Here is a 408,219-nt window from a genome sequence, read left to right as displayed (position 1 = left end):
CGAGGTTGATGTTGGGAAGCTTGAAACCACCGATGCTCAGGCTCATGACGTTCTCCTTCGTGCCGGCGGCGTGAGTGCCGCCCGGCCTACAAACAGATTATCGCAAGAGCCCCGCCGGAGTTTCCTGGGGGATTTTCTCCGGCTTTTTCTTCACCGCAATCCCAGCGCCTTCAACATCGCGGAAGCCTTGGCGTGGACCGGGTCCTCCCCCTGGGTGAGCTGGGTCGCACGGCGAAGATCCTCCGCCGCCTGGGACTTCTGGCCCATGGCCAGCTTCACCTCGGCACGACCCACGTAGGCGGCGGCGTCGTTGGCGGCCAGCTTGAGGGCCACGTCATAGGCGGCCAGCGCCCCCTGAGGGTTGCCGGCGGCCATCTCCACCACGCCGAGCGCCTTGGCGAAGTAGGCGTCCGCGGGGTTGACGGCATAGAGGCCCTGGAAGAGCGTGCGCGCCTCGTTGACCCGGCCCTGGTAGTAGAAGAAGTAGGCCGTCTTGGCGATGGCGTACAGCTCCTCGTCCGTGTAGCCGCGCACGTCGCGCAGCGTGGCCTTGCCATCCGCCCAGCGCTGCATCATCGCCTGGAGCTTCGCCTCGTCCTGCGCGGGGTTGTTGCTGTCCGGTGCGGCCATGGTGCTAGTACCCCTCTTCCTGCTGCTCCTCGCGCATGCGGCGCTGGATGTCCTGGATCTCCTCGTGGACCTGGCCCACCAGCGCCAGCATCTGCGCCTCGCGCTGCAGCAGACCCTTCAGACGATCCATGCGCTCCGGCGGCGCGGTGATGCGCCCCAGGCTGCGCTCGAGCTGCTGCCGCTGCTCGCCCTCGGCGCGCCCGGCCACGCTGGCCAGATACGGCCGGTCCGCGAAACCCTCCAGATCCGCGTCATGCCCCTTGGGGTTGGGCGGCGTGGGCAGGCGGATCTCCTCCGAGGAGTGCGCCGGGCCGATGAAGTCCAGCAGCGCCGCCGAGGCGAGCGCCGGGTTCTTCGGGTTGCCAATCTTGCGCTTCTTGCGATCCAGCTGGGAGGGATCGACCAGCTTCTCGCGTACCGCACGGGGTCCCCCCCAGGGCCAGAGGGGTGCTCTCGGGGGCTGATTGTTGATCTTGGCCATGGTCTGGAACGAACCTCACACCGTTTGGGGGGTTGGAGTCTACTCCACCCTCAGCGCTTGCCGCTCGCCTGCTGCTCGCGTTGCAGCTCGTAGATGAAGTTGAGGATCTCCGCGACCGCGTCGTACAGCTCCTCGGGGACCTCCTGGCCCACGTCGATGCGGTAGAGCGCGTTGGCCAGCGGCACGTTCCTCATGATGGGGATGTTGTACTGCTTGGCGATCTCCCGGATCTTCTCCGCCTTGATGCGCATCCCCTTGGCCACCACGCGGGGCGCGACATCCTTCTCCTTGTCGTACTTGAGCGCGATCGCCATCTCGACATCTTCACTCATGGGAACCTCGCGTCAGGCCCGCGCAGCGGGAGTGGGATTCTTCAGGCCGTAGACGAAGTTGAGCACCTCGGCCACCGCGTCGTACAGCTCCTCGGGAATCTCATGGCCCACGTCCACGCGCAGCAGCGCGTGCGCCAGGGGCACGTTGCGCAGCGTGGGCACGTCCGAGTCACGGGCGATGGACTTGATGCGCTCGGCCTTGAAGTCGATGCCCTTGGCCAGCACCTTCGGCGCTCCGTCCGAGTCCTTGTCGTACTTGAGCGCCACGGCCACGTGGTCCGGGTTGGTGACGATGACGTCGGCATCCTTCACGGCATCCATCTGCGCCCCCTCCAGGAGCTCCTGCGCCATCTCCTTGCGCTTGGCCTTCTGGTGCGGATCGCCCTCGCTCTCCTTGTACTCCTTCTTCACGTCCTCCTTCGACATCATCATGTCCTTCATGTAGGACTTGCGCTGCCACCAGACGTCGAAGATGGCGAAGAGGAAGAAGACCAGACCCACGCGCATGGCGACGCGGTACACCAGCTCGCCCATCACCGCCATGATGGTGGGGATGTCCCGGCGCACCGTCTCCACCACCAGGGGCATGGCGTCACGCACCACGCCATAGGTGACGTAGGCGGTCACGGAGATCTTCGCCAGGTTCTTGATCAGCTCGATGATCTGCTTCTTGCCGATGAGGTTCTTCGCCCCCTCGATCGGGTTGAGCTTCTCGAGCTTGGGCATCAGCGGGTCCATCGTGAACAGCGAACCCACCTGAAGGAAATCCAACAGGCCTCCCACGACCGCCACGGCCCCCACGACCGGCAGCGTGAGCAGCAGCATCGTCTGCAGGCCCATCACCATGAGGTGGAAGGTGGCCTTCTCCAGGTCCCCCGGGTGGGCGATGTGATCGAAACTGAACTGGAAGAGCTGGGTGACCTGCTCCTCCACGTTGGACCACGTGCCCTTGACCACGCCCAGGCCCACGAGCAGCCCGAACACGCCGGTCAGGTCCTTGCTCTTCCAGACCTGGCCCTTCTTCTTGGCGTCGTCGAGCTTCTTTTGTGAGGGTTCTTCTGTCTTTTCGTCGGACATGGCGGGAACCCCGAATCAGCCGAGCAGGCGCACCGCATCGCGCAACATGGCCAGCATGTCCGCGAAGTCGGTCTGCATCCGCCCCATGATGAGGCCGAGGGACATGAAGACGATGACCACACCCACCAGCGGCTTGATGGCCATGGAGATGAAGAACACCTGGATCTGCGGCGCCACGCGGTTGATGGCGCCCAGCGCCAGGTCCGTCAGGAAGGCGGCCAGCATGGCCGGCGCGGAGAGGGCGATGGAGATCTTCAACAGGTCCGCGAAGGAGCGGATCATCAGATCCATGAACGGCCACATGCCCTGACTGAAGCGCGGGAAGCGATCCAGGGGCACGATGGCGAAGCTCTCGGCGAGCGCCTCGATGACCAGGTGATGGCCGTTGAGGGTGAGGAAGAGCACCACCGCGAGCTGCACCTTGAGGCTGGAGAAGATGGACACCTGCTGCCCGAGCTGCGGCACGTACAGCTGCGCGTTGTTGCTGCCGGACATGGTGTCCACGATGTTGCCGGCCACGCGTGCCGCCTCGAAGACCATGTTGACGATCATCGCCAGCGACACCCCGATGAAGATCTCCTTGAGCATCAGCCCGATGAAGGGCAGCGCGCTGGTGGGGATGGCCCCCATGCGCGCGCTCACCGCGGGGAAGAGCACCACGGAGAGCGTGACGCCCACGCCCATCTTGATCTCCGTGGGCACCACCTCGCCGCCCAGGAACGGCGAGAGCACCAGCACCGGCATGATCCGGCACAGGAGCAGACCCACGGTGAAGATGACGAGCGAGAGGTTGGCCTGCTCGGTCAGCTTCGCGATGACCTCGGAGACGTTCATCTGGCGATGAGGGCCGGGAACTGATCGAAGACGTGGAAGGTGAAGCGCACCAGCTGGCTGCCGATCCATGGACCGGTCAACGCCAGCACGCCGAACACCGCGACCACCTTGGGCGCGAAGGAGAGCGTCTGCTCCTGGATCTGCGTGGTCGCCTGGAAGATGGCGATGACCATGCCGATCATCAGGCCCATGAGCACCGGCGGCGCCGACACCACGAGCACCAGATAGAGCGCCTGCTGCAGGATGGAGTTGAGCTGGTTCATGTGCGTCTCACAGGTAGCCGACGACCAGGCCCTTGGCGATGAGGTACCAGCCGTCGACGAGGACGAAGAGGAGCAGCTTGAAGGGCATGGAGATGGTGGTGGGCGAGAGCATGTGCATGCCCAGCGCCAGCAGGATGTTGGCCACCACCATGTCGATGACGATGAAGGGCACGAAGAGCAGGAAGCCGATCTGGAAGGCCTCCTTCAGCTCGGACACCACGAAGGCCGGGACGACGATCATGAAGTCCCGGTCGGTGATGTCCTGCCGATCCTCCTCCGTGGCCCGCATCTTCTTGGCCAGGTTGAAGAAGAGCGCGCGGTCCTTGTTGGTGATCTTCTTGATGAGGAACTCGCGCAGCGGCTCACGGGACTTCTTGGCCGCCTCCATCAGGTTGCCCACCGTCTCCGAGGACAGCAGGCTGGGCCCCTTGGACAGGATGTCCACCTCGGAAGCCCGGTACATGGCCTGTCCCACCGGGGCCATGATGTAGACCGTGAGGATGATGGCCAGGCCGGTGATGACCTGGGTGGGAGGAATCTGCTGGGTGCCCAGTGCCGAGCGCACGATGGAGAGCACCACGGAGATCTTCACGAAGCTCGTCACCATCATCAGCACGAAGGGGACGAGCGACAGCGCGGCCAGCGCCAGCATCAGCACCAGCGGCCGCGAGGCGAAGGAGTCGGGGCTCACCGACTCGACGGCCACGGCCTCGTTGCCGGAACCACCGCCCCGCTTGGCGGCGAAGGCGATGAACGGATTCAGCGCGAACGCCACGGCGAAGAGCCACGGCGCGATGCGGAGGGCGGGGAGGCGAACGGATGGAGTGAGTCTCACGGGTCGTCTCTATCAGGCGCCCGGCGGCTGGGTGCCGCTCGGTTGGGCGGGAACGCCCGATGGGGAAGCATTGCGGCGGGCGAGGAGCTTCTGGAGGAAGGGAGAAAGGGGAATCACATTGGCCGGGGGCCGCTCGGAACGGATGCGCTCCACCGCCTCGGTATCGAGCTTCGACAGCAGCTGCAGGCCACTCTCGCCACCGCCCACCAGCAGGTACTCGCCCGCGGCCTTCAACACGAACAGGGTGCGGCGCTGATCCAACGGAATCCGCTCCACCACCGACACCACCGCGGGCCGGCCCGTGGCCACGCCCTGCAGCCCCATCAGCTTGCGCAGGCCCACGTTGAGCGTCAGGTAGATGGAGGCCAGCACCGCGCCGAACAGCAGCAGCGTGCGCGTCAGCATCCACCCGAGGCTCTCGGGCTCCTCCTCCAGGCCGGGCCCCGCTGGCTCCGTACTGGAGAACGGGTCGGCGGCGCCCTTCGCCGTGAGGTCGGGGGACTTCGCGGTGGGCACCAGCTCGGCGGCGGGAGCCTGTGCGGCGGCGGGAGCCGGTTGCGCGGGCGAGGCGGTGGCCTGGGCCCGAGCCGGGGACGCGAGCAGCACGCACGCGCACGCCACGAGGGCCGAACGCATCAGGAAAGCGGGAAACACAGCCATGGTGGGGCGCGAGGCTAGTTCATCAGGCAAGAGACCGCCACGGTCCCCCCTGCCCTGCCCCATCGCTCGCCTGCCTGGGTCACCCCTCCGCGGCACGCTCTGGTCTTCTCGTCGCAATGCCACGGTGGAGCCCCCGAACCGGACGATGGACCTCAGCCCGCGAGCGAGAGGACCCGCACGCCCAGCTGCCCCTCCAGCTCCACCAGCTCGCCCCGGGCAATCACCTTGCCGTTCACCGACAGGTCCACCGGCTCGCCCGGCGCCCGGCTCAACTCGATGACCTGCCCCACCCGCATGGACACCACCTGGTCGGCCGTCACCGGCACCCGGGCCAGCTCCACGGAGATCTGCAGCGGGATGTCACCCAGCAGGTCGCTCGCATCCATTCTGTCGTCCACGGCACCACTCTCCGCCAAAGGGTTGTTCATCTCGGGGTTGGTGAACTCCTCGTCCTCCCCCGCCTCTCCGGACTCGCCCAGGGCCTCCGCCGCGGCCTCGTCCGCCTCGGAGGGCACACGCCGCTGGAAGGACTGCTCCCCGAGCACCACCGCGGTGATGCGGGCCCGGTAGAGGCCGTCCTCGACGAACACCTGCGCGTCCAGGCAGCCCGCGCGTCCCAGCCCCAGACGAAGCCGCGCGGTTCCCTCCTCGCCCCGATCCTGCCGGGCCGAGAGCGAGTCCACCAGCACCACGTCCTTCACCCGGAGGCTCGACAGGTCGCGGCTGGAGATCTCCGCGTAGCCGATCTCCGCGCGCAACCAGGCGCGCGCCGACGACAGGCGGCCCAGGTGCGCCTGCACGTCCGAGCGCAGCTGCACCCGCCGCTGCTCGGACACCTGCGCCGGCTCCATCACATCCAGCACGCCCGAGGGCACGAAGAGGCGCACCACGCCGTCGTGGGAGCCGAGCCGGGCGCGCATTTGCACCACCAGCACCGGTCCCTCCTCGCCCAGCCGCGCCACCGCCTCGTCCACCCCGCGCGCCACGCCCTCCATCCGCAGCTTGGGCTGCCCCGGATCCATCCCCGGACCCAGCGCCTTGAGCGCCTCGAGGAGGACGAAGCCCGCCACGCCCTCCTCGATGTCCGTGAGGGGCCGCAGGCCGACCGCCTCGCCCGCGCCGCCCAGCAGCGCGTCCACCGCCGCGTGCGCCAGGGCCAGCTCCACCTCCAGCACCGCGCGCCCGCGATGCGGACCGGGCACCAGGAAGGACAGGAAGGCCGGCTCAGCCATGTGGTGGCGCAGCTCGCCCGAGCCGAACACCTGCACCGTCTCCAGCGAGAAGCCCACCTGCGTGTCGAAGATGGCCTTGAGCCGGGCGCACAGCGCCTCGACGGCCTCGGCCTTCGGCGTCAACCACTTCAGACGCCCGGTGAGCCGGGACTCGGTGAGGGACACCTTCTCCAGCCGCTTGAAGGAGAAGGGGCGCCAGGGCTTCCCCGGGCGCTTCAATTGCCGGGTATCGACGACCATGGTGCGCTCGTGTTCGCCAGGATCTTCGTCCGTATCGAAATCGAGACGACTCATGACTTCGCCTCGATACGCAGATCCTCGAGGGTGAGACCGCGTCCGGCCAGCGCGCTCTTGAGCCCGTCGCGCTGCTCCTCCAGCATCTTCAGTACGTCCTTGTCTCCGCCGCTGAACACGGCATGGATCTTCCCGTTCTTCGCGCTGAGCTTGATGGACAGGCCGCTGAGCACGTCGCTGCGGAGGTCGATCTGGAACTCCGCGTTACCCGCGGCATTGGTGCCCACCCGCACCCGCTCGACGATCTTCTGGGCGATCTCGTTGGCGATGGCGCGCAGCCGCTCCGAGCCCGCCGTGGGCTTGGGCTTGGCCACCGGCACGGGGGCCATCAGCGCGGGGTTGAAGCGGAAGCCAGCCGCCAGCTCCGCCCCGCCGTCCTTCTTGTCCTTGCCGTCCCCACCGCCCTTGCCACCGCCGTCCGCGTCCGTCTTGAGCGAGCCCTTGCTCCGGCCGGCCTGGCCCGCGGCCGAATTCTCGCTGCCCTTGGTGAGCGCCTCGCCGCGCTCGTTCAGGGCGTCGTCGGTGTTCTTGGCGTCCGACAGGCGCGACTCGGAGCGCGTGTGGGCCACGCCCTGGTCCGCCTGCCGGCCCTGGGCCGCCTGGCTCGTCTGGGAGGAGTCCGTCTGCCGCCCCTGGGACAGCCGCTCTCCCTCGCCCGTGCGCGACTGTTGGACGCGCTCGTCCAGGGCCTTGCCCGTCTGGCGCAACGTGCTCTTCTGGGCCTCGCCGCGCTGCTCCGTCTTGCCCTTGGCCTCGTTCTCCTTCAGCAGGCTCGCGAGCACGGACTTCCCCAGGCCCTGCTCCTGGGTCCGGGTCTGCTGCGTCTGCGCCTGCTGGGACTTCTGCTGCTGAACCAGCTTGGAGAAGGCGTTCTCGCCCTCCGTGCGCTGCTTCGTCTTGGACTCCTGGAGACGCTTCTCCTGGGCCAGCCGCTCCGCGGCCTTCTGCGCCTGACGATCGTCTTCGACTCGGCTCATCGCGTCACACCACCAGACGGGGGGAACCCCGAGGTTACTTGCGCTGGCGCATCAGGAACAAGGTGTTCCCGATTTCCTCCTGGTTCAGCTCCTCCTTCGCCTGTCGCTCGGCGCGGATCTGCTTCTGCCAGGTCTCCTTGTGCTTCTCGATGGCCTTGAGCTCCTTGGCGGCCTCGGCCATCTCCCGCCGGCGCTGCTCCACGAGCTTCTCGGCGACCTTGATGGCCTCCTTCTGACGCTCGATCTCCAGCGCCACCTGGGCCTCCTCGTCCTTGAGGCGGTCCTCGTAGCGATTCATCATGGTGAGGCTGTTGACGCCCGTGGCGCCCTTGGCCATCACCTGCTGGAGGTAGGCCATCACCTTCTGCTTGCGCTCGGCCTTGCGCTTCTCGAGATCCTCCTCGAGGCGCTTGAGCTCGGCCTTCTCCTTCTCCAGCGCCTTGACGGCATCGGAGAAGGCCTGTTCGGCCTCCTCCTTGGCGCGCTCGCGCATCTCGAGCAGGACTTGCAACCGGTACGGAGGCATGGTGTCCGCATCCTAGCCCGGAATGCCCCCGTCCCGTTAATCCTCGAAGAGCCCGATGAGCTTCTGGACGGTTTCCTCGAAGGGGCTGTTGGAGTGGGTGTCCTGCTTGAGGAAGTCGATGATGGCGTCGTACTTGTCGATGGCGTAGTCCGTCCGGGGGTCCGTGCCGTACTGGTAGGCGCCCAGGAGGATGAGGTCGCGCTGCTTCTCGTAGGTCGAGAGCGTCTCGCGCAGCTTGCCGGCCGCCTTCTTGTGCTCCTTGGAGACGATGCCGCTCATCACACGGGAGAGGCTGGCCAGCACGTCCATGGCGGGCCACTGGTTGCGCTCGCCCAGGGCACGGTTGAGGATGAAGTGGCCGTCGAGAATACCGCGGACCTCGTCGGCGATGGGCTCCTCCATGTCACCGCCGGCCACGAGGCAGGTGTAGATGGCGGTGCACTTGCCCTTTTCCGAGTTGCCCGTGCGCTCGAGGATGCGCGGCAGCATGGAGAACACGCTCGGCGGATAGCCCTGGCGGGCCGGAGGCTCACCGATGGCGAGGCCGATCTCACGCTGGGCACGGGCCAGACGGGTCACCGTGTCGAGCATGAAGAGCACGTTGCCACCGCGCTCGCGGAAGTACTCGGCGATGGCCGTGGCCACGTAGGCGGCGCGCAGACGCACCAGGCTGGGCTGGTCCGAGGTGGCGCACACCAGCACGGCGCGCTTCATGCCTTCCTCGCCCATGGCGTCCTCGATGAACTCGCGCACCTCGCGGCCACGCTCGCCGATCAGGGCCACCACGCTCAGGTCCGCCTGGGTGTTCCGGGCGATCTGCCCCATCAGCGTGGACTTGCCGACGCCGGAACCGGCGAACAGGCCCACGCGCTGGCCCTCGCCCACGGTGAGCAGCCCGTCGATGCAGCGCACCCCCAGGGGCAGCGGGCGCTCGATGCGCTGGCGCTTGAAGGGGTCCGGGCAGTCACGGTCCACCGACCAGTCGAGCATGCCCTCGGGCAGGGGCTTGCCGTCCATGGGCTCGCCGATGCCATTGAGCACGCGGCCCAGCAGTTCCTCCCCGCACTTGATGGAGAGCGGTCTGCCCGTGGGGATGACCTCGCTGTCCGGACCGATGCCGTAGAGCTCGCCCAGGGGCATGAGCATGACCTCGTCGCCCTGGAACCCCACCACCTCGGCCTTCACCGCGGCCCGGCTGGCGCCCTTGATGATGACGAGCTCTCCCACCCGCACGCCGGGCACGCTGGCCTTGATGACCAGACCCGTCAGCTCGGTGACGCGGCCTCGCACCCGGTACAGCGGCGCGTCCTTGATGAGGGAGTAGTAGCGCGAGAGATCGAGAGCCATGGCTACGGAGGGCCCTCCTTCTTGCCCTGGTCCGGGAACAGCACGTTCTGCAGCATCTCGAACTGGGTGGGCAGTTGCGCGTCCACCTTGCCGAACTCCGTCTGCACGATGCAGCCCACCGGGGCGACGTCCGGATCCTCGCGGATGGCCACGTCCACCGCCCGGCCGATGAGCTCCATCAGCTCCGCCTTGCGGGCGCGCAGCACCGCCGCCGACTTGGGATTCACCCGGAGCACCACCGCCCGCGCGTTGCGCAGCTCCTCGATGGCCTTGGCGCAGATGTCCACCAGCAGCGTGGGATCGCGCTCCACGTCGCGGCCGATGATCTTCTCGGCGATCTTGCACGCCAGGGCCACCACGTCCTGCTCCTGCTGGGCGAGGATCTCCCCCGCCTGCATCTTCGCGCGCAGGATGAGCTCCGTGGCCTGGGCCATGCCCTCCTGCTTGCCCTGCTCGCGGGCCTTGGCCAGCACGTCCTCGCGCTCCTTCTGGGCCTCCGCGAGGATGCGCTCCTTCTCCTTCTGCGCCTCCTCGATGATGCCCTGGGCGCTCTGCCGGGCCTCGAAGACCTCGGCGTTCATCACACCCGGGCGCGGAGGCCGCAGCACCGGCCGATCTCCCCCAGAGGGTGCCGGCTCGGCCGCCGAGTCACCCTTGATCACCTTGCCGATCGCCATGGAAAGCTCCTTGTCAGCGGAATGCTATCGCGTTCCGCCCCTCGGTCCACGCCCGCTCGTCGCCGGCTGCACGCCCGAGCGGGAGCGCCGCTGGACCCGCGTCCCCTCCGGCTGCACGGCCGGCAGCGAGGTGCTGGTCCCCAGCACTCTGGGCGGGCGGTCGGGCTCGGCCTCGGGCTTTTCGCGGGGGATGGCACTGCGGCTGTGCGTGCGCGACACCGGGGAGCGGAAGACGCGCGAGACCTCCGACTCCTCTCCCAGCCGCTCGTCGACACGGGACCGGGTGCCGCCGCGCGTCGGCGCCGGTCCGATCCGGGCTCCGGTGGGATCCGGCGCCACGGGCGCGTTCTCCCGGGGGCTCCGGGAAGAAACCCGGCTCACCCGCGAGCCGTCCGCGTCCTCCGGGCGCCCCACGTAACTGCGCGGGCTGGCCCCCGCCCGGCGCGCCTCGCGCTCGGCGATCGGATCCCTCCGCACACCGACCACGGACTGCGAGGACATGGACCGGCGGACCGAGGAGGGCTCGGAGCTGGCACCCGCGCGCATCTCACGCGACATGGCCGGGCCACGAGCCTGGGGCGCTGGCGCCGGCTTCGCGCTGGGAGTAGGCGGTCCGAGGGCGGGTGCCCGAGGCGGGGTGAGCCGCACCGGGCGCTCGATGAGACCCCGGGCCGCGAGCCGCTCCAGGTCCGTGACGATGTCGGTCCGGCCACCATCGCCGCGGCTCGTCGGCCTGGCGCGCTCGTCGCGCACCCACTTCGCCAGGAGCTGCCCGAAGTCACCGCGGTGCTTCTCCAGCAGGCGCGCCGCGAACTCGGGAGACTGGGCCACGCTCGCGCGCGCCAGGCGGTGCACGCCGGCGCCACGGATGGCGGCGGCCAGGTTCTGCAGGCCCCCGTACTGCTCCAGCTGCGCCTTGGCGTCCTCCTCGGCCATCTTGCGCGCGGCATTGGCCGTCACGGCCCGCGTGGCGAGCTGACGCAGGTGCGGCGGCAGCGCCCCGACGGCCGGCTCCCGCTCCGCGTCCGGCAGGCCCGCCATCGCGGGACCCAGCACACGCGCGCCCAGCCGGTCACACACGGTGAGCAGCTCGCGCGTCTGCAACAGCAGCACGTCCGTGAACTTGAAGGGCACGTGCGCCGAGGACTCGCGGGCGAGCAGCTCCTCGAGCTTCCAGCGCACGATGTCCAGCACCTGGGGCCGCACCTCGCGCGTGAGCTTCACCCGTCCCGTGGACGGCAGGTGGGAGCGCACCGCGTCCGCGAGCGGCGCCGGCAGCGCGCGCAGCACCACCTCCACCAGCGAGAGACGCTCGCGCTTGAGCAGGCCCGCGAGCCGCTCCGGCTCCGCGCTCCAGAGCTGGCCGCGCCGGTCCTTCATCAGCCGCTTGATCTCCTGGACCAGCAGGGGGATCCGCTTGTCGCGAGGGATCTGGAGAATCTCCTGGGCACGGTGCTGGAGCATCTCCGCCTCGTCCTCGGGCAGATGCTCCAGCGCACCGACGCCCTCCTGACCACCGAAGGTGATCGCGGTCAGGAGCATCATCGTCTGGCGCTTGCTCAGCGATGTGAGGAACTGATCCAACGGTCACCCTGGGGGTGGGAGACGCTTCCAGAAAACGACGGAGGGGCTCTCGTTACGGCTTGGGCCTGGCGCGGGCCGTGGCGGCCGTGCCACCTCCGCGCATCAGAGACCATGCCGACAGGCCGATGGAGGCCAGGATGAGCAGCACGGCCACGGCGGCCATCATGCGGAACTGGCCCACGCTGCCCGCCGTCATGCGCATGCCCATGACATCCTGCAGCCGGCTCTCCGGGCTCACCTCCGCCTCGCCCGCGATGGCCGGCGTCAGCAGCACCGTCACCGCCTCCGGCTTCAGCTCCGGCACCGCGGTGGAGACGAACTGCTGCACGTCCTCGCGCTTGATGGGCGACTCGTTCTTGGCCGTCGGCCGGTACTTGATGAACACCGACGCCGAGGGCATCGGCTTGTTCTCCGGCTGCGTGAGATCGTTGTTCTCCGGAATCATCACGATGGCCCGGGCCTCCAGCACGCCGTCGATCTGGTTGAGCGCGTTTGACACTTCGCCGCCGAGCGCCTTGAGCAGCATGGCGCGCTCCTCGGTGGCGGTGGGCACCATGCCACCCTTGGCGAAGTGGCTCAGGCCCTTCTCCATGGGGCGCGGCAGCGAGTACGCCCGCAGCAGCTCGGCGGCCTGCGCCGCGTCGGCCTTGGGAACGACGATGCGGAAGCGCAGCTCGTTGCCGCCCTCTTCCTTCATCTTCGTGGCGGAGATGCCGTTCTTGCTGAGCAGGACATAGATTTCATTGGCATCCTGCTCGGAGAGTTCGTGCTGCAGGTCGATGGTGCAGCCGGTCCCCACCGCGAGGGCGAGGAGGGCGGCGAGCGCGTACGGTCGGAGCGTCATGGGCGCGCCTAGCTTAGATGCGTGGCGTTGTTTCCAACAAGACCCAACCCGGAAACAGGCGGGAAACGAGGAAGGGCGCCCCCTCGCTTCCGAGGAGACGCCCTTCGAGAACCAGACGACCAGGCGAGACTAGACCTGGGTCTTCAGGGTGTCCTTGAGACCGCTGGTGGCCTTCTCGACCACCTTGCTCGTCAGATCCAGCTCCTGGGTGTACTTGTACATACCGGCCTGGAGCGACAGGAGCTCCGCGTTGGAGAAGGTCTTGCCGGAGGCGCCGGCCTTGATGAGCTTCTCCATGTTGACCTGGCCCTTCTCCAACTCGCTGACCACATGGGACAGCATGTTGTTGCCGGTCTTGGCCGTCTCCTGCTTGCCGCCAACGGCCTCGGCGCCGCGCGCGGTGGCGGGCTCCTGGCCAGCGGTGTTGACCTTGTTGAGCGCCGCCTTCTCCGTCTTGTTGACGGCCTCGGTCTGACGCACCTGCTCGGCGCGCTGCGTCGCCTGAGCGGCCTGGGCCTGCTGCACCTGCTCCGGGCCGCCCGCGGCCTGAGCCTTGTTAGCGAGGGCCGCGTCGAACTTCGACGCCCCCTGCTTGTTGACCTGCTGCGCGCCCTGGTCCTGCAACTTCTGCTGGGCGATTTGCGCCGCCGACACGCCGGCCATCGGACCCGCCATGTGACTGCCTCCTTGTATCCTCAGGGGAGGAAGACTCCTCCTCGTTCAACAGTTCCTTGAGCCGTTCGATCGCCCGCGCATGCAGGCGAGACGCCCAGCTCTTCGACTGCCCGATCTCCGCCCCCGCCTCTTCCAGCGTCTTGCCCTGGAAGTAGTAGCCCTGCAGCAACCGGCGTTCCTTCTCCGGCAGCTTCTCGATGGCCGCTCTCACACGGATCCGCTGCTGCTCGAGCTCCAGCCGTTGATCCACCGGCAGGGACTCGTCCGTGAAGCCCAGCCCTTCCGCCCCTTCGAGGCTGGTGGCGAACACCATCGCCAGCCCCGCCACCGCGTTGGAGATGTCCATGACATCATCGTCAATGGACCCCCCGCGGTTGCCTCCTCCCTGCTCGCGATCCGAAAGATTTCCCAGATACGCCGTCGCACGCTCGCCCGCGTAGGCCGAACGCGCGTCTCCCCCCTTGAGCACCCCCATCTTGCGAAGACCATCGTAGATGGCCCCCTTGATGCGGTAGTGGGCAAAGGTGAGGAAGTTGGCGCCTACCTTGGGATCGAACCGGTCGGCGGCCTCGAGGAGACCAATCTGACCGTAGGCGATGAGCTCATCGAGCTCGAGCTGGGCGGAGAACTGCCTGCGCACGGTCGACGCGAGCGACCGGACGTAGGGGCCGTACTTCTCCAGAAGGACCTTCTTGTCTTCCCCGAGACCCAAGAGCGCCGCTCACTCGGCCTTCGACCACAACCGCTCGAGGGCCTGATTCAGACGAGGGTCATCCTGCAGCGCGTCGGCGATCTTGCTGGTCAAGGCCGTCGACTTCATCCGCAGCTTCTCCTTGAGCACCTCGGCGACGAGCTTGCGCGTCGCCTCGTCCTTGCTCTTGAAGTTCCCATTCTTCAGTTGCTTGGCGATGGCGAGCGCCTGGGCGGTGATGGGATCCGCGGCTTGCGGCCCCTGCACGTTGCCCGAACCCACCGCGCCCGACGGGCCGACCAGCCCGGAGGCACGGTCCACCGCACCGCCGAACGACGACGACTCTGCCTTGCCGGCTGGCGCCTTGCCAGCGGGCCCCTTGGCGCCCCCGGCACGTCCCTTTCCGCCGCCTCGTCCAACTCCACCGACCGACATCGGCATGACCTCCTGTCAAAGCATCCTACTTCTTCGCGGAGGGCGGGGGCAGGGCCCCTGCTTCCTTCGCGTCCATCAGCGCCTGGGCCAGACGCGCCCCATCACCCTCGGGGTCCAGGTCCACGGCGGCCTTCAGCTCCTTGAGGGCCTCGGGCACCTTGCCCATGAACAGCAGGGCCTCGCCCGCGTGTGCCCGCGGAAGACCGGAATTGGGAGCGAGCCGCTGGGCAGCCCGGTAGGCCTGCAGCGCCTTGTCATGGCGGCCCTGGGCGAACTCGAGCGAGCCGAGCGCCAGCTGGGGCACCTCGCTCTTGGGCATCAGCACCGCCGCCCCGGCGAAGACCTCCCGCGCCTTCTCGAACTGGCCCATGTCGAGCCACAGGTAGCCCGCCTCGAGAAGAATCATGGCCTCGCGCCTGGCGAGGGGGACGAGGCTGCCCGAGATCTCCGAAGTCTCCGCCATCTGAGTGCCGCTTCCTTTCCAAGTCCGGGACGGCCCGGAGGGAGCAACCACCACCCCCCGGGCGCCGGACCCGTGAAACCACCAGCGCCTGGGCGCTAGCGGATGTTACCGATCGCGTTCTTGGACGTATCGTGCCGCGTCTTGAGCACGTTGGAAATGGTGGAGAACACCTGGTTCTCACGCTGCATGGAAATCTGGACGTTGAGCAGCTTCTTCTGCTCGGCGAACATGCTCTGCATCTCGCCGTTGAACTCGCCGCCGCTCACGCCGCCGCCACCGGGGAGGCTGACCGAGCCGTTGTTGGAGACCGCGGGGCCGCTCGCGCCGGGGATGGCGCCGCCGCTGCTGGCACCCACGGTGGTGTTCATGGGCACGCCGCCCGAGGCCAGGGCCGCGCCGTAGTAGGGGGCCGCGCCCGAGCCGCTCGAGTTACCGAAGGTGGTCAGCGAGGACACCGCCGCGGACACCACGGAGCCACCGGGGACCAGGTTGGCCGCCATGCCCACGCCGCCGGCCACCACGTTGGCCGCGGTGCCCACGCCCGACTGCACGCGAGCGGAGAAGCTGGTGTCCGGCGTCACCCGGGCCGTCGTCATGTTGGTGGACATCCGCGGCATGTTCAGGGAGCTGTCGATCTTCGTCATGGTTCCTCTCCAGGCAATGCAACGACCAAGGTTCAGAGCCCGGCGGGTCCGGCGCTCTCTGTCTGCATTATCGGTGATCGTCCGACGCAGTTGCGTGTGATCCGGCCGGAAACGATCAGCCCACCAAAAACTCCAGTTATTTCCGGCCCTTGGATTTCGACTCGGCCACCAGCCGCTCGCGCGTCTGCAGGAGCACGCCGAGCAGTTCCTCGGTGCGGGAGATCGCCGCCTGGACCTTCCGGGCCTGCTCCGCCTTGGGGCCCTTGAGGTTGGCGAGCTCGTTCTTCACCGGGGTGAAGAGCGACTGGACCTCCTCGGGGGTGGCGCGCTCGATGAACGACTCGATGGCCGGGAAGGACGGCGTGGGCAGGGGATCGGCTGCGGGCGCGGTCTGCTTGGACGGCGGAGGCATGGTGGAAGGAGTCTCCTGTGGAGGCCGGCCGGGAGGTCGGCGCTGTCGGATTCCCCGACGCTAGGGGAAAACGCCCTTCCGGTTCAAGCCGCCTGCCCTACGGGCGGCTCGCCGCTCCACGAAGAGACGCACGGAGAGGGAACAGGCTCGCCCGTTTCCAGCTTCGTCCCTGGCCGCTTCCCACACCGCACCTAGGTTTTGCCCAGCGGGGAACACGTCCATGGGGGGCACGGCCCCGCTCGAAGAGGAGAGACATCTCATGACCAGGAAGCTTGTGGGGCTGTTCGCGTCCGTGGCGTTGGTGAGCTCGGGTCTGGCTGTGGCCGGGGACCAGGAGAGGGGCAAGGATCCACAGACGCAGAGCAGTCAGCCCGCGGGCGGCGATGCCATTGGCGGCGCCGGCACTCAGGGCCAGACTGGCGGCTCTCAGCACGGCCAGGCGGGCAGCACCCAGGGTCAGATGGGCGGCGCCCAGGGCCAGATGGGCGGCGCGCAGCAGATGGGCGAGAAGCAGGTCTCCGGCACCGTGGTGAAGAGCGGCGCCAACCAGCTCAGCCTGCTGACCGACAACGGCGTCATCGCCATCAAGATCAACAAGAACACCAAGTTCCAGGATCCCGGCGTCAAGGGCGCCAAGGATCTCAAGGAGGGCCAGCAGGTACGCACCAGCTTCACCGTGGAGAAGGACAGCAACGTCGCCAAGAGCATCTCGCTGGACACCAGCATGGGCGGCAGCGGCATGAGCCCCGACCAGGGCATCAATCAGCAGCCGGGTGACACGGGCGGCTCGGGCCTGGACCAGGGCATGGACAAGGACCACAACCTGGGCGGTGACGTGGGCGGCTCCGGTGACGTGGGCGGCACCTCCGGTGACGTGGGCGGCGCTGGCGACACCGGCAAGTAACGGTGTCGAGCCCTAGCAGATGGAAACAGGATGCCCCCGTGGGCATCCATCCCTCGCTCGCGGCACCCCTCCGGTGCCGCGAGCAGCTCTTCATGAGGTGGGAAGCGACGTGACGGGCGAGCCGGGCAGGACCCATGGCCACCGCCACGTACATCCACCCAGGCCCGAGAGGGCCGAGCATCAGTCCCTTCAGTATTGACTGAACATCCTGACACCAGTACACCGGGCGCGACTTCCCATTGGGGGGGAATGCCGCGCATGGGTCGCACCGGTTTGAGCGCCGAGGAGGAACGGTTCATCGAATCGATGGGCCTGTTCTTCGAGCGCCAGGGCGTTCCGCGCATCGGCGGCCGCATCCTCGGGTTGCTGCTGCTGGCCGACGAGCCGCTGGCGCTGGGCGAGATCGCCAGGCTGCTGCGGGTGAGTCCGGCCTCGGTGTCCACCAACATCCGCCAGCTGCAGACCAGCGGCACCGTGGACCCCGCCAGCATCCCCGGGGATCGCCGACACTACTACGTCTTCAACAGCGCTGGCTGGGACCACCGGCTCGAGGTGGCGATCTCCGCCATGGATGCGCTGGGCCAGATGTGCCAGGACGCGCTCGCCGTGCCCCGGTTGAGCAAACGCGACAAGCTGCGCGAGGCGGTGGAGTTCTGCGCGTTCTACCGCGAGGAGCTGGCCGGTGCCGTCGAGCGCTGGCGCGCCCGCTTCGCCCGCAGGCCCGGCACCCAGGCAACCAAAACCCCCTCCCCTTCCGCCCGCCAGCGCCGGAGCGGCACCCGCTAACCTTCCCACCCTCTTCCCACGGTTCGCAGAAAGGACCGCACCCGTCATGACCCAGCTCTCGGCCGTACCCGGTGGCGCCCAACCCATCGTCTCCCTCACCGACGTCACCAAGACGTACACCCTGGGCAAGGTGGAGGTGCCCGCGCTGCGCGGCGTGAGCCTCGAGGTGTACCCGGGTGAGTTCATCTCCATCGCGGGTCCGTCCGGCAGCGGCAAGACGACGGCGCTCAACCTCATCGGCTGCGTGGACACGGCCACCTCGGGCGTGGTGCGGGTGGATGGCCAGGACACCAAGCTGCTCACCGAGAGACAGCTCACGAACCTGCGGCTGCACACCATCGGGTTCATCTTCCAGAGCTTCAACCTGGTCTCGGTGCTCAGCGTCTTCCAGAACGTGGAGTTCCCCCTGCTGCTGCAGCGCAAGCTGAACGCGACCGAGCGCCAGCAGCGGGTGATGACGTTGCTGGAGCAGGTGGGCCTGGAGAAGCACGCGAAGCACCGCCCCAACGAGCTGTCCGGCGGCCAGCGCCAGCGCGTGGCCGTGGCGCGCGCTCTCGTCACCCGGCCCAAGCTGGTGCTGGCCGACGAGCCCACCGCCAACCTCGACTCCGTCACCGGCCAGAACATCATCGACCTGATGAAGGAGCTCAACCGCAAGGAGGGCACCACCTTCATCTTCTCCACCCACGACGCCAAGGTGATGAACCACGCCAACGCGGTGGTGAAGCTGGCGGATGGGAAGATCCTCGGCCGCGTCTCCCCGGCCGAGGCCCAGCAGGCCCTGGCCGCTGGAGGGCACTGATGAGCCAGCTCAAGCTCCTGCTACAGGTCGCCCTGCGCAACCTGTTCGTCAGCAAGATCAACCTCCTCATCGGCGGCATCATCTTCTTCGGCACCGTGCTGGTGGTGGTGGGCGGCGCCCTCGTCGACAGCGTGGACGAGTCGATGAGCCGCAGCATCATCGGCAGCGTCGCGGGCCACCTCCAGGTCTACTCGGAGCGCTCCAAGGACGAGCTGGCGCTCTTCGGCAAGATGGGCGGCGAGCCGGACCTGTCCGCCCTGGATGACTTCGCGCGCATCAAGGAGGTCGTCCAGCAGCACCCCAACGTGAAGACGGTGGTGCCCATGGGCACCAACGGCGCCCTCATCACCTCCGGCAACACGGTGGACCTGACGCTCGCCCGCCTGCGCGACCTCTACAAGAAGGCCGCCCAGGGCGAGACGCCCGAGCTGCGCGAGCAGATCCTCAGCCTCCAGGCCCACGTGCGCCAGATGCTCTCCCTCCTCGAGGAGGACCTGAAGCGGCGCAGTGAGATCGCCGACGAGAAGGCCACGGATCCCTCCGAAGTGGAGGCCCTCGCCCGCGCCCGCTCCGAGTCCTTCTGGGCCGACTTCGACAAGGACCCGTTCGGCTCGCTCGAGTTCCTGGAGAACCGCATCGCCCCGCAGGTGACGGATGGGGACATGCTCTACATCCGCTACGTGGGCACGGACCTGGTCAACTTCCAGAACACCTTCGACCGCATGCGCATCGTGGACGGCGCCCCGGTCCCCGCGGGCCGCCGCGGCATGCTCCTGTCCAAGTTCTTCTACGAAGAGTCCTTCAAGCTGAAGACGGCGCGCCGGTTGGACCTCATCAAGGAGGCGCGCGGCCTCAACCACAAGACCATCGCGATGGACCCGCAGCTGGAGCGCTGGGTGAAGGACAACCAGTCCCAGACCCGGGAGATCCTCTTCCAGCTCGATCCCATCAAGACGAAGCAGGCCACGGAGCGGCTCCAGCGCGTGCTGGGCAGCCAGGAGACGGAGCTGGGCAAGCTGCTGCCCGCCTTCTTCGCCATGAACGACGCCAACTTCGACACCCGCTACAAGCAGTTCTACGACGAGCTGGCGCCGCTGCTCGACCTGTACCGCATCCGGCTCGGGGACGATCTCACCATCACCGCCTTCACCCGCACCGGCTACGTGCAGAGCGTGAACGTGAAGATCTACGGCACCTACGAGTTCGAGGGCCTGGAGAAGTCCGCGGTGGCCGGCTCGCTCAACCTGATGGACCTGATGTCCTTCCGGGAGCTCTACGGCTACCTCACCGCGGAGAAGAAGGCCGAGCTGTCCGAGCTGCAGAAGGCCAGTGGCGTCCAGGAGGTGAAGCGCGAGGACGCCGAGTCGGCGCTCTTCGGCGAAGAAGGCACCGCCTCCCTCGTGGCCGATGCCACCCCCGGCCTCATCGACGAGGACCAGCAGCTCGACGGCGTCGCCCAGAGGCTGCGCCGCGAGGAGCTGGCCAACCGCGTCTACACCCAGCAGGAGCTCGAGAACGGCGTGGTGCTCAGCGCCGCCATCCTCCTGAAGGACCCGGAGCTGCTCGATCAGACGATGGCCGAGCTCCAGTCCCTGGGCACGGCCTCGGGACTGCCGCTGAAGGTCGTCTCCTGGCAGCAGGCCTCCGGCCTCATCGGCCAGTTCGTCCTGGTGGCCAAGCTGGTGCTCTACGCCGCCGTCTTCATCATCTTCGTGGTGGCCCTGGTCATCATCAACAACGCGATGATGATGGCCACCCTGCAACGGGTGCGCGAGGTGGGCACCATGCGGGCCATCGGCGCGCAGCGCTCCTTCGTGCTGAACATGGTCCTGGTGGAGACGCTGGTGCTGGGCCTCGTGTTCGGCACCCTGGGCGCCACCGTGGGCGGCGTCATCATGCAGGCGCTCGGCAAGGCGGGCATCCCCGCCGGCAACGAGGCGCTCTACTTCTTCTTCTCCGGGCCCCGGCTCTTCCCCAGCCTGCACGTGTCCAACCTCGTCGAGGCCTTCGTCATCGTGCTCGTGGTGTCCGCCCTCTCCACCTTCTACCCCGCGTTCCTCGCGACCCGGGTCTCGCCCCTCCAGGCGATGCAAACGGACGAGTGAAGCCATGCAACAGCTCTTCCTCATCGCGGTTCGCAACCTCGGTACCCACAAGCGCCGCACCCTGCTGCTGGGTGGCGCCATCGCCGGCGTCACGGCGCTCCTCGTCATCCTCATGGGCCTGTCCAACGGCATGAAGGCGACCATGCTGGAGTCCGCCACCACGCTGATGACAGGGCACGTCAACGTCGGCGGCTTCTACAAGGTCTCCGCCGGCCAGGCCGCCCCCGTGGTCACCAACTACCCCAAGCTGCTCGAGCAGCTGCGCAAGGAAGTCCCCGAGATGGAGTACTCCGTGCAGCGCGCACGGGCCTGGGTCAAGATCGTCAGCGAGACGGGCTCCATCCAGGTGGGCATGGGCGGCATCGACGTGGAGGCCGAGAAAGGCTTCCGCAAGGTGGTGCAGCTCCGCGAGGGCAAGCTCGAGGACCTGGCCCAGCCCAACACCCTCCTCCTCTTCGAGGAGCAGGCCACGAAGCTCGACGTGAAGGTGGGCGACACCGTCACCCTGTCCGCGCCCACCATGCGCGGCACCAGCAACACGGTCGACGTGCGTGTGGCCGCCATCGCCGCCAACGTGGGCATGCTCAGCTCCTTCAACGTCTACGTGCCCAACGCCACCCTGCGCGGCCTCTACCAGACGCGCGAGGACGCCACCGGCGCCCTCATGCTCTACCTCAAGGACATGGCCGACATCCCCGCCGTGCAGGCCCGCCTCTTCAAGCGCCTGCCCGAGCTGGGCTACCAGTTGATGGAGCACAACCCCCAGCCCTTCTTCATGAAGTTCGAGACCGTCAACCGCGAGGCCTGGACGGGGCAGAAGCTCGACGTCACCAACTGGGAGGACGAAATCTCCTTCATCAAGTGGACGGTCTCCGCGCTCGACGCGCTCACCTTCGTCCTCACCTTCGTGCTGCTCATCATCATCGCCATCGGCATCATGAACACGCTGTGGATCGCCATCCGCGAGCGCACCCGGGAGATCGGCACCCTGCGCGCCATCGGCATGCAGCGCGGCTACGTGCTGGTGATGTTCCTCCTGGAGGCGCTCGTGCTCGGGCTGCTCGGCACCGTGACGGGCGCCCTGGTGGGCCTGGGCGTGTGCGTGGCCTTCAACGCCGCGGACATCTCCGTGCCCGTCGTCGTCCAGGTCTTCATCCTGTCCGAGAAGCTCCACCTGGTCGTCAACCCCGGCTCCATGGTGGGCGCCATCACGTTCATCACGGTCTGCACCACCCTCATCTCGTTGATCCCCTCCTTCCTCGCCGCGCGGATGAAGCCCGTCACGGCGATGCACCACATCGGATGATTGCCATGACCCCGAGCAACCTCCTGGGCGCCGCGCTCGCCGCGGTGCTCCTGGCCGCTCCGGCCGCCTCCGCTCTCGACGCCGCGGAGATGAAGAAGCTGCTGCAGACGCTCGACGACCGGCAGCGCAACGGCGGCGACTACAAGTCGCTCATGTACCTGGAGACCAAGGAGAAGGACAAAGCCGACGTCGTGCGCGAGGCGCTCATCTACCGCCGCGACGCCGACGACAAGCTGATGATCCTCTTCACCAAGCCCAAGGGCGAGTCCGGCAAGGGCTACCTGCGCATGGAGAAGAACCTCTGGAGCTACGACCCGAACACCGGCAAGTGGGACCGGCGCACCGAGCGCGAGCGCATCGCCGGCACCGACAGCCGCCGCGCCGACTTCGACGAGTCCCGTCTGGCCGAGGAGTACGACGCCACCTTCGAGGGCGAGGAGAAGCTCGGCAAGTTCACCACCCACAAGCTCTCCCTCAAGGCCCGGGAGGGCGTCGACGTGGCCTACCCCGTGGTGAAGCTCTGGGTGGACAAGGAGACGTCCAACATCCTCAAGCGCCAGGAGTTCGCCCTCTCCGGCCGGCTCATGCGCACCGCCTACTACCCCAAGTGGCAGAAGCTCTTCAGCGAGTCCAAGAAGGCCGACGTCTGGTACCCCCAGGAGATGCGCTTCTATGACGAGGTGGAGAAGGCCAACTCCACCGTCGTGGTCATCAAGACCGTGGACCTGCGCCCGCTCGAGGAGAACATCTTCACCAAGGCCTGGCTCGAGAGCAAAAGCCGATGAGCACCCGCACCACCCTGGCCCTCGCCGCGGCGCTCGCCACGCTGCCCGCGCTCGCCCAGGAGCGCCCCAGCGAGGGCGACCTCTTCGGCGGTGACTCCCCGGCCGAGGAGCCCCGCCCCGACGAGAGCGCCCTCTTCGGGGACTCCCCCGCGTCCGCTCCGGCCGCCACGCAGCAGCCCGAGGCCGCCCAGACGCCCACCGGCGACGCCGAGCAGGACCGTGATGCGCAGGCGCTCAACGGTCCCGCCGCCACCAACGCCTTCGAAACCGAGGAGGCCGTCGAGGATCCGCTGAAGATCGGCGGCCGCTTCTACCTGCGCGCCTTCACCCAGGGGAACGAGGGGGTGTCCTTCGGCAACACCTCTTTCTCCGCCCCCATGCTGGTGGACGGCTACCTCGATGCCCGCCCCACCGACCGCCTCCGCGGCTTCGTGCTCGGACGGCTCACCTTCGACCCGGCCCGCAGGGAGGGCTCGGGCAGCCTCATCCCCACCGGCACCTCCACGTCCAACATCACCGCCGCCCCCCAGATGCTGCTGGACCAGGCCTGGCTGCGCTTCGACGTGGGCCGCAAGCTCTTCATCACCGCCGGCAAGCAACACGTGAAGTGGGGCACCTCCCGCTTCTGGAACCCCACCGACTTCCTCTCCCCCCAGCGCAGGGATCCGCTCGCCCTCCTCGACACGCGCACCGGCGCCACCATGCTCAAGGTGCACGTGCCCTGGGAGGACAAGGGCTGGAACTTCTACGCCATCGGCCTGCTCGACAACGCCGGCCCCGCCAACACCCTCGGCCGCATCGGTGGCGCCGCTCGCGCCGAGGTCGTGCTCGGCCAGACGGAGCTGGGGCTCGATGCCGTGCTCCAGCGCGGCCGCAAGCCCCGCGTCGGCTTCGACTTCTCCTCCGCCCTCGGCCCCATCGACATCTATGGTGAGCTGGCCCTCAAGAAGGGCTCCGACACCCCCATGTACCGCGTCCCCGAGGGCGTCTCCCTCGGCGACCTGCTCGCCCAGGTCCAGAGCGGCGGCGTTCCTCCCGACCTCGCCTCGCTCCCCATCGAGGCGTACTACCCCGATGGCTACACCCCTCAGGTGAGCGGCGGCGCCACCTGGACGTTCGCCTACTCGGAGAACGACACCGCCACCGTCGGCGTCGAGTACTTCTACAACTCGACCGGCTACCCCACCTCTCTCGCCTACCCGTACCTCATCTTCCAGGGCCAGTTTCAGCCCTTCTACCTCGGCCAGCACTACGCCTCCGTCTACGCGCTCCTCGCCGGGCCCGGCTCCTGGGACGACACCAACTTCATCCTGTCCAACCTGGGCAACCTCTCGGACCGCTCCTTCACCACCCGGCTCGACGTCACCCACCGCGCCCTGCGCTACCTCAGCGTCGAGGCCTTCGTCGCCGTCAACTACGGCCAGAAGGGCGGCGAGTTCCGCTTCGCGCTCGATCTGCCCGCCACCCGCCTGGGTCAGCAGGTCATGCCCCCCATCGTCGTCGCTCCTCCCACGGTCCAGGCCGGTGTGGGGTTGCGCATCGATATTTGAGACAGGCGGGCGGGTAGACCCTCACCCCCACCCTCTCCCAGGGGGAGAGGGAGCGGGCAGTGCCAGGACGTTCCCCGGTGAACAGCTTCGTGGGGATGAATGCCTGGCTCGCACTGCCCCTGACCTTGTTGCTCGGACAGACGCCCACGACGGATACGGGCTCCCCTGACACCCAGGACCCGGCCCTGGTGCGCGAACCCTCCGAAGAGGAGGTGCGCGCCGCCCAGGAGCTGGAGCTGCAAGAGCTCCGCTCCGAGGTGGCCACCCTGCGGGCCCAGTTGCTGGCCCAGCAGGAGGAGGCGCAGAACCGCCTCCAGTCCCTGGAGCAACAACAGGAGCTCCAGCAGGCTCGCGCCACTGAACTGGAACAGCTCCGGCAGGAGCGCGTGGCGGGTTTGGCGCGTGCCTACGCGTGGCTCATCTCCGCGGACCAGCAGCTCGAGAGCGGCGAGCAATCCATCGGTCCGGCCCTCATCTACGCGCGGCAGGAGCTCTCCACCGCCCTGTCCAACGCCGACGAGAGCGGCCGCGGCCAGACCGTGCGCCTCATCCAGAGCGCCCTCGCACGCCTCTCCACCGTCGACGAGGACGTGGCTCAGCGGAACTTCTACGTGGCGCGCCGGCAGCTCCAGGCCGCCGGTGCCGATCTGCACGAGGCCTGGCGGCTCAGCATCAACCGCCAGGGCACCACGCTCGTCAATCAGTGAAGTGCGGCGTGGCCGTGACGGGTGGGCTCGCCGGCTTCGCGATGAGGTAGCCCTGCACGAAGTCCACTCCGTGCGAGCGCACCCACCGCAGCTCCTCCGGCGTCTCGATGCCCTCGGCCACCGTGAGGATGCCCAGCTTCTGCGCCAGCTCCAGCAGCTTCTCCGTGATGGACGCCTTGTAGGCGTCCTGGTGGATGCCCCGGATGAGCTCCATGTCCAGCTTCATGATGTCCGGACGCAGCTGGTGGATGAGGTTCAGCGACGAGTACCCCGCCCCCAGGTCGTCCAACGCCACCCGGAAGCCCGCCTGCCGGTAGTAGGCGATCAGCGACTTGAGGTGGTTGGCGTCCGGCGTGTGGTCCGACTCGATGATCTCGAAGACCACGTTGGCCGGCGGAATCCCCAGCTCGGAGATGGCCGCCACCGTGGAGCGCAGGCAGTACGCCGGATCGTAGATGGCCGTGGGCGTGAAGTTGATGAAGAGCGGCGCCTGGATGCCCAGCCGCGAGGCCTCGCGCACCGCCGACAGCCGCGCCGCCAGGTCCAGTTGGAAGAGCATGTCCGCGTCGCGCGCCAGCGACAGCATCTTCGCCGGCGACACCAACGAGCCGTCCCGCTCCAGGCCACGCAGCAGCGCCTCGTAGGCGTACACCTGGCGCGTGTCCTTCGCGTGGACGATGGGCTGGTAGAAGCTCGTCACCCGCTTCTCGGCCAGCAGGTCCACCAACCAGCCCGCCCGTGTCAGCGTGAAGAACTGCGGCAGTGAGACCACCCGGGGGTAGTCCCCGAGCCCCGGCTCGCCTCCGCCCTCGACGAAGAGCGCACGCGTGGACTTGGACTCCTCTCCCGTCAGCGCGCCCATGACATCGGCCACGAAGCCACTCAGGTGCGCCCCCTCCAGCCGCACCGCCACGCACCGGGCCTCCGGCAGCGCCTGGTGCTCCCGCCCGGAGTCCCCCAGCATCCGCACCAGCTTTCCATAGCTGTGGCCCAGGGGGAGCCAGAGGAAGAGCCGTCCCGGCCCCTCCAGCTCCAGCTTCTCCGGAAGGGTCTGGCAACGCTCACAATGCTTCGACACGGTCTGGCTCATGCTCCTCACTCATGGCTCACGGAAGACGAGCAACCCGCGCGACGTGTCGGTGGCGTAGATGAATCCATCACCAGGCACCTTCACCCCACTGAGGCCATCGAGGAACGCGCGTCCACGGCCCGGGTCCGTCTCCCTCCACGTATTGTAGTACGCCACGGGCCGAAGATTCCTCGGGTCCGACACGTCCAACACCCTCAGTCCGTCCAGGTTGTGCGCCACGTACAACCTGGACCCTACCAACGTCAGTCCACTCACCGTGGATTCCGGCCTCAGCTCGTACCGGCCCAGCTCCGTGATGTTCTTGGGGTCCGTCACGTCCAGCGCCCGCACCCGAGAACCCCAGCCTTCACTGGATTCGAAGGCGATGGTTTGACCTCCAATCGAACCCACCGCCACCGGGCGACTCGCGGCGTTCTCGTACCGGAAGCGGCCGAGCGATGACGGTTTGGTGTCATCCGTCACGTCCGCCACCGCCAGCCCGTAGCGCCAGTGGCCGATGTAGAGCCGGTTGCCGAAGGCCATGCCGCCGAAGGGCAGCTCCGACGCGTTGGGGTTGCTGTCCTCCACGATGTAGCGCGACTTCAGCGCGGGCGAGTCGGCCGTCGAGATGTCGTAGATGAGCACTTCGGCCCGCGGCGACGGAGACATCGCGTAGAGCCGATTCCCCTCCCCGAACAGGCCCCACACCTCCACGGCGGAGCTCGGGAGCGACTTGAGCCACTTGGGGGCCTGCGGCCGGCTCACGTCATAGACGAGGATGCCCTGGGCGCTGCTGGACACGTAGAGCGTCTGGTCCTTCACCCAGGCCTGGTGCCAGATGTCGTTGGCGGGGGTGAGCTCCGCGATCTTCTCGGGCGCGGCCTCGCCGTTCAGCTTGTAGACGAAGAGCCCGTCCGACTGAGCCACCACGTAGGCGTACCCGCCCGACACGAAGACATCCACCGGCGAGCCGCGCGGCAGGGCGACCTCCGACACGAGCTCCAGCCCGGAGGCCTCCGCCTCCCCGGCCAGCCGCGACAGGCGCACCGCCTCGAAGGTGCCCTTCACGTCCGCCGTGCCACTCACGCACCGGCGGAACTCGCCCTTCACCTGCTCCGGCGTGGGGGACTGGCACCCCGCGAGCGCGAAGCGCAGGGGCTGGTAGCCCGAGGGCTGATAGTCGCTGCCCAGGAAGAACGTGTCTCCGCCGAACTGCCGCTCCGTGAGGGGGACGCCGAAGAGCAATCCCTGCTCGCGCAGGCTCATCGCCCCCGGCGTGGTGGAGCCCGACAGCGACACGTTCACGTGCCAGATGCCATCCGTCTTCACGGAGGCGAACCCCGACCGGTCACAAGCGGACAGATCGAAAGCCTCGAGGTGGCACTCCTTCTTCTCGGGCTCCTCCGTGTTCTCACAGCCGGTGGTGGCGAGGAACAGGGCCCCTGTCGTGGCAACCAGAAAACGATTCATGCGCCATGCATACCGGGCACCAGAGCGGGACGAAAGCATTGGTTCACCCAACACCCGGAGGGGCGGGGACGTGCACCGCTGAGCAATCGAGCGGCAGCGCTCGGCCGCCCACTCGTCTATATGAGGGAGCCTGCCTAGGTTCGGTCAATTCCCCGTCTCCCTCCCGGGAGGTCGTCCCTGTGAATCGACGTATCCTCGTCGTCGCCCTCCTCGCCTTCTGGCTGCCCGATGCGGCCCTGGCCCAGGTCTACGTCGTACCGCGCCGTGCCTACCGCTCGCCGGTCCGCACCTATGACTTCGAGTGGCGCCATCTGGACATTCTCGTCGGCCCCCAGGCCGAGGGCGTAGCCCCGCCCCCGGCGCATCGGGCCCATACCCAGCCGCCTGGCGCACCGGGTGGCCCCACTCCCACGACCCCCAACCAGACGCAGATGCGCGCGCCCGGTGCCCCCACGGCGGATGCGACGAAGATTCCCTCGTCGGCCCAGGACCCTTCCAGACAGGAGGGAACGGGTGGCGGCGCGATGGAGTCCGTCGAGCCGGGCAGCCCCACTCCCGTGGAAAAGGCCGACGGCGGCACGCCGGATGAGCGCATCGCGCGGGGGAGCGACCTCTACGTCCCCGTCGCCCTGCCGGACGGCGGCGTGCCGGACGCGGGCCCCACCTACGCCACGTCGCTCGGCATGAAGAGCGGCGGCGTCCGCTTCTACTTCTACGAGAGCGAGCGCGCCGTGGCCCAGTACGCCGCGCCCCAGCTCGAGGACGCCTACCGCTACCTCGTCGACCGCTTCAAGTTCGTCCCCACCCAGACGTTCCCCTACATCCTCTACAGCAGCTACCAGGAGTTCCTGCAGACCAACATCACCGCGGTCTCGGAGGGCACGCTGGGTGTCACCAGCACCCAGGGCAAGCTGGAGCTGACCCTGCCCTACCTGGGTGACCACCGGCTCTTCTCGGAGATCAGCTCCCACGAGATGGCCCACCAGTTCACCATCCAGAAGGTCCGGTTCCTCGCGGATCAGGCCAAGGTGGGAGGGGATCCCCTCAACGGGATTCCGCTCTGGTTCATCGAGGGTCTGGCCGAGTTCTACGCCAAGGGCGGCCTGGATCCCGAGGGCGAGATGATGGTGAGGGATCTGCTCATCAACCCGGACCTGACGCGCGGCTATGCCTTCCTCGACTTCTGGTCCCCCGGACCCTACGGCTTCCTGTGGATCTACAAGGTGGGCCAGGCGCGCTGCCAGTTCCTGGAGGAGACGTACGGGGCGGGCTTCATCCAGAAGGTGTTGGACAACTCGCCCAAGCTCGTCTCCGGCACGGGCAACACGCCCAACCTGCAGTTCGATGGGCTGATCGAGCTGCTCACCGGGGATGAGCCGCAGCAGGTCTCCGCCAAGTTCGAGAACTGGCTGAAGCAGCGCGCCTACCGCACCTACCTCAAGGCCGAGCAGTCCACGCCGACGATGGAGCTGCTGCGCGAGCGCAAGGGCATCGTCACCGCGCTCAACAGCTCGCCCGACGGCCGCGTGCTCATCTACCGGAGCATCGTCCCGGAGACGGGCGAGAGCCAGCTCATCCTGGTGGATCCGCGCGCGCCCGAAGAGTACGTGAAGGTGCAGGGCGACGGCGTGCCGGGCTACGAGTCGCTGCACCCCGTCTTCGGGCGCAACTTCGCCCTGAGCACGGACAAGGTGGCCTTCGTCGCCGAGTCCCTCGCGCGCGACACCATCTACATCCAATCCTACACCCACAGCGCCGAGCCCGTGACCATGAGCGGGAGCGGGACGCTGCCCGCGGGCCGTACCCCCTACATGAACAACCCTGGCGGGCTGAAGCGGACGCCGTACCGGGTGAGGTTCGATCTGGGAGACCGCGTGGCCTACAAGCTGGCCAACCACGGGCTGATCGCCGCGTACTCGCCGGCCTTCTCGCCGGATGGCAAGCAGCTGGCCTTCATCGGCCTGAGCGAGGCGGGCACCCGCGACGTGTACGTGCTGTCCCTGGAGGACGGCCCCGACGTGGCGCCCCAGCAGCTCACCCATGACGTGTACGGCGAGCGCAGCCTGGCCTGGGGTCCCGCGGGCATCGTCTACGCCTCGGACGCCACCTCGCACGGCTACTACAACCTCTTCCGGGTGAAGCCGCAGAACGCCGACCAGGTGGAGCGGCTCACCACCGAGGCGCGCGACCACTCGGATCCGACGGTGCTGCCGGACGGCCGCCTCTTCTTCGTGGCCTACGACAAGAGCCGCTCGGACCTGCACGAGTACACCGGCGGCGGCACCGTCGTGCGGCGCACGGACGTGACCACCGGCCTCTTCGAGCCGTGCCCCGCGCCGGATGGCAACCTGTGGCTGCTCTACCACCTGTCCGGTGAGCGCAAGCCGGCCCTGCTGAAGTCCCAGCAGCTGATGACCTTCGCCACGGCCACGCCGGCCCAGACGGAAACCCAGGGGCCCGCGCCCCTGCCCCAGCGCTCGCTGGAGGGCGCCGAGGCCTACAGGCCCTTCGCCCGGGAGAACATCGACCTGGGCCCCATCCTCGGCTTCGCCGGCGCGGGTGGCGGCGGCTTCGTGGGCCAGGCCTTCGCCTCCGCCACGGACCGGCTGCGCAACCACGCCCTGCTGCTCCAGGTGGCCGTGTATGGCTCCATCGACCTGACCGACGGCTACCTGCTCTACCTCAACCAGTCCCAGCGCACGACGTGGGGCGGCGGTCCCTTCCAGTCCCTGCGCTTCCGCGTGGACCAGTCACTGCGCCAGACCGCCGGCAACGACCTGCCCTACTACGCGCTCGTCTCCGGCGAGCGCTTCTTCGGCGCCACCGGCATCGCGCGCTACCCGCTGAGCACCTTCACCTTCCTGGAGGGCAACCTCAGCATCGGCGGCGTGTCGTACTTCCTCGACCGCGGCACCGCCTTCATCCTCAGCCTGCCGGAGGTCAACGGCGTCGGGGACCTCTACACCCCGTGGCGCGACGCCAACCGGGGCGTGCGCTTCCAGACGGAGGCGTCCGTGGCCTTCGGCTACAACACCCTGCGCCACCACTACACGGGCGTGCCCATCGCCGGCACCTCGTTCCTCGGTGAGCTCACCACCGGCGTGCAGCCCTTCAACCAGGAGGTCTTCGGCAACGTCCGCCTGGACGCCGAGCGCTACTTCCCCATCCCCCTGGGCAGCACGCACATCCTGCTGCGCGGCGGCGCGGGCGGCACCTTCGGCGGACGCTTCGCCCGCTCCTACTTCCTGTCCAGCTTCGACACCCTGCGCGGCGTGCAGTTCGGCGACGAGCAGTGGCTGCTCGGCCAGCACTACCTCTACTCCACGCTGGAGCTGCGCGTGCCGCTCGACGCGCTCATCCGCGTCGCCTTCCTCAACACCATCATGGGCGTGGCGGGCTTCGACGTCGGCGGCGTGGGCGGCTCGGCCCGCGAGCTGTGGAACCGCCGCGTGCTCGATGCCGCCGTCGGTATCAACGTCGGCCTCGGTCCCATCCTCTTCCGCCTGCACTTCGCCTACCCGTTCGACATCAACGCCCCCGCCGGGCGGCCGTCGGACAAGTGGGTGACGCAGTTCTCCATCGGCATGGCCGGGCTCGAGGGGTACCTCTTCAAGGACCAGGGCGCGCCTCCCGGCGCCAAGAAGGCCCCCGCGCCTCCCGTCACGCTCGGCGGCATGCGCATGGGCGGGATGTAATACAGTTGACCGGATGGGACGCCCGGCGCACACCGTGCCGGGCGTCTTCATTCGGAGAAGCCAGTGCCTGAACAGTCCCCCAACGAGCTCGCCCGCGAACTGACGAAGCGGCGAGCCACCCTCGGGGAGGTCATCCCCGTCCTGTCCTCCGCCGGGCGACAGGCCACCAGCGATGCCCTCCTGCTCGCGATACCGGGCTTCCAGCGGCTCTACACCGAGCGATGGGATCCCGGTCTTCCGGAGCTCGAAGCGCTGGCAACGATGCCGGTGGGCTCGTTCGGAAACGCCTATGCGCGTTACATGGAGCACTACCGGCTGTCCCCCGACTTCTTCCCCATCCGGGCGAGGCTCGGCGCGGACGCGACTCCCACGCAGTACGCCGTCCACCGGCTCAACAAGTGCCACGACTTCATCCACGTGCTGGGCGCGTATGAGACGTCGGACGAGGATGAGGTCGCCGTCCAGTCGTTCGTGTTCGGCATGGCCCCGGTAGCGCTCGCCGTCTTCCTGTCGGAGGCGGAGGTCCACCCGGACATCCGGCAGGCGCGGTACAAGCACCTGCGCGACATCTACGCGGGACGCATCCAGACAGAGGACTTCGAGCGGGGGGCCGCCGCCATGTCCCTGCTGGGCGAGCGCTTCGAGACCCTGTTGGAGATGCCGTTGGGACTCCTGAGGCAGCGGCTCGGCATCACCCCGCGAGCACCCGGGCTCGTGGGACGCGCCGGTGAGAATTCATGCGGCGGCTTCACGACCCTTCCGTTCTTCACGCCAGCCCTGGCGACTTGAGATAGAGACACGGCCCATGAGCGCTCGGAATGCGATCGTCGTCGGCGGGACCGGCGACATAGGAAGCGCGGTCACCGCCAGACTTCGGGCGGAGGGCCTGCGCGTGGTGTGCGCCTCGAATGACGTGAAGCAGGAGACCCCGGACGAGATGCGGGTCGACGTCACGGACGAGGCCTCCGTGGCATCGCTGTTCGACAGGGCGGAGAAGGAGCTGGGCTCCATCGCCCTCCTGGTCAACTGCTCCGGCTTCGGAGCCTTCACGCCGCTCGAGGAGATGTCGGTTCACGACTGGCGCAAGACGATCGACGTGAACCTGACGGGGACGTTCCTCTGCGCGCGTGAAGCGTTCAGGCGGATGAAGGCACGGGGAGGCGGGAGGCTCATCCACATCGGCTCCGTGAGCGATCACCTCGCCCTGCCCATGAATGGGGCGTATGCCGCGTCCAAGCACGGGGTTCGAGGCCTGACGGGAGTCCTGAACGAGGAGGGCAAGCCCTACTCCATCCGGGCCACGCTCATCTCCCTGGGCGCCGTCTACACCTCCTTCTGGAGGACGCGCCCGGATTTCAGCCCGGCCGACATGCTGTCCGTGGAGGAAGTGGCCCAGACCATCTGGGAGATCGCCCGGAAGCCCTTGAACGTCCGGGTCGATGAGATCCGGCTCCTTCCCCCCAAGGGAGTCCTGTGATGGAGCGGCAACCCAGCCCGACCTTCGCACTCGTCACCGGAGCCAGCCGGGGTATTGGCGCGGCGATCGCGGAGGTCCTCGCGGAGAATGGCTTCCGGCTGGCGCTCTGGGGGCGTGATGAAGAGGCCCTGTCCAGGCTCGAGAAGAAGCTGACCTCCTCCGGGGCCCAGGCGCGGTCGTTCATCTGTGATGTCGCGGACGAGGCCGCGGTGAACGCGGCGCTCGCCAGGCTCGAGACGAGCATGGGGGTTCCCGGCGTCATCGTGAACAACGCCGGCTATGGCGGACCCTTCCACCGCGTGGACCAGGTCTCCACGGAGGAGTGGAACACCCTGTTCGGCGTGAACGTGGATGGCGTCCGCCACTTCTGCCAATGGGCGCTCCCCCGGATGAAGGCGGGCGGATACGGGAGGATCGTGAACATCTCCTCCATCCAGGGCCTGTTCGGCGGAGCGCTCTCCTCCACCTATGTGGCCACCAAGCACGCGCTCGTCGGCTACACCAAGGCCATCGCCGCCGAGTGGGGGCCCTACGGCATCACCTGCAATGCCGTCTGCCCCGGCTACACCGACACCGAGATGCTGGCGAAGGCGGACCCGGGACTGAGGAAGGAATTGCTGCGAAGGATTCCCGCCGGCAGGTTCGCGACCCCCGAGGAGGTGGCCAGGATGGTGGCCTTCCTCGCCGGGCCCTTCGCGGGCTACATCAACGGCAGCGCGCTGGTGATCGACGGCGGATTGTCGTCGCATCTGGCCAACGACCTGCCCTCGTTCTAGGACTGGGCGGCCACCAGCGCGGCGTTGGCCCGTGCCAGGGGGCCGCCCTCATGCGGGATGCGCTCGAAGTCGCCTCGCAGCGCCTTGAGGGCGAACTTCTCCAGGTCGATCTCCCGCCGCGTCCGCGCCCCCAGCACCCGCACCAGCTCCGCCAGCGGGCCGAAGCCGAAGATGCCGTGCTGCAGAAGCAGCCCCGCCGCCACCCCGCTCAGCACCCGCCACCCGCGGCCATCCTTCGCTCCCGCCACCAGCCCGAGCACCGTCACCGCCGACGCCGCCACCGTCACCACGCGGTTCAGGTCCCACTGGTGCTCCAGCTGCTTCAGGTACTCGCTGATGGCCGAGCGCTCCTGCTCCGCCATGTGCCGGACACACTTCTCCACCCGCTCGTCGATCCGCCGGTTCACCCCGTCCGGCGTGTGCGTGCGCACCGAATCCGCCGACATCCGATTCCAGGACTCCATCTCGCCTCCCTCCACGCTGGTAGGCCATCTGCCGGAAGGTAGGATGCGCGCCCCGCTCATGACAGGCAGGCGGGCCCGGCCGTCTGCCCACGGCCCCCACCTCGCTCCCCTGCGCGGCTCGCGAGCGGATGCCTAACTTGGGTGGAGTGAATCGTTTCCTCCGTCCGCTGCTCGCCTGCCTGCTCCTCGGCACGGCCTGCATCCACCGCGACCACCCTCAGGCGCTCCGCGTCCATGAGGATCTGCCCGCTTCGGGGCCGGACCTGTCGCTGGCCCTCTACCAATCGGTAGGGGTGGGGCTGCGGCCGGGCCATGTGGTGGAGTTGGTACAGGACGAGCGCATCCCGGAGGCTCTCGAGGCGGAGATCCGCCAGGCGCGGGAGTCGCTCCACCTGCTCGTCTCGAGCTGGCAGCCGGGCGAGGCCTCGGAGCGTCTCCTGCGAGCGCTCGCCGAACGCCCACCGGGCGTGGTGTGCCGCGTGCTGGTGGATGACTTCGAGAGCCCGGACTTCGTGGACGAGGTGCAGTCACGGCTCGTCCAGGCCGGATGCGAGGTGCGCACCTTCCGGCCCCTCATCGGGGAGACGGTGGTGTTCGATGACGAGCGGCTGAAGGCGCGCAACCACCGCCAGCTCGTCATCCGCGATGGACGCAGCGGCCTCACCGGCGGCTCCGGCGTGGGGCCGTCCTGGTGGCGGGGCGGAAAGGAGCGCACGGAGGCGTGGCGGGACACCTACGTCCACGTGCGGGGCCCGGCCGTGCGCCAGTTGCAGCAGGCCTTCGCCAGGGACTGGCTGGAGGCGGGCGGCGGGCTGCTCCCGGAGTCGGCCTTTCCCAGACTCGAGCCCCAGGGCGAGGCCCGCGCCGGCTTCGTCGCGAGCTCCGGCTCCCCCACGCTCAGCCACTCCGAGCGCATGGTGCAGGTGCTGGCTGCCTCCGCCCGGCGGCGCCTGTGGCTCACCAACGCCTGCTTCATCCCCACCGCCGCCACCGTGGACACGCTCATCCGCAAGGCCCAGGAAGGTGTGGACGTGCGCATCCTGGTGCCCGGCCTGTTCCACGGAGCCTCCCGAGGCGTGCTCGCCGCGCAGCGCGCCACCTATGAGCGCCTGCTGGCCAACGGCGTCCGGCTCTGGGAGTACCAACCGGCTTCCCTGCACGCCAGCACCCTGCTCGTGGACGAACGGCTGACGGCCGTGGGCTCCACCCACCTGGAGCCCCAGTCGAACGCCATGCTCGAGGAGGGGGCCCTCGTCGTCGAGGATCCCCAGCTCGCCCGCGCGCTCGCCGATAGCTTCGAGCGCGACCTGCGGCACGCGGTGGAAATCCGCTGGGACGGATGGCGGCGGCGTGGAGTGTTCGATCGCTTCAGCTACAAGCTCCCGCCCTCCGTCACCGGCTGCCGCTGAGCGGCGACGGCTCAATACGAGCCGCTCTCCTCGCCCACGGCCTCTGTCGTGAAGCGGCCACAGCCGCCCTCCTCGCCCACGGCCTGGGTGGTGACGGAGCCAGTCTCCTCACCCTCCGCCAACGTGGTGACCCTCTCGCGGCCACCCCGCACCTGCTCCAGGGCCTTCGTGGGCAGCTCGTAGTCGATGAAGGTCTTCTTCTTGTCGGTCTTGCGCATCGCTCTCTCCATGGGCGCGGACGTCCTCGAAGGAGGACGTCGTGTCTGATGGAGGTGGAGAGCGCGGGCGCGCCGTGTGATGCCGGACACGGCGGGCGTGGTGGCTCAGCCCTTCCGCTCGGAGAGCGAGCGGAGGATCTCCCGCGCACACGCATTGCCGCCCCGGACGGCGCCTTCCTGGCTGCCGAAGAAGGGCTGCTGCGTCCAGTCTCCCGCGAGGAAGAGGTTGGGCACGGGGGTGGCCTGGGCCGGACGCTGGGACATAGCCCCCGGCAGCGGGCGCACCAGGTGCTTGCGGTGCTTGAGCACCACGGACTTCAACACCTTCGCCTCGCGAATCGCGGGCTGCACCTTGCCGAGCGACTCGCACACGCGCCGCACCAGCGCCTCGTCCGGGTCCTCGAGCAGATCATCCGCGGGCGAGACGATGACCGACAGGCGGCTGCCCTCGCCATAGGGGTAGGCGTTGCGCGACTGGTCCTGGTAGACGCACGCATGGCTGTGCGCCACGAGGGTGAAGGCCTCGGTGCCGCCCACGACGTCGCGGTCGAACCAGAGCTGCACGGAGATGGCGGGGGCCACCGGCAGCGCGGCGAGCCGCTCGAAGAAGGGCTCCCGCCGCAGCGGCGCCGGCACCAGCGGCACCAGCGCCCAGACGGGAATCGCCGCCACGTACACGTCCGCCTGGAGCCGCTCTCCGTTCTCGAGGACGAAACCGTCCACCGCCCCGCCCTCCTTCCCGGAGGTGTAGAGGATCTCCCGCAGCTTCACGCCGGTGTGGATCGTCGCGCCCCGCTCCTTCAAGTATCTCGCGAGCGGCTGGAAGAAGACCTCTTCGCGCGCGCCGCGATAGCCCCCCAGCAGCGCATGGGGCAGGTCGTAGGCGATGTGGTGGATCCACCCGAGGAAGTTGTAGGCGGAGAACTGCTCGGGCTCGCTGAACTGGATGCCGCGGCAGAAGGGACGGATGAAGCGCTCCAGCACGGTGACGTCCCCGCTCACGCGCTCCCACCAGTCGACGATGGTCTCGCCATCGTGCTGGGCGCGCAGATGCTCCATGGAGAGCACGCCCGGCGCGGCGATCGGCACCAGCGACAGCTTGTCCAGAGGCCCGAGGTAATCGTTCTGCCCCGCGATGCTCACCACCGTCTTCACGGGCGAGCGCAGCGGGTTGATGAAGAACGTCGCCTGCGCTCCCTCGGGGTCCTGCAGCCGCACCTCCTGCATCCAGAAGAGCGCGGCGTCCGGCTCACTCCCGACGTCCCGCAGGAGCGCCTTGAGCTCGGAGTACACACCGAGGAAGAGGTGCAGCCCCTGCTCCACCCAGTCTCCGTCCTTGTCGCGAAAGGTGGAGGCACGTCCGCCGAGGTACGGCAGGCCTTCGATGACCGTCACCGTGAAGCCCTGATCCACGAGGGCCTTGGCGCACGTGAGCCCCGCCAACCCTCCACCCGCGATGACGACCCGCTTCGCCATGTCCGGCCTCCCGTGCGTCCCTAGGTCCGCCCCGCCGCCAACCGCTCCCCGGGCACACGGCGGACGGGAGCGCCTCGAGGACGGGTGTGCTCACGGCCCGCCCGGATCAACGCCCAGCCTCCGACCACCAGCAGCGCCCCGAAGACGAGGAAGCCCACGTCCCAGGCGAGCTGGTTCGCACCAGGGTGGACATGGTGGATGCCGAGCCATTGATGGTCGATGAGCCCCTCCACCACGTTGAACGCGCCCCAGCCCAGCGAGAGCGAGCCCACGAAGGTGCGGGTGGACCAGGGCACCTCGGGGCGCTTCCCGGCGCGCCACAGCAGGCCGAGGCCGATGGCCGTGACGAGCCACGTGAAGGCATGGAAGAGCCCGTCCCAGAACATGTTGATCTTCATGGACACGAGGTCCGTGGGGGGCAGGCGGGACGAGAGCATGCTGTGCCACTGGAGCAACTGGTGCAGCAGGATGCCGTCGACGAAGCCGCCCATGCCCGTGCCGAGCAGCACGCCCGCCGAGATGACCGCTCCCTGATGCCGAGGATTGTCCGCCATCACGCCCTCTCCTCACGAACTGATTTCGGATTGCTCGCGGACACGTGCCGCGGACACGTCGCGCGGCGGCAGGCCCACGCGGTACAGCAGGGCGCTGAGTGCGCCGATGAGCAGGAACGGCACGCTCAGCACCACCAGGTTGTTCCAGAAGTCATCGCCCACGACGGAGGCCCTCACCACCTGTGCCGTAGGACAATCCGGGCAGGCGAGCGCGACCGTCGACACCAGCGAGACCGCCAACGCCACGAGAGGCTGAATCCTGCTGTGTCTCATCGAACGGACCTCGGGTGGGTGCTCCGCTCCGAGGGTAAGCATGGAAGAGAGGCGCAACAGGAGACGCAGACGCCAGGCAGCCGGGTAAGGGGCGGAACGCCAGGGACTTCCCGTCAGAGTCGGGAGGGACAATGGAAGCCATGTACGCCCACCTGGTGTCCGCCCTGTTCTTCACCGCGCTTCGATGGAACGTGAGGCTCAGCGCCGCTCGCGCACCACCAACGTCCGGCGCGCGCTGAGCCCCCGGTCATCCGAGACGAGAATCTCGTGCGTGCCCGGCGAGGGCGCCCACCACACCCGCTCGTCCGCCTTCGCCGAGGCCAGGAAGGCCCCGTCCACGAACCACGTCAGCTGCCGATCTCCCTCGGCCTCGGCCTCCAGCGGCACCTCCTGCTGATCCGCCGCCACCCCCGGAATGAGGAGTGACACCTGCCCCTGTCCGGGGGAGATGATCTCCGGCGCCCGCAGCGCGCCTCCGGGCTCGCAGCCGGGGGCGTAGGAGGGAGGCTGGGGCAGCAGCCGGTGCTGATCCACCAACCAGCGCCGGATGCTCGCCGGCCAGGAGAGATACACGCGAGACTCCGTCAGCCGCCCGGCCCGGCACGAGGGGCTCACCGCCAACCCCGTCTTCACGTCCACCTCCACCCGCTGGTGGTAGGGGCAGGACTCGGTGGGCACGTGGCTGCGCCTGGCGAACACCATGCGCCGCTGCGTGCACGCCTCCGTGGGCAGGTGGCCCGAGTAGGCGCACACCTCCATCTGGGTGAGCTCCGAGGGCACCACCGCGTCCGCGTCCTCGAGCCGCCCCCTGGGCCCCAGTGCCTCCAGGATGTCGAAGAGGAGCGGCCCCGAGGCGTCCGCTCCCACCAGGTGCACGCTGGGGGTGTTGTCGAAGTTGCCCAACCACACCACCGCGGTGTGCCGGGGCCCCGAACCCGCCGCCCACGCGTCCCGGTGGCCGAAGCTCGTCCCCGTCTTCCAGTGCACCCGGGACGGCAGTCCCGTCAGCTTGCGGCGCGCCGGGAAGTCCGGCCGGTCCTTCAGCGACAGCGCGCGCCGGGTGAGCCATGCCGCTCCCGGGGAGAAGAGCACCTGGGCACCCGGCTCGGGCTGCCCCTCCTCCAGCAGCTTCAGCGGACGCGCGCGACCGTCGTTGGCGATGGCCAGGTAGACGCCCGCCACCTCCAGCGGCGTGAGCTCGATGCCCCCCACCGCCGCCGAGAGCCCGTAGTGTCCTGGATCCGGTTGCAGGCTCGTCGTCCCCGCCTGCCGCAACACTCCCAGGAAATGCTCCACGCCGATCCGCTGGAGCAGCTTCACGAAGGGCATGTTGAGCGACTGCGAGAGCGCGTCCTCCAGCCGCACCAGCCCCTGGAAGCGCCCGTCGAAGTTGCGCGGAGCATAGGTGCCGTACGCGGCGGGGACGTCCGCCACCAGCTGCTCCGGCCCCGCCAGGCCCTGGTCGATGGCCAGCGCGTAGATGAGCGGCTTGAGCGCCGAGCCCGGCGAGCGCGTCGTGGCGAAGCCGACGAGCTGTCCGCCGTGTTCCCTGTCGAAGAAGTCGAGGTTGCCCACCAGCGCGATCACCTCCGCGCGCTCGCGGTCCACCACCACCGCCGACCCGTTGTGGATGCCCCTGGCGCCCAGCTCCGGAACGGCGTCCCGCATCACCCGCTCCACGAGCCGCTGCGCGCCCGCGTCCAATGTGGTGCGCAGCCGCGCCCGTCCCGGCCGCTGTGCCCGCAGCCACACCGCCGCGTGGGGGGCCTCGCGCGGGAAGGGGGTGAGCAGCTCCGGCACCCGCGTGGCCCGGACCTCGGCCAGCGCGGCCTCCGCCGTCACCCGCGCCCCCGCCGGCCCCAGCGGCAGCGCCCCCGCGTCGAAGAGCCGCTGCGCCACGTCGTCCCGCGCCACCTTCAGCCGCGCCGCGTTCTCCGGCGAGGGGAAGCGCCGGTTGGGGTTCTGCGGCACCGCCAGCAGTGTCGCCATCTCCGCCGGGCTCAGGTGCGTCGCCCGGTGCCCGAAGTACGCCAGCGCCGCCGCCTCCACCCCCTCCACGTTCCTCCCGTAGGGCACGAACTGAAGGTACGCCGAGAGGATCTCCTCCTTGGACAGCCACAGCTCCAACTGCGCCGCCCGGAAGGACTCGATGAGCTTGGAGGTGAACGTGCGAGGCCTCGGCTCCAACACCCGCACGAGCTGCATGGTCAGCGTGGAGGCCCCGGACACCCGCCGTCCCCGCGACACGTTCGTCACCGCCGCGCGGACGATGGCGAGCGGATCCACCCCGCCGTGCCAGTGGAAGCGCTTGTCCTCCAGTGCCAGCAACGCCTGGACATATGCCGGGTCCACCTCGTCCAGCACCGTGGGCACCCGCCACCGCTCGTCCGGCGCCAGGAAGACGTGCGCCGGCATGCCGTCCCGGTACTCCACCACCACCGAATGCGGCGAGGAGAGGCGCGCGGGCAGTGGGATGAGCCATGCCGCGGCGAGGGCGGCGAGAACGAGGGACAGGAGGACGAGGCCTCCGTGGAGGAGCCTCTTCCTGGAGAGACGGAGTGACGGCATGGGAGCTGGAGAACCACCTCCACGGTATCAGCTCCGCCCCTGTCCGGGCCGGGCGTGCGACTGTCATCCACCGCATTTTCCAACAATCCTGGAATAAGGCGGTATTCAGTTTGAAAGCGATTTCATGCTACGCCAGGAGACGCGTCGCCGCCGTCCCCGCGTGTCGCGACGTGAAACCCAGACCCCCGAAAGCAAATCAAGACAATGCACAGCATCCTTCGAGCTGGATTCTCCGCCCTGCTGTTGGTGGTTCTCGCCTGGCAACCGGCCCAGGCCCAGACCCGGAGCACCAAGAGAGGCATCAGCTATGGCTACCATTCCGCGGAGGACATGAAGGCCCTCTCCAAGGGCATGAGCTGGTGGTACAACTGGTCCCCCACTCCCGAGGCGGGAGCCGCCAGCGTCTACTCGTCCGTGGGCGTCTCCTTCATGCCCATGGTCTGGGGAGGCACGCCGAACGCGGATCAACTGGCCGCCGCCATCCCCGCCGGAGCCGAGTACCTGCTGGGCTTCAACGAGCCCAACTTCCGCTCCCAGGCCAACATGACGCCCAGCCAGGCCGCGGCCCGCTGGCCCGTCCTGGAAGAGGTGGCGCGCCGCCGGAACCTGAAGCTGGTGTCCCCCGCGGTCAACTACTGCGGGGACTGCGTGTCGGAGGGAGGCGTGACCTATTCCGACCCGGTCACCTATCTGGATGCGTTCTTCGCCGCCTGCACCAACTGCAAGGTCGATTACATCGCCGTGCACTGGTACGCCTGCGATCTCCCGGCCCTCCAGTGGTACATCGGCCGGTTCAAGAAGTACAACAAGCCCATCTGGCTGACCGAGTTCGCCTGCGGAGACATGCCGCACGATCAGATCACCCTGGCCGTGCAGAAGAAATACATGACCGACGCGGTCACCTATCTGGAGAACGAGCCCGCTGTCTTCCGTTACGCGTGGTTCTCCGGCCGCAACAACCAGATTCCCAACATCAACCTGCTCGGCGCCTCGGGGCAGCTGACGGAGCTGGGGCAGCTGTACGTCAGCCTGCCCGCCGCTGGCGCGCAGACGGGCCGGCTGACGCCCGTGCTGGCCATGTCCTCGTCCGCGGAGAACAGCGGCACGGGTCCGGAGAAGGCCATCGACGGAAGCCTGAGCACCCGGTGGAGCAGCGCCTTCTCCGATCCCCAGTACCTCCTGCTCGATTTTGGCGCCTCGAAGAAGTTCACCCGCGTGCGCATCCAGTGGGAGGCGGCCTACGGCAAGGACTACCAGCTCCAGGTCTCCAACGATGCCGCCACCTGGACCCCCGTCTCCACGGTGGTGTCTGGAGATGGTGGCCTGGATGAGCACACCGGGCTCTCCGCCACTGGCCGGTTCCTGAGGATTCACGGGACCCGGCGAAGCACGGGGTATGGGTATTCCATCTACGAGGTGGAAGTCTTTGGCGAGTGAGGAGCGCCTCCACGTCAGAGCACGTCATCGCCTCTTTTCCCAGAAGGGCGCGCCCGGCCACCGGGTGACGGCCCGGTACCGCTCGCCCAGGGTGTCGAGGTAGTGCGGGTATCGGCTGTCGATGAGGTAGCGGTAGGCATCGAGGCTCGAGGACTCCCCCGCCCAGGCCGAGACGAGGGCCTGGGCGGCATAGAACCCGGTCCCGAGCGCCGAGCCGATGCCATAGGACGACAGGGGATCGAAGGACGCCGCCGCGTCCCCGACGGCGAACCATCCGGGGCCACAGGCCCGCTCCAGCCGCGAGCTGTGCGCCGGGTGCGCCGTGGGCGGCCCGGAGAGACGGAAGGCGCGTCCACCGAGCAGGGCCAGCGCATGCGGAGCCTCCCCCAGGGCCGCCAGGAACGCCTCCGGCTCGAGCACGGCCCGGTCCGCGAACAGCACGGCGGAGAAGCGCCCATCCGGAAGCCGGGCGACGTACCACCAGCCATTGCGCATCGCCTCGATGTGGATGGGGCTCGCGGCGGGCGGCGGAGCACCGCCGATGGGCTCCAGGAGCCCCCAACTTCCGACGAGCCCGTCGAACCGCTGGCGCTCCACTCCGAGCATCCGCGCGACCGCCGCGGCACGTCCCGTCGCATCGACGATGAAGTCGGTGTCGACCTCGAACCTCCCCCGCTCGCCCTCCACCGAGACCCGCCATCGGCCGTCCCCGCTCCGGGTGACCCCCGCCACCCGGTCCCCCTGACGCCAGAGCGCGCCTCGGGCCCGCGCGACCTCGGCCAGCCGGGCCTCGAAGGCGGCGCGGTCGAGCAGCCAGCCCTCACCGCTCACCTCGAAGAGCAGGTTGCGCTCCACCGGTTCGGCCCGCTCCCAGGCGGAGGCCATGCCCGTGAAGGGCCGGTGCGTTCCCTGCTCGAAGAGGTCCGACAATCCCAGACGGACCAGCAGCGGCTTGAAGCCAGGAGAGAGACACTCCCCCGGCTTGGACCGGGGGCGCTCGGCCCGTTCGAGCACCAACGCCTGGATGCCATGGGCCGCCAGCGCGATGGCCGTGGCCGCGCCCCCCGGGCCTCCTCCGGCGATGAGGACCCTCGGGAGACGCGCGTGCCCTCGCGGCTCAGTGCTGGTCGCGTCTGGCGACGATGCGGCCATGGGTCTTCTCCGGAGCGGCCGCGCGAGCCGTCGGGGCGGCCGCGGGCGGGGCGGCGATGGCGGCCCTGGCCACGAGCGCCAGCGGCACCGGCGCGGGGATGCCCGGCTGCGCATCGCCCTCGGCGACGAGGGTCATGGTGAAGGTCGCGTCGTTGGCCGTCAGCTCCGGTCCGATCTCCGTCTCCACCCAGAGGCGCTCCGGCAGCTCCACCTTCGCGAAGTCCCCGGGCCCCGGCCGCTCGGCGGCGATGCCCACCCGATCCCACAGGAAGACCATGTTGCTGATGCGATCCAGGTACTGATCCGACAGGTGGCGCAGCCAGTCGGGCCGGTTGTTGAGGTGCTTGTGCCGCTGGGCGATCGACAGCGATTCCTTCATGAGGCGCTGGTACGCGGTCTCCGGCAGGACCTGGTTGGGAACCCGTGCCGCCCAGAAGCTGGGAATGGGCAGGTAGGTGCCGAGCTCGTAACCCGCCAGGCAGCTCGCCTCGTCCGTCTGCCAGGGCACCCCCATGAACCGGGTGAGCGTCCCGGGACCACTCTCCTCGTGCGGGCCTCCGGGCCCGAGCGCGACCTCGGGGGTCAGCACCTCGCCGTAGTCCATCTTCACCGGAAGGCCCTCGGGCAGGACGTTGAGCCGGAAGGGCTTGCGCCACATCCTCGGGAGGCGGAGCGTCCAGGTCAGCTCGATCCCCGGGTGGAAGGGGCCTCCGAGGCAGTCCTCCAGGTTGGCCCGATCGAGCGCGTGCGGCTGGTCGTCCAGGGGGATCGCCTCGAAGGAAGCGGACGGGCAGGCGCGCTCCTTCGGGTCATGGGTGAAGCGGCCGTCCGCCCACGCGCGCAGCATCGCATACTGGGTCCGCGTCACCGACAGGCCGGTGCCCGGCACGCCCTGGAATTCGCCGAAGGCATCCCCATAGAAGGGAGGCAGGTAGGCCTGCTGCTCGACGGTGGAGTCCGGATCCCTGAACCAGCGGAACAGGCGCTGGCGCTCGGGCGCCGACGCATCCGAGGGATCCGCGAGCTTCGCGAGCAGCGCCGGAGCCAGCAGGTCGCTCGGGGAGCCGGTCCCGAAGAGGGTGAAGATGCCCCGGTTGACGTGCCCCAGGTTCACCATCCGCTCGAAGATGGGGAAGATGTCGCGCCAGAACGAGGGCTGCTCCGGCGCGGGAGGGAGGTTGCCCAGACGGGTGTGGAGGTCCAGCACCACGTCGTACATGGTGACCACCCCGTAGAGGCCCGGGCCGTAGTTGGGCGGCGCGACCACGACCATCGCGGGCTCCGCCTCCAGGGTCCGGTCGCCGAGCCGCACCGTCGCGCGCACCGGCCCATCCGAGGTGTCGTCGAACCAGTTGTTGTTGTTGGCGAAGGTGGTGGGATTGGAGCCATCGGACGCGCCCGACTGGCCACGCCCACCCAGCACCAGGAGCCGGCCCTTGTCGTCCGTGCGCAGCTCGCCCAGGTACACCTGGCGATTCACGAACATGCCGCTGTCGAAGTGGAAGCCAGGACCCTGCGTGTTGGCGCCGCTGATGGCCCGAGACCCCGGATCGATGGTGAGCACCTCGCGGGGAAGCGGGAAGTTGGCGTTGCGCCGGGGGGCCTGCAGGGCCAGCGGCCCGAGGTCCATCGCGTTGTGGAACTCGTACCAGGCAGCCTTGCGGTTGGCCAGGTGGACGCGCCATTCGATCTGCGCCTCATCCGCGGTGAGCTCCTTCACCACCCGCCCCTGGGCGTCGAAGCCATAGATGCGAAAGCGCGCGGCCTGCCGCTTGATGCGCCCTTCCTCATCCTTGAAGCGCATATCCGGGGGAGGTCTGGCACCGGGCACCTCCGGGCCGAGAAAGTGCTCGGTCAACGAGCTGCCGACCCGGGCGATGCCGATGGCGGGATAGATGGCACAGGAGACGATCTGGTCGTGAGATGAACACATGAATGCACCTGGTGGGTCCCACCCGAGCGTGGAACGTCAAGCGCATGGATGGAGTGCCACCCCGGTGGATGTGACGCGGCCCGGGTCCCGCTGAGCGAGCGAGCAGGTGAGCCCGGCCCTCCCGTGCCCCGAGGTTCGCGGAAGGCCCGCGGTGACTACCGCAGCCACTCGGCGACGCAGGTCCGGAGGGCCTCGTTGTCGATGGGCTTCTCGAGCCACCGCCGTTTCGAGAGGAACCGCTGCGCGTCCGGCGTGAAGGCTCCGCCGGTCAGGAAGAGCATCCTGGCGGCGACGTCCGGGGCACGGCGCGAGAGCTCCTCGTGCAGCTCCATGCCCGTCATCTGCGGCATCATCAGGTCGCACAGCACGAGATCGAACCGCCGCCCCGCCTCCACCAGCGCGAGGGCCTCCCGGCAGCTGGTGACGACGACCACGTCACACAAGGACCGCAGGATTCGCTGCGCCGAGGCTCCGACGAGCGGCTCGTCGTCCACCACGAGGACACAGCCGCCCTTCTGTCCGGTGACAGGAGCCCGGGGCTTCGACTGGCTCGCCGTGGACTCCCGCCGGGCCGCGGGCAGGGTGACACGGAAGGTACTGCCCTTTCCTGGCGTGCTCCGGACCGTGAGGCTTCCTCCGAGCCCCTCGATGATGTTGCGGGAGATGGACAGCCCCAGGCCCGTGCCCTCGCCCATGGGCTTGGTGGTGAAGAAGGGCTCGAAGAGGTGCTCGAGCACTTCCGGCCCCATCCCCTTCCCGGTGTCGCTCACCTCCACCACCACGAAGCCGCCCTCCTCCATGGCCGTGGTGACACGGATCTCATTCTCGTCCGCATGCCCCTCGGGGATGGCCTGGGCCGCGTTGACGAGCAGGTTGATGAAGACCTGGACCAGCCGGGCCTCGTTGGCCTCCACCCGGGCCGTCTCCTGGAAGTCCCAGGTGACGCGCGCCCGGTACCTCAGGGTGGTGGACGCGAACTTCAACGCCGCCTCGACGACCTGGCGGACCCTCAACACCTGCTTCTCTTCGTCCTTGTCGTCGCGGGCGAAGGTGCGCAGGTCCCGGACGATCCGGGCGACCCGTCTGGCTCCGTCCTGCGCTTCATTCAGCACCTGGGAGACCTCGCGCAGCTCCAGGACCACGTCGGGAGGCAGGTCCGGCGGCAGGGACGACAGCGCCTCCGTCGCGAAGCCGATGTTGGCGGTGACATAGGCGAGCGGGTTGTTGATCTCATGCCCCACGCCCGCCGCGAGCTGGCCGACGGCGGCCATCTTCTCCGTATGCATGAGCCGGCGATGGGTCTCCCGCAGCTTGCGCACCATGTCATTGAAGTCCCGGGTGAGCTGGCCCAGCTCGTCCTGGCTCGACACGGGGAGCACGGACTCCAGGTCGCCCTCCGCCACCCGGGCCGCCATCTTCCCGAGCCGCGAGATGGGCCGCACGAAGCCGGTGACGAGCCGCCACACGACGACCCCCAGGAGCGGCAGCAACAGCAGGCCGCAGGTGATCATGATCACCGTGCTGTAGACCGCACCGCTCTCCGAGACAGTCCTGGCGTTGGTGAGCACGAGCCTGACCGGAATCCCTGGTTCCTCGGGCAGCAGGGGGAGGGAGAGCACGAAACACGGCAGGGAGGCGTTTCCCGGCTCGAGTGGCGGCACGACCCCGAAGTAACCCCGGTAGCGCGGAACCTCGAGCACGAACTTCCCGATGTGGGGCTCGGCGCTCCACAAGGCCTCGGGGGGAACCGCTCCGAGGCCAGGAGTGATGCGCTTGCCCTCGGTGTCGTGAAAGGAGCTGGTGAGCAGCCCCTGCCGGTCGAGGAGTGTCACCTCCACCCCCGTGGCGGTGAAGACGAGATCCACGTAGGCATCGCTCATCAGGAAGCCCAGGACGAGCCAGCTCCGGGCACCGGCCTCCGTCCCCACCGCGGTCGTGACGGCGAACGCCGGGACCCGGCCGCACATCACGAATGACCGCGCGGGCGCGGCCCCGGGCGGCGGCCATCCCCCCGCTCCCTCCAGCTGGCAGCCGGGCAGACTGGTGGCGAGCACCGTGCCGCTCTCACCCACCACGGCCCAGAAATCCCCCTCCGGAAGCTTCACGAGCGAGTCCATCCGGGAGTGGAGCTCCGAGGACCGCCCGGTCGAGATGGCGTCCACGAGCACGGGATGCCCCGCCAGGAGCCGGGCCTGCACCTCGAGCCGCGTGAAGATCTGCTGGTGGATGGAGGCGTGCACGTTCTTCTGGGTGCCGCCCAACCACGCGGAGGCGGTCCTCGCGGCCACATAGAAGCTGATGCTGGAGCTGATGAGCGTGGTGATGACTGTCCCAGCAAGCACGACCCCCAACATGCTTGCGAGCCACCGTGTCTTGAGAGACATGCGCGGGCTCTTTCTCTTTCCCTTGTGGCCAGGACCCTGACCTGGATTTGAGCTTTCAGTTTATCCGAGCATTCCCGTTCCATTGCCAGGGCAGCAGCGGAATTCCTTCATCTCTCAACGAAAGCCTGCACACATTGAGAGAGATGAACGTACCCGGGGTCCGGTTGAAACAAAGGTCAAACAGGGAATACGGGCCGCGAATCCAGCTCTTGGCGGATAAGCAAGCTCTTTCTTCCGCGAGCAAGGCTCGACCGGCCCCAACTGTCATCTACCGGTCGCCTCATGGTAGAGTGCTGCTGAGATTTTGACCCCACACTGTAATCCTGTGACCGGGTGGAGGTCGCAAGCGGGGTCTTCCTGGACGAGAACCGAGAGGCGGATGTGAAGACCCAGGGCAGCGAGAGCGCATCCGGCGCGGACCCGACCGGCGAAACGACACGCCAGGAATTGATGCAAATGATTGCCCCACTCGTAGCCAGGTAGGAGTCCATGGAGCCATCACGCAAACCCGTCACCATCTTGATGGCGGATGACGATGAAGATGATCGGGAGTTCGCCCGCTGCGCGATGCGCGAGAGCCGGCTCGCCAACGAGTTCCGGTGCGTCGAGGACGGAGAGGACCTGCTCGACTACCTGTACCGCCGGGGCCGCCATGCCGACCCGAAGGAGTCTCCGCGGCCCGGGTTGATCCTCCTGGACCTGAACATGCCTCGCAAGGATGGCCGCGAGGCGCTGCGGGAGATCAAGTCCGACCCGACGCTCAGACACATTCCCGTGGTCGTGCTGACGACTTCCAAGGCCGAGGAAGACATCCTGCGCAGCTACAACCTGGGAGCGAACTGTTTCATCACCAAGCCGGTCTCCTTCGAGGGGCTCGTCGATGTCGTCAAGGTGCTCGACAAACACTGGTTCCAGCTCGTCGAACTCCCCCGCCCCCACGTCCCTGACGAGGCATGAGGAAGACACGCGCCCCATCCGGGTCCTGCTCGTCGAGGATGACGAGGATGACTTCGTCCTGGTGCGCGATGCCCTGACGTCCCTCCTCCCGAAGCGGATGGTGCTCGAGTGGGTGGACACCTGCGAGCAGGCGCTCGCGGAGATGGAGCTGGGGCATTACGACGTCTGCCTGCTCGACTACCGCCTCGGCGCGAGCACGGGGCTGGAGCTGCTCGAGCAGGCACGGAGCAAGGGGTGGCAGATCCCGGCCATCCTGTTGACCGGCGCGGTGGATGAGGCGGTCGACTACCGGGCGATGGAGGCCGGAGCCGCCGACTTCCTCATGAAGGCGCAGCTGACCCCGGAGCTGCTGGAGCGGTCGATCCGCTACACCCTGCAGCACGCGCGGATGCTGGAGGCGCTGCGCCGGTCACAGGCCAGCTTCCGTGAGCTCATCGAGCGGCTGCCCGATGGCATCTGCGTGCTCCAGAACGAGCAGCTCGTCTACGCCAACCCCGCGCTCGTCAGGCTGGTCGGGTGGCACTCCCCGAACGAGCTCGTGGGGCGCTCGGTGCGCGAGCTGGAGGAGAGCCTCTTCCACCCGGAGGATCAGGCGCGCCTCACCCTCGAGTTCCGCGAGGCCCAGCGGGAAGGAAGGCCGGTTCCCCCTTGTGAGCTGCGCCTGCTGCGCAAGGAGGGCGGCATCGTCCCCGTGGAGATCGCCCAGCTCTCCGTGGTGTTCGATGGCCAGCCGAGCCTGGTCCGCATCGTGAGAAACCAGACCGAACGCAAGCAGATGCAGGCCCGGCTGCTGCTCTCGGACCGGATGGCCTCGCTCGGGACACTCGCCGCGGGGGTCGCGCACGAGATCAACAACCCGCTCTCCTATGTGATGACCAACCTCAGCCACCTGGAGGCGGACGTGCTCCCACGCCTGGTGCCCTCCGGCGGCGACCACGAGGAGATCCGCAAGCTGCTCTCCGATGCCCAGGAGGGCCTCGTCCGCGTGCGCGACATCGTCCGGCAATTGAAGATGTTCACGCGCGCGGAGGAGCAGGCGCGGCCCGAGCCCGTGGACGTCCGGCACGTGCTCGAGGGCTCCATCCGAATGGCCTGGAACGAGCTCCGGCACCGCGCACGGCTGGTGCGCGACTACGCGGAGCCGCTCCTGGCCGAGGCGAACGAGGGCCAGCTCGGGCAGGTCATCCTGAACCTGCTGGTGAACGCGGCGCACGCCATCCCGGAAGGGAACGTGGAGCGCAATGAGATCCGCGTCGTCACGCGGCGCCACCCCGAGGGGGTGATGATCGAAGTGCGCGATACGGGCTCGGGCATCCCGGCGGACCTGCTCGCCAAGGTGTTCGAGCCGTTCTTCACGACCAAGCCCGTGGGCACGGGGACGGGGCTCGGCCTGTCGATCTGCCACGGCATCGTGACCAGCTTCGGTGGACGCATGGAGGTGGAGAGCACGGTGGGACGGGGAAGCACCTTCCGGATCATCCTGCGCGCCGCCACCGCGCCCCTCCAGGCCCCACGCGCGCCCCCGGAGCAGGCCCACGCGGCGCCCACGCGGGGCCGCATCCTCGTCGTGGATGACGAACCGATGATCGGCGTGGCCGTCCGCCGCTCGCTCCAGCGCCACCACGAAGTCGTCACGCTGACGAGCGCGCGTGAAGCCCTCGCGCGGCTCCAGGGCGGGGAGCACTTCGACCTCATCCTGAGCGACCTCATGATGCCGGAGATGAGCGGAATGGACCTGCACCAGGAGCTCTCCCTCCACCTGCCCGGAATGACGGAGCGCATGGTGTTCATGACGGGTGGGGCCTTCACGCCCGATGCCCGCGCGTTCCTGGAGCGGATCGAGAACCCTCGGCTCGAGAAGCCCTTCTCCACCCAGGAACTCCAGCAGCTGGCACGGGAGCTGCTCGGCGGAACCGGCAGGTAGAGCAAGGAGGAAATTACTGGAACAACGAAAGATTACGCCTTGACGGATATCCTCATTTTATGGGAAAACGAGGAAAGAGTTCGACACTCTGTCGAACCGGAGGAACCGCCATGCGCATTCGCCGACTCGTTTCCATCCTCCCCTTCGTGCTCCTCGGGACCGCTTGCGGCGTCGACACCACGGACGTCGACGCTCAGGCCACCCCGGGGACGACTGACAGCGGCCTGTCCTCCGTCGCTGGAGGGAGGGGCCTGCAGCAGCTCAAGGCGCAGCGGCCCGAGTTCCTCCGCGGGGCGGGTGAGCTGTCGTTCAAGCGCGCACTGGTCGACATGCGCGGCAGGAGCCACGAGCGCCTGACGCAGAGCATCAACGGCGTCTCGGTGTTCGGCACCCAGGCCATCATCCACTTCGAGGAGGACGGCTCCATCGGGTCGGTCACCGACCGCCTGGCCCGCGACATCCGGGTGGACACCACCCCCAGGCTCCGGGCCGACGAGGCCACACAGCTGGCGATCTCCCAGGTGGGCGGCGCGAGCACCCTGGTGGGCGAGCCGAAGTCGGACCTGCAGATCCTCCCCGGGAGCAAGGGCGCCCGGCTGACCTGGCGCGTGCGGCTCGAGACCGTCACGGCCAGGGGCGAGCCCTCGATGCCGAACCTCTTCATCGACGCGCACACGGGCGAGCTCGTCCAGCAGTTCGACAACCTGCAGACCAGCCGCAACCGCAGGACCTACACCGCGGGCAACCGGACGACGCTGCCCGGCACGCTGGTGCGCTCCGAGGGACAGGCGCCCTCGGGCGACGCCGTCCTGGACCAGGCGCACGACAACGCGGGCTTCACGTACGACTTCTACTACAGCATGTTCGGGCGTGACAGTTACAACGGCGCTGGCGCCACCCTCAGCTCGTCCGTGCACTACAGCAGGGACTACGTGAACGCGTACTGGGACGGGACGCAGATGGTGTACGGCGACGGCAACGGGGTGGACTCCTCCGCGCTGACGGTGCTCGACGTCGTGGCCCACGAGCTCACCCACGCCGTCACCGACAACTCGTCGGACCTCATCTACTCGAACGAGTCGGGCGCCCTCAACGAGGCCATGTCCGACATCTTCGGCGCCTCCATCGAGGCCTTCCGGGATGGAGCCGTCAGCGGCAACACCTGGAAGATTGGCGAGGAGTGCTGGACCCCGGCCACCCCGGGCGACGCGCTCCGCTACATGAACGACCCTGCCATCGCTGGTGACTACGACTACTACCCCACCCGCTACACGGGCACCTCGGACAACGGCGGCGTGCACTGGAACTCGGGCATCGCCAACCTGGCCTTCCAGCTGATGGTGTCCGGCGGCAGCCACCCGCGCGGCAAGACGAGCAACGTGGTGCCGGCGCTCGATGCCAACCCCTACAGCAGCATCATGAAGGGCGCGGCCATCTTCTACCGGGCCAACACCGTCTACCTGACCCCGAGCAGCACGTTCGGGGACGCGCGCAACGCCACGGCGAAGGCCGCCGCCGACCTCTACGGCTCGGCCGCCGTCACCTCCGTCAACGAGGCGTGGAGCGCGGTGGGCGTGACCCCCGCCCCGGTGTTCACGACGCTCGCCACCCAGAGCAACCTGTCCGGCGCCCGGAGCAGCTCGACGAACTTCAGCTACGTCACGCCGGCCGGCGCGACCGCGATCAAGTTCGAGATGTCCGGCGGCTCGGGTGACGCCGACCTGTACGTGAAGTTCGGCAGCGCGCCCACCACCACCAGCTACGACTGCCGGCCCTACGCCTCCGGCAACAACGAGACCTGCACCTTCAACCCGGCGAAGCAGGGCACGTACTACGTCATGATCCGCGGCTACTCGGCCTACTCCGGCGTCACCCTCAAGGTGAGCTCCGCGCAGTAACCCCGGGCAGCACCCAATCCCCCCCACACCGGCGCGGCGGCCAGTCCTGGCGCCGCGCCGGTCGTTTTTCCTGGGTGACTACAGCAGGAAGTCCGCCCAGGGACCGGAGACCTCGACCGAGCCTCCCGCCTCGCGCGCCCAGATGCGCGGGTCGTACATCGCCTCCGCCTCGACGGGCGGCAGCGTGAACTTCCCGGACGTCACCGCGCGCACCGCGTAGATGACCGTCTTCGTCTCGCCCGCGTCCAGGGCGCCGAAGACCTCCACCCGGTCGTCCCGGAGGTTCACGTAGTCCGCGCTCCACTGCTCCTCGCTGGAGGCCCACTCCACCTGGCCCCCGCGTCCGAGCCGCGCGTTCTCGATCTCCCAGCCCGCCGGCAGCCGGTCCACCAGGGCGATGTTCTGGATGCGCTCACCCGAGGTGTTCTTGATGCGGACCTGCACGTAGACGAGGTCCGCCAGGTTCACCGGGCCGCCGCCCTGGACGTCGAGCGTGTCGCCCTCCAGGTTGCGGTAGGTGCGCTCGAGGGTGAGGCCCTCTCCGCCCGTGCGGTACTGCCCGTCCGCGCGCACGCCCTCGCTGGCCATCACCAGGTAGAGCTTGCCCTCGCCCTTCTCCGGCACCTTGAGGTTGAGGCCCTTGCGCTCGCTCGCGCGCACCAGCGCCCAGGTGCGGTCCGAGGCACGCTGCTTCCCGCCGTCCTTGGTGGCCACCTCCTTGCCGTCCGCCGACAGCACGGGCGGGGAGAACTTGGAGGCAGCCCCCGCCACGCGCTTGCCCAGGCCGGTGATGCCCCAGACCAGCTCCTGCGTGGTGTAGGAGCCGCTGTTCTGAGCCTTGAGGGCCTCGGCCACGCGCTGCGCGAGCGGCTCGCCCGCCGGGTCTTCCCCGAACAGGTCCTGGAACGTGCTCAGCATGAAGCCGCGCCGGCGCCGGTCCGAGTAGAAGGACCAGCCATTCCACCGCTCCTCCACCACCGCCGAGACGTCCGGGTTGCGCAGGTCCTTCTCGTAGCGGCGGTCTCCCGCCATGTACAGCGCGGCCTTGAGCATGAAGTCCTGCTCCGCGCGCTGGCTGTTGCTGTAGAACTTCTGGTTGCCGAGCTGGTCGATGAGCTTCTGCACGCGCGCCTTGTGGCCCTTGCCGGCCATGGCCAGCACGTAGTGCATGTAGGCCTCGGAGCCATCATTATAGGACCCCGGACCGGAGCGGCCCTCGCGGCGGGTCACCTGCTGGTTCATCCACTCGAGCGCGCTGTCGATGCGGTCCTGGGGGACGGCGTACTTGAGCTTCTGCGCGTCCAGGAGCAGGTGCGCGGCGTAGGCCGAGCCCCACTCCACCGGCTCGGTGGCGCCCGGCCAGTAGCTGAAGCCGCCCGAGGGCGTCTGCATGGAGAGCACCCGGTTCACGCCCGACATCACCATGTCCTCCAGCTTCGCGCTGGCGGTGAGCGTCGGGTCCACGCTGTCGATGAGCCCGGAGACGTAGAGCAGCGGACGGGTGGAGGACGTCGTCTGCTCGATGCAGCCGTACGGGTAGCGCACCAGGTACGAGAGGTGCTGGAAGGACTCGGCGTAGGGGTTGGTGGTCACCCAGAACGTCGAGCGCTCGCTGGTGGGCATCCAGCCCTCCATGTAGGGCGCCAGGTCCAGCGTGCCAGCGGCCAGCTCGATGCGCTGCACCTTGCGCTCGCGCGGGCCCGCGGGGAGGAAGGGCACGTCGAGCTGCTCGAAGGAGGTGTGTCCACCGCCCTCGGCCGTCACCTTGAGGCGGGCGGCGCCCACGGCCTGGACGGCCTTGGCCTGGAAGACGAGCGTGGCCGCCTTGCCATTCTCCAGCCGCACCTTGCCCTCGCTCTTGCCGAGCAGTTGCAGCGGTGAGGCCATGGACGCGGGCATGGCCATGCCCGGCACGGGGAGGTTCTCCGCGGAGAGGGACACCTTCACGTCCTGCGGCTTGCCGGAGAGGTTGGTGACGAAGACGGGGATCTGGATCTCATCGCCCTGGCTGAGGAAGCGGGGCAGCGTCGTCTGGAGCACGAGCGGGTCGCGCACGAGCACCTGCGCGCTGGCGTGACCGATGCGCTTGGGGCCGCTCGTCACCACCATGACGCGCACCGCGCCGCGGTACTGGGGCAGCTTGAAGGGGACGCGCAGCTTGCCGTTGGAGGGCACGGGCAACACGCCGCTCCAGAGCGCCACGGGCTTCACCGGCTGTACGCGGCCCGAGGCGTCACCGCCCTCGTCACCACCGGTGGAGCGGCTGGCGCCCGCGGGCGGAATCAGCAGCGTCCACCCGAGCGTCTCGTACGTCTGCACGCCCAGGGCCCGCTTGGTGAAGAGATCCTGGATGGGATCGGGGCTCTGGAAGCGCGTGAGCGAGAGGATGCCCTCGTCCACCACGGCCACGGTGGCGAAGGTGCCCGGCTCCACGGAGCCCAGCTCCAGGTCCACGGGGAGGTTGTCGTTGGAGCGCACCTCCTTGGGCACGTTGAGCGTGACGGACTGCACGTAATCCACCGGCTCCAGCTTCATGCTGGCCACACCGAAGGCCCGGTCCGGCATGAAGGCCTGGGCGGACTCGAGGTGCGGATCCTTCACCAGGAAGGCACTGACGTAGACGTTGGGCGCGAAGGCCGAGGGCTTGAAGCTCCACGACACCTCACCCGGCTCCACCGCCTTCCACTCGGCGGCCTGCACCCCATCCGTCTCGGCGGTGAAGAGCATGCGGCCGCGGTAGGGCGCCTTCACCTTCACGGTGATGGAGTCCCCCACCTTCGCCGAGCGCGGCAGCTCCACCGCGAGCGACGTGGGCCGGGCCGGACGGGGCGTCTGGTCCACCCGCGAGGAGGACTCGTCCGACCAGTAGTAGCGGCCGTTGCCCTCGAGCTGCAGGTCCGTCTGCGCCGCGCCGGACTTCACGCGCACCAGGTAGCCCGCGGCGTCCGTGGACGGCGTCACCTGGAAGGAGAACTTGCCCCCCTCGGGCTTCGCGGTGGTGCGGCCCTCGCGCACGGGGCGCAGGTGGCGCTGGTAGCGCTCCTCACCGGACTCCTCGTCGTAGAAGTAGCCGTACTCCTCGTCCAGCCGCAGGTACTCCACCTCGAGGGGCTTCACCGCCTTGCCGTAGGGAGCGCCCTGCCAGTCCACCACCACACCGGTGACGGTGAAGGGCTGGCCGGCCTTCACCTTGTCCACGTTGGCCTGGAGGCCCACGTAATACGCCTCCGGGTGCACCGGCACGGAGGCCTCGCCCACCGTGGAGCGGCCACTGCCGGCCTCGAAGACGCTGGCCTGTGCCACCAGCCTCGCCGGGCCCTTGAAGCCACCCGCGTCCTGCTGGGCCGGGCAGCGCACCAGCGTGCGGCCCTTCGCGTCCAGCTCGCCCTTCACCTGCCCCAGCACGGTGGCCTTGACCTCCGTGCCCTCCGGACGCCACACGCCATAGGCGTACTGGGCATTGTCCTTCGGGCTGAAGACGGACGGCACCAGCCGGCACGTCACCTCCACCGGGCTGCTCTCCGCCGAGCCGCCGAAGAGGTACGCGGCCTCCACCGTCAGCGGCACCTCCTCGCCTTGCAGGTAGCCGGGCTTCTCGGCGCGCGCCGTCACCTTCATGCGCTCGGGGACGAACTCCTCCACGTTGAGGCCGTACGAAGCGACCTGCTTGTCGGCGACGCTCAGCACCACGCGGTAGGCGCCCGTGTCCTGATAGGCCTCGAAGGGCACGTCCAGCGACACCAGGCCCGCCTCGTTCGTCTTCAGCGTCACCTTCTTCAGGTCGCGCTCGCGAGGGTCCACCACCTTCAGCACCACCGGCATGCCCGCGGGCGGCGCCACGTCGTCCTGTCCGCGCAGCACCGCCACCACGTGCGCGGTGTCTCCCGGGCGGTACACGCCGCGGTCCGAGTACACGGAGGCGCGGTAGGGCCTGTCGGAGCGGTACGGCTCGCCCTGCACGTCCGAGTTGGCGATCTCCGTCTTCAGCTCGCTGTACTTGAGGTAGGTGAACTCGTCGCCCTTGCGCGCGAGCAGGGCGAAGGGCTCGGCGGTGTCCACGCCCGGAGCGGGGACGGTGAGCTTGCAGCCGTCGGCGCCGCCGGTGGTGCAGCGGGTCACCACCTGGCCGCTCTTCTTCACCAGGGACACCTCGACGCCGGACAGCGGCTCGGTGGTCTCCATGCCGAGCGCCCAGACCCAGACCTCCTCCTTCGCGTCCGAGCCCCTGGGCGCCAGGCCCCGCTTGGCCACGAGGCTCAGGTCCGTGAGGAGGATGCGCGAGGCCGCCGACTTTCCTCCATGGCCCGAGGCGGTGATCTCCACCAGGCCCTTGGTGCTGGCGGGCACGAGGCTGCCCACGTCGAGCCAGGTGGTGGCCAGCGTGTCCTGGGCACCCTGCACCGGCATCTGCTTGCGCAGCAGCACGTTGGAGGTGCGCTCGTCGGCGGCCTCCTGGCCGTCCGAGCTCATCCAGAAGAGGAGGTTCTCCTGGGGCACGTGCCGCACGACGAGCTCCACCGCATCCAGGTTGAGGTGGTTGAGGGGCAGGTTGCGCCAGGCGCTGCGCGGCAGGTAGCGGCCGGTGGTGCCGAAGCTGAGCTGCGGGCTGCGCGCGGAGATGGAGAAGGAGCGCTCGTAGGTGGACAGCAGGGTGCCCCCCGTCGTCGAGACGGCGCCCGCGTCGATGCGCATGGCGTAGGAGCCACGCTTGAAATCACCGAAGACGCGGAAGCCCCAGCGCGAGGGTGACACGGAGAGCTTCACCGGCGGGTTGAAGTGGATGGCCTCCTCGGCCACGTCGTCATCCAGGCTGCAACGGTCCCCACCGTTGCCGTAGTAGTCGTAATCCTCCTCGCCCTCCTCCTGGCTGCGCTCCGCTTCGCTGGCCACCTCGCGGCAACGGACCTCGATGTAGTGGCCGGTGGCGCCCTCCTGCACATAGGCGTTGGTGATGTCGAGGCGCTTGCCGACGAGCAGCTTGAAGGAGCCCTCGCCCGCGGGAGCGGTGCCCCCGTTGCGGACGGTGGAGGTCAGACCCGGCTTGAGGGAGAAGCGCACCTCGGAGCCCGGCTTGAGGCTCGCGCCGCCGAGCGCGGCGACGACGGTGTTCCGGTCCGTGGGCAACGTGCGCAGCTTCACGTCGGACAGCGCCTTGCCGTCCACGGAGAAGGCGATGAAGCGGCGCACGGTGGCCACGTCCACGGGGCCGGAGAAGACGAGGTCCGTCTCCACCTTGCCCTTCTTCACGTCCATCTGCCGGGGAGACAGGCGCAGGAAGGTGAAGGCGGGCGTGGTGAAGGAGCGGCTCCACTCACCCGAGGCCTTGGGCTTCACCACGGTGCCATCGCCCAGCTCCAGCGCGTCGAGGGAGACGGTGTACCCGGTCTTGAAGGCGAAGCTGTCGCGCGGGGTGAAGACGAGCGTGGAGCCGCTGCGGAAGGTCAGCGAGCCCGGCACGTCCGGCGTGACGGTGACGACGGTGCCCTTGCGCACCTCGTTGTCCTCGGGAGCCACCGCGCGGGGGAATTCGAGCACCACCTCGCGCGGCACCATGCCCTCGGAGCCGAGCTCACGGATGACGGGGGAGAGGGACTCGGCCGAGGGCGGGGTGCTCGGCGTGGACGTGCCGCTGGCCGAGGCACCCGGCGTGGAGGCCGGAGTGGACGGCTGCGGGGTGTTCTTGGACTCGTCCTTCTTGCAACCGGCGAGCGCGCCCACCAGCAGTGCCGCCAACAACCAACATGCCCTGCTCGCGCGGGACGACTTCGGGATCGGGACAGACCGCGGACCCATGGAACCTCATGTAGAGGGGATGTGGATGGAAGCACACGGCCCGAGCGCGTCCCCCCACGCGTCCGAGCGCCCACACGGTGGCCGGCGAGCCTTGGCCCGGCTCGACCTGGGTGGGACATTGGAAATCAGTGGAGACGCTAGGGCGGCTCGTGGGGGGAGGTCAACGACGGGAGAGGCCGCGTTAAGGTGCGCGCCCCATGCCCCTGCCCATCCGACTCGTGCTGCTGCGCCCACGCAACGCGGAGAACCTCGGTGCCGCCGCCCGCGCCATGAAGAACTGCGGGCTGTCCGAGTGGACCTGGGTCCACCCCGAGGCCGAGGACCTCGCCCCCGCGCGCCGGCTCGCCGTCCACGCCGAGGACGTGCTGGAGGCCGCTGGCCGCGCGGACTCGCTCGATGCCGCCGTGGCCGATTGCGTCTGGGTGGTGGGCACCAGCTCGCGCAAGGTCGAGGGCAAGCGGCGGCTGTCCCCCCGGGCCGTGGCCGAGGAGATGGTGCAACGCGCCGCCCAGGGCCCGGTGGCGCTCGTCTTCGGGGATGAGCGCAGCGGGCTCACCAACGCCGAGGTCGAGCGCTGCCACGACCTGTCCGCCGTCCCCACCGCTCCCGAGCAGCCCTCCATCAACCTCGCCCAGGCCGTGTTGCTGTACGCCTATGAGCTGCGGATGGCCTCGCTGGCCGCCTCGCCTCCTCCGGCCGCTCCCCTCCCCGTGGCCGCCACGGATACCGAGCTGGCGCTGGTGGAGTCCGCTCTGGAGGAGACCCTCGTCGCCGGGAAGTTCCTCGTGGATGAGAATCCCCAGGGCCGCACCGGGCTCCGGGACCTGTTCGCCCCACTCCGGCGCTCCCGGCTCACGCGCAAGGAGGCGCGCTTGTGGCTCGCCGCCCTGCATACGTTGGCGAAACGGCTTCGCTCGAGGGGCTCGGGGGGGTGACCCTCACCCTGGCCCTCTCCCGGAGGGAGAGGGAGTTAGCGCCCCGTTCCCAGGAGCTTCGACAGCAGCTTCGGGTCGTCCGGAATCAGCCCCGCCTTCGGCAGCCTCCTCAGCAGTTCCTTCCAACGCGCGTCCATCTTGTACGTCTTCTGGAAGAGCGGCACCGCCTCGTCCACCTTCCCCACGTTGACGAGCGACACCGCGTGCCAGAACACCATCTCCGCGTTCCCCGGCGCCAAGGCCTCCGCCGCCGAGTACGCCTTGAGCGCCGCGTCCGTCTCCTTGCGCTCGACGGCCAGGTCCCCCTCGTTCATCAGGTTGTAGGCCCGCTGCAGGGTCACCAGCCGGCGCAGCTCCTTGAGTGGCGCGGGGTGATCGTCCACCCGCAGGTCGAACCGGCGGTCCGCCCAGGGACGCCCCGTCGGCTTCCCCGACACCACGATGAGCGCAGCGGACTGCCGACCCCGGATGTCGCCTCCCTGTGCCTCCGCCGCCTCGAGCGCCGCCAACATCCGCTCGGCCAGGTCGCCCTTCGCCTCCCGGAAGGCCTTGGCCATCGCCGGCCACACGGTGTCCTTCTCCATCATGTTGGCCTGCACGGAGAAGTTCTCCCCCACGACGTGGCCCGCGGCGGTGATGCACTTCTCCCCCGTGTGGGCCGACACCTTGCCTTGCGCGTCGATCATCGCCACCTGCCGCACCTGGCTCGCCGAGTCCGCGGCCAGCAGCCCCGCCAGGGCCTCGGTGGCACTCCGGCCCGCGCGCATCAGGTCCAACCCAAGCTTCCCGTAGGTCGGATCCACGAAGGACTGGGTCGCCACTGCTCCCACGCCCGCCTCGGCCCAGGGAACCGTCGAGCCCACCGAGAACCAGTGCGACTGCACCGCCACGCCCAGCTCTCCCGTTTCGGGGTCGCGCGCCACGATGGAGTAGGTGTGAACGGGACGCTTGGGAACAGGAGCGGGCTCGGCGGCGAGAGCCGGCACCGCGAGCAGGATGAGCGGCAGGATGGAGCGCACCAGGTGACCTCCAGGGATGGGGGCCGGGGAGCCTGGGCGAGCGGGCGTCCGGAGGCAAGCCGGCTCCTCCTCCCGGCCATCCGGCGAGCAGCCAGGAAGCGTCCCCCGTGAAGCGGGCTCCAGGTCCCTACCTTCTCTGAAGATTCCACACGGGAAGGAGCGAACCATGCGGCACATGCCTTATGAGCGGATGGTGGTGGGGGACGGGGCGGACGACACGCCGGAGAACCCCCCCAGCCGGGAGGCGCCCGCCGAGAAGGAGAACGGGCCGAAGCGCACCCCCAACGCCGCCGAGGGCACCGATGGCGGGGAGCGGCGCATGCCCCAGGGCGAGCCCGGCCCGACTCCCGGCTCGGCCGAAGGCGGTGCGTTCGACGAACCGTCGCGGCACTGACTGGCGGCCGTTACAGTGCCCCGAGCATGCCCCGCAAACCACCCGCCCGCCGCCCCCCTGCCTCCCCTTCCAAGCACGTCCACCCCGGACGATGGGAGGGCAAGGCGAAACCGGACTGGCTCTCGCGTGCACTCGCGCGGGCCGGGGTGCTTCCTCAAGAAGAAGCGGAGGAGGCCATCCAGGCGGGCCGGGTCTCGGTGAATGGGCGGGTGGTGAAACAGCCCCTGGCCCCGGTCCCCCAGGGGGCCAGCGTACGCGTGGACGGTCTGCCCGTGTCGCTCGAGGCGCCCACCCGGGTGCTCGTCTTCCACAAGCCGGCTGAGCTGCTCACCTCCACGGTGGGCCAGCACGGGGTGGGCACCGTCTACGAGAGGCTCCTGCCCCAACTGCCCCCGGAGCTGGCCGGCTTCACCTGGCACGCGGTGGGCCGGTTGGACCGGGGCACCACTGGGCTGCTCCTCTTCACCAATGACGACAAGCTGGTGACCCACGTCACTTCACCCGAGACGCACCTGACGAAGCGGTACGTGGCCACGGTCTTCAGCGAGGCGGACGAGGAGCGGGTGGAGCCGCTGCGCCGGGGGGTGCAATTGGAGGATGGCCCGGCCCGGCCGGCGAAGGTGCGGGTACGCGATGCGCACACCGTGGAGGTGACCGTCACGGAGGGCCGCAACCACCAGGTGAAGCGGATGCTGGGAGCGGTGGGTTTGCCCGTGCGAGCCCTGCATCGCGAGGCGGTGGGAGGCGTGGAGCTGGACGTGCCCGAGGGCGCCTTCCGGCTCCTCACCGACGCCGAGGTCTCCGAGGGCCTCCGCTACACCCCATCCCTTCTCCCTCCGGGAGAGGGTTAGGGTGAGGGTACCTGCCCCCGTTCTCCAACCCGTGGAGCGGAGGGACTGGGGGAACCCGAGTGCACCCCATACCCTCACCCCGTCCCTCTCCCAGGGGGAGAGGGTCCAACCTGGTTCCTCACCGTGCGTGTCCCCTCTCCCTCTGGGAGAGGGCCAGGGTGAGGGTCTACCCCTGCGAACCCCGCTCCGAGTCCGTCCTCAGGACTGCCGCTTCAGGCTGCCCACGGTGAGGCCCGCCTCACGAGGCTGCACCCGGTTGATCTCATCGGCCCGGGAACGGGCCACCGCCGGAGCACTGGAAGGAGCCCGCGCGCTCGCGGCCGGAGGGGTCCGTGGAGCGGAGGGCGCGGACGCCGGGCTCTGCCCGGAGGCGCCCCCGAGCAACTCCTGGATTCGCGCCCAACGGACCTTCTCCTCGGCCATGAGGCGCTGGAGCTCCTCGCGGGCGCTGGCGTCCTGCAGCTCGCCGGCCGCGGCGGTGAGCCGCTCCAGGAAGGGCATCAGGTAGCCAATGTCCCTATCGAATCCACTCGGCTTCGCCATGTGACTCCTCCCCTCCCAGGCAGCCACCCGGGGGTGTCCTCCTACCCTTACCCCCGGAAATCCCTGGGGGCGACAGAAGTATTCAGGTGGCTTCAGGGTTATGACACGGCGAATGTAGGCGGGGCTCCTCCAGCGGCCCAGCACCCGGGGGGGCTTCCCCTTGGGCTTGAGAGGGAGTAGACGGCTCCCCGGCTCCATGCCGATTTGGCTGGAAACTTCAAGCGGCGGGAAGTAAGGGCGCCCCCTGCCCTGTTCTCGCAGGACTTCAATACAGCAGAAGGACCGACTCTCGTGGCCTCCCAAGTTCCCATCGAAAAGGTTCGTAACATCGGTATCTCCGCCCACATCGACTCGGGCAAGACGACGCTCTCCGAGCGCATCCTCTTCTATACGGGCCGCATCCACGAGATCCACGAGGTCCGTGGCAAGGACGGCGTCGGCGCGAAGATGGACTCGATGGATCTGGAGCGTGAGAAGGGCATCACGATCCAGTCTGCCGCCACCTACGCCATGTGGGGCGAGTACAACATCAACCTGATCGACACCCCGGGACACGTGGACTTCACCATCGAGGTGGAGCGCTCCCTGCGCGTGCTCGACGGCGCCATCCTCGTGCTCTGCTCGGTGTCCGGCGTTCAGTCCCAGTCCATCACGGTGGACCGGCAGATGAAGCGCTACAAGGTTCCCCGCATCGCGTTCGTCAACAAGATGGACCGCGCGGGCGCCAACTACGAGCGCGTGGCCGCCCAGCTGAAGGAGAAGCTGAGCCACCACCCGGTGCGCCTCCAGGTCCCGATCGGGGCCGAGGATCGCTTCCAGGGCCTCGTCGACCTCATCCAGATGAAGGCCTTCTACTTCGACGGTGAGAGCGGCGAGACCATCCGCGAGGAGGCCATCCCCGCCGACCTGGTCGAGAAGGCCAAGGCCGACCGTCTGGAGATGATCGAGAAGGTCGCCGAGGTGGACGACGAGCTGGGTGAGCTGTTCCTGGCCGACGCCGCCATCAGCAACGAGCAGCTCATGGCCGCCATCCGCCGCGCCACCATCGCGCTGAAGATGACGCCCGTCATGTGCGGCTCGGCCTACAAGAACAAGGGCGTGCAGCTGCTGCTCAACGCCATCTGCTCGTTCCTGCCCAACCCGGCCGAGGTCACCAACGAGGCCCTGGACCAGAAGAACGCCGAGGCGAAGGTCGTCCTCGAGTCCAACCCGGACAAGCCCTTCGTGGGCCTGGCGTTCAAGCTGGAGGACGGTCGCTACGGTCAGCTGACCTACATGCGCATCTACCAGGGCAAGGTGAGCAAGGGTGACTTCATCGTCAACCAGGCCAACCAGAAGAAGGTCAAGGTCCCGCGTCTCGTCCGCATGCACTCGAACGAGATGAACGACATCAACGACGCGCGTGCCGGTGACATCGTCGCCCTCTTCGGCGTCGAGTGCGCCTCCGGCGACACGTTCACCGACGGCACCGTGCAGTACACGATGACGTCCATGTTCGTGCCGGACGCCGTCATCTCGCTCGCGGTGAGCCCGAAGAACCGCGACGCCCAGGCCAACTTCTCCAAGGCCCTCAACCGCTTCACCAAGGAGGATCCGACCTTCCGCGTGAACCGTGACGAGGAGTCCGGCCAGACGATCATCCGCGGCATGGGTGAGCTGCACCTGGAGATCTACATCGAGCGCATGAAGCGCGAGTACAACTGCGAGGTGGTGGCCGGTAAGCCGCAGGTGGCCTACCGCGAGACCATCTCCCAGAAGGGCGAGTTCTACTACACGCACAAGAAGCAGACCGGTGGTTCCGGTCAGTTCGCGCGCGTGTGCGGCTACGTGGAGCCCCTGCCGGCCGACGCCGTGCAGCAGTACGAGTTCGTGGACGACATCGTGGGCGGCTCCATCCCCCGCGAGTTCATCCCCGCGTGCGACAAGGGCTTCCAGGAGGCCATCAAGAAGGGCAGCCTCATCGGCTTCCCCGTGGTGGGTGTGCGCGTGGTCATCAACGACGGCGCCTTCCACGCGGTGGACTCGTCCGAGCAGGCGTTCAAGACCGCCGCCATCATGGGCTTCCGCGAGGGCTACGCGGCCGCCAAGCCGATCATCCTCGAGCCGATGATGAAGGTGGAGGTCCAGGCTCCCGAGGACTTCCAGGGCTCGGTGGTCGGACAGATCAACCAGCGCCGTGGCACCATCCTCGAGTCCAGCACGGCCGAGGGTTACGTGACGGTGGTGGCCGAAGTGCCGCTGAACACCATGTTCGGCTACTCCACGGACCTGCGCTCGGCGACCCAGGGCAAGGGCGAGTACACGATGGAGTTCGCCAAGTACTCTCCGGTGCCGCGCAATGAGGCCGAGGCTCTCATGGCGCAGTACAAGGAGAAGCAGGCGGCCGAGCAGGCGGCGCGTAAGTAGTGAAGAGCGCCAAGGCCTGACAATTCCAGGCTGTTGAAGGAGGCGCCTCCCCCGGGGGCGCCTTCTTTATTTTCCCGGGCCCGGCTTTCCCCGTTGTCCGCCGGGCCCTTCCGGGGCTTCCCCGAGAACCTATGACTTTCGAAGATCTGAAGCTCGCCGAACCCCTGCTGCGCGCCGTGAAGGCCGAGGGTTACACCTCCCCCACCCCCATCCAGACCCAGGCCATCCCCCATGTCCTCGAGGGCAAGGATGTGCTCGGCTGCGCGCAGACGGGTACCGGCAAGACGGCGGCATTCACGCTGCCCATCCTCCAGCGGCTCTCCGTCGGCCGCCCCCCTCCCCCCGCTCGCGGGCGCCCCATCCGCGCGCTCGTGCTCAGCCCCACGCGCGAGCTGGCCGCGCAGATTGGTGACAGCGTCCGTGCCTACGGCCGCTACACCGGCATCACCTCCGCCGTCATCTTCGGCGGCGTGGGCCAGAACGCCCAGGAGCAGGCGCTCCGCAATGGCGTGGACATCCTCGTGGCCACGCCCGGCCGCCTGTTGGATCTGATGCAGCAGGGCTTCGTGTCCTACAAGTCGCTGGAGGTCTTCGTCCTCGACGAGGCCGACCGGATGCTGGACATGGGCTTCATCCATGACGTGAAGCGCGTCATCGCGGCGCTGCCCAAGAAGCGGCAGACGCTCTTCTTCTCGGCCACCATGCCGCCGGAGATCCAGGGGCTGGCCAACAGCATCCTGACGAACCCGGTGCGCGTCGAGGTGGCGCCGGTGGCCACCACGGCGGAGACCATCGATCAGAGGCTGTACTTCGTGGAGAAGGAGCAGAAGCGCGGCCTGCTGGTGCACCTGCTGCAGACGGATCGCGACATCCAGCGGGTGCTCGTCTTCACGCGCACCAAGCACGGCGCGAACCGGGTGGCCAAGCAGCTGGAGGCGGCGGGCATCGGCGCGGAGCCCATCCACGGCAACAAGAGCCAGAACGCGCGCGAGCGGGCGCTGGCGGCCTTCAAGTCCGGCGCCTGCCGGGTGCTGGTGGCCACGGACATCGCCGCGCGGGGCATCGACATCGACGGCATCACCCACGTCATCAACTTCGACCTGCCCAACATCCCGGAGACGTACGTGCACCGCATCGGCCGCACCGGCCGGGCGGGCGCCGCGGGCATCGCCCTCTCCTTCTGCGACACCGAGGAGCGCGCGTACCTGAAGGACATCGAGCGCACCATCCGCCGGCGCGTGCCGGTGGTGGAGGCCCATCCGCACCGCTCGGGCCAGCCGGCCCCGGCGCCCACGTCGCTCGAGCCAGCACCGGGCCGAGGCCAGCAGTCCCAGCCGGGAAGCGGGCCGATGGTCCGTGCGCGGCCCCAGCCCAATCCCGGCCAGGGCCGTGGCGAGCAGCGGGGCCCTGGTGACAGGGGCGGTCGCCGCCGTCGCGGTGGCCAGGGGGGTGGACGCGGCGGGAACGCGGGAGCTCCCCGGAGTGACCGGCCGTCCGGCCAGCAGACCCAGTCGGGGCAGCGTCCCCCGGCCGCGGCCCCCGCGGCACCGGCCGCCGTTTCTCAGAGGCCTCGCGCGCCCAAGTGGCTGTAAAGAAGCACCCGCGACGAGAACCTCCGCATTCCCCTCGAGGCACCACCCGTGACCCTGCTCCGCGCCGCCGACGTCCAACTCTCCTTCGGCAGCCGTACCGTCTTCCAGGGCCTGACGCTCACCATCGAAGAAGGTGAGCGCGTGGGCCTCGTGGGAGTGAACGGCTCCGGCAAGTCCTCGCTGATGAAGATATTGGCCGGCGTGGCGCGCGCGGACGCGGGGGAGCTGCAGCTCCGCCGGGGCGCGCGCGTCACCTACCTGCCGCAGGAGCCCGAGTTCCCCCCGGGCGCCACGGTGGCCTCGGAGCTGAGCGTGGCCCAGGGTCCCCTCAAGGAGGCCCTGGCCGCGCAGGCCGAGCTCACCCGCCGCCTGGAGACCACGCCCGCCGAGGCGCAGGGCAAGCTGATGGAGCAGCTCGCGACGCTGTCGGACCGCATCGAGCAGCTGGGCGGCTGGGACACGGAGCACCACGCGAAGACGCTGTTGGACCGGCTGGGCGTGAAGGACTGGGACCGGCCCGTGGCCGAGCTCTCCGGAGGCCTGCGCAAGCGCGTGGCCATCGCCCGCGCGCTGCTCACGCGGCCGGACATGTTGATGCTGGACGAGCCCACCAACCACCTGGACGCGGACACGGTGGACTGGCTGGAGGACGAGCTGGACAAGCTGCCCGGCTCGCTGCTGCTGGTGACGCACGACCGGTACTTCCTCGATGGCCTGGTGGACCGCATCGTGGAGATCCAACCGGGCGGGGGCGTCATCTCGTACCCGGGCAACTACGAAGCGTACGTGGAGCAGAAGCTGGTGGCGCAGGAGAACGCGGCCGTCGCCCAGCACAAGCGCGAGCGCTGGATCGCCCAGGAAGTGGCATGGCTGCGCAAGGGCCCCGAGGCGCGGCGCACCAAGAGCAAGGCGCGCATCGAGCGGGCGCGGAAGCTGATGGAGGAGAAGGGCTTCCAGCGGCCGAAGGTGGCGGGGTTGCAGGTGATGCAGGCGCCGCGGTTGGGCCACACCGTCATCGAGGCCGAGGGCGTGCGCAAGTCCTACGGCGAGCGCAACGTGCTCAAGGGCGTGGACCTGCTGCTCCAGCGCGGCGAGCGCGTGGGCCTGGTGGGCCCCAACGGCGTGGGGAAGACGACCTTCCTGCGGGTGCTGCTCGGGGAGCTGCCGCCGGACGCCGGCAAGGTGGTCATCGGGAAGAACACGAAGGTGGCGTACTACGACCAGACGCGCGCCTCGCTGGACCCGGAGCAGACGGTGTACGAGGCGGCCTCGCCTCGTGGGGACGACTGGGTGGAGCTGGGTGATCAACGGGTGGCGCTGCGCGACTACCTGGATGACCTGCTCTTCCCGGTGCCCATGCAGCGGATGAAGGTGAAGGCGCTGTCGGGCGGCGAGCGCAACCGGCTGCTGCTGGCGCGGCTCTTCCTGGAGGGCGCCAACGTCCTGGTGCTGGACGAGCCGACGAACGACCTGGACATCGTCACGCTGAACATCCTCGAGGGGCTGCTGCTGGGCTTCACGGGGAGCGTGCTGCTGGTGACGCACGACCGGTACTTCCTGGACAAGGTGGCGACGTCCATCCTGGCGTTCGAGGGAGACGGCAAGGTGGTGCGGTACGAGGGCAACTTCGCGATGTACCGGCGGCTGAAGGAGCAGGCCCAGGCACGAGCCGCGGCGGCGGCCCCGGCTCCGGTGGCGAAGAAGGCGGAGCCCGTGGTGGAGGCCAGGCCGACGCGCAAGCCAGGGAAGCTCTCGTACAAGGAGCAGCGAGAGCTGGATGGGATGGAGGCGGCGATCGAGGCGGCGGAGACGCGCAAGTCGGAGCTGGAAGCGCAGCTGGTGGATCCGAGCGTCTACTCCAGCGGAACGAAGGCGGCGGAGGTGCAGAAGGAGCTGGACGTGACGGCGGCGGAAGTGGAGCGCCTCTACACGCGCTGGCAGGAGTTGCAGAACCTGGCCGCCGGAGCCTGAATCTTTCAAGAAACTGTGTATGCCCCCTCTCCCTCTGGGAGAGGGCTGGGGTGAGGGTATCTCGCCCCCACTGAGGTCCCATGATTCGTCTCGACAACATCGGCAAGCAGCACGGACAGCAGATCCTCTTCGTTGAAGCCTCGGCACAGCTCAACAAGGGCGAGAAGGTGGGCCTGGTGGGCCCGAACGGAGCGGGCAAGTCCACCCTGTTCCGGATGGTGGTGCAGCAGGAGCATCCGGACGAGGGGCAGGTGTCCGTCGATCGCGGCGTGACCATCGGCTACTTCGACCAGGACGTGGGCGAGATGTCGGGGCAGAGCGCGGTGGCGGCGGTGATGGACGGAGCGGGGCCGGTGTCGGAGGTGGCGGCGGAGCTCAAGCAGCTCGAGGCGGCCATGGCGGATCCGGACCGCATGGACGAGATGGACAAGCTGGTGGAGCGCTTCGGGGTGGTGCAGGGGCGCTACGAGGAGCTGGGCGGGTACGCGCTGGAGGGGCGGGCGAGGGAGATCCTCTCGGGCCTGGGCTTCAGCGAGGAGATGATGGACGGGGACGTGGGGGCGCTGTCGGGCGGCTGGAAGATGCGCGTGGCGCTGGCGCGCATCCTGCTGATGCGGCCGGACGTGATGCTGCTGGACGAGCCGAGCAACCACCTGGACATCGAGTCGCTCATCTGGCTGGAGACGTTCCTCAAGGGGTACGAGGGCGCGCTGCTGATGACGAGCCACGATCGCGAGTTCATGAACCGCATCGTGACGAAGATCATCGAGATCGACGGCGGCGAGCTGACGACGTACTCGGGCAACTACGACTTCTACGAGCAGCAGCGGGCGCTGAACGAGAAGCACCAGCAGGCGCAGTACGAGCGCCAGCAGGCGATGCTCGCCAAGGAGCTGAAGTTCATCGAGCGGTTCAAGGCGCGGGCCTCGCACGCGGCACAGGTGCAGAGCCGGGTGAAGAAGCTGGAGAAGATCGAGAAGGTGGAGCCGCCGAAGCGCCGTCAGACGATGGTGTTCGAGTTCCAGCCGGCGCCGCGCTCGGGCGACGACGTGGCGAAGCTGGAGCGGGTGGTGAAGGGGTACGGCAAGCGGCGCATCTACAGCGGGCTGGACTTCCTGGTGCGGCGAGGCGAGCGCTGGTGCGTGATGGGCGTGAACGGCGCGGGCAAGTCGACGCTGCTGAAGCTGGTGGCGGGCGAGTCGCGGCCGGACGATGGAGCGGTGTCGCTCGGCGGCAGCGTGAAGATGGGCTACTTCGCGCAGCACGCGATGGAGCTGCTGAAGCCGGAGCAGACCGTCTACGACTCGCTGGTGGACAGGTTCCCCCGGGCCTCGCAGGGTTCGCTGCGCGCGCTGGCGGGGTGCTTCGGCTTCTCGGGCGATGAAATCGAGAAGAAGTGCCGGGTGCTGTCCGGAGGAGAGAAGGCGCGGCTGGTGCTGGCGCAGATGCTCTACGACCCGCCCAACTTCCTGGTGCTGGACGAGCCCACCAACCACCTGGACATGGCGACGAAGCAGATGCTCATCGCGGCGCTGGCCAACTACGAGGGCACGATGCTCTTCGTGAGCCACGACCGGCACTTCCTGGCCTCGCTGTCCAACCGGGTGCTCGAGCTGACGCCCGAGGGCATCCACCAGTACGGCGGTGGCTACACGGAGTACGTGGCGCGCACCGGCCACGAGGCCCCCGGCCTGCGCAGCTGAGAGTCCGCGAGCCCGGCTCAATGGCCGGGCTTGCGGCCCTCGACGTACAGCCAGCCGTTGCTGCGCGTGGGTTGTGCTTCGAGGCGCAGCTCGGTGAAGCCAGCCGCGTCCAGCATCCCCACCACCTCGGCGCTCGAGTAGACGCGAACCCCCGCCGACGACTCCAGGGTGTCTGACAGGTCCCCCGAGCGGGAGGCATCCCGGGTGTACTCCAGGGAGATCGCCACCCGGCCTCCGGGGACCAGGACACGGTGGATCTCCTCGAAGGCCGCCTTCGGATCGGGCCAGAAGTAGAGCGTCTCGATGGCGCACACCTTGTCGAAGGAGGCATCCGCGAAGGGCATGTGGCCCACATCGCCCATGCGCACCGACAGCTGGCCCGTGAGCACCCGGGCCCGGTTGCGCGAGAGGGCCTGGAAGACCATGGTCTCGGAGTGGTCGAGGCCCACCACGGAGCCACGCGACGCCAGGTGCGCCAGGAACTCGAGGGCCTTGCCAGCCCCGCAGCCGACATCCAGCACCCGATCATCGGGTTGGATGTCCATCTGCTCCAGCGTCCACTGCGTCACCGGGCCGTGCTCGAAGCTCATGACGTGGCCGATCAGACGCCCGAGCCAGCCGTCCGGCCGGCCGTAGAGGCCGACGAGCGAGCGGTTGAGGCCCGGAATGTTCCACGAAAGAAGGGTATCGAACACATAGGTGGGCAGCTCGTGAAGCGTGGGCAGCTTCAGTTCGAGCATCGGGGAGGGAGTCATACGGGTCTCCTGTCACGCGGTCCGGCACGAGGGCACTGACGCTGCTTGCGCAGGAGGGAGTCACACCTCTTGGATTGTGACCCAGGCTTCGCCGGAGCACGGAGGCCTGACCACCTGCCTGCACCGTGAGAACGCCAGACCGCCCATTTCTTCCCGGCTCCCCTGCCCCCCTCGGGAACGACACGACTCCGCCCATGCGCGGGGTACGTCGGTGGGTTACAAGCCTCGTATGCTCCGCCGCACTTCGCTCGCCCTCTTCAGCCTCACCCTGTCCGCCTGCTCCACCACCCAGCAGGGCAACACCCGTCAGGTGATGGAGCGCGTCGACAAGAGGTTCCTCACCCGGGAACAGTGCCAGCCCACGCGCACGGCCTCCCTCGCCCATGACCAGGTCTCCGGGCTCGACGGGCTGCCCAGGTCCCTTCGAGACCGGCTGCTCGCGGAGCTCCCCTTGGAAGCCGTCGGGAGCACGAAGTCCGCGCAGTGCCAGGAGGCCGCCGCCCGGCTCCTCGAGGACCGGCTTCGCGGACTCTGCTGGATGGAAGCTCGCGTGATGCTTCAGGGCGAGGCCAGCTCACCCGCCGCCCAGCCCCGCCTGAATGTCCAGCTCGGGGCGCCCTATCAGGTCGACACCATCATCTGGGTCACCCTGGACAGGAACGCGACGGTGTCTCCCGACCGCGTCATCGAGACGGCCAGGAGCGCGCTCCCCAAGGACAAGGCCTGCACGGTGCGGACGCTCGAGGACATCCGGGCGAGCGTCTCCAAGCTGGGGACGTTCCATCAGGTGCTGGTGGAGCCGGGTCCTCCCAACACCGAGAACAAGACCGTCCCCGTCGTCGTCAACATCAACGAGAAGGCTCCTGCCACCCCGAAGGCGCAGGAGCCGATCCCGGACAAGAAGTGAGTCAGTTGTTCCGAGCCGCGTCCTGCTCCTGGTTGAACCAGCGGGACCACGCGTCCACCACTTCGCCGGACGGGTTGTTGATGGACTTGGGGCTGAGGATGTTGGCGAAGGTGTAGGCCTCGGACTCCAGCTTCTTCTTGTCCACGACGTAGTGCCCCTGGGCGTCGCGCAGCGGCTGCCCCCTGTCATCCCGCTGGATGTAGCGGCTGTGGGTGGCGTACTCGTCGATGCGGTTCTGGTACTGGCCCTTGCCGTAGTAGTCCCCCAGGACCTGGGTGAGGCTCTGGTTGGGGTTCTGCGCCAGACGGTTGGCGAGGTTGAGCCCGTCGATGTCGCCGTACCAGTCCTCCTTGCCCTCGTTGCCGATGGCGGTGTCGGCGCGAGCGGCCGCGTTGTCACCCCGGGCGGTGTTCTTGATGGCCGAGGCCACATCGCCCGTGAGGGTGACGGTCTGGAGGTTGAAGGGGTTCGGGATGCGGGTCGGAGGAAGGGTCGGGAGCAGGTAGTTGTCGGGGACGCGCTTCTCGTTCACCTGCCAGTCGAGCGCACAGGCCACGTGGCCCATGTCCACCTCCTGCCCGTCCGGCGTACGCATGCGGCCGCTGTAGCCGCCGACCGCCACGCCGCTGCTGTAGTCCGGGGAATGCGGCAGGCCCGCGGCGTTGATGGCTCCCTCCGAGGCCCCGAACGGCGTGCCCCCGCCCACGTTCCAGACCGGGCTGTTGTAATAGGTCTGCCGTGCGATGGTGGCCGCCGCGCTCTTCCCCATCGTCTTCTCGAGCTCCCCCATCCGGTCCATGAAGACGGTGAAGCGCGCACGCTCCACGGCCTCGGCGGGCTGGGCCCGCTCCACGTTCTCCAGGGTGGAGATCCGAGCCTTCAGCTCGTTGATTTTCTTCTCCTCGTCGTTGTCGCCCCCGGTGATGGCATCCCGGGCCTTCTCGAGCGGGTTGCGGTTCTCCAGCTCGAGCTGCACACGGCCCAGCTCCTGGCGCAGGCCGGACAGCTCGCGCTGGGTCTTCAGGGCCTCCCGGTACGCCGGGTCATTGCCCACCTGGGCGACGCCGCCGGCCTTCGCCGCCTTCGCACCGGCCCCGGCCCCCTCGAAGCCATCGCGGAACACCGTCTGGGGCGCGGGCGCCTTCTCCGCCTTCACCTGATTGCCCGTCTTGGCGGTGACGGGCGCCTCGCCACCAGCCGCCTTGGACTTGGAGCTGATCTCGGGCGAGGGGATGGAAACGGGCTTCCTGGTGGACGAGACGAAGCTCACGGGGGGGTCCTTTCGTGAAGGCAGGGTATCCGGGACTCATTATCGGACCCGCCCCACGAAAGTTTCCTACTTGGGCATCACCCCGAAGGCCTTGAGCATCGCCACGGCGATGCCCATGAGGCTCTCACCCGCGATGAAGCCCGAGCTCACCGGGAGCACCGTGGCCTCGGCCAGCTGGGCCTTCTTGCGGCGCAGCACCTCGGCGATGGCCGCGCCGATGAAGAAGCTGATGGAGCTGGCGCCCGGAATCACGATGGCCAGCCCCAGGCCCGACGCCGAGGGAATGAACGGCTTGGCCTTCTTCGGGGCCCAGCGGTCCAGCAGCACCAGCGCCACGCCCAGCGCCAGGCCGCACAGGGCGCCGATGCGCGAGGACGTGTGCAGCGAGCCCACCCCGTTGACGAGCATCTTCGACACGCCGGCCCACACCAGCGAGGAAGGCGCGGGGAACTCCTCGGTGCCCAGCACCTCGGCGCTCGGCACCAGCAGGTTGAAGGCGGGCACCACCACGGCGGCACCGGCCACCAGGCCGAAGAGCTGCGCGAAGAACTGCTTGCGCGGGTCGGCGCCGAGCAGCCACCCGGTCTTGAGGTTCGTGAGCAGGTCCGCCGCGTGCAGGCCCACCCCGCCCGTGGCGTTGGCGCTCATCACGTTGGCCGCGAGATTGCCGGGCAGCAGGCCGCCATAGAGGAGCTGGGTCACCGGCCCGAGCGCCTTGGTGGGCGTGGTGTCCGTCTCTCCGGTGACACGCGCGGCGATGACGCCCATCACCACGGACAGCGGCATGGCGATGACGCCCGCCCACCACGGAATCTGGAAGAGGTACGCCATCAGGAACACGGCCACCGGGCCCAGCACCAGGAAGCCCAGGGGGAACCAGGTGGGCGGGCACTCGACGTCGGCGAGCACATCCTTCTCCTCCTCGCCCTTCTTCCCGAAGAGGCCCGAGAGCGCCTTGAACGACCTGGCCACGCTGCGCCACTGGAAGGCGAAGGACAGCAGGCCCGAGGACACGAGCACCGAGGCCCCCGTCCACAGCGCCCAGGAGTTGATGGCCTTGTACGACACCTCGGGGATGACGCCGCGGCTGACCATCTCCGGGGCGAGGAAGCCGTAGGTGAGGAAGGCGCCCAGCAGCATGGACCAGCCCGTCTTGAAGCTCACCAGCGCCCCGGCGCCCACGAGCAGCAGGCTCAGGTCGAACGAGAGCGTCCACGCCCCCGCGGGCTTGCCGCCGATGGTGAAGGGCAGGCTCACCTTCGCGGGGAGGTTCCACGCCAGCCACGAGGCCTTGGCGTCCCGCCAGAACGCGATGACGGCCCCGATCAGGCCCGCGACGCCGAGGTAGCGCGCCTTGCCGCGTGAGCGCGCGTCATGTCCGTGGAGCGCCTGGAGCGTCTCGGCGGTGGCGGTGCCCGTGGGGAACGGGAGCTGCTCGATGTTGATGAGCTGGCGCTTGATGGGGATGGCGGCGAAGACGCCCAGGGCGGACACCACCGCGAACCACGCCACCAGCCACCCGGTGGAGGGCAGCGCTCCGGTGAGCATCAGCAGCGCGGGCACGGCGGCCATGTTGCCACCGCCCGTCATGTACCCCGCCCCCGAGGCCACCGAGCCCACGGCGTTGTTCTCGAGCGCGCTGACCTCCGTCTTCACCAGCCCCACGGCCCGCAGGGCGCCGAAGGTGGCGAAGGAGAGGATGCACGCGGTGATGGTGACGCCCAGGCTCCAGCCCGTCTTGAGGATGACGTACAGGTTGGAGAGGCACATCACCGCGCCGATCAGCATACCGGCGATGACGGCGCGCACGGTGAGCTGGCGCACGCCGGCCTTGTAGACGTTCTCGAGCCAGTACCGCTCCGGATCCTGGGCGGCCGTGGCGGGCGCCCGGGGGGGCGCGGAATCGGGCTCGGGCTTGAGCTGGAGCTGCTGGGGCGAGGGCGAAACGGGCTGGCTCATGGGGAGCGCCACCTTACCGGAACACCCCCTACCCCACGAGTGGGTATCTCGCCCTTCCGGACCGCCCGCTCAGTGAGCGCCGCCCGGACCGTGGGCGTGACCGTGCTCCAGCTCCTCGGTGGTGGCCTGACGCACCTCACGCACCGTCACGTCGAAGTGGAGCGTCTTGCCCGCCAGCGGGTGGTTGAGGTCCACCACCACCTGATCGCCCTTCAGCTCGCGGATGGTGATGGGGATGACGTCCCCGCCCTCCGTCTGCGCGGAGATGGTCATGCCCGGCTGGAGCTGGGCATTGGGGGGGAACATGTCGCGGGGCACCGTCTGGAGGCCGCGCGGATCGTGCTCGCCGTACCCCTGGGAGGGAGCCACGACCACCTTCTTCGATTCACCGGAGCCCATGCCCTCCAGCTGCCCCTCGAGCCCCGGGACGATCTGCCCCCGGCCATGCAGGTAGGAGAGCGGCTGCCCGGGCTCACTCTCGTCGACGACCTTCCCGTCACCGAGGTGCAACCGGTACTCCAATGAGACGACGCTGTCCTTGGACACCTTCATAGTGGCTGCTCCTTCTTTGCTACGGGTATGGGACGACAAGGAGGCGAGGGGCAACCCTTGCCCCCTGGCACGCTCAGGAGGCTGACGAGTCGGGTTCGAGCCGGGCCTCCTCGGCCTCGGCCGCGAGCGCGGGCTCACCGCGGGACACGTAGACGGCGGCGGCCAGGTCCCCCGTCACGTTGAGCGTGGTGCGGCACATGTCGAGGAAGCGGTCCACGCCGAGCACCAGGGCCAGTCCCTCGGGAGGAATCTTGAAGAGGCCCAGGATCATCGCGATGACCGGGATGGAGCCGGCCGGCACGCCCGCGGTGCCGATGCCCGCCAGCACGCAGATGAACATCACCACCGCCTGGTCCGCGAGGCTCAGGTGCACACCGAACACCTGCGCCAGGAAGAGCACGGTGACTCCCTCGAAGAGCGCGGTGCCATTCTGGTTCATCGCCGAGCCGGCGGTGAGCACGAAGCGCGACACGTTGCGCGGCAGCTTGAGGTTCTCCTCGGCCACCTTGAGCGCGGTGGGCAGCGTGGCGCTGGAGGACGCCGTGGAGAAGGCGGTGACGATGGCCAGGCGGCAGTCGCGGAAGAAGGTCAGCGGGTTGCGCCCGCCGAGGAAACGCACCGACAGCGAGTACACGCCGAACATGTGCAGCCCGAGCGCCAGCAGCACCACGCCCACGTAGGAGGCCACCTGCATCAGCACGCCGATGCCCAGGCGCGCCATCATGCTGAAGAGCAGCGCTCCCACGCCGTAGGGCGCCAGCTTCAGCACCCCGTCGATGAGCCTCATCATCACGTCGTGCAGGCCCTGGATCGTCTCCCGCAGCCGCTGCGCGCCCTCCGTGGGCGTCAGGGCCAGCCCCAGGCCGAAGATGAGCGAGAAGACGATGAGGGCGATCATGTCCCCGTCCGCCGCCGCCTTCAGCGGGTTGCTGGGAATCATGGCGGCGATGAGCGAGGGCACCGAGGTGTTGCTCGGGGTGGGGGCCGCCTGCACCGAGGTGCCCTTCACCGCCAGCGCGCGGGCCTCCTCGCTCAGTCCGAGGCCTGGCTTGAGCGTGTTGACCAGCAGCAGCCCGATGAGCACCGCGATGCTGGAGACCACCACGGTGTAGCCCATGGTCCGCAGGCCCAGCCGGCCGAGTTGCTTCAGGTCCAGCTCGCACACGCCCATCACCAGCGCGGAGAAGAGCAGCGGCACCACCAGCATCAGCAGCAACCGCAGGAAGAGCTGCCCCGCCAGGGCGGTGATGTTCGTCACCACCCAGTCGAGCCATGGCGCCCCCGCGGCCAGGGTGTTGGCGGCGATGCCCGCCACGGTGCCGATGACGATGCCCAGGAGCATCTTCTGGTGCTGCTTCATCCGAGTGCCTCTTCGCATGTGGCTGGGGAGACGAACCCCTCGAGACCCAGGGGGGTTCCGCAGCCTACCGATGATTCCCGGTGGCGGATACCTTGTCAGCGGGTGTGTTGGTTTCCGGCCGACTCCTCGCCTCCCGGGCCAGCTCGCTCGCCGTCTCGCGGAGCCGCCGGGTCACCCGCTCGGCCCACTCGGGCTCCACCTCCAGGCACGCCGGCTGACGCCCCAGCCGCAGCGCCGCCGCCGGCATCGAGCCACTGCCCGCGAATGGATCCAACACCCGGTCCCCCGGCCGGCTCCAGGTGCGCACCAGGGGCTCCAGCACGGAGAAGGGCTTGTGGTGGGGGTGATTGCCCCAGCGCGCCGCCTCGGCGTCGTCATCGTAGCCCCCCACCACCGCCCAGACGGTGGGCAGGCCCGCGGGGTCCAACGGGGGCTCCGGCGTGCGTGACAGGACGAGCGCCACCTCGTAGACGCGCAGCAGTTGCTCGTTGGCGTTCTTGTCCGTGGTGCGCTTGCCCCAGACGTACTCGCCCCGCAGGTGGCCGTAGCCCAGCGAGCGCGCCACCGCGAGGATGGGCTCCTTGCCCAGAAGGTTCGTCCAGATGGCCAGCGTCGCGTCCGGGGTGAGGTGCGCCACCGCCCGCGTCATCCACGCCTCGGTGAAGGCGCGGTAGTCGCGCACTGTCTCGAAGCGGACGATGGGGTTGCGGTCGATCTTCTTGTTCGCGCGCGGGTCCCTCAGGTCTCCGCCCTTGCGGCGCCTCGTGAGCAGGCAGTACGGCGGGTCGGTGTGCAGGAAGGAAGCCTTCGCCTCGCCCAGCACGGCCCGGTAGCCCTCGGGTTCCCGCGCGTCGGCCCGCACGCAGCGGTAGGAGTCGATCTCGTCGTGAGGATTCATCCGGCGCGCACCCTACCCCAGCCTCCCCGCTTCACCACCGCGCCTCGACAGGCACCGCCCTCGTGACGGCGAGGATGTCCCCCACCGGCACCCGCTCGTGGGACTTGAAGACGGCGAAGTCATCCCCCTGCTCGGTGACCACGTCCAGCACCTCGTCGATGAAGGCCTCGCCCTCGCGCAGCTGGACCGCCACCGGCCGGTGCCGCAGGACCGCCTCCTCGAGCACGTCGATGAAGTCACAGCGGCCTACTTCGTCCTGGCAGATCCGGGTCATCTCTCCTCGCCACCTCCGGCGCGGCCCTCACGCCGTGTCCGTCCAGCGTAACGCGGCCACCGCTCCCCCGCCCGCCGGAATGGCCCCTCACAATGTCGACCGTTGGGTGCTGTTCCGCCAGGGGCCGTTGGCTGACACACACCCGGGGCCACGCGCCCGCCGGGTCACGGCCATGCCAGAGAAGCCGGTGCTAACTCGGACGAGGACCCTCTCTCCCCGGAGATGAACTCCCATGCGTTCGACCCTGCTCGCGGGCAGTGTGCTGCTCGCCTTCACCACCCTTGGCTGCGCGTCCGCGTCACCCGATGAGGTCTGCCGCCAGATGGTCGACCAGCTGTGTCAGCGGAACTTCGAGTGCCGGACGGACAAGGACACGGCGGTGTTCCAGTACGCCTACGGCGCCAACGCGGAGGAGTGCAAGTCCAGGTTCTACACCTCCAACGGCTGTGCCGGGCGCACCGAGGACTCGCAGAACTGCGTCGGCTACAACGCCGGCAAGGACAACTTCAGCGCCAGCGGGTTCGAGGAATGCCAGGAGGCCCTGGGCAAGCTCTCCTGCCAGGACTACGTCAACCAGCAGAACGATCCCAAGCTGGCGCCCGCCGCCTGCCGGCAGATGTGCGACTGAGAGGGCTCCCCGGCTCACCGCTTGCGACGGCGACGCCTCGGAGTGCCGAGCCTCCCGGCTGCCTCCACCCAGCGGCCCTGGAGACGCGCCTCGTTCGCGAGCGCCTCGTCCCACGAGGGCCCATCCGGCAGCAACCGCGACGCGTGCTCGAGCGTGAGACGTTCCAGCGCACGCTCCTCGCACAGGCGCCGCAGCTCGTGCGCGTCCAGGCCGCAGGCGGCGAGGTACGCCTCGCGCTCCGCGGGAGGGACGTCCAGGCGCGCCCACCACTCCGACTCGGCCCACGCCACCTCCTCGGCGGTGGGTGAGAGGCCCAACGTCCGGGCCCACCCCGCGAGCAACGCCCGCCGCAACCCCGCCTCGGCCAACTCCACCGCGCCGGGAGTCTCCCGTAGAGCGGCGAGCACGTCCTCCGAGGACACGAGCCCCGCCTCCGTCTCGCACAGTCCTTCCAAGAGGCGGCGGCGGCGCACGTACGAGGACGGTGGAGCACGGCCGGTGCGCTCGCTCACGGGGGCTCGTGCTCCGGAGGCGACGAAGGCCGCGGCCGCCTGGATGCAGGCACGCGCGTCCTCACGTTTGAGATCCTCGATGCCCCCAGCGGCCCACGCCTCCCACTTCTCCCGGGTGGCCGGACGCCAGGCCTCCGCCACGGCCGCCAGCACCCGGGGCCACGTGCGGTCCTGGTAGAAGAGCGCCGCCGCCGCGTCCACCAGGGCCCGGGCCTCGCGAGGAGCGAGCACCCGCGCGCGCTGCGCCAGCCGGGCCGCGTGCCGCACGTTGACGAGCGGCACCGTGAAGGGACGAAAGCCGTGCTCCGCGTCGGCATGGAGCAGCGCCACCTCGGAGTCGTCCACCAGCTCGCCCCGGTGGTACGCCTCGAAGATGTGGCCCACGCCCACCACGCCATGTTCAGCGAGCTCCGCCGCGCGCAGGGCCCCCATGCTGCCGCCGCCGAACACCGCGACCCCGGCATCGAGCGCGGCCAGCAGCTCGTGGTGCCAGACGGAGGGCTGCGCCTCGAAGACGCCATCCACCAGGGCGATGGCCCTCGGGCGCAGGGAGAGCGCCCGCCACACGTCCCCCTGACGGGCCGGTGGCAGCACGCGGCATGGCGCCAGCGCCAGGGCCTCGTCCTCCGGCAACGAGGGGCCGAGAAAGACGACGAGGTCATCGGGACGGGAGGAGATCGGACGGCGTTTCACAGCAGCTCCGAGACGCGCAGGCCCGGCACCACCACGCGCACCACGTGGAGTCCGGGGAGAGGGGCTTCCAGCTCGACGGCCGCGGCCCGGGAGAAACCCGCCTTCGCGAGCCGGGCCAGCACTTCGCGCACGGCCTCCTCCGGCGAGGACACCTCGTCGGAGAGGTCGGGCATGGAGTCCACGGTACGTCGCGGACGCACCTCGGCACAGGCGGTGGCCAGGGCCAGGGAGGCCTCGCGGTCCGCCGCGGCCACGTCCTCGCGCGCACCATGGATGTCGGTCAGACGGGACTGCGCCGCCTCCAGCAGGGCTCCGAGCAGGGCCTGGTCACGCCCCAGCCCGCACGCATAGCCGGCCGCCAGTGGCACCGGCCCCTGGTCCTTGTCCACGAGCAGGGCCCCGCCCACGGGCAGGGCCGCGGCACCAGGAGTCCGAGCGCCAGGGGTGAGGTCGAAGAGGTGGACGTCGAAGCCGCGTTGACGCAATGCGCTCGCGAGCGCCGCCGTCCGAGGCGCGCCCTGCTCCAGTCCACCGGGGCGCAGCAGGCGGGCACGGAGCACCTCCTCCGACCACCCGTCCGGGAGGATGCGCGCGAGCTGATCGCGCTCCGTCGCCTCCAGCAGCGCATGCAGCAGCGCCCGCGCCCGCTCGGGGTGCGCACCCGAGCCGTTGCTCGTCCACTGCACGCTCATCGGCCCGAGCGCTGGTGCCCCCGAGGGCGGGCAGTACACGCCCTGCGCCGGGACGAGCACGGGGCGGCCGGAGTACAGCTCGGATGCCTCGCGCCACGCGCAGCGCACCTCCCGGCTCCACAGGCGGGGAACCACCACGCCCCCCCGGGTGCCCAGGGTGTCGGCGCTCCAGACGACATGGCCCTGGGCCTCCAGGCGCTCCAGCGTTCCCCAGACGAGCCGCTCCAGGGGCACCGTCTCGGCGGCCCACAGTTCCGCCGTCTCCAGGAGGGCCCCGGCCGACGCTGCTTGGAACTCCAACCCCTTGCCGTTGCACACCTGCAGCACATAGCCGCCTGGACGCACCGCGGCGGCCACCTCCACACCGGCGCGATCCAACCCGGTCACCCGCGCCACCCGGGTGACGCCCAGCGCACGGGCGAGCCGATCGAGAAAGCCAGGTGTCAGCGAGGGGGCAGGCGGAAGGGGCACGGTGGAGCTCGGAGGCGGGGAGGCGTGGGCGCAACGGGAGAAGCATGCTAGGGGAGACGGGGCCCAGGAGGCCGAAGAAGATGCTCGAAGTGGGACAAGCCGCCCCGGAGTTCACCGGGACCGATTGCCAGGGACGCGCCTTCTCGCTCTCCGCGCTGAGGGGCCGGCGGGTGGTGCTCTTCTTCTTCCCCAAGGCCTTCACCATCGGCTGTACCGAGGAGACGCGGCACTTCCGGGACAACCACGAGCACCTTCAGTCACTCGGAGCGGAGCTGGTGGGCGTGTCGGTGGACACGGTGAAGACGCAGTGCGCCTTCGCGGAGAAGGAGGACATCCACTTCTCGCTGTTGGGGGACGAGGCCCGCACCATCAGCAAGGCCTATGACGTGCTCTGGCCCGTGCTGAAAGTGGACCGGCGCGTCACCTACATCATCGATCCGAACGGCATCATCGAATCCGTCATCCGCCACGAGGTGCGCGTCTACAAGCACCTGGATGACGTGCTGCGCTACCTGAGGGAGCACCCGCTGCCAGCGGGCACCTAGGAAGCCCAGGAGCAGAGGTACTCGCAGTAACCGTTGCCGCGGGCGCGGCACTTTGGATGGTCGACGCGCACGTCGCGGCCACCGCTCATTTCGATGGCGCGTTGGTGCCAGCCGATGATGGTGAGACAGTCCGCCTCGGTGACGCTCTCCGCGCCCACGGTGCGCAGCACCGCGCTCCGGGCGCCGGCCTTCTCGTAGGTGCGTGAGCCCACCGCGTAGTAGAGCCGGTAGATCTCCGGCGCATGGCTGAGGAGGAAGTGCGGATCCCCCTTGCGGATGAAGACGTGGTGGGGGCCCTGCAGGTTCTCCTCCGCGGAGGCCCGGCCCATCTCGACGAAGGCCCTGGCGCGGTCCTTGGGGGAGAGAGCCCCGGCGATGGCGTCATCGAGACGGAGGTTCAACTCCAACGGGTACCAGCCGATGGGCATGATGACCCCCTCGAGCACCTTGCGGTCCGCAGCCGACAACCGTTGGAACACCTGGTGGAGGCGCTCCACGCCCCCCTGCTTTCTCAAGAGATTGAGGCGTGTGATGAGGACACTTCCCTTGATGCGTGCGGCCGCGCCATCCGATGGCATGTTGCTGGTCCCCCCGATGAGGTGTTCCATTCTGTCAGCCGACAACGGCTGACGGCAACTCAACCGGGGGACCTCGAAATCTCATGACATGCGATTTCCAGCGCGAGCGCCGTCAGTGCGTTTCGAGCTCTCGCAGGCGTTTCTCCAACTCCTCGCCAAGCTCCGTCGGCCTGCGCAACACCGAGGCCATCAGGACCACCGTGCCATTCGTCTGCGAGATACGGGCGTGAGCCTGGCGAACGCCCGCCGACAGCTCCGTTCGTACCTGCTGGTCCTGATCTCGCAACTCATTGCGCGACTGGAAGAATTCTCTCACCAGACGCTCCAGCCAGCCTTCCTGCCCGACCATTCGGGCACTGAGGCCATTCACCTGGGTTTCCACCTTGTCCATCCGGACGCACAGGCTGCTCACCTGCGCTTCCACCTTGTCCATCCGGACGCACAGGCTGCTCACCTGCGCTTCCACCTTGTCCATCCGGACGCACAGGCTGCTCACCTGCGCTTCCACCTTGCCCATCCGGACTTCCAGCGCATCCAAGCGGGCCTCCACCTCGCCCATCCGGACTTCCAGCGCATCCAAGCGGGCCTCCACCTCGCCCATCCGGACTTCCAGCGCATTCAGGCGGGCCTCCACCTTGCCCATCCGGACTTCCAGCGCATCCATCCGCGCTTCCAGCCTGTCCATCCGCGCTTCCAGCGCATTCAGGCGGGCCTCCACCTTGCCCATCCGGACTTCCAGCGCATCCAGGCGCGCCTCCACCTTGTCCATCCGGACTTCCAGCGCATCCAGGCGGGCCTCCACCTTGCCCATCCGGACTTCCAGCGCATCCATCCGCGCTTCCAGCCTGTCCATCCGCGCTTCCAGCCTGTCCATCCGCACTTCCAGCCTGTCCATCCGGACTTCCAGACCCTCCATCCGCGCTTCCAGCCTGTCCATCCGGACACCCAGACCCTGCACGGCCTGCAGGATCTGCATGCCAATGTCGCCGCCCATCGTCTCCGCCATTGTTTCTCCCTCCTCGCCCTCCTGGGCGCACCGTGAGCCGTCCAGGCCCACCACGTGCAAGATAACGGAACGCTCCGACGAAGCGAACCTTTTTCTAACCTTTCAAGTAGGTCTCCTCCCACTACTCCTCAGAACACCCCGAGGTCTGGACACCCACAGGGAAAAACCCCTTTTAACTTTTCGTCGGCTCCGGGGTTTGTAGGGGCGTGAAGGGCGCGGAGACATCCCTGGCGGTGGCGGAGACCGACACCGAACCGAGCGACGAGGCGCTGTGCCGTGCCTTCCTGGCCGGTGACGAGGCGGCCTTCGGCACGCTGGTGGAGCGGCATCGGGCCCTCGTCTTCACGTTGATGCGGCGCTACACGGCCCGGCCCGAGGACGCGGCGGATCTCTCCCAGCAGGCGTTCCTGCGAGCCCTGGAGGCCTCGCGCCGCGTCTTCTCACGCTGGAGCCCCTCGGGCCCCGCGCCCTTCCGGGCCTGGCTGATCCGCATCGCGCTGAACCTGGCGAAGAACCATGCCCGCCAGGGGCTGCGCTGGCGCCGGATGACACTGGTCGAGGTGCCAGAGCCCACGGCGCCAGAAGAATCCGCACAAGAGGCACTGGAGCGAGGCGAGCGGGAGCGCCAGGTACGAGCGGCGGTGCTCACCCTGCCCCGCCGCCAGCGCGAGGTGCTGACGCTCCGGGTGGACGCGGGGCTGGGCTTCCGGGACATCGCCGAGACGCTCGGCATCACCGAGACGAACGCGAAGGTGAACTTTCATCACGCCGTGAAGCGCCTGCGGGCGCAGGTGGCGGGCACGTCCGAGGAGGGACACTGATGGCCACGTGCCGGGACTACGAAGAATCACTCACCCTCCATGCCGCGGGAGCGCTGGAGCCCGAGGAGGAGGCACGGGTGCTCGCGCACCTGGAGTCCTGCGCGGCGTGCAGGGAAGAGGTGGAGGCCCATCGCGAGGTGCTCTCCCTGGCCGCGTTGCCACCACCGTCCGCTCGGGAGGAGGCGGCGCTGGAGGCACTGCCTCGAACCACCCTCAGCCGCTGGCGCAGGACCCTGGTCCAACAGGCGGCGCGCATGCGAACCGCTGGGGCCCTGCTGGCGGTGGCCGCGGCGGTCCTGCTGGTGCTGGGGCCGGTGGTGCGACACCGCACGGCCGTGCCCATACAACCCTCCGTCGAGGTGGAGCTGCCCGACAGCCTCACGGAGGACGCCCGCTCCGCTCTCGAGGAATGGGCCCTGGCGGATCCGCTGACCGAGGTACTCGACCTGACCGAAACGCAACCCGAGGAGTCCGAGCCCGGCGACGAGGCGCTGGACTCCGAGCTGGATGATTTCCTGCCCTCCCTCAATCCAGGAGACTCGCTGTGATGAAGCCCTTTCGACTGGCGGTGCTGACCCTCTCCCTGCTTCCCGTGATGGCGCTGGCCGCTCCACCCAACGAGGGTGACGCGGTGGAGCGCGCGGAGAAGAAGGCGCGGATGATGCGGGTGCTGGGACTGGCGGAGGAGTTGGAGCTGGACGAGGCCCAGGCCCTGAAGATGGCGGAGACGATGCGCCAGTTCGACGAGCGGCGTCGGCCGCTGGTGGCGCAGGTGCAGGAGTCCGCGCGGGTGTTGAAGCGGGCGGCGGATGGGGACGCGTCGGCGAACTCCCAGGTGGAGCAGGCCGTACAGCGGGTGTTCGATGCGCGGATACAGCTCGCGACGTTGGATCGCGACATGTACCAGGTGCTCGCCAAGGACCTGCCTCCGCAGAAGCGGGCGCGGCTCGCCATCTTCATGGCCCGCAACGAGGGAAAGATGGTGCGGCTGCTGAAGCAGGCCGAGCGCGAGGCCCAACGCGAGCAGCGCAGACAGCAGCGGATGCAGCGCCAGCAGCAGCGCGGCACCAGCGGTCCGTAGCACCGCGAGCCCACCGCCCTACACGCGCACCAGCAGGGCCATCTGGTGCGCGCCGATGCCCAGGCCGACGAGGACGAGGTACTTCGTGCGCAGCTCGCGGTAGTGGCGGGCCAGGGTGACGGGAATCGAGGCGATCACCATGTTCCCTCGGTCCTCGAGCGTGTGCAGGTACTCGCGCGGGCGGATCCTCTCGTTCCAGTGGTCGAGCAGCTTGCGCGTGGCCTGGTGCGACACGAGGGTGATGTCCTCCCCGGTGAGACCATGCTTGCGCAGCAGCCGCTCGACGAGCCTCGGCGGCCCATCCATTCCGGAGCTCAGGAAGGCCCGCACGCCCCGGGACGGCTCGAGCCCATACACCGGCGTGTCGAAGCCCGACTCGGGGCGGGGGCGCATGGTCATGGCCCCGTACTCGTCGCTGAAGGTGTCGGCGGCGTAGTCCACCAGGACGAGCCGCTCCCCGGGCCCGAGCACGGCCGCGCCCGCCCCATCGCCAATGCCGAAGGCGTGGCCCTGCGCGTAGTCCACGTTGCGCGTCCACCCCGCCCCCACCGCCACCAGCGCCCGCTCCGAGTGTCCGGCGAGCAGGGCCTCCCAGGCCAGCACGGCACCCATCACGAAGTTGGCGAAGTCGGACTGCACCGGCACCACCAGCGTGTGCGAGCCCAGGCCCATCTCCCGATGCACCTCGTACAGCGCGTTGGGGGAGATGAACTCGGACACGGAGACGTAGCCGTAGAGCCGATCCACCTGCTCCCTCCGCACCCCCGAGGCCTCCAGCGCCGCGAGCCCCGCCCTCGCGGTCAGCGAGGCCAGCGACTCGTCCGGCCCCAGGCAGCGGTGCTCACGGTTGCCGTAGAAGAGTGAAGCCTCGGACACGCCCTGGGCCCGGGCCGCCTCGCGGGTCCGCTCGAAGAGGGGATCATCGCTGCTCCGCACCCGCTCCGGCAGCGCGGCACCAAAACCCAGGAAGGAGATCGAAGGACGCGTCATCACCTCGAAGAGAGTACACCCCGGCCTTCATGTGGTCTCTCTCCCGCCTGCCGGGCGGGGAGGAAGACGGGCGCCGCTGCGAAGCCGGCTCCTGGCCGCTATGGAGAGCGACCTATGAGCGCACTCTCCCTGAGATACGTAGCCCTGGGCGACTCCTCCGGCGTCGGAGTGGGAGCGCGCAATGGGGGCTACGTGGAACACCTCTTCCAGCGGCTGCGCCGCGTCCGCGCGGGCGTGGGCCTGCTCAACCTGGCCGTGAGCGGGGCCACCAGCGCCACCGTCCTCTCCGGACAGCTCCCCAAGGCCACCCGCGCCCGTCCCCACGTGGTGACGCTCGCCGTGGGCATCAACGACCTGTGGCGCGGCGTGGAGCCCCACCAGTTCGAGTCCAACCTCGAGCAGCTCGCACGCGGACTGGTGGGCACGGGCGCCCCGGTGGTGCTCGCCAACCTGCCGGACATGTCCCTCGCGCCCGTGGCGCGGCTGGCCACCCACTTCCTGCCCATCGAGCTCATCTCGGCGCGCATCGCGTCCTTCAACGAGGCGGTGGCACGCGTGGTGTCCCGCCACGGCCTCATCGGCGTGGACCTCCACACCCCCAGCCGGGAGGAGCTGCCCCGGAGCCCTGATTACTTCTCGCCCGATGGCTTCCACCCCTCGGACGTGGGCTACATGCGCATGGCGGAGCACTTCTGGCCCGCCCTGCACACGGCCGCCGAGCGCGGCGCCAGCACCGTGCAAGCCACCGGCTGAGCCGCTCCGGCCGCTCAGTTCCTGCGGCCCTCGAGCAGGTAGGTGATCATCATCCAACGCCGGGGAGCGCTCACTCCGCCTTGTGAGCCTCCGTCGGCGGCGGCGCGGACTGCTTGCGCAGGGCGTTCTGACCGAGCCGCGAGAAATTGATGGAGTCGCCGAGAATCCGGGCCGCCTCCTGGGGCGCGTGGAAGCCGTTGGAGTTCTCCGCCTCCACGAAGTCCAGGTAGAACTGGGCCTTGCGCTGGAAGCCACGGGCCTCGGCCAGCTGGAGGTCGGTAGCACCAGCCAGCTTGCGCTCCTTGATGTCCTGGATGAGGTCCACCAGCGCGTCCATCGCCGTGTTGCGCAGCTTGTGGTGCCGGTCCTGGATGGTCTCCACCCGCCCCTTCAGCTCCTCCTCGGACCACTTGTGGCACGTCTGGCAGGCGCGGCTGATGTTGAGCAGCGGGCTGCGCACGTGGTGGTCGGAGATCTTCATCGCGCCCTCACGCTTGTAGGCCATGTGGCAGTCGGCGCAGGCCACTCCCGAGCGGGCGTGGATGCCCTGGTTGTACATCTCGAACTCGGGGTGCTGGGCCTTGAGCGCCGGGGCGCCCGTCTCGGCGTGGACCCAGTCCTTGTGCCCGTTCTCCTCGTAGTAGGCCATGATGCCATCGATGTTCAGGCCCTTGGCCCAGGGGTACGTCAGCCGCTTCTCCGGACCCTTGAAGTAGTACTCGACGTGGCACTGGCCGCAGACGTACGAGCGCATCTCCTGGCGCGTGGCCTGGGCGTTGACGTCGTAGTCGGGAACGCCCTGGCCCGCCTTGAGCGCGCGCATGCCCTCGATGAAGCCGGGGCGCGTCACCCGGAGCGCCATCGTCTTCGGCTCGTGGCAGTCGATGCACGCCACCGGGTGGTCCACCAGCTTGCGCGCCTCCACGTAGGGCATCTGGTTCATCTTCTCGAAGCCCTTGATGAGGTCGCCGTCTCCCAGCTTCTTGTAGGGCAGGAAGACCGAGCCGTGGCAGTGCATGCACGTACCGGGCTGCTTCGTGACGTGCTGGCGCTCCGTGAACGTCTGGTCGTCCAGCATGTACGCGTGACCGCGCTCCTCGCGGAAGTCCACGGCGAAGGCGTAGCCAGCCCACATCGTCTTCAGACGCGGATCCTCCTCGATGCGCGACTGGGCCACCACCGAGCGCGGATCCACCGAGGTGGGCGTGCGCGGCACTGCCTCGCTGCCGCCGTACTTCGTGCGCACCTGGTCCACCGTGCGCTTGTAGTCGTCGTATTGCAGGGGGAAGTTCTTCCCCCAGACGGCCGGGTCCTCGATGGTGTCGTCCAGCTCCACCACCCGGTAGAAGGGGTTGCGCGCCTCCTGCTTGCGCTCGGAGATGTTCACCAGCAGGGCGGTGGCCGCCACCGCGCCCACGGCCGAGACGAGCGCCGCGAGGATGACGAGCCGGTACCTCCGGAGCCAGGGCTCCGGCTGTGTCGTGGGGTTGCTCATGGTCGGGTCTCCTGAGCCCTCGCGTCCGGCCGGCCGAGCCCTTCCGGGTGGCCCACCGAGTTGTGGCAGCGAAGGCATGAGGTCTCTGGCGCGCCGTGGGAGGCCTCGAGGGGCTCCACCAGGTCGCCGTGGCACTTGCGGCAGGCCCGCTCCGTCACCTCCCGGTTGCCGGGGCGGATCTGGATGGGCTCGTGGAAGTCGCCGGTGGTGAAATAGAACGAGTGCCAGAAGCCATTGGATGCCTTGGTCGCGTACTTCCCGACCAGGCCCGGGGGCGTGTGGCAGTCATTGCAGGTGGCCACGGCATGGTGGCTCGACTTCTGCCAACCCTCGTACTGCTCGCGCATGACGTGGCAGTTGGCGCAGGCGGCGGGATCGTTGGCGAGGTACGCGTAGCCCTTCGCGTAGGTGAAGGTGAAGCCACCGATGCCGATGGCCAGACCCACGCACGCGCCCAGCGTGATGAACAGCCAGGTCCGGGCGTTCGAGCCCCTCCCCACCGTCCCTTCCGCCTCGCGCTTCATGGCCGCACACCCTTCTCCTCGCACCGCGTCCACCGCCGGCTCGCCTTGAGCCGAGACCCGGGGCTTCAATTCCCGGGCCAGGGGTGTACGGGCAGGTGACGGGCGGAAAAGCTGCTGACGCAGTGCAGGATTTGCGTCCGGGGAAGGAAAGGCGGAGAAACTTTGCGCGGGCCACTACGGCGACTCCACCGTGCGCACCTGGAAGTCGTCGAACCAGACGCCTGCGATGGGCGTGGCCAGCCCCGCGAGCCCCGGGCCAGTGATGGCGGCCGCGTCCGAGTCCGTCACCGAGAGGCGGACCTGCCCATTCACCGAGGCGGAGAGCCGCACCGGACCCGAGCCCCACGCGGACAGGGAGAGTGACGTGGGCTCCCAGGCCGAGGCCTGGCCGCTCCGGGCCTCGCCGAGCACGGTGAAGCGGCCGTCCCGGTAGCGGCGGATTTGAATGCGCCCGTCCGGCAGGAACACGAGCGCGTAGCGCGCATCGCCCTGGGCACGCAGCACGACCCCCGCCTCGTCCGCGGCGAAGGCCTGCAACCACGCCCGCACCTGGCAGTCGTCACAGCGTGAGGGCAGCGCGAGGGCGAGATCGTCCCCGTCCGGATGGTCGAGGTCACTCACCGCGTACCGGCCATTCGTCAGCCACAGCCCGCTCAGCTCCCAGTCACGCCCGAGGCTGTCCGACGAGGTGCGCGAGAAGCCGTCACCGAAGAGCAGTTGTCCGGGTTCCGGCGCCGGCTCGGGCTCCTCGGACCCACCTGTCCCCTCCCCTCCCGCGCCCTCCACGGAGAGGGCCACGCGAGCCACCCGGGCGGGCACGCTGTCGGAAGACTCCCCGAAGAAGCAGGGCACCTCGGACGTCCCTTCTGGCAACGTCTCCAGGGCGTTGAGGTAGCCCTTGAAGGTCGCACGCGAGTCGAGCACCACCGGCTCGCTGAAGCGCCCGCCCTCCCACACCCGGGCGTGCAGCTCGTAGTCCGTGTTGGGCTCGCGCATGACGTTGTAGAAGACGTACAGCCTGTCCCCGACGCGGGTGATCGCGGACTGCATCGCCCAGTCCCTCGAGTCCTCCAACAGCGTGCGCGAGCCGAACGTGCTTCCGTTGAAGTGCCGGTAGTAGAGGCGCTCGGTCTCGTCCTTGTAGACGAGGTGCATGCCCCCACGGCCGTCCGCGACCGCGCTCAGCGCGGCCCCGTGGTAGATGCCATCGGAGAAGGCATTGCGCACGGAGCTCCAGATGTCCAGCGGGTCGCCGTCATCGCGGATGCGCATGCGCGTGGGCTCGAAGCCGTCGTGCATGGCGTAGATGAAGACGAGCTTCGAGCCGAGGCTCAGCAGCCGTCCGCCCCCGCGGCGCTTCACGCGGCCCAGGTTCGACTGGCGCTGGAAGCTCGCCCCGCCATTGGTGGAGACGGACACCACGGCGGTGGAGCCGCCATCCGGGTCCAGGCGGAAGGCCTGCACCCACAACCGGCCTCGAGAGTCACGCGCGAGCAGCGCCCGTGTGTAGGCCGTGGAGTCATCCGCATCGAAGACGCGCACGGCTGGCTGGGGAGCCCAGTCGTGGGTGTCCGGCCGGTAGCGCCACCATTGGAAGTACACGTCGTGCTTGCGCGAGGGCTTCAGGCCCGGCGACTCCCACGAATAGACGAGTGCCACGTCCCTGCCCACCACGAGCATGTCGGCCCGGTCGTGGTGACTCCCGTCCGGCTGGATGGCGGCGGCGAAGCGGAACGTGCGTCCCCCGTCCTCCGAGCGGAAGAGGGACAAGCCCCGCCCTCCAGCCCCCTCCTGCTGGACGGCGAGCAGCCAGGTAGGCGGCCGCCCCTCCTCCGTGTCGATGCGCACCGCGTGACGTTGAGCCGGCAAGGTGAGCGCATTGCCCGCGCGCACCGGAAGCAGAGGCGCCGCGCTCGCGAGCAAGGCCGCGAGCAGCGCCGTCGAGAACCCCACCATCCCGTCCCTCCCCCATGTCCCGAGGGGCAAGCTAAAGCACCCTGCCGCAGGAGAGAAGCGTCGGGGCCGAGGCAGTGGGATACCCCGAGCGCCCGGCTGCTCCCGGCCGGGTTCTGGTAAGACGCCGCCCCATGAACCCGCTCGAACTGTCTCCCGCGGATTTCCGGCGCCTCGCCGACCGTCTCTCCACCCTGGCCGAGCAGTGGCTCACGGAGCTGGATGCGCGCACCATCGCCCCCGCCACCACCGGCGCCGCCAGCGAGGCCCTCTTCACCGAGGGATTGCCCGAAGAGGGCTTGAAGGACGCCGCGCTCGATGCGCTCGGCCCCGTGATCGCCGGCACACGCGCCGGCAACGCCCGCTTCCTCGGCTACGTGCTCGGCTCGGGGGAGCCGGTGGGGGCGCTCGGGGACTATCTGGCCAGCGTGCTGAACCAGAACGTCACCGCGTGGCGCTCCGCCCCCACGTTGGTGGGCATGGAGCGCGCGGTGGTGCGGGGACTCGCCGCCGCGGTGGGCTGCCCCGGCTTCACCGGGAGCCTCACGGGTGGGGGCTCGTCGGCCAACCTCATGGGCCTCGCGATGGCGCGCGAGGCGAAGGCCCCCGCCAACGAGGAGGGCTCTCCCTCGGGCGTGGTGTACGCCTCCACCGAGGTGCACATGTCCATTCCCAAGGCCCTGGCGCTGCTCGGCCTGGGACGGAGGAACCTGCGCCTCATCTCCACGGACCCGGAGTGGCGCATGCGCCCCGAGCTGCTCGAGCGCGCCATCACCGAGGACCTCTCCGCCGGGAGGCGCCCGCTGGCCGTCGTCGCCACCGCGGGCACCGTGAACACCGGCGCGGTGGACCCATTGAAGGACGTGGCGGCCATCGCCCGGCGGCACGGACTCTGGATGCACGTGGACGGAGCCTATGGCGCCCTGGCGGCGCTGGCCGTCCCCGAGCACTTCGAGGGCATGACGCTGGCGGACTCGCTCTCGATGGACGCGCACAAGTGGCTCTACCAGCCGGTGGACTGCGGGGTGCTGCTCTTCCGGGACGCCGCCGCCGCGCGCCGCGCCTTCTCCTTCTCGGGCGACTACGTGCGCTCGATGAGCACGGACGCCTTGGAGAGCTTCGCCTTCTTCGAGGAGTCCCTCGAGCTGTCACGCCGGGCCCGAGCGCTCAAGCCGTGGCTGTCCGTGCGCTACCACGGGCTCCGGGCCTTCCGGGAGGCCATCCACAAGGACATGGCGAACGCACGGCGGCTGGCGGAGCTCGTGCGCGCGGAGCCCAGGCTGGAGCTGCTCGCGCCGGTGCCGCTGAGCGCGGTGTGCTTCCGCTACGTCGCGGGTATTCCGGAGACGGAGCGCAATGCGTTCAACACGAGGCTGCTGGCACGCCTCAACGCGCGAGGCCGCGCCTATCTCTCCAACGCCACGCTGTCGGGGAACTTCGCCCTGCGCGCCTGCTTCGTGAACCACCGCACCACGCCGGAGGACGTCCAGACGGTGGTGACCGAGGTACTCGCGGCCGCGACGGAGCTACAGGCCGCGTAGTCCTCGGGTCCGGAATGGCTCAGGGTGAGCCCCTGGGCTGCGTCACCGGAGCACCGCCCGCCGTCCTCCTCTGCACAGGCGGGTTCGGCGGCCGTCCCTCCCCTCTCAGCATCCCGATGAGCCCCGAGCCGAACATGGCCGCCATTCCCCCGAGCGCGAAGAGCAGCACCCAGCGCCAGGCCCTGCGCCCCCGAGGCGGCTCGGCATCCACCGCCGGACGAGGCGCGGGCTTCACCGGGACGGGGCGCTCACGGGCCGGTGCCGGCGTCACGGTGCGCTCCTTCTGCACGATGGGGGCCGGCGTGGGCTCCTTGATGACGAGGGCCGCGGCCTCGCGAACCGCCACGACGCGGGCCGAGGACTCCCGCCTGGGTTCAGGAACGGGCGTCTGAACGACGACGGCGGGAGGAGCCTGCACGACCGCCGGGACGCGAGCAGCCGGCGTCCGCACGGGCTCCCTCATGGGTTCCGGCCCGGGCTCCTGGACAGCAACGGCGGGAGACTCCTGCCGGACCACCGGGATTCGAGCGGCAGGAGTCCGCACGGGTTCCAGCTCGGGTTGCTGGATGGGAGCGACCGGCGCCGGCGGGATCGCCACGACAGGGCCGGACGGGTTCTGCGGTTTGGGGAGCCGCTGGCTCTTCGCTATCTGGAAGAGCGTCGCCGCCTGGGACTCGGGGACCGGGGCGGGCGTCTCCACCCTGGGCGGGGTCGGGGCCTCTGAGACCGGAATCTCGGCTCGCTCGATCGGGGGCTCGGCCACCAACGCGGCGGCGAACTCGCGGCACGAGGCGAAGCGCCGCTCCGGGTCCAGCTCCATCGCCTGGAGAATCGTCGCGGCGAGCTGGCGCTCGAGGCCCGGGTGCGCCACGTGTGGAGGCACGTACTCGGCCCGGACGATCTTCTCCATGATGTTGAAGTCGCTCTCGCCCAGGAAGCACGGCTGCGCGGTGGCCAGCTCGTACAGGGTGATCCCGAGCGAGAAGATGTCCGAGCGGACGGTGACGTTCTCGGCCCCGCGGATCTGCTCCGGGCTCATGTACTGCGGGGTGCCCATGCGCGCGCCCGTGCGCGTTGTCGGCCTGTCCTCGTCGCTGGCGGCCTTCGCGATGCCGAAGTCGAGGATGCGCACCACCCGCCGGCCGCGCACCTGCTCCAGGAAGATGTTGGAGGGCTTGAGGTCTCGATGGATGACGCCCTGCTCGTGGGCGAAGCCCATGCCCTCCAGCACCTGCAGGAAGATGTCGCGCACCTCGTCCGCGGACGGGGGCTGCTGGATGCGGGCCAGGTACCGGTCGAGCGACTCGCCCTCCAGGTAGTCCATCACCAGACCCGCGACACCGGGGGCGGCGACCACGTCCGTGATGCCCAGGATGTTCGGGTGCTTCAGACGCGCCTGGATGCGGCCCTCGTCCAGGAAGCGGGCGCGCAGCTCCGCGTTCCCCACCAGCTCCGGGTCGAGCACCTTGAGGGCATGGACGCTGCCCAGGGCCACATGGCGCACCTTGTAGACGCGCGCCATGCCGCCGCCGCCCAGCTCGCGCTCCACCTCATAGCGCTCGACCACGTTCCCCGGGCTCAACATGCGGCGACTCTACTCCAGCTAGAAGAACTCCCAGGTACCTACCGAGCGGCCCTTCCGGCGCTTGGACGCGATGGAGTACGCATCGATGGCCAACACGGTATTCACGATGGGCACGACACACAGGCCCGCCCCCGTCGTCGTCACCATGAAGATCGTCAGGCCCAGGGCGCACAGGCCCTTGAACACCTGCCCGTTGTACATCTGTCCGAGCCCGCCGAAGCAGAACAGGCTCAGCGCGAGGGCCAGACCGGGAGAGGTCGTGGTGCTGGGGCCAATCTCACCCGGACGGGGCGGCTGCGGCACGGGACCCATCGACCGGGGCGGAACCACCACCGGAAGCGCGGGGCTCGCCGGCCGGGCCGGGGCTACGGGAGGAACCGGGGACGCCATGGGCGCCGGAGGGGGCGTGGGCACCGGAGGCGCCGAAACGGGAGGGGGCGGCACGGATGGCAGGCGCGCGGTGTTCACAGGAAACCGGCCGGAGATCGCCGTTGGAGCGAAGGCCGCCTCGGGCTCGGGCTCCGGTACGGACGGGGTACTCCCCACCTGCGTCACCCCGTAGGAGCGCGAGGGCTTCGCAGGTGCCTCGGCGTTGGGCTCGAGCGCCTTCTCCAGGGCCTCGCGGAAGGCAGCACAGTCCTGGAAGCGCTCGGCCGGGTCCGCGGCCAGCGCCTTGCGGATGCAGCCGGCGATGACGGGCGGCAGGCCCCCCACGACGCGCTCGGGAGGCTCGTAGGTGCCCTCCACGATGCGCTTCATCGTGTCGTACTCGCTCTCCGCATGGAAGGCGACGCGCCCGGTGGCGGCCTCGTAGAGGATGGCACCCAACGCGAAGATGTCGGTCCGTGCGTCCACCTCGGCGGCCCCGCGGATCTGCTCCGGGCTCATGTACAGCAGCGTGCCCATGCGCGCGCCAGTCTGGGTGCGCGCCTTGCCCTCCGAGCCATCCCCCTGCAGCAGCTTGGCGATGCCGAAGTCCGTCACCTTGGGCTGGAGCCGGCCCCGGCTGTCCTTGCCGATGATGATGTTGTCCGGCTTGAGATCCCTGTGGACGACGTTGTGCTTGTGGGCCTCCTCGATGGCGTCCAGCACGGGCAGGAAGACGTCCAGGAGCAGCTTGGGCGCCAGGCCCTGGCCACGGCAGAAGTCACTGAGCGTGGGGCCCTCGATGTAGTCCATCACCAGACCCGCCACCGGGGTGGTGACGATCTCCGTCACCTGGACGATGTGGGGATGGCGCAGGCTCGCCTGGATGCGGCCCTCGGCGAGGAAGCGTCCGCGGATGTCGTCACTGCGGGCCAGGTCCTCGTTGAGGACCTTCAGTGCGTGTGTGCTGTGCAGCCCCAGGTGGCGCACCTGATACACGGCGGCCATGCCGCCCTGCCCGAGCAGCCGGACCACCTCGTAGCGACCATCCAGCTGCGTTCCCGGCTGGAGGAGGTTCATGTCACCCCTTCTACGCTCACCCGTCATGGGGATTGCCTCCGCCTATCCCAACAGCCCGAGCACGCCGGATTTGTCGGGCCCGGACGCGAGCACGTCCTGGGGCGTGCACTCCGGACACCCGTTCGGGCATTTGCAGTTGGCCAGGATGGCACGAACCCACTTGAACGTGTCATCGACGAGCGCCAGGTCCAGCGCCTCGGCCACGCCCATGCCCTGGAGGTGCCGGTCCACGACCACGATACCGGCCGGGGCCTCCGGGAACATCCCCGCCCCCACCGGCACCACGTCCATGTCCTCGTCGTTGGAGAGCAGGTGCGCCACCAGCACCCCGTCCGCCGAGCGCGCCAGGTGGAAGAGGACATTCGGCGTGGTGGCGGCGGGGAAGAAGACGCCGCGCACCCGGGTGCGGTAGCGGCAGCTCACCGCCCCCACGTCCACCCTGCCCGGCCGCCCCACCTGCGAGTAGCCGGTGACGCTCTCCACCACCGTCGCGTCCAGCGTGCACACCTGGTACACGCACCGCCCCGTGCGCACCGTCTGCGGGGACTCCACCACGTGGGCGGACTCGAACTGGATGCGCAGCTGCGGCTTCGTGAGGGGCCGGTCGTTGGGCACCGGCTTGACGCGCAGCTCGTTGCGCTTGGTGTCCAGCGAGTGCAGGGGCACCTCGTAGCGCGCGTCGCCCACGGCGAACACCCGGCCCGGGTAGTAGCGCGTCTCCACCAGCAGCCGGTCCACCTCGGTGAGGAGCTGGCCGCTGTGCACGTCGAGGATGCGCACCACCTGCTCGCTGACGGTGCGCCGCAGCGGGTTGACGGCCTCGGCCACTCCGGCCGGGACGACGGGGCTGCGCACGGGCTCGCGGCCCTGCGCCAGCCGCACCACGTGACGCTCGGGACGGAACTTCGGCCCCAGCACCTGCTCCACGCGCGAGCGGCCGAAGACGGCCGCCAGGGACTCCACGTCCTGCGTGCCCTCCTGCATCGCCGCCTTGAGGTGGGCCGTGGCCAGTGCTCCATTGTGGTAGCCCACGAGCGCCCTCGGCGGCATCAGCATGCCGTGGCGAGCCAGCCCATCCAGGTTGCCGTCCCGCGTGAGGAAGCGTGTCACCGGGTTGTCCGCGAGGCCCCACAGCGCGTCATGGGCCTGCCCGTCCGCCAGCGGCACCCGGTGCGGGAGCGCCCGGTACGCGGCCACCAGCCACGCCTCGTCCAGCGTGCCCACCGAGGCCACCCCAAAGAGGGACACGTCGCGGACGAAGCGCAGCTCGCCGCCCCAGAAGTCCACGGCCTTGAGGTCGAAGGCCCCACCCGGGTCTCCCACCGCCGCGGGCAGCTTCGCCCCCACCACCGGCTCCAGGGCCCGGCGCACCCAGGGCGTGCCCGGCTGGGCCCGGAAGCCCTCGGCCACGCGCCAGACGCGCACCGGGGCCGCGGCGCGCGGAGCGAAGGGCACCTCGCGCACGGAGATGCCCGGGAACATCTGCTCCACCAGTCCGCGCGTGCCCGCGCCCCCCACGCCCGTGGCCAGCACGTTCCACCGAGCCCCGGCCGCCGACAGCGCCAGCTCCAGCCGCCGCAGGGTGAACATGCGGTGCGTGGAGGCGAGCGGCGTCCCCCGGTCCACGCGAGACAACAGCACCAGCCCCACGGAGCGGGCCCACGAGCGGCCACAACCCCCGCGCGTCTCGGCGAGCGCGCGGATGCCCCCGGCGGACAATTGCTCCACGTCCAGGAAGACGGCGGCCGGCATCCGGTTGCCCGCGAAGGCCTCACGCATCGCCGCCTCGCCGGCCAGCAACGGCCCCGAGGGCCACGAGCCACTGCGCGAGATGGCCTCGAGCACCGCGTCGCGCAGGGCCTCCGGCTCATCGCTGATGACGAGGCACGGCAGACCCTCGCGCTGGAGCGCGAGCAGCACGCACGAGGTGAGGAAGTGCCGCTCCGTCGGATCGGGCAGGTCGCCCACCAGCCAGCCCTGCTGGGGCGACCCCCAGGCACTGGCGATCTCCTCCAGCGCCCGGGGAGGAGCCCCGAGTGCACCGGCATCCCGCCACGCGGCGGCGCTCCAGGCCGGAGCGGCATCCGCGTTGCTCGCGCCCTGTGTCGCGAGCAGCGGGCGCGCGCTGGCGTCGAGGGCCCCCAGCTTCCGCCAGAGCGCCGGGACATCCGCGCGCACGGGAGCGGGCACCTGCGGACGGGGAGCCTCTTCCTTCACGGGAGGAGGCGAGAGACGCTCGGCGCGCGTCCACACCGCGAGCGCCATGCACAGCATGGGCAACACGGCGGCCACGTCGAGCAGCGCGCGAGGCCGTGCCTGCCGCCACGCTCCGTCCACGGCGATGAGGGCCAGCACCGGCACCACGACCAGGACCAACGCCAGCGGATCCGCGAGCGGCACACGGAAGGGTATGCCGAACTTGCGGTTCGCCTCCTGGAACGCGAACACCGCCACCGCGAGCAGGAAGAGGGCGGCATGAGGCAGTGCCAGCAGCAGGACGGCATCCACGGGGAACCACGTCATCGCGGTGGCGCCGTGGGTCAGCGCCTGCTCGAGCGCGGAGAGCCAGCCGAGCGGCCCGTCATGCATGGAGGCACTGGCGGCCTCCACCAGCCGGGTGGCGAGCACCAGGGCCAGGGAGAAGAGGACGCCCTTGCCCACGGGAAGGGCGGCACGGCGCCAGCGGGAGTTGGGACCGGGACCCACCACCAGCGCCGCCAGGGCCCAGGCGAACACGGGCGTGATGAGCACGAGGCCCCACACCATCAGATAGGCGACCGTCGCCAGGACGGCCGGATGGGGGAGTTGCAAGGTCATCGCGTACCTCGCGGGGCCGCCACGGCCGGCTGCGGCATGGAACGAGCGCCTCGAACGACCTCCTCCACGGAGAGGCCCTCCCAGGTGCGGAGGAAGATGACGCGCGCGGCCTTCGAGGGAGACCAGAGCACGGGGAGCCGGGTGGGCACGTCCCGCAGCCCGGCGTCGAGCGACTCGCGCCCCGCCGACGGAGCGATGACGAAACCCTCGCCGGGACGGATGCCGAGCACCGGATCTCCATGGGCGTTCAACGGCTGGCACGGAGGAGCGAGCATCGCCCCCATCCGCGAGCCGAAGTCCCGCAGCACGTCCGCCGCCTGCTGTCCGCCCTCGGCGTCATCCAGCACGCTGCGCTCGGCGAGAGGCCGTACCTGACGGCGGCTCAGCTCGGTGATGCGCTCGGGGTCGCCGCACGGGACGTCCTCGAGCAGCCCGCCCTCGGGCCAGGCACCTTCGAGGAGCCGGTCGGCCCAGACACGGTCCTCGGAGATCTCCCGGCGGGCGGCGATCCACCGGCTGAGGACCTCCGGAGGCATGAGCGAGCCATGGAGCAGTCCCCCCGCGCCGAGCAGCGGCCCGAGGTCATCCAACCGGGCCTCGGCGGCCGGGTTCACCCCGAGCGCCTGAAGCTCCTGGCGCTTGCGATCCCTCGCCTCCAGGAGCGCGCGGCGAACGGCCTGCAACCGGGCCACGGCGTTCTCCAGGGCGAGGATGGCACCCCGGCGGGCACGCTTGCGGCGCACCACGAGCTGCAACTCCGCCTGCTTCGCGCGCCGCCCTCCCCCACCGCGGCTGACGAGCGACTCCAGCGCATCGCGCCGGAGCTTCAGCACACGGCGCACTTCCTTGCGGGTGTGGTTGCCGACGAAGTAGAGCCACCCGCCCCCGGTGCCCAGCGCGGCGAGCGCCCCGAGAATCCACGGCAGGGCCTCGCGCCAGTCGAAGCCGGTGGCGGCCGGAGCGGTGGGCGCGGCTACCTGGAGCGAGGGCGTGCCACCCGCGGGCACCACGGCCGGAGTCATGAGGGACAGCGTCCCGAAGGAGACGCCCAGCAGCACGGCCAGCGCGAGCGCCGCGGCGGCCGCGAGCGCCAGCCGCTTCGAGGGCAGCTCCAGCAGGGCGTGCTCCAGCTCCTCGCGGTGCGGATCCGGAGGAGGGCCCGGAGGCTGGGAGGGGTCCAACTTCCGCAGGGTCGCCTCCTCCTGGGCCTGCTCGTCGTGGAGATGAGCGATGACGCGCTTCAGCCCCTGCTCGACGGCGGGGAGCTGGAACAGGCCCGAGGTGGGCCCGAGCGAGGCATCGAACACCGCCTGGATGCCCTGCTCCACCGAGGCGGCCACCTCGGCCTCGGCGCGGTCGAGCGCGCGGAAGGTCTCGTCGGTGCGGGCCTGGTCCACGGTGGTGGGCGCGGCCTCCACCGAGGCCGGTTTGAAGAGCCCGGAGTGGTTGGCGCGGATCTCCTCGGGGGTATCGAGGGGCCCCACGCGGATGTCGGCGGGCAGATCCACCGGCGAGCGGGACAGCTCGGCGGCGAGGCGCCGGGAGAGCTGCGCGGCCTGGCCCTCGACGAAGGGCGCGAGCCAGCGGTCATGTTGAAGCGCGGAGACGGCCCCCATGGCCAGGGTGGCGTCGGCCACGGGCTCCTGCACGCGCGTCACCAGCACGCCCAGTCCGTCATAGGCGGCACGGGCGGCGGCATAGGCACGCAGGCGGGACTCGGGCAGCTCCACCGAGGCCAGCGAGACGAAGCCCACGAGCCCCTCGTCACGCGCCGGGTGGGCCATGCGGCGGGACACCTCATCCTCGGTGCGCAGCCCCGAGGCCACCATGCCGAGCGCGAAGGAAGCGCACGAGGACACCATCTCCTCGGAGGTGAGGGTGCCAGCGGCGGTCTGCTGGGACACGAGCCAGATGCGGGCCACCAGGGGGAACACGGGGCGGGCGCGGGCCCAGCTCTCCAGGGCGGCGAGTCGAGAGAGGGCCACGGACGCGCGGGGGTTGGACAGCGCCGGCACCTGCACCACGAGGTGCAACGTGGCGGTGCGCTGCTCCGGAGGCCGATCCGGAGGGAACATGGCGCCATAGCCCTCGGCGAGCAGCCGCGCGGCCTGCTCGCACGCGGTGAGCAGGTCCTCGCCGCCGCCCTGCAGCGCGGCGGCGAAGGCGACGATGTCCAACCGTTGGTCGCGCCGCTCGCCCGAACCACGGCCCGCGCGCAGCAGATCCTCCAACAGGGGCTGGAGCCCCGCGGCCACGCCCGAGGGCTCGCAGCGCAGCACACCCAGCAGCGGCGAAGAGGCCTCCAGGGACTGGAGGGCGCGGCCGATGACCTCGTGGCCGAAGCGCCCCAGCCCGAGGAGGACGGTGGGGTACGAGACGGCGGCGTCCAAGCTAGCTCCTCAGCTCGGCGGCGAGTGCCTCCACCACGGTGCGCTCGTCCTGGATGAAGCGGCGCTCGGCGTCCTTCTGCTCGGCGACGGCGCGTGCGTAGGCCTCGGTGAGGCGGCGCTGGTGGGCCTGCACCTCCTCCAGCAGCTTGTTGCGCGAGGGCCGCTCCGCCGTCGCGTTCACCCACGAGTCACGGGCGCTCTTCTCCAGGTCGTCGCGGAGCACCGGATCAAGGGCCTCGAAGGCCTCGAAGGCACGCGCGCGGTCCGGCGCCAGCTTGTTCTTCGTGCCGGCGAAGCTCCAGTGGTAGCCCTCCTCGTCGCGCGAGATGCCGCCGAACAGGGCGCACAGGGTGAAGGCGCGCAGGCGGGAGTCGCGGGCCTCGCGGGTGGACTGGGCGGCGCGCTCGGCGGCGCGGCGCTCGTCGGCCCGCTTCTGCTCCACCGGATCCAGATCCGGCAGACCCGGCTGGGACTCCCAGGCGGCCTCGATGTGCAGCGGGTAGCTGCGGTTCTTGTCGTCGCGCACGCGCTTGTAGCCGGCGTACAGCTCGGACTGGACGTTCTTGAACCAGTACACGGGCACGCCGAGCAGCGCGCGGTAGAGCACCAGCGAGTCCCGCTCCTCCCAGCCCGTCACGCGGTTGGAGCCGGACACCACGCCCTTGAGGATGCTCCACAGCGAGCCCTCCTCGTCACTGGCGTACTTGTCGTGCAGCCCGGCGTAGAAGACGTCCGCGGGCGTCACCGTGGGATCGTCCCGGCGCGTGGCGTCGACGTGGGCCAGGAGCACGCACTCGTCGGACAGGCGCTTGAGCCGGTCCTCGATGCCGCGGCGCACCTCGGTGGCGGACACGGCGCGCAGCTCCTCCTCCAGCTTGCCCTTGCGGCGCAGCTCCTCGAGGTCCTTCCCGGCCTTGTGCAGGGCGATGTAGCGCTGCTCCAGGTCGAGCCCCGTGGCCAGGTCGAGCCCCATCTCCTCCATCACCCGGCCGTAGACCTGGAGGGCCTGGGTCTCCAGCTTGCCGCGCACGTGCTGGACGATCTCGTTGGCGTCACGGGCGCGGAGCTGGCCGCTGGGGTCTCTCACCGGGGTGAAGGCCTCGGTGACGGCGTCGAAGATGTCGGCCGCGCGGAAGTTGGCGTCGCTGTCGAGCTTGTGGGCGTAGAACTCCTTCCACAGCCGCTCGCGGCGCCGGTCATCGCGGAGCACCTCGGCGTCCAGGTAGTACTGGGCCACGTCCGAGCCCGCGTCCACGGCGGCCGGATCCTTGCGGAAACGCTCGGCCTGGGACTCGGAGTCACGAGCGCGCTCGTCGGCCACCTGGGCCACCTTGCGGAAGGACTCCAGCCGGGCCTCGGCGTCCTTGCGCAGCTCGCTCTCGAAGGACTTCCAGAAGAAGCGCTTGATCTCGTCGCGGAACTCGTTGGCCCAGCTCTCCACCTTGGCCACGGAGCGCAGCTTCGCGGTGGCGAAGGCCTTGTTGTCGCGGTCCGTGAGGCTCTGCAGGAAACCGGGGTTGGCCTGCCGGGCCATCTCCGCGTCGAGCCGGGCAATCTCCTGGCGCAGCTCCGGGCTGTCCAGGTCGGGCGGAGAACCGTCGGCCTTGAGGTAGGCGCCCTCCTCCGGGTCCTTGAAGGGGACGATGAAGGACTGCTCCAGCAGGCGGATGAGGAAGAGCCGCTGGGAGATGGGGTTGACCTCGTACTCCTTGAAGAAGGACTCGAAGAAGCGGCCGGTGCGCACGTCGCCGCGCTGGGCCTCCAGGTATTCGCCGCACACGCGGGCGCGCGACTCGTCCTTGGCCCGGCGCAGCACCGCGATGGCGCGGCTCAACGACGGGTTGCCCGGGTTGATGGACTGCTTCTCCACGTCGGGGATGTCGATCTGCTCGTCCAGCTTCCCGAAGATGGCCTCGAGCTTCTCGCGGAAGGCCTCGGCGAGGTTCTTCCCGCCCTTACCGATCTGCTGCTGGATTCCGTAGAACTGGCCCTTCTCGTCGCGGCGCTCCTCCTCGCCCGCGCGGAAGGCGACGTAGCCCTTGAACTTCTCGTCGATGCGGCGGTTCTTCTCGTTGGGCTCCAGCCGCTGGAAGGCCGGGTCGCCGTAGGGCACCTGGAAGTCCGGGTGGTCCGCGCCGAAGCAGAGGAACTGCCGGAAGGCGCTCGCCACGTAGCGCAGGCCCGCGTACTTGAGGAGGTCACGGCGGGGCAGTTGCAGCAGCGCGGTGCCGAACGAGCCGTAGTGCACGGAGAAGTGGCCCAGGGCGAGCTTCTTCTGGTGCTTCTCGTAGTTGTCGTACTCGCCGGCCTGCGCGCCGAGCAGCGGCGAGAAGATCTGCAGGTAGCAGGCGTCGGCCACCGCGTTCTCGTACTTCTCGATGGAGAGCTGGTCGGGCCGGTCGATGAGGTAGGTGAGCGTGAAGGGCCGCTCGGCGACGGTCTGGCGGCTGCGGTCCTGGGTGCCCGGGTCGTAGTGGAACTCGAGCTCGCTCACGCCGCCCGCGTAGTCGAGCTGGCGGTTGAGGTACTCCAGTTCCTTGAGGGCGGCATAGCCGTTGGCGAGGATGTCCGGGTGGAGCTGGGGCTTCACCTTGTCGAGGAAGGCGGTGGGCAGGGTGAGCACACCGACCACGTTGGGCCGGCCCCAGCCCGCGTCGAGCACCATGCGGCGCAGCAGGTAGGCCATGGGCAGGAAGCCGCCCGAGCCCGTGCCGCCAGCGACCGAGCCATAGAGCATCACCCGGACGACGCGGTTCTCGTTGTCGCGCCAGGGGTTCTCACGGCGGGTGGACTCATCGAGCAGCTTCTGGAGGGCCTTGCGGATGCCGCGCCGGTCCTCCTCGAGGTTGTAGTAGAGGCGCAGGCGGCTCTCCATGCGGATCTGCCCGGCGCCGGCGCCCTGGGTGGAGCGGAACTGGTAGCTGGAGGGGACCCACTGGGTGACGAGCGGATCCTCCTGGAGCTCACGCTGGCCGCGCTTGCGCTCGATATAGGCGCGCGCATCGAAGGCGGAGACGAGGAAGCGGTTCTCCACCGGGACGTCCTTGAGCTTGTCCAGGTCGTCCTTGTTGGTGTCGATGGCCACGAAGTGGGTCATCGACTTGATGCGCTCCCAGTTGGGATGACGGCGCAACCGGCCGGCGAGCAGTTGGACGATCTTCCCGCCGTTACCACCGAGACCCACGAACAAGGTCGGGTTGAACTTCTCCGTCGCGAGCAGCCCCAAGGCTCCCCCTCCGATTCAGCTCCACTTCATGTAGAGATTGCCAATCCGATATAGCACGTTGGGCGTGTACCCGAGGGCCAGCTCCTCGGCCGGAACGGGCTCCCACTTCCCGGTCCTCTGCACCTTGCGCTCGAGGCCCGCGGCGGTGACGAAACGCGTGGAGCCACCGGGCCCCGCTTCGAGTACGAGCACGGCCGCACGCGGAGCACGGACGAAGTCACCTCCCGCGTTCAGGCACATTCGAGCGTTGCGATAGAAGCCGCGCCGGCCTCCCGGTGTCTCGTTCAGCACGAGCGCCGAGGCGCGCTTGAGCCCCAGCTCCGAGCCGGCCACGTAGACGCTGGCCGCCGGGTCGAAGTTGTTCGGCCGGACGAAGCCCATGACCACCCAGCCGAAGAAAAGCATCCCTCCAGCCAGGGCGAGCCAGGGCCACCAGCAGCGCAGCCAGCCCGTCTCGCCCACCTTCGCGCGCGTCGGAACGAGCACGGCAGCGCCCGCGTAGTGCGGGTGGGTCGCGGCGAAGCGCACCCCGAGCCCTGGCGGAGCCAATTGGCCGCAGCAGCCCTCGGCGGCGAAACACACCTGGTACTTGAGAGGCTGTCCCTTGCGGCCATTGCCCAGATCCGCCTCCGAGCCCGCCACGGGAGAACAGGAGAGCACACCGCCCTCCACGCTCCCCTCAGAGACGCAGGTGATGGGGATGCGGTCCGCGTTGGTGGAGCGGGACAGGTCCACCGTGGAGCATCGCTGTGTCTCACGACGCTCGCCCCGCCACTCGCCGAGGTCGAGCGAGGCCGGGTCCGGCACCAGGGCGAAGTCGATGAAGCCCTCCACCTGCACGGTCCGGCGCGCGGACTGCTCCATCCACGCGTTGCGGAACGTCACCCGCACGGGCGTCGCGGCGCCGTCCACCGAGGGCTGTGAAGGCGTCCAGTCCGCCACGAAGCGCCCTCCCCCGGCGTGGCGCAGGGGCACCTCCTGGCCTTCGAGGGTGGCCACGGCCGTGAAGCCGTCGGCCTGGAAGAAGGTCTCGTCGTCGAAGGTCTTCCCACGGAAGAGCAGCCGCGCGTCGAGTTGCACCGGCTCGCCCACCCGCGCGGTGGACGGCACGGCCAGGGAGGCCTCGAGGTCATAGCGGAGGATGAGACCGTAATCGATGGGACCCGAGCCCCGAGGCAGAGACAGCGTCCACTGGCTGCGCTGGTCCGGCGAGTTGGGCGCGCGGAAGACCTGATAGTGGCGGTGCGGCGGCTGGCACAGCCTGGGCGCGCCCGAATAGCGGATGCCGGGCGGGCAGCCGTTGTTACCAGAGGCCTGGGACGGAACGTCGCCCTGGGGACCGTCCAGCTTCGCGGTATACGCGGGCCCGGGAGAGGCGGACGCGGTGGCCACCAGCACCTCCACCACGTACTTGCCCACCTCGAACGTCTTCGACTCTCCGGAAGACAGCGAGCCCGTCTCCGGCCGCGAGCCCAGCACTCGGGCATAGCCTCGTGTGAAGGCGCCAATCACCTCGCGCGGCGTCTGGACGAAGACGAGATCCTGCGGGTTGCGCGCCAGCGGCTGGAGGAACTGCTCGCCCGTCTGACGGACCTCGTCGCTACCGAACAGGCCGATGACCAGCGTCTCGAAGTCCGCCGATTCGGAGAGTCCCAGGGCGCGAGGACCCTCGGCGGGGTCTCGGAGGTCTTCGGGAATGCCATCGGTGAAGAAGAGGAACAGCCGGTTCTGGAGCGCCGAGCCCCGCAGCCGGTTGCCCGCCTCTTCCAGCGGGCGGCGGAAGTAGGTGCCATTGGAGTACGGCAGCGCGCGGATGTCGTCCGCGCTCTGGGCCGGGCGGGGCGGGGCCTCCTTGCCATCGCCGAAGGCCAGCACGCTGACCCGGTCGGCCGAACCACGCGCCAGCCCCTCGACGACGAGTGTGCCGAGCACCGCGGCGCGCTCGGGGTCATTGGGCGGAACCCGGCGGCCTGTCGTCTGGTCCCGAGCCTCCACGCCCATGGAGCACGAGTTGTCGAGGATGAGGACGATCTCGTTGCCACTGCCAGCCGCGCTGGTGAGGAGCAGGGGCAGGACGAGCTGCGCGAGCATCATCTTAGAGCTCCACCTTGAAGTACGTGCCCCCGGCCCGGTACAGCACCGAGGGGGAAGGAACGTGCCCCTGAGCGAGGTCGGCCACCGGCTCCCACTTGAGGGTGCGGCGGTCCTGCTGCTCCAGGGGACCCATGCCCGTCAGCACCACGCCAGCACCCCGGGTGGCGCGCAGGAGGATGACCGCGTTCCGGGTGCGGCCGTTCACCTCGCCATCGCCGTGCAATCCCAACCGGGCGTCACGGTAGAAGCCGGGGCTGCTGCCGGGACAGTCCCGCAGGAGGATGGCGGAGGATTGACGGATGCCGCGCTCGCTCCCGGCCACGCGGATGGACGCACCGGACGGGAAGCGCGCGGGCTGCGTGAAACCCGCGAGGAGGACTCCGAAGCCGAGCAGCCCCAGGGAGGACCACACCCAAGCGCCATGACAGCCGAGGAAGCCGCGGCCCTCGACCTTCCAGCGCAGGCGCACCGTCTTCTCCTGGGCCTTGAACTCGGAGGTGAGCGGCACCACGCGCAGCACGGCCGAGTCCGGTGACACCTCTCCGGCACACCGGGGCACCTCGAGGCAGATGTCGAGCGAGCGCGCCCTCGGGTCCGACACCGTGAGCGTCAGCCCCTCGCCACCAGACGCGGGCACCAGAGCCGGCCACTCCGTCCCTCCCGCCGCGTTGACGAAGGGAGTCACGGGCCGCGCCTGGCACCCGTCGAGCCCCTCGGCACGGAGGAGGAAGCCTTGCTCCTCGACGGCCTGGGATTGGCTGAAGTCCAGCTCGTGGCAGGTCCGCTCCACGGAGGTGCCCGCGTTGACGGTGCCGAAGTCCAGCTCCGCCGGCAGCTCCAGTTTCAATTGGGGGCGCACCCGCACCTCCTGCGTAGGCAGGGAGACGAGCCCCCGAGGCGTCTCGAACACGAGCGACCAGCTCGCGGACTTGGGCTTGTCGTAGGTCACGACGAACGCGTACCGGTCGTCCACACGAGTCGGCCCGCGGTAGCGCTCCTCCCCGTTGTCCACCATGCGGGCCACCACCTGGGGGTCCGTCAGGAGCGCGTCCACCCGTTGCCGCCCGGGCCCTGGCTCCGGCCGTCGCAGTTTCATCACGACGGAGCACGGGAGCCCGACGTAGCAGGTGGACGGCATTTCGGAGGTGTCCAGGCCCAACCCGAGGTCACTCACCGTGACGGTCACTTCACCGGCGGCGGGACACACCACACGGTCCCCCATGCGCCCTCCCGCGCTGATCCGTACCTCGCGAGGCTGGGGGGAAGCGGGTGGCGTCCAGGCCGCCGAGAGGTCCTTGTCCGCGGCGAGATTCAGCTCCGGCGCCCCCTCCACCTGCAGGGTGAACGAGAGAGCAAGCCCTGGAGGCGGAGCCGTCACGGGCACCTGCCCCGCGGCGTCGAAGAGTGCCGCGCGCAGCGGCGTGGATTGTCCAGAGACGAGTGACTCGCTCACCCCCGGCTGGACGATGCGAGCCCGGAAGCCGCAGACCTCCACCTTCAGTTCCTGGGCCTCGGAGGCCGCGGCGCGAAGCGTCTCCCCCTGGGCGAGCGGAGGCATGTCGGGAACGAACTCGATGCGGGCGGATGCGGTGGGCGGAAGGATGAAGTCGGCCACCACCGTGCCATCAGGCTGTACGGTCCCACGGTACTCGGTGCTCTTCCCGCTGGCGTCCACGACGCGGAAGAGTCCTCCGGAAATCCGGCGCAACAGGCCCGTGTCGTCGCGAACGGCCCCCACCACGGAGAGCTTGTCCCCTGCGGTATAGGGGCCAGGGGTGATGCGCTCCACCCGGGCTTCGAGCTGCACCGGAGGAGGCGGCGGAGGAGGCACAACAGGCTTGCCATCGATGACGTGGGCAAGCAGCTCACCGGACCGGTGGCTCTCGCCCAGGCGGGCGCAGTCGTACTCGTCGATCGACTGGTAGCGGGGATTCCGGGCGAGGAACACCGTCTCACAGGTGTCGTCCACCTCGTCGTAGCAGAGGGAGCACTCCTTGCCGTCGAAGACGTAGATGTGATCGTGCCAGCGCGGGTGCAGCGCCCGGATGGCGGGCTGGTCGCACGCGGCCACCACGTTCGGCGGAAACCCATCGTACCCGCCGACGCAGTAGGTCTCCGCGGCCCGGGCGGGAGCGGCTCGCAGCAGCAGCGAGACCACGGCGAGCAGCACCGGGAGCGCACGGTGCATCACTTGCCCTCGGCCTGCCCGGAATTGTCGGGCGGCGTCTTGCTGGAGGCCCTCAGTCCCAGACCAATGCCCAAACCCAGGGCCACGAGGCCCGTCGCGAGCAACCACCACAGGGGAACACGGCGCCCGGTGCGCCCCGCCTGTACGGGCGTATCCGGGCTCGCGGGCACCACCGGAGCGAGGGGCTCCACCTTGAGGGGCTCGGGAAGCCGCGTGGCGCGCTCCTCGGGCTCGGGCCGCACCGGGGACACCGGCGCGAGCATCGGCATCCCATCCGGGAGCGTCTCCCGCCGAGACGCCCGCGGGCCATTCGCCACGCGCGGCACCTCGGGCTGGCCCACCACGAGCAGGATGACCGAGATGTTGTCGGTTCCCCCGCGCTCGTTGGCGGTATGGATGAGCCGCTCCACCGCCTCCTGGTAGTCGCGGCCCTCGATGAGCGGATACAGCTCGTGGTCCTCGATGAGGTCGTACAGCCCATCGCTGCACAGCAGCACCACGTCGCCGGACCGCAGCTCCAGCGGGTCCGTCCACACCTCGGGCTTGAAGATCTTCTGGACGCCCGGGCTTCCTCCCAGCGCCATCACGAGCACGTGCGCCTCGGGATGGTGCCGGGCCTCCTCGGCCGTGAGGATGCCCTGGCTGACCATCTGGGCGACGCGTGTGTGGTCTCGCGTGCGCTCGATCGGCGCGCCGTCCCGGAACTGATAGAGGCGGCTGTCGCCCACCCACCCCACATAGCAGCGCGAGCCCAGCACCCAGGCGGCGACCCCCGTGGTCCCCATGCCCTCCGCGCCCCGGGTGCTCACGGCGTCGAGGACGGCCTGGTTGGCCTCGACGAACGCCTGGTAGAGGGCGCGGGGCGGGTTGTCGGGCGAGCTGGCGGCGATGACCTCGACGATGCGATCGCTGGCCACCTGGCTGGCCACCTCACCGGCCTCGTGCCCGCCCATGCCGTCACAAACGAGGAGCAGCCGGGAACCATCCGGATGGGCGGCCACACGGAAGGAGTCCTCGTTCTGCGCGCGCTGGCGGCCGACATCGGAATTTCCGTGGATGTAGAGCGGGAGGCTCATTCGTCATCTCCTCTCGCGGGTGAGTAGAGGGTCCGGGACTTCGGCCGGGGGGCTTCCGCGGGCTGTGGAGCGGCGGGCGCGGACGGAGGCGCCTCGACGAGGGGTGCACCGGCCGGGGCAGGCTCCGCAGCCGGCTGGAGTCCAGGCTGCTCCAGGGTGAGCTCCAGGTGCTGCGACAGGAGGATGCGCTGGCCGGGTTTCACCTGGACGCGCTCGCCCGGGTTGAGGCGGCGCCCGTCCACGAAGGTGCCGTTGGTGGAGTTCTCGTCCTTGATGAAGACATTGCCCGCCTTGAAGAGTTGCACGGTCGCGTGATGGCCGCTGAGCTGCGGCAGCTCGATGACGAGGTCCATCTCTCCCGGCCGGGCGCCGATGGTGAACGAGGACTTGTGCACCCGGTAGAAGGGCTCGAGTCCGGCGGGACCCCGGGTCACCACCAGCCGGGTCTCCGGCAGGGTGGCGAACGGATCCTTCCACACCGCCGGAGCGGCTGGAGGCGGCTCGGCCTGCATTGGAGGAGCGGGAGGCGGCGCGGCCACGGGCGGAGCTACCTGGGGAGCGGGAGCGGGCTCCGAGCGGCGCCGGGTGAGTATCGCGATGATCGTGAGCAGCAGGATCAGCCCCAGAGCGAGGAGCAGCGCGATCAGCCACCAGGGAAACGCTCGCGACGCCTGCTCGACCCCGGGCGTCCCCGAGCCACCCGGTTGCGTCGTCGCTCCGGGCGCACCCGCCGCTGTACCCGGCTGGGGCGTGCCGCCAGGAGTCCCCGTCATGCCCCCGGGTTGCGTCGCCATTCCAGGGCTGCCGGTCGCCGACCCCGGCTGCGTCGAGGCCCCAGGGTTGCCCGCTGCCGTGGTGCCAGGTCGCGAGGCGGACCCGGAGGTGCCCTTCCCCGGAGTACCGGGCCTGGACGCCGTCCCCGGATGCACCGGAGAGGAGCCCGTGGCGACCGTACTGGGGCAGGCGGCCGTCGCACCGCCCTCGGCGCTCTGACGGAAGGAGACGGCATCGCTCCACGCAACGGGAGCACTGCCCGAAAGCGCCTCGATGGAGAGCCGGTCCGAGCGCTGTCCGGGCTTCACGCCACAGAAGGCCACGTCCAGCCAGTAGATGTGCTCCAACGCGCTCACGAGCCCGGTGAGCGCCTGCCGGGCATCGACGTCCCCCTCCTGGATGTAGCGGCCTCCGGAGCCCTCGGCGAGCTGGGACATCTCATCGAGCCGCTGGGCGATGCCCTTGCCGCTGCCCCTGCCACTGAAGACGACCAGGTGGATGCGCACGCCCCGCTCGCGTGCCTCGCTCGCGAGGTCCTTCACCTTGAGCGCGGCCGACTCCTCACCGGCATCCGTGAAGACGATGACCTCGCGCGAGCCCCCCCGGGTGAGCGGTTGCTCGCGCGCGGCCTCGCGCACGGCATCGCGGATGTAGAACTTGAGCCGGGTGACGAGCTGATGGGTGCCGAGCTGCTGGACCTTGTCCAGGCAGGCCTCGAGTCTGGCGGCGGTGGTCTCCTCGCAGTGGGTGGTCTTGCCCTGCCCGAAGGTCATGACCGCCACGGTGTGGTTCCGGGGCCGGGCGCCGAGCGCGTCCACGTAGGCCCTGGCGAGCTCGAAGGCGCGTGGCCAATAGGTGGAGAAGGACCTGGACTGGTCGAAGGCGAGGACCGTGTAGCGGCCCTCCCCGGAGTCGGCCATGCGGCGCACCGCCGTCACCTGGGCGCCGGCCTGCTCCACGGCGATGCGGAAGCGATCCGGCGAGGCCCCGGCCGACCGGAGCTCCTTCTGGAGGGCGGCGTCCCTGACCTCGACCTGGAGCCGGGTCTTCCCCTGGGCCGCGGGCGGAGCCGTGAGCACGGTGAGTCCATTGTCCGCGGCGGATGCGGGCGCACCCAGGAGGAGCGCGGTGAGCAACCCCGCGGTCACGACGACTGTGCGATGCATGGGCATCCCCCCTCTGAACCAGGTCACGGGGAGCGGCGGGCCAGCAGCTGCTCGGGGACGATGACGAGCACGAGCGTCGTCCCGCCGAGGGTGATCACCGCGTGGTTCTGCAGGATGACCTGCTCGCCATGGACGACGGAGCCGTTGACGACGGAGCCGTTGCTGGAGACGTCGATGAACGAGGCGTCCTCGGCGCGGATGAACAGGAAGGCGTGCTGGCCGCTCACGCGCCCGTCGTCCACGACCACATCGCACTCGGGGTTGCGCCCGAGCACGTTGCGCCCGGCGCGAAGCGGGTGGACACGTCCTGGATCCGTGGGACCGCGGTACTCGAAGAGCGCGCCCCGGATGAGCCCCACGGCGGAGCCCTCGTTGGCGGTCTCCACGAGGGTCCGGGCCTTGGGGCGGGGAGGCGGCTCGGCGGCCGGCGGAGGCGGCGCGACGGCTGGCGGAGGAGCGGCCGGCCGGGAAGGCGGGATGGACGCGGCGGCGAAGGGGTCGCGCGGATCGAAGGTGGGCCGGGGAGGCGGAGGATTGGCGAAGAAGTCCGCGCCCCGGGGGGCGGGCGGAGGCGGGGGAGCCGCGGGATCCGGCTCGAAGACGGTGCGCCGTTTCTGATGCGGGTTGGCCGGCTGGGGCGGCTGAGGCGCGGGAGCGCTCTGGGCGGCCGGAGCGTGACTGGGAGGTGTCAGGTCGAAGCCGCACATGTCGCAGTAGGCGGCACCGGCATCATTCTCGTTCTGGCAGGAAGGACAGCGCATGAGGGGCGTATCCGACTCTAGGGCACGCTCTGGAGGAAACTCCAGCCGGACGGGCCCCAGGTCCCTACGAACGAGGCGGGAAAGGATTGCGGTCCCCTGCCCCGTCTCAGTCCACCGGCCCCCGGGCGTTGATGTACCAACCCTTGGGGTTGATGGGCACGCTGGCCGTCTGGCCCGGGGGAATCTCCCGGAGCTTCCGGACGGTGAGCGCCCAGTCCTGTTCGGAGCCATAGGCACGCAGCTTGCGGCGGTGCCACGAGAGCACGATGACCGACACGCACAGTGCCAGGGCGAGCACGGGCCGCCAGCGCACGGGGCCGAGGGACTGCAAGGCGACCAGCCAGAGCAGCAGCCCCACGGGCGTCCCGCTCCAGGAGTGCCGATCTCCGAAGGCGTGGACGCTGTGGATGAGCCAGAACGAGGGCTCCGCCTCGCTTCCGGGCCGCACGAACCAGGTGAGCGGCAACATCCCCCAGAGACACAGCGCGGCCGCGCCCAGCAGCAACACCGAGGCTCTACGCTCGGAGCGCAGCCTCCATATCAGCAGCGCGAGCAGCAGCGCGGAGACGGCGAGGAACAGGCCCGGGGTCTCATGCAGCCACATGATGGCCTTGTCCCCGGCCAGGGGGTGGACGAGGAACCGGGTGGAGAAGACGTAGATCGCGGCGAGCACGAAGTGGAGGGGCTCGGCGCGCTCCACAGGCTTGAACATGCCGGCGATCACCTGCTGGCGCCACATCACGGAGTTGATCACCGCCCAGCCGAGGATGATGGCGAGCGCGAGCCACTCGGCGTGCTGCGCACGGGGTTCGTCGCCGCGCCGCCAGCGAAGGAAGGCGCGCAGGGCGAACACCGGCGTGAGAACCACCATCTCGCCCGCGGTCGAGCCGATGACGAGCAACAACCCCAGTTCCCAGGCCCGCAGGGGGACGGACAGGTCCTTGAGGCTCAACAGTACGGCGGCGAGGAAGACGGCGGAATGGAGGTTGGCGAGATTGCCCGCGATCTCCATCAACCCGGGAAGGAAGCAGAACGCCACGGCGCCCAGTACGCGCACCGCGTCATGGGGGATGAGCGCCCGCATACAGGTCCGCGCGAGCAGGGACGCCGAGGCCGCGTAGCAGGCCAGGCTGGAGACGGTGACGAGCGATGCGAAGGCTTCCAGGGGGAAGCGCACGAAGGTGGCGGCGAGCAGCCGGGGGAGTACGTGGAAGTAGCCGGCGTACTGGTGAAAGGTGGCGCGGAAGCCATGCGCGAGCGCATCGGAGAAGAAGAGGGATCCGTCCTCCGCCCAGAGGTGCGCGAACAGAAGCCGGCCTCGGCACCGGAGCAGGAGCACCCCGAAGCAGAGAACGAAGGCCAGCACGGGAAGCTGCCGGGGTCCCGGTTTCATGCGCGGGCACCCTAGATCCCAGCAGGAGAGGTGACAACGTACACCCTTCGTCCGGGCTTCTACTCTGGGTTGGCGAAACCACATGCGACGAGCAGCGCACGTTCGACTTCCGGCCATCGCGCCCGAGGCAGGGTGGTGATCACCGGGCCGAGGCGTGAGCGCTGTGCCAAGCTCACATGATCGAAGTTCAAAGCACAGGCCGTCGGCATTCCGTCATCCTCCGCCAGGGTTTGTCCGGCGCCGCGAACGTATACCAGCGGACCTCACTGCGGAGCATCGAACTCCTCCCATCCCTCCGCTTCCCAGGCCAGCGGCTCTTGCTGCGAAGAGAACTCGTCCAAGGACGGCGGAGCCACCTTGTAGGCCTCCGCATCTGAAGAACCACCCTGCGCGGCGGCGCGAAGCGCAAGCTTCGCGAGACGTACCTGCTCGTCATGCGGGAGTTTCTGTACGAGCGGCCAGAGATCCTGGGCAGTGAGAGTCTGGCTCATGCAAGCACCATTTCCTTCCAATGTGGGACATCGACTCCCTGAATGGCAAGGATACACGAGGAACAGCCGAGCATCCGCCGCCTCACCGCCCCCGTGCCACCTTCCGGGCGGGCTCCTCCGCGGAGAACACGGACTTGAGCACCCGGCCCGTGGCCGTCTTCATCCGCGCCACCTCCTGCGGCGTCCCTTCCGCCACGATGCTCCCGCCCGCCTCGCCGCCCTCGGGTCCCAGCTCCACCACGTGATCCGCCGAGGCGATGACGCTCGGGTGGTGCTCGATGACCACCAGCGTGTCTCCCCGGTCCACCAGCCGGCGCAGGAAGGCGATCAGCTTCGATACGTCCCCCAGGTGCAGACCCGTGGTGGGCTCGTCGAGCACGTACAGCGTGGGCTCGTGGCGCGTGGAAGCAGTCAGCTCCGCGGCCAGCTTCAGCCGCTGGGCCTCGCCGCCCGACAGCGTATTGGATCCCTGCCCCAGCTGCAGATAACCCACGCCCAGATCCGACAGGCACGACAGTGGCGCGGCCACCTTCGGCAGCGCGTGGAAGACGTCCTTGGCCTCGTCCGCCGACAGGCGCAGCGCATCACCGATGGTCAGCCCGTGGTAACGCACCTCCAGCGTGGCCGCATCGAAGCGCGCCCCACCACAGGCCTCGCACGGGGTGACGACATCCGGGAGGAAGGACATCTCGTGAGAGATGGCCCCCTGCCCTTCACATGCCGTACACCGGCCTCCGGACGCGGTGTTGAACGAGAACCGCGCGGGAGTGAAGCCACGCACCTTCGCCTCGGGAGTGGCGGCGAAGGCCCGGCGCAGCTCGTCCCAGAGACCCAGGAAGGTGGCCGGCACCGAGCGCGGCGTACGCCCGATGGGCGACTGGTCCACGGCCAGCACGCGGCGGATGGCCTCCACGCCCGTGAGGGACTTGAAGGGCCCCGGGCGCGTCGTCACCAGCCCGAGCTTCTCGCGCAGGGCCGGGTACAGCACCTGGCGCACCAGGGTGCTCTTCCCGGAGCCCGACACGCCCGACACCACCGAGAGCCGGCCCACGGGGATGCGCAGGTCCGCGCCCTTCAGGTTGTTGGCCCGAGCCCCCTTCAACTCGATCCACTTCTCCGGCTCACCCCGGGGCGGTCCCGCCAACACCGCGGGCTCACGGAGCGCACGAGCCGTGGGAGCGTCCTCGGTCTGCAGCACCTTCTCGGGCGAGCCCTCGGCGAGGATGCGTCCGCCGCCACGGCCGCCCGTGGGCCCCAGCTCGATGAGGTGGTCCGCCGCGCGGATGGTGTCCGTGTCGTGCTCCACCACCAAGACGGTGGAGCCGGTCTCCACCAGCGCACGCAGGTTGGACAGCAGCCGGTGCGTGTCGCGCGGGTGCAGACCGATGGTGGGCTCGTCCAGCACGTACATCGCGCCGGTGAGGCCCGCGCCGAGCTGCGCGGACAGCCTCAGCCGCTGCATCTCGCCACCCGAGAGCGTGGACGCGTTCCGGTCCAGCGACAGGTAGCCCAGCCCCACGCGGTCCAGGAACTCCATGCGCCGCAGCAGCTCCTGACGGGACGGCTCGCCGAGCAGCGCCCGGTCTCCCTTGAACTTCCACCCGCGCACCTGCTCCAACGTGGCGGTGACGGACTGCTGCACCACCTCGTGGTAGCGCGAGCCCTCCAGCTTCACGGCGCGCGGCACCGGCTCCAGGCGCGAGCCCTCGCAGGTGCGGCACGACTCCGTGCGTCCCTCCGCCAGGGCCTCCGCGCCGCCCTCCACGCCCGTGCCCTCGCAGTCCACGCACCGGCCCTGCTTCGTATTGAAGGAAAACCAGCGCGGGTCCATCTCCGGCACGGAGAAGCCGCAGACGGGGCAGGTGCGCTCGCTGGACAGGAGCGTCTCCTTGTTGCCGCTGCTGCGCACCTTCAGCGCGCCCTTGCCCCAGGTGAGGGCCTTGTCGAACACCTCGCGCGGCAGCTTCGCCAGCTTGCCCTGGTACATGACGAGGTCGATGTCGTGCTCGCGCGACTTCACGAGCTGCGGCGGCTGGTCCGTGGAGACCACCTTCCCGTCGGCGATGGCGGTCTCGATGCCCGCGCGCGCCGCGGCGGTGAAGACATCCAGGTACGTGCCCTTGCGCGCACGCACCGCGGGGGCGAGCACGGTGCCGTCCCCCTTCATCCCGGTGAGCTGCGCGTAGAGGGCCTCGGGCGTGGTGGCGGCGATGGGCTCACCATCCCGGGGGCAGTGCGGCTGGCCCAGCTTGGCGAAGAGGAGGCGCAGGTAGTGGGCCACCTCGGTGACGGTGGCCACGGTGCTGGTGGCACCCGCTCGCGAGGTGCGCTGCTCCAGCGCCACCGAGGGAGGAATGCTGCTGATGCGCTCCACGTCCGGGCGCGGCATGGTGGGGAGGAACTGGCGCGCGTACGGCGTCAGCGTCTCCAGGAAGCGCCGCTGGCCCTCGGCGAACACCACGTCGAAGACGAGCGAGCTCTTGCCCGAGCCGCTCGGCCCCGTCACCACCGTCATCTTCCCCAGCGGAATCCGGCAGGACACCTCCTGCAGGTTGTGCTCGCGCGCGTGCTCCACCTCGATGGCGGGAGGCACCTCGGCGGCACCCTTGCCGCGCTTCCCGGGCACCACCGCCGTGCTCAATTCCCCGCGCAGCGCCGCCGCGGTGAGGCCCTGCCCCCGGGCGAGCTGCTCCGGGGTGCCCTCGGCCACCAGGCGCCCACCATTGCGGCCACCACCGGGACCCAGGTCGATGATCCAGTCCGCGCCCCGCATCACGACGAGGTCATGGTCCACCACGATGACGCTCGCGCCACGCTCCACCAGCTCGTGCAGCGCGGCGAGCACCTGACGCACGTCCGCGTCGTGCAGGCCGGCGCTCGGCTCGTCGATGAGGAAGAGCGAGCCCTTCGCCTCACTGGCCAGGGCCCGCGCCAGCTTGAGGCGCTGGGCCTCGCCACCGGACAGGGTGGACAGGGGCTGGCCAAGGGGCAGGTACCCCAGGCCCAGCCGGGACACGGGCCCCAGCGCGCGCACCAGCGCCTTGTCACCGGCGAAGCGCTCCAGCACCTCGTCCACGGTCAGCTCGAGCACGTCCGCCACGGAGAGGCCCTGGTGCCGGACGGCCAGCACCTCCTCCTTGAAGCGCCGGCCCCGGCACACCGGGCACAGCAGGGAGACGTCCGCGAGGAACTGCATCTCCACCGTCTCGTAGCCCTCGCCCGAGCAGGCCTCGCAGCGACCCTTGTCCACGTTGAAGGAGAAGTGCGCCGAGGTGAGGCCACGCACCTCGGCCTCGGGCTCGGAGGAGAAGCGATCCCGGATCCGATCCCACGCCTTGGTGTACGTGGCCGCGTTGCCTCGCGAGGTGCGCCCCAGCGGAGACTGGTCCACGAAGGTGACGCGCTCCACCGCCTCCAGGCCGTCCACGCCGTCGGCCTCGCCGGGCACCTCCACGTCCTTCTCGCCCAGGGCGCGTCCGAGGTGGCGGTACAGCACCTCGTCCATCAGGGTGCTCTTCCCCGAGCCGCTCGGTCCGGTGATGGCGCACAGCACGCCCAGCGGCACGCGCACGAAGACACCCTGGAGGTTGTGGGCCCGGGCGTTGCGCACCACGATCTCGCCGGTGCGCTCGCGCGGCGTGCGCTTCACGTCCTCGGTGCCCGCCAGCAGCCGGCCCGTGGGCAGATCCGCGCGCTTCGCCAGCACCTGCGGCGTCCCGTCGAAGCACAGCTTCCCACCGTGCTTGCCGGCCCCGGGCCCCAGCTCCAACACGCGGTGGGCGGAGCGGATGACGAGCGGGTCATGCTCGATGACGAGGGCGATGTTGCCCCGGGTGGCCAGCTCGGCCATGGCACCGGTGAGGGGTCCCACGTCGGCCGGGTGCAGGCCCACGGTGGGCTCGTCGAGGACGAAGAGCGCCCCCGTCAGCGACGTCCCCAGCGCCGCGGTGAGGGACACACGCTGTGCCTCACCGCCGGACAGCGTGCGCGCGGGCCGGTCCAGCGTGAGGTAGCCCAGGCCCACCCGTTCCAGATAACCCAGGCGGCCGGCCAGCTCGCGGCGCACCAGCTCGCCCTGGCCGGTGTGCGTCCGCAGGGCGTCCAGGCGCTCGCGGGCCTCGGACAGCTCCAGCCCGTGCCACGCGGCCAGATCCAGCCCGCCCACGCGCCAGGCCCGCGCGGACTCGTTGAGACGCGCGCCCTTGCAGCTCTCGCACAGCGAATAGGCGCGGTAGCGCGAGAGCAGCACGCGCACGTGCATCTTGTACGTGCGGCTCTCCATCCAGCGGAACCACGCGCGCACGCCTGGATAGACACGGCCGCCGTCGTAGTCACCCTCCCCTTCCAGCACCCGCTCCCGCTGCGCGGGGGTGAGCCGCTCCCAGGGCACGTCCAGCGGAATCCCGTGCTCGCGCGCGTAGCGGAACAGCATCTTCCGCTCCCACTCGGACGTCTTGCCCGACCAGGGACGGATGGCCCCCTTCTCCAGGCTCAGCGTCGGGTTGGGCACCACCTTGTCCCAGTCGATGCCAATGGTGCGGCCGAAGCCCCGGCACGTGGGGCAGGCGCCGGTGGGCGACTGGTAGCTGAAGAGGCCAGGCCGGGCCTGCTCGAACTCACGCGAGCACCTGGGGCACACCAGGCCCCGGCGGATGCGCCGGACGCCCGAGGGTGTGAAAGCCACCGCCTCGCCATTGCCCATCGCCCACGCCGACTCCAGCGCCGCCGTCACCCGGCTCAGCTGCGACCCGGCCAGCTTCAACCGGTCCACCACCACGTGCGCCACGCCGGCGGAGTCGGTGGCCTCGGAGGGCCGCAGCGACTCCAACTCCCGCACCTCTCCCTGCACCACCAGCCGGTGGTAGCCCTCCTTCAACAACCGCGCGCGCACGTCGAGGAACTCGGCGGTGTCCGCGATGCGCACGGGGAAGGCCACCACGGCGAGCACCTCGGGCTCGGCGGCGAGGGTGGCCCGCGCCGCCACGCCCGCGTCCGTGCGCACCGCCTCGACCTCACACGTGGGGCACACCGGCATGGCCTCACGGGTGAAGAGCGCGGACAGGTACGCCTCCACGTCGGCCAGGGTGGCCACGGTGGAGCGCGAGCTCTTCACCGGCGCGCGCCGGTCCACCGCCACGCCCGCCGCCACGGGCTCCAGGTTGTCCATCGGGGGCCGCTCCAGCCGCTCGAGGAACTGCCGGGCATACGGGCTGAAGCTCTCGACGAAGCGGCGCTGGCCCTCGGCATACAGGGTGTCCAGCGCGAGGCTGGACTTGCCGGAGCCGGACACGCCGGTGAGGCACACCAGCTCTCCCTCGGCGAGGTCCACCGACAGGGACTGGAGGTTGTGGGTCCGGGCTCCAACGAGGTGCGTCTTGTGCATGGGAGGCGCTGATTTAACGGCGGAAGTCGGGCCCGCCAACGGAATCCGTCACGTGGTGCGGGGCAGTCTGGCCACCTGCCCTTTTCCGTCCTGTCAGGACGCCTTCCATGCTCGCCAGAATCGGCCCTCCCGCGCCCGGCGACGCGCTAGCATGCTCCCCGTCTCTTCTCTCCACGAGGCAGGCAGATGAGCAGCCGAATCAACCTGCTCGCACCCGAGGTGCGGGCCAATCCCTACCCCTACTACGCCGAGCTGCGCCGCAACGCGCCCGTGAGCCAGGTGGACCCGGCGGGGTTCTGGGCCGTCTCGCGCTACGACGACCTCATCACGGTGATGAAGAACCCCCAGGTCTTCTCCTCGGAGGGCATCCGGCAGACCTACCGCCCGGCGTGGATACCCGACTACCCGCTCGCCGACTCCATGCTCGTCATGGATCCTCCGGAGCACACCCGGCTGCGGGCACTCGTCAGCCGCGCCTTCGGCCACTCCATGCTGAGCCGGATGGAGCCGCGCATCCGCGCGCTCGCGAAGGAGGCCGTCGCCGCGGTGACCCCGGGCCAGTCCATCGACTTCGTGGAGGCCTTCTCCTTCCGCATCCCCCTGGCCGTCCTCGGGGAGATGGCTGGCCTGCCCGCCTCCCTGCATCCGCGCTTCAGGCAGTGGGTGGAGGTCATCACCCACTTCACCAGCATCGGCCCCAACGACACCGCGAAGCACGAGCAGATGCGCGCCACGGTGAACGAGGCCCGGCAGTACTTCGCCGAGGTGCTGGAGGCCCGCCGCAAGGAGCCCCGTGAGGATTTGCTCAGCGATCTGCTGCGGGCCCAGGTGGATGGCGAGTCGCTGACGGAGACGGAGCTGATGGGCTTCATGTTCCTGCTCCTCGTCGCGGGGCTGGAGACCACCGTGCACCTGCTGAGCCTCAGCCTCATGCGGTTGCAGGAGGAGCCGGAGCTGCTGGCCCGGCTGCGCGCGGACGTCTCGCTCATCCCCCGCTTCGTCGAGGAGGCGCTGCGTCTGCACTGCCCGGCGCATGGAATCGTGCGGATGACCACCCAGGAGGTGGAGCTCGGCGGCGCGCGCATCCCCAAGGGGGCGCGGCTGCTGCTCATGATCGCCTCGGGCAACCGCGACGAGGCGCACTTCCCCGATCCCGATCGCTTCGACATGGATCGCCCCAACCCGCAGAATCTTCCCTTCGGCTACGGAGCCCACTTCTGCCTGGGTGCCCACCTGTCTCGGATCGAGACCCGGGTGGCCCTGGAGGAGCTGCTCGCCCGCTTCGTCCGGCTGACTCCCGGGGACGGAGAGGTGAAGTGGAACTCCTCGCTGATCATCCGAGGCCCCATCCGGCTCCCCCTGGTGGCGCACACGGAGTGAGGTGGAGTCCGGTCGCCCGCCCTGCCTCCATCGGGCCGCTCCCGGCCCCGTACCTGCCCGGTCCCACCGGCGTGTCCATGCTGTAGGGAAGCAGGAGACCCGCCATGATGACCGTCGACACCGATCTCACCACTGCTCGGGCAGTCGCCGCCCGGGCAGCACCCGCTCTCGCCATCCTGGAAATGCCGGGCCGCCAGGGGGTCGGCTTCGTGGTCTCCCCGGAGGGCTACCTCGTCACCAACCTGCACGTCGTGGCGGGCGCCGACGAGGTCCACGTCGTGCTCGCCGACGAGCAGTTCCTCCAGGTGCAAGAGGTGATCGCCCTGGACGAGAAGCGGGACCTGGCCGTGCTGCGGCTGCCCTCGCACGAGGTGGAGCCGCTGCGGCTCGCGCCCGAGTCCCACCCGGGTGAGGGGGACGCGCTCTTCATCCTCCTGCCCGCTGGCGGGGGCATGCTGGGGTTGATGGAGACGCGGGTCCACGCCGTGCAGGTGCTCGACGAGTCCCTCACCTTCCTGGAGCTGGAGGCCGCGCTCCCCGAGGACGCCTCGGGCGGTCCGGTGCTGGATGCCTCGGGCGCGCTGGTGGGCGTGGCCACCTGCGCCTTCGCGGACGGGCGGCCCGTCACCATCGTCATCCCCTCGCGCTACCTGCTGCCGCTGCTCTCCCAGCCCGAGTCCCAGCCCCTCTCCGCGCTCGCCCTGGCGAAGGCTCCGGCCCCCCGCCAGCGACAGGTGCCCACGCACCCGCTCTCCCTGTTGGAGGGCAGCCCCACGGATGGCATCGAGGAGATCGCCCTCGCCATCATGCAGGCCATCCAGCTCGGCGCTCCCGCCTACAACCGCGGAGACCCCGAGGGCTGCTACCGCCTCTATGCACGCGCGGCCGAGCGGATCCTCCAGGAACGCCCGGATTGTCCCGGCGCGCTGACGGCCCTCCGCGCCGGACTCCAACGCTGCGCGGAGCACGAGGACGACATGGACGCGTGCGCCTGGGCCCTGCGTGACACCTTCGACGGGCTCCTCCATGTCATCGACCGCTGGCTCCAGGCCCAGGCCGCCTTCGCGCGCATGGCGGCTCCCAAGTCGTACCTCCAATAAAGCGCTTCCCAACTCCACGGAATCCGTCCAATCCAGGACATCCCGGGCAGCTCGGAGGCGCTCTCCCCGGGAGGGGAATCTCGCCCCGTCAGGACAGCCGCTGGCTCGTAGTAAGACGGCCGGAGCACGATGACCCCCCGTCCCGGAGAGGAGCACATGCGAGCCCTGTTCGTGCCGTCTGGCAACCACGCGCCCTCGCCCGTTGAGACGCTGCTGCGGCAGTTGGGATGGACGCCGACGCGGGCCTCCAATGACGAAGCCGCCATCGTCGCCTTCCGGCGGGCCCCCTTTCCGCTGGTGCTGCTCGAAGTGGATGGGGGAGACAGGCTCGTGCTCGTCCGGGCACTCCGGGCCTGCCCGCGTGGCATGCAATCCTCCATCCTCCTGCTGGCGAGACCCGAGCAGCTGGGCCAGTTGCAGCCGCTGCTCGACGCCGGGGCCGATGACTTCCTGCTGCTGCCCCTGGACGAGGCCACGACCGCGCTCCGGCTGCGGCTCGCCGAGCGCCGTTCCGCGGAGCGCCCGGAGCCATTGCCGGAGGACTTCGAGTTGGACGGGCTGTGCGCGGTGCTGCTGCGGGAGAGCCCGGTGCCCACCTGCATCACCACGCGCGAGAGCGGTGCCTTCGTGGAGGTGAACGACGCCTGCGCGCGGCTGTTTGGCTACTCGCACGAGGAGATGCTCTGGCGCAGCGCGAAGGAGCTGAACCTGTGGGAGACCCCCATCGAGCACGATCGGCTCTCCGCGCTCTTCCGGGAGCAGGGGGTGCTGCGCGGGGTGGAGTCGCGCGTGCGCACGAAGGGTGGGGAGATCCGCGACGTGCTCGTCTTCACGGGCATCGCGGAGTACGCGGGCACACCCCACATCGTGACCATGTTCCCGGACGTCACCGAGCGCAAGCAGCTGCAGGCACGGCTGCTGCTGACGGACCGGATGGCCTCGGTGGGCACGCTGGCGGCGGGCGTGGCGCATGAGATCAACAACCCGCTGGCCTACGTCACGGCGAATCTCGGCTACGCGCACGAGGAGCTGGCCCGGACGCTGGAGCACTGGCCCGCGGAGCCGGCGGAAGCACTCCCCTCCCCGGCGCCGCTGAAGTCGGTGGCCACCGCGCTCGTCGAGGCGCTGCAGGGCGCGGACCGGGTGCGGACCATCGTCGGAGACCTCAAGACGTTCTCCCGGGAGACGCAGGAGCCGCTCCGGGCGGTGGACGTGAAGAAGGTGCTGGACTCCACGCTCAGCCTGGCCTCCGGGGAGATCCGCCACCGGGCGCGGCTGGTGAAGGAGTACGGGGACGTGCCACCGGTGCTCGGCAACGACTCACGCCTGGGCCAGGTGCTGCTCAACCTGCTGGTCAACGCCACCCAGGCCATCCCCTCCGACGGCGACGCGGACCACCATGAGATTCGCGTCACCACGCGCCTGAGCGCGCCAGGGCGGGTGTCGGTGGAGGTCTCCGACACGGGCACGGGCATCGCGCCCGAGCTGCTGGGCCGCGTCTTCGATCCCTTCTTCACCACCAAACCGCCAGGGGTGGGCACCGGGCTGGGGCTGTCCATCTGCCACAACCTCATCACCGCCATGGGCGGGGAGCTCCACGTCCACAGCGACCTGGGGCGGGGCAGCACCTTCCAGGTGGTGCTCCCGGTGGCCACCACGCCACCGCTACGGGAGTCACCCGCTCCGGTGACCCTGCCCACGGCCCTCACGGGAGGGCCACGAGGCCGCGTGCTGGTGATCGACGACGAGCCCCTGCTGTGCTCGGCGGTGGAGCGCATCTTGAGACCCCACCATGACGTGGTGCTCACCACGCTGGCGGCCGAGGTGCTCCCCCTGCTGGAGGCGGGAGAACGCTTCGACCTCATCCTGTGCGATCTGATGATGCCGCGGATGAACGGGATGGACTTCCACGCGGCGCTGCACCGGCTGCGCCCGGATCTCACCGGCCGCGTCATCTTCCTCACCGGTGGCGCCTTCACCCCACAGGCGAAGGACTTCCTCGAGCGGGTCCCCAATCGCCGGGTGGAGAAGCCCTTCAACGCGCGTGCCCTGCTGGCGGTGACGCACGAGGTGCTCGCCGCCGTGGGTTGAGCAGGGCCCGCGAGGGCTCACTCCGTGGGCGATCCGCGCCACTCCACGCGGTAGAGCGTCAGCGCCTCCTGCTTGCCCTTCACCAGCGTCGGAGGCAGGGGCGAGACGGGAATGGACCGCTCCACCCAGCGCTCGAGGGTGGTGTGGGTGAGGCAGATCTCCCCCGCTCCGGCGGCGGAGCACACCCGGCTCGCGACGTTGGTGGCGTCGCCGATGGTGGCGTACTGCACGTACTGCTCGGAGCCGATGTTGCCGGCCGCCACCCGGCCCGTGTTGAGGCCCACGTGGACCTGGATCTCCGGCCGGCCCTGGGCCCGCCAACGCTCGTTCAACCCGGCCAGGGCCTGCTGCATCTCCACCGCCGCGCGCACGGCCCGGTCGACATCGTCGGCGTGCGCGAACGGCGCCCCCCATACCGCCATCAGCGCGTCACCGATGTACTTCTCCAACGTCCCCTCGTGCCGGAAGACGATCTCCGCCATCACCGGGAAGTATTCGTTGAGCAGGTCCACCACCTGCCGGGGCTCGAGCGTGGAGGACAGGGCGGTGAACTGGCAGATGTCCGCGAAGAGGATCGTCACCTCCGTCTCGATGACCTCCAGGGGCGCGCTGCGCGTGAGCTGCAGCTTCTTGAGGGTGGCCGGGGGGAAGAAGCGCAGATAGGTATTGCGCAGCACGGCCTCCTCCTCGATGCGCTGGCGGAGGAGCGAGTTGTCGAGCGCGATGGCGGCCTGGTTGGCGAAGGCGGTGAGGAACTCCAGGTCCTCCTCGGAGAAGCCGTGGGGCCGCGAGAGGTTGTCCACGTACAACACCCCCAGCAGCTCGTCCCGGGGCTTGAGCGGGGCGCACATGGACGAGCGGATGGACTGCTGGAAGACCGAGTCGGCATTGCCCAGGCGCGGATCCACCCGGGCGTCGGAGAAGAGCGCCGCCACGCTGTGCGTGCGCACGTAGTCGACGATGTGCTGGCTGTAGAACTGGCCGGAGGGAAGCTCCCCTGTCAGGGACTTCGCCACCCGGGGACGCAGCTGGCCGCTGGAGGGATCCACCAGGAGCACGGCCGCCCGGTCCACCTGCATGATCTGGAAGACGAGTTGCAGCACGCGCTCCATCAGCGCGTCGATGGAGTCGGGCGAGGAGAGGAGCTGGCTCACCTTGAGCAGCACCTGGAGCTTGTCCCGGGCCCGGTCCTCCGCGCGCCCGTGCTTCACCTTCAGGGCGGTGGTGCTCCCGGGCTCGGGCATCGCTTCCAGCAGATCGACCATCGAGGCGGGAGAGAACCGGGTCTGGAGCGCCTGGACCTGCGTCGGCAGCAGATCCAGGGCGACCTCACGGGAGAGGGGCACGAGCTTGAAGCGCACCTCGCCACACTGGAAGATCTCTCCCCCGAACAGCTCGCAGCGTTGGATGCGCAGGTCGTTGACGAACGTCCCGTTCTTGCTGTCCAGGTCGATCAGGAAGAGGCGCTCACCCTCGCGCTGCAGCAGCGCGTGCCGCCGCGACAGGCTCTTGTGAAGCACGCAGATGGAGCTCTCCTTCGTACGCCCGATCGTGACGGCGTCGTCGGAAAGCTCGAAGACCTGCTCATCCAGCTGGCCCGGATTCATGATGAGCTGCATGACCGGGAACGTTAGCATCCGGACAGCCGCTCCTCGTAACAACCTCGTGGGCCCCCCCAGCCCGGACCCTCAGCGGGAGAAGAAGCTCCGGAGGACGGAGATCATCGCCGCCACGTCCGCCGCGGCGGCCATCTCGCGGATGGAGTGCATGGACAGCATGGGGCTGCCCACGTCCACGGTGCGGATACCCAGCTCACCCGCGGTGATGGGACCGATGGTGCTGCCACACCCCAGGTCCGTCCGGGTGACGAAGTTCTGCGGCGTCACCCCCGCCTCGCGGCAGCACAGGGCGAACCAGGCCCAGCTCTCGCCATCGGTGGCGTAGGACTGGTTGACGTTGGACTTGATGACCGGGCCCGCCCCCAGCAGCGGCTGGTGCTTGGGCTCGTGCATGGAGGCGTAGTTGGGATGCAACGCATGCGCCATGTCCGCCGACACCAGGAACGAGTGGCGGATGGCCCGGTGGAACGAGTCCCGCTTCCCGTCCGAGTGCGCCAGGGTGATGCGCTCCAGCAGATCTTTCAGGAAGGGGGACGCGGCGCCCTGGGCACTGGTGCTGCCGCACTCCTCGTGGTCGTACAGCACGACGCCGCACGTGGCCTCGCTCGGCCCCGTCTTCGCCAGCAGCGCGGACAGGCCGGAGTGGCTGCTGGCCAGGTTGTCCAGGCGCGGCGCGTGGAGGAACTCACCGAAGGCGCCGGAGCGGATGGAGGGCTGCGTGTCGTAGAGGCACAGATCGAACCCGAGGATGTCGCCCGGCTCCACCTGGGTGCCACCCCGGGCCAGCTCCTCGACGAGCATCGCCTTGAGGTCCAACGCGCCCGAGCGCTCCAGGGCGAGCACCGGCACCAGGTGGTCCTGGGCGTTGAGCTTGAGGCCGTCGGTGTTGACGGAGCGGTTGAGGTGGATGGCGAGGTTGGGGATGCGCAGCAGGGGGCGGCGGAAGTCCACCAGGTGGTGCGCGAGGCGGCCGTCCTTCGCCGTCACCAGGCGGCCGGCGAGGGACAGGTCCCTGTCCAGCCAGGTGCTGAAGAGGACGCCGCCGTACACCTCGACCCCGAGCTGGTGGTAGCCGGAGCGCTGCACCTGCGCGTTGGGCTTGAGGCGCAGGTTGGGCGAGTCGGTATGGGCGCCCACCAGGCGGAAGCCGGCGCGGTCCACGGGTGTGGTGCCCAGGTGGAAGGCGGCGATGCTGGTGTCCCCGCGGGTGACGTACACCTTGTCGCCGGGCTTCAGGTCCCAGGACTCGCGCTCGTCCAGGGCGCGGTAGCCCTGGGCGGTGAGGCGGCGGATCGTCTCGCGCACCGCGTGGTAGGGCGTGGGCGAGGCGTCGATATAGGCCAGCAGGTCGTTGGCGGCGGCATCGGTATCGGAGGGAATCATCGCCTCCAGGCTAGCGCCGCCGCCGGGGCCCGCCACAGGAAACGCGGGGCCCCCGCCGGGGAGTGTCTACCTGGCGGGCTGGGACGGAGGCGTGGAGGCCTGGGCGTCCCCCGCGGGCTCCACCCCCTGGTACACCGCCGGCAGAGAGGCGGACACCGTGCCCACGTAGAAGATGCCGTGGTAGCCCTGCCCGTTGCGGCCGTCGAAGAGGTGCACGAAGTAGCGCTCCCCGTTGTCCTGGCCCTTGGCCGGCTTCACGCCACAATCCAGCTTCTGCTGCCCGTCCACGGCGCAGATCCACGCCGTGCCGCTCTTGTAGGCGATGTCCAGCGAGAACACCCTCGGCAGCCGCTCCGCCACGCGCAGGCCCATGGGGCGGTAGTCCGCGCTCCACGGCAGCCCCTTCACCTGACGGGGGTGGAGGTTGCCGCTGAGCACCAGCACCGCCCGCTTGGAGGCGCCACCGGCCATCTCCAACACCGTCTTCGCCATGGCCTCCTCACGCGCCTCTCCGTCGAGGGCCGGGTGATCAAAGGCGAAGACCTCCACGTCCAGCCCCTGGCCGCGCAGCTTGCGCAGGGACTCGATGAGCCAGACCACGGCCTCGCTGTTGCGGCCATCCGGGTACGGGCTGCGCCAGAAGGAGCTCTCCATCAGCTTCGCCCAGTCCTCCGGCCTGCCCGCGCTGGACAGGAAGGTCCGGAGCCGCTCCTGGTTCTCCACCGGCACCTCCAGGCCCACCGTCACGGGGATGCCCTGGAGGAGCGCCTGGCACGTCCCCTGGGAGACGAAGTGCGGCACCTGCTGCGTGCCGTGCAGCTCGCCCATCAGCACCACGTTGCCGGGGCGCACCACCTTGCCCAGCCCCAGGATGGGCACGCCGCACTCGATGTCGGCCTCCCGCGTCACCTTCACCTCGGGCGTGTCGCTGGACTTCCTCGCATTCTGGGCGAGCACCGGAGAGAGCTTCCGGAACAGCTTCCACTCCATCACCAGGTCCCGGGCGGTCTGCTGGGACTGGCCCTGGACGGCGGCATCACCGCCCGCCTGCCGCAGCGACTCCGTGAGGGCCGCCTCGCTGCCGAAGCCCGTGGGGTTGTCCTGGGTGCGCCCATCCACGCTCCAGACGATCTGACTCCCCGGGGCCTTCAGCGCCGTGTTGGCGCTGCGAGTCTGCCGGGTGATGACCACCTTGCAACCGCGGGGGCCCTCGGGCTGGGCGACGACCAGGTAACGGTGCCAGTAGCCGGCGATCCGCGAGCCGACGAACTCCTCGCGCCACTCCGTCTCCAGCGAGGCCACGCCCTCGGTGTCCCGGACGGTGAAGCCGTTCGACGCGAACCAGGCGCGCACCTGGGGCCAGACCTCTTCGACGGGCTGCGCGTAGACGGCCTCCTCGTCCGGGGCGAAGTCCACGAACCGTGACGAACACCCCGACAACGCCGCGAGCAACAACAGGCAACCGAAGGCCATCCGCCTCATTCGAAGTCCTCCCAGACGATTCCAGCGCGCGGACATAGTGCCTGGAATCGCGGGGTTTTTCGCGCTCCCCGGCCTACCCGCCCCCACCCTGGCCAAGCTCCTCCAGCAGCCTGCGGGCGTTGTAGACGTCGCGCAGCCCCTCGACGATGCCCTGGCTGTGGACGGACACGGTGCGGTTGACGGACTCGTCGAACCCGTACTCTCCGCCCAGGGACTGGATGTTGCCGTCGAACACGATGCCGACGATCTCCGCGTCCTTGTTGAAGATGGGCGAGCCCGAGTTGCCCCCGATGATGTCGTTGGTGGACACGAAGTCGAACGGCGTCTGGAGCTCCAGGCGGGTCCTGGCCTGGACCCAGGAGGCGGGCAGGCGGAAGGGATCCTCGCCGGTGGCGCGCTCATAGAGGCCGGCGAACCGCGTGAAGGGCTCCACCGTCCTTCCCTCCTCCACGTAGCCCTTCACCTGACCGAAGGACAGACGGAGCGTGAAGGTGGCATCCGGATAGGCGCTGGTGCCGTAGGCCTCGAAACGGGCGCGGGCGATCAGCTCGCCGTTCCTGTCGAAGACGGACGCCACCTGCTGCTCGTAGCGGTCGCGGATGGCGCGAGCCTCCTCATCGAGGGAGCGGACGAGCTCCAGCATCGGATCCTTCGAGGCACGCAGGGCCTCCGGACCACCCTGGTAGAGCTGGCGGCGGACCTGGGGGCTGGCCAGCTTCGTACCGGCCACCAGCTTGCGCGCGAGTGCCTCCGGCGACTGCTTGCCCAGCACCTTCTTCACCACGGGGTCATCCGGCCCGAGCTGCTCGCGCAGCTTCGTCAGATAGAAGGAGAGCAGCGCCTCCTCCAGCTGGGGATAGACGGGGGCGGGGCTGAAGAGCACCTGCTCCAGCTGGGGCCTGCGCGCCTCGGCGTACTCCTCCAGCCGTTGCTCGTTGGGTTTGGAGCGCTCCTCGGCCGAGCGGATGAGCAGACGCGCGTAATCGAAGAGGTCCGACTCCGCCCCGGCGCGCTGCTCCAACAACCGCAGCCGGATGCGCATGTCGCGCAGCACGTCCGTGGCCCGGGCGATCTCGTCCCAGGCCTGGCCAAAGCGCTTCTGCCGCCCGGGCTCCGCCTTCACCCAGTCGCGCAGCTTCTGCTCCTCGGCCACCTTCTTCGCGAAGAAGTCCCGATCGACGAGCGCCTCGCGCCGGCCCACCTGGGCCTTGTACGAGTTCTCCATCTCGAGCTTGAGGGCATTGGCGATGCGGGAGAGCTCCGGCCCCCGTTTCTGGAACTCGTTGAGCAGTCCGCGCAGCTCGGCCAGGACGAGGAGGCGCTCGGGCACGGAGTAGTCGCGCTGGAAGAGGAGCTGGGCCACCGTGGCCAGGCGCGAGGTGCTGCCCGGGTGCCCGGCCACGAAGGTCAGCTCGCCCTCCTGGGCGCCCTTCGGGGACCAGCGGAGCCAGTGGTCCAGCTTCGCCGGCTTGCCGTCCTGGTACACGCGCACGAAGGACACGTCATAGGCGTAGCGGGGGAACTCGAAGTTGTCCGGGTCTCCGCCGAAGAAGGCAATGGCCTCCTCGGGGGCGAACACCAACCGCACGTCCTGGAAACGCTGGTACTTATAGAGGTTGTACATGCCGCCCTGGTACAGCGTCACCACGTCACAACGGACGTCGGTAGCGGTGGCGCACGCCTTCTCCAGCCGGGCGATCTCCGCCCGCTGCGCATCTCGGAAGGCCGCGCCCTCCTTGCCCTGCGTGGCCTTCGTCACCGCCTCGGTGACGTCGGAGATCTCCAGCAGCTTGTTGACCTCCATGGCCGGGCACTGCCGCTCCTGCTGGGCGGTGGCCGCGTAGAAGCCCTTCGCGATGTAGTCGCTCTTCGCGGTGGAGAGCTGCTGGACGCAATCGCTCACACAGTGGTGGTTGGTCATCACCAGCCCGTTGGGAGACACGAAGCTGGCCGAGCACCCACCGGCGAGGCGCGCCGCGGAGAGCCGGACCTTCTCCAGCCACGCCTTGTCCGGCGCGAAGCCATACCGCGCCTTCACCACGTCCGCGGGAAAGTTGTTGAAGGTCCACATGCCCTCGTCGGCCCGGGCGAGCCCGGCCACGAGCAGCAGGAGGACGGCGAGCAGCCGTGTCATTCAGGTCTCCTTCGAGTCAATCCCGGAGACCCTACTCCATCCGTCCACGCGCTTGGGCCGCTCTTCTAATGACTCTCACGCCCCACTTGCCCCGGGGGATGCACGACCGATGTGTAGAATTACAGTGTAATGGATTGAGCAGGTTCCGTCCGTCCACCTGCCCAGCATGCAGGCGTCGGGGTCCTGTGTTGAGTGCAAAATATATTTGATGGATGCTCGGGCAGACCGGTCGGACGACCGAGCGCACCGTCATCGAGCAGGAGCTCACGACTCACAGCACATGCAAGACCTCTCCGAACGCCAGGGCGATGAGCCCGGATTGGCGCAACGGGAGGGCTGTATCGACAAAGTCCAACATCTCATACCGGCCGCCCCACGCGGATCGGCATTTCCCTGTCTGTCTTCAACTCTTCTCGGGAGCCCCCTACGTGAAGAAAACCCTTCTCCTGGCTGGAACATTTCTCATCCTCGGCGTCGCTGCTTGCGGAGCGCCCGATACCGAAGAAGCCATCGAGGGACCCTCCCAGACGTTGGAGACAGCCACCGCGGCGCTGACCACGCAGAACTGCTCGCAGCTCTCCGTCATCTCGGTGATCGCCAGCGGAAATGATGGCAACGTGCCGGCCAACACGCTCGATGATCGGCTCGATACGCGCTGGAGCAACCTTGGCAGGGATTCGTGGATCGACTTCGACCTGGGCGCCGAACGCTCCGTCTCGGGCGCGGCCATCGCCTGGCATCAGGGAGATCAGCGCATCAATGACTTCACCCTGCACGTCTCCACGGACGGGATGAGCTACACCCAGGTCTACACCGGCAAGAGCAGCGGCACGACGACGGCGGCGGAGACGTACTCCTTCGCCGCGCGAACCGCGCGCCGCCTGCGCATCTACTTCAAAGGCAACACCGTGAATGACTGGGCGAGCATCGCCGAGGTCCGCGCATGCGGGACGTCCATCACCAGCTCTGGCGTGGTGTGGCGCGGCGACTTCGAGACGGGCGACCACTCCCAGTGGACCCGCGCGCAGATGGTCAGCGCGGACCGGCTGCAGGTGGTGTCCTCGCCGCTGCGCCAGGGCCGCTACGCCCTCAAGGCCACGGTGCGCCAGGGCGATGATCCCATCAACGCCAGTGGCAACCGCAACGAGCTGGTGAGGATGACCCGCGAGCCGACGGGCTCGGAGTACTACTACAAGTTCAGCACGATGTTCGCCTCGGACTTCCCGAGTGTGAAGACCTGGCAGCTCTTCACCCAGTGGCACCACGAGGGCGGCAGCGGCTCACCGCCAGTGGAGTTCTACGTCTACAGCGAGGAGATACGGCTGAACATCGGCGGCGATCCTGGCGTCATCGTGTGGAAGACCCCGTTGGTTCGCTCACAGTGGCAGGACTTCATCCTCCATGTGAAATGGTCGCCCGACCCGAGCGTCGGCTTCGTCGAGCTGTACCACAACGGCAAGCTCGTTCTGCCCAAGCGCTACATCGCCACCCAATACTCCGGGATGGTCAATTACCTGAAGGTGGGTCTGTATCGCAGTGACACCATCACGCAGGTGGGCACCGTCTATCACGACGGTTGGACCATGGCCCGCAACCTCTCGGACGTCCTGTAGCCAGCCCCATCCCGCCTCGACCGTGGGGCAGGCGCTCTGCCTCACGGGTCATGGGAACCGCAAACACCGCCCTGAAGAGCAACCCTTAATCATAGACATCCGGCTTTCCGTGTCCGACACGATTTCAATCAAGCCGAAATATGATGTTGCCTTCTTTACTGCGGGCCTACCTCCGAGGAGAGTATGCGGGACCTCACCCATGATGTGGTAACCCCACTGCAAGGCGGCCGGCATGCTCGTTTCAGGCTCTCAGACCCCTTCCTGCGCCTCGCTGCGCATTCTCAAGGACGCGGCCCGTGCTCCGGATGCGGCGGCATTGCGTCCCCACATCCGGCATCACTTCCAGGCGCTGCTCTCGGACAGGGGTGACTGGAACCTCTCCATCTACGACCTGGCCTGGGTGCTCTGCTGCGACTTCTTCAACGAAGAGGACAAGCGGAAGAACCTCGCCCTGCTGCTCGACGCGCAGCACGCCGATGGCGGCTGGGGAGATCCCAGCTACATGCCGCACTCGGCGCTCGTGGACACCCTGGCGGCCACCATGGCGCTGGTGCGCGTGGGCCAGCCGCTCCCCAGGCACCGGGAGCTGGAGGCCCGCGTCGAGGCGCTGATCATCGCCTGTCACGACTACCCCCACCATGACACGGTGGCCTTCGAGCTCGTGGCCCCCAAGCTGCTCAAGTGGCTGGAGCGCAACCAGTGCACCTTCCCGCTCAGCGCCCGGTCCCGCGAGTTCATCGAGACGTTGGATCGCAAGGGAGACATGAAGCTGGGCAAGCTGCGGCAGCTGGGCCCGCTGTTCGATCCGGGCAGCACGCTGAGCTACACGGCCGAGCTCGCTGCCCTCACTCCCGGGCTCGTCGATGACGTGGGCCAGCTCCCGCGGACGATGCTGCCCAATGGGGCCATCGGCCTGTCTCCGTCCGCCACCGCCGCCACCATCCTCCTGCTCACCGAGCAGGGGCGCGAGGTCCCCAGCGGCCTCTACCAGTACCTGCGCGACACCTTCGAGGACTACCAGCGGACGGGCTTCCCCAACCTGCACCCCATCGTCACCTCGCGGCGGCTGTGGAACGTGCGCCCCTGGCTGGTGTCCGGCAACATCTTCGATCTGGTCCGGGACGAGACCATCCTTCCCCTGCTGACGCGCATCTACCAGGAGACGAACATCGACGAGCTGGGCCGCGTCTCGTGGGACACGAACAACGCCGACCTGCCGGACCTGGATGACACCGCGGTCGCGTTTGCCCTCTACTCCGTGCTCGTCAAGGCGGGGGTGCGCGACCTCAAGCCCATGACGAGCGCCAGCCTCCAACGGTTCCAGCGCAAGAACGGCACCTTCTTCTGCTACCCGTACGAGCTCCACCCGTCCCCCTCCGCCCTGCTCCACTCGGTCATGTCCATGGACCTGGCCGCGGGCACGTTCGAGGAGGCCTTCACCAGCCAGCCCGTCAACCAGGAGATCCTCCGCAGCCTGCTGGAGCAGTTGGATCCCCAGGACTTCGACTTCGATCAGCTCAACCACGACAAGTGGCACGCCACGTGGACCTACGGCGTGCAGAAGTGGCTGAGCCTGCGCTCCATCCTCTTCACCTACCCGGAGCGGGTGCGGCAGATGCTGACCGAGGTGGAGAACCGGACGAAGCAGGGCGGCTGGGGGCAACAGGAGCCCACCCTGGAGGAGACCGCCTATGTCGCGTCCGGTCTGGCCACCCTGCTGAAGTACGAACCGGAGCTCCTGCCCAACGAGACGGAGAAGGTCCGGGAGCTCATCCGGGGCTCCCTCCGCTTCCTCGTCCAGGAGCTGCAACGGCCGCAAGTCGAGCTGCCGGCGCTGTGGATCTCCAAGAACATGTACGCGCCCCGTTTCCAGGTCGCCTCGGCCGTGCTGGATGCGATGTACGGCGCGATGACGCTCCGCTGAGTCCCTGGGACATCCCGGGTGGCCCGTTGGAACGGGACCACCCGGTTCCTCTCACCCCAGGCAGTCCGCGAGGTACCAGAGCAGGGCGGTCCCGAGGCTGAAGGGCACGGCGAGGTCGGCGGTGCCCGTGGAGGAGAGCGCCACCGCGTCCGAGGACAGGAGCGGAACGGTGGCGGCCACCACGAACGTGGCGCCAAGGAGGAGCAGGCGCTGCACGGGCCGCGGGCGCCGGGGCAGGCGCTGGAGCAATCGCTCCTGGAAGCCATCGTCCGGGAGACCGGAGGGAAGCTGCCGCTGGAGCAGCGAATCGAGCCAGGCCTCGTCATCGTGGCGGTTCATGGGACCTCCTCGAGCTGTCGGCGCAGCTTCTCCTTCGCGCGCGCGACATGGGTCTTGAGCGTGCCCAGGGGACAGTCGAGGACGACCGCCGCCTCCTCATGGGTCAGCTCGTTGGCATAGGTGAGCACGAGTGCGGCCCGCTCGCGGGGCTTGAGGGAGGCGAGCGCCCGCTCCAGATCGTACCGTTCCAGGAACGTGTCCGGCAGGAGGAGCCCGGCGCTCCCCTCCTCCAGGGCGGGAGGCTCCGGTGGAACGTCGCGGCTGCCCCGGTCGTGGCTGAAGTACACGTTGCAGGCGATACGGTAGAGCCAGGAGGAGAACTTCGCGCCCCCCCGGTACCCCCTCAGTCCCCTGAGGGCGCGCAGGAAGGTCTCCTGCGCCAGGTCGTCCGCCTGTGCCACGTCCCCCCCGGTCAGCCGGCGCAGCAGGCCACGCACCGCGGACTGGTGCCGGGCCACCAGCTCGCCGAACGCGCGCCGGTCGTCCCGCACGAGTACCCGTGTGATGAGCTCGGCGTCCGAAGGGGCTTCAGGAGGGGAGGACATGGGCCGTGGGGGTTACAGCTGGGGCTCCGGCGAGAGCTCGGACGCCAGGGGACCCCGGCCTCGCTGCAGCCGCCAGACGAGCAGGTGCCCCACGCCGATGAGGAAGAGCGTCACCCCGGCGCCCCAGGCCCCGTCCGAGTCAGGGAGGGCCCCCAGGAAGATCGTCAGCCCCACGCCCGCCGTGGACAGGATGATTCCCCGCCGCAGATCGGACGGCTTGCGCTTGGGCGGCGGCGCGAGCAGCCCGGGGGGAATCTCCGCCCCCTTCTCCACCATCATGCGCACCGTCTCATGGAGATGACGGCTCTTGCGGTTGTTGGCCACCAGCCATGCCAGGAAGCCCACCAGCAGGCAGCTGAAGAGGCTCACGCTGACGAGGTAGGGGCCGGGATCGACATCAGCGTTGGACATCCGACGATGCTCGCGCGCCTGGAGCAGCTCGAAGAGCTGGTCGGAGCTGAGCCGCCCTTCTGGATCGATCCGCCGCGCCTGCTCCTCCAATTGCTGGATATCCGCCTCCAACGCCTGGCGCTGGGCGTCGAGGTCCTTCCGGCGGGCCTCCAGCTCCTGGCGCTGCGCTTCGAGCCGAGGGGAGCGCGGCATGGGGGGAGGAGGCGGCGTGGAGGGGGCGGCGGGGGTTTCGGCCTCGGGTACGGACTGGGCCCGCGCCTCTCCCGCGAGGGTGGCCAGGAGGCAGAGGGTGAGCAGCTGGAACTTCATGAAGGACTCCTTCCGTCGGTTTTCTGGGCGTTAGGACTCCCGGCCCCGGCCACTTGGATTCAGCCCTGGATTTTTTCCGCGCGGAACCCACCCACGCCGGATTCCACCCCCCGGGTAGCAACTCTCTCCGTGAACCACGGATAATCCGGCCATGGACCCGATTGGCCGCCGCCCCGTTGCCGTCAAGCTGCCCTCCCAACCCGCCCGGACCGAGTCCGCGCCCGCAGCGCCCACGGCGGCCGCCGCCCGGGAGGTGGGCCACGCCCTGAAGAGTGGCTTCGAGGCGGTGGGGGCGAAGGCCACGGCCCTGGCCACCGTCGGCACCTGGCGGGGCCCGGCGGACTCGGAGGTGGGGCGTGCCATCAACGGCATGCTCGAGCGCCTCAAGAAGTGCGACATCACCATCAAGGGTGACACGCCGGAGAGCCTCTTCCGCCGGGCCATCCTGGACAACAAGCACGTGACGAACGAGCAGCTGCTCGCCATGTCCAGGGTGACGCTGGACAAGCTGGACTCCGGCCCGGAGACGCGGAAGAAGGTGCTGGAGAAGATTCCGAATGCCCGGGAGCTGCCCGTGCACAAGTTCACGGTGGCCATGCTGTCGGCGGCCACGGGCATCGACGCCCAGAAGCTGTCCGAGGCCTGCCCGGACCTGGGGATGACGGGCGCGCCGAACACCCCGCTCCTCTACGCGGCCAAGGGCGAGGGCATGCAGCGCTCCACGGCCCTGCACGACTTCACGGACTACCTGCGAGGGGCCGGCATCAAGGGGCTCAACAAGGCCGTCTGGGGTGTGGAGAACCGGGTGCTCTCGGCCGCCGTCAGCGCACTGGGCGGCGGTCGCTACTAGCGGTTAACCTGCCGTTTCATGGGAGAACCCAACGGCCGGCTCATCCAGACGCTCATCGACGCGCGCAAGCACCACTGCTTCCCTCCGGACGTCCGCCACGCGGCCCCGGAGTTCATCGACAAGGTGCTCGCGCTCCTCTTCCCCCACTTCTCCAAGCGGCTGGACTGTAGCGCGGTCGCGGTGCGCTCCGAGGTGGCGGTGGTGGAGGCGGTGCTGACGCGGACGTTGGAGACGCTCGCGTCGCGCTACCAGGGCCTCGCACCGGACCTGCCCGGCCGCTTCATGGAGCAACTCCCGGAGATCTACGCCTTTCTGCGCCAGGACGCTGAGGCCATCTTCGAGGCGGACCCCGCGGCGCGCAGCGTGGACGAGGTCATCCTCACCTACCCGGGCTTCTACGCCATCGCCATCTATCGGATCGCCCACGCGCTGCTCGGCCTGGGCTTCCCGTTGCTGCCCCGGCTCCTCACCGAGCTGGCGCACCAGCGCACGGGGGTCGACATCCACCCGGGGGCGACCATCGGGCGGCGCTTCGTCATCGACCACGGCACGGGCGTGGTGATTGGAGAGACGACCGTCATCGGAGACCGGGTCAACATCTACCAGGGCGTCACCCTGGGCGCCCTACAGGTCCAGAAGGATCTGGCGGACAAGAAGCGCCACCCGACCCTGGAGGACGATGTGGTGGTGTACGCGAACGCCACCATCCTCGGAGGCCAGACGGTGGTGGGCCGCGGCAGCGTCATCGCCGGCAACGCCTTCATCACCCACAGCATCCCCCCCGAGTCCGTCGTCAGCCGGCGCAGCGAGGTCCGCCCGCGACATGGGGGTGCGGAATTCGACGAACTCGAGTATCACATCTGATATAGCAGAGGTCCATCTGCCGCAGCAGACATTCCTCAGCGAGGCCCACGACCCATGAAGGCGAACAACATCCTGGAGACGATCGGCAACACGCCGCACGTCCGTGTCAACCGGCTCTTCCCCGCCAGCGTCGAGGTGTACATCAAGCTGGAGCGGGCCAACCCGGGCGGCAGCATCAAGGACCGCATCGGCCTGGCGATGATCGAGGACGCCGAGAAGCGGGGCGTGCTGAAGAAGGACAGCGTCATCATCGAGCCGACGTCGGGCAACACGGGAATCGGCCTGGCGATGGTGGCGGCGGTGAAGGGCTACAAGCTCATCCTGGTGATGCCCGAGTCGATGAGCATCGAGCGGCGCCGGCTGATGGCGGCGTACGGTGCGACGTTCGAGCTGACGCCGAGGGCGCAGGGCATGAAGGGTGCCATCGCGCGGGCGCAGGAGATGGTGGCGCAGATTCCGAACGCGTGGATGCCGCAGCAGTTCGAGAACGAGGCGAACATCGAGATCCACAAGCGCACGACGGCGCAGGAGATCCTCAAGGACTTCCCCGAGGGCCTGGACTACCTGATCACGGGCGTGGGGACGGGCGGACACATCACGGCGTGCGCGGAGGTGCTGAAGCAGCACTGGCCGAAGCTGAAGGTATTCGCGGTGGAGCCGGCGAAGTCGCCGGTCATCAGCGGAGGAGCGCCGGGGCCGCACCCGATCCAGGGGATTGGAGCGGGCTTCATCCCGAAGAACCTGCACAAGGAGGCGCTGGACGGGGTCATCCAGGTGACGGAGGAGGAGGCGTTCGACTTCACGAGGAGGTCGGCGCGTGAGGAGGGCATCTTCGTGGGTATCTCCTCGGGAGCGGCGCTGGCGGCGGTGAACAAGAAGCTGGGGGAGGTCCCCGAGAAGAGCCGGGTGCTCTGCTTCTGCTACGACACGGGCGAGCGCTACCTCTCCATCGAGAGCCTCTTCCCGGCGCAGTAACCCCGTCTCCCCCTCTCTCCAACCCCTCCCTCTCCCTCTGGGAGAGGGTCGGGGTGAGGGTATGCGTCACCTACCGGAGAACCCGCGCACCATCGCCACGAGCCGGTCCAGCTCCTCGGGCTGGTTGTAGAAGTGGGGCGAGATGCGGATGCGCCCGCGGCGCAGCGAGAAGCTGACATTCCGCTCGGACAGGTACGAAGCGAGCGCCCTCGCCTCCCCCTGGGGAGGCAGGAAGGTCAGGATGCCGGCGCGGTGCTCGGGGGAGGGCCCGGTGTCGCACCCGATGGCACGCAGCTCGCGGTCCGCGTACGCGAGCAGCTCCCGGATGCGAGCCGCGACGTTCTCCATGCCCACTTCCAGCAGCAGGCCGAGGGCGGCGCCGAGGGCATAGGTGCCGGCGTAGTTGTGACTCCCCTCCTCGAACTTCGTGGCGTCCGGGCGCAGCTCGAAGTGGGCGCGGTTGAAGTTCCAGGCGTCGGTGGTGGAGCGCCAGCCGACGAGCACGGGGCGCACGCGCGGGAGCACGTCGCGGTCCACGTAGAGGAAGCCAATCCCGGAGACGCCGATCATCCACTTGTGGCTGTCGGCGCTGAGGAAGTGGATGCGGCTCTTCTTCACGTCCACGGGGATGCAGCCGACGCTCTGGATGCCATCCACGCAGAACAGGACTCCCGAGCGCTCGCAGAGGGCGCCAATGGCCTCCAGGTCCGTGCGGTAGCCGGTGGCGAACTGGACGGAGCTGAGGGCCACGAGCCGGGTGCGCGGGGTGAGCGCGGCGGCGACGGCCTCGGGGGTGACGCCGCCCTCGCGAGGTTCGATCTCCCGGACGGAGACGCCGCGGTCGCGCAGGTGGAGCCAGGGGTAGACGTTGGAGGGATACTCGAGGGACGAGGCGACGGCGACCTCGTCTCCCGGCTTCCAGTCCAGCCCCTCGGCGATGAGCCCGAGGCCGTGACTGGTGTTGCGCACCAGGGCGATCTCCGCCGGAGAGGCGCCGATGATGCGCGCGGCGAGCTCGCGGGTCTTCTCCGTCCGGGCCTCCCAGCCGCGCTCGTAGCGGACGCCGTGGTGGAGGACATCGTCCAACCACTCGCGCATGGCGGTGGCGACGCGCACGCTCGTGGGCGAGACCCCGGCGTGGTTGAAGTAGAGCTGCTCCTGAACGACGGGGAACTCGGCGCGGTACCTGTCGAGGTCGAGGGGCGAGGTCATGGCATGCGCATCATGCCAGGGCGGCGCGTCCGCGCGAGGGAACGCGCCGCCAGCGTCACGGGGCCAGGGGAGGCACATCCCCTCACCCCGGCCCTCTCCCAGAGGGAGAGGGGTTGTTGGCGACGGCTACTGCGCTTCCTTCGCCAGCGGCGCCACCGACGGCTTCTTGCTTCCGCCCTTCGCCCACTGGTCCAGCCAGTCCAACACCGTCTCGTGCCACTGGATGCTGTTCGCCGGCTTCAGGACCCAGTGGTTCTCGTCCGGGAAGTAGAGCAGCTTCGATGGGATTCCCCGGCGCTGCAGCACCGTGAACGTCGACAGGCCCTGCGTGTCCACCACCCGGAAGTCCTGCCCGCCGTGGATGACCAGCATCGGCGTCTTCCACTTCGCCACATGGTCGATCGGGTTGTGCTTCGTGTAGCCCTCGGGCTTGTCCCACGGCGTTCCACCGTGCTCCCACTCGGGGAACCACAGCTCCTCCGTGTTGAAGTACGCCAGCTTCTCGTCCAGGTTGCCGTCGTGGTTCACCAGGCACCGGAACCGGTCCGGCATCTGGCCGGCGATCCAGTTGATCATGTACCCGCCGTAGCTCGCCCCCAGCGCGCACACCTTGTCACCGTCCAGGAACCCGTAGCGCTTGATGGCCGCCTCCAGGCCCTTCTGCAGATCCTCCAGCGGCTTGCCGCCCCAGTCCCCACTGATGGAGTCCGTGAAGGCCTGGCCGTAGCCCGTGGAGCCGTGGAAGTCGACCATCACCGCCGCGTAGCCCCGGCCCGCGTACGTCTGCGGGTTCCACCGGTAGTTGAAGCGGTTGCCGAAGCTGCCCTGCGGGCCACCGTGAATGAGGAAGGCCACCGGGTACTTCTTCTTCGCATCGAAGTCGACCGGCTTCACCACGTAGCCACGCACCGTCTCGCCATTCCAACCGGCGAACTCGAACTGCTCGTAGTCGCCGAAGCGGATGCGGGCCAGCGCCTCCTCGTTGACGCGCGTGAGCTGCCGCACGTCGCTCCCGTCCGCACGCGCCGAGTACAGGTCCGCGGGCGCCTTCAGGTCCTCGCGCAGGAAGATGACGCGGCCATCCGCCACCCCCTGCGGAGCGGCGGCACCGCCCTTCCCGCTGATCGCACGCACCTGGCCGCTCGCCACGTCGATGGAGAAGGCGGGGTGCTGGCCCATGTCATCCGCGGTGACGAGCACCGACTTGCCATCCGGCATCCAGGTGAGCGAGCCGGCCGACCGGTCCCACTGCTCGGCGAGGACGCGCTCCTTGCCGTCGGACCACGAGCGCAGCACCACGCGCAGCCGATCCGACTCGAAGCCCGGGCGCGACATGGCCAGATACGCGAGCGTCTTGCCGTCCGGGCTGAACACGGGCTGGGTGTCCGTGGCGCGGTTCTTCTCGGTGAGCTTCCTCGGCGTGCCCGGCTTGTCCACCGGGGCGAGGAACAGGTCCAGGTCGGTGGACCAGGACTCGCTGTTGCCCACGTCGCGCGCGGTGAAGACGAGCCCCTTGCCGTCCGGGGTGAAGGTGAACTCGTCGGGGCCGCCAAAGGGCTTGCTGGGCCCGTCGGCATCCATGCCCACCATCACGTCACGCGGGGCGGCGCCGCCATCCACCGGCAGCACGAAGAGGTGGTTGCGCCGGCCATCCGCCCACGTGTCCCAGTGACGGACGAAGAGCTTGTCGTAGACACGGCCGGTGTTCTTCTGCTGCGACCGCGTCTTCAGCCGCTGGGTGGTGCACTCCAGCGTGGGGCAGTCGGGGAAGACCTCCAGGGCGACGGCGAGCGCCTTGCCGTCCCGCGACAGGACGAAGGCGCCCACGTCCAGGGGCAGCTTCGTGACGGGCTGGGCCTCGCCACCATCCAGCGGCAGGCGGAACACCTGGCTGGAACCCCCGCGCGAGGCGAGGAAGAAGAGGCTCCGACCATCCGGGCTCCAGACGGGCTGGCCCTCACTCTCGGGGGAGTGGGTGAGCTGACGCAGACCACTGCCGTCGGCGTTGATCAGCCACAGGTCGGTGCGGCCCTTGTTGGCCTCGAGGTCGGTGGAGCGCAACACGAAGGCGATGCGCTTGCCATCCGGAGAGGCGCTCGGACTGCTGATCCGGCGCATCGAGACCTGGTCCTGGATGGTGTACGGCTGCGTCTTGGCGGGAGCGGCGGCGAGGGCGAGTGCCGCCATGAGGGAGAGAGACAAAGAGGCCTCCGTGGGAGTCAACCGCTCGCGGGCTCCAGCGGATGCCGGGGCGCGAGGCGGGTGGACGGTGCCCGTTCCAACCGTTGCTGTCCACCGTTCATGCCCGAGCGGCCGAGGAGCCACGAACCCGGGCCCCCCACCCATACACCGAGTCAACCTCCCCTCTCCCACCGGGAGAGGGACGGGGTGAGGGTAGCCGTCCCCGTGCTCCCACCGTGAACCAGGAAGCGCCGCGTCAACCGCGGGCGGCGCGAGTCCCCGAGCGGGACTTCTTCCCTGGCCCGGAGCGGCCGGACCTGGAGGAGGACTTCCCCTTCCGGGTAGCCGCCGGAGGCTGACGAGCGGAGCCGGACGACTTCTTCTTCGAGGCCTTCACCGGGGCCTTCTTCCGGGGCTCCGGCTTCTGCTCCTCGCTGGGGGCGAGGATGGTGCCACGGCAGTTGGCCGCGCCGCAGCGGCAGACATAGAGCTGCTCCTCCTCCTCGCCCATGTCCTCGGTGCGGTCATAGGCGTAGTCGTAGCAGAGCTCCTCGCCCTCGGAGATGGCGCGAAGGGCGTAGATGTAGATGCGATCTCCCTCGAGGAAGGCCTGGCAGTTGGGGTCGCACGAGTGGTTGATGAAGCGCGCGTCGTTGCCCTCGTAGGCGGCGTCGATGACGGTGTCCTCGTCCACGTTGAAGAGGAAGGTGTGGTGGCGGGACATGGAGGTGTCGTCGTAGCGCTCGTCCGCCTCGGCCTGGGAGATGCGCTGGCCGACGTACTCGATGATGCGCGCGCCCTTGCGGATGGGCCGCGTGGCGAAGGCGCCCTGGCCCTGGATGGACGAGGGCCTGAGCACGAAGGGCTGGGGCGAGAGGGTGGGCATCTTGCGGGAGGAGGGCTTCTTGGTGGTGGGAGCGGGCATCGGAAAGTGCGGTGGAGACGCGCCAGGGAAGGCGCGGTAGGGTGCCTCAGTCGGACCTCTGAAGGAAGAAAGGCGCTCTGGCGATGCGGCTGTGGCTCATTCTTGGCGCGGCAAGCGCGTTCATATCCGTGGCGGCGGGAGCATTCGGCGCGCACGCGCTGAAGGCAAGGCTCTCCCCGGACCTGTTGACCATCTTCGAAACCGGCGCGCGCTACCAGATGTACCACTCGCTCGGGCTGATCGCGATGGGGCTGCTGATGCAGCTGCGTCCCAATCCCCTGCTGAACGCGGCGGGCTGGGCGATGCTCGCCGGCATCGTCCTCTTCTCGGGCAGCCTGTACGCGCTGGCGCTCTCCGGGGTGCGCGTCCTGGGCGCCATCACGCCGTTTGGCGGGGTCGGCTTCCTCGTGGGCTGGGTGTTGTTCGCCCTCGCCGCCTGGCGCCAGACGGGCTGAGCCGGAAGGCGCCATTCCATTCCCCAGTACGGGACCCGCCTCCCCGCTCCCCCCATGCCCGGGCCCTCGACGGGTGCATCTCCTCCTCTGGATACCCACCGTATCCGCCAGGAGGTGAGCGCCCATGGCGGACGAGCCCGAAGGCTTCGGAGAACAGGGACAGGACTTGCGCGCCCGGCGGCGCGAGGCGAGGCGTGCGCGGACGTATTCGCTCTTCCTCGAGGGACTGCGCGAGAAGAGCGGCCTGCCGAGCGAGCTCGCGGAGAAGGCGCTCTTCTCGGTGCTGTGCACGCTGGAGCAGTGGCTCCTCCAATGCGAGGCGGGCGATCCCCGGTCACGGCTCCCGGTGAAGCTCCAGGAGGCGCTCCAGGGCTGCGATCCACAGCGGGAGCGGCCCCTGCGGAATTCCAGTGTGGACGCGCTGCTCCAGCGGGTGGCCGGGGAGCTCGGCGGCGACACGGCCCAGGCCGAGTGCATCACCCGGGCGGTCTTCTCCACGGTGCGCGCCCACCTCAGCGAGGGCGAGGCCGCGCAGGTCGGCGACGAGCTGCCCGCGGACCTGCGCGCGCTCTGGGCCCGCGCCATCTGACACCGCGTGAGCACGAATCAGGTTTGTTCCCAGCCACTCGTTCCATGAAGTAGGGTCCGCCCACTTCATGATGGACGAGACGCCGCAACCCCAGCTCGGTGCAGTGCTACGCAGGGCCCGCATGCACCTGGACCTCACCCAGGAGCAGGTGGCCCGGGCGGTGGGTTTCGCCCCGGAGGTCTACGGGCGCGTCGAGCGTGGAGACATGTTGCCCAGCGTCCCCAAGCTCTGGCAGCTGTGCGTCACCCTGCGTCTGTCTGCCGATGTACTCCTCTCCTTGAAACCCCGGGACATCACCCCTCTGGAGAAGCCCGCCACGGACGAGCCCGGCGAGTCGCCCGAGGTCCGGCGCCTCACCGTGCTCGTGCGCGAGCTGCCCCCCGACAGGTTCCGATTGTTCCGCATCCTCCTCCGGGCCATCACCCACCCCGACGAGGATTGAAGGCGGCAACTCCCTTCTCAGTAGAAGCTGTCATCTCACGTCATCCCCCCTCCGACATCTGTCGGGGCGGAGTGTCGTCCATCGGCCATTTCCCACCGGACTCCGCACCCCCACTGTCGTGCACGAGACATTCCCTGGCACGGCTGGCCGTCTGGACGTCAGTCAGCCGACAGCCAAAGCACCGTTCACGCTGGGTTGGAAGGTGAGAAGGCTGTAAAGAGGTGCGACGTCTGATCCTCGGACGGTTCGCGCGCCCACGGCCTCGACCACCATGTCTTCCCCTACAGCGCTCCCGCGCGTCGACGTGCTCACCGTTGATGACACCCCAGCCAACCTCCGCTCCCTGGAGGTGCTGATGGCGGACCTGGGTGCCAACGTCGTCACCGCCTCGTCCGGAGACGAGGCCCTGCGCCTGCTGTTGGATCGCGACTTCGCCCTCATCCTCCTGGATGTGCAGATGCCGGGGATGGATGGATATGAGACCGCCAGTCTCATCCGCATGCGTGAGCGCACGCGGCACATCCCCATCATCTTCATCACCGCCAACACCCGCAGCGAGGTGAACGTCACGCGCGGCTACGAGCTGGGCGCGGTGGACTACCTCTTCAAGCCCATCGTCCCGGAGGTGCTGCGGACGAAGGTGGGTGTGTTCCTGGACCTGCACCGCAAGAAGGAGGAGGTGCGGCGGCAGGCGGAGCTGCTGCGGCAGGCGGAGAACCGCGAGCATGAGCGGCAACTGGCCGAGGCCCGCTCGCAGTACGAGCGCTCCCTGCTGGAGCAGGAAGTGGAGCGCGAGCGCAAGGTGTCCGAGGCCCGCGAGCAGCGTGCCCAGGAGCTGGCGCGGCTGGTCCAGGAGAAGGAACAGGCCCAGTCGGCACTGCACGAGAGCAACGCGCGGCTGCGGCTGCTGGCGGACACCGCCAGCCGCCTGCTGAAGGGCACCGACGGGCGCGCCCTGCTCGATGGCGTCCACGGCCAGCTCACGGCCCACATGGGGCTCGAGGTGTGCCTGGGCTACCTCGTCCAGGAGGGCCCTGGCGCGCTTTCGCTCGCGACGCACGCGGGCATTCCGTCGGCCATGCTCCCGCGGATGGAGTACCTGGAGCCCGGACAGGGCGTCGCGGGCCGGGTGGTCGCGGAGAACAAGCGCTGGGTGCTCGACGGTGGCGCCGCCGCCAATGGACCCGTGCCGGACGCCGCGCCGGAGCTGGGGCTGGCCGCGATCGCGTGCTACCCGCTGATCAGCCAGGGACGCGTGCTGGGCACGCTGGCCTTCGGCACGCGCTCCATGCGCGTCTTCTCCCCGGACGAGCTGTCCCTCATGCAGGGCGTGTGCGATCAGGTGGCCGTGGCGCTCGAGCGCGAGCGGCTCATCGGCGCGCTGCGCGACGCGGACCGCCGCAAGGACGAGTTCCTCGCCATGCTGGCCCACGAGCTGCGCAACCCCCTGGCCCCCGTGCGCCACGCGCTCGAGGTCTTCCGGATGCGCATGTGGCAGGACGACATCATCCAGCGGGCCATCTCCAGCGCGGATCGCCAGGTGGCGCACATGACGCGGCTGGTGGATGACCTGCTGGACGTCAGCCGCATCACCCGCGGGAAGGTGGAGCTCAAGCCCCTCCCCGTGTCGCTGACGGATCTGGTGGAGGGCGCGGTCCAGGCCTGCGAGCCCATCATCACCCAGCGCCATCACGAGCTGAGCGTCTCCCTGCCACCCGAGCAGGTGATGCTGAACGTGGACCCCACCCGCATGACGCAGGTGGTGGCCAACCTGCTGCACAACGCGGCCAAGTACACCCCCTCTGGCGGGCAGATCCACCTGCGCGCCGAGCGCCAGGGCGAAGAGCTGATGCTGAGCGTGCGCGACAACGGCATCGGCCTGAAGCCGGAGATGCTCCACCGCGTCTTCGAGCTCTTCGTCCAGGTGGATCCGGGCAGCGACCGGGCCCAGGGCGGACTCGGCCTGGGTCTCACCCTGGTGCGCAGCCTGGTGGAGATGCACGGCGGCAGCGTGAGCGCCCGCAGCGAGGGGCCTTCCAAGGGCAGCGAGTTCACCGTCCGCCTCCCCCTGCCTCCCGAGGTCCCCGCCGCGCTCTCCCTGCCGAACATGGTGAAGGCGGCCGCCTCCCTCAACAAGCTGCAGCCGCTCCACATCCTCCTGGTGGAGGACAACCCGGACATCCGCGAGACGCTGAAGGATCTGCTGGAGCTCCACGGGCACCGCGTGGAGGAGGCCAGCGACGGGCGCTCGGCGGTGGACATGGTCCTCTCCCAGCACCCCCAGGTGGCCCTGGTGGACATCGGGCTGCCGGAGCTGGACGGCTACAAGGTGGCGGAGCTCGTCCGCGCCTCGGCCGGCGGCTCCACCACCCGGCTCGTGGCCCTCACCGGCTACGGCCACCCCGAGGACCGCAAACGCGCGCTCGAGGCCGGCTTCGACGCCCACCTCGTCAAGCCCGTGTCCTCGGATGATCTGTCACAAGTCTTGAAGAAGCTCTGTACAGCGGCCTGACGGCCGACCCACCGCTCTCAACCCCCTACCGCGGACAGGCCCCTCGCCCTCCTCCCGGGTGAGATCCCTCTCGCGGACCCGCAGTCGCAGCACAGGAGACGCCCCACACCATGGCCACGCAGCCCGAGAAGGCGCAATCCGAGAACGCGCTCGATACCAAGCTCCTCCTCAAGACGCTCCAGTCCGTCCGCAAGGGCGACTTCCGCGTCCGCATGCCCGAGGACAAGACGGGTACCACGGGGAAGCTCTACGACACGCTCAACGAGATCATCGCACTCAACGAGGCGATGGCGCACGAGTTCGAGCGCATCAGCCAGGTGGTGGGCCGCGAGGGCCGCATCTCCCAGCGCATCACGGTCAACGGCGCCTCCGGCGGCTGGCTGGCGAGCGTGGATGCGATGAACTCGCTCATCACCGACCTGGCGCAGCCCACCACCGAGGTGGCGCGCGTCATCGGCGCGGTGGCCAAGGGTGACCTGGCCCAGACCATGGCGCTCGAGGTCGAGGGCCGCCCGCTCAAGGGCGAGTTCCTCCGCACCGCCCAGGTGGTCAACAGCACCGTGGCCCAGCTCTCCTCGTTCGCCAGCGAGGTGACCCGCGTGGCCCGCGAGGTGGGTACGGAAGGAAAGCTGGGCGGCCAGGCCGTCCTGCGCGGCGTGTCCGGCACCTGGAAGGAGCTCACCGACAGCGTGAACCTGATGGCGAGCAACCTGACCGACCAGGTGCGCGACATCGCCAAGGTGACCACGGCGGTGGCCAACGGCGACCTGTCCAAGAAGATCACCGTGGACGTGCGCGGTGAGATCGCCGAGCTGAAGAACACCATCAACACGATGGTGGACAACCTGAACACCTTCTCCGGCGAAGTGACCCGCGTGGCCCGCGAAGTGGGCACCGAGGGCAAGCTGGGTGGTCAGGCCCAGGTGAAGGGCGTGTCCGGTACGTGGAAGGATCTCACCGACAACGTGAACAGCATGGCCAGCGGCCTCACCGCCCAGGTGCGTGACATCGCCAAGGTGGCGACCGCGGTGGCCAACGGTGACCTGGGCCAGAAGGTCACCGTGGACGTGAAGGGGGAAATCCTCGAGCTCAAGAACACCATCAACAAGATGGTGGACAACCTCAACACCTTCTCGGGCGAGGTGACCCGTGTTGCCCGCGAAGTGGGTACGGAGGGCAAGCTCGGCGGTCAGGCCCAGGTGAAGGATGTGGCCGGCACCTGGAAGGACCTCACGGACAACGTGAACCAGATGGCCAGCAACCTCACCGCCCAGGTGCGTGACATCGCGGACGTCACCACGGCGGTGGCCCGCGGCGACCTGAGCAAGAAGGTCACCGTGGACGTCAAGGGTGAGATCCTCGCCCTGAAGAACACCATCAACACGATGGTGGACCAGCTGTCCTCGTTCGCCTCGGAAGTGACCCGCGTGGCCCGCGAGGTGGGCACCGAAGGAAAGCTGGGCGGTCAGGCGCAGGTGCAGGGCGTCAGCGGCACCTGGAAGGACCTGACGGACAGCGTGAACAGCATGGCCAGCGGCCTCACCGCCCAGGTGCGCGACATCGCGAAGGTCGCCACCGCCGTCGCCAACGGCGACCTCGGCCAGAAGATCTCCGTGGACGTGAAGGGCGAGATCCTCGAGCTGAAGAACACCATCAACAAGATGGTGGACAACCTCAACACCTTCTCCGTCGAGGTGACGCGCGTCGCCCGCGAGGTGGGTACCGAGGGCAAGCTGGGTGGCCAGGCGCAGGTGAAGGACGTGTCCGGCACCTGGAAGGACCTCACCGACAACGTGAACTCGATGGCGAGCAACCTGACCGCTCAGGTGCGCAACATCGCCGAGGTCACCACCGCCGTTGCTCGCGGTGACCTGTCCAAGAAGATCACCGTGGACGTGAAGGGCGAGATCCTCGCCCTGAAGAACACCATCAACACGATGGTGGATCAGCTCTCCTCGTTCGCTTCCGAAGTGACCCGCGTCGCCAAGGAAGTGGGTACGGAAGGAAAGCTGGGCGGCCAGGCGCAGGTGGAAGGCGTCGCCGGTACGTGGAAGGACCTCACCGACAACGTGAACCAGATGGCCAGCAACCTGACCGCTCAGGTGCGCGACATCGCCAAGGTGACGACCGCGGTGGCCACGGGTGACCTGTCCAAGAAGATCTCCGTGGACGTGAAGGGAGAAATCCTGGAGCTCAAGAACACCATCAACACGATGGTGGATCAGCTCTCGTCCTTCGCTTCCGAGGTGACCCGCGTCGCTCGCGAGGTGGGCACCGAGGGCAAGCTGGGTGGACAGGCCGTCGTGCGCGGGGTCGCCGGTACGTGGAAGGACCTCACCGACAGCGTGAACAGCATGGCCAGCGGCCTCACCGCCCAGGTGCGTGACATCGCCAAGGTCGCCACCGCGGTCGCCAATGGTGACCTGGGCCAGAAGATCTCCGTGGATGTGAAGGGGGAGATCCTCGAGCTGAAGAACACCATCAACACGATGGTGGACAACCTGAACACCTTCTCCGGTGAGGTGACCCGCGTCGCCCGCGAAGTGGGTACGGAAGGAAAGCTCGGCGGTCAGGCCCAGGTGAAGGGCGTGTCGGGGACGTGGAAGGACCTCACCGACAACGTGAACTCGATGGCGAGCAACCTCACCGCCCAGGTGCGCAACATCGCCGAGGTGACGACGGCGGTGGCCCGTGGAGATCTCTCCAAGAAGATCACCGTGGACGTGAAGGGAGAGATCCTCGAGCTCAAGAACACCATCAACACGATGGTGGACCAGCTCTCCTCGTTCGCCTCGGAAGTGACCCGCGTCGCCAAGGAAGTGGGTACGGAAGGAAAGCTCGGCGGTCAGGCCCAGGTGAAGGGCGTCAGCGGCACCTGGAAGGACCTCACCGACAACGTGAACAGCATGGCCGGCAACCTCACCGCCCAGGTGCGAGACATCGCCAAGGTGACGGCCGCCGTGGCCAACGGAGACCTGTCCAAGAAGGTCACCGTGGACGTGAAGGGCGAAATCCTCGAGCTGAAGCAGACCATCAACACGATGGTGGATCAGCTCTCGTCCTTCGCCTCGGAAGTGACTCGCGTGGCGCGCGAGGTGGGTACGGAAGGAAAGCTGGGCGGCCAGGCGCAGGTGCAGGGCGTCGCCGGTATCTGGAAGGACCTCACGGACAACGTGAACAGCATGGCGAGCAACCTCACCGCCCAGGTGCGAGGCATCGCCACGGTGGTGACCGCGGTCGCCGCCGGTGACCTGAAGCGCAAGCTGGCCCTCGTCGCCAAGGGTGAGATCGCCGCCCTGGCCGACACCATCAACGGGATGATCGACACGCTGGCCACCTTCGCCGACCAGGTGACCACGGTGGCCCGCGAGGTGGGTATCGAAGGAAAGCTGGGTGGCCAGGCCCGTGTGCCCGGCGCGGCCGGCACGTGGCGCGACCTGACCGACAACGTGAACTCCATGGCCGGTTCGCTCACCACCCAGGTGCGCTCGCTCGCCGAGGTCGCCACCGCGGTGGCCAAGGGAGACCTGACCCGGAGCATCTCGGTCGAGGCCCAGGGCGAGATGGCCGCCCTGAAGGACAACATCAACCAGATGATCGCCAACCTGCGTGACACCACGCAGAAGAACACCGAGCAGGACTGGCTGAAGACCAACCTCGCGCGCTTCACCCGCCTGCTGCAGGGTCAGCGCGAGCTGGAGACGGTCTCCAAGCTCATCCTCAAGGAGCTGGCGCCCCTGGTCCAGGCGCAGCACGGCGTGTTCTACCTGATGGACGGCGCCGACAAGAACCAGGTGCTGCGGCTGCTGTCCACCTACGCCTACAAGGAGCGCAAGAGCCTCGCCAACTCCTTCAAGCTGGGCGAGGGCCTCGTGGGCCAGTGCGCCGTGGAGAAGGAGCGCATCCTCCTCACGGACGTGCCGGACGACTACATCCGCATCAACAGCGGACTGGGTGAGTCCAAGCCGCTCAACATCGTCGTGCTGCCCGTCATCTTCGAGGGCAACGTGAAGGCCGTCATCGAGCTGGCCAGCTTCTACCGGTTCAGCGAGACGCACCTGTCCTTCCTCGACCAGCTCACCGAGTCCATCGGCATCGTGCTCAACACGATCGCCGCCGGCATGCGGACGGAGGAGCTGCTCAAGCAGTCGCAGAGCCTCGCCGACGAGCTGCGCAGCCAGCAGCAGGAGCTCACCGAGACCAACCGCCGCCTGGAGCAGCAGGCCAAGAGCCTCCAGGCCTCCGAGGAGCGCCTCAAGCAGCAGCAGGAAGAGCTGCAGCAGACCAACGAGGAGCTCGAGGAGCGCAGCCGCCTCCTCCAGGTGCAGAACATGGAGGTCGAGCGGAAGAACCGCGAGATCGAACAGGCCAAGGTGTCGCTGGAGGATCGCGCCCAGCAGCTCGCCCTGTCCTCCAAGTACAAGAGCGAGTTCCTGGCCAACATGAGCCACGAGCTGCGCACGCCGCTCAACAGCCTGCTCATCCTCTCCAAGCTGCTGGCGGAGAACTCCGAGGGCAACCTCAGCGGCCGCCAGGTGGAGTTCGCCCAGACGATCCACGGCGCGGGAAGCGATCTGCTCTCCCTCATCAACGACATCCTGGACCTGTCGAAGATCGAGTCCGGGACGATGAGCGTGGACGTGGACGAGGTGTCGCTCGACAGCCTGAAGGACTTCGTGGAGCGCACCTTCCGCCAGGTGGCGGTGGACCGGAAGCTGGGCTTCAAGCTGGACTTCGCCCAGGGCCTGCCCGCGCACATCCTCACGGACGGACGCCGGCTGCAGCAGGTGCTCAAGAACCTGCTGGCCAACGCCTTCAAGTTCACCGAGGAAGGCCACGTCACCCTCGACGTGCGTCCGGCCCGCGGCGGCTGGAGCGTGGATCACGCCGTGCTCAACCAGGGTGGCTCGGTGCTCGCCTTCTCCGTCATCGACACGGGCATTGGCATCGCGGAGAGCAAGCAGCGCATCATCTTCGAGGCCTTCCAGCAGGCGGATGGCACCACCAGCCGCAAGTACGGCGGCACTGGCCTGGGTCTGTCCATCAGCCGGGAGATCGCCAAGCTGCTGGGTGGTGAAATCAAGGTCATCAGCGCGCCGGGCAAGGGCAGCACCTTCACCCTCTACGTGCCGCAGACGTACGTCCCCGCCCCCAGCCAGCCGCGCCCGCAGCTGTCCAATGGCAACGGCAATGGCAACGGCTCCAACCGGGCGGCGTCCGAGGAGCGGCTCAACGCCCTGCGCGCGGAGGTGGAGACCGCCATGCAGGACGCGGAGCTCGCACGGGAGGAGGATGTCGAGGACGACCGGCGCAGCATCCAGCCGGGAGACCGGACGCTGCTCATCATCGAGGATGACATCGTCTTCGCCCGCATCATCCTCGGCCTGGCGCGGGAGCGCGGCTTCAAGGGCCTGGTCGCGCTGCGTGGCGACACGGGTCTGGCCATGGCGCGGCAGTTCCGGCCGGATGCCATCACCCTGGACATCGGGCTGCCCGTCATCGACGGGTGGAACCTGCTGGACCGCCTCAAGCACGACAGCCGCACCCGCCACATCCCGGTGCACATCATCTCCGCCAGCGAGGAGGAGCGCAGCCGCGGCCTGAGGTTGGGCGCCCTGGCGGTGCTGCAGAAGCCGGCCACCCGCGAGGTCCTCAGCGAGGCCCTGGGCCGGGTGAAGGGCTTCATCGAGCGGCCGGTGAAGAACCTGCTGGTGGTGGAGGACGATCAGCGCCAGCGCGACAGCATCGTCACCCTCATCGGCAACGGCGACGTGAAGACGACACCGGTGGGCAGCGGGCAGGAGGCCCTGGCCGCCATGCAGGAGAAGTACTTCGACTGCGTGGTGCTGGATCTGGGTCTGCCGGACATGACGGGCCTGCAGCTCATCGAGTCGATGAAGAAGCAGGGCCACACCCCGCCCATCATCGTCTACACGGGCAAGGAGCTCTCCGAGGAGGAGGAGACCGTCCTCAAGCGCGTCACCGACGCCATCATCATCAAGAGCGTCAAGTCGCCCGAGCAGCTCCTGGACGAGACGGCCCTCTTCCTGCACCGCGTGGAGGCCAACCTGCCCGAGAACAAGCGGGCGATGATCAAGCAGGTGCACCAGAGCGATCCGGTGCTCGCCGGCAAGAAGGTGCTGGTGGTGGACGACGATGTGCGCAACATCTTCGCCCTCACCAGCGTGCTGGAGAAGCACAAGATGCAGGTCATCTACGCGGAGAACGGCCGCAAGGGCATCGAACTCATCCGCGCCACGCCGGACCTCAACGTGGTGCTCATGGACGTGATGATGCCGGAGATGGACGGCTACGAGACCATGCGCGCCATCCGCCAGGTCAACGAGCTGAAGAACCTCCCCATCATCGCGCTCACGGCCAAGGCGATGAAGGGCGACCGCGAGAAGTGCATCGACGCGGGCGCCAGCGACTACATCACCAAGCCCGTCGAGACGGATCAGCTGCTCAGCCTGCTGCGCGTGTGGCTGTTCCGCACCGCGGACCGCACCCGTACCAACGGGTAGTGCACCCGCGGTTCATCCACCAACGGGGCACGCAACAACGGGTCACGGACGATGAGCGAGAGCGCGGCGCGTGAGGTGATGGTGGGCGAGGTGACCCTCGAGGAGATCGAGTTGGATCTGCTCCTCGAGGGGATCATGCGGCGCTACGGACTGGACTTCCGTGGTTACGCCCGTGCGTCCCTGAAGCGGCGGGTGTGGAACATGGTGCACGCCCAGAAGCTGGAGACCATCTCCGCGCTTCAGGCGCAGGTGCTGCACGACTCCTCGAAGATGGAGTTGTTGCTGCAGCACCTGTCGGTGAACACCACCACCATGTTCCGCGACCCGAGCTTCTTCGCGGCCTTCCGGGAGAAGGTGGTGCCGCACCTCTTCTCGGCCCCCTTCGTGCGCATCTGGCACGCGGGGTGCTCGACGGGGGAAGAGGTGTACTCACTGGCCATCCTCCTCATGGAGGCGGGCCTGTACGAGCGCAGCCGCATCTACGCCACGGACATGAACGCGTCCGTGGTGGAGCGGGCCAAGTCGGGCATCTTCCCGCTGGAGCACATGCGCGAGTACACCGCCAACTACCTGCGGGCCGGGGGCTCGGCGGCCTTCAGCGACTACTACACGGCCAACTACGACCACGCCATTTTCAAGGCCCCGCTGCGCAAGAACATCGTCTTCGCGCAGCACAACCTGGTGAGCGACGGCACCTTCAACGAGTTCAACGTCGTCCTGTGCCGCAACGTGCTCATCTACTTCGGCACGCAGCTGCAGGAGCGCGTGCACCGGCTGCTGCACCAGTCCCTGCGGCGCTTCGGCATCCTCGCCCTGGGGCGCGGCGAGACGCTGCGCCACACGGTGCTGGAGAACGACTACGACGAGGTGGATGCCCAGGAGCGCCTGTACCGGCGCCGCGCCTGAGCCCCCTGCCCTACTCCACGGGGCCGGGGAGGCGGTACAGCTCGTAGATGTCGCCGTGGTGCCGCAGGCCCATGGCCTCGCGCTGGACGATGAGGTACCAGCGCTGCTTCTCCGCCTCCGCGCGCAGCTCGCGGTGACGGGCCACGATGCGCTCCCTCGCCTGTCCGCTCAACCCCCACAGGGCCTTCTCCGTCTCCGCCAGTTCCACCAGCAGGGCCTCCAGCCGGGAAGCCACCCGCCGGAGCGCGGAGGCCTTCTCCGACTGCATTTCCACTTCGATGGCGAGGGGCGTGTCCGGGGACCTGGAGCGCGAGGACATGGAGCAGACCTAACCGCCACCTCCCGGGGCGGCAACCGCCGCCTCAGTGCGGGACCGGTGGCGTGGGTCCGGTGCGCTCCTCGGGAGGAAGCTGCTGCTCCACCTGCTTGCGAATGACGCGCTTGGTGGCGATCTCCTCCTCCTCCGTCCGCTGGCGCCTGCGCACCAGGCCCTGAGACTCGTCCACGAACCAGAAGAGCACCCGGAAGAAGGCCGCGATGACGGCGACGAAGATGGAGGAGAGGAACCAGCTCAGCACGCTCCCCAGCCAGCCCCCCACCACCACGCGGATGGGATAGGTGCCCGTGATCGGGACCAGGACGAAGGCCACATAGTGCGAGACGCAGTAGGGGCAGGAGACCAGGTAGCCGAACCACGTCTCCTTGCCGCCCAGACGCTCACGCAGGGGCGCGAAGATGCGCTCCTTGGCGATGGTCTGGGAGATTCCCATCACCACCGCGGCCACCGCGAAGAGCTGGAAGAGGTCCGTCATTCCCCCAAGGTGGTGATGCGCCGCGGTAACCGCCTGGGCCTCCAGTCCAGGTGTCCGGAGGACAGGCGGGCGAGGGACCAGGCGCCCCTCAGCGCGTCCGGCGCTCTGGGCGCTCGCGGGCCTCGGTCTGCTTGCGGCGTGAGGCCTCGGCGGCGGTCTCCGGAGGCACCAGCGCCTGCGGCCCTCGGCCGATGAGATCCTCCCGGCCCGCCAGCGTCAACGCCTCGCGCGCCAGCGGCCAGTGCTCGGGGTTCCAGTAGAGCAGCAGCGCCTTCTGCAGCCGCTTCTCCCTCAACCCCTTGGCCGTATAGACGGGCTCCATCTTCAAGGGGTCGTACCCCGAGTAGTACATGGCCGTGGCCATCGCCATGGGCGTGGGGATGAAATCCTGCACCTGGCGCGGGCGCTTGCCGTTCTTCTTCAGCCACAGCGCCAGCTCCACCATGTCCTCGAGTGTGGAACCCGGGTGGCCGCTGATGAAGTACGGGATGTCGTACTGCTCCTTGCCGGCCTCCTCGCTGGCACAGGCGAACATGTTCTGGAAGCGCTCGAAGCTCTCGATGCCGGGCTTCTTCATCTTCTCCAGCACCCGGGGCGACACGTGCTCGGGCGCCACCGAGAGCTGACCGCCCACGTGGTGCGCGGCGAGCTCCTTCACGTACTCGGGCGAGCGCTCGGCCAGGTCGTAGCGCACACCGCTGGCGATGAAGACGTGCTTGACGCCCGGCTCCTCGCGCACCTGCTTCATCAGGTCGATGAGCGGCCCGTGGTCCGTCTGGAGGTTCTCGCAAACGCCGGGGTGCACGCACGAGAGCTTGCGGCACTTGCTCTCGATGTCCGGGCTCTTGCACTTGAGCTTGTACATGTTGGCCGTGGGGCCACCGAGGTCCGTGATGGTGCCGCGGAAGTCCCCCATGCGCCGCAGGGCCCGCACCTCGCGCAACACGCTCTCCGCGCTGCGGCTCTGGATGACGCGGCCCTCGTGCTCGGTGATGGAGCAGAAGGAGCAGCCGCCGAAGCACCCGCGCATCAGCACGATGGAGTGCTTCACCGTCTCGTAGGCCGGGATGCGCTCCTTGTACATGGGGTGCGGGACACGGTTGAAGGACAGGTCGTACAGCTCGTCCATGGCCACCGTGTCGCTGCGCGCCTCGCCGTCATCCAGCGGCTGCGCCGGCGGGTTGAAGTAGACGGCGCGGTTGCCGTGCCGCTGCGCCAGGGGCCGCCCGTTGCCGGGGTTGGTCTCCATCTGGAAGTCGCGCGACATGCGGGCGAAGGCCAGCTTGTCCTCCACCACCTCCTCGTACGAGGGCAACACCACCACCTTGCGGTCCGCGGCCCGCTTCGCCGGGTCCGCCTCGTGCGCCTTCATCTCCGCGTCGTTGATGATGTACGCGGTGCCGCGCACGTCTCGGATGTCCTCCACCTTCTCGCCCCGGCGCATGCGGTCGGCGATCTCCCAGACGGGGCGCTCCCCCATGCCGAAGACGAGCAGGTCCGCCTTGGCGTCCATGAGGATGGAGCGGCGCACCTTGTCGCTCCAGTAGTCGTAGTGCGCGATGCGCCGCAGCGAGGCCTCGATGCCCCCGAGGACGATGGGCACGTCCGGGTACGCCTCGCGGCAGCGCTGGGCGTAGACGATGGTGGCGCGGTCCGGCCGGCAGTTGGTGCGCCCGCCCGGGCTGTACTGGTCCTCCGAGCGGTTCTTCTTCTGCGCGGTGAGCCGGTTGAGCATCGAGTCGAGGTTGCCGGCGGCCACCCCGAAGAAGAGCCTCGGCTTGCCGAGGGCCTTGAAGGGCTCGGCCGAGTGCCAGTCCGGCTGGGCGATGATGCCCACCTTGAAGCCACGGCCCTCGAGGAAGCGGGCAATGAGCACCGGGCCGAACGCGGGATGGTCCACGTACGCGTCCCCGGAGACGATGATGATGTCGAGCTGCTCCCAACCCCGGGCCTGCATGTCGGCGCGGGTGACGGGAAGGAACGGGTGCGAGTAGCGGGAGTGTGTGGCCATGGGTGTGCCCATCCCTCCCCTAACCGCTGGGGATGGCGCGATGCAAATGCCCGGTGTCCGAAAAAGCGCCGGGGCCCCCGTCAACCCGGGCGCCGGGCACCCGGCCCGACGAGCCCGTAGAGGGTACTCACGCCCATGCCCGCACAGACGGAGAGTGGGGGCAGGACGAGCAGCAGGTACTGGGCCCATTTGGTGGGCCAGAGCACCAGGAACACCAGGCCCACCCCGGCCCAGGCGGCCCAGACAGGGCGCTGGCGCAGCGTGGCACGCGCCCCGATGACGGCCAGGGGCAGCAGCACCCACTGCGTCGCCCCGGTGGCGAAGACGCCCGCGTGCCACTGCGTGGGGGTCGCGTGCGTCAGGTGGTAGAGCGGCTGGTACCAGGGCAGCGCGGAGCGCACCACGTGCTCACCGCGCGAGTAGTGCCAGTGGAACGTGAGGGACTCCCAGAGCCGCACCGGAGGGTTCGGCCAGAGGGCCGGTTGCGCGAGCAGGAACGTGGCCAGGGCCGGCAGGGCGAAGGCGGCCCAGACCCTGCCCCGTGCCCGTCCCTCCCGGACCAGGAACGGAAGGAACGCCAACCCGACCACCATGGCGTACGGGTACTTGCCGGCCGCCGCGAGCCCGAGCAGCACCCCCGAGAGCGCGAGCGGTCCGTCACGGAAGGGTGACTCCCGACCCGGCACCGCGTGCCCCCGGCGGGCGCGCTCGAAAGCCAGCACCGCGAGGATGGCGAAGAGGCCGGGCACTCCCTCCAGGTAGGCCTGGGAGGTGTACTTCGCGTGGTAGGAGTCGAACGCCAGCAGCAGCGCCCCCACCGGGTGGACCAGACCCGTGAGCGCGACCTGAAGGATTCCGGTGACTCCGGACAGCCAGCGCGTCAGCCGGAAGGTGGGCCGGGCGGGCTCCGGAATGGGCCGCCCCACGCGCACCGTCTTCCAGTCGGGCTCGGGAGTACCGGCCGCCAGCAGCTCCGAGGCGAACAGGAGCTTCACCAGCGGTGGGTGCTCGAAGTTCTCCCGGTAGCCCGCCACCTCGCTCCACTGGCCGCCAGACAGCATCCCCGCGTAGCGGTAGGCGATGGGCAGGTAGATGACCTCGTCGAAGTCCGGGGGCAGCCGCTCCACGGCCCGCGCGCGCTGCCACGTGGCCGCCAGGACGGCGAGGAGCAGGAGCACGAGGGCCAGGATGCGGTTGGACGACATGGCCGGCGCTGATAACACAGGTCCCCAACCATGACGCGCATGCACAAGACGATCGTCTTCGACCTCGACGGCACGTTGGTGGACTCGCTGCCGGACATCATCGCCAGCTTCAAGTACAGCCTGACGAGCCTGGGACTCCCGGCGCCCACGGACGCGGAGGTGCGCGCGCTCATCGGCCACCCCCTGGAGGAGATGTTCGAGCACTTCGCGCCCGGACAGGATGTCACGCGCCTGTGCTCCATCTACCGCGAGCACTACCCGCGCAACTTCGTCAACCGCTCGCGCCCCTTCCCCGGCGTCCTCGAGCTGCTGCGGACGCTGCGGGAGCGCGGCTACAAGCTGGCCATCGCCACCACCAAGCGCACCGACATGGCGCGGCGCTTCATCGAGGCGCTCGGGATGATGCCCATGGTGGACTACGTGCAGGGCACCGATGGCTTCCCCCACAAGCCCGCGCCGGACGTCATCCACCGCGCCCTGGGCGCGCTCGGCGCCGCCGAGGGCCTGTGGATGGTGGGAGACACCACCGCGGACATGCAGGCCGGGCGGGCCGCGGGGCTGCGCACCTACGGCGTCACCTGGGGCAACCACGACGCCGCGTTGCTCGCCACCGCCACTCCGGATGAAATCCAGCCCGACCTCGGGCGGCTGCTCCAGCACCTGCCCCCGCTCCCGCGCGCCTGACGAGCGATCCGGGTCGCCCGCTGTGCTATCCAGTGAGCATCACCAACCCGGAGGTTCCATATGGCTGGCAAGAAGCTGCTGATGCTGGTGGGCGACTACGTCGAGGACTACGAGGTGATGGTGCCGTTCCAGGCCCTTCAGGCCGTGGGACACACGGTCCACGCCGTCTGCCCGGACAAGAAGGCCGGTGACACCGTGCGCACCGCGGTGCACGACTTCGATGGCGCGCAGACGTACAGCGAGAAGCCGGGCCACAACTTCGCCGTCAACGCCACCTTCGCGGAGATCGAGGCCTCCCAGTACGACGGACTGGTGATTCCCGGCGGCCGCGCCCCCGAGTACCTGCGGCTCAACCCGAAGGTCCTCCAGGTGGTGCGCCACTTCGCCGAGGCGCGCAAGCCCATCGCCGCCGTCTGCCACGGGCTCCAGGTGCTCGCGGCGGCGGGCGTCCTCGAGGGCAAGCGCTGCACGGCCTACCCCGCCTGCGGCCCCGAGGTGACGCTCGCCAAGGGCACCTACGTGCAGGTCCCCGTGGATGACGCCGTCATCGACGGCAACCTCGTCACCGCTCCGGCCTGGCCCGCGCACCCGAAGTGGATCGCCGGCTTCCTCCAGGTGCTGGGCACGCGCATCCAGCACTGAGCCCGCGCTCGCACTCCCCGGCGGCCGAGCGCCGCCGGGGCTACCAGCTCCCGCTGGAGCCACTCCCCGACGAGCGCCCACCCGAGGAGCTGTCGCCCGAGGAACTCCCACTCGAGGAGCTCGATGAGGAGGAGCTCGACGAGGAGGAGCCGGAGTCACTGGAACGTGACGGAGACGGCCTCGTGAGCCGGGGGGTATGGCGGATGGTGGAGTGCTCGTGGTGGCAGTGCTCGCAGTGCGTCGTCACCCTCACCTTCCCGCCATGGTCGTAGTCGGCGTGGACGAGCGTGTCGCTCGTCGTCCTCGCCGTCACGTAGCGGCAGCTCCGGCAGCTCTCGTAGGAGGTGAGCCACTTGCTGTCGCGCTCGATGACCACGTCCCGGCACGACTCACACCACCAGACGGAATAGTCCACCGAGCGCAGTGCCTCCTCCCGGCGCTGGCCCGGGTCGAGGTACGCGTCGTCCGCCCGCTCATCGAGGCACACGCTGGCCCACTGGCAGCGCTGGCAACGGCGCGCGCCCGGAGGCAGCGGCTTCGTCGGCGTCTGGTGGACGGAGGAGCTCGCGTGGGAGCAGTGTTCGCACGTCAGCGTCACCTCCATCTCTCCGGTCGTGTTGTAGGTGGCCTCGATGAGGGTGCGGGTCGTCGTCCCCACCGTCACGTAGCCGCATTGTCCGCACGCCTGGTACTGGGAGGAGGACTTCGCCTGGCGTTGGAGCCGCACGTCCTCGCACGTCGCGCACCGCCAGACGTCGTAGTTCACCGAGTCGAGCCGCTCCTCGAGCCGCTGTCCCCCGTCGAGGTGTGCGTCATCATCGGACTCGCTCAACTTCTGCGAGGTCACGTAGTGGCACTTCTCGCATTCGCGATGCGGGGTGAAGAACCGCTCGAAGCGCCGGAGGGCGTCGAACTGGCAATCCGTGCTCCCGCACACCCAGACGTCGTAGCTCACCGAGCCGAGCTGCTCCTCGTTCCGCTGCCCCTCGTTCAGGTGGCGTGACTTGCGCGCGGGGTCCTTCACCTTCTGGCACCACTTCTTGCAGTTCGTGCAGCGTGGCGGGTAGTAGCGCCTCCCCGCCCGCCGCAGCGCGAGCAACCCCACTCCGCCCGAGCCCAACGTCGTGAACCACGGGAAGGACTCCTCTTCCGGAGGTGGTGGGGGGCTCTCGACGGTGACGGTCCGTGGCGGCTCGGGGACGGCGGGAGGCGTGGCCTTCACGGGCTCCGGCGCCGGAGGGGCTGGCGGCAGCCGCCTGAGCAGGTTGATGGCGGAGGCGGACAGCAGCTCGCGCCCCCCCTGGACTCCCTCCACAGCCGCCTTGTTCGTATCGCCTCGCTGGAGGGCGGGGAGGACTCGCCCGGTCATGAGCTCGTCGCCGCGCGCGAGGTCCTCGGGTTCATCCACCGCGCTTCCCAGGACGAGCTCCGCCTTCCGGTCCTTCGTCGAGATGAAGAGGAGCGCGCCGTTGCCCTTCCCGGGGTGGCCGATGTCCCAGTGCTCGAAGAGCTGCCTGGCGAAGGCGCGCACTTCTGGCTTGCGCACCTTGTCCACCACCACGACGTAGAGCTGCCCGTCCCCGGAGGCGTCGGCCTCACGGGCCAGCCTGTCCACCTCGGCACGCGTCTTCCTGGACAGGGCGCGCTTCCCATCCACCCACCAGGACCCCTTCGTGGGGCGGGGAATGGCCTTCACGGCCGCGTCCACCAGGAGCCTGACCGGAGCAGGAGGAGCAAGAGGAGCAGGAGACACCTCGGCCATCACGGGGCGGGTGGCCTTCGGGGTCGCGTTCAGGGGCGAGCGGGCCAGCAGCTCGCGCAGCCCCCGGGCTCCCTCCAGCACCGCCTCGTTCGGGTTCCCCCGCTTGAAGCCGGGGATGATTCGCCCGGACATGACGCGGTCGCTGCGATCGAGATCCTCGGGCGCGTCCACCCCGTCACCCAGGACGATCTCCGCCTTGCGATCGTTCAGGGCGACGAAGAGCAGCACGCCGTCGTCCCGGCCCCCATGGCCCATGCCCCAGTGGTTGAAGAGCCTCGTGGCGAACGCGTGCGGCTCCTCTCCACCGGTGGTGTCCACCATCACGACGTAGAGCTGGCCGTCGCCGGAGGCATCCGCCTCGCGGGCCAGCGCGTCCACCTGGGCACGGGTGTGGACGTTCAGGGTCCCCGTCGTGTCCACCCACCAGGAACCCGTCCCGGGCCTGGGAATGGACTCGATCGTGGCCCCGAAGGCCGAGGAACCCAGCAGGCAGAGCAACAGCGGCCACAGCAGCTTGCGCATGGAGGGGTAACACTAGCCCGCCCCGCCGCGAAGCCGCCATGCGCACACCTCACGCATGCCCGGTGGCTGACGAGTCCCCCTCGTGCGCGTGCGCCTTCTGCTCCCGGTACTCGGAGATGTGCTCGTAGACGCTCTCCGGGAACTGGAGATCCTTGTAGACGTTGCAGGCGTCCGGATCCTCCGCGTTGGGGCAGATGGGGAACTCCTGCTGCGCCTGGAACTGGAGCACCTTCTCGCGCCGGGGCGGGCTGTAGTCCCGCTGCTTCACCTGCTCGATGAGCGCGAGCGCCTGCCGCTCGTCACAGGCCGGATCCTGTATCAGCGTCTCGCGCAGTTCCTCCTCGTCCATGAAGTAGCGCGCCACCATCGCGAAGACGAGCCGGCCGAAGTGGCCGATGTCCTCGCCCGCGTCGAGCGAGTCCAGCAGGTGCGCCATCATCCCGTTCTTCCGGAGCGCCTCCCGTCCGCTGCTGCTCCGGCGCTGCTTGCTTGTGCGTGCCATCGATGAAGTCCTCTCGTGGAATCGTCCGAGCCGCGCTCAACTGAAAGCACGTTCAGCCGTTTCCTCGAAAGTAGGCACCCCGTGAGGCGTGGCCAGGGGGACACTGCGCATGGCGGGAGGGCGAGGAGACGGACCACGCCTCGGCCTGATGCTATGTCCCTGGACCATGCCCACCCTCTCCAGCCTGACCGAATCCCTCTCCCGTCTCGCCTCGGCCGAGACCCTGCGCCGCGCGTGGAGCCTGCTGCGCCACGCTCCCGGCGGTGGGGTCCTGATGGGGCAGATCCTCGGCAACCTCGCGCCCTATACCGGCACCATCCACCCGGAGGTGCTCACCCTGGAGGAGGGCTACGCCCGGGTGCGCATGCGCGACCGGCGCCGCGTCCGCAACCATCTGCGCTCGGTGCATGCCATCGCGTTGATGAACCTGGGAGAGGTGGCCACCGGCGTGGCGATGATGTCCGCCCTGCCCGAGGACATGCGCGGCATCATCACCCACCTGGAGATGGACTACCTGAAGAAGGCCCGGGGGCCCATCACCGCCGAGTGCCGCGCCCCCACCGCCGTGCCCGGTGAGCGGCGCGAGTACCACGTCCAGGCGGACCTCACCGATGAGCAAGGCGAGGTGGTGGCCCGGGCCCGCGCGCACTGGCTCATCGGCCCCGCCACGCACTGACCCGGGCTCCAGCGCCTCGACGATCAGTGACCCGCGTCCACCCCGGCATCGGCGGGCTGCGTGCCGGCATCCCCGCCGATCGTCCCGTCACAGGAATACGCCTCGCTGCCACCATCCGGCAGGTCCCTGACGCAGGGCTCGAGGTCGTAGCAGTGGTACGGGTCGTTGCTTCCCTCCGGCGGCGGCGCATCACACGGGGGCATGCCGTAGCAGGCCATCAGGGTGATGGCCGCCACGCCCGCGCCCGCCACACCGAGCAGGCCCTTGAGCAGCACGCCGCCGCGAGGCGCCGCCTCCGCCATCGGCGCACCGCAGTGCACGCACGCGGCACTCGCGGGGGGAACGAAACCACGACATTTCTGACAGGAAGAGAGAGCCATCATCGGAATGCCTCGAATCCAGCGGCCACCTGCATGGTAGCCGGGCGGGCCGGCCTGGAGCGAATCACGTGCCGCTCCCAACTCCCTGAAATGGCTGGGCTTTCCCGTTCATCCGCCCTGACATGTCTGTCAGGGGTGGGGGTTGCGCCCGCTTCTTGCTCCATCCGAACGTATGTCCATGTTGCGCCGACTCGATCCCACCCCATCGGACCACCACCCGGCCTACGTCGTCTGGGAGCTCACCCTCCGGTGTGATCAGCCCTGCACGCACTGCGGCTCGCGCGCGGGCACGCACCGCCCCGATGAGCTCTCCACCGAGGAGGCGCTCGGCGTGGTCCGGCAGCTCCGAGAGATGCGCGCCCGCGAGGTGGTGCTCATCGGTGGCGAGGCGTACCTGCACCCGGGCTTCCTCGACATCGTCCGCGCACTGAAGGAGGCGGGCATCCGCCCGGGGATGACCACCGGTGGCCGCGGCATCACCGAGGCCCTCGCCCGGCAGGTGGCCGACGCGGGCCTGTACGCGGCCTCCGTCAGCATCGACGGGTTGGAGCCCACGCACGACCTGATGCGCGCCGCGCCGGGCAGCTTCGCCTCGGCCACCGGGGCGCTGCGCTTCCTGAGCGCGGCGGGGGTGCGCGTAGCGGCCAACACCAACGTCAACCGGCTCAACCAGGCCGACCTGGAACCCCTCTATGAGCACCTCGAGGGGCTCGGCATCCGCGCCTGGCAGCTTCAGATCACCGCCCCGCTCGGACGCGCGGCCGACCGTCCGGCCATGCTGCTCCAGCCGTGGGATTTGATCGACCTGCTCCCCCGCATCGCGGCCCTGAAGACGCGCGCCTTCGAGGACGGCATCACCCTCATGCCCGGCAACAACCTGGGGTACTTCGGGCCCGAGGAGGGACTGCTGCGCTCACCGCGTCCCGACGCCGGGGACCACTGGCGGGGCTGCATGGCCGGACGGTACGTGATGGGCATCGAGTCCAATGGCGCCGTGAAGGGCTGCCCCTCCCTCCAGACGGCGCACTACGTGGGCGGCAACCTGCGCCAGCAGCCGCTGCGCGACATCTGGGAGAACTCCCGGGAGCTCACCTTCACGCGCACGCGCACCGTGGACGACCTCTGGGGCTTCTGCCGAACCTGCCCCTTCGCGGCGGCGTGCATGGCCGGGTGCAGCTTCACCGCGCACTCGCTGTTCGGCAGGCCGGGCAACAACCCCTACTGTCACTATCGCGCACGGACCCTGGCGAAGCAGGGCCTGCGCGAGCGCCTCACCCCGAAGGCACCCGCACCCGGCCAGCCCTTCGACAACGGACTGTTCGAGCTCGTCGTCGAGCCGCTCGATGCCCCGGACCCGCGCCCGCCCACGCCCCGAGAGTTGGTGAAGAAACGAAAGTGGCTGGACGTTGGAACGCCTTGAAGCATCCGGGGCATGCTGGCCCCTCTCACAGCCGGCGCAGGAGATTCCCATGGCTTCCCCCGTGTTCGGATTCGCCGATCTCCACTGCCACGTGATGGCCCACCTGGGCTTCGGCGGACATGTGCTCGCCGGGTTCCCGGATGGGAAGATGGAGCAGGCGCTCGCCCGATGTGACATCCACCTCCACGGCAAGTGGGGCCTGGGGAACTTCGGGAAGAACTGGCCCCTGGTGCAGGCCTTCATCGAGGGTGGCGTGGGCCACGGCCCCTGCGGCCACGGCACCTATGCCGACTGGCCACACTTCAACAGCCTGGTGCACCAGCAGGTCTTCGTGGACTGGCTCCAGCGGGCCCATGCCGGAGGGCTGCGGCTGCTGTGCAGCGTGGCCGTCAACAACGAGCTGCTGGCCGAGGAGTTCCACCACCCCGACAGGGACCAGAGCTCCATCGAGAAGCAGATGCGTGAGCTGCGCCGCTTCACCGAGCGGCACTCGGGCTGGATGGGGCTGGCGCTGAGCGCCTCGGAGGCCCGCCGGCTCATCGCGTCCGGCAAGCTGGCCGTGGTGGCCGGCGTGGAGGTGGACTCGATGGACAGCCTCCTGGGTGACCGCGAGCTGCTCAACACGCAGGCCCTCCCCCAGGAACGGCTGCCCCTCATCCTCCGGTGGCTCCGGGACCAGGGCTTCCGGATGATCACCCCGCTGCACCTGGCCAACAACAGCTTCGGCGGCGCCGCCGTCTACGACGACAAGTTCAACCTGTTGAACCACTTCCTGCGGGGGCGCTTCTTCGACGTCCAGGGCAACCCCAGCGTGGGCTTCCGGCTCGGACAGGACCTGGAGACGCAGACCAAGATGGTCATCGCCTTCTACGAGCTGTCGCGCCGGGCACACTACCCGCACGGCTATGCCCTCAACGCCCCGGGCCAGGGCCACGTCAACCAGCTCGGCCTCACGCCCACGGGAGAGAGCTTCCTGCGCGAGGCCATGCGCCAGGGCTTCATCCTCGACGTGGAGCACATGTCCGAGCGCTGCACCGACTCGGTCCTCGGCCTGGCGGAGCAGGCGGGCTACCCCGTCGTCGCCTCGCACTGCGCCTTCCGCGAGCAGGCCCTGGCACCCCAGGACACGAGCATCAAGGCCAAGCGCGCCAGCGAGTACCAGAAGACGCGCGAGCAGGCCCGGCGCATCCTCGCGCTGGGCGGACTGCTGGCCCCCATCACCAACCAGCACGAGCTGAAGGACCTCCCCGGCTGCACGGTGGAGAACGACTGCGCGCGCTCCTCCAAGACGTGGGCCCAGTCCTATCAGTACGCCCTGTCCCTGCTGCGCGAGGTGGGCGCCGGCGGCGTGGCCCTGGGCACCGACTTCAACGGCCTCAACCAGCAGCCGGGTCCCCGCTACGGGCCCAACGCCGCCTACGGGCTGAAGGGTGACGAGGCACGAGAGAAGCGGCGGCCCGTCCAGCAGCGGCGCCAGCTCGACAAGCCCCGACTGCCCTACGCGGGCACCATGTACCGCTCGGACGCGCCCTTCGTGAAGGCACGGGCCAACACGCGCGAGTTCGACTTCAACACCGATGGGCTGGCCCACATCGGCCTGCTGCCGGACTTCATCCGCGACCTCGTCCACGTGGGCATGACGGATGCGCAGATGGATCCGCTCTTCTCCTCGGCCGAGGCCTTCCTCCGCATGTGGGAGGCCTGCGAGGCCCGCTCCGTGGCCCTCCTCGGTGGCGAGCCACCCGCGCCCAAGCCGGCCGCCCCCTCCACGCCCCGTCCCGGCCCTCGCGTGAAACCGCCACGCTGAGCTCCGGGAGGTTCCCGTCCAGCTATGCTGGGCGCCGTGTCCACCCAACGGAAGACGCGAGACTGGCGCGGTTGGCTCTATGGCAGCCTGCCACTGCTGTTCCTGTACGGACCGGTGTTTGCCCACGAGTTGCACGAACAGTACGAAGCAGCGAAGAGGCGACACGACGGGCCGTTCACACTGATCGGAATCAGCCACTACACCCCGTTTTTGGAACAGCTCCTCCTGGGATGGCTGCGCTTCACCCCGGTGCTCCTGGCGGTGATCTTCTACCGCTGGGGCAAGCACCAGCGGCCCGCCTTGAAGTCGTCCTCGCTGTTGATCGGGCTGCCCTGGCTCCTGTGCTCGCTGTACCTCTGCCTCCAGCTCAAGTACGGCGTCGTGGGCCTCATGGTGACCGTGGGGCTCCCCGAATCGATGGGGACGCTGGCGGTGGGAATGGCGTCGCTCATGGGCGTCCGCTTCATCGTCATCCTCGGCAGCATGCTGCTGCTCGGCTCGCTCATCCTGGCACTGATTCTCGATGTGGCCGGAGTGGGGCTCGTTCCCGAGCCATCCGGAGAATCCCCGGGCCCCCGCCCGGAGGACGCTGGCACCAGGCGCCTGGGTGGACTCTGCCTGGCCGGTCTCGTGGTCAGCGGGCTTTGCGCCAGCCTCGCCTCGAGCACCGCGTTCGACCTCCTCGCCAACATCGCCCAGTCGAACCTGGAGACATGGGATTCCACGAACGATGTGCTCGCGGAACGGTGGTCCCTGCTCCATCTGCTCCGCCAGGCCGCGCTCGCCGTGGCGCTGCTGTCCTCGTGCTTCTGGCTCCTCCGTGGCCTTCGTGCTCCACGGGCGCCTCCCGTGAGCCTTGTCACCCGGGGGTTCGTGCTCGCCGTCATCGTGAGCGCACACGGCGTGGACCGGATGGCAGAGCGCTTCATCTTCCGGGAGGTGGAGCGCTCCGGCGGTATCGGCGGAGATGACGCCCATGTCGCGACCCTGCTCCAGGCCGAGGTTCCCAACCCGGCATACGTCCCCCCACCGGCGCTCATCGCCCACCCGGATGGACTGTCCTCACCCCACGGTCCCCGGGTGGCCTGGAGCGAGGGCACCGAGGCCCTCGCCCGGGTGCTGGAGGCCCAGCACCGGGACATGACGTTCTTCGCTCTCAGCGGACGGGTCACCCCGCCCACCTGGGTCCCAGTGGCGCTCCAGGAGGAATTGCCAGTCCAGGCGCTGGCCTCGCTGCTCACGGCGGCCAGGCACATCGGCCTCGAGTCACTCGAGCTCGCGGTGGGTCCCGGCCACCAGCCCCCCGCCTCGACGAAGGCAGCCCTCCGGCGGGTGGGTCCAGAGGTCGCGCTCCTGTTCTCCGCCGCCCTTCCCACGGTCTCGTTGAAGGTGGGCACCCAGGACTGCGACACGTCCTCTCCCGAGAAGGAAACATGGCTCGAGCTCGGCCCTCGGCGTTCGCTGTCCCCGAGGACGGGCACCGACAAGCCCGAGACCGGAACGGAGATGGGGGGCCTGGCGTTCTGGCGGGGCAATCGCATGCAATGCGTCCGCGTCTGGATGAAGGTGGGCACGGAGGTCGCGGATCTGCTGTGGCTGCTCGGGCGCGCTCGAAGCAATGGGAAGGCCCTCATCGAGCTCGAGGCCGACGCCCAGTCTCGTGGGGAATAGGAAAAACCGTCGGGTGTCTTGGAGAGCTACCGAGGGGGCGGGCCGTTCGTGGCCCGATCGCTTCCCTTCCCGGTCACCCCTCGACTCCCGACCATGAGCACTTCCCGAAGGCAATTCCTGCAGTACCTCCTGGCCGCGAGCGCGTTGACGGCATGCGCGCCCGGCATGCGGGCCTCGTCCGGTGAGGGCCGCGCCTCCTCCAAGAAGAAGATCCTCGTCCTCGGTGGCACGGGCTTCCTCGGGCCGGCGTTCGTCACCGCCGCCCAGGCGCGCGGACACTCGCTGACGCTCTTCAACCGCGGCAAGACGCGGCCACACCTGTTCCCGGACACGGAGAAGCTGCAAGGAGACCGGGACCCGAACAAGGGCGAGGGCCTGAAGGCGCTCGCGGGCCGTTCCTTCGACGCGGTCCTCGACACCTCCGGTTACTACCCGCGCATGGTCCGGGCCTCCGCCGAGCTGCTGGCCCCCAACGTCGGGCAGTACGTCTTCATCTCCAGCGTCTCCGCGTACGCGAAGAACGACACGCCCCACGCGGACGAGACCGCCGCGACCGCGACGCTCGCGGACCCCACCGTCGAGACGATGGGCAAGAACTACGAGAACTTCGGCGGACTCAAGCGCGCGTGCGAGGAGGCCGTCGAGAAGACGCTGCCCGGCCGCGCCACCCTCGTCCGCCCCGGCTACATCGTCGGCCCCGAGGATGGTTCGGACCGCTACTCGTACTTCCCCCGGCGTTTCGAGCAGGGCGGCGAGATGCTCGCCCCGGGCAGCCCGTCGGATCCGCTGCAGATCATCGACGTGCGCGACCTGGCCGAGTGGCTCGTGCTGATGATCGAGAACAACACCACCGGCACCTTCAACGCCGTGGGGCCGGAGAAGCCCTGGAGCATGGGGGAGATGTTCGCCGCGTGCAGGGAGGTGACGGGCAAGGACACGAAGCTCACCTGGGTGCCCGGTGAGTTCCTCCTGAAGAATGGCGAGGACGGCGAGGGCGACCTGCCCATCTGGGCTCCGGCCTTCGGGGCCTACGCGGGCATGCACCTGCGCAGCAATGCCCGGGCGGTACGGGCCGGATTGAAGCTCCGCTCGCCGGTCATCACCACCCGGGACGCGCTCGCCTGGTTCAAGAGCCAACCCCAGGAGCGCCGCGACAAGCCGCGTGCCGGACTTTCCCCTGAACGGGAGGCCGAGTTGCTCTCGCTCTGGGCCAAGGTACAGGGCCAGCAGGGATAGGCTCGCATCTCCGTCCCGAGGAGGAGACGGGCGGCGGAGCGCTCGTTGCCGCCCCGTGAGCGGACATCACCTTTGCGCAAGCCCATTTCCGCAGGGAGAACGCGCATGGCGAACACCGACGTCGAGACGCTCAACTCCTTCCTTCGTGGCGAGATCTCCGCCGTGGAGACCTACCGTCAGGCCATCGGCCACGTGTCGGACGAGAAGATCCGCGGCCAGTTGGAAGACTGCCTGCATGACCACGAGCACCGCGTGGATACCCTCCGTGAGCGCATCGAGAAGCTCGGAGGCACCCCCGCCGGAGGCTCGGGCATCTGGGGCACCTTCTCGAAGCTGATCCAGGCGGGCGCCGATTTTCTCGGGGAGAAGGCAGCCGTGCAGGCGCTCGAGGAGGGCGAGGACCACGGCCTCGCGGACTACCAGCGCGACCTGGACAAGACCCACGGCGAGGCCCGCCGCCTGGTCCGCATGGAGTTGCTGCCCGCGCAGAAGCGCACCCATGAGCGGCTGAGCCGCCTCAAGAAGACGATCCACTGACGGAGGAAGGGCGTGGACGTGACCATGCGGCCCACGCCATTCCCAGGAGTGTCAGCACCGTGAGGAGCGCCGCCGGACGCGCTCCTCGCGAGGGCCCGAAGCGCAGCTCCACCTCGCCCGGCGCCGCGCGCAGCTTCATCAGCCGTGCGTCCTCGACGAGCGCGGGCTCGAGCGGCACCTCACGTCCCTCCCGGGTCGCACGCCATTCGGGGGCCCAGCCCATCCACAGCAAGACGTCGGTGGGCTCGGGCCCGGTGATGCGCAGGCGCACCGCCTCGTCCTCCCAGGACAGCACCTCCACCCGCGCTCCGGGCGTCCCGGTGACGACGCGCGGGAGGGGTTGGAGCTCCCGCAGTTCGAACCGCCCCCACCGCGCGAGCACCGGCAGGCCCGCCAGCGACGCATCGGCCGGGGCGTCCATCAGCACCGCCGTCACTCCCAGGTGTCCCAGCATCACCGGGTCCGTGGTGCTGAACTTGCCGCCGAAGACGGTGGCCGGCGTGTAGCCCACCTTGAAGAAGGGGCGCTCCACCCAGGACACCGCGAGCATCAGGCAGTGGCGGTGGGGAGAGGGAGTGTAGAGCGCCAGGCGACCCTCCCCCATTCGCGGGAGGGTCTCCCGCAGCAGTTGCTCGAGCCCGGCCTCCTCCTCGGCCGTGTAGCACTGGAACTGCTTGGGTGGCTCCGAGGTGCCCCTTGGAGGATCTCCCCCTCGAAGACGCCACGTCACCACGCCCGCGCACGCCAGGAGCCCCAACGCCCCCGCGCTCCTCCACTGGCGCGCGCGCAGCGTGGCGAACAGCTCGCGCACGGTCAGCACGGCGAGCCCCACGAGAAACAGGCGCCCCACCGCCCGGAAGCGCACCACCTGTAGCCCCTCGATCGTCCGGTTCTTCTCCAGCCCCAGGAGGCGGTACGGCCCGTCCGTCGTCAGCAGCAACGCGCCCCAGGTGGCGAGCACGAGCCAGCGCCCGCGCGCGCCTCCCTTCAACCACGCGACCCCCGACCCCACCACGGCCAACGGCCCCACCCAACCCGGCAGCCCCGGCACGAGCTCGCCGCCCCAGATTCCGCTCCACAGCCTCGCCAGGGATTGAGGCGGCGACCCCACGTGCTCGGCCTGCCCACCCCGGAGGAGGAACGGGACGAGCCACCACGCCGCCAGACCCAGGCCGATGGCGGACACGGCCAGCCACCGCCGCGGGGCACGGAGTCCGCCTCCGGCCTCCTTCCAGAAGAGGGCCACCAGCGGCGCGGCCAGCGGGAAGAAGAGGACGAGCGCGAAGGGGTGCGCCAGCAGGCCCAGGCCCAGCAATACCCCCGGAACGAGGGCCTCGCGGCGCCCTCCCCCCACCAGGTACTCCGGCAGCCGCGCGAGCGCCGCCAGCACCAGGGCCACGGACGCGCCGAACGGCCAGACGCCCATGTCGAGGTACCAGTGCCGGCCACCCGCGTACGTGCCGCCCTTGTCCACGAAGAGGCAGAGGCCCAGCGCCCCCAGCGCCCAGAGCGGGCCGAGCACCGGGCGCAGCAGCAGGAACAGCGCCAGCGCGAAGCCCCCGAGGAACACCAGGAGGACGGCCGAGTACGTCCCATCCCAGCCCAGGAGGCCCCCGGTGAGCAGGTGGAGCGCGGGCACGGTGAGGTTGACGAGCGGCGGGTAGAAGGCGTTGGCCGGATGTCCCGCGAACTGGAAGTCGCTCCAGCCCACCAGGCGCCCGGAGCGCAACAGGAGCCCCGTCTCCACCGCGTTGGCCAGGTGGACGTTGTGGTCGGCCGAGTGCGGTGGCTCCCCCACCCACGCCGAGGGCCACAGCAACGTCCCGAGCAACACGGCCACCAGCGGCGCCCACCGTCCGGCGCCCGCCTCGTTCCTTCCCATGGGCGCCATGTACACTACATCCCATGGAGAGCCACCAGCCCAAGGTCTGCCCCCGCTGTGGAGAGCCCCGCATCCTCGCGCCGGAGTGCCCGAGGTGCGGCGTCCTCTACGCCAAGGCGGAAGCGCGGGCCGCACAACTCGCCGCGAAGGCCGCGCTCCCGGTGCCCGTCGTGGAGGAGCCCCAGGCGCTTCCCGCCCTCGCCTTCCCCGAGCCCGAGCGCCCTCCCCACCTCCCGCCGGAGACCCTCTCCTGGAGGGGAGATCTCGACGACGCCCGGGACGAGCTGCGGCTGCACCGGTTCGCCCTCCCCGTGGCGCTGGCCGTGGCCTGGCTGCTCATGCAGTCGCCCCTGCTGCGCGCGCTGCTCCGCACCTTCCTGTCCATGTGGATCCACGAGCTGGGGCACGCCGTCTGCGCCTGGTTCAGCGGCTTTCCCGCCATCCCCGGGCCCTGGTTCACCCCCATCTGGAGGGAGCGCTCCAGCGTCGTCTTCGTGTTGCTGGCCGCCTCGCTCGGAGCGCTCATCTTCCGCGGTTATCTCACCCAGCGCCGGCTCCTGATGATCGCCGGAGCCACGGGGCTCGTCCTGCAGCTCGTGTGCACCGTGGGGTTCTCCGTCTCCACGGCCAGACAGTTCTTCACCTTCGGCGGCGATGGGGGCTGTCTGGTCATCGGCAGCCTCCTGATGGCGACCCTCTACGCGCCCAGGGACTCCGCCCTCCGCCGGGGCTGGCTGCACTGGGGCTACCTGGTCATCGGCGCCGTGTCCTTCATGGACGCCTTCACCGAGTGGTGGGCCGCCCGAAGCAACCTCGAGCTCATTCCCTTCGGCATGAACGAGGGCTCCGGACTGTCCGATCCCTCCGTGCTCGCCGACACCTACGGCTGGAGCGAGATGGACCTCGTCCGCCGCTACACCTGGCTGGGGCTGGCCTGCCTGGCGGTGCTGGCCGTCGTCTACGTGGTGGGGCTGAGGCGGACCCGCGCCGCGCTGCGCGCGCTGGAGCGCCAGCAGGGCGCCTGAGCACCGGCGTCCTCGTCATCCTCATGCGTCACCACTGGCCCAACGTGGTGCGGCTGCTGAGCCACTTCCAGTGGCCGGAGCACCCGTAAGGGGCAGGAGTGTCCGTGGGCATATGGCGCGGGGACGCGCGCACTGTATCGTTTCGCACCTCAGCCCCGGTGCCGCTCGGCGATGCGGTAGAGGTAGGTGAGGGAGTAGTCCAGGAGCGACTGTCGCGAGCGCATGTAGTTGCGGGCCCGAACGAAGGGAAGCCACACGCGGTTGCCCACGAGTACCTGGGCCTCCTCGAGCTTCTGGCGCGGTATCCACCTGCCGCCAAGGTTGCGCACCAGTACCTCGCCCAGGTACGCGCCAATGGCGGGCACCGCGTGTTCGTCGATGACTTCCCGCAGGCGGCTCTTCGGGAATTCCTCGCGCCAGAAGTAGAAGTCGGCATCCGTGAGCGACTCTGGCGTGGCCTCGAAGACGGAGGGCACCTCCGTGTGCAGCAGCGCCACGAGGTGCTCGGCAAGGGTGCTGTAATGCTTGCGAGCGCTCTCCATGTCCTCCACGTCCGGAGGCAGGGCGGAGTCGGCGGGGCGCCACTCCTCGGGCTCGGGTGGTTGCCACGCGCTGAGCTCGGCAATCCTGCGCTGGCGCTCGTAACTCGCAGCGCGGTCCACCACACGCGAAAGGAGCGGAGCCAGGTCCGGGTGGAAGCGGGGCTCCACGGGAGCGAGCATGGCACTCCGCTCATGCAAGGTGCGCAGCACGGCGTCGAAGTCGAGGTCTGGCCGGAGGTGGGCGTGGGCGCGGGCCTGCGCGAGCCTGGCCTCCCTGCTCGCGAAATCCGCCGCGCTGGGCCACGTCACCAGCAGGACAGAGCCGGAAGGGAGTTCCTCCACACGATGGGCTGGAGTGGACAGCATGCGCTCGCGACCGACAGTCTCCACCAACTTCGGACCAAAGACGTTGAGCCAGCACACCTCGTAGATTTTGTCGAAACCGTCTCTGTATTCAGTTTCATCGTCACGGCCGAAATTGGGAGCGCCCGCCAATGCTCTGTCATCGGTACTGTGGGCCATGGCATAGGTTACGGGGTAGCGAGAGGCCCAGGCGCGCACCAGTTCCACGAAGTGGTGACAGCGCTCCGCTTCCGCGAAGAAAGAGAGCGGCTTCACCGTGAGCATGATGCCCAGGTCGGGAGCTCGCGGTGGGAGCCAAAGCCTGAGCCACATGTCCAACGCGGGCCACTCCGTCCGGTAGAGCCCGAGGTCCGCTCTGTTCCCATCGCGGTCCTCTTCCAGGGACTTCCAGACGGCGGCACGGGCGTACTTGCGTTGCCGCTTGCCTTTGACAACGTCCGGCATCCACCCGTCGGCGTACTCCTCGAGCGCCTGAAGAACCGGCGCCAGCTCGCGCTCCAGTGCCGCTTGTGGACTGAAGGCACCGTCGAAGGTTAGCAGGAGGCTGTCCTCCGGCTTCAAATCGTGCACGCTCAGCACCTTCATTGGAACAACACCCCCACTCCCGGAACGGCTTTCTTGGTTTCGTTCACGGCTGTCCTCAAGGCGTCTACAGCCGTGGGCTTGAGTGCGCCTCCCTCGTAGATGAGGCAGACCCGCTGGACGGGCACCTCGCCAGCCGCGCCGAAAAGACGTTGGAGAGAGTCGCGGCGGATGTCCAGCGTCTCTCCGTACTTCCGCAGAGCTTCCCTGGCGTCCTCGATCATCTGCGCTGCCACTGCTTTGCTGTCTAGTTCCGAGAAGTTGCGGCTCTTGAAGCTGAACGTTTCCACGCGCCGTGGCTGCCCGCCAACTCCCCCCTCTTCGATGACGAGCACGTCCGCGTAGCGGAGGCCGGGGCCCGACTTCCTCACGCCCACCTGCGTTTCAATGCGGGGCCTGTCGAAGTCCCCGAGGAAGCGGCGCTGGGCCCGAGGCTTCTCCGCGTCAGCCTTCAACAGCTTCACCATGTCGCGCTCGAAGGCCATCCCCCGGGCAAACCACGCGCGCATCCGCTCGTAGGGCTCCCACTTGAGGGGGCCCTCGGTGGCCGTGCCCTCCTTCACCTCTTTCAAGCGCTTCTCGTAGTAGTCGACGTACTCGCGCCAGCGCGGATTGCCACGGGCCTCGGGCGGGGCGGCGTCGATGGAGGGTTGGTGCTGCTTCAGCACCTTCGCGTCCTTGGGTAGGCGCGGGCCCGTGGCCTCCAGCTCCACCGCCGCGAGCTTCGCCTCCACCACCTCCCGCGTATGGCCTACGCCCTCGTCCACCAGCGAGGCCAGGGTGCCCTGACGCTCCGTGGCGGGGGCCTTCATAGGAGAGGGGCGTGTGGCCTCGTCGGCCGCGGCGGCGGCTTCTCCAGCGCCGGCCGCTTCACCGCCATTCACGGCTGGGGAGCCCGTGGCCCCGGGCCTGGCCTTGGACATGAGCGGGCGGGCCTTGGCCACATTCCCCCGCGCTTCGTATAGCGCCAGCGCGGCGTCCATCCCCCCCACGGCTACGAAGCGGCCCGCCTCACGACTGGCCTGTATGTACCGGGCCAGCTCTCGCAGGCCCTCCACGCCCGCGCCCAGCCGTGCTTGCAGCTCCCGCGTCCTCTCCGCGAGGAGACTCACTCGCACCCGCACCGTCTCGAGTCCCCGCTGGAGTCCGGCTCCTCCTCCCCGGGCTTCGTAGAGCGTGCGCACGCCCTTGCCACCCACATACAGGGTTGCCAGCAGCGCGACGGGCGTCAGCTCGCGCATGGCCTGCTCGTACTCGCCCCGCGAGAGCGAATACAGCCCGTGGCCCGTACCCGCCCCGAGGTAGTAGAAGCCGAGCGGCACGCCAAAGGTGAGGTGGTCCACGCTGCCCAGCACCACGTTGCCCGCCGAGTAGTGCTGCTTCGCCACCTCTCGTTCCACCTCGTCGAGGTCCTCCTGGTAGGACGGGGGGAGCTGGCCTCGTTGCCGGGTGTAGTGGGTGTACCAGGCATTCTTCTCCTGCTCATGGGTGAGCAGCTCGGTGACAGCGCGACCAGCCCCCCGCATCAGGTCTCCGGGTTGGAAGTCCCTGTCCGGACGGGCCGAGAGCTTCAGGCTCCGCGCGTCCAACTCCGCACGGGCCCTGGGCATCAGCCCCAGCGTGGTGTCCAGCCACTTGTCCCGCGCCAGCCAGAAGAGAATCTCCCGCAGCTCATCGTCATGGGCCGAGTCGAGGAGGAAGCGGACGAACACTTCGGCATGGGCGACTCCATACTTGTCCGTGGCATGGAGGATGAACGCGAGACGCTTGCGGTTGAGAATGCCGGCCGCGTCCTCTCGCACGGGTCCCAGAGAGCCGAGTCGCACGGCATCCCAGTCCGTCAGCGACTCCACCAGCCGAGGCATGTCCACGCGCTCCTGGAGCGTGACGTATTCCGCGGGCGAGGTGCACGTGAGGAAGGGGGCGAGGAGTGCTTCGCTGTCGCCGGCGGAGAAGTCGGGCCAGCCTGGGGGCACGGCCTGCCCTCCGCACGAGGGCGACTCATGAGGGGCACCCGAGCTCGCCAGGGCAGCGTCCGGGCCCAGTCCGCGGGCGCTGCGGCGGCTGTGCAGCCGCTCCTGCTCACCCGGCTCGGCGGAGAGGGCGCGCTCGCCCAGCTCGGTAGACGCAATAAAGGAGGGCACCTCGAACGGGGACGCAGTGGCCGCCGTGTCTCGCAATGTGGAAAGGGTGCGCGGGCCCTCCACGGTGCTGCCGCCCTGTCGCGGCGCCAGCGTCACGCAGCCGGTGGAGAGCAGCACAGCCCCCAGCAGCGCCGCCCACCTGAGCGCCCGGGCTTCAGAGCGCATTGTCCACCCCCACCCCCAGGCCCAGGGAGGCGAAGGCGCCCGGGTGCAGGGCCCCGTCCGGCTTCGGGTCCCGGGGGTCGTAGCTTGCGTCATGCGCGCTGGTGAAGGCGTGACTGGCTCTGCCTGACTCCAGGAGTCGTTCTGTTCCGACGGAGATTCCCCTCCGTCCATCAGACGCGGGACTTCTTGCTCTCCGGCGAGGCCGCGCTGGCGGGCTCCCCCTGGGCCAGCGCCTGGATGGCCTGGATGCGCCGCTCCGCCTCCTGGGCGTCGAGGAAGATGTGCAGCATGTCGCGGATGCTCGGCAGCGCCTTCGCCAGCGTCACGGGGGTGAGCATCTGCGGCTCCACGCCGGCCTTGCGGCACGCACGCGTCATGGTGGACGGGGCGATGACGGGCGACAGGCCACAGCGCGCCACCAGGGCCTCGAAGAGGGAGCCATGGATCCCTCCGGGGGACGGCGTGTGCGCGGCCGGGGCGGCGGGCACGGACACCACCGGGACGACGGGAATGGCCGGGGTATGGGCCGGGGACGGAGCCGCCATGGCCTGCTCGGACTCGGCCCGGCGCCGCAGCTCCGTGCGCACCTGGGCGCGCAGCACCTCGATGTCCTCCGTCTTGGAGCAGAAGGCATCCACCTTCACCGCCAGGGCCTCGGAGATGAGCTTCGCGTCGAAGCCGGCCGTCAGCCCCACCACCGCCACATGGGCCGTCCCGGGTAGGGTCCTCACGGCGCGCACCCACTCCGGTCCCTCCAGCCCCGGCATCTCCAGGTCCAGCAGGATGCAGTCCACCGGCTGCGCCTCCAGCAACCGCATGGCGTCGTCGCCGGACTCGGCGATGATGACGTCGTGGCCGTCCTTGCGCAGCGCATCCGCGGCGCGGTGGCGGAAGTCGATGCGGCCGTCCACCACCAGCACCCGGCGCCGCCGCCCGGCCGACACCAGCCGGGGCGTGCCATCCGAATCCGGCAGCTGCGTCAGCTCGTGGGCGCGCCGCACCACGTAGGCCGAGTCATAGGGCTTGCCCACGTAGTCGTTGGCACCGTGGGACAGGCCCTTGAGCCGCTGGATGACCGCCGCCTCGGTGGACAGCATCAGCACCGGCAGGTTCGCCGTGCGAGGCACCCGGCGCAGCTCCTCCAGCAGCTCCACGCCGTCACCATCCGGCAGCAGCATGTCCAGGATGAGCAGGTCGAACTCACTCTCGCTCAGCGCCTTGCGGGCGACCGCGAGGCTCTCGCACAACGTGGTGCCAAAGCCAGCGGTGCTCAGCACCCCGCGCAGGTCCGCCCGGACCGTCACGCTGTCGTCCACGATGAGCACACGTGCCTTCATGACAATCCTTCCCTGGCCCCCCCGCGAGAGAGCGCCGCCAGCAGAGGAGGAATCTCCGTCAATCCCACCACGTGCTGCGCGGCCCCCAACCGGATGGCCTCTCGGGGCATTCCGAATACCACGCAGGTGGATTCATCCTCCACCACCGTGGGGGCCCCCGCGCGTCGCATCGCCGACAATCCCTCGGCCCCGTCCCGCCCCATCCCCGTCAACAGGCAGCCAATGGAGGCCGCCCCCAGCTCGCGGGCCACCGACTCGAAGAGCTCGTCCACCGAGGGACGGCACGAGTGGCGCTCCGGCCCGTCCACCAACCGCAACCGCCCCCCCCGTACCACGAGGTGCCGGTTGCCCGGTGCCATCCGCACCACCACCCGGCCCGGCATCGGCAGCGGCTCCCCGTCCACGGCACTTCGCACCGACAGGCCACTTTGCGCCTCCAACCACTCGGCCATGGCGGTGTCGAAGTGCTCGGTGATGTGGAGCACCAGCAGCACCGGCAGGGGGAAGCCCGGAGCCAACGAACGGAGGATGTGGCGCACGGCCGCGGGCCCTCCGGTGGAGGCCCCCATCACCAGCAACCGGGGCGGCACGACGGGGGGCTGCACGCGCGGTGGCGGCGCGTGTGAACGGGCCTCCTCCGTCCGCAACCGGGCCCGGACGTGGGTGATGACGCGCACGCGCGCCGCCACCCGCACCCGTGACACCAGCGTCTCCATCCACCGCGAGTCCAGGGTCCCCGAGGGCTTGTCCACCGCGTCCACCGCACCCGCGGCCAGCGCGTCCAACGTCCGCAGCCCCTCCGTGCGATTCTCGGTCGCCGAGAGGACGACAATGGGCGTGGGGCAGTGGGCCATGATGAGCTCGGTGGCCCGGAGCCCATCCACCTTCGGCATGACCAGGTCCATCGTCACCACGTCCGGGCGCAGGCGCTGGCACTGCTCGAAGGCCTGCTGACCATCGGAGGCCTCCCCCACCACCTCGTACGACGGGTCGAACGCGAAGGCATCCGCCAGCCGGCGGCGCACCGTCAGCGAGTCATCGACGATGAGGACCCGCAGGCGGCTCATTCTGCCCTCCGCCCGGAGGCCGTCAGACGGGCGACCGTGTCCAGGAAGCCGTGCTGCTGGAACTCGCCCTTGACGATGTAGGCCGACACGCCCGCCTCGCGGCCGCGCCGCTTGTCCTCGTCGGTGGCCAGCGAGGACACCATGAGCACGGGCAGCGCCTGAAGGGAGGGCGTGGCGCGGATGCGCCGGGTGAGCTCCAGCCCGCTGATCCCCGGCATCTCCACGTCGACGATGGCCAGCGAGTGACCGCCCCGCCGCGCCTTCTCGAAGCCCTCCTCGCCCGAGGCGGCCAGCTCCACCTGATAGCCCGCGGCCTCGAGGATGCTCTTCTCCAGCATGCGGGTGGTGACGGAGTCATCCACCACGAGGATGAGGTGCCGCCGCGAGGGCTTGACCTGGGGAACCCCGCCGGAGGAGCCCGCCTGCACCCGGCGCACCAGGCCAGCCGCGTCCAGCAGCAACAGGGGGAGGCCCTGCTCGTCGAAGCTGGCCCCGGCCACCAGCGGCAGGTTGGGCACGGTGGCGGGCAGTGGCCGGCTCACCCGGCGGGAGATGCCCAGCAGCTTCTCCACCCCCACCGCGGCCCGGCCCGCCGTGCCCGCGTCGAGCACCAGCACGGACCAGGTGCGTGGCCGCTGCGCGCTGCTCGTGCCGCCCAGCGCGTCCACCAGCGGGAGGAAGGGCAGCGCCTCGCCCTCGTGGGAGATGCAGGCGCGCGCCCCCGTCCAGGAGACGGCCTCGGCGGGCAGGTGGATGGCGCCGCTCAGCGCCTCCAACGGCACCAGCAGGCGCTGCCCACCGGCCTCCACGCCCAGCATCTCCAACGAGGCCAGCGTGAGGGGGACCTCCAGCGTGAGACAGCTGCCCAGCCCCGGCCGCGAGGTCATGTGCACCTCGCCCTTGAGCCGCAGCACCATGTCCCGCACCACGTCCAGCCCCACGCCCCGGCCGGACACCTCGGTGATGGTGCGGGCCGTGCTGAACCCGGGCTGGAAGAGCAGCCCGAACAGCCCCTGCTCGTCCAGGGCGTCCGCCTCGGAGGCGGAGACGAGCCCCCGCTGCACCGCCACCTGGCGCACCCGGCCCAGGTCCACGCCGCGCCCATCGTCCTCGCACCGGAAGAGGACGCGTCCGCCGCGCCGCTGCACCTTCAAGGAGAAGCGGCCCGTGGGGGGCTTGCCCAGCGCCCGCCGCTCCTCGGGAGGCTCCACCCCGTGGTCCACCGCGTTGCGCACCACGTGCACCAGGGCCTGGCGCACCGCCGCCAGCACGTGCCCGTCGATCTGGATGTCCCCGCCCTCGGCGTGCATCTCCACCTGGCGGCCCAGGGAGGCGGCCGCGTCGCGAGCGGCCAGCTCCAGCGGCCCGAAGAGCGTCTGCGCCGGGACGAGCCGCAGGGTGTGTGCCCCATCCCGCAGGCGCGCCAGCTCCGACTCCACCTGCCCCAGCCCGCCGCCGAGCTGCCGCCCCGCCTTCACCAGCACGGAGCGCAGGCCCTCGGCCGTGGACAGCACGCGCGACAGCCACCGGGCGCGCTCCGCGGGCGAGCCGTTGCTGACCACGGGCGCGGAGAGCTGCTCGATGAGGCTGCCCGCTCCGTATTGCGCCTGTCCGAGCGACTCCACCGCCCCGCGCAGGCCTCCGAGCTGCACCACCGCCTCGGACAGGCCCTCCAGCAGCGTGTCCAGCCGCGCCAGATCCACGCGCACCACCTCGGACGTCGGCGCCTCGGGGAGCGCCAGCGCCGGAGCGCCCTCCTCGGACGGGGCCTCCTCGGGCGGCGGCGGCGGGGTGTCCAGCGCATCCAACTGCTCCGCCATCTGCCCCACCAGGCGCAGGAACTCGCGGATGCTGTCGGCGGGCAGGGACTGGCCAGCCTCGCGGTAGGACGACAGCGCGTCCTCCACGGCGTGCGCCATCTCCGCCATGCGCACCTGCCCCACCACCCGCGCCGCTCCCTTCAGGGTATGCGCGTAGCGGAAGAGCTCCGGCACGGCCTGCGCACCGCCCTCGCCATCGTCCAGCGAGAGCAGGCCCTGCGTGAGCTGTTCGATCAGCTCCCGGGCCTCGATGCGGAAGTAATGGTAGGGATCGCTGTCCAGGCTCATGCGTTGGCGCGCGAGTCGATGATGGCGTTGAGCTGCTGCGAGAGCTGGATGAGCCGGGTGGCCGTCTGCAACGTCTGCGCGGAGCTGGACTCGGCCTGACGCGCCGTCTGCGCCACCTCGAGGATGGCGGTGTTCACCTGCTCCACGGCCGTCGTCTGCTGCTGGGTGCTCAGCTCGATCTCCCGCGCCACGTCCAGGTTGGCGCGCACCAGCTCGGCGATGCGGCGGAAGCTGCCCGCCACGTCACTGAACTGCTTGGCGCTGCTCTGCACCGCCTTGGAGCCGTCCTCGGTGGCCATGATGGTGGTGTTGGAGGCGGCGCGGATCTCCTCGATGAGGACGCGGATGTCCTTGGTGGCGCCGCCCACGCGGTCCGCCAGCTTGCGGATTTCCTCCGCCACCACGGCGAAGCGCTTGCCGTGCTCCCCCGCCCCGGCGCTCTCGATGGTGGCGTTGATGGCCAGGATGTTCGTCTGCTCGGCCAGCTCGTTGATGATGTCCACGATGCCGCCGATCTCCTGCGAGCGCTTGCCCAGCTCCAGCATGTGGTTGACGATGGCGTCCACCTGGCGGCGCACCGTGTCGATGGCCTCCTGGGCGTGCTGCACCGTCTCGTTGCCGGTGCGGGCCGCGCCCGCCGTCTCGTCCGCCACGCGGGCCACCTGCTGCGCGCTGCCGGCGATCTGCCGCGAGGTGGACAGCAGCTCCTTGACGGTGGTGGAGATCTCCGTCGTGGCCGAGGCCTGCTCGCGCGCGCCCGTGGCCTGCTGCGAGGCCGCCGACTGGAGCTCGGCCGAGGAGCCCTGCACCCCCGAGATGGCCGAGCCGATCTTCTTCTGAAGACCCATACCGACGAGGGTGGCGGCCCCGATGACCACCACCAGCGCCACGACTCCGCCCCAGAAGAACACCCGCATGAACGAGAGCGCGTCCGCGTCCATCTGCGCGTCGCCCTCCTGGAGCAGCTTCTCCTCCGACAGGCGCATCTCGGCCACCGTGCCCCGGATGGCTTCCATCATCTCCCTGCCCTCGCTCATGCCGGTGCTGGTCTGGACCGCATCGAAGCCCTTGGTGCGGCGCAGCTCGATGCTGGCCTTCAGACTGGCGAGCTTCCGGGAGATGGCGGGCCGCAGCACTTCCAGGCGCCGGACCTGCTCGGGGTTGCCGGAGACGAGCTCCCTCAGGAGCGACAGCTCCTTGTCGATGCTGGCCTGCGCCTCGTTGTAGGGCGCGAGGAAGGCCTCATCCCCGGTGAGGACGTAGCCGCGATGACCCGTCTCCGCGTCCTTGACGCTGGAGAGGACCCGCTCGAGCCCGGTGATGACCTGATGGGTGCGCCCCACGGTGGTGGCGGCGTCCGTGAAATCCCGGATGCTCTTCAGGGACATGACGACGAAGAGCACGATCAACGCCGAGACCACGATGACCACGGCGGTGAACTGCTGTCCCAACGTCCGATTCGAGAACATCTTCATCATCTCCCCTGCTGGGGGGCGGAGGCCTCCTCCAGCAGCTTTCTCACGAGGGCATCGACATCGAGCACCGGCAACGGCGGGGCGTCCGGCAGCAGGACGCTGGTGCTCAGCAAGGGGTGGGCGGAGGAGGAGCCCCCGCCAGAACGCATCTGCTCACGGGTGGCGCGCAACTGGCCCTCGAAGCCAGCCGCCGCCAGGCCCACGCGCCGGGTACCACCGGCCAGCAGCAACCACCGCGGAGGCTCTCCGGACGAGAGGCCCAGCTGCGCCGCCAGGTCGTGCACGGCGATGAGCTGGCCTCGCAGCCCCACCAGCCCCAGCAACGAGTCCGGACTGCCCGGCAGGCGCACCAGGCGCGGCAGGAGGTGGAGACCCGACAGCTGCCCCAGGCGCACGCCCAGGGGGGCACCGCCCACGCGCAGCCGCAGCAACGCCTCGCCGGGCTCCTGCCGCGGCGCGGGGGGCCGGGAGAAGGAGGAGTCGAAGCTTTCGCGCAGCTCGTCCAGCCGCTGGGCCGCGCGGGTGCGAGGGAGACTCATGGAACCTCCGTACAGGCATGGAGCTCTTGCAGGCCCACCTGCATCAGCCCGTGGCGGCCGAAACCTCCGCCGAAGAGTGACAGATACAACGGCTTCTCCTGGGGCAGCAGAGAGAGGGCCATGCGCAGGCCCACCCGGGCGTCCGCCAGGTCACCGGCCCGGCGCGCCAGTGTACCCGCGCGGAGGTACCCCAGGGCGAAGGTGGGATCCGCACGCACCGCAGCGGCGTAACGGGACCGGGCTCCCACCTCGTTCCCGCTCTGCTCCAGGCACAGCCCCAGCAGGTACTGGGCCGGGGCCTCGGTGGCGCTCGCCGAGGTGAGCTGCCGGCCCAGGTGCTCGGCCGCCTCCAGGCGTCCCGCGTGCAGGTGCAACACCGCCCGCAGCAGCAGGCCCCTGGGTTGCTCCTCCTGGGGGAGCGACTCCAGCCGCGCCCAGGCCTCGGTGTAGCGCTCGGCCTCGAGCAGCCGCAGCACCGCCTCCAACCCGTCCACCGGAGGAGGAGTGCTCGAGCCCCTCGGGAGGGCCACGGCGGAGGGGGGCGGCGGAAGCAGGGGCGGCGCCCGCGAGGAGGCCAGGGTGGGCAACGGTACCGGCAGCCGGCGGTAGTAGAAGGCGTCCCCGCGGCGCAGCAGCTCGAATTCCTCGGAGATGCCCCGCAGCGTCTCGCTGGGCCCCAGGAAGAGGTAGCCGCCAGGGACCAGCGCCTGGGCCATGCGGGCGATGATCCTTCGCGTCACCTCGGGAGGAAAGTAGAGGACGACGTTGCGGCAGAGGATGGCGTGGAAGGAGCCCGGGGCCCAGAAGGCGGGGGCATCCTCCAACAGGTTGCGCTCCTCGAAGATGACCTGATCCCTCACCTGGGGCCGGAGGGCGAACCCCTCGGGGGTCCGCTTGAACCACTGCTCGCGCAGGGCGAGGGGCACGGCGCGCAGGGACCAGGAGGAGTAGCAGGCGCGGCGGGCCTGGGCGATGGCGCGAGGGTTGACGTCGATGCCGAGGATGCGCAGCCGGGAGGCATCCACCCGCCCGCGCTCACGGGCCAGGAGGGCCACGGAGTAGGGCTCCTCTCCGCTGGAGCAGCCGGCGCACAGCACGCGGATGTTGGAGGACTGGCGGAGGAAGGAGGGAAGCACCTCATCCACCAACGTCTCGAGCTGGGTGAGGTGGCGCAGGAAGTACGTCTCCCCCACGGTGAGCCGCTCGGCGAGGGCCTTCCACTCCTCTTGAGCGGACGAGGAGGCCAGCCGCTCCAGGTAGCGCTCCACGGAACCGCCGGCACGCTCCGCGAGCAGCGGCTCCAGCTCACCCCACTGGCCCTTGTCGATGACCAGCCCCAGGCGTTGCTGCACGAGCGCGACGAAACGAGCGATCACGCGCTCCCCTCACCCGAGGAGCTCTCCAGACGGTCCCAGATCTCCTCGGGCAGCAGGTGGGCCGCGCCGAGCACGGCCATCAGCCGCCCATCCAACGAGCCCAGGTGCCGCAGGTGGCCACTGGCGGTGGCGCGCAGCAGCGGAGGCACGGAGTCCAACTGGCCCTCCTCCACCCACCGCAGGCCGCGCACCTCATCCACCTCAAGCGCCAGGCGCCCCTCGGGCACGCGCAGCGAGACGAAGCGCCGGCCGGAGCCGGACAGGACGGCCTGCCCCCCCAACAGCATCGCCAGGCTCACCACGGGCGCCGGGGTGCCTCGCACCAGGCACACGCCACGCACGAAGACGGGCGCGGCCGACACCGGGGCGACCGGCAGCGGCCTCATCGTCTCCTCCACTTCCTCGAGCGGCAGCGCGCACATCCACTCCTGCGCCCTCACCACGAGGAAGCAGCGCGACCCCTGCCTGGGCATGACTCCCCCTTCGGGTTCGATCTCCACACAATCATGCACCTTCAGCGTATGCCAAGGCGAGGGGGAGCAGATGTGCGATGACCGCCTGAATGGTGGCGCGCATGGCTCCCAGCCAGGAAGGAGGGAGGCTGGCGCCGGACTGCATACCCGCACGCACTCTCCGGCACACGCGGACCAAAAACGCTGAAGACTCTCAAAGATTACGCCACCACAGCACGGCGCTCACCGGCCCCCGTTTTGAATCCAGACGGAAAATCCGCATCCGCGTGCGAATCGGCTCACGGACAGCAAATATTGCAAGACATTCGCGTGAAATTCGTATGTCCCCCTCGTAAGAAGCCTCGACATTTCCGACGACATCCGGATAATTGAGAATTGCACAGTAGGTATGGGTGGACAAGGAATCACTCCCACCCACCTCTGGTGACTCAAAAAATGTTTTGAGTTGTGGTCGATGCCGGGTGGCATGAGTCCTCATCCAGGCTGCGGTGAGCTATTACACGCAGGGTCTCACCTTGAAGTAACAGACAGTCATTGCCACCAGGGCCTGCCCACGAGCAGGCCACCGAGTCGAAACCACGGCAACGGGAGCAGACGCGCATGATTCGGATTGGGCGAAGACAGTTCACCGCCGGCCTGGGAGCCTCGCTGCTGGCGAGCCCCCTGTTGGGACTGCTCAGCGGAGAGGCCCGGGCCGCGACCCAGCAGGCCAAACGGCTCATCGTCTTCTTCTCGCCCAATGGGACGGTGCACAACCACTGGCGCCCCACCGGAACGGAGACGGAGTTCGCGTTCCCCGCCGGCGGCATCCTGGAGCCGCTCGCGCGCCACCGCTCCAAGCTGCTCATCTGCGACGGCATCGACTTCGTGGAGGTGGACAACCACGAGGCGGGCATGTCCAACATGCTCACCGGCGGAGGCACGGCGGGCAGTGCCTCCGGAGGTCTGTCCGTCGATCAGTACATCGCGAGCAAGATCGGCCAGGGCTCGCGCTTCCAGTCCCTGGAGTTCGGCGTGCAGACGAGCGCCTGGGGTGCCGCGCGTTCGACGCGTATGTCGTACTCGGCCCCCGGCGTCTTCGCCTCGCCCGAGGACAACCCGCGCAACGCCTTCCAGCGCCTCTTCGGCGCGCTCGGGGGTGACACGACCACCACCGACAAGCTGCTGCGGCGCCGCAAGAGCATCCTGGACCTGGTACGCGGCGAGATGAACGACCTGGCCCAGCGCGCGGGCGCGCAGGAGAAGCAGAAGTTGGATCAGCACCTCGAGGCGCTGCGCCAGACGGAGCGCGGGCTGACCGAGCCCGCGGCGCTGCCCGGGTGCCCCTCCGCCACCGCTCCGACGCCCATCGACGCCATGGCCAACGGGAACTTCCCCGCCGTGGGCAAGGCCCAGATGGACCTGATGGTGAGCGCGCTCGCCTGCGGCATGACGCGCGTGGCCTCCATCCAGTGGGCCCACACCATCGCCCCCCAGGTGTTCAACTGGATGGGGATGGGCGAGGCCCACCACGAGCTGTCCCACAAGGACGACTCCAACACCGCCGGGGTGGCGAACTTCGTCAAGTGCGAGCGCTGGTTCGCCGAGCAGTTCGCCTATCTGCTCGACGCCCTCGAGTCCTACCCCGACCTGGAGGGCGGCGGCACCCTGCTCGACTCCACCCTGGTGCTCTGGGCCAAGGAGCTCGGTGACAGCCGGCTGCACACCTGCCGCTCCGTGCCCTTCGTCATCGCGGGAGGCGCCAACAGCTACTTCCGCTTCGGGCGCTACCTGCGCTTCAACGGGGCGCCGCACCAGAAGCTGCTCACCTCGGTCTGCCATGCCCTGGGCGTCACCATCGACACCTTCGGCGATGTCACCAAGGCCAGCGGCCCGCTCGCCGGGCTCGTCTGACCCCGCCCCCACCTGACCGTCCACCTTCAGATTTAGGAGGCAGGCCCGTGCTCACCTCTCGGCACCTCGCTGCCCTTGGCGCCCTCGTTCTCTCCGCTTCCCTCTCCGCCTGCACCAAGCAGGACGGCTGCCCCGATGACCTGGAGTTCTTCCGCACCAAACTCTGGGAGCCGGTGCTGTCCACGCAGTGCATCGCCTGCCACAAGTCCGACGGCCTGGCGGCCGGGACGCGCCTGGTGCTGCTGCCCCCCAACGAGGAGGGCGCGGTGGAGGCCAACTTCATGACGGTGCGGGGGCTCGCGCGCGACATGAGCGCCGGCGCGCCCCTGCTGGTGATGAAGCCCGCGGGCACCCACCCGAAGGGTCACGGCGGCGGCACGCTCGTGGCCCAGGGCACCAACCGCTACACGGACCTCCAGGCCTTCGCGGACCGCATCAACGGAGTCGCCGGGGCCTGCGAGGCCACCGCCGTGGTGGCGTGCACCCCGGGCCAGGTGGACCCCGCCGCCCGGCGCCGGCTGCGCATGCTCACCCGCTTCGAGTACGACAACACCCTGCGCGACCTCCTCTACCTGAGCTCCGATTGGGGAAAGTCCCTGCCGGCGGAGGAGGTGGTGCACGGCTTCGACAACAACTCGGACGCGCGCGCGGTGGGCACCCTGCTGACCGACAAGCTCCTCAGCACCGCCGAGCAGGCCGCCGAGGCGGCCGTGGTCAACCTGTCCCAGCACGTCACCTGCGAGCCGGGAGAGGCGTGCGCGCAGCAGTTCATCCAGAAGTTCGGCGAGCGCGCCTTCCGCCGCCCGCTGACGGACGGGGAGCGCACCCGCTACCAGTCGCTCTACACGAGCGTGGCGTCGGAGGACGGCTACACCGAGGGCATCGAGGCCGTCATCGCCGCCATGCTCCAGTCCCCCAACTTCCTCTATCGCTCGGAGCTGGGGGAGTACAACAGCAGCGGGAAGTACGTGCTGACGGACTACGAGGTGGCCTCGGAGCTGTCGTACCTTTATTGGGGCTCCATGCCGGATGAGGCGCTGCTCGCCAAGGCGCGCGCCGGGACCCTGCATACGCCGGAGCAGATCTCCGCCGAGGCGCGCCGCATGCTGGCGTCGCCCCGGAGCCGCCCCATGCTCGACCACTTCGTGAGCCAGTGGCTGGACCTGGGCAAGCTCGACCAGGCGCAGAAGGACGCCGTGGCCTTCGAGAGCTTCACCTCCGACATCCGCGCGGCGATGAAGAACGAGACGACGGAGTTCTTCGACCATGTCGTGCGCAGCAGCACCGGCCGGCTCCCCGAGCTCTTCTCCGCCGACTACACGTTCGCCACGGACGCGCTGGTGTCCTTCTATGGCCTGGCGGGGCAGGTGGGCTCCTCGACGGCCAACACCAGCGGCATGCGGATGTGGAACCTGTCCGGCACGGGCCGCAAGGGCATCCTCACCCATGGCAGCATCCTGGCCAGCCACGCCACGCCGCAGACGTCCTCGCCCGTGCTGCGCGGCAAGCTCGTGCGCGAGCGCATGCTGTGCCAGCCGCTCCCGCCGCCTCCCCCGGGCCTCAACGTGCAGCTGTCCCCGGTGGACCCCGATTCGACCAACCGCCAGCGCTTCCAGGAGCACTCGACGAACGCGGCCTGCGCCTCCTGCCACAAGCTGATGGACCCCATCGGCTTCGGCTTCGAGCAGTTCGACAGTGTCGGCCGCTACCGGCCGGCGCAGGCGGACGGGCAGCCCGTGGATGCGACGGGCGCGGTGTGGTCCGCGCCCACGCCCGGCACCGACGGCACCTTCACCGGCGTGGAGGAGTTGCAGAGCAAGCTGGGCGCCAGCGCGGACGTCGCGTCCTGCTTCTCGATGCAGTGGCTGCGCTTCGCCTACGGCTCCTCCGGGGATGACGAGTCCTGCGTGGCCCGTCAGCTCACCGAGCGCTTCCGCGAGGGCGGGCAGAGCATCCCGGAGCTGCTCGTGACGCTGACGCAGCTGCCGCGCTTCACCGAGCGACTGGGAGATCCGGGAACGAAGCCGGGAGGTGGTGGCGGCGGCACGCCGGGCAATGGCGGCGGGGGTGGCACGACCGACCCGGCGGCCTCCGGCAACGTGAAGGTGACCATGCTCCCGCAGGATGACTGGGGGAGCGGCTACTGCACCAACGTCAAGGTGACCAACCCCGGGACGGACACCATCACCTGGCGGGCCACGATGAGCGTGGGAGGCAACCTCACGCACGTGTGGAACGCCACGGCCACGCCTTCCGGGGGCCAGACCACCTTCGTGGGCCAGGACTGGAACGGCCAGTTGGGCCCGGGTGGCAGCACCAGCTTTGGTTACTGCGCGACGCGCTGATTCACCGCGCTTGAACCTCGCGCCTCCTGCCGATAGGGAGGCGCGAGCCCCATGTCCTCCTCGCGCCGTTTGTCCAAGAAAGGGCTCCTCGTCCTCCTGCTGCTCGCGCTCCTGCTCGCCGTTGGCGGGGCCGCGGGGTATGCATGGCTGCAGGGCGAGGACGCACGCGCCCGGGTGCTGGCCCGGGTAGAACCCGCCCTGGAGTCCCGGTTGGGCCCGGTGCACATCGGGAACGACTTCCACGTCGGGTGGACGGGCACGGTGTCCCTGGGACCCGTGGAGATTCCGGGGACGCGGCCCGAGGGCCCTCCCGTGGTGCGCGTCTCGCGCGTCACCGTCCGCATCCGGCGGATGGCCCTGCTCAGGGGCCACGTCGAGGCGAGCCGGGTGGAGCTCGCGGGGGTGACGGTCGAGGCCGGTCCCGACGGGCAGGAGCTGCGGGCCCTCGTCGAACGGGTCCGCGAGGCCCGGAAGGACCGGCGCCCCGCCGCGTCCTCGGACCCGGGCACCTCCCGCGAGCTTCCCCAGGTGGTGCTGAAGAACGTGCACCTGGCCTTCGAGCACCAGGGCCGGAGGGAGTGGGGCCCGTTCGCGGGCCGGGTGCGGGTGGAGGGCACGAAGGAGGAGCCCCGGCTGGAGGCCACGGCCGAGCTGCCCGGAGGCGGGAGCGCGGCGTTGACCGTCGTGCGCGCGGAGTCGGGCCCCTCGGGGACGCTCCGGATACGAGGCGTGCCCGCGGGCCCCCTGCTGTCGCTCGCCGAGCTTCCCCTGAGCGTGGAAGGAGGCACGCTGGAGGGCGAGCTCCAGGCGGATGCCTCCCGCCTCACCTTCTCCGGGGCGATGACGGGCCTCACCGTGGCCAGTCCCCAGCTGGCCCCGGAGCCGGTGGGCCCCTTCACCTTCTCCGCCCAGGGCCGCGTGAACTGGGACGTGAAGAGCCGGAAGGTGGTGCTCGAGTCCCTGCGGCTGACGATGGGTGAGCGCCGTCAGGCGGGCGTCGAGGTGCACGGCGAGACCACCTGGGTGGGAGAGCCCCGCTTCTGGCTGCGGGCGGAGCTGCAACCGCTCTCCTTTGAAGAGGCGCTGACGGCGCTGCCTCCCTCCCTGGTGCCCGACGTCGAGCTGGCGCGGCTGGAGGGCCAGTTCCGGGCCTCGCTGGCGCTCTCCGGTCCGGTGTACCGGCGCCGCGACTGGGCGGTGCAGGCGAAGCTGGAGCTACCGCCGGAGCTGAAGCGCGCGGCCAGGACGGGACCGCTGGCCTGGGTGCGCGAGTCCTTCGACTACCGTCCGTTGACGGCCGAGGGGCGCGGACGGGAGCTGCGCATCGGCCCGGCCAATCCCGCCTACGTGCCCCTGGCCGAGCTGCCGCGTCCGCTGGTGCGCGCGGTGCTGCGCAGCGAGGACGCCGCCTTCTGGATCCACCAGGGCTTCGACTTCGAGTCGCTGCGGAACATCGTGCTGGCGCCCGAGGACGACAAGCTGCGCGGAGGCTCCACCCTCACCCAGCAGCTGGCGAAGAACCTCTTCCTGTCGCGGGAGAGGACGTACGCGCGCAAGGTGAAGGAAGCGCTCCTCACACTGGGGCTGGAGGCCTCGGTGTCGAAGGAGCGGCTGCTCGAGGTGTACCTCAACCTCATCGAGTGGGGCCCCAACGTCTACGGCATTGGAGAGGCGGCGCGGCACTACTTCGACAAGAACGCGCGCGAGCTGAGCATCCGCGAGGCCGCCTTTCTCGCCACCATCATCCCCAACCCGGTGCGCTACCACGGGTACTGCTCCCGGGGAGCGCTCTCGGACACCTGGATGAAGGTCGTGGGTGATCTGCTGACGGACATGTACGAGGGAGGCGACATCAGCGAGGCGGAGTATCAGGAGGCCCTCGCCGCGCCGCTCCCCTTCGCCTGCCAGGCCCGCGCCGAGCCCACGGTCGACTGACGGACGGGGCGCTCAGGCCTCCGCGCGGAGCGTGACGAGGGTCACCTCGGCCGGCACGCCGATGCGGAACGGCAGCCAGTGCCCCGTGCCTCCCGACACGTAGAGCTGTCCCTCCCCGCGCCGGTAGCGCCCCAGCATGTAGTCGAAGGCGAACCGGAACAGCGGCATGCCGAGGAGCGCCACCTGCCCGCCATGCGTGTGGCCGGAGAGCGTGAGCCGCGCGCCCCGCTCCACCGCGAGCGGGAAGAAGTCCGGGTGGTGCGACAGGCAGAGCACCAGCTCGTCCGGAGACGTGCCCCGGAAGGCGACCTCCGCCGAACGCCGCATGCGATCCGCCTTCGCGCTCACGCTGCGGCGCGGCCCGATGGGATAGTCCACGCCCACCACCCGCACCCGGTGCCCGGCATGCTCGAGCACGTGCGCCTCATCCACCAGGAGGCGGACCGGGCCGCCGCGGCGCGCGCTCGCCGCGTACGCCTCGCGGACGGCGGGCAGGCCCCGCCAGTGCTCGTGGTTGCCGAGGATGGCGAGCATCCCGTGCCGCGCCTGGCACATCTCGAGCGCGGCCATCGTCTCGTCGAGCTGCGAGAGATCATCGATCAGATCTCCCGTCATCACCTGGAGGTCCACCCCGGCCTGGTTCATCGCCTCCACGGTGGCGCGCAGGTACTGGGTGTCGATGAACGTGCCGATGTGGACGTCGGTGATCTGTCCGATCCGGAAGCCGTCCAGCGCCGGGGGAAGGCCACGCAGCCGCACATCCACCTCGCGGAGCACGAAGCCGGAGGAGCCGGCCACCATCCCCGCCGAGCTCGTCGCCGCGGCGAACAGCGGCAACGCCCGCCCCGCGCCCACGAGCAGACTCCGCCGCTCCAGGTCGACCGGAGGCGCCGCCACGAGCGCCGCCCCTCCCTCGGTCACCTGCACCACCGGAGCCACGCTCGCGGGGGCCGGCGCACGCCGCTTGAGCAGGAGCGCGAGAGGCCACCCCAGGAGCATCACCAACCCCACCGCGATGAGCCAGCCCGAGCTGAAGAGCTTCAGCGGCAGGCCCACCATCGGTACCACGCCGTGATCGCCGAACCCGAACACCAGCGGAAGGGCAAGGCCCAGAAGCGACAGCCCCGCCAGCGCGAGGAAGGTCTGATGACGCCACCCCTCACGAATGCTCGGCCACAGCCGGCGCAGGACGAAGTAGGCACCAAGGTTGACGAGGGCGGTGAAGAAGAGTCTCCCCATGGGTGCCCGTGCATAACAAAGCCGCCGTCCGGATGCTGGTCGAACGCAGGCCCGTCCACCGGGCGGGCCGCCACGCGAGGGGGGGCGCCGGACTGCCCCAGGTGTCCCCGGACTGTGTGCTCGATCAGACAACCCTGTCCACGATGCTGGGGGTATTGGACGCCGCCCATGCGGAAACCCCTGAAGAGGGGGCCTCTCTAGTATCCTCGGCGCATGTCCAACAGCCTGCTGATCGTCCACGTCCACGTGCACGTCAAGCCCGAGTCCGTGGACGCCTTCCGTGAAGCCACCCTGGCCAATGCACGCGCGAGCGTGAAGGAGCCGGGCATCGCCCGCTTCGATGTCATCCAGGACACCGAGGACCCGACACGGTTCGTGCTCGTCGAGGTCTACAAGAACCCCCAGGCGCCGGCCGCGCACAAGGAGACGGCCCACTATCTGACTTGGCGCGACACCGTGGCGCCCATGATGGCCGAGCCGCGCACGTCCCGGAAATACGTCAACCGCTTCCCCGAGGACGGGGAGTGGTGACATGAGCGTGAGCGGCTTCGAGTTCGCCACCGCCACGCGCATCCTCTTCGGAGCGGGCCGGCTGGCGGAGGCTCCGCGGGAAGTGAAGGCCCTGGGCGGAACCCGGGTGCTGGTGGTCACGGGCAGGGACTCCACGCGTGCCGGACCGCTGCGCGAGGGGCTCGGCCAGCTCGGACTCTCCAGCGTCACCTTCGCGGTGGGGGGTGAGCCCACCGTGGAGCTGGCACGGGACGGGGCGGCCCTCGCCGTGTCCGAGCGGTGTGACGCGGTGGTGGCGTTCGGCGGAGGCAGCGCGCTGGACGCGGGCAAGGCCATCGCCGCGCTGGCCGCCAACGGAGGAGACCCGCTCGACTACCTGGAGGTCGTGGGCCGGGGCCTGCCGCTGACGAAGCCCTCGCTGCCGCTGGTGGCCATTCCCACCACCGCGGGCACGGGCTCCGAGGTGACACGCAACGCGGTGCTGGGGGTGAAGGACGCCCAGGTGAAGGCGAGCCTGCGCAGCCCCCTCATGCTGCCCCGGCTGGCCCTCGTGGATCCGGACCTGCTCGCGGGTGTGCCTCCCGCAGTGCTCGCCTCCAGCGGACTGGACGCGCTCTCCCAGCTCATCGAGCCCTTCCTGTCGGCCCGGGCCAATCCGCTCTCCGACGCGCTCGCCCGCGAGGGAATGGGCCGCTCGGCCCGCTCGCTGCGGCGCGCGGTGTTGGAAGGCCCGGACGCGGCGGCGCGGGAGGACCTCGCCCTGGCGAGCCTCTTCGGGGGCCTGTGCCTGGCCAACGCGGGCCTGGGCGCGGTGCACGGCTTCGCGGCCCCGGTGGGAGGCATGTTCGAGGCGCCCCATGGCGCGGTCTGCGCGGCGCTGCTCCCCGCCACGCTGGAGGTCAACCTGCGCGCGCTGAGGGCCCGTGCTCCCGCGCACCCCGCGCTGCCACGCTTCCAGGAAGTGGCCGTCCTGCTCACCGGGCGGGCGGGGGCTCGGGCCGAGGACGGCATCTCCTGGGTGAGGGAGCTGTGCCAGTCGCTGCGCGTTCCAGGTCTGGGGCACTACGGCCTGATGGAGGCGGACGTCCCCAGGCTCGTGACCCGAGCGAAGGCAGCCAGCAGCATGAAGGCCAACCCCCTGCCCCTCACGGACGAGGAGCTCACGGAGATCGTCGTCCGCTCGCGGTGAGAGAACCCGATGGCCAACAGGATCAGCCGCATCACCGCCTTCGTCGAGAAACACAAGCTCGGCTTCGGCGTCGCGCGCCTCATCATGATGAGCGGCGTGAACGTTCGCAGCTTCGGCCCGAATGATCCGGACCCGCCCGACGCCCTGCGGCGCCTGGAGCAGGCGCTGCCCCAATTGTTGACGGTCCAGGAGCTCAAGGAGCTCCAGAAGCTTCTCTCGGAGGCATGAAGATGACGGTCTCGATCGGAGTTGGAGTCGGAGACGCGGCGGATGTGAAGCAGGCCGTCCAGTCCGCGGTGGAGCAGGCACGCGCGCAGCTCGGAGGAGCACCCGCCCGGGCGGCCTACATCACCTCGACGGTGGACTACGACGCCGCGCGGGTGCACGCCGCCTTCCGGGAGGCCTTGGAGGGGGTGCCCCTGCACGGGGTGACCACGTCGCTGGGCGTGCTCACCTCGGCGGGCGTGCGCAACGACGGCCTCGGCGCGGTGGCGGTGATGCTGGTGGGGGGGACCCCGGGGACGGCCTTCGTGGCCTACTCCACGGAGGCGGACGGGCGCCGGGCCGGAGAAGCCGCGGCGCGGGAGCTGTTGCGCCAGTCCGGCGGGAAGATGCCGCGGGTCATCCTCTTCAACGCCTCACCCGGAGTGGAGGAGGCGATGCTGGAGGGCATCGCGAGCGTCTGTCCGGACGTGCCGTGCCAGGGCGGCAGCGCCGCGGACCATGCCATCGCCGGACAGTGGAGCGTCTTCACCCAGAAGGGAGTGGTTCAATCGGGTGTGTCCCTGCTGGGCCTCTTCGGCGAGGTGCGGATCGGAACGGCGCTGTCCACGCCCTACAGCCCCACGGGGGTGCACGCCCGGGCCACGGGGACGGAGGGCCGGACCCTGCTGACGCTGGATGGCCAACCGGCCGCGCAGGTACTGGGGCGCTGGATGGAGGGCTCCATCGACGATCAGGTGCGCTCGGGTGGCAACATCCTGGCGCAGACGGCGCTGCGGCCCATCGCCGTGCGCCGGAACCTGGACACGCGCGACCACTACGTGACGGTGCACCCGGCCCATGTCCACGCGGACCGGGGAACGGTGGACGTCTTCGCCCGCATCGAGCCCCAGGACGAGGTGTGTCTGATGACCGGCACCGCCGAGGGGCTGGTGGGAGACGTGGCCCACCTCATCGACATGGCGCTGGCGCAGGGCAACCTGACGGCGCGGGACGTGAAGGGCGCGGCGCTCATCTTCTGCGCGGGGTGCGCGGGCGCGCTGGGGCCTCGCATCGACGAGGGCCTGCGGACGTTCTCGCGGCTGCTGCCCGGCGTTCCCCTGCTGGGCCTGTGCACCTTCGGCGAGCAGGGCTACATCCCGGGCCTGGGCAACGTGCACCAGGATCTCTCCCTCAGCCTCACGCTGTTCGCCGACGCGCGAGCCTGAGCGGAGACGTGGCCGGGGCCACCGCGAGGACGCGGTCCGCCCCGCGCGTCAAGCCTCCCCGCGGGTGTCGCGGAGACATCCGAATTCGAGGACTCCGTAAATCTCCGCCGCCGTTACCACACGGCCCGTCACACGGGTGCACTGCTCGTTGCACACTCAACAAGTCCCGAGCCATCCGCGCTATACCTGCTCGGGTCCATGGCTCGTCGCTCTCCCGTGCGATTCTTCCTGGTGCTGGTGGCGCTCACGCCAAGCGCGTGCGCGTGGATTGCTCCCGAGGAGCCCGAGGCGGCCCTGGAGGTGGCGGAGAATGCGTCCGCGCCCGAGGGGCTTCCGGCCTGCATGACGGCGCCCATCGTGACGAACGGCAGCCGCCACCGGATGCGGGTCGCCCTCACCTTCGACGCCTGCACCACGCGCCGCAACGAGTACGACGAGCGCGTCATCCGCACGCTGCTGGAGACCGGCACGCCGGCCACCCTCTTCATCGGTGGCGGCTGGGCGCTGGCCAACCCGGGACGTCTCCAGGAGCTGGCGCAGTACCCGGGCTTCGAGTTCGGCAACCACACCTTCTCGCACCCTCACATGCCCGAGGTGAGGGATGACCAGAAGGTGTTGGAGGAGCTGCAGCGCACGCAGCGGATCGTCTACGAGCAGACCGGCCGCATCCCCAGGTACTTCCGCCCACCCTTCGGCGAGGTGGACAGCCGGGTCGCCTGGCTCGCGTCGCGGGCGTCGCTCGTCACCCTCAACTTCGACCTGCCCTCGGGAGACCCGGATGGGACCATCACCCCGAAGCGGCTGGTGGACTGGGTTGTGAAGAAGGCGACCCCCGGAGCCATCGTGGTGATGCACATGAACCACAAGCGCTTCCCCACCGCCCAGGCACTGCCGGACGTCATCAAGGGACTGCGCAGGCGCGGCTTCGAGCTGGTCACCGTGGGCACACTGCTCGAGGACACGGCCTGGCCCACGTGCAAGCCCTCCGACGAGCCGGTGCGTCCCGTGGTGGCGGAAATCATCCCCTGACGCGGGGCTTCCAGAAGACGAGCTCGCTGACGCCCGGGACGGCGAAGCCCGGGAGCTGGCCCACCTGACGGTACCCGTGCCGCTGGTAGAAGCGCTGCGCGCCCTCATTGAAGTCGGAGGTGAGCAGGAAGTAGCCGCCGGGCGGATCTCCACACCCGGCCTCGTAGGCCGCGAGCAGCTGGGCGCCGAGACCCGAGCCATGGCGCTCCTCCCGGATGGCGAGCGTGCGCAGGTAGGCGCCGGTGCCGAAGGTGCCCCGGGTGAGGAACCAGCACACGCCCACCGGGCCGCTCTCGTCGGTGGCCATGAGCAGCCCCTCGCCGCGCTCGAGCGCGCCGCGGAAGCGGGCGGCCAGGGTGGTGGCATCCAGGCCATAGGCCTTGAAGAGCGGGAGTGGCGCCAGCGCGGCGGCCAGTGCCGGGAGGTCCTCCAGGGTGGCGGGACGGATGACTGCGGGCATTCGGTCCTCTCGGGGCTTCGGGGGCGCCGGGAGATTGGCCCGGAGCGCCGTGCCAGACAACAGGACTCGGGGCTCAGCCCCCGGCGAGCGCGGCCGCGAGCCGGGGGAGCACCTCGCCGGCGCGAGCCTCCACGCGCACGTCCACCAGCTCCTCCCCGCGGCACTCGCCGATGTTGACGAGGCCGATGGGCATGTGGCGATCGACGGCGCGCTGGAGGAAGCGGAAGCCCGAGTAGATGGCCAGGGACGAGCCCACCACCAGCAGCGCATCGCACTGCTCGAGCATCGCGAACGCGGCCTGCACGGTGGGCGGAGGCACGTTGTCGCCGAAGAACACCACGTCTGGCTTCAGCGTCCCGCCACAGCGGGTACACGCGGCGACCTGGAAGGCCCGCACCGCCTCGAGCGGCAGCTCGGCATCCCCATCGGGCAGCAGCTCGGCGGCGCGCTCCGAGAAGCCGGGGTTGAGCGCGAGCAACCGCTCCTGCAACTCCGCCCGGGATTCGATGGCGTCGCAGTCCAGACAGCGCACCCGGGCGAGCGCGCCGTGGAGCTCGATGACGCGCTCGCTGCCGGCGGAGTGGTGCAGCCTGTCCACGTTCTGGGTGATGAGGCCGGACACGTGGCCCTGGCGCTCCAGGGCCGCGAGCGACGCGTGCGCCGCGTTCGGACGGGCCGACGAGAAGCGCGGCCAGCCGAGCAGGCTCCGGGCCCAGTAGCGCGCACGCACCTCGGGCCGGGAGAGGAACTCGCGGTGCTGGATGGGATTGCGGGCACGGGCCCGGGTGCCGGGCCCCCGGTAGTCCGGGATGCCCGACTCGGTGCTGCACCCGGCGCCGGTGAGCACCACGAGCCGGCGGCCCCGCAGCAGCGAGGCCAGGGCGTCGACTCCTTCGTTCGCGGACAGGGCAGACGGTCGTTCCAGGGAGGCGGTCATTCGGGGAAGATCTATAACGCGCCCCTCGCGTGCATGCTGGCCCCAGGCCGGGGGACCGAGCAGCCGGACGTCACGGTGCCTCGTCCAGCACCACGTGCCTCGGCCGCCGGAGGGCATACAGCAGGGAGATCCCCACGACGACACCGCCCGCGATGAGCGGAGCGCGGGCATCCGCCTCACGGCCGAGGACCCTGCCAACGATCATCACCAGACACACCAGCACGCCGGCCGCGGGGACGAACACCGGAACCTCGAAGGCCCCCCGAGGCTCGCCCGGGCGGAGCTTCAGCACCAGCAACGCGCCGTTCACCAGCACGAAGGCGCCCAGCAGCAGCAGCGACGTGGCGTCGGCGAGCTGCCGGATGTCCCCCGCCAGGGCCAGGGTCAGCACGATTCCCAGCAGGACGAGGATGGCGGCATGCGGCGTGCGTCGGACGGGATGGACCCGGCCCAACCAGGCCGGCAGCAATCCCTGACGCGCCATGCCATACAACAACCGGGAGCCCATGACGTAGTTCAGCAGGGCCGTGTTGGCGACCGCGAAGATGCTGATGCCCGTGAAGAGGATGGGAGGAAAGGCGGGCGCCGCCTTGCGCACCACGTCCACCAGCGCGGCCTTCGACTGGCTCAGCTCGCGGTAGGGCAGCACCGACACGGCGGAGATCGCCACCAGGATGTAGAGGCACGTGGCGATCAGCAGCGCCAGGAGCAACCCCAGCGGCAGGGTCGTACGGGGACGCTTCACCTCCTCGGCGACGTTGAGGATGTCCTCGAAGCCGATGAACGAGAAGAACGTCAGCACCGCGCCCTGGAGCAGCAGGCCCGCGGAGATGCCGGCCGCCACGCTCCCCTCCCCCGCCGTGGCTGGCGTCTCGAGGTAGTTCACCGAGCCCCAGTAGCGCACACCCACCACGATGATGATCAGCAGTCCGGTGAGCTCGACGGTTGTACAGAGGATGTTCATCCACGTGCTCTCGCGGATGCCCCGGAAGACGACGAGCGACAGCAGCACCAGGAACGCAACGACCAGGACGCCGGTCGGCAGCCGCACGCCCAGGGACTGCACGTAGCCCGCGATGACACGCGAGCCGGTGGCCATGGACGTCAGGCCAGAGGCCGCCACGCCCAGCCCGATGACATACGAGATGAACGGGGCCCGGAAGGCGCGATGGACGACATAGGGCGCGCCCGCCGCGCGGGGGTAGCGCGAGCCGATGTTGGCGTAGCTCAAGCCCGTCAGCAGGGCGACGAGCATCGCCAGGGAGAACGCCAGCCAGACGGCGTTGCCCATGAGGCCGGCGGCCTTGCCAATCAGACCGTAGATGCCAGCCCCGAGCATGTCGCCCACGCCGTAGACCACCAACGTCGTGAGCCCCATGGTCCGGGCCAGCGCCGGTTGCGAGGAAGGTGTGTCTTCGCCATCCGCCATGACCGGACGTCTTACACGCGGCGGTTGTCCGGTTGACCTGTCTTCACGGCGAGCTGTCAGGAAGAAGCCAGCTCAGCCCCGGTAGGTGGACACGGCTCGCAACTCTTCCCTGGAGAGCTGGCATCATGAATGGCATGAGGAAGGTGCTCTGGCTCGCGGGCTATCTCTGGGCGCTCCCGGTGACACTGGTGGGGCTGCTGTTGACCCTGCCCTTCACCCAGCTCGACTCGGTGGACGACGAGGGAATCCTCCACTTCGTCGTCGTGCCGGACAGTCCACTCGGCTGGTACATGCGCCGCTTCCACATCAACGCCTTCGCCCTGGGCGCAGTGGTGACCTACGCGGGAGCGGACGGCCCGAGGCAGATCCGGCTGATGCGTCACGAGCGCGCGCACGTGGTGCAGACCCTCTTCCTCGGCCCGCTGTTCCTCCCCCTCTACGGCCTCGCCTCGCTGTGGCAGTTCACGCGCGGAGGCCATCCGTACCGCGACAACTGGTTCGAGGTCCGGGCACGCGCGGCGGAGGTGCCGGGCTATCGCGCGCTGCGGCTCGTACGCTGAGCGCCCCGTGTGAGCGTCAGGCCGAGGCCCCGGGAGCCCTGGGCACGACGGGCACGGTGAAGAAGAAGGTGCTGCCGTGGCCCGGCTCGCTGCTCACGCGGATCTTCCCGCCGTGAGCCTCGATGAGTCCCTTGGCGATGGACAACCCGAGCCCGGCCCCGCGGCGGTCACTCCGGTCCAGCTGCCAGAAGCGATCGAAGATGCGCTCGAGCACCTCCGGGGAGATGCCCGGCCCGGTGTCACGCACGAAGAAGCAGACGGCCTCGCCCTCCATCCGGGCACCGACCCGCACCTCGCCTCCGGGCGGGGTGAACTTCAGCGCGTTGCCCAGCAGGTTGGAGAAGACCTGCAGGAGCCGGTCGCGATCCACGAACACCGGCGGTAGCTCTGGAATCTCCCCGAGCACCAGCTGGACCTCTCCGGCCTGCGGGCGCGCCGCCTCGACGGCATCCCGGAGGAGGGCCGCGGTGGGTTGTGGGCTCGGGTTGAGGGACAGCTTCCCCGCCTCCATCCGGGTCACGTCCAGCAGGTCGTCGATCAACCGGCTCATGCGCCGGGCGGAGGAGAGGATCGTCCCCAGCAGCTCCTGGCTCCGCTCTCCCGCCTGCCGCTGCAACAACTGGGTGCTGAGGACGATGGCGTTCAACGGGCTGCGCAGATCATGGGCCACGATGCCCAGCACCTCGTCGCGAGCATGGGTGGCGTGGCGCGCGGACTGGTACAGGCGCGCGTTCTCGACCGCCAGGCTGGCGAGCCTCCCCAACCCCCGCGCGAACTCCAGGTCCGCCGCGTCATAGGCACGCCCGGGAGCGGAGGAGATGAACAGGAGGGCCCCGAGAGACCGCTCGCCCGCCCCGAGCGGGACACACATGAGCGAACGAGGCTCCAGCCGGTGGAGCAGCGAGAGGTGCTCGGGGCTCTGCATCATGGCCGTGAGCTGCTCGGCCAGCACGTGGGGAACGAGCAGCGGCTCCCGGCGCGACATCACCTCGTGCACGAAGCGGGACTGCTGGAAATCGAGGGGGATGCGCTGGAGCGCCTCCGCTACCTCCTGCTGCTCGGGCATGCGGTGGGCCACCTCGGATCGGCGCACCTGCTCGCCCTCCTGCAGGTAGACGAGACACCAGTCCGCGACGGACTGCACCGCGATCCGGGCGATACTGGAGAGCGTCCGCTCGATGTCGAGAGAGGAGGAGAGGATCTCCCCTGCCCTCGCCAGCAAGCGCTGCTCCTCCTCCACCCGCTGGCGGGCGGAGACGTCCCGCAGGATGACCGTCAGGATGCGCCTGCCGTCCACCTCGAGCTTGGAGATGGCGGCTTCGGCGGGAAACTCCTCCCCGCTCTTGCGCAGACCGAGGACGAGCCGGCGCTCCCCCATTCCCCGGGCCTGCTCGTGCCCCTCGACGAAGGCCTGGACGAACCGATGGTGGTTGGCCCTGAAGCGCTCGGGGATGAGCCTGTCGAATGGCTGGCCAAGCATCTCCGACGCGCTGTAGCCGAAGATGGCCTCGGCCCCGGAGTTGAAGATGGTGACGCGCTGCGCCTCGTCGATGGAGATGATGGCATCCACGGCGATGGAGACGATGCCCGCGAACCGGGCCTCCGACGCCGCGCGCTCCGCCACGTTGCGCTCCGCCACCTCCCGTGCGTCCCGGGTGCGGCGGAACTCGCGCACCACGAGCACCGCCTGCGCCACCAGCACCGACATGGCGAAGGGCACCCCCAGCAGGTACACCCCCACCGCCCGGTCAATCCACTGTCGGGCCCCGTCCCGCGCGGAATCCATCTCATCCCGCCGGGTGCGCAACAACAGCTGAAGCTCCTCGTCCGGCGCCTGGCCCGCGAGCACACGCTCCGCGTGCAGGCGCTCGGCATCCAGGGCCCGCTCGGCGGCGACGGTGTAACGACGCAGTGCGTCTCGTTCCCGCTGAACCACCTGGAGCACCACCACCAGCCCCCCCACCGCGATCAACACGGGGATGAGCACCATTGCGGCGGCGGTGGAGACCAATCGGTGCATGTTCCGGCCAGGCGTCGTGCCCCCGGCCCCCCCTTCGACAACAGACACATGGATGGTGCCCATCGCTTCGTACCGTGAAATGGCGCACCGCATCCATGCGACGCCAGGACCACGCCACTGGCGCGTGGGAGACGCTACGGGCTCCACGCTCACTCGTGGCGCACTGCGTTGTGTTTCGTGAGTCTTCACCAGCAAACACTTGGGAGCAGCCTAATCGGGGTTACCGGCCTCCCAATGATTTCTTATTCTGCAATCTTTCTGTTATATCCCTGAAGCCGGCGAATCAGCCGAGCCCCCGACTCACGAAGTAATCCCGACATTCCAGGAGCCGTCATGTTCTCTCGTATCAACGGGCAAGGGGTATCCCTTGCCGTTGCGCTCGCGGCCAGCCTCACGGTGGGCAGCGACGCGCTCGCGAGCACCATCAACCAGAACGTTTCGTGGACCCTCAACCGCAGCGGCGCGACCTCGACGTACCGCGTCGTGGCGTATGGAGATTCGATCTTCGCGGGCTACAACGGCTCGCTGAGCAGCGTGGCGCGGCGCTCGGCGCCGAACGTCGAGGCCGAGTACCTGGCCAAGGACTTCAACGCCAACATCGAGATCTTCCGGCGCACGAAGTCGGGCGCGGTCGCCAGCGACATCTACAACAACAAGATCGTCGCCGAGCGCTCGTACATGCAGACGAGCAACACCCGCGTGGTGATGTTCGAGATGTGCGGTAACGACTACCTGCAGGCGCGCTCCGCGTTCACGGACCAGACGGGCACGTGCAACTATTCCGGCCTGGACACGGCGCTGGCCAACTGCACCTCGTATACGGAGAAGGCCATGCAGGCCATCAACACGTATGCGACGGCGGCCAAGGCGAAGATCGTGATGAACATCTACTATCCGGGCTTCGACGCGGACAACGTGCAGACCAACTGCACGGATCCGGCGACGGGAACCCGGATCAACAAGCGGGGCAAGTTCCTGCCGTACCTGGCCAAGAGCAACTGGCGGACGTGTAGCCTGGCGGAGAAGTACGGCTTCAAGTGCGCGGATGCCTTCGCCGAGTACATGGCGGCCGACTACGACTCGAACGGTGACGGGCAGATCGACCGGGACGCGATCCGCTACCGCTCGGGCGAGACGGAGGCGGCGTACGTGACGCGAGTCACCTCGACGCTGAGCTCGACGCTGCGCGACGCGAACACGCACTTCGCCAACTCGAGCACGAGCTACGACTACATCCAGTCGGACAACACGCACCCGACGTACTACCTGTCGTCCACGGTGTCGGTGGGCTTCTTCGGAGGAACGGGCTCGGGCTCGGGCGGTGCGGACTTCACGGACGCGCAGATCGTGAACGGCCAGAATCCGCAGTGGAACAAGTGGGGCCACGAGCGCGCGGGCTGGATCATGTCGCTGCTGGACCCGGCGGCGCCGTAGCCGAACGAAGCAAGCGGGCAACCCCCCCTGCCCCTCTCGGCCCCACCGCCCTGCCCCACCCCCTCCCTCTCCCTCCGGGAGAGGGTCGGGGTGAGGGTATTCGTCACCGTCCTCCTCTTCCGAGTGGAAGAGGAGGACCCCGGGCATCGAGGTACACGGCCCGGGTGATAAGGTGCGCGCCCACCGGATGACCGCGCCCATCACCCTGGCACCCCCCCCATCTCCCGCCTCCGGATCACAAGGATGGCTCGGGCCCATGGCCCTGGCGGGCCATGCGCTGCTGGGCTTCGCGCTGGCGCGGACGAGAGGGCACTACAACGGCGACTTCATCTTCCTGGTCGGAGGCATCCTGCTGCTCTGGCTGGTGGGACTGGGCATCACACGTCCGGTGCGGGCGGAGGTGGCACGAGCCAGGACACGAGCCTGGGCGTGGGGCGTGGCGGCATTCTTCACCCTGTACGACCTGGTCCTCGAGCCGGGTACCAACCTGAGAGCCGGGACGGACCTCCGGCCCTTCGCGCTCCTGGGTGGGCTCGCGGTGCTGCTCGTGGGGAGCTGTGCCGTGCCACCGGACTCCGCTTCACGAACCACCCGGCGCCTCCATGCGGTGCGCACGGTGGGCATCTTCGCCCTCCCGCTCGCGCTCGGGTGGCAGCTCATCGCCGCGTCCCCCGCACCGCACATCGACGTCTGGGAGGTCCACCAGCAGGGGGCGAAAGCGCTCCTGAGCGGCCTGCCGGTGTACGGCGGTGCCCTGCGAACCATCGACTCCTACAGCTTCGCGAGGGAGATCGACTCCTACGCCTACCCGCCGCTCAACCTGCTCCTCACCACCGCCGCGTATGCCGTCACGGGGGAGACCCGGCACGCCCAGCTCGCGTGCCTCCTGCTGGGGGCCTTCTTCTTCTGGCGTGCCGCGCGGCGCCGGGTGGAGCCGGGAGATCCGCTGCCCGAGCTGCTCGTGGCCTGCCTCGTCTTCCACCCGAGAGGACTCTTCACGCTGGAGCAGGCCTGGGGCGAGCCACTCGCGCTGCCCTTCCTCGGGGCCTTCGTCTACTTCCTGGGCGAAGGCCGGAGGACGGCCGCGGCGGTGGCGCTGGGTCTGCTGTGCGCGACGAAGCAGCACTTCGTGCTGTACCTGCCCCTCGCCCTGCTGTTGCCCGGCCCGGTCTGGCGTCACGTGGCCGTCGCGGTGGGGACGGCGGCGGCCACCTTCGTCCCCTTCCTCGCGTGGACGCCGGGAGGGCTGTGGAGGGACCTGGTGGTGCACCACCTGACCAACCCCTTCCGGCCGGACTCGCTCTCGCTGACGGCGTGGTTCCTCCACCGGGGGCAGTCGCTGCCTGGCTGGCTGGGGTTCGCGGGCGCCCTGGGCATCTGGGCCCTGGCGCTGAGGCACCGCCGCCGGGGGCCGGAGGTGCTGCTGCTGGGGAGCGCCCTGGCCTTCGGGGTCTTCTTCTTCCTGGGCCGCCAAGCGTTCTGCAACTACTACTACCAGGTGGGCGCCACGGTGCTCGCGGCGGTCGTCGCCTCGCTGGGGAGCCACCCGGCGGAGGGGAGCGGAACGGTCTCCCCCGGAGGCGAGGAGCAGGCGGGTGCCACCGGGGCACCTCCGCTGGCGGCGTGAGCCGGGGGCGAGGAACGAGTCCTTCAACATCCCGGGCGTTCCTGTAGGGTGCGAGACATGAGTCAGAAGCTGGAGCTTCGAGGGAAGTGGACCCTCGTCACCGGAGCCTCGTCGGGGCTGGGCGTGGAGATCGCCCGGTCCATCGCGAGGGACCATGGCGGCAACGTGCTCGTGGTGGCGCGGAGGCGCGACCGGTTGGAGGCGCTGTGCGAGGAGCTGCGCTCGCGCCACGGGGTGCAGGCGGCCTGCATCACGGCCGACCTGTCACACCCGGAGGACGTGGAGCGCGTCTTCACCGAGGCCACGCGCGAGCGGGACATCCACGCCGTGGTCCTCAACGCCGGGGTGACGTACTGGGGCGAGGCGCTGAAGCTGAGCTGGAGCGAGTTCCAGTCCATGCTGAACACCAACGTCACCAGCATGGTGCGCCTGTCCACGCTCTTCATGAGCTACCTCGTCGAGCGGGGGATGAAGGGCGGAGTGATGCTCGTGTCGAGCATGGCGAGCATCATCCCGGTGCCGTACCAGGCGGCCTACAGCGGCACCAAGGCCTTCGTCACCAGCTATGGCCAGGCGCTGGCGCAGGAGGTGCGGCACACGGGCGTGTCCGTCACCGTCTTCGTTCCGGGCGGCATCTCCACGGAGATGCTGGACAGGACGGGGCTGTCCAACCGCTTCAAGGCGGGGGAGCTGGGGATGATGACGGCCGAGCAGGCATCCGCGCACGCGGTGCGGGCCTTCATCCACCGCAGGGAGCTCTACGTGCCCGGGCTGATCAACCAGACGCTGGCCCTGGCCGCGAGGATGCTCCCGCGCGGCTTCCTGGCCCAGCGCACGGCGGCCCTCTACCGCCCCGAGCCCTGAGCGGTGGTGCCGGGCCGGAGGCTCACTGCTCCCGGCCAGGTGGGTCCATCCGAGTCCATGACGTCCCGAGGCATGCCGTCCTCCCTTCACACGTGCCGGGGCCGGCGCCAGAAGTTGGGACGCCAGCGGCCTCGCTTCTCGAGCTCCGCGGCCACGTCTCCCTTCAAGGGCAGGCCCAGGCGCTCGCGCCGCAGGAGGAGCAGCTCGCGGATGACGATCTGACAGGTGCCCACGATGGGCACCGCGAGGAAGGCCCCGAGCACACCGGCCAGCTCGGCGAAGAGGATGATGCCGAGCAACGTCACCAGCGGGTTGAGCTCCACGGTGCGCTTGTAGACGATGGGCGCCAGCGCGTGGTTCTCGAACTGCTGGTAGAGCACGGCGAAGACGAAGACCGCCAGCGCGTCCCAGGCACTGCCCGAGGCGAGCGCCACCAGGCAGAGGACCGCGCCGGCCATGGTGGCGCCCAGCAGGGGGATGAGGCTGCCCAGTCCGGAGAGGATGCCGAGCGGTAGGAAGAAGGGCACGCCGAGGATGGCCAGGAAGAGGGTGGTGCAGGTGGCGTTCACCACGGCGATGAGGGCCAGTCCGCTGAGGTAGCCGCCCACGGAGGTGTAGACCTTGCCCAGCACCCGCTCGTAGCGCTGGCGGTGGGCCGGGAGGGACTCGGCGAGCAGTCCCCGCACCACCGAGCCGCCATAGATGAGCATGAAGACGACGAGGAAGAGCACGGTGACGAAGGCACCCAGTCCGGCCAGCACGCTTCCCACCATGCGCAGCGCCGGATCCACCGCCTGCTGGAAGAGCCCCGGGTTCCCCTGGCCGAGCGTCCCCAGCCGCTGATCGATGTGGATGCGTGCGTCGAGCCACTGGAAGATCCGGGTCTCGTGGATGCGTGCGTTGAGCTCCGGCAAGCGCACGGCCATCTCCCGGACCTGCGCCACCGCGGAAGGGATGATGAGGAAGCTCACGCCCACGAGCGCTCCCAGGCACAGGGAGATCACCACCCCGATGGCCACCGGCCGCCTCAGCCCCCACTTCTCCAGGCGCTCCACGCCGTGGTTGAACGCCACCGCCAGGAGGATGGCCGTCACACAGAGGGTGATGGTGACGATGCCGTGGAACAGCAGGTAGATGGCCGCCAGCACTCCCACCACCGTGGCGCAGATGGTGAGAACCGTCTTCACCGTCACCTGAGAACGCGGCACCGGCACCGGCTCGCGATCATTCACCGGCTCGACTGGCGGTCGAACGGGCCTATCTGAATCCACGCCCCCTCCCTTTCCCTTCCCCGTGTGGGCTCCGGGGAAGTTGCGCCTCCGTCGACCCGAACGGCAGTGCACCGCCGGGATGACGACCGCCCGCCCGGCTGGCTGCCCTCCCCCTCGGGCCGGAGCGGGCTTCCCGGAAAAAACGCCACGTCCCACAAATGCAACTTGATTGCATTTGAATCCACGTGGCACATTTCCGTCCGCACCAGGCAGCTCACCCCCCAACCAAGGAGAAGTCACACCATGAAGAACCTGTTCAAGAAGAGCCTGCTCATCTCGAGCGTGTCACTGCTGCTCGCCGCCTGCGGCGGGACGGAGGCGGAGCCCGTGCAGAGCGAGCTGGAGACCCAGGAGAGCGGCCTGCTCGCCGCCTGCACCGAGACGGCGGAGCTCGCCGAGGTGGCCGAGCATGCGTGCATCCACGCGGAGTTCGGTCCCTTCCAGAACGTGACGGCCGCCGCGCTGGGAACGGTTCCCTTCGTGGACGTCAACCTGCCGCACACCGGCTACGTCATCACCCTGCCGGCGAAGACCTCCAGCTGCGGCTGGGGCGGCGCGGTCAACTTCATCCCGGAGGAGTCCGGCGAGTTCGCCTTCCTGATGTCGCGCTACCCCAACCTGCGCATCTTCAACGGCACCACCGAGGTGGGCCGTGAGTGCCGCTACCAGGTGCCCACGGACGTGTGCGGCGTCCTGCGCACCGGCATCGTCGCGGACCTCGAGGCCGGCGTGGAGTACCGCATCGAGTTCCAGACGCTCAAGCAGAGCAACTCCCAGTTCACCCTCATCGTCGAGGAAGCCGCCCACCACCACGAGGAGTGATTCCTCCCCGGGCCCCAGGGCCCAGCCGGGGACCGTGGGCCAGTGCGCCCGCGGTCCCCGCCATTTCATGTCCTTTCGTGACACATCTGCATCCTAGTTGCATTTGATACGCCCGTACATGTAGGAAATCCGTCATGCGATCGACCCAACGCTTCCTCGTGCGGGCCGCCTGCGCGGTGGTATTCGCCGCCTGTGGCACCCCCTCCGGGCCCGAGACCGAACCGCCGCCGACCCAGGAGCAGACGGACCCGTGCGCGCCCAACGGCCACATCCACCGCGAGGCCACGGGCGACTGGTGCCACTGTGATCGCGGCTACCTGGCGTCGAAACAGGGCCTGTCGTGCGAGAAGGATCCGTTCTACGTCCCGAGGGATGGGTTCGACTTCGGTGACAACGGCCAGCACGCGTGCTGGCACGTCACCAACGGGCCCTTCGCGGTGGTGACGGCGTCCCTGGACCGGCAGCCCCGGGTGGACTCCTTCCACACGTACTACACGGTGAAGCTGCGCCCGGAAGACGGGCAGTACGTGGGCACCTTCAACTTCAAGGGCTACGCCACGGGCGACTTCGTCGTCTACCTGAGCGACGCCAGCGTCCCCGTCACCGTGCGTGAGGGAACGAAGGTCCTACAGCCGGTGGCCACCGCGCCCATTCCCCCGGACATCCGCGATGGGGTGTGCCAGGGCGGTCTGGTGGGCATGGTGGGCTACGAGCTGACGGACAAGGTGCAATACACCGTCACGTTCGGCCCCTCCTCCCTGCCCGAGCTGGGTGTGGTCATCGAACACCTGCAGTGACCGGCGCGGCGAAGAGCCAGACGGCTATTGCAACTCAGTTGCACATGCGTCATCAGTGGAGGCGCCGAGGAGCGCGCGGTGGCGGTGCAAGGCTCCGCGCCGCTCCCGGTACACCCTGAAGAGGACCAATCATGAAGATGACGATGCGGAACATCTGCGGTGCGCTCATGGGCCTGTCGCTCGCGGCCTGCGGCCCGGGCCTGGAGGAGGAGCAGGGCACCTCGCAGCAGGAGCAGGAGCTGGAGGCCGGCTGCACGGCGCTCGGCTCCGGCATCACCTCGCACTCCTGCGCGCACTCGACCAACAGCGCGGATCACGTGAGCGTGACGGCGACGAGCGGCCTCACCGCCGCGACGCCGGGCATCAGCACCGCCCACAAGCAGTTCGACGTGACGCTGCCGGCCAGCGCCGCGGGCACGGTGAAGTTCCAGCCGGCCACCGCGGGCTCCTGGGCCTTCTACCTGACGCAGAACACCGCCATCACGGTGAAGGACAGCGCGGGCAACACGCTCAGCGCCGCCCTCACCCACTCCGTGAGCGGCTGCTCGCTGACGAAGGTGGCCGTGTACAACCTGAGCAGCACCACCACCGCGTATCAGGTGGTGCTGGGGCCCGCGTCGGGCAACCTGGTGGGCGTGGTCGCCGAGCGCGTGGAGGACTACACCGTCCGCTACTACCAGGACTCGGATGGTGACGCCTGGGGCAACAGCAGCGTCTCCGTGCTCACCGCGTGCGTGCCGCCGGCCGGCTACATCACCCAGCGCTACGACTGCAACGACACGAACGCCAGCATCAACCCCTCGGCCGCGGAGATCACCGGCAACAGCGTGGACGAGAACTGCAACGGCTCGCTGACGAACTAGTCACAACCTGAAGTAGCGGGCGAGTGCCCGCGAGCCGGGGCGGCCTCACTCCGAGGCTGCCCCGGTGTCATTTCCCGCGAGGAATCCCGAACGATGCGCTCCTTCCCTGGCAATGCCCTGCTCACCGCCTGTGCCCTGGCCCTGACGGCCTGCAACGACGCTCCCCCTTCCCCCGGCCCGTCCCCGGCGGACACCCAGGCCCCCACGGTGACGGCCACCGCTCCCGCCGAGCGTGCGGAGGGACTGCTTCCGGGTGCCACCACCGAGGTGTCCATCACCTTCAGTGAGCCCATGGACCCGGAGGCGGGCACCCTGGTGCCGTCGGAAGGGCTGACGCTCGGCGCCGCCACCTGGTCGGACAGGACGCTGAAGGTGCCCGTCACGAGCATCCGCCATGACGACGCCTACGCCATCGAGCTGAAGGGCTTCCGGGACGTGGCTGGCAACGCGCTGGACGGCACGGCCTTCCTGGGCGACGGGCGGCTGGACTTCCGCACCTCCTCGGACCGCCCCCGCCCGGCCGTGGCCTCCGCGAGCCCGGCGGAGGGGACCCGGGATGTCTACCCCGTGGAGATGTATTACGACGACTCGGCGAGCCGCCCGGGTACGTACTTCCGCAAGACGCTCACCGTGACGTTCACCGAGGCCATGAATCCGGCCTTCGCGCAGGTGACCCTGGTGAACCGTACCGACTCCAGCATCCCGCCGCGCACCCTGACGGGACAGTGGACCTCCGATGGCCTCACGTTGACCGTGCTCGTCTCCGCCCCCGAGGAGGGAGGACCGCCGCTGGAGGAGGAGTCCGCGTACACGCTGGATCTCTCCGCGCTGAGGAGCGCCGCCGTGGGCAACCGGCTCGATGCCACCGCCGTCCTGGGTGATGGAAAGCTGGACTTCACGACCGGCAAGCGCGACGGCAACCTCGAGCACGCCTGCTCCCATACCTTCATCGGCTCGGCACGGCCCGTCACGGCCGCCACAGCCCGCCCGCCCTTCGGGTTCCCGCCCCCGACGGACGAGGGCCACATCCGCTACCGGCTGACACTCCCGGGTGAGGGCCCCCGCGAGGGCTACACGGAGTTCGTGTCCAAGCCCACCCTGGACGAGGACGTCGTGCTGTACCTCAACCAGGGAGTCCAGGTGGGTGCCTACGATGACCTGGACGGAGTCGAGGTCCCCGTGGACTACCAGGCCACGCCCCCGGCCTGCGCTGGCATCACCCACCGGGCGCGCTTCACCGCCGCGATGGGGGTCCGCAGCTACATGATGCGCTTCGGGCCCACCGACGCCTCGACGCTCGAATTCGTCCTGGAGCGGTACGCGAAGTAGCCCGCTCACTCCCAGGCGGCGGAGAAGGCGGTGTGCCGCCGCACGTTGACGAGCAGCGCGCGGTGCACCTGGCTCTCCGGGGGCACCGTCACCGCCGCCCCGCTGGCCGGTACCTCCAGCCGCTCGAAGAGCGTGCCCTCGAACCAGCGGTGGGGCTGGAGCTCCACGACGAAGAGGCCCTCGTCGTCCAGCTCCACCTCCATGGGGACGAAGTCCACCCGCTGCAGCTCCACCGGCGGGGGGAAGTCCAGGGCGGCCCGGAAGGACACGGTGTGCCCCTCGCGCGAGGCCGTGCCCGCCAACACCACCGAGCGGCCCTCGAGCGGCGCCGCCTCCGCGCCCAGGGCTCGCGATGGAGGCTGGAGCAGCAGCGAGAAGGAGCGCGCCACACCGGCGATCCCCGGCGAGCGGCCGAGCACGCGCGTCGCACCACCCTCCGCGAGCAGATCGAACACCACCTCCCGGTCCCACTCGCCCAGCACCCGGCCGCCCGAGAAGAAGGAGTCGTGCGCGTGCGCGCTGGGGACGAGCACCTCGCCCATGCGGCGCAGCCAGTGGCCCGTGACGGTCGGCTGAAGGGGCGAGGGGTTCTCGAAGAGGTAGATGGGGCCGAGCACCATGCGCGCGGACGACAGCTCCACCCGCCAGCCGGTATCGGTGGTGAAGTGGCCGGGAGCCGTCTCGCCAGGAGCACGCGCGGTGCGAAGGCCCATGCGGAAGGTGATGCTCCGGCCACCGGTGCCGGACAACCCGCAGGCCTGGACGCCGCCGAGCAGCGAGGCCCCGAGCAGGGTGGTGAAGGCCCGGCGCGTGGTGCGGAGGGGGGAAGTCATGGCTGTGGCTCCTCCTGTTCGAAGTCCAGGTAGACGGTGAGAGTGCCCTGGAAGGTGCGAGGGGCTCCCGCGGAGAAGTGGCGCGTGGCCATGAGAGAGGCCGGCGCGTCCGGGCCGCGGAAATTGGAGACGTAGTTGAACTCGGCCTCGCGCCAGCGCGCGTCCAACAGGTTCGTCACGGACACACCGAGCTCCATCCAGTTCCACCGGGCCCGAGCCGCCACGTCGAAGAGGAAGATGGGGTCGCTGTAGCGGTCGAGCGGCAGCGGCTTGGGTCCGATGGCGCTGTGCCCCAGCGCCAGGTTCCATCCCACCGGCACCCCGGCGATGGAGACGTCGCCGCGCACGGAGGCATCGAGCCGGCCGAGGAGCTGGGGGATGTAGGGCATGACGGTGCCCTCCCACGGCTTCCACGGCGAGGCACCCGGCAGGGGCAGCGTGGCGCGAGCCCAGGCGACACTGGCCTGGACATCCAAGCGTTCCTCGAGGGTGAAGCGCGAGGAGGCGAAGGCGCCCAGCCGCTGCGAGGGGCCCACGGGCTGGTTGCGGCCGGCCGTCTCGTCGAAGACGAGGTCCTGCGAGACACGGGTGGCGAACACGGCCCCGCGAGCCTCCAGCGAGTACGGCCGCCCTTCCCCGCCCAGCTTCCAACCCAGGCCCGTCTCGGCGGACGTCACCCGGGCGTAGGGAGCGAGCTCCGCGTCGGAGAGCGCCGCGGCGTCGCTGGAGCGCGCGCCCAGACCCGCGCTGGTGAGCCAGGTGAGGTGGGGAGACAGCCGCACCTCGGCGGAGGCGCGGGGGCTGGCGAAGAAGCCATAGGCCTCGACGGACTCCTCGGGAATGCGCGTGCCCTGCCTGTCGGAGGCGGGCCGGTTCTGGTCCTCCACGCCGAAGAGGAAGGTGTCGAAGCGCAGGCCACCCCTCAGGGTGAGCCAGGAGAGCGGAGCGAGCCGGAGAGAGGCGTAGGCGCCCAGGTTGGTGGTGCGCACCTGGTTGTCGAAGAGGGTGCGGTAGGGAGCGCCGCCGTGGTCGCGCAGGCGCCGGGCGCGGGTGAGGACATCGTCGAAGCGGGCCACGTAGCCCAGCTCCAGCGGTTGCGGCTGCTTCAGCCAGGTGAGCCCCGGCGTATAGCGCCCGCGCAGGCCCAGGGTGGTGCCTCGGTAGTACTGCTCGTTGTTGTCGCCGCGCTGCTGCTCGCCGATGGGGGGCTCGTCATTGAGGAAGCCGGTGAAGTTGTCGCGGATGCGCATCTGCCGCAGCACGACGAAGCCCTGCTGCACGAAACGCCCGCCCCGGCGCAGCCGCGACTGCAGCTCGGCGGAGACGAGGTGGCGCTGTCCGGCGCCGCCCTGGTTCGGGTCGTAGAGACAGAAGAACTGGGCGTCCGCGTCGGCCGCGCAGGGCATGCGCCCGTCCACCACGTCCGTCTCGCGGACGACGCCCGCCGAGGAGAAACGCGCGGCGTAGCTGGCGCCAAAGAGGCGGAGCCGCGTCTCGTCGCCCACGCGGAACTCCACCTGGGCCATGGCGCCCGCGTTGGCGTAGGCGCGGTTGGGTCCGAAACCATGTCCCTGGCGCAGCAGCAGGCCCACGAAGGTGGCCTCACTGGACTCGGGAGGCCCCCAAACCAGGGACAACCGGCGCGAGGCGAAGCTGCCATAGCTGGCGGACGCGGTCAGTCCACGGCGCTTCAAACCCAGCTGGTACTCCACGGTACCTGCCACGCCGAAATCACCCTGGGAGGGGTCATAGGGCCCCTCGGTGACGCGCAGCGAATCCACCAATTCGGGGATGATGAAATAGGTGTCCGCGTAACCATGACCATGGGCATGGGACACCTCATTGAGGGGGACACCATTGAGACGGAACTCGACGTCCTTGCCCTCACCGGCGTCGAAGCCACGGATGAAGATGGTGTCCGCATGGCCCTCGCCGCCGTGGTTGGCGAGCATGACACCGGGGGCCAACAACATGAGATCGGAGGCGGAGTTACGAGGAACATCCGCGAGTTGCCCCACGGGGATATGAAAGTCACCGACGGCGGCGGGAGGAGGAGCGGACGTCTGACCGCGAACGGTGGTGGCGAACGAAGGCCCCCCCTCCTCCCTCTCCCTCCGGGAGAGGGTCGGGGTGAGGGTATCCGCGCCCGTACTCCCCGCCGTGTCCGCCCCCTCTCCCTCTGGGAGAGGGCTGGGGTGAGGGTCATCCCCGTGCGCAACGCCGGCCACCGGTTCAGGAGGCGTGAAAGTCACAGGCACATCCGCCTGGACCTCCAGGGGCACCTCGCCGCGCCGAGCGGGCTGAAAGCGCCAGCGAACGGCGGCGGCCATGGCGGCGCGGTCGAACGAAACCCCGGCCGACTCACGGACCTCCACGTGGGACACCTCGCCCTGCGCGTCGATGGTGAGGCGCAGGAGCACGGTGGCGGGGGCAGCCAGAGGGGGCGCGTCCGCGGGCATCACCGGGGGAGCGGCCTCCAGGGGCACAGGGGGAGTCACTGGCACATCGGCCGCGGCGCCCAGCAGGCAGAGCACCAGACAGGAAATCCACATGGGTGACCGCGAGATACACCACCCCACCCTTGACTCGCAACACCGTTGCATCTACTCCTTGATTGCATGCACATCGGATCATGGAGAACCCGGACGTGGCGCGCGGCGCTCGTGGCACTGGCCCTGGCGGGGGCGGGATGTGAGCCCGTGGCCGAGGGGGACGTGCAGGTGACGATGAGTGGCGGGGACGGCACGCAGCGCGGCTACCCGAGCCACCTCTTCCAGGATGGCTGGTCCGTGCAGTTCACGAAGTACCTGGTGTCACTGGGGGACTTCACGCTCACGTCGGCCGCGGGGGAGAAGCGCGCGTCGAGCGAGCACGTGCTGGTGGACGTGCAGAAGGGGGACATCCCGCTCACCGAGCTGAAGGGCCTGGCGGCGGGGCGCTGGGGCGTGGGCTTCCGGGTGAGCCCGCCGAGGGAGGACACGAAGCTGCCCGACGGCAGCGTGTCCGCGGAGGACCTCGCGATGATGCGAGAGCGGGGCTACAGCTACTGGGTGGAGGGCGTGGCGGTGAAGGAGGGAGTGGGCGTCTACAGCTTCCGCATGGGGTTCCCGGTGGACGCGCGCATGGTGGACTGCATCAACGGCGCGGACGGGACGATGGGCATCGTGGTGCCGGAGGGCTCGGTGGGGAAGGCGGAGGTCACCATCCACGCCGAGCACATGTTCTACGACCGGCTGGGGACGCACCGTGGGGTGCAGCTGCGCTTCGACGCCTTCGCGGCCACCGCGGATGCGAAGAAGGTCATCACCCCGGAGGGGCTCTCCTCACAAAAACTGCTGGACCTGCGGGGCCCGGACGGGACCGAGCTGCGGGACAACCAGGGCAAGCCGGTCGTCTACGAGCCGGGTGCCTACACGGTGAAGACGCTGCAGGAGTTCGTCACCCAGAGCATCGTGGATCAGGCGCACCTCAACGGAGGAGGCGTCTGCACCGTCGCCCACTGAGGTCAGACGCGCTGATCTCCCTCGTGCGCGGCGCGGCCGGAGAGCAGCTTGGAGATGTGCAGCAGGCGCTCCGTGCCCAGACGCATGAGCGCCGCGCGAACTCCGGGTTGACTGAGGACGTGCTGCTCGAAGGCCTCCTGCCCCAGCCGCAGCAGGTGGCACTGGGTGTCCGCGCGCACCGTGGCACTCGCCGGCCGGCCGAGCAGCAGGGAGATCTCCCCGAAGACATCCCCCTCCCGCAGCGAGGAGAACGCCTTCTGCCGCCCGTCCGGTTGGCGCAGCACCGGCGAGCACTGGCCCGTCAACAGCAGGTACAGGGCCTCGCCCCGCTGGCCCTGCTCGATGATGACCTGCCCGGCCTCCACGGTCCGCAGCTCGAAGATGCGTGACAGCGCCTGCCGCTGCGCGGGGGCCAGCGCGGAGAAGACGGGGTTGCTGCGCAGCACGTTGGCCAGCAGCCGCTCCCGGTAGAAGGAGTGCGCCGTCTCGGCGACGGCGGGGTGCTTGAGGGCGAGCCGCTCCACGCGCGTCCGCGGCAGCTCGAGCGCCACGGTGGGCTGGGTCGCCACCACGGTCGCCAGCCGCGGACTCTCGGAGACGAGGGCGATCTCCCCGAAGAACTCGCCCTCCCCCAGCGAGGCGAGTGTGCGCCGCTCGCCGCCCTCCATCTGGCGCATCACGTCCACCCGCCCCTCGACGAGGGCGAACGTGGACCTGCCCAGCTCGCCCTCGGTGATGAGGCTCTGTCCGGGCTGGAAGGAGCGCGGCTCCACCGCGCCCACCAGCTCCATGAAGGGCTCGCGGGCGAGCTGCGAGAAGAGGGGCACTCGAGGCAGCGCCTCGGAGCCGGCGGCGGGAGCGGCCGCCCCCGAGGCATCGGAGCGCGCGTACAGGTCCGCCAGCAGTTGCGGCGTGCGCACATGGCCCGGGTCGAGTTGGAGGAGGACCCTGCACACCGCGATGGCGCGCAGCGGCTGGCCGCGCCGGGCCCAATCGGCCGCCAGGGCCTCTCCGGTGGCGAGGGCCTCGGGCGTACGGCCGAGCGACTGAAGCCGCTCGAGTTCCTGATGCAGTGCGTCGGACATGGCCTTACCATCTATGCCACAGGCCCTTCCCCCGTGCAGCCCTGGAGAATGCAATGGGTACGCGCTCCGGCCGTACAATGGAGGCGCCGAGGAGGAACGATGGGTCGCACACACGACAGCACACCGAACCGATCCAGGTGGAGGCCGTACCTCGTCGAAGTGGTCGCGCTGGCGGTGCTCTTCGTCGGCCGCGCCAGTCTCGCCGACCACTACCACGTGCCCTCCGGCTCGATGGAGCCCACGCTGCGCATCCAGGACCACCTGGCAGTGGACAAGCGGGCATACGGGCTGCGCATCCCCCTCACCCACATCTGGCTCACCGAGACGGAGCCCCTACGGGGAGACGTCGTCGTCTTCGACTCGCCCATCGATGGCAAGGTGATGGTGAAGCGGCTGGTGGGCCTGCCGGGCGACCGCGTCCTCTTCGATGGGGAGTCGCTCGTCCTCAACGGGCAGCCCGTGGAGCAGCGCTTCACCGAGGATGGAGCGCGGCTCGAGCTGCTGCCGGGAGCGCTCCACCCCCTCGACCCGGAGCCCTACCAGGGGCCGGCGATGAACGAGGTGGTGATCCCGCCGCGGTATTACCTGGTGCTCGGGGACCACCGGGGTAATTCGGCCGACAGCCGCGTCTGGGGACTGGTGCCCCGGGAGAATCTGCTCGGCCGCGCGGTGGCCGTGCTCTACAGCCCTCGCGAGGGGCTCTCCGCGGGCGAGCGCTGGTGGATTCCCCTGCGCACGGACGAGAGAACCGGCGTCGATACGCGCCTCACGCGTTAGTCCCGCCCATGTTCTTCCGCTCTCGGAGCCTGTTCGAGCGTCACCACCTCCACCCGGCCCACCGACAGGTTGTTTTCCAGCTGCACCAGGCATTGGAGAGGAAGCAGGATTCCTCCCCATGCTCATCCTTCATCAAGGCCCCGCCGCGTTCGGCATCGGCAACATCAGCCCCTTCTGCCTGAAGCTGGAGGCCTATCTCCGGATGGCTGGGCTCCCCTACACGGCGAAGGAGGCCGACTACGGGAAGGCCCCCAAGGGGAAGATCCCCTTCATCGAGGAGGATGGCTCGTTCCTGGGTGACTCCCAGCTCATCATCGAGCACCTCAAGCGCAAGCACGGAGACCCACTCGACGCGAAGCTCAGCGCGGAAGAGGTCGCCGGGGGCCACCTGGTACGGCGCGTGTTGGAGGACAGCCTCTACTGGCACATCGTCCACGAGCGCTGGGTCTCACAGGAAGGGTGGCGGATCTACAAGCCCATCTTCGAAGCCATCTTCCCGCCTGTCGTCGGCAAGCTCGTCGTGCCCATGATTCGCCGGGGGATGACCAAGGCGATGCGCACCCAGGGCCTGGGCCGCCACCGGCCGGAGGAGATCCTGGAGATGGGCAAGGCGGACATCTCCGCGGTAGCGACGGTGCTCGGCGACAAGCCGTTCCTCCTGGGAGACAACCCCACCTCGTTCGACGCGGCGCTCTACGCGTTCATCGTGAGCATCATCGCGTTTCCGGTGGACTCACCGCTTCGGAAGTACACGCTGGCGCAGCAGAACCTGGTGCGCTACTGCGAGCGCTTCCAGCAGCGCTTCTTTTGATATGGGAATGGTTGATGGAGATGCTTCATGTCTCTCGATTATGAATTCTGTGTCGCATCCGAGCTGGACCCACAGCATATCTTGGGGCTGGTGATGGCGGAGTTGGGCCTGGTGGTGGAGGCCAGGCAGTCGGAGGATGGATGCTACGAGGATATCGTGGGTCCCGGATTTCTCACATATGCGTATTGCATGCCGGCCCCGGTGAGGATGGTCTACAAGGAGAGTCTGGCCATCGAGCCCAAGTTGGCCGTCCACTTCACGCTTGCTTATGACCCGGTCCCTGGCGAATGGGAGCAAGCCGTGGCCTCCATGCTCAGGGGTGTGCTGGCGGTAATCCGCCAGGTGCAGGGTGATGCGGTCCTCGTGTTCAATGGGGATTACGTCTTGTTGCTACGTCGAGAGGGCCACCTGGTCCTGGATACCAGCTCTGGACTCTGGAACCCGGAGCGTTTGAGCCTGGTGACCATGCCGCATACGCTCAAGGGTCTTCCCACCATGTAGAGTCATGTTGAATGGCGATGATGTGAGCGCCTGGTTGATGTCCTGATCAAACCGGATGGAGGCTTTGGCCCGGCGTGGATCGAGAAGGTGTTTTGATGAGTCCTGAAGAGGCCACGGAAATTGCGCGGCGGTATGTCAGGGAAAGGACGGGTAGGGACTTGCCCCTGAATGCGGCCGCGCGAGAGATTCCCAGGCTGCCTGGGAAATGGGTGGTCGTGTTCGACAGGTTCGACGGGACCGCAGTGATGGATGGCCCTGTTGTCGTGGTGGTTGATGATTCTTCCGGCAAGGTCGAGCTGCTTTGATTCCGCAGTTCAGGGGCCACGGGCCGAGGCGGCCCCGGTTCGTGGACACACCTGACAAGGGCCAGGGTCGACGGTGGTATTGGATATTTGCGTACCGTGTCAGGCCTGAGACATGGCGTGGGCGAAGTCGGTGTATAGCTTCGTGAAGAGGACATGGGGCATTGAGAATCGTAAGCCGGGTCGAGTTGCGCAGGCGGTAGAAGACCGAGCCCATGTTCGTTGCATAGATGGTGCGCATGAGCCCCCAGGCTGCATCGATGTTGAAGTCGAACTGAGGGAACCCGTTCGCGGCACGAACCACTTTGTCCATGATAGAAGGAGTGCGCATGTACTGCATCGCCATGAACAACGAGAAGTCGATATAGCGCTCGGGGTCAGCCAGGAGCGCAACATCCCCCTGGCGTAGCGAATCGAGAATCGGAACCGCCGAATCTTCAATTCCTGAGTGGAGATCCTCCTCGAGGTTGTTGATCGCGGTATCCAGTTCCCTCTCTAGCTCAGTGTTCTGGCTTCCGCTCTCGCGATACAGCTTCTGGAGACGAAACACCTCAGTAAAGTGTGGAATCCAGCCCTTCGCCAGAACCCGAAGCTCTGGGCTGATCTTATCGATGATGAGCATCTTCACGAACTCAAGGTCGCGCTCGCGCATCTCTCGAAGCCGATAGAAGTCACGGCGGTGGGCGATGTTCTCCGTGCTGGTGCAGAACCGGTTGCCGCCACGCTGAACCGCGAGTCGCCCAAGCAGTCAGGTAGTAATCCCAGACGTAATGCTGTTTTCGCTTCTTTATCCGTCATGTGTCTTATGTAACTTCCAGTGGAGGCGGCGGGAATCGAACCCGCCAAGGGCGGAGCCGCCCCCACTCGGGACCAAAGGCCCCCCGTTTTCCCTCTGAAAATGGGGCGCCCATCTGTCCGGGCGAGTCCAGGCGCGTCCGTTTGGTTTGGTCCTTTTTTGATCCCCTTGGACCCCTCGCCGGGCGATGAGCGGCGAGCACTCCGCCCCTCGGGCTGTCTTCTGGCGCCGATGCCCTAGCCTATTAATGCCGGGCCCCTGGTAGCATCCATCGCCCCGAGCCTCGCCTGCCGCGCCCTGGTGGCCATCACCGTCCCGTGCTTCGGGCATCTCTATTACGCGGGGCCCGAGTTGAACACGGCAGGCTAGGAGAGCAGCGATAGATTCTGCGAAAATCGCCTCAATAATCTTGACATCACCTTTTGAGACACGCACGGTGCCAACTTCTTAGGCGTATCGCCACAGCACGCGGTATTCCACATCGAGAGGTGCTCGTGACCACCAATGCTCCAGGCTCGCTTCAAGCCATGTTTGAGAACATCAGCAAGGACGCTTATAAAGCAGCAGATATTGCACGCGCTGGGCAGTACACATCCTTTGAGCACGCCGCCAAGGGATTCGACGAGATTGGATATTTCGCAAAGCACTGGGCATCACAAATCAGTGCGGAAGCGACTGCCGCTTCGTTTGACAATGCCACCTTGCAGAAATGGATAGCTGCTTTTGCGGCGGAGGCCAAGAGGCGAGCGGCCAAGTAGAAAGCACCTATTTCGGTGCCTACCGTGTCCCGCACCGACAGATTCAGCTCCAACCTCTGCCTCAACAACTCTCTCAGCTTGCGCATGGACAGCCTCTCTGCCGCCATCAACACCTCCTTGGGGGAGGTCAGAGGCGGCAGCTCGTCTAGCACTGTCAACGCTCCACGGTGTCACCCATCCCGTTGCCTACCTCCCGGGTGCGTTTCACTTGCCCGGAATCGGTGTTCCACATGGTCCGGTGCACGCAACGAACGGAAGGCTCCCAGTCACACTTCGATGAACTTGGCACCGGTGAGGCCTTCTTCCTCCATGGCCAGCTTGACGCGCTCGGAGACGATCAGCACCACCGTCCAGCCCCAAGGACGGAAGATATTAGCGCCGCCTACCTTCGTCGGGTCTATCCTCAGACCGGCGACGTTCCGGTATTCGCCCACCCTTTCTGGCTCTCCATGCCTGGGCTCCCAAAACGTAACCTCCTCGCATCGAGCCTCATCAATACACCTGATGATGTGGAGTGTGTTGAGGATGAAATACCGCTCAGACTGGTTCTCCACTCGCGCCGGGATGAACTGCACGTCGTTCTGGATGCCTAGCTGCTCGCACAGGGAAACAAAGAGATGGCTTACAACGGCAGTGGCCTCTGTTTCTGTATAATCGAGTGCCTGCCCGGGGTAACGCACAGAGAAGAAGGGCATCCAGTCCAAGCTCAAAGCCTTTCCCTCTTGTAGTCGCCCGGGAATAATCCTCCTTCCCTCAGCGTCCCATGGGCCTTGGACGTACCAGCGCCCCGGAATGTGTACATCGCCCGTTAGACGGAAATATCTATCCTGAGTGCTCATGGCTTCTTTGTAACGAGTTTATTGAGTCTTGAGCCAGACCTGCAGAGGTCGCCCGCAATTTCATCAAGCGCATTGGTAAGTTTGCGCCTGCATTCGTCTGGCCCTGCGCACAGCTTGATTGCGTCATTCAGGCGGTCATAAACCTCTTGATGGTACTGCTCGGGGTGCGGTCCCTTATGGCCAATAACAAAGAGTTTGTTCGCTGGATCATTGAGGCTCATGCCGGCTCGTTCGAAGAGAGGCTCAAACTGTGGTGTCCAGGGGCCGCCTCTGACTTCGGCCTTGCCATTCTTGTCGGTGGCAATGTGGTGTTCTGGAGCATCACCCTTGTTGTTGTCTTCCCGGCAGCCTCCCGTTGTCCGAGCCGCCTTGATGGCTGCATTGGCCGCGGAGGCCTCTGTGCCCAGCAGAGCCCCCATCAGCAGGACCGTCCCGTTCGCCACGGAGGTCTCTGTAACCGCTGCCTCTCCGACCACGACCGTCACCTGCGCACCGGCCCCCTGCACGACCGGTGCCCCTTGCAGTGTGACATTTCTCGACAGGGCGTACCGGGGCATGCCGAGCCTTGTCCACAGTCCACCTCCTCCCGGCGCCTTGGGCACCTGAGGCAGCTTCCCCGCCAGCCGCCCCAGAGCTATCGTCACAAGGACTCTCAGCGCCGTGCCGCCTATCTTCGGGCCAAAGTTCTGGGCGGCATTGTCCAGCTGCTCGAAGTCCTGCGCCGCCTCGGCCTCCTGGTACAGTTGCTTGACCGCCATCGCTACGTTCATGATTTCCGTAGCGCCATAGGTGACCAGGAGCCATAGCGAGACAGCCGCCACAAAACCCTTACTCAGAACGGGCTCAGGTGCCGCGAGCGCCGCGAGATACAAAGTCATTGAGGCGGCCATGGATACGATAAAAGCGGGCGAGCTGAACAGCTCCAGGGCCGCCTCGCGTGCGCTCTCTCCCATATATTGAGGGGAGAGCCTCAGCGCCTGGAAGAAGCGGCTGTTTTCCAGGTTGTTTGGCAACGCGAGGGCAGACGGCCCCTTCCTGTAAAGCTCTTCATAGTCCTTGCGAATCTTCTCCTGCCACTCTGGAGGGGCCGTGCTGACATATTGCGTCCCCACACTCGCGAGCCTCGTCCCGCCGGGGTACCGTGGCGGAGGGAGTGGCTCCTGCTTGCCGTATACCTCTTCGAAGGCCGCACGGATGGCTTGCCCGTCCTCCAGGGTCAGCGCCCCCTGGTCGCGGTCGGGAGGGAGTCGCTTGAAGATGAGCTGGACCCCTTTACGCCCCCAGCCGCCGTCGTACTCGCGCACTTCGACAGGCTCGAGTGCTCGGCCGGGCGGGGCGCCTCGAGCCAACATCGGTATCAGCACCAGGCACAGGGCGTGGGTGACAAGCTGACGCATGACCGGCTCCTCCTGCCCCTCGGAGCACCCCAGGAGCGTGAGCCGGTGATTGTTCACCCTACATGGGATAGGGAGGCAAGCCGCATTTTCCAGGACGCATGGGGTTGTCAGAGGGACCTGGTGGGCTGGCACGAAACCCGGTTCTCTACCCCTGTGCGCGTGCCCCTGGCTTCATGGAACCATGGGCGGGCAGCATGGGCAGGCGTGTACCTCACGGGGCTGCGCTGCCCCTCCACCGACCGGGCTCACTGCTCGGGCGGCACCTGTCAGCGGCCCTCCTCGGCCACACCGCTCCAGCCCTCACCCTCCACACGGCCTCTATTCCGCCTATGCGTAACACCGGGCAGCGCTTGGCCACGGCCCTATTCCTTGCAGAGAACCGGCCAGCCGTAGATGGTGCGCCACATCTGCTCAACGGCTATCCGTCCGGTCTTGCTTATGCAATACCTCTTGATCATCTCCCGATCGGCATAGTCGAGAGACCGGTCCCCTTCAAGATGCTTCAAGGCCAAGGCGGAAACGTGCCATTGGCGGTCGTGGAGCGGATACCACCGGATACCAAGAGCGCCGGTCCCGGAGTTCTGTAGTGTGAAATGGGCTCGGATTCGGCCGAAGACGTTTGCATCCTGTCCGTTGTAGACGACGGCGAGTCTGGATTTATGAAGGTATCGTCGGCCCACGCATCTTCAGCGTGGAACGGCAGCCGGATGCGATTGCGCCAGCAGTATTCAGCAATCTCTCGGAGGTTCATCGATCGGCGGGTCCTTGCCGGATCGTCCCCGTCATCCAGCAGCTCGGAGAGGGTCGTTGCCTGGAGCGCCCGGTCGAACCAGCAGTCGAGTGTTTCCACCTCCGTGCAATCGAGGATGCGCTGCCGCGAGGCTTCGTCGACATGAATCCCCCGTACGGCGAGAGTCCGCAGGATGTACTCGGCACGCCCTTGTCTCAAGCCCCGTGTCAGCCCTTCTTCCCTGCCTCGCACCAGGCCCCGCTCGATGAGCTCCTCGCCGTAGCTCCGCATCAACGCCTCCGCTCGTTGCTCAACCAGGACGGAATGTAGCACCCGACCCGTCGCTTCAAGGACGGCCTCGTCCCCCGTCCACAGCAGATAACGGATGCCACCACCAGGTGTTCGCTTCCCTCTGCAGCCGCCTGGACCTGGGCGAACAGGGCCGCCCACTCCGGCAGCTTCCAGGACAGTTGCCGGTACACCCGTAGCGCAGCACCAATCACGCCAGCCGTGCCAGCGGCGGACCGGGCCTTGCTTTCAGCGCCTCTTCCCGCTCAGCCGTCAGGTCGTCGAGCACGTACTCGAAATGCGGTAAGCCCACCATAAAGGCGAGCCTGACGCGGGACAACCTGCGCATGACCTTCCGCCTGTTCGTGGGCACCGGCGAGGCGCGGGAGGGCATGTTCGCCGGATGCCTAGAAGCCACCCTTGAACTCTGCACGCACACCCCGCGCAAGACATCGACCTCTACACCACGTTCCTGTGGGAGGCCCTCTGCGCCGAGATGAGGAAGCTCAAGGTCCAGCGTCACGAGTGCGGCCAGCTCGCCTGGCTGGCGCTGGCGGCCTCGGCCGAAAAAGAAAAACCCCCGGCTCGCCTGATGGCGGCCGGGGCCGTGCTACATCCAGTGGAGGCGGCGGGAATCGAACCCGCCGCCGGAGGTGTCCGGAGAGCGAGCTGGGACGCGGACTGCCCCAGTACGTGGAGCGGGACGCGCGCCAAGTACCTGGAGTGCGGAGTGCTGGCTCACGACTCCTGGCGCTTCTTGCCTGCTAGCAGGGTGCTGAAAAAGGGTCGGGGCCCCTGCTCGACCCCCAACATATGCGGTTGGGGTCCAACGCCTTGTCCAACCGGTAGTGGCGTGGCTGACCACCGTCGGACTTTTTCAGCAGCCTGCTAGGGTCACGGCTCGCCATGTCCAATCCCCTTTGCCGTCTCATGGAGGGTGTGGCGAGCGTCGCGATCAACGACGCCCAGGGCAACCCGCGTCTGCGTCATCACATTGGCGGCCCAACGGCGCGTCACCTCGTCTACGTTCTTCATCAACGAATCGAAGCGCCCCGCGCGCATCAATTCCACCAGCCGCTCGTCCCGCGAGAGAATCGCGGTCGCGTCCCAGGGGAAGCGGAGGTCCATCTCGCCGGCCCCCCCTGGTAGCGCGGGTCCGCGGCCAGGGTCTCCAGGTAGCGCGAGTAACTGTCGAAGAACCGGTCCACGTTCGAGGCGATCGGCACCACCTTGGGCTCATGGTGGTACCAGGGCTCGAACTGCCTATCGATACAGGGAAGCGGCCCCGAGCGTCACGCGCCCATTCGGGCCCTCCCTTGGGGACGAGGCCTTCGTCGCACGCCGGACGTCGAGGGCGAGCATGGAGGAAGGCCCTCGATCCTCCTGGCCATCACGCTTCCCGTGCATGGCGGGGAGACCCACCTTCCTGGGAGCGTAGGCCTGCCTGCAGGAGGGCGAGGTGATGAAACATCCCGCGTCGCCAAGAGTCGTCACCCTCGTAGGACCCCAGGGTGTGGGAAAGACCACCCTGTTCGAGTCGCTGTTGCGGTCCACGGGTGCGGAGGAAGTGCGTGCTTCGGGAGCAGCCGGTGCGGACACCGGACGGAGCATGACGCTCGAGCTGTCCGTGGCCCATACCGGGTTCCTCGGTGAGCAATGGACGTTCATCGACACTCCGGGAGCCTCGGAGTTCACCCAGGAGGCACGTCACGCCCTCATGGTGAGCGACGCGGCCGTGGTGGTGTGTGACGCCGCGCCCGAGCGCGCGGCGGCCCTGGCGCCCCTCTTCTCCTTCCTGGATGCACACCGCATCCCCCACCTGCTCTTCCTCAACGTGCTCGATGAGGGGAGCGCGTCCGTGCGGGAGGTGCTGGAGGCACTACAGGCCGTCTCCTCCCGCCCTCTCGTGCTGCGCGAGATACCGTTGCGCCAGGGCGGGCACCTGGTGGGCGTGGTGGACCTGGTGAGCGAGCGCGCCTGGGGCGAGAGCCAGGAAGGAAAACCCGCGCTCATCTCCCTGCCGGACGGAGACCGCCCACGCGAGGAGACCGCGCGGCGCGAGCTCATCGAGCGGCTGGCGGACCTGGACGACAAGCTGCTCGAGCAGCTCCTGGAGGACGTGGTGCCCCCACCGGAGGCACTCTATGGCCAGCTGGAGCGGGCCCTGCGGGAGGACAGGCTGGTGCCCGTCTTCCTCGGCTCGGCGGAGCGGGGGCTGGGCCTGGAGCGGCTCCTCAAGGGCCTGCGGCACGAGGTCCCCACGGTGGAGGAGACGCGCGAGCGCCTGGGCCTCCCCGGGGACGGGCCCACGCTGGTGCAGTCCTTCAAGACGCAGCACCTGCCCCACGTGGGCAAGCTGTCGATGGTGCGTGTCTGGCGCGGTGAGGTGCAGGACGGAGGCACACTGGCCAACGGGCGCGTGGGCGGCGTGCAGCGGGTGCACGGGACGAAGCAGACCGCCGCCGGCACGGCACGCGCGGGCGAGGTGGTGTCCGTCGGGCGCGTGGAGACGATGCGCACGGGTGACCTGGCCGACCCCACACGCGTGCACACCGCCAGGGACTGGCCCCTGGCACCGCCGCCGGTGCACCAGGTCGCCATCGTCGCCGAGAAGCGCACCGATGACGTGAAGCTGACGAGTGCCCTGGCCCGGCTGGTGGAGGAGGACCCCTCCCTGTCGGTGGATCAGGAGGCGGATTCACAGATGTTGCTGCTCGGCGGACAGGGCGAGCTGCACCTGCGCGAGGCCCTCGAGCACCTGCGCGCGCGCATGCGCGTCCCCGTGGTGACACGCCCGCTGCCCATTCCCTACCGGGAGACGCTCCGCCGCAAGGGCTCGCACCATGCGCGCTTCAAACGCCAGTCCGGCGGGCATGGGCAGTTCGGCGACGTGGTGGTGGACGTGGAGCCCCTGCCCCGGGGTGAGGGCTTCCGTTTCACCTCGGCCGTCGTGGGCGGAGCGGTGCCCAAGCAGTACATCCCCGCCGTGGAGGAAGGCGTGAAGGACGGCTTGAGACGCGGGCCGCTCGGCTTCCCCGTGGTGGACGTGGCCGTCACCCTCACCGGCGGCACGTACCACTCGGTGGACAGCTCGGACCAGGCCTTCCGCACCACCGGGCGTCTGGCCATGGTGGAGATACTGCCCAAGTTGGAGCCGGTGCTGCTCGAGCCCATCCTCCAGGTGGGCATCCACGTGCCACACGAAGCCATTCCGCGCGCACAGCGGCTCGTCACCGGCCACCGGGGACAGATATTGGGCTTCGACACCCACCCGGAGATACCGGGCTGGGAGGTGCTCACCGCCTACGTCCCCCAGGCGGAGATGCAGGGCTTCATCGTCGAGCTACGCTCGGCCACGTCCGGCCTGGGCGGCTTCGTGGCGCGGCACGATCACTACGCCGAGCTGGTGGGCAAGCAGGCCGAGCGCGTCGTGGTCCAGCACCACCAGGAGGCGGCGGAGCGATAGGCGGGGGCGGGTCTGACCCGCCCACCCCCTTCAGTCGCAGTCGGTGTCGTTGAAGACGTTGAACGGCACGCCCGAGACGGCCACGAGCTCATCGCTGCCGCAAGGAGGCGCGCTCACCTTCGCGTCCTTGGTGGAGATGTACCAGGTGTCCAGGCCGATCGACTCGTTGTCGATGTTGCCCACCGCGAAGCCATCGATGTTGCAACCGGGGCAGGAGCCCGAGAGGCCCGGGGCCTTCGGGTCATCCCCCGCGCCCACCCAGGTGAAGCTGACCGCCGCGGGCGTCGGCGTGGGGGGTGTTTCCATGAACCTGCCCTGGTCCACCGTGACGCAGTTGGGGAAATCGGGCGAGGCGATGGAACCGTCGCTCTTGCGCTCCTCGCACGCCTGGGTGGCGGTGTCGGCGAAGTAGTAGGCGTAGCGGTTGCCACGCTCCGGCGAGAAGCCGATCGTCTTGAGCGACTCCGCGTAGACGCCTTTCTCCTGGAGATAGGCGCGCTGGCTGACGAACCAGGACCTCAAGTTGGCCTTGGCCTCGCCCTGCTTGGAGCGAGCCTGGAACTTGAGGAAGTTCGGGACGGCGACGGCGGCGAGGAGGCCGATGATCGCCACGACAATCATCAGCTCGATGAGCGTGAAACCTCGGTTCTTCCAGACGGAGGGGCGGCGCATGAAGTGTTCCTGCAAAGTTCGAGCGCCACCCTATCATTTCTCAAGAAAAGACGGAGCCACGGGGCAACACGACGCACCGCATCATGACTCACCGTACGGCCACGGTACGGCCCCGCCAGTCGGAGGAGCTCCACCGCTGGAAGGAGCCCAGGGCATCCGGGCTCCCGGCGCTCTTCTCTGGCAGCAACGTCTCTCGCTTGAGCACCTGGAAGGAGGACTTCACCTTTCCGTCCACCAGGGCCTCGCGGGCCACCAGCACGCGTGAGCCGTCCGGGGAGAAGCCCGCGAGCTCCACGTAGCCCAGGACGGGCTCGGTCGCCGCGGGCGCCAGCGCATCCAGCACCCACGCGCCGCCCTCCTGGTGGAAGACCCAGAGCTCGGTCCAGCCCTCCAACATCTGCACCGCCACCGCCACCGCCGAGCCCTGGGCGGAGCGCCGCACGGAGCCGGGCCACACCAGTCCATAGGTGCAGCGCTCGGACAGCGGGGCCTTGGGGTCCTTCGCGTCCACCAGGCGCAGACAGGTCTCTCCCGGCTGCCCCTGCGCCAGCTCGAGCACCGGCCCGGAGCCCGGTTTCTCGGGCATGGGCTCCGAGGCATGGCGCGAGGCCCCCACCCGCACCGCGGCCATGGAATAGGCCGGCTTGTCCTCCTCGGTCAGCTCCGCCTTCAGCACGCGCGCCAGCTCCTCCACCGCGCGCGCACTGGCCTTCGCGCCCCGCTGGGCCTCACCGCGGCGGGAGAGCTGGAAGGACAGGGCCGCGTACACCTCGGCCCGCCGCAGGTGGAGGCGGTTGGCCAGGTACGCCGGCAGCCGGCCCCCATCCACCTGCTCCAGCACCGAGCCGCGCCACTCATCGAGCGCCTGCCGTGCCACCGGGTTGAGCGCCGGGTCGATGCACTCCGGCCGCGTCAGCGAGAGCGCCGCCCGGAGCCTCGCCTCGGGGCTGCCCCCGAGCGCCAGCACGCGGCGGAAGGCCTCGCCGTCGTAGCAGACGCGGGTGCGGCCCTCGCGCTCGAAGCTGACGAGCTTCACCCCGTAGCTGGCCGCCACGTCGAGGTGCGCCGCCAGGGCCACGTCGTTCGTCCTGTTGGAGGTGGCACGCCGGGCGAGCCGGTCCGCCAGGGTGCCCAGCGCATCGAAGAGCTCCGGGCCCACCTGCGAGGCGGGGGCCGCGCGCAGCAGCGCCGCCGCGTAGCCGATGCCCAGCGCCTCCGCGCCCGGCGTGTCCTTCAGGAACTCCACCACCGCCTGGAGCTTCGGCACGCTCGCCTCGTCCAGGCGGTAGATGCGCACCTGGTGCTCGCGCACGTAGCCGGGCCGCTCGCGGCCATGGTCGTACACCTGGATGAAGCCCTGCTTCTCTCCCCGGACCTCGAGCCACTCGCCCTGCCAGAGGGTGGCCTGGCGGGGAGCGGAGTCCTGCGGCGCGGCGCGCAGGGGCGCTTGGTCCTGCACCACGAGGGCGATGGCGACGAGCGTGGCGAGCATGGCGCCTACTCCTCCTGGGTGGACGTCGCGGAGCTGGCCACGGCCTGGGACGAAGACGCGCCCTGCGGCTGTCCCAGCAGGTTGCCGGCGATGAACCCGCCCGCCTGCGGCGGCGCGATGATGACTTGAATCTTGTCGGACAGCTTGTCGGCGAGCGTCTTCTGGATGAGCAGCGGGTTGCGGGTGATGAGCTCGGCGTCGCGGGCGAGCTGCTCGGAGGCGGCCTTGCCGGTGACCTCCACGCGGTAGGCGTCGGACTCGGCGAGCTTGCGCCGGGCATCGGCCTCGCCAGCGGCCTCGATGCGGTGCGCCTCGGCCTCGGCGGTGGCCAGGGTGAGGCGGGAGACCTTGGCGGCCTCGGCCTCCAGGCGCCGCTGTTCGATCTCCTTCTCCTTGAAGGGGAGGACGTGGCGCATGGCCTCGGCCCTGGCCTTGGCGGCGATGACCTCCTCGTTGCCCGCGGCCTCGGCGGCCTTCTCGCGCCGGACCTTGTCGGCTTCGGCCTCCAGCGCGGACTGCTTGACCTGCTTGTCCTTGAGCTCGAGCGTGTAGCGCATTTTCTCCGCGTTCAGTTCCTCGGCGAGCAGCGCCTCCATGCCGGTGCGGTACTGCTGGGGCAGGTCCACGTTGCCCAGGGTGACGGAGCGGACGAGGACGCCATCGGCGGCCAGCAGGGGCGCGAGCTCCGCGGAGATGTCCTTCTGGATCTGGACCCGCTGGGTGGAGAAGATCTCCCGGACGGTGTGCTGGGCGAAGTGGCGGCGCAGCACGCCGTCGATGGCGGGCTCGATGATGTCGCGGCCCACGTTCTCCGGGAGCCGGGCGGCCAGGGTCTGGATGCGCGCCGGGTCGAGCACGTAGCGGATGTTGACCTCGACGCCGATGGACAGGCCTTCCACGGACTGGAAGGGGGCCGGATCCGTGGCGCGGGCGCTCCGGGTGGGCGAGTAGGTCTGGTCCTTCAGGCTGTAGCGGCTGAGCCGGTGCACCTGGGGCACCAACAAGGACCAGCCCTCGTGGAGCTCGGAGACGTTGCCGGTGAGCCGGTTGACCCGGATGCCCACCTCGCCCGGTTCGATCATGCAGACGGGCTGGGCGACCACCACCCCGGCCACGACGCCCGTCACCGCCAGCCCGGTCATCACCCGGCGGCCCCGCTCGGCGTAGATGAGCCACCGGACCCGGCTGACCATCCCGCGCGCGGCCTCGCCCGCCAGCGACAGCATCCTCGCGAGGACCTCGCCCCGCCTCGGCTCGTCCTGTCTCGGCTCGCTCTGCTTCTCTTCGCCCTGCTTCTCTTCGTTCTGCTTCTGCTCGTTCATGAGTGCCCTCTCTGGATGGAGGGCAATGCAGGACGGATGCCCGGCGGGCGAGCGGGTAGACACGGAGCCGGGGGGCGCGATGCGTGGTCGCGCGGACTCACCGCGTGGCTGGATGGACCCGGCGACGCGCACGCGGGTGCGTCAGAAAACCCACTGCTCACAGGGGCCGGATGCGTTCGGCCAGCCTCCCGCTGGCGAGCAACTCACGCAGCTCGTCTCCCATCCGCTGCCCCTCCGCCAGCACCTGCCGCCAGGCGCGGAGCCGCTCGGCATCCGGCAGCCGGACGAAGTCCTCCCGGTCCGGAATCTTCCCGTACGGCAGACGCGCGACGAGCTCGGGAGACGGAGAAATGAGCAGCGCCCGGCGGAAGTTGGTGGGGCCCGCCCGGCGCCAGCGCAGGGACTTGTCGAACCACCCGGGCACCACATACGGGTAGAAGTGCGGGTAGAGCACCAGGCCCTCACCCGGACCGAACGCCAGGTCGGGGTGGTAGTCGAGCACCCCTCCATCCCGGTACACGCTGGACCCGGCCCCGGGGATGCGCACCCCACTCAACACGAGGGGGATGGAGCCGGAGGCCAGCAGGGCCGGGCGCAGGTTCTCCCGCGTCAGGGGCAGGTGGACGGAGGGCAGGTCCGCGAGCCCCGTGAACGGGCTGGTGTCCCCCGCGCCGTGGAAGATGACCCGCTCCATCTGGAGCCCCAGGGTACGGCGGCTCACCAGGTTGCCCAGGGCGCCGAGCGCGAGCCCGAGCATCTGCACCTGGGGCTGCTCGCTGGCGGTGAGGCCCCGGCAGCGGGTGGTGATGACATGCAGCCGAGCCCAGGGGTGGGAGAGGATCTGCTCCTCGCCGTCCGGCCCCAGGAGCGCGTCCAGGATGCCCTGGCTGGTGGTGCTCACCAGCGAGGGAGGGGGCTTGGGCGGATAGCGCTGCTCCATATATGTCTCGGCGAACCGCTCCAGCGCCGCCACCGGATCCTTCTGGGCGAGACACGCCAGCCGCCAGCTTCCGATGGAGGAGCCGATGAGGTGGAGCGGACGGGTCCGTCCCTGGAGGAACTCCCCGAACAGCACCCGGTCGAGCCCGGCCAGCACCAACCACTTCGGTCCGCCGGAGGCTCCGGGGAGAACATCGATGTCGTCGGCGCGCAGGCCGCGTTCACGAATCAGGCGCAGCGCGTCGGGGCCCGCCAGCAGGGTGAGGCTCGAGGTCATGTCGGCGGGGGCCTATCAGCGCGGGAGATCTTTTTCCAAGGACGTTCGTTGAAACGCCCATGCTCAAATCCTCCCTTTTCTGCCTGGGCCTGCTGGCCCTGCCTGGGCTCGCGTCCGCGCATTCCAATCCCCCCACCCCGCCCGCGGCCCAGTCCCAGCCTCCCGTGTCGCCCGGGGCGCTCGAGGCGGCCATCTCCGCCCCCCGGGTGCAGCTCGCCCTGCTGCTCGACACCAGCAGCAGCATGAATGGCCTCATCGAGCAGGCCAAGCGCCAGCTCTGGACGGTGGTGAATGCCTTCCAGAACGCCCGGCGCGATGGGCAGTCGGCGCGGTTGGAGATCGCCCTCTACGAGTACGGCAACAGCGGGCTGTCTCCCGAGGGAGGCTACATCCGCCAGGTGCTGCCCCTGACCACGGATCTGGACCGGGTGTCCGAGCAGCTCTTCTCGTTGAGGACCAACGGCGGCGACGAGTTCTGCGGCCAGGTCATCCAGAAGGCGACGCAGCAGCTCGAGTGGAGCCAGTCCAAGAGAGATCTGAAGATCATCTACATCGCGGGCAACGAGCCCTTCAACCAGGGACCCGTGCCGTTCCAGACCTCCATCGCGGCGGCGAAGGAGCGCGGCATCGTGGTGAACACCATCTTCTGCGGCCAGACCGAGGAAGGAGCCCGCACCGGCTGGACGGACGGAGCCACCCTCGCGGGCGGACAGTCCTTCAGCATCAACCAGAACCGGGCGGTGGCCATGGTGGCCGCGCCCCAGGACGCGGAGATCGCCCGGCTGGGCGTGGAGATGAACAAGACGTACCTGGGCTACGGACGCGGTGGCGCGGAGGCGAAGAACCGGCAGGTCGCCCAGGATGCCAACGCCAGCACGAACATCGTGAGCGCCACCACGCGCGCGGTGTCCAAGGCCTCGCGGCTCTACGACAACGCGAACTGGGACCTGGTGGACGGCACGAAGACGGGCGCGGTGCGGCTGGAGAAGCTCAAGGACGAGGACCTGCCCGCGGAGCTGCGCGGCAAGAGCCTCGAGCAGCGCCGGGCCATCGTCGAGGCCAAGGAAAAGGAGCGCGCGGCGATCCGCGACCGCATCCAGCAGCTGAACCTGGAGCGGCAGAAGTACCTGGAGGCCCAGAAGAAGGCACCGGGGGCCGAGGGCAACGACACCCTCGACAAGGCCATCCTCCAATCCATCCGAACCCAGGCCGGCGCCCAGAGTTTCACACTGGAATGATGGTAGAAGGGGGGCCGCAATGACGCATGGCGTCGGACGGGACGGGTGTGACAAGCTGCGCGCCCCCCCGCTTCGTACGACCGTAAGGAGCTGTCTTGAGTCAGTCGCGCCCTCTGGAGTTTGCCCGTAGCACGGAGAAAGAGCCCCACCTCGAGCGAGCCCGCGCCATCCTGCGCGCGCACCCCGAGATCAAGGAGCTGTGCGGCCCCACTCGCATCACCGCCTTGTTCGTCCTCCTCCTGGTCGGGGGCCAGGTGGCGATCGCCTGGGCCCTGCGTGACTCGCCCTGGTGGGCCCTGCTGGCCACCGCGTGGCTGGTCGGCGCCTTCATCGACCACGGCCTCTGGGTGCTCATCCACGAGTGCACCCACAACCTCGTCTTCCGCAGCCCGCGCCTCAACGCCGCGCTGCAGCTCTTCACCAACCTGCCCATCCTGTTCCCGGCGGCCGCCTCGTTCCGCAAGTACCACCTCATCCACCACCGCTTCCAAGGGGACACGGAGCTGGACGCGGACCTGGCCACCCCCTTCGAGGCGAAGCTCGTGGGCAACACGTTCTTCGGCAAGGCCTTCTGGATGCTCAACTTCTGGGCCTTCCAGGCCCTGCGCGTGCCGCGCCTCAGGCGCGTGCCCTTCTTCGACCGCTGGTACGTGGCGAACATGACCATCCAGCTCGCCTTCATCGGCGCGAGTTGGGCGCTGCTCGGGCCCCGCGCGCTCGTCTACATGTTCCTCTCGTCCATCTTCGCCATCGGCCTGCACCCGCTGGGCGCGCGGTGGATCCAGGAGCACTACCTGGTCAAGCCGCCCCAGGAGACGTACTCGTACTACGGGCCCCTCAACTGGGTGGCCTTCAACGTCGGCTACCACAACGAGCACCACGACGTGATGCGCGTGCCCTGGACGCGCCTGCCCAAGGTGCGCCAGCTCGCCCCCGAGTTCTACGACTCGCTGCACTCCCACAACTCGTGGACGGCGCTGTGGCTGAAGTTCCTCTTCGATCCGTCCCTGTCGCTCTACAGCCGCATGACGCGCAGCGGCGGCTCGGGAGACGGTGCGGTGCAGGCCGAGGAGATCTCCAAGGCGGCGTGACGGGGACGAGAGCCGGGCGCTGTGAGGCGTGACATCGCCCCGGGGCCCGGCTCAACCATCCGCGGCGAGCGGCGACTCGGCGTAGCGCGTGAGCAGATCCTGCGGCGTGCCGAAGACGGCGAGCGCTCCGGCCGAGCGCAGGTCGTCCTCCGAGAAGCCGCCGCACACCAGCCCGATGCACCGCACCCCCAGGCGCACGGAGCCCTCCACGTCGTAGGGGAGTCCCGCGATCGCCAGCGTGTCGTCCGTGCCATCCAGCCCCAACAGGCGGATGGCCTCCGCGGGAATCTCCTCGTTCAGCCGGGAGTGGTCCACCTCGGCGTCCGTGGTGCGCGCGTCGATGAGGTCCTCCACCCCGAGCAGCTCGATGTAGTGCTCCAGCTCGTCGGGGTCCCCGGTGGAGGCCAGGGCGATGCGCCACCCCTCGTCGCGCAGGTGCCGGAGCAGCTCGGGCACCCCGAGGAAGGGCTTCACCCGCCCCAGGTACTGCTCGTGGAAGATGGCGCGGTGGTAGCTCGCCAGCTCCTCGGCGTAGCGCTCGTACTCGGCCTCCGGGAGGAAGGCGGAGAGGAACCGGTCTCCCTCGCGCGCCATCTGCGCGAGCACCCGGGGCAGCCGCACCTGACGCCCGTACCGGGCCAGGGCATCCTGCCAGGCCCTCGCACGCAACACGTTGGTGTCCACCAACGTCCCATCCACCTCGAAGATGATTGCCTTGGGCCCGCGCATCCTCACCCGAGCAAGCTGCGCACTCTGGCGGCCCATCGCCAAGACGTGGAGACCTCGGCCCACCCGGGACATAGGGGCGCGTCTCCCGAACCCACCGTTTGATGGGGCTCTCGCCCGCCCTCCCCCCTCCCCAGCGAGCGAGGGTGCTGTATCCCATGGCGTGGGGCCCGGGGAGCACCGTGGGCCATGGACCGCGACAGCGCGTCCGGGTGGCCACACTCCTCGTCCCACCGGGCCCCTTTGGGGTGGCCTGATGATTGCTGCTATGCAGAGGCGCATCTGGCCGCGCCCCTCCTCGCGCGGCGCCTCTGCCAGAGGCCCTCATGTTCCTCTCTCCGCTGTCGGTCTCCCTCCTGGTGCTGCACGCCGTCAGCCTCTCTCCCGCCTCCGTCCCGGCGCGAGGCAACCAGGAGACTCTCGTCACCCTCGACACGGCCTCCCGCGTGGTCATCACCGCGCGAACCCCCTCCGGCACCTCGTGCGAGCTGGTGGATCAGGTGCGCGGCCCCTTCGCCCAGGACGGCGCCGCCGGCCGCTCCAACTGCACGTTGGACCTGCTGCTGGACGCGGGCACCTACAAGCTGCGCCTCGCGTCGAACACCAAGGGCAAGGGCACCAAGGGAAAGGTGGACCTTCAAGCCGTTCCGTATGCCGAGGACAACGCCCAGCCGGTGCTGTTGGAGCCGGGCCGCGAGGTGCGTCAGGTGCTCGCCCCGCGCCACCAGGCCTCCTTCTGGCTGAAGCTCGACCAGCGCCAGCCCGTCAGCCTGCGGGTGTCCGGCCGCACCGCCGGAGACGTGCGGCTGTGGCGCAACGGCGCGTGGTTGGAGCCCGTCGAGATCAAGGACGCCTCCACCCAGCCCCGCGCCGGGCAACCTCAATATGAGTGGTGGCTGGAGACCACGCTCGAGCCGGGCAACTACCTGCTCACCACCTATGGCACCGCCCCGAAGGAGTGGACCGAGGGCAAGGAGGACAACACCCTCTCCGTGGCCTATGGCTTCCCGAAGGCGCCTCCGGAGCGCTCGCTGAGTGTCACCGTGCCGCCCTGGGGGATGAGCGCGGTGGAGCTGCCCTCGGGCCCCATCGCCATCTTCCTCTCCCGAGAGGGGGGCCAGTCCTCCAGCCGCGTGAGCCTCCACGGCCTCTCCAACGAGGGGGCCAGCAACGTCACCTCGGGCGCCGAGGCGGGCTGCCAGATCCAACCCAAGGCGCTCGTCCCGGAGTGCAGCGCGATGACGGGGAGCCCGGGCCGGCACGTGGCGCTCCTCCGAGGCGAGCCCGGCACGCGGCTGACGTTGCAGTGGGCGAGCCTCGAGACGGATGACACCTTCGCGGACGGCAACTACGGCCAGGGCGGAGTGACGCCGCGCTTCGTGGCCCCCTCCTCCGGAACGTTCCTGGTGGGGCTGCACGAGGTGCCCGTGGACGCGGACAGCGCGCCCCTGGGCTGCATGCTGGAGACGGCGGTCAACAGGGACTGGGTCCCCGTCGCGTCCGACGTGCTGGAGGTGGGCCCGGAGCGCCCGTTCCGCCGCGCGTTCAACTACAACGGCTCCACCGCCACCCTCTGGTTCCGGGTGACGCGCTCCGGACGCTACGTCTTCTCCACCAGCGGTGATCGCAGGAGCCGCTGCGAGCTGTACCTGGTGGACGGCGCCAGACGCACCCGGCTCATCGAGACGGACCCGAAGGCGGAGACGTGCCGCGTCCCCTACACGGCCGCGCCCGGCGTGTACGAGCTGAAGCTGTACGGCGGAACCCAGGGCATCGAGCGCCTCACCCTCGCCGCCGAGGGCCGCGAGCCCAAGGCGGACACGCCCACCAAGACGTCGTGTCTCATCCAGGGCGCGGAGCTGCAGCAGGGCCACACCTACCGTGTCTTCGCCAACCGGAGTCCGAGCAACTCCCTGCGCGGCCTCTACGTGCGGCCCTTGCCGATCGACCCCGTCTCGCCGCTGCCCGTGGTGCTCGATGGCACGAGCCCCGTCGAGCTGCCGCTGGCCCGGGGCGTCACCGCCGAGGTGCGCTCGTCCGGCGGAGAGCCCTTCTCGTGCGCCGTGGGAGGCAACCGGGTGGAGGCGCGTGACGGGCGCTGCCAGCTCCCGGCCTCGGGCGGGACACTCACGCTGTCCCAGCCGGGAAGCGGCTCCGTGTCCCTGCTGCTGCGCAGGCCCCCGCCACCACCCCAGGCGCAGCCGCCGCTGAGCACGTACTCGCCCACCTTCCCGCCGCTGCCCGCGCTCCAACCGTCCGAGCCCGCCTGGTTCGACTTCGATCGCGGCGAGTCGCACTCGCTCACCTTCGACGTCAAGAAGGAGGGCCTCTACCACGTGACGACGCAGGGCCTGCTGTCCACCCAGTGCAGCATCCGCACGCCGGTGGTGCCACAGGTGGGCAGCGCCTCGGGTGGAGGGCGTGGGCGCAACTGCCTCGTGTCCACCTACTTGCGGCCCGGCCGCTACCTGCTCACCGCGCGCACCACGGGCCAGAGCAGGGGCCGGGGGGCCGTGTTGCTGGAGCGCCGCGACGTGAAGACGGCCCAGGGCGTCACCGCCGATGGCGAGGCGTTCTTCCGCGTCGACGCGGGCGACCTCATCCAGCAGCGGCTCACGGTCCCCCGCGCCGCGGACTACACCCTCTCCACCGCGGCCCTGGGCGCGACGCTCCAGTGCCGCCTGGACGACCCGAAGGGCTGGCCGGTGGTGCCGGTGCCCACGGCCTGCGAGCAGCCGATGCGGCTGGCCAAGGGCACGTACCTGTGGACGCAGTTGCCGCTGACGGTGGAGTCCATGCGCCGCACCGCCCTGGAGCGCGTGGTCCCCCCGGTGGTGTTCAAGAGCAACAAGGTGCACCCGGTGCGCTTCAATGAATGGTACCGGGCGGACCTCGGCAAGGACGGCAAGGACGAATTCACCTTCGAGGCCCCGGCGCGGATGAGCGTGTTCTTCACGCTCACCCACGGCATGCAGGGCCGGCTCTACGCGGTGGCCTCGGACGGCGCGCTCAAGCCCGTGGATGTCATCGCCCCGCAGACGGCGTACGAGCCCCCGCCGCCGCCTCCTCCGCCGGAACCGGAGCCGGAACCGACGCCGGAGCCCGAGTACACGGAGTCGTCCGAGTCCTCGGAGTACTCCGAGAGCGAGGGTGGCGGAGAGGGAGAGGAGCAGCCCTCCGAGTCCTACGAGGAGGCCCCGCCCCCCGAGGAGGCCCCGCCCCCCGCGAACGAGGAGGAGAGCGCGCCGGCCGCGGTCGCGGAGCCGCTTCCGACGAAGGCGTCTCCACCTCCCGATGGACAGGCCCTCACGCTCGAGCCCGGACGCTACAAGCTGGTGGCGGAGCACAGCCGGGGCGACGTGGCCATCTCCTACGCGCTGTACCTGCGCACCGAGGTGCTCGCGCCGCCCATGGACAAGGACGTGAGCGCGCCCGGCCGCTACTCGCTGGTGCTGCCGGTGGACGGCACGCTGCGCCTGTCCACGCGTGGCAGCACGGACGTGCGCTGCCGCGTCTTCGACGCCGTGGGGCGGCTGGTGGTGGAGAGCGCGGACCATGGCGCGGACTGGAACTGCGCCATCGCCGAGCCGCTCCCCGCGGGGGACTACACGCTGGTGCTGGAGAGCCAGACACAGAGGCCGGGCTCCAGCCGTGTCTCCGTCGCGTTGGCCCAGGTGACGGACGCCGGGGTGCTCGCCGAGGGCGGCACGTTGGACGTGAGCACCGGTGTGGTGCGTGCCTCGCTGCCGCCCGTGCCCGCGGACGCGCTGCAACACGTGACCCTGCGCGCCAAGGCCCCCTTCTCGTGCGCGCTGGAGGACGAGCGCGGCGCGGTGGTGTCGCGTCGCATGGATGTCCGCGAGTGCCTGATGCTGCTGAAGCCGGGCACCTCGCCCTGGCGCGTGCGCGTCTGGACACTGGGCCAGCCCACCAAGGTGACCACCAGCGTGGCGGCACGACCGGCCACGAGCGCGCAGGTGTCCAAGCCGGGCCGCTACGAGACGGGCAAGGGTGTCTACTGCCTGCCCGCCTCGCAGCAGGGTCCGCTGCGGCCGTGCGGCCCCGAGTCCTCGCTGGAGGCCGGTGCCTGGGTATTCGGCGTACCGGGAGCCACCGGCGCGACGAAACCCTCCCTCGATGAGCGCGTGGACACGCTGGAGAGCTCCGAGACGGAGCGCGCCCCACTGAGCCGGGACGTGACGCTGCTGCGCCAGCGCTCGAAGAAGGAGGCCCTGCACCTGCTGAGCGTGAGCGTGCCGTTTGGAGACCCGGCCTACCCGGCCTGCCGGCTGGACGGCGGCGTGTCGCACCAGCGGAGCTCCACGTGCTTCGCGGCCACTGGCCCCACGGAAGAGTCGCTCGCGCGCTGGTGGACGCCCGCGATTGAGAAGGGCGAGGCCTCCGTCACACGGCTCGCCATTCCAGTCCCGCGCTCCTCAATGACGCTGACGCCCGGGTTGCAGGACCTGACCTGGAGTGGCGGTGCCTCGGTCCGCCTGGTGATGCCCGGCGAGCCGGCGCGCGTGCAGCTCTCGCTTCCCCAGGAGGCCTGGGCCGTGCTGGTGGACGGCAAGGGGACGGCGGTGGACCTGTGCTCGCCCGGCGATGCGCTCTCCCGCTGCGTCCTGAGCGGCTCGGGTGGCGCGGTGTTCGTCTGGTCTCCCACCGACTCCCGCGTGCAGGCGGAGGTCCTCGGGGTGGAGGCGGCGAAGCCGGCCGTGCCCCTCGCGCGCCTCTTCGAGACGCTCAACCGGGTGCCCGGCCAGCAGCTGCTGTCCTTCGACGCGGCGGATGGCGCACGCGAGTACCTGGTGACGGGTGCGGCGCGGTGCGTGGCCACGCTCGAGGATGGGACGCGGCTGGAGGGCTGCAACGCCCAGGTGCCGCCGGGCCGCCGGGGAAGTCTGCTGCTGGAGACGAACCCGGGCGGCCTGCGCGCGGTGCTCGCTCCGCCGGCTCAGCTGAACACGGCCCTGCTGCCTCCCTCCTCCAAGGGGAAGGCACCCGAGCTGCCCGCCGCACGCGCCCTGCGCCTCTCTGGCGAGACGGTGGAGCGCACCCTCACCCTGCCCGCGGACGCCGTCGTGCACCTCCGGGGCGACTCGGGCGTCTTCGGGCTCACCCGGGACGACACCGTCATCGCGGTGGCGGGCCTGGAGCGCGGTTTCGCCATCGACCGGCTGCTGCCGGCCGGCACCTACCGCCTGGTGGTGCGAGGCTTCGCGGGCCAGCCCCTCTCCGGCAACGTCACCTGGACGCATGAGCCGGTGAAGGAGCTGACCGAGGGCGTCTCCAAGGAGGACGGCTGGGTATCGCCGGGCCAGACGCGCTACTTCCGCTTCAGCACCGCCTCCCCCGGCCACGTGGGCCTCGGGTTGCAAGTGCCCGCCGAGCGGCTCGAGTGCACCGTGCTCGACACCGCCCAGCGTGTGCTGGGCGAGGGCTGCCAGCAGTTCCTCGCCCTGGACAAGGGCACGTACCTGCTCGCCATCCGCGCGCCCAGCACGCTGGAGCGTCCCCTCCCCTTCAAGCCCGTCCTCGTGGGACTCGCCGGCGCCAAGACGGACGTCCCCGAGGAGTACCTGCGCGACTTCTTCAATCGCATCGGAGCCAACCCGTGAAACCGCTCCTGAACTCCGTCCTCTGCCTGCTCCTGCTGCTCGCGGCCGCTCCCGCGCGGGCGCAGGAGTACCGTCCGGCCGACGAGAGCCAGCGCCCCGAAGGCGGGGGGGTGAGAATCCTCCCCGACCAGTTCCTGCGCGGGTTCGATCCGGTCACCGTCTACTTCCCCGACAACGTGGGGCCCGGCAAGCAGAGCGCCGACGATGGCGCGAAGCTGCTCGAGGTGAAGCCCTCGTGGCCCGGCCAGTGGTTCTGGGCGGATCGCAAGACGCTCCAGTTCCGCCCCGCCGAGCCCTGGCCCGCGCTGGCGCGCTTCTCCTTCGAGGCGCGCGGCACGCGGAAGATCCTCACCACGATGATGTCGGCGCCCTCGGAGATGTCGCCGTCGCCCGACAGCTCGGACCTGCGGCCCTTCCGGACCTTCACCCTCACCTTCCCCCAGTCGCTGCCGCTCGACGCGCTCAAGAAGATGCTGCGGCTGGAGGTGCGCGACCTGCCCGGCCTGGCGGACTCGCCCACGCGCGTGCTGAAGGACTGGACGCTGTCGCAGCTGCCGCGCGGCAACCAGCGCGAGCGGGCCGTCTACGCCATCACCCTCGAGGAGGACGTGCCCGAGGGCAAGCAGCTGCGCGTCAACGTGAGCCTCGCCCTGGGGGACGAGGACAAGGTGCTCTGGGTGGGCCGGCTGTCCACGCGGCCCGCCTTCCACCTTCAGCAGGTGCAGTGCGGCGGGAGCCAGTTCTCGCTGACGGGCGGGGCCTCCACGCCCCGGGACATGGCGCTCTCGTGCGGCAACCAGGGAGACCTGCCGCAGCTCGTCTTCTCCGCGCCGGTGGAGGGCCTCTCGCTCACCGCGCTGAAGAAGCTGGTGCGGCTGGAGCCCGCGGTGCCGGATCTGCATTTCCAGACGTACGGCACGCGCGTGGCGCTGCGCGGGAAGTTCGTGCCGGACACGCTGTACCGGATGCGCATCGGCGCCGCGCCCATCCGTGACGACAGCGACCGGCCCCTGAGAGATCCGGGCGACCTCCAGGTCTTCTTCCACCTGGACTTCAAGAGGCCCTTCCTGCGCTGGATGCAGTCCACCGCGCTGGTGGAGACCCGGGGCCCGAGCATGCTGCCGCTGCAGGGCTACGGCGACGCGCGCGCGGACGTGCGCATCTACCGGGTGGATCCGCTCCACCCTGGCCTGTGGCCCTTCCCCAACCGGCCCATCGTCATCAACGAGGAGAGCGCGCCGCCCTTCCCCGGCGAGGAGCCCGCGACGCGGCCGAACCCCGCCTACATCGGCGAGGACGAGCTGAAAGCGAACATCCGGCTGCTGGGCTCGCCGCTCGTCTCCACGCTGGTGGACCTGCCCCTGCCCAAGCGCGGCGGCACCACCACGTTCGGCCTGGACCTGGCGCCGCTGCTCAACCCGGTGGTGGGCAAGTCCCGGCCCGGCACGTACCTCGTGGGCCTGCGGCGGCTCACCGGCGCCCCCGAGCGCGCCTATGTCCGGGTGCAGGTCACCAACCTCTCGCTCACCACGGTGGAGGAGCGGGACGAGGCCGTCTTCTTCGTGCGCACGCTGGACGAGGCGAAGGAGGTCCGCGGCGCGCGCATCGTACTGGAGGGCCATCACCGCGTTCCGGACCCGAAGCAGAGGGAAGCGACACGCGTGGAGCCCTTCACGCTGGAGCTCACCACGGACGCGGCGGGCCGGGCGAACCTCGGCCCCCAGCCGAGCTGGGAGAGCATCGATCGCGTCTCCGTGCGCAATGGCGAGGACGTGCTCGTGTTGGATCCGCGCGAGGCCCCGGCGGCCTTCGCCAACAACCACTGGTCGGCGTCCTCGGGCTGGCTGGGATGGCTGACGCAGCAGACGCCGCCGCCGCCGAACGATGGACTGCGCGGCTTCCTCTTCACCGAGCGCCCCATCTACCGGCCGGGTGAGAAGGTCTACATCAAGGGCTTCCTGCGCAACGAGGAGGGCGGGGACTTCGTGTCCCCCGGCGACGCGAACCAGTACCTGCTGCGCGTGGAGGGCCCGGGCGAACGGCAGTGGCCGCTCCCGCTGGCCTTCACCGCGCTGTACGGCTTCTCCGCCGAGTTCCAGGAGAAGGACGTGCCCACCGGCGACTTCCAGGTCGTGCTGGTGGAGAAGCGCACGGAGCGGGTGCTCGCGCGCCGGGGCTTCAAGGTGGAGGCCTACCGCATTCCCACCTTCGAGGTGCAGCTCTCCAGCCCCGCCACGGTGCGCCTGGATGGGCCCTTCAAGGTGAAGGCGGTGGCGCGCTACTACGCGGGCGGCAACGTGGCCGGACAGCCCATCTCGTGGACCGTCACGCGGCGCCCCCACTACTACGTGCCCAAGGGGCGCGAGGGCTTCCTCTTCGCCTCCAGCACCCAGTTCGCGCGCGAGGGACAGAGCCGGGCCCCCGAGACGATGACGCGCAACGCGACGCTGGACGACAACGGCGCGGACGAGATGAGCGTCAACCCGGCGTTGGATCTGGACGGCTCGGCGCGCGTCTACCGCTTCGAGGCCACCGTCACCGGCGCGGACAACCAGCCTGTCTCGACGGCGCAGGAGGTGCGCGCGCTGCCGCCGTTCGTGCTGGGCATGAAGCTGCCGCGCTACTCGGACAAGCCGTTCACGCTGACGCCGGACATCCTCGCGGTGGGCGTGGACGACAAGGCGGTGAAGGGCCAGGAGGTGACGGTGCGCCTCTACAAGCGCATCTGGCACAGCCAGCTGCGCGAGACGCACTTCGCCACCGGCGAGGCGAAGTACGTCACCGAGCAGGAGGACGTGAAGCTCGCGGAGAAGCTCATCACCACCGAGGAGAAGCCCGTCTCGCCGCCCTTCGAGCTGAAGGAGTCCGGCGTGTACATGGTGGAGCTGGTGGCGCGCGACAAGCTGGGCCGGGTGCAGACGCTGTCGGCGGACCTGTACGTGGGAGGCCAGACGCCGATCGCCTGGCAGAAGTCGCGCCAGGGTGTCTTCGGGCTCACCCCGGACAAGGACGCGTACAAGCCGGGCGAGACGGCGCGCCTCATCATCCAGAGCCCCTTCCAGGAGGGCCGCGCGCTGGTGGTGGTGGAGGAGCCGGGCGGCAACACGTACACGTGGCACGAGGTGTCCGGTGGCAAGGCAGTGCACGAGCTGGCCATCCGGGCGCAGCACGTGCCCAACGTTCCGGTGCACGTGGCGCTGATGCGAGGCCGCCTGGGCGAGGGCGACAAGGATGACGCGCGCTACCGGCCGCAGACGCTCGGGGCGTCGGTGGACGTGAAGGTGGAGCCGGTGCGCAACCAGGTGGCGGTGGAGCTCAAGCACCCGGAGACGACTCGCCCGGGGGCCACCGTTCCCGTGGAGCTGACCCTCAAGGACGATCAGGGCAAGCCGCTGGCCGGCGAGGTGACGCTGTGGCTGGTGGACGAGGCCGTGCTGTCACTGGCGCCGGAGGGGACGCTCAACCCGCTCGACGAGCTCATCAAGGAGAACACGCGCGGCACCACGCTGCGGGACACGCGCAACAGCCTGGTGGGCAAGCTCTTCGAGCAGGAGGAGGAGCCCGGCGGTGACGGCAGCGAGGAAGAGGAGATGGAGGGTGGAAGCAAGCGCGTGGTGCGCAAGAACTTCCAGACGGTGCCGTACTACCAGGCCACGCTACAGGTGCCGGCGTCCGGCAAGCTGACGGTGCAGGTGCCGCTGTCGGACGACCTCACCAACTTCCGGGTGCGCGCGGTGGCCATCTCCGGGCTGCAGCGCTTCGGCTACAAGCAGACGGTGCTGCGCGTGCGGTTGCCGGTGCTGGTGCAGCCGCAGCTCCCCCGCTTCGTGCGCCAGGGAGACCGCTTCTGGGGCGGCGCGGTGGGACGGGTGGTCGAGGGCAGCGGTGGCCCCGGCTCGGTGGCGGTGAAGGTGTCGGGCCCGGCGGACCTCCAGCCGCTCAGTCAGAACGTGGAGCTGCAGGCCAACAGGGCCATGAGCTTCGTCACGCCCATCACCGTGAAGAACGCGGACGTGTCCGAGCCGCAGACGCTCAAGGTGCGGGTGGACATCGAGCGCAAGTCGGACAAGGCCGGAGATGCCTTCGAGGTGCAGCTGCCCGTGCTGCCGGACCGCTCGGTGGAGCACTTCGCGTACTTCGACACGCTGAAGGCGGGCACCACGCAGCTCAAGGCGCTGCCCGAGCCGGCCCGTCCGGGAACCGCCTCCCAGGAGGTGCTCATCACCTCCATCCCCGGAGTGCTGGAGCTGGTGTCCGGCCTGGAGTACCTGGCCGAGTACCCGCACGGCTGTCTCGAGCAGAAGCTGTCGCAGCTGTATCCGGACGTGGCGCAGGCGGCGGTGCTACGCGAGCTGACGGTGAAGACGCCCTTCGGCAAGCAGATCTCCGGGCACGTCCAGCGCATCCAGGAGGAGATGGGCCAGTACCAGGACGAGCAGGGCCTCTTCGCCTTCTGGCCGGGAGGACCGGGCGATGTGCAGGTGACGGCGCAGGCGGTGGAGTTCCTGGACGCGGCGCGGCGCGCGGGCCTGAAGGTGGACGAGAAGCTCCAGACGCGCGCGGTGGAGGGCCTCAAGCGCGTGCTGCGCAGCGACTACCCGGGGCTCGTGCAGGAGTGGCGGTACAGCCAGCAGATCTCCGCGCTGCGCGCCCTCACCCGCGTGGGCTCGCTGGACGAGCACTACCTCATCGACCTCTTCCAGCTGCGCGAGCGCCTGGACATCCAGAGCCTGGCGGACCTGGCCACCACCATGTCCGCGCAGCCCATGGTGTACCGCAACAACCTGGAGGTGCTGCGCAAGGAGCTGTGGGACAGCGTCATCATCAAGCTGAGCAAGGGCAAGCCCGTCTTCGAGGGGCTCAACTGGCGCCGTGCCTCGTGGGGGGACTACGGCTTCCTCAGCTCGCGGCCCTCCAGCGTGGCGGCCGTCTTCGAGGCGCTGGTGCGGCTCGACCCGGCCGAGCAGCGGCTCGACCAGCTGCGCGACGCGCTCCTCTCCTACGCGAACGCGGAGGTGGGCTTCGGCAGCACCTTCGAGAACCGCCGGGCCATCGCCGCGCTGGCGCTGTACATGGAGAAGGCGAAGCCCACCGTGCCGGACACCACCGTGACGCTGTCCTCGGGAGCCACGCTCCAGGTGGACAAGAACACGAAGACGGCCCGGGCGGAGGTGGCCAGTGACGCGCAGCTGTCCGCCACGGTGAAGGGCGGCCCGGTGGGCATGCGGGTCGAGGCTCAATACGTGCCGGCCACGCCAGGGGACAAGGTGACGCCGCTCAAGCAGGGCTTCATCGTCTCGCGTGGCGCCACCTGGCTGCACGCGGATGGCTCCGAGCAGACGCACTTCGACGACAAGGCCGGGGACGCGAAGGACCTGAAGGTGGGCGACATCCTGGAGCTGCACGCGCGCGTCGTCACCGAGGAGGAGCGCAACCACGTGGCGCTGGTGGTGCCCTTCGCCGCGGGCCTCGAGCCGCTCAACCCGGAGCTGGCGAACGCCTCGTCGGACGCGAAGCCGTCGCAAGCGGACTCGCTCACGCCGGCCTACGTGCAGCGGCTGGACCACGAGGTGCGCTACTACTTCCTGCGGATGCCGCGGGGCACGCACACCTTCCACTTCCGGGTGCGCGCCGCCACCGAGGGCTCCTTCGTGCACCCGGCGCCCTGGGCCGAGCTGATGTACCGCGAGTCGGTGCGCGGCCGCGGCGAGGGCCTGCGCATCCTCGTGAAGGGAGAGCATGAGAAGTAGGTGGACACGCGGGCGGGTGGTGGCCGCGCTCGTCCTGGTGGTGCTGGGAGCGGGTGTGTGGTTCGCCTCCAGCCTCCAGGACGGGCTGCTCACCTACGAGCCCTCGCGCCTCGTGCTGGACCGGCGGGGCGCGTACCTGGGCGAGGTGCCCGGAGCGGGCGGGGAGCTCGGCTACTGGCCGGTGCCCTACGTGCTGCCCGAGCGCATCGTCCAGGCCACGCTCGTCACGGAGGATCGGCACTTCTACGAGCACCCGGGCGTGTACCTGCCGTCGGTGGGGCGGGCCCTGTTGCAGAACGCGCGCAACCTGCGCGTCATCTCCGGGGCCTCCACGCTGGCCATGCAGGTGGCGCGGATGCAGACGCCCGGAGGGCGCCACCTCTGGCGCAAGGCGCGCGAGGCCGTGGAGGCGCTGCTGCTCGTGCGCGAGCACGGCCACGAGAAGGTGCTGCGCCAATACCTGGCCATCGCACCCTACGGAAACCGGGTGCACGGGGTGGTGCGCGCCGCGCGCCTCTACTTCGACAAGCCAGTGGAGGACCTGTCCTGGGCCCAGGCCGCGTTCCTCGCGGGCCTGCCGCAGCTCCCCGGGCGGATGAACCCGTACGCCGAGGATGGCCTGCGGCGGGCTCTCAAGCGCAGCCACCGCATCCTCCGCGCCCTGCACGCGCGGGGCGCCTTCTCGCACGAGGAGTTGGAGCAGGCACTGCGGGCGGACCTGGGCCTGGTGCCCCGGCCCCAGCGCATGCCGGAGGCGCTGCACGCGGTGCTGGAGTGGAGCGAGCTGGCCCGGGCCCGTTCCCAGCCCATCTCCACGGCCACGTTGGATCTGGAGATCCAATCGAAGGTGGCGCGCATCCTCCAGAGGAACCTGGACCGGCTCGATGGCGCGGGGGCGGGCAACACCGCCGCGCTGGTACTGGACACGGAGACGGGAGACATCCTCGCGTACGTGGGCTCCCGGGACTTCTTCAGCGAGGAGCACCGGGGGGCCATCGACTTCGTGAAGCAGCGGCGCTCGCCGGGCTCCACGCTCAAGCCCTTCATCTATGGACTGGCGTTGGAGAAGGGCATCGTCACCGCCGCCACCGAGCTGGCGGATACGCCCATGGACATGAGGACGGAGAGCGGCCGGTCCTATCTGCCGGAGAACGTCAACCACACCTATCTGGGGCCCATGCTGCTGCGCGAGACGCTGGGCAACTCGCGCAACATCCCCGCCCTGCGGGTGCTGGAGCAGGTCGGAGTGGAGCCGACGTTGCGCTTCCTCGCGAAGGCGGACGTGGGCGGCATCTCCTACGAGCCGGACCACTATGGCCTGGGGCTCGCGGTGGGCAACCTGCACGTCACCCTGGAGGAGCTGGCGAAGCTGTACCTGGTGCTCGCGCACGAGGGAGAGACGCGCTCCCCGAGGCGCTTCATCGACGAGCCGGTGGTGCCCCCGCGCAGGCTGATGACGCGCGAGTCGGCGCAGCTGGTGCGCCACATCCTCTCGGACCCGCTGGCCCGGAGGCCCACGTTCCCCTCGGGCAGCGCGCTGGACTACCCGTATGCCGTGGCGGTGAAGACGGGCACCAGCCAGGGCTACCGCGACGCTTGGGCAGTGGCCTTCAGCGACCGGCTGCTCGTGGCCGTCTGGGTGGGCAACCACGACTGGCGCCGGATGAACGGCCTGGGCGGACTGCTCGGAGCGGCCGGCGCGGTGCACGAGATTCTCGACGCGGTGATGCCCGGGTGGCGCCCGTACCGGCCCGTGCTGGACACCTTCCCTCCGCCCTCGGGCTCGCTGGCCATCGACGTGTGCCCGCTGTCGGGCCGGCTGGCGGGGCAGGACTGCCCCCACCGCAAGAGCGAGTGGTTCGTCCCGGGCACGGCCCCCACGGAGAGCTGCCCCTTCCACGCGCGCGTCCGGCTGGACCGGCGCAATGGAATGCGGGCGGGCCCCACCTGCCCGGAGCGCGAGGTGGTGACACGGGTGATGCTGGCGCTGCCGGAGGAGTACGAGCAGTGGGCGCGGCGGCAGCACCTGGACATCGCGCCGCTGCGGGAGAGCCCGCTGTGCCCGGGCCGGCCCGAGGAGTTGGAGCCCAGGGTGGCCATCCGCGAGCCGAGAGGCACGGTGCGGCTGCTCTACGATCCGGACACGCCCGCGTCGGCGTCGACGCTGCGGCTGGCGGCGGACGTGACGCCCAGTACGGAGCCCATCGTGTGGCTGGTGGACGGAGTGCCCGTGGCCACGGTGACGTACCCGCACGAGTTCCGCTGGAGCCTGAGGCCCGGCCAGCACGTCATCACCGCGGCCATGGTGCACCGTCCCCAGGTGAGCCAGCCCATCACGGTCGTGGTGGAGGACTGACACACGAGCTGGCCCCCAGAAGGTCCGCGCAATGGTTTGCACGTCCGCGAATCCACAGACAGGGGGAGCGAAAATCCTCAGATCTTGAGAAGAAATACCGGTGGTTGCCGTGCACCCGTTCCGTGGACCAGCCGACACCCGTGTCCAGGAGACCTCCGAGAGCCCTGGAAGTCGTGCTCGAATGTGCCCCACCGGGGGATTGACGCGACGGCCCGCACTGCGGAGCATGGTCCCACCCGCATGCGCGTTCCCCCCGTCTACCGCCGCTGGGTCACCTGTCCCGAGCCGCGCCCACAGGCGAGCCTGCGTCTGTTCTGCTTCCACTTCGCGGGAGGAGATGCCTCCATCTTCCGGCTATGGACCACCCAGCTCCCCTCGTTCATCGAGGTCTGCCCCATCGAGCTGCCAGGACGGGCCAGCCGCCGTAGCGAGGCCCCCATCACCCACTTCACCGAGCTGATCGAGAAGCTGGCGGGCATGATGCGCCCCTTCCTCAATCAGATGCCCGCCGCCTTCTTCGGGCACAGCTTCGGCGGCAACATCGCCTTCGAGCTGACGCGCCTGCTGCGCCGCGCCGGGGAGCCGATGCCGCTGCGCCTCTTCCTCGCGGCCAGCCCGGCGCTGTTCATCCGGGGGGAGCTCCCACCTCCCGTCAGCCACCTGCCGGACGCGGAGTTCCTGGCGCGGATCGGCACCCGGTACCGCCTGCCCCGGGAGGTGCTCGCCAGCGAGGACTTCCAGCAGGAGGTCCTGCCCGCTTTGCGCGCGGACATGAGTGTCGCCGAGAGCTACCAGTACACGAGCGAGCCCCCGCTGGAAGTGCCCATCTCGGCCTTCGGCGCCGAGGGGGATCCGGAGGTCAGCCCCGCCGAGGCCCAGGCCTGGTGCCGGGAGACCAACGTCGGCTTCCGCCTGCGCATGCTGCCGAGCAATGACCACTTCTTCGTCTCGACGGAGCGGCGCCGGCTGCACCAGGGCATCATCGAGGATCTCCAGGGTCTGGCGGGTTAGAGGCGGCGGGGCCGCGCAATTTCCGTGACGGCGCCGGTGTTCCCGGTCATCTACCGCCCGAGCCGCCGAGCCCCTCTGGCCACCAGGCAGGCGGCCATCGAGAGGGAAACCCCGTGCTCATCCGGTACTCCGAGTGGAAGAAGCCCACCGACGCGGCCTATGCGTTCCAGCTCCGCGCGGTGGCGGGCCCCGGCCGGACGGGCGGCTTCTCCCCGGAGATTCCCGGCCCTGGCCTGCCGAGCGACATCCGGCAGGTCGCCCGCGAGGTCCTCGAGGACGGAGAGGCGGAGCGCTTCGAGCGCAAGGTGCACCGGTGGTCCGGCCCGGAAGAGGTGGTCGGAGACGCGGGCGAGCGGCCCTACGAGGGACAGCAGCTCGCCTTCGAGGAGCGCGCGTGGCGTGGGACGCTCACGATGCACGACGTCGACTCGGTGATGCGGGGCACCGTCCTGGTGATGAGGGCTCCTTCCGGTCAGGCCGACTACGTGCTCCGCGACCACCACATGCTCGACGTGGCCCTCTACCACTACCGGGCGACGGGTGAGCTGCCGCGAGGCCTCTTCCACGCGGACCGTCACTCCGATTGGTGCAAGGACGGCTTCCTGGAGGCGCGCACGCCGCAGCAGGCGGCCACCTGGTGGAAGCTCATCGAGGGGCTGAAGCGGCCAGAGGGCTCGGCCCCCGTGCTGACCGAGGAGGACGTCTTCTTCACCACGGCGAAGGCCGAGCAGACGTCCACGATGACGGGCCGGGACGTGGGCTTCTCCACCCTGGTGCCCTGGTTCGTGGACACCACGGAGCTGCACTGGCGGCGGGTGCTCGACAAGCCCGGCGCGACCGGTGCGGACTGGCTCTCCCTGGACCTGGACTACTTCCAGCCCGCGCCCCAGCTGCGGCTGAGCGGTGGCCTGCTGCGCGACCCGCGCTTCCACACGATGATGAGAGGGGCCCGGGTGCGCGTCTTCGTGCTCTCGCCCCAGTTCACCAACGGTGGAGACAAGATCGATCCCTGGGAGACCCAGGGCAGCCTCCACTCGTCGCTCCGGCTGATGAACCTGCTGCGCCAGCTCCCCGGCAACGTGCGGCTCCAACACGCCGGATGAAGCACGACGGGCGGCCCCCTTCCGGAGAGCCGCCCGCCGCTCAACCTCGACTGACGCCAGCCGGAACTACGGCTTGGTGTAGTTGATGGTCAGGTTGTAGGTACCCGCGGAGGCACCGCGCACCATGATGTACGCGCTGCTCTGGCCCTCCGGCACGGTCACCGTGCACGTCTCGGAGGCACCGGAGGCGGCCGGACGGCAGTCGTACTTGCTGGTGGTGGGCGCCGCGCCGAAGCGGACGTACAGGTCGGGATTGCCCGAGCCCGTCATCGTCACCTTGAAGGTGGAGCCGGCCAGCACGCTGTACGGACCGAAGTTGTCCAGCTCACGCCGGGCCACGGAGCCGCTGGCCGTCTCGGTCACCGGCGTGCCGGTGCCACCGCCACCGCCCGTGCTGTAGGCGCCCTTGAGCGTCACGCCGGAGTACGCCGAGTAGGCGTTGAGCATCACGTACCAGGTGCCCGCCTGCGGGTTGGTGAAGGTGCAGACCTCCGCGTTGCCGCTCTTGTACGGACGGCAGTCGTAGGTGCTGGAGCTCGGCACCGAGCCGTAGCGCACGTACAGGTCCGCGTCACCCGTGCCGCCGCTGATCTCGAACGACAGGCTGGGCTGGCCCGCGGGCACCTCGAGCGCGTAGTACTTCTTGTTGCCGGAGCTGCCGGAGAGGTTGCTCACCGGCACGTTGTTGGCCAGCGGGTCCACCACCGGCGGAGGAGGCGGCACGCCCACGGCCTTCCAGGCCTCGTTCACCGCGGCGGCCTCGGCCGAGCCCGCGCCGTAGAGCGCCTCGGCGGCCTGCACCGTGTACGTCTTGGCCTGCTCGAAGGTGGTGCTGGCGGTGAAGAGGTCCGTGTTGGCCTTGTAGAAGATGTGGCCGGCCTTCTCCGGGCCGATGGCGGGCACCACGTTGCTGGACTTGCCGCGCGGGTGCGTGCCGCCCTTGGACAGCAGCGAGAACACCAGGTTGCTGATGCCCGAGCTGTAGTGCACGTCCTGGCCGGCGTAGTCCGCGTAGGAGTCGAGCGAGACGCCGTCCTTGGCCGGGTCGTCCATGTAGCGCAGCGCGTCACCCGCGGTGCCCGGCGTCCAGATGTCCTCGCCGATCTTGAAGACGTCCGCGTCCACGGCCCAGTTGCGCGTCCAGCTCTCGCACACGCCGGCGAAGATGTCGGACATGGACTCGTTGAGGCCACCGGACTCACCCGAGTAGATGAGGTCCGACTCGCTGTCCGTCACCGCGTGGGTCAGCTCGTGGACGGTCACGTCCAGATCCAGGCCCAGCTCGACGGAGTCCACGCCATCGCCGTCGCCGTACACCATCTGGGTGCCGTCCCAGTAGGCGTTGACGTAGTTGGAGCCGTAGTGGACGGTGCTGATGAGCGTGGCGCCCGCGTTGTCGAACGAGTCGCGGCCGAACAGCGTCTTGTAGCAGTTGTACGTGTCGCCCAACCGGTCGTAGTTGGTGTCGACGTGGTTGTCGCCGATGGCCGCCTGGCCCTCGCTGCGCTTGAGGGTACCCGGCGTGCTCGAGCCGTTGTTGGCCGAGTACACCTTGCGGTTGAGCGCGGAGTGGATGAGCGGGTTGACCAGCAGGATGCCCCCGCGCTGCGCGTCCACGTAGACGAGATCATCGGCGGGCATGCCCTCGCGCTCGCCCTTCACGCGCACCTCGTAGGCCAGCCGCGGCTCCTGGCTGCCCTCGGAGCGCAGGTAGACCAGCTTCGCCTCACCCTGGGCGGCGGCGAAGCGCGCCGACGAGCCCTCCGCGGCCACCTTCAGCGCGGCCTCGGGCGCCACCTTCGCCTCGGCGGACACCTTCGCGCCATCCCGGGCCGAGCCGTTGGCCGCGTACACCTTGCCCGCCGCGTCCACGTGCAGCACCAGCTCGCCACCCACCACCTTCAGGCCGTTCTTCGTCTGCTGGAAGCGCAGGTGCCGGTGGCCGCTCGCGTCCACCGAGGTGCGCCTGAGCACCAGATCGTTCTCGTTCAGCCGGAACACCGGGGCCACGAGGCTCAGCGAAGCACGTACGTCGAGCTCCGTCCCCGCGCGCAGCGCGCCCGGCACCTGCGTCGCCTGGCCGAACTCACCCCGGAGGGCGTAGGGAACCCCGTCCTCGGTACCCAGCACCTGCGCGCCCTTGATGCGCGCCAGCGCGGACTGGATGTCCGAGTCATCGCCCGAACCCACGGGCGCCTCGCCCTCCTGCATCGAACCGCAGGCGGCCAGACTCGCACCCAGCCACACCGCGCAGAACGTCTTCGAGAAACGGTTCCTCACCTCGACACCTCTCGGAAGAAGAAGGACCTTTCTTGACATACGTACTGATGCACGAGCAAGACGATTTGATGTTTTTCAGGAATTTTTCTGATTACTGACTGTAAACGCGTGTGAAGTGTCACTTGGCTCTCTGGATGAGGGGTGGCACGGTGCGCGGTTTTTCTCAGAGAGCCCGCCATGAAGCTCACGAAGCTCAAGGTCCACAGGTATCGGAACGTCGCGCCCGGCACCGAGCTCGTGTTCAGCCCATCGTTCAACCTGGTGCTGGGCGAGAACGGCACCGGCAGGACGATGCTGCTGGACCTGCTCTCCCGTGCTCTCTCCTCGGACTTCTCCGAGCTCATCCACGAGGAGTTCTCCCTCGAATACTCCCTCGCCTTCCCGGGCATGGAGCTGCGCCTCCGCGTGCGCAACGAGCCGCTCTCCGCCTATCCGCGGCGCCTGATGGAGGAAGAGCCGGGCGAAGGCTCGGCGCTCATGCCACTCCACATTCCCAAGGAGGAGACGCGGCTCGAGCCCTTCATGGAGCTGGTCCTCCAGCTCGACGCGCCCTCCTCCGTGCTGGTGATGCGCGCGGATGCCTCGGGCGTGGTCTGGGAGGTGGACGGGCAACCCGCCTACGCTCAGTCCATGGGGTGGTCGCTGTTGGATCGCACCGTGTGGATCGTCCTCTTCATGACGGCCCAGCGGCTCGAGCCCGAGGTGAAGGACCGGCTCAAGGAGCTGCTGCGCCGCACCTTCCTGCTCGCGCCCGCGCGCTTCGACGAGGCGCTCGGGATGTTCGAGCGGATCGGCAAGCTCCAGTACGGCATGGCGGTGCGGGGCGACGAGGTGTTCCCCCTCGGGCTGATGTCACTGCCCACGTGGTTGCCGGGACTGCTCCGGGAGCGGGTGGAGCGCGAGGCCGTGGCCGGCGCCGTCGACATCCGCCCCGAGGACGTGGAGCGCGGCTTCCTGGCACGTTTCGTCACCCTGGCGGGGTTCGCCACGGGGAGGTTCCGCGTGGAGCTGGTGGAGAAGCGGAACTACGAGGACGGCGGGCGGCTGGAGTTCGGCCGCTTCGGCTTCACCTTCACCGGGCGGGACGGCACGGAGGTCCCCCAGAAGCGGCTGGGCTTCGGGCACAAGCGGCTGCTGTCCTTCCTGTACTACCTGGACGTCAACGAGGACTTCGTCATCGCCGACGAGCTGGCCAACGGCCTGCACCCCCGCCTCGTCGAGGCCTGCCTGCGCGGGCTCGGTGCCCGGCAGGTCTTCCTCACCAGCCAGAACCCGCTCCCCTTCGACAACGTCCCGCTCGGGTCCGCCGGGGAGGTCCGCGCCTCGCTCATCCACTGTGGGACCACGCTCCTCGAGGGGCGCGAGTGGAAGGCCTGGGCCAACCCCACGGTGGAGGCGGCCACGAAGCTCTTCGGTGCGTACCAGCGGGGAGACACCCCGCTCGGAGCGCTGCTGCGCGCCCACGGGCTGTGGTGAGCGTCAGCCTCCCGCCGCGCGCTCCCGCTCGAGCTCCGCCCGGAAGAAGGCTCGGCCCTCGGCGAGCTTCTCCATATAGGGCCGTACGTCCTCGCGGGCCTCCGGTGAGAGCAGCGCGAAGGGCGTCACGTGTTCATCTGGCACGTAGCGGAAGGTGAGGTTGATGCGCCGGGTGCGGAAGTCCGGCATCTCGGGCGGCAGCAGGTGGCCAGCGCGGGTGTCCACCCGCTGCACGCGGTGGAACGTCTGCTCCTTCCAGCGCGCGCCACCGAAGAGTTGCAGCGCGCCATCGTCGAGCCACTGCTCCAGCACCACCTCGTCGCGCTCACCCGGGCGGGTGGAGGTGACGAACTGGATGAGCGCGCGCTCGCCGAAGGACAGCGAGGCCACCGGCCCCGGCTCGAAGTCCTTGTGCTCCCCCACCCTCGCGGTGTCCACCCAGCGATCGCCCTCGAGGCGGCTGCCGTAGAAGTTCACCAGGCACGTGTTGAGGTGCCAGCCGGGGGGCATGTCCGGGCCCCGGAACATGCGGCGCGCCAGCTCCTCCACCTTCGCCACCTGGCGCTGCAACACCGCCGGGAAGGGCTCGGCCTTCACGCAGCGATCCTTCACCCCCTTCGGGGGCCGGTAATAGTCGAGGCAGGCGAACTGCCAGTTCCCCAGCCAGTACACCGGGCGCAGCAGACGCCGCTGCGACTGCCCTGGCGGAGGCGGGAAGTGCTTGGAGTAACGCTCCTCCCACAGGGGGTGCAGCGTGCCGAGCCAGGAGAGGATCTCCGCGCGGTCCGCCGCCGACAGGAAGCTCGCGTTGTAGTGGTGGCCCGGCGTGCGCTGACGGGCCTTCTGGGCCAGCGACCGGCCGAAGCGAGGAGGTAGGGCCATGGTGTACCCCGCACTACCATATTGACCATCTCACGGAGCAGCGGCAGCCCTCTGTCGCACACTCAACGCTTTGGATCCTCCCCCAGGAACCCGGCACAAGCAGGCGAGCGTCCATGAAGAAAGTCCTTATTTCTTCCGTCCATACCTTGTTGAGGCCCTCGGGAATCTCATCGTGGCTGAAATGATCCAGAGGGGGCCTGCCATGACAACCTGGATCAACCGCGGCGGCGTACGAGACGCCAGGACACTCTGGAGAGGAGGTCCCTGGCAGGGGGGGCTCGACCCTGACGGGCGCGGGAGACACAGAGAGCACAAGGAGAGAGTGCCCGTGGGAGAGAGCTCCAACCTGGCCTTGAGTTTCCATGACATCGATCGCACCGAGGCACCCAGAAACGCGGTCCGCTTCCTGGACAGCCTGAACAACACCCAGCAGGTGCAGGAGATCCAACGGCTCACCCATCGGCTTCTGGGGGTGGGCGAAGGGTCCCGGGTGCTCGACGCCGGCTGTGGCCTGGGCGATGTGACCCGGGAGGTGGCGCGGCTGGTGGGCCAGACAGGCCGGGTGGTGGGGGTCGACCTGAGTGAGAACATGGTGGCCGAGTCACGCCGACGGACGGAGGACCCCGGGCTGCCAGTGGAATTCCGGGTCGGAGACATCCACCATCTGGACTTCCCGGACTGGAGCTTCGACGCGTGCCGCAGCTCCCGGGTCTTCCTGTACCTGGACGATCCCTGCAAGGCGCTCAGCGAGCTGGTGCGGCTGACCCGGCCGGGCGGGACGGTGCTGCTCTTCGAGCCGGAGTTCGACAGCTGGATCCTCAACGGGCCCGACCGCTCCGTGGTCCGAAAGCTGATCCATTTCTGGACCGATCAGCTCCGCAATCCATGGATCGGCCGGCAGTTGCCGAGCCTGTTCCACGCCCAGGGCCTCACCCACGTGACGGTCACGCCGGTGTCCGCGTCCTGGTTCCTCCCCCACCTGGAGACGTTCGGCCTGCGCGCGGTGCTGGAGAAGGCCATCCAGGCAGGCGTGGCGACCCGCTCGGAGGTCGAGGAGTGGCTCCGGTTCATGGAGGAGGCCGAGCGCACCGGGAGCTTCTTCGGTGTGATGACGGGCCTGGTGATACGCGGGGTCAAACCCGCGACGTGAGGGGCCCGAGGGGCGCCTGGCCGCCCATTCCCGTGGAGGATCCCCTCCGCGCTAGGATGATCTCCATGAATCACGCAGAGGGTACCTTCGAGAGCGCGGGTGGGCTGAAACTGTACTACCAGCGGTGGCTCCCCGATCACGGTGAGCCGCGGACGGCACTGGCCATCGTCCACGGGATTGGCGAGCACAGTGGCCGCTTCATGAACATCGTCAACCACTTCGTCGCCCAGGGGCACGCGGTGTACGCGCTCGACCTCCGGGGCCACGGCCGCTCCCCGGGACCGCGCGGACACCTGATGTCGTGGTCGGAGTACATCGACGACGTGAGGTCCTTCCTGGCCCTGATCACCGCGAATGAGCCCGGCCGGCCTCTCTTCCTCTATGCCCACAGCATGGGCGGGCTCATCGGGATGGAGTACGTCCTGCGCTACCCGGAAGGCCTGAGTGGGGTGATCATCAGCGGCCCGCCCTTCGAGTCCGCCGTGGTGACACCGACCCTGGTCCTCTCCGCGCTGCTGCTCGGCAAGCTGCGTCCGCTGCACCCGCTCAAGGTGAACCTGGTGCCCGAGGCGATGTGCAACGATCCGGCGGTGGTCGCCGCCTACCTCGCGGATCCGCTGGTCCATCGCCAGTGCACGGCCCGCTGGGCCTTCGAGGCCCTCAAGGTCAGCGGGTGGATCAACTCCCACCTCCCGGACTGGCGCGTCCCGCTGCTGCTGCTCCACGGCGAGAAGGACTCCGTCAACCCGCCCGGCGGCGCCCGCAAGGTCTTCGACAAGGTGGCCTACCCCGACAAGAAGATGCACCTGGTGCCGGGCGGCTACCACGAGCCCCACAGCGACGCTGGCTACGAGCAGGTGCTCCAACTGGTGGAGGAGTTCGTCCTCTCGCACCTGCCCGCGAGCGCCCGGCCGAGAGCCACCGCCTGAACCCCCGGCCGGGGACATCACGCAGCCTCGCGGCGGCGCTACACGAAGAGCGCTGGCGCGAGGCCACCGAGGAGGACCAGCGCCGTCACCACCGTCAGCAGCACCACGCGCCGGCGGCGTGAGGCCGTACGCGGCGGAAGCGCCTCCCGGAGCTCCAGCCGCGTGTTGCCACAGAAGAGGCCCAGGTACACCCGGTAGAACACGATCGCGTTCAACCCCGATGCGAGCAGGAACCCGAGCGTCGCCGCCGTGGAGCGCTCCAGGAGCGCGTGGAAGAGCAGATCCTCGGCGAAGAAGGCCAAGCCTCCGGGGAGCCCGACGAAGAGCCAGCCCATGGCGAGGAACAGCCGGTGGAGGTCCGACGCCACGTCCGCGAGCCCGTTGTCCGGGGCGAGCCGCTCGATGCCATACGTGTCCCGCAGCATGCCGATGACGGACAGGAGCACGAGGGTGCCGGCCACGGTCGCGACGAGGAGCGTCCGGGCCGCCTGCCAGCCCACGTGTCCGGAGAAGGCCCCCGCCATCAGCAGGCACGACTGCGACAGGGTGATGGCGGTGATCGCCCGCGCCGGCTCGCGCCTCACCAGGCCCAGACCGGACTGCAGCAGCGCGCTCACCACGAAGAGCACGAGCAGCACGTTCCCCAGCCCACCGTGCAACACCGTGGGGTTGCCCTCCACGAAGCGGTGCAGCCACACCACGCCCGGCTGGCACAGCAGGAGCAGCAGGAACTCCTGGTACCCGAGCCGCCGGCGCAGGCTCTCGAGCCACAGGTGGAACGGCATGACGCCACCCGCGACGGCGGCCCCGAGCGCGGCGAGCGGCTGCGAGGGAGTGCCCCAGAGGGCGAGCCCCGTCGTCAGCAGACCCGCCAGCAGCGGCAGGACGGGGAGCCGCGTGGCCCTCTCCCGCCCACCCATGCCGGCCCGCACGCACGCCCACGCGAACAGCAGGACCCACGAGGCGACGAAGAGCGGGCGCGTCGGCGACACCCAGACGCCCACGGTGGCGATGAGCCCCACCGACAGGGACCACCAGTTGGGAGTGCGTATCGGCACGGCCACGGGCAGCCCGGCCCCATGGCCCTGGAGATTCAGGTAGGTGTCGACCATCAGTTGCTCCGCTGCTCGCTCGGGGAGCCCCCGAGCAGACGGTCCTCCATCGCGGCGAGCCACGAGAAGAGACCCAGGAAGGGCCGCGCGACGAAGCTCCACTGGATGCTGTCCAGCCAGAAGAGCCTCGAAGCGGCCAGGTAGAGCCGGCCGCGCAGAGAGGCCGGGAGCAGGCGCTCCAGGTTCGACTGCCGCTGCAGCCGCACGTCCGTGCCCACGATGGGGTTGTCCTGGAAGTCCTGGATGAGCGACGAGGAGCGCAGGAACTGCCACGTCCTCAGCCCCGCGTTCGCGCACAGGTGGACGAGCGCGAGCGTGTGCAGCCCGGCGGCGATCTCCACGTACATGATGCCGAGTTGCGCCATCGTCGCGTACGCGAGCGAGGTCTTCGCATCGGGCCGCGTGCGTCCCACGAACGCCGCGAAGAGGGCCGTCAGCAGCCCGATACAGGCCATGACGATCCGGACCGAGGGGTGCGGCATCCACAGCGCGCTGGTGCGCAGCAGCAGCAGCGGCCCCAGGTGGACGGAGAGCGCGCCGTAGAAGATGGCGCTCGAGGCCGCGGGGCCCTCCATGGCGCGGTGCAGCCAGGGCGACATGGGGAGCTGGGCGGACTTCGCCAGCGTGCCGAACAGCAACGCGAACGCCACCCCCAGGGCAGAGGGCACCATCGCGTCCTCCGCGAAGTGTGAGAACTCCGAGCTGGGGAAGGCGTGGTGGATCCACATCGCCGCGCCGAGCACCCCCAGGTCACACAAGCGGTAGTAGATGAGCGCGCGCAGGCTGTTCTGGGCGCTGCGCAGGTTGCGCCAGAAGAACGAGATGAGCATCACCGACGACACGCCCACCAGCTCCCAGCCCAGGTAGAGCACGTCGACGTTGCCCGCCAGCGACACCACCGCGAGCGCGAACGCCAGCAGCGTCACCAGGAACCAGTAGCGCTGGGAACCCTCCTCCCGATGGAAGAACGGCCGGGAGAAGTGCACGATGACGGGGTAGATGAGGGCGACGAGCGCCAGGTACGTGACGGAGAGCCGGTCGATGAGCAGCACCGCCCTCCACTCGTAGCCGTGCGTGACGAGCAGCGGCGGCGTCGACACCTCCACCATCGACGAGGGGCCCGCGACGAACACGACACAGAGCGCGAAGGTGGCGAAGAGCACCCCCGTGGCATGCGCCACGGCGAGCCCCTGCACCAGCCGCTCGGGCAACCGGAGCCCCGTGAGCTGGGCCGCCCCGAGCAGCAGCGGAATCGACGCGGCCCAGGCGAGGATGAACAGGGTGAGGAGCTGGGGAGTCATGCGTACACCTCGACCGGACGGTCTCGCCGGGGATCCAGCACCGCCGGCAGCGCGGCGGCATCACCCGCCGCCGTGAGGAACTCGGGCCACAGCTCGCGCCAGGACGTGAAGCCGTTCCCATTCCAGAGTTCGATGGCCCGGGACGACGGGTCGACCCGCCCCAGCCGCATCCACCCGCCCCACACCATGCGGCGCATGCGAGGGTGCGTCTCGACCAGCTCGAGCAGGTCCTTCGTCTCCGCCTCGATGAGCACGAGGATGCGCATGGGCTCGTGCAGCTCGACCATCTGCCGGGCCATGCCGATGCGCAGGTCGCTCTTGGAGCCGGTGACGACTCCCAGCAGGGACACGACGTTCAGCGGGAGCTTGGACCCCGCGCCGAACCCCTCGCTGTCCACGCGCGAGAAGTAGTAGTCCATGGCGATGTTCACCGCGACGGGCACCGAGCCGAGCACGGCCGAGCGCAGCAGCGTGCCCCCCGTGTCCTGCCGCGGGTCGTAGGACACGAGGAAGGCCCGGCGGTCGAGCGACGTGCGCTCCGTCAGGCTCCGCCGCCCGACGATGCAGGCCGCCACGCGGTTGTGGCCGTATTCGGGCCGCGGCTGCGCGAGGTCATGACCGCGGTCGAGCACGTGCTGGGCCGCCGCCACCTCGCTCCCACGCGGCGCCTGGCCGAAGCGCTGGCACCGCTCCACCGCGTTCATCCGGGCGGCGCGCCCCAGCCGCGCCATCAGCTCCCGCACCTCCTCCAGGCGCTCCGCCGGGAGCAGGTCCCGATCGAGCAGCTCGACGAGGTCGGTGGTGGTGTCGTGGTAGCAGGGAACGAAGAGCGTGGTGGCCGGCACCTCGAGCCCACGCGCCACGAGCCGCTCACGTACCTCGGCACGGTTGGCCATCTGCGCGAAGGAGCGCGAGTTGGGCGCGCCCGGATTGCCCGAGCACGCGCCACAGCCGTACGCCTGCCGGAAGGGGTTGTTCGTGTTCGTCGAGCCGTGGGCGATCATCGCCACCAGGGGAGCGAACTTCCGCGTGAGGCCCGCCGTCCGGAGCACGCCCTCGACGATGTTGGCCTGCTCGTCCAGCGAGTATCCACCCGTCACATCCAGCGCGATGCGCGTCTTCGGGTGGGGGAAGGCTCGCTTCTGGATGGCGCGGCGCAGCCGGGTCATCCGGCTCGGGAGCAGCACCTTCATCACGAGCGGGAGGAAGCTCAGCAACCCGAGCGCGAGCGAGATGAAGAAGCCGCGGATCAGCGTGCGCGAGTGATAGAAACCGGAGAGCAGCGCCCTGCCCTCGGCGCGGCCCGCGCGGCGTGCCCGATCCAACCGCTGGGCCTCACCGTCGACCGGCACCTCCGAGATGGTCCGCGACGGCTCGATGACGGGGGGGCACTGACGCGTCGGCCGGGCCGCGCCCACCGCCTCGAAGCGCATGTCGACGCTGAAGAAGCCCAGGCCTCCCCAGGTCTCCACCCCGCACGCCTCGGACTCGAGCGCCCGCCGGAAGGACTCCTCCCGGTCGTCCATGCACACCAGCGCCTGGAAACGCGGCGCACCGCGCTGGGGCTCTCGCGACTCGGGGCGGAGCCCGCTCTCGACGTGCGCGAGGAAGTCACCGGCGAAGGAACGCTCATAGGCCTCCTGCCACAGGTGCAGGCGCCCCAGGTTGGCCGTCTCGGGCGCGAGGAACGGACGCGCGCGCAGCTCCTCCCGGGTACGGCCATGCCGCTCCAGGAGCCACGCATCGAGCGCGTGCGTGGTGACGAGCATCACCGCCAGCCAGTCCTTCAGGGACGCGGGCGGCGCCTCCACGGGAGCGATCGCCGGATCGGCCTCGAGCCGCAGGATCATCCCCGACCAGCCCTTCAGCGCGAAGAGCGTCTCCAGGCAGTACGCGGCCCCGCGCCCCACCGGGGCGGCCTCGTGCACCTCGGCCTCGATGATGGCCTCCACCGACCGGCCGGCCCGCTCATGCGCCTCCAGCCGCGCCTTCAGCGTGCCCGCCCAGTCGAAACCCCACCCCGGCGTGGCGTGCACGCTCGCCAGGAAGAAGCCCCAGAGCGCGCCTGTCCGGTAGGGATTGGTCCAGTGCGCCATGCCCTGATCCAGGAACGAGGCGACGAGCGGCACGAGGAAGTCCTGCAACTGCCGATCGTAGGACGCGTGGTACTCGGCATCCAGGCGTGGGGCAATCCGCAGCAGGGAGGCTGGAGGCACGTCGTTGCCGACGGACGCATCCGACAGGAAGCGCTCCACCCGGCCCTTCCCACTCCCCGGAAGGGCCGACGCGAGCACCGCGTCCAGACAGTCGCGCCGGATCCGGCCGCGCTCCAGCTCCGCGCGGTAGAAGGACTCGGTCTCATACGGCCGCGCCCGGTACAGCGCGGCCGCCTCTCGCACCGCCTCATGGAACGGACGGTCCTCGAGGTTGATCAGGATGTTGTTGTGGATGTAGGCCCAGAGAGGATTCTGGATGGGCAACTTCGGGCGGCACTCGTCGAGCCACCCGTCCACGAGGGCGGTGGTATCCATGTGGCGTCGTTTCCTTTCGTCCGCTTCAGGCCGCGGCGGAGGGAGCGGAGGAACCCGCTGGCGACCGGAGCTCGCGCCAGAGCACGTCCAGTGGCTCCTTCACCACCCTGCCACCCGCGTTCTGGTAGCCCACCCGCCAGCCACGAATGGCCTCGATGGCGGCATGGTCGATCTGATCGACATCGAGCCGCAGGTGAACGGTCCGGCCCTCGGGCAGGGCACGCAGCTTCGCCACGACGGCGGGGACCGCGAGGAAGCTCAGGGTGCCGCTCAGCCGGACGTGGAGCTCCTCGCCCCGGGCATCCACCTGGAACCCGATCGCCGCCGTGCGGCGCAGCAGCAGCACGAGCGCCAGACCGAAGCCGATGCCGATGCCCCACAGCAGGTTGATGAAGACGACGCCGGCCAGGGTGACACCGTAGACGATCGCCTCGTTGAACTCGGCGATCTTCCGGAGCTCCTTGAGCTTCACCAGGTTCACGCCGACGTGCACGAGCAGCGCGGCGAGCGCCGCCATGGGCACGCGCGCCAGCAGGCCCGAGGCGAGCATGACGAACAGGAGCATCCACACGCCGTGGAGGATGGCGGACACGCGGCTACGCGCACCGGCGGCGATGTTCGCGGAGCTGCGCACGATGACGCCCGTGATGGGCAGGCCACCGGCGAGCCCGGAGAGCACGTTGCCAAGCCCCTGGGCGAACAGCTCGCGGTTCAGGTTCGCCCGGGCCCCCGGGTGGAGCTGGTCCGTGGCCACCGCGCACAGCAGGGACTCCGCGCTCGCGACGACGAAGAGCGCCAGCGCCGCCAGCACCATATCCTCGAGATGCGCGCCTCCCAGGGACGGGGCGTGCAGATTGCTGAAGATGCCGGAGCCGATGGCCACGTGGGGAATCTCACCGGGAACGAAGAACGACACGGCCGTGCCCAGCGCGATGGCGACGAGCGAGCCGGGGAGGAACGGCACCTTCCTGGCGAGGAAACGGTTCCACGCGATGAGCACGAACAGCGTCGTCCCGCTCACCAGGAGCGCGCTGGTGTTCACATGGGAGATGGAGTCGACGAGCCCGGTGATGTTGTTGATGGCCGAGCCCTTGGGCGCGTAGCCGAGCATGACGTGCATCTGGCCGAGCGCGATGAGGATGCCGATACCCGCGAGCATCGCGTGCAGCACCGCCGGCGAGATGGCGAGCGCCGCCTGGGCGATCCCCGCCGAACCCGCGGCGATCTGCAGGAGCCCCGCCATCGCGGCGACCACGCACGTCGTCTCGAAACCGAACTTCTGCACGTACCCGTAGACCATGACCGACAGACCCGCCGCCGGTCCGCTCACCTGAAGAGGGGCACCTCCGGCGATGCCGACGACGATGCCGCCCACGATGGCGGCGATGAGGCCCGCCTGCACCGGTGCACCCGATGCCACGGCGATACCGAGCGACAGCGGCAACGCCACGAGAAACACAACCAACGAGGCGGGCACGTCCTTCGATAGCGACGACTTCAGGTCCATGAATTCTTCCTTTTTGACAAAGGATGGAGGGCTGCTCTCCCTGCGGGGGGACAAGAGAGAGCTTCATCGGCGCCAGTGAGAGTGATTGGCCTATCAGTGCCGAGGGTGAGAAGCAGGTGATTCGTTCGCGTATTCCCTTGAGCAACGCGTGTGCCAGGATTCGTGAAGACACCCGTCAAAGGGAAACGAGGCGGCGCAACGGGACTCCTGTTCGAAACCCATGGGGCATGACGCCCCGCGTCGCGGGGCATGGGGCATTCCGCCCCGTCCGCTCGACAGAGAGCCATTGCGTTCCGAGAAGAGAAGAAGAGGATGGCCCCATGTGGAAGCTCATCGACCCCTTGGAGGAAGCGCCCGGAGTCTGGCAGATGGCACTCGACGAGGCGCTGCTCGATGAAGCGAGCGCGCGGGAGGACTTCGTTCCCACCCTGAGGCTCTACGTCTTCCGTCCGGGCTGCCTCAGCCTCGGCCGCACGCAGGCCTACGGCAGCGTCGATGCGGACGCGGCACGCGCCGAGGGTCTCGACATGGTCCGCCGGGTGACCGGAGGCTCCGGAGTGCTGCATCACGGAGAGCTCACGTACAGCTTCGTGGCCCGCGTCGCGTCACCGTTCACCGACAACATCGAGCAGAACTACACGCTGCTATCAGAGGCCATCGCCGCGGGGCTGGCGCGGCGATTCGGCGTGCGGGCCGAGCTGGAGCCCTCGCGGCCCGAGCGCAACCCGGCGAGCGGCGCGTGCTTCCTCACGCCCGCCCTCAAGGAGCTGAAGGTGGAAGGGCGCAAGCTCGTGGGCAGCGCGCAGCGGCGGCAGAAGGGCGCCTTCCTGCAACACGGCGCGCTGCCGCTCACGACGGACTACGCCCTGCACGCACGGCTGTTCGGCCTGACGCCGGAGCGGCTGCGCGGGGCGATGGTGGACCTGACGGAAGCGGCGGGCCGCGAGGTGAGCCACACCGAGGCGGCGGAGGCCCTCGAGCAGGGCTTCATCGAGCGGCTCGGCGTGACGTGGGCCAGGTCTCCGCTCGCCCCGCACGTGCGCGCGCGGGCCGAGGCGCTCGTCGCGCAGCGCTATGGCCGCGACGACTGGACGCGCGACGCGGTCTGCTGAGCGGCTCCTGCCGTTGACGGGTGGTGGACGCTCTCGTGGTACCCGTGTCCGGTTCCGGCTCGATGTACCTCCGGCCCATGGCGTCCCGCCACCTGGCCATGAAGGGTGTGGGCGCAACGAAAGCCAGGGGGCCACCTGATGAGCAGGAAGACGGACGCGGCATTGCTGAAGCAGCTCGCGATGGGGACGGGGCACGGCACGGTCAACGACCGGGCGAAGGACGCGACAGAGAACCAGCTGACCACCCGGCAGGGCCACCCCGTCTCCAACAACCAGAGCGTGCGCACGGTGGGGGCACGCGGCCCGACCACGTTGGAGAACTACCACTTCCTCGAGAAGATCACCCACTTCGACCGGGAGCGCATCCCCGAGCGTGTGGTGCATGCCCGGGGCGCCGGGGCGTATGGATATTTCGAGGCCTACGGCGCTGTCGGCGACGAGCCCATCTCGAAGTACACGCGGGCGAAGCTGTTCCAGCAGAAGGGCAAGCGCACCCCGGTCTTCGTGCGCTTCTCCACCGTCATCCATGGCGGCCACTCCCCCGAGACGCTGCGCGACCCGCGTGGCTTCGCCGTCAAGTTCTACACGGAGGACGGGAACTGGGATCTGGTGGGCAACAACCTCAAGATCTTCTTCATCCGCGACGCGATGAAGTTCCCGGACCTGGTCCATGCCTTCAAACCGGACCCCGTCACCCAACGGCAGGATGCCCGGCGCATCTTCGACTTCATCAGCCTCTCACCCGAGGCGATGCACATGATCACCTTCCTCTTCAGCCCCTGGGGCCTGCCGGCCAGCTACCGCTTCATGGAGGGCTCGGGCGTCAACACCTACAAGTGGGTCAATTCAAGGGGCGAGGCGGTCCTGGTGAAGTATCACTGGGTGCCCAGGCAGGGCGTGAAGAACCTCCTCCAGAGCGAGGCCGAACAGATCCAGGCGAAGAACTTCAACCACGCCACGCAGGACCTGTACGAAGCCATCGCGCGGGGCGAGCCACCGGAGTGGGAGCTCTGCGTGCAGTACATGAGTGATGGGGAGCACCCGGAGCTCGACTTCGATCCGCTGGACGCGACCAAGCTCTGGCCCGAGGACAGCTTCCCGCTGCGGCCCGTGGGGCGGATGGTGCTGGACCGCAACCCGGTGGAGTACTTCGCGGAAGTGGAGCAGGCCGCCTTCGGCACGGGCGTGCTGGTGGACGGCCTGGACTTCTCGGACGACAAGCTCCTGCAGGGCCGGACGTTCTCGTACTCGGACACCCAGCGCTACCGGGTGGGGGTCAACTACCTGCAACTGCCCATCAACGCGCCGAAGCGGCCGGTGGCCAGCCACCAGCAGGCGGGACAGATGGCCTACACGGAGGAGAACGAGCTCACCCGCAACCCGCACGTCAACTACGAGCCCTCGGGCCTGGGCGGGCTGCGCGAAGCCCCTCCGGACGGCCCGGACCACACCCCCTACATCGCGGGCAAGGTGGTACGGCAGCGAATCGACCGGCAGAACAACTACCGCCAGGCCGGTGAGCGCTTCCGCAAGTTCGAGGACTGGGAGCGCGACGAGCTCATCGGCAACCTCGTCGGCGCGCTGAAGGGCTGCACGCGGGAGATCCAGGAGCGCATGCTCTGGCACTTCAGCCAGTGCGATCCGGAATACGGCCGGCGGGTGTCCGCGGGATTGGGGCTCGCCATTCCCAGCACCCTGCCCGCCTCTCTGAAGGAGCGCCTCCCGCCAGAGGCACTCCAATCCTCCACGGGCGGCCCCGACCCGAAGGGCGACTCCCTCACCTCTCCCCGGGCCTCGGGCGAGGGGTCCTCCGGAAAGTCCTGACAGGCTCGGCCCGCCCGTCAGACCGTGGGAGGAACCACCAGCAGACACACGGGAGAGGGGATCTCCACCGCCTCACCGGCAGGCGTCAGCCTTCCGGTCTGGCGGTCTCTTTCGAAGCAGAAGATGTCGTTGGTGTGCTGATTGGCCACGAGCAGGTACCTGCCGGTGGGTTCGATGGCGAAGTTGCGCGGCCACCGTCCTCGCGTGAGCACGTGCTCCACGTAGGTCAGCCGGCCCGAGGAATCAATGGCATGCACGACGATGCTGTCGTGACCGCGGATGGAGCCATAGAGGAAGAGGCCATCGGGGCTGACGTGGATGTCCGCGCCGTAGCTCGTCCCGGTGAAGCCGGGTGGCAGGGCCGGGACGGTCTGTAGCTCCTTCAGGACGCCGGACTTCTCGTCGTAGGCGTAAGCGGTGATCGTCGGGCTCATCTCGTGGATGCCGAAGGCGAACCGTCCATTGGGATGGAAGGTGAGATGACGCGGTCCCGCCCCGGGTTGGGTGGACACCCAGCCCGGCTCTCCAGGGGTCAATCGTCCCTGTTCGCTGTCGAAGCGGTAGACCATGATCTTGTCCAGCCCCAGGTCCGGCACGAAAGCGTGGCGATCGGCGGCATCCAACACGACCTGATGGGCGTGCGGGCCTGACTGACGCTTGGGATTGGCTCCCGAGCCCTCGTGCTGTTTCACGTCGATGGCGGCGTCCAGTCCACCCTCCGGCCGGACCGGAAGGACGGAGACGTTTCCACCGACGTAATTGGCGACCAGCACGAACCTGCCATTGGCGGAGACCGCCAGGTGGCAGGGCGCGCCTCCCTGGGTGGGTTGCTGATTGATGAAGGTCAGCTCCCGTGTCTGGGGATGGATGCGGAAGGCACTCACTGCGCCACCGGGCTTGCCATCGAGCTCCGTCAGCTCATTGACGGCATAGAGGTAGCGTCCCTCCCGGTCCATGGCCAGGAAGGACGGCTCGGCCACGCCCCGGGTGACACCCACCCGATGGAGGGTCCCCGTCGCCAGGTCCAGCCGGCAGAGATAGATCCCCTCGCCCTTCCCACCAGAGGTGTACGTGCCAACGTAGACCCAGAGTTCCTTGGGGGGCTGGGGAACCCCGGTCCATGTGCTCCTGGTGCATGCCAGACTCATTGCCACCGAGCCCAGCCCCGTGAGCCGCATGAACTCGCGGCGTGTCCAGTTCCTCTCTCGCATGGGCGGATTGAACACAGAAAAGCGGGAAGCGCCAAACAGACGCCACGAAATCTCGACCCAATCGTGACGATGCGCCTGAACCTGGATCGGTGACGGTCCGCCCCCGCGTCCGCTGGCGCGAGGGAGAAGACATGCGTGGATTGAAGGCTCCAGTCCTCGGAGCAATGGCGGTGGGCTTCCTGCTCGCCGCGGGGTGTGAACCGCGGGAATCCGACGAGAGCGGCGAGGAGTCCGGGTTCTCTACCGACACCCAGGCGCTGCTGGGCACGCAGAGCACGTCGTTCCAGGACGGGGTGTCTCCGTCCTCGAGCTACGCCGGTACCCGTGACTCGATGATCGAGGAGCAGAACCCCGACACCAACAACGGCGGCGACACCAGCATCTCGGCGAGCGGCGACACGCCCTCCGGGAGCGGCAACGAGAACTACATCCTGCTGAAGTGGGACGTGTCGAGCATCCCTGCGAACGCGCTCGTCCGCGCGGCCTCGATCACCGTCACGGTGTCCGACAAGGCGGATCAGACCTACGACTTCTACGAGCTGACGCGCGCATGGACCGAGGGCCAGGTCACGTGGAAGCAGGCGGATGACAGCAACGACTGGGCCTCGAATGGCGCGGACGGCGCGGGCGACCGGAACACGGCCTCGCTGGGCTCCATCCGGGCCACCGCGACGGGGACGTACACCGTCACGCTGAATGCGAACGGGCTCGAGGTGGTGCGGAGGTGGCTGACCACGCCCTCCAGCAACCACGGTGTCATCATCGCCAACAAGGACAATGACAACCGGCTGGAGATCCGCTCCAGCGAGTACTCGACCCGGCCCTCCCGCCCGAAGCTGACGGTGACCTGGGAGCTGCCCGGCACGGACGCGGGTACGGGCGGCGGGGATGGTGGCACCGACGCGGGCACGGACGGTGGAGCACAGCTCGCGGGGACGTACCGGGGCATCTGCGATGGCTCGGGCGGAGTGAGGCTCGACGACGCCCACTTCCTGAACTTCAACGATGAGTCCCAGACCGCGCGCATCTACGCCCAGGGCAGGAGCGCCTCCCCGGTCCAGAGCAAGGATCTGAGCGGCGCGATTGGCCTCTCCTCCTCGGACGAGGCGGACTTCGAGGACGCCGCGCGCGTGGGGAACCGCATCTACGTGACCACCTCGCATGCCCGGAACAAGGACGGGGAACTCGAGACCTCCCGCTACAAGTTCTTCGCCCTGGACCTCTCGGGCTCGGCACCCAATGTCTCACTTCAGGTCGCGGGGACCTCCTCGAACCTGCTGAAGGACATGTTGGATGCGTCCAACTGGGCCAACCCGGATACCTCCATCATCTCGCTGCTGAACGAGCGCTCGCGGCTGACGGTGGCCACGGTCGCGGACCTGGCCCCGAAGGTGAATGGAACCAACATCGAGGGGCTGGCGGCGCTGCCCACGGGTGGGCTCGTGCTCGGCTTCCGCAACCCGAAATCCGGTTCGAGTGCCCTGATGGTCACGCTGACCAATCCGGACGAGGTGGTCGGAGGAGCCAGGGCGAAGTTCGGCCAGGCCCTCCTGGTGAACCTGGGTGGGTATGGCATCCGGGGCATGGCTTGGTCGGGGTCCCACCAGGCGGTGCTGATCCTCAGCGGGCCCCATGACGACAGCAACGGGCCGTTCGCGCTCTGGAAGTGGAGCGGCGACGCGAGCAGCGCGCCGGTGAAGGTGCTGGACCTGACCGCGCCATCGAGCTCCTCTCCAGAGGGGGTGATCCCCTATCCCGGCACGAAGGACGTGCGGCTCCTGCTCGACATGGGCTCACATCAGATCAACGGAACGGACTGCAAGGACGCGTCCTCCTCCAGCCAGTACTTCACCGACGTGATCGTCCACGTGGACTGAGCGACGGGCCGAGCCAGGCCGTTGGTCCTGGCCCTCAGCCTGCTGGTGGAGCGTAGATGGGCAGCTCGATGCGCAGGCGAGCGCCCCCCTCCTGGCGGTTCTCCGCGACGAGGCTTCCGCCGAAGCGCTCCACCAGCTCGCGGGAGATGGACAGCCCCAGGCCCGTGCCCTTCTCCGGGCCCTTCGTGGTGAAGAAGGCCTCGAAGAGGCGTGGCAGCACCTCCGGCGGGAAGCCCGGGCCGTTGTCCTCCACCACCAGCACCACGCGCTGCCCCCGCACCTCGCCGTGCACGCGGATCTCCCCCCGGGGTACCCTCGCATCCTCCAGCGAGTCACCGGCATTGACGAGCAGGTTGAGCAGCACCTGCGCCAGCCGCCGGGGCGTGATGAACACCTTGGGCAGCGCCGAGGGAACCTCCACCTTCAGCTCCCCTACGCTCTTGAGCCGGATCGACGCCAGCCGCGCCGCGTCCTCCACCACCTCCGCCAGCGAGCACTCGCGCGCCTCCTCGGCGTCCATGCTGTGGGAGAAGCCCTTCAGATCCAGGATGATCTGTTGGATGCGTTCCATGCCCGAGTGCGTCTCGGAGAACGCCTCCTCCAACTCCTGGCGGAGCCCGGGCGCCAGCGGCTGGGTGAACACCTCGCCCTGGATGAAGTGGAGGTTGGCGCGAACGAAGGCCAACGGGTTGTTGATCTCATGCATCACACTGGCGGCCAGCCGGCCCACGGTGGCCAGCCTCTCGGACTGGGCGCGCTGGAGCTCGGCCATGGCCAGCTTCTCCAGCGCCTCCCGGCGGGCCCGCTCCACGCGCACCTCGTTCAGCGCCGCCGCGGTCTTGCGGAACTGGCCCGAGCCGACCAATCCGAAGAACGTGGCCGTTCCCACCATGCCCGCCCACCCGGCGGCCTGCTCGACGGAGCCCTTGCCCATCCACATATACGCCACGATGGCCAGCGTGCATGCGACACCGCTGGCCACGGCGGAACCGGACTCCTCCGGGTAGACGAAGGCCGCCAGCAGCGGCAGGGTGGGCACGAGCAGGACATACGGGCTCGCGAGCTCTCCCGTGAAGTAGACGAGGGCCAGATAGAACAGGCTGCCGATCGCGCCATTGCACAACAGGAGCAGGCGCCGCTGCGTCTCGGAGCCCCGCTCGAAAAGCAGGGTGAAGACCACCAGCCCCAGGCCCCAGGCCACTCGCGTCAGGAACGCGCCCAGGCTCAAGGAGGGCAAGGCGAACACGTCCAGCAAGGTCAGCGGCGGAAGGACCGCGGCGAACAGCAGCGCCCTCCTGCCCGTGCTCGTTCTCACTCCGCTGAGGATGGATGACCTCACGTATCGTCTGCCTGGAGCATACCGGCGGGGCCCGCCCCTGCACATCGCGGATTCATCACTGTAGGGTAATGCTCAAATCCGATCCGCCCGAGTCTACATGTCGCCAGGATTCCCGCTGCTCGCCTCGCTCCTGCTCGTGCCCCTGACTCCGGCCCACGCCGAGGAAGGCCCCCCCTCCCGGACGGAACCGGCGGCCCCCGTCTTCCGCGCGACCGGGTCCACCGTCTCGTTGCTCGAACCCGCGGGTGAGGGCTGCGAGTGGGCCCGGTTCGACCCCGTCTCGGCCGCTCGCCAGGTCCTCGCGAAGCTCGCGGTGGACTGTCAGGGCGGAGCAACGGCGCTGAGCCGGGACGGCAAGCGAGGCGCGGCGCGGTTCTGGCGCGGCGGCGTCAGCGCGCCCGTGGTGGGCAGGCCCACGTTCCCCGAGAAGTTCCCCTCCCCCGCCTTCCGGGACCGCTTGTTCCTCGTGGAGCTCGCGACGGGCGCCGTCGAGGAGCTTCCCCTGCCCCCGCTGGGCGAGCTCATCGAGTTCGGGTTCGATGCCGGGGGCCGGCTGCTCGGGCTCTCCATGCAGAAGGTCACGGACGGCGCGGGCCCTCCACTGATGGCCCATGCCTTCGCCTTCCAGGACGGTGCGTGGACACGGCTCGACTCGAAGGCGACCGACGAGTCCTCCGGAACCGGCGTGCTGGCGCTCCGCAAGCAGCTTGGCGAGCGCTCGAACCGCGTGCTCGATCCGCGCTTCGCCCCCAAGGAGCTCGACGACGACGTGCTGCTCGACCAGCTGTACCAGCTCACCCCGGAGCAACCCGATGGCGAGTGGACCTCGCTCGAGCGCGGCGGCTACACGCTGGCGCTCTGGGGCACGCCCTTCGGTGACGAGCTGCTGGCGACCGGCCTGCTCCGGAGGGTGGAGAAGGGCAAGGCCGTCCCACTCCCCGGCCACACCTTCCGCGAGAACGACCTGGTCAGCCTCCAGGTCCAAGGGCCCTTCCTGCTCATATCGCTCGCCGACTCCGGTGGGCATCCACGCCTCTACCGGGGCAGGAAGCTCGTCTGGAGCTCGGAGGGCGCGCGAGCGGTGACGTTCTGGCCGAAGTGAGGGCCCGGGGCCGTCGCGGGGCCGCTCCACTGCGAGCATGTTCCTCCCGAGGGGGAAGGCGAGGTACACCAGCACCCCCATGGCAGAGACCCCGATGAACATCCCCACTGTCGACCTCGCCGACCTCTCGTCGGGCGACCCCACCCGCGTCGAGCGCGGCGCGGCGGCGCTCCGCGAGGCCTTCGGCGTCTTCGGCCTCGTGTACGTGAAGAACCACGGCATCGACCCCCAGGCGCTCGAGCGCCTCTATGACGCGTTCACCGCGTTCATCGCCCGCCCGGAGGCGGCCAAGAGGCCCTATGGCCGCGCGGACATCTGGTACCAGCGCGGCTGGACGCCTCCGAACACCGAGGTGGCCGTCGCCGGCAGTGGTCAGCCGGACTTCAAGGAGTGCTACTTCGTCGCGCCCTACCCGGCCGACGAGACCTCCGCGCTCGAGTTCCCCCAGCTCTACCCGGAGAACGTGTGGCCCCCCGACGCGCCTCCGTACTTCCAGGAAGGCTTCCTCACGCTCGGCCGCTCCCTACACGAGGCGGGCCTGAAGCTGCTGCGCGGCGCGGCGGTGGCGCTCGGGCTGCCGGAGCACACGCTCGCCGACCTGTGCCAACGCGCCCCGCACGTCACGCGCACGCTGCACTACCTGCCCCTCAATGCCTCCCAGGTGAACACAAACATCGTCTGGGGCGAGGAGCACACCGACTTCAACCTGCTCACACTCCTTCCCGGTGGGCGCTTCCTCGATCCGAGCGGGCGCCCCGCCCCGCGGCCCGATGACAAGAGCGGGCTCTACCTCCGCACGCGCGCGACGCCGGAGGACCCAAAGGGACACATGGTGCGCGGCACGGCTCCAGCCGGCTGCATCGTCGCGCAGGTGGGTCAACAGTTGGAAATCCTCACAGGCGGTACGTTTCTCGCGACACCGCACGTCATCACCGCCCCCGGTGTTCCAGGCTGGTCGCGTCAGTCCGCCGCCCACTTCATGCACGTGCACACCAGTCACATACTCTTCCCATTGGAAAAGTTCCGTACGCCTGCCGCAATCCGTGACTACGCACCGCCGGTGCTCACGGGCACCTACGACATCAAGACACTGGTGGACATTGGGCTGGCGCCCGAGAGCGCACTCTCCCAGCTGGGCTACCGGCACTACGATCGGCTCAACCGCATGCGCGCGGGGAGCTCGGAGACGTAGACCGGACGTGTGAGCACGAACCCACTCCCCGAAAACCATTTCTGATGTAAGGATACTCCGCGTCCGGTTGCGGGCCTTACCTCTCCGAAGTCGTTCGCCGGGAGTGACCCATGCAGGCGCGCGCGCGCATTGCGTCACAGACTTTCCATGCGTTTGGTTCGGCGAAGCTCACGGCGATGTGCCGCGCCGTTGGCTTCACGGAAGAGGACACGCGAACGGTCCTGAAGTTCTTCGAGCTGCTGACGAGCCCCTGGGGACAACGGCGCATCGGCACGGAGCCGGTCTGGGCTTCCGACATCACCGATGACCACTCGCCCTATGAGCTGTCGCTCGCGCTGGATGGACGTACCCCCGAGGTGCGCTTCCTGGTGGAGGCGCAGGGAGAGCCCACCACGCTTCAGTCGAGCTGGGTGGATGGGCTGGCGCTGTGCGAGCGATTGCGCCGCCACTCGGGCATCACCCTGGACCGGCTCGAGCGTGTGAGGGAGCTCTTCGAGCCGCGCAACCCCGGGGCGAGCTTCTCCCTGTGGCATGCGTTCGGCCTGAAGGCAGGCGGCAAACCGGATTTCAAGGTGTACCTGAATCCGCTGGCACGCGGGCCCGGGCAGGAGTCGGAGCTCACCCGGGAAGCACTGGACCGGCTCGGCTTCACGGGCTCCTGGCGGTTCATCTCCCAGGAGGTGATGCGCCGCGGCCCGAAGGACCGGCTCGTCTACTTCTCGCTGGACCTGTCGGCGGGCCCGGCGGCGCGCGTGAAGCTCTACGTGGCGCACCAGGACGCCACCGTGGAGGACCTCGAGGAGGTGCTGTCCCGGGGAGGAGAGTACATGCCGGGCGAGCCACGCTCGTTCTGCCGGGCACTGAGCGGGGGAGAGGGGCCCTTCACCGCCCGGCCGCCGCTGACCTGCTTCGCCTTCACCTCCGACAACGCCGCGCGCCCCTTCAGCTCCACCCTCCACTTCCCACTGCGCGCCTATGTGGTGGATGATCTGCACTCGGTACGAGCCATCCGCCAGATCCTCGAGCCAAGGGATCGGGGCCTCTTCGAACAGGTGCTGGCCGCCATCTCGGATCGCCCGCTCGAAGCGGGGCGGGGGCTCGTCCAGTGGGCCTCCCTGCGGCACCAGCGGAGACAGGCTCGCACCACCTTCTATCTGGCTCCAGAGGCATACGGAGCCACGACGACGAGGCCGCACATGAATCGGGTCCTGGAGTACATCGACACCAAGAAGCAGGAACTGGCCCGGTTGCCCCTGTTCGCCTTCGTCGAGGATCGCAGCATCGATCCCCGGCAGCGGCTCGGCTTCGCGCCCTGCCTGGCGCCCATGACCATGGGCTTCTCGGACCTCATGAGGTTCGGCCTGAGGGATCTCTCCTCGCGGGACGAGATTCAACGGATCCTCAACGCGCATACCACCGTGGACGAGCAGCACTGGGAGTACTTCATGCGGGACGTGGAGACCCTGGGGGTGAACGGTCGCGTGGACCTGGTGGACTCCCTGAGCCTGCTCTGGGGAGACCACTGCGCGAAGACGCGCCAGCTCATCAACAAGCTCATGAGCATGGTGCGCGAGGCCACCCCCATCCTGCGCCTGGTTATCCTGGAGGCCGTCGAGGCCGCCTCGGACGTGGGCTTCAGCCGGTTCCGGCAGGCGGGCCGGGAGTTCACGGCGCAGACGGGCAAGCCGCTCTACTACTTCGGCCAGCCCCACCAGGATCTGGAGGACGCGCACGAGAAGATGGGCGGGCAGGGAATCCGGGCGGTGATCTCCTCGCACACGTGGACGCCAGAGGAGGAGCAGCGAGCCTTGTCGCTCGTGGACGAGGTCAACACCCACTTCGCCGGCATGGGGGAGGATCTCCTGGCGTATGCCTTGAAGGCGCGGGAGGCCGGCCCGCTGTGGCCGCTCACGCTCGGCCTCAGGCTGGTGCGGTAGCTCGCGGGAGACGGCCGGCTCCGGAAGCGCGGTGCTACAGTCGCCGCATGCTCCTCCCCCTGCTGCTGAGCTACGGAATGGTCACCGCCAGCACGCCCCCTCCTCCTGATTTCGGCGCCGACGCCGCCGCGCGCTTCGCGGAGCTCGCGCTCACGTGCGTCCATCGGGAATACCCGAACAAGATCGCTCACGTGCTGAGCACGGACGCGGATGCGCGCCCGCCCCGCGAGCTCACCCCCGCCTTCTACGGCTGCTATGACTGGCACTCCTCCGTCCACGGGCACTGGCTGCTCGTGCGGCTGGCGCGGACGTTCCCGGAGGCGCCCTTCACTCCGCGCGCCCGGGCGGCGGTGGCCAGGAGCCTGACGCCCGCGAACATCGAGGCGGAGACGCGCTACCTGAGCGGACCGGGCCGGGTCTCCTTCGAACGGCCCTATGGTCTGGCCTGGCTGCTCCAGCTCGCGGCGGAGCTGAGGGAGTGGGATGAGCCCCAGGCACGCGAATGGGCGGCCACGCTGAAGCCCCTGGAGGAGCGCGCGGCCGGGAGGATCCGCGAGTGGCTCCCCAAGCTCTCTCGGCCCATCCGCGTGGGCGAGCACGACCAGACGGCCTTCGCCTTCGGGCTCATCCTGGACTGGGCGAGGCAGGCCCGGGACAGCGACATGGAGCAGCTGCTGAAGGCGCGGGTGGACGCGTTCTACGGGAAGGATCGCCGGTGCCCGCTCGCGTACGAGCCCGGCGGCCAGGACTTCCTCTCGCCGTGCATCGCCGAGGCGGACCTGATGAGACGCATCCTCCCTCCGGACCGCTTCGCCACGTGGCTGCGGGACTTCCTGCCGGACATTCCCTCCAACGGCTCGACGGCCTGGCTCGCGCCAGCGGTGGTGACCGATCCGACGGATCCGAAGCTGGCGCACCTGGATGGACTGAACCTGAGCCGGGCGTGGATGCTGGAGGGCATCGCCGCCGGCCTGCCGCCCCAGGACAAGCGGCTGCGCTCGCTCCGGGCCACGGCGAAGCTCCACCGCGAGGCGGGGCTCCAGGCCGTGACGGGTGCGCACTACGAGGGCGGACATTGGCTGGGCAGCTTCGCCGTGTACCTCGCCACCGGCAGGGGCCTGCCCCGCGGGCCGTGAGCCCCGGCTACTGCGCTCGGGAAGAGGCCCCGAGCGCCTCGCAGGCGGGTGGGAATTGGAGCTGGCAGGCCTTCTCGAAGAGGGCCTTGGTGCGCGCCGGATCCTTCGCCACGCCATTGCCGTACCGGTAGGAGAGGCCGAGGTTGAAACAGCCTCCCGGCAGCTCCGCGTCGCACGCTTTCGAGAAGAGGTCGAAGGCCTGCTTCTTGTCCTGCTTCACGCCGGTCCCCGACAGATAGGACACGCCGAGGGTGTTGCAGGCGGTCATGTTCCCCGCGTCGCATGCCTTCGTGAAGAGCGCGGCGGCGCGCTCCGGGTCCTTCTTCGCGCCGTTGCCCTGCGCGTGGGCGACGCCGAGGCTGAAGCACCCATCCGCGTGGCCCTTGCCGCAGGCCTTGTCGAAGAAGGTGGCGGCGCGCTCCGGATCCTTCGCGACCCCGAACCCCGACGCGTGGGCCATGCCGACGTTGAAGCACCCCTTCGCATCCTCCGCCTTGCACGTCTTCTCGAAGAAGGAGAGCGCCTGCTTGGGATCCTTCTTCACCCCCACGCCTTCCATGTAGGCGATGCCCAGGTTGTTGCACGCGGCCAGGAAGGCCTTGTCACACGCCTTCTTGTAGAAGGTGGCCGCGCGCGCATCGTCCTTGGGCACCGCGAGCCCTTGCGCGTAGGCCAGGGCCAGGTTGAAGCACTCCTGGGCATCGCCCTTCTTGCAGCCCTTCTCGTGGATCCCCACCTGGCGGGACAGTTCCTCCTTGCCGAAGAACGCCTCCGACTTGGAAGGAGCAGCCTTCGGGTGCTCATGCTCGTGCTCATGCTGCTGGGCGGCGCCGCGCGTTCCCAGCAGGAGGATGGCCAGGGTGATTCCGATGCGAAACATGTGGAAGAAACCTCCCCGGGCTCATGGCCCGTCATGGAGGGTGGGTATACCACTCCGGCGGGGGTAACCTCCGGCCCTTCCCCAGGAGCCCCCTCATGCGCCGCCCCACCCTTCTCGTCCTCGCCCTCGCGCTGGCCGCCGCGCTCGCCCGCTGCGCACCACCCGAGTCCTCCACCGACACACAACCCCTCTCCGGTGAGAGCACCCAGGCCCTCACTCCGGGTGGGGGTCTGCGGTTCATGACCTACAACATCAAACACGGCGAGCTGAGCGGCCTGGAGAGCATCGCGAGCGTCATCAACGCACAGGCGCCGGACCTGGTGGTGCTCCAGGAGGTCGACGTCCTCACCAACCGCTCGGGCAAGGTGGACCAGCCCGCGAGGCTCGGCGCGCTCACGGGGATGTACTCCGCCTTCCAGCCCTCGCTGCTCAGCTACGACGGAGGCCAGTACGGGCTGGCCCTGCTGTCCCGCTACCCCATCCGCACCTCGCAACGCATCCCCCTCCGCTCCGCCGCGGAGCAGCGCATCCTGGCGGTGATGGAGGTGGAGCTGGACGCCGCACACGTCATCCCCGTGGCCATCACCCACTTCGGCACCACTGGCGCCACCGAGCGGCTGAACCAGGCCGAGGACGTCAAGGCCGCCCTCGCCGGCAAGCCGTGGGCGCTGCTCGGGGGGGACCTCAACGCCTCGCCGTCCGAGTCCGGCATCACGAGCCTGCGCCAGCAGTTCACCGATGCCTGGACCCGCGGCGGCTCGGGCAGCGGCTACACCCACGACGCGAGCATCCCGACGCGGCGTATCGACTACGTGATGCTCGGCTCCGCGTGGACCTCTCCCGTCTCGGCGAGCGTCGTCGGCGCCAGCTCGCAGTCGGATCACCGCCCGGTGGTGGCCACCCTCACCCTCCCGTGGAGCCAGACCCTCTTCGGAGACCGCGTCCCGGGCGCCGCCGTGGAGCCGGACACCCGGGCCGTGGAGATCGGCGTGAGGTTCCGGAGCAACGTCGCCGGCACCGTCACCGCGCTCCGCTTCTACCGGGGAAAGGCCAACGCCAGCGGCTACGTGGCCCGGCTGTGGACCAGCGGTGGAGCACTCCTGGCCGAGGTGCCCGTGAAGGACGGCCGCATCCCCGGCTGGCAGGAGGTGGCGCTCCCCACGCCCGTCGCCATCACCGCCGGCACCACCTACGTGGCGTCCTACTACTCGTCGAACGGGCAGTTCGCGCGCGATGTGTCCGGGCTCGCGAATGCCGTCGTCAGCGGCAACCTGACGGCGCCGGGCAGCGCGAGCGTGGGAGGCAATGGCGTCTATGTCTACCGGACGGGCGGAGGCTTCCCCTCGGCCTCCTACAAGGACGCCAACTACTGGGTGGACGTGCGCTTCGTCCCCTCCCCCTGAACGCATAGGGGAAGGCAGGAGCGCCTACTCCTTCTTGGAGCCGGAGCCACCTCGCTCCAACTCGCGGACGAGCGCCGACAGATCGTCCTGCGCCTCCTCGTCGAGGACGAAGACCCCCTCCTCGGACGGCGGAGGAGACACGGGTCGCGTGTCCTCCCGAGCGACGCGCTTCGGCCTGGAGGGAGGCGGCGGCCGGGAGAGGGACTCGGAGGGCCGGGCCGGTGGCGGAACACGGAGCCGCGGAGCCGGCTCGGAATGCGGCTCGGCGGAGGCTTCCTCGGCGGTGGATGGCTGGTGCCAGTCCGTCTTCCGCTCCAGCCACTCCGCGTAGCGGGTGAACGTCCAGGAGCCGTCCGCCGCGCCCGTCTCGATGGCCGACGGGAGCTTGAAGAAGTGCCCCTGGCGCACGAGGCTCTTCACCGGGGTGCTGCCCGGAAGCACCTCGCATTCGGGCACACGGATGCCGAGGTCCGGGCGGTAGCGCAACCGCTGGCACACCACGCCGACCAGGCAGTCCGCGAGCTGGGCGCACACCGCGCCCTGTATCTCTGGAGGAAAGGCCAACACCACGCGCTGGAGCGCCTCGGCGGCGCTCGCCGAGTGCACGGTCGCGAGCACGAGGTGCCCCGTCTCCGCCGCGCTCAGCGTCAGGCGCATCACCTCCGGCTCGCGCATCTCCCCCACCATGAGGACGTCCGGATCCTCCCGGAGCGCGTCGACGAGCGCCTGCTCGAAGGAAGGTGTGTCCCTGCCCACCTCGCGCTGGCGGATGAAGGACAGGCGCGGCACCAGCGCGTATTCGATGGGGCTCTCCACCGTGATGATGTGGCGGGCCTCGCTCAGGTTGATCTCCTGCAGCAGCGCCGCGAGCGTGGACGTCTTGCCGGAGCCGGTGGGACCACTCACCAGGAGCAGGCCGTGGGTCGGCTCGACGAAGCGGCGCAGATCGGGGTGGAGGTTGAGCTTCTTCAACGTCGCCTGGGAGGAAGCCAGGAGGCGGATGGCGAAGCCCACGCCGCGCGCGCTGCGCAGGATGTTGATGCGGCAGCGCTGGCCCATCACCGTGCGCGAGACGTCATGCGAGCAGCGCTCGATGAACTCGGACCAGCCGGCGTCCCCGATGATGTCGCGGGCCATGGCGGTGAGCACGGAGGACGGCACCGCCTCCCCGATGAGCCGCAGCGCGCCTCGCACCCGGAGCGCCACCGGCATCTCGCCCTCGAGGTGGATGTCGCTCGCCCCCTGCTCCCGGGCGAGCCGGATGAAGGATTCCAGTCCCAAGATTTCCCTCCTGCCGAGCCTCCGAGCAACCCGCATGCCGGGCCTGTCGGGCCGGCCTGTCCAGGGAGAACGACGCACGGGCCCGCCGGAATGTCCGGTTGTCGGCGAGCCCAGCGACACTTTGTCCGTGCCCCTCCCAGCCCGCCTCCTGTCCGGCAGGCGAAGTGAGCCGTCGACTTTGGGCCTCGCGGAAGCGCGCGGGTGCTAACCTGCACCGGTGATGAAGCGCATTCTTCTCGTCCTCCTGGTGCTCGTCGTCCTCGCAGCGGGCGCGGTTGCCGGTACATTCTTCTGGGCGGAGAGCCAGGTGAAGCAGGCCGCGGCCCCGCCGGGTGCTCCCACCGTGGAGTTCACCGTGTCCAAGGGCGTCACCGGACGCGGCCTGGGCCCCCAGCTCGCGTCACAGGGCCTGATTCGCGATGCCCGGCTCTGGCGCTGGCACCTCTTCCGCCGCGGCCAGTTCGCCCCCAAGGCGGGGCGCCACGCGGTGAGCCCGTCAATGACGATGGCGGAGATCGCCACCGCGCTCGAGGGCAACCCCATCCCCGATGACGTCCCCTTCGTCATCGTCGAGGGCTGGCGCCTGCGCGACACCGACGCGGCCCTGGCCACGGCGGGCCTCATCAAGCCCGGCGCCTACATCGCCGCCGCCAGCCGTCCCGAGCGGTTCACCGCGCCCTTCACCCTGCCCCGGACCACGCTCGAGGGCTACCTCTACCCCGAGACCTACCGGGTGGTGCCCGGCGCCTTCAAGGTGGAGGAGCTCATCCAGCGCCAGCTGGACACCTTCGCCGAGCGCTTCTACGCCCCCCAGAAGGCGGCCATCGAGCGCAGCGGGCGCAGCCTCCACGAGCTGGTGGTGATGGCCTCGATGCTGGAGCGCGAGGAGCCCGTGCCCGCCCAGCGTCCGCTGGTGGCCGGCATCCTCTGGAAGCGCGTGGACAAGGGCTTCCCCCTGGGCGTGGACGCGACCTCCCGCTACGAGCTGGCCGAGTGGAACGACCGGCTGGCGTTCCTCCAGCGCCTGCGTGACACCTCGGACCCGTGGAACTCGCGCCACCGCAAGGGGCTGCCGCCGGGTCCCATCGGCGCCCCCTCGGTCGAGTCGCTCCAGGCCGCGCTCGAGCCCAAGCCGAGCGAGTTCTGGTACTACCTCCACGATGCCGAGCGGCGCCTGCATCCCTCGCGCAACGCGGAGGAGCACGAGGCGCTTCGCCGCAAGTACAACGTGTACTGAGTCAGCCCGCACGCGGCAGCGTGACAGCCTGCATCCCCGACGCGCACATGCCGCCGTCGACCGCGAAGTCCTCGCCGGTGATGAACGAGGACTTGTCGCTGCACAGGAAGACGATGAGCGAGGCCACCTCGTCGGGCATCCCCACGCGGTTCATCGGGTGGAGCGAGGCGGCGAAGGCCCGGCCCTGGGGATCGTTCAGGCGCCAGCCCTCGGTGGCCATTTCCGACTCGATGACCCCGGGGCTCACCGAGTTCACCCGGATGCCCTTCTGCGCGTAGTCGATCGCCGCGCCGCGTGACAGGGCCGCGATGCCGGCCTTGGTCGCGCTGTAGACGGAGAGCCCCGGCAGGGCCCGCGCCGCCCCCACCGAGGCGCAGTTGACGATGGACCCTCCACCGCTCGCGAGCATCGCGTTGATTTGATGCTTCATGCACCAGAAGGTGCCGCGGAGGTTGATGTTCATGAGGGACTCGTAGTCCTCGTTGGTCACCTCGGTGAGCGGCTTCATGAAGCCGCTCCCGGCGTTGTTGAAGGCGGCGTCGATGCGGCCGTACTTCGAGAGGGCCGTCTGGACGAGCGCCTCGATATCCCGCTCCACCTGCATGTCGGCGCGGACCCAGGTGGCCTCTCCGCCGCGCTCCTGGATGAACGAGACGAGCTCATGGCCTCTGGCCTCGCGCCGCGCGCTCGCGACGACCCTGGCGCCCTCCGCCGCGAGCGCGATGGCCGTCGCCCAGCCAATGCCCGAGCTCGCACCCGTCACCAGAACCACCTTGTCCTTCAACATGCCCATGTGTCTTCCCTCGTGGAGTGAGTAGGAGCCGCCGTGCCGCGGCCCGGCCCGGAACGATACCTGGGGCGGTGACAGCCCGTCGGCGAGCCCCGGACGGAGTGGGCCGCGCGGGCATGTCAGACCCATCAGATAAACAGAATGAGACCGTCGGTTGGCAGGCGCACCACGGGCCCGGTCTCTGGCGGGCATCGGTGCTCGTGGCTCGATGGCCCCTCCGCGAGAGCGGAGCGTAACGGTCGTCGACGGGCCCGCGGGCCCTGGGTGCTTGGGAGAGGCACCCGGGGCTCGCGGGGGTTGTTTTCGCGCGCCTGCTCCGGTCTCACTCGCGTGAGGGATGCTCCTCCGAGCCCGGGTGTGCGGCCGCGAGCGTCTCCTGCTCCCGCTCCTGGGTGAGCCCGATGGCACTGGAGAGCTTCGTGTCCCCGTGCGGGTTGTCCTCCCGTGCCACGGAGTGCGAGTGCGCTCTCTCGGCACGGGACTCGGACAACGGGTGCCGGCTTCCCGGCCGGCCCTCGGCCAGCGTGCGGTGGCCCGGCTCGACATGGACGTGCTCGAAGGGCTCGCCAGGCTCACGAGGAGCGAAGAGAGCGCTCATCTGCTCGGGCAGTGCCTCGCGGAGCCGGTGCAACGTCCCGGGGGACAGGCTCTCCGCGAGGAACTGACAGACGACTCCGGTGTACTCCACGGCGAGTCCGAGCCGCACCTCGAGCCGGCTCGCGACGCGCGCATGGAGCTCCGCGAGGTTGAAGACCTGATGGGGAGTCACTCCGCGCAGGCCCGCGGCCAGCGGGCCCGGAAGGTCCTCCGCCAGCGACTGGACGACGGGCCAGGCCAGGCGCTCGCCGATGACCTCGAGCACCGCGCGAACGGTCCGCTCCGCCGCCTCCGGGCCAGGGAGCCCGGCGTGCGCGGAAACATGGGACAAGAGTTCGTCGTGCGTCATGCGCGTCCTCCTCGCGAGCAGCTCCAGAAGGAAGATGGAGACGTGGAGGGGACGAGGGCCAGTGCCACACGGGCCGCCCAGCCCTTGCTCGAGCTCGGCAGCCTCCAGGCGCAAAATCCAACCCTATCAAAATCAGGAAAACGGAATATCGAATCCAAAGCTGGAAATCATGCACAATGAGGTATAGCCGCCCGAGCGTGAGCAATGCGGTTCACGGAACTCCAAAGAGGGTGAGAGGAATGCGAATGGCACATCGGAAGCTTGTGATTGGCTCGAGCCTGCTCCTGACACTGGCCCCTTCCCTGGGATTCGCGGCGGATGAGAAGTTCTCCATCCCGGGAACCTCCGTCACCGCGAGCGCGGATGACGGCAACGTCCCGGCCAATACGGTCGATGGGGATCTGAACACCCGCTGGTCGGCGGAGGGTGATGGGCAGTGGATCCGGTTCGACCTGGGCGCCAACAAGAAGGTGGCCTATGTGAAGATCGCCTTCCTGAACGGCGCATCCCGGACGTTCACCTTCGACATCCAGACCTCCACGGATGGCACCACGTTCTCCACGGTGCGCTCGAACGTGACGAGCAGCCTGTCGAGCAGCATCCAGACGTTCGACTTCACGGATGTGGGGTCCGCGCGCTACGTGAGGCTCGTGGGGTATGGCAATACCTCCAATGCCTGGAACAGCTACCTGGAAGTGGAGATCTACGGCAGCGCCGCGGAGACGCCGGGCAATGTCGTGAACGTCTCCACCGCCGCCCAGCTCACCACGGCCCTCACCAACGCGACCGCGGGCACGACCATCGTCCTGGCGGACGGCACCTATACGAAGACCGGTGCCTTCAGCATCCAGAACAAGAATGGGACCGCCTCCAATCCCATCACGCTCAAGGCCGCGAACCGGGGCCGGGCCATCATCTCCGGTAGTGCCTCCCTCAGCGTGTCCGGCTCCTCCTACGTCGTCATCGAGGGCCTGAAGTTCACCAACACCGGCGCGAGCGCCATCGTGCTCGATGGCTCCAACAACGTCCGGGTCACCCGGAACACCTTCGACCTGATCGAGAACGGCACCGAGGTGAAGTGGCTGATGCTCAAGGGGAGCGGAAGCCATCACAACCGGATCGACCACAACGACTTCGGGGGAAAGAGCGACCCCGGTCCGGTCATCGCCATGGATGGGAACTACTCCACCCAGATGACCCAGTACGATGTGATCGAATACAACTATTTCCACGACATCGGACCGCGCCTCAGTAACGGGCTGGAGACGCTCCGCCTGGGCCTGTCCGCCGTGTCGATGCTCGATGCCTACGCCACCGTGCAGTACAACGTGTTCGAGCGCTGCGACGGGGACCCGGAGTTCATCTCGATCAAGAGCGGCCACAACACGATCCGCTACAACACGGTCGTCAACTCACAGGGACAGCTCACCGCGCGTCACGGCAATCACAACAGCATCTACGGCAACTTCATCCTGGGTGATGGCACCAAGGCCGGCGTGGGAGGCATCCGCATCTATGGAACCGACCACAAGGTCTACAACAACTACCTGGAGAAGCTGACCGACGATGCGCTCCTCATCGATGGAGGCGACTTCGACGGAGGGCCGGACTCCAGCAACTACACCAGCACGGATCTGAGCAAGCACTGGCGGGTCTACCGGACCGAGGTCGTGAACAACACGGTCGTCAACAGCACCACGGGGCTCGTCATCGGGAAGAAATACACGTACGCGCCGGTGGACTCGAAGGTCGCCAACAATCTCATCCGGAACACGACGGGCACGCTCTACAACGAGACCAAGACGAGCAACACGCTGTTCCAGGGCAACATCGGATACGGCTCCACCCTGAACAACAGGTCGCGGACGTCCGGTGAGATCCGCAACGTCAATCCGTCGCTGACCACGAGCAACGGGCTGCAGAAGCTGTCCTCCACGAGCCCCGCCATCAACACGGCGGTGGGCACGTACGCCTACATCGCGGAAGACATGGATGGGCAGATCCGCTCCACCAACGATGTCGGCGCGGATGAGTACTCCACCGCCGCCATCGTCCACGCGCCGCTGTCTTTGGAGGATGTCGGCCCGAACGCACCGTGAGGAATGCGCGCATTCCGTTGACAGAGTCCCATCACCTCCGGTACTTGGCGCCAGACAACTGAATTCCAGCCATGGGTGCCCGCCAGCACGGGCATAACAGGGAAGCCGGTGTGAATCCGGCGCGGTCCCGCCACTGTAAGTGGGGAGCCGCCTCCGAAGTAACCACTCGACGCCTACGTGTCGGGGAAGGTGGAGGCGGCGCTGAACGCCCTCGGGCGTTCTGAATCCACGAGCCAGGAGACCTACCCAGGCCTTGCAACCCCACCTCTCCGTGGACTGAGAGCGAGGTTTTCCATGCCGGGTATCTCCGGGCGTGGGTGTGGTGCCGCCCTGCGGCATCGCCTCCAAGCCCTCGTACAGACAGCGTCCGTCTCCCTCCGTCAGGAGACGTGGCTGCTCGCGGCCCTCCTCCTCCTGCCCTACCCGGCGCACGCCATGCACCTGGCGGAAGGTCTCCTTCCGTTCGGATGGGCCGCGGGCTGGACCGTCTCCGTCCTGCCCCTGCTCGCGCTCGGTGTCATGAGGCTGCGGGAGCGCGTGGCCCAGAGCCCGCTCTACTCGCCCTTCGTGGCGATGCTCGCCGCCGCCGTCTTCGTCATCTCCTGCATGCCAGTGCCCGTCCCCATCACCGGCACCTGTTCGCACCCGTGCGGCACGGGGCTCGCGGCCGTGCTCATCGGCCCGGTGATGACCGTGCTGGTGACGTTCGTCGCGCTGCTGCTCCAGGCGCTCTTCCTCGCCCATGGCGGGCTCACCACCCTGGGCGCCGACATCTGGTCCATGGGCGTGGTGGGTGGCTTCGTCGGCTACGGTGTCTTCCACGGTCTGCGCGCGGTGCGCGCACCACTCGGCGTGGGGGCCTTCGCCGCCGGCATGCTGTCCGACTGGGCCACCTACGCCATGACGGCCTTCGAGCTGGCCTCGGCGCTGCACGGGTCCCAGCCCCTGGGCGGCACGCTGGGGACACTGCTGCTCGCCTTCCTCCCCACCCAGCTTCCCCTGGGCATCCTCGAGGGGGCCCTCACCGCCGGCGCCGTCGTCTTCATCTCCCGCCGCCGGCCCGCCCTCCTGAACTTCCACGCCCTCCCCGCCGCCTCCACGCCATGACGCCACTTCTCGCCTCCGCCGAGGGCTGGCCCGGCGTCGACGAGCACGTCGTGCTCCCGTTCGCCGAGGCCGCGGGACGCTCCCCCCAGCCGCCCCTCATCCCGATCGAAGGGGATGTCCTCCTCTTCGCCTTCCTCTGTGCCGGACTCGTAGGGGGCTTCTTGCTCGGCTACCTCTACCGCTCGCTGTTCGTCGAGACGGGGGGACAGGCGTGAGTCGTACCTCCCCGCTGCGCGAGTGGGTGAGCGGGCTCGATGCGCGCATCAAGCTGGGGAGCGCCCTGCTCGCCCTGCTGGTGACGCTCGCCGGGCCCGCGCCTCACACCGCCTCGGGGATCGCGGCGTTGGCCCTCCTCGCCTCCCTCGCGGTGGGCGAGCCGGTCCGGGTGTTGATGCGCCGCCTGGGGCTGGCCCTCTTCAGCGGTCTGGCCGTCTGGGCCCTGCACTGGGTGTCGCAACCGGAGGCAACCGGAACCTGGGCACCCGCGCTGGTCCTGGGAACGCGAGTGGCCGCGGGTGCCGCCGTCTTCGGACTCCTCACCTCGCTCACCCCGCCCTGGGCCCTGGTGGGCGCACTGCGCGCGTGGCGGGTGCCGGCCGCGCTCGCCGATGTGCTCGCGCTCGCGGTGCGCTACGCCACCGTCCTCGAACGGTCGGCACACAGCGCGCGCGAGGCCCAGGTCCTCCGCCTCGGCTACCGGGACGTGCGCCGCAGCCTGCGTTCACTTGGAGCACTCGGCGGCCTCACCCTGGTGCGCGCCTTCGATCAGGCCCATGCCACCGCCGAGGCCATGGCCGCCCGCGGCTGCCGGGGCACCATCGTCCCCCCTCCGGGAGAGCACCCATGAAGGCGGCGCTTACGCTCGAAGCGCTCTCGGTGGGAAACCCCGGCGGCGCCGCCATCCTCTCCGCCCTCTCCTTCGAGGTGCGGCCGGGAGAGGTGGTCGCGCTGCTCGGCGCCAACGGGTGTGGCAAGACGACGCTGCTGCGGAGCATCGCGGGCCTGGTGCCGGCGCTTTCCGGTGGGGTGCGATTGCTCGGCCAGCCCGCACCGCGTGGGGCCGTGGCCCGGGCAGAAGCGGGGCTGGCGCTCGCCTTCCAGAATCCGGATGACCAGCTGTTCGGCACGACGGTGGGTGAGGACGTGGCCACGGGTCCGCTGCACCAGGGCCTCGCCCCGGGCGTGGTGCGGGCGCGGGTGGACGAGGCGCTCGCGGCCACCGGCCTGTCGCACCTGGCGGGACGCTCCATCGAGGCGCTCAGCTTCGGGGAGAAGAAGCGGGCCTGTCTCGCGGGCGTGCTGGCGATGCATCCGGCGGTGCTGCTCCTCGACGAGCCCACCGCCGGGTTGGATCCGGTGGGCGAGCGCGAGACAGCGGGCCTGCTGAGGCGCCTCGCCCGCGAGCGTGAAGTGGCCCTGCTCGTCTCCACGCATGCCACCGACGAAGTGCCCTTCTTCGCCGACCGGGTGGCCATCCTCGGAGAGGGGCGGCTGCTCGCCTTTGGCACCCCCGCCGACGTCTTCCGGGATGCCGCGCTGCTGGCGCGGGCGCGTCTGCGCGCACCGGCCGTCGCCGAGCTCTGGGCCCAGCTGGCGCCCCTGCTTCCCGCGCTGGGAACGGCCCCGCCCCTCACGGTCGCCGAGGCCGCCAGCCGTCTCCTTCCCCTCCTCGTTCCCTCCCATCAGGAAGTGCATCCGTGAGCTCCCTTCGTCACGAGCGCGGCATCCTCTTCATCGGACACGGCAGCCGGGATCCGCAGGCCATCGCCGAGGTGCACCGCTTCGTGGACGCCTACCGCGAGGCCCACCCGGAGCGGCGCGTGGGCCTGGGCTTCGTGGAGCTCACCGCACCGGCGCTCCCCGAGGCGCTGGACGCGCTCGCCTCCGAGGTGAAGGAGGTGCTCGTCGTTCCGCTCTTCCTCTTCACCGCGAAGCACGTGAAGAACGACATCCCGCTGGCGCTCGCCACGGCGCGGGAGAAGCACCCGGGCGTGCGTTTCCTCGCGGTGAAGGCCTTTGGCGTCCATCCGGATCTCGCCCAGCTGGCCTTCGAGCGCACCGAGGTCCGCACCGGCCCCCTCTCCCCCCAAGAGGCCGCGCGCACGGTGGTGGTGATGCTGGGGCGCGGCTCGTCGGACCCGGACGCGAATGGCGACTTCTGCAAGCTGACCCGCCTCTACGCGGAGGGACGGGGCTTCGCCCAGGTGCAGCCGGCCTTCGTCGGCATCGCGAAGCCCTCGCTGGAGGAGGCGCTGGAGTGGGTGGCCCGGGCGAGGCCGGAGCGCATCCTGGTGGTGCCCTACCTCCTGTTCACGGGGGTGCTGTTGCAGAAGATCCACGCCCAGGTGGCCCTCTTCGCCGAGCGCTACCCCTGGCTCCGCTCCGAGGTGGCACCGCACCTGGCCGACGGCAGCATGGCCCCGCTCGTCCAGCACGTGGACCGGCGCATCGAGGAGGCACTCGCGGGCGGAGTGCCGCTGCCGTGCGACGGCTGCCAGTACCGCGTTCCGCTCGCGGGCCTGCAGAAGAACGTGGGAGGCCTCAAGGCGCTGCTCTGGAGCATCCGCCACCGCGAGACGCACACCCAGGCCGCGCCCCACCCGCATGCCCACCGCGCGTTGGAGAAGCACGTGCTGGTCTGCGGCAACGCCGACTGCGCCGATCGCGGCAGCGTGGCGCTGATCGAGGCCCTGCGCCGCAAGCTCAAGGAGACGGGCAAGGGGCGCACGGTGCGCATCACCCGGACCGCCTGCATGGGCCGCTGCGGCGAGGGACCCACCGTGGCCGTCTATCCGGATGGCATCTGGTACCGCGGGGTGACGGAGGCGGACGCCCGGGAGCTCGTGGAAGAGCACCTGGTGGGCGACCGCCTCGTGTCCCGCCTTGTCGACAACATCATGCAGTGAGGGAGAAACCATGGCCTGTCATGAGCTGGCGGCGCTGCGTCTGGCGCTGATGAACGTTCTGGGAGTGGACGATGCGGCCGAGCGGCAACACGAGCTCGCCGAGCTGGGGAGCGCGGCGGAGAAGCCGGGGCCGGTGCGCTCGCTGATGCAGGCGCGCGACCTGGCGGGCGTGCTGCGCTTCTTCGAGGCCTCGCTGGTGGAGCTGCAGGAGCGCGTCTCCGCCACCCGCGCGGATGATCCGAAGATGCCCTACCTGCGCTCGCTCCTCGTGCTGACCAAGTCGGTGGAGCTGGACCTGCGGCGCCAGAACGAGTCGCTCCAGAAGCTGTGGCGCGACCTCGAGGAGGTGCACGACTTCACCCACGAGATCTACCCGAGGGACTAGCGTCATGGCCGTCTCCCGCACCGCGCGCATCCTCTCCTCCGTGCCCGTCGGCGAGCGCGGACGGCTCCTCCAATTGCAATTGCAGGGCGAGGAGGAGCTCGGCTTCACCGGCGGCCAGTACCTCATCTTCAACACCGGCGTGCCGCGCGCCGATGGCAAGGCGCACAAGCGCGCCTACTCGGTGGTGTCGAGCGACGAGGACCAGCGCACCTTCAGCATCTGTGTCTACCGGCTGGTCCAGGGGCCCGGCTCGGCCATGCTGCACGAGGCGCCGGTGGGGACGGAGCTGCCGTTCAGCGGACCCTGGGGCAGCTTCCTCCCGGACGACGCCACGCCCCGGAGCACGTTGGTGGTGGCCACCGACAGCGGCATCACCGCCGCGCTGGGGCTCCTGCACGGCCGCGCCTTCGCCCCGCAGCGGACGCGCACGCGGCTGCTGTGGTTCTCCGAGTCTCCCTCGGTGTTCCTGCCGGCCGACCAGGTCCGCGAGGAGGTGGAGGCGCTGGGAGGCCGCTTCCAGCACCACGACTGTCCACCGCCGGGACATCCGGAGCGCACCACGCTGGCCCTCAATCTGGCCCTGGAGGCCGCGCGGGCCCATGCGCCCGAGCGCGTCTACCTCGCCGGAGATGGCGCGGTGTTGCACCCGCTGCGGCAGTCCCTGGTGGAGTCCGGGCTGGATGCGGGTGCCATCCGGCTGGAGTCCTTCTTCAACAACCCGGCCCGGAAGGCAGCGGCATGAGCGAGGCGCCTCCCGCCCGGGACAAGCGCGGCACTCGCACCGGTTTCACCACCGGGGCCTGTGCCGCCGCGGCCGCCAAGGCCGCCACGCGCGTGCTGGTGCGCGGCGAGCGTCTCACGCACGTGGAGACGACGCTGCCCAATCGGCAGCAGGTGACATTCGAACTGCACCGCTGCGAATGGGACGGGGAGAAGGCCCGCTGCGGCATCATCAAGGACGCCGGGGATGATCCGGACTGCACGCACGGCGCCGAGCTGATCGCCGAGGTGCGGCTGACGGACGACGGGCGGGTGGTGCTCGAGCGGGGCGAGGGAGTGGGAATCGTCACCAAGGACGGGCTGGGACTGGAGGTGGGCAGCCCGGCCATCAACCCGGTGCCGCGCCGCAACATCACCGACATGGTGCTGGAGGAGCTGCCCGAGGGCCGGGGCGCCGTCGTCACCATCCACGTTCCCCGAGGGGAGGAGATGGCCCTTCAGACGCTCAACGCGCGTCTGGGCATCCTCGGAGGCATCTCCATCCTGGGGACCAGCGGCATCGTCCGGCCCTACTCCACCGCCGCCTACAAGGCGAGCGTGGTGCAGGCCATCGACGTGGCCCGGGCGCGCGGCCATGACGAGCTCGCCTTCACCACCGGAGGCAAGTCGGAGAAGTACGCGATGGGCCTCCTGCCCCACCTCGCGGAGGAGTGCTTCATCCAGGTGGGCGACTTCATCGGCGTGGCCATCCGCCATGCGGCCAGGAAGCAGGCGGCCCGCGTCCACGTGGTGGGAATGATGGGCAAGCTGTCCAAGATGGCCGATGGGCGCATGCAGACGCATGCGGCCGGCTCCGAGGTGAACATGGAGCTGCTGGCCAACCTGGCCGCCGAGGCAGGTGCGCCGGAGACGCTGGTGGCCGACATCCGGGCCGCCAACACCGCCCGCCACGTGCTCGAGCTGTGCGCCGCCAACGGCCTCACCCACATCACCGGCCTGGTGTGCCAGCGCGTCGTCGAGCAGTGCACCCGCCACGCTGGGGGACCGCTCGAGGTGCGCGCCACCCTGGTCGACTTCAACGGAACCCTGCTCGGGCAGTACCCGGACGAGAGGAGAAACGCGGCATGAACGACATGCGCCAGATGACGACGCTCGGGCGTCGCATCGAAGACGAGAGCTTTTCCATCATCGACAGCGAGGCCGGTCCGCATTCCTACGCTCCGGGCGAGTGGCAGGTGGTCCGGCGCGTCATCCACGCCACCGCGGACTTCGAGTTCAAGGAGCTGGCCCGCTTCTCTCCCGATGCCATCTCCGCGGGCATCCAGGCCCTGCGTGCTGGCAGCCCGATCCTGGCCGACGTGAAGATGATCCTCGCCGGGCTCAACGAGGAGCGGCTCGCCGCCTATGGCTGCCGGACGCACTGCTTCATCTCCGACGCGGACGTCATCAGCGCGGCCCGCGAGGCGGGCTCCACCCGCGCCATCGAGTCCATCCGCAAGGCGCACCGGCTGGGGCTGCTGAACGGGGCCATCGTGGCGGTGGGCAACGCACCCACGGCCCTCCTGGAGGTGGCGCGGCTGGTGAAGGAGGAAGGGGCCCGTCCCGCGCTGGTGGTGGGTGTGCCGGTGGGCTTCGTGTCGGCGGTGGAGTCGAAGGAGGCCGTGCTCGAGCTGCCGGTGCCCTACATCGTGGTGCGGGGGCGCAAGGGAGGAAGCACCATCGCCGTGTCCATCATCCACGCGCTGCTGATGCTCAGCGCCGACGGAGAGCGGACATGAAGCCGGTGGTGGTGGTGGGCATCGGGGATGATGGTTGCCTCGGCCTGTCGGCGCGCGCGGCCAACGCGGTGGCTCAGGCGCGGGTGCTGGTCGGCGGCAAGCGCCACCTGGAGTTCTTCCCCCAGTTCTCCGGGGAGCGCCTCTCCTTCAGCGGGGGCATCGGTCCCACGCTGGAGCGGGTGGCCGAGCTCGCCCAGGAGAACCAGGTGTGCGTCCTCGCCTCGGGGGATCCGCTCTTCTTCGGCATCGGCGCGCAGGTGGCCCGGAAGGTGGGCGCCGAGCACGTCGAGTTCATCCCCCACCCCTCCTCCGTGCAGTGGGCCTTCGGCCGCATCGGCGTGGCCTGGGAGGATGCCGAGGTCATCTCCGTGCACGGCCGCTCGCGCGAGGGGCTGTGCACGCGGCTGCGTCCCCTCGCCAAGGTGGCCGTCCTCACCGATGGTGAGAACACGCCCCCGGTGCTGGCGCGCCACCTGCTGGAGCATGGCGAGCGCGGCTTCACGGCCTGGGTGTGCGAGAGCCTCGGCAATCCGGGGGAGCGGGTCCGCTGCTTCTCGCTGGAGGCGCTCGCGGAGTGCACGGACATCGGGCCGCTCAACGTCCTCGTGCTGCTGAGGACGGATCCGAGCTGGCGCCCACCGCCGCGCCTGTCCTTCCTCCACGAGGACGCCTTCGCCAAGCGCATGCCCAAGAAGGGCCTCATCACCAAGCGCGAGGTGCGCCTGCTGTCGCTGGCCCAGTTGGAGATCCGGCCCGACAGCGTGGTCTGGGACATCGGCGCGGGCTCGGGCTCGGTGGGCATCGAGGCGGCGCTGCTCGCCCCGAGGGGACGCGTCCATGCCATCGAGGTGGACCCGGAGGGCGTGGCCATTTGCCGGGAGAACGCGCTCGCCCACGGCGTGGACAACCTGCGCGTCATCGAGGGACGCGCCCCGGAGGCCCTCGAGGGACTGGAAACGCCGGACGCAGTCTTCGTCGGCGGCAGCAAGGGCAGCATGCGCGACATCATCGACGTGGCCTTCGCCCGCTTGCGCGAGGGCGGCAGGCTGGTGGTCAACGCCATCACCCTGGACAACGTGGCCGAAGCCTATGCGGCCTTGCGTGCGCACGGAGTGACACCGGAGGTGACGCTGCTCAACGTGTCCCGCGGCGAGCCGCTCGCGCACTACCTCCGGTACGAGGCGCAGAACCCCATCCACATCTTCGCGGCCACGCGGCCGGCGGCGGCAAAGGGAGACGAGTCATGAGTGGCGTGTTGATTGGCGTGGGTGTGGGACCCGGAGCTCCCGACCTGATGACGCTCCGGGCGGTGAACACGCTCCGGACGGCGGACGTCATCGCGATTCCCCGGCGCTCGGCCTATGACGAGTCGTTCGCCTGGCGCATCGCCAAGGAGAACGTGGGCGAGGTGCCCGGGCAGGAGCGCCTCTTCCTCACCTTCCCGATGACCAAGGATCCGGAGCGGCTGCGGCCCGCCTGGGAAGAGGCCTATGCGCAGCTCGCCCCGCGTCTGGCGGCGGGCAAGCGGGTGGCCTTCATCACGGAGGGCGATCCGCTCATCTACAGCACCTTCATCTACCTGCTGTCGGAGGCCCCCCACCGTTTCCCCGGGGCACGCACCGAGGTGGTGCCCGCGGTCTCGTCGATCACGGCCGTGCCCGCGTCGGTGCAGGTGCCGGTGGCCGACGGACAGGAGCGCATCGCCGTCCTGCCCGCCACCTATGGCGTGGAGGACCTCACCCGCGTGCTGCGCGACTTCGACACCGTGCTGCTGATGAAGGTGAGCTCCGTCATGGCGCAGGTGGTGGAAGCGCTCGAGCGCGAGAACCTGCTCGACCGCGCCGTCTACGTGTCGCGCGCGTCCACGGGCCAGGAGAAGGTGGTGCGCGACCTGCGCACCATCCGCAATGACAAGTGCGACTACTTCTCCATGGTGGTGGTGGCGAAGAAGGATCGCAGTGGCGTGCTCGCCGGCCGCGTGGCCCACCAGCCGGCGGAGGTGGCCCGGTGAGTCTCCCCGCGGCACGCAAGCCCTTCGCCGTCTACGCCATCACCCTGCACGGGCTGGCCATCGCCGAGCGGATCCTCGCGGGGCTGCCCGGCGCGGAGCTGTACGTCTCCGAGAAGCTCATGGCCCGTGCCCCCGCTGGAGCCCTGCCCATGCCGCTGCCCATGGGGCCCACCCTGTCGCGCACCTTCACCGCCTACGACTGCCACGTCTTCATCATCAGCGTGGGAGCCGTGGTGCGGATGATCGCCCCGCTCCTTCACGACAAGAAGGTGGACCCGGCCGTGGTGTGCGTCGACGACGCCGCCCGCTTCTCCATCTGCGTGCTGTCGGGGCACGTGGGCCGGGGCAATGCCTTCACCGAGCGCGTCGCCGGAGTGCTCGGCTCCACCCCGGTGGTCACCACCGCCTCGGACGTACGGGGCACCCTCACGGTGGACATCCTCGGCCGGGAGCTCGGCTGGAAGCTGGATGACCTGGAGCGCAACGTCACGCGCGGCTGCGCCGCCGTGGTGAACGAGACCCCGGTGCTCTTCGTCCAGGAGGCGGGCGAGCCCTCCTGGTGGCCCGAGGACAAGCCGCTGCCTCCCGGCGTGCGGTACGCGCGGAGCCTCGACGGGGTGGACCCAGGAGCGTGGGAGATGCTCCTCATCGCCACCGACCGGGACATCCGGGAGACCCACCGCGCCCACTGGGAGAAGGCCGTCATCTACCGGCCCCGCAGCCTGGTGTTGGGGATCGGTTGTGACCGGGGCACCCCGGAGGAGCTGGTCGAGCGGGGCGTGACGCAGATGCTCGCCCAGGCCCTGCTGTCACCCGCATCCGTGAAGGCCGTGGCCACCGTGGACTTGAAGGCGGACGAGCCGGCACTGCTGGCGCTGTGCCAGAAGCATGGCTGGGCGCTCCAGACGTACACGGCCGCCGAGCTGGACGCGGTGCCCGTCCCCACCCCCTCGGAGACGGTGAAGCGGCACGTGGGCACCCGTGGCGTCGCCGAGCCGGCGGCGCTGCTCGCCTCCGGGACCACCGAGCTGCTCGTCCGCAAGCAGATCTACACCGAGCCCGGCGCCGGACGCTCCATGACGTTCGCCGCCGCGCGCATCCCTCATTCGCCTCGAAAGGAGCTCGTCCATGTCTAGCGGAGGAGTCCTGTCCGTCGTCGGTATCGGACCCGGTGATGGAGCCCACGCCACGCCCGCCGCCCTGGAGGCCATCCGCGCGGCGCAGGTGGTGGTGGGCTACCGCACCTACGTGAAGCTCGTGCGCCACCTGATCGAGGGCAAGGAAGTGGTGCAGACGGGCATGACGGAGGAGATCGGCCGCGCCCGCTCGGCGGTGGAGCGCGCCCGGGCCGGCGCCAACGTGGCGCTCATCTCCTCCGGAGACGCTGGCGTCTACGGCATGGCGGGGCTCGTCTTCGAGGTGCTGCGAGACCTGGGCTGGAAGCGCGGGGACGCCCCGACCCTTCAGCTCATCCCCGGCATCACCGCGGCCAACTCCTGCGCCTCGCGCGTGGGAGCCCCGCTGGTCCACGACAGCTGCACCATCTCCCTGTCGGACCTGCTCACCCCCTGGCCGGTCATCGCGAAGCGCATCGAGGCCGCCGCGTCGGCCGACTTCGTCATCTCGCTCTACAACCCCGCGAGCGGACGGCGCACCCGGCAGATCGTCGAGGCCCACTCCATCATCCGCCGCTACCGCGAGGGCTCCACCCCGGTGGCGCTGGTGAAGGGCGCCTACCGCGAGGCGGAGAAGATCGTGATGACCGACCTCGACCACTTCCTGGACTACGAGATCGGCATGCTCACCACCGTCATCGTGGGCAACTCGCACACCTTCCTCTTCGAGGGCTACATGGTCACGCCACGAGGCTACACGCGGAAGTACACCCTGGAGGGAGACGTGCTGCCGGGACAGCAGCCGGGCCGTTCCCTCGTCCTGCGCGGAGAGGAGGTCTGAGCCATGGCCTTCGTCGGACGTCTGGCCGGAGCGCTGCTTGCCTCCACCGAGGGGGAGTTCTTCCTGGTGGGAGACCTCAAGGAGCCGTGTAACTGGGCGGCGGCGGGCTTCGAGCCCCCTGCCCAGGTTCCAGGGGTGGAAGTGCCCTACGTGCGCCTCTCCCCGGTGCGCGCGGTCGAGGTGGCCCGGCCGTTGTTGGTGATGGAGCTCGAGGGCGAGGCCCTGGCGCGGCTGCTCTCCGAGCGCCTGGTCATCCGCCGCAATGGCTCGGTGTCGGAGCGGCTGTGGCGGCTCGTCACCGAGCACGAGGCAAAGCCGGAGACGGACGCGCGCTGGCTGGCGCAGGTGCCAGGACACGTCTGGGACCTGGTCCGTGACGCGGTGCTGCGCTGCTCCTGAGGAGAAGACAATGAAGGTCTACATCATCGGTGCCGGACCCGGAGATCCGAAGCTCATCACCCTGCGCGGCGCGGAGCTCGTCGAGCAGTGCCCCGTGGTCCTCTATACCGGCTCGCTCGTTCCGAAGGCCGTCATCGCGCGGGCCCATCCGGAGGCCCGGGTGCTCGACTCCTCGTCGATGACGCTCGATCAGATCATCGACGTCTTCAAGGAGGCCCAGGCGGCGGACCAGGACGTGGCGCGCGTCCACACGGGAGACCCGTCCATCTTCGGCTCCACCGCGGAGCAGCTCCGCAGGCTCGAGGAGCTGGGCATCCCCTACGAGATCATTCCAGGCGTCTCCTCCTTCACGGCCGCGGCCGCGGTGCTGGGCAAGGAGCTGACGCTGCCGGAGCTGTCGCAGACGGTCATCATCTCCCGCGCCGAGGGACGCACCCTCATGCCGGAGGGAGAGAAGCTGGAGGACCTGGCGCGTCACCGGGCCACCCTGGCGCTCTTCCTCAGCGCGGGCCTCATCCGCGACGTGGTGGAGCGGCTGCTGCCCTCCTACGGGCCGGACTGCCCGGTCGCGGTGGTGCAGAAGGCCACCTGGCCGGACCAGAAGATCGTCCGCGGAACCCTCGCGGACATCGGTGACAAGGTGCGCGCCGAGCGCATCAACGCGACCGCGATGATCCTCGTGGGCGAGGTGCTGGAGGCGAAGGACTTCGCCAACTCGCGCCTGTACGACCCCTCCTTCACCCACCGCTTCCGAAGGGGAACGGACAATGCAAGCTGACCGGCCGCCGCGCATCGCCATCACCGGCTCGGCCAGCGTGGGGAAGACGACGCTGGTGAACGCGCTGGGAAGCCGCCTCGGGCTGCCCCTCGTCCCCGAGGAGACCCGGGAGCACGTCGTGCGCACCGGGAAGCGCCTGGAGCAGCTGCCCGTCCCCGAGCGAGCCAAGGCGCTCCGGGAGCTGTGGGCCGTGCGCCGGCAGCGCGAGGAGGAACAGCGCGAGGGCTTCGTCGCGGACAACTGCCTCGCGGACTTCGCCGCCTATGCGCTCCAGCATGGGTGCGCGGAGCTCGTCCCGGAGCTGCTCGAGGGCTCGGCCGCCGCGGTGCGGAGCTACGATGCCGTCTTCGTCCTCCCCTGGGGCGTCATCCCCTATGAGCGGGACGGTGTCCGCGGAGACAGTGCGACGGACGAGCTGCGCTACCAGCTCGTCCTCGAGTCGCTCCTGCGCCGCTCCGTCCCCGCCTCGCGGTTGCACTTCGTCCCGGACTCCCTCACCACGGTGGAGGAGCGGGTGCGCTTCTGCCAGGAGCGCCTCGGGTACCCGGGAGCCGGGCGCCGGGGAGGCTTCGTGTCCCTGGTCGGAGCGGGGCCAGGAGACCCGGGGCTGCTCACCGTGCGCGCGAAGGCGCTGCTGCAAGAGGCGGAGGTCGTGGCCTATGACGCCCTCATCCCGCCAGCGGTGCTCGCGGAGATCGGCCCCCGGGCGGAGCGCATCCTCGTGGGCCACCGCAACCAGGGCGCCACGCAGGCCGGCTACCGGCTGCACCCGGCGGTGCTCGAGCTGGCCCGCGCCGGGCGGCACGTGGTGCGGTTGAAGCAGGGAGATCCGTTCATCTTCGGCCGGGGCGGAGAAGAGGCGGAGGAGCTGCTCGAGGCGGGGATTCCCTACGAGGTGGTTCCTGGCGTCTCCGCCGCGCTCGGGGCCGCCGCCTACGCCGGCATCCCGCTCACGCACCGGGAGCACGCCTCCGACGTCTCCTTCGTCACCGGGCATGACATCGAGGGGCCCCGGAGCCACACCTGCTGGGAGAAGCTCGGCGCGGCCGGAGGCACGCTGGTGCTCTTCATGGCCACCCGGAAGCTGGAGGCCAACCTGGCCCGGCTGGTGGAGTGCGGGCGCGCGCCCCAGACACCGGCCGCCTATATCGCCGCGGCCACCACGCCCGAGCAGCTGGTGGTGGTGGGAACCCTGGAGACGCTCGCCGCCCAGGTGCGGGAGCGCAACGCCCTGGGACCGCCGGCCCTGGTGGTGGTGGGCGAGGTGGTGCGGCTGCGCGAGCGCCTCGCCTGGTTCGAGCGGCACGCACGCGGGAGTGGAACATGAGCGCGAAGCAACCGAAGGGCCTGCTGGTCGTCTACACGGGAGATGGCAAGGGGAAGACCACCGCCGCGCTCGGGGTGGTGTTCCGCGCGCTCGGCCGGGGCATGAAGCCCGCGGTGGTGCAGTTCATCAAGGGCAAGTGGAAGACGGGCGAGCGCACCTTCGCGGAGAGCCTGCCCGGTCTCGTCTTCCTCACCATGGGCCGGGGCTTCACCTGGGAGAGCGAGGATCTGTCCCGGGACAAGAGGGCCGCCCAGGAGGCCTGGGCCGAGGCCCGGCGCCTGATGACGAGTGGCGAGCACGAGGTGGTGGTGCTCGACGAGCTGACGTACGTCATCAACTACGGCTTCGTCCCCATGGAGGAGGTGCTGGAGGCCCTGGCGGCGCGTCCTCCCCACGTGCACGTCATCGTCACCGGCCGCTCCGCCCCGGAGCCCCTGATGGCCGCCGCGGAGCTCGTCACCGAGATGCGGTGCGTGCGCCATCCCTTCGAGAAGGGCATTCCCGCCCAGATGGGGCTCGACTTCTGATGGACGCCACTCCCCTCATCCCCCGGCTGGTGGTGGCGGGCACCTCCAGCGGCGTGGGCAAGACGACCGTCATGGTGGCCCTCACCCGGGCGCTCCAGTCGCGCGGTTTGAAGGTGGCCACCTTCAAGTGCGGCCCGGACTACCTCGACCCGAGCTACCACGCACGCACCACCCAGGCGCCGTGCCACAACCTCGACGGCTGGCTGATGGGCCGTGATGCCGTCGTCTCCACCTTCCGGCATGCCAGCCAGGGCTGCGACGTGGCCCTCATCGAGGGCGTGATGGGGCTCTACGACGGGGCCTCACCGGACTCGGAGGAGGGCTCGGCGGCACAGGTGGCGAAGTGGCTCGCGGCGCCCGTGCTCGCGGTGGTGGATGCCTCGGGCATGGCGCGCACCATCGCCGCCATCGGCACCGGGCTGGCGGCCTTCGACCCGGCGCTCAAGGTGGCGGGCCTCTTCGCCAACCGCGTGGGCAGCCGGGGCCACCTGGAGCTGCTCCAGCGCGCGGCGCTCGGCACGGCGGTGCCCGTGGTGGGCGGGCTCCCCGAGCAGGAGGCACTCGCCTTCCCCGCTCGCCACCTGGGCCTCCTCACCGCCTCCGAGGACAGCATCCCCACGCAGCGCCTCGACGCCTGGGGCGCGCTCCTGTCCGAATGGAACGACGCGGCCACCTTCCTGCGGCTCGCACGCGAGGCCCCCGCTCTGCCGGAGGCCCCGGACGAGCAGCGCCCCGACGCCCCCGTCACCTGCCGCATCGCGGTGGCCCAGGATGCCGCCTTCCACTTCTATTACGCGGACAACCTGAGGCGGCTCGAGCGGCTCGGCGCGCAATGCGTGCCCTTCTCGCCGCTCTCGGACACGGCCCTCCCGCCGGATGTGCATGCCCTCTACCTCGGGGGAGGCTACCCGGAGCTGCATGCGCGGCAGCTCGCCGACAACCAGTCCCTGCGGCGTGCCATCACCGACTTCGCCTCGCGCGGCGGCCCCATCTACGCCGAGTGCGGAGGGATGATGTACCTCGCCCAGGCCGTGCGCACCCTCGACGGCCAGGACTTCCCCATGGTCGGGCTGGTGCCCGGGGTGGCGGTGATGGCCCCCAAGCTCCAGGCGCTCGGCTACGTGGAGGTGGAGACGACGGTGCGTACCGTGCTGGGCGGAGCGGGCCTGCGCTTCCGCGGGCACCAGTTCCGCTACTCCACGCTGGAGGGAGTCCCCGCCCAGGGTGGAGCCCTGCGCATCCGCAAGCGGCGCGGCGGCACCACCCATGTCGAGGGCTTTGGCCCGCCCAACGTGCTGGCCTCCTACGTCCACGCGCACTGGGCCTCCAATCCCCTGATCGCCGAGGGGCTCGTGAATTCAGCGCGCGCCTTCAAGGAGCAGCGTTCATGACGGCCGCTCTCGCCGCGCCGGAGGTGGAAGCACCCTCGCTGGAGGGCGGCGGGCGACTGCTGGTGGTGCGCTTCGCCCGTCCGCACGCGGTGCTCTCCTGGGCCGTCATCAACGGGGGCCGCCGGCGAGCCCGGGCGGTGGTGTGGCGGCAGGTGCGCGATGAGGAGCTGGTTCCGGGAGTGGACCCGGTGGCACTCCTCGCGGCCAGCCTCGGAGAGGAGTCGCCGGAGGAGACGGTGGGCCTGCTCACCTCGCGAGACGTGTCCACCTTCGACGACGTGCGCCTCGAGTCCGGTGGGCTCTCGGCGCGCTGCGTGGCCACCGTGGGGCTGGGCAACGCGCTGGCGGCCGGAGACGAGCCCGGACCGCTGCGGCGCGTGGGCACCATCAACCTGCTGTGTCAGCTGTCCCGTCCCCTCTCGGAGGGAGCGCTGGTGGAGGCGGTGGCGCTGGCGGCCGAGGCCCGGACAGCGGCCCTCATGGAAGCGCGTGTGCCCAGCCGCCGTTCGCTGCGGGTGGCCACCGGGACGGGCACCGACTGCATCGTGGTGGCGGCGCCAGAGGGGCCCGGAGGCGAGGCATACGTAGGCAAGCACACCCGGTTCGGCAGCCTGCTGGGTGGCGCGGTGCGAGAGGCCACGGCGCGCGGCGTGCGCCGGTGGTTGGAAGAGCGAGGTCTCCGGTGAGCGCGAAAATCATCCTGGTGGGAGGCGGCGTGCGCTGTGGAAAGAGCCGCTTCGCCCTCGAGCTGGCGCAGAAGATGGGAACGCGGCGCACCTTCATCGCCACCTCCGAGCCCTTCGACGACGAGATGCGCGAGCGCGCACGGCGCCACCGCGAGGAGCGGACGGGCCGCTTCGAGACGGTGGAGGAGCCGCGCCGCCTGTGCGAGGTCCTGGAAGAGGACACGGCGGACGTGGCGGTGGTGGACTGCGTGACGCTGTGGCTGTCCAACCTGCTGCTTCGAGGGGATGAACCGGAAGCCATCCTCCGCGAGGTGGATCGGCTGGTGGGAGTGCTCCAACGAAGGAGGGGCGCCACCATCCTGGTGACGAACGAGGTGGGCATGGGGCTCGTCCCCGAGACCCCGCTGGGACGCATGTTCCGCGACGTGAGCGGCGGAGCCCACCAACGCCTGGCGGCCGCGGCGGACGAGGTGTACTTCGGCGCGCTCGGGCTGCTGCTGCGGCTGAAGCCGGGGAACCTGGTGGTGGGAGCGGCCGGATGATGGACGGAGGAACGCACGCGGCCGTGGTGCTGGGAGCCGCGCTCGTGGTGGACCTCGCCTGGGGCGAACCCCCCACGCCGGTACACCCCGTGGTGTGGATGGGACGCCTGCAGCGGCGCTTGCGCAAGCTGGCGCCCCGTGCACCCCTTCCCGCCTTCCTCCACGGGCTGGGAATGGCCATGGCCGGGCCCCTCGTCTTCGGGCTCGGAAGCTGGGCGCTGCTCCGCCTCGTCTCCGGCTGGCCCCTCGTGCAACTGGCGCTCGAGGTGTACCTGCTCAAGAGTGCCTTCGCGGTGCGGGCCCTGGCCGAGGCGGGCCTGGCCGTCTTCCGCGCCCTGCACCAGCAGGATGCACCCGCGGCGCGGCTGGCCTTGCGCAGCCTCGTGTCGCGCGACACGTCGGACCTCGAGCCCCCGCTGCTCGCGGCGGCGGCGGTGGAATCCGTGGCGGAGAACACCTCGGACTCGGTGGTGGCGCCCCTCCTCTTCTACGCGGTGGCGGGAGTGCCTGGAGCCCTCGCCTACCGTGCGGCCAACACCCTGGACGCGATGATCGGATACCGCGGAGAGCTGGAGTGGCTGGGCAAGGCCGCCGCCCGGCTGGACGATGTCCTCAACCTGGTGCCAGCGCGGCTGTCCGCGGCGCTCCTCGTGCTGGCGTGCGCGCTGTGTGGTGCCTCTCCGGTCCGGGCGGTGCTCTCCTGGTGGCGCGATGGGGCCTCCACCGAGAGCCCCAACGCCGGCCGTCCCATGGCGGCGGTGGCCGGAGGACTGGGAGTGGAGTTGGAAAAGGTGGGGCACTACCGGCTGGGCACCGGAGGGCGCCAGCCGCGAGCGGAGGACATCCGCCGGGCGGTCTTCCTCATGGTGGCGGCCTCGCTCCTGGCCGCGGCGTTGACGGCCGCCTATGTCGGCGGGGAGGGGTTCCGTGTTGCCCTCGCCTCGCCCTGAGCTGGAGCACCTGGAGCCCACTCCGCACGGAGGGGATGCGGCACCCGGGTGCGTGGACTTCAGCACGGGAGTCTCTCCGCTGCCTCCACCGGAGGCGGTGCTCGACGCCTTCCGAGCCGCCGACGTGCGGCGCTACCCCCACCCCACCGCCCTGCCCCTGCGGGAGCGCCTGGCCGCGCTGCACGGGGTGCCACTCGACGGCGTGGTGGTGGGCAATGGCTCGGTGGAGCTCATCTGGGCCCTGGCCCGAGCCTTCGCCGGCCCGGGGCGTAGCGCGCTGGTGCTCACACCGGCCTTCGCGGAGTACGCGCAGGCGGTACGCGCCAGCGGAGCCACGGTGGAAGCGCTGGCCGCGAAGGGGCCTCCCTTCGAGTGGAGCCCCGAGGAGTTGCTCGCCACGCTCCGCCGTCAGAAGCCGTCCCTCCTCTTCATCTGCCGGCCGAGCAATCCCTGCCTCTCCGTCTTCCCGGTGGAGACCATCTGGGCCGCCGCGGCCGCCGCGCCCGAGACGCTGGTGGTGGTGGACGAGGCCTATCAGCCCCTCTTCGAGGCAGTGCCTCCCGTTCATCCGGAAGGCAACGTCGTCGTGCTGCGCTCGCTCACCAAGGTGTTCGCCATACCGGGATTGCGGCTCGGCTATCTCTTCGGAGATCCGCGGCTCGTGCGCGCGGTACGCGCGGCCCTCCCGCCCTGGAACGTGTCGGCCCCGGCATTGGCGGCGGGACGAGTGGCGCTCGAGTGCCTCGGGCAGGTGGAAGCGGTGAGGACGGAGGTGGCCCGGCTGCGGAAGTCGCAGGAGGAAGCCCTCACCGAGGCCGGCGCCCGGGTAGAGGCCGCCGGGGGCACGTTCCTCCTGTGCCGGGTGCCCGAGGCACGCACCTTCGCCGCCGCCGCCGTCCACGCGGGCATCCGGGTGCGCGACTGCACCAGCCTCGGACTCCCCCAACACATCCGCATCGGGGTGAGACCCGAGGTGGATCATCCCCTTCTGCGCGCCGCCTGGAGGCGCGTCCGGGAGACGCTCGAATGAAGGCCCGTACCCTGATGGTCCAAGGCACCGCCTCCAGCGTGGGCAAGAGCCTGCTGGTGACGGCCCTCTGCCGCATCTACGCGCGGCGGGGGTTCAAGGTGGCGCCCTTCAAGTCGCAGAACATGGCCCTCAACTCCGCGGTGACGCCGGATGGAGCGGAGATTGGCCGGGCGCAATATGCCCAGGCCGAGGCGGCGCGGGCGGTGCCGTGCGCGGAGATGAACCCCATCCTCCTCAAACCGGAGACGACGTCCGGCTCGCAGGTGGTGGTGATGGGTAAGGTGCTGGGGAGCATGCACTTCCGTGACTACCACCGGCGCAAGCCCGAGCTGCGCGAGGTGGTGGGGCAGGCGCTGGACTCCCTGCGCGAGCGCCATGAGCTGGTCATCATCGAGGGAGCGGGCAGCCCGGCGGAGGTGAACCTCAAGGACCGCGACATCGTGAACATGTGGGTGGCCGAGCGTGCCGACGCCCCGGTGGTGCTGGTGACGGACATCGAGCGGGGCGGAGCGATGGCGGCGCTGGTGGGCACACTGGAGCTGCTCGAGCCCTCCGAGCGGGAGCGGGTACGCGCCCTGGTGGTGAACAAGTTCCGGGGCGACCCTTCCCTCTTCCAGGGAGGGGTGAGCTTCCTCGAGCAGCGGTGCGGCATCCGCGTGGCGGGGGTCATCCCGCATCTGGGGGACACGGGCATCGCCAGTGAGGACTCGCTGGACCTGCGGCCCGGAGAGGCGAATGGCGGGGCGCTCGTGTGCATCGTGAAGCTGCCGCGCCTGTCCAACTTCGATGAGTTCGAGCCCCTGGCGCGCGAGCCGGGGGTGGAGGTGCGCTGGTGCGAGCGGCCCGAGGAGTTGGAGGGGGCGCGGCTCGTCATCCTCCCGGGAACCAAGTGCACGGCGAACGACCTGGCCTGGCTGCGGCGCACCGGGATGGCGGGGGCGCTGGCGCAGCGGGTGCACGCGGGCCAGCCGGTGCTGGGCATCTGCGGCGGCTATCAGATGCTGGGCGAGCGCATCCTCGACCCACTGGGCGTGGAGTCACCGGAGCCGGACGTGGCGGGACTGGGCCTGCTGCCGGTGGTGACGCGCTTCGAGAAGGAGAAGGCCACCTCGCCGGTGTCGCTGCGGCTCGGGGAAGGACTGCCGGGGATGCGCACCGCCGGAGGGGCCGAGGTGCGGGGATACGAAATCCATTGTGGCCGGGTGACGGTGGCGCCGGGCGCACGGCCCTTCGGCACGTGGCTGCGGCGAGGGAGCGAATCCTGCCAGCTGCCCGAGGGCTGCGTGGCGGCTGACGGGAGGGTGGCCGGCACCCTCGTGCACGGCCTCTTCGAGAACGAGGCGGTGCGGAAGGCTTTGCTGTCGGAGCTCGGCGTGACGGCGGGGGCGCCACGGGCCGACCCGTACGAGGTGCTCGCCGACCACTTCGCGAGTGCATTGGACCTCGACTACCTGGATCGGATGGCGGGGCTATGAGCGGACAGGAGAACAGGATGGGTGCTCGGATTCCGGGGCTGGACCTGGTGGCGGCGCAGCGTGCGCGGGACAGGCAGTCCCGCCTCACCAAGCCCGCGGGCAGCCTGGGGATGTTGGAGGAGGTGGCGGTGAAGCTGGCCGGCCTGCAGGGCACACCGCTGCCCCGGAGCCGGCCCGCGGCGGCGCTCCTCTTCGCCGCCGATCATGCCGTCACCCGTCACGGCGTCTCGCCCTACCCCTCGGCCGTCACCGCGGCCATGGTGGAGAACTTCCTGCGGGGAGGCGCGGCGTCCAGCGTCCTGTGCCGGCAACTGGGGGTACCGCTGCGCGTGGTGGACGTGGGAGTGACGCGGCCGCCCGCGTTCCTCTCCGACAAGGGCATCTCCTTCCGGCGTGATCCGGTGGCGGACGAGCCAGGGGGAGACCTGCGGGTGGAGGATGCGATGAGCGAGGCCACCTTCCGGCGTGCGCTGGCGGCGGGGGCCGTGGAGGTGGACGCGCTCCCGGACGATGTCCGGCTGGTGGTGCTGGGAGAGATGGGCATCGGCAACACCACGGTGGCGGCGGCAGTGGCGGCGCTCCTGCTCGGACGGAAGGCGGAGGAGATGGTGGGCCGGGGCACGGGGGTGGACGACGCGGGCCTGACGCGCAAGGTGGAGGTGGTGCGCGATGCGGTACGGCGGCTCGAGGGCGCGGGTCCCGAGCGAGCCGTCCAGTCCGCCGGAGGAAGGGACATCGCGGCCCTGGTGGGCGCGGCGGGGCGGGCCATCGAGCGGCGCATGGCCGTGCTGGTGGACGGCTTCATCGTCTCGGTGGCCATGCTGGCCCTGGAGCGGATGGCCCCAGGGGCGAGGGAATGGATGGTGTTCGCCCATCGCTCGGCCGAAGCGGGCCACCAGCGCGTGCTGGAGGCACTGGGCGCACGCCCCCTGCTGGACCTGGGGTTGCGGCTTGGTGAGGGCAGTGGCGCACTGACGGCATTGCCACTGGTGGACGCCGCGTGCGCGCTGCACGCGAACATGGCCACCTTCGAGGAAGCCGGGGTACCAGACAAGGGGCGGGGCTGATGCGATTTCCTCCCGTGCTTCGGGGAGCCCGCGCGGCGTTCGCCTTCTACACCCGCATTCCCGTCGGGGGTTTTCCCTATGAGCCGGCCGACTGGCAGTGGGCCTCGGGGTGGTTTCCCCTCGTGGGCACCTGCCTCGGTGGGCTGCTGGCCCTGGTGTGGCTGGCCGTCGAGCGCGCCGGTCCTCTCGCAGCCGCTGCGCTGGTGGTGGGGGTGGGGATGCTTCTCACGGGGGCCTTCCACGAAGACGGCCTGGCGGATACCGCCGATGCGCTCGGGGGGGCCTACGAGCGCACGCGCCTCTTCGAGATCCTCAAGGACAGCCGCATCGGCTCCTTCGGCGCGTCGGCGCTGATCGTCGTGCTGGTGCTGCGCATCGCGCTGCTGGCGCGACTCCAGACGATCGCCCCCCTGGCCCTCGTGCTCACCGGGTGCCTGGCCCGGACACCACCCATCTGGCTGATGATGACCCTCCCCTACGTGACGAGCGAGGCGACCTCGCGCAGCCGGACGGTGGCACGCATCACCGGAGCCCAGGCGATGCTGGCCACGGCCTGTCCCGTCCTGCTGATGGGGGCGTTCCTGTGGAAGGACTGGCTGGAGGTAACCACCGCGTGGGCGCTCCTGGCGGCCGCCGGCCTCACCGCGCTCGTGTGCGGCTGGCGGTTCCGGGTGCGGGCGGGCGGCATCACCGGGGACTTCCTCGGGGCCACGCAGCAGGTGGGCGAATGCGCGCTCCTGCTCGTCCTGGCGCTGGCTCGCGGCGAGGGGCCCTGAGCGGCCCTCCGGGGCTACAGCTTCGCGAGGGCCGCGTCGTAGTTGGGCTCCTGGCCGATCTCGGGCACCTGTTCGGTGTAGAGGATCTTGCCGCTCTCATCGAGCACGACGACCGCGCGCGAATAGAGGCCCGCCAGCCCTCCCTCCTTGAGGGTCACGCCGAACTGCTTGCCGAAGTCGCTACGGAAGCCCGAGAAGCTCAGCGCCTTCTCGATGCCCTCGGCGCCGCAGAAGCGCTTGAGCGCGAACGGCAGGTCCATCGAGACGTTGATCACGGTGACGTTCGGCTTCTCGGTCGCGCGCTTGTTGAACGTGCGCACCGACGTCGCGCAGACACCGGTATCGACGCTGGGGAAGATGTTGAGCACGCGCTTGCCGGGAATGGACGAGAGCTTCTTGTCGGTGAGGTCGAGACCCGTGAGCGTGACGTCCGGCGCCGTGCTGCCCACGGCGGGCAGGTTGCCCTCGGTCTGGACCGGGTTGCCCTTCAGGGTGATCTTGGCCATGAAAGCGTCTCCTTGGAGGTGAGGGGTCCCGTCGTAATGGCGCCATGGGGCGAGCACCAGGGAGATGTGGCTCCGATGACGCCCAAACGACGATCCCGGCCCCTCCAGGAGGCTCAGGCCGGAACCACCCGCACGGGCAGTTGCACGAGCCCGCGAACCTGGATGGACGTCTGCCACCGCGGCGCCTCTGGCCCGCGAGACAGACCCCGGATGCGCGGCAGCAGCGCCTCCAACGCCACGCGTGCCTCCAACCGGGCCAGGGGCGCACCCAGGCAGAAATGGATGCCGTGCCCGAAGGGGATGTTGACCAGTTCCTGGCGTCCGAGCACGAAGCGATCCCCGTCTGGGAGGTACTGCTCGTCCCGGCAGGCCGAGTTCAGCAGCAGGATGAGCACGGAATACGGAGGCAGCTTCACGCCGCCCAGCTCCACTTCCGTCGTCGTCAACCGGAAGGTGGATTGGGCCGGAGACTCGTAGCGCAGCACCTCCTCGATGAAGGAGGCGAACAGGCCCGGCTCGGCCCGCAGACGCTCCAGGATTTCGGGGCGATCCGCCAGGAGGAGGGCCACGTTGCCCAGCAGGTTGGTGGTCGTCTCCAGGCCTGCCGCCAGGAGCGCGAAGAGGAAGTTCATCAGCTCCGCTTCCGAGAGCGCCTCGCCCTCCACCCGGGCCTCGAGCAGCGCGCTCACCAGGTCGTTGCCGGGCTGACGGCGGCGTCGCTCCACGACCTCCTTCAGGTAGCCCTCCATCTCCTGGATGGAGTGCTGGACCTGCTGCTGCCGCTCGAGGTCCGTCGTGGAGATGGCGCTGATGATGGCGAGATGATCGGACCAGACCTTCAAGTGCGAATGGATCGAAGCATCCAGCCCCAGCAGATAACCGATGGCGGCCGCGGGCAGGGGAAGGGCCAGTGCCCGCATGAAATCCACCTCCTGGCGCTCCAGCATCTCGTCGACGAGCCGCTCTGCAGTGGTGCGGAGGAAGGGCTCGAGCTGGGCGATGGCCGCGGGAGTGAAGGCGCGGCTGACGAGCGACCTGGACCGTCCGTGCCGGGGCGGGTCCATCACCAGCAGGGAGCGGGCCAGCGGGTTGTATCCCAGCCAGGGTGGCTCCATGGAGCGCGCGAGCCCCTCGGAGGAGAAGAGGTGGGGGTTCTTGAGCACGTGCACGACATCCGCGTAGCGGGTGACGGCCCACAGCCCTCCCGGCTCCACCTGACACACCGGGGTGTCGCGCCGCATCGCGGCGAAGACGGGATAGGGATTGGCCAGGAACTCGGGAGCCAGCAGATTGATGCGTCCACTCAAGGTGCACACCTCCGCTCCGCATGTTAGGCCACGGCCCGGCCGGGCACGGTCGGAATCGACACACGAGCGCTCGGCACTCCGCCTTCTGGCTACATCCCTGGCACGGCACTCACATGGGCTCTGGAGGCAGCACGGCCCAGGACACGGCAACCTCGCCCGAGGGCAGGTACTCGGGCGGCAATTGCAGGTGGGGCCCCACTCCGGAGAGCGCCAGGCCGGCAACGCGTTGCCGGGCCACCTCATAAGAGGCCGCGTCCGGGAAGGTGACGTGGCTCACGCAGCCGGCGGCATAACAGCGAGGCGGCTCGGCCCGCACGGGCAGCACCTCCGTCTCGATGGTGGTGCGCCAGGACGCGAGCGCCGTGCGCGCCTGCTCCGTCCAGGGCGCCTGGCTGTCCCCGGAGGCGAGGAACGCGGTGAGGACGGCATCGCGGCGCGCCAGCGGGGTGGAGTAGTCGGCGCGTAGCGCGTCCACGATTCGCTGGCGCTGTTCGGGCAGCTTCCGGCGCGCCTGGGTGGACCGGGGCCAGGGCCTGGGAGCCTCGCCAGCTCCGGGCTCGGAGACGGGTGCGATGGACGGGCCACCCGGCACGGGGGGAGCCACCACCACCGGGCTACGGGTGGGCTCGAAGGGGACGGGCGCGAGCGGCTCGGGGGCGGCGCTCGGAGCCAGGCTCTCCCGTGGCGGCTCGGCCGCGGGCCGCGACGAGGGCTCGCTCAGCCACGGAGACACGAGGAGCGCCAGCGCCACCCCTCCAACTCCCATCCACACGATTTTCGCCACCGTGAGCCTCCTTGTCGCAGCGGGGGCCTCCGCCCCTGCTTCCGGGATTCATTCCACGCCCCAGTAGATGCAACCCTATTGCGAATAAATCAAGAGCCGGGTCCGTTCACATGCAACACGATTGCATCTACGTCCGGACCAGGGTACTGGGAATGCGCTTGGAGGAGGCAGGAAGAAGATGGCGAAGACGAGCAAGGTGGCGAAGAACGAACAGCGCAAGGCGCTGGTCGCGAAGTACGCGGCGAAGAGGGCCGCACTGAAGGAGCTCATCCGCACGGCGGGCGACCTCGAGACGCGGGTGCGGGCGCAGACGGAGCTGGCGAAGCTGCCGCGCGACGCCAACCCCAACCGGGTGGTCAACCGGTGCGCCTTCACGGGCCGCCCCCGTGGATTCCTGCGCCGCTTCGGCATGTCGCGCATCGCCTTCCGCGACAAGGCACTGGCGGGGGAAATCGTCGGCGTCACCAAGTCGAGCTGGTGAGGAGCACGCACATGTCCAAGGTCTGTCAGGTCACCGGGAAGCGCCCACTGGTGGGCAACAACGTCAGCCACGCGAACAACAAGACGAAGACGCGCTCGCTGCCGAACATCCAGAGCCACCGCTACTGGGTGCCGAGCCTCAACCGCTTCGTGCGGCTGCGCGTCAGCGCTCATGGCATCCGCATCATCAACAAGCGGGGCATCGATCGCGTGGTCGCGGAGATGCTCCAGCGGGGCGAGAAGCTCTGAGCTGAAATGACGGAGGGGAAGCACGAGTCATCCCGCTCGCGCGTCCCCTCTGGCTGTCGTCACGTCAAGCCTGGGGTCCGGACGAGGACTCCGAGGGATGCACCAGGCGCAGGTGCTCCGGCAGCCTGGAGGAAGCTCCGTCTTCGGCGTCCTCCGCCGGCTCCACCGCGATGAGCTCGGGCGGAGCGAACTCCCGGAAGCGCTCGCGCGGCCGGGCACAGAGCGGCCGCGCGACGGACTTGCCATGTGGCATCAACCCACGCCGGTGACGCATGGGCGCCTCCCATGAGGAATCCCAGCAGAGGCGCTCATGGCTTGCCTTCCACGAACAACACGTGCTTGCGGATGCGCGGGTCGTACTTCTTGAGCTGGAGCTTCTCCTGCGACTTCCGCTTGTTCTTCGTCGTCGTGTAGGCGTAGCCGGTTCCCGCGGTCGAGACGAGATGGATGATGGTGCGATTGCCCTTGGGCATGGTGTCCTCTCCTGCAAGATGCAACTCCGTTGCATCCAATACCCTGGGCACCCTTTCTTTCGCAACACGGTTGCATTAAGTCATTCTCCTCCGCTCCCGCGGAATGCCCCCTGTTGCCGGAGCTACCCCATGCCTCTGTCCGCCCCCCGCCCCACCCTGGACTCCTGCGTCACCGTGAGTGAAGCGGCCGACCTGGTCGTCATCTTCGAAAAGCACGTCAACCTCTGCGTCTGGGAGCGCCCCGTGGACGAAACGCTCGCCCAGTGGCTGAGAGAGGTCTGCGCCACCCATGACTTCCTCGAGGTGAGACAGGCGCAGGTGGAAGACGCGGAGCTGGGAGGTCTGCTGTCGCCGCTGTCCGAGTCGCCCGGCCGCGCACGCTTCCAGCAGGAGCTGGCCGGACTCGTGGAGTTGTACGCGGACCTCTTCGGCGCGGAACGCGTGGGGCTGCGGCTGGGCACGCTCGATGCGCCCATGTGTCCCCGCTTCCATGTGGACCGGGTGGGTGTGCGTATGTTGTGCACCTACGCGGGCCCGGGCACCGAGTACCTCGAGGAGCGTGACGCACGGCGGGCGCGTCTGGGCGCCCCCGCGGAGGGCAACGGGGAGACGGACGGCATCGCCCGGCCGGGCGCGGTGACGCGGCACCTCGCTCCTTTCGCCGTGGGGCTTCTCAAGGGCGAGGCCTGGCCCGACAACGAGGGGTATGGCGTGGTCCACCGCTCCCCGCCCGGCTCCGAGCGCCGGTTGCTCCTGTCCGTGGATCTCCTCTAAGGGCAGGCGGGCAGGCAGCGGGGTCCGTATCCTTCAGCACACTGGCCACGAGGTTCCTCGGCGGGAGCCCGGGCCAGGTGTTATGACCCTCCCTTGCCCGTCCAGGGCCGGGGGGAACGCATCATCCACTCCCCTTCCTACCGGGCGAGCAAGCGCCGGGAGGCACTCCTACGTCCGGAGGCCCCCTTGTCAGGCGGGGGACGAGAGAAGAGCGGACTGCCACCCAGCCGTATCCGGTCCCCTGTCATACCGGCGGGGGCTGTCCCACCTTTGTGGGGACAGACCTGAAACCCATTTCGGAGGAGAGTCACATCATTCGCGACCAGAGAAGCAGCCGCGGCGGTAGCCGCGACCAGAGAACCAACCGCCGTATCCGCGCTCGCGAGGTTCGCGTCGTGGGAGCCGATGGCTCGCAGCTCGGAGTCATGCCCCTCGAGGCGGCCCTGGAGCGGGCCCGGAGCGAGGGACTCGACCTCGTCGAGATCAGCCCCATGGCCAGTCCCCCGGTCTGCAAGCTGATGGACTACGGCAAGTTCAAGTACGAGGAGAAGAAGAAGGCCTCGGAATCGAAGCGTGCGCAGCTCAAGGTCGAGCTCAAGGAAGTGAAGCTCCGGCCGAAGACGGAGGAGCACGACTACGAGTTCAAGGTCCGCAACATGCGCCGGTTCATCGAGGACGGGAACAAGGCGAAGGTCGTCATCCAGTTCCGCGGCCGGGAAATCACGCACCGGGAGCAGGGCACCGCCATCCTGGAGGACGTGGCGAAGGACCTGAAGGATGTGGCGGTGATCGAACAGGCGCCCCGCATGGAAGGGCGTCTGATGTTCATGATCCTCGCGCCCACGCCCAAGGTCGCCCAGCGGGCCCGCGAGCTGGCACGGCAGGCCGCGTTGAGCGCCAAACGGACCTCGAACACCGAGAAGTCCGAGCCCGCCAGCGCCCCCGAGGCCAGCGTTCAGGATGCGCCCAGCCCGGCGCCCTGAGTGAGCCCCCGCACGCGGTGGACGTGTTCCACCGCGTGGGGGTCCCCGTTGGGGGTTCCGCACATGGGATCCTTCACAAATCCGATATGAGCGGATCGATCCTCCGCGCCTGAAGGTCCACGGGTAGATGCTCGGGACGTTCCCCCCTGTCTTCCAGCAACGTTTCATTGCCCCGGCGAGACAGTGGCGGTAGGAGTGGGCGGATTGATCGAATGACAGGGAAGACGAGAGAGACCAGCACCGGGATGCCGAAACCGCGGCTCCCCGAATGCACGGGTGACCCTGCTTTCCCTGCCGGAGAACCCATGAGCTACACGAAGCCGCGCCCGCCGATGCGTTCGGCGGGGTACGTGCGTCTGTCCGCCCTTGCCGCCTTGTTGCTCACCTCGGCGGCGCTCGCCCAACCCACGGGCGTACCGCAATTCGAGCTGGAGCGCCTGGAGCTGAACCCCAACGGCCGGGGCTCGCTGGTGATGGGAACTGGCGAGTTGCTGCCCGCGGGAGGATTCCGCCTCTCGCTCCTGGGGCACTACGAGAAGGATCCCCTCGTTCTCTACGCGGATGAGAATCCGGTGGGAGCGGTGGTGGGCGACCGCGCCATGGCGCACCTGCTGGTGGCCTGGGCTCCGCTCCGGTGGCTGGAGCTGGGCCTCCAGGTGCCCCTGGTGGTCTGGCAGCGGGGAGACGACCTCAGCGCCCAGGGCATCTCCGCTCCGGCCCAGACGGGTCTCTCCACGCCCTCGGTGAACGTGCGGGTGGGGCTGCTCTCGCAGCGGCGGGAGGCTCCATTGGACCTGGCGGTCGACCTGGGCGTGGGGCTGCCCGTGGGCAGCGTGGAGACGCTCTCGCGGGACAGCACCTTCCGGTTCTCTCCCAAGGTGATGCTGGGCCGGCGTTTCGGTCTGATCCGGGCCGGTGTGGAGGCGGGCGCGATGGTGCGGCCCACGGTCACGCTCATCAATGACGAGACCGTCCAGGACGAGGTGGGCAACGAGGTGCGCCTGGGCGCGGTCCTCGCCACCACGGGTAGCGGGCTGCGCGGAGAGCTCAACGTGCGCGGCACGCTGCCGCTCACCCGTCAGCCGAAGTCCCTGGAGGTGCTGGCCGGCGTACGGCTGCCGCTGAGCAGCCTGATGGAGGCCTACGCGCTGGGAGGACCCGGCTTCGGTGATACGCCGGGCACGCCCTCGTTCCGCGTGCTGCTCGGCGTGGCCTTTGGCGGCTCCGAGCCCCCGGACTCCGGGCCGCGCGATGACGACGGCGACGGCGTGCCGAATAGCGAGGACAAGTGCCCCAACGAGCCGGGCCCGGCCGAGCGCAAGGGCTGCCCGGTGAAGGACACGGATGGCGACGGCCTCGACGACTCCGTGGACAGGTGCCCGCGGGAGCCGGGCCCGGCCGAGAACCAGGGCTGCGCCGGGGAGAAGGACACGGACGGGGATGGCGTCGCGGACTCTGAGGACAAGTGCCCCAAGGAGCCGGGTCTGGCCGCGGACCAGGGCTGCCCGGTGAAGGACCGGGATGGCGACGGCATCGACGACGCCGCGGACAAGTGCCCCCGGGAAGCGGGCCCGGCCGCGCGTCAGGGCTGCCCGGTGAAGGACACGGATGGCGACGGCGTCGTGGATGAGCGTGACCTCTGCCCGACGGAGGCCGGTCTGGTGGAGCTCCGCGGCTGCCCGCCGAGGGACACGGACGGCGACAACGTGTCGGACCACCTGGACAACTGCCCCAAGGAGAAGGGCGTGGAAAGCAACCACGGCTGCCCGCCGCAGCAGGAGCAGCTCGTGGCCATCCAGAAGGGCAAGCTGGAGATCAAGCAGGCGGTGTTCTTCGCCACCAACAAGGCGATCATCCAGCGCCGCTCCTTCAAGATGCTGGATCAGATCGCCCGGGTCATCCAGCAGCACCCGGAGATCGACAAGATCATCATCGAGGGCCACACCGACAACGTCGGCAACGCGGACGTCAACCGCAAGCTGTCGCTGGCGCGTGCGGAGTCGGTGAGGGACTACCTGGTGAAGAAGGGCGTGGAGCCCTCGCGTCTGGAGGCGAGGGGCTACGGGCCCGATCGTCCCCTCCTGCCGAACAAGACGTCCAGGGGCCGTGCGGCCAACCGCCGCGTGGCGTTCACCATCGTCAACCCCGACAGCGAGCAGTAGCCCAAGGAAGCAAAGGCCATGAAAACTCCATTCATGAAGAAGTGGCTCGCGGCCGCGCTGTGCGTGCTGGCCCTCGGAGCGACGGCGGCACGGGCCGAACACGACACGTTCGGGATCGGCACGGGAAGAGACGGGGCGCTCGTGGTGTCGACGAGCGGCACCTTCATCAACAGCTATGCCCCGGTGACGGCGGCGCTGGCGGTGGGGAACACCTCCATCACGATCGGAGCCTGCACCGGAGTGTCCCCGTGCTTCACGGCCGGAGATCTGGTGATGGTGTACCAGACGGCCAGCCTCGAGCAGGTGCCTCCCGTCGACCTCGGCAACAGCCCGGTGGGGCGTTGGGAATTCGCGAGGCTGGCCTCGGCAACGGGATCGACCCTGGAGCTGACGGCACCGCTCGTCTACGCGTACGCGGCGAACGTGACCCAGGTCATCCGGGTGCCCGAGTACAGCAACGTCACCATCAACTCCGGCCAGAGCATCACGGCCCCTGCATGGAATGGGAGCACGGGCGGTATCGTCGCGTTCCTGGCCAATGGCTCCGTGAACAACAGTGGGCAGATCGCCGCCAGCGGCCTCGGTTTTCGTGGAGGCCAGTACGTCATCGATCCCTCCGGGTCGCGAGGCTGCACAACAGAGGATGAGCCAGCCCCCTCGGGTGCACAGAAGGGCGAGGGCATCGGAAGCTCGCGGTTCGGCCCCACACAGACCGGGCGCAGTAACGTGGCCAATGGTGCTGGAGGCGGCATCTGCCTCAAGTCGGGAGGAGGAGGTGGTGGCAATGGCGGGGCGGGCGGTCAGGGAGGACGCTCGGAGAGCGGAGCCGAGGTTGGAGGAAGAGGGGGCGCGGCGCTGACCTACTCGGCATTGACCCACTTCACCTTCGGAGGAGGTGGTGGAGCCGGCCATGGCTCCACCAACACGGGCGTGGCCGGAGGGTCTGGGGGTGGCGCCATCTTCATCCGGGCCAATCAACTCACGGGTACGGGCAGCATCAGCGCCTCGGGTAACCTGGGCGGTACCTCGGCCTCGGATGGAGGCGGTGGTGGTGGCGCGGGTGGAGCTATCTACCTGCGCTTCGTCAGGACAGCCGATTGCGGTTCGGTTCTCGCCACTGGCGGCATCGGTGGCAACGTGAACGCCCCACGGGTGGGTCCTGGTGGTGGTGGCGGAGGAGGGCGGGTGCTGATCCAGGCCGCTCCGGGAGGCACCTGCAACGTCTTCGCTAACGGTGCCGCACCCGGCATCCAACAGGATCCTGTGGAACAGTCCTACGGCGCTCAGCCGGGCAGCATCGGCGCCACCACGGTGATACCGACCGGGTTGATCGTGCCGACTCCCCCCACGGTGGTCACGCCGGCCAACGGCAGCATCACCAGCAACCGCCGTCCCCCCATCACGGGCACGGCTACTGCCAACGTCGAGGTGATCATCTACCTCGACGGGAACGAGATCGGCCGGACGACGTCCAATGCCGCCGGCAATTATACCTTCACTCCGACCACGGACCTGGCCGACGGCAGCCACACGGTGTATGCCGTCGCGGAGGTGGAGGCACTGCGGAGTCTCAAGAGCACCACCAACACCTTCACCGTGGACACAGCACCGCCGGAAACCGAGATCGTCTCCGGCCCGTCAGGCTTCACCCGGGAGCTGAACGCGACATTCGAATTCAGATCGAATGAGCAGAACGTAACCTACGAGTGCCGCCTGGATGGGGCGACCTCCTTCACCACGTGCCCCTCGCCTGTCACCTTCAGCAACCTGACCGTGGGGGCGCACACCTTGGAGGTGCGAGCCCGAGATGCAGCGGGCAACGTGGACGAAACCCCGGCCACTCGGACCTTCCGCATCACCGAGGCCGACCTCTCCCTGCTGGGCAGTGGTTACGGCTGCTCGAGCACGGGGCGGGACACCTCGTTGGTCCTGATGGGCCTGGGCGCGTTCGCCGCGCTGGCCCGCCGCCGGCGCCGCAACTAAGGGCGCACAGGCCGTGATTCGAGCCGGGCTCCCCTCCCCTTCCTGGGAGGCGGGACCCGGCTTTTTTCGTGGCGCCACACCCCATGAGCTGTGAAGCCTCCACGGCTGGCCCCACGTGAAGGCCGACATCACGGTCGTTGTGTTGACCTCAAAGCGACCATCCCCAGCAATCTCCTTGGCCCATTCATGGGCCAGCGACCACGGCAGATTTCCTTGAGATTGAAAGCTGTGTCACCGTCACGTCCGCCCGATGGCATGAGCCCGCTGACTTCCTGAAGGAGCGCTGGGCTCGACTGGACGAGGAGACGGGTCGTGATGCAGCAAGTCGGCAAGTACCAGCTGATCCGCAAGCTCGCCACTGGAGGCATGGCCGAGGTGTTCCTCGCCAAGGCCGCTGGTCCCATGGGCTTCGAGAAGACGCTGGTGCTCAAGCGCATCCTGCCGCACCTGGCCGAGGAACCCGCCTTCGTACAGATGTTCCTCTCCGAGGCGAAGCTGGCCGCGCGGCTCACCCACCCGCACATCGCACAGATCTTCGATTTCGGAGAGGCCGACGGCGCGTACTTCCTGGCCATGGAGTACATCGACGGGCCCAGTCTGCGTACGCTCATCAAGCGCGCGTCGGCGCAGGGACTGTTGCTGCCGCCCGATATGTGTGCCCGGCTCGTCTCCCATGCGTGCGAGGGGCTGGCCTTCGCCCATGATTTCACCGATCCGGAGACCGGTGAGGCACTGGACGTCATCCACCGAGACATCAGTCCGGACAACATCCTGCTGTCCAGACAGGGAGCAGTGAAGGTAGTGGACTTCGGCATCGCCAAGGCCGCCGGACATGGGACCCGGACGGAGAGCGGAGTCATCAAGGGCAAGCTGGCGTACATGCCGCCCGAGCAGCTCCGAGGCCAGGCGTTGGACCGGAGGGCGGACGTGTATGCGCTGGGCGTGGTCCTCTACGAGCTGCTCACCGCCCGCCGGCCGTTTGCATCGAGCACGGATGCTGGCCTGATGCAGGCCATCCTCTTTTCGACCCCCGTGCCCGCGGCGCAGGTCCGGCCAGACCTGCCTGAGCCCCTGCAGCGAATCCTCGCACGGGCGCTTTCCATGGAGCGTGAGCAGCGCTATCCGGACTGCCATTCCTTCCAGGCGGATCTAGAGGAGTTCATCCTCCTGGCCGGTAAGCCAGTGGTGACTCAGCAGATCGCTCAGCTCATCACGCGGGCCACTTCGAGCACCGAGATTCCGGTGGCCCAGCCGGGCACGACGCCCCATGGGTCACGTTACACGACCACGCCAGTCCACACGCCAGCGCCCACCGCCACGAGAACGGACCCGGAGGCTTTCAGCACGCCAGTGACGGTGAAGAGGCCCGAGAAATCCTCCGAACCCTTGACCATACCAAATCGCCCTCAACGGCTGAAGGAGCCCCATCCTCTTGAGGATCTGGAGATACGGCAGCAAGAAGAGCTCGTGAAGCGTTGGCGATCTCGCAGGAGGGAACTGACCCTCGTGGCATGCGTGCTGCTCGCGGCGGGAGGCGGCATCGTGCTGTGGCGGACAGCCCCCGAGCCCAAGCCTCAGGAGTCGGTGCCCGTGGCTGAGAACCAGCCATCTCCTTCCCTTCCCTCAGTTCCCGCTCCGTCCACGGACAATACTGGAGAACGGGCCCAAGCAAATCCCAGTGCTCCATCGGCGTCGCTGCATCCCAAGAACGCCACACCCCAGGAGCAGAAGCAGAAGCCAGCCGCGCCGAACGCCATTCCTCAGGACCCCGTCACGTCCAAGAACGTGCGTCCTCCGTCCCGGGTGGGCAGTGCTCCCAAGCTCAATCGCACTGCATTGGCTTCTCCCGATCCCAAGCTCAATGGCACCCTCAAGCTGCGAATCCGGCCGCCAGCCACCGTCGCAGTGGACGGGGAGGAGTTGGGATACACGACCGCGCCAATAGAGCTGTCTGCGGGGCCTCACATCGTGACGCTCGTCAGCCACACACTCTCGAAGATCGTGCAAAAGGACATCGAGGTGGAGCCCGGAAAGACCACGATCCTCGAGGTCAACCTCCATCAGGAGTGAAGCGAACGCGAGAGGAGCTACTCGGGTGCGGCGTCGATGATCTTCTTCGCGATCCCGAAGGAGAAGCCAGCCCGCGCCAGGGCGGCGAGATCCCTCTGCCGGTTCTCCTCGCGGGTCCGCGCATCGCGCCGGAAGGGTCCGAGGCGCTTCTTCCGCGCCCAGATGCGGGCAGCCTCCTCCTCGGAGAGCTCCGCGGTAACCTCGGCGAGCTTCTGCTGGGCGAGCTCGGCGGAGACGCCCTTCATCCGCAGCTTCTGGGCAATCACCCTGGCACTGCGGCCCGAGGAGCGCAGCGCATGCGCCTTCATCCCGGCGTAGGCGCTGTCATTGATGAGCCCGTTGCGGATGAGCTTGTCCACGAGCGCATCCACCCAGCCGAGTGCCTCGGCGCGCTCCCCACCGTGGACACGGAGGGATCGGTCCACCCTGCGGACGAGCACGCGCTTGAGCTGGCTCACCGACGCCGCGTACCGCTTCAGGTAGTGGAGTGCGGCGTTCTCCAGATAGCGCGGAGACACCTTCCGGGGCTGCTTCTGCGCCCCTTTCGGCTTCCGCTCCTGTGCTCGTTCGGCCTCGTCCACGGGTAGGGTTTGTAACAGGCCGGTCCGACCCCGACAGCGGGAATGCGCCCCGGGGTGCCCGGTCCGCACCCCAGCAGCCTGCCAGGGAGGCTCCGGTGACTCAGTTCAGCTCGGTGGTGCGGCTGAACCGGCCATCGCTCGCGCGGGTTCTGAGGAGCACCTTGCCGGGCACGGGGACAGGCCCCGAGTACACGCTCCACGTCCTTCCCGCGTCGGTCGAATATTCGATGACGAGTCCGGGGAAGAGCACGCTCGCCTCCAGGCGGCCCTCGATCCGCCGCGCGCCGGGCAGGGGGATGCGGTAGTTGAAGCCCAGGCGCTCCGGAAGCTCGCCGCGCACGTCCACGGCCCGGTAGACGCCCAACCGTGGCAGCACGTACTGGCCCAGGCTGTTGGTGTAGCGCGCCCAGAGCGCGGGCATCTCGCTCACGGGGGGGAGCTCGGGGTTCCAGGCGCGCTCCGCGACACCGAGCATCCTCGGGAAGGCGAGGTACTCGAGCACCTGGGGCGTCTTGACGTTCTCTCCCCAGAGCAGGCCCTGCATGCCGAGGATGTTCTTCTTCCCGGCGGCCGACAGGCGCTCCTTGTCCTTCCAGGTGGACGGCGCGATGGGCCTGCCCAGACCGTCCTCGGTGGCGTTGGCGAAGACGTCGAAGGGCCGGTACTCGAACGTCCGCTGGTCATCGACGAAGTTGGCCCAGGCGGCGCCCGGCTCGTCGGGGTCCTTGTCGTACGCGAAGTCCAGGTAGAGGTTCGTCGCGTGGGCGAGGACGACCTGGTAGCCCTGGTTGGCATAGGTGTAGGCATCGCCCTCGCGGCCCCAGCCCCACACGTTGCTCCACGGCATGGGGATGAAGCCTTGGAGCGTCAGGCCGTGGTGGAGGACATCATCCCAGCCCGTCATCCGCGCGCCGGTCGAGGTGATGATGCGATGCCAGCGGGTGAAGAAATGGTTGTAGAGCTGGACATCGGACAGGTCGCGGGTGGCGGGGTTCCGCTTGCACTGGGGAGAGTCCTGCCACCACACGTTGGAGCTCAGCGGGGGCAGCTCGTCTCCCCCACCATGGATGGCCACGAGCCTGGCGCCCGGTACCGCGTCGTAGCGCGCCTTCAGCTCCCGGACGACCTTGTCCAGGAAGACGTACGTGCTCTCCAGACAGGGATTGAGGAAGTTGTCCGTGTAGCTCTGGACGCTCAAGTGCTGGGACGTGTCCTCCGGGTCGGCCAGACGGTACTCGGAGGCCCGGGCCGGGTCCGAGCCCTGGAACACGCGATGGCGATACTCCATGGCCCGGACGGCGGCACGGGAGTGCCCGGGGACGTCGATCTCCGGAATCACGTCGATGTGCCGCTCCGTGGCGTAGGCAAGGATCTCCTCGAAGTCCTTGACCGTGTAGAACCCGCTCCCCTTGCCGACGAGGTTGAGCATCTCCGGCTCGAACCCTTGATACGCCGGAGGCAGCGCACGGCTCGCCTCCGCTCGCCGGACGGGCTCTACGTCGAGGTGGTCCCCTCCCTCGCGGTTGTTTCCGGACCCCATCGCCATGTGGAGCATCCTGGTCTCGTCCGGGTCGAAGCCACGGCGCGCGCCGTAGTGCGTGAGCTCCGGGATGCCGGGGATTTCGATCCGCCAGCCCTCGTCATCGGTCAGGTGGAAGTGGAAGGTGTTGATCTTGAAGTGCGCCAGCACGTCGAGCAGCTTCTTGATCGTCTCCTTGGACTGGAAGTGACGTGCCACGTCCAGGTGCATGCCGCGGTAGACGAACCCGGGCGCATCGGCGATGGACACCTCCGGCAGGGAGAGCTCCGTGTGGCGGCCTTCAGGCCGTACCGCCGCGGAGTAGGTCTCCGTGGGCACCAGCTGGCGGAGTGTCTGGATGCCGTAGAACACGCCCGCCGCATCCGCGCCGGTGATGCTCACCCGTCCGTTCTTCACCTCGAGGAGGTAGCCCTCCGCGTCTCGCGCCCCATCTCCGTCGATGTCGAGAGTGGCATCGAGCCGAAGGGAGATCCGCGCGTCCCCCTCATCCGCACGGGTCGTGATGGATGCGGCCAGCACGTCCCGCAGCGCGGAGGCCAGATAGGCGGCCTCACCCGCCAGGGCCGGTGCATGGCCGATGGCGACGCCACCCCGAAGCGTCACCCTTCCCGAGCCCTCCTTCACCCGCCGGGGAACCGGCAGGAGCCGGGCCGCGAGATCCAGGGACTGGAAGGCCGGGTTCTCGGCATGGCGCAGCTCGGGCGTCGGGACCGGCAGCACGTCGCCTCCGAAGCGCGTGGTCTGCTTCGGATCGGAGACATCGAACGCGACGCTCAACGGCACGGCGAAGGCGACGCCCTTCTGGGACGGCTCACCGGAGAACACGACATGGAACCCGGCGGGCGCGTCCGTCTTCAGGATGGCCTGGTAGTTGGCGAGCAGCTCGAACGTGCGCCGCTCTCCCGGGAGGAGGGGTTGGAAGCCCGCGAGGGGTTCGAGCACGTGGTAGTCGCCGCTTCCGGCCCGGTCCGCCTTCGAGATGCGGATCCCCTGCTTCTCGAGCGCCTGGAGCGCGGAGAAATTCCCATCGCCGTCCTTCAGGAAACGCCGGGAGAAAGTGAAGTAGAGCTTCCATCCGCTGGAGCCCAATGCGACGGGCCCCTGATTCTCGAGCGTCAGCGCGGAGCGGAAGAACCTCCCGCGCCCCACGAGGTTGTCCACGGGCCGCCACTGAAGGGACAGAGCGGTGCGGGCCTGGGGCACATCGGCCAGCGGCTTCGGCTGGGGACATCGGCACGCCGAGGCCAGGACGGCCACGAGTGGCCACAACAGGAGTCGTTTCATCGTTCCGTCCATCATACGAGGTGGCTGCCGGACGGGGGGGCTCCCCCTGAAGCCATCGCACACGCTAGGGTCTGCCCTCTCTCCGGCCCTCCGTCCGCCATGAACTCCACCCTGACACTCCCCGGCTTCCTCCGCACCTACGCGCTACCCGCGCTCTGGGTCTTCGCGCTCCCGCTCTTCGGTCTGTGGTTCGCCGGCCATGCCACCGACCGGTTCGACCGGGACCTCCTCACCACCGTCGAGGGTCAGATCGCCCAGGATACCGGGCTCGACGAGGAGCGGCGGCAGCAGACACTGGAGTTCTTCCGTGCCGTCCCGGCCTCGATGGCCTGCCTCTCCACGGGCGAGGAGCTGGAGGGGTTTCGCAACAGCCTCGGCGAGGTGTGCTCGGACCTGCGGCAGTTCAACTGGATGAGCCTCCTGGCGCTCGCCTCGGTCGTGCTGGGGATCGTCTCCGCCGTCATCGCCCTGCTGTGCGCCCTGGCGGCGTTCATCTCCCGGCCCTTCCAGTACGGCGGCTTCGTGGTGGGCTGGAACGTGCTCCGGGTCACCGGGGCGTTGCAGGCGCTCGCGCAGGGGGCGCTGGCCGTGTGGCTGTCCTACTGGATGACCGCGGTGTGGTTCGACAGCTACTACCCGAAGCTCATCCTGCTGGTCGGCGTGATGGCCGCCGCCGCCCTCTTCCTCGTGGTGTCCGCCATCTTCCGCCGCCCACCCATGGACTTCGAGGTGGAGGCGGAGGTGCTCGAGCAGGCTCAGGCGCCGGAGCTCTGGGCCCATGTGCGCCAGCTGTGCGAGCGGCTGGGGACCCCGCCGCCGGACCACATCCTCGCGGGCATCGACACCAACTTCTTCGTCACCGAGAGCGAGGTGAGCGTCGGAGAGAGGAAGCTCACCGGCCGGACGCTCTACGTGAGCCTGTCCCTGCTGCGCCTGCTCGAGCGCTCCGAGGCCGACGCGGTGCTCGCGCACGAGATGGGGCACCTGCTCGGAGGGGACACGGGCCATGGCAAGCGGCTCGCGCCCATGCTCGCGCGCTTCGGGCAGTACCTCCAGGCGCTCCGCGACGGCGTGCTCACGCGGCCCATCTTCCACTTCATGCTGGCCTACCGCGGGCTGTTCGAGCTGTCTCTGGGGCGCAGCCGGCGCGCGAGCGAGCTCGCCGCGAGCATCACGTCGGGCCGGGACATCGCCCGCTCGCTCGTGAAGGTCGGCGCGTACGCGAGCTTCCGCGATCGCGTGGAGGCCGACCTCTTCGCCCGCGGAGAGCAGCAACAGACCGTGGCCATCGCGCAGCGGGTCGCGCTCGGCTTCGCGGAGTACGCCAACTCCGAGGCCGTGCATGGCGACCTGCACGGCGTGGTGACGCCGCATCCGTTCGACTCCCATCCCCCGCTCGCCGCGCGCCTGGAGAATGTCGGGGAGGCGCTCACGCCGGCCGACGTGGTGCGGGTGCTGCTCGAGCCCACCACCTCCTCCTGGGCGAGCGCCATCCTGGAGGCGGAGGCCATCGAGGCGCGGATGTGGGGCGAGTACGAGGCGCGCTTCGCGGAGGCGCACGACGTGGCGCTCGCCTACCGCTACGTGCCCTCCACCGAGGCGGAACGGCGCCACGTGGAGAAGCACTTCCCTCCCCTCACCTTCGAGGGCAAGGAGGCCGGGCTGGAGGTCCGGCTGGATTACGCCCAGGTGAGCTGCACGGAGTGGGACGAGCCCATCCGTCTCGAGCAGGTGAAGTCCGCCACCACGGATGAGCGGCTGTTCAAGAAGTACCTGGACCTGCAGCTCGAGGGGGGCGGCCTGTTCAAGGGCAAGCGCTCCATCTGCCTGAGCAAGCTGCGGGACGCGGACGGGATGGTCCGCGCGTTCGGGCACTACCTCGGGCGCCACAAGACCATGGAGGAGCACCGCGCGAGCTCACGGCAGGCGGCGTGAGCCAGGCGCGAAGCAGTAGTCGTGTGGCGCCTCCGCTTGCATCGGCGGATGGAGATGCTCTGATTCATCACCGTGACGGATTCCACGACACATCGCGCCATCCACGCGGTCTGGAGAATCGAGTCGGCCAGGCTCATCGCCGGTCTCACCCGAATGGTGCGCGACGTCGGCCTCGCCGAGGAGCTCGCGCAGGACGCGCTCGTCGCCGCGCTCGAGCAGTGGCCGAAGTCGGGCGTCCCGGACAACCCGGGTGCCTGGCTCACGGCCACCGCGAAGCACCGTGCGATCGACCTCTTGCGCCGAGGCAAGAGGATCGAGCGTAAGCACGAGGAGCTCGGTCACGACGCCGAGCAGGACAGGGCCGTGCCGGATCTCGACGAGGCGATCGACAATGACGTCGGCGATGATCTGCTGCGCCTCATGCTCATCGCCTGTCATCCGGTCCTCTCGACCGAGGCGCGTGTCGCGCTCACGCTCCGCCTGCTCGGAGGCCTGACGACCGAGGAGATCGCCCGCGCGTTCCTCGTCGCGGAGCCGACCGTCGCCCAACGCATCGTCCGGGCCAAGCGGACCCTCGCCGAGGCGCACGTCCCCTTCGAGGTCCCGCGAGGGGACGAGCTCATCGCCCGGCTGTCGTCGGTGCTCGAGGTCATCTACCTCATCTTCAACGAGGGCTACTCGGCGACCGCCGGTGACGATTGGATCCGCCCCGGGCTCTGCGAGGACGCACTTCGTCTCGGCCGTATCCTGGCCGAGCTCGTCCCGAAGGAGCCGGAGGTCCACGGCCTCGTGGCGCTCATGGAGATCCAGGCGTCGCGGCTGAGGGCGCGGGTCGGTCCGTCGGGAGAGCCCGTCCTGTTGCTGGATCAGAACCGCGCGCTCTGGGATCGAATCCTCATCCGCCGGGGTCTCACGGCGCTCGCGCGTGCCGAGGCGCTCGGCGGCGAGCAGGGTCCCTACGTGTTGCAGGCCGCGATCGCCGCCTGTCACGCACGGGCGCCGACGGCGGCGGAGACGGACTGGGCGCGCATCGCCAGGCTCTACGAGACGCTCGCCCAGCGCATGCCCTCCCCCATCGTGGAGCTGAATCGCGCGGTCGCCGTCGGGATGGCGTTCGGACCCGCGGCGGGGCTCGAGCTCGTCGATGCACTGGCCTCGGAGCGCTCGCTCCAGGGCTACCACCTGTTGCCGAGCGTGCGCGGCGACTTCCTCACGAAGCTCGGGCGCTTCGACGAGGCCCGCGCGGAGCTCGAGCGCGCGGCATCGCTCACGCGCAACGCACGCGAGCAACACCTTCTGCTCGAGCGCGCCGAGGCGTGTGCCCGCGCCGCTCGTGGGCCTTCGCAATAGGCCCCTCTTCCGTTCACGTCGAGCCTTGGAGACCACCATGTGCCGGAACATCAAGACGCTGTTCAACTTCGAGCCGCCAGCCACTGAAGAGGAGATCCGGGCGGCGTCCTTGCAGTTCGTGCGCAAGTTGAGCGGCTTCAACAAACCCTCGCAGGCCAACGAAGCGGCCTTCGCGAAAGCCGTTGACGACGTCGCGGCCGCCGCCCGTGTACTGCTGGCGTCGCTGTCCACGACCGCCCAGCCACGGGATCGCGAGGTCGAAGCCAACAAAGCGCGCGAGCGCTCACGCCTGCGCTTCAGCCGCCGCTGAAGCGAGGGCTCCGGTCGTCCGCGGGCCAGTCGGGCAGACGACAGGAGCCGGACGGGAATGCTGGCCTCCGCACGGCCGGGGCGTTACGGGTGATCTCCATGGAATCCACTCCCTCCTCAGCCGTGGCCACCTGCCTGCTCTGTGGCGCGGAAGCCTCTCCCGCGCTGGACCTGCCGCGTTTCGGCGGCTCCTCCTGCGAGGACTGTGCGCGGCGCGTGGGCCACCTGCTGGTGGAGGCGCCCTCGTCACTGACGGATATCTGGCCGCTCCTGTCGGAGGAGGACGACGAGGACTCGCTCGAACCCATGGTGCAGCGCTCGGATGGGACTTCGGTGCAGTTGCGCCAGCTCACCGCGGAGCTCAAGCGCGAGCTGTCGGTCGAGGATCGCATGAAGCTCGCCGAGCTCTACGGTGACATCGGACTGGTGCGTGAGCAGCTCGAGGAGTGCGGCCGGGTACTCGTCGCCGCGCCCTCCGCCGCGCTCGCCCAGCGTGCGCTCGACGTGCTCTTCTCGAACGAGCTCTGCTCGCCCTTGGGGCTCGAGCAGTTGCGCGGGCACCTCTTCCCAGCCTGAGGCATGGCGTGCCCCGCGCCCGGGAGCGCCAGGGCTCGCTCGCCTGGCGGGCTTGCGAATGGGGGAAGGGCTCCCCCGTGGTTTTTTGGGGCCAGCGAAAAGCTTTACGTATAGCGTTCCATCCGTTCCCGCGACGATGTACCTGTCGCGTGCGGGTGCCCATGCTGGCGCACCGCTTCACGAGCGGCCGTTGAACATGCGGCATCGCCCCGGATTGGACCTTGTCCCGGGCGACGCTGGAGCCAAGAACTGCACCATGCACGAACCTCTCCCCCAGCCCGGCAGCACCTTCGACCCGCATCCTGAGCTCAGTGGCCGCGGCGTGCGCCTCGCCTCCGCGTCGAGCCGTGGGAGGCGAGATGCGTGACCAGAGCGCGTCGGCCGTCCTGGATATCGCGACGCTTCAAGAAGAGCGGGCGCGGATGCTCCTCGACAACATCAAGGATTACGCCATCTTCATGCTCGATCCTTCCGGGCACGTGAAGACCTGGAACACGGGCGCGGAGCGGCTCACCGGCTACACCCTGGGGGAGATCCAGGGGCGGCACTTCTCCCTCTTCTACCCTCCGGCGGACATCGTCGCCGGCAAGTGTGAGCGCGAGCTGCGGATCGCCACGGCCGAGGGCCGCTTCGAAGAGGAGGGCTGGCGTGTCCGCAAGAACGGCGAGCTCTACTGGGCCAATGTGATCCTCACCGTCATGCGCGACCCCACCGGCAAGCTGCTGGGCTTCGCCAAGGTCACGAAGGATCTCACCGAGCGCCGCACGGCCCAGGAGCTGCTCCGGCAGAGTGAGGAGCGCTTCCGGCTGCTCGTCTCGAGCATCAAGGACTACGCCATCTTCATGTTGGACCCCGAGGGGCGGGTGGAAAGCTGGAACCCCGGTGCCCAACGCCTCAAGGGCTACAAGCCCGAGGAGATTCTCGGTCAACCCCTCACCCGCTTCTACAGGGAGGAGGACGTGGCCAAGGGCAAGCCGTGGGATCTGCTGCGCCAGGCCACCGAGCACGGCCACGTCGAGGACGAGGGCTGGCGCGTCCGCAAGGACGGGTCCGTCTTCTGGGCGAACGTGGTCATCACCGCCGTGCGCGATGAGAAAGGAGTGCTGCGAGGCTACGCCAAGATCACGAAGGATCTCACCGAGCGCCGCAAGAGCGAGGAGCTGATGCGGCGCAGCGAGGAGCGGTTCCGGCTGCTGGTCTCCAGCGTGAAGGACTACGCCATCTTCATGTTGGACCCCGAAGGGCGCGTGGTGACCTGGAACAGCGGAGCGGCCCGACTCAAGGGCTACTCGGCCAGGGAGATCGTCGGCGAGCACTTCTCCCGCTTCTACCCACCCGAGGAGCTGGCGAAGAACAAGCCCGCCAGGGATCTCGAGCTCGCCAGGCGGGATGGCCGCTTCGAGGAGGAAGGATGGCGTCTGCGCAAGGACGGCACGACCTTCTGGGCCAACGTGCTCATCACCGCGATGCATGACCCGGCCGGCACGCTCCTGGGGTTCGCGAAGGTGACGCGCGACCTCACCGACCACAAGCGGGTGGAAGAGGAACGCCTCCGGCTCGCCCAGACCCAGGAGGCGGTCCGGCTGCGCGACGAGTTCCTCTCCATCGCCGCGCACGAGCTGAAGACGCCACTCACGGCACTCCTGCTCCAGCTCCAGAGCCTGAGGAATCGCGTGGCATCGCTCGAGCCGAACATCGCCACCAGGCTCGGCCGCGCGCTTCACAGCACGGGACGGCTGTCGGATCTCATCGAGACGTTGCTCGATGTCTCCCGGATCTCCACCGGCCGGCTCACCCTCCACCCGGAGCGGTTCGACCTGACCGCCATGGTGAAGGACGTGGCCGAGCGCCTCCGTGAGGCGGCGTCCGCGGCCGGCTGTACGCTCCTGATCCGGGATGGACAGCCCATCGAGGGGACCTGGGATCGCCTCCGCATCGAGCAGGTGCTCACCAACCTGTTGGCCAATGCCTTCAAATACGCGGCCGGAGGTCCGGTCGAGCTCTCGATGGGGCGAGAGGGGTCCGAGGCCCTCCTCATCGTCACCGACAGTGGGCCCGGCCTGCCGGAGAAGGACATGCCACGGCTGTTCGGCAGGTTCGAGCGCGCCGCGTCGATCAACCACTATGGCGGGCTGGGCCTGGGGCTGTACGTGTGCCGGGAAATCGTCCAGGCCCATGGAGGGACCATCTCCGCCGAGAACCCGCCCGGAGGGGGCGCCCGCTTCACCATCCGCTTGCCGACGGAAGCTCCGGACCCCGGCGCGGCATCGGACAGCGGACAACCCTGAGGCGGCTCAGGCCCCCTTCCTCTCGCGTGGGGAGCCGGACCCCTTCCATTCCAGGCACACCTTCTCGGCCCTGGTCGGTGCCGGATCTTTGGAGAAGATCTTGTCCTCCCGCTCCTGGTCGTGCTGGCGGATCCGTGCCAGGAGAGCACCGGCCTTCCGCCTCAGGACCCGGCTCCGTCCCTCGTGGAAGCCGTCCTTCTCCAATCGCTCGGCCTGGCACAGGTAGGCCTGGGAGAGGTCCCATCGGAGCTCGTCGAAGATGGCATTGTCGGAAGCGAGCCGCACCGCATCCTCGAGCACCGGGATGGCTTCGCCAGGGCGGGCCTGACCGAGGAGGACCTCCCCCAGCGCGGAGAGGGCCAACGCCTCCCGGAGCCGGGACTCCATCACACTGCTCAACCGGCTCGCGCGTTGGGCGAACTCCCGCGCCCGCTCGCCATGCTCCTGGGTCGGACCCAAGGGAGGCTGCTCCTCGGGATAACGGAACCGCCACTCCCAGAAGTTGTAGGCATAGCGAATCAACGCCTGGGCATGGGTTGGATCGAGATTGAACGCCTGCTCGTATTCCATGAGCGCCTTGCGGTAGGCGCTGGAGATCTTCTCATCCCGGTCCCTCTTGTACTGGATACCCTCCCAACTCCAGACGAGGTCACCATACATGTCCGCCCGGAGGACGTGAGCGCTGGCATCCTTGCTCAGGACCGCCATCGGTTGCTCGTCGCCGAGCAGAAAGGCGACCCGGGCCGCGCTGCACCGGAACGAGATGTTCTGAGAAGGATCCTCGACGAGCTCCGCGGCACGCTGGTAGTACCGCGAGGCCGCCCGGAACTGCAGCAGCCGGGGCCGCGTCTGCCATGAGGGCGACTTCCGGGGTGGAGGTTGCTCGCCGTTCGTCAACGGACAGGCATTTCGCGGATCCCCATCCTCCGAGGGTTGCTCGAGGAGCCTCCCGAGCGTGCCCTGCACGTGGGCTTCACTCTCCCGGAGGGCCGTGGCGGCATGCCAGACATGGGGCAGTTGCCAGTACATCCGCTCCGCACGCTTGCAATAGAAATAGGCCCGAAGACGATTCTGGGAGTCAAGGTCCGAGCGGCCTTCCGTCCTGGCCTCATCGGAGCCCATCAGACAGAGCCCATAGTAGGCCTGGGTCTTCTCCAGTGGATGGCCCGGGACCTGGATGATCCGCTGCCACAGCCTGAGCGCCTCGCTCCGCCTCGCATCCTCCTTCGCCGAGCCCCACGACGACAGCCTCGGAGAAGTAGCGACCGTCGTCCGTTGGATGGCTCCCGTGGTGCCGGGTTCGAGGAACACGGAAGCCAGGGCCACCTGACCGGGAACGAACCCGGGGTTGAGCAGGATGCTGGTGCGGAACGCCTTGATGGCCGCGTCCGTCTGCCCCTCCTTCTGCAGCGCGAGCCCCAGGCGGTAGTAGGCCAGGGTGAACCCGGGGTCCGCTTGGATCGCCTCGCGGAACGACTGGATGGCCTGGCCCAGGGAGACATAGTCCTCCGTACGCTCGGACACGTCCCAGCGCTCCACCCCCTTGCGGAAGGACTCGAAGGCCTCCCAGGAACGGGTGATGCTGGTGTCCGCCAGCCGGGGGTCCGCGCTGATGATCTCGAAGGCCAGGCTCCGGGTGAGGCGCGAGACGGCGTCCGCGAGCTTCGGCTCGACCCGGGACCGCGGGTTCGACGACAGCTCTTGAGAGAGCGGCTGCTTGTTCAACTCGACCTGCCAGGCCTCTCCGGTGCTGCTCCGGGCGAGCAGGATGTACCGGCTCTGATCCTCATAGAGGGTTCCGTGGATGACCTTCACGCCCAGCAGCGCGCGCACCGGAGCCTGGATGGGCGCGGCCAGCATGCGGAAGGGCACCTTGACGCCTCCACCGAACTCCAGGACCAGGTTCTGGGCGGATGCGCTCGAGGCTCCGGACATATCCGCGGCATAGCCGAGCTGATCCATCTGCTTGTTGTTGTTCACGGGCTGCTGGAGCACGACCCCCGACCGGAGCACCCGCTGGAGGCTCCCGAGCGCACCCGTGAGGCCCTCGGAGAGGGTCTGCCCAAGCTCCTGCGCCTGTTCCCGATCCCGGGGAGTCGCGAGTCCCGTGACCATGAAGGGCTGGATGATCGTCTTGCCAGCATTGGGCACCTCATTGGCGGCGATCAGGAGGATGAGGGCCAGGGGGAGCGTCGTCAGAATGAGGCGGAGGGGCTTGCGAGCAATCAACCAGTCGTATCCGCGCTTCAACCCCTTGCCACCCCGGGCGATCCATCCGCGCAGGGGCTCGAGCCTGCCCGAATCCGGCGAGGCCTCGGAGATGGACGAGCGCCACGCCCGCAGGCCCCGGCGCAAGGGCCCATCCAGGAGCGTTTCCGCCAGCACGGCCGCGATGAGAAGCACCCCGGCGAGGCCGAAGAGCATCTCGAGCTCCGAGGAGAAGAGCGGCACGGCGATGACCCAGGGCAGGGCGAGCAGCGAGAACAGGACGATGCGCCGGCACGGCAGCGTCAGCCCGGGCAGGTTGACGCTCTTCATCCGGCGGGCGGCGGCGGTCAGGGCCACGGCGAGCGGGCCCGCGAGGACCACCCAGGAGGGCCAGATCAGGGAGCCATCCCCCCACTGGGAGAGCACGACGAGCCCCACCCCCACCCCGCCCGCGGCCACCACCAGCGCCCGGTAGCGTCCCTCGCCGAGCCACTTCCAACGGGTCTGGAGCTCCCGAAGAAAGCGCGAGGTCCAGAAGGCCAGGCTGAAGGGAAACGCCAATATCAGGCAGGCGAGCCAGGCCTGCTGCCACACCCTGGCGAACGGCGACTCCGTGAACTCCGCCCGGCCCAGACTGAAGAGCGCCAGCACGGAGATGAGGAGTGCCGCCAACCCGAAGAGGCTTCGAAGGGAACGAACCCGAAGCAGGCCGAGCACGCACCCGGCGAGACAGAAGCACGACCAGAGCAACAGGGGCGGTGACCAGAGATCATAGGAATAGACGGGAGGCAATTCCGGCTCACCCAGGCCAAGCAACCGGAGTTGGAAGGCAGCCAGCACCGCGACACCCCCGGCGAGGCCCAGCCGCCATGCCAGGTGATGAAGCTGTCTCTCGGGCGGGTATTCGTGACACGCGGTCCAGGCCAGTCCGGCCCCCAGGGAGATTCCCGCGAGGAATAGAATCATCCCGAGCCGGGTGAGTGCCCCCCCCTGCACCAGCACCACGCCCAGGTCGGGGCTGACCACCAACCGCCCCAGGTAGAAGAGGCGGGCCCAGAGCAACGCCCACCCCGCGGTGACGAGCAGGAGCAGCCCCCAGGCGCGATGGTGGTGGTTCTGTACCGAGCGACGGAGGAACCAGAGGCCCTCCCACCCCAGCAAGGAGGCGGCGAGCACGACGGCGATGACACTCGGGCCCATGGTGGAACCCTCCCTTGAGCCACTACACGCGGCCCGTCCGAGGGCATTCCGTCCCAGGGCTCCCCAGCGGAGGCCAGTGGCATGGGCTCCGTCCCATGCATGCTGCATGATGCGGCATTCATATGCAGCGAATGCTCGGGTGGATGGTCATGGCTGTCTTGTGCTGCGCGGCTGGCGCGGCCATGGGGCAGCAGGGAACGAACACGCTCCTGGAGGAGGCGCGGTCTGCCGTTGAAGAGGGCACGAGGCTCGAGGACGCGGGCAAGCACACCTGGAAGCAGGGGAAGTACGCCCGCGCGGAGCCGCTCCTCCTGCGCGCGCTTTCCATCCGGGAAGCGGCCCTCGGCAAGAACCATCCCGACGTCGCTTCTTCTCTCGACACCCTCGCCAACCTCTACGCGGACCTGGGTTACTACGACCGTGCGGCTCCGCTCCACGAGCGTGCGCTCGCCATTCGCGAAGCGGCCCTCGGCAAGGACCATCCCGACGTCGCCGCCTCTCTCAACAACCTCGCTCGCCTCTACCAGTTCCAGGGGCGGTACGGCCGTGCGGTACCGCTCCACGAACGCGCGCTCGCCATTCGCGAAGCGGCCCTCGGCAAGGACCATCCCGACGTCGCATCCTCTCTCAACGGCCTCGCGACCCTCCATCAGATTCAGGGGCGATACAGCCAGGCCGAGGCGCTCTACACGCGCGCGCTCGCCATCCAAGAAACAGTTCTTGGAGAGAAACACCTCCTCGTCGCCTATTCGCTCAGCAATCTTGCCTTCCTCTATCAGGAAAAGGGGTTGTATGCCCGGGCCGAGACGCTCTACGTGCGTGCGCTCGCCGTCTACGAGGCAGCCCTCGGAGAGAACCATCCCAAGGTCGCCGACGCCCTCTTGAACCTCGCGCAACTCTATGACGAGCAGGGATTGTACGGGCATGGCGAGCCACTCTATGCGCGCGCGATCTTCATCTTCGAGGAGACCTTCGACAAGCATCCCTCCGAAGCCACCCATTTGCTCATCAACGTCGGTGGCCGGCTCGAGCCGCTCTATGAACGCGCGCTCGCGATCAGCGAAGAATCCGCTCTCGGCAAGACGCATCCCCACATCGCCGTCCCCTTCAACAATCTCGCCTTCCTCTACAACCAGGCGCTCTTCTACCGGTGGGAGAAGCTCTACGCGCGTGGAATCGCCATCTACGAAGAGGCCTTCGGCAAGAACCATCTCGAGGTCGCCGACCTGCTCGTCAAATCCGCCGCCCACTATCAGGACATGGGGATGTACGGCCGGGCGGAGTCTCTCCTGCGGCGAGCACTCGCCATCTACGAGGCAACCTGCGGCAAGAAACATCTGCGGGTTGCCGCGGCGCTCAACAAGCTGGCTTTCGGTTATCGGAAACAAGGATTGTACACACGGGCGGAGCCGCTCCTCCAGCGCGCGCTCGTCATCTGGGAGTCGGCGCTCGGCAAGAATCATCCAGACATCGCCTGGCTACTCACCGAGCTCGCCAGTGTCTATCGGAACGAGGGACGCTACAAACGGGCGGAGCCGCTCCTTCAGCGCGCGCTGGCCACTCAGGAAGCGGCGCTCGGAAAGACACACCCCGATGTCGCCCTCACACTCAACAGCCTCGCCAGTGTCCTTCAGCACCAGCGGCACTACGAACGGTCGGCCCTGCTCTTCCAGCGCGCACTCGCCATTCAGGAAGTGGCGCTCGGAAAGACACACCCCGATGTCGCCCTCACGCTCAACACGTTCGCCCAACTCCGCCTCGCCCAGAATCGCCTCGCCGAAGCCCTGCCCCTCCTCACGCGGGCCTTCGACATTTCCGAGAGGCTCCTCCGCCAGGAGGCGCTCGACTTCTCCGAGGCGCATCTGGCGGGCTTCCTCCAATTCATCCGCACCGATGAGGATCGCCTCTATTCCCTGGCCCGGGCGTATCCAGACGACGCCCGCGTGCGGCGCCTGGCGCTCGCCGCCGCGCTGCTGCGCAAGGGCCGCTCCGTCGAGGAGACCGCCGGCACCTCCCGCGCCGTCTACCACAGCCTGGGTGCCCAGGATCGCGACACCTTCGAGCGGCTGCGCTACCTGCGCACCCAGCTCGCCAGGCTGTCGCTCGAGGGCCCCGGCAACCTCGCTCCCGCCGACTACCTGCACCGCCTGAAGGAGCTCACCGCACGGGGGGATGCCCTCGAAGCCGACCTCGCCTCGCGTTCCGTGGCCCTTCGCGCGCTCGCGGAACTGCCGTCTCCTGACGAGATCGTCGACCGCGTCGCGGCCACGCTTCCCCCCGATGGCGCTCTCGTCGAGCTCATCCTCTACACGGACCGCCCGCTCGTCCTCACGTCCGAAGTCACGGAACGGTCACGACACCCAGGCACGCTCCGCTACCTGGCCCTGGTGCTCCTTCCGGATGGAAGCAGCCGCGTCATCGACCTGGGGCCCGCCGCGCCCATCGACCTCGCCGCCTCGCGCCTGCGGGATGGCCTCGCCGACCGTGACGCCGCCTACCTGGGCCTCTCCAGGGAACTCCATTCCCTCGCCTTCCAGCCCCTCCTGCCGTTGCTCGGTGACGCCCGCCGCCTCTACCTCTCGCCCGACGGACAGCTCGGCCTCGTCCCCTTCGCCGCGCTCCACGACGGCAACCACTTCCTCATCGACACCTTCGATTTCACCTACCTCACCTCGGGCAAGGACCTCCTGCCTCGCTCCCAACGGGCCGTTGGGCCACGTTCGGTCGTCGTCTTCGCCGACCCGGACTTCGGCGTCCCACCCGCACGCCCCTCTCCTTCCCAGGAAGAAACACCCGCCTGGGGCTCCTCCATCGAGCGCTTCTTCTCCACGCGGGGAGCCGGCCTCGCCGAGCGGCCCTGGGTTCCATTGCCCGGCACCCTCGAGGAAGCCAAGGCCCTCCAGCGCCTCATTCCCCAGGCGCAGCTCTTCCTGGGAGGGGAAGCGACGAAGGAGCGGCTCCTGAAACTCCCGGCGCCCAGGGTCCTCCACATCGCCACCCACGGCTTCTTCCTCGAGGATGCCAGCGCCGCGCCCGCGGGTTCCCGCGCGCTCGTAGACCTGGGCACGTCTGGCAATGAGGGCCCTGGACAGTACCCGCCCGACCCGTTGCTGCGCTCCGGTCTCGTCCTCGCGGGTGCACGGAGCCCGGCGGCGAACGCTGGCGAGAACACCCTGCTCCGGCCCGAAGGCTCCCTGGTGACCGCCCTCGAGCTCACCGGTCTCGACCTGTGGGGCACCGAGCTCGTCGTCCTCTCGGCCTGTGATACCGGCCGCGGGGACGTCAAGCCCGGACAGGGCGTCTACGGACTCCGCCGGGCCTTCGTCATCGCGGGGGCCGAAGCCGTGGTGATGAGCCTTTGGAAGGTGAACGACGACACCACACGGGTGCTCATGGAGGGGTACTACCGCAACCTCCTCGCGGGCAGGGGGCGTTCCTCCGCCATGCGCGATGCCATGCTCGCCCTACGTCAGTCTCATCCCCATCCCACCTTCTGGGCCCCGTTCATCGTCCTGGGCCGTGATGCACCCCTGCGCGCGCTCACCCGGTGATGGAACGTGGTGGGCTGCCTCTCATGGCTGAATTGGCGGGAATGACACCTGTGGGCGGGGAGGATTTGGTGTATGGGACCCCCTCCCCTCGTTGTATCCCCCCATGAGGAGCCCCTGATGCGTCGTATTGGCCAAGCCCTTCTCGCAGTGAGCCTGTTCGCCGGTTGCGGTGGTACTGAAATCGATCCGTCCTCCGAGTCCATCGAGCAGCGGCAGTCGTCACTCACCCAGACAAACGTGGACGTTGCCCCGGAGTGCCAGGGCATCCTCGGCTTCGTGAACACGGCGTCGTTCCAGACGCTGGACGTGTACCTCCCGAGCGACGTCGCCACCAACCTCGTCACCCGGCGCGCGGCGGCGCCCTTCGTGTCCCTGGCGGACATCTCCTCGGTCCGGCTGGTCGGTCCGACCCGTCTCGAGCAGCTCGCGAGTGGTGCCCGGAACGAGGGCTTCATCGGGTCCAGCTGCATCGGCATCCTGGACGGCCTCGCGGTTTCCACCGATGACGCCGCCGCGATCGTGTCCCTGGTGAACACCATCAGCGACTCCGAGCTGCATGACGTCCTGCCGGACGCGTGGAATGGCGCCTCCAACCTCCTCAACCTGCGCCCGTTCACGTCGGTCCAGGCCATCTCCAACGTCGCGGGTATCGGTGACGTGGCCCTGCGGAACATCCGGAACGCGGCCACGCTGAGCCGGCCCCTCGAGGCGCTCATCGACGCGGTGAACGCGGTGCCGCAGAATGGCCTCTACGGCGCGAACATGGCCCGCCACTTCGACTGGTGGGAGGTCGTGACGACGCGCGGCACCTACCGTGTCGGGAGGCTGGAGTGCTTCGGGCTCGAGCCGAGCAGCGTCCCGTATGGCGCGACCGTCCGGCCGAACCTGGCCGACGCCGCCGAGGTGCGTGCCGAGATCGTGGACACCCTGTCCGCCGCCAACCAGAACAACCAGATCTCCAGCAGCGTGATCTCCGCCGGCCTGGCGAATCTCGACGCACTGACCGCGGGGCGCTCGTTCAAGGGTTGCTACTTCAGCTACGCGGATGACCCCTGGAGCGGGAACAACGTCGCCATCTTCGTCGACACCGTGAACGGCTTCAGCGTGATGACCGAGACCTACTGGAGCGAGTGATTCCACCGTGCCCCGGGGAGCGGGCCTGAGCCCCGGGGCCGCCTTTCCTCATGAGGCACTGGCGGAACCCTTCCGTGAGTGCCTCCCGGTCCAGGTTCCGGCCGATGAAGACGAGGTCGTTGGCCCGGGGCGTGTTGCCCCAGGGCTTGTCGGGCTGCCCGTCGAAGAGCATGTGTACCCCCTGGAAGACGTAGCGGTTCTTCTGGCCCGCGATGGCGAGGATGCCCTTCATCCGGAAGATGTCCGTGCCCTGCTCCTGAAGCACCTTGGACAGCCAGGCGTTCAGCCGGTGCTGGTCGACCTCTCCTTCCAGGTGGATGCCGACAGACGTCACCGTCTCGTCGTGCGAGTGGCCGGCGCCGAAGTACCGCTCCGCCCGGCGCGCCAGGACATTGCCCGCGGCATCCTCCACCCCCAGCGCGTACTCCTCCGGACGATGCTCCGTGAAGAGTGCGTAGAACCCCTCGCGAGGAACCTTCAGCGGGTACACCTTGCGGCCCCGGTTCTTCGCGAAGTCGAGCTGGAAGTGGGTGTCCCCTGCGGAGAGGGCATCGCCAGAGACGCGGCGCGAGGGCGAGCGCGACCAGAAGCGGACGGCCTTCTCCGCGCCCGCCTTCAGCCCCGCCTCGTCAGCGGAGTCCACCGGCACGAGGGCGACGTCCATCGTCGCATCCGGACCCTCCGCGAGGACGAGACTGGCCAGACCCGGCCGGAGCGCATGGACGCCGCCCCACTCGAAGGGGTACTCGGGCTCGAGGAAGGCGGGCTTCTGCCGCAGCGCCCGCCCCAGGTCGAAGCCTCCCACGTCGAGGACGCTCTCGAGGGAAACCTGCCCCCTCACGGTCCGCTGGACGCGGGCCATGGCGTTCATGCTCCGGATGCGGCGCTCCACCCGCTCGACCTCCTCCGGTGTCACCAGGTCGATTTTGTTGATGATGATGACGTCGGCGAAGGCGATCTGCTCCTGGCACTCCTCGCTCTCGTCGATGTGCAGGGAGACGTGCTTCGCGTCCACCAGGGTGACGATGCCGTCGAGCTTGAACTGGGAGCCGATCTCGTCATCCACGAAGAACGTCTGGGCCACCGGGCTCGGGTCCGCCATGCCCGTGGTCTCCACGAGGACATGGTCGAACCGGTCCTTGCGGCGCATGAGGTTGCCGAGGATGCGGATGAGGTCCCCTCGCACCGTGCAGCAGATGCACCCGTTGTTCATCTCGAAGACTTCCTCGTCCGCGTTGATGACGAGCGCCTGGTCGATACCGATCTCCCCGAACTCGTTCTCGATGACGGCGATGCGCTTGCCGTGCTGCTCCGTCAGGATGCGGTTGAGGAGCGTCGTCTTGCCCGAGCCCAGAAACCCGGTCAGGACGGTGACGGGAATCTTCTTCTCCGAAGTCGCCAAGGTGTTGCCTCCGTGAATCCAGGTACAGCCAGGAGAGGGGGTCAGTGCCGCACGGGCCGCGCCAGGCTCCACGCCAGCAGGCGTCCGCCGGCCCCGATGGCCACCGCCACGGACCTGTCCGGCGAGAGGGTCAGCCCCTCCAGGGCCACGTCCGCCTGGAGTGTCCAGACCGGGCGCTGTCCCCGGGTGGGGTTCCAGCCGCAGAGCCGCCCGTCCTGCCCGGTGGAGAGCAGCAGCTCGGTGCCCGTGCCGTCCGCGAGGAAGGCGAGCCCCGTGACCCGCTCCGAGTGGGCCTTCAGGGCAAGCGCGCGCTGCCGCTCGCGCATGCGGGAGCCCAACTCCCAGACGGCGACCTCCTCGCCGTCGCCGGTGGCCAGGAGACTGCTGGCGGAGTTCCACGCCAGCGTGCGGACCTTGGCCCGGTAACCCGGCATGTCATAGGAGACGGCCTCGGCGGAGCGCACGACCCAGAGCCGGATGCTCGGGTCCTGCCTGCCCGCGGCGATGTACTGGCGATCCGGGCTGATGGCGACGGAGAGGACCGCGCTCTCCGCGTCGAGCGTCTGCAGGGGCCGCTTCCTGCCCGCCTCGAGCCGATGAATCCCGCCATTGCACGAAGAGATGATGCCCGTGCCGCTCGCGCTCCATTGGATGGAGGTGACGGTGCTGGCGTGCTGCTCGTAGCCGCCCTTCAGGGTACCCCGGCGAGACCAGATGCGGACGGAGCGCCCTGCCGCCGCGGCGAGGTAGCTTCCCGAGGGAGACCACAGGACGTGCTCCACCCAGGCTCCCCCGGCCTCCCAGGCGTTGAGCTCCTGCCCCGACTCCGAGGCATGAACACGGACCTGGCCGTCCTGTCCTCCCGTCACGAGCTGCTCTCCGTCCGGAGAGAAGCACACCGAGAGCGTTCCGCCCGCGTGTCCAGGCAGCTCCCGGAGCACCGCACCGGACTTCGCGTCGACGAGGAGCACCGGACCGCCGAAGGTGGCCGCCGCGATGCGGAGCCCCTCTGGCGAAAAGGCCACCGAGCTGACCCCGTCCGGCAGCTCGATGTCGAAGAGCCTCATGGGCCCGCGGGCCTCGTTTCGCTTCCTTGGGGTGGATGCCATGACCATCCTCTCAGCCCACGAGGGCCCGCAGCCCCGACAGACCCATCCACACGCCGAGCCCGATGCCGAGCGCGCTGGTCGCTTTGAGAATGCGGGCACGCCAGCGCTCCGAGTTCCGGACGACGAAGCCCAGGGGCAGGGACAGGAGGACGGTGAGCAGCACCATGCCTCCAGAGACGCCCAGGCCGAACGAAAGGAGGAACAGGAGGGCGGGGAGCCGCTCATGGACGGTGGCGAGCGCGAGGAGCGCGATGCCCGCGGAGCCCGCCAGGCCGTGAACGATGCCCACCAGCAGCACGCGCCAGGAGTGCGGCCTCACGGGCTCGGGCTCCGAGGGCAACGGGCAGTCCGCGTGGCCCCACTGCACGGTCCCCAGCGTCACCAGCAGGGCGGCGACGAAGAGCTCCATCACTGGCTCCCAGGCACCTGGCACCGACAACCGCCCGCCGACGAGCACCGCCCCGACCGCGAAGAAGGCGAACGAGTGGCCCAGGCTCCAGAGAAGCGCCGTGCGCACGGCCGACCGGAACCCCTGCCCGGACCTCAACAGCGAAGCAATGGCGCAGACGTGGTCGGCGTCCGAGGCGTGGCGAAGCCCGAGTACCAACCCGAGGCTCAGGGCACTTTCCAGCATGCGAGATCCAAGGCGAGAGAGACACCTCAATTATCGCACTCTAGACTCTATTGCAACACCGTTACAACAAGATGCGACTTCGAACGGACACGGGCGGCCCTCCCCAGGACGGGCCGCCGACTCGGAGGCCCCCTTGAGATACGGGCGGCAGGCGGAGGAGGTGGTGGTGGGGGCCGTGCCGAATCCCGAAGACCATCGATGTGGATATCGAGACCCATCCATGTCTGTTTCATGGCCTCTTTCAAGAATTTGAAAGCCATTGAAGACAAGCAGCCTTGACGATTCCCGACTCGTGATTGTCTTCAAGCCTGCGCCCAGGAATCAGGACCCCCAGGCCGCCGGGGCACGGCGTGGGTCACTCCGCGTCGTGAGACAGGATTGTGACGCTCGACGCCTACGCGCTCCTCCCCGACTCAGCGCATCAGCAATTCGTTTGAGAAGCACAGAATCGAGAGGCGGTTCCCGGTTCGAAGCGCTCTCGGCCCCGCCGGAGCACACTGGAGCGTGCACGTTGGAAATTTCAATCTCCCCCGGAACGCAAACTCTCAATTCCTGGGTGACGCATGGAGTCAACCCGCCCATCCTCGCAACAGCACATCGACTACTTGACGAATGACGCTCGCCCCTTGCTACTGTCGGGTCTTCAACCACGCTACTAAGTCCTGTCTCGGAATCTCATTTCATCTCCAGCTCTTCCGCCTTTTTGGCGGTGATCCGTCGTTCCACCCCCCCAACTTCCAGTGAAGAGAAGCCTGATGAAGAACAAAGCACTGCTCGCGGCCATCACCACCTCCTGTGTTGCCGTGACCGCCCATGCCGACCCACTCCCCATCATCTTTTCGGGCTACATGCGCGCCGGAACTGGCATCAACGTCCGAGGTGGCACGCAAGTGTGCGTCGGTCTCCCCGGTGCCGACACCAAGTGGCGCTTGGGCAACGAGTGCGACTACGTGGTCGAGCCGAGCCTCAACGCCAAGCTCGTCTCCCTCGAAGGCTCTGACTGGCATGTGCACTTCATGCCCGGAATCTATCGCGCCTGGGGCGGCAGGGAGTTTCAAACCTACTCCTCGCCTGGTGGTCAGCTCCTTCCTGAAAGCGGTACCGACGAGCTGGTGGCCCGCTTCGGTCAGGTCTTTGCATATGGGACCAACATCGCGGCGCTCGGCAATGGCAAGGTCTGGGTGGGTCGGCGCTTCTACAACCGCCTTCAGACCGGCATCAACGACCAGTTCCTGGAAATCAACGATGGCGATGGCGCGGGCATCGAGGACATCAACGTAGGTATTGGAAAGCTCAGCGTGGCCGCCATGCTGAACCCACGCGGGAGCGCCAACAACAACCGCATCAGCGTGCCGGTACGGCTGACTGGCATCAATGACCTGCCCAATGGCCAACTTGCCCTGTACGTCACTCCGTCCGTGCAGCTCAAGAGCGACGACCAGGTGAACGCCACCACGCCGGCCACGGAGGCCAATGGACTGGCCGTGGGTCTGTACCAGACCCTGAACGGCGTCCTGCTCGGTGGCAACACGCTCGTTGGCGTGAAGATGGATTGGTTCGGGACCACGCGAAACAGCCGCGTGGTGCTTCAGCAGTCAGCCGTTTTCGGTGAACCCACCTCGTTTGGCGGAACCGTCGTCGAAGGTCTGGCCGAGTACCGCATCAACAAGGCAGCTGGCAATGCCGGCAACAAGTGGTTTGGCATGGGAGTCCGCACCGACACCCACCTCGTCGGTCCCTTCCGCGTGCTGGCCGAGGCAGGCCATGACATGGTCAAGCCGGATAACGGTGGGCACACGCGCAACATGACCAAGTTCACCCTGGCGACGGCGGTGTCCGCGGGCCAGGAGGCCGGCTCCCGCCCGACGATCCGTCTGTTCGTCACGCACGCCATCTGGGACGAGGCGGCCCGCGCCAGCTTCGACGCGACTTCGCGTCTGCGTCAGGTCTTTGGCGACCAGCGGTCGGGCACCTCGGTGGGTCTCCAGGCCGAGGCCTGGTGGTGATAAAGGCCTGGACGCGGCTCGCGCATCCACGCGGCCGCGTCCAAGCCTGGCGGTACCGGTTCAGCGGCCGAGGATGTCCTTGCGCTGGCTCTCGGTGATGGCCCGGGCCCAATCCCTGAGTGGCTTGACCACGTTGAGCTCCGCCAGGGTGTCGTCCAGGTGGGTGATCACAGCATCGAAGTGGACATCACCCATCCCCCGCACCACCAACCGGGTATGGGCGCGGCGCATGTCCCGGCCGCTGTACGAGCCAGGGCCGCCAAACGCAGTGACCAGGAAGGCCCTCTGCATGGCCTCCAGGCGGACCATATCCATGTTCTCGAAGAAAGGCTTCAAGAGGGGATCCGCCAGCACCTTCCGGTAGAAGATGGTGACCGCCTTCGACACCATCTCCTCACCGCCGAGCTGCTCGTAGAGACTCCGGGTCTGCTGCATGCTCACCCATTCCCTCGAGGCCTCATGGGCCGTGAATGCCACCTGGGACTATAGTACGGAGAACACTGACCCGGGTTGAGACAAGGCGTCTGGCAATGGGCTACCGGGTCCGGACGGCGCGCACCTCGATGTCCGCCGGGTTGGCCGGCGTGGACTCCTCGAGGAGCGCGCATACGGCACCCGTGAACTTGATGGTATCGCCCGACAGCGTCCAGGTGTCCGGGCCCTGATCGACACGCTCGCCGTTCAGGTACACCACCACCAGATCATCCGTGGTCGGAAGCTCCTCGGGATCGAAGGTCAGCAGGCAGGGATCCGACTCGAGCTTCTTGCTGATCTCCCGCAGTGCCTTCACCAGCTCGGCCCTGTTGCCCGCCTGGAAGAAGCGGCGGTTGCACAGCCCCACGGCCTTGTCGCACGAATCACCCGTGCCACAATCCAGGTCCACCTTGCACTTGCGTTCGAAGCCACCCGCCCGGGCCATGGCATCAAGGGTCGCCGCGCCCTGACGCCCCATTTCGGTGGAGGCATTGAAGTCCGCGCCGAAGCCGATGACGATGGTCTGGATCTCCTTGGCGCGCAGCATCTCCACCGCCGCCACCGAGGCGTTCTTGTCGAGGCAGCCCGCCGTCTCGCCGTCCAGACAACCCGCTTCGAGGGTGCAGAAGCACCCGGCGTTCGGGTACGGCGTCGGGAACTGCTCGTCGCAGTTGGGCAGACCGTCCGTCAGCAGCACCACGAAGTCGGAGCGCTCCGCCGTCCCCAGCTCCTGCCGCTTGCCTACTTCCGCGAGGCTCCGACTCGTGGGCGTTCCACCGTCGGGGACCCGGGCGTTCGTCGGGGTCGCGTAGGAGGTGATGCTCTGGAGCTCCGCCAACACCTTGTCGGCATTGGCCTTGAGCGTGGCCTCATCTTCCTTGTCCGCGTCGGGCAGCGGAATCGCGATCGACGCCGTGGCTCCGCAGTAGTTATCCGACGGGTAGGTGGCAAGCCCGATGCGGGCAACCGTCCCGCTGCTCACCAGGAAGTCCTCCATCGCATTCTGCAGCGCGCTCCAACGCGTGTCGCAGCCGCTCGAGATGGGGCACTGGAACGTGTCGTTGCCACAAGTCACGCCGTTCCTCTTGCAGGCGGCGACGCTCGGATCCGCTGGCGCCGTCATCGAGCCGGACGTGTCTACCAGCAGCATCAGGTTCGGCTTGCGCTCTCGCGCTTCGATCCGCCGCGCCTCCGTCGTCTGGGTGATGGCGAGCGGCTCCACCGGTTCGAAGTCATAGGTCTGGCAGCCCGTGGCGAACACTCCACCCACGGCGCCCACCAGCAGGACACCCAGAAAATTCCGCTTGGCGTGCATGGATTGAAGTCCCTCCTCACTCATCAGGCGCGGGACGGGCCCGCGCTCACAGAAAACCGGCCCCGACAGCGCATGGAGGATACACGCCCGCATTCACGCTCGGCCAGCATTCACTGCCTCGCTTCCAGGGGGACAACGGGCGCACTCGGTTCCTCCCCTCGAAGCAACCATCGGATGAGAAGATTCGCGATGAACGTGGAGAGAATCGCCATGATCACGAGCATCGTGAGCATGCCCGGAGGGGCTCCTGAGCATCCGGGGCAACGTCTCCAGACATCCCGAGCCCGCGGCTGGAAGTGCGCCCTGCGCGCGGTCGCGGGTCAGGGCGCGCCGAGAAGCTCCCGCGCTTCCCGCTGGTCCACCGAGTCGGGGTCCGGTTCGAGGTGGGCGAGGATTCGCGCCAGTCTCCTCCGGGCCCGCTCCGGGCAGCCCAGCTCCCTCATCTGCCGTCCCAGGCTCACCGTGGCCCGCAGCTCGAACAGTCTCAGACCCGCCTCGTGCCGGTGGGCCAGCGCCCTTGCCCGGAGGAAGCAGCGCAACGCCTCGTCCTCCCGGCCCGAGGCCCTCAGCAGCTCCCCTCGGAGCCGGTGCAGTTCGGGCGCGAAGAAGTGTTCGCCTATCTCCTCCACCTCCCGGAATGCCTCGTCCACGGTGGCCAGACCCTCCCGTGGCTGCCCCTGGCGCAGGTGGGCCTCGGTGAGCAGGCCAAGGACGTAGGGCAGGATGACCCTCACCCCCACGACGCGTGCGAGCTCCACACTCCTTCGCAGCTCCTCGAATCCTTCCTGTTCCCGCCCCATCCGGGTCAGCGCCCAGCCTCGAGCACCCTTTGCGAAGGCATGCATGGGTCTGAACGCGTTGACTCCGAGGATGGCGAACCCCTTCTCGGCCAGCTCCAACGCGCTCCGCGTCTCCCGGCGCCACTGACAGATGACGGCCATCATGGTCAACCCATAGGCCACGGTGGTGGAGGGGCACCGTCCCTCCCGTGTCAGCTCGAGGACCTCGTGGCCGTACCGCCGGGACTCGCGCAGCTCACCCCGGAGTGCATGGGTGAGGGACAGCTGGAGCCAGGCATCCACCTTCTGGTCGACCCAGATGTCCTGGATGAAGTCCACACGCAGCCCCTCACTGGATTCCAGGAGCTGCTTCTGCCGCCCGAAGTGCTCCAGGGCCACATGGGTGATGCCCCGCAGCATGGCCGTGAGCCCCAGCGCCCGGTGGCCCTGCGCGAGCAGCAGGGGCTCCCTCCGCGAGGGACCCGGGGCCACGAGCTGCTCGGCCAGCTCCGCTGCCTTCTGGTACTCCGCCCGGATGAGGAAGTAGTTGCACAGCCCCATCCAGAGGATGACGTGCTGGGGAGTCTCCTGCTCCATCTGCCGGTGCAACTCCAGTCCCCGGGCATAGGTCCGCTCCAACTCGGGGGAGCCGAATCCCTGGGTGTCGATCAACATCATGCCGAGCGCATTGAGCAGCTCCAGCTCCCCAGCCCGGCGCTCGGGCGTGTCCGGAAGGCCCTGTATCAGCCGCATGGCCTGCTTGAGGTGTGAGAGTGCCTCCGCGCTGGCCGGGCGCAGGATGGCGAGCTGCGCGGCCTGCTTCCAGGCCTGGATGGCCGCCACGGTGTCACCCGCCTCCGTGCGGTGGTGGGCCAGCACCTCGGGCCGGGACTCCACGCGCGCGGGGAAGTGCTCCAGCAGCGCCTGGGCGATGCGTCGGTGGTGCTGCCGCCGCAGGCCACGTGGCAGGGACTGGTACGCGGCCTCCTGGAGGAGCGCGTGCCGGAACTGGTACCCGGCCCCGTCTCCTTCCTCGCGCCGCCGGAGCAGCCTCGCCGAGACCAGCTCCTCGAGACCCCGCCGCAACGAGTCCTCGTCCCGGGCCGAGACGCGCGAGAGCAGGGCCAGGTCGAAGTCGCGTCCCACCACGGCACAGAGCTGCGCCAGGGACTTCTGCCGGGGCGGGAGCGCATCCAGCCGGGCCAGCAGCAACTCGTGCAGGGTGGCGGGGATGGAGGACAGGCTCGTCGAGGCGCCCTGCTCGAGCACCATGCGCGTCAGCTCCTCCACGAAGAGCGGAACGCCGTCCGTCCTGGCCGCGAGCTGGTGGACCGTCTCCTCCGGCAGCTCCCGGTTCCCGGCCATCCACCGCACCAGGGTCTCCGTGTGGGCCGTCCGCAACCGGTCGAGCACGAGCCGGTGCGACCACGGGCGCGGCGGCCAGGAGGGCAGCGGCTCGGGGCGGGTGGTGAGGAGGACGAGCATCCTCGCTTCGTGGACGTGCTCGCGCAGCAGGCCGAGCAGCTCCAGCGTGGAAGGGTCGGCCCAGTGCAGATCCTCGACGATGAGGAGCACCGGCCGCGGCTCCGCCAGGCGCAGCAGCAGGGCCAGGAGGGCCTCGTTCATCATCCGCTTGCGCTCGCGTTGCTGCTCCAGCGCGGACACGAGGGCCACCGGAGTGTTCTCCGCCACGGGGTGTGCGAGCAACTCCGCGAGCCGCTTCACGTGCTCCGGCTCCACGCCGAGCCCCGCCAGTCGAGCCTCCAATCCGTGTGGCCCCTCGGGGGCGGAGGTCTCCGGTTCGAGCTGGAAGAAGCGCCGCAGCATCTCGATGAGCGGATGGAAGGCGGTATGGCTCAGCTGCGACCAGCATTGGCACAGCAGGCGGTGGCTCGACCCCAGGGGCAGCTCGTCGTGCAGCTCCTGCGTGAGGCGGGATTTGCCGACGCCCGCCTCGCCGCTGATCAGCACGAAGGCCCCCGCTCCCCACCGGGCCCGCTCCCAGAGGGCTCGCAGCTTCTCCAACTCGTGCTCGCGTCCCACGAGCGGACTCAGGCCGGCCGAAAGGGCCCGCTCGAACCGGCACACCGACCTGTGCTCTCGCAACACGCGGCGGGGCTCCACGCACAGGCTGCCCGAGAGCGCCTCGACGGCGTGACGGCCGAGGGACTCGGTGTCGAAGGCGCCTCGCACCAGCTTCCACGTGGCATCGCCGAGCACCACGGCTCCGGGACCGGCCCGCCGCGCCAGCCAGGTGGCGACGCGTGGGGCCTCGCCCTGGAGCGAGCCGCCGTCGAACACCACCAGGTCCGTGTGGATGCCCGCCGACACGGAGAGTCCGAAGCGGGCCAGCTGCGGGAGCCGCTCCGGAAGGGCCTGGGTGAGGTGGAGCGCCGCGTGCACCGCGCGCACCGAGTCGTCCTCGCGGGCCGTGGGGTAGCCGAAGCAGGCGAGCACCTCGTCTCCGACGGAGAGCGCGACGGTGCCCTCCTGCTCGCGCAGCAGCTCCGCGCACGCCTGATGGAAGGCCGCCTGTAATTCACCGGCGTCTTCGGGATCGAGCTGCCCGGCGAGACCCGAGAGCTGCAAGGACACCAGCGTCACGTGCCGGCGCTGGGGGAGCACGGGCCGGGTGGGCTCGCGCCAGGGGCCGAGCTCCTCCTCCAGCGCGTGCAGCCGCTCCCGGAGCCTGGCGGCGCTGTGCAGCCGTTGCCCGGGGTCCTTGGTCAGCAGGGAGGCCACGAGCCGCGCCACCTCCTCGGGCACCTCGGGGCGCCGCGTGCGCACCGAAGGCACCGGCTCGGCAGAGAGGACCCGGGCGCGCATCTCCTCGAGCGAGACCATGGCGAAGGGCAGCTCACCGGTGAGCAGCTCGTACAACATGACGCCCGCGGCCCAGAGGTCGGTGCGCTCGTCCTGCGGCTCTCCGCGCCACTGCTCCGGCGCCATGTACGCGGGCGTGCCCGCCGTGGGCAGGAAGGGCACCAGCGGTGAGCGCGGAGCCACGAGGTACGCCAGCCCGAAGTCGAGCAGCTTCACGCAGCCCTCGCGCGTGATGATGACGTTGCTGGGCTTGAGATCCCGGTGGATGACCTGGTGCGCGTGGGCATGCGCCAGACCCGCGGCCACGGCGGACATGATGCCGAGGGTGCGGTGCAGGTCCGGCCGCTCGCGCCCCAACAGCGAGGAGAGGGACTCGCCCTCCAGACACTCCATGACAATGAAGGGGACGCGCGGCTCCCAGGGCGCCCCACTCCACTCGGCCACGTCGAAGACACGGACGATGTTCTCGTGGTCGAGCCGCGCCACGGCCCTGGCCTCCTGCTTCAGCCGCGTGGCGGGCGCCTCCCCGGCCGGAGCCTCGCGCGGGAGCAGGAACTTGAGCGCCACCCCGCGCTGCAGCTCCTCGTCCCAGGCGCGGAACACCCGTCCCATCGCCCCTCCCCCCAGCTCCTCGATGATCTCGAATCGCTGGCCATCCGGGCCACCCAACCGCTGTCCGGGAACGGGCACGCGCAAGGGCCATTCGTCGCTCCGGGATACCGCTCCCAGGAGCGAGTCCTCGAAGTCTTCGTGCTCCTCGTCCGCGAGGGAGGCGTCGTACTCGGGAAGGAACTGCTGTTCGACCTCCGGGATGTGAACCTCAGACATCGCGCGTCCCCCGGTCCTGTGATGCGGGCTTCCCTGGTGGATAACTACCCACCGGACGCGGAGCGCGAGGGCTTCCTGGCAACGCGGCGCCCGCTCTCCGGCCGGGAGAGCGGGCTTCATCACCGCTCAATCGTCGTGCGGGTCACGTGGGTCGTAATCGTCCGTGTCCACCTTGAAGCCAGGAGGGACCGCCTCCGCGATGTCGTCCCAGCGCACGAGCTTGAACTGCGTCGAGCCGTCGTACTCATAACCATTCGCCGGCTCGGTGCTCGGCGGTGGCGGGGCCTTGCCCGTCTGGAGGACCACGAGCCCCCTCGGGAAGGAGGCGCCCATGGGGACGTTCACCACGTCATGGCCATCCGTCTCGCCCACGCCCTCCACACGGAAGCTTCCGAGATGGCGGTTGCCGCGCTCACGCGTCCATCCCCCCTCACGGTCATAGAGGTGGAGCGTGTCGTCGCCCTGGCTGGAGACGACGAGATAACCCTCCTCTTCTTCCGCGTAGTACAGCGCAAGCCCCTCGACATCCGCCTCCAGGTGCTTGCCACCCACGGCGGGGTTGCCCGGCACGGCGATGGTTCCCTCGGGCGCTGGGGCCGGAGCCTCCAGCTCACAGGCGTATTCGCCATCATCCGGGACGGCCCAGTACGAGGCCCCGAACGACTTCACCGGCTCGATGAGGCGGCTCGGAGGGACGTCCACCACACGCGGGAGCGACGCGCTCAGCGGCACCTTCCACAGCCCCACCACCTCCTGCGCCGCGTAGAGAATGCCCTCCTGCTGGTCCACCACGAGCCCTTCGAACTGCGGATCGTCCGCCGGCTCCTCCCGGCACGGCGACCACGACAGGTGTCCGCCGCCGGACGGCCTGGGAATGGAGAAGCGCGGGTCGAAACGGAACTCGCGCACCTTCCGGTAGCCCACCTGCTCCGCGCCGGCCTCGTACAACTCGAGCCAGGCCACCACACTGCGGCTGCGCTGCGTCACGAACGCATGAAAGCGGTCGGACGGGTCGTGGTAGAGCCCGAGTCCGTAGGCCGTGTTCTGGTCATCCAGCGGATTCGGTTGCGAGCCCACCGGCTCTCCCGTGGGCTGGAAGGGAGAAGGCTGCACATACCGCGAAGGAAAGACGCGCTCCGCCGTGCGCGCCGTGACATCGAAGAGCGGTCCGTTCGCGCGCCCGGGGTCGATGGCATAGATGCGGAGCCGGTCACAACCGCGGTCCGTCACCACCGCGAGATCCACCTTCCGGACCCGACCATCCGCGCCACGCAACGGAAAGCCGTACTGGATGTCCACGTTGTTGAAGCGCCCGAACGTCTCGCCGCTCTCGCTCTCCGGGCACGCGGAGGTCTCCGCATCGGGCCGCGGCCCGGGAACCGAGGGATCCTCGGCCGAGAGCGCTGGACGGTTCGGCGGGAGCACGGTCTGCACCACCCGCCCATCCAGGTCGTAGACCTGCAGGCCAGCCTCCTTGAGCACGCCGATGACGAGGCCCCGCTCCGGACGGCTCGGGTGGACCCAGATGGCCGGGTCATCCGCGTCCGGGGTACGCGGTGCTTCGTCGTACCCGTGCAACACGGGAGTCTCCGCACGCGGAGGAATGACGGGCGGCTCGGCGACCGATGCGAGCGGAATCAGCACGAGCGCCAGTGAGGCGCCTCCAACGACACGACGCTTTCCGGACATGGACTCCTCTGGGGTGGATGCACTGCCCATACAGCGCAAGCAACGCATGTTGGAGGAGCATGCACGGAGAGCTGAGCAACAAATCCGTCAACCCACGGGCCCGGCGGCCCTGCTTTCATGCCCTCGGAGGCGCATTCTTCGCGAACGGCGCCAGCTGGTCGGCCAGCGCCTTCTGGAAGGCCGGCCGCGCCTCGCCGCGGAGGCGGTAGGCCTCGAGCGCCTGGCGCGCGGTGACCAGCTCGGTGTGGCGCAGGATGCGGAGCACGCTCGTCATGAGGAGGTCGCCGGCGGTGAACCGGTCCTCGAGCCACTCCCGGCCGTCCAGCCAGGTAACGAGCTCGTCGAGCTTTTTCTCGACCATCTTGAGCGCGCCCGGGCGGCGCAACTTCGCCCATTCCTCATTCGCTGAGAAGAGGTCGATGGTGGCGAGGTTCTGGATATGCGGCTCGATCGAGTTCAGCGCCGCGAACATCCACGTGATGGTGCGCGCCCGGGCGGCGGGCTCGGACGGCATCAGCACCTGCGACGATTCCGCGATGTGCAGCACGATGGCACCGGATTCGAACAGCGTCAGGCCATCTTCCTCGTAGACCGGCACCTGGCCGAAGGGCTGGAGGCGGCGATAGGCCTCGGAGGTCTGGTCCTCCGGCCCGATCAGCCGCTCCTGATAGCTGCGCCCCGCCTCTTCCAGCGCCCAGCGCACCCGAAGATCCCTCACGAGCCCCTGTGCGAAAGGCGGCACCCAGCGAAATGCGGTCACGGTGATCATCGTCATCCTCCCCTGTGTATCGGCGCCAAGGCATGGCCGCGCACACGCCAACTTGTCGCAGATGTAAACGAGGAACAAGCCCAACGAGGCTGGGCGGGGAGACAGGACAGAACCCCGTGGACGCTCAGGTGTTCAGGATGTGCGCGATCGTCGAGCGAAGCGTTGCGTCGTCATCATCGAACCCCCCATGGCTCCTGGCGCGCGAAGCGCCTTGCGTTCCAAGCACCGCTTCATTGGGCGAGAGGACCCATCGGGCCTTGCCCTGGAAGAGCGTTCTGAGCGACGGCTCCTCCTGGATGAACGTCGCCATGCCCAGCAACGGCTGACCCCTGGAGCGGCGTCGTGGAATGCGCGGAGTCGGCTCGAAGGCATTGGAGACCAGGTACAGCAGCGACTTGCGGTAGAGGCCCGCGCAGGTGTCGTCGCGCTCGGCGTCCTCTGTGAGGGTGAACACCGAGAACCGGCCGATGTCTCCACTCTGGATGAGCGGCAGGTAGCTCTCCTTGAAGAGGGCGACGGTGCAGGCGGGGGCCCAGAGCGAGCAGGAAGCAATCCCCAACCCATGACCCGTCTCTCCCCGCATCGGTCCCTGGGAGATCCGCCCCCGGCTCGCCAGGAGTTGCACGAGTGGAGCATGGAAGACGGAACCCGCGCTGTGCCCGATGACGTGGAGCTCGAGCGAGGGATTCCTCGCGCCCAGCCCGGCCAGGCATCCGGCGACGAACCGGGCTCCGCCCTTCTCCGACCGCGTCGCCAACAGGGCGTTCTCCTTCATCTCCTCCCACTGCGCCCGCCCTCCGAGCGCCCGCGCCAGCGGTTCGAGCATGTCGTCGATCCGGTCCTCCATGAGCGCCTTCAGCCCGGCTGACAGGGTGTCGGGAGACCGCCGTCCGCGCGCGTCCTGGAGGATGTTGCCCAGCGTCGTCCAGAAGTCGCTCTTCCAGATGAACTCCAGCGGGTAGATCTCCTCCCGCAGCAGCTTCTCCCGATGGAGCGCGACCCGCTGCACGCCCGCGGACTCGTCCACCAGCCCGCCGTGCGCGTAGAGCAAGATCCTCTTCCTGGACCAGCCCCGGGTGATGCGAGGAATGTCGTGCTCGATGATCTGCCGGACTTCGTCATGGCTCGTCCCGTAGGTGCCTGACTCTCGCAGGAGGCCTTCGTTGCCGATGCTGATGATGTGCGGGCGCAGGTCGGCGAAGGCGTAGCCCTCGAAACCCCCGGCCGCGGGAGCCCGTGTCCTCCGGGTGGTGCGCTCCGCGGCCTTCCGGCTGATCGGCACTCCCAGCCGTGCCACCCACACGTCCGAGCCGTTGGCCAGCCAATCGTCATAGGAGAGGTGGCAGAACCCTCCCTTGCCGTAGTCCCTGCCCCAGGAGTTCTGGATCCAGAACCCCTCCTCGTCATAGCCGACGATGGCGAATGCGTGTCCGCCCACGATGTTGGGGCGGCGCGGGATGCGGCCACTGCGGCCGACATCCTTCCAGCCCTCGTGCACCTCGCAGGAGGCGAAGAGGATGCCCACCTCCGCGAGCGCGCTGTGCATGGCGACCAGGTCCTTGTGGTTGACGCGGAAATAGGCGCCCAGCGGGTGCCGCATGGCGTCGCTCGCACGCTCCTCCGTCAGGACATGGGAGTCCTTGCCCTCGATGTGCTTCCACTTCTGCTCCTCGCAGACCCCGTGCTTGTGCCAGCCCTTCACCGCCCCACGGCAGCTGGAGCCGTTGTAGTCCTCCCCCGGCCAGTCGTCGTACCTCCGGGCCATTTCGAAGAGCATCCGCGGGCTCACACGCGGAGGTGTCGCCCGGGAGCCCTTGCTACGCTTGCCGGCCAACCTGCGCAGCAGGTAGTTGGCGACCGTGGCCAGACCGAAACCCGTGCAGGCCCCATCCGTGCGCTGGTCCAGGATGGGCACCCTGAACGCCCGGTACTCCTCGAGCGTCCGCACCGGGGGCACCTCGACGAGAGACGGCTCGTAGAGCCCGTCTCTGAAATCGGGGGTGTCCGGGCGGACGTCGAGGATCCGCTCGCGACCGTCACGTGTCCTGAGCATGACTGGCTCCTCCGCGATTCCCCACGAGCCGTCAGAAGATCTGCTTGCTGAAGGCCCAGATGAGCTGACCGGCCAGGACGGCCCACCCCACGAAGGGGACGAACTTCGCGCCGATCTTGGCCACGAGGGTTCCAGCGGCTTTCGCTCCGATGCGCTTGCCCAGCTTGCTGAGGAACGTCTTCGAGCGCATCACGTTCAGGATCTTCATCAACGGCGCCCGGGCCTGCGAAAAACGCCTCGCCTTGAGCTCGCGGACCAGCGTGGCCAGATCGTTCCCGGCCATCTCCTGAAGGACAGCCTTGACGCTGCCGACGTGCTGGGCGGGAATACCAATCGCCCCCAGGATCTTCTTCACCACCGTCCACGCCGTGTCCGCGCCCCCCGCCGCGAAGCCCTCACGCTTGGGGACGCTGGCTTCGATCTCGTCCTCGGCCTTCAGGAACTGATCGTACGTCTTGAAGGAATAGTCATGGGCTGGGATGGCTTCTCCCTCGACGGTCACCTTCTCGTCCGTGTCGATGCCAGAGCGGGAGGCCGCCTCCCTGGCCAGCTCCATGAGCTCGCCACAGTGCTCGAAGACCGCCCTGACCATCGTCTCGCTGGGTACCGCCTTGCCAGGTAGAAGCTGGCCAAGGTCGGCGAGCCTCTTCTTCAAGTCCGCCGCGAGGACCTTGGCTTCGGTCTCCGGCTTCACGTCATAGACTTCGAGCGCCTCGGCTACAAATGAAGACTGCGGCTTGCGCGGCATGGAATCCTCTCCGTCCGAAATTGAATTCAGCTTCATCAAAGACAGAGAGAGGAACTGCGTTTCGTGACAGTTGGCTGGGCACGCGCCTGGAAACAGGGGTCCCCTGCTCAGCGACCGAAACCGGGCGCCCGCGCGTCACCCCGGAGACTTCGCCATCCTGGGGAGGAAGACGCGGAAGGTCGTCCCCTTCTCCCGGGTGCTCTCCACGCGGACGCTTCCGCCATGCGCCTCGGCGACTCCCCTCACGAGTGTCAGCCCGATGCCCCAGCCCTTCTGTCCGCTGGTCTCCGCGCTCTTCGTCCGGGTGAAGTAGTTGAAGAGTTGCTCCTGCTCCCCGGGGGGGATGGGGTTTCCCCAATTATGGACGGCCAGCTCCAACAAGTCGCCGTCCTGCGTCAGGCTCACGGTCACCTGCCGCGACGGGTCTCCGTACTTGATCGCATTGCCGCAGAGGTTCTCGACGAGCCTGCGCAGGGCCCGCGCATCCCAGTCGCCCTGGAGCCGCTCCTCTCCACGAAGGAGGAACCGATCTCCGTGAACGGTCGAGAGTTCCTCCAACGTGTCAGCCACCACCTGCCAGAGCTCACATGGAGCCGGCTCGATGGGCAGTCCCTGACCCGCCCGGATGCGGTTCGCATCCAGGAGGTCGGTGATCATCTGGTCCGCGCGGTCGATGTTGTGTCTCACCCGGGCGGCCAGTGAGTAGACCTTGTCAGGCAGGTTCGGCTGGCGGGGAATGAGCTGGGCACTCATCTTCGCCGCGGTCAGAGGCGTGCGGAGATCATGACTGAGGGCCGACACGAACTGCTCGCGCAGGTTCCTCTCGACCCGGAGCTGCGACAGGACGGTCTCCGCCTCTTCCCGGGCCAGCTGCTCACTGGCGAGGCTCCTCGCGAGCAGGTCCTCGGACTCCTTGTTTTGAGTGATGTCGATGACGAAGGCGACGTTCTTGCACCGGTCCGCATCGGTAAAGGCACACCCCAGGAGGATCCACACGACGCGGCCGTCCGGAAGGATGTAGCGCTTCTCGTAGGGGGTACAGACTCCCTCCGGTGATTCGAGCATCTCCCGCGCCGCGGCCCTGTCCTTCTCCAGATCCTCTGGCGGCGTGATGAGATCCCAGCGGACCTTGCCCGCGAGAACCTCCTCCCGCCGAACGCCGATGAGACTGGCGTAGTAATCGTTCACGTCGTAGAGGTGCCCCTGGATGTCACCGAAGACGATGCCGATCAGGTTGGACTCGAAGATCCGCCGGAACTTGTTCTCGCTCTCCTCGAGCTTCCGCTCGGCCCGCTTGCGTCCCGAGATGTCGGTGAAGACACTGACGGCCTCGGTGATCCGGCCCTGGGCATCGCGGATCGGTGCCGCCGTGAAGGAGAGATGGGCGAGTGTTCCGTCGCTCCTGCGGTACAGCACCTCCTCGTCCTTGAGGGTCTCGCCATCACGAAGGGCCCGGGCCAGCGGATACTCCTCGGGCGCGTAGGGAGTGAGATCTGGATGAACGGCTCCCCACTGGGAGTACTGCTCCTGGCTCTTGGGCAGAAACTCCGGATGTCCCAGGAGGTGCTCCGATTCCTGATTGGAGTAGAGGATCCTTCCCGATGGAGCCGAGGCGAGGATGAAGCCCGCTGGCATCTGGTGCACGATCGTCTCCAGGGTCCTGCGCTCGGATTGGACCGTGTCGAAGAGGCGCGCGTTCTCCAGGGCCACTCCGGCAAGGGATCTCAGTGCCTTGAGGAGCTCCAGGTCCTCCTGGGTAAAGGGCTGGTGGTCCTTCTTGTTGTGGAGCTCGAAGCAACCCAGCAGTTCCCCGGAGCGGGCGAAGAGGGGCAGGTCGATGAGGTTGTAGAAGCCCCGGGTCTTCTGGAGCTGTGACAGGACATGCTCATCATTGGCCGCATCGTTCGAGACGTAGGGCTCTCCAGTGACCATCACGTGGCCGGGAACCCCCACATTCGGCTCGAAGACGACGTGGCGGGGTTCGATGGCCCGCCCCTCTCGCCACAGGGACTCCATCATGACCATGCGGCCGTCGATCAGCCGTCCCCAGAGGCCTTCGGTTGCGTCCACCAGCTCCATGGCCGTCCAGACGAGCCGCCGCATGATGTCCAGGTCATGAAGGCTCGAGTTGAGGTCCCGCGCGGCGAGCATCAGGAGCTCGAGCTGCCGGTTGCGGCGCTCGAGCTGCGCCTGGGTTCGCTGGAGTTCCGCTTCGAGCCGGGAGGCGCGGTACTCGGGCCCCGTCTCGTCTGGAGTCTCCTGGGTGGCCATATCTAGTGGATAAGTCTCCTGGCGGACCGGCACCAGCCACCCGCCGCGGGGCCGGCGAGACATGGCCAATCCGCCGAGCAAGGCCCCGCTCATCCGCCTATTGCCCTACCTGCCATTCAGGCTGTCGAGGAAGAGCTCCTCGAAGCGAGCCTGATTGGCCCCTGTTCCTGGAGCACCGCGTCCCGCCCTTCTGGGACCACGAGGGGTTCGGAGGACGCCCGCCCCGCCACCGTGAAGTGCGCGTGCAGCCAGCTCCCCGGGCCCACGTGGACCTCTCCGGCATGGACGTCCGTCACCATTCCCTCGATGCACCCTGCCCCAATCTCGCAGTTCACCACCATGGCCCCGTCCTTCACCACGACCCCCGTGCCCAGGTAGGAATTGACGATGAGCGGAGCACCTCTCGGCGGGGGAAGGTGCAGGGACTCCCTCACCACGCCCCCGGCCTTGTCCCGTCTCTGGACGGCGGCATACAGCTCCTTCATCGCATCAATGGTGCCCAGGTCCTCCGAGATGGCGCCCTCGCCAGCACTCACCACGGCCATTCCGCCACAGCGCAGCTCGAGGATCCGGGCGACATGGAAGAACCGCGCCCAGAGCTCCTTCGAGTAGCGTCGTGTGAATCGCTCGTCTCCCAGCCGCCGCCGCTCCCACGTCTCCAGGCCTGAAGCTGTCATCCCCTCCAGGACGACGTCGCTGAAGTCGGCCAGCTCCCCTCGGTAGAACCCCTCCTCCAGGCCCCCCTTGAACAGGTGGTACATGACGGCCAGCTCGGAGGGCTCCGGCACCGACAGGCGAGCCCCCACCTCCTCGATGAAGGCCGCCGCACTCGGGGCACTCCGCGCGCGCTCCACCACCTCAGGAGCGACCCGGGCCCGGTACTCCTCGAACAGGGCGCCGGTCATGGCGCGGGCGTACACGTCCAGGAAGTCGGGCCGCAAGTGGAACCGGAAGGTGCTGAAGTACACCTTCGTCTCCACCTTCCCAGCGTATCTCCGGAGCGCCTCGTCGAGGAGCTCCGCCCGTCCCGGGTGCTCGACGAAGCACAGCACCCGGCCCGTGGCCGCCTCACAGATGGCGAAGCCCCACTTGCGCAGCTGCGCCTCGGTCAGCCGGGGCACGTCCACCGGAATGCCGGTGATGAGCAGCCCGAAACGCTCCAGCAGTCTGGCTCCCTCGGCGGTATAGGCCTCGCTGGCGTTCTTCTGCAGCATGTCCACCGCCGCCACATGGAACAGCCCACCCGGCGAGTGGATCGCGAAGTTCCTGGCCTCCGCCATCGCCTGGTCCACCATCGCCAGTCCGTTCGGCAGTGGCAGGTGGCCCTTGTTCTTCCCGGAGAAGGGCTCCAGCCGGGTCGCCGAACCGGCGTTCTGGACCACCAGCCAGTGCTCCTCCATCCGCAGGCCGAGCTTCCGGATCGCATCCCAGAGGTTGATGAAGGAGCCGCCGTAACCGATGGCTCTCCCCTCGACGACGAGCAGGAATCCGGAGCGCTCGTCGTAGTACGCCTCCCCGAAGAGCAGGCGCACCTTCCGGGGAGCGGGGACGTTGACGAAATACTTCGCCAGCGCCCAGCCCTCCGCCGCCGGGTTGACCACCAACAGGGTCCTGTACCCTCCCCCGTCTTCCCGGTGGATGAACGAGCGAGGCTCTCCGTCACGGAGCGTCAGGAAGCTCGATGCCATGGTCGTTCAACGCCTCAGGGAATGCATCCAGGCGGCAACCTGCCCGTAGCTCATCTCGGGGTGGGTGCAGAAGAGCGAGCCGAGCACGAAGCTGTCCGCCCCATGCTGGTACAGGCGGGGGACGGTGTGTCCGCGGTTGCCGCCATCGTGCTGGAGGATGAGGTCGTCCCGGCCGTGCTCGCGAAGGAGGTTCTTCAGGGACGAGAGCCGAGCATAGGAGCTCTCATCGAGCTCACACCCCTTGATGCCCAGCTTCGTACCCATCACCACGAGCATGCCGGCTCCCTCGATGCTCTCGGGGAGGCGGGCCAGGTCCGTGTCCAGCTCCACCACCACGGAGGGCAGGACCCCCTGCTCCCGCAGGAAACCCAGGGTGGCGCGCAGGTCGCGCGTCGTCTGGGGATGCACCGAGATGCAGTCCGCCCCCGCGCGGATCCACCCGGGGAGGTGGTCATCCACGTTCTCGACCATGAGGTGAACGTCCACGAGCAGGCCCTGGGCCTTCGCCTCGGCGATGACCTCCGGGTTCATGAACATCTCCGCCTCCACGAAGCGTCCATCCATGACGTCGACGTGGACGGCATCCACATGGGGTGCCACGTCGCCCATCCGCGCCTTGGACTCCAGGAGCGACCACAAGGAAACGGAGATCGACGCCCGGTCTCTCTTGAGGGCGCCACGAATCGAATCAGCCCTTCGCATAGGACTCTCCTTCCGCGATGGACGCGGAGATGAAATCGGGACGGATGCCGAGGTGCCGCATGTAGGCGAGGTCGTCATTGCCCGACAGCACGAAGAGTGTGTCGAACCCCGCGTCCCGGGCTCCCGTGATGTCCGTCAACAGCGTGTCGCCCACGAAGATGCACCGCCCGGGCTCGCGCCCCAGGAAGTGCTCCCGGAGGAAGTCGAAGTAGATGGCTCCCGGCTTCCCGGTCACGTGGACGTTCCGGGTGTCCTGCTTCAGGGCCATGATGAGGAATTGTGCCAGCAACCCCGAGCCCATCTTCAGACCCTGTCGAGCCGGCACGGTCAGATCCAGGCTGGTGGCGATGACCGGAACGCCTCGCACGGCGGCATTCAGCGCGGCTTCGTAGAGTTCCAGCCGGAAGGCCGTCTCCTCGATCGCGCCCACGACGACCATGCCGATCCGCTCCACCTCGACGGGCTTCCCGGGGTCGAAGCACTTCAGCCCGATCCGCTCGAAGTCGCCCTCCAGGCCATTGCACCCGAAGGCCAGCACTCCAGGCGACTCGACGGGCAGCCTGGAAAGGAAGTCGAGCGTAACGCGGCCACTCGTGAGGATGTCTTCCTCGGCGAGGGGAATGTCCAGCGCCGTCAGCGTCTGGGAGATGTGGCGTGGAGTGCGCCGCATGGAGTTGCTCGACACCCGGACCCGCCGGCCCTGCTTGCGCAGGTGGCGGAGGGTCCGGTCCACGCCCGGAATGGGCTGCGAGTACCTGAGCACTACCCCGTCGAGATCCAGGATGACGGTGTCGTAGCGCAGGAGCAGCTCGCCAACGCTCTCCGAGTCGACCCGGGTGTACCCGGGGGCATCGAGGGGGCTCGTCCTAAGCGGCAAGCGCGACTCCGCCGTAGTTCAGGTGGGTCATGTAGCGCACGACCTGGGTCTGGATGGCCTGACGCAGGAGCGCATCGAGGTTGACGCCCCGGCGGGACAGGGCCTCGGCCGCGGTGGCCTTGAGCGCCTGGAACTCAGGGGTGCTGAACACGTAGTGCCCGGCGATCGTCGCCCGGGTGGTGTCGTCCGCCGTCGTCTCCGGCAGCATCCACTTCTTCCACTTCAAGCTGGAGAGGGACAGCTGGATGAAGCGATCGGCCAACCCGTCCAGTCCACCCTTGCGCAGGATGCGCAGGAACGCGCGGGTCTCGGCGACACCGAACTCCGGGGCGACGTTGATGGCGTGGATGCCCACCCGCGGATGGAGGGCGAGGACCTCGTCGGACAGGTAGTCCGCGTTGTGCCCCTTGAGGTAGACCCCCTGGCGGTTGCACATCGCGACGAGCACCTCGAGCTTGCGCAGGTAGTCCCTGTCGACGGCGGAGAGGGAGCGCATCACCCCGACATTGGTCAGCTCCATGACCTTGGCGCCGGTCTGGGCCACGACGAAGGAAGGGGGCGGGAACCGGTTTGCCCGGCAGAACTCCAGGAGCCGTTCGAGCAACCACCGTGTCTGCTCCAGCTCCGACACATCGTGGCTCTGCTCCTCGGTTCCCACCTCGAAGACGATGTCCCGTCCCTGGGACAGCGCCAGCTCACAGCAGTAGCCGTACAGTTCAAAGAGCCGCGACAGCGCGACGTCCGGCGCGGGCGGCCCCTTCGGGTCGACGCTCGTGTCGATGTGGATCATCTCGAACCCGGACTCGATGTCCGTCCTGAACGAGCGCCTGGCGGCCTCCATCGCCTGCTCGGCGGAGAGGCCGTTCTCCCGCTCGGGAGCCCCCTGCCACGGGCCACCATGATCCCGCGCCAGCAACAGCCGGCCAGGGCGAGCACGGGCCCGGACGTAGTCCTGGAACTCCTCCGTCGACCAGCCATTCACGTAGCCGCCGCCGAGCACCCCGGCATCGATTTGTCTGCGGCTCGCGATCAGCACCAGGGGCTTGTCTTCCTTGTGCGAGAGGCCACAGAGAACATCCACGCAGTTCCTGCTCATCGGGCCGACGCAGAGGAGCGTGCACTGCTGGCCCAAGTTCAAATGAGAGAGTCTGTCCCGAAGCATCGCACGCATTCCTTTCCTGAATCGGAGCGCGACGAGCCCCCACCACCATGAGCAGCCGTCATGGCGGGAGAGTCGCCCCCTGGAGTCTGACGTGGGGGCGAGAGAGAGCTTTACCGGGCTTCAGGCTCTAGCGCGTCTGACCCGTGTTCCTGGTCTACGCATGTATAGCGCCCTGGAATTGAAAAGGAAAGAAAGTGTGACGATCTGGTCACATGCCGAATTCCGCCAACGCAACAACTTTCGCATCAGAATTACATCTACCTCCTACCCGGCCTGGACCTTCGCCCGGGCGGGCTCCTCGCGAGCCTTCATCAACTTCAGCGGGCGGGCGATGCCGCTGATGGGGGCCGGAGAGGGCCATGTGGGTGGCGAGAGCGCACTGTCCACGGACAACAACGTACGGTAGAGCCGCTTGAGCTCGTCGACGAGCAGCGTCCGCCCTTCACGGAGCAGGGCCTGGCACTCGTCAGCGAGGCGATTGGCCTCCACGGGCGTGAGCTTGCGCTGCAGCAGCAGCGCGTAGAGCGAGAGCTGGATGGAGTCGTGCTTGCTGGCGAAGTAGCGGTAGTTCTCGTGCCACTCATTGAGCCGGGTGGGCGAGTTCATGTGGACCTGGTGGAAGTTGGCGGCCTCGCGGCGGACCACCGTCCGGTGCCCGCTGTGCACCAGCCGGAAGCTGAGCTCCGTATCCTCCAGCCCCCAGTTCGAGAACGCCTCGTCGAACATCCCGACTTCGACCACCCGCTTGCGCGTCACGGACATGTTCCCCGTGGTCCCCAGCGACCAGCAGAGGTGGAAGGGGCTCAGGTCTTCCGAGAAGGCCTTGATGGTGGGCATGACCCGGCCCTCCCACCAGGGCTCCAGCAGACCGAAGGTCCCCACCACCTGCTCGTACTGGTGCTCCACGTCCTCGGCCGTCACCAACTGGAGCTCCTCGTGCTCCAGCAGCTTCCGGGCGAGCTCCGGCGACTCGATGAAGAAAGGGTGGAGCCTGTGCCAGATGTCCAGCCCGCGGGACCACCAGGTCAGCATGCCGTACTGCCAACCCAGGACGAGCATTCGATCGCTGTCGCTGGAGAACGCCTTCACGTGCTCGGCCACGAAGTCCGGCGACACGATGCGGTCATCATCGGAGAAAATGAGAATATCGCCGCGCGCCTGCTGGATGGCGGCGTTGCGCGCCGCCGCGCGCCCGCGGTTGGCCTGGCGCAGATACCTGAGATTGAGCCGCCCCTGGTACCGGGCGATGACGTCCTGGGTCGCGTCCGTGCTCCCGTCATCGGTGATGACGATTTCGTAGTCACGGCTCGTCTGGTGCAGGAACGAGGCGAGGGTGAGGTCGAGGTACCTGGCCTTGTTATAGGTGGGCATGATGACGCTGGCGGACAGCGTCGGAGTGGGCTCGGCCATGAGGGCTGCATCCTTCCAGTCGTGATTCTGCTTTCAGGGCATCGTAACGGTTCCGTCACAGCCGCCACAACAAACTGGCGAGGTGGGCACAGCCAGGGATGCGTGTCTCGGGCAATGGCAGACAGAGGGCCGGCCCGGCCTACTCCGAAGCCTGCCCCTGAAAGCGGGAGATGAGCCAGGAGGCGGCCCCGAGGTCGCCGGCCTGATCGAGAAGCTCGGCTTCGCGCCCATCAAACCGGGCAAGCTCGCCGAAGGCGGCCGGCTCCAGCAGTTCGGCGGACCGTTGATGGTCCACAACCTGCTCGAGCAGCGCTGAGCATCCGCGATTTCCAGTTCCAACAAGACGTACCACGGAACGCACCAGGGAACCTTCCTGAGCGTGGCGCCGACCGGCCGGAAGACTCATTTCGAGACCGTCGATGCCATGCGCGTGCGCAACGGCAAGCTCTCCGAGCATTGGGGAGTCGCCTCCCATTCCGTTGTTGATTCCGCAGCTAGGGCACGCGCTTCCCGATGGACTGGCCGTCGAAGAGCAGGCGCAGGCCTCCGTCCGGCTCGCGTTGGAAGCTCACCTTCGTGCCCTCGAGCAGGCCGAAATCATCACGCTCGATGAACTCGTTGTCGCCGTAGGCCTCCAACTCCCCGCGAATCTCGGGCTGCGCCATCCCGAAGGTCGCCCACAAGCGGCCCTCGTCCATGGCGATGCTCACCGGGCCTATCGCCGTGTCGAACGAGCCCACGTAGTCCCGCCACACTCCGGTGTCCGGTACGAAGGTGCTGGGCGCCCGGTCCTTGGAGGGAGAGGCCGGCGCGGGCTCATCGCCGAACAGCATCGCGGCGACGCCCAGGGCCACCTCCTCCGAGACCCTCGTCTTGAGGTTGCTGAGCACCGCCACGGCCGTGCCCTCGGAGGGAAACAGCAGGAACATGGAGCTGCTGTTGATGGTGCTGCCACCATGCGACACCATCCGCCGGCCGAACTGCGGAGAGAGGACCCAGCCCATCCCACTGGTGGGAATCACCAGGGGCTGCCACATCCGCTCCACGCCCTCCGCGGAGAGCACCCGGCCACCGGGCCCTTCGCCCCCGGCGAGCAGGGCGGAGAAGTAACGGGCCACGTCCTCGGCGGAGGTGTAGGTGGCCGCGCCCGCGGGCTCGTGTGCGATCGACCAGGGGGGTGACAGCGGATGCAGCTGTCCCCTCGTCCACACGTACCCCTCGGCCAGGTCCGGCGCCTCCGCGGACACCGAGCCCAGGCGGGTGTGGCTCATGCCGAGCGGCGTGAAGACGGAATCGGCCATGTGTCGCGCGAAAGGCTTGCCCGCCACCGTCTGGACGATGAGCCCCACCAGGGCGAAGCCATCGTTGGCGTACACCTCGCCCTGACCCGGAGTGAAGAGGAGGCGCACCCCGGCGAGGGACCGTGCCCTCCTCTCGAGGGCACCGTCATCCTGGGAGCCATCCCAGAAGTAGCTCATGGGCAGGCCCGAGGTGTGCGTCAGCAGGTGCTTCACGAGGATCTGCTCCTGCAGACCGTCCGCCGTGCGGAACCAGGGCAGGTAGCGCGTCACCGGCGCCTCCAGGTCCACGGCCCCCGCCTCCACCTGCTGCATGAGCGCGAGCGCCGTCATCGCCTTGGTGGTGGAGCCGATGGACACCTGGGTCTTCGCGGTCATCCGCCGGTTCTCCGCCTCATCCGCCAGGCCGTAGCCCTTGAGGCAGACGGGCTGGCCGCCCTGGAGGATGACGAGCGAGAGCCCCGGGATGTGTCCTTGCCGCATGCGTTCGGTGACGAACGGGTCGATCCGCTCGCGCAACGCGGCGGGCAGGGCCTCGCACCGCTCCCGCGGGAACGGGTCCGTCCCGATGGGAGGCGTGCACCCGGAGCCCGAGAGTGCACCGAGCAACATGAGAACGAGAGAGCGCTTCAGCATGGCGGAGCCTCCCCCACGATGCGCGGGTGGGCGGAAGATGAGTCGGTTCCGCAATGGAACTCCGTGGGGCCCGGGAAGTGTCACCCTCCGCTCGTGCTCGTATTCCATGGCAGCCGGTGTAGGCTGCCCCCTGGCCAATCTGGCATGTGAAGGAGCGATACACCGATGCCCGCGCAGACGATGGAGCAGTTGGTTTCCCTGTGTAAACGCCGGGGATTCATCTTTCCTGGCTCGGCGGTCTACGGCGGTCTTCAGGGCACCTACGACTACGGTCCCCTCGGTGTCGAGCTGAAGAACAACCTCAAGCTCGCCTGGTGGCGCGCCAACGTCTGGGAGCGGGAGGACATGGAAGGGATCGACGCGGCGATCCTCATGAACAAGCTGACCTGGCGCTACTCCGGCCACGAAGAGACCTTCGTGGACCCGATGGTCGACTGCAAGAACTGCAAGATGCGCTGGCGCGCGGATCAGATCTCCGGCAAGTGCCCCAACTGCGCGTCGACGGAGCTCACCGAGCCGCGTCCGTTCAACCTGATGTTCAAGACGCAGATCGGACCGGTGCCGGATCCCGAGTCTTTCTCGTACCTGAGGCCCGAGACCGCGCAGGGCATCTTCGTCAACTTCAAGCACGTCCTCGACTCCACGTCGCGCAAGCTCCCGTTCGGCATCGCGCAGATCGGCAAGGCGTTCCGCAACGAGATCACCCCGCGCAACTTCATCTTCCGGGTCCGCGAGTTCGAGCAGATGGAGATCGAATTCTTCGTCCGCCCGGGTGAAGACGAGGGATGGCACAAGAAGTGGGTGGAGGATCGCATCAACTGGTGGCTGTCCGTGGGCCTGTCCCGGCAGAACCTCGAGCCGTACCACCAGAAGCCCGAGGAGCTCGCCCACTACGCCAAGGCAACGGTGGACCTGCTCTACCGCTTCCCGCACGGGCTGGAGGAGCTCGAGGGCATCGCCAACCGCACCGACTACGACCTGGGCTCGCACAGCAAGGACCAGGGCTCGCTCGGGTTGAGGGCGCGCGTCAGCCCCAACTCGCACAGCACCGACAAGCTCACCTACTTCGACCCCGAGACGAAGCAGCACGTGGTGCCCTTCGTCATTGAACCGTCGGCCGGCGTGGACCGGGGTGTGCTCGCGCTCCTGAGCGAGGCCTACGCGGAGGAGCAGGTGAAGCCCGCCCCGGCGGACCGCCTGAAGCCGGTGGAAGAGGCGCTCGGCACCTTCCTCAAGTCGGTGGGCCGCAGCGAGAAGATTCCCGCCCAGGCCAAGGAGGCCCTCCTCGCCGAGGGCGAGCGCATCGCCCAGGCACTCGGCGAGCGGCTGCCGTCCGTCGCGGGGCTCCTGTCCATGCCCGGCGCGGAGAGCATCGAGGTGGCCAAGAAGCTGCGCGGCCAGGTGGACCCGGTGGTGGATGAGTTCTACCGGACGGTGCTGCACTTCAAGCCGCACCTGGCGCCCATCAAGGTGGCGGTACTCCCGCTCAAGAAGAACCACCCCGAAATCGTCAGCACCGCCAAGAGCATCCGGAGGAAGCTCCAGTCGACCGGCGGCATGCGCATCGTCTACGACGACACCGGCGCGATCGGAAAGCTCTACCGGCGCCAGGACGAGATCGGCACCCCATTCTGCATCACGGTCGACTTCGACACGCTCGGTGAGGGCAAGGACGCGGCGCACAAGGACACCGTCACCGTGCGCCACCGTGACAGCATGGCGCAGGAACGCGTCGCCATCTCCGAGCTCGAGACCTATCTGCGAGAGAAGATGCAGTAACGCTCGCGAACGAGGAGCCAGATGAAAAAGTGGATCGTACTCGGAGTGGTCGTACTGCTCATCGGCGGCGCGCTGGTCGCCCTCGACATCGTCGCCAAGCGTGCCGCGACCAGGATGAACGGCGTCTACCAGACGAAGCCGTATGCGGCGACCGAGAAGGGCAAGGCCGTACACGCGCAGATGTTCATCGTGGATCTCCATGCGGACCCGCTCCTCTGGAACCGCGATCTGAACCAGCGCGGAACGACGGGGCACACGGACGTACCCCGGCTGATCGAAGGCAACGTCGCGGTGCAGATCTTCGGTGTCGTCACCAAGACGCCGAAGAACATGAATCCGGATCGGAACGACGACACCACGGATGACATCAAGCTGCTCGCCATCGCGCAGCGCTGGCGGCCGTCGACGTGGACGAGCCTCAAGGCACGCGCGCTGTATCAGGCCGACAAGCTGGAGAAGCTCTCGAAGGCATCCGAGGGCAAGCTCGTCCTGATTCGCACGCGCGAGGAGCTCATTGCCTTCGAGCAAGCCCGGAAGAAGGATCCGAACAAGGTCGGAGCGATCCTGTCGCTCGAGGGAATGCACGCGCTGGAGGGCAAGGCCGCCACCGTGGACGAGCTCTTCGCCGCCGGGTTCCGGATGCTCGGGCCCGCGCACTTCTTCGACAACGAGATGGGCGGCTCCGCGCACGGCGTCGAGAAGGGTGGTCTGTCCGAGCAGGGCCGGGAGGTCATCCGCACGATGGAGGCGAAGGGCATGACCATCGACCTCGCGCACTCGTCGGCGAAGACGATGGAAGAGGTGCTCGCGATGGCGACGAAGCCGGTGGTGGTCTCGCATACGGGCGTGAAGGCGACGTGCGAGAACAACCGGAACCTGACCGACGCGCAGCTCTCCGCGGTCGCGAAGAACGGGGGTGTCGTGGGGATCGGTTTCTGGAAGACGGCGACCTGCGGCACCGATGCGAAGTCGATCGCGAAGGCGATCCGGCACGCGGTGAACGTGGCCGGAATCGATCATGTCGGACTCGGTTCGGACTACGACGGCGCGGTGCCCGCGCCCTTCGACGTCGCGGGACTCGTGGAGCTGACCGACGCGTTGATCGCCGTCGGGTTCAACGAGGAAGAGCTCCGGAAGATTCTGGGTGGCAACGCGATGCGCGTGCTGCGCTCGAACCTGCCGTGAGCGGCGGAAACCGCGAAGCAGGCCTGTCTGCTCCCCTCCCCCTCGTCACGACGGGCTCGGTTTGCCTCGACTGGCGCCGAGCTCGACTGAAATCTCATTCGAGTACAGGTCGACGGCATCAGGCGAAAAGTGATTGCGCTGCCTGTATCGAATCCTGAATACACCCCCGACCTCGGGAAAGGCATAGTCCTTCCCGAGGTCGATGCGCACTTCATGGCGCATTCCAGGCTCGAGCTCCACGAAATGGCTGGGGGCAGCCCGCTTGACCCTCTCTCCCTGGTAGAGAACCTCCTTCCCGTCCACCATCGAGGTGACCTCGAACAGGTTGTTCATCAGGCCCTCGGAATCCCCGAAACTGATGCGGTCCAGCGAGAAGGTTCCGCGGCCGGTCGTGTGGGTGGTCGACAGCTCGACCAGGACCGTCCACCGCTGTGCCTGCTTCGCCACGCTCAGCAGCTTCAGCTCGCACGGATGATTGAGCTCACGCACCTTCTCGGAGGCGAGGTTGACCGCGAAGCGATGACGCCGGGCGTTCTCGATGAGCAGCTCCGTCCGATCGTCTGACAGCGTCATCGAGGTGAAGAACACGTCCTGGACGTCGGTCTCGAGGTCCGGCACGAGCTCATACCGGTAGAGCTCGATGGTTCTGAGCCGCTGGCCCGACCGGGCGTCGAAGACGGCCAGGGAGCTCGAATTGTATCCACGCGTATCGCCGTACTGGATGTCGCCTACGACGATCGGAGCGACGCGGGCGGGGGGCGGCCGGCTCATGCTGGGTGGTCCTCTTCCCGCGGCGAGGTGCCGCGTCCTGGGCAACATCACCAGAAGTGCTTTCGCTCGACGAGGTCAATCGTCATCGCGCCGGTCAGGCCCGCGAGCCCACCCGTGGACCCGCCCTGTCCGGTCGAGCGAAGTGCATCTCCTCTCCGTCTTCGGGGATGTGCACCTTCGCGAGCAGCCCCTCGGCATTCATCCGCTCGCGCAGCCCGTCGCGGGTGGTCGGGCAGTGATCGAGCGCTTCCAGGTGATTGAGGACGACCCTTCCAGGCGCGCGCCTGACGAGCGTCACGAGCTCGTCGACCGAGAACAGGATGTCGCCGCCCAGCCCCATGTTCGCCGCGCCCGCCGGGGCGATGATGACATCGGGCTGAAGGCGATCCACGGCATCCAGGACTTCGTCCGTGAGCACCGCATCCGATGTGATGTACACGCTCGGCTCGTCCGGGTGCGCCAGGTAGTAGCCCGAGACGGCTCCCAGCAGCCATGCGAGCAACCCGCGACCGTGCCGGGCTGGGATGATCTCCACCGCCATCCCGAGCGCGCCGTCTCCGAGCTCGTGAACGTCGAGTCCCTTCTTCTTGAGTTTCGGTGCGTCCACGCGGCTCGCCCATACGGGCAGCCCGCGCTTCTGACTCCATCGGAGGCCCGCCAGATCCAGGTGATCCGGATGCGCATGGGTGACGAGCACGCCCGTCACCTCCTCCAGCAACGCGAACGTGCCGGGCGGCAGCGCGACCAGGGGATTGGGGCGACGGCCACCTCCGAAGAACTTGAAGCCCGGCAACGCCCCCGGCCTCGCGAGCATCGGGTCAACCAGCAGGTGGTGCTCGCCCAACGTCAGGAGGGTGGTGGCGTTGCGCAGGTGGCGAATCTTCATGGGGTGCTCCGGTGAAGGGTCGCCCCGTAAACTAGAGACAGCACGAACGGATGAGTACCGCTAGATTCGGAAGCTGGGCATCCGTTTTTGCATGGAGGTTCAGGTGGAGTGGGATCTGTTACGCACGTTCGAGGCGGTCGCTCGTCTCGGGAGTCTGACCGCCGCGTCGAAGGCGCTGGGCGTGAGCCAGTCGACCGTCAGCAGACACCTGGCCCGGCTGGAGGAGATCGCTGGCTCCCCGTTGCTGCTGCGCGAATCCCCGCCGCGGCTGACGGAGCGCGGGACCTCGTTGCTGGCGGCGGTGCAGCCCATGGTGGATGCCGCGCTGGCGGCACGGTCCGCGTTGGAAGACACGCCGGATCTCCACGGCGAAGTCACCCTGACCACCGTCGGCGAGATGGTGCGCTGGGAACTGACCCCCCGCCTGCCGGAGTTCTACCGGGCCTTTCCTCACTTGCGCCTGCGCATCCTGGCGGAGAACCGGGTCAGCAGCCTCGCCGCCGGTGAAGCCGACGTGGCGCTCCGGATGGTCCGCCCCGAACGTGGCGAGCTCGTCGCACGCAAGGTGTACACGGCGTCCTACGCGTTCTTCGCGGCCTCCTCGCTCGAGCTTCACCCCGAGGTCCCGTGGTTGGGCCTGACGGGCTCGCTCGCGGGCATCACCGAACAGCGTTACGCCGACCGCGCCTTCGCCACCCGCCCCCCGCGGCTGCTCGTCGAGGATGTCGAGTCACTGGGGCTCGCGGTCCAAGCCGGCCTCGGTGTGGCCATCCTGCCCCGAGGTTTCGCCGCGCGACTCGACGAGGTCGTGGAGGTTCCTCCGCAGCGGATTGGAGCGCAGATCAGCGACCGCATCCCCTCCCGCGACGTCTGGATGGTCGTCCACCGCTCCAAGCAGCACGTCCCCAGGGTGCGGGCGGTGATGGGGTGGCTCGGGGGAATGACCCGGGCCCCTGGGAGCGGGGCATAGGTCTCGGATGCCATCCGTGGGAGGGAATTCCCCGGCGAGGGCCCGGCTCCACCGCCCCTCAGCCTCCATCCAACCAACCTGCCATCGGCGTCACGAAGCGCACAAGCCCACTCCACCCGAGCGAGACACTGCGCTGGGGGAGGCACCAATGGCAGCCAGAAAGAAGCAGCAGGCAAAGCCGGCACGCGGAGGGCCCTCGTCCGAGACCCGAGCGCACCGCCTCGCACCGCTCGAATTCAATCCGTTCACCCCGGGCCTCGAGCACCCAGAGTGGGTGCGCAAGGAGTTTCCCTCCTACGTCGAGTACACGCACGAAGACCTCGCGCGCAGCGTCCGCACCCTCGAGCACCAGGGGCGTACCATCTCCATCACCACCACGTACGAGGTGAGCATCGAGGGACGCCCCGTCACCCTGCACATGATGGTGGACGAGGAGGGACAGCTCTGGTCCCACCTGTGTCCCTACCAGACCTTCGCGTCGGCCCTGGAGCTCGTGCGCCACCTCCTCACGCGCATGCCCCATCTGTTCGAGGCGGCGCAGCCCTCGGGCCACGACCACGCCGGCCACGACCACGCCGGCCACGACCACAGCTCCGGAGGTGCGCGATGATTCGCCAGAACATCCTCTCTGACGAAGGCGTCCTGCAGCAGTTCATCGACGGAGTCCTGGCGATCAAGGATCCGGCGCGCTTCCCGTGGCCAGGGCAGCCGGGGCTCTCCATCTATGACTTCTTCGTGGCATGGCACCACCAGTCGATGATGCTCTTCACGCCGCCCACGCAGCGAGATCGCAACTCGGCCCACTCGGGCCCCGCCTTCCTCCCGTGGCACCGCTACTTCCTGCTGCGCTTCGAGGGCTACCTGCGCACCGCTCTCAGCGACAACGACTTCCGGCTGCCGTACTGGGACTGGTCCGCGGACGCGGCGCTCTCCAATCCCCGGCAGTCGCCCATCTGGAGCCAGGAGGCCCTGGGACGATTCACCCAGCCTGCCATCTGGCAGGTCCGCATCGTCCCCGGGACGCGAGGACTCACGCGGCTGGCACAGCCGAGGCCTCTCGATCGCGACCTGGGAGCACTGGGAGGCGCGCTGCCGACACGCGACGCGGTCCGCACGGTGCTGCGCAACCAGGTCGTGTATGACGCCCCTCCGTACAACAGCTCCTCCACGGGCTTCCGCAACTACCTGGAGGGATGGGAGGGCCCGGCGCGGATCCACAACAACGTGCATGTCTGGATTGGCGGCGACATGGCCGACAGCACCTCGCCCAACGACCCCATTTTCTACCTGCACCACTGCAACGTGGACCGCATCTGGCAAGCGTGGCGCATCCGCTACCCGAATGCCCCCTACGTTCCCCCCCAGAGCGCTTCCAACAATCTGGCCTTCCACCGCATTGACGACGCCCTCTACTCGGTGTTCCGCGAGGCCGCGCCCGTCACCCCCCGCAGCGTGCTCAACCCCCAGGCCCTCGGAGCCCCCTTCAGCGCCGCCAATCACTATGATTACGACACACTCGCGGACCTGCAGGGCTGAGCACCTGGTCAGCTAGTAGAGGAACGCGCGCAGATTGGTGCCCTGCTCCACGAACACCTTCAGGCACAGGAGCATCTGCGACCAGCCCATGCAGTTGCCGTAGGATTGATTCAGCCCCTCCGGCGTCTTCCGCCAGCCCGACTCACTGATGCGCACCAGCGCCGACTTGCTGTCCAGCGCCTCGAACTCCATGCGAACCTGCGTGAGATAGTCGCCATCACCGGCCTTCCACTCCAGCTCGATGAAGCGGTTGCGCTCCACCTTGCGCACGTACACGGGGAAGGCGCCGGGAAAGTCGGCGAAGTCCCACGTCACGGTGGTGCCCTCGTCGAGCGGTGCGCTCGCTCCGTTGGTCGTGAAGTAGCCGCTCAGCTTCTTCGGGTTGTAGACCGCGTCGAAAACCTCGGCGACCGGCCTCGCAATCTTGGCGTGGACCTGGAACCTGAGCTCCAGCTCACCTTCCGCCGACGGCTTCTCGCTTCGCTCCTGTGCCATGGGTGCCTCCGAAGTGCGTGCGTTCAAGGTCAATATGTTATAATTTTATAACATGTCAAGTGACGAGGCCCACGACGCGGTCTTCAAGGCACTGGGAGACTCCCGGCGGCGGGCCATGCTGGACCTGCTGAAGGAGCGGCCGATGACGACGGGCGAGCTGACCGAGCACTTCCCGGAGCTGGACCGCACCACGGTGATGCAGCACCTCGGCGTGCTGGAGAAGGCGGGGCTGGTCATCGCGAAGAAGCAGGGGCGGCAGCGGTGGAACTACCTCAATCCGCTGCCCATCCAGGAGATTCATGACCGATGGATCAGCCGCTATGCCCGGGGCGCGGTGGACCTGCTCGCTCGATTGAAGGCGGACCTGGAGGAATGAACCCGCGCGGTGAGCGAGGAGACGAGGAAGGGAAAGACCCCCTGAGCATCAAAAAAGAAAACCCCGGCTCGCCTGATGGCGGCCGGGGCCTTGCTACATCGAGGACTGACGTTACTTCTGGCCCCCGAGCCACGAGCCCCACCGCACGAGCCGCGTACCGCCCTCGGGCTCGCGCTTGCCACCGGTGACCACGCGCTCGGTGACACTGGAGAGCGGCTGGAAGCGCGCCTCATAGGGCAGACCCGCGAGCGCCGGGGCCCACGGCTCGGCCGCGTAGGTCTCCGAGAAGACGCGCTGGGTGCCCTCGACGTTCTCGGTGCGCTGCTCGGTGAGGGCGGGCACGTTGCGGCCCTCCGCGGTGAAGGTGCCACGGGTGCCGGACGCGGCGGCGGCGGGAGGCCAGTCCCCCGAGGACAGCACCTCCCAGGGCAGGCTCATCAGCAGCTCCTCGAGGCGCTCTGGTTCGGCCTGGGAGAAGTCGGAGCAGGGAGCGGCGTTGGTGTCGATGGGGCCCTCGGTGCGCAGGAGGTAGCCGCGCTCGGCGGCGAAGCACACGCGCTGCACGCCAGGCGAGGGGCCCACGTCCACGCGCCGGTCGTAGTACGCGCCCGGGCCCAGGGGCCGCTCCAGCGCGGGCACGGGGGCGTTGGCACCGGCCGAGCCCTCGCGGAACTCGCGCAGCGTCAGCTTGAAGCCGCCTGGGATGTGGAAGCCGGCCGTCTCGGTGCTCGCCTCGAGCAGGCCCTGGGTGAGGTAGAGCGGGCCCGGCTCGTTGGCGTATACGCGCGTGCGCAGGGGGCCGTCCACGGGGCGCTGGTCGCTGACGTAGCGCATGGCCTCCCAGGTGCGGCCGGCGGTGGAGGGCTTCTCGGCGGTGGCCTCGCCCGCGTGGGGCACGTCGAGCGGGCGCGTCGTGTCCGCGCGCACGGGGAGGATCAGGTCCTGCGACAGCCGCGGGTGTGCCAGGGGCTTGCCGGCCTCGTCGGTGAAGGCCAGGCGCACCCAGACCCAGGGCTGCTGCACGGACACCACCTCCAGCGTCAGCTGACCGCCAAGGGTGCGCGCGGTGCCGCCGCCACGGGGGTCGGGTCCCTGGGTGGCGGAGAAGGAGTAGGTGACCCGATCGCCCACGCGGGCGCGCTTCCAGGCATCAGCGGCCTGCATGGAAGCGGGCTCCTGGGCCTGGGTGTCGGAAGGAGAAGGGCTGCTCGACTTCGTGCTCTCGCAGCCCGGGAGGAAGGACAGGGCCGCGCCCAGCAGCGCGGCGATGGGGAGGGTGGAGTGGCGCATTTGCATGTGAGACTTGATACACCCGGAGTGTATTCATGAGGCGGTGACTTCGAGCGCCAGCCTGATGACGCGGGTGCTTCCCCGGTTCTTGAGTTGATTCGTAATTGGATGACCGTGCTGCAACGGCTCGCTGTCCGATTGGTGAGCACACCGTCCGAGACTCGGACGATCCGGGTGTGGCGCGCGCAACCCCTTGAGCCAACGGACGATTCACCAGGAAACGTCAGGACTCTTTACAAGAAGTCCCAGAAAGGCTGGTGCATCTCTGCTCCAGGGCTAATCGAGAAGCCAAGCAAGTCCCTGTTTTCCGGTGTGCCCATGTGTTGGCCCGAGGGTTGCTCAGGGAAAGGGGCGCGCGGTCGCGGCTGGAACCCCCAGGCGGCAGCGCACAACCCCCTGTAGTCCCCCCGAAAAGGAAGCCTCCATGCGTAAGCTTTCGATGGCGTTGCTGGCTGGTGTTGCTCTCGTCGGCTGCGGCGGTACCGACATGCAGAGCGAGAACCAGGAGATCATCTCCAACCTGGTCGCGGCCGGGTTTCCGGCCGACGACATCATGGTCGTCGACAACGCCGTGTACGTGGGCCTCGACGCTCACGTGACCCTCGAGGCGTCCCAGGAGATGCTCCAGGCCGGTGAGGGGAGCGCGGAGCAGTACAGGACGACCAATCTCGTCGGCACCAGCGTGACGAAGATCTGCATCAATCCCACCTCCACGTTCAACAGCTACACCCGCCTGAGCCAGGGCCTCGATCAGGCCATCGCCAACTACAACAGCCTGGGGCTCCGCATCACCATGGCGCGCGGGCCGACCACCGGCTGCACCGCGAACATCACCGCGCAGACCATGTCCGGCACCGGCGGCTCCGCTGGCTTCCCCTCGGGCGGCAAGCCCTACGGCACCATCAACATCGGCACCGGCCTGAACAGCTACAGCGTTGACGTGAACGAGCACGTCATCACCCACGAGCTCGGCCACGCGATCGGTTTCCGCCACTCGGACTACTACAACCGGTCCATCAGCTGCGGCGGCGCTGCCACCAACGAGGGCGCCTCGACCGTGGGTGCCATCCTCATCCCCGGCACGCCGAGCACGGCCACGGTGGGCGCGTCGATCATGAACTCCTGCTTCCGGTCGACCGAGACCGGCGAGTGGACCAGCTCTGACATCACCGCGCTGAACTACCTCTACTGAGAAATGGCGCGACAGCCCCCTGGTCCGTTCATGACTCTGTGGGGCCCGCTCCTCGCGGGCACCGTACTCCTGGGCGTTGCTGCCTGTGGAACTGCGGTGCCCGCGGATCCTCCAGTCTGCCAGGAGCCGCAGAAGCCGGAGGTAAGCAGCCTCTGGCAGTGCGGCCCGACCCTCGATTTCACCCCCATCAACAGCTACCAGGGCGAGTTCGCTGACGTCCAGGACAGGGAAGACGCTGTCGTCCTGCTCGACGGACGCTGCACCGGAACGTTGATTGAAGCGAGCGCGGGACCGGTGGTGTTGACCGCGGGGCACTGTGTCGGGCTCGGAGACCGGGCGCTGCTGGTCTTCAACTTCGAGGACGCTCCCGACGGCGACCCGCTGATGACCGAGGGCACGGTCATCGAGCAATCGTTCGAACCCGACTATGCGCTCATCGAGCTCGACGTGCTTCCCGCCGTCACGCCGGTCTTGCTGACGACCCAGGCCAGCGAGCGGTTGGCGATCATCCAGCATCCCCGGGGACGGCCCAAGGTCATCGCCGAGGGCAGGTTCCTGGACTCATGTAATCAGCTTGTCTACTACTCGGACCTGGACACCCTGGTAGGGAGCTCCGGCGCTGGCGTGCTCAACCGTCAAGGCCACCTGGTGGGCATCCACACCGACGGCGATTGCGACGAAAAGGGCCACGGAGCCAACAGAGGCTGGACCGCGGAAACGATTGTCGAAGCGTCCCCGTACCTGCAGAGCGCCGACATCGCCGAACGCTAGGCATGGAGCGGTGACGGACTCAGCCGACCGGGGCCGCTCCCGCCAGCCCGTATGTACCGCCCTCGCCTTCTGCTCACCGAAGGTCTGGGTGCGCTACATCCCCCCCCCCAACAGTCAGAGCCAGCCGAGGCTGCCCGCGCAGGCGGCGGGTGCGGTGTAGCCGAAGAATGCCGAGCGAGCGGCGCGGCATCCCCTGCGACGGTGGCATCACCAGGGACAGCTGAGCCGTGCTGCGTGAATCCAAGACGTCTGTCGTGGCGACACGCAGCATGACCCACCTCCGCAGTGCCTTCTCTTCGGCCCACTGTTCGAGTCCGCTTCTCTCTGTCATCCACCGGATGATGCGCCCAAAGATGACGCTGTTGACGCGCTGCGCATTGTGGACGCCCACCCCAGCGGCCTAATGAACGCCTTGTTGGCACTGTGCCAATACGTAATGGAGGGCTGCGCCATGAGACTGCGGTGGAACTGTGAATTGGCGTTTTCGAGCTTCCTGATTCTCGCCCTGAGTGCTTCTCGGGCAGTTGCGGACCCGTTGCCGTTGTTGGATTCGACGGCCACCCGGTCGCCATTCTCGGCGGCATGCGCTGGGCAACCGGATTCCACTCCGTTGCCGGTGGATCCGCGCACCCTGGTAGTGCCCGGCGTCAACAAGCCTGGGGCCGCGGTGCAGTTCAATGCCTACTGGGTGGACCTGCACTCGCCGCCGGCGCCGTTCGTCTCGACGCTGGCCCCGAATCCGAAGAACTGCGGCGAGTTTCGCGCGAGCGTCTCTCGGGGCCGGGCGAACATCGAGACCCGTGCCTACTTCCAGTCCTTCACCAACGCGCTCGCCTACTACAACCTCTATAGGCTCTGGGGCTACCTCATCCGCCCCGCCGACTTCGACGAGCAGGTCATCAAACGCTATGGGCTCGCGAAGGCGCCATTCCGCAACCCCTACCCTCTGCCCTGGGAGAACCCCAACCTCACCAATGGCGGCAGCGGGCAGCTTCCGCTGGGGCTCGTGCAGGAGAAGGACGAGAACGGGCGCTACACGGGAAGAATCAGCTCCGGCTGCTCGGGTTGCCACGATTCGCGGCTCGGGAGCGAGCAGGAGGCCGGCTTCGTGTGGGGCCGCTCGAACGACGCGATAGATGCTGGCTTGATCCAGTCCGACTTCTTCCGTTCCACGGGCGTGGGGACGGTGCTCCAACTCGTGCCCGTGCCCTGGAGCGTGGGCCGCGGCACGAGTGACGCCATTGGCATCGTCGACCTCCTGCCCGCCCTCTTCGACATGGACTCGCTCGCACTGGTACCGAGCCTGCTCGAGTTCTTCCCATCCCATGCGGGGGGCATGTCCCGTGCGCCCAACTGGTGGTACCGCGCGTTCAAGACGCGCCAGTTCTGGGATGGAGCGCTCACCTCGGACAACGTCCGTTCGGAGATGGCGTTTGGAATCGCGAACCTGGGTCGCACGCCCGAGCAGCGCCGCGCGCTGACCGCCGAGTTCGAGGACAACGACAACTTCTTCATCTCGCTCTCGCCCCCCCTCTACCCCAAGGCGATCAACACCGCGCTCGCCGAGCAAGGAGCCGTGCTCTTTCACGAGCGTGACCTCTGGGCGAACGGCGCCAATGCCAACATCCCGAAGACTCCAGGCAATGGCTCCTGCGCGAGCTGCCATGGCGTCTACTCGCCACGCTACGCCGCCAACCCCGCGTACCTGCCCGATCCCCGCCTCAAGGGCATTGCCGGCGTCATCACGCCCATCGAAACCATCCGGACGGATCCGGCGCGCGAGCAACTGATGGCCGACGTGCGTAAGCGCAGAGCCTGGAACACGTCCTTCCTCGCCTACAACGACCAGTCCCCCGACCACGGTCCCTTCTACGACGACCCCATCACGAGCGCACTGCGCCGCGTGCCGCGCAGCGCGTACGACAACGGCCTCGGGCCCATCTACTCACCCGAAGGGCCGAACACGTGGATCGAGCCGTTCGGCTACATGGCGACGCCCCTCTACGGCGCGTGGGCCTCCGCGCCTTATTTCCATAACGGAAGCGTGCCCACCATCTGGGAGGTGCTGAAGCCGTCGGACCGCCGGGCGGTCTGGAAGCGCCAGCAGACCTCCACCAACGCGCTGGGAACCAACGCGGGTTACGACGCGAGCCATGCCTCGTATGACTTCGCGAAGCTCGGCTGGAAGGTGACGCCACTTGCCTGCGGAGATGTCCCGAGCAACGACCCGTTCATCCCCTGCAGCCAGGAAATGGCGACGCCCGACATCCTCTTCGCGAACATCGCCAACCTCGTCGCGAACTACAACTCGCTCGCCTACCAGTCACCGCCGCCCATTACCCAGAAACAGATTCGCTCGCGGATGATCTTCAATTCGCATCTCTATGGGCTTGGAAATGGCGGGCATGACTTCACTCAATCGCTCACGGACGACGAGCGTTGGGCCCTCATCGAGTACCTGAAGACGCTCTAGAGCTCCGGGAAGAGCCGCTGCCTCCGGCTTCAATCCGGCCAGAGGCAGCGGTGATTACAGCGAGTGCAGCAGGTGACCGCCATCGACGGGCAGTGCGACACCGGTGATGAAGGCGCCGGCGTCACTGGCCAACAGCAGCAGCGCGCCCGAAAGGTCTTCCACCGTACCCAGCTTCTTCGACGGGATGTTGTTCTTGAGGTAGGCCTGACCGCGCTCTGACTTGAAGTAGCCGGAATTGATTTCGGTTTCGATGTAGCCGGGGCAGAGCGCGTTGACGCGGATGTTGTTGCGCATCAACTCCAGCGCCATGTGACGGGTGAGCTGGATCAGGCCCGCCTTGGACGTGGCATACAGCGATTCACCATAGCCGACACCGATGCCGAGGATCGAGGAGATGTTGACGATGCAGCCGGGCCTGCCGGCCATGCTCGGTTGATCGACGAACGCACGGGCGACGCGCCACGCCGCTTTCAGGTTGGTATCGACGACGTAATCCCAGTCTTCTTCCTGCGTCTTCGCGAAGAGCATCGATCGGGCGACGCCGGCATTGTTGATCAGCACGTCGATGGTGCCGAAGAACCTGCCCGCCTCCTCGAATGCGGCTTTCACGCTGTCGGGATCGGTGACATCCATCGCCACGGCCGCGGCATCACCACCGGCACTCTTGATGCGGTCGGCCAGCTGCCGCAGGCGCTCGACACGGCGCGCGGCGACCACCACCTTGGCGCCGGCTTCGGCCAGTACCTGCGCGAAATGCTCGCCGAGACCGCTCGACGCACCGGTTATCAGCGCCACGCGGCCGGTCAGATCAAAACGATTCTTGTTCATGGTGTTCTCCTGCGTTCCCGCCGGTGTCATGGGATCATCGCCACGGCCATCTCCGCGATCGGACCGGCCAGCGCGCCGTAGTCCATGGCCTTCCTGCTCGACGCATTGCCGTCGAGAGCGCGCTTGTAGACGCCCTGCAGAATCGCGGCGATGCGGAAGAAACTGAAGATGATGTAGAAATCCCAGTTCGGGATTGCCTTGATGCCGGTCAGCTCGCAATAGCGCGCGACATACTCCTCTTCCGAGGGAATACCGAGTGCCTCGCGGTCGAGACCTCCGAGGCCAGGGATCGCCGCATCCGGCGGCAGGCGCAGATGCATGCATTGATACGCGAGATCCGCCCACGGGTGACCGAGCGTCGACAGCTCCCAGTCGAGCACGGCGACGATGCGCGGTTCGGCCGGGTGGAACATGACATTGTCGATGCGGTAGTCGCCGTGGTTCAGCGCGACCTGACCGTCGTCGGCCGGCACGTTGGCGGGTAGCCACTCCATCAGCTTTTCCATTGCCGGCCTGGTGCCGGTCTGGCTGGCCCGGTATTGTTCGCTCCAGCGTTTGATCTGACGCTCGAAATAATTGCCGGGGCGGCCGTAGTCGGTGAGACCGGTCTGCTCCAGGTTGACCGTATGCATCGCGGCGAGTACGCGCACCATCTCATCGTAGATTGCGCGGCGCTCGGCCGGTGTCCGGTCCGGCAGCGCGCTGTTCCAGAAGATGCGGCCCTCGACGAATTCCATCACATAGAACATCGAGCCGATGACGCTGTCGTCGTCGCACAGTGTAAACATCCCTGGTACCGGCACCTGGGTCGCTGCCAGCGCCTTCATCACACGGTATTCGCGGTCGACCGCATGCGCCGATTTCAGCAGCAGTCCGGGCGGCTTCCGGCGCAGCACGTATCTGCGCTTCTCGGTGCGCACCATGAAGGTCGGGTTGGACTGCCCACCCGCGAATTTGGTGCATTCCTGAATCGTGCCGAAATCGGCAATCCGCGCAGCCAGATACTTCTGCAGATTTTCGACATTCAGCGTGTCGACTGCCTCGGACATGGATACGCCTCCTCGAAGATTCGTGCACCCACCGGCCGCACAGGTGCCGGACTCGGCCGCTTCCTGGCTCAAAGTGCTGACAGCTCCTGGATGACCTGCTTGCCGAGCGCCATCATGTGGACCTGATCGGGACCATCGGCAATGCGGCACCAGCGTGCGTAGTTGAACGCCTCGGCGAGGAAATAATCCCCGGTCAGACCGCCGGCTCCGTGCATCTGGATCGCCATGTCGATGACCTCGAAGCCGAGTTGCGGCACCATGATTTTCGCCATCGCGATCAGGTCTTTCGCATCTTTATTGCCGACGCGGTCCATCTTGTCCGCCGCGCGCAGCGTCATCAGGCGGCACATCTCGACCTTGGACGCCATCACCGCGATGGCCTCGCGCACCGAGCCCTGCGTGCTCAGCTTCTTGCCGAAGGCCACGCGATTCTCCACGCGTTTGCAGGCGTATTCCAGTGCGCGCTGGGCGGCGCCGATCACGCGCATGCAGTGATGGATGCGGCCTGGGCCAAGGCGGCCCTGGGCGATCTCGAAACCGCGGCCCTCGCCGAGCAGGAGATTCGATTTCGGCACGCGCACGTTGTCGAACACGATTTCGGCGTGGCCGTGCGGCTCCTCCCAGTAACCCAGCGTCGACAGGGGCCGCTTGATGATCATGCCCGGCGTGCCGCGTTCGACCAGTACCTGGGATTGCTGCAGGTGGCGGTTCGGATTGTCCGGATCGGTCTTGCCCATGACGATGAAGATCTGGCAGTTCTCGTGCATCGCGCCGGTGGCGAACCACTTGGTGCCGTTGATGACGTACTCGTCGCCTTCAGCGCGGATCGAGAGCTCGACGTTGGTCGCATCGCTGGAAGCCACATTCGGCTCGGTCATGACATAGGCCGAGCGGATCTTTCCTTCCAGCAGCGGTTCCAGCCATTTCTTCTGTTGCTCGGGCGTCGCGTACCGCGCGAACACTTCCATATTGCCGGTGTCGGGCGCGGAGCAGTTGAAGACCTCGGCAGCCCAGAACACGCGGCCCATGATTTCGGCCAGCGGCGCGTACTCGAGGTTGGTCAGGCCGGCGCCGCCGTGCTCGGTACCCGGCATGAACAGGTTCCACAGCCCCTGAGCTTTCGCCTTGGCCTTCAGCTCCTCGACGATCGGCGGCGATGCCCAGCGGTTCTTCTGCACCTGCTGGGTGAACGTGTGTTCGTTCGGATGGACGTGCTCCTTCATGAAGGCATTGAGCCGGTTTTGCAGCTCCGTGACGCGGGGCGAGTGTTGGAAATCCATGGGGTTCTCCTTTGAAAACAATCAGGTGTGGGGGACTTGCATATCACGCGGTGGCTCGGGTGGAGTCCCTGGTCGCAACCAGGATGACGCAACACGTCGGACACCAGGCATGGGCTCGCAGGCAGCACTTCAAAGACTGTTGCTGTTGACACGGTGCCAACAAGCCCCCATCATCACGCGGATAGAGGCCCCACTCATGAGCTACCAACACATCCGGTCTTCAGTTGCGGATCGGGTCGCTACCCTGGAGTTGAACCGTCCCGAAGCGAGGAACGGATTCACCGTCACCATGGCGGACGAGCTCGCCGACGCGCTCGGCGACGCCGACGCAAACGAGGACGTACGCGTGGTCGTCCTCACCGGCGCTGGCAAGGACTTCTGCGTAGGTGCGGACCTGAGCGGCCGCTCGTTCGAGGTGTCGAATATCAACCACCTGGAGCGCGGCTGGGTCGAGCCGGCGACTCGGGTGACTCGCAAGATGTTCGCGCTGCGCAAGCCGGTCATCGCCGCCGTCCGCGGCGCCGCGGTGGGCGTGGGCTCGACGATGATCCTCCCCGCGGACTTCCGCCTCGCCGCGAAAGACAGCCGCTTTGGCTTCGTCTTCAGCCGGCGTGGCATCTATCCGGAAGCGGGCTCGTGCTGGTTCCTGCCGCGCCTCGTCGGAATGGGGCGCGCGCTCGATTGGATGGTGAGTGGCCGTCTGATCCAAGCGGAGGAGGCGCTCGGCGCGGGTCTGGTCCAGTCCCTCCACGAGCCCGACGCGCTGCTCGATGCCGCCCATGCGCTCGCCCGTGAGCTGGTCGAGACCACCGCGCCGGTGTCCGTGGCCGTCATCCGGCAGGCCCTCTACCGGATGAGCGCGCTCCCCTCGCCCGAGCCCGCCTTCGCACTCGACAGCCAGCTCATCGCGAGCTGTGCCCAGAACGCGGACGCCGAGGAGGGCGTGATGTCGTTCCTGCAGAAGCGGCCCGCGAAGTTCCCCCGAACGGTGGAGCGGGACCTGCCGGCGTTCCTGCCCTGGCGGGAGCAGAAGTCATGAGCCCGGCCGTTGCTCCTCGCAGGAAACGGCTCGAGCCGGACGCGCGCAGGGAACAGATTCTGGAGTGCGCCACGCGGCTGTTCGGCGAGCGCCCGTACGCGGAAGTCTCCACCACGGACATCGCCCGGGAGGCGGGCGTCGCCCGGGGATTGCTCAATCACTACTTCGGGCAGAAGCGGGATCTCTATTTGAAGGTCGTGAAGAGAATGCTGCTCATGCCCGGCCTTGACGAGAGTGTGCCCATGACGGGAACCTTGCGGCAGCGGGTGGAGCGCAGTGTCGAGTGGTACCTCGATACGGTGGCGACCCACGGAAAGACCTACGTGGCGGTTACCGGCGCGGGGGGCATCGGCGCGGATCCGGAGGTCGAGCGCATCATCTCGGAGGCGGACGACGTGGCCGCTTCGAAGACGCTCGAGTTCCTGGGTCTCAAGGTCGAGGTCGGAAGTGACGCGCGGCAGCGGGCGATGATGCGCTCCTACGGCGGGCTGGTGAAAGCCACCATCCGCGAGTGGATCCGCGGCGGGACACTCTCGCGCGAGGACGCGCACCTGCTCCTGAGCGAAGCGCTCATCACGATCGTGCGCGACGTGTTCCCCCAGCTCCATCACGACGCCCACCCCGAGCCCGGCGAGTCCCAGGGGCCGGGGTCAGGGCGCAAGCGAGGAAAGGACGAGCGATGACCTCGAGGCCGCTTGCGGGACGCACGCTGTTGATGTCCGGAGGAAGCCGCGGAATCGGGCTGGCGATCGGCGTCGCGGCGGGGCGCCTGGGCGCCAATGTCGCGCTCCTGGCGAAGACCGACACCCCGGATCCACGGCTGCCCGGGACGGTGCACACGGCGGCCGCGGAGATCGAAGCCGCGGGCGGTCAGGCGCTCGCGGTGGTCGGCGACGTGCGCGACGAAGCGGCCGTGCAACGGGCCGTGGATGAGACCGTGGCGCGCTTTGGTGGCATCGACTTCTGCGTCAACAACGCGAGCGCCCTCGCTCCGCTCAAGACCGAAGAGCTGCCGGTCAAGCGCTTCGACCTGATGCAGCAGATCCAGCTGCGGGGGACGTTCCTTCTGACGCGCGCGGCGATTCCGCACCTGCGGAGATCTCCCCACCCGCACATCCTCTCGCTCTCGCCGCCGGTCAACCTCGCGCCGCGCTGGATGGGCCTGCACCCGGCGTACACGCTCGCCAAGTACGGGATGACCCTGCTCACGCTCGGCTGGGCCGCGGAGCTGGCCGAGGCCGGTATCGCCGCGAACGCCCTCTGGCCCCGGACGCTCATCGCCACCGCCGCCGTGAGGAACATACTCGGGGGCGACACATCGATGCAGCGGGCCCGCTCGCCGGAGATCATGGCGGACGCGGCCGTGGCCATCCTCCAGCGCCCGCCGCGCGATTGCACGGGGCAGACCTTCATCGATGAAGACGTCCTCCGCGCCGAAGGCATCACCGACTTCAGCAGCTATGGGGGGGGACCTGACGTCCTGCTCGACCTCTACGTCGACCCCTGAAGAGGAACAAAACAGCACGTTTGTCCATTGACTCGAGGAAGTGCCCATGGGTCCGTCGCTCGCAGCCTTGGAAGCGCAGTGCCAATCACAGGCAAGCAAGCTCACGCTGCCGCTGCTCCTCAAACGCAATGCCGAAGAATATGCGGGCGCTCCCGCCCTCAGCGCCGGAGACAAGACGCTCACCTGGGCACAGCTGCGCGAACAGACCGCCGCGCTCGCCCGCGGGCTCGGCGCGCTCGGGCTGACGCGAGGCGAGCGGATGATGATCATGATGTCCAGCCGGCCAGAGCACTGGAGCATCGACTTCGCCGCAGTCCACCTCGCCGCCATTCCCTGTACCGCATACCAGACCCTGAGCACCGAGCAGGTGGGCTACGTCGCGCGGCACAGCCAGGCCACGGTGGTGGTGCTGGAGGGCGCGGAGGAGGTCGCACGGTGGCGGCCGGTGCTCGAAACGCTCCCGGCGCTCAAACGGATCATCGTCCTGGATTCATCGGCCATCCCAGCCGGGGATGCGCGCTTCGTCTCCTTCGCGGAGGTCGAGGCCGAGGGACGCAGGTTGCACCAGGCGGATCCCACGGTCTTCGAGGACGGCTGGAGAACCATCCGGCCCGAGGACCCGATCGCGATGATGTACACCTCGGGCACCACTGGCGACCCCAAAGGCGTGGTGCTGAGCCACCGGAACGCCTTCTATGAGGCGATCGCGGTGGACCTCGTCATCCCCATTCCCATGCAGTCCCCGTCGATCGCCTATCTCCCGCTGGCGCATATCGCGGAGCGCGAGCTCGGCTTCTACCGCGCGCTCTACAAGGCGCTGCACGTGCACATCTGCGCGGATCCGGCGGGCGTGGTGCCGCTGATGGCCAAGGTGTCTCCCCCTTCGTTCTTCGGAGTGCCGCGCGTCTGGGAGAAGCTCGCCGGGGGTCTGCGGGCGAAGCTGGGCACGCTCGAGCCTCCTCAGCGCGAGGCCATCCTCTCCGCTCATGCGGTGGCCCTGGAGACCTTCCGGCTCGAAGGCGCCGGAAAAGCCGTGCCCCCGGAGCTCCTGCAGAAGGTCGCGGAGGCGGATGCCAGGGTCCTCAAGCCCCTGCGCAAGATGCTCGGACTGGACACGCTCGAGTGGGCGAGCAGCGGCTCGGCGCCCATTCCCGTCGACATTCTCGAGTACCTCGGAGGCTTCGGGCTCAAGGTGCTCGAGGTCTGGGGCATGAGCGAAACCACCGGCTGCGCCACCATCAGCACGTCCGCGGACTTCCGCGTGGGTGCCGTGGGCAGGCCCATTCCCGGAATGCAGCTCCGGCTGGCCGGGGACGGTGAAATCCTCGTTCGCGGCCCCGTGGTGTTCCTCGGCTATCTCGCCGCGGACGGCCAGATCGTCAGCGCGGTCGACGCGGACGGCTGGCTCGCCACCGGCGACATCGGCACGCTCGACCCCGACGGATTCCTCACCATCACCGACCGCAAGAAGGAGCTCCTCATCACCTCGAGCGGGAAGAACATCGCGCCATCCCGGCTCGAGGGCATGCTGCGCGCGCACCCGCTCGTCGGTCAGGCGATCACGATTGGCGATGGCCGGCCCTACGTGACGGCACTCGTCTCGCTCGACCCGGACGCCGCGCCGCTCTGGGCCAAGGCCCATGGCCTCGCGCCGCGGTCGCACGCCGAGCTCGCGCGCGATCCGGCGATTCGCGCCGAGCTCGAGTCGCTCGTTGCCTCGACCAACGCCCGGCTTTCCCGAGCGGAGCAGATCAAGCGCTTCGAGGTGGTCCCCGAGGCGTGGTCTCCCGCGACGGGCCAGCTCACGCCCACCCTCAAGCTCAAGCGCCGCGTCATCCTCGAGCAGTACGCCGAGCGCATCGCCACGCTCTACGCGAACGCCTGACCCCCACCTCCCGAACCACCACCCAAGGGACTCCCATGCATGCGAGAACACCGGAGCAAGCCTCGTTCGCCGCCGCCATCGACGCGTTCTGCCGCGCCAAGACGGGGACGCGCGCGCAACGCGACGCCTTGACCGGAAACGGTACCGAGGCCCACAACCCCGCACTCTACGCTCAGATGGCCGAGCTCGGTTGGCTCGGGGTGGGCATCCCGTCGAAGTATGGCGGCTCGGACGGCGGCATGTCCGACATGTGTCTCTTCGCCGAGCGGACCGCGTACGGGCTCGCCCCGGTGGGTGGCTATATCACCACGGCGGTCGCCGCCGGTCCGTACGCGAAGTTCGGGACCGAGGCCCAGCGCGAGACGATTCTCGGCGGCATCACCCGCGGCCGCGTGGAGGCGGTCTCCATTTCAGAACCCGGGGCCGGCTCGGACGTCGCCGCGATCACCTGCCGCGCGACCCGGACGCCGGGAGGATTCATCATCAACGGGCAGAAGACCTGGTGCTCGAACGCGCACTTCGCGGACCACATCCTGCTCGTGGCTCGCACCCACGCCTCGAGCTCGCGGCACGAGGGCCTCACCATGTTCTGCGTCCCCGCGGGCACGCCGGGGGTGGAGATTCGTGGCATCCCCACGATGGGCGGCAAGGAAGTGAATGACGTCTACTTCACCGACTGCTTCCTGCCCGAGAGCGCCGTGGTCGGAACCGTGGACCAGGCCTGGCCCCAGCTGATGGCGGGGCTCAACAGCGAGCGGCTCCTCCTCGCCGCGTCCATGCTCGGCCGCGGCCGGCGCGCCTTCGATGACGCCGTCGCGTACGTGAAGGAGCGCAAGCAGTTCGGCAAGCCGATTGGTTCCTTCCAGGCGCTCAAGCACCGGATCGCGGACCTCGCCACCGAGCTCGATTGCTGTGAGCTGCTCATCTACCGCGTGGCCGCGATGGCGGACGAGGCACCCGATCGGAGGCTCCCCCGCGAGGCGTCGATGGCGAAGCTGAAGGCGACCGAGACGGCCAAGCGCGTGGCGCTCGAAGGCATGCAGATGATGGGGGGCTACGGCTACGCCCTCGAGTACGACATGGAGTCGCATCTGCGCGCCACGGTGATCTCCACCGTCTATGGCGGCACGAACGAAATCCAGCGCGACATCATCGGCAAGACGTTCGGACTCTAGCGCGGAACCAGAGAAGAGAGAGGCAGACATGACGAGACGTTCCCCATGGGGCTCGGAGGAGCTCGAGCAGGTGCGCGGGCTCGCGGCCGCCTACTTCACGAAAGAGGTCCTTCCCAACGTGCCCAAGCACGTGGCCCAGGGTCATCCGGACAAGGCGCTCTATCGACGAGCAGGCGAGCTTGGGCTCCTGTGCATGTCCATTCCGGAGACCTACGGCGGAGGTGGTGGCACGTTCGCGCACGAGGCGGTCCTCATCGAGGAGCAGATCCGCGCCGGGGACCCTTCGATGGGCTTCGGCGTGCATTGCGCCATCGTCGCGCATTACCTCCTCGCCTATGCGTCCGAGGCCCAGAAGCAGAAGTGGCTGCCCAGGCTGGCGAGCGGCGAGTGGGTGGGGGCCATCGCCATGACCGAGCCGGGGACGGGTTCGGATCTCCAGGCCATCTCCACCCGCGCGGTGCGGGACGGCGATTTCTACCGGGTGAGCGGCGCGAAGACGTTCATCTCCAACGGCTACGTCTGTGACTTCGTCATCATCGCCGTGCGGACGGGGGATGCGAAGGGCCATGCCGGCATCTCGCTGTTGTGCGCCGAGGTCTCCGACACGACGCCCGGCTTCACGCGGGGCCGCATCCTCGACAAGCTCGGCGGCAAGGGCCAGGACACCACCGAGCTCTTCTTCGATGACATGAAGGTCCCCGCCGTCAATCTGCTCGGCGGCGAGGAGGGCCATGGTTTCGTCCAGATGATGCAGCAGCTGCCCCAGGAGCGGCTGATCGTGGCGCTCATGGGCATGGCGAGCATCGAGCGTGCCGTGGAGGTGACGGTCGAGTACACCAAGCAGCGTCACGTCTTCGGCAAGCCCCTCATCGCCTTGCAGAACACGCGCTTCGAGCTCGCGGAGTGCGCGACCCTGAAGCGTGTGTGCCGCACCTTCATCGATGACTGCATCCAATCCCACCTCGAGGGTCAGCTCGACGTGACCACGGCGGCCATGGCCAAATACTGGGTGACCGACCAGGCCTGCATCGTCGCGGATCGCTGCCTTCAACTCTTTGGCGGATATGGGTACATGAAGGAGTACCCCATTGCCCACCTGTTCGCCGATACCCGCGTGTTGCGGATTTTCGCTGGCGCGAATGAGATCATGAAAGAGCTCGTCGCCCGTTCCCTCTGAACCACCAACCGTTTCGCAAGGAGGCTCCCGGTGAGCCAGGAAGCTTTCATCTTCGACGCCGTTCGCACCCCTCGCGGTAAGGGCAAGAAGGGCTCGCTGCACGGAATCAAGCCCCTATCGCTGCTCGTCGGCCTGGTGGATGCGCTCAAGAAACGCCACCCGAACCTGGATCCCCAGCGGATCGACGACGTGGTGCTCGGCGTGGTCTCCCCAGTCGGGGACCAGGGCGCGGACATCGCCCGGACCCTCGTGCTCGCGGCCGGCCTCCCGGAGACGACCGGCGGAGTCCAGCTCAACCGCTTCTGCGCCTCGGGCCTGACCGCGGTGAACATGGCCGCCCAGCAGGTGCGCTCGGGCTGGGAGCACCTGGTCATCGCGGGCGGAGTGGAGAGCATGTCGCGCGTCCCGATGGGCTCGGACGGCGGCGCCTGGGCCCTGGACCCCGCCACCAACTATGACACGTACTTCGTGCCCCAGGGCATCTCCGCGGACCTGATCGCGACGATGGAGGGCTTCACCCGCGAGGACGTGGATCGCTACGCCGCGCAGTCGCAGGAGCGTGCGGCCAGGGCCTGGGCCGCCGGATACTTCAAGAACTCCGTCGTCCCTGTGGTGGACCAGAACGGCCTCACCGTGCTCGACCGCGACGAGCACATGCGCCCGGACTCCACCGTGGCCTCGCTCGGTCAGCTCAACCCGTCCTTCGCCGGGGTCGGCGAGGCCGGCGGCTTCGACGCGGTGGCGCTGCAGAAGTATCACTTCGTGGAGAAGATCCACCACGTGCACACGCCGGGGAACTCGTCCGGCATCGTCGACGGCGCGGCGCTCGTGCTGGTGGGCTCGGAGAAGGTCGGCAAGGCGCTCGGCCTCACGCCGCGGGCGCGCATCGCCGCCGTTGCCACGTCCGGTGCGGACCCGACCCTCATGCTCACCGGCCCGATTCCGGCCACCCGGAAGTTGCTCGAGATCGCCGGCCTCTCCGTCAAGGATATCGACCTCTTCGAGCTCAACGAGGCCTTCGCCTCCGTGGTCCTCAAGTACCAGAAGGACCTCGCCATCCCGAGCGAGAAGCTCAACGTCAACGGCGGTGCGATCGCCATGGGCCACCCGCTCGGGGCCACCGGCGCGATGATTCTCGGGACCGTGGTGGACGAGCTCGAGCGGCGGAAGGCACGCCGCGCGGTCGTCACCCTGTGCGTCGGCGGCGGGATGGGCGTGGCCACCCTCGTCGAGCGCGTTTGAACCTCTTCCCCCTCTTTTATCGACAACATTCGAGCGAACCCATGAGCGAGCAGAACACCATCCGCTGGGAGCGAGACGCCGACGGCATCGTGGTCTTGACGTTGGATGATCCGGGCCAGTCCGCCAACACGATGAACGCCGCATATGTGAAGTCCATGCGCGCGACCGTGGACCGGCTGGTCAAGGAGAAGGACACCCTCACGGGCGTCATCATCACCTCCGCGAAGAAGACGTTCTTCGCGGGCGGTGACCTGAACGATTTGCGCAACGTGAAGAAGGACGAGGCGAAGCAGGTCTTCGAGCTCGGACTGGAGATCAAAGCGCAGCTGCGGACACTGGAGACCCTGAGCAAGCCCGTGGTCGCGGCCATCAACGGCGCGGCGCTCGGGGGTGGGCTCGAGATCGCGCTCGCGTGTCACCGGCGCATCGTCGCCGACGTCAAGGGCGTGCAGCTCGGGCTGCCGGAGGTGACGCTCGGGCTGCTTCCCGGCGGCGGAGGCGTGGTGCGCGCGGTGCGCATGCTCGGCATCGTGGACGCGCTGATGAAGGTCCTGCTCCAGGGCCAGAGCTACCGGCCGCGGGAGGCAAAGGAACTGGGCCTCGTGCACGAGGTGGTGGACTCGGTGGACGCGCTCCTGCCCGCGGCCAGGGCCTGGGTGAAGGCGAATCCCACGGCGCAGCAGCCGTGGGACCAGAAGGGCTACAAGATTCCGGGCGGCACCCCGTCCTCGCCATCCCTCGCGGCGAACCTGCCCGCGTTCCCCGCCAACCTGCGCAAGCAACTCAAGGGCGCGAACATGCCCGCGCCGCGCGCCATCATGGCGGCGGCCGTCGAGAGCACGCAGGTGGACATCGACACCGCGTTCACCATCGAGTCGCGCTACTTCACCGAGCTCGTCACCGGCCAGGTCGCGAAGAACATGATTCAGGCGTTCTTCTTCGACATGCAGCACATCAAGTCGGGCGGCGGCCGTCCGAAGGGCTTCCCGCAGCACACGGCGAAGAAGGTCGGTGTCCTCGGCGCCGGGATGATGGGCGCCGGCATCGCCTATGTGTGCGCCAAGGCCGGCATCGACGTGGTGCTCAAGGACGTGAGCCTCGCCTCCGCCGAGAAGGGCAAGCAGTACTCCGTCAAGCTGGTGGAGAAGGCCATCCAGAAGGGCCAGTCCACGAAGGAGAAGGGCGACGCGCTCCTGGCGCGAATCCAACCCACCGCGGATGCCGCCGCGCTCGCGGGTTGTGACCTGGTCATCGAAGCCGTCTTCGAGGACGTGAAGCTCAAGCACCAGGTCTTCCAGGAGATTCAAGGCGTGGTCGCCCCGGACGCGGTGCTTGCTTCCAACACCTCGACCCTGCCCATCACCCTGCTCGCCGAGGGCGTGAAGCGGCCGGCCGACTTCGTCGGGATGCACTTCTTCTCCCCGGTGGACAAGATGCCGCTGCTCGAGCTCATCGCGGGAAAGACGACGAGCGACGCCACGCTGGCGAAGGCCATCGACATCGCGGTCCAGATTGGAAAGACGCCCATCGTCGTCAACGATAGCCGGGGCTTCTTCACCAGCCGGGTGATCGGCACCTTCCTCAACGAGGCCATCGCCATGGTGGGCGAGGGGATCGCGCCTGCCTCCATCGAGCAGGCGGGCCTCCAGGCGGGCTACCCCGCGGCTCCGCTCCAGCTGGTGGACGAATTAACGTTGACCCTGCCGCGAAAGATCCGCCTCGAGACCAAGGCCGCCGCCGAGGCCGCTGGCCAGCCGTGGATGGACCACGGCAGCTACGCGGTCATGGACGCGATGATCGATCAGTACCAGCGCAAGGGCCGCTCCACCGGGGGCGGCTTCTATGACTACGTGGATGGCAAGCGCACGGGCCTCTGGCCGGGGCTTGCCCAGCACTTCACCCGGCCCGGTTACACCATCCCCTTCGAGGACATGAAGGAGCGGATGCTGTTCGCCGAGGCCATCGACACGGTGAAGTGCTTCGACGAAGGCGTCCTCCGCTCCGCCGCCGACGCGAACGTGGGCTCCCTCCTCGGAATCGGCTTCCCGCCGTGGACGGGAGGTGTCGTGCAATACATCAACGGCTACGAAGGGCGTACCGGCACGGGGCCGCGCGGCTTCGTCACCCGCGCGCGCGAGCTCGCGGAGCGCTACGGGAAGCACTTCCTGCCGCCCGCATCGCTCGTCGCGAAGGCCGAAAGAGGCGAGTTCCTGAAGTAGCCCCCTCCCACGGAAGGAGAAGTCCCATGGCTCGGAGTCTCAACAACCTCGCCGCCGTTCCGCCTTCGCTCCACACGAAGGCGCTCGTCGAAAAACAGCGTGCCTACTTCGAGACCCGAGTCACGCTCCCGCTCCACTGGCGGCGGGAGCAGTTGCAGGCGCTCGACCGGGCGGCGCGCAAGTACGAGGCGGAGATCCTCGCCGCCCTCAAGGCGGATCTTTCGAAGAGTCCGGAGGAGGCCTACCTCACCGAGGTCGGGAACATCTACGGAGAGATCAAGAACGCGCTCAAGAACGTGAAGGCGTGGATGGAGCCGCGGCGGGGGTCGGCGCCCCTCGTCATCCAGCCGGCGCGGGCCTACCAATATGCGGAGCCGCTCGGCGTGACGCTCATCATCTCGCCCTGGAACTACCCCTACCAGTTGTCGATGGCGCCGCTCATCGGGGCACTCGCCGCGGGCTGCACGGCCGTGTTGAAGCCCAGCGAGCTGTCACCCGCGACTTCGGGCGTGCTCAGGCGGATGCTGGGCGAGGCCTTCCCGGCGGAAGTCGTCTCGGTCGTCGAGGGGGACGCGGAGGTGAGCCAGGCGCTCCTCGCGGAGCGCTGGGACCTCATCTTCTTCACTGGTGGAACCCAGGTGGGCCGGGTGGTGGCCGAAGCCGCCGCCCGGCACCTCACGCCCACCGTTCTCGAGCTGGGTGGAAAGAGCCCCTGCATTGTCGACAGAAGCGCGGACCTCGAGGTCACCGCGCGACGCATCGCCTGGGGCAAGTACGTCAACGCCGGACAGACATGCGTCGCGCCGGATTACGTGCTCATTCCACCCGAGTTCAAGGGCCGCTTCATCGACCTGGTCCAGAAAGCCGTCAGAAGCTTCTACGGTGCCGATGCGCGCACGAGCAGCGACTATGGCCGCATCGTCAGCCCTCGCCACTTCGAGCGAATCTCCGCGCTCGCGGCCGACGGTCAGATCGCCTTCGGCGGCGAGCGCGACGCGCCCAGCCGCTACTTCGCGCCCACCGTCATCACCGATGCACCGTTGTCAAGCCCGCTGATGCAGGAGGAGATCTTCGGTCCCCTGCTCCCGCTCGTCGACTGTCCGAGCATCGACGACGCCATCCGCTTCGTGCGCTCCCGTCCGAAGCCGCTCGCCCTCTACAGCTTCGCGCGCGACGCGGCGGTGAACGAGCGCGTCCTCACGGAGACCTCGAGCGGCGGAGCGGTCGCCAACGACGTGTGCGTTCACTTCGCCGTCGAGGGGCTTCCTTTCGGAGGAGTGGGCGAGTCGGGGCTCGGCGGCTATCACGGCCAGGCCAGCTTCGATGCCTTCAGTCACAAGAAGAGCGTGGTGAAGCGGCCCTTCGCGCTCGACATGAAGCTGCGCTACCCGCCCTATGGCGGAAAGCTCGGCCTCCTCAAGCGCTTCTTGTGAATCCAACTCCACCGGGGCGCCGCTGTCGCTCGGCGGCCCCTCCTGGCTGGACCTGCCGCTGGGCTGACAGTCCTATGCGCCGGAATCGCGGCGCAGGACGAAGAAGTACGGCGCCGCCATTCCTCGCGTATCCATCGCGCCGAGCACCGTGTCCGCGTCGACCTTCCGGAACACGTCGAGGATGGGCCGGTCATCGTAGATCATCGTCGCGCTGATCTTCCCGCGGTACTCCGTCATGCGCAGCCGCGCCTTGAACTGCCCGGTCTCCACCTCGGCCCGGTGCGAGCCCACGAAGCTTTGAATCCCCGGCGACGGCCACTTGCGTGGGTCCACCGGGAACACCGACGCGCGGTCCTCCGTGAAGAACAGCAGCGGGTGCACGCTCTCGGCGTCGATGAACTGCTTGCCGTACCAGCCGGTCGCGCTGAGCATTCCGTCCATCGGGTGCCCCGTCTGGAGCTCGCTGCCCTTCCACCTGCCACGCATGAGGGCGAGCTCCACCGTGGGTAGGCTGTCGAACAACGCGAGCGCCGCTTCGGTATTGAGTTTCCCTGCTTTCACTGCTTCGTCGAAGGTCATGGCGTCCTTCCTCCGTGCATGTGCAGCACCGGCTTGATTGCCGTGCGCGTCTCCATGTCGTGAACCGCGTCGTTGATGGCCTCGAAGGCATAGGGGCGGCTCAGCTTCTCGATGGGAAACCGTCCTTCCGCGTGCAGGGAGACCAGGCGCGGAATGAAGGTCTTCGGGTCGGCATTCCCCTCCAGGATGCCCACCAGCTTCTTCCCGGAGAGGAGCGCGCTCATCGAGAGCGAGACTTCCGCGCCGCGACCCGGCAGGCCGAGCAATGCGCAGGTGCCCAGGGGCCGCGTCACGTCGAACGCCTGACGCAGCACCTGGGGTGAGCCCACGCACTCCAGGGCCAGGTCCACGCCGCCCCGGGTTCGCTTCAGAACCGTCTTCGTGAGCTCGGGCTCGTGCGCCAGGAAGGTGTCGGTGGCGCCCAATTCGCGCGCCAGCTCGAGCCGCTCCGCGCTGAGGTCCACGGCGATGATGCTCGACGCGCCGGCGACTCGCGCCGCCATGATGGCCGCGAGGCCAACGGCGCCCGCTCCGTACACCGCGAGCTGCTGCCCGGCTTCGAGCCGGAACGCCTCGAGCACCGCGCCCGCGCCGGTCTGGAACCCGCAGCCCAGCGGCGCGAGCAGCTCGAGCGGCGCGGACGCGTCGACCTTCACCGCGTTGTGCTGGTGCGCCAGCACGTGCGTGGCGAACGAGGACTGGTGGAAGAAGCTGGAGCGAATCGGCTCACCGTGCCACCGCATGGGGAAGGAGCCATCAGGCCTGGCACCGGAGAAGTTTCCCGCGTACCCGTGCTCGCAATACGCATGATGGCGGCGTGCGCACGTGCCACACGCGCGGCACGAGAAGTAGCTGAGCACCACCGCGTCGCCGGGCACGAAGTCCGTCACGCCGTCACCCACGGCCTCCACGACGCCAGCGCCTTCGTGGCCGAGCACGGCGGGAAAGGGGAAGCGGCCCGCGCCCGCCCGGTAGGTGAGGTCGGTGTGACAGATGCCGCTCGCCGTCACCCGCACCCGCAGCTCGCCCGTCCGCGGCGACTCGAGCTCGACCTCGTCGATGGCGAAGGGACCATTCACCACCTGCAGCACCGCGGCACGCACCGGAGGACCCATGGGGCCATATTATTGGCAATCCGCCAATAGTGCACTGCAATGTTTCGACGGGTTAGCGGGCGCAGGGCCCCAGCTCGGCCCGCGCCTCGAGGACCCTCCTGGCAGGCCTCCGTGGGGGCGCCGGACAACCGCAGCGCCCGGGCGAGCCGCCGTCGGGCCAGGACCTCGAACCGCTCCCGCGTCGTGCTCGTTGACCGCACACGGTCGTGACCCATAGCGTGCACCGCCCCCCTCCGGAGGTGGCCGTGGCGATCGTGGCGGCGGACGTGGTCAAGGGACTCCTCGGCGCGGTGGCGACGAGCGCGGGGGTCAACCCCTTCTTCAAGTGGCTCCTCGACAGCGCGATCTTCCCGGGGCTCCTCAAGGACTGGCTGTTCCCCACGCCGGCGGAGGACCTCTTCCGGGTCCTCGAGTCGCGCATCACCGAGCTCGTGGACAAGCGGGTGGAGGCCGCGGTGGGAGCGGCGGCATTCGAGCGGGTGAAGGCCGACCTCCAGGGGCTCGGGGCCACGTTCGCCGACTACGCCAACGTCGTGGACCTGGACGAGCGGCGGTACCGACTTGCCGTGCTGCTCGTGCAGGCCGATATCTCGGCCGCGAGCGTGGAGGCGGTACCCGACCGGTACCTGTACCTGCTGACGGATGCGCTGGTGGTCATCGCCGTGGCGCACACCGCCGCGCTTCTCGACCAGGTGCAGCAGCACCCGGAGCGCTACGAGAACCAGATCGCGCTCGACACGGCGGCCATCCGCTACTCCGAGCTGGCGGGCCGGCTACGCGACCGCTTCCTCTGGTACCGGATGGGACAGATTGCCCGCGGGGTCGGCGAGGTGATGGAGAAGGAAATCGACCGGCGCCCGAGCGCGACCGGCGAGAAGAAAATCGTGAGGTTTTCCGCCTATGACGACATGGCGCTCTGGTGGATGAGCCCGAACAAGTACCGGACGGAGTTCCTCGGGGGGCTCGAGACGGGCTGGGTGCAGGCCATCGGGATGGAGCCCGCCTACTTCGAGAAGAAGCAGGAGGCCGCGGCGCGCGTCGTGGCCTACGGGGATGAGCAGAAGCAGAAGGTGTACGACTGGTGGGGCGAGCACCTCACCAACCACACCCAGGAGCTCCTGAAGCTCGTCGATTGGAAGGGGCGGCAGAGCGAAAGGAAGCCTCGTGATCGGACGGTGGTGCGCGCCTGGCCGCTGGGGCGTGTGGTGGCGCCTGACGCCTCCGCCACGGCGCTCGACCGCATCGACCTGTTCCTCGCCCAGCAGATGGACACCTTCTCGGTGTCGGGCCCGCGCTACATCCAGACCTACCGCGTGCCCGGCGAGCCGCGAGTGGGCACCCAATCCAACCTGTTCTACCGCGCGGACACATACGACACGGCCGTCGCGTCGATCTACTTCGCGGCGCGCGGCGATCTCCGGCGCGCGGGTGACCTCGCTGACGGGCTGTGCATCGCCCTGGAGCACGATCCGATCGGCGGGGGCCGCATCGTCGCGGCGACGCACGCCACCGCGCTCCTCGACCGCGCCGAGGGATACGCCACGTCGATCTTCCCCGCCGACGGTGCCACCCGCGATGTGGGCAACGCGTGCTGGGCCGGCATCGCGCTGACCCGGATGTACGCGGCCACGCGCCAGTACCGCTACCTGCACCACGCCAGCAGCATCGCGTGGTGGGTGTACACGGAGCACGCGTCCAAGGACGCCTGGCAGGGGTACACCGGTGGCGAGGATGCGTGGGGGCAGAAGCGCGCGTGGCGGTCCGTCGAGCACAACGTCGACGCCTTCGCGCTCTTCACCAACCTGTACCGTCTCACCCGCGAGGAGCGTTGGGTCGCGGCCGCCCAGCGCGCCCAACGCCTGGTGAAGGCCTGTCACATGCCGGAGGGCTATTACGTGACCGGTACCGGCGTGGGCGACGTGCTCAACGCGGGTGTCGTACCGGCCGATGTGCAGACGTGGACGGCCCTCGCGGGGCTGAACCCGGCGGGCAACGCGTCGAGCCTCCGCTTCCTGCTCGATCGGCTTTCGACCACCACAGCGGGGTTCGCGGGGTTCAAGTTCGCGCTCGCCGGCGAGGGCGTGCAGAATGAGGTGACGGCGGGGGCTGCGATGGCGCTTCATCTCATGGGTGGCGACCTCCGCGAGGGCGCGGAGCCCTACTTCGACAGCCTGGTCCGCCAGCAGCTCCAAGCGCCGGGGACTGTTGGCGCGGGGCTCGTCGCGACCCCCGGGGCCGAGGCGAAGACGGGGGAGGGCCTCGGCTGGTCCTACTTCAACTGGCCCCACGCCGCGTCCAGCGCGTGGACCGGCCTCGCGCTTCTCGCGCGGGACGATGCGCGCGCCAACCCGTATGCCCCGGTGGGATAGCGGGCCTCCAGCAGCAGGCCACACGAAGGTCTGCACGCGCGCGGGGACCAGTCGTTCGAGGCCAGGCGCCCGGCCATGACATCCAGGCAGTGTTGAATCTCCCAGGCTGCGAGTGGCGCGCCGGCCGAGTCACCCGGACGTCCCAGTGAAGACTCCAAACGAAGCCGGGAACGGCTCCACATAGGCCAGCTCGCGCGTCACCAGGAGGGGGCCACCGCTTGCTGGCCCTTTCCACGTCAGACAAACACAACTGACGCGCCCGCTCGCTGCACTACCAGTCAGAATGTACGGCGGCATCACACCGGCTCGGTCCTGAATCCATCCCACCAGGAGAAGAGCCATGCCAACCAGCAAGGGTCCTCAGCGCACCGAGTTCACTCTGGACGTGCTCGGGCGATACATCTGCAACGGACTGGATGAAGCCCTGTCCAGCACGCGCAAGGACGGCCAACGGCCGGATGGCAGCCCACAGAACGACGCCCGCCCCTTCGACATCATCGTCATTGGTGGCGGCAGCTTCGGCCCGGTGCTTGCCCAGCACCTGTTCCAGAGCGACAAGAAACACAGTCACCGAATCCTCGTGCTGGACGCCGGCTCGTTCCTCCTCACCGAGCACGTCCAGAACCTGCCCATGCTCGGCCTCAACCCGCCCGGCCCCACCGAGGTGGATCCGGGTGTCCCTCGCGCTGAGGTGTGGGGCCTGCCCTGGCGCTCCGACGTGCGGTTCGGCTACCCCGGGCTTGCCTACTGCGTGGGGGGCCGCTCCGTATTCTTCGGCGGCTGGTCTCCGCGTCTGCTCGACACCCCCGCCGACACCGAAATGCCGCGCAGTCTGTGGCCGGGCGCCGCCGTGGATGCCCTGAACACCCGATACTTCGATGAAGCATCCCGCGTCATCGGCACCGACGTCACCAACGACTTCATCGACGGACCGATGCACCGCGCCCTGCGCCGGCTGCTCCGCGAAGGCATTCGGGCAGGAAGGGTGCCGGCTGCCATTCCGCTGGCGGAGCTCCCGCTGCCCATCCCGGCGCCGCCGGGCGCCCCCGCTGCCCTCGTGCAGGAGTTGAAGTTGGAGGCCCCGTTGGCGGTCCAGGGCCGCACCGACCCGGGCCTGTTCGCGTTCAACAAGTTCAGCTCCGTCCCGCTGCTCATCAAAGCCACCCGCCTCGCCTCCTTCGAGTCTCAGCTCGGCGTGGGCTTCCCGGACGACGTGAAGAAGCGCCTGATGATCGTCCCACGCTGCCGGGTGGTGCGGCTCGACACCGAGGTGAGCAATGGGATGGGCCGGGTCACCGCGGTGCAGACGGTGCAGGGCCCGGTACCGGTGCCCGAGAACGGGAAGGTCATCATCGCGCTGGGCACCATTGAGAGCACCCGGCTGGCGCAGCTCTCGTTCCAGGGCATCACCCACTCCGAGCTCATCGGCCAGAACCTGATGGCGCACCTGCGCTCGAATCTCACCATCCGCATCCCGCGGCGCGCGCTGGCGGGCCTGAACCCGGCGGTGAGGGCGCTCCAGGCGTCCGCCCTGTTCATGAAGGGGCGCATCACAGCGAAGGGACTGGTCCGCCATTTCCATCTCCAGATCACCGCCGCCGGTCTCGACCGGCCCGACACCACCGACTCCGAGGCCGAGCTGTTCAAGAAGATTCCAGACATCGAGATGCTCGACGCCATGCGGCGGGCGAACGACGACCGCATCGTCATCACCCTCCGCGGCATTGGCGAGATGGAGCCGATGAACCCGGACAGTCACATCTCACTGGCCCTGGACCAGCCGGTGGATGAAGTGGGGGTGGCACGCGCTTTCGTCCGGCTCAACCCGAGCGAGCGCGACCTCCTGCTCTGGGACGAGATGGACAAGGCCTCGGACGACGTGGCGCGGGTGTTCGCCAACGGCCAGGACTTCGAGGTGCTCACTCCGACGGGCTTCGTGAAGGTGTCTCCGGGAGCGGACCTGCGCCAGGTTGTGCCCTACACGGACATGGCCCTGGGAGGCCGGCGCGATGGCCTGGGCACTACCCACCACGAGGCGGGACCGCTGTGGATGGGGACCGACCCGAGCACCTCGGTGACGGACCCCAACTGCCGCTTCCACTTCGTGTCCAACGCCTACGTCGCCGGGCCGGCGCTGTTCCCCACGGTCGGCTCGCCCAATCCAATGCTCACCGGGGTGGCGCTGGCGCACAGGCTGGGGGACCACTTCCTGGCTCAGTCGACGATGCTGGGGGCGGACCCCGGGTTCACGCTGCTGTTCGATGGCATGAACACGGACAAGTGGCGCATGTCCACCATCCGAAACCAGCCCCCCGAGCGGAGCAACCCGGGTGCCTTCGTGGTGGTGGACGGCACGCTGGAGTCGGTCTCCGGCAACGACCTCGGCCTGTTCTGGTTCACCGAGCCCACGCCGCCCGACTTCATCCTCAAGCTCGAGTGGCTGCGCTGGCGGGAGGACGACAACTCGGGGGTGTTCCTCCGGTTCCCGGCTCCCAACAGCAAGGGTTACAACAACACGGCCTTCGTCGGCGTGGACTTCGGGTTCGAGGTGCAGATCGACCAGTTGGCCCGGGATGACGGGGCGCCCATCCACAAGACTGGCGCCATCTACGGCTTCGCCGGGCCGGTGAACCCAGACACCCTGCCGGTCCACCCGCCGGGCCAGTGGAACGAATTCGAAATCCATGCCGTGGGCCAGCGGTACACGGTGTTCCTCAACGGCCAGAAGATTACCGAGTACGTGAACCCGGATCCCAATCGAGGGCTCGTGAGCACGCCCGCCGCACCGAGCTTCATCGGCCTGCAGACGCACACCGGGCGGGTGGCGTTCCGGCGAATCCAGCTCAAGGGCCTGTAGCCGCCCCGCGCACGTTCTCGAAGGTGCCTCATGCGAGTGCTCCATCTGACGCCAGAATACCCACCGGTCATCTGGGGCGGTCTCGGAACCGCGGTGGGGGGGCTTGCGACCGCCTCGGCCCGCGCTGGGCTCTCCACTGGTGTCCTCCTGGTGGGTGGGGTGCTGGCGGTGGGTGGCTCGTACGCCACCGCCTGGCAGCCGGCCACCCTGGCGCGCAACTCCATCGACCAGCCGATCATCGACTCGGAAGGGGTCATGTTCTTCCACGTCTCGCCGTTCGACGCGATCCGCGCCGGCGTCGAGTTGGTGCGACGCTGGAAGCCGGACGTGTTGCACCTGCACACCGCATGGCTCTGGTCGGTGGCTCGCGCCATCCAGGAGCAGACGGGTACGCCGCTGGTGTTCACGGTGCACTCGCTCGACCGCGCCGAGTATGAAATTGGCAAGCTGTATACGCACTGGCAGGAACAGGAGGACGTCATCTCCTCGGCGAACCGGGTGATCGCGCTTTCACTGAGCGAAGAAGAGCTCATCGCCCAGGCGTGCCCCCGGGCACGCGGGCGGATTCGTATCGTGGGCAATGGCATCGACGACGTGCCGGTGCCCCGGCGCGACGGGAGAGGCAGGGGCGAGTACCTGCGGGTGCTGTACACGGGCCGCTTCGTGGAGCGTAAGGGCATCCGCGAGCTGCTGGCGGCCATCCCCAAGGTGTTGGACGAGGAGCCCTCCATCCATTTCGTACTGGTGGGCGGCTACGGTGGCAGCGCGGAGATCGAACGGACCTGGCTGGCGGGGGCGCTCGAGTCGTACAGGAGCCAGGTGCACTTCACCGGCTGGCTGCCGCCGTCCCAGGTCGCCGAGTGGTACCAGATGGCGGACATCCTGGTGGTGCCGAGCTGGTACGAGCCGTTCGGGATGGTCATTCTCGAGGGGATGATCTACGGGCTGCCGATTGCGGCGGCGGCGGTAGGCGGGCCAGCGGAGATCCTGGAGCACGGCCGGACGGCGCTGCTCTTCTCGCCGAAGGACGCTGAGGCGCTGGCGAGGGCGGTGCTCCAACTGGTGAAGTCACAGGAATTGCGCGAGCAGCTCGGCCGGGCCGCCGCCTGCGAGGTGCGCGCGAGATGGCTGTGGTGCCAGGTGGTGGAGCGGATGCGGGAGGTGTACGAGGAGGCGGCGGAGGAGGGGGATGGAAGCCGCTGAGGGCTGGTTGATCAATATTGCTCATGCTGAGATAGAAGCCGCCGAAGGTTGATCTTCGCGCGAGCCGAAGTGCCCCTCTGGCCGCATGCCATTGAAGCCTCCACCCCAGTGCCACGCTTCTCGCGCGACGGGCAGCGGCACGGACACCGGCAAGCTCGAGGGCAACGTGTGGACTCCTGGTGTACACACCTGCCCAGGCCTCCCTCCCTATCCCATGGATGGTGCGTGGTCGCTTCGTCCCCATGCACCGCGGCTCCACGCCTTGACCCCGGGTAGCGCAGCACTCCAAAGTGGGCTCCGCGCTGTCGACCGGTGGCCAAGCGAGAGGAGATGGCGTGGGAATCTACCTGGCGGTCCTAGCCGCCGTGCCTTACTTTGGGAGCCGTCCCCTGGTGGCCTCCGCCGCCGCCGTTCTGCTCGTGGCCTTTGGCGCATTCGAGGCGGGCGCAGGTGACCGGGGCGCCCCGCCCCATTCCACGCTCCTGGCGACGGTATTGATTGGAACCCTCTTTGCCGTCTGGTCGGCGCAGCGTTTCGTGTGGGGCCACGTCGAAGCGGTGTGGCCGCGCTTGAGCCCGTGGCGCTGGCGCGCTGCCGTCGCGACAGCCACGGTGTCCGGGATGGTTTTCGCGGGCTACCAGGTGGGGGCTTTCGCCTCCTCGGCCGAGCGTCCCGCCTCGGGGCTCCTCCTCGGGGGCCTGGTGGTGGGCGCGATGGGCGCGCTGACGCTCGCGTTCGCGCAGGCGCGCACGCGGATCCGCCAGGGGCTCGAAGCCATCCCTGGCGCGGATGAGCTGGGCGTCCTCTTCGTGCTGGAGGCGGGAGAGCTGCTCTTCGTCATCGGTGGGATTGCGCTGTGCGCCTTCGCGCCGACGGCCGCGACCATCGCCGTGCTGCCGATAACCGGGCTGGTCACCTGTGCCTATTTCATCCTCCGTGCGCGGGAGGAGTCGGAGCGTATCGCGTGCCCTGCCTGTGCCACGTCAACGCATCGCGCGGCGCTGCGCTGTCCAGGCTGTGGTGCGCTGCGCGAGCCGGGTGCACTGGATGTGATTGGCCGCACCGCGCGCACACCGGCCGCGGACACGCGGGCCCACGTCTTCGCGCTGCTCGCCCGCTGTCGCTGCCGTGAATGCGCCGAGCCACTCGGAGCGGGCGGGCCTGATGCGTGCTGTGCGCTGTGCGGCGCCAGGGCCTTCCCGACTCCGGACGACATCCGGATGTTCCTCCGGGCGGCGGATCGCGCGCTGCTACGGACCCTGCCCCTGCTCGCGCTCATCGGCGCGGTGCCGGTCATCGGGCTGGTGGCAGGGCTCTGCGTGCTGCGTCTCTCCAGCGCCAGCGCGGTGGCCGCGCACGGGCGATGGAAGCACCGGCTCGTGGCGCGCGCCGTTCGCGTCGGTTCGCTGCTGGCATTCTCGCTATTGCAGGTAGTTCCCTTCGTGGGCGCCGCCGTGGTGCCGCTCATCGCCGTTGCGTCACACCTGTCGAATCGAAGGCCGCTCCGGCTCGCGGCAGCGTCGGCAGCCAGCGCGGCACCGGTGGAACAGGTCCCTCCTGCCCCGGCGTAGATCGTCCGCGCCGAAGAGCTCCACGAAGGCCCGGCGATCGTGCGCGAGGCCACGGGATGGGCACCATGCGGCCCTTCAAGGCCCGGACTGCCCCATGGAAGACCGCTCCTGAGGCCGAGCACCAGGGCTGGCTGCTCGGAGACCAGCAACGTCAACCCGTGTGGGAATCAGTTGCAGCCGCTACCCTGGGTCGGACCGAGGTCCGCCCATTGGATCATGCCGTCGGGGACGCCCCAGCGCGCGTTGGTATAGCTCTCGAGGTCGATCAGCGCGTCGGCGTTCCCCTTGTTCCGGGTGCAGCAACCATCGCAGTCCGAGTCGGCGCACGTGTCGAGCACGGTGACCACGATGGTCTTCGAGCCGGACTTCAAGCAAAGGTCATGGAGCTTGAGCGCGTTCATGTTGGGGAACACCGCGGCGATGTTGTGCGCCGCCACCCACGCCTCCGACTTCTTCCCTTCGCACGCCGCAAACTGCCCTGCCCACGTGCAGCCGTTGTACTTGGTGCACTCCTCGCTGCCCGGATCCGGGTACGACGTGTAGTTGGTCTTGTTGGCAGTCTTCCAGACGAGGCCGGGAGCGTCACAGCGCGTAGCGGGAGGAGGCGTCGTGCCTCCGGACAAGCCGGAGATCGTCAACTGCTCCCACGAGCCGAACGCGGCGCCATACGCGAACACCGTGCTGCCGCCGCCGTTCTCCGCCGACACCCAATGGCCAGTCGTTACCGTCTGCAGGCCGACGATGTCGCCATTGACGATCGGGCCGGTCCCGCTCTGCTTGACGATGCGGAACGTCTCCCAGCCAAGGCGATTCCAGCTGGCGGCGTTCAGCGTCGAGCCGCCGCCGTTCGCGGCCTGAAAGTACTGCCCGGTGCCCGCGGTGATGAAGATCGAGTCTCCACTCTCGAGGGCCCCGCCGTTGATGTCATCGATCGTGAACTTCTCCCACGCTTGCGCGGTCGTCGCTGTCGCGATGACTGCGCCGCCGCCGTTGTTTTGAGCGCCCACGTATCGGTTGCCGAGCACCGTCTTGAAGCTCACGCCGGAGATGAGCAACGGACTCGAGGCGGCCTCTGTTACGTCGTCCTGCCCGTCAGGCGAACTGCTCACCGGAGTGCACGCGCCCGTGAGCAATAGAGCCGAGCACGCGGCACGAAGAAACAGCTTTGAACGTTTGAAATGGAGCATGAATCATGCCTCGTTCAACTGAAGTTTACCCTCACGCCGACAGAGATTCTCGCGGCTAGATTCGGGTCATTGGAATCGACTGGGTGCTCCCATTGGTCGTACAACACTGGGTTTTGAATTTCTACTTGACTTCATTGTCTGGCCAGTTTCCCGACGCTGCTGGACGGCGCGGGCCAGCACGCCCCCTACCACCTCGTTCACCTCCGCTTGAGCCACTTGTCGATGAGAGGTGTCTTCAGATTGCCGACGAAGAGCCTCACACCATCATCTGAGAAAACGATCATTTCATGGAACGCCTGAGCTTGGCGGAGGGTCCTCGTACGGTGCGCTGTGCTTCATTTCGACTGAGGTCAATCGTGAGAAATCTACTCGCCCGGTGGTTCCTGGCCCTGTTCACGGTACTCACCGCCTGTCATGAGTTTCCCGAGGTGGAGGAGGGGCTCGGGGAGCCATCCGCGACCGCGCTCGTCAACGCTCAGACGCTGACGTGCTCCACTCTTCAGGTGCTGCGTGGCTCCATTGGATCGGGGCAGAGCGTCCAGGCGCTCTCGACCCAAACACTCTCCGGCACGGAGGACCGCTGGGCGGAGTACGTGGAGCTCGCTCCCAACAGCTCGGTGACGTGCGCCTATGGCTTGCCACAGGGTGTGAGCGCTTCGTCCGTTCAGGAGGCCGAGGTAGGCATCAACTACCGCGGCCCCCTGCGTTCGGAGATGCGCTGGCTCTTCGAGGCCTGGGATTACGAGGCCGGTTCCTGGGTGGTGGTGGGTGACAACACCTTCGCCCGCTCCTGGACGTGGACGTCGGCGTCACTCCAGCTCCCCGCGCCGGTGAGTCGCTTCGTGAGTGGTGGCCCCTTCAAGCTGCGCTACAGGACCGAGTCTTCGGCGGATGCCTCCCTGCTCGATCTGCTGGTCGTGCGTGTTCAGCTGGCGGGGACGGACGCGGGCAGCCCCCCTCCCGATGCCGGAACCTCGGATGCCGGAACCAACCCGACCCCCGTGCCCTGGACGGGCGTCACCAGCTTCACCTATCAGCTGACCGGGTACGCCAATGGCCGGTTGGAGCAGATCGCCGGCTCCGAGTTCGACCTGGCCGTCATCGAGCTGTCTCGTGATGGCTCGAGCGACTACTTCCGGAGCGACGAGATCGCGGCGGTGAAGGCCACCGGAAAGCAGGTTCTCTCCTATTTCGAGATTGGCGCCATCGAGGAGTACCGTCCCGAGTGGGACCAGGTCCCCGACGACCTGAAGCTTGGCCCGGTGGACGGTTGGCCGGACGAGCAGTACGTGAAGTACTGGGACGAGCGCTGGTGGCCCATCGTCCAGGGCCGCATCGACCGGGCCCTCGCAGCTGGCTTCGATGGCTGCTACCTCGACATGGTGGTGACCTACGAGGAGATTCCCGCTGACGCCGCGGGCACCGACCGCGACGACCTGGCGCACAAGATGGTGGCGCTCATCTCGCGCATCAGCGAGTACGCGAAATCCAAGAACCCGTCCTTCCGGGTCATGCCGCAGAACTCTCCGGAGCTCGTCGACTACGCGGGCTACCTCCAGGCCATCGATGGGCTGGCCATGGAGGACATGTACTGGTCGGACGACGTGGCGTGCAGCGAGAACTGGTGTGAGGAGAACCGCCGCAACGCCTCGCGCGTGCGCGCCGCGGGCAAGCTCGTCCTCTCCGTCGACTATGCGGTGCAGGCCGCGCACATCGCCGATGCCTACACCCGCTCCCGTGCCGCCGGCTTCGTCCCCTATGTCACCGTGCGCGCGCTCGACCGGGTGACCGTGAACGCTGGCTGGGACCCGCGGTAGCGGGATACACCCCTGCCCAGGCGGCCCATCCATCTGGTGCGCGGCAGGGGCCTGGCTCTCTTGGCTGGGGCGGCTCGAGCCTCAACACCACGCGGCCTGGGACGAGGAGGCAGCTGGACCAGGTCATCGCCTGGGGCGGCGCCTTGAAGCCCCTGCTCCAGGGCTGAATCACCGCCGCTTGGGCGGGGGGACGAACACGCCGAACACGCGCGTCTCCTCGCCGGCCTCGGCATCCTGCTCCTCGGTCGCCACCATCCACCCCTTGGGGAAGGCACGCAGCTCCAGCAGGGGCTCTCCTCCCGCATATCCCTGTGCCGTGGGCTGGAGTTGCGCCCGGCGAGGCCCCTCCTCCCGCCCCAGTCCCGTCCACAGCCGCCCCAGCCACCGCGGCTCCGGCGGCTCGCCCTGGCCTCGAAAGTGGTGGTTGTCGAGCTGCTCACACGCCGAGCCCAGGTAGTCGATGTCGGACTCGCTCTCCGGCCACTGCTCGAAGAGCGTCACGCGCAGGCCCCCGTCCGCGGTGGGCGACAGCTCGATCGCCGCCAGGAGGATGTCCTGCTGGAGCCGCTTCGCCCCCTTGTATCGCTCCCGGAAGGTCATCCCCCACAAGCGGACGGTCTGGGTGGGTGCCTGGCCCCGCCGTGCGTCCCCGAAGGCGGCGGCGGCCAGACACACGCCCTTGTAGTTGGAGGGTGTCTCCGGAACACATCTGTCGCTGGTGGCCAGCGCCTTCACCCACCCGGCCCGGTGGGCAGCGCCGGGCGCCTCCTTCACGGCCAGGGGTCTCTGGGTCATCTCGGTCGTCTCGGTCGCCTCGGACTGCTTCCTCTTCGTGCATCCCGCGGCGCCCAGGACCACCGCGCAGCTCACCGCCATTCCCGTCAGAAACAGCCTCACGTCACACCCCTCCGTTCGCGTTCGCTCGACTATCGGAAATTCTATTCAGTGCGCCCGGTCGGTGGACAGACAGCGCAGCCCCTTGAGGGACACGCTTGCCCAGGCCACCCTCCAGGTGCCCCAGACACCAGGCCAGGTTCACAGCCGTCTGTATGCTAGGGTCGGCGCAGAACGCCACGTCGCGCGTTTCTCTCCTCCGAGGTCTCGATGCGTCCACCCAGTCGACTCACGGTCAGGCCTCAGCCGCTGATCGCGGTGAAGGACGTGAAGGCCAGCAGCGCGTGGTACCAGACGCTGCTGCAGTTGCACGGGGGCGATCCGAACCATCCCCACCGGCTCTTCTATGACCGCCTGAGGAGTGGAGAGACCCTCGTCCTCCAACTGCATCGTTGGGATGCCGAGGAGCACCCCAATTTGATGGGCGCCGATCGGGCACCGCACGGCCATGGCGTCCTTCTTTGGTTCGAGGTCGACGACTTCGATGCTGCCGTCGAACGCGTGAGACGTCTGGGCGCGCGGGTGATTGAAGAGCCGCACGTCAACCCCGCTCCGCAACACCGGGAGATCTGGATCGAGGATCTGGACGGCTATGTCGTCGTTCTCGCCAGTCCTGATGGCGAGGCGAGCTGAACCGACGCAGGCCGACTGAGGCGCTCAACCGATCCGCATCGACAGCTCCACATCGCTGGCGAACGGCACCGACAGATAGCCCTGCTGGGGCGAGCGGACGCGCTCCAGATACTCCGGGCACCAATCCGCATTGTCGGCGAGGATCAAGGCGCCTGGGCGCAGCCGACCTTCGACGAGAGACAGGATGGCCGGATAGAGCCCCTTGGCGCCGTCGAGCAGCAACAGATCGATCTGCTCGGGCAAGCCTTGGGCGAGCGTCTGGAGCGCGTCGCCCTCGCGAATCTCCACGAGGTCCGCGAGCCCGCCCGCCGCGATGTTCTCTCGTGCGCGGACGATCTTCGACGGCTCGAACTCACTCGTGATCAATCGGCCGCCGCCATTGTCGCGGAGCGCCGCCGCCAGGTGCAGGGTCGAGATGCCGAACGAGGTGCCGAACTCGACGATCGTCCGCGCGCGGCAGGTACGCGCCAGCATGTAGAGCAGCGTGCCGGTTTCGCGAGAGACGGCGAGCGCCTCGTCCTTCATCGTCGAGTAGAACTCGAGGTAGTCGGTCCTGCTCGCCATCAGCCGGGCACGCTCCTGCTCCGGCATCTGGGCGAAGGTCGACATGAGCGCGGCCGACGACTGGTCGGCTTGCGCGAACAGACGATCGAGCAGGGGGGCGAGTGGTGCGGCGGAAAGTGTGGTCATCGGATGTCCTGGTCAGGTTGAAAGCGCGTCCTTGCGCCTGACCAGGAAATACGATTAATCATTCGCATTTCCCATTCGCGTTCCCGAGGCGCTTCGTGACGAATCGTCCAACCCCATGTATTTCCTCGCGAAAACAGCCCAGGCAGGCCCGTTCCGCGCAGCTCGTCGCCGACATTCTCGCCGCCGCTGCTCAGGTTCTGGCGCGTGACGGCGCGCACCGCTTCACCACCGCACGCGTCGCCGAGAAGGCTGGAATCAGCGTTGGATCGCTCTACCAATATTTCCCGAACAAGGCGGCGATCCTCTTTCGTCTGCAGGCCGAGGAGTGGCGGCAGAATGGCGAGTTGCTGCGCGGCATCCTCGAGGATTCGACCAGGCCCCCACTCGAGCGCCTTCGCGAGGTCGTGCACGCCTTCATTCGCTCCGAGTGCGCGGAGGCCGAGATGCGGATCGCGCTCAACGACGCGGCGCCGCTCTATCGCGACGCACCCGAGGCCAAGGAGTCGCGCGTGTCCGGCACGCGCGCTGTGCAGAACTTCATGCGCGAGGCGCTCCCAACAGCCTCGGAGAAGAAGCGCGCACTCGCGGGAGATGTGATCATGATGTCGCTCAGTGCCGTGGGAAAGCGGATCTCCGAGCAGGAGCGCACCGAACAGGAGGTCGAAGCCTATGCCGGGGCGATGGCCGACATGTTCGGTGCCTATCTCAGCCAGCTCGAAGGCTCGGCCGCCGGGCCGGGTTGCCGAGGAGTCAGTTCACCTTGACGGAGATGGGCACGGACGTGGTGACGTTGCTCGCCGCGTCATAGGCCCGCGTCGTGAGTGTGATGACGCTGCCATCGGCCAGGGCCGTCGTAGCCCAGCTCACGGCGCACGCACACTGGGGCACATGCAGTCCTACTCATTGCCGTATCACACTCCGCGCGGGCGTGGGGTCGCTTAAGATGGCAGGCACGATGCTCTCCATTCGCTCTACCGCTCTCTCCTGCCTCGTCGTGCTCGGCTTCGTCGCTGCTTGCGGCGATAATTCCATTCCCAGCCCCGACGCCTCCACACCGGTGATGTGCAACAGCGTCGGCGTCGAGCTGTGCGGCGACTCCTGCGTGAACACCGTGAGCGACCCGAAGCACTGCGGTGGTTGCGACAATGCGTGCGCGACCGGAGCGGCTTGTGAGGGCAGCGTCTGTGTCGCGATCTGTCAGATCGACGGCAAGCAGGTCGCCGCCGGAGCGGTGAACGCGGCGAATTCGTGCGAACAGTGCACGCCGGCGACGTCCGCGACCGCGTGGACGCAACGCGCTGACGGGACGTCGTGCAACCCGGGACAGGTTTGCTCGGCCGGCGTGTGCACCCCGAAGTGCTTCATCGACGGCGTGGTCTACGCCGCGGGTGCGCCGAACCCGGGGAACGCCTGCGAGACGTGCGTGCCAGCGACGTCGACGACGCGGTGGACGGCTCGCGCGAGCGTTCCGCTGCTGGTCGGCGGTGACGACATCACGGCACAAGGCTGGACGACGGTCTCGCAGACGCCGAACACGCTCACGTACGGCGTGGACTACGTTCGCCTCGCGACGTCGACGAACAGCGGCGCGCAAACGAGCGGGCAGCTGCTCATCACGCGGGCGAACTCGCTCGACGCAACGAAGCCGTTCACGCTCCGCGTGACGATGCAGGTCGAGTCGGTGAACACCCACAACCAGCTCGACAGCGGAGCAGCCATCCTGGGGAGCTTCACGCCTCCGTTCGGACAGAGCGTGGATCGCTCGCAGATGATCTACCTCGACAGCGCGGCGATCGGCTGGGCGGACGGCACTCAGTCCGCGGCGTTCTCGGTGACCGACGGCGCGTATCATGTCTACGAGCTCTCGGTGGACGCAGCGAAGGTGGCGACGGTGAGCATCGATGGTGTCGCGAAGCTCACGCGGAACAACTTCGCGGCGAACGGCACCATCGCCATCGGCGACCAGACGAACGACCCGAACGTCGACGGAGCAGTGCGGATCAAATCGGTCGAGCGGCTCTGTCCCTAGCAAGACAGGAAGCAGTGGGCTCTGCTGTCGGGCGGATCCCCGGACCGCGGCTCAGTCCGCCGCTCCTTGGATGGCCTCCGTCAGGAACTTCGCCACCGTGCGGACACGCGCGGTCCCGCGCAGCTCCGGATGCGGCCTGAGGTGGATTGCGGACCCAACCTGTCGCGCTATACGCCAGCAGGCGGTGTGTTGAGCCTTGGATGACCGCCCCGAGCATCAAAGCCTTGCTCAGGTCCCGCCCGGCTCCCGCACCAACTCGTCGGCGAACTTGCGCATGAGGCGCACCAGTTCGTCGAAGTCGTGGGCACTCCACTTCTCGAAGATGGCGATCCCCATCCGCTCACGCGC

323 protein-coding genes and 1 riboswitch are annotated in these 408,219 nt (G+C 68.8%); of the genes, 164 read left to right on the top strand and 159 right to left on the bottom strand.

Features of this window, described 5'->3' with window-relative positions; translation table 11 throughout:
* Positions 1-150 precede the first annotated feature (150 nt).
* The 21 genes from NR810_RS18590 to NR810_RS18490 all read right to left on the bottom strand — a co-directional run bounded on the left by NR810_RS18590 (position 151) and on the right by NR810_RS18490 (position 15,913).
* On the bottom strand, positions 151-630 hold the full coding sequence (locus NR810_RS18590) for a SycD/LcrH family type III secretion system chaperone (protein ID WP_257454123.1): 480 nt from the start codon (positions 628-630) through the stop codon (positions 151-153).
* 4 nt (positions 631-634) lie between these two features.
* Complete coding sequence (locus tag NR810_RS18585; protein ID WP_257454121.1) at positions 635-1,111, bottom strand: hypothetical protein; 477 nt, start codon at positions 1,109-1,111, stop codon at positions 635-637.
* Positions 1,112-1,161: 50 nt separating this feature from the next.
* Complete coding sequence (locus NR810_RS18580) at positions 1,162-1,443, bottom strand: EscU/YscU/HrcU family type III secretion system export apparatus switch protein (protein ID WP_257454120.1); 282 nt, start codon at positions 1,441-1,443, stop codon at positions 1,162-1,164.
* A 12-nt stretch (positions 1,444-1,455) separates the two neighbouring features.
* Positions 1,456-2,520 carry a type III secretion system export apparatus subunit SctU gene (gene sctU / locus NR810_RS18575; protein ID WP_257454118.1) on the bottom strand — a complete coding sequence of 355 codons (1,065 nt, stop codon included), beginning with the start codon at positions 2,518-2,520 and terminating at the stop codon, positions 1,456-1,458.
* 15 nt (positions 2,521-2,535) lie between these two features.
* On the bottom strand, positions 2,536-3,354 hold the full coding sequence (locus NR810_RS18570) for a flagellar biosynthetic protein FliR (protein WP_257454116.1): 819 nt from the start codon (positions 3,352-3,354) through the stop codon (positions 2,536-2,538).
* Positions 3,351-3,617 carry a flagellar biosynthesis protein FliQ gene (gene fliQ, locus NR810_RS18565; protein WP_257454114.1) on the bottom strand — a complete coding sequence of 89 codons (267 nt, stop codon included), beginning with the start codon at positions 3,615-3,617 and terminating at the stop codon, positions 3,351-3,353. The genes NR810_RS18570 and fliQ overlap by 4 nt, the downstream gene beginning before the upstream one ends.
* A gap of 7 nt (positions 3,618-3,624) precedes the next feature.
* Positions 3,625-4,452 carry a type III secretion system export apparatus subunit SctR gene (gene sctR / locus NR810_RS18560; RefSeq protein ID WP_326522508.1) on the bottom strand — a complete coding sequence of 276 codons (828 nt, stop codon included), beginning with the start codon at positions 4,450-4,452 and terminating at the stop codon, positions 3,625-3,627.
* A 12-nt stretch (positions 4,453-4,464) separates the two neighbouring features.
* Complete coding sequence (locus NR810_RS18555; protein WP_257454112.1) at positions 4,465-5,088, bottom strand: FliO/MopB family protein; 624 nt, start codon at positions 5,086-5,088, stop codon at positions 4,465-4,467.
* Between the two features lie 176 nt (positions 5,089-5,264).
* On the bottom strand, positions 5,265-6,638 hold the full coding sequence (gene sctQ / locus NR810_RS18550; RefSeq protein ID WP_257454110.1) for a type III secretion system cytoplasmic ring protein SctQ: 1,374 nt from the start codon (positions 6,636-6,638) through the stop codon (positions 5,265-5,267).
* Positions 6,635-7,615 carry a flagellar hook-length control protein FliK gene (locus tag NR810_RS18545; RefSeq protein WP_257454108.1) on the bottom strand — a complete coding sequence of 327 codons (981 nt, stop codon included), beginning with the start codon at positions 7,613-7,615 and terminating at the stop codon, positions 6,635-6,637. Before NR810_RS18545 ends, sctQ begins: the two co-directional genes overlap by 4 nt.
* Before the next feature lie 34 nt (positions 7,616-7,649).
* A complete protein-coding gene (locus NR810_RS18540; RefSeq protein ID WP_257454106.1) occupies positions 7,650-8,141 on the bottom strand; it encodes a flagellar assembly protein FliH in 492 nt (163 codons plus the stop codon).
* Positions 8,142-8,177: 36 nt separating this feature from the next.
* Positions 8,178-9,488: a type III secretion system ATPase SctN gene (gene sctN / locus NR810_RS18535; protein ID WP_257454104.1), complete on the bottom strand. Its 1,311-nt coding sequence runs from the start codon at positions 9,486-9,488 to the stop codon at positions 8,178-8,180.
* 2 nt (positions 9,489-9,490) lie between these two features.
* Complete coding sequence (locus tag NR810_RS18530; RefSeq protein WP_204226717.1) at positions 9,491-10,165, bottom strand: FliH/SctL family protein; 675 nt, start codon at positions 10,163-10,165, stop codon at positions 9,491-9,493.
* A gap of 24 nt (positions 10,166-10,189) precedes the next feature.
* Entirely contained in the window at positions 10,190-11,749 is a 1,560-nt protein-coding gene (locus NR810_RS18525) for a hypothetical protein (RefSeq protein ID WP_257454101.1), read from the bottom strand.
* A gap of 52 nt (positions 11,750-11,801) precedes the next feature.
* A complete protein-coding gene (locus NR810_RS18520) occupies positions 11,802-12,593 on the bottom strand; it encodes a type III secretion protein (RefSeq protein WP_257454100.1) in 792 nt (263 codons plus the stop codon).
* Between the two features lie 129 nt (positions 12,594-12,722).
* The gene (locus NR810_RS18515; protein ID WP_257454099.1) at positions 12,723-13,268 is read right to left on the bottom strand and encodes an ATP-dependent helicase HrpB; all 546 of its coding nucleotides are present in this window, start codon (positions 13,266-13,268) and stop codon (positions 12,723-12,725) included.
* Positions 13,150-13,980 (bottom strand): sigma-70 family RNA polymerase sigma factor, encoded by an 831-nt coding sequence (locus NR810_RS18510; protein WP_257454098.1) that lies wholly within the window; start codon positions 13,978-13,980, stop codon positions 13,150-13,152. Before NR810_RS18510 ends, NR810_RS18515 begins: the two co-directional genes overlap by 119 nt.
* Positions 13,981-13,989: 9 nt before the next feature.
* Positions 13,990-14,394, bottom strand: coding sequence for a hypothetical protein (locus NR810_RS18505; protein WP_257454097.1), 405 nt, complete (start codon positions 14,392-14,394; stop codon positions 13,990-13,992).
* Between the two features lie 25 nt (positions 14,395-14,419).
* Complete coding sequence (locus tag NR810_RS18500; protein WP_257454096.1) at positions 14,420-14,857, bottom strand: tetratricopeptide repeat protein; 438 nt, start codon at positions 14,855-14,857, stop codon at positions 14,420-14,422.
* Positions 14,858-14,952: 95 nt separating this feature from the next.
* On the bottom strand, positions 14,953-15,501 hold the full coding sequence (locus tag NR810_RS18495) for a hypothetical protein (protein WP_257454095.1): 549 nt from the start codon (positions 15,499-15,501) through the stop codon (positions 14,953-14,955).
* Between the two features lie 136 nt (positions 15,502-15,637).
* Positions 15,638-15,913, bottom strand: coding sequence for a hypothetical protein (locus NR810_RS18490; RefSeq protein ID WP_257454093.1), 276 nt, complete (start codon positions 15,911-15,913; stop codon positions 15,638-15,640).
* A gap of 259 nt (positions 15,914-16,172) precedes the next feature.
* Here NR810_RS18490 and NR810_RS18485 point away from each other — a divergent pair, with 259 nt between their 5' ends.
* The 8 genes from NR810_RS18485 to NR810_RS18450 all read left to right on the top strand — a co-directional run bounded on the left by NR810_RS18485 (position 16,173) and on the right by NR810_RS18450 (position 24,858).
* Positions 16,173-16,817 carry a hypothetical protein gene (locus NR810_RS18485; RefSeq protein WP_257454091.1) on the top strand — a complete coding sequence of 215 codons (645 nt, stop codon included), beginning with the start codon at positions 16,173-16,175 and terminating at the stop codon, positions 16,815-16,817.
* A gap of 258 nt (positions 16,818-17,075) precedes the next feature.
* Positions 17,076-17,603: a GbsR/MarR family transcriptional regulator gene (locus NR810_RS18480; RefSeq protein WP_257454089.1), complete on the top strand. Its 528-nt coding sequence runs from the start codon at positions 17,076-17,078 to the stop codon at positions 17,601-17,603.
* Positions 17,604-17,649: 46 nt separating this feature from the next.
* Positions 17,650-18,405 (top strand): ABC transporter ATP-binding protein, encoded by a 756-nt coding sequence (locus NR810_RS18475; protein WP_257454087.1) that lies wholly within the window; start codon positions 17,650-17,652, stop codon positions 18,403-18,405.
* Positions 18,405-20,510, top strand: a complete 2,106-nt coding sequence (locus NR810_RS18470) for an ABC transporter permease (protein ID WP_257454086.1) — start codon at positions 18,405-18,407, stop codon at positions 20,508-20,510. Before NR810_RS18475 ends, NR810_RS18470 begins: the two co-directional genes overlap by 1 nt.
* A gap of 4 nt (positions 20,511-20,514) precedes the next feature.
* The gene (locus tag NR810_RS18465; RefSeq protein ID WP_257454084.1) at positions 20,515-21,816 is read left to right on the top strand and encodes an ABC transporter permease; all 1,302 of its coding nucleotides are present in this window, start codon (positions 20,515-20,517) and stop codon (positions 21,814-21,816) included.
* 5 nt (positions 21,817-21,821) lie between these two features.
* The gene (locus tag NR810_RS18460) at positions 21,822-22,601 is read left to right on the top strand and encodes an outer membrane lipoprotein-sorting protein (protein ID WP_257454082.1); all 780 of its coding nucleotides are present in this window, start codon (positions 21,822-21,824) and stop codon (positions 22,599-22,601) included.
* Positions 22,598-24,151, top strand: a complete 1,554-nt coding sequence (locus NR810_RS18455) for a hypothetical protein (RefSeq protein WP_257454081.1) — start codon at positions 22,598-22,600, stop codon at positions 24,149-24,151. Before NR810_RS18460 ends, NR810_RS18455 begins: the two co-directional genes overlap by 4 nt.
* A 59-nt stretch (positions 24,152-24,210) precedes the next feature.
* Positions 24,211-24,858 carry a hypothetical protein gene (locus NR810_RS18450; protein ID WP_257454080.1) on the top strand — a complete coding sequence of 216 codons (648 nt, stop codon included), beginning with the start codon at positions 24,211-24,213 and terminating at the stop codon, positions 24,856-24,858.
* Here NR810_RS18450 and NR810_RS18445 read toward each other — a convergent pair.
* Together NR810_RS18445 and NR810_RS18440 are read right to left on the bottom strand one after the other, a co-directional pair.
* Positions 24,848-25,948, bottom strand: a complete 1,101-nt coding sequence (locus NR810_RS18445; RefSeq protein ID WP_257454078.1) for an EAL domain-containing protein — start codon at positions 25,946-25,948, stop codon at positions 24,848-24,850. The genes NR810_RS18450 and NR810_RS18445 overlap by 11 nt on opposite strands.
* 9 nt (positions 25,949-25,957) lie before the next feature.
* On the bottom strand, positions 25,958-27,397 hold the full coding sequence (locus NR810_RS18440; protein WP_257454076.1) for an LVIVD repeat-containing protein: 1,440 nt from the start codon (positions 27,395-27,397) through the stop codon (positions 25,958-25,960).
* A 179-nt stretch (positions 27,398-27,576) separates the two neighbouring features.
* Here NR810_RS18440 and NR810_RS18435 point away from each other — a divergent pair, with 179 nt between their 5' ends.
* The 4 genes from NR810_RS18435 to NR810_RS18420 all read left to right on the top strand — a co-directional run bounded on the left by NR810_RS18435 (position 27,577) and on the right by NR810_RS18420 (position 33,345).
* Positions 27,577-31,092 carry a tolB protein precursor protein gene (locus NR810_RS18435; RefSeq protein WP_257454075.1) on the top strand — a complete coding sequence of 1,172 codons (3,516 nt, stop codon included), beginning with the start codon at positions 27,577-27,579 and terminating at the stop codon, positions 31,090-31,092.
* Positions 31,093-31,155: 63 nt separating this feature from the next.
* Positions 31,156-31,881, top strand: a complete 726-nt coding sequence (locus tag NR810_RS18430; RefSeq protein ID WP_257454074.1) for a Coq4 family protein — start codon at positions 31,156-31,158, stop codon at positions 31,879-31,881.
* A 16-nt stretch (positions 31,882-31,897) separates the two neighbouring features.
* The gene (locus NR810_RS18425; RefSeq protein ID WP_257454072.1) at positions 31,898-32,569 is read left to right on the top strand and encodes an SDR family oxidoreductase; all 672 of its coding nucleotides are present in this window, start codon (positions 31,898-31,900) and stop codon (positions 32,567-32,569) included.
* Complete coding sequence (locus NR810_RS18420) at positions 32,569-33,345, top strand: SDR family NAD(P)-dependent oxidoreductase (protein ID WP_257454071.1); 777 nt, start codon at positions 32,569-32,571, stop codon at positions 33,343-33,345. The genes NR810_RS18425 and NR810_RS18420 overlap by 1 nt, the downstream gene beginning before the upstream one ends.
* Here NR810_RS18420 and NR810_RS18415 read toward each other — a convergent pair.
* Positions 33,342-33,809 (bottom strand): DUF2892 domain-containing protein, encoded by a 468-nt coding sequence (locus tag NR810_RS18415; RefSeq protein ID WP_257454070.1) that lies wholly within the window; start codon positions 33,807-33,809, stop codon positions 33,342-33,344. The genes NR810_RS18420 and NR810_RS18415 overlap by 4 nt on opposite strands.
* A 146-nt stretch (positions 33,810-33,955) precedes the next feature.
* On the opposite strand from NR810_RS18415, the gene NR810_RS18410 reads away from it, so the two are divergent.
* Positions 33,956-35,218 carry a phospholipase D-like domain-containing protein gene (locus NR810_RS18410; RefSeq protein WP_257454068.1) on the top strand — a complete coding sequence of 421 codons (1,263 nt, stop codon included), beginning with the start codon at positions 33,956-33,958 and terminating at the stop codon, positions 35,216-35,218.
* Between the two features lie 11 nt (positions 35,219-35,229).
* Here NR810_RS18410 and NR810_RS18405 read toward each other — a convergent pair whose 3' ends face one another.
* The 5 genes from NR810_RS18405 to pbpC (NR810_RS18385) all read right to left on the bottom strand — a co-directional run bounded on the left by NR810_RS18405 (position 35,230) and on the right by pbpC (NR810_RS18385) (position 40,307).
* Entirely contained in the window at positions 35,230-35,436 is a 207-nt protein-coding gene (locus NR810_RS18405) for a hypothetical protein (protein ID WP_257454066.1), read from the bottom strand.
* 105 nt (positions 35,437-35,541) lie between these two features.
* The gene (locus tag NR810_RS18400; protein ID WP_257454065.1) at positions 35,542-36,912 is read right to left on the bottom strand and encodes a hydroxysqualene dehydroxylase; all 1,371 of its coding nucleotides are present in this window, start codon (positions 36,910-36,912) and stop codon (positions 35,542-35,544) included.
* A gap of 20 nt (positions 36,913-36,932) precedes the next feature.
* The gene (locus NR810_RS18395) at positions 36,933-37,466 is read right to left on the bottom strand and encodes a DUF2243 domain-containing protein (protein ID WP_257454064.1); all 534 of its coding nucleotides are present in this window, start codon (positions 37,464-37,466) and stop codon (positions 36,933-36,935) included.
* Positions 37,467-37,478: 12 nt separating this feature from the next.
* Positions 37,479-37,712, bottom strand: coding sequence for a hypothetical protein (locus NR810_RS18390; protein WP_257454063.1), 234 nt, complete (start codon positions 37,710-37,712; stop codon positions 37,479-37,481).
* Positions 37,713-37,937: 225 nt separating this feature from the next.
* Complete coding sequence (gene pbpC / locus NR810_RS18385) at positions 37,938-40,307, bottom strand: penicillin-binding protein 1C (protein WP_257454062.1); 2,370 nt, start codon at positions 40,305-40,307, stop codon at positions 37,938-37,940.
* 204 nt (positions 40,308-40,511) lie between these two features.
* Here pbpC (NR810_RS18385) and NR810_RS18380 point away from each other — a divergent pair, with 204 nt between their 5' ends.
* The gene (locus NR810_RS18380; RefSeq protein WP_257454061.1) at positions 40,512-41,744 is read left to right on the top strand and encodes a glycosyl hydrolase; all 1,233 of its coding nucleotides are present in this window, start codon (positions 40,512-40,514) and stop codon (positions 41,742-41,744) included.
* Positions 41,745-41,768: 24 nt separating this feature from the next.
* Here NR810_RS18380 and NR810_RS18375 read toward each other — a convergent pair whose 3' ends face one another.
* From NR810_RS18375 to NR810_RS18365, 3 genes are all read right to left on the bottom strand, one after another.
* Positions 41,769-42,896: a tryptophan 7-halogenase gene (locus NR810_RS18375; RefSeq protein WP_257454060.1), complete on the bottom strand. Its 1,128-nt coding sequence runs from the start codon at positions 42,894-42,896 to the stop codon at positions 41,769-41,771.
* On the bottom strand, positions 42,862-44,829 hold the full coding sequence (locus NR810_RS18370) for a LodA/GoxA family CTQ-dependent oxidase (RefSeq protein ID WP_257454059.1): 1,968 nt from the start codon (positions 44,827-44,829) through the stop codon (positions 42,862-42,864). Before NR810_RS18370 ends, NR810_RS18375 begins: the two co-directional genes overlap by 35 nt.
* Before the next feature lie 155 nt (positions 44,830-44,984).
* Positions 44,985-47,213 (bottom strand): hybrid sensor histidine kinase/response regulator, encoded by a 2,229-nt coding sequence (locus NR810_RS18365; RefSeq protein WP_257454057.1) that lies wholly within the window; start codon positions 47,211-47,213, stop codon positions 44,985-44,987.
* A 489-nt stretch (positions 47,214-47,702) separates the two neighbouring features.
* Here NR810_RS18365 and NR810_RS18360 point away from each other — a divergent pair, with 489 nt between their 5' ends.
* The 3 genes from NR810_RS18360 to NR810_RS18350 all read left to right on the top strand — a co-directional run bounded on the left by NR810_RS18360 (position 47,703) and on the right by NR810_RS18350 (position 51,992).
* The gene (locus NR810_RS18360; protein ID WP_257454055.1) at positions 47,703-48,170 is read left to right on the top strand and encodes a response regulator; all 468 of its coding nucleotides are present in this window, start codon (positions 47,703-47,705) and stop codon (positions 48,168-48,170) included.
* The gene (locus NR810_RS18355) at positions 48,157-50,094 is read left to right on the top strand and encodes an ATP-binding response regulator (RefSeq protein ID WP_257454143.1); all 1,938 of its coding nucleotides are present in this window, start codon (positions 48,157-48,159) and stop codon (positions 50,092-50,094) included. Before NR810_RS18360 ends, NR810_RS18355 begins: the two co-directional genes overlap by 14 nt.
* 110 nt (positions 50,095-50,204) lie before the next feature.
* Complete coding sequence (locus tag NR810_RS18350) at positions 50,205-51,992, top strand: M4 family metallopeptidase (RefSeq protein WP_257454053.1); 1,788 nt, start codon at positions 50,205-50,207, stop codon at positions 51,990-51,992.
* A 78-nt stretch (positions 51,993-52,070) separates the two neighbouring features.
* Here NR810_RS18350 and NR810_RS18345 read toward each other — a convergent pair whose 3' ends face one another.
* On the bottom strand, positions 52,071-57,785 hold the full coding sequence (locus NR810_RS18345) for an Ig-like domain-containing alpha-2-macroglobulin family protein (protein ID WP_257454051.1): 5,715 nt from the start codon (positions 57,783-57,785) through the stop codon (positions 52,071-52,073).
* A gap of 197 nt (positions 57,786-57,982) precedes the next feature.
* Between NR810_RS18345 and NR810_RS18340 the strand changes: the two genes are divergently transcribed.
* Entirely contained in the window at positions 57,983-58,720 is a 738-nt protein-coding gene (locus NR810_RS18340; RefSeq protein ID WP_257454050.1) for an RNA methyltransferase, read from the top strand.
* 35 nt (positions 58,721-58,755) lie between these two features.
* Here NR810_RS18340 and NR810_RS18335 read toward each other — a convergent pair whose 3' ends face one another.
* Positions 58,756-59,739, bottom strand: coding sequence for a DUF1028 domain-containing protein (locus NR810_RS18335; protein ID WP_257454049.1), 984 nt, complete (start codon positions 59,737-59,739; stop codon positions 58,756-58,758).
* A gap of 166 nt (positions 59,740-59,905) precedes the next feature.
* On the opposite strand from NR810_RS18335, the gene NR810_RS18330 reads away from it, so the two are divergent.
* A complete protein-coding gene (locus tag NR810_RS18330) occupies positions 59,906-60,133 on the top strand; it encodes a hypothetical protein (RefSeq protein ID WP_257454047.1) in 228 nt (75 codons plus the stop codon).
* Between the two features lie 26 nt (positions 60,134-60,159).
* Positions 60,160-60,984 (top strand): pseudouridine synthase, encoded by an 825-nt coding sequence (locus NR810_RS18325; RefSeq protein WP_257454045.1) that lies wholly within the window; start codon positions 60,160-60,162, stop codon positions 60,982-60,984.
* A 198-nt stretch (positions 60,985-61,182) separates the two neighbouring features.
* On the opposite strand, the gene NR810_RS18320 is transcribed toward NR810_RS18325, so the two are convergent.
* Positions 61,183-61,527 carry a hypothetical protein gene (locus NR810_RS18320; protein WP_257454043.1) on the bottom strand — a complete coding sequence of 115 codons (345 nt, stop codon included), beginning with the start codon at positions 61,525-61,527 and terminating at the stop codon, positions 61,183-61,185.
* Between the two features lie 291 nt (positions 61,528-61,818).
* Here NR810_RS18320 and fusA point away from each other — a divergent pair, with 291 nt between their 5' ends.
* The 4 genes from fusA to NR810_RS18300 all read left to right on the top strand — a co-directional run bounded on the left by fusA (position 61,819) and on the right by NR810_RS18300 (position 69,199).
* Positions 61,819-63,933, top strand: coding sequence for an elongation factor G (gene fusA, locus NR810_RS18315; protein WP_257454041.1), 2,115 nt, complete (start codon positions 61,819-61,821; stop codon positions 63,931-63,933).
* Between the two features lie 131 nt (positions 63,934-64,064).
* Complete coding sequence (locus NR810_RS18310; protein WP_257454039.1) at positions 64,065-65,525, top strand: DEAD/DEAH box helicase; 1,461 nt, start codon at positions 64,065-64,067, stop codon at positions 65,523-65,525.
* A 48-nt stretch (positions 65,526-65,573) separates the two neighbouring features.
* Positions 65,574-67,496 (top strand): ABC-F family ATP-binding cassette domain-containing protein, encoded by a 1,923-nt coding sequence (locus NR810_RS18305; protein WP_257454037.1) that lies wholly within the window; start codon positions 65,574-65,576, stop codon positions 67,494-67,496.
* Between the two features lie 80 nt (positions 67,497-67,576).
* Complete coding sequence (locus NR810_RS18300) at positions 67,577-69,199, top strand: ABC-F family ATP-binding cassette domain-containing protein (protein ID WP_257454035.1); 1,623 nt, start codon at positions 67,577-67,579, stop codon at positions 69,197-69,199.
* Between the two features lie 17 nt (positions 69,200-69,216).
* Here NR810_RS18300 and NR810_RS18295 read toward each other — a convergent pair whose 3' ends face one another.
* Positions 69,217-69,954: a class I SAM-dependent methyltransferase gene (locus tag NR810_RS18295; protein WP_257454033.1), complete on the bottom strand. Its 738-nt coding sequence runs from the start codon at positions 69,952-69,954 to the stop codon at positions 69,217-69,219.
* Positions 69,955-70,183: 229 nt separating this feature from the next.
* Between NR810_RS18295 and NR810_RS18290 the strand changes: the two genes are divergently transcribed.
* Positions 70,184-70,861, top strand: a complete 678-nt coding sequence (locus tag NR810_RS18290) for a BamA/TamA family outer membrane protein (RefSeq protein WP_257454032.1) — start codon at positions 70,184-70,186, stop codon at positions 70,859-70,861.
* 1 nt (position 70,862) lies between these two features.
* Here the strand turns inward: NR810_RS18290 and NR810_RS18285 are convergent, their stop codons facing one another.
* The 6 genes from NR810_RS18285 to NR810_RS18260 all read right to left on the bottom strand — a co-directional run bounded on the left by NR810_RS18285 (position 70,863) and on the right by NR810_RS18260 (position 77,174).
* Complete coding sequence (locus NR810_RS18285; protein ID WP_257454031.1) at positions 70,863-72,131, bottom strand: hypothetical protein; 1,269 nt, start codon at positions 72,129-72,131, stop codon at positions 70,863-70,865.
* Between the two features lie 66 nt (positions 72,132-72,197).
* Positions 72,198-74,090 (bottom strand): OPT family oligopeptide transporter, encoded by a 1,893-nt coding sequence (locus tag NR810_RS18280; protein WP_257454029.1) that lies wholly within the window; start codon positions 74,088-74,090, stop codon positions 72,198-72,200.
* A gap of 69 nt (positions 74,091-74,159) precedes the next feature.
* Positions 74,160-74,642, bottom strand: coding sequence for an FKBP-type peptidyl-prolyl cis-trans isomerase (locus NR810_RS18275; protein ID WP_257454027.1), 483 nt, complete (start codon positions 74,640-74,642; stop codon positions 74,160-74,162).
* 73 nt (positions 74,643-74,715) lie between these two features.
* Positions 74,716-76,002 (bottom strand): dicarboxylate/amino acid:cation symporter, encoded by a 1,287-nt coding sequence (locus tag NR810_RS18270; protein WP_257454026.1) that lies wholly within the window; start codon positions 76,000-76,002, stop codon positions 74,716-74,718.
* Positions 76,003-76,066: 64 nt separating this feature from the next.
* Positions 76,067-76,900, bottom strand: a complete 834-nt coding sequence (locus tag NR810_RS18265; protein WP_257454024.1) for a DNA-methyltransferase — start codon at positions 76,898-76,900, stop codon at positions 76,067-76,069.
* A gap of 31 nt (positions 76,901-76,931) precedes the next feature.
* Positions 76,932-77,174 carry a hypothetical protein gene (locus tag NR810_RS18260; protein WP_204226665.1) on the bottom strand — a complete coding sequence of 81 codons (243 nt, stop codon included), beginning with the start codon at positions 77,172-77,174 and terminating at the stop codon, positions 76,932-76,934.
* A 232-nt stretch (positions 77,175-77,406) separates the two neighbouring features.
* On the opposite strand from NR810_RS18260, the gene NR810_RS18255 reads away from it, so the two are divergent.
* Positions 77,407-77,802: a hypothetical protein gene (locus NR810_RS18255; protein WP_257454020.1), complete on the top strand. Its 396-nt coding sequence runs from the start codon at positions 77,407-77,409 to the stop codon at positions 77,800-77,802.
* Positions 77,803-77,816: 14 nt separating this feature from the next.
* Here NR810_RS18255 and NR810_RS18250 read toward each other — a convergent pair whose 3' ends face one another.
* On the bottom strand, positions 77,817-78,992 hold the full coding sequence (locus NR810_RS18250; RefSeq protein WP_257454142.1) for a TfuA-like protein: 1,176 nt from the start codon (positions 78,990-78,992) through the stop codon (positions 77,817-77,819).
* A gap of 11 nt (positions 78,993-79,003) precedes the next feature.
* Positions 79,004-80,170: a YcaO-like family protein gene (locus tag NR810_RS18245; protein ID WP_257454019.1), complete on the bottom strand. Its 1,167-nt coding sequence runs from the start codon at positions 80,168-80,170 to the stop codon at positions 79,004-79,006.
* 80 nt (positions 80,171-80,250) lie between these two features.
* Here NR810_RS18245 and NR810_RS18240 point away from each other — a divergent pair, with 80 nt between their 5' ends.
* Entirely contained in the window at positions 80,251-80,715 is a 465-nt protein-coding gene (locus tag NR810_RS18240) for a peroxiredoxin (protein WP_257454017.1), read from the top strand.
* Here the strand turns inward: NR810_RS18240 and NR810_RS18235 are convergent.
* Both NR810_RS18235 and NR810_RS18230 read right to left on the bottom strand, forming a co-directional pair.
* On the bottom strand, positions 80,712-81,293 hold the full coding sequence (locus NR810_RS18235) for a TIGR02265 family protein (RefSeq protein WP_257454015.1): 582 nt from the start codon (positions 81,291-81,293) through the stop codon (positions 80,712-80,714). The two genes, NR810_RS18240 and NR810_RS18235, sit on opposite strands and share 4 nt — an antisense overlap.
* 112 nt (positions 81,294-81,405) lie before the next feature.
* Positions 81,406-82,299 (bottom strand): tropomyosin, encoded by an 894-nt coding sequence (locus tag NR810_RS18230; RefSeq protein WP_257454013.1) that lies wholly within the window; start codon positions 82,297-82,299, stop codon positions 81,406-81,408.
* A gap of 227 nt (positions 82,300-82,526) precedes the next feature.
* On the opposite strand from NR810_RS18230, the gene NR810_RS18225 reads away from it, so the two are divergent.
* From NR810_RS18225 to NR810_RS18215, 3 genes are read left to right on the top strand one after another with little or no spacing between them, the layout of a single operon-like run.
* Positions 82,527-83,120, top strand: coding sequence for an RNA polymerase sigma factor (locus NR810_RS18225; protein ID WP_257454140.1), 594 nt, complete (start codon positions 82,527-82,529; stop codon positions 83,118-83,120).
* Entirely contained in the window at positions 83,120-83,668 is a 549-nt protein-coding gene (locus tag NR810_RS18220) for an anti-sigma factor family protein (RefSeq protein ID WP_257454011.1), read from the top strand. The genes NR810_RS18225 and NR810_RS18220 overlap by 1 nt, the downstream gene beginning before the upstream one ends.
* Positions 83,668-84,201, top strand: coding sequence for a hypothetical protein (locus NR810_RS18215; RefSeq protein ID WP_257454009.1), 534 nt, complete (start codon positions 83,668-83,670; stop codon positions 84,199-84,201). Before NR810_RS18220 ends, NR810_RS18215 begins: the two co-directional genes overlap by 1 nt.
* A gap of 18 nt (positions 84,202-84,219) precedes the next feature.
* Here the strand turns inward: NR810_RS18215 and NR810_RS52140 are convergent, their stop codons facing one another.
* Entirely contained in the window at positions 84,220-85,191 is a 972-nt protein-coding gene (locus tag NR810_RS52140) for a 3-oxoacyl-[acyl-carrier-protein] synthase III C-terminal domain-containing protein (RefSeq protein ID WP_306818278.1), read from the bottom strand.
* A gap of 114 nt (positions 85,192-85,305) precedes the next feature.
* Between NR810_RS52140 and NR810_RS18205 the strand changes: the two genes are divergently transcribed.
* Positions 85,306-85,944: an SGNH/GDSL hydrolase family protein gene (locus tag NR810_RS18205; RefSeq protein WP_257454007.1), complete on the top strand. Its 639-nt coding sequence runs from the start codon at positions 85,306-85,308 to the stop codon at positions 85,942-85,944.
* A gap of 70 nt (positions 85,945-86,014) precedes the next feature.
* Here the strand turns inward: NR810_RS18205 and NR810_RS18200 are convergent, their stop codons facing one another.
* From NR810_RS18200 to NR810_RS18190, 3 genes are all read right to left on the bottom strand, one after another.
* On the bottom strand, positions 86,015-87,439 hold the full coding sequence (locus NR810_RS18200; RefSeq protein ID WP_257454005.1) for an ammonia-forming cytochrome c nitrite reductase subunit c552: 1,425 nt from the start codon (positions 87,437-87,439) through the stop codon (positions 86,015-86,017).
* Entirely contained in the window at positions 87,436-87,963 is a 528-nt protein-coding gene (gene nrfH / locus NR810_RS18195; protein ID WP_257454002.1) for a cytochrome c nitrite reductase small subunit, read from the bottom strand. Before nrfH ends, NR810_RS18200 begins: the two co-directional genes overlap by 4 nt.
* Before the next feature lie 174 nt (positions 87,964-88,137).
* Complete coding sequence (locus tag NR810_RS18190) at positions 88,138-89,919, bottom strand: hypothetical protein (protein ID WP_257454001.1); 1,782 nt, start codon at positions 89,917-89,919, stop codon at positions 88,138-88,140.
* Positions 89,920-90,050: 131 nt separating this feature from the next.
* Here NR810_RS18190 and NR810_RS18185 point away from each other — a divergent pair, with 131 nt between their 5' ends.
* The gene (locus tag NR810_RS18185) at positions 90,051-91,457 is read left to right on the top strand and encodes a pyridoxal phosphate-dependent decarboxylase family protein (RefSeq protein ID WP_257453999.1); all 1,407 of its coding nucleotides are present in this window, start codon (positions 90,051-90,053) and stop codon (positions 91,455-91,457) included.
* 19 nt (positions 91,458-91,476) lie between these two features.
* Here the strand turns inward: NR810_RS18185 and NR810_RS18180 are convergent, their stop codons facing one another.
* The 13 genes from NR810_RS18180 to uvrA form a co-directional block, all read right to left on the bottom strand.
* On the bottom strand, positions 91,477-93,042 hold the full coding sequence (locus tag NR810_RS18180; protein WP_257453997.1) for a serine/threonine-protein kinase: 1,566 nt from the start codon (positions 93,040-93,042) through the stop codon (positions 91,477-91,479).
* 18 nt (positions 93,043-93,060) lie between these two features.
* The gene (locus tag NR810_RS18175; protein WP_257453995.1) at positions 93,061-94,488 is read right to left on the bottom strand and encodes a serine/threonine protein kinase; all 1,428 of its coding nucleotides are present in this window, start codon (positions 94,486-94,488) and stop codon (positions 93,061-93,063) included.
* 42 nt (positions 94,489-94,530) lie between these two features.
* Positions 94,531-97,305 (bottom strand): DUF1998 domain-containing protein, encoded by a 2,775-nt coding sequence (locus NR810_RS18170; protein ID WP_257453994.1) that lies wholly within the window; start codon positions 97,303-97,305, stop codon positions 94,531-94,533.
* Positions 97,302-99,695 (bottom strand): hypothetical protein, encoded by a 2,394-nt coding sequence (locus tag NR810_RS18165; RefSeq protein ID WP_257453992.1) that lies wholly within the window; start codon positions 99,693-99,695, stop codon positions 97,302-97,304. Before NR810_RS18165 ends, NR810_RS18170 begins: the two co-directional genes overlap by 4 nt.
* Before the next feature lies 1 nt (position 99,696).
* Positions 99,697-102,921: a tubulin-like doman-containing protein gene (locus tag NR810_RS18160; RefSeq protein ID WP_257453991.1), complete on the bottom strand. Its 3,225-nt coding sequence runs from the start codon at positions 102,919-102,921 to the stop codon at positions 99,697-99,699.
* Positions 102,922-102,936: 15 nt separating this feature from the next.
* A complete protein-coding gene (locus tag NR810_RS18155; RefSeq protein ID WP_257453989.1) occupies positions 102,937-105,015 on the bottom strand; it encodes a vWA domain-containing protein in 2,079 nt (692 codons plus the stop codon).
* A gap of 1 nt (position 105,016) precedes the next feature.
* The gene (locus tag NR810_RS18150) at positions 105,017-107,203 is read right to left on the bottom strand and encodes a hypothetical protein (protein ID WP_257453987.1); all 2,187 of its coding nucleotides are present in this window, start codon (positions 107,201-107,203) and stop codon (positions 105,017-105,019) included.
* Complete coding sequence (locus tag NR810_RS18145; RefSeq protein ID WP_257453985.1) at positions 107,203-108,279, bottom strand: PP2C family protein-serine/threonine phosphatase; 1,077 nt, start codon at positions 108,277-108,279, stop codon at positions 107,203-107,205. Before NR810_RS18145 ends, NR810_RS18150 begins: the two co-directional genes overlap by 1 nt.
* Positions 108,276-110,219 carry an FHA domain-containing protein gene (locus NR810_RS18140; protein WP_257453983.1) on the bottom strand — a complete coding sequence of 648 codons (1,944 nt, stop codon included), beginning with the start codon at positions 110,217-110,219 and terminating at the stop codon, positions 108,276-108,278. The genes NR810_RS18145 and NR810_RS18140 overlap by 4 nt, the downstream gene beginning before the upstream one ends.
* A gap of 23 nt (positions 110,220-110,242) precedes the next feature.
* The gene (locus tag NR810_RS18135) at positions 110,243-110,980 is read right to left on the bottom strand and encodes an FHA domain-containing protein (RefSeq protein ID WP_257453981.1); all 738 of its coding nucleotides are present in this window, start codon (positions 110,978-110,980) and stop codon (positions 110,243-110,245) included.
* Between the two features lie 106 nt (positions 110,981-111,086).
* A complete protein-coding gene (locus NR810_RS18130; RefSeq protein WP_257453979.1) occupies positions 111,087-112,373 on the bottom strand; it encodes a hypothetical protein in 1,287 nt (428 codons plus the stop codon).
* Between the two features lie 263 nt (positions 112,374-112,636).
* Positions 112,637-112,864, bottom strand: a complete 228-nt coding sequence (locus NR810_RS18125; RefSeq protein ID WP_257453978.1) for a hypothetical protein — start codon at positions 112,862-112,864, stop codon at positions 112,637-112,639.
* Between the two features lie 82 nt (positions 112,865-112,946).
* Positions 112,947-118,247: an excinuclease ABC subunit UvrA gene (uvrA, locus tag NR810_RS18120; protein ID WP_257453977.1), complete on the bottom strand. Its 5,301-nt coding sequence runs from the start codon at positions 118,245-118,247 to the stop codon at positions 112,947-112,949.
* Positions 118,248-118,433: 186 nt separating this feature from the next.
* Between uvrA and NR810_RS18115 the strand changes: the two genes are divergently transcribed.
* The 3 genes from NR810_RS18115 to NR810_RS18105 all read left to right on the top strand — a co-directional run bounded on the left by NR810_RS18115 (position 118,434) and on the right by NR810_RS18105 (position 122,818).
* A complete protein-coding gene (locus NR810_RS18115) occupies positions 118,434-119,627 on the top strand; it encodes a cytochrome P450 (protein WP_257453975.1) in 1,194 nt (397 codons plus the stop codon).
* Between the two features lie 104 nt (positions 119,628-119,731).
* The gene (locus NR810_RS18110) at positions 119,732-120,727 is read left to right on the top strand and encodes a S1C family serine protease (RefSeq protein WP_257453973.1); all 996 of its coding nucleotides are present in this window, start codon (positions 119,732-119,734) and stop codon (positions 120,725-120,727) included.
* A 156-nt stretch (positions 120,728-120,883) separates the two neighbouring features.
* The gene (locus NR810_RS18105; protein WP_257453971.1) at positions 120,884-122,818 is read left to right on the top strand and encodes an ATP-binding response regulator; all 1,935 of its coding nucleotides are present in this window, start codon (positions 120,884-120,886) and stop codon (positions 122,816-122,818) included.
* A 17-nt stretch (positions 122,819-122,835) separates the two neighbouring features.
* Here NR810_RS18105 and NR810_RS18100 read toward each other — a convergent pair whose 3' ends face one another.
* The 4 genes from NR810_RS18100 to NR810_RS18085 all read right to left on the bottom strand — a co-directional run bounded on the left by NR810_RS18100 (position 122,836) and on the right by NR810_RS18085 (position 129,436).
* Positions 122,836-124,455: an adenylate/guanylate cyclase domain-containing protein gene (locus tag NR810_RS18100; protein ID WP_306818277.1), complete on the bottom strand. Its 1,620-nt coding sequence runs from the start codon at positions 124,453-124,455 to the stop codon at positions 122,836-122,838.
* Between the two features lie 51 nt (positions 124,456-124,506).
* Positions 124,507-125,820: a M18 family aminopeptidase gene (locus tag NR810_RS18095; RefSeq protein ID WP_257453969.1), complete on the bottom strand. Its 1,314-nt coding sequence runs from the start codon at positions 125,818-125,820 to the stop codon at positions 124,507-124,509.
* 66 nt (positions 125,821-125,886) lie between these two features.
* Positions 125,887-127,302: a hypothetical protein gene (locus NR810_RS18090; protein WP_257453967.1), complete on the bottom strand. Its 1,416-nt coding sequence runs from the start codon at positions 127,300-127,302 to the stop codon at positions 125,887-125,889.
* A gap of 73 nt (positions 127,303-127,375) precedes the next feature.
* Positions 127,376-129,436, bottom strand: coding sequence for a S46 family peptidase (locus tag NR810_RS18085; RefSeq protein WP_257453965.1), 2,061 nt, complete (start codon positions 129,434-129,436; stop codon positions 127,376-127,378).
* A gap of 428 nt (positions 129,437-129,864) precedes the next feature.
* Here NR810_RS18085 and NR810_RS18080 point away from each other — a divergent pair, with 428 nt between their 5' ends.
* On the top strand, positions 129,865-131,049 hold the full coding sequence (locus NR810_RS18080; RefSeq protein ID WP_257453963.1) for a heparin lyase I family protein: 1,185 nt from the start codon (positions 129,865-129,867) through the stop codon (positions 131,047-131,049).
* Between the two features lie 232 nt (positions 131,050-131,281).
* Positions 131,282-132,973 (top strand): hypothetical protein, encoded by a 1,692-nt coding sequence (locus NR810_RS18075; RefSeq protein WP_257453962.1) that lies wholly within the window; start codon positions 131,282-131,284, stop codon positions 132,971-132,973.
* Between the two features lie 51 nt (positions 132,974-133,024).
* Here the strand turns inward: NR810_RS18075 and NR810_RS18070 are convergent, their stop codons facing one another.
* From NR810_RS18070 to NR810_RS18060, 3 genes are read right to left on the bottom strand one after another with little or no spacing between them, the layout of a single operon-like run.
* Entirely contained in the window at positions 133,025-133,312 is a 288-nt protein-coding gene (locus NR810_RS18070) for a hypothetical protein (RefSeq protein WP_257453960.1), read from the bottom strand.
* A complete protein-coding gene (locus tag NR810_RS18065) occupies positions 133,309-133,857 on the bottom strand; it encodes an RNA polymerase sigma factor (protein ID WP_257453959.1) in 549 nt (182 codons plus the stop codon). Before NR810_RS18065 ends, NR810_RS18070 begins: the two co-directional genes overlap by 4 nt.
* A 12-nt stretch (positions 133,858-133,869) precedes the next feature.
* Positions 133,870-134,577: a DUF6249 domain-containing protein gene (locus tag NR810_RS18060; RefSeq protein WP_257453957.1), complete on the bottom strand. Its 708-nt coding sequence runs from the start codon at positions 134,575-134,577 to the stop codon at positions 133,870-133,872.
* 151 nt (positions 134,578-134,728) lie between these two features.
* Here NR810_RS18060 and NR810_RS18055 point away from each other — a divergent pair, with 151 nt between their 5' ends.
* The 3 genes from NR810_RS18055 to cysK are packed head-to-tail and all read left to right on the top strand — an operon-like array spanning position 134,729 to position 137,266.
* A complete protein-coding gene (locus NR810_RS18055; RefSeq protein WP_257453955.1) occupies positions 134,729-135,427 on the top strand; it encodes a hypothetical protein in 699 nt (232 codons plus the stop codon).
* Positions 135,428-135,445: 18 nt separating this feature from the next.
* A complete protein-coding gene (gene epsC / locus NR810_RS18050) occupies positions 135,446-136,291 on the top strand; it encodes a serine O-acetyltransferase EpsC (RefSeq protein WP_257453954.1) in 846 nt (281 codons plus the stop codon).
* A 54-nt stretch (positions 136,292-136,345) separates the two neighbouring features.
* A complete protein-coding gene (gene cysK / locus NR810_RS18045) occupies positions 136,346-137,266 on the top strand; it encodes a cysteine synthase A (protein WP_257453952.1) in 921 nt (306 codons plus the stop codon).
* A gap of 66 nt (positions 137,267-137,332) precedes the next feature.
* Here the strand turns inward: cysK and NR810_RS18040 are convergent, their stop codons facing one another.
* The 3 genes from NR810_RS18040 to NR810_RS18030 all read right to left on the bottom strand — a co-directional run bounded on the left by NR810_RS18040 (position 137,333) and on the right by NR810_RS18030 (position 141,545).
* Positions 137,333-138,478 carry an aminotransferase class V-fold PLP-dependent enzyme gene (locus NR810_RS18040; protein ID WP_257453950.1) on the bottom strand — a complete coding sequence of 382 codons (1,146 nt, stop codon included), beginning with the start codon at positions 138,476-138,478 and terminating at the stop codon, positions 137,333-137,335.
* 126 nt (positions 138,479-138,604) lie between these two features.
* Positions 138,605-140,680, bottom strand: coding sequence for an alpha/beta hydrolase family protein (locus NR810_RS18035; protein ID WP_257453948.1), 2,076 nt, complete (start codon positions 140,678-140,680; stop codon positions 138,605-138,607).
* A gap of 235 nt (positions 140,681-140,915) precedes the next feature.
* Positions 140,916-141,545: an SET domain-containing protein gene (locus NR810_RS18030; protein WP_257453947.1), complete on the bottom strand. Its 630-nt coding sequence runs from the start codon at positions 141,543-141,545 to the stop codon at positions 140,916-140,918.
* Between the two features lie 122 nt (positions 141,546-141,667).
* On the opposite strand from NR810_RS18030, the gene NR810_RS18025 reads away from it, so the two are divergent.
* From NR810_RS18025 to NR810_RS17990, 6 genes are all read left to right on the top strand, one after another.
* Positions 141,668-142,039: a DUF423 domain-containing protein gene (locus NR810_RS18025; protein ID WP_257453945.1), complete on the top strand. Its 372-nt coding sequence runs from the start codon at positions 141,668-141,670 to the stop codon at positions 142,037-142,039.
* A gap of 124 nt (positions 142,040-142,163) precedes the next feature.
* The gene (locus NR810_RS18020) at positions 142,164-142,628 is read left to right on the top strand and encodes a DUF2267 domain-containing protein (protein ID WP_257453943.1); all 465 of its coding nucleotides are present in this window, start codon (positions 142,164-142,166) and stop codon (positions 142,626-142,628) included.
* Between the two features lie 67 nt (positions 142,629-142,695).
* Complete coding sequence (locus tag NR810_RS18015; RefSeq protein WP_257453942.1) at positions 142,696-143,070, top strand: helix-turn-helix domain-containing protein; 375 nt, start codon at positions 142,696-142,698, stop codon at positions 143,068-143,070.
* 271 nt (positions 143,071-143,341) lie between these two features.
* On the top strand, positions 143,342-145,582 hold the full coding sequence (locus NR810_RS18000) for a response regulator (RefSeq protein ID WP_306818276.1): 2,241 nt from the start codon (positions 143,342-143,344) through the stop codon (positions 145,580-145,582).
* A gap of 110 nt (positions 145,583-145,692) precedes the next feature.
* Complete coding sequence (locus NR810_RS17995) at positions 145,693-152,106, top strand: hybrid sensor histidine kinase/response regulator (protein ID WP_257453940.1); 6,414 nt, start codon at positions 145,693-145,695, stop codon at positions 152,104-152,106.
* Between the two features lie 51 nt (positions 152,107-152,157).
* Positions 152,158-153,012, top strand: a complete 855-nt coding sequence (locus NR810_RS17990; protein ID WP_257453938.1) for a CheR family methyltransferase — start codon at positions 152,158-152,160, stop codon at positions 153,010-153,012.
* A 10-nt stretch (positions 153,013-153,022) separates the two neighbouring features.
* On the opposite strand, the gene NR810_RS17985 is transcribed toward NR810_RS17990, so the two are convergent.
* From NR810_RS17985 to NR810_RS17970, 4 genes are all read right to left on the bottom strand, one after another.
* The gene (locus tag NR810_RS17985) at positions 153,023-153,331 is read right to left on the bottom strand and encodes a hypothetical protein (protein WP_257453937.1); all 309 of its coding nucleotides are present in this window, start codon (positions 153,329-153,331) and stop codon (positions 153,023-153,025) included.
* A gap of 43 nt (positions 153,332-153,374) precedes the next feature.
* Complete coding sequence (locus tag NR810_RS17980) at positions 153,375-153,824, bottom strand: hypothetical protein (protein WP_257453936.1); 450 nt, start codon at positions 153,822-153,824, stop codon at positions 153,375-153,377.
* Positions 153,825-153,912: 88 nt separating this feature from the next.
* Positions 153,913-155,835, bottom strand: a complete 1,923-nt coding sequence (locus NR810_RS17975) for a YgiQ family radical SAM protein (RefSeq protein WP_257453934.1) — start codon at positions 155,833-155,835, stop codon at positions 153,913-153,915.
* An 80-nt stretch (positions 155,836-155,915) separates the two neighbouring features.
* Positions 155,916-157,040 (bottom strand): hypothetical protein, encoded by a 1,125-nt coding sequence (locus NR810_RS17970; protein ID WP_257453933.1) that lies wholly within the window; start codon positions 157,038-157,040, stop codon positions 155,916-155,918.
* Between the two features lie 30 nt (positions 157,041-157,070).
* Here NR810_RS17970 and NR810_RS17965 point away from each other — a divergent pair, with 30 nt between their 5' ends.
* Both NR810_RS17965 and NR810_RS17960 read left to right on the top strand, forming a co-directional pair.
* A complete protein-coding gene (locus NR810_RS17965) occupies positions 157,071-157,724 on the top strand; it encodes an HAD family hydrolase (RefSeq protein ID WP_257453931.1) in 654 nt (217 codons plus the stop codon).
* Positions 157,725-157,784: 60 nt separating this feature from the next.
* Positions 157,785-158,366 (top strand): DJ-1/PfpI family protein, encoded by a 582-nt coding sequence (locus NR810_RS17960; RefSeq protein ID WP_257453930.1) that lies wholly within the window; start codon positions 157,785-157,787, stop codon positions 158,364-158,366.
* 40 nt (positions 158,367-158,406) lie between these two features.
* On the opposite strand, the gene NR810_RS17955 is transcribed toward NR810_RS17960, so the two are convergent.
* Together NR810_RS17955 and NR810_RS17950 are read right to left on the bottom strand one after the other, a co-directional pair.
* Positions 158,407-160,650, bottom strand: a complete 2,244-nt coding sequence (locus NR810_RS17955) for a TPM domain-containing protein (protein WP_257453928.1) — start codon at positions 160,648-160,650, stop codon at positions 158,407-158,409.
* Between the two features lie 49 nt (positions 160,651-160,699).
* Positions 160,700-161,152 (bottom strand): hypothetical protein, encoded by a 453-nt coding sequence (locus NR810_RS17950; RefSeq protein WP_257453927.1) that lies wholly within the window; start codon positions 161,150-161,152, stop codon positions 160,700-160,702.
* 166 nt (positions 161,153-161,318) lie between these two features.
* On the opposite strand from NR810_RS17950, the gene NR810_RS17945 reads away from it, so the two are divergent.
* The gene (locus NR810_RS17945; protein WP_257453925.1) at positions 161,319-161,828 is read left to right on the top strand and encodes a DUF4442 domain-containing protein; all 510 of its coding nucleotides are present in this window, start codon (positions 161,319-161,321) and stop codon (positions 161,826-161,828) included.
* 23 nt (positions 161,829-161,851) lie between these two features.
* On the opposite strand, the gene NR810_RS17940 is transcribed toward NR810_RS17945, so the two are convergent.
* Positions 161,852-162,211: a hypothetical protein gene (locus NR810_RS17940; RefSeq protein WP_257453923.1), complete on the bottom strand. Its 360-nt coding sequence runs from the start codon at positions 162,209-162,211 to the stop codon at positions 161,852-161,854.
* A 175-nt stretch (positions 162,212-162,386) separates the two neighbouring features.
* Here NR810_RS17940 and NR810_RS17935 point away from each other — a divergent pair, with 175 nt between their 5' ends.
* The 5 genes from NR810_RS17935 to NR810_RS17915 all read left to right on the top strand — a co-directional run bounded on the left by NR810_RS17935 (position 162,387) and on the right by NR810_RS17915 (position 168,879).
* Positions 162,387-163,628: a radical SAM/SPASM domain-containing protein gene (locus NR810_RS17935; RefSeq protein ID WP_257453921.1), complete on the top strand. Its 1,242-nt coding sequence runs from the start codon at positions 162,387-162,389 to the stop codon at positions 163,626-163,628.
* A 49-nt stretch (positions 163,629-163,677) separates the two neighbouring features.
* Complete coding sequence (locus NR810_RS17930; protein ID WP_257453919.1) at positions 163,678-165,435, top strand: dipeptidase; 1,758 nt, start codon at positions 163,678-163,680, stop codon at positions 165,433-165,435.
* 36 nt (positions 165,436-165,471) lie between these two features.
* Positions 165,472-167,106, top strand: a complete 1,635-nt coding sequence (locus NR810_RS17925; protein WP_257453917.1) for a hypothetical protein — start codon at positions 165,472-165,474, stop codon at positions 167,104-167,106.
* A gap of 93 nt (positions 167,107-167,199) precedes the next feature.
* Entirely contained in the window at positions 167,200-168,342 is a 1,143-nt protein-coding gene (locus tag NR810_RS17920) for an SDR family oxidoreductase (RefSeq protein WP_257453915.1), read from the top strand.
* A gap of 105 nt (positions 168,343-168,447) precedes the next feature.
* Positions 168,448-168,879 carry a PA2169 family four-helix-bundle protein gene (locus NR810_RS17915; RefSeq protein ID WP_257453912.1) on the top strand — a complete coding sequence of 144 codons (432 nt, stop codon included), beginning with the start codon at positions 168,448-168,450 and terminating at the stop codon, positions 168,877-168,879.
* Here the strand turns inward: NR810_RS17915 and NR810_RS17910 are convergent.
* Entirely contained in the window at positions 168,860-170,770 is a 1,911-nt protein-coding gene (locus NR810_RS17910; RefSeq protein ID WP_257453910.1) for a hypothetical protein, read from the bottom strand. The genes NR810_RS17915 and NR810_RS17910 overlap by 20 nt on opposite strands.
* A 14-nt stretch (positions 170,771-170,784) precedes the next feature.
* On the opposite strand from NR810_RS17910, the gene NR810_RS17905 reads away from it, so the two are divergent.
* Positions 170,785-171,786, top strand: coding sequence for a hypothetical protein (locus NR810_RS17905; protein WP_257453909.1), 1,002 nt, complete (start codon positions 170,785-170,787; stop codon positions 171,784-171,786).
* Positions 171,787-171,935: 149 nt separating this feature from the next.
* On the opposite strand, the gene NR810_RS17900 is transcribed toward NR810_RS17905, so the two are convergent.
* From NR810_RS17900 to NR810_RS17860, 9 genes are all read right to left on the bottom strand, one after another.
* Complete coding sequence (locus NR810_RS17900; RefSeq protein ID WP_257453907.1) at positions 171,936-173,276, bottom strand: hypothetical protein; 1,341 nt, start codon at positions 173,274-173,276, stop codon at positions 171,936-171,938.
* Entirely contained in the window at positions 173,273-175,582 is a 2,310-nt protein-coding gene (locus NR810_RS17895) for a hypothetical protein (RefSeq protein ID WP_257453906.1), read from the bottom strand. The genes NR810_RS17900 and NR810_RS17895 overlap by 4 nt, the downstream gene beginning before the upstream one ends.
* Before the next feature lie 170 nt (positions 175,583-175,752).
* Complete coding sequence (locus NR810_RS17890) at positions 175,753-176,919, bottom strand: response regulator (RefSeq protein ID WP_257453904.1); 1,167 nt, start codon at positions 176,917-176,919, stop codon at positions 175,753-175,755.
* A complete protein-coding gene (gene cheB, locus NR810_RS17885) occupies positions 176,916-177,986 on the bottom strand; it encodes a chemotaxis-specific protein-glutamate methyltransferase CheB (RefSeq protein WP_257453902.1) in 1,071 nt (356 codons plus the stop codon). Before cheB ends, NR810_RS17890 begins: the two co-directional genes overlap by 4 nt.
* Positions 177,983-180,094, bottom strand: a complete 2,112-nt coding sequence (locus NR810_RS17880; RefSeq protein ID WP_257453900.1) for a hybrid sensor histidine kinase/response regulator — start codon at positions 180,092-180,094, stop codon at positions 177,983-177,985. Before NR810_RS17880 ends, cheB begins: the two co-directional genes overlap by 4 nt.
* Positions 180,091-181,563 carry a CHASE3 domain-containing protein gene (locus tag NR810_RS17875; protein WP_257453898.1) on the bottom strand — a complete coding sequence of 491 codons (1,473 nt, stop codon included), beginning with the start codon at positions 181,561-181,563 and terminating at the stop codon, positions 180,091-180,093. The genes NR810_RS17880 and NR810_RS17875 overlap by 4 nt, the downstream gene beginning before the upstream one ends.
* Before the next feature lie 5 nt (positions 181,564-181,568).
* A complete protein-coding gene (locus NR810_RS17870; protein ID WP_257453896.1) occupies positions 181,569-182,108 on the bottom strand; it encodes a chemotaxis protein CheW in 540 nt (179 codons plus the stop codon).
* Entirely contained in the window at positions 182,105-183,484 is a 1,380-nt protein-coding gene (locus NR810_RS17865) for a CheR family methyltransferase (protein WP_257453895.1), read from the bottom strand. Before NR810_RS17865 ends, NR810_RS17870 begins: the two co-directional genes overlap by 4 nt.
* A complete protein-coding gene (locus tag NR810_RS17860; RefSeq protein ID WP_257453894.1) occupies positions 183,481-183,957 on the bottom strand; it encodes a chemotaxis protein CheW in 477 nt (158 codons plus the stop codon). Before NR810_RS17860 ends, NR810_RS17865 begins: the two co-directional genes overlap by 4 nt.
* Before the next feature lie 600 nt (positions 183,958-184,557).
* Between NR810_RS17860 and NR810_RS17855 the strand changes: the two genes are divergently transcribed.
* Genes NR810_RS17855 through NR810_RS17845 form a run of 3 tightly spaced genes read left to right on the top strand, consistent with a single transcriptional unit; the run spans position 184,558 to position 190,130 of the window.
* Entirely contained in the window at positions 184,558-185,850 is a 1,293-nt protein-coding gene (locus tag NR810_RS17855; protein WP_257453893.1) for a DUF1552 domain-containing protein, read from the top strand.
* A gap of 47 nt (positions 185,851-185,897) precedes the next feature.
* A complete protein-coding gene (locus NR810_RS17850; protein WP_257453892.1) occupies positions 185,898-188,195 on the top strand; it encodes a DUF1592 domain-containing protein in 2,298 nt (765 codons plus the stop codon).
* 51 nt (positions 188,196-188,246) lie between these two features.
* Positions 188,247-190,130, top strand: coding sequence for a biosynthetic peptidoglycan transglycosylase (locus NR810_RS17845; RefSeq protein ID WP_257453891.1), 1,884 nt, complete (start codon positions 188,247-188,249; stop codon positions 190,128-190,130).
* A 12-nt stretch (positions 190,131-190,142) separates the two neighbouring features.
* Here NR810_RS17845 and NR810_RS17840 read toward each other — a convergent pair whose 3' ends face one another.
* Positions 190,143-191,369, bottom strand: a complete 1,227-nt coding sequence (locus NR810_RS17840) for a metallophosphoesterase (protein WP_257453890.1) — start codon at positions 191,367-191,369, stop codon at positions 190,143-190,145.
* Positions 191,370-191,582: 213 nt separating this feature from the next.
* On the opposite strand from NR810_RS17840, the gene NR810_RS17835 reads away from it, so the two are divergent.
* The 5 genes from NR810_RS17835 (at position 191,583) to NR810_RS17815 (ending at position 195,527) form a co-directional block, all read left to right on the top strand.
* Positions 191,583-191,900: a putative quinol monooxygenase gene (locus NR810_RS17835; RefSeq protein WP_257453889.1), complete on the top strand. Its 318-nt coding sequence runs from the start codon at positions 191,583-191,585 to the stop codon at positions 191,898-191,900.
* A gap of 1 nt (position 191,901) precedes the next feature.
* Positions 191,902-193,068, top strand: coding sequence for an iron-containing alcohol dehydrogenase (locus NR810_RS17830; RefSeq protein WP_257453887.1), 1,167 nt, complete (start codon positions 191,902-191,904; stop codon positions 193,066-193,068).
* A 9-nt stretch (positions 193,069-193,077) separates the two neighbouring features.
* Positions 193,078-193,296, top strand: coding sequence for a hypothetical protein (locus tag NR810_RS17825; protein WP_257453885.1), 219 nt, complete (start codon positions 193,078-193,080; stop codon positions 193,294-193,296).
* Between the two features lie 2 nt (positions 193,297-193,298).
* Positions 193,299-194,498 carry an FIST signal transduction protein gene (locus NR810_RS17820; protein ID WP_257453883.1) on the top strand — a complete coding sequence of 400 codons (1,200 nt, stop codon included), beginning with the start codon at positions 193,299-193,301 and terminating at the stop codon, positions 194,496-194,498.
* Between the two features lie 198 nt (positions 194,499-194,696).
* Entirely contained in the window at positions 194,697-195,527 is an 831-nt protein-coding gene (locus NR810_RS17815; protein ID WP_257453882.1) for a polysaccharide deacetylase family protein, read from the top strand.
* Here the strand turns inward: NR810_RS17815 and NR810_RS17810 are convergent.
* The 3 genes from NR810_RS17810 to NR810_RS17800 all read right to left on the bottom strand — a co-directional run bounded on the left by NR810_RS17810 (position 195,517) and on the right by NR810_RS17800 (position 198,353).
* Complete coding sequence (locus NR810_RS17810) at positions 195,517-195,987, bottom strand: GNAT family N-acetyltransferase (protein WP_257453880.1); 471 nt, start codon at positions 195,985-195,987, stop codon at positions 195,517-195,519. The two genes, NR810_RS17815 and NR810_RS17810, sit on opposite strands and share 11 nt — an antisense overlap.
* A 73-nt stretch (positions 195,988-196,060) precedes the next feature.
* Complete coding sequence (locus tag NR810_RS17805; RefSeq protein WP_257453878.1) at positions 196,061-196,924, bottom strand: NAD-dependent protein deacetylase; 864 nt, start codon at positions 196,922-196,924, stop codon at positions 196,061-196,063.
* Positions 196,925-196,994: 70 nt separating this feature from the next.
* On the bottom strand, positions 196,995-198,353 hold the full coding sequence (locus NR810_RS17800; RefSeq protein ID WP_257453876.1) for an APC family permease: 1,359 nt from the start codon (positions 198,351-198,353) through the stop codon (positions 196,995-196,997).
* 125 nt (positions 198,354-198,478) lie between these two features.
* On the opposite strand from NR810_RS17800, the gene NR810_RS17795 reads away from it, so the two are divergent.
* Entirely contained in the window at positions 198,479-198,913 is a 435-nt protein-coding gene (locus tag NR810_RS17795) for a hypothetical protein (protein WP_257453875.1), read from the top strand.
* 16 nt (positions 198,914-198,929) lie between these two features.
* Here the strand turns inward: NR810_RS17795 and NR810_RS17790 are convergent, their stop codons facing one another.
* On the bottom strand, positions 198,930-200,933 hold the full coding sequence (locus NR810_RS17790) for a sensor histidine kinase (RefSeq protein ID WP_257453874.1): 2,004 nt from the start codon (positions 200,931-200,933) through the stop codon (positions 198,930-198,932).
* Positions 200,934-201,266: 333 nt separating this feature from the next.
* Here NR810_RS17790 and NR810_RS17785 point away from each other — a divergent pair, with 333 nt between their 5' ends.
* The 3 genes from NR810_RS17785 (at position 201,267) to NR810_RS17775 (ending at position 204,858) form a co-directional block, all read left to right on the top strand.
* Entirely contained in the window at positions 201,267-202,367 is a 1,101-nt protein-coding gene (locus tag NR810_RS17785) for an SGNH/GDSL hydrolase family protein (RefSeq protein ID WP_257453872.1), read from the top strand.
* Positions 202,368-202,623: 256 nt separating this feature from the next.
* Complete coding sequence (locus NR810_RS17780; protein WP_257453870.1) at positions 202,624-203,994, top strand: hypothetical protein; 1,371 nt, start codon at positions 202,624-202,626, stop codon at positions 203,992-203,994.
* Positions 203,995-204,051: 57 nt separating this feature from the next.
* Positions 204,052-204,858, top strand: coding sequence for an SDR family NAD(P)-dependent oxidoreductase (locus NR810_RS17775; RefSeq protein WP_257453868.1), 807 nt, complete (start codon positions 204,052-204,054; stop codon positions 204,856-204,858).
* Between the two features lie 86 nt (positions 204,859-204,944).
* Here NR810_RS17775 and NR810_RS17770 read toward each other — a convergent pair whose 3' ends face one another.
* Complete coding sequence (locus NR810_RS17770) at positions 204,945-206,129, bottom strand: AI-2E family transporter (protein WP_257453865.1); 1,185 nt, start codon at positions 206,127-206,129, stop codon at positions 204,945-204,947.
* 243 nt (positions 206,130-206,372) lie between these two features.
* On the opposite strand from NR810_RS17770, the gene NR810_RS17765 reads away from it, so the two are divergent.
* The 4 genes from NR810_RS17765 (at position 206,373) to NR810_RS17750 (ending at position 209,940) form a co-directional block, all read left to right on the top strand.
* The gene (locus NR810_RS17765; protein WP_257453864.1) at positions 206,373-206,951 is read left to right on the top strand and encodes a hypothetical protein; all 579 of its coding nucleotides are present in this window, start codon (positions 206,373-206,375) and stop codon (positions 206,949-206,951) included.
* Between the two features lie 134 nt (positions 206,952-207,085).
* Positions 207,086-207,748 (top strand): hypothetical protein, encoded by a 663-nt coding sequence (locus NR810_RS17760; protein WP_257453862.1) that lies wholly within the window; start codon positions 207,086-207,088, stop codon positions 207,746-207,748.
* A gap of 131 nt (positions 207,749-207,879) precedes the next feature.
* Complete coding sequence (locus NR810_RS17755) at positions 207,880-208,611, top strand: putative metal-binding motif-containing protein (protein WP_257453860.1); 732 nt, start codon at positions 207,880-207,882, stop codon at positions 208,609-208,611.
* Positions 208,612-208,704: 93 nt separating this feature from the next.
* On the top strand, positions 208,705-209,940 hold the full coding sequence (locus NR810_RS17750) for an Ig-like domain-containing protein (protein ID WP_257453858.1): 1,236 nt from the start codon (positions 208,705-208,707) through the stop codon (positions 209,938-209,940).
* Between the two features lie 5 nt (positions 209,941-209,945).
* On the opposite strand, the gene NR810_RS17745 is transcribed toward NR810_RS17750, so the two are convergent.
* Complete coding sequence (locus NR810_RS17745) at positions 209,946-210,773, bottom strand: hypothetical protein (protein WP_257453856.1); 828 nt, start codon at positions 210,771-210,773, stop codon at positions 209,946-209,948.
* Positions 210,770-213,325 carry a TonB-dependent receptor domain-containing protein gene (locus NR810_RS17740; protein ID WP_257453854.1) on the bottom strand — a complete coding sequence of 852 codons (2,556 nt, stop codon included), beginning with the start codon at positions 213,323-213,325 and terminating at the stop codon, positions 210,770-210,772. The genes NR810_RS17745 and NR810_RS17740 overlap by 4 nt, the downstream gene beginning before the upstream one ends.
* Positions 213,326-213,391: 66 nt before the next feature.
* Here NR810_RS17740 and NR810_RS17735 point away from each other — a divergent pair, with 66 nt between their 5' ends.
* Positions 213,392-214,276: a hypothetical protein gene (locus tag NR810_RS17735; RefSeq protein WP_257453853.1), complete on the top strand. Its 885-nt coding sequence runs from the start codon at positions 213,392-213,394 to the stop codon at positions 214,274-214,276.
* 2 nt (positions 214,277-214,278) lie between these two features.
* Here NR810_RS17735 and NR810_RS17730 read toward each other — a convergent pair whose 3' ends face one another.
* Entirely contained in the window at positions 214,279-215,361 is a 1,083-nt protein-coding gene (locus NR810_RS17730; RefSeq protein ID WP_257453851.1) for a cyclic nucleotide-binding domain-containing protein, read from the bottom strand.
* Positions 215,362-215,460: 99 nt separating this feature from the next.
* Here NR810_RS17730 and lepB point away from each other — a divergent pair, with 99 nt between their 5' ends.
* The 3 genes from lepB (at position 215,461) to NR810_RS17715 (ending at position 217,450) form a co-directional block, all read left to right on the top strand.
* Positions 215,461-216,138, top strand: a complete 678-nt coding sequence (gene lepB / locus NR810_RS17725) for a signal peptidase I (RefSeq protein WP_257453849.1) — start codon at positions 215,461-215,463, stop codon at positions 216,136-216,138.
* Between the two features lie 118 nt (positions 216,139-216,256).
* Positions 216,257-216,949 carry a glutathione S-transferase family protein gene (locus NR810_RS17720; RefSeq protein WP_257453847.1) on the top strand — a complete coding sequence of 231 codons (693 nt, stop codon included), beginning with the start codon at positions 216,257-216,259 and terminating at the stop codon, positions 216,947-216,949.
* Positions 216,950-216,976: 27 nt separating this feature from the next.
* A complete protein-coding gene (locus NR810_RS17715; protein ID WP_257453845.1) occupies positions 216,977-217,450 on the top strand; it encodes a SitI3 family protein in 474 nt (157 codons plus the stop codon).
* A gap of 135 nt (positions 217,451-217,585) precedes the next feature.
* Here the strand turns inward: NR810_RS17715 and NR810_RS17710 are convergent, their stop codons facing one another.
* Positions 217,586-218,404 (bottom strand): hypothetical protein, encoded by an 819-nt coding sequence (locus NR810_RS17710; protein WP_257453843.1) that lies wholly within the window; start codon positions 218,402-218,404, stop codon positions 217,586-217,588.
* Positions 218,405-219,042: 638 nt separating this feature from the next.
* Here NR810_RS17710 and NR810_RS17705 point away from each other — a divergent pair.
* Positions 219,043-219,306 carry a hypothetical protein gene (locus NR810_RS17705; RefSeq protein ID WP_257453841.1) on the top strand — a complete coding sequence of 88 codons (264 nt, stop codon included), beginning with the start codon at positions 219,043-219,045 and terminating at the stop codon, positions 219,304-219,306.
* A gap of 266 nt (positions 219,307-219,572) precedes the next feature.
* Here NR810_RS17705 and NR810_RS17700 read toward each other — a convergent pair whose 3' ends face one another.
* From NR810_RS17700 to NR810_RS17680, 5 genes are all read right to left on the bottom strand, one after another.
* A complete protein-coding gene (locus tag NR810_RS17700) occupies positions 219,573-220,145 on the bottom strand; it encodes an imm11 family protein (RefSeq protein WP_257453839.1) in 573 nt (190 codons plus the stop codon).
* Positions 220,142-221,542, bottom strand: a complete 1,401-nt coding sequence (locus NR810_RS17695; protein ID WP_257453837.1) for an AHH domain-containing protein — start codon at positions 221,540-221,542, stop codon at positions 220,142-220,144. The genes NR810_RS17700 and NR810_RS17695 overlap by 4 nt, the downstream gene beginning before the upstream one ends.
* Before the next feature lie 502 nt (positions 221,543-222,044).
* A complete protein-coding gene (locus NR810_RS17690; RefSeq protein ID WP_257453835.1) occupies positions 222,045-222,563 on the bottom strand; it encodes an RpnC/YadD family protein in 519 nt (172 codons plus the stop codon).
* 208 nt (positions 222,564-222,771) lie between these two features.
* Complete coding sequence (locus NR810_RS17685; RefSeq protein WP_257453834.1) at positions 222,772-222,909, bottom strand: hypothetical protein; 138 nt, start codon at positions 222,907-222,909, stop codon at positions 222,772-222,774.
* Between the two features lie 545 nt (positions 222,910-223,454).
* Entirely contained in the window at positions 223,455-223,688 is a 234-nt protein-coding gene (locus NR810_RS17680) for a hypothetical protein (protein ID WP_257453833.1), read from the bottom strand.
* A gap of 334 nt (positions 223,689-224,022) precedes the next feature.
* On the opposite strand from NR810_RS17680, the gene NR810_RS17675 reads away from it, so the two are divergent.
* Positions 224,023-226,026: an elongation factor G gene (locus NR810_RS17675; RefSeq protein WP_257453831.1), complete on the top strand. Its 2,004-nt coding sequence runs from the start codon at positions 224,023-224,025 to the stop codon at positions 226,024-226,026.
* Positions 226,027-226,056: 30 nt separating this feature from the next.
* Here the strand turns inward: NR810_RS17675 and NR810_RS17670 are convergent, their stop codons facing one another.
* From NR810_RS17670 to NR810_RS17655, 4 genes are all read right to left on the bottom strand, one after another.
* Positions 226,057-226,698, bottom strand: a complete 642-nt coding sequence (locus NR810_RS17670) for a prepilin-type N-terminal cleavage/methylation domain-containing protein (RefSeq protein WP_257453829.1) — start codon at positions 226,696-226,698, stop codon at positions 226,057-226,059.
* 88 nt (positions 226,699-226,786) lie between these two features.
* On the bottom strand, positions 226,787-228,190 hold the full coding sequence (locus NR810_RS17665; RefSeq protein WP_257453828.1) for a hypothetical protein: 1,404 nt from the start codon (positions 228,188-228,190) through the stop codon (positions 226,787-226,789).
* Positions 228,191-228,195: 5 nt separating this feature from the next.
* Complete coding sequence (locus NR810_RS17660; RefSeq protein WP_257453826.1) at positions 228,196-229,512, bottom strand: SPFH domain-containing protein; 1,317 nt, start codon at positions 229,510-229,512, stop codon at positions 228,196-228,198.
* A gap of 157 nt (positions 229,513-229,669) precedes the next feature.
* Positions 229,670-230,728 (bottom strand): patatin-like phospholipase family protein, encoded by a 1,059-nt coding sequence (locus tag NR810_RS17655; protein ID WP_257453824.1) that lies wholly within the window; start codon positions 230,726-230,728, stop codon positions 229,670-229,672.
* 59 nt (positions 230,729-230,787) lie between these two features.
* Here NR810_RS17655 and NR810_RS17650 point away from each other — a divergent pair, with 59 nt between their 5' ends.
* Together NR810_RS17650 and NR810_RS17645 are read left to right on the top strand one after the other, a co-directional pair.
* Positions 230,788-231,966 (top strand): vWA domain-containing protein, encoded by a 1,179-nt coding sequence (locus NR810_RS17650; protein WP_257453823.1) that lies wholly within the window; start codon positions 230,788-230,790, stop codon positions 231,964-231,966.
* Positions 231,967-232,061: 95 nt separating this feature from the next.
* The gene (locus NR810_RS17645; RefSeq protein WP_257453822.1) at positions 232,062-233,057 is read left to right on the top strand and encodes a fatty acid desaturase; all 996 of its coding nucleotides are present in this window, start codon (positions 232,062-232,064) and stop codon (positions 233,055-233,057) included.
* A 51-nt stretch (positions 233,058-233,108) separates the two neighbouring features.
* Here NR810_RS17645 and NR810_RS17640 read toward each other — a convergent pair whose 3' ends face one another.
* Positions 233,109-233,786 carry an HAD family hydrolase gene (locus NR810_RS17640; RefSeq protein ID WP_257453820.1) on the bottom strand — a complete coding sequence of 226 codons (678 nt, stop codon included), beginning with the start codon at positions 233,784-233,786 and terminating at the stop codon, positions 233,109-233,111.
* A 323-nt stretch (positions 233,787-234,109) separates the two neighbouring features.
* Here NR810_RS17640 and NR810_RS17635 point away from each other — a divergent pair, with 323 nt between their 5' ends.
* The 5 genes from NR810_RS17635 to NR810_RS17615 all read left to right on the top strand — a co-directional run bounded on the left by NR810_RS17635 (position 234,110) and on the right by NR810_RS17615 (position 249,624).
* On the top strand, positions 234,110-239,404 hold the full coding sequence (locus tag NR810_RS17635) for a hypothetical protein (protein ID WP_257453818.1): 5,295 nt from the start codon (positions 234,110-234,112) through the stop codon (positions 239,402-239,404).
* Positions 239,401-245,154, top strand: coding sequence for an alpha-2-macroglobulin family protein (locus tag NR810_RS17630; protein ID WP_257453816.1), 5,754 nt, complete (start codon positions 239,401-239,403; stop codon positions 245,152-245,154). The genes NR810_RS17635 and NR810_RS17630 overlap by 4 nt, the downstream gene beginning before the upstream one ends.
* Positions 245,144-247,510 carry a penicillin-binding protein 1C gene (gene pbpC / locus NR810_RS17625; protein ID WP_257453814.1) on the top strand — a complete coding sequence of 789 codons (2,367 nt, stop codon included), beginning with the start codon at positions 245,144-245,146 and terminating at the stop codon, positions 247,508-247,510. Before NR810_RS17630 ends, pbpC (NR810_RS17625) begins: the two co-directional genes overlap by 11 nt.
* A 240-nt stretch (positions 247,511-247,750) precedes the next feature.
* Positions 247,751-248,521: a thioesterase II family protein gene (locus NR810_RS17620; protein ID WP_257453812.1), complete on the top strand. Its 771-nt coding sequence runs from the start codon at positions 247,751-247,753 to the stop codon at positions 248,519-248,521.
* 113 nt (positions 248,522-248,634) lie between these two features.
* Positions 248,635-249,624 carry a hypothetical protein gene (locus NR810_RS17615; RefSeq protein ID WP_257453810.1) on the top strand — a complete coding sequence of 330 codons (990 nt, stop codon included), beginning with the start codon at positions 248,635-248,637 and terminating at the stop codon, positions 249,622-249,624.
* Positions 249,625-249,690: 66 nt separating this feature from the next.
* Here the strand turns inward: NR810_RS17615 and NR810_RS17610 are convergent, their stop codons facing one another.
* Complete coding sequence (locus NR810_RS17610; protein ID WP_326522507.1) at positions 249,691-251,904, bottom strand: M4 family metallopeptidase; 2,214 nt, start codon at positions 251,902-251,904, stop codon at positions 249,691-249,693.
* Between the two features lie 177 nt (positions 251,905-252,081).
* Here NR810_RS17610 and NR810_RS17605 point away from each other — a divergent pair, with 177 nt between their 5' ends.
* Complete coding sequence (locus NR810_RS17605; RefSeq protein WP_257453809.1) at positions 252,082-253,380, top strand: AAA family ATPase; 1,299 nt, start codon at positions 252,082-252,084, stop codon at positions 253,378-253,380.
* 3 nt (positions 253,381-253,383) lie between these two features.
* On the opposite strand, the gene NR810_RS17600 is transcribed toward NR810_RS17605, so the two are convergent.
* Positions 253,384-254,262 carry an alpha-ketoglutarate-dependent dioxygenase AlkB gene (locus NR810_RS17600; RefSeq protein WP_257453808.1) on the bottom strand — a complete coding sequence of 293 codons (879 nt, stop codon included), beginning with the start codon at positions 254,260-254,262 and terminating at the stop codon, positions 253,384-253,386.
* A gap of 328 nt (positions 254,263-254,590) precedes the next feature.
* On the opposite strand from NR810_RS17600, the gene NR810_RS17595 reads away from it, so the two are divergent.
* Positions 254,591-255,412, top strand: coding sequence for a methyltransferase domain-containing protein (locus tag NR810_RS17595; RefSeq protein ID WP_257453806.1), 822 nt, complete (start codon positions 254,591-254,593; stop codon positions 255,410-255,412).
* 65 nt (positions 255,413-255,477) lie between these two features.
* Positions 255,478-256,341 carry an alpha/beta hydrolase gene (locus NR810_RS17590; protein WP_257453804.1) on the top strand — a complete coding sequence of 288 codons (864 nt, stop codon included), beginning with the start codon at positions 255,478-255,480 and terminating at the stop codon, positions 256,339-256,341.
* A 38-nt stretch (positions 256,342-256,379) separates the two neighbouring features.
* Here NR810_RS17590 and NR810_RS17585 read toward each other — a convergent pair whose 3' ends face one another.
* From NR810_RS17585 to NR810_RS17570, 4 genes are read right to left on the bottom strand one after another with little or no spacing between them, the layout of a single operon-like run.
* Positions 256,380-257,453, bottom strand: a complete 1,074-nt coding sequence (locus tag NR810_RS17585) for a proton-conducting transporter transmembrane domain-containing protein (RefSeq protein WP_257453802.1) — start codon at positions 257,451-257,453, stop codon at positions 256,380-256,382.
* Positions 257,453-258,754: a proton-conducting transporter transmembrane domain-containing protein gene (locus NR810_RS17580; protein WP_257453800.1), complete on the bottom strand. Its 1,302-nt coding sequence runs from the start codon at positions 258,752-258,754 to the stop codon at positions 257,453-257,455. Before NR810_RS17580 ends, NR810_RS17585 begins: the two co-directional genes overlap by 1 nt.
* Positions 258,751-261,285 (bottom strand): DUF2309 domain-containing protein, encoded by a 2,535-nt coding sequence (locus NR810_RS17575; protein ID WP_257453798.1) that lies wholly within the window; start codon positions 261,283-261,285, stop codon positions 258,751-258,753. Before NR810_RS17575 ends, NR810_RS17580 begins: the two co-directional genes overlap by 4 nt.
* A 25-nt stretch (positions 261,286-261,310) precedes the next feature.
* The gene (locus tag NR810_RS17570; RefSeq protein WP_257453796.1) at positions 261,311-262,792 is read right to left on the bottom strand and encodes a SulP family inorganic anion transporter; all 1,482 of its coding nucleotides are present in this window, start codon (positions 262,790-262,792) and stop codon (positions 261,311-261,313) included.
* Positions 262,793-263,112: 320 nt separating this feature from the next.
* Between NR810_RS17570 and NR810_RS17565 the strand changes: the two genes are divergently transcribed.
* Together NR810_RS17565 and NR810_RS17560 are read left to right on the top strand one after the other, a co-directional pair.
* Positions 263,113-263,904 carry a lipoate--protein ligase family protein gene (locus NR810_RS17565; protein ID WP_257453795.1) on the top strand — a complete coding sequence of 264 codons (792 nt, stop codon included), beginning with the start codon at positions 263,113-263,115 and terminating at the stop codon, positions 263,902-263,904.
* Between the two features lie 180 nt (positions 263,905-264,084).
* The gene (locus NR810_RS17560) at positions 264,085-265,728 is read left to right on the top strand and encodes a catalase (RefSeq protein WP_257454131.1); all 1,644 of its coding nucleotides are present in this window, start codon (positions 264,085-264,087) and stop codon (positions 265,726-265,728) included.
* 17 nt (positions 265,729-265,745) lie between these two features.
* Here NR810_RS17560 and NR810_RS17555 read toward each other — a convergent pair whose 3' ends face one another.
* The gene (locus NR810_RS17555; protein ID WP_257453793.1) at positions 265,746-266,939 is read right to left on the bottom strand and encodes a lactonase family protein; all 1,194 of its coding nucleotides are present in this window, start codon (positions 266,937-266,939) and stop codon (positions 265,746-265,748) included.
* Positions 266,940-267,070: 131 nt separating this feature from the next.
* Between NR810_RS17555 and NR810_RS17550 the strand changes: the two genes are divergently transcribed.
* Positions 267,071-268,816, top strand: a complete 1,746-nt coding sequence (locus NR810_RS17550; protein ID WP_257453791.1) for a DUF3616 domain-containing protein — start codon at positions 267,071-267,073, stop codon at positions 268,814-268,816.
* Between the two features lie 34 nt (positions 268,817-268,850).
* Here NR810_RS17550 and NR810_RS17545 read toward each other — a convergent pair whose 3' ends face one another.
* On the bottom strand, positions 268,851-270,155 hold the full coding sequence (locus NR810_RS17545; protein WP_257453789.1) for a sensor histidine kinase: 1,305 nt from the start codon (positions 270,153-270,155) through the stop codon (positions 268,851-268,853).
* A 97-nt stretch (positions 270,156-270,252) separates the two neighbouring features.
* On the opposite strand from NR810_RS17545, the gene NR810_RS17540 reads away from it, so the two are divergent.
* The 4 genes from NR810_RS17540 (at position 270,253) to NR810_RS17525 (ending at position 275,522) form a co-directional block, all read left to right on the top strand.
* Positions 270,253-271,257 carry a hypothetical protein gene (locus NR810_RS17540; RefSeq protein ID WP_257453788.1) on the top strand — a complete coding sequence of 335 codons (1,005 nt, stop codon included), beginning with the start codon at positions 270,253-270,255 and terminating at the stop codon, positions 271,255-271,257.
* 94 nt (positions 271,258-271,351) lie between these two features.
* Positions 271,352-272,449 carry an isopenicillin N synthase family dioxygenase gene (locus NR810_RS17535; RefSeq protein WP_257453786.1) on the top strand — a complete coding sequence of 366 codons (1,098 nt, stop codon included), beginning with the start codon at positions 271,352-271,354 and terminating at the stop codon, positions 272,447-272,449.
* A gap of 110 nt (positions 272,450-272,559) precedes the next feature.
* Positions 272,560-274,386: a tryptophan dimethylallyltransferase family protein gene (locus tag NR810_RS17530; RefSeq protein WP_257453784.1), complete on the top strand. Its 1,827-nt coding sequence runs from the start codon at positions 272,560-272,562 to the stop codon at positions 274,384-274,386.
* Positions 274,387-274,433: 47 nt separating this feature from the next.
* Positions 274,434-275,522 carry a DUF2891 domain-containing protein gene (locus tag NR810_RS17525; protein WP_257453783.1) on the top strand — a complete coding sequence of 363 codons (1,089 nt, stop codon included), beginning with the start codon at positions 274,434-274,436 and terminating at the stop codon, positions 275,520-275,522.
* Positions 275,523-275,529: 7 nt separating this feature from the next.
* Here NR810_RS17525 and NR810_RS17520 read toward each other — a convergent pair whose 3' ends face one another.
* The gene (locus tag NR810_RS17520) at positions 275,530-276,402 is read right to left on the bottom strand and encodes a tetratricopeptide repeat protein (RefSeq protein ID WP_257453781.1); all 873 of its coding nucleotides are present in this window, start codon (positions 276,400-276,402) and stop codon (positions 275,530-275,532) included.
* Between the two features lie 95 nt (positions 276,403-276,497).
* On the opposite strand from NR810_RS17520, the gene NR810_RS17515 reads away from it, so the two are divergent.
* A complete protein-coding gene (locus NR810_RS17515) occupies positions 276,498-277,805 on the top strand; it encodes a DUF4082 domain-containing protein (protein ID WP_257453779.1) in 1,308 nt (435 codons plus the stop codon).
* 24 nt (positions 277,806-277,829) lie between these two features.
* Here NR810_RS17515 and NR810_RS17510 read toward each other — a convergent pair whose 3' ends face one another.
* Complete coding sequence (locus NR810_RS17510) at positions 277,830-279,086, bottom strand: type IV pilus twitching motility protein PilT (protein ID WP_257453777.1); 1,257 nt, start codon at positions 279,084-279,086, stop codon at positions 277,830-277,832.
* Between the two features lie 220 nt (positions 279,087-279,306).
* On the opposite strand from NR810_RS17510, the gene mltG reads away from it, so the two are divergent.
* The gene (mltG, locus tag NR810_RS17505; RefSeq protein WP_257453775.1) at positions 279,307-280,323 is read left to right on the top strand and encodes an endolytic transglycosylase MltG; all 1,017 of its coding nucleotides are present in this window, start codon (positions 279,307-279,309) and stop codon (positions 280,321-280,323) included.
* Position 280,324: 1 nt separating this feature from the next.
* On the opposite strand, the gene NR810_RS17500 is transcribed toward mltG, so the two are convergent.
* Together NR810_RS17500 and NR810_RS17495 are read right to left on the bottom strand one after the other, a co-directional pair.
* Complete coding sequence (locus NR810_RS17500; protein ID WP_257453774.1) at positions 280,325-281,116, bottom strand: SDR family NAD(P)-dependent oxidoreductase; 792 nt, start codon at positions 281,114-281,116, stop codon at positions 280,325-280,327.
* A gap of 319 nt (positions 281,117-281,435) precedes the next feature.
* Positions 281,436-282,059, bottom strand: a complete 624-nt coding sequence (locus NR810_RS17495) for a DUF2267 domain-containing protein (RefSeq protein WP_257453772.1) — start codon at positions 282,057-282,059, stop codon at positions 281,436-281,438.
* A 245-nt stretch (positions 282,060-282,304) separates the two neighbouring features.
* Between NR810_RS17495 and NR810_RS17490 the strand changes: the two genes are divergently transcribed.
* The 26 genes from NR810_RS17490 (at position 282,305) to NR810_RS17365 (ending at position 305,969) form a co-directional block, all read left to right on the top strand.
* Complete coding sequence (locus NR810_RS17490; protein ID WP_257453770.1) at positions 282,305-284,158, top strand: chondroitinase-B domain-containing protein; 1,854 nt, start codon at positions 282,305-282,307, stop codon at positions 284,156-284,158.
* A gap of 56 nt (positions 284,159-284,214) precedes the next feature.
* Positions 284,215-284,422: riboswitch (cobalamin riboswitch) on the top strand.
* Positions 284,423-284,452: 30 nt separating this feature from the next.
* A complete protein-coding gene (locus NR810_RS17485) occupies positions 284,453-285,265 on the top strand; it encodes an energy-coupling factor ABC transporter permease (RefSeq protein ID WP_257453769.1) in 813 nt (270 codons plus the stop codon).
* On the top strand, positions 285,262-285,480 hold the full coding sequence (locus NR810_RS17480) for a hypothetical protein (protein ID WP_257453767.1): 219 nt from the start codon (positions 285,262-285,264) through the stop codon (positions 285,478-285,480). Before NR810_RS17485 ends, NR810_RS17480 begins: the two co-directional genes overlap by 4 nt.
* Positions 285,477-286,112 carry a CbiQ family ECF transporter T component gene (locus tag NR810_RS17475; RefSeq protein ID WP_257453765.1) on the top strand — a complete coding sequence of 212 codons (636 nt, stop codon included), beginning with the start codon at positions 285,477-285,479 and terminating at the stop codon, positions 286,110-286,112. The genes NR810_RS17480 and NR810_RS17475 overlap by 4 nt, the downstream gene beginning before the upstream one ends.
* The gene (locus NR810_RS17470; protein ID WP_257453763.1) at positions 286,109-286,966 is read left to right on the top strand and encodes an energy-coupling factor ABC transporter ATP-binding protein; all 858 of its coding nucleotides are present in this window, start codon (positions 286,109-286,111) and stop codon (positions 286,964-286,966) included. The genes NR810_RS17475 and NR810_RS17470 overlap by 4 nt, the downstream gene beginning before the upstream one ends.
* Positions 286,963-288,171: a CbiX/SirB N-terminal domain-containing protein gene (locus NR810_RS17465; protein ID WP_257453761.1), complete on the top strand. Its 1,209-nt coding sequence runs from the start codon at positions 286,963-286,965 to the stop codon at positions 288,169-288,171. Before NR810_RS17470 ends, NR810_RS17465 begins: the two co-directional genes overlap by 4 nt.
* A 10-nt stretch (positions 288,172-288,181) precedes the next feature.
* On the top strand, positions 288,182-288,556 hold the full coding sequence (locus tag NR810_RS17460) for a DUF3209 family protein (RefSeq protein ID WP_257453760.1): 375 nt from the start codon (positions 288,182-288,184) through the stop codon (positions 288,554-288,556).
* Positions 288,557-288,560: 4 nt separating this feature from the next.
* Entirely contained in the window at positions 288,561-289,298 is a 738-nt protein-coding gene (locus NR810_RS17455) for an FAD-dependent oxidoreductase (RefSeq protein ID WP_257453758.1), read from the top strand.
* The gene (locus NR810_RS17450; RefSeq protein ID WP_257453756.1) at positions 289,295-290,404 is read left to right on the top strand and encodes a cobalt-precorrin-5B (C(1))-methyltransferase; all 1,110 of its coding nucleotides are present in this window, start codon (positions 289,295-289,297) and stop codon (positions 290,402-290,404) included. Before NR810_RS17455 ends, NR810_RS17450 begins: the two co-directional genes overlap by 4 nt.
* Complete coding sequence (locus NR810_RS17445) at positions 290,401-291,054, top strand: precorrin-8X methylmutase (protein ID WP_306818274.1); 654 nt, start codon at positions 290,401-290,403, stop codon at positions 291,052-291,054. The genes NR810_RS17450 and NR810_RS17445 overlap by 4 nt, the downstream gene beginning before the upstream one ends.
* On the top strand, positions 291,051-292,301 hold the full coding sequence (gene cbiE / locus NR810_RS17440; RefSeq protein ID WP_257453754.1) for a precorrin-6y C5,15-methyltransferase (decarboxylating) subunit CbiE: 1,251 nt from the start codon (positions 291,051-291,053) through the stop codon (positions 292,299-292,301). Before NR810_RS17445 ends, cbiE begins: the two co-directional genes overlap by 4 nt.
* Positions 292,298-293,065, top strand: coding sequence for a precorrin-2 C(20)-methyltransferase (gene cobI, locus NR810_RS17435; RefSeq protein WP_257453752.1), 768 nt, complete (start codon positions 292,298-292,300; stop codon positions 293,063-293,065). Before cbiE ends, cobI begins: the two co-directional genes overlap by 4 nt.
* Positions 293,062-294,201: a cobalt-precorrin 5A hydrolase gene (locus NR810_RS17430; RefSeq protein WP_257453751.1), complete on the top strand. Its 1,140-nt coding sequence runs from the start codon at positions 293,062-293,064 to the stop codon at positions 294,199-294,201. Before cobI ends, NR810_RS17430 begins: the two co-directional genes overlap by 4 nt.
* Entirely contained in the window at positions 294,194-295,021 is an 828-nt protein-coding gene (gene cobJ / locus NR810_RS17425; RefSeq protein ID WP_257453750.1) for a precorrin-3B C(17)-methyltransferase, read from the top strand. Before NR810_RS17430 ends, cobJ begins: the two co-directional genes overlap by 8 nt.
* A gap of 3 nt (positions 295,022-295,024) precedes the next feature.
* Positions 295,025-295,420 (top strand): precorrin-3B C(17)-methyltransferase, encoded by a 396-nt coding sequence (locus tag NR810_RS17420; RefSeq protein ID WP_257453749.1) that lies wholly within the window; start codon positions 295,025-295,027, stop codon positions 295,418-295,420.
* A gap of 10 nt (positions 295,421-295,430) precedes the next feature.
* Positions 295,431-296,198 (top strand): precorrin-4 C(11)-methyltransferase, encoded by a 768-nt coding sequence (gene cobM, locus NR810_RS17415; protein WP_257453748.1) that lies wholly within the window; start codon positions 295,431-295,433, stop codon positions 296,196-296,198.
* A complete protein-coding gene (cobA, locus tag NR810_RS17410; RefSeq protein WP_257453747.1) occupies positions 296,188-297,525 on the top strand; it encodes a uroporphyrinogen-III C-methyltransferase in 1,338 nt (445 codons plus the stop codon). Before cobM ends, cobA begins: the two co-directional genes overlap by 11 nt.
* On the top strand, positions 297,522-298,052 hold the full coding sequence (gene cobO, locus NR810_RS17405) for a cob(I)yrinic acid a,c-diamide adenosyltransferase (protein ID WP_257453746.1): 531 nt from the start codon (positions 297,522-297,524) through the stop codon (positions 298,050-298,052). The genes cobA and cobO overlap by 4 nt, the downstream gene beginning before the upstream one ends.
* Positions 298,052-299,443, top strand: a complete 1,392-nt coding sequence (locus tag NR810_RS17400; protein WP_257453745.1) for a cobyrinate a,c-diamide synthase — start codon at positions 298,052-298,054, stop codon at positions 299,441-299,443. The genes cobO and NR810_RS17400 overlap by 1 nt, the downstream gene beginning before the upstream one ends.
* The gene (locus tag NR810_RS17395; protein ID WP_257453744.1) at positions 299,440-300,129 is read left to right on the top strand and encodes an adenosylcobinamide amidohydrolase; all 690 of its coding nucleotides are present in this window, start codon (positions 299,440-299,442) and stop codon (positions 300,127-300,129) included. The genes NR810_RS17400 and NR810_RS17395 overlap by 4 nt, the downstream gene beginning before the upstream one ends.
* Positions 300,126-300,671, top strand: a complete 546-nt coding sequence (cobU, locus tag NR810_RS17390) for a bifunctional adenosylcobinamide kinase/adenosylcobinamide-phosphate guanylyltransferase (protein ID WP_257453743.1) — start codon at positions 300,126-300,128, stop codon at positions 300,669-300,671. Before NR810_RS17395 ends, cobU begins: the two co-directional genes overlap by 4 nt.
* On the top strand, positions 300,668-301,621 hold the full coding sequence (cbiB, locus tag NR810_RS17385) for an adenosylcobinamide-phosphate synthase CbiB (protein ID WP_257453742.1): 954 nt from the start codon (positions 300,668-300,670) through the stop codon (positions 301,619-301,621). The genes cobU and cbiB overlap by 4 nt, the downstream gene beginning before the upstream one ends.
* Positions 301,599-302,651 carry a pyridoxal phosphate-dependent aminotransferase gene (locus tag NR810_RS17380; RefSeq protein WP_257453741.1) on the top strand — a complete coding sequence of 351 codons (1,053 nt, stop codon included), beginning with the start codon at positions 301,599-301,601 and terminating at the stop codon, positions 302,649-302,651. Before cbiB ends, NR810_RS17380 begins: the two co-directional genes overlap by 23 nt.
* Positions 302,648-304,126, top strand: coding sequence for a cobyric acid synthase (locus NR810_RS17375; RefSeq protein ID WP_257453740.1), 1,479 nt, complete (start codon positions 302,648-302,650; stop codon positions 304,124-304,126). The genes NR810_RS17380 and NR810_RS17375 overlap by 4 nt, the downstream gene beginning before the upstream one ends.
* Before the next feature lie 17 nt (positions 304,127-304,143).
* Positions 304,144-305,193, top strand: a complete 1,050-nt coding sequence (gene cobT / locus NR810_RS17370) for a nicotinate-nucleotide--dimethylbenzimidazole phosphoribosyltransferase (protein ID WP_257453739.1) — start codon at positions 304,144-304,146, stop codon at positions 305,191-305,193.
* Entirely contained in the window at positions 305,193-305,969 is a 777-nt protein-coding gene (locus NR810_RS17365) for an adenosylcobinamide-GDP ribazoletransferase (protein WP_257453738.1), read from the top strand. Before cobT ends, NR810_RS17365 begins: the two co-directional genes overlap by 1 nt.
* 14 nt (positions 305,970-305,983) lie before the next feature.
* Here the strand turns inward: NR810_RS17365 and tpx are convergent, their stop codons facing one another.
* The 3 genes from tpx to NR810_RS17350 form a co-directional block, all read right to left on the bottom strand.
* Positions 305,984-306,475, bottom strand: a complete 492-nt coding sequence (gene tpx, locus NR810_RS17360) for a thiol peroxidase (protein ID WP_257453737.1) — start codon at positions 306,473-306,475, stop codon at positions 305,984-305,986.
* A 113-nt stretch (positions 306,476-306,588) separates the two neighbouring features.
* Entirely contained in the window at positions 306,589-307,782 is a 1,194-nt protein-coding gene (locus tag NR810_RS17355) for a cytochrome P450 (RefSeq protein WP_306818273.1), read from the bottom strand.
* Positions 307,783-307,891: 109 nt separating this feature from the next.
* The gene (locus NR810_RS17350; RefSeq protein ID WP_257453735.1) at positions 307,892-308,566 is read right to left on the bottom strand and encodes a hypothetical protein; all 675 of its coding nucleotides are present in this window, start codon (positions 308,564-308,566) and stop codon (positions 307,892-307,894) included.
* Positions 308,567-308,744: 178 nt separating this feature from the next.
* On the opposite strand from NR810_RS17350, the gene rpsN reads away from it, so the two are divergent.
* On the top strand, positions 308,745-309,047 hold the full coding sequence (gene rpsN, locus NR810_RS17345) for a 30S ribosomal protein S14 (protein ID WP_257453734.1): 303 nt from the start codon (positions 308,745-308,747) through the stop codon (positions 309,045-309,047).
* Positions 309,048-309,058: 11 nt separating this feature from the next.
* Positions 309,059-309,295, top strand: a complete 237-nt coding sequence (gene rpmB / locus NR810_RS17340; protein ID WP_257453733.1) for a 50S ribosomal protein L28 — start codon at positions 309,059-309,061, stop codon at positions 309,293-309,295.
* A 64-nt stretch (positions 309,296-309,359) separates the two neighbouring features.
* Here rpmB and NR810_RS17335 read toward each other — a convergent pair whose 3' ends face one another.
* Complete coding sequence (locus tag NR810_RS17335; RefSeq protein ID WP_257453732.1) at positions 309,360-309,569, bottom strand: hypothetical protein; 210 nt, start codon at positions 309,567-309,569, stop codon at positions 309,360-309,362.
* A 34-nt stretch (positions 309,570-309,603) separates the two neighbouring features.
* Positions 309,604-309,768, bottom strand: coding sequence for a 50S ribosomal protein L33 (gene rpmG, locus NR810_RS17330; protein WP_257453731.1), 165 nt, complete (start codon positions 309,766-309,768; stop codon positions 309,604-309,606).
* 129 nt (positions 309,769-309,897) lie between these two features.
* Between rpmG and NR810_RS17325 the strand changes: the two genes are divergently transcribed.
* The 5 genes from NR810_RS17325 to NR810_RS17305 all read left to right on the top strand — a co-directional run bounded on the left by NR810_RS17325 (position 309,898) and on the right by NR810_RS17305 (position 317,740).
* Positions 309,898-310,542: a DUF1826 domain-containing protein gene (locus tag NR810_RS17325; RefSeq protein WP_257453730.1), complete on the top strand. Its 645-nt coding sequence runs from the start codon at positions 309,898-309,900 to the stop codon at positions 310,540-310,542.
* A gap of 311 nt (positions 310,543-310,853) precedes the next feature.
* Positions 310,854-311,525 carry a translation initiation factor IF-3 gene (gene infC, locus NR810_RS17320; protein WP_257454128.1) on the top strand — a complete coding sequence of 224 codons (672 nt, stop codon included), beginning with the start codon at positions 310,854-310,856 and terminating at the stop codon, positions 311,523-311,525.
* A gap of 305 nt (positions 311,526-311,830) precedes the next feature.
* Positions 311,831-313,687, top strand: coding sequence for a thrombospondin type 3 repeat-containing protein (locus NR810_RS17315; protein WP_257453729.1), 1,857 nt, complete (start codon positions 311,831-311,833; stop codon positions 313,685-313,687).
* An 18-nt stretch (positions 313,688-313,705) separates the two neighbouring features.
* A complete protein-coding gene (agmC, locus tag NR810_RS17310) occupies positions 313,706-315,670 on the top strand; it encodes an adventurous gliding motility protein AgmC (RefSeq protein WP_257453728.1) in 1,965 nt (654 codons plus the stop codon).
* 315 nt (positions 315,671-315,985) lie between these two features.
* Positions 315,986-317,740, top strand: coding sequence for a serine/threonine protein kinase (locus NR810_RS17305; RefSeq protein ID WP_257454127.1), 1,755 nt, complete (start codon positions 315,986-315,988; stop codon positions 317,738-317,740).
* A gap of 17 nt (positions 317,741-317,757) precedes the next feature.
* Here NR810_RS17305 and NR810_RS17300 read toward each other — a convergent pair whose 3' ends face one another.
* Together NR810_RS17300 and NR810_RS17295 are read right to left on the bottom strand one after the other, a co-directional pair.
* A complete protein-coding gene (locus tag NR810_RS17300) occupies positions 317,758-318,321 on the bottom strand; it encodes a regulatory protein RecX (RefSeq protein WP_257453727.1) in 564 nt (187 codons plus the stop codon).
* A gap of 100 nt (positions 318,322-318,421) precedes the next feature.
* Positions 318,422-321,145: a family 20 glycosylhydrolase gene (locus NR810_RS17295; RefSeq protein WP_257453726.1), complete on the bottom strand. Its 2,724-nt coding sequence runs from the start codon at positions 321,143-321,145 to the stop codon at positions 318,422-318,424.
* 99 nt (positions 321,146-321,244) lie between these two features.
* Here NR810_RS17295 and NR810_RS17290 point away from each other — a divergent pair, with 99 nt between their 5' ends.
* The 5 genes from NR810_RS17290 (at position 321,245) to NR810_RS17270 (ending at position 327,603) form a co-directional block, all read left to right on the top strand.
* Positions 321,245-323,080: a M48 family metallopeptidase gene (locus NR810_RS17290; protein WP_257453725.1), complete on the top strand. Its 1,836-nt coding sequence runs from the start codon at positions 321,245-321,247 to the stop codon at positions 323,078-323,080.
* A gap of 72 nt (positions 323,081-323,152) precedes the next feature.
* Positions 323,153-324,430: an RNA polymerase sigma factor gene (locus NR810_RS17285; protein WP_257453724.1), complete on the top strand. Its 1,278-nt coding sequence runs from the start codon at positions 323,153-323,155 to the stop codon at positions 324,428-324,430.
* 37 nt (positions 324,431-324,467) lie between these two features.
* Entirely contained in the window at positions 324,468-324,740 is a 273-nt protein-coding gene (locus NR810_RS17280; protein ID WP_257453723.1) for a DUF2277 domain-containing protein, read from the top strand.
* A 98-nt stretch (positions 324,741-324,838) separates the two neighbouring features.
* Positions 324,839-325,315, top strand: coding sequence for a hypothetical protein (locus tag NR810_RS17275; RefSeq protein ID WP_257453722.1), 477 nt, complete (start codon positions 324,839-324,841; stop codon positions 325,313-325,315).
* A 359-nt stretch (positions 325,316-325,674) separates the two neighbouring features.
* Positions 325,675-327,603, top strand: a complete 1,929-nt coding sequence (locus NR810_RS17270) for a sensor histidine kinase (protein WP_257453721.1) — start codon at positions 325,675-325,677, stop codon at positions 327,601-327,603.
* Positions 327,604-327,609: 6 nt separating this feature from the next.
* Here the strand turns inward: NR810_RS17270 and NR810_RS17265 are convergent, their stop codons facing one another.
* Complete coding sequence (locus tag NR810_RS17265; protein ID WP_257453720.1) at positions 327,610-331,011, bottom strand: tetratricopeptide repeat protein; 3,402 nt, start codon at positions 331,009-331,011, stop codon at positions 327,610-327,612.
* Between the two features lie 149 nt (positions 331,012-331,160).
* Here NR810_RS17265 and NR810_RS17260 point away from each other — a divergent pair, with 149 nt between their 5' ends.
* Together NR810_RS17260 and NR810_RS17255 are read left to right on the top strand one after the other, a co-directional pair.
* Positions 331,161-334,562: a CHAT domain-containing tetratricopeptide repeat protein gene (locus tag NR810_RS17260; RefSeq protein ID WP_257453719.1), complete on the top strand. Its 3,402-nt coding sequence runs from the start codon at positions 331,161-331,163 to the stop codon at positions 334,560-334,562.
* Between the two features lie 117 nt (positions 334,563-334,679).
* Positions 334,680-335,696 carry a helix-hairpin-helix domain-containing protein gene (locus NR810_RS17255; RefSeq protein ID WP_257453718.1) on the top strand — a complete coding sequence of 339 codons (1,017 nt, stop codon included), beginning with the start codon at positions 334,680-334,682 and terminating at the stop codon, positions 335,694-335,696.
* Here the strand turns inward: NR810_RS17255 and NR810_RS17250 are convergent.
* The 3 genes from NR810_RS17250 to NR810_RS17240 are packed head-to-tail and all read right to left on the bottom strand — an operon-like array spanning position 335,662 to position 338,841.
* The gene (locus tag NR810_RS17250; protein ID WP_257453717.1) at positions 335,662-337,098 is read right to left on the bottom strand and encodes a CobW family GTP-binding protein; all 1,437 of its coding nucleotides are present in this window, start codon (positions 337,096-337,098) and stop codon (positions 335,662-335,664) included. The two genes, NR810_RS17255 and NR810_RS17250, sit on opposite strands and share 35 nt — an antisense overlap.
* A 41-nt stretch (positions 337,099-337,139) precedes the next feature.
* Positions 337,140-338,165, bottom strand: coding sequence for a WD40 repeat domain-containing protein (locus tag NR810_RS17245; protein WP_257453716.1), 1,026 nt, complete (start codon positions 338,163-338,165; stop codon positions 337,140-337,142).
* Positions 338,166-338,217: 52 nt separating this feature from the next.
* Entirely contained in the window at positions 338,218-338,841 is a 624-nt protein-coding gene (locus tag NR810_RS17240) for a sulfite exporter TauE/SafE family protein (protein ID WP_257453715.1), read from the bottom strand.
* A gap of 755 nt (positions 338,842-339,596) precedes the next feature.
* Here NR810_RS17240 and NR810_RS17235 point away from each other — a divergent pair.
* Positions 339,597-340,847 carry a carbohydrate porin gene (locus tag NR810_RS17235; protein ID WP_257453714.1) on the top strand — a complete coding sequence of 417 codons (1,251 nt, stop codon included), beginning with the start codon at positions 339,597-339,599 and terminating at the stop codon, positions 340,845-340,847.
* Between the two features lie 60 nt (positions 340,848-340,907).
* Here NR810_RS17235 and NR810_RS17230 read toward each other — a convergent pair whose 3' ends face one another.
* The 13 genes from NR810_RS17230 to NR810_RS17170 all read right to left on the bottom strand — a co-directional run bounded on the left by NR810_RS17230 (position 340,908) and on the right by NR810_RS17170 (position 360,435).
* Positions 340,908-341,282, bottom strand: coding sequence for a group I truncated hemoglobin (locus NR810_RS17230; protein WP_257454125.1), 375 nt, complete (start codon positions 341,280-341,282; stop codon positions 340,908-340,910).
* A 100-nt stretch (positions 341,283-341,382) separates the two neighbouring features.
* Entirely contained in the window at positions 341,383-342,636 is a 1,254-nt protein-coding gene (cglB, locus tag NR810_RS17225; protein ID WP_257453713.1) for an adventurous gliding motility lipoprotein CglB, read from the bottom strand.
* A gap of 320 nt (positions 342,637-342,956) precedes the next feature.
* Entirely contained in the window at positions 342,957-347,066 is a 4,110-nt protein-coding gene (locus NR810_RS17220; protein WP_257453712.1) for a protein kinase domain-containing protein, read from the bottom strand.
* A 126-nt stretch (positions 347,067-347,192) separates the two neighbouring features.
* On the bottom strand, positions 347,193-348,755 hold the full coding sequence (locus tag NR810_RS17215; protein WP_257453711.1) for a phytase: 1,563 nt from the start codon (positions 348,753-348,755) through the stop codon (positions 347,193-347,195).
* 115 nt (positions 348,756-348,870) lie between these two features.
* Positions 348,871-349,524, bottom strand: a complete 654-nt coding sequence (locus NR810_RS17210; RefSeq protein ID WP_257453710.1) for a glutathione S-transferase family protein — start codon at positions 349,522-349,524, stop codon at positions 348,871-348,873.
* A gap of 124 nt (positions 349,525-349,648) precedes the next feature.
* On the bottom strand, positions 349,649-351,577 hold the full coding sequence (locus tag NR810_RS17205) for a C1 family peptidase (RefSeq protein WP_257453709.1): 1,929 nt from the start codon (positions 351,575-351,577) through the stop codon (positions 349,649-349,651).
* A gap of 31 nt (positions 351,578-351,608) precedes the next feature.
* Positions 351,609-352,325, bottom strand: coding sequence for a hypothetical protein (locus NR810_RS17200; RefSeq protein ID WP_257453708.1), 717 nt, complete (start codon positions 352,323-352,325; stop codon positions 351,609-351,611).
* Between the two features lie 135 nt (positions 352,326-352,460).
* Entirely contained in the window at positions 352,461-354,596 is a 2,136-nt protein-coding gene (locus tag NR810_RS17195; protein ID WP_257453707.1) for a sensor histidine kinase, read from the bottom strand.
* 116 nt (positions 354,597-354,712) lie between these two features.
* Positions 354,713-356,284, bottom strand: a complete 1,572-nt coding sequence (locus NR810_RS17190) for an LbetaH domain-containing protein (protein ID WP_257453706.1) — start codon at positions 356,282-356,284, stop codon at positions 354,713-354,715.
* Between the two features lie 6 nt (positions 356,285-356,290).
* Positions 356,291-356,986, bottom strand: coding sequence for a ribulose-phosphate 3-epimerase (locus tag NR810_RS17185; protein WP_257453705.1), 696 nt, complete (start codon positions 356,984-356,986; stop codon positions 356,291-356,293).
* Positions 356,973-357,863, bottom strand: coding sequence for an HAD-IIA family hydrolase (locus tag NR810_RS17180; RefSeq protein ID WP_257453704.1), 891 nt, complete (start codon positions 357,861-357,863; stop codon positions 356,973-356,975). The genes NR810_RS17185 and NR810_RS17180 overlap by 14 nt, the downstream gene beginning before the upstream one ends.
* Positions 357,853-358,944 carry a class II D-tagatose-bisphosphate aldolase non-catalytic subunit gene (locus NR810_RS17175; RefSeq protein ID WP_257453703.1) on the bottom strand — a complete coding sequence of 364 codons (1,092 nt, stop codon included), beginning with the start codon at positions 358,942-358,944 and terminating at the stop codon, positions 357,853-357,855. Before NR810_RS17175 ends, NR810_RS17180 begins: the two co-directional genes overlap by 11 nt.
* A 345-nt stretch (positions 358,945-359,289) precedes the next feature.
* Complete coding sequence (locus NR810_RS17170; RefSeq protein WP_257453702.1) at positions 359,290-360,435, bottom strand: glycosyltransferase family 2 protein; 1,146 nt, start codon at positions 360,433-360,435, stop codon at positions 359,290-359,292.
* Positions 360,436-360,517: 82 nt separating this feature from the next.
* On the opposite strand from NR810_RS17170, the gene NR810_RS52815 reads away from it, so the two are divergent.
* Entirely contained in the window at positions 360,518-360,751 is a 234-nt protein-coding gene (locus tag NR810_RS52815) for an NAD(P)-binding domain-containing protein (RefSeq protein ID WP_407653795.1), read from the top strand.
* A 178-nt stretch (positions 360,752-360,929) separates the two neighbouring features.
* Here NR810_RS52815 and NR810_RS17160 read toward each other — a convergent pair whose 3' ends face one another.
* Positions 360,930-362,369: a serine hydrolase domain-containing protein gene (locus tag NR810_RS17160; RefSeq protein WP_257453700.1), complete on the bottom strand. Its 1,440-nt coding sequence runs from the start codon at positions 362,367-362,369 to the stop codon at positions 360,930-360,932.
* A 165-nt stretch (positions 362,370-362,534) separates the two neighbouring features.
* Between NR810_RS17160 and NR810_RS17155 the strand changes: the two genes are divergently transcribed.
* Together NR810_RS17155 and NR810_RS17150 are read left to right on the top strand one after the other, a co-directional pair.
* Complete coding sequence (locus NR810_RS17155; protein ID WP_257453699.1) at positions 362,535-364,148, top strand: glycine--tRNA ligase; 1,614 nt, start codon at positions 362,535-362,537, stop codon at positions 364,146-364,148.
* Positions 364,149-364,169: 21 nt separating this feature from the next.
* Positions 364,170-365,333 carry a dipeptidase gene (locus NR810_RS17150; RefSeq protein ID WP_257453698.1) on the top strand — a complete coding sequence of 388 codons (1,164 nt, stop codon included), beginning with the start codon at positions 364,170-364,172 and terminating at the stop codon, positions 365,331-365,333.
* A 45-nt stretch (positions 365,334-365,378) separates the two neighbouring features.
* Here NR810_RS17150 and NR810_RS17145 read toward each other — a convergent pair whose 3' ends face one another.
* Positions 365,379-366,104 (bottom strand): hypothetical protein, encoded by a 726-nt coding sequence (locus NR810_RS17145; RefSeq protein ID WP_257453697.1) that lies wholly within the window; start codon positions 366,102-366,104, stop codon positions 365,379-365,381.
* A gap of 94 nt (positions 366,105-366,198) precedes the next feature.
* On the bottom strand, positions 366,199-366,990 hold the full coding sequence (locus tag NR810_RS17140) for an MBL fold metallo-hydrolase (protein WP_257453696.1): 792 nt from the start codon (positions 366,988-366,990) through the stop codon (positions 366,199-366,201).
* 103 nt (positions 366,991-367,093) lie between these two features.
* Between NR810_RS17140 and NR810_RS17135 the strand changes: the two genes are divergently transcribed.
* From NR810_RS17135 to NR810_RS17125, 3 genes are all read left to right on the top strand, one after another.
* On the top strand, positions 367,094-367,960 hold the full coding sequence (locus tag NR810_RS17135) for a LysR family transcriptional regulator (RefSeq protein ID WP_257453695.1): 867 nt from the start codon (positions 367,094-367,096) through the stop codon (positions 367,958-367,960).
* A 148-nt stretch (positions 367,961-368,108) separates the two neighbouring features.
* Positions 368,109-368,570 (top strand): hypothetical protein, encoded by a 462-nt coding sequence (locus NR810_RS17130; RefSeq protein WP_257453694.1) that lies wholly within the window; start codon positions 368,109-368,111, stop codon positions 368,568-368,570.
* Positions 368,567-369,496, top strand: a complete 930-nt coding sequence (locus NR810_RS17125; protein ID WP_257453693.1) for a tyrosinase family protein — start codon at positions 368,567-368,569, stop codon at positions 369,494-369,496. Before NR810_RS17130 ends, NR810_RS17125 begins: the two co-directional genes overlap by 4 nt.
* Before the next feature lie 12 nt (positions 369,497-369,508).
* Here NR810_RS17125 and NR810_RS17120 read toward each other — a convergent pair whose 3' ends face one another.
* On the bottom strand, positions 369,509-369,991 hold the full coding sequence (locus NR810_RS17120; protein WP_257453692.1) for an SRPBCC domain-containing protein: 483 nt from the start codon (positions 369,989-369,991) through the stop codon (positions 369,509-369,511).
* Positions 369,992-370,043: 52 nt separating this feature from the next.
* Between NR810_RS17120 and NR810_RS17115 the strand changes: the two genes are divergently transcribed.
* Positions 370,044-370,367 carry an ArsR/SmtB family transcription factor gene (locus NR810_RS17115; protein ID WP_257453691.1) on the top strand — a complete coding sequence of 108 codons (324 nt, stop codon included), beginning with the start codon at positions 370,044-370,046 and terminating at the stop codon, positions 370,365-370,367.
* 111 nt (positions 370,368-370,478) lie between these two features.
* Here the strand turns inward: NR810_RS17115 and NR810_RS17110 are convergent, their stop codons facing one another.
* Positions 370,479-371,663, bottom strand: coding sequence for a DUF6068 family protein (locus tag NR810_RS17110; protein ID WP_257453690.1), 1,185 nt, complete (start codon positions 371,661-371,663; stop codon positions 370,479-370,481).
* A gap of 418 nt (positions 371,664-372,081) precedes the next feature.
* On the opposite strand from NR810_RS17110, the gene NR810_RS17105 reads away from it, so the two are divergent.
* The 3 genes from NR810_RS17105 (at position 372,082) to roxA (ending at position 376,093) form a co-directional block, all read left to right on the top strand.
* The gene (locus NR810_RS17105) at positions 372,082-372,849 is read left to right on the top strand and encodes a zinc-dependent metalloprotease (protein ID WP_257453689.1); all 768 of its coding nucleotides are present in this window, start codon (positions 372,082-372,084) and stop codon (positions 372,847-372,849) included.
* Between the two features lie 3 nt (positions 372,850-372,852).
* Positions 372,853-373,620 (top strand): trypsin-like serine peptidase, encoded by a 768-nt coding sequence (locus NR810_RS17100; protein ID WP_257453688.1) that lies wholly within the window; start codon positions 372,853-372,855, stop codon positions 373,618-373,620.
* Between the two features lie 403 nt (positions 373,621-374,023).
* A complete protein-coding gene (gene roxA, locus NR810_RS17095; RefSeq protein WP_306818270.1) occupies positions 374,024-376,093 on the top strand; it encodes a rubber dioxygenase RoxA in 2,070 nt (689 codons plus the stop codon).
* A 54-nt stretch (positions 376,094-376,147) separates the two neighbouring features.
* Here the strand turns inward: roxA and NR810_RS17090 are convergent, their stop codons facing one another.
* The 3 genes from NR810_RS17090 to NR810_RS17080 form a co-directional block, all read right to left on the bottom strand.
* Positions 376,148-376,921 carry an SDR family NAD(P)-dependent oxidoreductase gene (locus tag NR810_RS17090; protein WP_257453686.1) on the bottom strand — a complete coding sequence of 258 codons (774 nt, stop codon included), beginning with the start codon at positions 376,919-376,921 and terminating at the stop codon, positions 376,148-376,150.
* A 26-nt stretch (positions 376,922-376,947) separates the two neighbouring features.
* Positions 376,948-377,970 carry a phosphotransferase gene (locus NR810_RS17085; RefSeq protein WP_257453685.1) on the bottom strand — a complete coding sequence of 341 codons (1,023 nt, stop codon included), beginning with the start codon at positions 377,968-377,970 and terminating at the stop codon, positions 376,948-376,950.
* Positions 377,971-378,038: 68 nt separating this feature from the next.
* Positions 378,039-379,250 carry an acyl-CoA dehydrogenase family protein gene (locus NR810_RS17080; RefSeq protein WP_257453684.1) on the bottom strand — a complete coding sequence of 404 codons (1,212 nt, stop codon included), beginning with the start codon at positions 379,248-379,250 and terminating at the stop codon, positions 378,039-378,041.
* Positions 379,251-379,446: 196 nt separating this feature from the next.
* Between NR810_RS17080 and NR810_RS17075 the strand changes: the two genes are divergently transcribed.
* From NR810_RS17075 to NR810_RS17035, 9 genes are read left to right on the top strand one after another with little or no spacing between them, the layout of a single operon-like run.
* The gene (locus NR810_RS17075; protein WP_257453683.1) at positions 379,447-380,289 is read left to right on the top strand and encodes an enoyl-CoA hydratase-related protein; all 843 of its coding nucleotides are present in this window, start codon (positions 379,447-379,449) and stop codon (positions 380,287-380,289) included.
* Positions 380,286-380,972, top strand: coding sequence for a TetR/AcrR family transcriptional regulator (locus NR810_RS17070; RefSeq protein ID WP_257453682.1), 687 nt, complete (start codon positions 380,286-380,288; stop codon positions 380,970-380,972). The genes NR810_RS17075 and NR810_RS17070 overlap by 4 nt, the downstream gene beginning before the upstream one ends.
* The gene (locus NR810_RS17065; protein ID WP_257453681.1) at positions 380,969-381,796 is read left to right on the top strand and encodes an SDR family oxidoreductase; all 828 of its coding nucleotides are present in this window, start codon (positions 380,969-380,971) and stop codon (positions 381,794-381,796) included. The genes NR810_RS17070 and NR810_RS17065 overlap by 4 nt, the downstream gene beginning before the upstream one ends.
* A gap of 46 nt (positions 381,797-381,842) precedes the next feature.
* The gene (locus tag NR810_RS17060; RefSeq protein WP_257453680.1) at positions 381,843-383,681 is read left to right on the top strand and encodes an AMP-dependent synthetase/ligase; all 1,839 of its coding nucleotides are present in this window, start codon (positions 381,843-381,845) and stop codon (positions 383,679-383,681) included.
* 35 nt (positions 383,682-383,716) lie between these two features.
* Positions 383,717-384,856: an acyl-CoA dehydrogenase family protein gene (locus NR810_RS17055; RefSeq protein WP_257453679.1), complete on the top strand. Its 1,140-nt coding sequence runs from the start codon at positions 383,717-383,719 to the stop codon at positions 384,854-384,856.
* 28 nt (positions 384,857-384,884) lie between these two features.
* Positions 384,885-386,033, top strand: coding sequence for an acyl-CoA dehydrogenase family protein (locus NR810_RS17050; protein ID WP_257453678.1), 1,149 nt, complete (start codon positions 384,885-384,887; stop codon positions 386,031-386,033).
* A 30-nt stretch (positions 386,034-386,063) separates the two neighbouring features.
* Positions 386,064-387,275: an acetyl-CoA C-acetyltransferase gene (locus tag NR810_RS17045; protein WP_257453677.1), complete on the top strand. Its 1,212-nt coding sequence runs from the start codon at positions 386,064-386,066 to the stop codon at positions 387,273-387,275.
* Positions 387,276-387,316: 41 nt separating this feature from the next.
* On the top strand, positions 387,317-389,494 hold the full coding sequence (locus NR810_RS17040) for a 3-hydroxyacyl-CoA dehydrogenase NAD-binding domain-containing protein (protein WP_257453676.1): 2,178 nt from the start codon (positions 387,317-387,319) through the stop codon (positions 389,492-389,494).
* A 26-nt stretch (positions 389,495-389,520) separates the two neighbouring features.
* The gene (locus NR810_RS17035) at positions 389,521-390,927 is read left to right on the top strand and encodes an aldehyde dehydrogenase family protein (protein ID WP_257453675.1); all 1,407 of its coding nucleotides are present in this window, start codon (positions 389,521-389,523) and stop codon (positions 390,925-390,927) included.
* Positions 390,928-390,999: 72 nt separating this feature from the next.
* On the opposite strand, the gene NR810_RS17030 is transcribed toward NR810_RS17035, so the two are convergent.
* Entirely contained in the window at positions 391,000-391,506 is a 507-nt protein-coding gene (locus tag NR810_RS17030) for a DUF4334 domain-containing protein (protein ID WP_257453674.1), read from the bottom strand.
* On the bottom strand, positions 391,503-392,621 hold the full coding sequence (locus NR810_RS17025; RefSeq protein ID WP_257453673.1) for an NAD(P)-dependent alcohol dehydrogenase: 1,119 nt from the start codon (positions 392,619-392,621) through the stop codon (positions 391,503-391,505). The genes NR810_RS17030 and NR810_RS17025 overlap by 4 nt, the downstream gene beginning before the upstream one ends.
* A gap of 245 nt (positions 392,622-392,866) precedes the next feature.
* On the opposite strand from NR810_RS17025, the gene NR810_RS17020 reads away from it, so the two are divergent.
* The 4 genes from NR810_RS17020 (at position 392,867) to NR810_RS17005 (ending at position 400,621) form a co-directional block, all read left to right on the top strand.
* The gene (locus tag NR810_RS17020; protein WP_257453672.1) at positions 392,867-394,990 is read left to right on the top strand and encodes a hypothetical protein; all 2,124 of its coding nucleotides are present in this window, start codon (positions 392,867-392,869) and stop codon (positions 394,988-394,990) included.
* A gap of 340 nt (positions 394,991-395,330) precedes the next feature.
* A complete protein-coding gene (locus NR810_RS17015; RefSeq protein ID WP_257453671.1) occupies positions 395,331-397,847 on the top strand; it encodes a family 16 glycoside hydrolase in 2,517 nt (838 codons plus the stop codon).
* A 30-nt stretch (positions 397,848-397,877) separates the two neighbouring features.
* Positions 397,878-399,050: a glycosyltransferase family 4 protein gene (locus NR810_RS17010; protein ID WP_257453670.1), complete on the top strand. Its 1,173-nt coding sequence runs from the start codon at positions 397,878-397,880 to the stop codon at positions 399,048-399,050.
* A gap of 611 nt (positions 399,051-399,661) precedes the next feature.
* Positions 399,662-400,621 (top strand): hypothetical protein, encoded by a 960-nt coding sequence (locus NR810_RS17005; protein WP_257453669.1) that lies wholly within the window; start codon positions 399,662-399,664, stop codon positions 400,619-400,621.
* 167 nt (positions 400,622-400,788) lie between these two features.
* Here NR810_RS17005 and NR810_RS17000 read toward each other — a convergent pair whose 3' ends face one another.
* Positions 400,789-401,808 carry a fascin domain-containing protein gene (locus tag NR810_RS17000; RefSeq protein ID WP_257453668.1) on the bottom strand — a complete coding sequence of 340 codons (1,020 nt, stop codon included), beginning with the start codon at positions 401,806-401,808 and terminating at the stop codon, positions 400,789-400,791.
* A gap of 356 nt (positions 401,809-402,164) precedes the next feature.
* On the opposite strand from NR810_RS17000, the gene NR810_RS16995 reads away from it, so the two are divergent.
* On the top strand, positions 402,165-403,625 hold the full coding sequence (locus NR810_RS16995) for an endo alpha-1,4 polygalactosaminidase (protein WP_257453667.1): 1,461 nt from the start codon (positions 402,165-402,167) through the stop codon (positions 403,623-403,625).
* 168 nt (positions 403,626-403,793) lie between these two features.
* Here NR810_RS16995 and NR810_RS16990 read toward each other — a convergent pair whose 3' ends face one another.
* Positions 403,794-404,522 carry a hypothetical protein gene (locus tag NR810_RS16990; RefSeq protein WP_257453666.1) on the bottom strand — a complete coding sequence of 243 codons (729 nt, stop codon included), beginning with the start codon at positions 404,520-404,522 and terminating at the stop codon, positions 403,794-403,796.
* A gap of 207 nt (positions 404,523-404,729) precedes the next feature.
* On the opposite strand from NR810_RS16990, the gene NR810_RS16985 reads away from it, so the two are divergent.
* Positions 404,730-405,152, top strand: coding sequence for a VOC family protein (locus tag NR810_RS16985; protein ID WP_257453665.1), 423 nt, complete (start codon positions 404,730-404,732; stop codon positions 405,150-405,152).
* 24 nt (positions 405,153-405,176) lie between these two features.
* Here the strand turns inward: NR810_RS16985 and NR810_RS16980 are convergent, their stop codons facing one another.
* On the bottom strand, positions 405,177-405,842 hold the full coding sequence (locus tag NR810_RS16980; RefSeq protein WP_257453664.1) for an O-methyltransferase: 666 nt from the start codon (positions 405,840-405,842) through the stop codon (positions 405,177-405,179).
* A gap of 95 nt (positions 405,843-405,937) precedes the next feature.
* Between NR810_RS16980 and NR810_RS52595 the strand changes: the two genes are divergently transcribed.
* Complete coding sequence (locus NR810_RS52595; RefSeq protein ID WP_257453663.1) at positions 405,938-406,606, top strand: TetR family transcriptional regulator; 669 nt, start codon at positions 405,938-405,940, stop codon at positions 406,604-406,606.
* 191 nt (positions 406,607-406,797) lie between these two features.
* Positions 406,798-407,871 (top strand): hypothetical protein, encoded by a 1,074-nt coding sequence (locus NR810_RS16970; protein WP_257453662.1) that lies wholly within the window; start codon positions 406,798-406,800, stop codon positions 407,869-407,871.
* Positions 407,872-408,219 lie beyond the last annotated feature (348 nt).

The sequence above is a fragment of the Archangium lipolyticum genome (genome assembly GCF_024623785.1).
GTDB lineage: Bacteria > Myxococcota > Myxococcia > Myxococcales > Myxococcaceae > Archangium > Archangium lipolyticum.
The sequence above is the reverse complement of the archived record's forward strand: the minus strand, read 5'-3'. Positions and strand labels throughout refer to the sequence as shown.

Bases quoted from the DNA above. Each gene is read 5' to 3' on its own strand.
- NR810_RS18480 (WP_257454089.1), top strand. From the start codon at position 17,076: ATGGGTCGCACCGGTTTGAGCGCCGAGGAGGAACGGTTCATCGAATCG.
- agmC (WP_257453728.1), top strand. From the start codon at position 313,706: ATGAAAACTCCATTCATGAAGAAGTGGCTCGCGGCCGCGCTGTGCGTG.
- NR810_RS17185 (WP_257453705.1), bottom strand. From the start codon at position 356,986: ATGCGAAGGGCTGATTCGATTCGTGGCGCCCTCAAGAGAGACCGGGCG.
- NR810_RS18155 (WP_257453989.1), bottom strand. From the start codon at position 105,015: ATGATGCTCGCGCAGCTCGTCCTGCCCCTGCTCCTCACCAGCGCGGCT.
- NR810_RS18365 (WP_257454057.1), bottom strand. From the start codon at position 47,213: ATGTCTCTCAAGACACGGTGGCTCGCAAGCATGTTGGGGGTCGTGCTT.
- NR810_RS17805 (WP_257453878.1), bottom strand. From the start codon at position 196,924: ATGACCGCCTCCCTGGAACGACCGTCTGCCCTGTCCGCGAACGAAGGA.
- NR810_RS18000 (WP_306818276.1), top strand. From the start codon at position 143,342: ATGTCTTCCCCTACAGCGCTCCCGCGCGTCGACGTGCTCACCGTTGAT.
- NR810_RS18255 (WP_257454020.1), top strand. From the start codon at position 77,407: ATGCGTTCGACCCTGCTCGCGGGCAGTGTGCTGCTCGCCTTCACCACC.
- NR810_RS17530 (WP_257453784.1), top strand. From the start codon at position 272,560: ATGCAGGCGCGCGCGCGCATTGCGTCACAGACTTTCCATGCGTTTGGT.
- NR810_RS18465 (WP_257454084.1), top strand. From the start codon at position 20,515: ATGCAACAGCTCTTCCTCATCGCGGTTCGCAACCTCGGTACCCACAAG.
- NR810_RS17815 (WP_257453882.1), top strand. From the start codon at position 194,697: ATGGCTCGTCGCTCTCCCGTGCGATTCTTCCTGGTGCTGGTGGCGCTC.
- NR810_RS17760 (WP_257453862.1), top strand. From the start codon at position 207,086: ATGCGATCGACCCAACGCTTCCTCGTGCGGGCCGCCTGCGCGGTGGTA.
- NR810_RS18370 (WP_257454059.1), bottom strand. From the start codon at position 44,829: ATGTGTTCATCTCACGACCAGATCGTCTCCTGTGCCATCTATCCCGCC.
- NR810_RS17790 (WP_257453874.1), bottom strand. From the start codon at position 200,933: ATGCACCGATTGGTCTCCACCGCCGCCGCAATGGTGCTCATCCCCGTG.
- NR810_RS18270 (WP_257454026.1), bottom strand. From the start codon at position 76,002: ATGAAGCAGCACCAGAAGATGCTCCTGGGCATCGTCATCGGCACCGTG.
- NR810_RS17170 (WP_257453702.1), bottom strand. From the start codon at position 360,435: ATGGCCGAGCCCACTCCGACGCTGTCCGCCAGCGTCATCATGCCCACC.
- NR810_RS17525 (WP_257453783.1), top strand. From the start codon at position 274,434: ATGCTCCTCCCCCTGCTGCTGAGCTACGGAATGGTCACCGCCAGCACG.
- NR810_RS17875 (WP_257453898.1), bottom strand. From the start codon at position 181,563: ATGTTCTCGAATCGGACGTTGGGACAGCAGTTCACCGCCGTGGTCATC.
- NR810_RS18185 (WP_257453999.1), top strand. From the start codon at position 90,051: ATGAACCCGCTCGAACTGTCTCCCGCGGATTTCCGGCGCCTCGCCGAC.
- rpsN (WP_257453734.1), top strand. From the start codon at position 308,745: ATGGCGAAGACGAGCAAGGTGGCGAAGAACGAACAGCGCAAGGCGCTG.
- NR810_RS17685 (WP_257453834.1), bottom strand. From the start codon at position 222,909: ATGCGCAGGTTGTCCCGCGTCAGGCTCGCCTTTATGGTGGGCTTACCG.
- NR810_RS17600 (WP_257453808.1), bottom strand. From the start codon at position 254,262: ATGGCCCTACCTCCTCGCTTCGGCCGGTCGCTGGCCCAGAAGGCCCGT.
- sctU (WP_257454118.1), bottom strand. From the start codon at position 2,520: ATGTCCGACGAAAAGACAGAAGAACCCTCACAAAAGAAGCTCGACGAC.
- NR810_RS18290 (WP_257454032.1), top strand. From the start codon at position 70,184: ATGCTCCGCCGCACTTCGCTCGCCCTCTTCAGCCTCACCCTGTCCGCC.
- NR810_RS18030 (WP_257453947.1), bottom strand. From the start codon at position 141,545: ATGCCCACCCTCTCGCCCCAGCCCTTCGTGCTCAGGCCCTCGTCCATC.
- NR810_RS17695 (WP_257453837.1), bottom strand. From the start codon at position 221,542: ATGCGTCAGCTTGTCACCCACGCCCTGTGCCTGGTGCTGATACCGATG.
- NR810_RS17715 (WP_257453845.1), top strand. From the start codon at position 216,977: ATGTCTCTCGATTATGAATTCTGTGTCGCATCCGAGCTGGACCCACAG.
- NR810_RS17105 (WP_257453689.1), top strand. From the start codon at position 372,082: ATGCGTAAGCTTTCGATGGCGTTGCTGGCTGGTGTTGCTCTCGTCGGC.
- pbpC (WP_257453814.1), top strand. From the start codon at position 245,144: ATGAGAAGTAGGTGGACACGCGGGCGGGTGGTGGCCGCGCTCGTCCTG.
- NR810_RS18475 (WP_257454087.1), top strand. From the start codon at position 17,650: ATGACCCAGCTCTCGGCCGTACCCGGTGGCGCCCAACCCATCGTCTCC.
- cobT (WP_257453739.1), top strand. From the start codon at position 304,144: ATGGGTGCTCGGATTCCGGGGCTGGACCTGGTGGCGGCGCAGCGTGCG.
- NR810_RS18415 (WP_257454070.1), bottom strand. From the start codon at position 33,809: ATGGAGTCCTGGAATCGGATGTCGGCGGATTCGGTGCGCACGCACACG.
- NR810_RS17675 (WP_257453831.1), top strand. From the start codon at position 224,023: ATGAAACATCCCGCGTCGCCAAGAGTCGTCACCCTCGTAGGACCCCAG.
- NR810_RS17550 (WP_257453791.1), top strand. From the start codon at position 267,071: ATGCGTGGATTGAAGGCTCCAGTCCTCGGAGCAATGGCGGTGGGCTTC.
- NR810_RS17120 (WP_257453692.1), bottom strand. From the start codon at position 369,991: ATGGCACAGGAGCGAAGCGAGAAGCCGTCGGCGGAAGGTGAGCTGGAG.
- epsC (WP_257453954.1), top strand. From the start codon at position 135,446: ATGGGAGAACCCAACGGCCGGCTCATCCAGACGCTCATCGACGCGCGC.
- NR810_RS17090 (WP_257453686.1), bottom strand. From the start codon at position 376,921: ATGAACAAGAATCGTTTTGATCTGACCGGCCGCGTGGCGCTGATAACC.
- NR810_RS17620 (WP_257453812.1), top strand. From the start codon at position 247,751: ATGCGCGTTCCCCCCGTCTACCGCCGCTGGGTCACCTGTCCCGAGCCG.
- cobA (WP_257453747.1), top strand. From the start codon at position 296,188: ATGCAAGCTGACCGGCCGCCGCGCATCGCCATCACCGGCTCGGCCAGC.
- NR810_RS17190 (WP_257453706.1), bottom strand. From the start codon at position 356,284: ATGGCATCGAGCTTCCTGACGCTCCGTGACGGAGAGCCTCGCTCGTTC.
- NR810_RS17070 (WP_257453682.1), top strand. From the start codon at position 380,286: ATGAGCCCGGCCGTTGCTCCTCGCAGGAAACGGCTCGAGCCGGACGCG.
- NR810_RS17910 (WP_257453910.1), bottom strand. From the start codon at position 170,770: ATGGCGCCCATGGGAAGGAACGAGGCGGGCGCCGGACGGTGGGCGCCG.
- NR810_RS17560 (WP_257454131.1), top strand. From the start codon at position 264,085: ATGGGGACGGGGCACGGCACGGTCAACGACCGGGCGAAGGACGCGACA.
- NR810_RS17690 (WP_257453835.1), bottom strand. From the start codon at position 222,563: ATGCGGAGCTACGGCGAGGAGCTCATCGAGCGGGGCCTGGTGCGAGGC.
- mltG (WP_257453775.1), top strand. From the start codon at position 279,307: ATGAAGCGCATTCTTCTCGTCCTCCTGGTGCTCGTCGTCCTCGCAGCG.
- NR810_RS17000 (WP_257453668.1), bottom strand. From the start codon at position 401,808: ATGCTCCATTTCAAACGTTCAAAGCTGTTTCTTCGTGCCGCGTGCTCG.
- NR810_RS17720 (WP_257453847.1), top strand. From the start codon at position 216,257: ATGCTCATCCTTCATCAAGGCCCCGCCGCGTTCGGCATCGGCAACATC.
- NR810_RS17065 (WP_257453681.1), top strand. From the start codon at position 380,969: ATGACCTCGAGGCCGCTTGCGGGACGCACGCTGTTGATGTCCGGAGGA.
- NR810_RS18095 (WP_257453969.1), bottom strand. From the start codon at position 125,820: ATGATTCCCTCCGATACCGATGCCGCCGCCAACGACCTGCTGGCCTAT.
- NR810_RS17365 (WP_257453738.1), top strand. From the start codon at position 305,193: ATGCGATTTCCTCCCGTGCTTCGGGGAGCCCGCGCGGCGTTCGCCTTC.
- cobI (WP_257453752.1), top strand. From the start codon at position 292,298: ATGAGTGGCGTGTTGATTGGCGTGGGTGTGGGACCCGGAGCTCCCGAC.
- NR810_RS18310 (WP_257454039.1), top strand. From the start codon at position 64,065: ATGACTTTCGAAGATCTGAAGCTCGCCGAACCCCTGCTGCGCGCCGTG.
- sctN (WP_257454104.1), bottom strand. From the start codon at position 9,488: ATGGCTCTCGATCTCTCGCGCTACTACTCCCTCATCAAGGACGCGCCG.
- NR810_RS18235 (WP_257454015.1), bottom strand. From the start codon at position 81,293: ATGCCATCGGATGGCGCGGCCGCACGCATCAAGGGAAGTGTCCTCATC.
- NR810_RS17215 (WP_257453711.1), bottom strand. From the start codon at position 348,755: ATGTCCGGAAAGCGTCGTGTCGTTGGAGGCGCCTCACTGGCGCTCGTG.
- NR810_RS18325 (WP_257454045.1), top strand. From the start codon at position 60,160: ATGCCCCGCAAACCACCCGCCCGCCGCCCCCCTGCCTCCCCTTCCAAG.
- NR810_RS18590 (WP_257454123.1), bottom strand. From the start codon at position 630: ATGGCCGCACCGGACAGCAACAACCCCGCGCAGGACGAGGCGAAGCTC.
- cobM (WP_257453748.1), top strand. From the start codon at position 295,431: ATGAAGGTCTACATCATCGGTGCCGGACCCGGAGATCCGAAGCTCATC.
- NR810_RS17900 (WP_257453907.1), bottom strand. From the start codon at position 173,276: ATGAAGGTGCTGAGCGTGCACGATTTGAAGCCGGAGGACAGCCTCCTG.
- uvrA (WP_257453977.1), bottom strand. From the start codon at position 118,247: ATGCACAAGACGCACCTCGTTGGAGCCCGGACCCACAACCTCCAGTCC.
- NR810_RS18190 (WP_257454001.1), bottom strand. From the start codon at position 89,919: ATGGTGGGGTTCTCGACGGCGCTGCTCGCGGCCTTGCTCGCGAGCGCG.
- NR810_RS17980 (WP_257453936.1), bottom strand. From the start codon at position 153,824: ATGACGGACCTCTTCCAGCTCTTCGCGGTGGCCGCGGTGGTGATGGGA.
- NR810_RS17565 (WP_257453795.1), top strand. From the start codon at position 263,113: ATGTGGAAGCTCATCGACCCCTTGGAGGAAGCGCCCGGAGTCTGGCAG.
- NR810_RS18570 (WP_257454116.1), bottom strand. From the start codon at position 3,354: ATGAACGTCTCCGAGGTCATCGCGAAGCTGACCGAGCAGGCCAACCTC.
- NR810_RS18300 (WP_257454035.1), top strand. From the start codon at position 67,577: ATGATTCGTCTCGACAACATCGGCAAGCAGCACGGACAGCAGATCCTC.
- NR810_RS17820 (WP_257453883.1), top strand. From the start codon at position 193,299: ATGACGGTCTCGATCGGAGTTGGAGTCGGAGACGCGGCGGATGTGAAG.
- NR810_RS17665 (WP_257453828.1), bottom strand. From the start codon at position 228,190: ATGCTCGCCACGCTCGTCGCCATCGCCCTCGTGGTGCAGGACCAAGCG.
- lepB (WP_257453849.1), top strand. From the start codon at position 215,461: ATGGGTCGCACACACGACAGCACACCGAACCGATCCAGGTGGAGGCCG.
- NR810_RS18055 (WP_257453955.1), top strand. From the start codon at position 134,729: ATGGACCCGATTGGCCGCCGCCCCGTTGCCGTCAAGCTGCCCTCCCAA.
- NR810_RS17260 (WP_257453719.1), top strand. From the start codon at position 331,161: ATGGCTGTCTTGTGCTGCGCGGCTGGCGCGGCCATGGGGCAGCAGGGA.
- NR810_RS18180 (WP_257453997.1), bottom strand. From the start codon at position 93,042: ATGTTGAGCCCGGGGAACGTGGTCGAGCGCTATGAGGTGGAGCGCGAG.
- NR810_RS17255 (WP_257453718.1), top strand. From the start codon at position 334,680: ATGCGTCGTATTGGCCAAGCCCTTCTCGCAGTGAGCCTGTTCGCCGGT.
- NR810_RS17780 (WP_257453870.1), top strand. From the start codon at position 202,624: ATGGCCCTGGCGGGCCATGCGCTGCTGGGCTTCGCGCTGGCGCGGACG.
- NR810_RS17495 (WP_257453772.1), bottom strand. From the start codon at position 282,059: ATGACGCACGACGAACTCTTGTCCCATGTTTCCGCGCACGCCGGGCTC.
- NR810_RS17210 (WP_257453710.1), bottom strand. From the start codon at position 349,524: ATGATCACCGTGACCGCATTTCGCTGGGTGCCGCCTTTCGCACAGGGG.
- NR810_RS17075 (WP_257453683.1), top strand. From the start codon at position 379,447: ATGAGCTACCAACACATCCGGTCTTCAGTTGCGGATCGGGTCGCTACC.
- NR810_RS18105 (WP_257453971.1), top strand. From the start codon at position 120,884: ATGCGAGCCCTGTTCGTGCCGTCTGGCAACCACGCGCCCTCGCCCGTT.
- NR810_RS17100 (WP_257453688.1), top strand. From the start codon at position 372,853: ATGGCGCGACAGCCCCCTGGTCCGTTCATGACTCTGTGGGGCCCGCTC.
- NR810_RS17060 (WP_257453680.1), top strand. From the start codon at position 381,843: ATGGGTCCGTCGCTCGCAGCCTTGGAAGCGCAGTGCCAATCACAGGCA.
- NR810_RS16980 (WP_257453664.1), bottom strand. From the start codon at position 405,842: ATGACCACACTTTCCGCCGCACCACTCGCCCCCCTGCTCGATCGTCTG.
- NR810_RS18515 (WP_257454099.1), bottom strand. From the start codon at position 13,268: ATGGCGGGTCCGATGGCCGGCGTGTCGGCGGCGCAAATCGCCCAGCAG.
- NR810_RS17265 (WP_257453720.1), bottom strand. From the start codon at position 331,011: ATGGGCCCGAGTGTCATCGCCGTCGTGCTCGCCGCCTCCTTGCTGGGG.
- NR810_RS18090 (WP_257453967.1), bottom strand. From the start codon at position 127,302: ATGAGGCGGATGGCCTTCGGTTGCCTGTTGTTGCTCGCGGCGTTGTCG.
- NR810_RS17240 (WP_257453715.1), bottom strand. From the start codon at position 338,841: ATGCTGGAAAGTGCCCTGAGCCTCGGGTTGGTACTCGGGCTTCGCCAC.
- NR810_RS17110 (WP_257453690.1), bottom strand. From the start codon at position 371,663: ATGCAAATGCGCCACTCCACCCTCCCCATCGCCGCGCTGCTGGGCGCG.
- NR810_RS17085 (WP_257453685.1), bottom strand. From the start codon at position 377,970: ATGTCCGAGGCAGTCGACACGCTGAATGTCGAAAATCTGCAGAAGTAT.
- NR810_RS17515 (WP_257453779.1), top strand. From the start codon at position 276,498: ATGCGCCGCCCCACCCTTCTCGTCCTCGCCCTCGCGCTGGCCGCCGCG.
- NR810_RS18075 (WP_257453962.1), top strand. From the start codon at position 131,282: ATGCTCGTTTCAGGCTCTCAGACCCCTTCCTGCGCCTCGCTGCGCATT.
- NR810_RS17870 (WP_257453896.1), bottom strand. From the start codon at position 182,108: ATGAGTCTCCCTCGCACCCGCGCGGCCCAGCGGCTGGACGAGCTGCGC.
- NR810_RS18405 (WP_257454066.1), bottom strand. From the start codon at position 35,436: ATGCGCAAGACCGACAAGAAGAAGACCTTCATCGACTACGAGCTGCCC.
- NR810_RS17220 (WP_257453712.1), bottom strand. From the start codon at position 347,066: ATGTCTGAGGTTCACATCCCGGAGGTCGAACAGCAGTTCCTTCCCGAG.
- NR810_RS17945 (WP_257453925.1), top strand. From the start codon at position 161,319: ATGCCCACCCTCTCCAGCCTGACCGAATCCCTCTCCCGTCTCGCCTCG.
- NR810_RS52140 (WP_306818278.1), bottom strand. From the start codon at position 85,191: ATGACGCGTCCTTCGATCTCCTTCCTGGGTTTTGGTGCCGCGCTGCCG.
- NR810_RS17660 (WP_257453826.1), bottom strand. From the start codon at position 229,512: ATGAACGAGCAGAAGCAGAACGAAGAGAAGCAGGGCGAAGAGAAGCAG.
- rpmB (WP_257453733.1), top strand. From the start codon at position 309,059: ATGTCCAAGGTCTGTCAGGTCACCGGGAAGCGCCCACTGGTGGGCAAC.
- NR810_RS18555 (WP_257454112.1), bottom strand. From the start codon at position 5,088: ATGCGTTCGGCCCTCGTGGCGTGCGCGTGCGTGCTGCTCGCGTCCCCG.
- NR810_RS18425 (WP_257454072.1), top strand. From the start codon at position 31,898: ATGAGCGCTCGGAATGCGATCGTCGTCGGCGGGACCGGCGACATAGGA.
- NR810_RS17280 (WP_257453723.1), top strand. From the start codon at position 324,468: ATGTGCCGGAACATCAAGACGCTGTTCAACTTCGAGCCGCCAGCCACT.
- nrfH (WP_257454002.1), bottom strand. From the start codon at position 87,963: ATGAAGCGCGAGGCGGAAGGGACGGTGGGGAGGGGCTCGAACGCCCGG.
- NR810_RS18380 (WP_257454061.1), top strand. From the start codon at position 40,512: ATGCACAGCATCCTTCGAGCTGGATTCTCCGCCCTGCTGTTGGTGGTT.
- tpx (WP_257453737.1), bottom strand. From the start codon at position 306,475: ATGGCCAAGATCACCCTGAAGGGCAACCCGGTCCAGACCGAGGGCAAC.
- NR810_RS17245 (WP_257453716.1), bottom strand. From the start codon at position 338,165: ATGAGGCTCTTCGACATCGAGCTGCCGGACGGGGTCAGCTCGGTGGCC.
- NR810_RS17740 (WP_257453854.1), bottom strand. From the start codon at position 213,325: ATGTGGATTTCCTGTCTGGTGCTCTGCCTGCTGGGCGCCGCGGCCGAT.
- NR810_RS18540 (WP_257454106.1), bottom strand. From the start codon at position 8,141: ATGCCTCCGTACCGGTTGCAAGTCCTGCTCGAGATGCGCGAGCGCGCC.
- NR810_RS17580 (WP_257453800.1), bottom strand. From the start codon at position 258,754: ATGACTCCCCAGCTCCTCACCCTGTTCATCCTCGCCTGGGCCGCGTCG.
- NR810_RS17115 (WP_257453691.1), top strand. From the start codon at position 370,044: ATGTCAAGTGACGAGGCCCACGACGCGGTCTTCAAGGCACTGGGAGAC.
- NR810_RS17950 (WP_257453927.1), bottom strand. From the start codon at position 161,152: ATGGCACGCACAAGCAAGCAGCGCCGGAGCAGCAGCGGACGGGAGGCG.
- NR810_RS17795 (WP_257453875.1), top strand. From the start codon at position 198,479: ATGAATGGCATGAGGAAGGTGCTCTGGCTCGCGGGCTATCTCTGGGCG.
- NR810_RS18460 (WP_257454082.1), top strand. From the start codon at position 21,822: ATGACCCCGAGCAACCTCCTGGGCGCCGCGCTCGCCGCGGTGCTCCTG.
- pbpC (WP_257454062.1), bottom strand. From the start codon at position 40,307: ATGCCGTCACTCCGTCTCTCCAGGAAGAGGCTCCTCCACGGAGGCCTC.
- NR810_RS18330 (WP_257454047.1), top strand. From the start codon at position 59,906: ATGCGGCACATGCCTTATGAGCGGATGGTGGTGGGGGACGGGGCGGAC.
- NR810_RS17275 (WP_257453722.1), top strand. From the start codon at position 324,839: ATGGAATCCACTCCCTCCTCAGCCGTGGCCACCTGCCTGCTCTGTGGC.
- NR810_RS18580 (WP_257454120.1), bottom strand. From the start codon at position 1,443: ATGAGTGAAGATGTCGAGATGGCGATCGCGCTCAAGTACGACAAGGAG.
- NR810_RS18505 (WP_257454097.1), bottom strand. From the start codon at position 14,394: ATGTCGGTCGGTGGAGTTGGACGAGGCGGCGGAAAGGGACGTGCCGGG.
- NR810_RS18455 (WP_257454081.1), top strand. From the start codon at position 22,598: ATGAGCACCCGCACCACCCTGGCCCTCGCCGCGGCGCTCGCCACGCTG.
- NR810_RS18295 (WP_257454033.1), bottom strand. From the start codon at position 69,954: ATGACTCCCTCCCCGATGCTCGAACTGAAGCTGCCCACGCTTCACGAG.
- NR810_RS18350 (WP_257454053.1), top strand. From the start codon at position 50,205: ATGCGCATTCGCCGACTCGTTTCCATCCTCCCCTTCGTGCTCCTCGGG.
- NR810_RS17935 (WP_257453921.1), top strand. From the start codon at position 162,387: ATGTTGCGCCGACTCGATCCCACCCCATCGGACCACCACCCGGCCTAC.
- NR810_RS17635 (WP_257453818.1), top strand. From the start codon at position 234,110: ATGTTCCTCTCTCCGCTGTCGGTCTCCCTCCTGGTGCTGCACGCCGTC.
- NR810_RS17830 (WP_257453887.1), top strand. From the start codon at position 191,902: ATGAGCGTGAGCGGCTTCGAGTTCGCCACCGCCACGCGCATCCTCTTC.
- NR810_RS17905 (WP_257453909.1), top strand. From the start codon at position 170,785: ATGGAGAGCCACCAGCCCAAGGTCTGCCCCCGCTGTGGAGAGCCCCGC.
- sctQ (WP_257454110.1), bottom strand. From the start codon at position 6,638: ATGAGTCGTCTCGATTTCGATACGGACGAAGATCCTGGCGAACACGAG.
- NR810_RS18145 (WP_257453985.1), bottom strand. From the start codon at position 108,279: ATGAGCCTCCCGCTCTACATCCACGGAAATTCCGATGTCGGCCGCCAG.
- NR810_RS17480 (WP_257453767.1), top strand. From the start codon at position 285,262: ATGACGCCACTTCTCGCCTCCGCCGAGGGCTGGCCCGGCGTCGACGAG.
- NR810_RS17735 (WP_257453853.1), top strand. From the start codon at position 213,392: ATGCACATCGGATCATGGAGAACCCGGACGTGGCGCGCGGCGCTCGTG.
- NR810_RS18360 (WP_257454055.1), top strand. From the start codon at position 47,703: ATGGAGCCATCACGCAAACCCGTCACCATCTTGATGGCGGATGACGAT.
- NR810_RS17055 (WP_257453679.1), top strand. From the start codon at position 383,717: ATGCATGCGAGAACACCGGAGCAAGCCTCGTTCGCCGCCGCCATCGAC.
- NR810_RS17750 (WP_257453858.1), top strand. From the start codon at position 208,705: ATGCGCTCCTTCCCTGGCAATGCCCTGCTCACCGCCTGTGCCCTGGCC.
- NR810_RS17290 (WP_257453725.1), top strand. From the start codon at position 321,245: ATGAACTCCACCCTGACACTCCCCGGCTTCCTCCGCACCTACGCGCTA.
- NR810_RS17325 (WP_257453730.1), top strand. From the start codon at position 309,898: ATGCCTCTGTCCGCCCCCCGCCCCACCCTGGACTCCTGCGTCACCGTG.
- NR810_RS17965 (WP_257453931.1), top strand. From the start codon at position 157,071: ATGACGCGCATGCACAAGACGATCGTCTTCGACCTCGACGGCACGTTG.
- NR810_RS17710 (WP_257453843.1), bottom strand. From the start codon at position 218,404: ATGCGCGAGCGCGACCTTGAGTTCGTGAAGATGCTCATCATCGATAAG.
- NR810_RS17155 (WP_257453699.1), top strand. From the start codon at position 362,535: ATGCCCGCGCAGACGATGGAGCAGTTGGTTTCCCTGTGTAAACGCCGG.
- NR810_RS17940 (WP_257453923.1), bottom strand. From the start codon at position 162,211: ATGATGGCTCTCTCTTCCTGTCAGAAATGTCGTGGTTTCGTTCCCCCC.
- NR810_RS17455 (WP_257453758.1), top strand. From the start codon at position 288,561: ATGGCCGTCTCCCGCACCGCGCGCATCCTCTCCTCCGTGCCCGTCGGC.
- NR810_RS17605 (WP_257453809.1), top strand. From the start codon at position 252,082: ATGAAGCTCACGAAGCTCAAGGTCCACAGGTATCGGAACGTCGCGCCC.
- NR810_RS17765 (WP_257453864.1), top strand. From the start codon at position 206,373: ATGAAGAACCTGTTCAAGAAGAGCCTGCTCATCTCGAGCGTGTCACTG.
- NR810_RS17880 (WP_257453900.1), bottom strand. From the start codon at position 180,094: ATGAGCCTGGACAGCGATCCCTACCATTACTTCCGCATCGAGGCCCGG.
- NR810_RS18500 (WP_257454096.1), bottom strand. From the start codon at position 14,857: ATGGCGGAGACTTCGGAGATCTCGGGCAGCCTCGTCCCCCTCGCCAGG.
- NR810_RS17585 (WP_257453802.1), bottom strand. From the start codon at position 257,453: ATGGTCGACACCTACCTGAATCTCCAGGGCCATGGGGCCGGGCTGCCC.
- NR810_RS17015 (WP_257453671.1), top strand. From the start codon at position 395,331: ATGCCAACCAGCAAGGGTCCTCAGCGCACCGAGTTCACTCTGGACGTG.
- NR810_RS17890 (WP_257453904.1), bottom strand. From the start codon at position 176,919: ATGAAGGCACGTGTGCTCATCGTGGACGACAGCGTGACGGTCCGGGCG.
- cbiE (WP_257453754.1), top strand. From the start codon at position 291,051: ATGAAGCCGGTGGTGGTGGTGGGCATCGGGGATGATGGTTGCCTCGGC.
- cbiB (WP_257453742.1), top strand. From the start codon at position 300,668: ATGATGGACGGAGGAACGCACGCGGCCGTGGTGCTGGGAGCCGCGCTC.
- NR810_RS17845 (WP_257453891.1), top strand. From the start codon at position 188,247: ATGTCCTCCTCGCGCCGTTTGTCCAAGAAAGGGCTCCTCGTCCTCCTG.
- NR810_RS18020 (WP_257453943.1), top strand. From the start codon at position 142,164: ATGGCGGACGAGCCCGAAGGCTTCGGAGAACAGGGACAGGACTTGCGC.
- NR810_RS17140 (WP_257453696.1), bottom strand. From the start codon at position 366,990: ATGAAGATTCGCCACCTGCGCAACGCCACCACCCTCCTGACGTTGGGC.
- NR810_RS17295 (WP_257453726.1), bottom strand. From the start codon at position 321,145: ATGAAACGACTCCTGTTGTGGCCACTCGTGGCCGTCCTGGCCTCGGCG.
- NR810_RS17490 (WP_257453770.1), top strand. From the start codon at position 282,305: ATGGCACATCGGAAGCTTGTGATTGGCTCGAGCCTGCTCCTGACACTG.
- NR810_RS18215 (WP_257454009.1), top strand. From the start codon at position 83,668: ATGAAGCCCTTTCGACTGGCGGTGCTGACCCTCTCCCTGCTTCCCGTG.
- NR810_RS18015 (WP_257453942.1), top strand. From the start codon at position 142,696: ATGATGGACGAGACGCCGCAACCCCAGCTCGGTGCAGTGCTACGCAGG.
- NR810_RS17775 (WP_257453868.1), top strand. From the start codon at position 204,052: ATGAGTCAGAAGCTGGAGCTTCGAGGGAAGTGGACCCTCGTCACCGGA.
- NR810_RS18230 (WP_257454013.1), bottom strand. From the start codon at position 82,299: ATGGCGGAGACGATGGGCGGCGACATTGGCATGCAGATCCTGCAGGCC.
- NR810_RS17025 (WP_257453673.1), bottom strand. From the start codon at position 392,621: ATGGGTCCTCCGGTGCGTGCCGCGGTGCTGCAGGTGGTGAATGGTCCC.
- NR810_RS17915 (WP_257453912.1), top strand. From the start codon at position 168,448: ATGGCGAACACCGACGTCGAGACGCTCAACTCCTTCCTTCGTGGCGAG.
- NR810_RS17035 (WP_257453675.1), top strand. From the start codon at position 389,521: ATGGCTCGGAGTCTCAACAACCTCGCCGCCGTTCCGCCTTCGCTCCAC.
- fliQ (WP_257454114.1), bottom strand. From the start codon at position 3,617: ATGAACCAGCTCAACTCCATCCTGCAGCAGGCGCTCTATCTGGTGCTC.
- NR810_RS17855 (WP_257453893.1), top strand. From the start codon at position 184,558: ATGATTCGGATTGGGCGAAGACAGTTCACCGCCGGCCTGGGAGCCTCG.
- NR810_RS18545 (WP_257454108.1), bottom strand. From the start codon at position 7,615: ATGAGCCGAGTCGAAGACGATCGTCAGGCGCAGAAGGCCGCGGAGCGG.
- NR810_RS18085 (WP_257453965.1), bottom strand. From the start codon at position 129,436: ATGACACGGCTGCTCGCCGTCCTCCTGCTGCTCGTGGCCGGGCTCGCC.
- NR810_RS17835 (WP_257453889.1), top strand. From the start codon at position 191,583: ATGTCCAACAGCCTGCTGATCGTCCACGTCCACGTGCACGTCAAGCCC.
- NR810_RS17745 (WP_257453856.1), bottom strand. From the start codon at position 210,773: ATGACTTCCCCCCTCCGCACCACGCGCCGGGCCTTCACCACCCTGCTC.
- NR810_RS18320 (WP_257454043.1), bottom strand. From the start codon at position 61,527: ATGGCGAAGCCGAGTGGATTCGATAGGGACATTGGCTACCTGATGCCC.
- NR810_RS17960 (WP_257453930.1), top strand. From the start codon at position 157,785: ATGGCTGGCAAGAAGCTGCTGATGCTGGTGGGCGACTACGTCGAGGAC.
- NR810_RS17785 (WP_257453872.1), top strand. From the start codon at position 201,267: ATGTTCTCTCGTATCAACGGGCAAGGGGTATCCCTTGCCGTTGCGCTC.
- NR810_RS17200 (WP_257453708.1), bottom strand. From the start codon at position 352,325: ATGCCGCGCAAGCCGCAGTCTTCATTTGTAGCCGAGGCGCTCGAAGTC.
- NR810_RS18070 (WP_257453960.1), bottom strand. From the start codon at position 133,312: ATGAACCGCCACGATGACGAGGCCTGGCTCGATTCGCTGCTCCAGCGG.
- NR810_RS18135 (WP_257453981.1), bottom strand. From the start codon at position 110,980: ATGCGCTGTCCTTCCTGCCAGAACGAGAATGATGCCGGTGCCGCCTAC.
- NR810_RS18585 (WP_257454121.1), bottom strand. From the start codon at position 1,111: ATGGCCAAGATCAACAATCAGCCCCCGAGAGCACCCCTCTGGCCCTGG.
- NR810_RS17670 (WP_257453829.1), bottom strand. From the start codon at position 226,698: ATGCGCCGCCCCTCCGTCTGGAAGAACCGAGGTTTCACGCTCATCGAG.
- NR810_RS18200 (WP_257454005.1), bottom strand. From the start codon at position 87,439: ATGAGCAACCCCACGACACAGCCGGAGCCCTGGCTCCGGAGGTACCGG.
- NR810_RS17230 (WP_257454125.1), bottom strand. From the start codon at position 341,282: ATGCAGCAGACCCGGAGTCTCTACGAGCAGCTCGGCGGTGAGGAGATG.
- NR810_RS17485 (WP_257453769.1), top strand. From the start codon at position 284,453: ATGCCGGGTATCTCCGGGCGTGGGTGTGGTGCCGCCCTGCGGCATCGC.
- NR810_RS17555 (WP_257453793.1), bottom strand. From the start codon at position 266,939: ATGCGAGAGAGGAACTGGACACGCCGCGAGTTCATGCGGCTCACGGGG.
- NR810_RS17375 (WP_257453740.1), top strand. From the start codon at position 302,648: ATGAAGGCCCGTACCCTGATGGTCCAAGGCACCGCCTCCAGCGTGGGC.
- NR810_RS18150 (WP_257453987.1), bottom strand. From the start codon at position 107,203: ATGCACCGTGCGCTCCCGGTGCTGCTCGCCGTGGTCTCGCTGCTGCTG.
- NR810_RS17050 (WP_257453678.1), top strand. From the start codon at position 384,885: ATGACGAGACGTTCCCCATGGGGCTCGGAGGAGCTCGAGCAGGTGCGC.
- NR810_RS17030 (WP_257453674.1), bottom strand. From the start codon at position 391,506: ATGACCTTCGACGAAGCAGTGAAAGCAGGGAAACTCAATACCGAAGCG.
- cheB (WP_257453902.1), bottom strand. From the start codon at position 177,986: ATGAGCCGCCTGCGGGTCCTCATCGTCGATGACTCGCTGACGGTGCGC.
- NR810_RS17860 (WP_257453894.1), bottom strand. From the start codon at position 183,957: ATGCCCAGGCAGGGGTCGCGCTGCTTCCTCGTGGTGAGGGCGCAGGAG.
- NR810_RS17655 (WP_257453824.1), bottom strand. From the start codon at position 230,728: ATGACCTCGAGCCTCACCCTGCTGGCGGGCCCCGACGCGCTGCGCCTG.
- NR810_RS18025 (WP_257453945.1), top strand. From the start codon at position 141,668: ATGCGGCTGTGGCTCATTCTTGGCGCGGCAAGCGCGTTCATATCCGTG.
- NR810_RS17975 (WP_257453934.1), bottom strand. From the start codon at position 155,835: ATGGCCACACACTCCCGCTACTCGCACCCGTTCCTTCCCGTCACCCGC.
- NR810_RS17305 (WP_257454127.1), top strand. From the start codon at position 315,986: ATGCAGCAAGTCGGCAAGTACCAGCTGATCCGCAAGCTCGCCACTGGA.
- NR810_RS17895 (WP_257453906.1), bottom strand. From the start codon at position 175,582: ATGCGCTCTGAAGCCCGGGCGCTCAGGTGGGCGGCGCTGCTGGGGGCT.
- NR810_RS17195 (WP_257453707.1), bottom strand. From the start codon at position 354,596: ATGGCCACCCAGGAGACTCCAGACGAGACGGGGCCCGAGTACCGCGCC.
- NR810_RS18280 (WP_257454029.1), bottom strand. From the start codon at position 74,090: ATGAGCCAGCCCGTTTCGCCCTCGCCCCAGCAGCTCCAGCTCAAGCCC.
- rpmG (WP_257453731.1), bottom strand. From the start codon at position 309,768: ATGCCCAAGGGCAATCGCACCATCATCCATCTCGTCTCGACCGCGGGA.
- NR810_RS17970 (WP_257453933.1), bottom strand. From the start codon at position 157,040: ATGTCGTCCAACCGCATCCTGGCCCTCGTGCTCCTGCTCCTCGCCGTC.
- NR810_RS18395 (WP_257454064.1), bottom strand. From the start codon at position 37,466: ATGGCGGACAATCCTCGGCATCAGGGAGCGGTCATCTCGGCGGGCGTG.
- NR810_RS16985 (WP_257453665.1), top strand. From the start codon at position 404,730: ATGCGTCCACCCAGTCGACTCACGGTCAGGCCTCAGCCGCTGATCGCG.
- NR810_RS17650 (WP_257453823.1), top strand. From the start codon at position 230,788: ATGCTCAAATCCTCCCTTTTCTGCCTGGGCCTGCTGGCCCTGCCTGGG.
- NR810_RS17270 (WP_257453721.1), top strand. From the start codon at position 325,675: ATGCGTGACCAGAGCGCGTCGGCCGTCCTGGATATCGCGACGCTTCAA.
- NR810_RS18275 (WP_257454027.1), bottom strand. From the start codon at position 74,642: ATGAAGGTGTCCAAGGACAGCGTCGTCTCATTGGAGTACCGGTTGCAC.
- NR810_RS17040 (WP_257453676.1), top strand. From the start codon at position 387,317: ATGAGCGAGCAGAACACCATCCGCTGGGAGCGAGACGCCGACGGCATC.
- NR810_RS17590 (WP_257453804.1), top strand. From the start codon at position 255,478: ATGAATCACGCAGAGGGTACCTTCGAGAGCGCGGGTGGGCTGAAACTG.
- NR810_RS18130 (WP_257453979.1), bottom strand. From the start codon at position 112,373: ATGAAACCGGGACCCCGGCAGCTTCCCGTGCTGGCCTTCGTTCTCTGC.
- NR810_RS17460 (WP_257453760.1), top strand. From the start codon at position 288,182: ATGGCCTGTCATGAGCTGGCGGCGCTGCGTCTGGCGCTGATGAACGTT.
- NR810_RS18470 (WP_257454086.1), top strand. From the start codon at position 18,405: ATGAGCCAGCTCAAGCTCCTGCTACAGGTCGCCCTGCGCAACCTGTTC.
- NR810_RS17520 (WP_257453781.1), bottom strand. From the start codon at position 276,402: ATGTTTCGCATCGGAATCACCCTGGCCATCCTCCTGCTGGGAACGCGC.
- NR810_RS18115 (WP_257453975.1), top strand. From the start codon at position 118,434: ATGAGCAGCCGAATCAACCTGCTCGCACCCGAGGTGCGGGCCAATCCC.
- NR810_RS17570 (WP_257453796.1), bottom strand. From the start codon at position 262,792: ATGGACCTGAAGTCGTCGCTATCGAAGGACGTGCCCGCCTCGTTGGTT.
- NR810_RS17445 (WP_306818274.1), top strand. From the start codon at position 290,401: ATGAACGACATGCGCCAGATGACGACGCTCGGGCGTCGCATCGAAGAC.
- NR810_RS17010 (WP_257453670.1), top strand. From the start codon at position 397,878: ATGCGAGTGCTCCATCTGACGCCAGAATACCCACCGGTCATCTGGGGC.
- NR810_RS17995 (WP_257453940.1), top strand. From the start codon at position 145,693: ATGGCCACGCAGCCCGAGAAGGCGCAATCCGAGAACGCGCTCGATACC.
- NR810_RS17985 (WP_257453937.1), bottom strand. From the start codon at position 153,331: ATGTCCTCGCGCTCCAGGTCCCCGGACACGCCCCTCGCCATCGAAGTG.
- NR810_RS17080 (WP_257453684.1), bottom strand. From the start codon at position 379,250: ATGGATTTCCAACACTCGCCCCGCGTCACGGAGCTGCAAAACCGGCTC.
- NR810_RS18490 (WP_257454093.1), bottom strand. From the start codon at position 15,913: ATGCCTCCGCCGTCCAAGCAGACCGCGCCCGCAGCCGATCCCCTGCCC.
- NR810_RS18495 (WP_257454095.1), bottom strand. From the start codon at position 15,501: ATGACGAAGATCGACAGCTCCCTGAACATGCCGCGGATGTCCACCAAC.
- NR810_RS17990 (WP_257453938.1), top strand. From the start codon at position 152,158: ATGAGCGAGAGCGCGGCGCGTGAGGTGATGGTGGGCGAGGTGACCCTC.
- NR810_RS17125 (WP_257453693.1), top strand. From the start codon at position 368,567: ATGATTCGCCAGAACATCCTCTCTGACGAAGGCGTCCTGCAGCAGTTC.
- NR810_RS18140 (WP_257453983.1), bottom strand. From the start codon at position 110,219: ATGCATCGCACAGTCGTCGTGACCGCGGGGTTGCTCACCGCGCTCCTC.
- NR810_RS18220 (WP_257454011.1), top strand. From the start codon at position 83,120: ATGGCCACGTGCCGGGACTACGAAGAATCACTCACCCTCCATGCCGCG.
- NR810_RS18440 (WP_257454076.1), bottom strand. From the start codon at position 27,397: ATGAATCGTTTTCTGGTTGCCACGACAGGGGCCCTGTTCCTCGCCACC.
- NR810_RS17235 (WP_257453714.1), top strand. From the start codon at position 339,597: ATGAAGAACAAAGCACTGCTCGCGGCCATCACCACCTCCTGTGTTGCC.
- NR810_RS17535 (WP_257453786.1), top strand. From the start codon at position 271,352: ATGAACATCCCCACTGTCGACCTCGCCGACCTCTCGTCGGGCGACCCC.
- NR810_RS17640 (WP_257453820.1), bottom strand. From the start codon at position 233,786: ATGCGCGGGCCCAAGGCAATCATCTTCGAGGTGGATGGGACGTTGGTG.
- NR810_RS17450 (WP_257453756.1), top strand. From the start codon at position 289,295: ATGAGCGAGGCGCCTCCCGCCCGGGACAAGCGCGGCACTCGCACCGGT.
- NR810_RS17400 (WP_257453745.1), top strand. From the start codon at position 298,052: ATGGACGCCACTCCCCTCATCCCCCGGCTGGTGGTGGCGGGCACCTCC.
- NR810_RS17540 (WP_257453788.1), top strand. From the start codon at position 270,253: ATGTCGCCAGGATTCCCGCTGCTCGCCTCGCTCCTGCTCGTGCCCCTG.
- NR810_RS18485 (WP_257454091.1), top strand. From the start codon at position 16,173: ATGACCAGGAAGCTTGTGGGGCTGTTCGCGTCCGTGGCGTTGGTGAGC.
- cobJ (WP_257453750.1), top strand. From the start codon at position 294,194: ATGTCTAGCGGAGGAGTCCTGTCCGTCGTCGGTATCGGACCCGGTGAT.
- NR810_RS17145 (WP_257453697.1), bottom strand. From the start codon at position 366,104: ATGAGCCGGCCGCCCCCCGCCCGCGTCGCTCCGATCGTCGTAGGCGAC.
- NR810_RS17500 (WP_257453774.1), bottom strand. From the start codon at position 281,116: ATGGGCATGTTGAAGGACAAGGTGGTTCTGGTGACGGGTGCGAGCTCG.
- NR810_RS17160 (WP_257453700.1), bottom strand. From the start codon at position 362,369: ATGCTGAAGCGCTCTCTCGTTCTCATGTTGCTCGGTGCACTCTCGGGC.
- NR810_RS17315 (WP_257453729.1), top strand. From the start codon at position 311,831: ATGAGCTACACGAAGCCGCGCCCGCCGATGCGTTCGGCGGGGTACGTG.
- NR810_RS17920 (WP_257453915.1), top strand. From the start codon at position 167,200: ATGAGCACTTCCCGAAGGCAATTCCTGCAGTACCTCCTGGCCGCGAGC.
- NR810_RS17840 (WP_257453890.1), bottom strand. From the start codon at position 191,369: ATGGGGAGACTCTTCTTCACCGCCCTCGTCAACCTTGGTGCCTACTTC.
- NR810_RS17395 (WP_257453744.1), top strand. From the start codon at position 299,440: ATGACGGCCGCTCTCGCCGCGCCGGAGGTGGAAGCACCCTCGCTGGAG.
- NR810_RS17825 (WP_257453885.1), top strand. From the start codon at position 193,078: ATGGCCAACAGGATCAGCCGCATCACCGCCTTCGTCGAGAAACACAAG.
- roxA (WP_306818270.1), top strand. From the start codon at position 374,024: ATGAACGCCTTGTTGGCACTGTGCCAATACGTAATGGAGGGCTGCGCC.
- NR810_RS17575 (WP_257453798.1), bottom strand. From the start codon at position 261,285: ATGGATACCACCGCCCTCGTGGACGGGTGGCTCGACGAGTGCCGCCCG.
- NR810_RS18530 (WP_204226717.1), bottom strand. From the start codon at position 10,165: ATGGCGATCGGCAAGGTGATCAAGGGTGACTCGGCGGCCGAGCCGGCA.
- NR810_RS18170 (WP_257453994.1), bottom strand. From the start codon at position 97,305: ATGACCTTGCAACTCCCCCATCCGGCCGTCCTGGCGACGGTCGCCTAT.
- cobO (WP_257453746.1), top strand. From the start codon at position 297,522: ATGAGCGCGAAGCAACCGAAGGGCCTGCTGGTCGTCTACACGGGAGAT.
- NR810_RS18260 (WP_204226665.1), bottom strand. From the start codon at position 77,174: ATGACCCGGATCTGCCAGGACGAAGTAGGCCGCTGTGACTTCATCGAC.
- NR810_RS18110 (WP_257453973.1), top strand. From the start codon at position 119,732: ATGATGACCGTCGACACCGATCTCACCACTGCTCGGGCAGTCGCCGCC.
- NR810_RS16970 (WP_257453662.1), top strand. From the start codon at position 406,798: ATGCTCTCCATTCGCTCTACCGCTCTCTCCTGCCTCGTCGTGCTCGGC.
- NR810_RS18240 (WP_257454017.1), top strand. From the start codon at position 80,251: ATGCTCGAAGTGGGACAAGCCGCCCCGGAGTTCACCGGGACCGATTGC.
- NR810_RS17420 (WP_257453749.1), top strand. From the start codon at position 295,025: ATGGCCTTCGTCGGACGTCTGGCCGGAGCGCTGCTTGCCTCCACCGAG.
- NR810_RS17680 (WP_257453833.1), bottom strand. From the start codon at position 223,688: ATGGACCTCCGCTTCCCCTGGGACGCGACCGCGATTCTCTCGCGGGAC.
- NR810_RS17150 (WP_257453698.1), top strand. From the start codon at position 364,170: ATGAAAAAGTGGATCGTACTCGGAGTGGTCGTACTGCTCATCGGCGGC.
- NR810_RS18420 (WP_257454071.1), top strand. From the start codon at position 32,569: ATGGAGCGGCAACCCAGCCCGACCTTCGCACTCGTCACCGGAGCCAGC.
- cglB (WP_257453713.1), bottom strand. From the start codon at position 342,636: ATGCACGCCAAGCGGAATTTTCTGGGTGTCCTGCTGGTGGGCGCCGTG.
- NR810_RS18100 (WP_306818277.1), bottom strand. From the start codon at position 124,455: ATGCTAACGTTCCCGGTCATGCAGCTCATCATGAATCCGGGCCAGCTG.
- NR810_RS17730 (WP_257453851.1), bottom strand. From the start codon at position 215,361: ATGTCCGACGCACTGCATCAGGAACTCGAGCGGCTTCAGTCGCTCGGC.
- NR810_RS17205 (WP_257453709.1), bottom strand. From the start codon at position 351,577: ATGCTCAGGACACGTGACGGTCGCGAGCGGATCCTCGACGTCCGCCCG.
- cysK (WP_257453952.1), top strand. From the start codon at position 136,346: ATGAAGGCGAACAACATCCTGGAGACGATCGGCAACACGCCGCACGTC.
- NR810_RS18375 (WP_257454060.1), bottom strand. From the start codon at position 42,896: ATGGCCGCATCGTCGCCAGACGCGACCAGCACTGAGCCGCGAGGGCAC.
- NR810_RS18340 (WP_257454050.1), top strand. From the start codon at position 57,983: ATGCCCCTGCCCATCCGACTCGTGCTGCTGCGCCCACGCAACGCGGAG.
- NR810_RS17930 (WP_257453919.1), top strand. From the start codon at position 163,678: ATGGCTTCCCCCGTGTTCGGATTCGCCGATCTCCACTGCCACGTGATG.
- NR810_RS17800 (WP_257453876.1), bottom strand. From the start codon at position 198,353: ATGGCGGATGGCGAAGACACACCTTCCTCGCAACCGGCGCTGGCCCGG.
- NR810_RS17470 (WP_257453763.1), top strand. From the start codon at position 286,109: ATGAAGGCGGCGCTTACGCTCGAAGCGCTCTCGGTGGGAAACCCCGGC.
- NR810_RS17955 (WP_257453928.1), bottom strand. From the start codon at position 160,650: ATGCGCAAGCTGCTGTGGCCGCTGTTGCTCTGCCTGCTGGGTTCCTCG.
- NR810_RS18445 (WP_257454078.1), bottom strand. From the start codon at position 25,948: ATGAGCCAGACCGTGTCGAAGCATTGTGAGCGTTGCCAGACCCTTCCG.
- NR810_RS18400 (WP_257454065.1), bottom strand. From the start codon at position 36,912: ATGGCGAAGCGGGTCGTCATCGCGGGTGGAGGGTTGGCGGGGCTCACG.
- NR810_RS18175 (WP_257453995.1), bottom strand. From the start codon at position 94,488: ATGAACCTCCTCCAGCCGGGAACGCAGCTGGATGGTCGCTACGAGGTG.
- NR810_RS18520 (WP_257454100.1), bottom strand. From the start codon at position 12,593: ATGACGCTCCGACCGTACGCGCTCGCCGCCCTCCTCGCCCTCGCGGTG.
- NR810_RS17130 (WP_257453694.1), top strand. From the start codon at position 368,109: ATGGCAGCCAGAAAGAAGCAGCAGGCAAAGCCGGCACGCGGAGGGCCC.
- NR810_RS17810 (WP_257453880.1), bottom strand. From the start codon at position 195,987: ATGCCCGCAGTCATCCGTCCCGCCACCCTGGAGGACCTCCCGGCACTG.
- NR810_RS17700 (WP_257453839.1), bottom strand. From the start codon at position 220,145: ATGAGCACTCAGGATAGATATTTCCGTCTAACGGGCGATGTACACATT.
- NR810_RS18065 (WP_257453959.1), bottom strand. From the start codon at position 133,857: ATGTCCTCCCCTCCTGAAGCCCCTTCGGACGCCGAGCTCATCACACGG.
- NR810_RS17335 (WP_257453732.1), bottom strand. From the start codon at position 309,569: ATGCGTCACCGGCGTGGGTTGATGCCACATGGCAAGTCCGTCGCGCGG.
- NR810_RS18205 (WP_257454007.1), top strand. From the start codon at position 85,306: ATGAGCGCACTCTCCCTGAGATACGTAGCCCTGGGCGACTCCTCCGGC.
- NR810_RS18060 (WP_257453957.1), bottom strand. From the start codon at position 134,577: ATGAAGTTCCAGCTGCTCACCCTCTGCCTCCTGGCCACCCTCGCGGGA.
- NR810_RS18125 (WP_257453978.1), bottom strand. From the start codon at position 112,864: ATGAGCCAGACTCTCACTGCCCAGGATCTCTGGCCGCTCGTACAGAAA.
- NR810_RS18345 (WP_257454051.1), bottom strand. From the start codon at position 57,785: ATGGGTCCGCGGTCTGTCCCGATCCCGAAGTCGTCCCGCGCGAGCAGG.
- NR810_RS18040 (WP_257453950.1), bottom strand. From the start codon at position 138,478: ATGACCTCGCCCCTCGACCTCGACAGGTACCGCGCCGAGTTCCCCGTC.
- NR810_RS18265 (WP_257454024.1), bottom strand. From the start codon at position 76,900: ATGAATCCTCACGACGAGATCGACTCCTACCGCTGCGTGCGGGCCGAC.
- NR810_RS17755 (WP_257453860.1), top strand. From the start codon at position 207,880: ATGAAGATGACGATGCGGAACATCTGCGGTGCGCTCATGGGCCTGTCG.